Origin of the sequence: Streptomyces griseosporeus, assembly GCF_014656055.1 — a bacterium.
Classification (GTDB): domain Bacteria; phylum Actinomycetota; class Actinomycetes; order Streptomycetales; family Streptomycetaceae; genus Streptomyces; species Streptomyces griseosporeus.
This window is the reverse complement of record NZ_BNBR01000002.1, coordinates 308372-769744: the sequence shown is the minus strand read 5'-3', so window position 1 is coordinate 769744 and position 461373 is coordinate 308372. Positions and strand designations below refer to the sequence as shown.

Annotated in this window: 403 protein-coding genes and 6 pseudogenes (2 of these 409 only partly in view); 199 read left to right on the top strand and 210 right to left on the bottom strand. The window is 73.7% G+C overall.

The window, feature by feature from the left end:
* Both IE308_RS12475 and IE308_RS12470 read right to left on the bottom strand, forming a co-directional pair.
* Positions 1-476 carry the 5' portion of a carbohydrate ABC transporter permease gene (locus IE308_RS12475; RefSeq protein WP_190217932.1) on the bottom strand. The gene continues 451 nt to the left of window position 1, outside the view, so the window shows 476 of its 927 coding nt (coding positions 1-476); the start codon lies at positions 474-476; its stop codon lies off the left edge, out of view.
* Positions 473-1792, bottom strand: a complete 1320-nt coding sequence (locus tag IE308_RS12470) for an extracellular solute-binding protein (RefSeq protein WP_190217931.1) — start codon at positions 1790-1792, stop codon at positions 473-475. Before IE308_RS12470 ends, IE308_RS12475 begins: the two co-directional genes overlap by 4 nt.
* Before the next feature lie 229 nt (positions 1793-2021).
* On the opposite strand from IE308_RS12470, the gene IE308_RS12465 reads away from it, so the two are divergent.
* The 3 genes from IE308_RS12465 (at position 2022) to IE308_RS12455 (ending at position 6375) form a co-directional block, all read left to right on the top strand.
* Positions 2022-4043 (top strand): beta-galactosidase, encoded by a 2022-nt coding sequence (locus tag IE308_RS12465; protein ID WP_190218297.1) that lies wholly within the window; start codon positions 2022-2024, stop codon positions 4041-4043.
* A 285-nt stretch (positions 4044-4328) separates the two neighbouring features.
* Complete coding sequence (locus tag IE308_RS12460; RefSeq protein WP_190217930.1) at positions 4329-5888, top strand: glycosyl hydrolase 53 family protein; 1560 nt, start codon at positions 4329-4331, stop codon at positions 5886-5888.
* 211 nt (positions 5889-6099) lie between these two features.
* A complete protein-coding gene (locus IE308_RS12455; RefSeq protein ID WP_190217929.1) occupies positions 6100-6375 on the top strand; it encodes an ArsR family transcriptional regulator in 276 nt (91 codons plus the stop codon).
* Between the two features lie 46 nt (positions 6376-6421).
* On the opposite strand, the gene IE308_RS12450 is transcribed toward IE308_RS12455, so the two are convergent.
* A complete protein-coding gene (locus IE308_RS12450) occupies positions 6422-7267 on the bottom strand; it encodes a YhjD/YihY/BrkB family envelope integrity protein (RefSeq protein WP_190217928.1) in 846 nt (281 codons plus the stop codon).
* Positions 7268-7433: 166 nt separating this feature from the next.
* Here IE308_RS12450 and IE308_RS12445 point away from each other — a divergent pair, with 166 nt between their 5' ends.
* From IE308_RS12445 to IE308_RS12395, 11 genes are all read left to right on the top strand, one after another.
* On the top strand, positions 7434-8435 hold the full coding sequence (locus IE308_RS12445) for an SMP-30/gluconolactonase/LRE family protein (RefSeq protein WP_190217927.1): 1002 nt from the start codon (positions 7434-7436) through the stop codon (positions 8433-8435).
* An 87-nt stretch (positions 8436-8522) separates the two neighbouring features.
* Positions 8523-8984: a fluoride efflux transporter FluC gene (locus IE308_RS12440; protein ID WP_190217926.1), complete on the top strand. Its 462-nt coding sequence runs from the start codon at positions 8523-8525 to the stop codon at positions 8982-8984.
* Positions 8981-9361 (top strand): DUF190 domain-containing protein, encoded by a 381-nt coding sequence (locus IE308_RS12435; RefSeq protein WP_110626432.1) that lies wholly within the window; start codon positions 8981-8983, stop codon positions 9359-9361. The genes IE308_RS12440 and IE308_RS12435 overlap by 4 nt, the downstream gene beginning before the upstream one ends.
* A complete protein-coding gene (gene crcB / locus IE308_RS12430) occupies positions 9358-9732 on the top strand; it encodes a fluoride efflux transporter CrcB (RefSeq protein ID WP_190217925.1) in 375 nt (124 codons plus the stop codon). Before IE308_RS12435 ends, crcB begins: the two co-directional genes overlap by 4 nt.
* A 79-nt stretch (positions 9733-9811) precedes the next feature.
* Positions 9812-10648 (top strand): undecaprenyl-diphosphate phosphatase, encoded by an 837-nt coding sequence (locus IE308_RS12425; protein ID WP_190217924.1) that lies wholly within the window; start codon positions 9812-9814, stop codon positions 10646-10648.
* Between the two features lie 170 nt (positions 10649-10818).
* Entirely contained in the window at positions 10819-11496 is a 678-nt protein-coding gene (locus tag IE308_RS12420; protein ID WP_110626429.1) for a FadR/GntR family transcriptional regulator, read from the top strand.
* Positions 11493-12926 carry an amino acid permease gene (locus tag IE308_RS12415; protein ID WP_110626428.1) on the top strand — a complete coding sequence of 478 codons (1434 nt, stop codon included), beginning with the start codon at positions 11493-11495 and terminating at the stop codon, positions 12924-12926. Before IE308_RS12420 ends, IE308_RS12415 begins: the two co-directional genes overlap by 4 nt.
* Before the next feature lie 38 nt (positions 12927-12964).
* Positions 12965-13975, top strand: a complete 1011-nt coding sequence (locus tag IE308_RS12410; RefSeq protein WP_190217923.1) for an asparaginase — start codon at positions 12965-12967, stop codon at positions 13973-13975.
* 494 nt (positions 13976-14469) lie between these two features.
* Positions 14470-15903, top strand: a complete 1434-nt coding sequence (gene aspA, locus IE308_RS12405; RefSeq protein WP_110626426.1) for an aspartate ammonia-lyase — start codon at positions 14470-14472, stop codon at positions 15901-15903.
* Entirely contained in the window at positions 15900-16829 is a 930-nt protein-coding gene (locus tag IE308_RS12400; RefSeq protein ID WP_190217922.1) for a glutaminase, read from the top strand. The genes aspA and IE308_RS12400 overlap by 4 nt, the downstream gene beginning before the upstream one ends.
* Before the next feature lie 58 nt (positions 16830-16887).
* Entirely contained in the window at positions 16888-18219 is a 1332-nt protein-coding gene (locus IE308_RS12395) for a tetratricopeptide repeat protein (RefSeq protein WP_190217921.1), read from the top strand.
* Between the two features lie 50 nt (positions 18220-18269).
* Here the strand turns inward: IE308_RS12395 and IE308_RS12390 are convergent, their stop codons facing one another.
* A complete protein-coding gene (locus IE308_RS12390) occupies positions 18270-19454 on the bottom strand; it encodes a D-alanyl-D-alanine carboxypeptidase family protein (RefSeq protein ID WP_190217920.1) in 1185 nt (394 codons plus the stop codon).
* A gap of 174 nt (positions 19455-19628) precedes the next feature.
* Here IE308_RS12390 and IE308_RS12385 point away from each other — a divergent pair, with 174 nt between their 5' ends.
* The gene (locus tag IE308_RS12385; RefSeq protein ID WP_229908845.1) at positions 19629-21014 is read left to right on the top strand and encodes a TerD family protein; all 1386 of its coding nucleotides are present in this window, start codon (positions 19629-19631) and stop codon (positions 21012-21014) included.
* 30 nt (positions 21015-21044) lie between these two features.
* On the opposite strand, the gene rho is transcribed toward IE308_RS12385, so the two are convergent.
* Positions 21045-22193 (bottom strand): transcription termination factor Rho, encoded by a 1149-nt coding sequence (gene rho / locus IE308_RS12380; RefSeq protein WP_190217919.1) that lies wholly within the window; start codon positions 22191-22193, stop codon positions 21045-21047.
* Positions 22194-22490: 297 nt separating this feature from the next.
* Between rho and IE308_RS12375 the strand changes: the two genes are divergently transcribed.
* The gene (locus IE308_RS12375) at positions 22491-22859 is read left to right on the top strand and encodes a VOC family protein (RefSeq protein WP_229908844.1); all 369 of its coding nucleotides are present in this window, start codon (positions 22491-22493) and stop codon (positions 22857-22859) included.
* Positions 22860-22936: 77 nt separating this feature from the next.
* On the opposite strand, the gene IE308_RS12370 is transcribed toward IE308_RS12375, so the two are convergent.
* The gene (locus IE308_RS12370; protein ID WP_190217918.1) at positions 22937-23329 is read right to left on the bottom strand and encodes a nuclear transport factor 2 family protein; all 393 of its coding nucleotides are present in this window, start codon (positions 23327-23329) and stop codon (positions 22937-22939) included.
* 70 nt (positions 23330-23399) lie between these two features.
* Here IE308_RS12370 and IE308_RS12365 point away from each other — a divergent pair, with 70 nt between their 5' ends.
* Complete coding sequence (locus IE308_RS12365; protein ID WP_190217917.1) at positions 23400-24125, top strand: class I SAM-dependent methyltransferase; 726 nt, start codon at positions 23400-23402, stop codon at positions 24123-24125.
* A gap of 71 nt (positions 24126-24196) precedes the next feature.
* Positions 24197-26059: a DUF6461 domain-containing protein gene (locus IE308_RS12360; protein WP_229908843.1), complete on the top strand. Its 1863-nt coding sequence runs from the start codon at positions 24197-24199 to the stop codon at positions 26057-26059.
* Here the strand turns inward: IE308_RS12360 and IE308_RS12355 are convergent.
* From IE308_RS12355 to IE308_RS12330, 6 genes are all read right to left on the bottom strand, one after another.
* Positions 26029-26853 carry a GntR family transcriptional regulator gene (locus tag IE308_RS12355; RefSeq protein WP_190217915.1) on the bottom strand — a complete coding sequence of 275 codons (825 nt, stop codon included), beginning with the start codon at positions 26851-26853 and terminating at the stop codon, positions 26029-26031. The two genes, IE308_RS12360 and IE308_RS12355, sit on opposite strands and share 31 nt — an antisense overlap.
* Positions 26854-26984: 131 nt before the next feature.
* Positions 26985-28154, bottom strand: coding sequence for a serine hydrolase domain-containing protein (locus IE308_RS12350; protein ID WP_190217914.1), 1170 nt, complete (start codon positions 28152-28154; stop codon positions 26985-26987).
* 120 nt (positions 28155-28274) lie between these two features.
* Positions 28275-29243 carry an acetylxylan esterase gene (locus tag IE308_RS12345; RefSeq protein WP_190217913.1) on the bottom strand — a complete coding sequence of 323 codons (969 nt, stop codon included), beginning with the start codon at positions 29241-29243 and terminating at the stop codon, positions 28275-28277.
* 156 nt (positions 29244-29399) lie between these two features.
* Entirely contained in the window at positions 29400-29993 is a 594-nt protein-coding gene (locus tag IE308_RS12340; RefSeq protein WP_190217912.1) for an Rv1733c family protein, read from the bottom strand.
* Between the two features lie 165 nt (positions 29994-30158).
* Positions 30159-31064: a ferredoxin reductase gene (locus IE308_RS12335; RefSeq protein WP_229908842.1), complete on the bottom strand. Its 906-nt coding sequence runs from the start codon at positions 31062-31064 to the stop codon at positions 30159-30161.
* Entirely contained in the window at positions 31057-31662 is a 606-nt protein-coding gene (locus tag IE308_RS12330; protein ID WP_190217911.1) for a sulfite oxidase-like oxidoreductase, read from the bottom strand. Before IE308_RS12330 ends, IE308_RS12335 begins: the two co-directional genes overlap by 8 nt.
* 136 nt (positions 31663-31798) lie before the next feature.
* Here IE308_RS12330 and IE308_RS12325 point away from each other — a divergent pair, with 136 nt between their 5' ends.
* Positions 31799-32725, top strand: a complete 927-nt coding sequence (locus IE308_RS12325; RefSeq protein WP_190217910.1) for an NADP-dependent oxidoreductase — start codon at positions 31799-31801, stop codon at positions 32723-32725.
* The gene (locus IE308_RS12320) at positions 32722-33462 is read left to right on the top strand and encodes a GNAT family N-acetyltransferase (RefSeq protein ID WP_190217909.1); all 741 of its coding nucleotides are present in this window, start codon (positions 32722-32724) and stop codon (positions 33460-33462) included. The genes IE308_RS12325 and IE308_RS12320 overlap by 4 nt, the downstream gene beginning before the upstream one ends.
* Before the next feature lie 91 nt (positions 33463-33553).
* Here the strand turns inward: IE308_RS12320 and IE308_RS12315 are convergent, their stop codons facing one another.
* Positions 33554-33994, bottom strand: a complete 441-nt coding sequence (locus IE308_RS12315) for a MarR family winged helix-turn-helix transcriptional regulator (protein WP_110626409.1) — start codon at positions 33992-33994, stop codon at positions 33554-33556.
* Positions 33995-34073: 79 nt separating this feature from the next.
* Between IE308_RS12315 and IE308_RS12310 the strand changes: the two genes are divergently transcribed.
* Both IE308_RS12310 and IE308_RS12305 read left to right on the top strand, forming a co-directional pair.
* Positions 34074-35171: an ABC-2 transporter permease gene (locus tag IE308_RS12310; RefSeq protein ID WP_190217908.1), complete on the top strand. Its 1098-nt coding sequence runs from the start codon at positions 34074-34076 to the stop codon at positions 35169-35171.
* A gap of 299 nt (positions 35172-35470) precedes the next feature.
* Entirely contained in the window at positions 35471-36283 is an 813-nt protein-coding gene (locus IE308_RS12305; protein WP_110626407.1) for a putative protein N(5)-glutamine methyltransferase, read from the top strand.
* Positions 36284-36290: 7 nt separating this feature from the next.
* On the opposite strand, the gene IE308_RS12300 is transcribed toward IE308_RS12305, so the two are convergent.
* Complete coding sequence (locus IE308_RS12300; protein ID WP_229908883.1) at positions 36291-37118, bottom strand: hypothetical protein; 828 nt, start codon at positions 37116-37118, stop codon at positions 36291-36293.
* 113 nt (positions 37119-37231) lie between these two features.
* A complete protein-coding gene (locus tag IE308_RS12295; RefSeq protein ID WP_190217906.1) occupies positions 37232-39310 on the bottom strand; it encodes a SpoIIE family protein phosphatase in 2079 nt (692 codons plus the stop codon).
* 345 nt (positions 39311-39655) lie between these two features.
* Between IE308_RS12295 and IE308_RS12290 the strand changes: the two genes are divergently transcribed.
* The 4 genes from IE308_RS12290 to IE308_RS12275 all read left to right on the top strand — a co-directional run bounded on the left by IE308_RS12290 (position 39656) and on the right by IE308_RS12275 (position 43853).
* Positions 39656-40540 (top strand): hypothetical protein, encoded by an 885-nt coding sequence (locus IE308_RS12290; protein ID WP_190217905.1) that lies wholly within the window; start codon positions 39656-39658, stop codon positions 40538-40540.
* Positions 40541-40672: 132 nt separating this feature from the next.
* Positions 40673-41041: a hypothetical protein gene (locus tag IE308_RS12285; RefSeq protein ID WP_190217904.1), complete on the top strand. Its 369-nt coding sequence runs from the start codon at positions 40673-40675 to the stop codon at positions 41039-41041.
* Positions 41042-41168: 127 nt separating this feature from the next.
* Positions 41169-43184, top strand: a complete 2016-nt coding sequence (locus IE308_RS12280; RefSeq protein WP_190217903.1) for an NADPH-dependent 2,4-dienoyl-CoA reductase — start codon at positions 41169-41171, stop codon at positions 43182-43184.
* A 39-nt stretch (positions 43185-43223) separates the two neighbouring features.
* Positions 43224-43853 (top strand): PadR family transcriptional regulator, encoded by a 630-nt coding sequence (locus tag IE308_RS12275; RefSeq protein WP_190217902.1) that lies wholly within the window; start codon positions 43224-43226, stop codon positions 43851-43853.
* Here the strand turns inward: IE308_RS12275 and IE308_RS12270 are convergent.
* Together IE308_RS12270 and IE308_RS12265 are read right to left on the bottom strand one after the other, a co-directional pair.
* Complete coding sequence (locus IE308_RS12270) at positions 43801-44343, bottom strand: hypothetical protein (protein ID WP_110626400.1); 543 nt, start codon at positions 44341-44343, stop codon at positions 43801-43803. The two genes, IE308_RS12275 and IE308_RS12270, sit on opposite strands and share 53 nt — an antisense overlap.
* Positions 44344-44504: 161 nt before the next feature.
* Positions 44505-45500: a fibronectin type III domain-containing protein gene (locus tag IE308_RS12265; protein WP_190217901.1), complete on the bottom strand. Its 996-nt coding sequence runs from the start codon at positions 45498-45500 to the stop codon at positions 44505-44507.
* Positions 45501-45872: 372 nt separating this feature from the next.
* Between IE308_RS12265 and IE308_RS12260 the strand changes: the two genes are divergently transcribed.
* Entirely contained in the window at positions 45873-46583 is a 711-nt protein-coding gene (locus tag IE308_RS12260) for a glycoside hydrolase family 75 protein (protein ID WP_190217900.1), read from the top strand.
* Between the two features lie 27 nt (positions 46584-46610).
* Here the strand turns inward: IE308_RS12260 and IE308_RS12255 are convergent, their stop codons facing one another.
* The 4 genes from IE308_RS12255 to IE308_RS12240 all read right to left on the bottom strand — a co-directional run bounded on the left by IE308_RS12255 (position 46611) and on the right by IE308_RS12240 (position 49533).
* The gene (locus IE308_RS12255) at positions 46611-47021 is read right to left on the bottom strand and encodes a PTS-dependent dihydroxyacetone kinase phosphotransferase subunit DhaM (protein WP_190217899.1); all 411 of its coding nucleotides are present in this window, start codon (positions 47019-47021) and stop codon (positions 46611-46613) included.
* Complete coding sequence (gene dhaL, locus IE308_RS12250) at positions 47014-47613, bottom strand: dihydroxyacetone kinase subunit DhaL (RefSeq protein ID WP_110626396.1); 600 nt, start codon at positions 47611-47613, stop codon at positions 47014-47016. Before dhaL ends, IE308_RS12255 begins: the two co-directional genes overlap by 8 nt.
* Before the next feature lie 55 nt (positions 47614-47668).
* Positions 47669-48661, bottom strand: coding sequence for a dihydroxyacetone kinase subunit DhaK (dhaK, locus tag IE308_RS12245; protein WP_190217898.1), 993 nt, complete (start codon positions 48659-48661; stop codon positions 47669-47671).
* A gap of 170 nt (positions 48662-48831) precedes the next feature.
* On the bottom strand, positions 48832-49533 hold the full coding sequence (locus IE308_RS12240) for an SDR family oxidoreductase (RefSeq protein WP_190217897.1): 702 nt from the start codon (positions 49531-49533) through the stop codon (positions 48832-48834).
* Positions 49534-49676: 143 nt separating this feature from the next.
* Here IE308_RS12240 and IE308_RS12235 point away from each other — a divergent pair, with 143 nt between their 5' ends.
* Entirely contained in the window at positions 49677-50246 is a 570-nt protein-coding gene (locus IE308_RS12235) for a TetR/AcrR family transcriptional regulator (protein ID WP_190217896.1), read from the top strand.
* Between the two features lie 48 nt (positions 50247-50294).
* Here IE308_RS12235 and IE308_RS12230 read toward each other — a convergent pair whose 3' ends face one another.
* The 4 genes from IE308_RS12230 to IE308_RS12215 all read right to left on the bottom strand — a co-directional run bounded on the left by IE308_RS12230 (position 50295) and on the right by IE308_RS12215 (position 54430).
* Complete coding sequence (locus tag IE308_RS12230; RefSeq protein WP_190217895.1) at positions 50295-51317, bottom strand: LacI family DNA-binding transcriptional regulator; 1023 nt, start codon at positions 51315-51317, stop codon at positions 50295-50297.
* A gap of 75 nt (positions 51318-51392) precedes the next feature.
* On the bottom strand, positions 51393-52229 hold the full coding sequence (locus IE308_RS12225; protein WP_110626391.1) for an ATP-binding cassette domain-containing protein: 837 nt from the start codon (positions 52227-52229) through the stop codon (positions 51393-51395).
* On the bottom strand, positions 52226-53239 hold the full coding sequence (locus IE308_RS12220; protein WP_110626390.1) for an ABC transporter permease: 1014 nt from the start codon (positions 53237-53239) through the stop codon (positions 52226-52228). Before IE308_RS12220 ends, IE308_RS12225 begins: the two co-directional genes overlap by 4 nt.
* A gap of 168 nt (positions 53240-53407) precedes the next feature.
* Positions 53408-54430: a sugar ABC transporter substrate-binding protein gene (locus tag IE308_RS12215; RefSeq protein ID WP_110626389.1), complete on the bottom strand. Its 1023-nt coding sequence runs from the start codon at positions 54428-54430 to the stop codon at positions 53408-53410.
* Between the two features lie 472 nt (positions 54431-54902).
* On the opposite strand from IE308_RS12215, the gene IE308_RS12210 reads away from it, so the two are divergent.
* On the top strand, positions 54903-57464 hold the full coding sequence (locus IE308_RS12210; protein ID WP_190217894.1) for a glycoside hydrolase family 32 protein: 2562 nt from the start codon (positions 54903-54905) through the stop codon (positions 57462-57464).
* A gap of 32 nt (positions 57465-57496) precedes the next feature.
* Positions 57497-57790, top strand: a complete 294-nt coding sequence (locus IE308_RS12205; RefSeq protein WP_190217893.1) for a putative quinol monooxygenase — start codon at positions 57497-57499, stop codon at positions 57788-57790.
* Positions 57791-57830: 40 nt separating this feature from the next.
* Here the strand turns inward: IE308_RS12205 and IE308_RS12200 are convergent.
* A pseudogene (locus IE308_RS12200) lies at positions 57831-58007 on the bottom strand (SDR family oxidoreductase); the annotation flags it as partial.
* Between the two features lie 22 nt (positions 58008-58029).
* On the opposite strand from IE308_RS12200, the gene IE308_RS12195 reads away from it, so the two are divergent.
* On the top strand, positions 58030-58365 hold the full coding sequence (locus IE308_RS12195; RefSeq protein WP_190218330.1) for a TetR/AcrR family transcriptional regulator C-terminal domain-containing protein: 336 nt from the start codon (positions 58030-58032) through the stop codon (positions 58363-58365).
* A gap of 27 nt (positions 58366-58392) precedes the next feature.
* On the opposite strand, the gene IE308_RS12190 is transcribed toward IE308_RS12195, so the two are convergent.
* From IE308_RS12190 to IE308_RS12180, 3 genes are read right to left on the bottom strand one after another with little or no spacing between them, the layout of a single operon-like run.
* Positions 58393-58827 carry a VOC family protein gene (locus tag IE308_RS12190; protein WP_110626377.1) on the bottom strand — a complete coding sequence of 145 codons (435 nt, stop codon included), beginning with the start codon at positions 58825-58827 and terminating at the stop codon, positions 58393-58395.
* Positions 58828-58854: 27 nt separating this feature from the next.
* The gene (locus IE308_RS12185) at positions 58855-59979 is read right to left on the bottom strand and encodes an ABC transporter substrate-binding protein (RefSeq protein WP_190217892.1); all 1125 of its coding nucleotides are present in this window, start codon (positions 59977-59979) and stop codon (positions 58855-58857) included.
* A gap of 3 nt (positions 59980-59982) precedes the next feature.
* On the bottom strand, positions 59983-60879 hold the full coding sequence (locus IE308_RS12180) for a thioesterase family protein (protein ID WP_229908840.1): 897 nt from the start codon (positions 60877-60879) through the stop codon (positions 59983-59985).
* 89 nt (positions 60880-60968) lie between these two features.
* Here IE308_RS12180 and IE308_RS12175 point away from each other — a divergent pair, with 89 nt between their 5' ends.
* Positions 60969-62708, top strand: a complete 1740-nt coding sequence (locus tag IE308_RS12175) for an alpha,alpha-phosphotrehalase (RefSeq protein WP_190217891.1) — start codon at positions 60969-60971, stop codon at positions 62706-62708.
* An 84-nt stretch (positions 62709-62792) separates the two neighbouring features.
* Here IE308_RS12175 and IE308_RS12170 read toward each other — a convergent pair whose 3' ends face one another.
* The 4 genes from IE308_RS12170 to IE308_RS12155 all read right to left on the bottom strand — a co-directional run bounded on the left by IE308_RS12170 (position 62793) and on the right by IE308_RS12155 (position 69516).
* Positions 62793-63242 carry a hypothetical protein gene (locus IE308_RS12170; RefSeq protein ID WP_190217890.1) on the bottom strand — a complete coding sequence of 150 codons (450 nt, stop codon included), beginning with the start codon at positions 63240-63242 and terminating at the stop codon, positions 62793-62795.
* Position 63243: 1 nt separating this feature from the next.
* Positions 63244-67869 (bottom strand): DNRLRE domain-containing protein, encoded by a 4626-nt coding sequence (locus tag IE308_RS36885; RefSeq protein WP_229908839.1) that lies wholly within the window; start codon positions 67867-67869, stop codon positions 63244-63246.
* Between the two features lie 118 nt (positions 67870-67987).
* Positions 67988-68446: a MarR family winged helix-turn-helix transcriptional regulator gene (locus tag IE308_RS12160; protein WP_190217889.1), complete on the bottom strand. Its 459-nt coding sequence runs from the start codon at positions 68444-68446 to the stop codon at positions 67988-67990.
* An 8-nt stretch (positions 68447-68454) separates the two neighbouring features.
* Entirely contained in the window at positions 68455-69516 is a 1062-nt protein-coding gene (locus IE308_RS12155; protein WP_229908882.1) for an alkene reductase, read from the bottom strand.
* A 148-nt stretch (positions 69517-69664) separates the two neighbouring features.
* Here IE308_RS12155 and IE308_RS12150 point away from each other — a divergent pair, with 148 nt between their 5' ends.
* The gene (locus tag IE308_RS12150) at positions 69665-70237 is read left to right on the top strand and encodes a PadR family transcriptional regulator (protein WP_190217887.1); all 573 of its coding nucleotides are present in this window, start codon (positions 69665-69667) and stop codon (positions 70235-70237) included.
* A 34-nt stretch (positions 70238-70271) separates the two neighbouring features.
* On the opposite strand, the gene IE308_RS12145 is transcribed toward IE308_RS12150, so the two are convergent.
* A complete protein-coding gene (locus tag IE308_RS12145; RefSeq protein WP_110626370.1) occupies positions 70272-70868 on the bottom strand; it encodes a TetR/AcrR family transcriptional regulator in 597 nt (198 codons plus the stop codon).
* Between the two features lie 148 nt (positions 70869-71016).
* Between IE308_RS12145 and IE308_RS12140 the strand changes: the two genes are divergently transcribed.
* A complete protein-coding gene (locus IE308_RS12140) occupies positions 71017-71904 on the top strand; it encodes an NAD(P)-dependent oxidoreductase (protein ID WP_190217886.1) in 888 nt (295 codons plus the stop codon).
* Positions 71905-72021: 117 nt separating this feature from the next.
* Here IE308_RS12140 and IE308_RS12135 read toward each other — a convergent pair whose 3' ends face one another.
* Positions 72022-73248, bottom strand: a complete 1227-nt coding sequence (locus IE308_RS12135; RefSeq protein WP_110626369.1) for an MFS transporter — start codon at positions 73246-73248, stop codon at positions 72022-72024.
* A 135-nt stretch (positions 73249-73383) separates the two neighbouring features.
* Here IE308_RS12135 and IE308_RS12130 point away from each other — a divergent pair, with 135 nt between their 5' ends.
* A complete protein-coding gene (locus tag IE308_RS12130; protein ID WP_190217884.1) occupies positions 73384-73848 on the top strand; it encodes an RpiB/LacA/LacB family sugar-phosphate isomerase in 465 nt (154 codons plus the stop codon).
* A gap of 22 nt (positions 73849-73870) precedes the next feature.
* Here the strand turns inward: IE308_RS12130 and IE308_RS12125 are convergent, their stop codons facing one another.
* Complete coding sequence (locus IE308_RS12125; protein WP_190217883.1) at positions 73871-74449, bottom strand: Rv1733c family protein; 579 nt, start codon at positions 74447-74449, stop codon at positions 73871-73873.
* Positions 74450-74670: 221 nt separating this feature from the next.
* Positions 74671-75057, bottom strand: coding sequence for an STAS domain-containing protein (locus IE308_RS12120; protein WP_190217882.1), 387 nt, complete (start codon positions 75055-75057; stop codon positions 74671-74673).
* 306 nt (positions 75058-75363) lie between these two features.
* On the opposite strand from IE308_RS12120, the gene IE308_RS12115 reads away from it, so the two are divergent.
* Entirely contained in the window at positions 75364-77748 is a 2385-nt protein-coding gene (locus IE308_RS12115) for a phosphoketolase family protein (protein WP_190217881.1), read from the top strand.
* Between the two features lie 342 nt (positions 77749-78090).
* Complete coding sequence (locus tag IE308_RS12110; protein WP_190217880.1) at positions 78091-79086, top strand: ATP-grasp domain-containing protein; 996 nt, start codon at positions 78091-78093, stop codon at positions 79084-79086.
* A 12-nt stretch (positions 79087-79098) separates the two neighbouring features.
* Here IE308_RS12110 and IE308_RS12105 read toward each other — a convergent pair whose 3' ends face one another.
* Positions 79099-79551, bottom strand: a complete 453-nt coding sequence (locus IE308_RS12105) for a pyridoxamine 5'-phosphate oxidase family protein (protein ID WP_190217879.1) — start codon at positions 79549-79551, stop codon at positions 79099-79101.
* 224 nt (positions 79552-79775) lie between these two features.
* Here IE308_RS12105 and IE308_RS12100 point away from each other — a divergent pair, with 224 nt between their 5' ends.
* The 3 genes from IE308_RS12100 (at position 79776) to IE308_RS12090 (ending at position 85161) form a co-directional block, all read left to right on the top strand.
* Complete coding sequence (locus tag IE308_RS12100; protein ID WP_190217878.1) at positions 79776-80468, top strand: response regulator; 693 nt, start codon at positions 79776-79778, stop codon at positions 80466-80468.
* A 96-nt stretch (positions 80469-80564) separates the two neighbouring features.
* The gene (locus IE308_RS12095) at positions 80565-82319 is read left to right on the top strand and encodes a sensor histidine kinase (protein WP_308440097.1); all 1755 of its coding nucleotides are present in this window, start codon (positions 80565-80567) and stop codon (positions 82317-82319) included.
* 472 nt (positions 82320-82791) lie between these two features.
* Complete coding sequence (locus IE308_RS12090; RefSeq protein ID WP_190218291.1) at positions 82792-85161, top strand: glycoside hydrolase family 65 protein; 2370 nt, start codon at positions 82792-82794, stop codon at positions 85159-85161.
* 61 nt (positions 85162-85222) lie between these two features.
* Here IE308_RS12090 and IE308_RS12085 read toward each other — a convergent pair whose 3' ends face one another.
* Complete coding sequence (locus IE308_RS12085) at positions 85223-85552, bottom strand: TfoX/Sxy family protein (RefSeq protein ID WP_190217877.1); 330 nt, start codon at positions 85550-85552, stop codon at positions 85223-85225.
* Positions 85552-86013, bottom strand: a complete 462-nt coding sequence (locus IE308_RS12080; RefSeq protein WP_190217876.1) for an SRPBCC family protein — start codon at positions 86011-86013, stop codon at positions 85552-85554. The genes IE308_RS12085 and IE308_RS12080 overlap by 1 nt, the downstream gene beginning before the upstream one ends.
* 296 nt (positions 86014-86309) lie before the next feature.
* Here IE308_RS12080 and IE308_RS12075 point away from each other — a divergent pair, with 296 nt between their 5' ends.
* A complete protein-coding gene (locus IE308_RS12075; protein WP_373314501.1) occupies positions 86310-87176 on the top strand; it encodes a fructosamine kinase family protein in 867 nt (288 codons plus the stop codon).
* A gap of 73 nt (positions 87177-87249) precedes the next feature.
* Here the strand turns inward: IE308_RS12075 and IE308_RS12070 are convergent, their stop codons facing one another.
* The 3 genes from IE308_RS12070 to IE308_RS12060 are packed head-to-tail and all read right to left on the bottom strand — an operon-like array spanning position 87250 to position 88436.
* A complete protein-coding gene (locus IE308_RS12070) occupies positions 87250-87600 on the bottom strand; it encodes a DUF8129 domain-containing protein (protein ID WP_190217874.1) in 351 nt (116 codons plus the stop codon).
* A gap of 33 nt (positions 87601-87633) precedes the next feature.
* The gene (locus IE308_RS12065; protein WP_110626359.1) at positions 87634-87975 is read right to left on the bottom strand and encodes a DUF6479 family protein; all 342 of its coding nucleotides are present in this window, start codon (positions 87973-87975) and stop codon (positions 87634-87636) included.
* Between the two features lie 56 nt (positions 87976-88031).
* The gene (locus IE308_RS12060) at positions 88032-88436 is read right to left on the bottom strand and encodes a ChaB family protein (RefSeq protein WP_110626358.1); all 405 of its coding nucleotides are present in this window, start codon (positions 88434-88436) and stop codon (positions 88032-88034) included.
* Positions 88437-88572: 136 nt separating this feature from the next.
* On the opposite strand from IE308_RS12060, the gene IE308_RS12055 reads away from it, so the two are divergent.
* On the top strand, positions 88573-88944 hold the full coding sequence (locus IE308_RS12055; RefSeq protein WP_110626357.1) for a four-helix bundle copper-binding protein: 372 nt from the start codon (positions 88573-88575) through the stop codon (positions 88942-88944).
* A gap of 84 nt (positions 88945-89028) precedes the next feature.
* Here IE308_RS12055 and IE308_RS12050 read toward each other — a convergent pair whose 3' ends face one another.
* Positions 89029-89595, bottom strand: a complete 567-nt coding sequence (locus IE308_RS12050; protein WP_190217873.1) for a histidine phosphatase family protein — start codon at positions 89593-89595, stop codon at positions 89029-89031.
* Positions 89596-89881: 286 nt separating this feature from the next.
* Between IE308_RS12050 and IE308_RS12045 the strand changes: the two genes are divergently transcribed.
* Together IE308_RS12045 and IE308_RS12040 are read left to right on the top strand one after the other, a co-directional pair.
* Positions 89882-90103 carry a CbtB domain-containing protein gene (locus IE308_RS12045; RefSeq protein WP_110626355.1) on the top strand — a complete coding sequence of 74 codons (222 nt, stop codon included), beginning with the start codon at positions 89882-89884 and terminating at the stop codon, positions 90101-90103.
* Between the two features lie 25 nt (positions 90104-90128).
* Entirely contained in the window at positions 90129-90893 is a 765-nt protein-coding gene (locus IE308_RS12040; RefSeq protein ID WP_190217872.1) for a CbtA family protein, read from the top strand.
* A gap of 106 nt (positions 90894-90999) precedes the next feature.
* Here the strand turns inward: IE308_RS12040 and IE308_RS12035 are convergent, their stop codons facing one another.
* The 3 genes from IE308_RS12035 to IE308_RS12025 are packed head-to-tail and all read right to left on the bottom strand — an operon-like array spanning position 91000 to position 94525.
* Entirely contained in the window at positions 91000-92550 is a 1551-nt protein-coding gene (locus tag IE308_RS12035) for an FAD-dependent oxidoreductase (RefSeq protein WP_190217871.1), read from the bottom strand.
* Positions 92547-93272 carry a class I SAM-dependent methyltransferase gene (locus IE308_RS12030; protein WP_190218290.1) on the bottom strand — a complete coding sequence of 242 codons (726 nt, stop codon included), beginning with the start codon at positions 93270-93272 and terminating at the stop codon, positions 92547-92549. The genes IE308_RS12035 and IE308_RS12030 overlap by 4 nt, the downstream gene beginning before the upstream one ends.
* A 20-nt stretch (positions 93273-93292) precedes the next feature.
* Positions 93293-94525, bottom strand: coding sequence for a lycopene cyclase family protein (locus IE308_RS12025; protein WP_190217870.1), 1233 nt, complete (start codon positions 94523-94525; stop codon positions 93293-93295).
* A gap of 273 nt (positions 94526-94798) precedes the next feature.
* Here IE308_RS12025 and IE308_RS12020 point away from each other — a divergent pair, with 273 nt between their 5' ends.
* The 5 genes from IE308_RS12020 (at position 94799) to IE308_RS12000 (ending at position 102396) form a co-directional block, all read left to right on the top strand.
* On the top strand, positions 94799-96142 hold the full coding sequence (locus IE308_RS12020; RefSeq protein ID WP_190217869.1) for a polyprenyl synthetase family protein: 1344 nt from the start codon (positions 94799-94801) through the stop codon (positions 96140-96142).
* A gap of 164 nt (positions 96143-96306) precedes the next feature.
* Positions 96307-97842, top strand: a complete 1536-nt coding sequence (gene crtI, locus IE308_RS12015; protein WP_190217868.1) for a phytoene desaturase family protein — start codon at positions 96307-96309, stop codon at positions 97840-97842.
* Entirely contained in the window at positions 97839-98864 is a 1026-nt protein-coding gene (locus tag IE308_RS12010; protein WP_190217867.1) for a phytoene/squalene synthase family protein, read from the top strand. Before crtI ends, IE308_RS12010 begins: the two co-directional genes overlap by 4 nt.
* The gene (locus tag IE308_RS12005) at positions 98861-99865 is read left to right on the top strand and encodes a Rieske (2Fe-2S) protein (protein WP_190217866.1); all 1005 of its coding nucleotides are present in this window, start codon (positions 98861-98863) and stop codon (positions 99863-99865) included. Before IE308_RS12010 ends, IE308_RS12005 begins: the two co-directional genes overlap by 4 nt.
* Positions 99866-100002: 137 nt before the next feature.
* Positions 100003-102396, top strand: a complete 2394-nt coding sequence (locus IE308_RS12000) for a serine/threonine-protein kinase (RefSeq protein WP_190217865.1) — start codon at positions 100003-100005, stop codon at positions 102394-102396.
* 101 nt (positions 102397-102497) lie between these two features.
* On the opposite strand, the gene IE308_RS11995 is transcribed toward IE308_RS12000, so the two are convergent.
* A complete protein-coding gene (locus tag IE308_RS11995; protein WP_190217864.1) occupies positions 102498-104321 on the bottom strand; it encodes an AMP-dependent synthetase/ligase in 1824 nt (607 codons plus the stop codon).
* A 183-nt stretch (positions 104322-104504) separates the two neighbouring features.
* Between IE308_RS11995 and IE308_RS11990 the strand changes: the two genes are divergently transcribed.
* Positions 104505-106073 (top strand): phytoene desaturase family protein, encoded by a 1569-nt coding sequence (locus IE308_RS11990; protein ID WP_190217863.1) that lies wholly within the window; start codon positions 104505-104507, stop codon positions 106071-106073.
* Between the two features lie 36 nt (positions 106074-106109).
* Here IE308_RS11990 and IE308_RS11985 read toward each other — a convergent pair whose 3' ends face one another.
* The gene (locus tag IE308_RS11985) at positions 106110-106886 is read right to left on the bottom strand and encodes an SDR family NAD(P)-dependent oxidoreductase (RefSeq protein ID WP_190218289.1); all 777 of its coding nucleotides are present in this window, start codon (positions 106884-106886) and stop codon (positions 106110-106112) included.
* A gap of 92 nt (positions 106887-106978) precedes the next feature.
* On the opposite strand from IE308_RS11985, the gene IE308_RS11980 reads away from it, so the two are divergent.
* Positions 106979-107830 (top strand): helix-turn-helix transcriptional regulator, encoded by an 852-nt coding sequence (locus IE308_RS11980; RefSeq protein ID WP_190217862.1) that lies wholly within the window; start codon positions 106979-106981, stop codon positions 107828-107830.
* 7 nt (positions 107831-107837) lie between these two features.
* On the opposite strand, the gene IE308_RS11975 is transcribed toward IE308_RS11980, so the two are convergent.
* The 3 genes from IE308_RS11975 to IE308_RS11965 form a co-directional block, all read right to left on the bottom strand.
* Positions 107838-109595 (bottom strand): serine hydrolase domain-containing protein, encoded by a 1758-nt coding sequence (locus IE308_RS11975; RefSeq protein WP_190217861.1) that lies wholly within the window; start codon positions 109593-109595, stop codon positions 107838-107840.
* Positions 109596-109750: 155 nt separating this feature from the next.
* On the bottom strand, positions 109751-110503 hold the full coding sequence (locus IE308_RS11970; RefSeq protein ID WP_229908838.1) for a helix-turn-helix transcriptional regulator: 753 nt from the start codon (positions 110501-110503) through the stop codon (positions 109751-109753).
* A 198-nt stretch (positions 110504-110701) separates the two neighbouring features.
* The gene (locus IE308_RS11965) at positions 110702-113101 is read right to left on the bottom strand and encodes a penicillin acylase family protein (protein ID WP_190217860.1); all 2400 of its coding nucleotides are present in this window, start codon (positions 113099-113101) and stop codon (positions 110702-110704) included.
* Positions 113102-113243: 142 nt separating this feature from the next.
* On the opposite strand from IE308_RS11965, the pseudogene IE308_RS11960 reads away from it, so the two are divergent.
* Positions 113244-114761 (top strand): annotated as a pseudogene (locus IE308_RS11960) (acyl-CoA synthetase).
* On the opposite strand, the gene IE308_RS11955 reads toward IE308_RS11960, so the two are convergent.
* The gene (locus IE308_RS11955; protein ID WP_190217859.1) at positions 114706-115287 is read right to left on the bottom strand and encodes a TetR/AcrR family transcriptional regulator; all 582 of its coding nucleotides are present in this window, start codon (positions 115285-115287) and stop codon (positions 114706-114708) included. The pseudogene IE308_RS11960 and the gene IE308_RS11955 sit on opposite strands and share 56 nt — an antisense overlap.
* Before the next feature lie 86 nt (positions 115288-115373).
* Here IE308_RS11955 and IE308_RS11950 point away from each other — a divergent pair, with 86 nt between their 5' ends.
* Both IE308_RS11950 and IE308_RS11945 read left to right on the top strand, forming a co-directional pair.
* Positions 115374-116534 carry an FAD-dependent monooxygenase gene (locus IE308_RS11950; protein WP_190217858.1) on the top strand — a complete coding sequence of 387 codons (1161 nt, stop codon included), beginning with the start codon at positions 115374-115376 and terminating at the stop codon, positions 116532-116534.
* 67 nt (positions 116535-116601) lie between these two features.
* A complete protein-coding gene (locus tag IE308_RS11945) occupies positions 116602-116805 on the top strand; it encodes a hypothetical protein (protein ID WP_110626341.1) in 204 nt (67 codons plus the stop codon).
* A 44-nt stretch (positions 116806-116849) separates the two neighbouring features.
* Here IE308_RS11945 and paaK read toward each other — a convergent pair whose 3' ends face one another.
* On the bottom strand, positions 116850-118148 hold the full coding sequence (gene paaK / locus IE308_RS11940) for a phenylacetate--CoA ligase PaaK (RefSeq protein ID WP_190217857.1): 1299 nt from the start codon (positions 118146-118148) through the stop codon (positions 116850-116852).
* A 175-nt stretch (positions 118149-118323) separates the two neighbouring features.
* On the opposite strand from paaK, the gene IE308_RS11935 reads away from it, so the two are divergent.
* From IE308_RS11935 to IE308_RS11915, 5 genes are all read left to right on the top strand, one after another.
* The gene (locus tag IE308_RS11935; protein WP_190217856.1) at positions 118324-119172 is read left to right on the top strand and encodes an alpha/beta fold hydrolase; all 849 of its coding nucleotides are present in this window, start codon (positions 118324-118326) and stop codon (positions 119170-119172) included.
* Positions 119173-119313: 141 nt separating this feature from the next.
* A complete protein-coding gene (locus IE308_RS11930) occupies positions 119314-119556 on the top strand; it encodes a DUF397 domain-containing protein (RefSeq protein ID WP_190217855.1) in 243 nt (80 codons plus the stop codon).
* A 130-nt stretch (positions 119557-119686) separates the two neighbouring features.
* Positions 119687-120613: a universal stress protein gene (locus IE308_RS11925; protein ID WP_190217854.1), complete on the top strand. Its 927-nt coding sequence runs from the start codon at positions 119687-119689 to the stop codon at positions 120611-120613.
* Between the two features lie 22 nt (positions 120614-120635).
* Positions 120636-121238 carry a CGNR zinc finger domain-containing protein gene (locus tag IE308_RS11920; protein WP_190217853.1) on the top strand — a complete coding sequence of 201 codons (603 nt, stop codon included), beginning with the start codon at positions 120636-120638 and terminating at the stop codon, positions 121236-121238.
* Positions 121239-121402: 164 nt separating this feature from the next.
* Positions 121403-121900 (top strand): hypothetical protein, encoded by a 498-nt coding sequence (locus IE308_RS11915; RefSeq protein ID WP_110626335.1) that lies wholly within the window; start codon positions 121403-121405, stop codon positions 121898-121900.
* Positions 121901-121915: 15 nt separating this feature from the next.
* On the opposite strand, the gene IE308_RS11910 is transcribed toward IE308_RS11915, so the two are convergent.
* Positions 121916-123883 (bottom strand): N-acetylmuramoyl-L-alanine amidase, encoded by a 1968-nt coding sequence (locus IE308_RS11910; protein WP_190217852.1) that lies wholly within the window; start codon positions 123881-123883, stop codon positions 121916-121918.
* A 271-nt stretch (positions 123884-124154) separates the two neighbouring features.
* Complete coding sequence (locus tag IE308_RS11905; RefSeq protein ID WP_190217851.1) at positions 124155-125294, bottom strand: aminoglycoside phosphotransferase family protein; 1140 nt, start codon at positions 125292-125294, stop codon at positions 124155-124157.
* A gap of 251 nt (positions 125295-125545) precedes the next feature.
* On the opposite strand from IE308_RS11905, the gene IE308_RS11900 reads away from it, so the two are divergent.
* Complete coding sequence (locus tag IE308_RS11900) at positions 125546-127045, top strand: DNA-binding protein NsdB (protein ID WP_110626332.1); 1500 nt, start codon at positions 125546-125548, stop codon at positions 127043-127045.
* A gap of 59 nt (positions 127046-127104) precedes the next feature.
* On the opposite strand, the gene IE308_RS11895 is transcribed toward IE308_RS11900, so the two are convergent.
* From IE308_RS11895 to IE308_RS11885, 3 genes are all read right to left on the bottom strand, one after another.
* On the bottom strand, positions 127105-128526 hold the full coding sequence (locus IE308_RS11895; protein WP_190217850.1) for a PP2C family protein-serine/threonine phosphatase: 1422 nt from the start codon (positions 128524-128526) through the stop codon (positions 127105-127107).
* A gap of 263 nt (positions 128527-128789) precedes the next feature.
* Positions 128790-129806, bottom strand: coding sequence for a Gfo/Idh/MocA family protein (locus tag IE308_RS11890; RefSeq protein ID WP_190217849.1), 1017 nt, complete (start codon positions 129804-129806; stop codon positions 128790-128792).
* 66 nt (positions 129807-129872) lie between these two features.
* Positions 129873-130967 (bottom strand): baeRF3 domain-containing protein, encoded by a 1095-nt coding sequence (locus tag IE308_RS11885; RefSeq protein ID WP_190217848.1) that lies wholly within the window; start codon positions 130965-130967, stop codon positions 129873-129875.
* Between the two features lie 153 nt (positions 130968-131120).
* Between IE308_RS11885 and IE308_RS11880 the strand changes: the two genes are divergently transcribed.
* Complete coding sequence (locus IE308_RS11880) at positions 131121-131912, top strand: alpha/beta fold hydrolase (RefSeq protein WP_110626328.1); 792 nt, start codon at positions 131121-131123, stop codon at positions 131910-131912.
* 3 nt (positions 131913-131915) lie between these two features.
* On the opposite strand, the gene IE308_RS11875 is transcribed toward IE308_RS11880, so the two are convergent.
* Complete coding sequence (locus IE308_RS11875) at positions 131916-133502, bottom strand: alpha/beta hydrolase (protein ID WP_190217847.1); 1587 nt, start codon at positions 133500-133502, stop codon at positions 131916-131918.
* A gap of 282 nt (positions 133503-133784) precedes the next feature.
* Here IE308_RS11875 and IE308_RS11870 point away from each other — a divergent pair, with 282 nt between their 5' ends.
* A complete protein-coding gene (locus IE308_RS11870) occupies positions 133785-134456 on the top strand; it encodes a chaplin (protein WP_229908837.1) in 672 nt (223 codons plus the stop codon).
* 695 nt (positions 134457-135151) lie between these two features.
* Here IE308_RS11870 and IE308_RS11865 read toward each other — a convergent pair.
* On the bottom strand, positions 135152-135628 hold the full coding sequence (locus IE308_RS11865; protein ID WP_190217846.1) for a nucleoside deaminase: 477 nt from the start codon (positions 135626-135628) through the stop codon (positions 135152-135154).
* 125 nt (positions 135629-135753) lie between these two features.
* Between IE308_RS11865 and IE308_RS11860 the strand changes: the two genes are divergently transcribed.
* Complete coding sequence (locus IE308_RS11860; protein WP_110626324.1) at positions 135754-136530, top strand: GNAT family N-acetyltransferase; 777 nt, start codon at positions 135754-135756, stop codon at positions 136528-136530.
* A gap of 167 nt (positions 136531-136697) precedes the next feature.
* Positions 136698-138155 (top strand): hydrolase, encoded by a 1458-nt coding sequence (locus IE308_RS11855; protein ID WP_190217845.1) that lies wholly within the window; start codon positions 136698-136700, stop codon positions 138153-138155.
* Positions 138156-138254: 99 nt separating this feature from the next.
* Here IE308_RS11855 and IE308_RS11850 read toward each other — a convergent pair whose 3' ends face one another.
* Positions 138255-138695 (bottom strand): SPW repeat protein, encoded by a 441-nt coding sequence (locus tag IE308_RS11850; RefSeq protein ID WP_110626322.1) that lies wholly within the window; start codon positions 138693-138695, stop codon positions 138255-138257.
* Between the two features lie 65 nt (positions 138696-138760).
* Positions 138761-139336, bottom strand: coding sequence for a sigma-70 family RNA polymerase sigma factor (locus tag IE308_RS11845; RefSeq protein WP_190217844.1), 576 nt, complete (start codon positions 139334-139336; stop codon positions 138761-138763).
* A 101-nt stretch (positions 139337-139437) separates the two neighbouring features.
* Here IE308_RS11845 and IE308_RS11840 point away from each other — a divergent pair, with 101 nt between their 5' ends.
* Positions 139438-140433 (top strand): MerR family transcriptional regulator, encoded by a 996-nt coding sequence (locus tag IE308_RS11840; RefSeq protein WP_190217843.1) that lies wholly within the window; start codon positions 139438-139440, stop codon positions 140431-140433.
* Here the strand turns inward: IE308_RS11840 and IE308_RS11835 are convergent.
* Both IE308_RS11835 and IE308_RS11830 read right to left on the bottom strand, forming a co-directional pair.
* Positions 140408-141799 (bottom strand): cryptochrome/photolyase family protein, encoded by a 1392-nt coding sequence (locus tag IE308_RS11835; RefSeq protein WP_190217842.1) that lies wholly within the window; start codon positions 141797-141799, stop codon positions 140408-140410. The genes IE308_RS11840 and IE308_RS11835 overlap by 26 nt on opposite strands.
* A 95-nt stretch (positions 141800-141894) precedes the next feature.
* Positions 141895-143424, bottom strand: coding sequence for an SDR family oxidoreductase (locus IE308_RS11830; RefSeq protein WP_190217841.1), 1530 nt, complete (start codon positions 143422-143424; stop codon positions 141895-141897).
* A 220-nt stretch (positions 143425-143644) separates the two neighbouring features.
* Here IE308_RS11830 and IE308_RS11825 point away from each other — a divergent pair, with 220 nt between their 5' ends.
* The 4 genes from IE308_RS11825 to IE308_RS11810 all read left to right on the top strand — a co-directional run bounded on the left by IE308_RS11825 (position 143645) and on the right by IE308_RS11810 (position 146961).
* Positions 143645-143812, top strand: coding sequence for a DUF8839 family protein (locus IE308_RS11825; RefSeq protein ID WP_190217840.1), 168 nt, complete (start codon positions 143645-143647; stop codon positions 143810-143812).
* A 131-nt stretch (positions 143813-143943) separates the two neighbouring features.
* Positions 143944-144294, top strand: a complete 351-nt coding sequence (locus IE308_RS11820; RefSeq protein ID WP_110626317.1) for a YciI family protein — start codon at positions 143944-143946, stop codon at positions 144292-144294.
* Between the two features lie 19 nt (positions 144295-144313).
* Positions 144314-145510 carry an RNA polymerase sigma factor gene (locus IE308_RS11815; RefSeq protein ID WP_190217839.1) on the top strand — a complete coding sequence of 399 codons (1197 nt, stop codon included), beginning with the start codon at positions 144314-144316 and terminating at the stop codon, positions 145508-145510.
* Positions 145511-145638: 128 nt separating this feature from the next.
* On the top strand, positions 145639-146961 hold the full coding sequence (locus IE308_RS11810) for an aldehyde dehydrogenase family protein (RefSeq protein WP_190217838.1): 1323 nt from the start codon (positions 145639-145641) through the stop codon (positions 146959-146961).
* A gap of 121 nt (positions 146962-147082) precedes the next feature.
* Here the strand turns inward: IE308_RS11810 and IE308_RS11805 are convergent, their stop codons facing one another.
* The gene (locus IE308_RS11805; protein ID WP_190217837.1) at positions 147083-148273 is read right to left on the bottom strand and encodes an endonuclease/exonuclease/phosphatase family protein; all 1191 of its coding nucleotides are present in this window, start codon (positions 148271-148273) and stop codon (positions 147083-147085) included.
* Between the two features lie 109 nt (positions 148274-148382).
* Positions 148383-149366, bottom strand: a complete 984-nt coding sequence (sph, locus tag IE308_RS11800) for a sphingomyelin phosphodiesterase (RefSeq protein ID WP_229908836.1) — start codon at positions 149364-149366, stop codon at positions 148383-148385.
* 236 nt (positions 149367-149602) lie between these two features.
* Here sph and IE308_RS11795 point away from each other — a divergent pair, with 236 nt between their 5' ends.
* The 6 genes from IE308_RS11795 to IE308_RS11770 all read left to right on the top strand — a co-directional run bounded on the left by IE308_RS11795 (position 149603) and on the right by IE308_RS11770 (position 160260).
* On the top strand, positions 149603-150544 hold the full coding sequence (locus tag IE308_RS11795; RefSeq protein ID WP_308440096.1) for a hypothetical protein: 942 nt from the start codon (positions 149603-149605) through the stop codon (positions 150542-150544).
* Complete coding sequence (locus IE308_RS11790; RefSeq protein WP_229908835.1) at positions 150541-152604, top strand: vWA-MoxR associated conflict system protein; 2064 nt, start codon at positions 150541-150543, stop codon at positions 152602-152604. Before IE308_RS11795 ends, IE308_RS11790 begins: the two co-directional genes overlap by 4 nt.
* Entirely contained in the window at positions 152601-153569 is a 969-nt protein-coding gene (locus tag IE308_RS11785; RefSeq protein ID WP_190217835.1) for an AAA family ATPase, read from the top strand. The genes IE308_RS11790 and IE308_RS11785 overlap by 4 nt, the downstream gene beginning before the upstream one ends.
* Positions 153562-158622, top strand: coding sequence for an ATP-binding protein (locus IE308_RS11780; protein ID WP_190217834.1), 5061 nt, complete (start codon positions 153562-153564; stop codon positions 158620-158622). The genes IE308_RS11785 and IE308_RS11780 overlap by 8 nt, the downstream gene beginning before the upstream one ends.
* A gap of 122 nt (positions 158623-158744) precedes the next feature.
* Positions 158745-159137, top strand: coding sequence for a VOC family protein (locus tag IE308_RS11775; RefSeq protein ID WP_110626309.1), 393 nt, complete (start codon positions 158745-158747; stop codon positions 159135-159137).
* Positions 159138-159189: 52 nt separating this feature from the next.
* The gene (locus IE308_RS11770) at positions 159190-160260 is read left to right on the top strand and encodes an adenosine deaminase (protein WP_190217833.1); all 1071 of its coding nucleotides are present in this window, start codon (positions 159190-159192) and stop codon (positions 160258-160260) included.
* On the opposite strand, the gene IE308_RS11765 is transcribed toward IE308_RS11770, so the two are convergent.
* Positions 160242-160757: a mycothiol transferase gene (locus tag IE308_RS11765; protein WP_110626307.1), complete on the bottom strand. Its 516-nt coding sequence runs from the start codon at positions 160755-160757 to the stop codon at positions 160242-160244. The genes IE308_RS11770 and IE308_RS11765 overlap by 19 nt on opposite strands.
* 283 nt (positions 160758-161040) lie before the next feature.
* A complete protein-coding gene (locus tag IE308_RS11760) occupies positions 161041-161931 on the bottom strand; it encodes a LysR family transcriptional regulator (RefSeq protein WP_190217832.1) in 891 nt (296 codons plus the stop codon).
* Positions 161932-162086: 155 nt separating this feature from the next.
* Here IE308_RS11760 and mgrA point away from each other — a divergent pair, with 155 nt between their 5' ends.
* The 5 genes from mgrA (at position 162087) to IE308_RS11735 (ending at position 167882) form a co-directional block, all read left to right on the top strand.
* Complete coding sequence (mgrA, locus tag IE308_RS11755) at positions 162087-163079, top strand: L-glyceraldehyde 3-phosphate reductase (protein WP_190217831.1); 993 nt, start codon at positions 162087-162089, stop codon at positions 163077-163079.
* A 380-nt stretch (positions 163080-163459) separates the two neighbouring features.
* A complete protein-coding gene (locus IE308_RS11750; RefSeq protein ID WP_190217830.1) occupies positions 163460-163870 on the top strand; it encodes a hypothetical protein in 411 nt (136 codons plus the stop codon).
* 118 nt (positions 163871-163988) lie between these two features.
* Positions 163989-166331 carry an FHA domain-containing protein gene (locus IE308_RS11745; RefSeq protein ID WP_110626303.1) on the top strand — a complete coding sequence of 781 codons (2343 nt, stop codon included), beginning with the start codon at positions 163989-163991 and terminating at the stop codon, positions 166329-166331.
* 7 nt (positions 166332-166338) lie between these two features.
* Positions 166339-166884, top strand: coding sequence for a hypothetical protein (locus IE308_RS11740; RefSeq protein ID WP_110626302.1), 546 nt, complete (start codon positions 166339-166341; stop codon positions 166882-166884).
* Complete coding sequence (locus IE308_RS11735) at positions 166884-167882, top strand: serine/threonine-protein kinase (RefSeq protein WP_110626301.1); 999 nt, start codon at positions 166884-166886, stop codon at positions 167880-167882. Before IE308_RS11740 ends, IE308_RS11735 begins: the two co-directional genes overlap by 1 nt.
* On the opposite strand, the gene IE308_RS11730 is transcribed toward IE308_RS11735, so the two are convergent.
* The gene (locus IE308_RS11730) at positions 167863-169125 is read right to left on the bottom strand and encodes a streptophobe family protein (RefSeq protein ID WP_190217829.1); all 1263 of its coding nucleotides are present in this window, start codon (positions 169123-169125) and stop codon (positions 167863-167865) included. The two genes, IE308_RS11735 and IE308_RS11730, sit on opposite strands and share 20 nt — an antisense overlap.
* A gap of 161 nt (positions 169126-169286) precedes the next feature.
* Here IE308_RS11730 and IE308_RS11725 point away from each other — a divergent pair.
* Both IE308_RS11725 and IE308_RS11720 read left to right on the top strand, forming a co-directional pair.
* Positions 169287-170450 (top strand): annotated as a pseudogene (locus IE308_RS11725) (DUF6777 domain-containing protein); the annotation flags it as partial.
* A gap of 367 nt (positions 170451-170817) precedes the next feature.
* The gene (locus tag IE308_RS11720) at positions 170818-171273 is read left to right on the top strand and encodes an ATP-binding protein (RefSeq protein WP_190217828.1); all 456 of its coding nucleotides are present in this window, start codon (positions 170818-170820) and stop codon (positions 171271-171273) included.
* 69 nt (positions 171274-171342) lie between these two features.
* Here the strand turns inward: IE308_RS11720 and IE308_RS11715 are convergent, their stop codons facing one another.
* The gene (locus tag IE308_RS11715; protein WP_190217827.1) at positions 171343-172230 is read right to left on the bottom strand and encodes an RNA polymerase sigma factor SigF; all 888 of its coding nucleotides are present in this window, start codon (positions 172228-172230) and stop codon (positions 171343-171345) included.
* A gap of 204 nt (positions 172231-172434) precedes the next feature.
* On the opposite strand from IE308_RS11715, the gene IE308_RS11710 reads away from it, so the two are divergent.
* Positions 172435-172860 carry a helix-turn-helix domain-containing protein gene (locus tag IE308_RS11710; RefSeq protein WP_373314492.1) on the top strand — a complete coding sequence of 142 codons (426 nt, stop codon included), beginning with the start codon at positions 172435-172437 and terminating at the stop codon, positions 172858-172860.
* A 21-nt stretch (positions 172861-172881) separates the two neighbouring features.
* On the opposite strand, the gene IE308_RS11705 is transcribed toward IE308_RS11710, so the two are convergent.
* Positions 172882-173484 carry a ClpP family protease gene (locus IE308_RS11705; RefSeq protein ID WP_110626295.1) on the bottom strand — a complete coding sequence of 201 codons (603 nt, stop codon included), beginning with the start codon at positions 173482-173484 and terminating at the stop codon, positions 172882-172884.
* A gap of 2 nt (positions 173485-173486) precedes the next feature.
* A complete protein-coding gene (locus IE308_RS11700) occupies positions 173487-174125 on the bottom strand; it encodes an ATP-dependent Clp protease proteolytic subunit (protein ID WP_110626294.1) in 639 nt (212 codons plus the stop codon).
* A gap of 191 nt (positions 174126-174316) precedes the next feature.
* Between IE308_RS11700 and IE308_RS11695 the strand changes: the two genes are divergently transcribed.
* On the top strand, positions 174317-174799 hold the full coding sequence (locus IE308_RS11695) for a VOC family protein (protein WP_190217826.1): 483 nt from the start codon (positions 174317-174319) through the stop codon (positions 174797-174799).
* A gap of 12 nt (positions 174800-174811) precedes the next feature.
* On the opposite strand, the gene IE308_RS11690 is transcribed toward IE308_RS11695, so the two are convergent.
* Positions 174812-175693 (bottom strand): aminoglycoside phosphotransferase family protein, encoded by an 882-nt coding sequence (locus IE308_RS11690; protein WP_190218284.1) that lies wholly within the window; start codon positions 175691-175693, stop codon positions 174812-174814.
* Positions 175694-175828: 135 nt separating this feature from the next.
* Between IE308_RS11690 and IE308_RS11685 the strand changes: the two genes are divergently transcribed.
* Positions 175829-176629, top strand: a complete 801-nt coding sequence (locus tag IE308_RS11685; RefSeq protein ID WP_190217825.1) for a VOC family protein — start codon at positions 175829-175831, stop codon at positions 176627-176629.
* A 41-nt stretch (positions 176630-176670) separates the two neighbouring features.
* Positions 176671-177375, top strand: a complete 705-nt coding sequence (locus tag IE308_RS11680; RefSeq protein ID WP_190217824.1) for a ribonuclease H family protein — start codon at positions 176671-176673, stop codon at positions 177373-177375.
* 19 nt (positions 177376-177394) lie between these two features.
* Here the strand turns inward: IE308_RS11680 and melC2 are convergent, their stop codons facing one another.
* Complete coding sequence (gene melC2, locus IE308_RS11675; RefSeq protein WP_190217823.1) at positions 177395-178219, bottom strand: tyrosinase MelC2; 825 nt, start codon at positions 178217-178219, stop codon at positions 177395-177397.
* Between the two features lie 32 nt (positions 178220-178251).
* Positions 178252-178623 carry an apotyrosinase chaperone MelC1 gene (gene melC1, locus IE308_RS11670; protein WP_110626289.1) on the bottom strand — a complete coding sequence of 124 codons (372 nt, stop codon included), beginning with the start codon at positions 178621-178623 and terminating at the stop codon, positions 178252-178254.
* A gap of 343 nt (positions 178624-178966) precedes the next feature.
* Here melC1 and IE308_RS11665 point away from each other — a divergent pair, with 343 nt between their 5' ends.
* From IE308_RS11665 to IE308_RS11655, 3 genes are all read left to right on the top strand, one after another.
* Complete coding sequence (locus tag IE308_RS11665) at positions 178967-180184, top strand: FAD-dependent monooxygenase (RefSeq protein WP_229908834.1); 1218 nt, start codon at positions 178967-178969, stop codon at positions 180182-180184.
* A 111-nt stretch (positions 180185-180295) separates the two neighbouring features.
* Positions 180296-181780 (top strand): MFS transporter, encoded by a 1485-nt coding sequence (locus IE308_RS11660; protein ID WP_190217821.1) that lies wholly within the window; start codon positions 180296-180298, stop codon positions 181778-181780.
* Positions 181777-182433: a TetR/AcrR family transcriptional regulator gene (locus IE308_RS11655; protein WP_190217820.1), complete on the top strand. Its 657-nt coding sequence runs from the start codon at positions 181777-181779 to the stop codon at positions 182431-182433. Before IE308_RS11660 ends, IE308_RS11655 begins: the two co-directional genes overlap by 4 nt.
* A gap of 15 nt (positions 182434-182448) precedes the next feature.
* On the opposite strand, the gene IE308_RS11650 is transcribed toward IE308_RS11655, so the two are convergent.
* Positions 182449-184140 (bottom strand): cholesterol oxidase substrate-binding domain-containing protein, encoded by a 1692-nt coding sequence (locus tag IE308_RS11650; protein ID WP_190217819.1) that lies wholly within the window; start codon positions 184138-184140, stop codon positions 182449-182451.
* A 138-nt stretch (positions 184141-184278) separates the two neighbouring features.
* On the opposite strand from IE308_RS11650, the gene IE308_RS11645 reads away from it, so the two are divergent.
* On the top strand, positions 184279-185262 hold the full coding sequence (locus tag IE308_RS11645; protein WP_190217818.1) for an aldo/keto reductase: 984 nt from the start codon (positions 184279-184281) through the stop codon (positions 185260-185262).
* Between the two features lie 105 nt (positions 185263-185367).
* Complete coding sequence (locus IE308_RS11640) at positions 185368-185868, top strand: DUF6328 family protein (RefSeq protein WP_190217817.1); 501 nt, start codon at positions 185368-185370, stop codon at positions 185866-185868.
* A 24-nt stretch (positions 185869-185892) separates the two neighbouring features.
* On the opposite strand, the gene IE308_RS11635 is transcribed toward IE308_RS11640, so the two are convergent.
* Positions 185893-186951, bottom strand: coding sequence for a hypothetical protein (locus tag IE308_RS11635; RefSeq protein WP_190217816.1), 1059 nt, complete (start codon positions 186949-186951; stop codon positions 185893-185895).
* Positions 186952-187078: 127 nt separating this feature from the next.
* Positions 187079-188050 (bottom strand): LLM class F420-dependent oxidoreductase, encoded by a 972-nt coding sequence (locus IE308_RS11630; RefSeq protein WP_110626283.1) that lies wholly within the window; start codon positions 188048-188050, stop codon positions 187079-187081.
* Between the two features lie 166 nt (positions 188051-188216).
* On the opposite strand from IE308_RS11630, the gene IE308_RS11625 reads away from it, so the two are divergent.
* Positions 188217-189662 carry a serine hydrolase domain-containing protein gene (locus IE308_RS11625; protein WP_190217815.1) on the top strand — a complete coding sequence of 482 codons (1446 nt, stop codon included), beginning with the start codon at positions 188217-188219 and terminating at the stop codon, positions 189660-189662.
* A 47-nt stretch (positions 189663-189709) separates the two neighbouring features.
* Here the strand turns inward: IE308_RS11625 and IE308_RS11620 are convergent, their stop codons facing one another.
* The 3 genes from IE308_RS11620 to IE308_RS11610 form a co-directional block, all read right to left on the bottom strand.
* A complete protein-coding gene (locus IE308_RS11620) occupies positions 189710-191278 on the bottom strand; it encodes a serine/threonine kinase C-terminal domain-containing protein (RefSeq protein ID WP_190217814.1) in 1569 nt (522 codons plus the stop codon).
* Between the two features lie 118 nt (positions 191279-191396).
* Positions 191397-192428 (bottom strand): polyprenyl synthetase family protein, encoded by a 1032-nt coding sequence (locus IE308_RS11615; protein ID WP_190217813.1) that lies wholly within the window; start codon positions 192426-192428, stop codon positions 191397-191399.
* Positions 192425-193465 (bottom strand): tetratricopeptide repeat protein, encoded by a 1041-nt coding sequence (locus IE308_RS11610; RefSeq protein WP_190217812.1) that lies wholly within the window; start codon positions 193463-193465, stop codon positions 192425-192427. Before IE308_RS11610 ends, IE308_RS11615 begins: the two co-directional genes overlap by 4 nt.
* A gap of 288 nt (positions 193466-193753) precedes the next feature.
* Between IE308_RS11610 and IE308_RS11605 the strand changes: the two genes are divergently transcribed.
* On the top strand, positions 193754-194815 hold the full coding sequence (locus IE308_RS11605; protein WP_190217811.1) for a helix-turn-helix domain-containing protein: 1062 nt from the start codon (positions 193754-193756) through the stop codon (positions 194813-194815).
* A gap of 43 nt (positions 194816-194858) precedes the next feature.
* Here the strand turns inward: IE308_RS11605 and IE308_RS11600 are convergent, their stop codons facing one another.
* The 8 genes from IE308_RS11600 to IE308_RS11565 form a co-directional block, all read right to left on the bottom strand.
* Positions 194859-195617: an SDR family NAD(P)-dependent oxidoreductase gene (locus tag IE308_RS11600; protein ID WP_190217810.1), complete on the bottom strand. Its 759-nt coding sequence runs from the start codon at positions 195615-195617 to the stop codon at positions 194859-194861.
* 151 nt (positions 195618-195768) lie between these two features.
* Positions 195769-196956 carry a serine hydrolase domain-containing protein gene (locus IE308_RS11595; protein ID WP_190217809.1) on the bottom strand — a complete coding sequence of 396 codons (1188 nt, stop codon included), beginning with the start codon at positions 196954-196956 and terminating at the stop codon, positions 195769-195771.
* Positions 196957-197107: 151 nt separating this feature from the next.
* The gene (locus IE308_RS11590) at positions 197108-197644 is read right to left on the bottom strand and encodes a hypothetical protein (protein ID WP_190217808.1); all 537 of its coding nucleotides are present in this window, start codon (positions 197642-197644) and stop codon (positions 197108-197110) included.
* A 129-nt stretch (positions 197645-197773) separates the two neighbouring features.
* The gene (locus tag IE308_RS11585; RefSeq protein ID WP_190217807.1) at positions 197774-200740 is read right to left on the bottom strand and encodes a helix-turn-helix transcriptional regulator; all 2967 of its coding nucleotides are present in this window, start codon (positions 200738-200740) and stop codon (positions 197774-197776) included.
* A 28-nt stretch (positions 200741-200768) separates the two neighbouring features.
* Positions 200769-201128: a UBP-type zinc finger domain-containing protein gene (locus tag IE308_RS11580; protein WP_190217806.1), complete on the bottom strand. Its 360-nt coding sequence runs from the start codon at positions 201126-201128 to the stop codon at positions 200769-200771.
* Positions 201125-202588 carry an ATP-binding protein gene (locus IE308_RS11575; protein ID WP_110626273.1) on the bottom strand — a complete coding sequence of 488 codons (1464 nt, stop codon included), beginning with the start codon at positions 202586-202588 and terminating at the stop codon, positions 201125-201127. Before IE308_RS11575 ends, IE308_RS11580 begins: the two co-directional genes overlap by 4 nt.
* Positions 202585-204261: an NAD(P)/FAD-dependent oxidoreductase gene (locus IE308_RS11570; RefSeq protein ID WP_110626272.1), complete on the bottom strand. Its 1677-nt coding sequence runs from the start codon at positions 204259-204261 to the stop codon at positions 202585-202587. The genes IE308_RS11575 and IE308_RS11570 overlap by 4 nt, the downstream gene beginning before the upstream one ends.
* 125 nt (positions 204262-204386) lie before the next feature.
* Positions 204387-204743: a VOC family protein gene (locus IE308_RS11565; protein WP_190217805.1), complete on the bottom strand. Its 357-nt coding sequence runs from the start codon at positions 204741-204743 to the stop codon at positions 204387-204389.
* A 65-nt stretch (positions 204744-204808) separates the two neighbouring features.
* Here IE308_RS11565 and IE308_RS11560 point away from each other — a divergent pair, with 65 nt between their 5' ends.
* Positions 204809-205681: a universal stress protein gene (locus IE308_RS11560; RefSeq protein WP_190217804.1), complete on the top strand. Its 873-nt coding sequence runs from the start codon at positions 204809-204811 to the stop codon at positions 205679-205681.
* Positions 205682-205684: 3 nt separating this feature from the next.
* Here IE308_RS11560 and IE308_RS11555 read toward each other — a convergent pair whose 3' ends face one another.
* The 4 genes from IE308_RS11555 to IE308_RS11540 form a co-directional block, all read right to left on the bottom strand.
* Entirely contained in the window at positions 205685-206920 is a 1236-nt protein-coding gene (locus IE308_RS11555) for a DUF4032 domain-containing protein (protein ID WP_190217803.1), read from the bottom strand.
* Positions 206921-207019: 99 nt separating this feature from the next.
* Positions 207020-207766, bottom strand: coding sequence for an MBL fold metallo-hydrolase (locus tag IE308_RS11550; RefSeq protein ID WP_190217802.1), 747 nt, complete (start codon positions 207764-207766; stop codon positions 207020-207022).
* A 53-nt stretch (positions 207767-207819) separates the two neighbouring features.
* Positions 207820-209031, bottom strand: a complete 1212-nt coding sequence (locus IE308_RS11545) for an acyltransferase family protein (RefSeq protein WP_190217801.1) — start codon at positions 209029-209031, stop codon at positions 207820-207822.
* A 66-nt stretch (positions 209032-209097) separates the two neighbouring features.
* Positions 209098-209724 (bottom strand): alpha-ketoglutarate-dependent dioxygenase AlkB family protein, encoded by a 627-nt coding sequence (locus IE308_RS11540; protein ID WP_190217800.1) that lies wholly within the window; start codon positions 209722-209724, stop codon positions 209098-209100.
* A 129-nt stretch (positions 209725-209853) separates the two neighbouring features.
* Between IE308_RS11540 and IE308_RS11535 the strand changes: the two genes are divergently transcribed.
* Positions 209854-210486 carry a TetR/AcrR family transcriptional regulator gene (locus tag IE308_RS11535; RefSeq protein ID WP_190217799.1) on the top strand — a complete coding sequence of 211 codons (633 nt, stop codon included), beginning with the start codon at positions 209854-209856 and terminating at the stop codon, positions 210484-210486.
* 13 nt (positions 210487-210499) lie between these two features.
* Positions 210500-212182 (top strand): FAD-binding dehydrogenase, encoded by a 1683-nt coding sequence (locus IE308_RS11530; protein ID WP_190217798.1) that lies wholly within the window; start codon positions 210500-210502, stop codon positions 212180-212182.
* Between the two features lie 4 nt (positions 212183-212186).
* Here the strand turns inward: IE308_RS11530 and IE308_RS11525 are convergent, their stop codons facing one another.
* The gene (locus IE308_RS11525; protein ID WP_110626264.1) at positions 212187-212549 is read right to left on the bottom strand and encodes a DUF488 domain-containing protein; all 363 of its coding nucleotides are present in this window, start codon (positions 212547-212549) and stop codon (positions 212187-212189) included.
* Positions 212550-212702: 153 nt separating this feature from the next.
* Here IE308_RS11525 and IE308_RS11520 point away from each other — a divergent pair, with 153 nt between their 5' ends.
* Both IE308_RS11520 and IE308_RS11515 read left to right on the top strand, forming a co-directional pair.
* On the top strand, positions 212703-214127 hold the full coding sequence (locus IE308_RS11520) for a M1 family metallopeptidase (protein ID WP_190217797.1): 1425 nt from the start codon (positions 212703-212705) through the stop codon (positions 214125-214127).
* Between the two features lie 109 nt (positions 214128-214236).
* On the top strand, positions 214237-214716 hold the full coding sequence (locus IE308_RS11515) for a DUF6098 family protein (protein WP_110626262.1): 480 nt from the start codon (positions 214237-214239) through the stop codon (positions 214714-214716).
* A 39-nt stretch (positions 214717-214755) separates the two neighbouring features.
* Here IE308_RS11515 and IE308_RS11510 read toward each other — a convergent pair whose 3' ends face one another.
* Together IE308_RS11510 and IE308_RS11505 are read right to left on the bottom strand one after the other, a co-directional pair.
* Positions 214756-215007 carry a WhiB family transcriptional regulator gene (locus tag IE308_RS11510; RefSeq protein ID WP_110626261.1) on the bottom strand — a complete coding sequence of 84 codons (252 nt, stop codon included), beginning with the start codon at positions 215005-215007 and terminating at the stop codon, positions 214756-214758.
* Positions 215008-215186: 179 nt separating this feature from the next.
* Complete coding sequence (locus tag IE308_RS11505; protein ID WP_110626260.1) at positions 215187-216086, bottom strand: LysR family transcriptional regulator ArgP; 900 nt, start codon at positions 216084-216086, stop codon at positions 215187-215189.
* An 86-nt stretch (positions 216087-216172) separates the two neighbouring features.
* On the opposite strand from IE308_RS11505, the gene IE308_RS11500 reads away from it, so the two are divergent.
* From IE308_RS11500 to IE308_RS11490, 3 genes are all read left to right on the top strand, one after another.
* The gene (locus IE308_RS11500; RefSeq protein ID WP_190217796.1) at positions 216173-216790 is read left to right on the top strand and encodes a LysE/ArgO family amino acid transporter; all 618 of its coding nucleotides are present in this window, start codon (positions 216173-216175) and stop codon (positions 216788-216790) included.
* A gap of 64 nt (positions 216791-216854) precedes the next feature.
* A complete protein-coding gene (locus IE308_RS11495) occupies positions 216855-217343 on the top strand; it encodes a GNAT family N-acetyltransferase (RefSeq protein ID WP_190217795.1) in 489 nt (162 codons plus the stop codon).
* 18 nt (positions 217344-217361) lie between these two features.
* Complete coding sequence (locus IE308_RS11490) at positions 217362-218708, top strand: MFS transporter (RefSeq protein ID WP_190217794.1); 1347 nt, start codon at positions 217362-217364, stop codon at positions 218706-218708.
* A 34-nt stretch (positions 218709-218742) separates the two neighbouring features.
* Here IE308_RS11490 and IE308_RS11485 read toward each other — a convergent pair whose 3' ends face one another.
* The 3 genes from IE308_RS11485 to IE308_RS11475 form a co-directional block, all read right to left on the bottom strand.
* Positions 218743-219192 carry a cyclic nucleotide-binding domain-containing protein gene (locus tag IE308_RS11485; RefSeq protein ID WP_190217793.1) on the bottom strand — a complete coding sequence of 150 codons (450 nt, stop codon included), beginning with the start codon at positions 219190-219192 and terminating at the stop codon, positions 218743-218745.
* A gap of 355 nt (positions 219193-219547) precedes the next feature.
* A complete protein-coding gene (locus IE308_RS37345; protein WP_190217792.1) occupies positions 219548-221014 on the bottom strand; it encodes an aminotransferase class I/II-fold pyridoxal phosphate-dependent enzyme in 1467 nt (488 codons plus the stop codon).
* 155 nt (positions 221015-221169) lie between these two features.
* Complete coding sequence (locus tag IE308_RS11475; protein WP_190217791.1) at positions 221170-221376, bottom strand: hypothetical protein; 207 nt, start codon at positions 221374-221376, stop codon at positions 221170-221172.
* A 235-nt stretch (positions 221377-221611) separates the two neighbouring features.
* Here IE308_RS11475 and IE308_RS11470 point away from each other — a divergent pair, with 235 nt between their 5' ends.
* The 4 genes from IE308_RS11470 to IE308_RS11455 all read left to right on the top strand — a co-directional run bounded on the left by IE308_RS11470 (position 221612) and on the right by IE308_RS11455 (position 224583).
* Positions 221612-222046, top strand: coding sequence for an ATP-binding protein (locus IE308_RS11470; RefSeq protein ID WP_110626254.1), 435 nt, complete (start codon positions 221612-221614; stop codon positions 222044-222046).
* 216 nt (positions 222047-222262) lie between these two features.
* Positions 222263-223108 carry an RNA polymerase sigma factor SigF gene (locus IE308_RS11465; RefSeq protein ID WP_190217790.1) on the top strand — a complete coding sequence of 282 codons (846 nt, stop codon included), beginning with the start codon at positions 222263-222265 and terminating at the stop codon, positions 223106-223108.
* A 178-nt stretch (positions 223109-223286) separates the two neighbouring features.
* Entirely contained in the window at positions 223287-224126 is an 840-nt protein-coding gene (locus IE308_RS11460) for a DUF1206 domain-containing protein (RefSeq protein ID WP_373314491.1), read from the top strand.
* Between the two features lie 28 nt (positions 224127-224154).
* On the top strand, positions 224155-224583 hold the full coding sequence (locus IE308_RS11455; RefSeq protein WP_110626251.1) for a hypothetical protein: 429 nt from the start codon (positions 224155-224157) through the stop codon (positions 224581-224583).
* Positions 224584-224617: 34 nt separating this feature from the next.
* Here the strand turns inward: IE308_RS11455 and IE308_RS11450 are convergent, their stop codons facing one another.
* The 5 genes from IE308_RS11450 to IE308_RS11430 all read right to left on the bottom strand — a co-directional run bounded on the left by IE308_RS11450 (position 224618) and on the right by IE308_RS11430 (position 231386).
* A complete protein-coding gene (locus IE308_RS11450; RefSeq protein WP_190217789.1) occupies positions 224618-226867 on the bottom strand; it encodes an FUSC family protein in 2250 nt (749 codons plus the stop codon).
* Positions 226868-226945: 78 nt separating this feature from the next.
* Complete coding sequence (locus IE308_RS11445) at positions 226946-228310, bottom strand: NAD(P)/FAD-dependent oxidoreductase (protein ID WP_229908833.1); 1365 nt, start codon at positions 228308-228310, stop codon at positions 226946-226948.
* 138 nt (positions 228311-228448) lie between these two features.
* The gene (locus IE308_RS11440) at positions 228449-228829 is read right to left on the bottom strand and encodes an STAS domain-containing protein (RefSeq protein ID WP_110635959.1); all 381 of its coding nucleotides are present in this window, start codon (positions 228827-228829) and stop codon (positions 228449-228451) included.
* 83 nt (positions 228830-228912) lie between these two features.
* Positions 228913-229347, bottom strand: coding sequence for an ATP-binding protein (locus IE308_RS11435; protein ID WP_110626250.1), 435 nt, complete (start codon positions 229345-229347; stop codon positions 228913-228915).
* Between the two features lie 137 nt (positions 229348-229484).
* Positions 229485-231386 (bottom strand): AMP-dependent synthetase/ligase, encoded by a 1902-nt coding sequence (locus tag IE308_RS11430; protein WP_190217788.1) that lies wholly within the window; start codon positions 231384-231386, stop codon positions 229485-229487.
* Positions 231387-231574: 188 nt separating this feature from the next.
* Here IE308_RS11430 and IE308_RS11425 point away from each other — a divergent pair, with 188 nt between their 5' ends.
* Positions 231575-231808: a DUF6480 family protein gene (locus tag IE308_RS11425; protein ID WP_110626248.1), complete on the top strand. Its 234-nt coding sequence runs from the start codon at positions 231575-231577 to the stop codon at positions 231806-231808.
* Between the two features lie 6 nt (positions 231809-231814).
* Here the strand turns inward: IE308_RS11425 and IE308_RS11420 are convergent, their stop codons facing one another.
* The 6 genes from IE308_RS11420 to IE308_RS11395 form a co-directional block, all read right to left on the bottom strand.
* Positions 231815-232897, bottom strand: a complete 1083-nt coding sequence (locus IE308_RS11420; protein WP_190217787.1) for a glutamate--cysteine ligase 2 — start codon at positions 232895-232897, stop codon at positions 231815-231817.
* Between the two features lie 81 nt (positions 232898-232978).
* Positions 232979-235174, bottom strand: coding sequence for a 1,4-alpha-glucan branching enzyme (gene glgB, locus IE308_RS11415; protein ID WP_190217786.1), 2196 nt, complete (start codon positions 235172-235174; stop codon positions 232979-232981).
* A gap of 6 nt (positions 235175-235180) precedes the next feature.
* Positions 235181-236566: a maltokinase N-terminal cap-like domain-containing protein gene (locus IE308_RS11410; RefSeq protein ID WP_110626245.1), complete on the bottom strand. Its 1386-nt coding sequence runs from the start codon at positions 236564-236566 to the stop codon at positions 235181-235183.
* A gap of 26 nt (positions 236567-236592) precedes the next feature.
* Complete coding sequence (treS, locus tag IE308_RS11405; protein ID WP_190217785.1) at positions 236593-238311, bottom strand: maltose alpha-D-glucosyltransferase; 1719 nt, start codon at positions 238309-238311, stop codon at positions 236593-236595.
* A gap of 31 nt (positions 238312-238342) precedes the next feature.
* A complete protein-coding gene (locus IE308_RS11400; protein ID WP_190217784.1) occupies positions 238343-240298 on the bottom strand; it encodes an alpha-1,4-glucan--maltose-1-phosphate maltosyltransferase in 1956 nt (651 codons plus the stop codon).
* Positions 240299-240370: 72 nt separating this feature from the next.
* Positions 240371-240667 (bottom strand): DUF5133 domain-containing protein, encoded by a 297-nt coding sequence (locus tag IE308_RS11395; RefSeq protein ID WP_110626242.1) that lies wholly within the window; start codon positions 240665-240667, stop codon positions 240371-240373.
* A 294-nt stretch (positions 240668-240961) separates the two neighbouring features.
* Between IE308_RS11395 and IE308_RS11390 the strand changes: the two genes are divergently transcribed.
* Positions 240962-241468, top strand: coding sequence for a pep a2 (locus tag IE308_RS11390; RefSeq protein ID WP_110626241.1), 507 nt, complete (start codon positions 240962-240964; stop codon positions 241466-241468).
* Positions 241465-243618 (top strand): glycogen debranching protein GlgX, encoded by a 2154-nt coding sequence (glgX, locus tag IE308_RS11385; protein WP_190217783.1) that lies wholly within the window; start codon positions 241465-241467, stop codon positions 243616-243618. The genes IE308_RS11390 and glgX overlap by 4 nt, the downstream gene beginning before the upstream one ends.
* Positions 243619-243711: 93 nt before the next feature.
* Here glgX and IE308_RS11380 read toward each other — a convergent pair whose 3' ends face one another.
* Positions 243712-244515, bottom strand: a complete 804-nt coding sequence (locus IE308_RS11380) for a VOC family protein (RefSeq protein ID WP_110626240.1) — start codon at positions 244513-244515, stop codon at positions 243712-243714.
* Positions 244516-244642: 127 nt separating this feature from the next.
* On the opposite strand from IE308_RS11380, the gene IE308_RS11375 reads away from it, so the two are divergent.
* Positions 244643-244978, top strand: coding sequence for an ANTAR domain-containing protein (locus tag IE308_RS11375; RefSeq protein WP_229908832.1), 336 nt, complete (start codon positions 244643-244645; stop codon positions 244976-244978).
* 63 nt (positions 244979-245041) lie between these two features.
* Here the strand turns inward: IE308_RS11375 and IE308_RS11370 are convergent, their stop codons facing one another.
* A complete protein-coding gene (locus tag IE308_RS11370; protein ID WP_110635953.1) occupies positions 245042-245833 on the bottom strand; it encodes an RNA polymerase sigma factor SigF in 792 nt (263 codons plus the stop codon).
* A 418-nt stretch (positions 245834-246251) separates the two neighbouring features.
* Here IE308_RS11370 and IE308_RS11365 point away from each other — a divergent pair, with 418 nt between their 5' ends.
* Positions 246252-246773: a hypothetical protein gene (locus tag IE308_RS11365; RefSeq protein WP_110626238.1), complete on the top strand. Its 522-nt coding sequence runs from the start codon at positions 246252-246254 to the stop codon at positions 246771-246773.
* 42 nt (positions 246774-246815) lie between these two features.
* On the opposite strand, the gene hemC is transcribed toward IE308_RS11365, so the two are convergent.
* The 6 genes from hemC to IE308_RS11335 form a co-directional block, all read right to left on the bottom strand.
* Positions 246816-247751 carry a hydroxymethylbilane synthase gene (gene hemC, locus IE308_RS11360; protein WP_190217781.1) on the bottom strand — a complete coding sequence of 312 codons (936 nt, stop codon included), beginning with the start codon at positions 247749-247751 and terminating at the stop codon, positions 246816-246818.
* A gap of 27 nt (positions 247752-247778) precedes the next feature.
* Positions 247779-248249 carry a GNAT family N-acetyltransferase gene (locus tag IE308_RS11355; RefSeq protein ID WP_110626236.1) on the bottom strand — a complete coding sequence of 157 codons (471 nt, stop codon included), beginning with the start codon at positions 248247-248249 and terminating at the stop codon, positions 247779-247781.
* Positions 248246-248764: a hypothetical protein gene (locus tag IE308_RS11350; protein ID WP_190217780.1), complete on the bottom strand. Its 519-nt coding sequence runs from the start codon at positions 248762-248764 to the stop codon at positions 248246-248248. Before IE308_RS11350 ends, IE308_RS11355 begins: the two co-directional genes overlap by 4 nt.
* 74 nt (positions 248765-248838) lie before the next feature.
* Positions 248839-249858 (bottom strand): questin oxidase family protein, encoded by a 1020-nt coding sequence (locus IE308_RS11345; RefSeq protein ID WP_190217779.1) that lies wholly within the window; start codon positions 249856-249858, stop codon positions 248839-248841.
* Between the two features lie 98 nt (positions 249859-249956).
* A complete protein-coding gene (locus IE308_RS11340) occupies positions 249957-250733 on the bottom strand; it encodes an NPP1 family protein (RefSeq protein ID WP_190217778.1) in 777 nt (258 codons plus the stop codon).
* 130 nt (positions 250734-250863) lie between these two features.
* Positions 250864-251847, bottom strand: a complete 984-nt coding sequence (locus IE308_RS11335; protein ID WP_190217777.1) for an ATP-dependent DNA ligase — start codon at positions 251845-251847, stop codon at positions 250864-250866.
* 203 nt (positions 251848-252050) lie between these two features.
* Here IE308_RS11335 and IE308_RS11330 point away from each other — a divergent pair, with 203 nt between their 5' ends.
* From IE308_RS11330 to IE308_RS11310, 5 genes are all read left to right on the top strand, one after another.
* Positions 252051-252701 carry a TetR/AcrR family transcriptional regulator gene (locus IE308_RS11330; RefSeq protein WP_110626231.1) on the top strand — a complete coding sequence of 217 codons (651 nt, stop codon included), beginning with the start codon at positions 252051-252053 and terminating at the stop codon, positions 252699-252701.
* A gap of 110 nt (positions 252702-252811) precedes the next feature.
* Entirely contained in the window at positions 252812-253312 is a 501-nt protein-coding gene (locus tag IE308_RS37210; protein WP_190217776.1) for a MarR family winged helix-turn-helix transcriptional regulator, read from the top strand.
* 286 nt (positions 253313-253598) lie between these two features.
* Complete coding sequence (locus IE308_RS11320; protein WP_110626229.1) at positions 253599-253973, top strand: DoxX family protein; 375 nt, start codon at positions 253599-253601, stop codon at positions 253971-253973.
* Positions 253970-254437, top strand: a complete 468-nt coding sequence (locus IE308_RS11315; RefSeq protein WP_308440095.1) for a peroxiredoxin — start codon at positions 253970-253972, stop codon at positions 254435-254437. Before IE308_RS11320 ends, IE308_RS11315 begins: the two co-directional genes overlap by 4 nt.
* A 171-nt stretch (positions 254438-254608) precedes the next feature.
* Complete coding sequence (locus IE308_RS11310; RefSeq protein WP_190217775.1) at positions 254609-256951, top strand: SpoIIE family protein phosphatase; 2343 nt, start codon at positions 254609-254611, stop codon at positions 256949-256951.
* Positions 256952-256997: 46 nt separating this feature from the next.
* Here the strand turns inward: IE308_RS11310 and IE308_RS11305 are convergent, their stop codons facing one another.
* Complete coding sequence (locus IE308_RS11305) at positions 256998-257585, bottom strand: DNA polymerase ligase N-terminal domain-containing protein (protein WP_110626226.1); 588 nt, start codon at positions 257583-257585, stop codon at positions 256998-257000.
* A gap of 58 nt (positions 257586-257643) precedes the next feature.
* The gene (locus tag IE308_RS11300) at positions 257644-258510 is read right to left on the bottom strand and encodes an oxidoreductase (RefSeq protein ID WP_190217774.1); all 867 of its coding nucleotides are present in this window, start codon (positions 258508-258510) and stop codon (positions 257644-257646) included.
* Positions 258511-258668: 158 nt separating this feature from the next.
* Between IE308_RS11300 and IE308_RS11295 the strand changes: the two genes are divergently transcribed.
* Positions 258669-259529: a helix-turn-helix domain-containing protein gene (locus tag IE308_RS11295; protein WP_190217773.1), complete on the top strand. Its 861-nt coding sequence runs from the start codon at positions 258669-258671 to the stop codon at positions 259527-259529.
* Positions 259530-259611: 82 nt separating this feature from the next.
* Positions 259612-260673, top strand: coding sequence for a LacI family DNA-binding transcriptional regulator (locus IE308_RS11290; protein WP_190217772.1), 1062 nt, complete (start codon positions 259612-259614; stop codon positions 260671-260673).
* Here IE308_RS11290 and IE308_RS11285 read toward each other — a convergent pair.
* The 11 genes from IE308_RS11285 to IE308_RS11235 form a co-directional block, all read right to left on the bottom strand.
* Positions 260636-262051 (bottom strand): glycoside hydrolase family 32 protein, encoded by a 1416-nt coding sequence (locus IE308_RS11285; protein WP_190217771.1) that lies wholly within the window; start codon positions 262049-262051, stop codon positions 260636-260638. The two genes, IE308_RS11290 and IE308_RS11285, sit on opposite strands and share 38 nt — an antisense overlap.
* A complete protein-coding gene (locus tag IE308_RS11280; RefSeq protein WP_110626221.1) occupies positions 262048-262902 on the bottom strand; it encodes a carbohydrate ABC transporter permease in 855 nt (284 codons plus the stop codon). The genes IE308_RS11285 and IE308_RS11280 overlap by 4 nt, the downstream gene beginning before the upstream one ends.
* Before the next feature lie 13 nt (positions 262903-262915).
* The gene (locus IE308_RS11275) at positions 262916-263881 is read right to left on the bottom strand and encodes a carbohydrate ABC transporter permease (RefSeq protein ID WP_190217770.1); all 966 of its coding nucleotides are present in this window, start codon (positions 263879-263881) and stop codon (positions 262916-262918) included.
* The gene (locus IE308_RS11270; RefSeq protein WP_190217769.1) at positions 263878-265287 is read right to left on the bottom strand and encodes an extracellular solute-binding protein; all 1410 of its coding nucleotides are present in this window, start codon (positions 265285-265287) and stop codon (positions 263878-263880) included. Before IE308_RS11270 ends, IE308_RS11275 begins: the two co-directional genes overlap by 4 nt.
* Positions 265288-265436: 149 nt before the next feature.
* The gene (locus IE308_RS11265; RefSeq protein ID WP_190217768.1) at positions 265437-268904 is read right to left on the bottom strand and encodes a phosphorylase family protein; all 3468 of its coding nucleotides are present in this window, start codon (positions 268902-268904) and stop codon (positions 265437-265439) included.
* A 146-nt stretch (positions 268905-269050) separates the two neighbouring features.
* Positions 269051-269677, bottom strand: coding sequence for a polysaccharide deacetylase family protein (locus tag IE308_RS11260; RefSeq protein WP_308440094.1), 627 nt, complete (start codon positions 269675-269677; stop codon positions 269051-269053).
* Positions 269678-269974: 297 nt separating this feature from the next.
* On the bottom strand, positions 269975-271012 hold the full coding sequence (locus IE308_RS11255) for an LLM class flavin-dependent oxidoreductase (RefSeq protein ID WP_190217766.1): 1038 nt from the start codon (positions 271010-271012) through the stop codon (positions 269975-269977).
* Positions 271013-271078: 66 nt separating this feature from the next.
* Positions 271079-272581, bottom strand: coding sequence for a metallophosphoesterase family protein (locus tag IE308_RS11250; RefSeq protein WP_190217765.1), 1503 nt, complete (start codon positions 272579-272581; stop codon positions 271079-271081).
* 65 nt (positions 272582-272646) lie between these two features.
* Positions 272647-273846, bottom strand: coding sequence for a glycoside hydrolase family 64 protein (locus IE308_RS11245; protein WP_190217764.1), 1200 nt, complete (start codon positions 273844-273846; stop codon positions 272647-272649).
* A gap of 169 nt (positions 273847-274015) precedes the next feature.
* Positions 274016-274771 carry a dienelactone hydrolase family protein gene (locus IE308_RS11240; protein WP_190217763.1) on the bottom strand — a complete coding sequence of 252 codons (756 nt, stop codon included), beginning with the start codon at positions 274769-274771 and terminating at the stop codon, positions 274016-274018.
* Between the two features lie 118 nt (positions 274772-274889).
* Positions 274890-275510 (bottom strand): L-threonylcarbamoyladenylate synthase, encoded by a 621-nt coding sequence (locus IE308_RS11235; RefSeq protein WP_162655443.1) that lies wholly within the window; start codon positions 275508-275510, stop codon positions 274890-274892.
* Positions 275511-275685: 175 nt separating this feature from the next.
* Here IE308_RS11235 and IE308_RS11230 point away from each other — a divergent pair, with 175 nt between their 5' ends.
* Entirely contained in the window at positions 275686-277290 is a 1605-nt protein-coding gene (locus tag IE308_RS11230; RefSeq protein WP_190217762.1) for a helix-turn-helix domain-containing protein, read from the top strand.
* Positions 277291-277413: 123 nt separating this feature from the next.
* Here the strand turns inward: IE308_RS11230 and IE308_RS11225 are convergent, their stop codons facing one another.
* The 6 genes from IE308_RS11225 to IE308_RS11200 are packed head-to-tail and all read right to left on the bottom strand — an operon-like array spanning position 277414 to position 282846.
* Entirely contained in the window at positions 277414-278640 is a 1227-nt protein-coding gene (locus IE308_RS11225) for a cytochrome P450 family protein (protein ID WP_190217761.1), read from the bottom strand.
* On the bottom strand, positions 278637-279875 hold the full coding sequence (locus tag IE308_RS11220; RefSeq protein ID WP_190217760.1) for a cytochrome P450 family protein: 1239 nt from the start codon (positions 279873-279875) through the stop codon (positions 278637-278639). Before IE308_RS11220 ends, IE308_RS11225 begins: the two co-directional genes overlap by 4 nt.
* The gene (locus IE308_RS11215; RefSeq protein WP_190217759.1) at positions 279872-280489 is read right to left on the bottom strand and encodes a GTP-binding protein; all 618 of its coding nucleotides are present in this window, start codon (positions 280487-280489) and stop codon (positions 279872-279874) included. The genes IE308_RS11220 and IE308_RS11215 overlap by 4 nt, the downstream gene beginning before the upstream one ends.
* Entirely contained in the window at positions 280464-280823 is a 360-nt protein-coding gene (locus IE308_RS11210) for a DUF742 domain-containing protein (RefSeq protein WP_190217758.1), read from the bottom strand. The genes IE308_RS11215 and IE308_RS11210 overlap by 26 nt, the downstream gene beginning before the upstream one ends.
* Positions 280820-281239, bottom strand: coding sequence for a roadblock/LC7 domain-containing protein (locus tag IE308_RS11205; RefSeq protein WP_110626207.1), 420 nt, complete (start codon positions 281237-281239; stop codon positions 280820-280822). Before IE308_RS11205 ends, IE308_RS11210 begins: the two co-directional genes overlap by 4 nt.
* Entirely contained in the window at positions 281236-282846 is a 1611-nt protein-coding gene (locus IE308_RS11200; protein ID WP_190217757.1) for an ATP-binding protein, read from the bottom strand. Before IE308_RS11200 ends, IE308_RS11205 begins: the two co-directional genes overlap by 4 nt.
* Positions 282847-283315: 469 nt before the next feature.
* On the opposite strand from IE308_RS11200, the gene IE308_RS11195 reads away from it, so the two are divergent.
* A complete protein-coding gene (locus IE308_RS11195; RefSeq protein ID WP_190218329.1) occupies positions 283316-283525 on the top strand; it encodes a hypothetical protein in 210 nt (69 codons plus the stop codon).
* Positions 283526-283578: 53 nt separating this feature from the next.
* On the opposite strand, the gene IE308_RS11190 is transcribed toward IE308_RS11195, so the two are convergent.
* Entirely contained in the window at positions 283579-284046 is a 468-nt protein-coding gene (locus IE308_RS11190; RefSeq protein ID WP_110626204.1) for a hypothetical protein, read from the bottom strand.
* A 267-nt stretch (positions 284047-284313) separates the two neighbouring features.
* Here IE308_RS11190 and IE308_RS11185 point away from each other — a divergent pair, with 267 nt between their 5' ends.
* Positions 284314-284550: a hypothetical protein gene (locus IE308_RS11185; protein ID WP_190217756.1), complete on the top strand. Its 237-nt coding sequence runs from the start codon at positions 284314-284316 to the stop codon at positions 284548-284550.
* A gap of 123 nt (positions 284551-284673) precedes the next feature.
* Here IE308_RS11185 and IE308_RS11180 read toward each other — a convergent pair whose 3' ends face one another.
* The gene (locus IE308_RS11180; protein ID WP_190217755.1) at positions 284674-285372 is read right to left on the bottom strand and encodes a lipoprotein; all 699 of its coding nucleotides are present in this window, start codon (positions 285370-285372) and stop codon (positions 284674-284676) included.
* A gap of 127 nt (positions 285373-285499) precedes the next feature.
* Here IE308_RS11180 and IE308_RS11175 point away from each other — a divergent pair, with 127 nt between their 5' ends.
* Together IE308_RS11175 and IE308_RS11170 are read left to right on the top strand one after the other, a co-directional pair.
* Entirely contained in the window at positions 285500-286147 is a 648-nt protein-coding gene (locus IE308_RS11175) for a GNAT family N-acetyltransferase (protein ID WP_190217754.1), read from the top strand.
* A gap of 116 nt (positions 286148-286263) precedes the next feature.
* Positions 286264-286791, top strand: a complete 528-nt coding sequence (locus IE308_RS11170) for a hypothetical protein (RefSeq protein ID WP_190217753.1) — start codon at positions 286264-286266, stop codon at positions 286789-286791.
* A gap of 402 nt (positions 286792-287193) precedes the next feature.
* Here the strand turns inward: IE308_RS11170 and IE308_RS11165 are convergent, their stop codons facing one another.
* Positions 287194-288456 carry an MFS transporter gene (locus tag IE308_RS11165; protein WP_229908878.1) on the bottom strand — a complete coding sequence of 421 codons (1263 nt, stop codon included), beginning with the start codon at positions 288454-288456 and terminating at the stop codon, positions 287194-287196.
* Positions 288457-288932: 476 nt separating this feature from the next.
* Here IE308_RS11165 and IE308_RS11160 point away from each other — a divergent pair, with 476 nt between their 5' ends.
* Positions 288933-289928, top strand: a complete 996-nt coding sequence (locus IE308_RS11160; RefSeq protein WP_190217751.1) for an NAD-dependent epimerase/dehydratase family protein — start codon at positions 288933-288935, stop codon at positions 289926-289928.
* A gap of 63 nt (positions 289929-289991) precedes the next feature.
* On the top strand, positions 289992-290228 hold the full coding sequence (locus tag IE308_RS11155) for a hypothetical protein (protein WP_190217750.1): 237 nt from the start codon (positions 289992-289994) through the stop codon (positions 290226-290228).
* A gap of 102 nt (positions 290229-290330) precedes the next feature.
* Here IE308_RS11155 and IE308_RS11150 read toward each other — a convergent pair whose 3' ends face one another.
* Positions 290331-290894 carry a hemerythrin domain-containing protein gene (locus IE308_RS11150; RefSeq protein ID WP_190217749.1) on the bottom strand — a complete coding sequence of 188 codons (564 nt, stop codon included), beginning with the start codon at positions 290892-290894 and terminating at the stop codon, positions 290331-290333.
* Between the two features lie 77 nt (positions 290895-290971).
* Positions 290972-291856, bottom strand: a complete 885-nt coding sequence (locus IE308_RS11145; RefSeq protein ID WP_190217748.1) for an SCO6745 family protein — start codon at positions 291854-291856, stop codon at positions 290972-290974.
* 440 nt (positions 291857-292296) lie between these two features.
* Here IE308_RS11145 and IE308_RS11140 point away from each other — a divergent pair, with 440 nt between their 5' ends.
* Positions 292297-293823, top strand: a complete 1527-nt coding sequence (locus IE308_RS11140; RefSeq protein ID WP_190218281.1) for a hypothetical protein — start codon at positions 292297-292299, stop codon at positions 293821-293823.
* Between the two features lie 46 nt (positions 293824-293869).
* Here IE308_RS11140 and IE308_RS11135 read toward each other — a convergent pair whose 3' ends face one another.
* From IE308_RS11135 to IE308_RS11125, 3 genes are all read right to left on the bottom strand, one after another.
* Positions 293870-294115: a hypothetical protein gene (locus IE308_RS11135; RefSeq protein ID WP_190217747.1), complete on the bottom strand. Its 246-nt coding sequence runs from the start codon at positions 294113-294115 to the stop codon at positions 293870-293872.
* Between the two features lie 28 nt (positions 294116-294143).
* Entirely contained in the window at positions 294144-294983 is an 840-nt protein-coding gene (locus IE308_RS11130) for a DUF817 domain-containing protein (protein WP_190217746.1), read from the bottom strand.
* Positions 294984-295063: 80 nt separating this feature from the next.
* A complete protein-coding gene (locus IE308_RS11125) occupies positions 295064-295864 on the bottom strand; it encodes a maleylpyruvate isomerase family mycothiol-dependent enzyme (protein WP_190217745.1) in 801 nt (266 codons plus the stop codon).
* 71 nt (positions 295865-295935) lie between these two features.
* Between IE308_RS11125 and IE308_RS11120 the strand changes: the two genes are divergently transcribed.
* The 4 genes from IE308_RS11120 (at position 295936) to IE308_RS11100 (ending at position 301927) form a co-directional block, all read left to right on the top strand.
* The gene (locus tag IE308_RS11120) at positions 295936-296337 is read left to right on the top strand and encodes a hypothetical protein (RefSeq protein WP_190217744.1); all 402 of its coding nucleotides are present in this window, start codon (positions 295936-295938) and stop codon (positions 296335-296337) included.
* A 41-nt stretch (positions 296338-296378) separates the two neighbouring features.
* Complete coding sequence (gene tap, locus IE308_RS11115; RefSeq protein WP_229908831.1) at positions 296379-298760, top strand: telomere-associated protein Tap; 2382 nt, start codon at positions 296379-296381, stop codon at positions 298758-298760.
* A 227-nt stretch (positions 298761-298987) separates the two neighbouring features.
* On the top strand, positions 298988-300313 hold the full coding sequence (locus tag IE308_RS11105) for a lipase family protein (RefSeq protein ID WP_190217743.1): 1326 nt from the start codon (positions 298988-298990) through the stop codon (positions 300311-300313).
* A gap of 138 nt (positions 300314-300451) precedes the next feature.
* On the top strand, positions 300452-301927 hold the full coding sequence (locus IE308_RS11100; protein WP_229908830.1) for an MFS transporter: 1476 nt from the start codon (positions 300452-300454) through the stop codon (positions 301925-301927).
* Positions 301928-301939: 12 nt separating this feature from the next.
* Here IE308_RS11100 and IE308_RS11095 read toward each other — a convergent pair whose 3' ends face one another.
* The 8 genes from IE308_RS11095 to IE308_RS11060 form a co-directional block, all read right to left on the bottom strand.
* Positions 301940-302350 (bottom strand): DUF6010 family protein, encoded by a 411-nt coding sequence (locus tag IE308_RS11095; RefSeq protein ID WP_190217742.1) that lies wholly within the window; start codon positions 302348-302350, stop codon positions 301940-301942.
* A gap of 138 nt (positions 302351-302488) precedes the next feature.
* On the bottom strand, positions 302489-304381 hold the full coding sequence (locus tag IE308_RS11090) for a DUF2264 domain-containing protein (RefSeq protein WP_190217741.1): 1893 nt from the start codon (positions 304379-304381) through the stop codon (positions 302489-302491).
* Positions 304378-305397, bottom strand: a complete 1020-nt coding sequence (locus IE308_RS11085) for a hydroxyacid dehydrogenase (protein WP_190217740.1) — start codon at positions 305395-305397, stop codon at positions 304378-304380. Before IE308_RS11085 ends, IE308_RS11090 begins: the two co-directional genes overlap by 4 nt.
* A gap of 51 nt (positions 305398-305448) precedes the next feature.
* Positions 305449-306312 carry a carbohydrate ABC transporter permease gene (locus IE308_RS11080; RefSeq protein ID WP_190217739.1) on the bottom strand — a complete coding sequence of 288 codons (864 nt, stop codon included), beginning with the start codon at positions 306310-306312 and terminating at the stop codon, positions 305449-305451.
* Positions 306309-307286 carry a carbohydrate ABC transporter permease gene (locus IE308_RS11075; RefSeq protein ID WP_190217738.1) on the bottom strand — a complete coding sequence of 326 codons (978 nt, stop codon included), beginning with the start codon at positions 307284-307286 and terminating at the stop codon, positions 306309-306311. Before IE308_RS11075 ends, IE308_RS11080 begins: the two co-directional genes overlap by 4 nt.
* Positions 307287-307336: 50 nt before the next feature.
* Complete coding sequence (locus IE308_RS11070; protein ID WP_190217737.1) at positions 307337-308668, bottom strand: ABC transporter substrate-binding protein; 1332 nt, start codon at positions 308666-308668, stop codon at positions 307337-307339.
* Between the two features lie 118 nt (positions 308669-308786).
* Complete coding sequence (locus IE308_RS11065; RefSeq protein ID WP_190217736.1) at positions 308787-309896, bottom strand: substrate-binding domain-containing protein; 1110 nt, start codon at positions 309894-309896, stop codon at positions 308787-308789.
* Between the two features lie 233 nt (positions 309897-310129).
* Entirely contained in the window at positions 310130-311068 is a 939-nt protein-coding gene (locus tag IE308_RS11060; protein ID WP_190217735.1) for a LysR family transcriptional regulator, read from the bottom strand.
* A 131-nt stretch (positions 311069-311199) separates the two neighbouring features.
* Between IE308_RS11060 and IE308_RS11055 the strand changes: the two genes are divergently transcribed.
* Together IE308_RS11055 and IE308_RS11050 are read left to right on the top strand one after the other, a co-directional pair.
* Positions 311200-312663, top strand: a complete 1464-nt coding sequence (locus IE308_RS11055) for an MFS transporter (protein ID WP_229908829.1) — start codon at positions 311200-311202, stop codon at positions 312661-312663.
* Positions 312664-312733: 70 nt separating this feature from the next.
* Entirely contained in the window at positions 312734-313564 is an 831-nt protein-coding gene (locus IE308_RS11050) for a chitosanase (RefSeq protein ID WP_190218278.1), read from the top strand.
* Between the two features lie 119 nt (positions 313565-313683).
* Here IE308_RS11050 and IE308_RS11045 read toward each other — a convergent pair whose 3' ends face one another.
* Positions 313684-314775, bottom strand: a complete 1092-nt coding sequence (locus tag IE308_RS11045; RefSeq protein ID WP_190217734.1) for a TolB-like translocation protein — start codon at positions 314773-314775, stop codon at positions 313684-313686.
* Between the two features lie 68 nt (positions 314776-314843).
* Positions 314844-315275 carry a MarR family winged helix-turn-helix transcriptional regulator gene (locus tag IE308_RS11040; protein ID WP_190217733.1) on the bottom strand — a complete coding sequence of 144 codons (432 nt, stop codon included), beginning with the start codon at positions 315273-315275 and terminating at the stop codon, positions 314844-314846.
* A 167-nt stretch (positions 315276-315442) separates the two neighbouring features.
* Between IE308_RS11040 and IE308_RS11035 the strand changes: the two genes are divergently transcribed.
* The 3 genes from IE308_RS11035 (at position 315443) to IE308_RS11025 (ending at position 321000) form a co-directional block, all read left to right on the top strand.
* Positions 315443-316894: a DHA2 family efflux MFS transporter permease subunit gene (locus IE308_RS11035; protein WP_229908828.1), complete on the top strand. Its 1452-nt coding sequence runs from the start codon at positions 315443-315445 to the stop codon at positions 316892-316894.
* A 96-nt stretch (positions 316895-316990) separates the two neighbouring features.
* Positions 316991-320365 (top strand): pyruvate carboxylase, encoded by a 3375-nt coding sequence (locus tag IE308_RS11030; RefSeq protein WP_190218277.1) that lies wholly within the window; start codon positions 316991-316993, stop codon positions 320363-320365.
* Between the two features lie 98 nt (positions 320366-320463).
* Positions 320464-321000: a VOC family protein gene (locus IE308_RS11025; RefSeq protein ID WP_190217732.1), complete on the top strand. Its 537-nt coding sequence runs from the start codon at positions 320464-320466 to the stop codon at positions 320998-321000.
* Here IE308_RS11025 and IE308_RS11020 read toward each other — a convergent pair.
* The 4 genes from IE308_RS11020 to mdlC form a co-directional block, all read right to left on the bottom strand.
* The gene (locus tag IE308_RS11020; protein ID WP_229908827.1) at positions 320981-322171 is read right to left on the bottom strand and encodes a CPBP family intramembrane glutamic endopeptidase; all 1191 of its coding nucleotides are present in this window, start codon (positions 322169-322171) and stop codon (positions 320981-320983) included. The genes IE308_RS11025 and IE308_RS11020 overlap by 20 nt on opposite strands.
* 80 nt (positions 322172-322251) lie before the next feature.
* On the bottom strand, positions 322252-323499 hold the full coding sequence (locus tag IE308_RS11015; RefSeq protein WP_190217731.1) for an MFS transporter: 1248 nt from the start codon (positions 323497-323499) through the stop codon (positions 322252-322254).
* Positions 323500-323620: 121 nt separating this feature from the next.
* The gene (locus IE308_RS11010; protein WP_190217730.1) at positions 323621-325075 is read right to left on the bottom strand and encodes an aldehyde dehydrogenase family protein; all 1455 of its coding nucleotides are present in this window, start codon (positions 325073-325075) and stop codon (positions 323621-323623) included.
* A 70-nt stretch (positions 325076-325145) separates the two neighbouring features.
* A complete protein-coding gene (mdlC, locus tag IE308_RS11005; RefSeq protein ID WP_190217729.1) occupies positions 325146-326726 on the bottom strand; it encodes a benzoylformate decarboxylase in 1581 nt (526 codons plus the stop codon).
* A gap of 102 nt (positions 326727-326828) precedes the next feature.
* Between mdlC and IE308_RS11000 the strand changes: the two genes are divergently transcribed.
* A complete protein-coding gene (locus tag IE308_RS11000; RefSeq protein ID WP_190217728.1) occupies positions 326829-327764 on the top strand; it encodes a LysR family transcriptional regulator in 936 nt (311 codons plus the stop codon).
* A 69-nt stretch (positions 327765-327833) separates the two neighbouring features.
* Here the strand turns inward: IE308_RS11000 and IE308_RS10995 are convergent, their stop codons facing one another.
* Entirely contained in the window at positions 327834-328331 is a 498-nt protein-coding gene (locus IE308_RS10995; protein ID WP_110626172.1) for a peptidylprolyl isomerase, read from the bottom strand.
* A 76-nt stretch (positions 328332-328407) separates the two neighbouring features.
* The gene (locus IE308_RS10990) at positions 328408-329715 is read right to left on the bottom strand and encodes a phytase (RefSeq protein ID WP_229908826.1); all 1308 of its coding nucleotides are present in this window, start codon (positions 329713-329715) and stop codon (positions 328408-328410) included.
* A 221-nt stretch (positions 329716-329936) separates the two neighbouring features.
* Here IE308_RS10990 and IE308_RS10985 point away from each other — a divergent pair, with 221 nt between their 5' ends.
* The 3 genes from IE308_RS10985 (at position 329937) to IE308_RS10975 (ending at position 332686) form a co-directional block, all read left to right on the top strand.
* On the top strand, positions 329937-331082 hold the full coding sequence (locus tag IE308_RS10985; protein ID WP_110626170.1) for a phospholipase D-like domain-containing protein: 1146 nt from the start codon (positions 329937-329939) through the stop codon (positions 331080-331082).
* 79 nt (positions 331083-331161) lie between these two features.
* Entirely contained in the window at positions 331162-331383 is a 222-nt protein-coding gene (locus IE308_RS10980; protein ID WP_110626169.1) for a hypothetical protein, read from the top strand.
* Between the two features lie 355 nt (positions 331384-331738).
* Complete coding sequence (locus tag IE308_RS10975; RefSeq protein WP_229908825.1) at positions 331739-332686, top strand: hypothetical protein; 948 nt, start codon at positions 331739-331741, stop codon at positions 332684-332686.
* Here IE308_RS10975 and IE308_RS10970 read toward each other — a convergent pair.
* Positions 332683-333375: a TetR/AcrR family transcriptional regulator gene (locus IE308_RS10970; RefSeq protein ID WP_190218274.1), complete on the bottom strand. Its 693-nt coding sequence runs from the start codon at positions 333373-333375 to the stop codon at positions 332683-332685. The genes IE308_RS10975 and IE308_RS10970 overlap by 4 nt on opposite strands.
* A 143-nt stretch (positions 333376-333518) precedes the next feature.
* Between IE308_RS10970 and IE308_RS10965 the strand changes: the two genes are divergently transcribed.
* Complete coding sequence (locus tag IE308_RS10965) at positions 333519-334979, top strand: MFS transporter (RefSeq protein ID WP_190217726.1); 1461 nt, start codon at positions 333519-333521, stop codon at positions 334977-334979.
* 92 nt (positions 334980-335071) lie between these two features.
* Here the strand turns inward: IE308_RS10965 and IE308_RS10960 are convergent, their stop codons facing one another.
* Together IE308_RS10960 and IE308_RS10955 are read right to left on the bottom strand one after the other, a co-directional pair.
* The gene (locus IE308_RS10960) at positions 335072-336073 is read right to left on the bottom strand and encodes an alpha/beta fold hydrolase (protein WP_190217725.1); all 1002 of its coding nucleotides are present in this window, start codon (positions 336071-336073) and stop codon (positions 335072-335074) included.
* A gap of 156 nt (positions 336074-336229) precedes the next feature.
* Positions 336230-336925: a type 1 glutamine amidotransferase domain-containing protein gene (locus tag IE308_RS10955; RefSeq protein ID WP_190217724.1), complete on the bottom strand. Its 696-nt coding sequence runs from the start codon at positions 336923-336925 to the stop codon at positions 336230-336232.
* 142 nt (positions 336926-337067) lie between these two features.
* Between IE308_RS10955 and IE308_RS10950 the strand changes: the two genes are divergently transcribed.
* The 4 genes and pseudogenes from IE308_RS10950 (at position 337068) to IE308_RS10935 (ending at position 340526) form a co-directional block, all read left to right on the top strand.
* A complete protein-coding gene (locus tag IE308_RS10950) occupies positions 337068-338003 on the top strand; it encodes a LysR family transcriptional regulator (protein ID WP_190217723.1) in 936 nt (311 codons plus the stop codon).
* A gap of 185 nt (positions 338004-338188) precedes the next feature.
* Complete coding sequence (locus tag IE308_RS10945) at positions 338189-338566, top strand: DUF1304 domain-containing protein (protein WP_190217722.1); 378 nt, start codon at positions 338189-338191, stop codon at positions 338564-338566.
* Between the two features lie 222 nt (positions 338567-338788).
* A pseudogene (locus IE308_RS10940) lies at positions 338789-339781 on the top strand (GlxA family transcriptional regulator).
* A 142-nt stretch (positions 339782-339923) separates the two neighbouring features.
* Positions 339924-340526, top strand: a complete 603-nt coding sequence (locus IE308_RS10935) for an isochorismatase family protein (protein ID WP_190217721.1) — start codon at positions 339924-339926, stop codon at positions 340524-340526.
* Positions 340527-340722: 196 nt separating this feature from the next.
* Here IE308_RS10935 and IE308_RS10930 read toward each other — a convergent pair whose 3' ends face one another.
* Positions 340723-341889, bottom strand: coding sequence for a PucR family transcriptional regulator (locus IE308_RS10930; protein WP_229908824.1), 1167 nt, complete (start codon positions 341887-341889; stop codon positions 340723-340725).
* A 148-nt stretch (positions 341890-342037) separates the two neighbouring features.
* Here IE308_RS10930 and IE308_RS10925 point away from each other — a divergent pair, with 148 nt between their 5' ends.
* Both IE308_RS10925 and IE308_RS10920 read left to right on the top strand, forming a co-directional pair.
* Positions 342038-343525, top strand: a complete 1488-nt coding sequence (locus IE308_RS10925) for a long-chain-fatty-acid--CoA ligase (protein ID WP_190217720.1) — start codon at positions 342038-342040, stop codon at positions 343523-343525.
* A gap of 124 nt (positions 343526-343649) precedes the next feature.
* Positions 343650-345929 carry a catalase gene (locus IE308_RS10920; protein ID WP_190217719.1) on the top strand — a complete coding sequence of 760 codons (2280 nt, stop codon included), beginning with the start codon at positions 343650-343652 and terminating at the stop codon, positions 345927-345929.
* 91 nt (positions 345930-346020) lie between these two features.
* Here the strand turns inward: IE308_RS10920 and IE308_RS10915 are convergent, their stop codons facing one another.
* Together IE308_RS10915 and IE308_RS10910 are read right to left on the bottom strand one after the other, a co-directional pair.
* On the bottom strand, positions 346021-346905 hold the full coding sequence (locus IE308_RS10915; RefSeq protein ID WP_190217718.1) for an oxygenase MpaB family protein: 885 nt from the start codon (positions 346903-346905) through the stop codon (positions 346021-346023).
* A 151-nt stretch (positions 346906-347056) separates the two neighbouring features.
* Entirely contained in the window at positions 347057-347392 is a 336-nt protein-coding gene (locus IE308_RS10910; RefSeq protein ID WP_190217717.1) for a hypothetical protein, read from the bottom strand.
* Between the two features lie 254 nt (positions 347393-347646).
* Between IE308_RS10910 and IE308_RS10905 the strand changes: the two genes are divergently transcribed.
* From IE308_RS10905 to IE308_RS10860, 10 genes are all read left to right on the top strand, one after another.
* A complete protein-coding gene (locus tag IE308_RS10905; protein ID WP_229908823.1) occupies positions 347647-348321 on the top strand; it encodes a hypothetical protein in 675 nt (224 codons plus the stop codon).
* Between the two features lie 108 nt (positions 348322-348429).
* Positions 348430-348885 carry an OsmC family protein gene (locus tag IE308_RS10900; RefSeq protein WP_190217716.1) on the top strand — a complete coding sequence of 152 codons (456 nt, stop codon included), beginning with the start codon at positions 348430-348432 and terminating at the stop codon, positions 348883-348885.
* A 156-nt stretch (positions 348886-349041) separates the two neighbouring features.
* Positions 349042-349545 carry a hypothetical protein gene (locus tag IE308_RS10895; RefSeq protein WP_110626159.1) on the top strand — a complete coding sequence of 168 codons (504 nt, stop codon included), beginning with the start codon at positions 349042-349044 and terminating at the stop codon, positions 349543-349545.
* The gene (locus IE308_RS10890) at positions 349545-350939 is read left to right on the top strand and encodes a hypothetical protein (RefSeq protein WP_190217715.1); all 1395 of its coding nucleotides are present in this window, start codon (positions 349545-349547) and stop codon (positions 350937-350939) included. Before IE308_RS10895 ends, IE308_RS10890 begins: the two co-directional genes overlap by 1 nt.
* Positions 350936-352381: a vWA domain-containing protein gene (locus IE308_RS10885; RefSeq protein WP_190217714.1), complete on the top strand. Its 1446-nt coding sequence runs from the start codon at positions 350936-350938 to the stop codon at positions 352379-352381. Before IE308_RS10890 ends, IE308_RS10885 begins: the two co-directional genes overlap by 4 nt.
* A 64-nt stretch (positions 352382-352445) precedes the next feature.
* Positions 352446-353558 carry an ATP-binding protein gene (locus IE308_RS10880; RefSeq protein ID WP_190217713.1) on the top strand — a complete coding sequence of 371 codons (1113 nt, stop codon included), beginning with the start codon at positions 352446-352448 and terminating at the stop codon, positions 353556-353558.
* A gap of 11 nt (positions 353559-353569) precedes the next feature.
* Positions 353570-356377 (top strand): DUF5682 family protein, encoded by a 2808-nt coding sequence (locus IE308_RS10875; RefSeq protein WP_190217712.1) that lies wholly within the window; start codon positions 353570-353572, stop codon positions 356375-356377.
* A gap of 118 nt (positions 356378-356495) precedes the next feature.
* Entirely contained in the window at positions 356496-357269 is a 774-nt protein-coding gene (locus IE308_RS10870; protein ID WP_190217711.1) for a DinB family protein, read from the top strand.
* Positions 357270-357308: 39 nt separating this feature from the next.
* Positions 357309-358166: a DMT family transporter gene (locus tag IE308_RS10865; RefSeq protein ID WP_190217710.1), complete on the top strand. Its 858-nt coding sequence runs from the start codon at positions 357309-357311 to the stop codon at positions 358164-358166.
* Between the two features lie 310 nt (positions 358167-358476).
* Positions 358477-359112 (top strand): TylF/MycF/NovP-related O-methyltransferase, encoded by a 636-nt coding sequence (locus IE308_RS10860; RefSeq protein WP_343234062.1) that lies wholly within the window; start codon positions 358477-358479, stop codon positions 359110-359112.
* 85 nt (positions 359113-359197) lie between these two features.
* Here IE308_RS10860 and IE308_RS10855 read toward each other — a convergent pair whose 3' ends face one another.
* From IE308_RS10855 to IE308_RS10845, 3 genes are read right to left on the bottom strand one after another with little or no spacing between them, the layout of a single operon-like run.
* Complete coding sequence (locus IE308_RS10855; RefSeq protein WP_110626152.1) at positions 359198-359959, bottom strand: metallophosphoesterase family protein; 762 nt, start codon at positions 359957-359959, stop codon at positions 359198-359200.
* Entirely contained in the window at positions 359956-360201 is a 246-nt protein-coding gene (locus IE308_RS10850; protein ID WP_110626151.1) for a hypothetical protein, read from the bottom strand. Before IE308_RS10850 ends, IE308_RS10855 begins: the two co-directional genes overlap by 4 nt.
* A 40-nt stretch (positions 360202-360241) precedes the next feature.
* Entirely contained in the window at positions 360242-360901 is a 660-nt protein-coding gene (locus tag IE308_RS10845) for a nucleotidyltransferase family protein (RefSeq protein ID WP_190217709.1), read from the bottom strand.
* Between the two features lie 318 nt (positions 360902-361219).
* Between IE308_RS10845 and xynA the strand changes: the two genes are divergently transcribed.
* Both xynA and IE308_RS10835 read left to right on the top strand, forming a co-directional pair.
* Positions 361220-362242 (top strand): endo-1,4-beta-xylanase XynA, encoded by a 1023-nt coding sequence (gene xynA, locus IE308_RS10840; protein ID WP_190217708.1) that lies wholly within the window; start codon positions 361220-361222, stop codon positions 362240-362242.
* A gap of 29 nt (positions 362243-362271) precedes the next feature.
* On the top strand, positions 362272-363279 hold the full coding sequence (locus tag IE308_RS10835) for a polysaccharide deacetylase family protein (protein ID WP_190217707.1): 1008 nt from the start codon (positions 362272-362274) through the stop codon (positions 363277-363279).
* A 57-nt stretch (positions 363280-363336) separates the two neighbouring features.
* Here IE308_RS10835 and IE308_RS10830 read toward each other — a convergent pair whose 3' ends face one another.
* Complete coding sequence (locus IE308_RS10830) at positions 363337-364314, bottom strand: helix-turn-helix domain-containing protein (protein WP_190217706.1); 978 nt, start codon at positions 364312-364314, stop codon at positions 363337-363339.
* Between the two features lie 114 nt (positions 364315-364428).
* On the opposite strand from IE308_RS10830, the gene IE308_RS10825 reads away from it, so the two are divergent.
* The gene (locus IE308_RS10825; protein ID WP_190217705.1) at positions 364429-365484 is read left to right on the top strand and encodes a saccharopine dehydrogenase family protein; all 1056 of its coding nucleotides are present in this window, start codon (positions 364429-364431) and stop codon (positions 365482-365484) included.
* Between the two features lie 31 nt (positions 365485-365515).
* Here IE308_RS10825 and IE308_RS10820 read toward each other — a convergent pair whose 3' ends face one another.
* A complete protein-coding gene (locus IE308_RS10820) occupies positions 365516-366595 on the bottom strand; it encodes a DUF1996 domain-containing protein (RefSeq protein WP_190217704.1) in 1080 nt (359 codons plus the stop codon).
* A 26-nt stretch (positions 366596-366621) separates the two neighbouring features.
* On the bottom strand, positions 366622-368754 hold the full coding sequence (locus IE308_RS10815; protein ID WP_190217703.1) for a discoidin domain-containing protein: 2133 nt from the start codon (positions 368752-368754) through the stop codon (positions 366622-366624).
* Positions 368755-369052: 298 nt separating this feature from the next.
* Between IE308_RS10815 and IE308_RS10810 the strand changes: the two genes are divergently transcribed.
* Positions 369053-371593, top strand: a complete 2541-nt coding sequence (locus tag IE308_RS10810) for a discoidin domain-containing protein (RefSeq protein WP_190217702.1) — start codon at positions 369053-369055, stop codon at positions 371591-371593.
* A 94-nt stretch (positions 371594-371687) separates the two neighbouring features.
* On the opposite strand, the gene IE308_RS10805 is transcribed toward IE308_RS10810, so the two are convergent.
* A complete protein-coding gene (locus IE308_RS10805; protein WP_190217701.1) occupies positions 371688-372305 on the bottom strand; it encodes a TOPRIM nucleotidyl transferase/hydrolase domain-containing protein in 618 nt (205 codons plus the stop codon).
* Between the two features lie 119 nt (positions 372306-372424).
* Here IE308_RS10805 and IE308_RS10800 point away from each other — a divergent pair, with 119 nt between their 5' ends.
* The gene (locus IE308_RS10800) at positions 372425-373030 is read left to right on the top strand and encodes an SRPBCC domain-containing protein (RefSeq protein WP_229908822.1); all 606 of its coding nucleotides are present in this window, start codon (positions 372425-372427) and stop codon (positions 373028-373030) included.
* 98 nt (positions 373031-373128) lie between these two features.
* Here the strand turns inward: IE308_RS10800 and IE308_RS10795 are convergent, their stop codons facing one another.
* Both IE308_RS10795 and IE308_RS10790 read right to left on the bottom strand, forming a co-directional pair.
* Positions 373129-374427, bottom strand: a complete 1299-nt coding sequence (locus IE308_RS10795) for a phosphatase PAP2 family protein (RefSeq protein WP_373314500.1) — start codon at positions 374425-374427, stop codon at positions 373129-373131.
* Positions 374428-374653: 226 nt separating this feature from the next.
* Entirely contained in the window at positions 374654-375094 is a 441-nt protein-coding gene (locus IE308_RS10790) for a helix-turn-helix domain-containing protein (protein WP_190217699.1), read from the bottom strand.
* Positions 375095-375370: 276 nt separating this feature from the next.
* Here IE308_RS10790 and IE308_RS10785 point away from each other — a divergent pair, with 276 nt between their 5' ends.
* Together IE308_RS10785 and IE308_RS10780 are read left to right on the top strand one after the other, a co-directional pair.
* A complete protein-coding gene (locus IE308_RS10785; RefSeq protein WP_190217698.1) occupies positions 375371-375787 on the top strand; it encodes a hypothetical protein in 417 nt (138 codons plus the stop codon).
* A gap of 83 nt (positions 375788-375870) precedes the next feature.
* Positions 375871-377748 carry a DUF6528 family protein gene (locus IE308_RS10780; protein ID WP_190217697.1) on the top strand — a complete coding sequence of 626 codons (1878 nt, stop codon included), beginning with the start codon at positions 375871-375873 and terminating at the stop codon, positions 377746-377748.
* Between the two features lie 14 nt (positions 377749-377762).
* Here the strand turns inward: IE308_RS10780 and IE308_RS10775 are convergent, their stop codons facing one another.
* Complete coding sequence (locus IE308_RS10775) at positions 377763-379949, bottom strand: SpoIIE family protein phosphatase (RefSeq protein WP_190217696.1); 2187 nt, start codon at positions 379947-379949, stop codon at positions 377763-377765.
* Positions 379950-380146: 197 nt separating this feature from the next.
* On the opposite strand from IE308_RS10775, the gene IE308_RS10770 reads away from it, so the two are divergent.
* Both IE308_RS10770 and IE308_RS10765 read left to right on the top strand, forming a co-directional pair.
* On the top strand, positions 380147-382609 hold the full coding sequence (locus tag IE308_RS10770; RefSeq protein WP_190217695.1) for a SpoIIE family protein phosphatase: 2463 nt from the start codon (positions 380147-380149) through the stop codon (positions 382607-382609).
* A gap of 95 nt (positions 382610-382704) precedes the next feature.
* On the top strand, positions 382705-383178 hold the full coding sequence (locus IE308_RS10765) for a DUF6174 domain-containing protein (protein ID WP_190217694.1): 474 nt from the start codon (positions 382705-382707) through the stop codon (positions 383176-383178).
* Here IE308_RS10765 and IE308_RS10760 read toward each other — a convergent pair.
* Entirely contained in the window at positions 383169-383666 is a 498-nt protein-coding gene (locus tag IE308_RS10760) for a lamin tail domain-containing protein (protein ID WP_190217693.1), read from the bottom strand. The two genes, IE308_RS10765 and IE308_RS10760, sit on opposite strands and share 10 nt — an antisense overlap.
* 361 nt (positions 383667-384027) lie before the next feature.
* Between IE308_RS10760 and IE308_RS10755 the strand changes: the two genes are divergently transcribed.
* Entirely contained in the window at positions 384028-384918 is an 891-nt protein-coding gene (locus IE308_RS10755) for an SDR family oxidoreductase (RefSeq protein WP_190217692.1), read from the top strand.
* Positions 384919-385108: 190 nt separating this feature from the next.
* Here the strand turns inward: IE308_RS10755 and IE308_RS10750 are convergent, their stop codons facing one another.
* Both IE308_RS10750 and IE308_RS10745 read right to left on the bottom strand, forming a co-directional pair.
* The gene (locus IE308_RS10750) at positions 385109-386221 is read right to left on the bottom strand and encodes an aminotransferase class V-fold PLP-dependent enzyme (protein ID WP_190217691.1); all 1113 of its coding nucleotides are present in this window, start codon (positions 386219-386221) and stop codon (positions 385109-385111) included.
* Positions 386222-386404: 183 nt separating this feature from the next.
* Positions 386405-387259 carry a GntR family transcriptional regulator gene (locus tag IE308_RS10745; RefSeq protein ID WP_190217690.1) on the bottom strand — a complete coding sequence of 285 codons (855 nt, stop codon included), beginning with the start codon at positions 387257-387259 and terminating at the stop codon, positions 386405-386407.
* A 318-nt stretch (positions 387260-387577) separates the two neighbouring features.
* On the opposite strand from IE308_RS10745, the gene IE308_RS10740 reads away from it, so the two are divergent.
* The 5 genes from IE308_RS10740 to IE308_RS10720 all read left to right on the top strand — a co-directional run bounded on the left by IE308_RS10740 (position 387578) and on the right by IE308_RS10720 (position 393889).
* On the top strand, positions 387578-388858 hold the full coding sequence (locus IE308_RS10740; RefSeq protein ID WP_190217689.1) for an extracellular solute-binding protein: 1281 nt from the start codon (positions 387578-387580) through the stop codon (positions 388856-388858).
* Positions 388859-388887: 29 nt separating this feature from the next.
* Positions 388888-389862, top strand: coding sequence for a carbohydrate ABC transporter permease (locus IE308_RS10735; protein WP_190217688.1), 975 nt, complete (start codon positions 388888-388890; stop codon positions 389860-389862).
* A gap of 65 nt (positions 389863-389927) precedes the next feature.
* Complete coding sequence (locus tag IE308_RS10730) at positions 389928-390746, top strand: carbohydrate ABC transporter permease (protein ID WP_229908877.1); 819 nt, start codon at positions 389928-389930, stop codon at positions 390744-390746.
* A gap of 73 nt (positions 390747-390819) precedes the next feature.
* Positions 390820-392403, top strand: a complete 1584-nt coding sequence (locus IE308_RS10725) for a beta-N-acetylhexosaminidase (RefSeq protein ID WP_190217686.1) — start codon at positions 390820-390822, stop codon at positions 392401-392403.
* Positions 392404-392434: 31 nt separating this feature from the next.
* Positions 392435-393889, top strand: coding sequence for a cellulose binding domain-containing protein (locus IE308_RS10720; RefSeq protein ID WP_229908821.1), 1455 nt, complete (start codon positions 392435-392437; stop codon positions 393887-393889).
* A gap of 16 nt (positions 393890-393905) precedes the next feature.
* Here IE308_RS10720 and IE308_RS10715 read toward each other — a convergent pair whose 3' ends face one another.
* The gene (locus tag IE308_RS10715; RefSeq protein WP_190217685.1) at positions 393906-395876 is read right to left on the bottom strand and encodes an AfsR/SARP family transcriptional regulator; all 1971 of its coding nucleotides are present in this window, start codon (positions 395874-395876) and stop codon (positions 393906-393908) included.
* A gap of 114 nt (positions 395877-395990) precedes the next feature.
* Between IE308_RS10715 and IE308_RS10710 the strand changes: the two genes are divergently transcribed.
* The gene (locus IE308_RS10710) at positions 395991-396869 is read left to right on the top strand and encodes an alpha/beta fold hydrolase (protein WP_190217684.1); all 879 of its coding nucleotides are present in this window, start codon (positions 395991-395993) and stop codon (positions 396867-396869) included.
* Here the strand turns inward: IE308_RS10710 and IE308_RS10705 are convergent.
* Entirely contained in the window at positions 396866-397252 is a 387-nt protein-coding gene (locus IE308_RS10705) for a cupin domain-containing protein (RefSeq protein WP_373314490.1), read from the bottom strand. The two genes, IE308_RS10710 and IE308_RS10705, sit on opposite strands and share 4 nt — an antisense overlap.
* Before the next feature lie 110 nt (positions 397253-397362).
* On the opposite strand from IE308_RS10705, the gene IE308_RS10700 reads away from it, so the two are divergent.
* Both IE308_RS10700 and IE308_RS10695 read left to right on the top strand, forming a co-directional pair.
* A complete protein-coding gene (locus tag IE308_RS10700) occupies positions 397363-398037 on the top strand; it encodes a helix-turn-helix transcriptional regulator (RefSeq protein WP_190217683.1) in 675 nt (224 codons plus the stop codon).
* Positions 398034-398464, top strand: a pseudogene (locus IE308_RS10695) (hypothetical protein). The gene IE308_RS10700 and the pseudogene IE308_RS10695 overlap by 4 nt, the downstream one beginning before the upstream one ends.
* A 3-nt stretch (positions 398465-398467) precedes the next feature.
* On the opposite strand, the gene IE308_RS10690 reads toward IE308_RS10695, so the two are convergent.
* From IE308_RS10690 to IE308_RS10675, 4 genes are all read right to left on the bottom strand, one after another.
* The gene (locus IE308_RS10690; RefSeq protein WP_190217682.1) at positions 398468-399628 is read right to left on the bottom strand and encodes an RNA polymerase sigma factor; all 1161 of its coding nucleotides are present in this window, start codon (positions 399626-399628) and stop codon (positions 398468-398470) included.
* Between the two features lie 11 nt (positions 399629-399639).
* Positions 399640-400047 carry a YciI family protein gene (locus IE308_RS10685; protein ID WP_110635904.1) on the bottom strand — a complete coding sequence of 136 codons (408 nt, stop codon included), beginning with the start codon at positions 400045-400047 and terminating at the stop codon, positions 399640-399642.
* 127 nt (positions 400048-400174) lie between these two features.
* Positions 400175-400651, bottom strand: coding sequence for a hypothetical protein (locus tag IE308_RS10680; protein WP_190217681.1), 477 nt, complete (start codon positions 400649-400651; stop codon positions 400175-400177).
* Positions 400648-401418: a TioE family transcriptional regulator gene (locus tag IE308_RS10675; RefSeq protein ID WP_190217680.1), complete on the bottom strand. Its 771-nt coding sequence runs from the start codon at positions 401416-401418 to the stop codon at positions 400648-400650. Before IE308_RS10675 ends, IE308_RS10680 begins: the two co-directional genes overlap by 4 nt.
* Positions 401419-401476: 58 nt before the next feature.
* Between IE308_RS10675 and IE308_RS10670 the strand changes: the two genes are divergently transcribed.
* The 5 genes from IE308_RS10670 to IE308_RS10650 all read left to right on the top strand — a co-directional run bounded on the left by IE308_RS10670 (position 401477) and on the right by IE308_RS10650 (position 406443).
* Entirely contained in the window at positions 401477-402703 is a 1227-nt protein-coding gene (locus tag IE308_RS10670) for an erythromycin esterase family protein (RefSeq protein ID WP_190217679.1), read from the top strand.
* A gap of 199 nt (positions 402704-402902) precedes the next feature.
* The gene (locus IE308_RS10665) at positions 402903-403880 is read left to right on the top strand and encodes an NAD(P)H-dependent flavin oxidoreductase (protein WP_229908820.1); all 978 of its coding nucleotides are present in this window, start codon (positions 402903-402905) and stop codon (positions 403878-403880) included.
* Positions 403881-403973: 93 nt separating this feature from the next.
* The gene (locus tag IE308_RS10660) at positions 403974-404777 is read left to right on the top strand and encodes an alpha/beta fold hydrolase (RefSeq protein ID WP_110626122.1); all 804 of its coding nucleotides are present in this window, start codon (positions 403974-403976) and stop codon (positions 404775-404777) included.
* Positions 404777-406105 carry a PP2C family protein-serine/threonine phosphatase gene (locus IE308_RS10655; RefSeq protein WP_190217677.1) on the top strand — a complete coding sequence of 443 codons (1329 nt, stop codon included), beginning with the start codon at positions 404777-404779 and terminating at the stop codon, positions 406103-406105. The genes IE308_RS10660 and IE308_RS10655 overlap by 1 nt, the downstream gene beginning before the upstream one ends.
* Positions 406105-406443, top strand: a complete 339-nt coding sequence (locus IE308_RS10650) for an STAS domain-containing protein (protein ID WP_190218269.1) — start codon at positions 406105-406107, stop codon at positions 406441-406443. Before IE308_RS10655 ends, IE308_RS10650 begins: the two co-directional genes overlap by 1 nt.
* Before the next feature lie 149 nt (positions 406444-406592).
* On the opposite strand, the gene IE308_RS10645 is transcribed toward IE308_RS10650, so the two are convergent.
* On the bottom strand, positions 406593-407309 hold the full coding sequence (locus IE308_RS10645) for a GNAT family N-acetyltransferase (RefSeq protein ID WP_190217676.1): 717 nt from the start codon (positions 407307-407309) through the stop codon (positions 406593-406595).
* Positions 407310-407533: 224 nt separating this feature from the next.
* On the opposite strand from IE308_RS10645, the gene IE308_RS10640 reads away from it, so the two are divergent.
* Positions 407534-408796 (top strand): MFS transporter, encoded by a 1263-nt coding sequence (locus IE308_RS10640; RefSeq protein ID WP_229908819.1) that lies wholly within the window; start codon positions 407534-407536, stop codon positions 408794-408796.
* Between the two features lie 88 nt (positions 408797-408884).
* On the opposite strand, the gene IE308_RS10635 is transcribed toward IE308_RS10640, so the two are convergent.
* A complete protein-coding gene (locus IE308_RS10635) occupies positions 408885-409664 on the bottom strand; it encodes a DUF1963 domain-containing protein (protein ID WP_190217674.1) in 780 nt (259 codons plus the stop codon).
* 84 nt (positions 409665-409748) lie between these two features.
* On the opposite strand from IE308_RS10635, the gene IE308_RS10630 reads away from it, so the two are divergent.
* On the top strand, positions 409749-410540 hold the full coding sequence (locus IE308_RS10630) for an alpha/beta fold hydrolase (protein WP_190217673.1): 792 nt from the start codon (positions 409749-409751) through the stop codon (positions 410538-410540).
* A gap of 73 nt (positions 410541-410613) precedes the next feature.
* Here the strand turns inward: IE308_RS10630 and IE308_RS10625 are convergent, their stop codons facing one another.
* A complete protein-coding gene (locus IE308_RS10625; protein WP_190217672.1) occupies positions 410614-411036 on the bottom strand; it encodes an SRPBCC family protein in 423 nt (140 codons plus the stop codon).
* Between the two features lie 152 nt (positions 411037-411188).
* Here IE308_RS10625 and IE308_RS10620 point away from each other — a divergent pair, with 152 nt between their 5' ends.
* Positions 411189-412760, top strand: coding sequence for an alpha-L-arabinofuranosidase B (locus tag IE308_RS10620; protein ID WP_190217671.1), 1572 nt, complete (start codon positions 411189-411191; stop codon positions 412758-412760).
* A gap of 96 nt (positions 412761-412856) precedes the next feature.
* Here the strand turns inward: IE308_RS10620 and IE308_RS10615 are convergent, their stop codons facing one another.
* The 5 genes from IE308_RS10615 to IE308_RS10595 all read right to left on the bottom strand — a co-directional run bounded on the left by IE308_RS10615 (position 412857) and on the right by IE308_RS10595 (position 419028).
* Complete coding sequence (locus IE308_RS10615; RefSeq protein ID WP_190217670.1) at positions 412857-415166, bottom strand: beta-L-arabinofuranosidase domain-containing protein; 2310 nt, start codon at positions 415164-415166, stop codon at positions 412857-412859.
* A 141-nt stretch (positions 415167-415307) separates the two neighbouring features.
* Positions 415308-416009, bottom strand: coding sequence for a class I SAM-dependent methyltransferase (locus IE308_RS10610; RefSeq protein WP_190217669.1), 702 nt, complete (start codon positions 416007-416009; stop codon positions 415308-415310).
* Positions 416010-416070: 61 nt separating this feature from the next.
* A complete protein-coding gene (locus tag IE308_RS10605) occupies positions 416071-416919 on the bottom strand; it encodes an endonuclease/exonuclease/phosphatase family protein (RefSeq protein ID WP_190217668.1) in 849 nt (282 codons plus the stop codon).
* An 80-nt stretch (positions 416920-416999) separates the two neighbouring features.
* Positions 417000-417881 carry an oxidoreductase gene (locus IE308_RS10600; RefSeq protein ID WP_229908818.1) on the bottom strand — a complete coding sequence of 294 codons (882 nt, stop codon included), beginning with the start codon at positions 417879-417881 and terminating at the stop codon, positions 417000-417002.
* Between the two features lie 127 nt (positions 417882-418008).
* Positions 418009-419028 carry a helix-turn-helix transcriptional regulator gene (locus tag IE308_RS10595; protein ID WP_110626111.1) on the bottom strand — a complete coding sequence of 340 codons (1020 nt, stop codon included), beginning with the start codon at positions 419026-419028 and terminating at the stop codon, positions 418009-418011.
* A 372-nt stretch (positions 419029-419400) separates the two neighbouring features.
* Here IE308_RS10595 and IE308_RS10590 point away from each other — a divergent pair, with 372 nt between their 5' ends.
* The 3 genes from IE308_RS10590 (at position 419401) to IE308_RS10580 (ending at position 422016) form a co-directional block, all read left to right on the top strand.
* On the top strand, positions 419401-420714 hold the full coding sequence (locus IE308_RS10590; RefSeq protein ID WP_190217667.1) for a M28 family metallopeptidase: 1314 nt from the start codon (positions 419401-419403) through the stop codon (positions 420712-420714).
* Between the two features lie 118 nt (positions 420715-420832).
* A complete protein-coding gene (locus tag IE308_RS10585; protein WP_110626109.1) occupies positions 420833-421369 on the top strand; it encodes a GNAT family N-acetyltransferase in 537 nt (178 codons plus the stop codon).
* Complete coding sequence (locus tag IE308_RS10580; RefSeq protein WP_190217666.1) at positions 421369-422016, top strand: hypothetical protein; 648 nt, start codon at positions 421369-421371, stop codon at positions 422014-422016. The genes IE308_RS10585 and IE308_RS10580 overlap by 1 nt, the downstream gene beginning before the upstream one ends.
* 37 nt (positions 422017-422053) lie before the next feature.
* Here the strand turns inward: IE308_RS10580 and IE308_RS10575 are convergent, their stop codons facing one another.
* The 4 genes from IE308_RS10575 to IE308_RS10560 form a co-directional block, all read right to left on the bottom strand.
* Positions 422054-423658, bottom strand: a complete 1605-nt coding sequence (locus IE308_RS10575; RefSeq protein WP_190217665.1) for a polyamine aminopropyltransferase — start codon at positions 423656-423658, stop codon at positions 422054-422056.
* 10 nt (positions 423659-423668) lie between these two features.
* Positions 423669-424106 carry a DUF350 domain-containing protein gene (locus IE308_RS10570; protein WP_110626106.1) on the bottom strand — a complete coding sequence of 146 codons (438 nt, stop codon included), beginning with the start codon at positions 424104-424106 and terminating at the stop codon, positions 423669-423671.
* A gap of 72 nt (positions 424107-424178) precedes the next feature.
* On the bottom strand, positions 424179-424580 hold the full coding sequence (locus tag IE308_RS10565; protein WP_190217664.1) for a DUF4247 domain-containing protein: 402 nt from the start codon (positions 424578-424580) through the stop codon (positions 424179-424181).
* A complete protein-coding gene (locus IE308_RS10560) occupies positions 424577-425083 on the bottom strand; it encodes a DUF2617 family protein (protein WP_190217663.1) in 507 nt (168 codons plus the stop codon). The genes IE308_RS10565 and IE308_RS10560 overlap by 4 nt, the downstream gene beginning before the upstream one ends.
* 154 nt (positions 425084-425237) lie before the next feature.
* Between IE308_RS10560 and IE308_RS10555 the strand changes: the two genes are divergently transcribed.
* Complete coding sequence (locus IE308_RS10555) at positions 425238-428036, top strand: ATP-binding protein (protein WP_190217662.1); 2799 nt, start codon at positions 425238-425240, stop codon at positions 428034-428036.
* Between the two features lie 139 nt (positions 428037-428175).
* Here IE308_RS10555 and sigJ read toward each other — a convergent pair whose 3' ends face one another.
* The 4 genes from sigJ to IE308_RS10535 form a co-directional block, all read right to left on the bottom strand.
* Positions 428176-429804, bottom strand: coding sequence for an RNA polymerase sigma factor SigJ (gene sigJ, locus IE308_RS36865; RefSeq protein ID WP_229908817.1), 1629 nt, complete (start codon positions 429802-429804; stop codon positions 428176-428178).
* Positions 429801-431021: an NAD(P)/FAD-dependent oxidoreductase gene (locus IE308_RS10545; protein WP_190217661.1), complete on the bottom strand. Its 1221-nt coding sequence runs from the start codon at positions 431019-431021 to the stop codon at positions 429801-429803. Before IE308_RS10545 ends, sigJ begins: the two co-directional genes overlap by 4 nt.
* Positions 431022-431090: 69 nt before the next feature.
* Entirely contained in the window at positions 431091-431687 is a 597-nt protein-coding gene (locus IE308_RS10540) for a dihydrofolate reductase family protein (RefSeq protein ID WP_190217660.1), read from the bottom strand.
* 130 nt (positions 431688-431817) lie between these two features.
* Entirely contained in the window at positions 431818-432450 is a 633-nt protein-coding gene (locus IE308_RS10535) for a hypothetical protein (protein ID WP_190217659.1), read from the bottom strand.
* A gap of 687 nt (positions 432451-433137) precedes the next feature.
* Between IE308_RS10535 and IE308_RS10530 the strand changes: the two genes are divergently transcribed.
* Together IE308_RS10530 and IE308_RS37340 are read left to right on the top strand one after the other, a co-directional pair.
* Positions 433138-435054, top strand: coding sequence for an ATP-binding cassette domain-containing protein (locus IE308_RS10530; protein WP_190217658.1), 1917 nt, complete (start codon positions 433138-433140; stop codon positions 435052-435054).
* Positions 435055-435109: 55 nt separating this feature from the next.
* Positions 435110-436342 carry a bifunctional class I SAM-dependent methyltransferase/NUDIX hydrolase gene (locus IE308_RS37340; RefSeq protein WP_190217657.1) on the top strand — a complete coding sequence of 411 codons (1233 nt, stop codon included), beginning with the start codon at positions 435110-435112 and terminating at the stop codon, positions 436340-436342.
* Between the two features lie 21 nt (positions 436343-436363).
* Here IE308_RS37340 and IE308_RS10520 read toward each other — a convergent pair whose 3' ends face one another.
* On the bottom strand, positions 436364-436993 hold the full coding sequence (locus IE308_RS10520) for a dihydrofolate reductase family protein (protein WP_190217656.1): 630 nt from the start codon (positions 436991-436993) through the stop codon (positions 436364-436366).
* Positions 436994-437123: 130 nt separating this feature from the next.
* Complete coding sequence (locus tag IE308_RS10515; protein ID WP_190217655.1) at positions 437124-439067, bottom strand: SMI1/KNR4 family protein; 1944 nt, start codon at positions 439065-439067, stop codon at positions 437124-437126.
* Positions 439068-439213: 146 nt separating this feature from the next.
* Here IE308_RS10515 and IE308_RS10510 point away from each other — a divergent pair, with 146 nt between their 5' ends.
* The 5 genes from IE308_RS10510 to IE308_RS10490 all read left to right on the top strand — a co-directional run bounded on the left by IE308_RS10510 (position 439214) and on the right by IE308_RS10490 (position 448628).
* The gene (locus IE308_RS10510) at positions 439214-440041 is read left to right on the top strand and encodes an SAM-dependent methyltransferase (protein ID WP_190217654.1); all 828 of its coding nucleotides are present in this window, start codon (positions 439214-439216) and stop codon (positions 440039-440041) included.
* 627 nt (positions 440042-440668) lie between these two features.
* Positions 440669-442435: an ATP-binding SpoIIE family protein phosphatase gene (locus IE308_RS10505; RefSeq protein WP_373314489.1), complete on the top strand. Its 1767-nt coding sequence runs from the start codon at positions 440669-440671 to the stop codon at positions 442433-442435.
* 199 nt (positions 442436-442634) lie between these two features.
* A complete protein-coding gene (locus IE308_RS10500; protein WP_162655439.1) occupies positions 442635-444020 on the top strand; it encodes a cellulase family glycosylhydrolase in 1386 nt (461 codons plus the stop codon).
* 125 nt (positions 444021-444145) lie between these two features.
* Positions 444146-445327: a cellulose-binding domain-containing protein gene (locus IE308_RS10495; RefSeq protein ID WP_190217653.1), complete on the top strand. Its 1182-nt coding sequence runs from the start codon at positions 444146-444148 to the stop codon at positions 445325-445327.
* Between the two features lie 328 nt (positions 445328-445655).
* Entirely contained in the window at positions 445656-448628 is a 2973-nt protein-coding gene (locus tag IE308_RS10490) for a carbohydrate binding domain-containing protein (RefSeq protein ID WP_190217652.1), read from the top strand.
* Between the two features lie 44 nt (positions 448629-448672).
* Here the strand turns inward: IE308_RS10490 and IE308_RS10485 are convergent.
* A pseudogene (locus IE308_RS10485) lies at positions 448673-448861 on the bottom strand (AraC family transcriptional regulator); the annotation flags it as partial.
* A 216-nt stretch (positions 448862-449077) separates the two neighbouring features.
* Between IE308_RS10485 and IE308_RS10480 the strand changes: the two are divergent.
* Positions 449078-450223 carry a S1 family peptidase gene (locus IE308_RS10480; RefSeq protein ID WP_190217651.1) on the top strand — a complete coding sequence of 382 codons (1146 nt, stop codon included), beginning with the start codon at positions 449078-449080 and terminating at the stop codon, positions 450221-450223.
* 98 nt (positions 450224-450321) lie between these two features.
* Here the strand turns inward: IE308_RS10480 and IE308_RS10475 are convergent, their stop codons facing one another.
* A complete protein-coding gene (locus tag IE308_RS10475; RefSeq protein WP_190217650.1) occupies positions 450322-451407 on the bottom strand; it encodes a helix-turn-helix domain-containing protein in 1086 nt (361 codons plus the stop codon).
* 99 nt (positions 451408-451506) lie between these two features.
* Between IE308_RS10475 and IE308_RS10470 the strand changes: the two genes are divergently transcribed.
* The gene (locus IE308_RS10470) at positions 451507-452871 is read left to right on the top strand and encodes an MFS transporter (RefSeq protein ID WP_190217649.1); all 1365 of its coding nucleotides are present in this window, start codon (positions 451507-451509) and stop codon (positions 452869-452871) included.
* A gap of 180 nt (positions 452872-453051) precedes the next feature.
* On the opposite strand, the gene IE308_RS10465 is transcribed toward IE308_RS10470, so the two are convergent.
* Positions 453052-454065 carry a LacI family DNA-binding transcriptional regulator gene (locus tag IE308_RS10465; RefSeq protein WP_190217648.1) on the bottom strand — a complete coding sequence of 338 codons (1014 nt, stop codon included), beginning with the start codon at positions 454063-454065 and terminating at the stop codon, positions 453052-453054.
* A gap of 151 nt (positions 454066-454216) precedes the next feature.
* Here IE308_RS10465 and IE308_RS10460 point away from each other — a divergent pair, with 151 nt between their 5' ends.
* From IE308_RS10460 to IE308_RS10445, 4 genes are all read left to right on the top strand, one after another.
* A complete protein-coding gene (locus IE308_RS10460) occupies positions 454217-456037 on the top strand; it encodes a glycoside hydrolase family 2 protein (RefSeq protein ID WP_190217647.1) in 1821 nt (606 codons plus the stop codon).
* Between the two features lie 133 nt (positions 456038-456170).
* Entirely contained in the window at positions 456171-457514 is a 1344-nt protein-coding gene (locus tag IE308_RS10455; protein WP_190217646.1) for an extracellular solute-binding protein, read from the top strand.
* 34 nt (positions 457515-457548) lie between these two features.
* Entirely contained in the window at positions 457549-458454 is a 906-nt protein-coding gene (locus tag IE308_RS10450) for a carbohydrate ABC transporter permease (protein WP_190217645.1), read from the top strand.
* A 1-nt stretch (position 458455) separates the two neighbouring features.
* Positions 458456-459394, top strand: coding sequence for a carbohydrate ABC transporter permease (locus IE308_RS10445; protein ID WP_190217644.1), 939 nt, complete (start codon positions 458456-458458; stop codon positions 459392-459394).
* A 36-nt stretch (positions 459395-459430) separates the two neighbouring features.
* Here IE308_RS10445 and IE308_RS10440 read toward each other — a convergent pair whose 3' ends face one another.
* Positions 459431-460519 carry a MerR family transcriptional regulator gene (locus tag IE308_RS10440; RefSeq protein ID WP_229908872.1) on the bottom strand — a complete coding sequence of 363 codons (1089 nt, stop codon included), beginning with the start codon at positions 460517-460519 and terminating at the stop codon, positions 459431-459433.
* Between the two features lie 138 nt (positions 460520-460657).
* On the opposite strand from IE308_RS10440, the gene IE308_RS10435 reads away from it, so the two are divergent.
* Positions 460658-461296, top strand: coding sequence for a carbonic anhydrase (locus IE308_RS10435; protein WP_190217642.1), 639 nt, complete (start codon positions 460658-460660; stop codon positions 461294-461296).
* Positions 461297-461311: 15 nt separating this feature from the next.
* On the opposite strand, the gene IE308_RS10430 is transcribed toward IE308_RS10435, so the two are convergent.
* Positions 461312-461373, bottom strand: the 3' end of a protein-coding gene (locus tag IE308_RS10430) for a carboxymuconolactone decarboxylase family protein (RefSeq protein ID WP_190217641.1). The gene runs 448 nt beyond the window's last position; the window shows 62 of its 510 coding nt (coding positions 449-510); the start codon falls outside the window, past its right edge; the stop codon is at positions 461312-461314.

Below are 461373 nucleotides of genomic sequence, written 5' to 3'. Positions count from 1 at the left end.
GGCTGCGGCAGGCCCAGCCTGTCGAGCACGAAGTAGAAGGGGCTCACGTCGGGCAGGTACAGGAAGCCCCAGAGCAGCGCGGCGACCACGCCGGGGATGGCGTACGGCAGGAAGATCGCGAGCCGGGTGAAGGGGGCCAGCCGGACCTTGTCGGAGTCGAGCATCAGCGCGAACAGCAGCGCGAGACCCAGCATGACCGGGACGACTATGCAGCCGTAGCCGAGCACGCGCAGGGCGCCGTTCACCAGCTCGCTGTCGGACAGGGCGTCGGTGTAGTTCTCCAGGCCCGCCCAGACCTCGGAGCGGGCGTTCTTGCCTAGCCCGAGACCGGAGACGTGCACCTTGCGGAAGCTCAGGTAGACGGCGTAACCGATGGGCAGGGCGAAGAAGAGGAGGAACAGGAGGGAAGCGGGGAGGAGGAAGGCATACGGGGCCCCCTTGACCCCGTACGGCCTCCGGCGTGCTGCACTGCTCATTCAGCGACCTCGAAGCCCTGCTTCTTCATGTCGGCGACCGTGTCGGCCTGCATCTTGTCCAGGGCGGCGGTGAAGTCCGACTTGTTCTTCGCGGCGGCGCCGAAGGCGTCCTTGAAGGTGGTGTAGGCGACGTTGACGTTCGGGCCCCACGCGGAGGGCGCGGTCGTCTCGGCGATCTCCGCGGCCTTGGTGTAGAAGTCCGGCTGGTTGGAGAAGTACGCCGGCGGCTGCGCGAAGGCGCCGCTGAGCTGGGCGGAGGTGGAGGCCGGATAGATGCCGCCCTCCTTGGCGAGCGCGTTCAGGGCCTCGGCGTCGGTGTTCAGCCAGGCGGCGAACTTCGCGGCGGCCTCCTGGTGCTTGGAGTCGGTGGTGACGGCGGTGGAGGAGCCGCCCCAGCTGCCGGTGCGGTTCTCGCTCCTGGACCACTGGGGGAGCGGGGCCATGGCCCACTTGCCCGCGGTGTCCGGCGCGGCGGTGGTCAGGGTGCCCGGCGCCCACACGGCGCTGACCCAGGCGATCTGCTTGCCCGTGTCGAGCGCCTTGTTCCAGGCCGGGGTGTACATCGGCTGGTTGTCGATGGCGCCCTCCTTGACCAGGCCGCCCCAGAACGTGGCGACCTTCCGGGTGGCGGCGTCGTTGATGGCGACCTTCCACTTGTCGCCGGAGGTCGTCCACCACTGGGCGCCGGCCTGCTGGGCCAGGCCCGCGAAGAGGCCGGAGTCGTTGGCGGAGAAGGTCGTCAGGTCCTTGTCCGGGGCCTTCTTCTTCAGCGCGCGGGCCGTCTCGGCGAACTCGTCCCAGGTGGTCGGGACGGTGAGGCCGTACTGCTTGAACAGGTCGGCGCGGTAGTAGAACATCATCGGCCCGATGTCCTGAGGTATCGCGTAGACGGCGTCCGTGCCGAGCGTGGTCTGCTGCCAGACGCCCTTGGCGAACTTGCCCTCGATGCCGCCGACGTGGCCGGCGATGTCGGCGAGCGCGTCGTTGCTGACCAGCGTCGGCAGCGCCTGGTACTCGGCCTGCACCAGGTCGGGGGCCTGGTGCGCCTTGTGCGCGGTGAGGATCTTGGTGACCAGCGTGTCGCCGGACGCCTGCTTCTTCACCGTGACGGTGATCTGTTCCTTCTTGCCCTGGCCCTTGTTCCACAGGTCGACGACCTTGTCCATGCCGGGCGTCCAGGTCCAGTAGGTCAGCGAGACCGGACCCGACTCGGCGTCGCCGGAGTCGTCGGACGAGCCGCAGGCTGCGAGGGCGGTGGCGCCGAGCGCGATGGCCACGGCGGAAGTCACGAGGCGACGGCGCTTCGTGTACGGCATGGAGTTCTCCCCGGTGCGGATGTGAGCGTGCACAGACCCCGGTGCCCCGCCCGTCGCGAGGCCCTGGAATGCTTCTGTGAGCGTTCACAGTAGAGAAACATCCCGGACACTTGTCAATGGTTGTTGCTGTGCGGTTATGTTGGGATCGCACCGCCGACGATGTGTGTGCACGTTCCCAAATGATCGATCTCAACGGGAGACATTCATGCCGGACTCCACGCCGGACCCCATGCCGGGCTCCACCCCCAGGGGCCTGACCGGGCTCGCCTTCGGCGGGGACTACAACCCCGAGCAATGGCCGGAACACGTCTGGCAGGAGGACGTCCGGCTGATGCGGGAGGCCGGGGTCACCATGGTGAGCGTCGGCATCTTCTCCTGGGCACTGCTGGAGCCCGCTCCCGGCACGTACGACTTCGGCTGGCTCGACCGCGTCATCGACCTGCTCCACGCCAACGGCGTCCGCGTCGACCTCGGCACCCCCACCGTGGTGCCGCCCGCGTGGTTCTACCAGGCCCACCCCGAGGCCCTCCCGGTCACCGCCGACGGCGTACGCCTCGCCTTCGGCTCCCGCGGCGCCATCTGCCACAGCAACAGCGACTACCGCGCCGCCGCCGCGGCCATCACCACGGAGCTGGCCGAGCGCTACGCCGGGCACCCGGCGCTCGCCCTGTGGCACGTGCACAACGAGTACGGCGTCCCCGTCTCCGCCTGCTACTGCGACGGCTGCGCCGACCACTTCCGCCGCTGGCTGCGGACCACGTACGGCACGATCGACGCGGTCAACGACGCCTGGGGCACCGCCTTCTGGGGCCAGCGCTACGCCGGCTTCGAGCAGATCACCCCGCCCCGGCGGACCCCGACCGTCGGCAACCCCGCCCAGGCGCTGGACTACCGCCGCTTCGCCGACGCCACCATGCGCGAGAACTTCGTCATGGAGCGGGACATCCTGCACCGCCTCTCACCCGGCGTGCCCGTGACGACCAACTTCATGACCGCGCTCAGCCAGTGCGACTCCGTCGACTACTGGGCCTGGGGCCGCGAGGTCGACCTCGTCACCAACGACCACTACCTGATCACCGACGGCCGCCGCACCCACGTCAACCTCGCCATGGCCGCCGACCTCACCCGCTCCGTCGCCGGCGGCGCCCCCTGGCTGCTCCTGGAGCACTCCACCTCCGGCGTCAACTGGCAGCCCCGCAACCCGGCCAAGGCGCCCGGGCAGATGGCCCGGAACTCCCTCGGCCATGTCGCCCGCGGCTCCGAGGGAGCGATGTTCTTCCAGTGGCGGCAGTCCCGGCGCGGCGCCGAGAAGTTCCACTCCTCGATGGTCCCGCACGGCGGCACCGACACCCGCGTGTGGCGCGAGGTCGTCGAGCTGGGCGCGTCCGTCGCGGCGCTGAGCGAGATCCGCGGCACCCGCACGGTCGCCGACGTGGCCGTGCTGTGGGACTGGCAGTCCTGGTGGGCGCAGAACCTGGACTGGCGGCCCAGTGAGGACGCCGACCCGCGCGAGCGCGCCGACGCGTTCTACGAGGTGCTCTACGACCGCCACCTCACCGTCGACTTCGCCCGCCCCGAGGCCGACCTGTCGGCCTACCCGCTGGTCGTCGTGCCCGCCCTGTACCTGATGACCGAGGCCGCCGGGGCCAACCTGCGGCGGTACGTCGAGCAGGGCGGCACCCTCGTCGTGTCGTACTTCTCCGGCATCGTCGACGAGCACGACGCCGTCCACGAGGGCCCCTACCCGGGCGCGCTGCGCGACGTCCTCGGCCTCACGGTCGAGGAGTTCTCGCCGCTGCTCCAGGGCGAGACCGTGCGCCTCACCGGCCCAGACGGTTCGCAGCTGTGCGGCGACGTGTGGACGGAGTTCGTGGTGCCGCGCGGCGCGGAGCCGGTGTGGACGTACGCCGACGGCCTCACCGCCGGCCGCCCGGCCGTGACCCGGCACCGGCTCGGCGAGGGCACCGCCTGGTACGTCTCCACCCGCCTCGACCACGAGGGCCTGGACGCGGTGCTCGGCTGGGCCGCCGAGGACGCGGGGGTCGACCCGCGCGCCGACCTCCCACGCGACGTCGAGGTCGTGCGGCGCACCGGCGAGCAGGGCACCTACCTCTTCGCCGTCAACCACACCGGCACCGACACGAAGGTCCCGCTGGAGACCGCCGGCACGGAGCTGCTGACCGGCGAGCGCGCCGCGGGCCACCTCGCGGTGCCCGCGGGGGGCGTCCGGGTCGTGCGGCTGGACGGCTGACGGACCCCTGCGGAGGGCGGCGGGGCGGGGCGGCGAGGTGCCGTGCGGGGGCGTGCGGCCGCCGGGTGCTCGTCCGCCCTGGCGGTGAGGCGCGGTCGTACGGCCGCGTACTAGCCCCGCCACCACCCCCTCCGACCGCGGCGGCCGGCCCCCAGCCGCACCCGAACCCCCCTCCACCCGCGTGAGCCGCGAGCCGCGGGTGGAGGGGCTCGCCGCAAGGGCGAGGAAACACCACCACCCGAGGGGAGCCCCGCTCTCCTCACGTCGAAGGGACGACGGACGACGATGTTCCATCCCAGACGCACCATCCGGGCCCTGCTGCTGCCGCTGCTGGCCGGGCTCGCCCTCACCGCCCTGCCCGCCCCGAGCGCCCAGGCGGCGAGCACGCTGACCAACGGCGGCTTCGAGTCCGACGGCGCCGGCGCGGCCGTACCCGCCGGCTGGTCGGAGTACGGCACGACCGCTGCCTCCTTCAGCGAGGCGGGCGGACACAGCGGCGGTTACCGCCTGTCCCACTGGTCGTCGTCCGCCTACAAGGTCGAGACGTACCAGTACCTGTCGGGGCTGACCAACGGGACCTACACCCTCACCGCCTGGGTGCGTTCCAGCGGCGGCCAGAACGCCGCGTACCTGTCGCTGAAGAACTGCGGCAGCGCCGAGCAGCGCACCGACCTGCCGGTCTCCACCAGTGAGTGGGTCCGCGTCGTCACCTCGGTCGCGGTGACGAACAACCAGTGCACGATCAGCGTCAACTCCGACGCCAACGCGGGCAACTGGATCAACGTCGACGACCTCACCCTCACCTCCGGCTCGACCGGCCTCGCGATCAAGGGCGCCGACATCTCCTCCCTCGCCAAGAGCGAGGCACTCGGCGGCGTCTACAAGTCCGCCTCCGGCACCACCGGCGACGCGGTCACCCTGCTGAAGAACGCCGGCATGAACTACGCCCGCCTGAAGGTATGGGTCAACCCCGCCGACGGCTGGAACAACAAGACCCGCGTCCTGGCCATGGCCAAGCGCGTCAAGGCGGCCGGCATGAAGCTGCTGGTCGACTTCCACTACTCCGACACCTGGGCCGACCCGGGCAAGCAGACCAAGCCCGCCGCCTGGTCCGGCCACGGCTACAGCCAGCTGAAGACCGACGTCTACAACCACACCTACGACGTCCTGAACGCCCTCAAGGCCCAGGGCACCACCGCCGACATGGTCCAGGTCGGCAACGAGATCAACGGCGGCATGCTGTGGTCCGAGGGCTACACCGACAACTGGTCGCAGCTGGCCGGCCTGATCAACTCCGGTTACAGCGCCGTCAAGGCCGTCAGCTCCGGCACCAAGGTCGCGCTGCACCTGGCCAACGCCGGTGACGACGGCACGGTCCGCTGGTGGTTCGACAACGCCAGGACCTACGGCATCAACTACGACGTGATCGGCCTGTCCTACTACGGCTACTGGCACGGCTCGCTCGCCGCCGCCCAGGCCACCCTCGACGACACGGCCGCCCGCTACGGCAAGCCCGTCTTCATCGCCGAGACGGCCTACCCCTTCCGCCTCGACAGCGACGACGCGCTCACCAACCAGATCGACACCACCGGCGAACTGGTCGGCGGCTACCCCGCCACCACGGTCGGCCAGCTCGCCTGGATGAACGCCGTGGCGAACATCGTGGAGGCCGTCCCGAACGGCCGCGGCCTCGGTGTCTTCTACTGGGAGGCCACCTGGACCGCCGTCTCCGGCAACGGCTGGGACCCGGCCGACGCCACCTCCGGGAACGGCTGGGAGAACCAGGCACTGTTCGGTTACGACGACCGGGCGCTCCCGGCGACGGCCTGGTTCAGCCACCGCTGACCCGGCTCCGGCAGACGCCCGGCGAAGCCCGGCCGCACCGCGCGGCCGGGCTTCCGCCGTACGCACGAGCCACACCGTCAACTCCCTTACTTGTTAGGGACGTTCGGTACCGGACAAGGTGCCGTAAGGCCCGAGCGCGGCGTTCCGCGGTGCGGAACAGTGGGAAGACGCGGTACGAGGCAGGCCGCCACACAGCGGACGGAGGGAAGCGATGCTGAGGACTCCCGTCGCGGGACGACGCCTGGAGATCCTTGAACGGCTGAAGGATCCGGAGGCCCACTTCCCCGGGCGCCGCCGCGCGGACGGGGTCGGCGCGGACACCGTCGCCGCCGCCCTCGGCGTGCCCTCCCGCGTGGTCGAGACGGACCTCGCCCTCCTGGCCCGGCTCGGGCTGCTGCACACCCGGCGGGACGGGGACCGCACCCTCTACCGCCGCGACGAGATGCGGATCGCCGAGGTGGCGAGGCTGTTCGAGAAGGGGTGGTGAGGGCAGGGCCGGCGAGCCCCGGCGAACGGCCGCACCCGGCGGTCGCTCACACCTTGCCCTCGGACGACCGCATCGGCGCCGGCCCCTCCGCCTCCTCCTTCCTGCCCCGCCGCTTCTCGTCCTCGTCGAGGTGGCCGAACCGCTCGCACAGCAGCCGCCCCAGCAGCGCCCCGCCGTAGACGACGAAGCCGACGCCGACCAGCCAGGACTCCACGACCAGGATCGCCCCCACCGGGCCGTAGCTGATCGCGTTGGTGACCAGCAGCGGCGTGAAGACCAGATAGGAGAACCAGCGCAGCCCCACCAGCCCGGCCATCGTGGCGACCGCCCCCGGCAGCAGGTGACGCCAGTGCACCTGGCCGTGCAGGAGGAAGTGCGGGCTCCACCAGAAGAACAGCAGCCCGACCAGCATGCTCAGCGGAATCCGGGCCGACCCCTGCAGCACGGTCCGGGTCAGCACCTGCGCGTACACGTACGCCATCAGCACCGCCAGCCACACCGCCTGCCGCCACAGCCGGTGCCACGGGCCGACAGCAGGCTCCCAGACCCGCTCGTAGCCGTTCTGCACACTCGACCCGAAGGACAGGCCGAACAGCGCGAGCAGCGCCACACTCCAGGCGCCGGTGGTGCTGATGACCTTGCGGGGCGGCCCGAAGACCTGCTCCAGCGTCCGCGCCGACCGGCCGGACAGATCCATGCCGTCCACCAGCCACAGCGCGAAACCGCCGTGCCCGAGGGGGTCCGCCGCCGCGATCACGATCAGCAGCGGCGCCAGCGTCACCAGGGCGAGGGTGGCGAACCCCATGGCCCGGTGCAGCAGCTCCAGCTCCCGGCCCCGCCGGTGCAGCTCGGTAAATCCGAGCCGACGCCACCACACAGCCGCCCGCGACATGGGGACCACCCCTTCTTGTGTCCGACACACCACTGTGCGCATGCTCCGTTTCCGGACACCGGTGGAGATTCCTGAGTGGCCGGGAACGCCGTGAGGTAAACCCGGTCGGGTGACGCGGTACCCGCCGGACGTCCGCACACCCGCCGAGCCGCCCACGGAGGCTGCCATGGAACCTGCCACCGACCTCGTCCCGCTCCGCCGCGTCCGGCTGCCCGGCCGTGGCCCCGAGGACGTCGTCGCCGACGCGCGCGGGCGGATCCTCACCGGCCTGGAGGACGGCCGCGTGCTGCGCGTCGACGGGCTCACCGAGCCGGGCGCGCCGGTCCGCACCGAGGTCCTGGCCCGCACCGGCGGGCGCCCCCTCGGGCTGGAACTCCTCCCGGACGACGGCCTGCTGGTGTGCGACGCGGACCGCGGCCTGCTGCGGATCGGCCTCGCCGACGGACGCGTGGACGTGCTCGCGGACAGGGTCGCGGGGGAGCGGATACGGTTCGCCAGCAACGTCGTCGCCCTGCCCGACGGCAGCGTCTGCTTCACCGTCTCCACCCGCCGCTACCCCCTGGAGCAGTGGATCGGCGACATCGTCGAGCACACCGGCACCGGCCGGCTGCTGCGTCTCGCCCCCGGCGCCCGCGAGCCGGAAGTCCTGCTGGAAGGCCTGCACTTCGCCAACGGACTTGCCGCCGCCCCCGACGGCGCCTCCGTCGTCGTCGCCGAGACCGGCGCGTACCGGCTCACCCGCGTCCACCTCACCGGCCCCCGGGCCGGCCACGCCGAACCCCTGGTCGAGCACCTGCCGGGCATGCCGGACAACATCTGGCGCGCCGGGCCCGACGCGCCGATCTGGGTCGCGCTGGCCGGACCGCGCGTGCCCCCGCTGGACCTGCTGCACCGCACCGCCCCCGCCGTACGCCGGGCCGCCGCCCGCGCGGCCGTACGCGCCCCCTTCCGCCCCACCGGCCGGATCGGCGTCCTCGCCGTGGACGACGACGGCCGGATCCTGCACCACCTCGCCCGCCGCCGCTCCGCCTTCCGCATGGTCACCAGCGTCTGCGCGGCGGGGGAGCGGCTCGTCCTCGGCAGCCTCTGGGAACACGGCCTCGCCGTCTGCGCGGCCCCGCACGACACCGCGCCCGGGGACCCACCGGCGGGCCGGTCCGTGACGTGACCCCGCTCAGCGCCCGGGGTTACGCTGTGGACCAGCCGTGATCACCCCTCGCGGTGCGGCGCGGGGCCCAGCAGGAGACGTACGACGATGACAGCCCCGGAAGCCGAGAGCCTCCGCCTCCGTCCCGCCGCGCCGCGGCAGCCGGCCTGGCGGGCCCAGCTGCCCGTCGTGGCGGTCGTCGCCCTCGGCGGGGGAGCGGGCGCCGCCGCCCGGTACGCGGTCTCCCTGTGGGGGACCAGGCCGGCGGGGGGCTTTCCCTGGCAGACGTTCCTCACCAATGTGACCGGCTGCGCGGTGATCGGCGTCTTCATGGTCGTCGTCACCGAGGTCCTCGCCGCCCACCGCCTCGTCCGCCCCTTCTTCGGCACGGGCGTCCTCGGCGGCTTCACCACCTTCTCGACGTACGCCGTCGACATCCAGCGGCTCGTCGACACCGGCCACGCCCGCACCGCGCTGGCCTACCTCGCCGCGACCCCGCTCGCGGCACTCCTCGCGGTGTGGGCCGCCGCCGCGGCGACCCGCCGTGTCCTGATCCGGAGGCAGCGATGACGAGGCTGACCGGCCGCGCCCTGCGCGTCACCGTCTTCGTCGGCGAGAACGACACCGTCCACCACAAGCCGCTGTACAGCGAGATCGTCCACCGCGCCCACGCGGCCGGCCTCGCCGGCGCGAGCGTCTTCCGCGGCATCGAGGGCTTCGGCGCCTCGTCCCTGATCCACACCCAGCGGCTGCTGTCGCTGAGCGAGGACCTGCCGGTGGCGATCGTGATCGTGGACACGGAAGAGCGCGTCCGCGCCTTCCTGCCGCAGCTCGACGCACTCGTCGGGGAGGGCCTGGTCGTCCTCGACGAGTGCGAGGTCGTCCGGTACGCCGGCCGCGCCGGCACACCCGGCGAAACGGACACGAAGGGTAAGAACTCGTTGTGAACTGGCTGCTGGTCGTCGTCGGCGGCATGGCCGGTGCCCCCCTGCGCTACCTCACCGACCGCGCGGTGCAGTCCCGGCACGACTCGGTGTTCCCCTGGGGCACCTTCGCCGTGAACGTCACCGGCTGTCTGATCCTCGGCGCCCTGGCCGGCGCGGCGCTGGCGGGGGCCACCGGGTCCCACCTCCAGCTCCTGCTCGGCACCGGGCTGTGCGGCGCCCTGACGACGTACTCGACCTTCTCCTACGAGACGCTGCGGCTCGCGGAGACCGGGGCCCGCTTCTACGCCCTCGCCAACGTCGCCGCGAGCGTCGCGGCGGGCCTCGGTGCGGCCTTCCTGGGCGTGACGCTGGCCCGGGCGGTATGGGGGTAGGCATGGCCTCTCGCCTGCGTGTAGTAAGACTGTCCCGCCGTACCGCAGCATCGCCTCCCGCTGAGAAGAACTGGATCCCATGAGCGTCATCAACGTCGGTCAGGCCGTCGTCCTCGGAGCCGTCGAGGGGGTGACGGAGTTCCTGCCCGTCTCCTCCACCGGCCACCTCAAGATCGCCGAGGGGCTGATGGGCATCCCCGTCGATGACGACGCCGTCGTCGGCTTCTCGGCCGTCATCCAGGTGGGCGCGATCGCCGCCGTGCTCGTCTACTTCTTCAAGGACATCGTGCGGATCGTCTCCGCCTGGTTCCGGGGCCTGCGCGACAAGGAGGAGCGGACCAACCACGACTACAGGTTCGCCTGGTGGGTGATCTACGCGACGATCCCGATCGTCGTCGTCGGCCTGGCCGCCAAGCCGCTCATCGAGGGCCCGCTCGCCTCGCTGTGGGTGGTGGCCGGCTCGCTGATCGTCGGCAGCGGCGTGATGTGGGCCGCCGACCAGATGGGCCGCCACAAGCGCGGCGAGGACGACACCTCCTTCAAGGACGCGATGCTGGTCGGCAGCTCGCAGATCCTCGCCCTGCTCTTCCCCGGCTTCTCCCGCTCCGGCGCCACCATGTCCACGGCGCTCATCCTCGACCTGGACCGGGTCGCCGCCACCCGCCTGTCCTTCTTCCTCGGCATCCCCGCCCTGACCGGCGCGGGCCTGTACGAGCTGAAGGACGCCCTCGGCACCGGGGTGGGCGCGACGCCGCTCGTCGTCGGCACGGTGGTCTCCTTCGTCGTCGCCTACGCCTCCATCGCCTGGCTGCTGAAGTTCGTGGCCAAGCACTCCTTCAACGCCTTCGTGATCTACCGCCTGGTCGTCGGCGCGGCACTGTTCGCCCTGCTGGGCGCGGGCGTGCTCGACAGCTGAGCCGTATCGCACCAGAAGGGGGGTGGGAAGCCGATTTACGGGCATCCCGCCCCCTGAATTTTTCTTTTCACAGACATTGACAGGGCCCACCGGCCACCCGCAGTATCACTCCCGTGAACCTGTCAGACAGCCGGACAGCCGGACAGCAGCCTCCGCGTCGCGTCAGCGCCATGGAAGCGGTGCTGGCGCACCTGCGGGACGCCATCGAGCGGGGGGAGTACGCCATCGGCGACAAGCTCCCCTCCGAGGCGGAGCTGTGCCGCACGCTGGAGGTCTCCCGCCCCGTCCTGCGCGAGGCGCTGCGCGCCCTGCAGACCATGGGCCTGACCGTCTCCAAGACCGGCAAGGGCACCTTCGTCGTCGCCACCGCCGTCGAGGACCCCACCTTCGGCGACTACGCGGCCAGCGACCTGCTGGAGGTCCGCCGGCACGTGGAGATCCCGGTCGCCGGGTACGCGGCACTGCGCCGCACCCCGGAGAACCTGGACCACCTGGCCCACCTGCTCGACCGCATGGAGCGGGAGACGGACACCACCGCGTGGGTCGCGATGGACACCCTCTTCCACCTCGCCGTGGCCGAGGCCGCCCAGAACCCGGTCTTCCGCCGGGTCATCGAGGAGATCCGTGACGCACTGGCGCGTCAGTCGGCCTTCCTCAACGAGCTGGGCGGCCGGCGCGAGCAGTCCAACCGCGAGCACCGGGCCATCGTGGAGGCGCTGGTCGACGGTTCCGAACACGACGCGGTGCAGGCCATGGCCCACCATCTCGACCGCGTCGAGACCACCCTCACCGACATCGTGCGCCCGAACCGCGCGACGAACCCCACGGAAGGCGGACCCGAGGCGTGAGCGAACAGCACCTCAAAGACGAGACGCGCCCCTCGACCCGTCACATCGACGCCGGAGACGCCGGCTACAGCAAGTCCCTGAAGTCCCGGCACGTCAACATGATCGCCATCGGCGGTGCCATCGGCACCGGCCTCTTCCTCGGCGCGGGCGGCCGCCTGGCCGACGCCGGCCCCTCCCTCTTCATCGCCTACGCCGTCTGCGGCCTCTTCGCCTTCCTGGTCGTCCGCGCCCTCGGCGAACTGGTCCTGTACCGCCCGTCCTCGGGCGCCTTCGTCTCGTACGCCCGCGAGTTCCTGGGCGAGAAGGGCGCCTACACGGCCGGCTGGATGTACTTCCTGAACTGGGCCACCACCGGCATCGCCGACATCACGGCGGTGGCGACGTACACCCACTACTGGGGCATGTTCTCCGACGTCCCGCAGTGGCTGATCGCCCTCGTCGCGCTCGGCGTCGTCCTCACGGTCAACCTGATCTCGGTGAAGATCTTCGGCGAGCTGGAGTTCTGGTTCGCGATCATCAAGGTGGCCGCGCTGGTGACCTTCATGTGCATCGGCATCTTCCTCCTGGTCACCCGCCACCCGGTGGACGGAGCGACCCCCGGCCCCTCCCTCATCACCGACCACGGCGGCGTCTTCCCCAACGGCCTGCTGCCCATGCTGCTGATCATCCAGGGCGTGGTCTTCGCCTACGCCTCCGTGGAACTGGTCGGCGTCGCGGCGGGCGAGACGGAGAACCCCGAGAAGATCATGCCGAAGGCGATCAACTCGATCATGTGGCGCGTGGGCCTGTTCTACGTGGGCTCGGTGGTCCTCCTCTCGATGCTCCTCCCCTGGAACAAGTACACGGCCGGCCAGAGCCCCTTCGTCACCGTCCTCTCCCACATCGGCGTCCCCGCCGCGGGCGACGTGATGAACCTGGTGGTCCTGACCGCCGCGATGTCCTCCCTGAACTCCGGCCTGTACTCCACCGGCCGCATCCTGCGCTCCATGGCGGTCAGCGGCTCCGCCCCGCGCTTCACCGCCCGCATGAGCCGCAGCCAGGTCCCCTACGGCGGCATCCTGCTCACCAGCGGCATCTGCGTCCTCGGCGTCGGCCTGAACTTCGTGGTCCCCAAGGACGCCTTCGAGATCGTGCTGAACTTCGCGGCGATCGGCATCCTGTCCACCTGGGGCATGATCATGATCTGCCACCTGCTCTTCTGGCAGCGCACCCAGAAGGGCCACCTGACCCGCCCGGACTACCGACTGCCGGGCTCCCCCTGGACCGAACTCGTGACGCTGGCCTTCCTCGCCTCCGTCCTGGTCCTCATGTACGCCGACGGCGGCGCCGGACGCACCACCGTGCTGTGCCTGCCGCTGATCGTCGCCGCACTGGTCGCCGGCTGGTACGCCGTCCGCGGCCGACTCCACCGCACCCAGGCCGACACGTGAACCCCGCGCCCGGCCACGACACCCCGAACCAGGCAGTGATGTACAGCAGTTCCCTCGCGGACCCACCCGCCATCCGTGAACCCCTCCACGCCCCCGTCGCCCACGTCGTCCGCGGCGGCGTGATCGAGGGCATCCACTACGGCTCGGTGGCCGTCCTGAACCCCGAAGGGCGGGTCGCCTTCCAACTGGGCGACATCGAGGCGGCGTTCTACCCCCGCTCGGCGCTCAAGCCGGTCCAGGCCGTGGCCATGGTCCGCATGGGCCTGCCGCTCGACGGCGACCTCCTCTCCCTGGCCGCGGCCAGCCACTCCGGCGAGGAGATCCACCTCGCCGGCACCCGCCGCATCCTGGAGCTCGCCGGCGTCACCGAGGACGACCTGCGCAACGTCCCCGACCTGCCGTACGACCCGGTCGTCCGCGACGCCTGGATCCGCGACGGCCGCGGTCCGTCCCGCCTCGCCCAGAACTGCTCCGGCAAGCACGCGGCGATGCTGTACACCTGCCGGCTCAACGGCTGGTCCCTGGAGGACTACCTCGACCCCGGCCACCCCCTCCAGAAGGGCATCGCGGAGATCGTCGAGGACCTCACCGGCCAGCACGTCGCCCAGGTCACCGTCGACGGCTGCGGCGCCCCGCTCTTCTCCGTCTCCCTGCACGGCCTCGCCCGCGCCGCGGCCCGCATCACCACCGCGGCGCCCGGCACACCCGAGGCCAAGGTGGCCGACGCGATGCGCGACCACGCCGAGATGGCCTCCGGCTCCGGCCGTGACGTGGCCGCCCTGATGCGGGCGGTCCCCGGCCTCCTCGCCAAGGACGGCTTCGAGGGCGTCCAGGTCGCGGCGCTGCCCGACGGCCGGGCGATCGCGGTGAAGATAGCCGACGGCGCGAACCGGGCGCGCATCCCGGTCTCGGCGGCGGCGCTCGCCCTCGCGGGCGTCGACCCGACCCTCCTCACGCCCTTCGCAGGCGAGCCCCTCCTGGGCGGAGGCCACCCGGTCGGCGCGATCCACCCGGTCCGCGCCCTGGACCCCCTTCCGCCGCACAGCTGACCCACCGCCACCGGGCACGCTGCCCGCAGCTACGTGGCTTGGCACCCGGCGCTGGTGCTGGGCGGGGGTGGGTCGCCCGGCCCGGCGCTACGGGGGTGCCGCTGCGCCCACCCGTGCCGCCCCAGCGGCACGACTGCCCGCAGCTAAGTCACGAGGCGGCGCCGGCTGCCCGCTACCCCAGCGGGGCGGCCTGCCGCAGTCACGGCGGCCGGTAGACGCGTACGGCGAGCAGGGGACGTGTCGGGGGGTGTCCGCCCGCAGCGGGCGCCGGAAAGTGGCGGCACGAATTTGACCGTACGCAGCGGCGCACCGAGGACGGATACCCCCCGGCGCGGCCCCGACCCACCCACCGGCAGAGCGCGCTACAGCAACCACCCACGCACCGAAACGGGCCGCCGCAGGCAAAAAAGGGGCGCGGGGAACTGCGCGACCAGCCACCCACCCACCCACACCCACCCACGCACCCAAACCCACCACGAAGCGAGGCACACCCCGTGACCCCCACCCGCCCCGAACACGACCTCCTCGGCACCCGCCCCGTCCCCACCGACGCCTACTGGGGCATCCACACCCTCCGGGCAACCGAGAACTTCCCCATCACCGGCACCCCCATCTCCGCCTACCCCCACCTCATAAACGCCCTCGCCGCAGTGAAGGAGGCCGCCGCCCTCGCCAACGAGGAACTCGGCCTCCTCGCACCCCCCAAGGCCGCCGCCATCGTCGCCGCCTGCCGCGAGATCCGCTCCGGCAAGCTGCACGACCAGTTCGTCGTGGACGTCATCCAGGGCGGCGCCGGCACCTCCACCAACATGAACGCCAACGAGGTCGTCGCCAACCGCGCCCTGGAACTGCTCGGCCACGCCAAGGGCGAGTACCACCACCTGCACCCCAACGAGGACGTCAACCTCGGCCAGTCGACCAACGACGTCTACCCGACCGCCGTCAAGATCGCGACGGTCTTCGCGGTCCGCGGCCTGCTGAAGGCGATGGCCGTGCTGCAGGACGCCTTCGCCCGCAAGGCGGTGGAGTTCCGCGACGTACTGAAGATGGGCCGCACCCAGCTCCAGGACGCCGTCCCCATGACGCTCGGCCAGGAGTTCTCCACATTCGCCGTGATGATCGAGGAAGACCGTAGCCGTCTCGCCGAGGCGGTCGAGCTGATCCACGAGATCAACCTCGGCGCCACCGCGATCGGCACGGGCCTCAACGCCCCCGCGGGCTACGCCGAGGCCGCCCGCCGCCACCTCGCCGCGATCACCGGCCTCTCCCTCGTGACCGCCGCCAACCTCGTCGAGGCCACCCAGGACTGCGGCGCGTTCGTCCAGATGTCCGGCGTGCTGAAGCGCATCGCGGTCAAGCTCTCCAAGAGCTGCAACGACCTGCGCCTGCTCTCCTCGGGCCCGCGCGCCGGCCTGGGCGAGATCAACCTGCCCCCGGTACAGGCGGGTTCGTCGATCATGCCGGGCAAGGTGAACCCGGTGATCCCCGAGGTCGTGAACCAGGTCGCCTTCGAGGTGATCGGCAACGACGTGGCCATCACGATGGCGGCCGAGGCGGGCCAGCTCCAGCTCAACGCGTTCGAGCCGATCATCCTGCACTCCCTCTCGGAGTCGATCACGCACCTGGAGCGCGCCTGCGTCACGCTCGCCGAGCGCTGCGTGGACGGCATCACCGCGAACACGGACCGGCTGCGGGCGACGGTCGAGGACTCGATCGGCCTGGTGACGGCCCTGAACCCGCACATCGGGTACACGGCCGCGACGGACATCGCCAAGGAGGCCCTCGCCACCGGCCGGGGCGTGGCCGAACTGGTCCTGGAGAAGGGCCTGCTGCCCGCGGATCGGCTCGCGGCGCTGCTCCGCCCGGAGGTGCTGGCGGGCTCGACGACGCAGCGCGAAGACGCACCGAAGGCACAATACCGATCATGACGACGCCGCCGCCGACGACCTTCGAGCCGGTCCTCCACCGCATCGCGGAGGAGATCGAGCGCACCCCCGGCCGAGGGCGCCCCGCCGACTACATCCCGGCGCTCGCGGCCCGCGACGCGCGCCGCTTCGGGATGGCCGTCGCGGAGCTGGACGGCACGGTGTACGGCGTGGGGGACTGGCGCGAGCCGTTCTCCGCGCAGTCCATCACCAAGGTCTTCACGCTCGCGCTGGACCTGGCCCGCGAGGGCGACGCCCTGTGGGAGCACGTGGGCCGCGAGCCGTCCGGCAACCCGTTCAACTCCCTGGTGCAGCTGGAGTACGAGAACGGCATCCCGCGCAACCCGTTCATCAACGCGGGCGCCCTCGTCGTCACCGACCGCCTGCACACCCGTACCGGCGACGCGGCGGGTGAACTCCGCGCGTTCCTGCGGGCCGAGAGCGGCAATCCGGAGCTGGACTTCGACGAGGAGGTCGCCGCCTCCGAGACGGCGCACGGCGACCGCAACGCCGCCCTCGCCCACTTCATGGCGTCGTACGGCAACATCGACAACCCCGTCCCCGAGCTGCTCGACCAGTACTTCCGGCAGTGCTCGATCAGCGCCTCCTGCGCGGACCTGGCGCTGGCCACGACGTTCCTCGCCCGGCACGGCGTCCGCGCCGACGGCAGCCGGCTGCTCACCCGCAGCCAGGCCAAGCAGGTCAACGCGATCATGCTGACCTGCGGGACGTACGACGCGGCGGGCGACTTCGCGTACCGGGTCGGCCTGCCCGGCAAGAGCGGCGTGGGCGGCGGCATCATCGCCGTCGTCCCCGGGCGCTGCACGCTGTGCGTGTGGAGCCCGGGCCTGGACGAGCGGGGCAACTCGGTGGCGGGCGTGGCGGCGCTGGACCGCTTCACCACCCTCACGGGCCTGTCGGTCTTCTGAGGCCGCCGCGGACAAATCCGGTTGAGGCGGCGGCGACGCATCGGTGAGGATCCGGGGCATGTTCTCGCGGAAGAATCGCCGGCCCAAGTCCCCCGAACTGCTCAAGGCGTGGGAGTCGCTGGACGCCGGTGACCTACCCGGCGCGCTGCGCGTGCTGCGGGCGGCGGCCGAGGAGGCACCGCTCGCGGAGGTCGTCCAGGTCACGGCGCGTGCGGCAGCGGCAGCCGGCTTCGACGACCTGCGGCAGGCCGCCGAGGCCCTGGCCGCCCGCCCCGAACGGGCCCAGGAGCAGTACGACTTCGGGTACGCCTGCGTCGAGCGGGGGGTGCCGGTCCTGGCGATCCCCGCCCTGGGCGAGGCACTGCGGCAGGCCCCGCAGTCCGCGGCGGTGCTGCGGGAACTGGTCACGGCGTACGAGCGCGAGGACCGTCACCGCGAGGCGGTGACGGTCCTGAGCGCCCGTGAGGAGACGCTGGCGGACTGGCCGGACCGCTACCTGCTCGCGTACAACGCGCTCATGTCCGGCGACCTGGACCTCGCCCGCCGCCAGCACGACCTGCTGTCCGACCCGGCGGCCGACCCGGACGACCGGGTCTGGCTGCCCGCCCGCGACCGGCAGCGCGCCATGCTCCAGCGGGCCGCGAGCGCGGCGCAGGCGAGCCCGCTGGACGGCACCGACCTGCGCGGCTGGCAGTACGTCATGGGCGGCACCCTGCTCGGCACGCTGTCGCCGTTCGGCTTCGACGCGGGCATGAACGGCCGGTACGCGTGGCTGCAGGACTCCTACGACCTGTGCCTGCGGGGCCTGCTGCGGCTGAAGGCGGTGCTGGAGGCGACCGGCGTCCGCCCGGACGCGGTGGCGCTGCTGTCCGACCGCGACAGCCACGTCCTCGGGCTGGCCGCGGCCGAGGTGCTGGGTCTGCCGGCGCGGCCGTTCGAGGGCGCGGAGCCCGGCACGGTGGTGGTGGCGCACGACCTGAACGAGCTGGCGGGCACGGAACGGGGGCCGGAGATCCTGGCCGCGTTGCGCGAGCGGGCGCCGGGCCAGGTGCTGCACGAGCACGCGAGCTGCTGGACCGACCCGCCGGCCGTCGCCGCCGACAGCGTGGGCCTGCTGCACCAGCACCTGACCGCGCCCTGGGCGGAGCGGATGCGGCTGGACGAGAACGGCGAGGTGGGGCGGAGCCCGGCCGACGACCGCCCGGCGGCGGAGATCGCCGCGGAGATCACCGGCGCGGACCCGACGCCGGACGAGGGCGACGGCAGCGCACCGGCGGACCCGCCGGCCCGCCTGACGGACCTGGCGACGGCGGTCGCGGACACCTGGCTGCGCGGCCCCCGCGACGGACTGCGCTCCGCGGGCCCGGTGCCCAGCTCCCGGTTCGCCTGACGGGAGACCACGCACCGCGCCTGCCACCCTCGTGTCCCCGCTGCCCCCGGTCACCCTTCCGCAGCGTCCCCGCCCCTGCGCCGCAACGCGAACGCCACACCCCCGGCCCCCAGGCAGGCGGCCCCCGTGACGGCCGCCGCGGGACCCCAGCCGGAGCCGTGCGGCTTCTCCCCGGTCGCGACGGCGACCGTGGCGGAGACCGGGGCCGCCGTCACCGCCTGGCCGGGCCGCGGCCCGGCCAGCCCCGCCTCCAGCGAGCCCACCGGATCGACCCGCCCGGCCGCCGCGAACCCCCAGTCCAGCAGCGCCCGCGCCTCCTCGTAGACCGCGAACCCGCCGCCCTCCTGAGGGTTCATCACGGTCACCACCAGCGTGCGACCGTCCCGGCGGGCCGCCGCGACCAGGGTGTTGCCGGCGTGGGTGGTGTAGCCGTTCTTGACGCCGATCAGCCCCGGGTAGCGCTCCACGCCGTCGGCCCCGGTCAGCAGCCGGTTGGTGTTCTGGATGTCGTACGACCATCCGCCGCCGCCCGGGAACGGCGCCGAGACGGTACGGCAGTAGCGCGCGAAGTCGGCGTTGCGCAGCCCCTCCCGGCCGAACACGGCGAGGTCGTACGCCGAGGACACCTGGCCCGGTGTGTCGTAGCCGTCGGGGGACAGCACGTGTGTGTCCCGGGCGCCCAGGGCGCGGGCCTTGGCCTGCATCCGGGCCGCGGTGGCCGACCAGCCGCCGTTGAGGGCGGCGAGGACGTGCACGGCGTCGTTGCCGGAGTTCAGGAAGACCCCGCGCCACAGGTCCGCGATCCGGTACGTCCGTCCCTCGGCGACGCCGACCAGGCTGCTGCCCGCGCCGATGCCGCGCAGCTCCTCCTCGCTGACCGTGTGCTCCAGACCGGCCGGGAGTGACGGCAGCACGGTCAGCGCGAACAGCGTCTTCAGGGTGCTGGCGGGCGGCAGTCTGCGGTGCGCGGCGTGCGCGGCGAGGACGTCCCCGCTGTCGGCGTCGGCCACCACCCACGACAGCGCGGAGACCGCGGGCACCCGGGGCGCCCCGGGGTGCGGGCGCACCTGGGTGCCGGGCCGGTACAGCAGCGACGCGTGCGCCGGTACCGCCCGCGGTCGGCCCGGCGTGGGCTCGCCCCCGGCGGCCGCTGCGACGGGCGCGAGCGCCAGGACGCCCGCGACGGAGAGAGCGCACACCGACAGAAGCGTCCGGGAGGAGAATCCGTTGATCATATGAATCAACGTAGGAACTGACGCTCCGTCCGCCACCCGGCTGGGCCGAACGCCCCGCCCGAGCACCCGGATGCCGCACGTCACGGCGGGCCGGCTCGCGCCGGGAAGATCGTCACCGAGTACGGCGAACGCGCGTTCCCCGCGCCTCCGGTGTGACAAGGTGGCCGAAAGACGATGGTGAAGATCCTGTGGGGGTGGGGCATGCCGGAGCTGGACAAGGGTGCGAACACGGCGGTCGGGGACGGCCGGATCACGGTTGAACTGCGCTGCGACGGCGACCCGGTCGACCTCAGCGCCCTGCTGGTCGCCGCGGACGGCAAGGTCCGCTCCGACGACGACCTCGTCTTCTACAACCAGCCGTCCGCCGAGTCCGGCGCCGTCCAGCACCGGGCCGCCGACGCGTCCGGCCCCGAACGCGTCGAGGTCGACCCGGCCGCGCTGCCCGCCGACGTCGACCGGGTCGTCCTCGTCGGCAGCTGCGACCCCGACGACGCGACCCGCACCTTCCGCGACGTCAAGGACGTCGTCGTGCAGGCCGTGCAGGAGGGCGCGGAACCGGTGGTCTTCCGCCAGCCGGCGCTCACCGACGGCGAGCGCGCGGTGCTGCTCACGGAGCTGTACCGTCGCGGCCCGGCCTGGAAGATCCGCGCCATCGGCCAGGGCTACGCCGACGGACTGGCGGGCCTGGCCACCGACTTCGGCATCGACGTCGCCGAGGAGGAGCCGCAGCAGCCGGCCCTGCCCGAGGAGCCCGCCGTGCCGGCCCCGCAGCCCTCCGCGCAGCCCCCGGTGGCCGCCGCGCCCGCGCCCGCCCCGGTGCGGGCGAACCTCGGCAAGCCGCCGCTCGGCAAGGTCAGCCTCGACAAGGGCGGCCGTATCGCCATGAGCCTGGACAAGGGCGATCGCGACCTGGTGGTCACGGCCACGCTGGAGTGGGACGGCGGCAGCGAGGAGCGTCGCCGGCAGGGCGCGGACCTCGACCTGTACGCCCTGTTCGTGCCTGCCGCCAAGGCCCTGCGGGGCGGCGCCAAGGCGCCGGGCACGGTGGTCGGGAAGCGGCACACGCCCAAGGGCGAGCCGCTGCGGCCCGGCGGGGCGCCCCCGGAGTCCGTTCCGGCGACGGCGAAGCAGGGCAGGCGCGCCGATGTCGTCTACTACAAGGTCCGCGGCTCGCTGAAGAAGGCGCCGTACATCAAGCTCGACGGCGACGCCCGGGTCCCCGGCAGCGAGACGCTGCGCATCGTGCGCCCCGACGAGCAGGGCTATGTCCTGCTGTGCGCGTACTCGGCCGTCAGCAACGGCATCGGCTCGTTCCGCAGTTTCGGCGCGAAGGTCGTCGTCAGCGACGGGCGCGGTTCCGCGGTCACCGTGCCGCTGTTCGAGAACACCAGCACCCGCTACTGGGTGGCCATCGCGCTCGTCGACTTCACCGGCGGCGACGGGGCGGAGATCCGCCATGTGGAGGCCTACAGCGCCCGGATGACGGAGCGCCGGCCCGTGCTGCTGGCCGACGGGACGATCCAGATGAACGCCGGTCCGATCGAGTTCAAGCGGCACTGACGGTCCGCCGGGAGGTGGGCGGGCGCCGGGTCAGGCCGGGGGCAGCGTCGGCTGGACGCGGCGCAGGAAGGTGGCGTTGTCGGGGGTCTCGCGCAGCTTCTCCAGCAGCGCCGGAAGGTTGGCGTGGCCGTCGCGGGTCTGCAGCGCCCGCCGCAGCCCGCGGACGGCCGCCGACTCGGTGGGGGAGAGGAGCAGTTCCTCGCGGCGGGTGCCGGAGGCGTTGAGGTCGACGGCGGGGAAGACACGGCGGGAGGACAGTTCGCGGTCGAGGCGCAGCTCCATGTTGCCGGTGCTCTTCAGTTCCTCGAAGAACAGCTCGTCGGCGCGCGATCCCGTCTCGACCAGGGCCGTGGCGAGGATGGTGAGGGAGCCGCCCTCCTCGGCCAGGCGGGCGGCGCCGAAGAACTTCTTCGGGCCCTGCAGCGAGGCCGCGTCGACGCCGCCGCTGAGGGTGCGGCCCCCGGCGGCGGCCGCGTTGTTGTGGGCCCGGCACAGCCGGGTGAGGGAGTCGAGCAGGATCACCACGTCCTCGCCGTCCTCGACGAGCCGCTTGGCCCGCTCGACGACCAGATCGGCGAGCGCGATGTGCTGCCGCGGGGACCGGTCGAAGGTCGAGGCGTACACCTCGCCGCGGACCGAGCGCCGCATGTCGGTGACCTCTTCGGGCCGTTCGTCGAGCAGCAGCACCATCAGCCGGCACTCGGGGTGGTTGCCGGCGACGCCCGCGGCGATCTGCTGGAGCAGGACGGTCTTGCCGCTCTTGGGCGGGGCGACGATCAGCCCGCGCTGGCCCTTGCCGACGGGTGCGACCAGGTCGACGACACGGCCGGTGAGCCCCGCCCCGGGGTGCTCCAGGCGCAGCCGCCGGTTGGGGTGCAGGGGCGTGAGGTCGCGGAAGTGGCGGCGGTCGCGCAGCGCGCCGGGCGCCCGGCCGCCCACCCGGGCGACGTCCGTGACGCCCGCCGCGCGACCGCCGAGGACGCCTTCGACGAGGTCGCCCTTGCGCAGCCCGTACCGGCGGATCAGCGCGGCGGAGAGCTGCGGGTCGGCGGGCGTGGGCACCAGGGTGGCGGCGCCGCGCAGATGGCCCTTCCCACTGCCGTCGATGTCCAGGACACCGGTGACGAGCCGGGAGGCCGGCTGCTGACGTACGGGAGGGTGTTCGAGTGTGGTGGTCATGGAGGTCGGTCCTTTCACGGACTACGGAAGGCGATGCATACGGGGGAGGGGAGAGGCCGCGAGACGGGAGGGCACTTGAGCGCGCCTCAGGGCGGCGGGAGAACTCACCTGACGTACGACGGAACGACACCGTCGAGGGAGGTGGAGAGGAAGAAAAAGAGAACCGGGGAGATGATCCGCACCGGCGCTCACGACGAAGCATACACACGTGCTGATCGCAGTGTAGCAGACGGGTCGGCGTCCGTGCGGGTGACGTTACGCTCGCCGCACCGACCGCGCCACGCCCCCGGAGGTGCCGTGCCCCTGCAGATGAAGCTGACGGCCATCACGCTCGACTGCCCCGACCCCCTCCGGCTGGCCGCGTTCTACCAGCAGGCCACCGGATACGAGCCGCACCCCCGCTCCGACGGCGAGTTCGCGGGACTGCTCCGCGACGACGGGCTGTTCCTGGGCTTCCAGCGGGTCGACGACCACCGCCCGCCCCAGTGGCCCGGGCAGGGCGTGCCGCAGCAGCTCCACCTGGACTTCTCGGTCGACGACCTCGACGAGGCCGAGAACCTGCTGCTGGCCATGGGTGCCACGAAACCGGACCACCAGCCGGACGAGGACCGCTTTCGCGTCCTCCTGGACCCGGCCGGCCACCCCTTCTGTCTGACCCGGCGCTGAGCCGGACCGCATGCGACAAGCCCCCTCGCGCGGCAGGCGAGGGGGCGTCGCGGGGTCGTTGTGCCGCGGTCGGCGGTCTACGAGGCCTGTGCCTCCGCGGTGATCCGGTCGAACTGGGAGCCCATGGCCGCCGCGAGTGCCTGTGCGCCCGACAACGGCCGCACCATGACGGTCAGTTCGTCGATCCGCCCGTCCTCGTCGAGGTGGATGAAGTCGCAGCCGGTGAGTTCGCGCCCGTCCACCCGTGCCGTGAAGACCAGCGCGTGGTCACGGCCGTCGGAGCCGGTGAGTTCCCGCACGTACCGGAAGTCCTCGAAGACCCGGCTCGCCCCGCGCAGGATCGCCGCGGTGATCGCCTTGCCCGGGTAGGGCTTGAAGACGACCGGGCTCGTAAACACGACGTCGTCGGCCAGCAGTGCCTCGACCGCGTCGAGATCGCCCGCCTCGACCGCCTCGCGGAACGCGCGCATACCCACCTCCATAGTCAATTAATTGAGTAGGTGCGGCGAGAATAGTGACCCGCTGGTAGCGTGTCCAGGGATGTTCGGTCCCGAAGGCCCCACCCTGCGCGAACTCGCGGTACAGGCGCTGTCGTCCGTCGAGCGCGGCTACGACCTGCTCGCCCCCAAGTTCGATCGGACGCCGTTCCGGACACCCGGCTCCGTCCTCGACGCGGTCGCCGTGGCCCTGGAGCGGACCGGACCCTACGACGACGGACTCGACCTGTGCTGCGGCACGGGCGCCGGCCTGGACGTGCTGACCCGGCTGTGCCGCGGCAGCGTCACCGGCGTGGACTTCAGCGCCGGCATGCTCTCCGTCGCCCGCGCCCGTGTCCCCGCCGCCGGCCCGCGCGTCGCATGGGTGCGCGCGGACGCCCGCGCCCTGCCGTTCACGGCCGCCTTCGACCTGGTGGTGAGCTTCGGCGCGTTCGGCCACTTCCTGCCCCGCGAACTGCCTGGCCTCTTCACCCAGGTCCACTCCGTGCTGCGCCCCGGCGGCCAGTTCGCCTTCCCGGTCCTCGCACCGCCCCGCCCGGCCACCCCCGGCTACTGGATGCTGCTCGGTTTCGACGCCGTGATGCGGGTGCGCAACGCGCTGTGGCGGCCGCCGTTCGTGATGTACTACCGCGCCTTCCGGCTCGGCGACGTACGCCGCGAGCTGGAACGCGCCGGGTTCCGGGTGGAGTTGCAGCCGCTGCCGGAGTTCGGCCGTCGCCGCGACGGCAGCCCGCGGGCGCGGATGGTCGTGGCACGACGGCCCGACTGAGGGGGCAGGAGGCGCCGCAAGGGCCGCTTGGACGAGCCCCGTTGTCAGTGGCGGGCCGTATGGTCCAGGGCATGAGCATTCCCGCCGTCGAGGAGTCCTGGGCACGGATCGAGGCCTGGCTGGCCCGCCACGCCCCGGTCAGCCGCGCCCGGTTGCGCCCACCGGCGGCGGGGGAGGAGATCCGGGCCGCGGAGCGGGAGCTGGGGCTCATGTTCCCGCCCGACCTGGTGGCGTCCCTGCGCTGTCACGACGGCGCCGACCACGGCGAAGGCGCGCCCGAGGTGGCGTACTACGGACCGCCGGCGCGGGTGGCGGACATCGTGCGGCACACGGCGATGCTGCGGGACATCGGCACCGATCTCGGCGACGTCGACGGCGACGAGGACGAACTGGGCGCCTACTGGCGCCAGGAGTGGCTGCTCATCACCCTCGGCGCCGCCGGCCAGGCCTCCGACGGACTGTTCCTCACCGTCCGGCCGGGCCCCGGCCACGGCCGCGTCGGGCACTCCCGCACCGAGGACGCGCCGGTCTTCACCCCGTGGTCCTCGCTGCGCCACCTTCTGGCCGACTTCGCGGAGGCACTGGAGGAGGGCCGTCCCTTCGCCGGACGGGTCCCGGTGGGCATCGACGGGGAGCTGCGGTGGGAGGACGACCGGTCCGTCGTTTCCGACCCGGTCTCCCCGCTCGCCCTCGCCGCGCGGTCCGCCGAACCGGAGCCGCCCGCCCCGGGGGGACCGGCGGATTTGAGTGCACCGACTCCGACCGAGGACCGCGGAGCAGGCCCGCGGCTCACCTTCGTCCGCGTCGCCCCACCCCGCCCGCAGCCCCTGCCCGACCAGCCCGACCTGGTCTTCGCCGAAGGCCTCACCCCCGCCGAACTGCTCCGCAGACTGGGCGCGATCCCCGCCACCGTCCGCCCGCGCAGCCGGCCCCACGCCGAGCACGCGGCGGCCTCGCCGTGGGCCGCCCACCGCCCGATGGTCCGCGCCGGTACGACCGGAGGGTGGGCGTACGCCGTCCAGGAGGAGGGCGCCGCCCAGTTCGTACGGCCGGAGGTGCTGCGCGCGGTCTCCGAGGGCACCCGTGCCGTCGCCCTCACCCGGCAGGGACCGGAGGTGCGCCGCACGGTCGTCGTGGACGGCGTGCCGGACGAGGAGGCGGTCCGGCTGGTCATGTCACCGCGCGAGAACGTGGCGAGCGTGCCCGACCGGATGCTCGCCCGGCGGCTCGGCGTGGACCCGTGGCCGGGATCCACCGCAGCGTACGCCCGTCTCCTGACCGAGCTGGACGGGGAGTTCGGCATCCGGTACCGCCCGGGGGACGACGCCGGTACCGGCCTGCCGAGCGCCCTGCTGCTGCCGCTCCTGGACGACCTGCCCGACCCCGCCTGCGGACCGGCCGGTGAGGTACGGGGGTTCGACCTCGCCGCGCTCGTGGACCGCACCCCTCCCGAGCGGCTGCGGCGGGCGTGCGCGGCCCAGCTCCGGCGGCTCGCCGCCGAGACCGGCATCGACGCCTACCCGGAGATCGCCGACGCCCTGGCCCGGACCGGCCGCGCGGAGCGCAACGGTCCCGATGCCGGGGAGCGCCTAGGACCTGATGCCCGGGAGCCCCTGGGCCTCGACGCCGCGACGAACCTCGGTCTCGGTGTAGGCGATCCGCTCGACCTCCGCATACGTACCCTCGCCGCCGAGACCTGGGCGGCGCGGCAGTCGGTGCGCGACGGGACGGGACCGGTCGGCCCCGAGGACCTGAGCGCCTGGATCGCCCGGGAGGGAGCGGCCCAGGCGCTGCGGGCCTTCGTGCTGCTGCCGGTGCCGATGGCGGCGGAGCGGATCCTCGGCCTGCGACTGTCCGCCCGCTGGCGCGACGAACTCGCCACCGATCTGGGAGAAGTCGGGACTCAGCCGGCGGCCGGCAGGGTGAACTCGTAGACGAGGACGTCCTGCCGGGCGTCCACCACCAGGTCGGTGATCTCCAGCGGCCGCGCGTACTGGTCGTGGACCCGGCGCGTCACCCGCATCGACAGTGTGTCGTCGAGGCGGGTGATGGAGTCGCGGTGATGCAGGGTCAGACCGGCCCTGCGCATCCAGTCGTAGACGCGGCGCATCTGTGCCGAGGCCGTGCCGTCGGCGCGGTCCCGGTAGCGGGCCAGCTCCTCCACCTCCGACAGGGCCACCGTGGAGAACGAGGTGACGGCTGTGCGCCGGCCGCGTCCGTCGGCGGCGGCGGACTCGTAGCGGTGCACCAGCGTCGGCCGGTGCGGGGCCAGCCCGAGGGCCCGCGCGTGCTCCGGCGGTGGCACCTCCCAGGTCACCGTGGCCCGGGCCAGGCCGTCGGGGTGCGTGCCGCCGGAGCCGACCGGGAAGGTCAGCGCGGGGTGCTCCACCGGCGGGCCGGACAGCGTGGCGTGGCTGCCGCGCCGGTCGGTGGTGACCAGCCCGCGGCGGCGCAGCACCTCCAGCGCCTGCCGTACGGTCTCCCGGCTGACGCCGAAGTGCTCGGCCAAGTGCCGTTCGCCGGGCAGGCGTTCGCCGGGCGGGATGGTCTCGTCGCGCAGTTCGCCGAGCAGCCGCGTCGCGACACGCCAGTACAGCGGCGGGTCGTCGGGCGCGGGGCCGTCGAGAAGGCCGCCGTCGGGGGAGTCCGGGAGACGGTCGAGAGGATGGGTGCCGTGCGGGTGCCGATCGGTGGTGTGCGGGTGGTCGGGCGGGGTGGTGCGGGCCATTGCCGCGCCTCCTGTTGGTGACGTGCCGTGTCCGTGCGGGTTCGGTGCGCCACCAGATCTAGCATTGGTCTAAACCACCAGGGAAGGGCGGCCCCCCTCTTCGGCCGAAACCGGACCGCCCGCACCCCCGCTCACAGCGCGCTGTACACGGCGTCCACCAGGGCCGTCTTCCGCGGGTCGTCGGCTATATGAGGGCCCATCCGGTTCATCACATACCCGAGCGAGACACCCGCCTCCGGATCGGCCAGCCCGCACGAACCGCCGAACCCGTCGTGTCCGAAAGCCCGCGGGTTCGGCCCGTACGAGCCGTGGGACCCGCTCAGCCACAGCCCGAGCCCGATCTCCGTCTCGTGCGGGAGCCCCGCGCCGAGCACCAGGTCGCGGCCACCGCCCTGCCCCTCGCGCACCCGCTCGGCGGCCTCCGGGGACAGCACGCGCCGGCCGTCGTACGACCCCCGGCCCGCGAACACGCCGTACAGCGCGGCGACCGCCCGGGCCGTGCCGTGCCCGTTGGCGGCCGGGATCTCGGCGGCCCGCCAGGCCGGGGTGTTCGCCTCCGCGGCGCCCACGGCCGGGTTGGCCAGGGCGGCCAGCGCCGCCGCCGGCAACCGGCCGAAGGAGGCGGCCCGGTCGCCGTCGGGCGCGGCCGGCGGATGGACCAGCTCGGCCGCCCGGCCCGCGTCCTTCGCCGGCAGTCCGACGGTGAAGTCGATGCCCAGAGGCCCGGTCACCTCCCGCTCCAGGAAGGCGCCCGGCAGCAGCCCGGACACCCGGCGGACGACCTCGCCGACCAGGAAGCCGTACGTCAGCGCGTGGTAGCCGGACCGGGTCCCGGGCTCCCACCAGGGCTCCGTGGCGGCCAGCCGGGCGGTCGTCAGCTCCCAGTCGCACAGGTCCTGGAACGAGTGCGGTTCCCGCAGCCCGGCCAGCCCGGCCCGGTGGGAGAGCAGGTGCCGTACGAGGACCTTCTCCTTGCCGGCCGCGGCGAATTCGGGCCAGTAGGCGGTGACCGGCGCGTCCAGGTCGAGCAGCCCCCGGTCGGCGAGGATGTGCGCGCACAGCGCCACCGGGCCCTTGGAGGTCGACCACACGTTGACCACGGTGTCGCGCTCCCAGGGGCGGGTGCGCGCGGCGTCGGCCCAGCCGCCCCACAGGTCGACCACACGCCGCCCGTCGACCGTGACGGCCACGGCGGCACCCAGCTCGCCGCGGTGCCGGAAGTTCTCCTCGAACGCCGTGCGGACCGCGGTGAAACGCGGATCGCAGTGGCCGTGGATCTGCGGTGCCTCGTGCTCGCTCATGCGCCCTCCGGCTCGCCGGGAACCCGGGCCGCGTCGCTGCGGCCCGGGACGCCCGAACATACCGACTGGTCGGACCAGTGGGAAGGCCGCCGGCGCGGAGCGGGGGCGGGACGCCCGGCCTCAGGCGTACGCGCGCAGCCAGCGCAGCTTGGCGGCGTCGTGGAAGGGGCCGCCGCCCTCGTGGTCGTTGAAGTCGTAGACCTCGATCGCCTTGTCCTCGTGCGCCCAGGCGTTGTAGGCGGCGAAGACCGTGGACGGCGGGCAGGTCTGGTCCTCCAGGGCCACGGAGAACAGGGCCGGGGCTCGGCCGCGCGCCGCGAAGTGCACGCCGTCGAAGTACGAGAGCGTGCGCAGGGCGTCCTCGGTCCGGCCGCGGTGCGTTTTCAGGTAGAGGCCGATCTCCCGGTAGGGGTGCCGGTCGGTCAGCGTCGTCGCGCGCGGGAAGTCGCACAGGAACGGCACGTCCGGGGCGACCGCCGCCAGGTCCGGGACCAGCCCGCCGACGGCCAGCGCGATACCGCCGCCCTGGCTGGCGCCGACGGCCGCGGTGCGCGTGGCGTCGGTCAGCGGATGCGAGCGGGCCGCCTCCACCGCCCGGACGGCGTCGGTGAACACCCGGCGGTAGTAGTAGTTCTCGGGCGCGTCGATGCCGCGCGTCATGAAGCCCGGGTAGGCCGGGCCCGCGCCCAGCGGGTCGGCGGTGCCTCCGCCGCCGCCCCAGGCGCTGCCCTGGCCGCGGGTGTCCATCACGAAGTGCGCCCGGCCGGAGGAGGCCCACAGCAGGTGCTCGTGCGGCAGGCCGCGCCCGCCGCCGTAGCCGACGAACTGCACGACCAGCGGCAGCGGCTCCTCGGCGGCGGCCGGCAGCAGCAGCCAGCCCTTCACCGGATGGCCGCCGAACCCGGCGAACGTCACGTCGTACACCGTGACCGTCGTCAGCCCGGTGTCGACCGGTTCGAAACGGGCGTCCAGATCGTGTTCGCGGGCCTCCTGGAGCGTCTTGGACCAGAACGCGTCGAAGTCCTCCGGTGCGACGGAGTCGCCGCGGTACTCGCGGAGTTCGTCGAGCGGAAGGTCGAACAGGGCCATGCAGGACCGCCTTCGGGTGCGGGGAGCGGGTGGAAACGATCACACCGTACGTGCGCGTGGGAGCGCTTTCCAAGACCCTGTCCGCTCTCCGGAACCCGGACGCGCGTTGACAGAGATCGCTTTCTGTCAGCTGGTCCGTACGCTCTCCCCGCCCCGCTAGATCTCTCCCCGGCTGCGTCGCGTCCACTGGGGTTCGGTCAGGGCCCAGTCGCGGTCCCAGTCGGCCATCCGGCGCCGCATCGCCACCCGGCGCACCACCGTGTGCCCGAGCAGCACCACCGCGACCGTACCGCCGGCGGCGCAGGTGCCCATGGTCAGCGTGTGCTGCCAGACCGCGCTGTCGCCGGCCGGCGGCGGCACATTGCGGCCGTGACCGTCGAACCAGACCTCGACCCGGTCGCCGTCCCGCGTCCCGGCGGGAACCCGTGCCGCGGCCGTGCGCGGCTGCCCGCCGCCCCCCGTCCAGCGGACCGTCACGCGGTAGGTGCGCCGCGTGCCTCCCTCGAACGCGCTCAGCCCGTCCGGGGTCCGCCCGACCACCTCGGCGCGTACGCTGTGCCGGTCCGCGCGCTGCTGTACGGCCGCAGTCCGCGCCTCGTCGTGCGCCCACCAGCCGGTGGCCACCCCGGCCGCGGGCGCGCCGAGTCCCAGCAGGACGGCCGCACCCAGCGCCGTCCACGCCTCCACGACGTCCGACCGGCGCCGCAGCGGATTCTTCCGCCAGCGCCAGCCCCGCACCCGGGTTCGCATGTCGACCTCCTCGCCGTCACGCGTGCGAGTGCCCACAGGGACCTCGTACCCCGTCCAGGAGACATCGTTCACTGGTTCGGCACAAACCGGGGGCGGAAGGGCGAGAAGGCCGGGCGAGGGAGCGGGGAGGAGGCCGGCCGGTCCCGTCACCGGCCCCCGGGTGCCTCAGCCGAAGCGCTCGATGCGGATGCGGTCCACCGGCTGGCCCGCCTCGACGAGGAGACGGGCGGCGTGCTCGGCGAAGGCGTTGGAGCCGCAGACGTACGCCTCCCAGCCGCCCTCGGGCGCGTCCGCCACCACCGGCGCCACGTGCGCGGCCGACAGCCGGCCCACCGGGAGCCCCGCCGGCGCGCTGCGCGTGAACACGGGCGTCGTCTCGGCGCCGTACTCCCCGGCGTAGATCAGCTCCTGCGGGCTGCGGGCCGACACCAGCAGCCGCAGCGGCACCGCGAGGCCCCGCGCCCGGTGGTGCCGCACCATCGACATCAGCGGTACGACGCCGGACCCGGCGCCGAGCAGCAGCGCGGGCCGGTCGCCCGGCCAGGCGAAGAAGCCGCTCACCGGGCCGCGCACCTCGACGGTGTCGCCCGGCCGGGCCACGGTGTGGAACCAGCCGGACACCTCGCCGTCCTCGACACGGTCCAGGGTCAGCTCGATGTGCCCGCTCTCGTCCGGCGCCGACGCGATCGAGTAGTGGCGCTGGGCGGTGTAGCCGTCGGCCGCGGTCAGCCGCAGCATCAGGTGCTGGCCGGGCAGATGGCCGGGCCAGCCGGGCACCGCGAGGCGGAAGGTGGCCGCGCGCGGGGTCTCGCGCCGGATCTCCGTGAGCGTCGCGGTCTGCCACACGGACGCCGCCTGCTCGCTCACGGCGATGCGGCCGGGCACGGCGAAGCGCGTGGGCGGCGTGAACGTCTCGGTCGCGGCCACGGTCTCGGCTTCGGTCACGCTCTTGGTCCCGGCCACGGTCTCGGCTTCGGTCACGCTCTTGGTCCCGGCGACGCTCTCGGCTTCGGTCACGCTCTCGGTCCCGGCCAGAGAGTCGTCCCCGGTCGGTGTCATGGTCTCAGTCACCGGAGTACCGCTGCTCCTCCCAGGGGTTGCCGCGTTCGTGGTAGCCGTTCCGCTCCCAGAAGCCGGGCTCGTCGTGGTCGAGCAGGCGCAGGCCCGCGATCCACTTGGCGCTCTTCCAGAAGTACAGGTGCGGCACCAGCAGCCGCGCCGGGCCGCCGTGCTCGGCGGGCAGCGGCCGGCCGTCGTAGCCGAAGGCGATCCAGGCCCGGCCGCCGGTCAGGTCGGCGAGCGGCAGATTGGTCGTGTACCCGGTGTGGGACCAGGCCACGGCGTGTGTGGCCGAGGGCAGCGGGCCCGCCTCGGCCAGGAAGGCGTCGAGGGACACGCCCGAGAACCGCACCCCGAACTTCGACCAGCTGGTGACGCAGTGGATGGCGCCCTCGTACGCGGACGCGGGCAGCGCGTGGGCCTGCGCCCAGTCCCAGGTACGGGGCCGCTCGACCAGCCCGTCGATCCGGAAGGTCCACTGCTCCGGCGCGATGTCCGGGGTGACCTCGGCGGACAGCACGGGCCAGTCGTCGCCCGCGTCGTACTGACCGGGTGGCAGGCCGGGGTTCTGGACGCGGGGGCGTCCGGTGAATCCTCGGGTGACGTTCATGATTCAACCGTAAAGGGTGCCGACGGGTGCCGCGGACCCCGATCGTTGCGGGCGTATGAACATCGCGGCGGCCCGGGAATAGGCCCCCGCGTCCTTCGCTTGCCGCCGGTGACAGCGAAGGAGAGTGAGATAGCCCATGCCCAAGGCGTACGTCTTCACCCGGTACGGCGGTCCCGAGACCGAGGCGCTCGTCGACCTGGACCGGCCCCGCCCCGGCCCCGGCCAGCTGCTCGTCGCCGTGCGGGCCGCCGGGGTCAATCCCGTGGACTGGAAGATCCGCGGGGGTCTGCGCCGCCCCGGCGAGACCGGCGAGCGCGCCTTCCCCTCCGTGCTGGGCAGCGAGGTCTCCGGGGTGGTCGAGGAGATCGGCGAGGACGTGACCGGGTTCGCCGTGGGCGACGCGGTCTTCGGCAACGCACTGTCCGGCGGCTATGCCGAGTACGCCGTGCTGTCGGCCGGACTGGCCGCGCCCAAGCCCGCCGCGCTGTCCTTCACGGACGCCGCGACGCTGCCCGTCGCCGCGGCCACCGCCTACGACGGCGTCCGCCAGCTCGACCTGCCCGCGGGCGCGACCCTGGTCGTCGTGGGGGCCGGCGGCGGGGTCGGGGTCGCGGCGGTGCAGATCGCCCGCGCGTTCGGCCTGAAGGCGGTCGGGGTGGCGAGCGAGGCCAAGAAGGACCTCGTGGAGTCCTTCGGCGCGGCCCACGTCGCGTCCGGCCCCGGCTGGACCGAGCGGGTGCGCGCGTCCGCCCCCGACGGCATCGGCGGCGTCTACGACCTGGTCGGCGGCGAGGTGTTCACCGAGGCGGCACAGCTGGTGGAGGACCGTACGAAGCTGATCACCGCCGGTGTCTCCCCCGACGAGGCGGCCCGGCTGGGCGCGGCCCGCGTCGAACGGGCCCGGACGGCGGCGGTGCTGCGCGCGGTGGCCGACCTCGTCGTCAGCGGCGACCTGGACCCGCACGTCACCCGGACCTACCCGCTGGAGGAGGCCGGGGAAGCGCTGCGCGCCGTCGAGGACGGCCATGCCCGCGGCAAGATCGTCATCGAGGTCTCCGCATGAGCGTCCCGCACGTCCCGCACGTCCCGCACCCGCATGTCCTGGACAACCCGGCCCTGGCCTCGCTGACCGGCCCGCACGCCCGGTTCGCCGAGCGGCGCGGCCGGGTGCTGCGCTACCCGGTCGACGTCTCGCCCTGGCTGGCCCTGCCCGACGAACCGGACGCCGACGACTGGGCCGACCTGGCGGCGCTCGCGGGCCCCGGCGCCGAGGTGCCCCTGCCCGGCTACCGGGGCCCGGTCCCCGCGGACTGGGAGGTCACGCAGCGGATCGACGGCGTCCAGTTCGTCGACGACGGCCTCGCGGCGGCCCCGGACCCCGAGGCGGTCCGGCTCGGCCCCGCCGACGTCCCCGAGATGACCGACCTGGTCGCCCGCACCCGGCCCGGCCCCTTCCTGTCGCGCACCATCGAACTGGGCACCTACCTGGGCATCCGGCGCGAGGGCCGGCTGGTCGCCATGGCGGGGGAGCGGCTGCACCCGCCCGGCTGGACCGAGATCAGCGCGGTCTGCACCGACCCCGCGGCCCGTGGCCAGGGCCTCGCCACCCGGCTGATCCTCGCCGTCGCCCACGGCATCCGGGAGCGCGGGGAGACCCCCTTCCTGCACACCAGCGCCGCCAACCGCGACGCGATCCGCCTGTACGAATCCCTCGGCTTCCGCCTGCGCCGCAGAACGGCGTTCCTCGCGGCCCGGGCGCCGGAGCGGGTGGGGGAGGGGAGGGTGGTGGCGGTGCCGTAGGGGGCGCCGGGGTGATGCCCGACCGGAAGGGGGACCGGCCGTCAGGCGGGTGGCGGGCCGGCCCCTGCCGCCTCCTCCTCGACGGGGCCGGTCAGGCGTCGTCCGGCTCCTGCGGGGCCCAGGCGTTGTAGCGGACCAGGTAGTCCGCGAACCGTGCCAGGTCCTGCTCCGGCCAGTCGGCCAGGCGCGCCTGGAAGGCCGCCCGGCGGCTCTCCGTGACCTGGGCGAGGATGCGGCGGCCGGCCTCGGTGAGGTGCAGGACTTGGACGCGGTGGTCCTCGGCGTCGACGCGCCGCTCGATCAGCCCGGCCCGCTCCAGGGCCGCCACCTGGCGGCTCACCGTGGACTTGTCCAGGGCGTAGTGGGCGGCCAGGTCCGTGGCCCGGCAGCCGCCCCGCTCCTCCAGGTGGCCGAGCAGTGTGTAGGAGACCAGCGACAGTTCCGGGTGCATCCGGCCCGCCGAGGCCCGGGCCCGGCGAGCGAAGATCGTCATCTCGCGCTGGATCGTCTCGACGGCCTCGGCTGCGTTCACTTGCCCTCCTCCGGGATTCAAGTTGTATAGTACAACTTGTACTGAGAGTTGCATAAGCCAACCATTGGAGGAGTGAGCGATGAGGTCGCCCGCGTTGCGCCATGTGCTCACGCACCTGATCACCCCGCTGCTGATGTGCCTGGGCATGGGGCTCGCGTATATGGGGGCGTTCGTCACCCCGGAGCCGAACCACCTGCCCGTCGCCGTCGTCGGCTCCGGCCCCGAGGCCAAGGTGCTCGCCCAGTCCGTCAAGGACGCCGCCGGCGACAAGCTCGACGTGCGCACCGTCGCCACCCGCGCCGAGGCCGTCGACCTCGTCCGGCACCGCGACCTGACCGGCGCCTACCTGCCCGGTTCGAAGAGCCCCGAGCTGGTCGTCGCCACCGCCTCCTCCGACATGGGCGCCCTGGCCGCCGAGAAGGTCTTCACGCCCCTCGCCGAGCGGCAGGGCGTCCCGCTCAAGGTCACCGACGTGGCCGCCCCGGTGGACGACGACCCCACCGGGCAGGGCCTGTTCTTCCTGCTCATCGCGGTCAGCATCGGCTCCTACGCCTCCGTCGCCGCCCTCGGCGCCGCGGGTGGCGCCCTCCCGATGCGCGCGCGGGCGCTGCTCACGCTCGGTGTCTCCGCCGTCGTCGGAGGCATCGGCACCCTGCTCGCCGGTCCCGTCTTCCACCTCGCCCACCACGACCTCGCCGGCGTCTTCGGCATGGCCTGGCTCTACGCGGCCGGCATCCTCTTCCTCGGCGTCGGCCTGCACACCTTCCTCAAGCGGTGGACCACCCTCGCCATGATGGTGCTGTTCGTGATGCTCAACTTCACCAGCTCCGGTGGTCTGTTCCGCCCCGAACTGCAGAACGGCTTCTTCGGCACCCTGCACGCCTTCTGGAACGGCGCCGGCTTCGTCGAGGGGGCCCGCAGTCTGCTGTACTTCGGCGGCGACGGCCTCGGCCGGAACGTGTGGACGCTGGTGGCCTGGCTGCTGCTCGGCCTCGCCGTCACCGCGATCGCCGCCCGGCACGAGCGCACCACCGCGCGGGCCGCCGACGCCGCCGCGCGGGCCGCCGACGCGGCCGGGATCGCCGTGGAGCGGTCGGAACGGCAGCGGGCGCAGGACGCCGAGGACGAAGCTCATAAGGAGGCCGAGGAGGAGATCGAGGAGGCCGTCGGCGTCTGATCGGCGCCGCGAGCGGCTGCGCGGCCGGGGCGCCGGGCGCCCGGCGTGATCGGAGCGATCGGGTGGCGCGGCGGTGGGACGGCCTCGCCGTCGAGCCCGCCGGGGGCCACCGGGGCGGCCCCCGGCCGCTGGGATAGGGTGGCCGTCCGGCCGCGGACGGCCCGCGCCGGGCAGACCCAGGGGGTGAGACCCATCAACGCTGTGTCCCCCCGGGTGCTCTCCTCCCGGTACACCTCCCGGCACGCCGTCAGCAGGTGACACCAGAGCGCCCTTCGCCCACCGAAAGGCCCTCGGCAGCCATGCCCACCCCCTCCCCGTCCGCCTCCTCCGCCGCCTCCCCCGAAGAGTTCTCCCGCGTCGTCGCCACGCTGCGCGCCGCCGGCTGCGTCTTCGCCGAGGACGAGGCGCGGCTCATCCTCGGCACCGCCCGCACACCCGTCGAAGCGACCGCCATGGTGGAGCGCCGCGCGGCCGGTCTGCCCCTCGAACACGTCCTCGGCTGGGCGGAGTTCCACGGACTGCGCGTCGCCGTCGAGCCGGGCGTGTTCGTCCCGCGCCGCCGTACCGAGTTCCTCGTCGACCAGGCGCTGGCCCGCGTCCCGGACGCCCGCGTCGTGGTCGACCTGTGCTGCGGCTCCGGAGCGGTCGGCGCGGCCCTGGCCGCGGCGCTCGGCACCGTCGAACTGCACGCCGCCGACATCGACCCGGCGGCGGTCCGCTGCGCCCGCCGCAACATCGCGCCCTACGGCGGCCAGGCGCACGCCGGTGACCTGTTCGCGGCGCTGCCCGACCGGCTGCGCGGCCGGGTCGGGATCCTCGCCGCGAACGTGCCGTACGTGCCCACCGGCGAGGTGGCCCTGCTGCCCGCCGAGGCCCGCGACCACGAGCCGCTGACTGCCCTCGACGGTGGGTCCGACGGGCTCGGCGTGCTGCGCCGGGTCGCGGCCGAGGCGCCCCGCTGGCTCGCGCCCGGCGGCTGTCTCCTGGTGGAGACGAGTGAACGGCAGGCCCGGGCCGCCGTCGACGCCTTCACCCGGGCGGGGCTCGCCGCCGAGCCGGCCGTCTGTGAGGAGCTGTCCGCACACGTGATCGTGGGCACGCGGCAGACCTGACGGTCCGTCAGGTGGTCGCTCCGCTCTCCGACGGCTCCGGGCGGTCCGAGGGGCGGTCCGACGGGCGGTCGTCCCAGCCGTGCGGACCGCGGAAGGGCGCGCCGTCGCCCTTGTCGCCCGGCGCGCGGTCCTCGAACCCGTGCAGGTCGCCCCTGAAGCGGTGCAGATCGTCCTTGAACCGGCGCATATCGTCCTTGAGGCGGTCCAGGTCGCCGGCGACCACCCGCGCGGCGGTCCGGGTGCCGTCGCCGGCGCGGGTGCCGACGAGGACCGCCTGGTCGCCCTTCTTCAGCGCACCGGCGCCGGACTCCTCCTTCGGCGCTCCGGAGTCCTGGCCGCCGAAGCGGTGGACGGCGGTGTCGCCGGTCACCGTCCAGGTCCAGGACGCGCCGTCCTCGCTGCGGACGGTGACCTGGTCGCCGTCGACCTTGTCGACGGTGCCGCGCTGCCACGTCCGGACGACCCACTTGCCCGTGTCGGGGTCCTTCACGGTCGCCTCGCCGTGCACGCCGGGGCCACCCCTGCCGAACCAGCCGTCACCGTCCCCGTGGCCGTGCCGCTTCCCGGGGCCGTCGGGGGACGGCGACGCGGAGGCGGAGCGGCCCGTCGACGGGGCGCCGGAGCCGTCCGACGTCGCGGCGTAGGCGACCGTGCCGCCCAGGGCCAGTACGCCGACCGCGGCCGCGGCGACGACCGCCCGGCCGCGCGCCGGGCGCCGCCGCCACAGCTGCGCGGGGGACGTACGCCGCTGCCTCTCACCGCCCGGTCCGCCGACCACTTCGGGCGCCGACCCGTCCCACGGGCCGCCGCCGGTCTCCCGCTCCGGATCGTGCATCACCGCTCACACTCCCTCGATCACAGCGACCCGACACCTGATGCTGTGATTGTCGGATGCGCCCGATAAGAACCCGGTAACGGCTTCCTGTGAATCCGGGCCCGGATCCTGCCTCACGGCAGCGCCCGCGCCCGCGCGATCAGCAGGGCCACGTCGTCGTGGTTGTCGGGGTGGTGCAGCGTGCGCAGCAGCAGGTCGCAGACCTCCTCCAGCGGCCGCTCGGGGTCGTCGAGCAGCGTCAGCAGCATGTCCAGGCGCTCGTCGAGCGAGTGCCGGCGCGTCTCGACCAGGCCGTCGGTGTAGAACACCAGCTGGTCGCCGGGCGCGATGTCCACCGTCGTCGTGGAGAACGCCACCCCGCCCACGCCCAGCGGCGCCCCCGTGGGCACCTCCAGCAGCTCCGGCGGGCACCCGGCACGCACCCGCGCGGGGGGCAGATGCCCGGCGTTGGCGATCCGGCACTGCCCGAGCCGCGGGTCGTGGACGGCGTACACGCAGGTGGCGATTGCCTCGTCGAGGCCCCCCGTGATCCGGTCGAGGTGCTCCAGCAGCACCGCCGGGTCCAGGTCGAGGGAGGCCAGCGTGTTGGTGGCGGTGCGCAGCCGGCCCATCGTCGCGGCGGCGTTGATGCCGCTGCCCATCACGTCCCCCACCACCAGCGCCGTCTTGTCGCCCTCCAGGGGGATGACGTCGAACCAGTCGCCGCCGACCTCGCTGGTGGCGCCCGCCGGCTGGTAGCGGGAGGCCACCTCCAGCCCGCCGGTGACCGGCGGATGGCTCGGCAGCAGGCTGCGCTGGAGGGTGAGGGCGGCGTTGCGGGCGCTCTGGTACCAGCGCGCGTTGTCGATCTGCACCGCCGCGCGCGCCGCCAGCTCCCGGGCCAGCAGCAGATCGTCCCGGCCGAACGGCAGCGGATTGCGCGTCCGCTTCAGGTCGAGGGCGCCGAGCACCTCGCCGCGGGCGATGAGCGGCACGGCGAGATACGAGTGCACGCCCGCGCCGGCCAGCAGCTCGGCGGCCTCCGGTGAGCGCGCGATGCGCGGGAGGTCCTCGGGCCGGACATGCGCCACCAGCACCGGCCGGCCCGTGCGCACGCACTGGGTGACCAGCCGGTCGGGCCCGTACCGGGCGATCTTGCCGGGCGGGTCGGCCGCCCGCAGCGCCTCCGGGGCCGCCTCGGCCTGTACCGCGAGCGCGCGGATCATCGCGCCCTCGGCCGGTCCGAAGCTGCTGGCGCGGCCCTCCACCACGGCCTCCAGCAGGTCCACTGCGGCCACGTCGGCCAGCTCCGGCACGGCGACGTCGGCCAGCTCATGGGCGGTGCGCTCCAGCTCCAGCGTCGTACCGATCCGCGCGGAGGCGTCCGCGATCAGCGCCAGACGCCGGCGCGCCTCCTCGGCCTCCACCCCCGCCCGGTACTGGTCGGTGATGTCCGCGACCGAGGCCGCCACGCCGATCACCGTGCCCGCGGTGTCCTCCAGCCGGTACAGCGACACCGACCAGGCGCGGTCCTCGTCCGGGTCGGCGGGGGTGCGGCCCACGGCGGGCTGGTCGACCAGCGGCAGCCCGGTCTGCAGCACCTGCCGGATGGCGGACTCCAGCCCGTCGGCGTCCATGTCGGGCAGCACCTCGCGCACGGTGCGGCCCACGTGCTCCTCGGCCGGGAGGCCGTTGATCCGCTCCAGCGCCGGGTTGACCGACACGTACCGCAGCTCGGTATCGAGCACGGCCAGTCCCATGGGGGACTGCGACACCATCCGGGTGGACAGTGCCACGTCCCGCTCCAGACGGCGCAGGGTCGAGGCGTCGGCGGCGAGACCGAGGGCGTAGACGTCGCCCCGGTCGTCGAGCAGGCGCATGTTGCGGAACTCCACCAGCCGGGTGGTGCCGTCCTTGTGCCGCACCGGGAAGGCGCCCGCCCAGCTCTGGCCGGTCTGCATCACGTCGGCGAACAGCTTCACGACCAGGTCGAGATGCTGCTCGTGCACCATGATGCGGGCCGCGTACTGCCCGAGCGCCTCCTGCGCCGCATAGCCGAACAGCTCCTCCGCCTGCGGGCTCCACAGCACCACCCGCCCGTCGGCGTCGAGCACCACGGAGGCGACGTTCAGCACGTCGAGCAGGCCGCTCGGGCGCACCGGCCCGCGCGGCGGACCGCCGCCGTCGGCCACCGGAGATCCGGCTGCACTCATCCCACGCACCGCCTCGCCTCCGCCTGTCTGCGCGGCACGTCTTCCCCCGTGCCGACTGCCCGTGCCGTGGCGCGCACAACCTCTCTCCTACGCCACCTGCACCCACCTCCACCATCCCTCAACACGGCCGGAAACGTACGCCCGACGCACGCCCGGAAGGAACAGGTCCGACACGACCGCCCGGTCGGATCCGCCACGGCGGTTCGCGGCGGCCCGCACCCGCCCGTCACCGGGGCGACGCACCCCGTTCCCTCCTTGGCTTGTACATGACCACTCGACCGCGCCAGACTGTGCGCCGAACAGCTCACCGAAGTGCGCCGACCCCCCACCCACAGGAGTCCGCCCATGCCGCTGCGCTCCGCCGGTCACCGGTGCCGTCCGGCCCTGACCGCCCTGACGGCCGCCGCCACCGCCGCCGTCCTCGCCCTGACCGCCGCTCCGCCCGCCGCGGCGGCCGACACCTGGACCGAGGCCGGCTCCGACCGCGCCGACCCGCTCACCGAAAGCCAGGGGCTGACCTCGGTCGAGGTCCCGGCCGGCAGCCCCAACCGCTACACCGGCATCGGCACCATCCCCCTCGGCGTCTCCACCCGGGGCTGGAACCACGTCGGCGACCCCGACGCCTCCTACGACGGCCACTACGTCGAGCCGTACCAGCGGGACTCGGGCGGCGCGAAGATGTTCCGCGTCAAGGCACCGGACGGCACCTGGTCGGAGTACGTGCACGCGCTCGGCTCCGGCGAGGCCCCGAACAACTCCTGGGTCGCGATCTCCCCGGACGGCCAGTGGATGCTCTCGGGCGAGTGGGGCACGATGACCCGTCTGCTGGTCTTCCCCACCCCGGGCGTCAACCCGGCCACCTCGCCCTCGGCGAACCTCCCGCAGGCCGCCACCGTCCGCCTCGATCACGCCGTGCGCGATGTGCAGGGCTGCGACTTCGTCACCGCCACCCGGTTGCTGTGCTCCTCCGACGACCCCGAGGGCAGCCTGTTCGGCCTGACCAAGCCGCTCCTGCAGATCGACCTGGCGGCCGCGCCGAACGGCACCGCCGACGTCACCGGCCATGTCACCGCCCTGCGCCAACTGCCGCTGCGCAGCGGCTGCTCGGGCAGTTTCGAGGCGGAGGGCATCGACTACGACCGCCGTACCGGCACCCTGCGCGTCATCGTCGTGTCGCCCGGTTTCTGCGTCCTCACCGACAGCAAGACCTACCGCTTCACCCGCGGCTGACCGGGGGGCCGCGCCCCCGCCCGCACCGGCCGCCGCTGGCCCGCAGGGGCGGCCGGTGCTTTTCTTGGGTGTGGGGGAGCGGCAGCGCGGGGACCCGCAAGGCTGCGGCGCCCCACGGAAGGAGCGATCACGATGGCCAGCGAGCGACTGCACGACGAGTCCGTCTCCGTCGAGATCAGCGGTTACAGCAAGGAAGACGCCCGGGTCGTGTTCGACGCACTGTGCGCGTGCTTCGAGTCGGACCGGTGCGCCGAGGACATACCCGAGCAACTGCACGAGACCCAGCCCATGGTGTGGCTCGGCACCTTCGAGGTCACCGACTCGAACGCCTGCCCGCCGCCGGGCCGGCTGTCGTCGGCGGTCGAGGCCGACGCCCAGGGCAGCTACTGGGCGATCGACCGGCTGCGCAAGACCCTGGACGACCTGTTCGCGGTCCGCGAGCTCGCCCACGCCTCCGGCGACCAGGAGCGCGAACTGCACGTGAAGCTGGAGAACAGGTAACGCCCGGAGCCCCGTGCGCACGGCCAGGGGGCCAGTGACGGTCGCCACCCCATTGTGCAACTAGTTGCACAATGGGGGGCCGGTCCTCTACAACCTCAGGTAGAGGACACCGCGCACGGAGGGCCCCATGAGCCGTTACCCCCATCTGCTGAGCCCGCTCGACCTGGGCTTCACCACGCTGCCCAACCGCGTCCTGATGGGCTCGATGCACGTCGGCCTGGAGGAGGCCGAGCGCGGCTTCGAGCGCATGGCCGCCTTCTACGCCGAGCGGGCCCGCGGCGGGGTCGCCCTGATCGTCACCGGCGGCATCGCCCCCAACGACGAGGGCCGGCCCTACCCCGGCGGCGCCAAGCTCACCACCGACGCCGAGGCCGAGCAGCACCGGGAGATCACCGACGCCGTCCACCGCGAGGGCGGCCGGATCGCGATGCAGATCCTGCACTTCGGCCGCTACGCCTACCACCAGGACCTCGTCGCGCCGAGCCCGCTCCAGGCGCCGATCAGCCCCTTCGTGCCGCGCGAGCTGACCGACGCCGAGGTCGAGCGGACCATCGACGACTACGCCCGCGCCGCCCGCCTGGCCCGGCAGGCCGGCTACGACGGCGTGGAGATCATGGGCTCCGAGGGCTACCTCATCAACGAGTTCGTCGCCGCGCAGACCAACCAGCGCACCGACCGCTGGGGCGGCTCGTACGAGAACCGCATGCGCTTCCCCGTCGAGATCGTCCGGCGGGTCCGCGAGGCGGTCGGCGAGGACTTCATCGTCATCTACCGGCTGTCCATGCTCGACCTCGTCCCCGGCGGCTCCACCCTCGACGAGGTGATCACCCTCGGCAAGGCCGTCGAGGCGGCCGGCGCCACCCTCATCAACACCGGCATCGGCTGGCACGAGGCCCGCATCCCCACCATCGCCACCTCCGTGCCGCGCGGCGCCTACACCTTCGTCACGAAGAAGCTGATGGGCGAGGTGTCGATCCCGCTCGTCACCACCAACCGCATCAACACCCCGGAACTCGCCGAGGAGTTGCTCGCCGACGGCGTCGCCGACATGGTGTCCGTGGCCCGGCCGATGCTCGCCGACCCCGAGTTCGTGAAGAAGGCCGCCGAGGGCCGTTCCGAGGCCATCAACACCTGCATCGGCTGCAACCAGGCCTGCCTCGACCACACCTTCAGCGGACAGATCACCTCCTGCCTGGTCAACCCGCGCGCCTGCCACGAGACCGAGCTGGTCCTCGCCCCGACCCGGCTGAAGAAGCGCGTCGCCGTCGTCGGCGCCGGCCCGGCCGGCCTCGCCTGCGCGGTCTCCGCCGCCGAACGCGGCCACGCCGTCACCCTGTTCGACGCCGCGAGCGAGATCGGCGGCCAGCTCAACGTCGCCCGCAAGGTCCCCGGCAAGCAGGAGTTCGACGAGACCCTGCGCTACTTCCGCCACCAGCTCGACGCCCACGGCGTCGACGTACGGCTGGACACCTGGGTCAGCGCGGACGACCTCGACGGCTACGACGAGGTCGTCGTCGCCACCGGCGTCACCCCGCGCACCCCCGACATCCCCGGCGTGGACCACCCCAAGGTCGTCGGCTACCTCGACGTCCTCAGGGGTGGCGCCCCCGTCGGCGAGCGCGTCGCCGTGCTCGGCGCGGGCGGCATCGGCTTCGACGTCGCCGAGTACCTCACCGACAGCGGCGACGGGGCGAGCGAGGACCCGGCGACGTACTTCCGCCACTGGGGCGTCGACCTGGACTACCGGGGCCCCGGCGGCCTCGCCGCGCCCGAGCGGCCCGCCCCGCCGCGCCGGGTCCACCTGCTCCAGCGCAAGACCAGCAAGGTCGGCGCGGGCCTCGGCAAGACCACCGGCTGGATCCACCGCACCGAGCTGAAGCACCGCGGCGTCACCATGGTCCCCGGCGTGCGCTACGACGCCATCGACGACGCCGGGCTGCACATCACCGTCGACGGGGAGAGCACCGTCCTGGAGGTCGACACCGTCGTGCTGTGCACCGGCCAGGAGCCGCGCCGCGACCTGTACGAGGAGCTGCTCGCCGCCGGCCGCAAGGCCCACCTGATCGGCGGCGCCGACGTGGCGGCCGAACTGGACGCCAAGCGCGCCATCAAGCAGGGCACGGAACTGGCGGCGTCGCTGTAGGCGCCGGGACCCGGGCCGGCCGTCCCTAGGATGAGCGCCATGTCACTCCCGCACGCGATCCTCACCGCCCTGCTGGAAAAGCCGTCCTCGGGACTGGAGCTGACCCGCCGGTTCGACAAGTCGATCGGCTACTTCTGGTCCGCGACGCACCAGCAGATCTATCGCGAGCTGGGAAAACTGGAGGCCGACGGGCTGATCCGGGCGCTGCCGGCCGAGCAGCCGGCCCGCGGGCAGAAGAAGAGCTACGAGGTCCTGCCCGCGGGCCGCGCCGAACTGGAGCGCTGGACGTCCGCGACGCAGGACCCCAAGCCGATGCGCGACACCCTGCTGCTGCGGCTGCGCGCCGCGGCGGTCGTCGGCACGGCCGGCATCGAGGCCGACCTGCGACGCCATCTTGAGCTGCACGAGCGGCAGCTGACGGAGTACCGGGAGATCGAGCGGCGGGACTTCCCGCCCGGCAGGGACAGCCCGCAGGACCGGCTGCACCATCTGATCCTGCGGGCGGGCATCGACCTGGAGACCTTCTGGACGCGGTGGCTCGCGCACGCCCTGGAGGAGTTCGCGGCGCTGCCCGACGGCCGGGCCGCGGACACCGGGGACGCCGGGGACGCCGGGGTCACAGACGGTGCGGCTTCGAACGGCGGCGCAGGAACCACGCCCCCGCGATGACCCCGGTGCCGACCAGGGCCGCGCCGACGCCCATGGTGACCGGGCCGTAGTCCCGGGCGGCGCCGCCCAGGCCGCCCATCACACCGCGCGACGGCGAGGGTCTCGCCGTGACGGTCGGCGTGGCGGGCGCGGAGACGATCACGGACTGGGTGCCCGCGGTCTGCTGGTTGGAGCAGACGACGATCACCGTGTACGTGCCGGGACCGACGCCGGACCAGGCGGCGGACTGGCTCACGCTCGTCCCGGACAGCGCGACCTGGCGGCCCTGGGCGAAGTTGGCCTGGCTGCTGTTGAGCAGCGAGGCGGTGCCCCAGCTGCCGTTGATCTGGGTGCAGGCGCTGGTGACCACCGACACCGTGGAGCCGGTGGTGCTGACGGAGATGCCCGAGACCCGGGCGGCGGCCGGTCCCGCGGCGGTCAGGGCCAGCGGGAACGCGGCGGCGGCTGCCACGGTCAGGCCGGTGCGGCGAAGAAGAGCGGAGTTGCGCATGGGGTGTCCTCCGGCGGCACGGTTGGCGGTACATCCCTTGCGCCGCCTGGGGTCGGGAACGCCCGTGCTGCCTCAGACGCAGCCAACGCGGCCGCCGCCCGCCGCGCACGCGGAGCGCATCCGCCCAGGTGACGGGTTCCACCGGACGGCCCAGAGGCGGCTCACGGACCCGTCGTCACCGTGCGCTCCGGTGTCCAGCCGCCCCAGGTGCCGTCCGGCAGCTTCGCCCGCAGCCGCACGCGGTGGCGAAGGCCCGCCTCCCGGCCGACGTAGAAGCTGTACGACGCCCGGCCCCGGGGCGCGGTGCCGCCCCACACCAGGGAGGTGGCCGTACGGCCGTCGAGCCGGAGCTGGTACTCGGTGACCTCTCCGTCGGTGCGCGGCGGCACCCAGGACAGGTCCAGGTACCAGGCGCCGTCGGCCCGGTGGGTGGCGGCGCGGAAGGCCGTGGGGGCGGTGGCCCGGCCGTCGTCGGTGCCGGGTGTGGTGAGCCGCAGCGGCCCGGCCGCGGGGGAGAGGTTGTCGGCCGCGTCCCGGGCCCGGACGGTGAAGGCGTAGGCGGTGCCGGGCCGCAGCCCGGTGAGCACGGTCGCGGTCTGCCCGCCGCCGACGCTGTGGATCTTCGTGCCGCCCTGGTAGACGTCGTACGACACCACCTGCCGGTCGTCGGTCGCGGCCGTCCAGGACAGCTGCGCCGCGCGGCTCCCCGCCGCCCGGCCGGTGAGGGCGCCGGGCCGGGTGGGGGCCGAGCGGTCCGCGGCCACCGCCGGCGGGGTGGTGGCCCGCACCTCGCGGCTGGGCGGCCCGAGCCGTCCCTCGTCGTCCCGGGCGCGCACGGTGAAGACGTACGCCGTGGCGGGTGCGAGCCGGGTGACATCGGCCATGTGCTCGGCGGCGGGGACCTCCTTCACCTTGGTGCCGCCCCGGTAGATCTCGTAGCCGCGCAGGCCGTCGGCGGCGGTCACCGCGTTCCACATGACGTGCACGCTCGTCGCGCTGCCCGCCGCGGCGGTGACCCCGGTCGGTGCGCCGGGCTGACGGCCGCCGTCCGTGTCGTCGCTCCCCGCCCAGCCGCAGCCGGCGGCCAGCAGCAGGCATCCGCACCCCAGCAGAACGCGTCGCACGAGACGGCCTCCCGGTCCGAGACGGGCGTGCATTGGTGCGGACCAATATGCGCCCGCTGACGGGAGCACATCAAGAGGGTGGGGGCCGGGCGCGGCCCAGGGCGACGGGTGCCGCGGGGGACCGGCATGGTGACCACGCCGCGAGGTTACGTATGCTGAATCTCCTCGCGGCCGAACTCTCCAAGAGGGCTGGGAAGTTCGGCCCAGGGCGCGGACCGCTGTCGTCGCTGTCCCCGCGCCTGCGCGGGCGGCCCGGGGGCCGGAGTCGAGGCAGGCTCGGCCCCCGGCCCCTGTCGGCCCGTCAGAACCCGTGCACCGGACGGCCCCCTCGAAGTGGCCGGACTTTCGGACCCACCCCAGATTGGGCTGAGTGTCCGTCACCGTCCCCACGAGAGGGTTCCCACCGTGCGAGTCCAGTCGCTGACCCTGGCCGCGGCCGGCCTCGTCCTGCTGGCCCCGACCACGCCCCCCGCCACCGCACCGCCGGGCCCCGCCCCCGGCCCGCAGGGGGCGGTGGCCGTACGGCGGGAGGGCGACGTCAGCGCCGCCGACCTGCTGGCCCGGGTCCGCGCGTGCCCCCAGGTCTCCCGGGGCCGGTACCGCACCGACGAGGGCGCCCCGCCGACCGTGCCGGTGTGCGGCACCCGGGACGCCGTCTACTGGACCGCCGACATGGACATCGACTGCGACGGCCGACCCGGCCCCGCCTGCAACGCCCGCACCGATCCGCTCTACTCCGGGACCACCGCCTACCAGCAGTCCGACGGCCGCTACTTGAGCGCCGAGACGCTGCCGTACATCGTCGTCCCCGCCGCGAGCCCGCTGTGGGACCACCGCGCCCACGGCGTGCGCGGCGGCTCGGTCGCCGCCGTCGTCCACCGCGACCGGGTGCAGTACGCCGTCGTCGGCGACACCGGCCCGCGCGACATCATCGGCGAGGCCTCCTACGCCACCGCCCGGGCCCTCGGCATCCGCGCCGACCCGCGCGGCGGCGGCACGCCCTCCGGCGTCACCTACATCGTCTTCAAGGACTCCCAGGTGAAGCCGATCGAGGACCACGCGGCCGCCGTGGCGGTGGGGGAGCGGCTGGCCGAGCTGTTCGTCCGGGGCGGCTGAGGCCCGGCGCCCCGCGTCTCCTTCCCGTCAGACCTTGCGGTAGCCGTACGCCTCCGTGGCCGCCGCCTCCACCGCGGCGAGGTCGGCACCGGTGGAGGCCGTGACCACCGCGGCGACGGCGCCCTCGACGAACGGGGCGTCCAGCAGGCGCGTGCCCGCCGGAAGTTCGTCGCCTTCGGCGAGCAGCGCCTTCACCGTCAGCACGGCACTGCCGAGGTCGGTGAGGACGGCGACCCCGGCACCCCGGTCGACGGAGGCCGCGGCGGCGGCGATCAGCTCCGCGCTGGTGCCCAGCCCGCCGCCCTCGGTGCCGCCGGCCGGGGCGACGGGCACCGCCGTGCCCCCGCCCGCGAGGCCCTGCGCCAGCTCGGCCACCGACTCGGCCACCCGCGCGCTGTGCGACACCAGCACGATCCCGACCAGCTTCTCGTCACTCACCGGCGGCCTCCGCGAGGGCGGCGACGAGCAGGGCGGAGGAGGTGGCGCCCGGGTCCTGGTGCCCGATGCTGCGCTCGCCGAGGTAGCTGGCCCGGCCCTTGCGGGCCTGCAACGGCGTGGTCGCCTGCGCCCCCTGCTCGGCGGCGGCCCGCGCCGCGGCGAACCCGTCGCCGAGCGCGTCCACCGCGGGGACCAGCGCGTCGATCATGGTCTTGTCGCCGGGTGCCGCCCCGCCGAGCGCCATCACGGCGTCCACGCCCGCGCGCAGCGCCGTCGCGAGCTCCTCCGGGGAGACCTCGGCGGCGTCGCCGAGCGTCTTGCCGGTGCGGCGCAGCAGCGTCCCGTACAGCGGCCCGGACGCGCCGCCGACGGTCGAGATGAGCTGCTTCGCCGCGAGCAGCAGGACCGCGCCCGGCGTGCCGGGTGCCTCCTTCTCCAGCGCGCCGGCCACGGCGGTGAAGCCGCGCTGGAGGTTGCTGCCGTGGTCGGCGTCGCCGATCGGCGAGTCGAGGGCGGTGAGCCGTTCCGCCTCGCGCTCCACGGACGCGGCGGTCACCGCCATCCAGCGGCGGAAGAATTCGGCGTCGAGCACTGGATCTCCTGGTGTGTCGGGGATGTCTGCTGTCCTGCGGGCCTGTCCTGGCTCCTCACATCCCCCAGCGCAGCCCGGCCGTCTTCACCGGCGCGTCCCACAGCCGCAGCAGCTCCTCGTCGACCTGGCACAGGGTGACCGAGGCACCCGCCATGTCGAGCGAGGTGACGTAGTTGCCGACGAGGGTGCGGGCGACGGCGACGCCGCGCTCGGCGAGCACCCGCTGCACCTCGGCGTTGAAGCCGTACAGCTCCAGCAGCGGGGTCGCGCCCATGCCGTTGACCAGGACCAGGACGGGGTTGCGCGGGCTCATGTCCTCCAGGATCGCGTGCACCGCGAAGTCGGCGATCTCCCCGGACGTCATCATCGGCCGCCGCTCACGCCCCGGCTCGCCGTGGATGCCGATGCCCAACTCCAGTTCACCGGGCGGCAGATCGAAGGTGGGGCTGCCCTTGGCGGGTGTCGTGCAGGCGGTGAGGGCCACGCCGAAGCTGCGGGAGTTCTCGTTGACCTGCCGGGCGACGGCCGCCACCCGCTCCAGCGGCTGCCCCTCGTCCGCCGCGGCGCCCGCGATCTTCTCCACGAACAGCGTGGCGCCCGTGCCGCGCCGCCCGGCCGTGTAGAGGCTGTCGGTGACCGCCACGTCGTCGTCGACCAGCACCTTGGCGACCTGGATGCCCTCGTCCTCGGCCAGCTCCGCGGCCATGTCGAAGTTGAGCACGTCACCGGTGTAGTTCTTCACCACGAACAGCACGCCCGCCCCGCTGTCCACGGCCGCGGCGGCCCGCGCCATCTGGTCGGGCACGGGGGAGGTGAAGACCTCTCCCGGACAGGCCGCCGACAGCATCCCCGGCCCCACGAACCCGCCGTGCAGCGGCTCGTGTCCCGAGCCCCCGCCCGACACCAGGGCCACCTTTCCGGCCACGGGCGCGTCCCGGCGGACGATCACCCGGTTCTCGACGTCGACGGTCAGCTCGGGGTGCGCGGCGGCCAGCCCCCTCAGGGCGTCGGCGACGACGGTCTCCGGTACGTTGATCAGCATCTTCACGGGGTGCCTCCTGAGAAGATCGGCAGGGCGGTTCGGGGCGGGCTCCTCCCGACGGCAGTATCAGCCCTGCGCGAGCGAAGGTCACGCCGTCGACGCCGCCCACGCGCGTCGCATCCGGTCCGAGGCGGCGTCGTACGGCGAGCCGGCCCTGCTTCCAGTGTGCGCGGAAGTCACTGCGCCAGCTCGGCGTACAGTCCCGGCAGGTCCCCGGCCAGGCCCGCCTTGACCTGCCGCGAGATGTCGTCGGCGAGCACTTCGTACGCGCCTGCCTCGATACCGTCGAGGGCGAGTGCGGCCACGACCCGCGGGTCGGACTTGGGCGAGTCGACGTCCGCCGCCAGGTCGGTGTCGACGTAGCCGACGTGCAGGCCGGTGACGGCGATGCCGCGCGGCCGCAGCTCCAGGCGCAGGGAGTTGGTCTGCGACCACAGGGCGGCCTTGGAGGCGCTGTAGGAGCCGCCCAGGGCCAGCCAGGACAGCACCGAGTGCACGTTGAGGATGTGCCCGCCGCCGTTGCGCTCGATGACCGGCACGAAGGCCCGGGTGACCAGGAGCGGCCCGTAGAAGTTGGTCTCGAACTCCCGGCGGACGTCGTCGACCGGGGCGTCCAGGAAGGACGCGCCGACCGCGGCACCGGCGTTGTTGATCAGCACGGTGACGTCGTCCGCCCGCGCGGCGGCCGCCGCCACGGAGGCCGGGTCCGTGACCTCAAGGGCCACCGGGACCGCGTCGGGGTGCGTCACGCTGCGCGGGTCGCGGGCCGTGGCGTAGACCTTGCCGGCGCCGCGCGCGTACAGCTCTTCCACCAGCGCCTTGCCGATGCCCCGGCTGCCGCCGGTGACGAGGACGTGGGCGCCCTTCAGTGCGGTCATGACTGTCTCCCAGGTGAGAAACCGATCGGTTTCCGCAACGGTAAACCGATCGGTTTCCGGGTGCAAGCCCGGCCGTGCTGTGCGTCGGCATCCCTGGAAACCGGTCGGTTTCCGGTGGGGCGGAACCGGGTTACCCTCGCCCTATGACCACCGAGGCGAAGTCGAGCTCGCGGGAGCGGCTGCTGGAGGCGGCCGCCACGCTCACCTACCGGGACGGTGTCGGCATCGGCGTCGAGGCGCTGTGCAAGGCGGCGGGGGTGTCGAAGCGCTCCATGTACCAGCTGTTCGAGAGCAAGGACGAACTCCTGGCGGCCAGCCTGGAGGAACGCGCCGCCGCCTACGGGGCGACGCTCCTTCCCCCGGCGGACGACGGCCGTCCGCCCCGCGAGCGGATCCTGCACGTGTTCGAGCGGATGGAGGCGCAGGCGGGTGCGCCCGGCTTCCAGGGCTGCCGTTACCTCGCGGTGCAGATCGAGCTCAAGGACCCGGGCCACCCCGCGAGCCGGGTGGCCCGCCGGGTCAAGGAGGACCTGACGGCCTTCTTCCGCGCCGAGGCCGAACGGGCTGGGGCGAGCGATCCGGAGCTGCTGGCGCGGCAGTTGATGCTGGTCTTCGACGGCGCCAGCGCCCGTGCGGGAATCCGGGCCGACGACCTGGCCGGGCTCGTCGCGCCCACGGTGGCCGGTCTGCTCGACGCGGCGGGCGTGCGCTGACCCGCCGCCCGCGACGGCCGTCCTTCCGTCGACCGGGCGGCGTCCGCTCTACCGCACCGGAGCGGGCTGTTCCCCGGACCCGCGGACGATCAGGCGGGTGGGGACGGTGACGGTGCGGGCGCGGGAGCGGTCGCCGTCGAGGCGGGCCAGGGCGGTGGTCGCCGCCGTCCGGCCGATCTCCTCGGGGTTCTGGGCGACGACGGTCAGGCCCGGTTCGAGCGCCTCGGCGAGCTCCACGTCGTCGAAGGCGATGACGGCGACGTCCTTGCGCTGGGAGCGGGCGAGTTCGGTGATGATGCCCAGCGCGACGATGTTGTTGCCGGCGAACAGGGCGGTGGGGGGATCCGCGAGGCCGAGGAGCCGGGAGGTCGCGGCGGAGGCCCCGTGCTGGTCGTGGGCGTCGATGACCAGGGAGCGGTCGTAGGGGATGCCGGCTTCCTCCAGGGCCGCGCGGTACCCGGCCAGGCGCTCGCGGCGCGTGTAGAGCCGGGTGGGGAGGTCGCCGACGAAGCCGATACGGCGGTGGCCGTGGGCGATGAGATGGGCGACGCCGTCCTGGGCGCCGGCCCGGTTGGAGCTGACGACGCTGTCCGTGGACAGGCCCACGCCCGGACGGTCGAGGAAGACGACGGGCAGGCCCGCGGTGCGTTGGGTCTTCAGGTGGGAGTGGTCGGCGCCGACGGACGGCACGATCATCAGGACGCTGACGCGGCGGGCCAGGAACTTGTCGGTGAGGGCGCGTTCACGGTCGGGGTCGTCCGCGGAGGAGCCCATGAGCAGGGTCAGCCCGCGGTCGCGGACGGTGTCCTCGATGCTGCGGGCCACGGCGCCGAAGAAGGGGTTGCCGAGGTCGGGGATGACCAGCCCGACGGTGGTGTCGGGTCCGCCGACGCGGATGTTGCGCGCCATGAGGTTCGGCTGGAAGCCGAGCTTGGCCACGGCGGCGAGCACCTGCTCCCGGGTCTTCGCCGAGGCGGGGCCGTCCTCGTTGAGGACGCGGGAGACGGTCTTGGCGCTGACGCCCACTTCTCGGGCGACGTCGGCCAGGGTGGGGCGGCGGTTCGCTGCCATGGAGGAACGGTCTCCTGTGCTCGCCGGTTCCGGCCGCGGCCTCGGCCGGATTCCGTCGAGTGTCGAGTGGTCTGGTCAGGTGGCCTGGACTCCGGCGGCCTTCGCCGCCGCGGAATCCGCTACGACTGTATCCCCGGCCGCGTCCACGGTGAGCGCGCCCGTCATGATCGCGACGACCTCCGCCATGGAGTGGTCGGACGGCCTGATCACGGCGGCGCGCCTGCCGAGCCGGTGGACGTGGATGCGGTCGGCGATCTCGAAGACGTGCGGCATGTTGTGGCTGATCAGGACGACCGGCATGCCCTTGTCCCGGACGCGGCGGATGAGGTCGAGGACCTGTCCGGACTCCTTGACCCCGAGTGCGGCGGTGGGCTCGTCCATGACCACGACGGAGCGGGCCCAGGCGACGGCGCGGGCGACCGCGACGGCCTGCCGCTGGCCACCGGAGAGGGTCTCGACCGGCTGGGTCAGCGAGCGCAGGCCGATCTTCAGGTCGGCCATGTGCTCGGCGGCCTCCTGGCGCATGCGCTTCTTGTCGAGCATGCGGAAGGCGCTGCCGAGGACGCCGGGGCGGCGCAGTTCGCGGCCGAGGAACATGTTGGAGGCGATGTCCATGGAGGCGGCGACGGCCAGGTCCTGATAGACCGTCTCGATGCCGTGGGCGCGGGCGCTCTGCGGTCCGGAGAAGGTGACGGGTTCGCCGTTGAGCCGGATCTCGCCCGCGTCGGGGGTCAGCGCACCGGTCAGCGCCTTGATCAGGCTGGTCTTGCCGGCGCCGTTGTCGCCGATGACGGCGAGGACCTCGCCGGGCAGCAGGTCGAAGTCGGCGCCGTCGATGGCGGTGACATGGCCGTAGCGCTTGACCAGACCTCGGGCCTGCAGGACGGGGACGGGAGAGGAGGTGGCGGTCATCGGGCCTTCTTCCGGGAGATCTGGTCGACGGTCACGGCGAGGATCACCAGGACGCCGGTGATCAGCGTCTGGTAGATGGAGGCGACGCCCATCAGCTGCAGGCCGTTGCGGAAGACACCGACGATGAGCACGCCGATGAACGTGCCCAGCACCGAGCCGCGTCCGCCGAAGAGGCTGGTGCCGCCGAGCACCACGGCGGTGATGCTGTCGAGGTTGTCGGTCTGCCCGGCCTGCGGGTCACCGACGCCGGTGCGGGAGATGAGCAGCAGGGCCGCGATGCCGTACAGCAGGCCGGCCACGGTGTAGACGCCGATGGTCAGGCGGGAGGTGCGGATGCCGTTCAGCCGTGCCGCCTCGGGGCTGTTGCCCAGCGCGTAGACGTGCCGGCCCCAGCCGGTGCTGCTCAGGGCGTAGGCGAGGAGGAGGAACAGGGCGATGGTGACCAGGGAGCCGTAGGTGATGTCGGTGTGGCCGAGCGGGAAGGTCCGGCCGAGGGCCGTCAGCGGGCCCGGCAGGTCGGTGACGGTCTGTTCCTCGGAGTAGATGTGGGTCAGCGCGAACGCCACGTTGAGCATGCCGAGGGTGACGATGAACGGCGGCAGCGGGATCTTCTGCACCAGCGCCCCGTTGAGCAGCCCGAAGCCGCCGCAGACGACCAGTCCCAGGGCGATGGCGGCGAGCGGCGGCAGGGAGCCCTCGGCGGCCGTCTTGGCGATCACGATGCTGCCGAAGGCCATCACGGCACCGCAGGACAGATCGATGCCGGCGGTCAGGATGATCAGGGTCTGGCCGATGGCGAGAGTGCCGACGACCATGACCTGCTGCACGATCAGCGAGAAGTTCCCGCCCGTGAGGAACTGGTCGGTCGAGGAGGCGAAGAAGACGCAGGCCAGGAGGAGGGCGACCAGGGGCCCGGTGGTCGGTGCCGTGAGCAGTCGGTGGGCCGTGCTCGGCGCTTTCAGCTCGGCGTACGCCGGGGACGTGCTCGGGGGCGTGGACGTGGCGGTCATGCGAAGTCCTTGTCGGGAGACAGAAGTGCTCGTCCGGCCTGGGCCGTGTCCGGCCCACCCGGAGCGCGGGGAGGACAAGCAGGCGAGGGGGCGGCCGTCCCGGGCCGGGAGGCGGGGCGGCCGCCCGCCCGGGGGAGGAGGTGACGGACGTACGGTCCTCGGGGCGGCTCAGCCCCAGCAGTTGTCCAGGCCGTAGTTCGTGTCCTTGGAGGTGAGCCCGGGCTGTGCCCTGTCGGTGACGAGGGTGACGCCGGTGTCGGTGTAGCCGGACGCCTTCTTGCCGCCCTTGGCGTACGTCACGACGGCCTTGACGCCCTCGGCGGCCATCTTCAGCGGGTACTGCTGCGAAGTCGCCGCGATCCTGCCGTCCTTGACGGCCCGGGTGCCGGTGCAGCCGCCGTCGACGGAGACGATCAGGACGTCCTTCTCCCGGCCCTTGGCCTTCAGCGCGGTGTACGCGCCCAGGGCCGCCGGTTCGTTGATGGTGTAGACGACGTTGATGCCGGGTTCCTTCTGGAGGCAGTTCTCCATGGCGGTCTGGCCCTTGGCCTGGTCGCCTCCGGTGTCCTGGGAGCAGACGACGGAGGCGTCGCCGTCCTTGACGCCGAAGCCCTTGAGGAAGCCGTTGTGCCGCTGGACGCCGACGGAGACGCCGGGGGCGAGGTCGAGGGTGGCTATCTTCGCGGCCTTGCCCTTCATGGCGGCCTTGGCGTACTCGCCGATCAGCTCGCCGGCCCTGAGGTTGTCGGTGGCGAAGAGGGCGTCGACCGCGCTCTGCGGCTCGGTCGGCGTGTCCAGGGCGATGACCAGGACACCCTTCGCCTTGGCCTTCTCGATCGCCGGCACGATCGCCTTGGAGTCGCTGGGGGTGATCAGGATGCCCTTCACGCCGGCGGCGACCATGTTCTCGATGGCCGTGACCTGACCGGCGTTGTCCCCGTCGAACTTGCCCGCGGCGGTCATGAGCTGGACGCCGTCCTCCTTGGCGGCCTTCTCCGCGCCCTCCTTCATCTTCACGAAGAACGGGTTGGTGTCGGTCTTGGTGATCAGACCGACCTTGACGCTGCCCGAACCGGAGCCGGCGGTGCCCGTTCCGGCGCCGGATCCGCAGGCCGTCAGGGTGAGGGCCGCGAGGCCGGTGCACGCGGCGGCTCTGAGCAGGGCGGAGGGCAGACGAGGGGTGCGAGACATGAGGGACTCCAGCGGGGATCGCGGTGGTGCGGCGGCATAGGAGCATGCCGACCCGAGGTGTCATCGTTGACTTATGTCATCGTTGACACTGCTGCCGAGGATGATGGACTCCCCCTCCCCGCAACGTCAATGCCCTGCGCCCGACACAAGTCCGTAACGGTCCCCGCAGCCGCCCGGTCGGTGCCCGCTTGTGCCCGCCCGGGCGCGGCGGAACGCGGGCGCGAGACCCGGCCGGAGCCCGGGCGCGCATGGACGGCAGCCGGACGGAACAGGCAATCGCGCTCGCACCGTTGACGCGGCGGCCGCACTGTGACCATCATCGGGCACTCGGTGTCATCGATGACAGAAGTCAACGATGACACCGCCTCGTGAGGCGCCCGGGACGACGGTGCCGACGAGGCGTCACCCTTCGGCCGGTCCCTGCCGGGCAGCAGGCCCCGCAGCGCCGGACGGCCGCAGCACAGGAGACCCCATGCGCTCTGGACGTGTATCCCCTCATGCCCGTACGCGGCTGATCGCGGCGGTGGCGACCGTCTGCGCCCTGTCCGCAGTCCCGCTCGCCCCCGGGGCCGTCGCCGCCGACACCCCGCCGTACTCGGAGGCCTACCGCCCCCAGTTCCACTTCACCCCGGAGCGGAACTGGATGAACGACCCCAACGGCCTCGTGTACTACCAGGGCGAATACCACCTCTTCTACCAGTACAACCCGAACGGGAACTCCTGGGGCGACATGTCCTGGGGGCACGCGGTGAGCAAGGACCTCGTGCACTGGGAGCAGCTGCCGCTCGCTCTGCCGCACGACGACGAGGAGATGGTGTTCTCCGGCAGCGCGGTCGTCGACCGGAACAACACCACCGGGTTCGGCACCAAGCGGAACCCGCCCATGGTGGCGATCTACACCAGCGCCTACAAGGACGGCGGCAAGCAGGCCCAGTCGCTCGCCTACAGCACGGACCGCGGCCGCACCTGGACCAAGTACCGGGGCAACCCGGTCCTGGACATCGGCTCCAGGGAATTCCGCGACCCGAAGGTGCAGTGGTACGCGCCGACCAACAGCTGGCTGATGACGGTGTCGCTGTCCACCGAGCACAAGGTGCGCTTCTACTCGTCGAAGAACCTCAAGGACTGGAACCTGCTCAGCGAGTTCGGGCCGGCCGGTGCCACGGGCGGCGTGTGGGAGTGCCCCGACCTGTTCCCCCTCCCGGTCGACGGCGACGAGACCAACGTCAAGTGGGTCCTGGTCGTCAACATCAACCCCGGCGGGATCGCCGGCGGTTCCGCCGCCCAGTACTTCGTCGGCGACTTCGACGGCACGAAGTTCACCGCCGAGGACCGGGGCACCTACACACCGCCCGCCGGCACGGTGGTGCAGGACTTCGAGGACACCGGCTTCGGCACGTGGACACCGGCCGGCGCCGCGTTCGGCGACGGACCGGCCGCCGGGGCACTGCCCGGGCAGGGGACCGTCGAGGGCTTCGACGGCACGGGCCTCGCCAACAGCTTCCACGGCGGCGACGGCGCCACCGGCACCCTCACCTCACCCGAATTCACCGTCGACAGTCCCTACCTGAACTTCAAGGTCGGCGGCGGCCGCCATCCGCACGAGCCCGGAACCGTCCCGGAGCAGGGCCCGCCGCCCGCGGGCACGGTCCTCGCCGACTTCGAGGGCGGCGGCTACGGCGACTGGACGACGACCGGGGACGCCTTCGGAGCGGCACCGGCCGGCGGCACCCTCCCCGGCCAGCAGGAGGTCTCCGGCTTCCTGGGCAACGGCCTCGTCAACACCTTCCTGAACGGCGACGCGACCACCGGCACCCTCACCTCACCCGCGTTCACCCTCGACAAGAAGCACCTCAACTTCCTCGTCGGCGGCGGCTCCCACCCCGCCGGTTCCGACCACCCCACCGCCGTCGAACTCCTCGTCGACGGGCAGGTCGTGCGCAGCGCCACCGGAAAGGACGCCGAAGCGCTCAACTGGGCGTCGTGGGACGTCGGCGACCTCGCCGGAAAGACGGCGCGGATCAGGATCGTCGACGACAACACCGGCGGCTGGGGCCACATCAACGTCGACCACATCATGCTGTCCGACACCGCGGCCCGGCCCGTCTCCCGGGAGACGTCCGTCAACCTGCTGGTCGACGGCGAGGTCGTGCGCAGCGCCACCGGCTCCGACAGCGAGACCCTGGACTGGGCCTCCTTCGACCTGCGTCCCTACGCCGGGAAGAAGGCACGCGTCCAGATCGTCGACCGGAACACCGCCGGCTGGGGCCACATCCTGGCGGACCGGTTCACCGCCGCCGACAAGCCCGCCGAGTCCGCCCTGCAGCGCGCCGACTGGGCCGACTACGGCAAGGACTACTACGCGGCGGTGTCCTGGGAGAACGCCCCGGGCGGCAAGCGGTACATGATCGGCTGGATGAACAACTGGGACTACGGCGGCGCCGTCCCCACCTCCCCCTGGCGGGGCGCGCAGAGCATCCCCCGGGAGATGGCCCTGCGCACCGTCGACGGCCGGCTCCGGCTCACCAGCAAGCCGGTGAACAGCCTGGAGTCCCTGCGGCAGGGGTCCCCGGCGACGGCGGCCGGCGTCACCGTCACGAGCACCACCGCGCCCCTGATCGGCCCCGCGGCCGAGGGCAGGGAACTCGACATCGAAGCCACCTTCTCCCTGGAGGACGCCGAACGCTTCGGCCTGAAGGTGCGCACCGGCGCCGCCGGCGAGGAAACCGTCATCGGCTACGACACCACGACGCAGGAGCTGTACGTCGACCGCACCCGCTCCGGTGCCGTGGACTTCAGCAGTTCCTTCCCCGGCGTCCAGCGGGCACCGCTGCGGGCCGAGAACGGCAAGGTGAGCCTGCGTGTCCTCGTCGACCGGTCGTCCGTCGAGGTCTTCGGCGGCAGCGGCGAAGCGGTGATCACCGACCAGATCTTCCCCGGCCCCGACAGCCAAGGGGTGCGGGTCTTCGCCGAGAACGGCTCGGTGAGGCTGGACCGTGCCCGCGTCTGGCACCTCGGCTCCTACCGCGACTGACTCTCACCCCACGACGGACCACGAAGGACACCATGCACAAGACCCTGCTCGCCGAGTTCACCGCACGCGAGGGCGCGGAGGACGAGGTCGCCCGCCTGATCCTCGACTACGCCCGCAAGGTGCGCCAGGAAGACGGCAACCTCGCCTTCGACGTCTACACCAAGGCGTCGAACCCGCGCGCCTACTGGATCTTCGAGGCGTACCGGGACGAGGACGCTTTCCAGGCCCATCTGAAGGCTCCCTACGGCGGACCCTTCAACACCGCCCTCGCGCCGCTGATCGAGGAGGAGGCCTCGGTACTCACGTTCCTCGATCCGGTGGTCTGACCCCGGCGGCCGCGGACCGCGCGGCCTCGCCCCGGCGGTGTCACGAAGGCTCCTCGCGCAGCGCGTCGGAGACCGACTTGACGCCGCCGTGCGCGGTCAGCCCGCCGTCCACGGGGATGTCGGCGCCGGTGACGAACGACGACTCGTCCGACAGCAGGAACACCACCAGCCGGGCCACCTCGTCCACCGTTCCCGTCCGGCCGAGCACCGGGTGACCCGGCGCCAACGAGATCCGCGCCGTGGAGACTGGGATCGGCCTGCTGCTGTCCGCGGGCTTCGCACCGGCCGACGCGGCCCGGCTCTACCTCGCGTTCGTCGACACCGTCCTCGGGCACGCGGCCATGGACGCGGCGCTCCACGCGCTGACCCGGCAGCAGCCCGACGCCGACCAGCGGGCCTGGCGGCACGTGTACCAGGCCCTCGACCCGGCGGCGTACCCCGCCCTCACCGCCGTACGCGCCGAGCTGCCGGGCATGGCGGACAGCTCCTTCGAAGCGGCGGTGGAGCTGTTGCTGGAGGCTCTGGCGGCCCGTACCCCCGCAGGACCGGAACACGACAGCGGGCGGACGGCCTGATCGGGCCGCCCGCGCGCTGGCGGCCCGTCAGTCGAGGCAGAACTCGTTGCCCTCGATGTCCTGCATCACGATGCACGACTCGTTGTCCTCGTCGGCGGGCAGCAGCCGCACCCGCACCGCGCCGAGCGCGACCAGCCGCGCGCACTCGGCCTCCAGGACGGCCAGGCGCTCCGCGCCCACCAGCCCGGTGCCGGCCCGTACGTCCAGGTGGACGCGGTTCTTCACGGTCTTGCCCTCGGGGACGCGCTGGAAGTACAGCCGCGGGCCCACCCCGTCGGGGTCGAGGCACGCGGCCCACGAACCCCGCTCCTCGGGCGGCTGGGCGCGGTCGTACTCCTCCCAGTCGGCGAACCCCTCGGGCGGCTGCGGTATGACGTACCCCAGCACCTCGCACCAGAAGCGGGCGACGCGCCGGGGTTCCGCGCAGTCGAAGGTGACCTGGAACTTCTTGATCGTTGCCATCGGGCCACCCTAGCCGCGCGGCCGAGTTCAGTCCGTACGGCCGCTGGTGCGGAGGATCCGGAAGCGCTCCGGGTCCGCCGGATCCCGGTCCACGACCTGCACGGGCGCACCGGCCCACTGCCACACCCCGGTGCCGGGCGTGCGCGTGAACCGGACCGTTCCGCGCGTGCCCTCGACCGCGACGCGGGACCAGGAGCCGGCGACACGGGCCCGGTCCGTGCCGTGCGTCCGCAGCACCTCGGCGAGGACGGCGATCGTGTCGTAGCCCTCGAACGCGACGAACGAGGGCGCAGCGGCGAGCCGTTCGCGCAGCGCCGCCGCGACGCGTTCCCCGAGCGGGCCGAGCCGGTCGGGCAGATACCGCAGGAACGGCACCCCGGCACCGTCACCGCCCAGCGACCGCGCCCAGGAGGGGAACTCCGGCTGCCCGGCGGGGGCACCGATCAGGACGTCGGCGAGACGCGGGTCGCGGCGGACGGCCCGGACCAGCGGCACGGCCGGCTCCGGGAAGCCGGCCAGCAGCAGCAGGACGGTCGCGCGGTGCCGGGCGACCTCGTCGCACAGGGCCGCGGGGGACGGCGCGTCGGCGTCGAGTTCGACCACCGTGCCGCCGTGCGGGGCGAGATGGTCCCGCAGGACGCGGACGCCCGACGCCCAGTACACACTCGGCTGGGCCGCCACGGCGACGCGCCGGTGGCCCGCGGCGAGCAGGGCCTCGGCGTACACCCGCCAGCCGCGGGACTGCGGCGGGGGCAGCCGCGCGACCCGGTCCGACGGTTCCTCGGTGAGCGCGTCGAGGACCGCGGACGAGCACAGGAACGGCAGCCCGAGGGCGTCGGCCCGGCCGGCCGCGGCACGGGCGACGACGCTGTGGTACTCGCCCACCACGGCCGCCACGCCCAGCCCGGCCAGCTCGTCCACGGCCGCCACCGCCCGGCGCGGGTCCGCCGCGGTGTCCCTGACCAGCAGTTCCAGCGGGCGTCCGCCGATGCCGCCGGCCGCGTCGACCTCCCCGGCGGCCAGTTCGAGCCCGGCGAGCAGGTGCCGGCCCGCCTCGACCCAGCCGGGTCTGCTCAGTGGCGCGAGGGCGCCGACCCGGACCGGGGACGTGTCCGCCGGCTCTGCCGAGGGCGATGACGAGGGTGTGGGCATGGGTCAGTGTCTCCCGTGGGACGGACCGGCCGCTGCGGGACCGGCGGGTGGGGCGTCGGCGGGCGGGCCGGACCGCGGGCGGACGGTGAGGATCTGCTGGGCGTGCCCCACCGGCCCGTCGACGTCGTGCAGGACGGTGCTGGTGAGGCCCTGGCCGGTCGGGCCGAAGGCGACGGTGGTGTCCAGGCCGGTCCAGCCGGCCACGGGCTGCCGGTGCAGATGGACCGTCAGATCGACGTTCGGGAACAGCCACTCGGTGGGCGGCTGCCGTACGGCGATGCCGTTGGCCGTGTCCACCAGGGCGAGGTAGGACGCGAGCGGGCCGCTGGGCTCACCGGCGACCAGGGCTAGCGGCGTGGACACCCACACGGTGGCGCGACCCGGCTGCGGCGGGCTGACGGGCCGGACGTCGAGGGAGGCGATGTACCCGCCGGGCCACAGCTCGCCCATCGGCCACGTCCCCAGCCGCTCCGGCGGGGTGAGCCGCCCGGCGGGGCCACCGGCGACCGCGGCGGTGTCGTGGGCGGCGAGCAGCCAGGCACGGGCCCGGACCACGGACCGGCCGGAGATGCGGACGGTGGCTTCCAGGAGTTCGATGGTGCGGCCGGGGCGGACCGTCTCCACCCGGATCTCGCACGCGTCGAGGGCGAGGCGGCCGAGGATGTCGTAGCTGATCCGGGCGAGGACCAGCCCGGCGCGGTCGGGCCGTGCCGCCAGGTGCCGCTCCATGGCGTGGGCCACGAGCCCGCCGAGCGGGCTGAAGTGCTGCTCGTCCGGGCCCCAGGCACCGCCCGCGTGGGCGGTGGGCCGGTAGCGGTGGGCGTCGATCCGGATGTAGTAGCTGCCGGCCGTGCCGTGCGGGGTGATCATGACCACGACGGCGAGGATACCCACCGGCATGTGTGGCCCCACCGGCACGTGTGGCCCCCTCGCGTCATGGGAAGGCCTTCCCCTCCGACGACCGTCCGGCCCCGACGCGAGGACCCGCCGTGCCCCTGAACCCGCCCGCCCCGACCCCCTGGTGGAAGAACGCGGTTGTCTACCAGATCTACCCGCGCTCCTTCGCGGACTCCGACGGCGACGGCGTCGGGGACCTCCGCGGGATCACCGACCGGCTGGACCACCTCGTCCGGCTCGGCGTCGACGTGCTGTGGCTGTCGCCCGTCTACCCGTCACCGCACGACGACAACGGCTACGACATCAGCGACTACCAGGACATCGACCCGCTCTTCGGCACACTGGCCGACTTCGACCGGCTGCTGGCCGCGGTCCACGCGCGCGGCATGAGGCTGGTGATGGACCTGGTCGTCAACCACACCTCCGACGAACACCCCTGGTTCACCGACTCCCGCGACGGCGGCCCGGGCGGCCCGCGCCGCGACTGGTACATCTGGCGCAAACCCCGCCCGGGCATGGAACCCGGCACCCCCGGCGCCGAACCCAACAACTGGGGCTCGTTCTTCTCCGGCCCGGCCTGGACCTTCGACGAGGCGTCCGGCGAGTACTACCTGCACCTCTTCTCCCGCAAACAGCCCGACCTGAACTGGGACAACCCCGAGGTGCGCCGCGCGGTGCACGCCATGATGCGCTGGTGGCTGGAGCGCGGCGTGGACGGCTTCCGGATGGACGTCGTCAACCTCATCTCCAAGGACCCGGCGCTGCCCGACGGCATCGTCCACGAGTCCGGCCGCCACGGCGACGGCAGCCCCTCCTTCGTGTGCGGGCCACGGGTCCACGAGTACGTCGCCGAACTGCACCGCGAGGTGTTCGCCCGGCACCCGCGCACCCTCCTCACCGTCGGGGAGATGCCCGGCGTCACCATCGAGGAGGCCCGCCTCTTCACGGATCCGGCCCGGCGCGAGCTGGACATGGTCTTCCAGTTCGAGCACGTCGCCCTGGACCACGGGCCCAGCAAGTTCGACGCCCGGCCGCTCAGGCTCACCGACCTCAAGGCCAGCCTCGGCCGCTGGCAGGCCGGCCTGGCCGACGCGGGCTGGAACAGCCTCTACTGGAACAACCACGACCAGCCGCGGATCGTCTCCCGCTTCGGCGACGACAGCGACCCCGTGGCGCGGGCGCGGTCCGCGACGATGCTGGCGACCGTGCTGCACCTGCACCGCGGCACGCCCTACGTCTACCAGGGCGAGGAACTCGGCATGGCCAACGCCCCGTTCGCGTCCATCGACGACTTCCGCGACATCGAGTCCCTCAACCACTACCGCGAACAGCGCGCCCTGGGCGTCGACGAGGAGCGGATCCTCGCCGGACTGCGGGCCCGGGGCCGCGACAACGCCCGTACGCCCATGCAGTGGGACGCCACCGAGCACGCCGGCTTCACCACCGGCACACCCTGGATCCCGGTCAACCCCGACCACACCCACGTCAACGCCGAGGCCCAGCTCGCCGACCCCGGCTCGGTGTTCCATCACTACCGGCGGCTGATCGACCTGCGGCACACCGAACCCGTCCTCACCGACGGCGACTTCCGGATGCTGCTCCCCGACGACGAGCGGGTCTACGCCTTCACCCGCGCCGACGCCACCACCGAACTCCTCGTCCTCGCCAACTTCACCGGCGATCCGGCCACCGTGGACCTCCCCGACGGCTGGCAGGACACCGGCCTCCTCCTCGCCAACGTGCCCGACCCCGGCCCGCTGACCTCCCCCCACACCCTGCAGCCGTGGGAGGCACGCGTCCACCGCCGCCCCGCACAGCGCCCTGACCGCTGAGCCCGGCGCGGAGGAACACCACGCGAAGCGCCCGCCACCCCGGTGAAGCCGGGGAGACGGGCGCTCGCTGTGCGACACCGGGTCTCAGCTCTGCAGCTTCAGACCCTCCGGTGAGGTGAGGCCCTTGCCGGGCTGGGCCCGATAGGTCGCCGTCCACGCGGCGGGCGGGCACGACCTGCCGTTCGGGCGCTGCTCCGTCAGCTTCGCCCGGGCGCTGTCCTCGACGACCTTGTCACCGGTCGCGACCGACGTCACCGTCAGGCGCACCGGCACGGTGGCCGCGCCGATGTCGTCGGGCAGCCGGACCGACACCGAGGCGACCGGATCGCCGGGACTGCCCGACGTCCTTTCCTCGCAGGTGCCGTTCGCGCACAGCCGGATCCGCACCGCGTCCTGCCCGCCGAAGTCGGCGGGCCGCCACACGACGGAGACCCGGGACTCGGCGTCGGCCTGCGTGCACGCCTCGTCCCGGCCGAAGGCCGAGCAGCCGGTCAGGGCCGCCACCAGCAGCGGTACGAGCAGCAAACGGCGCATGTCAGTACCACGCTACCGTTCCGGGGAAGGCGCTGTTGGCCAGCCCGATGTCGGTGAAGTACAGCCAGCACGGGTCGAAGAACCCGCCTCTGTTGTCGCTGCCGCCACCGCCGCCGCCCGACAGGATGCCCTTGGCGCGGGCCTCTCCGCTGCCGTTGACCGTGTACACAGGGGCACCGGAGTCGCCCTTGATGGTGCAGGACCCGGACGTCTTCTTGGCGACCACCATGTTCTTGGCGGTGGTGCCGCCCGAGTAGTGGATCGTCGCCTGGGTCGCGGTGATCTTCCAGCCGCACATCTCGCCGGTCATCATGCCGCCCGTGCAGACCTGGTCGCCGCTCTGCGCCCAGCGCGTCCAGTAGCCGTACACCGACCGGGACGAGCTGGACGTCTTGCCGCCCTTGTAGATGCGGGGCGTCGCGGCGCTGTCGCTGTTGACGCGATAGAGCGACAGGTCACCCGAGTAGTAGCTCTGCCCGGCCAGCTTCACCGAGCCGTACCCGTTCTTCCAGTTGTCCCGGACGACGGGGCCGATGTAGTCGGTCCCGCTGGGGTTGGTGATGGCTCCGTTGCCGCTGGTGCAGTGGCCCGCGGTCACCATGTACCACTTGCCGTCGTACCGCCAGGCGAAGCCCGCCGTGCACCAGACCGCCGAACTGGTCGTCAGGTCCGAGTGGATGCGCGCGCCGCCGTAGTAGGGCGAGGTGTCGTACTGGCGGTTCGCCTGGGTCTCCACCGCGTCGGCGCCGGGCGTGACGCTCACGGCGACCGTGTCGGTGCCGTACCGCTCGCCCAGGGCCGTCACCAGCCCGGGCGCCGCCGTCTCGGTCTCCACGACGACCCGGTTCTCCGCGGCGTCGACGTAGGCGAGCCGCAGCCCGCTCACGCCGGGCAGCTCGCTCTCCGGCAGCTGGAGGACCTCGTCGCGCACCGACTCCAGTGCGGTGACGCTGTGCTCCACCAGCTCGGTGCGCGGGGCGACCTGCGCGGTGACGGTCGGCCCGACCGCCGCGGGAGCGGTCTCCGTGGCGTCGTCCGGCATGACGTACGTGTCCTCACCGGTGCTCTCCGCCGATCCGTCGGCGGGCGGCGCCGGCGTCTCCGCCTCGGTGGACGCGGTGTCGGGCTTGGTGCCGTCCTCCGTGTCCGCGGCGGGCATACCGCTGCCCTCGTCCGCCGGGGCCTGTGTCACCTGGATCGGGGCGGACGCCTCGTCGGCCGAGGACGCCACGACGACCGGCGCGACCAGATCGCCCGTGGCCGGGTCGACGTACGGCGGGGCGAAGGCGTCGGGGGCGTCGGCCGCGCGCTCGGTGGCCTGCTCCAGGGCGTAGGCCTGGGCGGGCGCGGACTCCGGTACGTCGTCGCCCATTCCGCCCTCGATGACCTCGACCCGGTCGACGACGACCGAGACGGGCTCGGCGGCGGGCGGGGCGTACGCGCCGCCGAAGCGGGCGCCGATCTGCCGGTTCCCGCTGCCGGACAGCGACGAGGTGTCCCACAGCAGCTTCGGCGCGCTGCCGCCGGCCAGCGGGACCGGCCAGGTGACGGCGGTGCCGTCGGCCCGGGTGACCTGCGCGGCCGGGACGACCTCCCAGGCGTCGGAGGCCGAGGCCCGCTGGAGGAACGTGACGTCCGTCAGCGAGGCCGGCGCGGCGACGGCGAGGTCGACCGTGCCGACCAGCACCTCACCGTTGCCGGGCGCGGTCACGACGGCCCGCCCGGCGTGGAAGGCACGCGTGGCCGCCGCGGAGACGTTGCCCGCGCGGTCGGTCGCGGTGACGACCAGCTGGTGGCTGCCCTCGGTCGCCGGGGTGACCGGCAGGTCCACCGGGCCGCCGGTGGTGGTGACGGTCTGCGCGGCACCGCCGTCGATCCGGTAGGTGAAGCTGCGGGTGTCGGTGCCGTTCGGCGTCAGCGTGAACGTCCCGGTCACCTGCGCGCCGCCCGCCCAGGCGTCCGCCGGGTAGGCCGCGGAGGCGACGGCGGGAGCGCCGGGCGCGGTGGTGTCGACGGTGAAGCGGTAGTGCGCGGTCGCGCCGCCCGTGCCGTTGCCGTCGATGCCGCGCACGTGCAGGTACCAGGTGCCCTCGGTGCGGGTCGTGGTGTACGTGGTGCCGGTCGTCTCGGCCGTGCTGTCGGGCACGGTGTCGGCGGCGGCGTCGACGACGACGCTGTACCCGGCGGAGGACCCGGAGGGCGCGGTCCAGGTGGCGGTGAAGGTGCCGCTCTTGTACGCGCCGGTCTGGTCCGGGTGGGTGGAGGAGCTGATCACCGGGCTCGGCGGCAGCGTCATGTCGACCCGGAACGGCAGATGCGCCGCGGTGGCCGACCAGTTGCCCGCGCGGTCCTTGGCCCGCACATGCAGGTACCAGGTGCCGTCCGCGTCGACGGTGGTGGTGAGGCTCGTCGCCGTCTGCACGGTGCCCGTGGTGGCGGGCAGGGTGCTGGCGGTGCGGTCCACGGCGACGGCGTACCCGGCCGCGCCGGACAGGTCGGCGGGCGCCGACCAGCTGAAGGAGGCGGTGCGGTTGGCGTAGGCGCTGGTGCTCACCGGGTGGGTCGAGGAGACCAGGCCGCCCGGCGCGCCGGGAGCGGTGGTGTCGACGTTGACGCCGAGGTGCCGGGTCGGCGACCACAGGCCCGCCGTGTCCTGCGCGGCGGCGTGCACCCACCAGGTGCCGTCGGTGAGGCCGGACCGGCTGATGTCGGCCGACGTCTGCGTGACGGTCGTACCGGCGGCGGTGGTCGGGCTCTGGTCGAACGCGACGGCGTACCCGGTGACGCCGGAGGCGTCCGTCGCGGCGAGGGTGCCCGTGAACGTGGTGGCGTTGTACCAGGCCGTCGCGGAGGGGTGGCTGGTGGAGGTGAGGACCGGGGTGGACGGCACGGTGGTGTCGACGGTGAACGTCTGCCACGCCGACCAGGCACCGGTGTCGGTGCCGTCCGACGCCCTCGCCCGCCACTTGTAGTCACCCGGCGCCAGCGTGCCCGCCGTGTGCGTGGCCACCGCGCCGGAGGCCACGGAGGCGGACGTGCCGCTCTGCAGCGCCGCCGTGCCGTTCGCCGCCCAGACCTCGAAGGCCAGCGTCAGTTGCTGCCCGTCGCCGTCGGTGGCCTTGGCGGACAGCGTCGGCGTGGTGTCGGACGTGTAGGTGCCGGACAGCGGGGAGACGGCCGTCGCCGTACCCGGCTTGGTGTTGTACGTGACCGTCAGCGAGGGCTCGTAGGTGGCGTTGTGCGCGCCGTCCGTCTGGTTCGCCGAGTAGTAGCGGCGCCAGGTGAGCGGGTCCGTCTCGTCGACGGCCGCGATCCGCACGCCGTAGTTGGGCTGGCCGTCGGCCCAGGCCTGGACGATGCCGTCGACGTCCCAGGAGACCGATCCGGCCGGGCAGCTTGAGCTGTAGCCCTTGGCCGCGGTGGAGGTCACGGCCCCGGTCGAGGTGGTCGTCGGCTGCGCGTCCCAGGTGATCGCCGACGGGTCCCAGGAGGAGGTGATACGGCGCACCTGGTTGCCGGAGTTGGTCGTGCTGCACGTCGACGAGTAGTACGAGTACAGCCGCAGGTCCGTGTCGAGGACGTGCTTGCCGGCGTACTTCGCCACGTCGAACTTCAGGAACGAGCGGGCCTTCTCGGAGCCGTTGTACGTACCGGACTTCAGCTCGGTGGAGCCGCGCTGCGAGGTCAGGTAGTCGTTGTACTGGATCCAGGTGTCGGTCACCGGACCCATCAGGGAGTCGGTCGGGTCGATGGTGACCGGGTAGGTCAGGCCCGGGTCGGCGAGGAACGCCGGGTCCGGCTTCAGGACCAGGACCTGCTCGCCGCTGCCCGCGTCCCGCTCGACGGCGACGTCGATGGCCGCGAGGTCCTCGGGCTCACCGGAGGCGCGCTTCTTGCCCGCGCCCCACATCACCGGCAGCGGCGCGGTGGCCACCGTACGGCCGCGGGTGTCGCTCCAGCGCAGGCGCCGGTCGGCGGTCTCCTGGAGGGTCAGGCCCTCGGCCGAGACGGGCAGCCGGTAGGTGACCGGGCCGTCGGGGCGCTCGCGCAGCACGACGGAGTGGGAGAAGCCCTCCTTGAGGGCGGTCACCACGAGGTCACCGCCGGGGACGGCGCCGGGGTAGACGGCGGTCGGGCCGTCCAGGCGGGGGGCGGGCAGCCGGCCCGGCCAGTCCAGGCCGAGGGTGCGTCCGCCGCGGGTGACCTCGGCGAGCGGCTCGCCCGAACCGCCGCCGGAGAAGGCGATGTCGGCGGCGGCCGCCTTCGGGCGTATCAGGCCCTTGTCGGCCACCAGCGTGGTGTCCACGGGGCGCCAGCCGCCGTCCGGCTGCTTGACGCGGATCGGGCCGGTGTACGCCTCGACGGTGGTGGTGCCGTCGGCGTTGGCCCAGGTGGTGCTGGACTCGGTGCGCTCGGAGACGATCTCGGTACGGGCCGGGCCGGAGGCCGGCCGGGGCGCGGCGGGGGCGTCGGCGGCCGGTACGGCGTCGTCGGCGAACGCGGATCCGTCGAGCAGCGGCAGCGGGGCGCACACGAGGGCGGCCAGCAGGGCCGCCGCCAGGGCTCCTCGCCTGCGGCGGGATCTTCGTCTGCCGGGGCCCGGGACGGCCGGCGCGGAGTGGTGCACAGGGATTCCTTCCGGTCAGCTGAGCAAGATCGCTGATCCTAAGGCCTGTACATGCCAGTTCCGCCCACCGGGACGGGATCCGTCTCCGGGACCTGGTGAAGTCCGCCCTGGTGGTCTGTCAGGCCCGGGTCGTCAGGGACGCGGTGATCCGGTGGGCGAGGCGGACGAACGTGTCGATCTCCTCGTCGGTCAGGTCCCGGGCCGACGTCTCCTCCAGCTCCCGCCACATCCGGGCGATCGGCTCGCGCAGGGCGCGTCCCTTGTCGGTGAGCCGGACGACCATCACCCGCCGGTCGTGCTCCGCCGGTTCCCGGGTGAGCAGGCCCGCGTCCTGCATCCGGCGCAGCGACTTGGAGACGGTGGAGTGGTCCAGGCCGACGCAGCCGAGGAGTTCGGACTGGGTCAGCCCGTCCTGGTCGAACAGCTGCATGAGCAGCAGCTCCTGCCCCGGGTGCAGATCCAGCTCCCGGAGGATGGCCGCCCCCTGCCCGCGATGCGCCCGGGCCAGCTGGAAGACCGCGTAACTCAGCCGTCCGTGGCGGGCCGTGCTCGGGACCGGGGGTTCGGGGGCGGTCATGCTGCTCCTCAGGCGGCGTACGGGGGGTAGTCGGTGTAGCCGGCCGCACCCCCGCCGTAGAAGGTGGCCGGGTCGGGGGTGTTCAGCGGCGCTCCGGAGCGTACCCGCTCGACCAGGTCGGGGTTGGCGAGCGCCGCCCTGCCGACGGTGACGACGTCGGCCCGGCCGTCGGCGATGTCCCGCGCGCGGGTGGGCAGGTCGGCGTCCGGCCGGTTGAGGAACAGGGCGCCCGGCCAGAGCCCGCGCAGCGTGTCCAGCAGGTCCTCGTCGCCGCCGTGGAGGAGGTGCAGGTAGGCGAGGTCGAGCCGGGCCAGCTCCGGGACCAGCGCCTCGTACAGCGCGCGGGTGTCGTCCTCCCGGATGTCGTTGTGGGGGTTGCCGGGGGAGACGCGGAAGCCGGTGCGGCCGGCGCCGATCTCGTCGGCCACCGCGGCGGCCACCTCCACCGCGAAGCGGATACGGCCCTGCAGGGAGCCGCCGTAGCGGTCGGTGCGGAGGTTGGTGTTGCCGGACAGGAACTGGTGCACCAGGTAGCCGTTGGCGCCGTGGATCTCCACACCGTCGGCGCCCGCCGCGACGGCGGCAGCGGCGGCCCGCCGGAAGTCCTCGACCGTCGCCGCGACCTCCCCGGTGGACAGTGCGCGCGGCTCGGGCATCTCCCGCGGCCCGGAGGCGGTGAACATCGTGCCGGCCGGCCGCACCGCGGACGGGGCGACGGGCTGCCGTCCGTGCGGGGTGTTGTCGGGGTGCGCGATCCGCCCGGCGTGCATCAGCTGCACGACGATCCGCCCGCCGGCCGCGTGCACCGCGTCGACGACCTTGCGCCACCCAGCCGTCTGCTCCTCGGTGTGCAGACCCGGGGTCAGCAGATAGCCCTGGCCGTCGGGGGAGGGCTGGGTGCCCTCGGTGATGATCACGGCGTGCGAGGCGCGCTGCGCGTAGTACTCGGCGTTCATCTCCGTCGGCACGCCTTCCGGCGTGGACCGGTCCCGGGTCATGGGGGCCATCGCCAGCCGGTGCGGCAGGGCGAGATCCCCGGCGGTGACAGGGGTCCACAGGGCGTTCAGCACGTTCGACATGGGTGTCCCTTCGAGGCGGGCAGGGTCGCCGGCCCGCTTATGTGGCCAGCCACTTAAAAGTAACACGGTTATGTGGCTGGCCAAGTAATTGCTCCGCAGGCTGCCCCGGCGGCCTCCGGCCCGGTGGTACGTTCGGCGCATGGCTCTGCGTGACGCGGTGATGGCCGCCCTGCTGGAAGGCGAGGCGTCGGGGTACGACCTGGCGAAGGCGTTCGAGGCCTCCGTCGCCAACTTCTGGATGGCCACCCCGCAGCAGATCTACCGCGAGCTGGAGCGCATGGAGGCCGAGGGGCTGGTCGCCGCCCGCCTCGTCGAGCAGGAACGCAGGCCCAACAAGCGGCTCTTCTCGCTCACCCCGGCCGGTCTCGCCGCTGCCCGCGCCCACCTGACCGGCCGCCCGTCCAAGCCGCTCGCCCTGCGCGACGAACTGCTGGTCAAGGTGCAGTGCCTGGACGTCGGCGACTTCGACGCGCTCGACGCCGTACGCGACGAGATCAAGGAACGCCTGGAGCGGTCCGTCGCCAAGCTGGCCCGCTACGAGCGGCTGCGCGCACGCCTGCTGGACGGCCGCGGTGAGGACGAGTTCTTCGCGGGTGCCGAGCGCGTGGGCCCGTACCTCACCCTCCAGGCCGGCCTCGCCCTCGAACGCGCCAACGTGCAGTGGGCGGAGACGGCACTGGCCCGGCTGGAGCAGCGCGCCGGGCGCCGCTGAGCCGCCGTACGTACAAGTCCTTAGGGTGCCGTCGTCAGGAGCGCCGGCTGACCGCCGCGTCGAGCAGCGGGCCGAGTTCCTCCGTCACGGCGGTCAGGGCCCGTACGTCGCGCTCGGCCCGGGCGATGAGGATGGCGCCCTCCAGCGCGCTGATCATGACGGTGGCGAGCGGGCCGGACCGCTCCCCGGGCACCCCCATCTCCGTCAGGGCCTCGGCCACCGCCCCCGTCCACGTCGTGAAGGCCGCCGACACCGCCTCCCGGGTGGACGCGGCCGACTCGGCGCAGTCCACCGTGGCGGCGGCCACCGGGCAGCCGCCCGCGAATCCCTCGGCCGCGTACTCGTCGGTCCACTGGCGCACCATCGCCGCGAACAGCCCGCTGGGCGTCGGCTCGGGCAGCGCGGCGACGAAACGGGCGACGCGGCCGCGCGCGTACCGGCCGGCCCACTCCACCGCCTCGTTGACCAACTGCTCCTTGCCGCCCGGGAAGTAGTGCTGGAGCGAACCGCGCGGCGCCCGGGCGTGTGCCGCGACCTCCCGCATGCCGGTCGCGCCGACGCCCTCCCGCCGGATGAGCTGGGCCGCGCTGAAGACCATCCGCTCCCGCGGACCCCGTTCCGATGCCGGCATGGCCGCCGCCCTCCGCCGTCGTACCCGTGCGCCGATCGCGCACCACCCTATGACCGCCGTCATGGAACGGCTACTATGACCGCTGTCATAGCGGGTGGGGCGGCCGCCGCCGTCCGGCCCGCTCCCGGCGCGGAACGGGCGGTGCGGCGTGTACGTGGGTTTCGTCGGACTCGGTGTCATGGGGCAGCCCATGGCGCTCAACCTCGCCCGGGCGGGGACGCCCCTGGTCGTCTGGAACCGGACCCCAGAGCGGTGCGCACCGCTGCGGGCCGCGGCTGCCGAGGTCGCGGCGAGCGCGGCCGAGGCCTTCGAGCGGGCCGGCACCGTGCTCCTCATGCTGGCCGACGAGGACGCGATCGACGCCGTGCTGGAGCGGGGCACGCCCCGCTTCGCCGAACGGGTCGCCGGGCGGACCGTCGTCCACATGGGCACGACCTCCCCCGAGTACTCCGCCGCCCTGGAGGCCGACATCCGCGCCGCGGGCGGCCGCTATGCCGAGGCGCCCGTCTCCGGCTCCCGCGTCCCGGCCGAACAGGGGCAGCTGGTGGCGCTGCTGGCGGGGGAGGAGGAGGTCGTACGGGAGGTGCGGCCGCTGCTCGGCCCCCTGTGCCGCGAGGTGTTCGACTGCGGTGCCGTGCCGGACGCGCTGCTGATGAAGCTCTCCGTCAACCTCTTCCTCATCACCCTGGTCACCGGGCTGACCGAGGCCTTCCACTTCGCCGGCCGGCACGGCCTGGACCAGCGGCTGCTGCGCGACGTCCTCGACGCCGGGCCGATGGCCAGCGCCGTCTCCCGCGGCAAGGCGCCCAAGCTCCTCGCCCGCGACTTCGCCGTACAGGCCGGCGCGGCCGACGTCCTGAAGAACAACCGGCTGATCGCCGAGGCCGCCCGCAAGGCCGGGCTCGCGTCCCCGCTCCTGGACGTCTGCCACGAGCTGTTCGCGGAGACGGTCGCGCAGGGGCACGGCGCGGAGGACATGGTCGCCGTGCTGCACGCGCTGGAGACGCGGACGGCCGGGGCCGGGCCCGTCTACTAGCGCCGACCGGTGTCAGTCAAGGCGTAGTTCGGGCCGCGGCCCCGGTGTCAGGCCCGCTGCTCGGCCGTTAGCGCCGACCGGTGTCAGGAAGGCGCAGTCCGGACCGCGGCCCCGGTGTCAGGCCCGCTGCTCGGCCGTGGTCGCCTGCCCCACGGGCGTGCCGCTCCGCGCCTTCACCCGGGACGGCTGCCGGGTGCGCCCCGGCCCGGCCGGGACGACCGCGCTCGCCGCCGCGGCGAGCAGGCCCGCCAGGGCGAAGCCCCAGGCGTAGCCGGTGGCGCCGATGAGCGCGCCCAGCAGCGGCGGGGTCAGGGACGCCGCCAGGTTCTGCCCGGTGTTCTGCACGCCCATGGCCCGCCCCGCCCAGGCCCGCCCGGCCAGCTCCGCGGTGGCCGTGAAGGCGAGGCCGTTCGTGCTCGCGGTGATGCCGCACGCCAGCACCACCGCCGCGTCGGTCGGCGCCGAGGGCCATACGGCACCCAGCGCGGTCAGCCCCATGACGGCGGCGATGCACAGCGACAGCGTGCGCATCGGCCGCATCCGGCTGCCCACCCGGTCCGACCAGCGCCCCGCCACGATCCGCGAGGCCGCCCCCAGCACCTGGGCGACGGCGAGCAGTTGACCGGCGTTGACGGCGCTCCAGCCCCGCACCTCGACCAGGAACACCATCCCGAAGGCGCCCGCGGTGAACTGCGGCACACACAGCAACGCGCTGGAGGCGTGCACCCGCCACAGCGCCGCCTGCCGGTAGGGGTTGCCGGACGGTTCCCCGGCCGCGGCGCGCTCCGGGCGCGGCGGGTCCGCGGCCAGCGTGCCGACGAGCACCGCGACGACGGCACACAGGGCGGCGCTGAACAGCAGCGAGCCGGTCACCCCGCCGCGCGCGGCCAGCGCCGGGACGACCAGCGCGGCGATGCCCATGCCCAGCGGTGTCGCGGTCTGCCGGATGCCCATCGCCAGGCCGCGCTCCTCGGCCGAGAACCAGCCGACCACCAGCCGGCCGCTCGCCGCGTGCACCGACGCGCCGGCCGCGCCCGCGAGGGTGAGGACCGCGCCCAGCGGCACCAGGCCGTCCACCGTGCTGCCCGCAGCGAGCAGCGCCGCCGCCGAGGCCAGCCCCGCGACGATGACGACCCGCTCGCCGATGCGGTCGGCCAGGGCGCCCCAGGCGACCAGGGCGAGCACGAGACCGGCGGTCGGGCAGGCGACGAGGAGGCCGACCTGACCGAGTGTCAGGCCGCTGCCGCTTCTCAACTCGTCGGACAGATAGGGCAGTCCGTAGACGAAGACGCAGGCAACCGTCTGTGCGGCGGTGCCCAGGGCCAGCATCCCCCAGCGTCGCATGGCGTCCCTCCCGTTCCAGGTGCGTGGACGATGCAACCATGCCATACGACTCGTATGTCGAGACAGATCATCTCGGATAATGAACAGGCCAACTTCGGCCCGGGGCGCGTCCGGAGCCGCTGTAGGCTTCTGACCATGCGGATCTCCGTCTCCTCCGACATGGACGAACCCGTGGCCCGCGCGCTGCTGGCCGAGCTGGAGCGACGGGGCCACGAGGTGGTCCCGCACGGGGCGCTGCGCGCCGGCGACGACCCGCAGTGGGCCGCCTGCTCCGAGGCGGCGGCCCGGGAGGTCGCGGCGGGGCGCGCGGACCAGGCCGTCGTGTGCTGCTGGACGGGCACGGGCGCGTCGATCGCCGCCAACAAGGTGCCCGGCGTCCGGGCCGCCCTGTGCACGGACGCCTACACGGCGGACGGGGCGCGCCGCTGGAACGACGCCAACGTGCTGGCGCTCAGCCTCCGCCTGACCTCCGAGCCCCTGCTCAAGGAGATCCTCGACGCCTGGTTCGCGGGCGAGCCCAGCGACGACGCCGAGGACCGGGAGAACGTGGCACGGGTGGGGCGGCTGGACGGGGGCGGGGCCTCCACGGCGGGGGAGTAGGGCGCCTGGACCGGGCTTGTCGTCAGCCGGTCCGGTGGCCCCAGCCCGGCTCCACCAGGTCCCACTCCCTGCCCCACGCCTCGATACGCCGCCGGTCCAGCCGCCACCGCAGCAGCGCGCCGATCCCCACCACCGGCCCCGCGAGCCCCAGCGCCGCCGCCCCGCCGAACAGGACCGCCTCGACGGTCGCCGCCGTCCGGTCCGGCGGCTCCCCGGTGAGCCCACCGCGGTCGTCCACCCAGACGACGACCCTCGTACCGGCCTTCAGCCCGGTGTCCACCAGGGTCGTACCGGTGTGCGCGGTGCCGTCCGGCGCCGTCCACCGCACCCGCCCGGCCGCGCGGCCGTCGACGGCCGAATCCCCCGCCGGGATCGGCGACGAGCCCGTCACCAGGACCGCCCGCACCGCGTGACGCTCGGCGCGCTGCCGGGCGAAGGACTCGTCGGCGGCGTGGCCCGCCAGCACCCCGACCAGGGTTCCGCCCACCGCGACGACCACCCACACCGCCAGCACGACCCAGGCCTCCAGGACGTCCTCGGTCCGGCGCAGCGGATTGCCGCGCCACCGCCACAGGGCCCGCGTCCCGCACCCGCCGTTCATGGACCGCACCTCCATCCCGTCGCCCGCGCCGCCACGTCGTCGGTGCCGACGCCGCACCTGCCGGCAGCCGGTGCCGGGGCGGACCGGTCGGCCACCGCGTCCCCGGCGTCCACGTCCCGCAGAGCTGCCGTCAGCCGGTGCGGGGCGCCGGATCAGTCGCCGTCACCTCCCGATGGCTGCGTCGCGCCGTCCCGTCGGCAGCCGGTGCCCCGGCAGGCCGGTCAGCCTCGCGTCGTCTCTGTCACCAGCGTCCCGCCGTCGGCGGCAGACGGCAGCCCGGGGAGGATGTCGAAGGCACCGTCGAGACGGACGTGACGCAGGACGCGCAGGAAACGCGCGCTGTCCGCGACCAGTCGCAGCCGTCCGCTGCGGGCCCGGACCCGGTTGCGGGCCCGGCACAGCACCGATATCCCGGCGCAGTCGATGAAGGACACCGCGCGCAGATCGAGCACGAGGTCCGGGCGCGGGCCGCTGGTCAGCGCGTCCAGCCGGGCCGACAGCGTCGGCGCGGTCAGCAGATCGAGGCAGCCGCGCGGGGCCAGGACGGTCGTCCCGGAGACGACGACCACCGTGCAGCCCGGTGCGGTCCCGGGGGGTGTTTCGGCCATGGTCCCAGCGAAGCGGGCCGGCCGTCACCGGGGGAAGGGCCGACCGGCCCAAGCCCGCGGGCCCGCCGGGGCGGACGCGGGAACCGCCGGGAAGCCCAGGCCGACGAGTGGGCGGGGCCGGACCTGGCCGGGCGGACCCCGCCCGAGGCAGTGAGGAAGACCCAAGGCGCGCACCAGGTGCCGTTCGGCCTGATTGCCTTCACCCGGATGGGCCGCTCGGCCCTGTCGGGTACCCGGCGCTGCGGCGAGGGTGGTGAGGTGCGCACGGCCGTACCTCCCGCCGCACCCCGACCGGAAGGGACCCACATGTCCGTCGACACCCAGCAGGCGCCCCCTCGGCTCGACACGGACGAGCTGCGGACGCTGGACGCCCACTGGCGCGCCGCGAACTACCTGGCCGTCGGCCAGATCTACCTCATGGCCAACCCCCTGCTGACCGAGCCGCTGCGCCCCGAGCACGTCAAGCCGCGCCTGCTCGGCCACTGGGGCACCTCGCCCGGCCTCAACCTCGTGTACACCCACCTCAACCGGGTGATCAAGGCGCGTGACCTGAACGCCCTGTGCGTGTGGGGCCCCGGACACGGCGGGCCGGCCGTCCTCGCCAACTCCTGGCTGGAGGGCTCGTACAGCGAGACCTACCCGGATGTCACCCGGGACGCGGCCGGCATGGCCCGGCTGTTCAAGCAGTTCTCCTTCCCCGGCGGTGTCCCCAGCCACGTCGCCCCCGAGACACCCGGCTCCATCCACGAGGGCGGCGAGCTGGGCTACGCCCTCTCCCACGCCTACGGCGCCGCGCTGGACAACCCCGACCTGCTGGTGGCCTGCGTCATCGGCGACGGCGAGGCGGAGACCGGCCCGCTGGCCGCCTCCTGGCACTCGAACAAGTTCCTCGACCCGGTCCACGACGGCGCCGTCCTGCCGATCCTCCACCTCAACGGCTACAAGATCGCCAACCCGGCGGTCCTGGCCCGCCTGCCCGAACCCGAACTCGACGAGCTGCTGCGCGGCTACGGCCACGACCCGATCCAGGTCACCGGCGACGACCCCGACGCCGTCCACCACGCCCTGGCCGAGGCGTTCGACACCGCCCTGGACCGCATCGCCGCGTTCCAGCGTGCCGCCCGAGAAGAGGGCGCGACCGAGCGCCCCCGCTGGCCGGTGATCGTGCTGCGTACCCCGAAGGGCTGTACCGGGCCCGCAGAGGTCGACGGGCTGCCCGTCGCCGGGACCTGGCGCGCCCACCAGGTGCCCCTGGCCGCCGTCCGCGACAACCCCGAGCACCTGCGCGAGCTGGAGGCCTGGCTGCGCTCCTACCGGCCGGAGGAACTGTTCGACGCCGACGGCCGCCCCCGACCCGACGTCCTCGCCTGCGTCCCCGACGGCACCCGCCGCCTCGGCGCCACCCCGCACGCCAACGGCGGCCTGCTGCTGCGCGACCTGCCGCTGCCCGACCTGGACACCTACGCCGTCCCCGTCGACAAGCCCGGCGCGACCCGGCACGAACCCACCCGCGTCCTCGGCGACCTGCTCCAGGACGTCATGGCGGCCACCGCCGGCCGGCGCGACTTCCGCCTCGTCGGCCCCGACGAGACCGCCTCCAACCGACTCCAGGCCGTGTACGAGGCGACCGGCAAGGCCTGGCAGGCGCGGACCCTCCAGGTCGACGAACACCTCGACCGGCACGGCCGGGTGATGGAGATCCTCTCCGAACACACCTGCCAGGGCTGGCTGGAGGGCTACCTCCTGACCGGCCGGCACGGACTGTTCTCCTGCTACGAGGCGTTCGCGCACATCGTCGACTCCATGGTCAACCAGCACATCAAGTGGCTGCGCGTGACCCGCCGGCTGCCCTGGCGCGCTCCCATCGCCTCCCTCAACTACCTGCTCACCTCGCACGTGTGGCGGCAGGACCACAACGGCTTCTCCCACCAGGACCCCGGCTTCGTCGACCACATCCTCAACAAGAGCCCGGAGGCCGTGCGCGTCTACTTCCCGCCGGACGCCAACACCCTGCTGTCGGTGGCCGACCACGCCCTGCGCAGCCGCGACTACGTCAACGTCGTCGTCGCGGGCAAACAGCCCTGCTTCGACTGGCTCACCATGGACCAGGCCCGCGTGCACTGCGCCCGCGGCGCCGGCGTCTGGGAGTGGGCCGGCACCGAGGACGGCACCCGCGAACCCGACGTCGTCCTCGCCTGCGCCGGCGACGTCCCCACCCAGGAGGTCCTGGCCGCCGCCCAGCTGCTGCGCCGGCACCTGCCCGAGCTGGCGGTGCGCGTGGTCAACGTCGTCGACATCGCCCGCCTCATGCCCGCCGGGGAACACCCGCACGGCATGAGCGACTTCGAGTACGACGGTCTGTTCACCACCGACAAACCGGTCGTGTTCGCCTACCACGGCTACCCGTGGCTGATCCACCGGCTCGCCTACCGCCGCACCGGCCACCGCCATCTGCACGTCCGCGGCTACAAGGAGATCGGCACCACCACCACGCCCTTCGACATGGTCGTCCGCAACGACCTCGACCGCTACCGGCTCGTCATGGACGTCATCGACCGCGTCCCCGGCCTCGCGGTGCGCGCCGCGGGCGTACGGCAGCGGATGGAGGACGCCCGGCTGCGCCACCACGACTGGATCCGCACCCACGGCACCGACCTGCCGGAGGTCGCCGACTGGTTCTGGGGCGGCTGAGCGGCCCGCCGCGCCGGTCCCGAGCCGCCGTGCCGTACCCGGACCCGGGCGGGACAGGAAGGTGGGGCAGAGGGGGCCCGGGGCGGCGGCCGGGCCCGTCGGGCAGGGCGCACATACCGGGGCGGACGGCGCAGGGGGCGGAGCAGGAGGGCGGGGGCCGTGCGCCCTGTCATGACCTCCCGCCGGGCGCCTACAGTGTGGCGCCACAGCGCTGTGACACCGATCCGGCTGGGCGGAACCGAACCGCCCGCGCGACAGGCACCACCGTTCCCGTGAACCCCGCTCGGGCCGTCCGCCGAGAGCGCGCGGCACCGTGCGCGTCGTCAGTCGCTGGAGGCTGCTGTGTCCCGACCCCGTGTCGCCCTGATCGCCGACCCCACCTCGCCCGAACGGTGCAGCGAGTACCTCGCCGACGCGATCGGCCTGCTCACCGGCGAAGAGCCGGTCCGTGTCGACTCCCGGCACTTCGCCGCCGGCGGCCCCGGCCGCGGCATCCGCGACGGACACCGCTTACGGCTCCAAGTCCCCAACGAAGGCGTCGACTTCACGCCCGACATCGTCGTCCTGTACGAGATCCCGCCGCACCGGCGCCATGAACTCGCCGCGTTCCAGCGGCTGCTGGAACGGCACGACGTGGTCACCCTCGGCACCGGTACGGCCGCCTGGCGCGTCGCCACCGAGAAGGACCTCACCGTCGAGCGCTTCCGGCGCGACGGCGTCGCCCACATGGAGACCCTCGTGCTGTCCCGCCCGTCGCCCGAGGAGGCCCTGGCCGCTTTCGACAAGCTCGGCCGGGACGCCTGGGCCCGGCCCGTCGTCGGCACCGGCGGCAACGACACCTTCCACGTCACCACCGACGCCGCACTCCACGAGGCCGCCGCCTTCTACGCCGACCGCGGCACCGACTGGCTGCTCTCCCGCGACGCCGGCAACCTCACCCCCGACGGGCAGCGCCACCAGTTCCGCGTCTTCGTGCTGGGCGGCCGCGTCATCCACGCCCGCGAGCACCTCCAGCCCGCGCTGGACACCCCCTGCAACACCTGCCAGGGCGCCACGCCCGTCCCCATCGCCCCCGCCGACCTGCCCGCCCGGCTCACCGAACTCGCCGTCGCCGCCACGGCCTCCGTCGGCCTGCCCTTCGCCGGCGTCGACCTGGCGATCGAGAACGGCGGCGTCGTCTTCGAGGTCAACGTCCAGCCCGCCTTCGTCGACGGCGAACTGGACACGGTGGCCGTCCCCTACATCCGCGCCCACCTGGACGCCCTGACCCGATCCCGAGGCGGCCACCCCGCCCCCGCCCCCCACCACCGGTCCCCCCGGGCCGCCGCCGGCACCTGAGCCGACGCCCGGTCAGCCCTGGACGGCGGTCAGCCGTGTCCCCGTGACCAGGTCGGGGTGGATCCGTACCGCCTGGTCCATGGGGCGGTCCACCCAGGGGCGCAGCAGCGCCCGGCAGTGGGCCAGGTCGGCGGGGTCGGTGACGAGGCGGGCGTAGCCGGTGACGACCACGCTCCAGCCGAGGTGGGTGTCCGGGTCGATGGCGTCCGCCTCGTACGCCACTACGACACCCTGCGCGCCGGCCTGCCGGGCCCGCGTCGTCAGGGCGCCGCCGTCGTGGGTGCGGATGACGATGTCGCCGCCGTCCAGGACGTGGTTGACCGGGCGGATCGTCGGCAGCGCCTGCCGGGTGAAGACGAGCCGCCCGAAGGAGACGCTGCCCAGCAGCCGCAAGGCCTCCGCACTGCCGAGTGCGACGGTCCGGCGGGGCCCTGCCGGGACCGGCGGGGCGTGCTCGATGGCCATGGCGGTTCCCGGGTCCGTAGGGGAGAGGAGGGGACGGGTCGGAGTGCGTCCCGATCATTCGAACGCGCGAGGCGATGCGGGGGAAGGGCCGTTCGGCCCTGGCCTTCGGGCCCCGGAAGGCGAAGGATCAACCGGGAAGGGAACCCGTCCCTCCCCGGGACGGGCATCCGTCCCGGGGACACCCGCCCGACAGCCGGCCCCACCGGCCATGACAAGGAGCGACGATGGCGGACAGCCAGCGGCCCGGCCCCGGCGCACCGATCCGGGTCTTCCTGCTGGACGACCACGAGGTCGTACGGCGGGGCGTGCACGACCTGCTGAACGACGAGCCGGACATCAGCGTGGTCGGCGAGGCCGGCACCGTCGCCCAGGCCCTCGCCCGGGTGCCGGCGCTGCGCCCGCAGGTCGCCGTCCTGGACGTGCGGCTGCCCGACGGCGACGGCGTCACCGTCTGCCGTGAGCTGCGCTCGCGCATGCCGGAGCTGGCCTGCCTGATGCTCACCTCCTTCGACGACGAGGAGGCCCTGCTGGACTCGATCATGGCCGGCGCCTCCGGCTATGTGCTCAAGCAGATCCAGGGTTCCGACCTGGTCACGGCCGTCCGCACGGTCGCCGCCGGGCAGTCCCTGCTCGACCCGAGCGCCACCGCCAGGCTGATGGCCCGCCTCCGCCACGACCAGCGGGAGGAGGAGGGGCCGCAGGCGCTGCCCGGTCTCACCGAGCGGGAGCGCGAGATCCTCGCCCTGATCGGCGAGGGGCTGACCAACCGGCAGATCGGGCAGCGGCTCTTCCTCGCCGAGAAGACGGTGAAGAACCACATCTCCCGGCTGCTGGCCAAGCTCGGCGTCGAGCGGCGGGTGCAGGCCGCGGTCATCGCCACCCAGGCCCAGGACCGGCAGCGGCCCCCCGGCCGGTAACGCCCCATCGGCAGGCACCGGGCCCGCGCGGACCGATACCGTGGCCGTAGGACCGGCGCGAGGGCCGGCCGTGCCGTGAGCCTCGGGAGGCCAGGGGTGGCAGGGACCGAAGGGACCGGCGGAACCGTGGGGCCCGCGGAGGCCCGAATACGGCTGCCCCAGCTGCGCCTGGACGAGCTGCTGGAGGAGCTGCAGGCCCGGATCGACGCGGCCCGCGGGACCCGCGACCGGGTGCACAGCCTGCTGGAGGCGGTGCTGTCGGTCGGCCGCGAGCTGAACCTGGAGCAGGCGCTGCGCCGCATCGTCGAGGCCGCCGCCGTGCTGGTGGACGCCGAGTACGCGGCGCTCGGCGTGATCGGGCCCGACGGCAAGCGGCTGTCGGCCTTCCACACCGTCGGCGTCGGCGCGGACCGGATCGCCCGCATCGGCCCCTACCCGGAGGGCCATGGAATCCTCGGCGAGCTGATCCGCCACCCCGAGCCGCTGCGGCTCGCCAAGCTGTCCCAGCACCCCGCCTCCTACGGCTTCCCGGCCCACCACCCGCCGATGAACACCTTCCTCGGCGTCCCCATCCGGGTGCGCGACCAGGTCTTCGGCAACCTGTATCTGACCGAGAAGCGCGGCGGCCTCCAGTTCGACGAGGAGGACGAGTCGGTGCTGTCCACGCTGGCCGTCGCGGCCGGCGTCGCCATCGACAACGCCCGCCTGTACGAGGAGTCCCGGCTGCGCGAGCGCTGGCTGCGGGCCACCGCCGAGATCACCCACGGCCTGATGTCCGGCGCCGAACGTGCCGAGGTCCTCGGTCTGCTCGCCGAACGGGCCCGGGAGATCACCGGGGCGGCGCTCGCGGCCGTCGCCATGCCGGTGGAGGAGACGGACTCGCTGAGCGTCGAACTCGCCACCGGCGTGGACGCCGAGCGCCACCGCGGCCTGGTGCTGCCCTTCAGGGGCAGCCTCATGGGCGAGGCCTACGTCGGCGCCAACCCTGTCACCAGCGAGGACATCTCCGCCGACCCGCGCGTCTCGGCCGGGCCCGACCGGTTCACCGGACTGGGCCCGGCGGTGGCCGTGCCCGTCGGCACCGGCGTCGAAGGCGTCCGGGGCGTGGTGCTGCTGGTGCGCGAGGCGGGGCAGACGGCGTTCTCCGAGAAGGAGACCGAGCCCCTGCAGGGCTTCGCCGCGCAGGCCGCCGTCGCGATGGAGCTGGCCGACCGCCGCCGGGACGCCGAGGAGATCGCGGTGCTCAAGGACCGCGACCGCATCGCCCGTGACCTGCACGACCTGGCCATCCAGCGGCTCTTCGCGACGGGCATGACCCTGCAGAGCGCCGGCCGCTTCATCGAGCACCAGGAGGCCGCCGAACGCGTCGTGCGGGCCGTGGACGACCTGGACGAGACCATCAAGATCATCCGCTCGACCATCTTCGGCCTGCGCTCCCGGGAGGGCGGCGCCGGTTCCGGGCTGCGGGCCCGCGTCGTCCGGGCGGTCGGCGAGGCCGCGCCCGTGCTGGGCTTCGCCCCCAGCGTGCGGATGGAGGGGCTGCTCGACACCGACGTACCCCGCGACATCGCCGACCATGTGGTGGCCGTCCTGTCCGAAGCCCTCACCAACGTCGCCCGGCACGCCCACGCCGGCCGCGTCGACGTCGCCCTGGAGACCGACGGCCGCGAGATCCGCCTGACCGTCACGGACGACGGCGTCGGCCTGCCGGCCGGGGGCCGCCGCAGCGGCCTGAGCAACCTGGCCGAACGGGCCGAACAACTGGGCGGCGCGCTGCGCACCCGCGCCCCTGAGGGCGGCGGCACCACGCTGGAGTGGCGGGTGCCGGTGGGGGAGCGGGACGAGGGCTAGCGACCTCAAGTCATCTGCGAGGTACGAGAGTTGAGGCGGTCGCGTCCGGCCGGCACAGGTCCGAGGTCGACTCCTCGCAGCGGATCGGCGAGCCGGCAGCATGCGCGGAACACCCCGCGGCCGATCCGGAGGGCCGCAGGCCCCTGCCGAACTCCTCGTAGCGGATCCGGCGGGCCGGCATCCCGCGCCCCAGCAGCCCCGCCCGCGTCGCCGCGCGGCCGTGGGCGAGGCGGCGGGAAGGACCATCCGCTTCTTGCGGATCCTCATTGCGCGGTGCGCGGCTGCGGGCCGCTTCCCCGCGTCCCGAAAACGGTCCTTCCCGTCTCACCCCAGCACACCACAGCCACGCCCCCTCCACCAGGCCTGAGCGTCCCCGGGCAGGGAACCCGGGCCGTGACCGCTGCCGGCGGCGCCTTCCCGGTCCGGGGACGGCGCACGGATACGGAGGAGCGCTGACGTGACGAGCGCCGAGGTGACGGGCTGGAGCTGGGAGTACGAGGGCTACCGGCCCGCCGACGAGCGGCTGCGGGAGTCGCTGTGCACGCTGGGCAACGGGTACTTCGCCACCCGGGGCGCGCTGCCGGAGTGCGCCGCCGACGAGCTGCACTACCCGGGCACGTATGTCGCCGGCTGCTACAACCGGCTCACCTCCGAGGTGGCCGGGCGCAGCGTCGAGAACGAGGACATGGTCAATGTGCCGAACTGGCTCCCGCTGCGGTTCCGGCGACCCGGCGGGGAGTGGCTGCACCCCGACACCACCCCCGTCCTCGACCACGACCTGCGGCTGATCCTGTGCTCCGGGCTGCTGGAGCGCCGTACCCGCTACGACCTCGGCGAGGGCCGGGCGCTCCTGGTGCACCAGCAGCGCCTGGTGCACATGGCCGACCCCCATCTCGCCGCCATGCGCACCGAGTTCACCGCCGAGGGCTGGTCCGGCACGCTGGAGGTCGAGTCCGCGCTGGACGGCGGCGTCAGCAACGCGGGGGTCGCCCGCTACCGCGACCTCGACGGCCGCCACCTCACCCACGCCCACTCCGGCGGCGACGACCCCGGCACCGTGTGGCTGCGCTGCCGCACCCGCACCTCCGACATCCGCGTCGGCACGGCCGCCCGCCTCACCGTGGACGCGCCCGTGGCGGCCCGGCACGAGAACCCGCGCGCCGTCCAGCGGGTCCGGCTGGAGCTGACCGACGGGCGGGTCGCCACCGTCGACAAGACGATCGCCCTGCACACCTCCCGCGACCCGGCGATCAGCGACCCACTGCACGCCGCCGTCGCCCGCGTCGGCCGCGCCCCCGGCTGGGACGACCTGCTGGAGTCCCACCTGACCGCCTGGGACCAGCTGTGGCGGCGGGCCGACCTCGACGTGCCCGGGGAGTCCGGCCGGATCCTGCGCCTGCACCTGTTCCACGTGCTGCAGACCCTCTCCCCGCACACCGCCGACCTCGACGTCGGCGTCCCCGCCCGCGGCCTGCACGGCGAGGCCTACCGAGGCCATGTCTTCTGGGACGAGCTGTTCGTCCTGCCGTACCTGAACCTGCACTTCCCCGAGGTCTCCCGGGCGCTGCTGCACTACCGCCACCGCCGGCTGGAACAGGCCTGCTCCGCCGCCCGGGCGGCCGGGCGGCGGGGCGCGATGTACCCGTGGCAGAGCGGCAGCGACGGCCGCGAGGAGACCCAGCAGCTGCACCTCAACCCGCGTTCGGGCCGCTGGCTGCCCGACCACTCCCACCTCCAGCACCACGTCGGCTCCGCCATCGCCTACAACGTGTGGCAGTACTGCCAGGCCGCCGGCGACGCCGAGTTCCTGCACACCAAGGGCGCCGAGATGCTGCTGCAGATCGCCCGCTTCTGGGCCGACGCCGCCGATTGGGACCCGGGGCTGGGCCGGCACCGCATCAAGGGCGTCGTCGGCCCCGACGAGTACCACGAGGCCTACCCGGACGCCACCACACCCGGCCTGGACGACAACGCCTACACCAACGTCACCGCCGCCTGGGTGCTCGCCCGCGCCCTGGAACTGCTGGACGTGCTGCCCGAGCCGCGCCGCCGCGAACTCGTCGAGCGGACCGGCCTGGACGACGGCGAACGCGAGCGGTGGGAGGAGGTCTCCCGCACCCTGCACGTGCCCTTCCACGACGGCGTCATCAGCCAGTTCGAGGGCTACGGCGACCTCGCCGAGCTGGACTGGGACACCTACCGCAACCGGTACGGCGACATCCGCCGCCTGGACCGGATCCTGGAGGCCGAGGGCGACACCGTCAACCGCTACCAGGCCTCCAAGCAGGCCGACGTCCTCATGCTCGGCTACCTGTTCTCCCCGGCCGAACTGCGCGACCTCTTCGGCCGGCTGGGACTGCGGCTGGACGACGCGACCTGGCAGCGCACCGTCGACTACTACCTGCACCGCACCAGCCACGGCTCCACCCTCAGCGGCCTCGTCCACGGCTGGGTGCTGGCCCGCGCCCGGCGCGCCGAGGCGTGGAAGTACTGCCAGGAGGCCCTTCAGGGCGACATCGCCGACATCCAGGGCGGCACCACCGCCGAGGGCATCCATCTCGGCGCCATGGCCGGCACCCTCGACCTCGTCCAGCGCGGCCTGCCCGGCCTGGAGACCCGCGACGACGCCCTCTGGCTCGACCCGGTGCCGCTGCCCGAGCTGTCGTCGTACGACTTCTCCCTGCGCTACCAGGGCCACTGGGGCGTCCGGCTGCACCTGGAGAGCAGCCTGCTGGAGATCGCCGTCCCCGACTCCGACGCCTCACCGATCGACGTACGCCTCCCGGACCGCGCGGTCTCCCTCGCGCCGGGGGAGACCGCGCGCCTGCTCTTGGGGGAGTGACGGGCCGGGGGCCGACCGGTCAGCGCAGACCGCCGCCGCCGGTCACGACGCACGCGCCCGCCTACTTGGGTGGCAGACCGCGCGCGAAGGCGCAGCCCTCCGCCACCCACGCTGCCAGGGCGTCGTCCTCCGCGACCGCCGGGCCCGCCACCACGACCCAGCCGCGCATCGGGCGCCCGGTCATGTCGAACACCCGGGCGCCCGGCCGGGCGAGGGCCGCCCCGGCGGCGTCCGGGCCGACCCGGACCATCAGGTCGTCGCCCGTGACACCGACGGCCATGTTGCCGCCCACCAGGAAGGCGATCCCGCCGAACATGCGCCTCTCGGTGACGTCCGGATCGTCGCCCAGGCGCGAGCGGATCCGCTCCGCGAGCCCCTCGTCGTACGCCATCACACGCCTCCCGCCCGCTCGCCCAGCCGCAGCTCCAGATCACGCAGATCCTTGCCGAGCGACGACCGGACCTGACGGGACAGCAGCGGTCCCGCGAGGCGCGCGAGGAGGCCACGCGGACCGCCGCGCACCCGGATCGCGGCCAGCGTGCCGCGGGGATGGTCCGCGAAGGTGTAGGTCACGCGCATCGGCATCGGCGCCACCACGGACACCATGTCCAGCAGCCCCGGCGGCTCGTGCGCCGCCACCCGCAGCACGTAGTCGATGCGCCGGCCGAGGAAGGACGCGGTCCGGGTGACCTCCGCCCCCACCCCGAACCCGCCGCCCGCGGCGGGCCGTGTCAGCTCGGCCGTCCGGATGCCCTGCGTCCACTCGGTGTCGTGCCGCCAGTCCATGGCGTACCCGGCCACCCGCTCGGGCGGCAGCGGAATCACGCGCCGCACCGTCACGTCGATCGCCATGACCGCCCTCTCCGCCGCGTTCCGCACCCGCCGGTTTCCGCCCCTGTCGTTGCCCGGCCAGCGGTGATGTGCCGGCCTGCCCTTTCCCGGCCGACCGATTCCCGCAGCGGCCGTTCTGCCGTCCTGCCGTCCCGCGGTCCGCCCCTTCCCGCCGCCGTTTCCCGTCCCGCCTTCCAGGGTGCGACCGGGCGCGGGAGGCTACAAACCGGGATTCCCGGATGAGCTGCACCTACCGGCCGTGCCGGGGTCCGGGCGCCGCCCTGTCCTGCGTTCGCCGTACCCTGGGCGCCGTGCGTATCTCCTCCGACGGTGCCGGGCCGGCCGCCGCGGCGGTGCGGTTCACCAGCCTCGCAGCGGACAGTGAGCGGCCGTTGTCCGGGGCGCTCACCGAAGTCAGCCTGGACGGCGGCCACGTGGTGATGGTCAAGCGCGGTGACGACCCCCGCGCGGTGCGGGCGGAGGCGGCCGGGCTGCGCTGGCTGGCGGACGCCGGTGCCGTCCCGGTCCCCGCCGTGCACGGCCACGACGAGCGGTGGCTGGTCACCGACCGTGTCCCGACCGGACGCCCGAGCCCCGAAGCGGCCGTCCGCCTCGGACGAGGACTGGCCGCCCTGCACGCCGCAGGCGCCCCCGCGTTCGGCGCCCCGCCGCCCGGCGGCCCCGAGGACGCCTACATCGGGCTCGCGCCGATGCGCAACGCCTGCGGCGACGACTGGCCCCGCTGGTACGCCGAGCACCGCGTGCTGCCCTACCTGCGCCGCGCCGTCGACAACGGCACCCTGCGCGGCTCCGAGGCCGCCGTCGTCGAGCGGGTCTGCGAGCGGCTGCCCGAGCTGGGGGTCCCGGACGAACCGCCGGCCCGGCTGCACGGCGACCTGTGGAACGGCAACGTGCTGTGGGGCGCCGACGGACAGGCCTGGCTCATCGACCCCGCCGCGCACGGCGGGCACCGGGAGACCGACCTGGCCATGCTGCACCTTTTCGGCTGCCCGCACCTGGAGCACGTCCTGGACGGCTACCGGCAGACCGCCCCGCTCGCGCCCGGCTGGCGCGACCGCATCGGCCTGCACCAGCTCTTCCCGCTGCTCGTGCACGCCGTGCTCTTCGGCCGCGGATACGCCGAGCAGGCCCTGGAGGCGGCGCGCGGCGCCCTGGCGACGTGAGAGGGCCCCGTAGCCCGACACAGCGGTACGGCGCACGGACATCCGTGCGCCGTACCGGAAAACAATCGAGCTTCTAGCGCTGGTCCCCCTTCGGCTTGCCCCGCTGGTCCGGCGTGCCGTGCGGCGGCGGACTGAAGGGCTGCGGGGACGTCGCCGGTGAGACCGGCGAGCCGCCGTGGCCCACGGACTGCTCGGGGCGCAGGGCGCCCGGGTCGCCCGAGGTGGGCTCGGCTCCGGCCCGCAGCTGCTCCAGGCGCGCGGTGAGCACCTCGGTGATCGGGAGGCGGTCGGCGTGGGTGCGCTCGTAGGCGAGCAGTTCCTCGACCTCCTCCACGGTCAGCGACCGCACCCGGCTTTCCAGGCCGCCGAGCGGCAGGTGGTCGTAGTCGGGCAGTGGCAGGGTGTTGCGGCCGGGGTCGGCCATGGGCCTTCACTTCCCTCGACGATCGGAGAGCGGTCAGTGGGCGCCGAGCCCACCGCCGCCGAACGAACCGCTGGAGCCCTTGCCCCACCGCGGCCGTTCCTTGGACTCGCTGGGGCGGGTGCCCAGGTTGCCGAACTCGTGCGGCAGGCGGCGACGGCCGTCCTGCGGCACCTCCTCCGGCTCCCGGTTCTCCCGCGTCTCACGCACCGCGCCCTCGGGCGGCAGGTGCGGCTGTTCCTCGGGGCGGGGCGGAGCCGGCTCGCGGCTCTTGAGGATGTCGCCTCGCCAGAAAGCCCCGATCAGCAGGGCCACGACCACAAGGCCCACGATCAGGGGACCGAGGGCGAGAGCGCCGCTCGAATCGGCTAGCTGCATTGCTGTGGTGGTACCCATATCCCATGAATACCCCCCAAACGGGAGGTTTACCAGGCTCAGCCGGTGCGCGCTTCACGCGTCCGGGAACGGTTGGCCTTGCGGATGGCCTCCAGCAGCTCCCCCTTCGACATCCGGGACCGTCCCTCGATGCCCAGCCGCCGGGCGATGCCGTAGAGGTGCTCCTTCGAGGCCTGCTCGTCGACACCCTCGGCGCTGCGCCCGCCGAGCCGGCGCGGCCGGGCCGAGCGCGGGTCGGAGGGCCCCTTGCGGCCGCCCTCCTTGCGCTCCCAGTGATCGCCCACCTTCTCGTAGGTGTGTTTCAGCGCCCCGAAGGCCACGCGGTGCGCGCGCTCGCCCTCGCCGTACTGCTCCACCGCCGAGTCGTGCGCCTTGATCCAGGTCCGCTGGGCGTGCCGGGAGGAGCGCTCCAGGGTCGAGGGCAGCTCCTGCTCTCCGGGCATCGGTGACACCTCCGTCCGGTTTCCGTACCGACCGTCCGGGTGCCCGGGGCCGGGTCACGCTAACGGCCGCGGCCGGTTTGCCCCCACGGGCCGCCCGTGGTGGTTTGACGGCTCGCGCGGCGGCTACCCGCGCGCTGTGACTTCGACATCGCAGCAGGAGCTCATCCGGTTCCTCGAGGACCGCTTCGCCTGCGCACAGGCGTGCACGGAGTGCGCCCGGGCGTGCGCGTTGCGCGCGAGCCTGGTGGATCCCGGTGGGACGGAGGAGCAGGAACTCGTACGCCGCAAGGGCATCATGTGCGCGGAGGTCTGCGACGCGACCTGCCGTGTGCTGTCGGAACAGAACACACTGGACGAGTCCGGCATCCGCATCCAGCTGGAGTGGTGCCGCACCGTCTGCCTGGAGTCGGCCCGTGTCTTCGACGGGCAGCCGGGCGCCGAGGAGACCGCGGACGCCTGCCGGGCCTGCGCCCGCGCCTGCACGGAGTTCTTGCAGACGCTGGGCTGACCTGACGCCGGGCTGACCTAGGGGACGGTCGGGCGGCCGCCCCGTCACGCCGACGAGCGGCCGCCCCGTCACATGGCCGGCCGGTCAGACCAGCGGCCGGCCCACCTTCACGTTCCGGCGGCCCGCCCGGCCGGTGAACTCCACCGCCGACAGCGGCGGGACGTCCGTACGCCAGAACGCGGTGTCCGCGGCGCCGAGGGTCCGCACGACCGCCGCCCGCACCACCTCGGGCTCGACGACGGCGAGTGTGCGCCCGTCGGTGTCCGCGGCCGTCGCCAGCCAGTCCTCGACCCGGTCGCACAGCGCCCGCACGGACTCCCCGCCGTGCGGTGCGGCCTCCGGATCGGCCAGCCACGCGGCCAGCGCCTCCGGCTCGGCTGCGGTCACCTCCGCCAGCGTCGCCCCGCGCCACCGGCCGGCGTCCAGCCCCGCCAGCGCCGGCACCGGCACGGCCGCGAGCCCCAGCGCCCGCGCGGTCTGCTCGCAGCGCACCGTCGGCGAACACCACACCGCCTGCGCCGCGGGCAGCGCGCCGGAGGCGGCCCGGGCGGCCCGCAGCGCGGCCTCGTCCAGCGGGCGGCCGTCGTCGAAACGGGCCTCGCGCAGCGCCGCGTTCATGCCCGGTGAGATCAACATCACTCGGCTCGTCATCGGTCCGTCCCGGTGCTCAACATCCCTTGCCCCAGCGTGAATTCAGAGTGCACATGACACAACCGTGCGCTCCCGCCCGCGTCGTGCGCCCTTGGCCGCCCCTCCGCTTCGCGGTACGGTCTCCCGGACATCGACGACGGCAACGCGGAAGCCGGTGAGATTCCGGCACGGTCGCGCCACTGTATGCCGGGCACGCACCCCAGGTGCGGTCCGGGTGAGTCAGACCCGCGGCCGTCGTTCCTGTGCACCACCGATCAGGGACGCGCATTCCCAAGGAGGTCCTGCCATGGCGCAGTCCGCCGTCCAGCCCACCACCGCCCCCACCGCCGTACCCGCCAAGCTGCCGGTCAGCGCGATCGCCCCGTGGGCGGTCTTCTTCGGCATCCTGATGCTGGTCCTGCTCTACTTCGTCGGCGCCGAGCAGGGCGCCACCTCCCTCCTCTCCGGCGAGAACGTGCACGAGTGGGTGCACGACGCCCGTCACCTGCTCGGCTTCCCCTGCCACTGACGACGGCGGGGAAACACCCGAGCCCATGAACTCCTCCATCGTCCGCACCCTGCTGGTGCGCGGCATGCTCGCCGGCCTGGCCGCGGGCCTGCTCGCCCTGGTCACCGCCTATTTCCTGGGCGAACCGCGCGTCGACGCGGCCATCGCCTACGAGGAGGCGCACGCCGCGCACGCGCACGAGCACGGCGTCGAGGCCGTCAGCCGTTCGATGCAGTCCACCGCGGGCCTGTCCACCGGTGTCCTCGTCTACGGCGTCGCGTTCGGCGGCATCGCCGCCCTCGCGTACTGCTTCGCGCTCGGCCGGATCGGCCGCTTCGGGCCGCGCGCGAGCGCGCTGCTCCTGGCAGCCGCCGGGCTGATCGCCGTCTACGTCGTGCCGTTCCTCAAGTACCCCGCCAACCCGCCCGCCGTCGGTGACCCGGACACCATCGGCCAACGCACCACGCTGTACTTCCTGATGACGGTGCTGAGCGTGCTGCTCGCCGTCGGCGCGGTGATCCTCGGCCGGCGCCTGGCACCGCGCTTCGGCAACTGGAACGCGACCCTCGCCGCCTCGGCGTTCTTCGTCCTGGTGGTGGGCCTCGGGTACGCCTTCCTCCCGTCCTTCGACGAGGTGCCGAAGGACTTCCCGGGCACCCTGCTGTGGCAGTTCCGGCTGGCGGCCCTGGCCGTCCAGGCGACGCTGTGGACGGCGTTCGGCCTGATCTTCGGAGTCCTGGCGGAACGGGCCCTCGCCCCCCGCCCCGAACGGCACACCCCCGTCACGCACCCGGCCACCGCGGCCCGCTGACGGCGGGACGGACGGTGAGGCACCCGGATGCGGGGCCTCACCGTCCGCCGTTTCCGCCGCCTCGGGGGAGCTGCCCGCGTGGCCCCGCCTACGCCGCCCTCCGTCGTCACCCCGCCCGCGCCGCCAGCGCCCGCAGGAGCGGGCCGCGCCCCCGGTCGGGCACCGTCCACAAGGTCTGGCCCCGCACCCCCCACCGCTCCAGCAGCGCGTCGGCGGCGAGGAAGCCGCTGGTCGCCGCCCGCTCCATCAGCGCCACCGGCAGACCGGTCCGCACCAGGTCACCGGCGACCGTCACACCGGGGTCCGGGGTGCGCACCGTCGGCCGGTCCGGGTAACCGCCCACCGGGAACAGAGGGCAGTCGTCGTGCCACTCGTGCCGGGCGTCGACGACCGCCGCCGCCCGGGTCTCCGGGTAGACGCGGCGCATCTGCGCGACCAGGCCCCGCTCCACCTCCTCGCGCCCGGCGTGCGGCGGCACCGCGTAGGCGTGCAGTTCCACCACCGACCCTCCCGTCCGGGCCGACCAGCGCGCCGCCTCGTCCTCCCAGCGCTCCAGCACGCTCACGTTGTCCAGCCCGCCGAAACCGCTGGTGCCCAGGAACCCGGGGCGGTCCGGTGCGACGGGCCGGTCCAGCCACAGCCGGCTGACCAGGAACGGCGGTGCGGTGCGCAGCCGGGCGATCCGCTCGCGCCACGGCCCGTCGCCGAGCCCGGGGGAGCGGGCCACCAGGCCGCGCAGGCCCGCCGTGTCGAGGGCCAGGACGACACCGTCGTACCGCGCCTCGTCGCCGTCGGCCGCGACCTCGTACCCGCCGTCCGGGCGCGGCGCGACGTGCGTGACCGGTGTGCCGGTGCGCAGGGCGGTGCCGTGCCCCCGCAGATAGTCCCCCAGCGGCTCCCACAGTGCGGTGGGGAAGGGGGAGCGCGGCACGTCGAACAGCAGGCCCTCGCCGGAGCCCAGGAAGTAGATGTGGAACATCAGCGCCATCTCCGCCGCCGACAGCTGCCGTGGGTCGGCGAAGAAGCTGCGGGAGAACACCTCGAACGCCAGATGGCGGGCGCGCCGCGGGAAGCGGACGGCCTCCAGGAAGTCGTGGGCGCTGGTCCCGTCCAGCCGGTCGTAGACGTCGGGGACACGCACGTCCAGCAGCGGCAGCGCCGCCACCGGGTCCATGGCCCGCAGGTCCCGCAGCCCGAAGGAGGGGCTGAGCGCGACGAAGCCGAGCGCGCTCCACGGCGGGGTGCGCGGCACGTGCCGGAAGCCGTCCCGCAGGCCGTCGGCGTGCAGCAGCGGATAGTCCGGCAGCGCGGTCAGCCGCCGCAGCCCGGGATCGGTACGGCGCAGCAGCCCGCGCAGGTTGTAGTACTGGCGGAAGAACGCGTGGAAGCCGCGGCTCATCGTCACCGTGGTGCCGTCCCGCAGCGTGGTCGGCAGCCCTCCGACGCGCCCGCCCAGGTACGCCCGGCGTTCGTACAGTGTGACCGCCACCCCGCGTTCGGCCAGCAGCGTGGCGGCGGCCAGCCCGGCGATGCCGCCGCCGACCACCGCCACCGACACCGGTGCGCCGGCGACCCGCGGTGCCCCGGGCCGGGCCGGCAGTACCCGGGCCCGCCGGTCCCGGCCCCGGCGGGCACTGTCCGCACGAGCCCGGGTCACCGCTCCACCTCCGTGCCCGGGCGGCGGGCGACGAACGTGTGGGTGATGCCCGTCTGCCAGCCCGGCAGCGGCAGCGCCCGGACCCCGTCGAAACCGGCCTCCCGCAGCCGCCGTTCGAAGGCCCCCGCGGTGTCGAACTCGACGACGCTGCGCCACAGATGGCGGTACAGCGGCCCGTCCCCCAGCACCGACGCGACGGGCTGCACGAACCCGCGCGACACCAGGGTCCACACCGCCCGGTCCGCCCGGCGCCCGCTGAGCGTGAACTCGTGCACACCCAGCCGCCCACCCGGCCGCAGCAGCGCGCGTACGGTGCCCAGGACCGCGTCGGGATCGCCGACGTTGCGGAAGAGATAGGCCGCGAACACCGCGTCGAACGGCCCGCGCACCCCGGCCTCGGCGAGCCGTTCCGCGGGCGCGTGGACGAACCGCACCCCGTCGGCCCAGGGCTTGGCGGCGGCCCGGCGCAGCATCCCGGCGGAGGCGTCCACGGCCGTCACCTCCGCGGCCGGCAGTACCGACCGCAGCGCCGCGGTCGAGGCCCCGGTGCCGCAGCCCAGGTCCAGCACGCGCAGCCCGGCCCCGTGCCCCGGCAGGCCGAGCCGGCGCACCGAGCGGCGCAGATGGGCGTGGTAGCCGGGGTTGGCGGCCACCAGCGCGTCGTAGGCGCGTGACGCGTGGTCGAACGCGGCGGCCAGTTCCTCGTCGCGCAGCAGGCTCATACGGTGTCCGCGCAGCAGGCTCATACGGTCTCCGAACTCATGGGGTCTCCCGGACGGACAGGGGGTCGTCCGAAGGGGCGGCGCGGCAGGCGCGGCAGTTCCAGCGCGGTGCGCAGCATCGGCCCGACGGGTGTGCGCAGTCCGACGGCGATGTCCTCGTGCAGGCGGGTGCGGCCGTCGAGGAAGCGCAGCAGCCGTTCCGTCGGCACCCGCGCGAACAGCCGCGCGAACAGCTCGGGGCCGTCGACCCGGCCGCTGTCCAGGGCCCGCAGCAGCACCGCGTCCATCGCCCGCGCCCGGGCCGGGTGCGCGGGCGGCGGGACGGGCGGGCGGCCCCGGCGCAGCGCGTCGGCCACGGCCCGGGTCTGTCGCTGGAGCCCGGCGAAGGTGTAGCCGGTGGCGGGGCGGGTGGCGCCGCCCGCCGCCCCGATACGGAAGACGGAGGCGCCGACCCGCCGCGGCAGCGGCGCGTCCGTCATCGGGATGACGCCGGTCTCCGTGCCCAGGACGCGCAGGGAACCGAGCCGCAGCACGTCCTCGGCGTAGCCGCGGACGGCCGCCTCGTAGGCGCCCGGGGTGAGGGGGCGCGGCGAGAACTCCGTGTACTCCACCAGCGCCTCGCGCGTGCCCAGGGGCAGGACGTAGCCGAAGGACAGCCCGTGCGGCGGCTGCGGGGTGCGGAAGTCCATCAGCTCCACCGCGGCGGGGTCGAAACGGGGCCGGTCCGTGCGGACGAACCAGCCGTGGAAGTGCTGCAGCAGCAGCGTGCGCCCGGCCGGCAGACTCCCCGGCGGCCGCGAGTCGAACACCCAGCGCGCCCCCAGCACGCCCGGCCGGCCGTCGGCGCCCCGGAAGTACACGCGGGCCCCGCCCGGCACGTCCTCCACCGCCTCGACCGTCGCCTCCAGCCGCCGCACGTGGGGGCTGCGGGCGAGGTCCCGGTCGACGAGGCACGCGAAGTCGTCGGAGCGGAGCATCTTGTACCGCAGCGGACCGAGGTCCCCCTCGACGGGCTCGCCCCGCGGCGGCCGGACCCGCAGACACCGCCATTCGGCCCGCAGCGCGGCGTCGAACCGGCCCGCACCGGCCTCCCAGAAACACCAGGTGCGCGGCGGTGGCCGCAGCGGACCGGGCGGCGCCTCCACCAGGACCACGGACGGCGTCCGCGCCCCCGGGACCCGCGCGGCGAGCCGGTGGGCGAGGGACAGGCCCGCGGCTCCCGCACCCACGACGGCCACCTCGGTCTCCGGCACGGCCACTCCCTTCAGCGGTGTCTTCGCGTCCGCGCATCGCGGGCTTGCTTCCCTGCCGTGTGCCCGTCCGGATGCAGGGGACCCCTCCCATGGCGACCATCTCCCTGTAGACCGTCGGCGGCCGACCGGCGACCATCCGCTGCCGGCCGCAGACCATCCGCGGCCGTCCGGCCGTGGACCGATCCCGGCGCCGCTGCCGCATCCGGAACGGCCGCCCGCGCCGAAGCACCTCGCGACAGCGGGAACCGACGAGTGACGACGAGAGGATGCGGGATGCGGCCCACACAGGCGAAGGATCACCCGGCGGACGGGCCGCCGCCCGGACCACGCCTGGTCCCGGTGCCGGGATCGCCCGCCCGGACGACAGCGGGCACCCCGGTCGGCGGGCCGGAGCACGCAGGCCCCGGCAGCGTCCCGGAGCCCGGCACCGCGCTGCCCGCCGGGACCGGGGACGCACGCGCCGTCGACGCCGACGTGCCCGCCGCCGTCGGCCGCGTGCTCGACCACGTCCTCGCCGACCGCCTCGACCGGGCCCGGCTCGTGGACCCCCTGTTCGCGAAGGACCTCGCCGAACGGGTCACGGCCTTCACCCGTCACGGTGGCAAACGCACCCGCGCCCAGCTGCTGTGGTGGTCGCAGCGCGCCTGCGGCGGGACCGACCTGGCCACCGCCGCGGCGGCCCTGCGCCTCGGCGCCGCCGTCGAACTGCTGCAGACCTGCGCGCTCGTCCACGACGACGTGATGGACCAGGCGGCCGTGCGCCGCGGCCGGCCCGCACTGCACGCCGAGGTGAGCGCCGCGTTCGCCGGCCGGGCGACGCCGGAGCGCGCCCGGCGGTCCGGGGACGCGGCGGCGATCCTCGCCGGCGACCTCGCGCTGGCCTGGGCCGACGACCTGGTGGCCGAGACCCCGCTGCCCGCCTGGACCGCCGTCGTGGTGCGCCGGCTGTGGAGCGACATGCGCACCGAGATGGTGGCCGGCCAGTACCTGGACCTGCACGGCCAGACCACCGGGGCGCGGTCCCTGCCGCGCGCCCTGCGGGCCGCCTGCCTCAAGAGCGCCCTGTACTCCGTGGAACGGCCCCTCGCCCTCGGTGCCGCCCTGGCCGGCGCGGACGACGCCACGCTGCGCGCCCTGTGCTCGGCCGGCCGCTGCGTCGGCATGGCCTTCCAGCTCCGCGACGACCTCGACGACGTGTTCGGGGACCCCCGGCACACCGGCAAGCCCGGCGGCGGGGACATCCGCGAGGGCAAGCCCACCTACCTGATCGCCCTTGCCCGCGCCCGCGCGGAGGCGGGCGACGACGATGCGGCCCTCGCCGTGCTGGACCGCTGTGTCGGCGACGCCGGGCTGACCTCGCGGGACCTGGCGGAGGTGCGCCGGGTGCTGGTCGCCACGGGCGCCCGCGCCACGGTCGAGACGAAGATCGAACGGCTCGTCGCCCAGGGCCTGCGGCACTTCGACGGCGCCCTGCTCGAACCGGAGGCGGCCCGCGCACTGCGCCGCCTGCTGCGCGCGGCGGGCGGCGCGCCCACCGGGGACGCCCGCCCCGCCCCCGGCCCGGCCGCCGGCGACGTCGCGCGGATCCCCTCCGTGGCAGGGGAGCGCGAGCGATGACCCGCATCATGCCCGGACCCGCGATTACCTCCGTGTCCCGGGAGGGCGAGCGATGACCCGGACCCTGCCCCGACCCGCGATCGCCCTTCTGTCCGGGGAGGATGAGCGATGACCCGGACCCTGCCCCGACCCGCGATCGCCCCTCTGTCCGGGGAGGGCGAGCGATGACCCGCACCGTGCCCGGACCCACCGACCACGTCGTCGTGGTGGGTGCGGGCCTCGCCGGTCTGTCGGCCGCCCTGCACCTGCTCGGCGCGGGACGCCGCGTCACCGTCGTCGAACGGGACGCCCTGCCCGGCGGCCGGGCAGGCCGCCGCGACCTCGGCGGCTACCGCGTCGACACCGGCCCCACCGTGCTGACCATGCCCGACCTCGCCGACGAGGCCTTCGCCGCCGTCGGCGACAGCCTGCGCCGGCGCGTCGAGCTGATCCCCCTGCACCCGGCCTACCGCGCCCGCTTCGCCGACGGCAGCGGCCTCGACGTGCACACCGACGCAGACGCCATGGCCGCCGAGGTGGAACGGTTCGCCGGGCCCGCCGAGGCGGCGGGCTACCGCCGACTGCGCGACTGGCTGGAGCGGCTGTACCGGGTCCAGATGCGCCGCTTCATCGACGCCAACTTCGACTCCCCGCTGGACCTGCTCACCCCCGACCTCGCCCGGCTGGCCGCGCTCGGCGGCTTCGGCCGCCTCGACGCCCGGATCGGCCGCTTCCTCGCCGACGAGCGGCTGCGCCGGGTCTTCTCCTTCCAGTCCCTGTACGCCGGTGTCGCCCCGGCCCGCGCGCTCGCCGCGTACGCCGTCATCGCCTACATGGACACCGTCGCCGGCGTGTACTTCCCGCGCGGCGGCATGCACGCCCTGCCGCGGGCCATGGCGGACGCCGCCGCCGACGCGGGCGCCGACCTGCGCTTCGGAGACCGCGTAACCCGTCTGGAGCGGTCCGGGCAGCGGATCACCGCCGTCGTCACCGACCAGGACCGCATCCCCTGCGACGCCGTCGTGCTCACCCCGGACCTGCCCGTCGCCCACCGGCTCCTGGGCCGCCGCCCCCGCAGGCCGCTGCCGCTGCGCCACGCGCCGTCCGCGGTCGTCCTGCACGCGGGCACCGACCGCACCTGGAGCCACCTCGCCCACCACACGATCTCGTTCGGCGCGGCCTGGCGCTCCACCTTCGACGAACTCACCCGCAGCGGACGGCTGATGAGCGACCCGTCCCTGCTGATCACCCGCCCGACCACCACCGACCCGACGCTGGCGCCTCCAGGGCACCACCTGCACTACATCCTCGCCCCCTGCCCCAACACCGACATCGGACCGCGGGCCGCCGACTGGAGCGACCTCGGACCCCGCTACCGGGACTCGCTCCTTAGCGTGCTGGAGCGGCGCGGCCTCGACGGCCTCGCCGCGGCCATCGAGCAGGAGTGCCTGGTCACCCCGGCCGACTGGCACGCCGAGGGCCACGCCGCCGGCACGCCCTTCTCCGCCGCCCACACCTTCACCCAGACCGGCCCCTTCCGGCCCCGCAACCTGGTCCGGGGCACCGAGAACGCCGTACTCGCCGGCTGCGGCACCACGCCCGGCGTCGGCGTCCCGACCGTCCTGGTCTCCGGGAAGCTGGCCGCCGCCCGCGTCACCGGCACCCGCCGCCGCACCCCGGCCCCCACCCGCCCGGCACCGGCCGAGGAGGCACCCCGATGACCGACCGCGAACTGGACGCCGCCGGGATCCACGACCCGGCGCTGCGCGCGGACTACCGCCACTGCCGCGCCCTCAACGCCCGCCACGGCAGGACCTACTTCCTCGCCACCCGGCTGCTGCCCGTCGCCCGCAGACCCGCCGTGCACGCCCTCTACGGCTTCGCCCGCTGGGCCGACGACATCGTCGACGCCCTCGGCGCGGACCAGGACCCCGGCCGGCGCGTCGCGGCGCTGACGGCCCTTCAGGAGGAGCTGGACCGGGGACTGCGGCGGGGCGGCAGCGACGAGCCGGTGGTGCGGGCCCTCGCCGACACCGCCTGCCGGTACGCCATCGACCCCGCGCACTTCCACGACTTCATGGCCGCCATGCGATCCGACCTGGTCGTCACCGACTACCCGGCCTACGCCGACCTGCGCGCCTACATGCACGGCTCGGCGGCGGTGATCGGCCTGCAGATGCTGCCCGTCCTCGGCACCGTGGCCCCCCGCGAGGAGGCCGCCCCCTACGCCGCCGCCCTGGGTGTGGCCTTCCAGCTCACCAACTTCCTGCGCGACGTGGGCGAGGACCTCGACCGCGGGCGGATCTACCTGCCCGGCGACCTCCTCGCCGCCCACGGCGTCGACCGCGACCTGCTGCGCCGCAGCCGCGACACCGGCCGCCCCGACCCCCGGATCACCGCCGCCCTGCGGGAGTTCGAGGCACTGACCCGGGGCGTGTACCGGGAGGCCGCGCCCGGCATCGCCCTGCTGGAGCCGGTGTCGCGCCCCTGCATCCGCACCGCCGCCGTGCTGTACGGCGGCATCCTGGACGCCGTCGCCCGCGACGGGTACGCCGTCCTGCACCACCGCGCCGTGGTGTCCCGCCGGCGCCGGGCCGCGGTCGCGGCGGAGGGCCTGGCCCGGGTGGCCGCGGCCCGCCTGCACCACCGCGACGCCGCCCGCGCCCGGCCGCCGGCACCGCCCGTCCCGTCGGCCGCGCGGGCACCCGCCGCGCACCGGACGGTCACCGAGGAGGCCGTGTGAACCCGATCCCCTCCGCCCGCCGCGGACGTCTGCCGCTCTCCCTGCGCCGCCGCGCCCCCTGGGAGCGCCAGCGGCCCACCTGGCGCGACGCGAAACCCGCGCTGATCGCCCAGGCGCTGAAACGCGCCCAGGCCCGTCCCTCCGGCAACTGGTACGTCGTCGGCGCCTCCCGCGCCCTGCGCGACGACCGCCCGCTGGGGCGCACCGTGGCCGGTCAGGAGGTCGTCGTCTGGCGCGGCCCCGACGGCCGGCCGCACGCCGGTCCCGGTGTCTGCCCGCACCTCGGCGCCCCGCTCGCGGACAGCCCCGTGCGCTGCGGCACCCTGGTGTGCCACTGGCACGGCCTGGCCCTGAACGGCGGGCCGGTCGCGGGCTGGGAGCCGCTGCCCGTCCACGACGACGGCGTCCTGCTGTGGGTACGGCTAGACGAGGCCGGCGGCGAGACCCCGCTCGCCGCACCCGTCCTGCCGCGCCGCCCGGACCCCGCCGGGGCCCTGACCGCCGTGTACGAGGCGGCCGGCACCTGCGAGCCGGAGGACGTCGTCGCCAACCGCCTCGACCCGTGGCACGGGGCCTGGTTCCACCCGTACTCCTTCGTCGACCTCACCGTGGTCGGCACGCCCGGCGGCGAGGACGACGACCGTTTCACCGTCGACGTCTCCTTCAAGGTCGCGGGCCGGCTGGTCGTCCCGGTCCGGGCGGATTTCACCGCCCCCGGGCCCCGTACGGTCGTCATGCGCATCACCGAGGGCGAGGGCGCGGGCTCCGTCGTCGAGACCCACGCCACGCCCCTCGGGCCGGACGCGTCCGGCCGCCCGCGCACGGCCGTGACCGAGGCCGTGGTGGCGGCCTCCGACCGCCGGGGCTTCGCCGCGGCACGCGCCGCCGCCCCGCTGCTGCGGCCCCTCGTGCGCGGCGCGGCGGGGCGCCTGTGGCGCGACGACCTCGCCTACGCGGAACGCCGCTGGCGGCTGCGGACCACGGGACGGTTCCCCGGCTGAACCGGGCGGCGTACGGGCGGGAGCGCCGGTGCCTCCGGAGGTATGTGCCCGGCCCCGTACAAAGCCGGGCGATTGCTCGCCATACTGGACGAGCCAGGGGAGGGCGGGGCGAACGGTGACGGGGGCGGTCGCGCGCGATGGGGGACAGCAGGCTCATCCAGGGCCGGTACCGGCTGCTCGACCGGATCGGGCGCGGCGGCATGGGCGAGGTGTGGCGGGCGCGGGACGAGTCCCTCGGCCGGCAGGTCGCCGTGAAGTGCCTCAAACCGCTCGGCCCGCAGCAGGACCCGGCCTTCATCCGCGTCGTCCGCGAGCGCTTTCGCCGCGAGGCCCGTGTCGCCGCCGCGCTCCAGCACCGCGGCGTCACCGTCGTGCACGACTTCGGCGAGTCCGACGGCGTCCTGTTCCTGGTGATGGAACTGCTCCAGGGCCGTGACCTGAGCAAGCTCCTGGAGGACAACCGCGGGCACCCGCTGCCCGTGCCCGACGTCCTCGACATCGCCGGACAGGTCGCCGCCGCCCTCGCCTACACGCACCGGCAGGGCATCGTGCACCGGGACCTCAAGCCCGCCAACATCGTGCGGCTCACCGACGGCACCGTGAAGATCTGCGACTTCGGCATCGCCCGCCCGGGCCACAACATCGGTCTCACCTCCCGGCTGACCGGCACCGGCATCGCCATGGGCACCCCGCACTACATGTCGCCGGAGCAGATCGGCGGCGACGAGGTCGACCAGCGCAGCGACCTGTACTCGCTGGGCTGCGTGCTGTACGAGATCGCCACCGGAGTGCCGCCGTTCGACCTCGGCGACCCCTGGGCGATCCTGGTCGGCCACCGCGACACCCCGCCCCGCCCGCCGCGCGGCCACCGCGCCGACCTGCCCGCCTATCTGGAGCGGATCATCCTGGACCTGCTCGCCAAACGGCCCGAGCAGCGCCCGCACGACGCCCGCGAGGTGGGCCGCCGTATCGATCTGGGCCGCACCACACCGGCGTACGTGCCCACCGTCGTCGCCCCGAGCCCCGCCCTCGCCCCGCCCCGGCGCGAGCAGCGGCTGCCGTCCTGGACGCGCGGGATGACCACCGGCCACAAGGCCACCGGCGCCGCCCCGCACGCCACACCGCCCGACCCGTCGGCCGGCCTCACCGCCCACTGGATCCGCCCCCGCACCGACGCGCCCGGCCCGGCCGCCTCGGTCACCGACGCGCCCGGCCCGGCGTCCTCGGTCACCGGCGCGCCCGGTCCGGCGTCCTCGGCGACCGGCGTTTCCGGTGCGGCGTCCTCGGCGACCGGTGTTTCCGGTGCGGCCTCCTCGTCCCTGGGCGCGCCCGGCCCGCCCCCCTCGCTCACCGACGCCCCCGCGCCCCCCGGTGCCCCACCCGACCCCGCCCTGCTGCGGGCGCTGGCCGGCCGGCACAACGCCGGGCTCGGTCTCGGCCGGCTCGGGCGCTGGGCCGAGGCCGGTGAGGTGCACCGGGCCGTCGCCGCCGAGCGCGAGCACCTGCTCGGCCCCGACCACCCCGACACCCTGGCCAGCCGCCACGAGGCCGCCTTCAGCCTCAGCCGCACCGGCCGGGCCGCCGACGCCCTGCGGGCCTACAAGCACGTCGCCGCCGCCCGCACCCGGCTGCTGGGCGCGGACCACCCCGACACCCTCGCCGCGCGGCAGGAGATGGCGTACGTGCTCGGCCAGTTGGGCCGCCACTCCGACGCCCACCAGGTGTACCTGTCGGTGCTCGCCGACCGCGAGCGCACCATGGGCGCCGACCACCCCGACACCCTGCGCTGCCGGCACAACCTCGCCTTCAACCTCAGCCGGCTCGGCCGCCCGGAGGACTCCTACCGCATGGCGCGCGAGGTCGCCGAGGCCCGCGCCCGCGTCCTCGGCCCCCACCACCCCGACACCCTGGTCACCCGGTACGAAGTCGCCTACGCCCTCGGCCAGCTGGGCCGCTGGGCCGAGGCCCTGCACACCTACCGCGAGGTCGCCGAGGCCCGCGCCCACGCTCTCGGACCCGACCACCCCGACACCCTCGCCGCCCGCTACGAGACCGGCATCAGCCTCGGCCGCCTCGGCCGCAGCGCCGAAGCCCTCCAGCTCTACCGCGACCTGGTCGAGGACCGCGCCCGCGTCCACGGACCCACCCACCCGGAGACGCTGCGCGCCCGGCACGGGCTCGGCGTCAACCTCGGCCGCCTCGGCCGCTGGGAGGAGGCCCTCGCCGAGTCCCGCGACGTGTGCGCGCTCCGCGAGCGCGTCCTCGGCCCCGAGCACCCCGACACCCTGGTCAGCCGCCGCGAGGTCGCCGTCGGCCTCGGCTGGCTCGGCCGCTGGGCCGACGCGCTGACCGAGTACCGGCGCGTCGCGATGGCCAGGGAGCGGGTCCTCGGGCCCGGCCACCCCGACACCCTCGCCAGCCGTACCGACGAGGCGCACTGCCTCGAACAGCTCGGCCGCGCCGCCGAGGCCGCCGACCTGTACCGCAGGGCGGCGGCCCTGCGCCGGCCTGGCCCGGCGGAGGGCCGCTGACCGCCCTGGGACGTGTCCGCGAAGTCCCGCCTGCCCCCCGCCGCCCGGCCCGCCCTCCGGGCGGACGCCGCGACTTTGCGGACACGACCCAGCGGCACCGGTCAGGACGCGTACAGCTCGTCGATCTCCGCCGCGTAGGCCCGCGCGATCGCGCCCCGCCGGAGCTTCAGCGACGGTGTCAGCAGACCGTCGGCCGTGCTGAACTCGCCGGGCAGGATGCGGAACGCGCGAATCGACTCGGCCCGGGACACCGCGCTGTTCGCCATGGACACCGCCCGCTGGATCTCCGCGTGCAGCTCCTGGTCGACCATCGCCTCCCGGCCGGGGGAGGGCCGCCGGCCGCGCTCCCGGTGCCAGTGCTCCGCCGCCTCGGCGTCCAGGGTGATCAGCGCCGCGACGAACGGCCGGTCGTCGCCGACCACGAGGCACTGGGAGATCAGGGGGTGCCGGCGCAGCCGTTCCTCCAGCAGTTGCGGGCTGAGGCTCTTGCCGCTGCTGGTGACGATGATGTCCTTCTTGCGGCCCGTGATGGTGAGGAAGCCGTCCTCGTCGAGCCGGCCCACGTCGCCCGTGGCGAACCACCCGTCGTGCAGCACCGCCCCCGTGGCCTCCGGGTCGCCGTGGTAGCCGGAGAAGACGACGTCGCCGCGCACCCAGATCTCGCCGTCGGCCGCGATGTGCACGGCACAGCCCGGCAGTGGCCGGCCCACCGTGCCGAACCGGGGGCGGCCGGGCGGCTGGCTGGTGATCGCGGCGGTGGTCTCCGTCAGGCCGTACCCGTCGTGGATGACGATGCCGGCCCCGGCGAAGAACAGGCCCAGCTCCGGGTCGAGGGTCGACCCGCCCGAGGTGGCGTGCCGGACCCGGCCGCCGAGCGCGGCCCGCAGCCGCGCGTACACCGGACGGTCGAACACGGCGTGCGCGGCGCGCAGCACCGGTCCCGGCCCCGGCCCCTCGCCCCGTTCCCGCCGCTGCTCGGCCTCGGCGTGGCGCACCGCGACGGCCACCGCCCGGGCGAACAGCTTGCCCCGTCCGGCCTGCTGGGCCGCGCGGCGGGCCGCGTCGAAGACCTTCTCGAAGACGTACGGCACGGCGAACAGATACGTCGGCCGGAACGACGCCAGGGCGGGCAGCAGCGCGGCGGGCGCGAGGTCGGGCTGGTGGCCCAGCCGGACCCCGCCGCGCAGACACACCACCTGCACCATCAGGCCGTAGATGTGGGACAGCGGCAGGAACGCCAGCACGGCCGGCTGCTCGCCCTGCCCGGCGAGCACGTCCCGCCAGCCGGCGAAGAGGGTGTCGCACTCGGCCGCCAGATTGGCGTGCGTGATCACGCAGCCCTTGGGCCGGCCGGTGGTGCCCGAGGTGTACGCGAGCGTGGCGACCGACTCCGGCGCCACCGCCCGGCGGTGCCGGTGCACCACGGAGTCCGGCAGATCCCGGCCCAGCGCCGTCAGCTCCTCCACGCAGCCCGCGTCGAGTTCCCAGATGGCCCGCAGCGGCAGCCCGTCGCAGGCCGCGCCCACCGTCATGGCGTGGTCCGCGTGCTCCACCACGACGGCCGTCGCCCGCGCGTCCGCCAGGATCCACCGCACCTGCTCGGCGGAGGAGGTCGGGTAGACGGGGACGACGGTGGCGCCGACCGACCACAGCGCATAGCAGAACAACGTCCACTCGTAGCGGGTCCGCGCCATCACGGCCACCCGCTCACCGAACCGCACACCGCCGGCCAGCAGCCCCTTGGCGAGCCCGGTGACCTCGTCGCGGAACCCGGCCGCCGTGACCGGGAGCCAGGCCTCACCGTCCGGCGCGCGCCGGGACAGCTGCACCAGCCCCGGGTCGCGGCCGGCGACCTCGTACACCGAGTCCGCCAGACCCCCCGTCGCCGGAGCCGTCGCCAGCGGCGGAAGACCGAAGTCCCGCACCGCACCCCCCATCCCGCACCGTCCCCCCATCGCCCCGCACGGCGGACCCGCAAACTACCGGGCGGCGGCCGGACTGCCTAGAGCGCCCTGGTGGCACGACGACGCGCGCAGTGCCCAGAGGACGCGCGCGGAGCCCGTCGTACGCCCTCTGGCCGCCACCGGCCACCCGTGTTACCAAGGATCATGCCCGCACCCGAGACACCCCGCCGCTACGACGCCGTCGTCGTCGGCGGCGGACACAACGGCCTCGTCGCCGCCGCCTACCTGGCCCGCGCCGGACGGTCCGTGCTGGTGCTGGAACGGCTGGCGCACACCGGGGGCGCCGCGGTGTCCACCCGGCCCTTCGCCGGCGTCGACGCCCGCCTGTCCCGCTACTCGTACCTGGTCAGCCTGCTGCCCGCGAAGATCGTCCGCGACCTCGGCCTGGACTTCCGGGTGCGCGCCCGGACGGTGTCCTCGTACACGCCCGTCGAGCGGGCCGGGCGGCCGACCGGGCTGCTGGTCGGCGGCGGCGAGCGGCGCACCCGCGAGGCGTTCGCCCGGCTGACCGGAGGCGAGCGCGAGTACCAGGCCTGGAAGCGGTTCTACGGCATGACCGGCCGCCTCGCCCAGCGGGTCTTCCCGACGCTGACCGAGCCGCTGCCCACCCGCGCCGAGCTGCGTGCCCGCGTCGACGACGAGGACGCCTGGCGGATGCTGTTCGAGGAGCCGATCGGGGTCGCGATCGAGGACCGGTTCGCCGACGACCTGGTGCGCGGCGTCGTCCTCACCGACGCCCTCATCGGCACCTTCGCCGACGCCCACGACCCCACGCTGAAGCAGAACCGCTGCTTCCTCTACCACGTGATCGGCGGCGGTACCGGCGCCTGGGACGTCCCCGTCGGCGGTATGGGCGCGCTCACCGACGCCCTCGCCGCCGCGGCCCGCACGGCCGGGGCGCGGCTCGCCACCGGCCACGAGGCGGTGCGCATCGACACCGACGGCCGTCAGGCCGAGGTGACCTACCGCAGCGCCGACGGCGAGGCCACCGTCGCCGCCCGGCACGTCCTGGTCGGCGCCTCACCGCACGCCCTCGCCGACCTGACCGGCGACCCGCGGCCCGCCCCCGCCGAGGGCGCCCAGCTGAAGGTGAACATGCTGCTCAAGCGGCTGCCCCGGCTGCGCGACGGCTCCGTCGACCCGCACGAGGCGTTCGCCGGCACCTTCCACATCGCCGAGGGGTACGACGCACTGGCCGCCGCCCACGCCCAGGCCGCCGCCGGTGAGCTGCCCGCCGCGCCGCCCTCGGAGATCTACTGCCACTCGCTCACCGACCCCACGATCCTCGCCCCCCACCTGGCCGAGCGGGGCATGCACACGCTCACCCTGTTCGGCCTGCACACCCCGGCCCGGCTGTTCACCGGCGACAACGACGCCGTCCGCGAGGAACTGCTGAAGGCGACCCTCGCCCAGCTCGACGCCCACCTCGCCGAGCCGCTCGCCGACTGCCTGGCCACCGACGCCGACGGCCGCCCCTGCATCGAGGCGAAGACCCCGCTCGACCTGGAACGCGACCTGAGGCTGCCCGGCGGCAACATCTTCCACCGCGAACTGGCCTGGCCGTACGCGCAGGACGGCACCGGCCGCTGGGGCGTGGAGACCCGGCACGCCAACGTCCTGCTGTGCGGCGCGGGCGCGGTGCGCGGCGGCGGGGTGAGCGGGGTGCCCGGCCACAACGCGGCGATGGCCGTGCTGGAACAGACCGAGGGCTGAGCCGGGGCCTGTCCGGGGCTCCTGCCGGGGCCCGGTTCAGGCCCGTACGCCGCCGTCGACCCGCAGCACCTCCCCGGTGACGAAGGAGGCGCGGTCGCTCAGCAGCCATGCCGCCGCCTGGGCGATCTCCTCCGGGTCGGCGGCCCGGCGCAGCGGGTTCCGCGCCGTCAGCCGCGCGATCACGCCCGGCGACGCGCGCTCCCACTCCTCGACCATCTCCGTGAGGGTGAGCCCCGGCGCGACCGCGTTGACGCGGATGCCCTCGGGGCCGTAGGTGACGGCCGCCGACGCGGTGAGGCTGTTCAGCGCCCGTTTCGCCGCCCCGTACACGGGCAGCTCCGGGTTGGCGCCGAGGCTGCCGACGCTGGAGTTGTTGACGATGGCGCCGCGCCCCGCGGTCGCCCGGATGGCGGCGACCTCCGCCGTCATCGCCACCCAGGGCCCCTTGAGGTTCACCGCGCAGACGCGGTCGAACTCGGCGTCCGTCAGCCGGTCCATGGGGCCGGGCGGCTGGATCGTCGCCCCGTTGTTGAAGGCCACGTCGAGCCGGCCGTACAGCTCCACGGCCCGGTCGACGGCGGCGCGGACGCTCGCCGCGTCCGCCAGGTCGCAGCGGACGTGGTCCGCGGTGCCGCCCGCCGCCCTGATCTCCCCGGCGACCGCCGCCAGCTGCTCCTCGGTGCGCGCGGCGAGCAGCACCCGGGCGCCCTCGCGGGCGAACAGCCGGGCCGCGGCGGCGCCGATGCCGCGCCCTGCCCCGGTGACGAAGGCGACCTTGCCCTCCAGCATCCCCGCGTTCGGTGTGTCGTTCATGCTCATACCGCCGAGCATGCGCCCCGGCCGCACCCGCAGCCAGGCACCACCGGTACCTGGCTGGGCCCCGGCCGCCCCCGCACCCTGGAGGCGTGGACCGACGAGCACTGGCCGACTTCCTGCGCGGGCGGCGCGAGCGCATCGCCCCGGCCGACGTGGGCCTGCCCCGCGGCCCGCGGCGCCGCACCCCAGGCCTGCGCCGCGAGGAGGTGGCGCAGCTGGCGTACATCTCGACCGAGTACTACACCCGCCTCGAACAGGCCCGCGGCCCGCACCCGTCCCGCGAGGTGCTCGCCCAACTCGCCCGCGCCCTGCGTCTGACCGACGCCGAGCGCACCCATCTGCACCACCTGGCCGGGGCGCCGCCCGGACCGCCTCCGGGGCCCTCGCGCGAGGTCCGGCAGAGCATCCTCGACCTCCTGGACCGGCTGCCGCTCACCGGGGCGATCGTGGTCTCGGCGACGTTCGAGGTCCTCGCCTGGAACGACCTGGCGTGCGCCCTGATGGAGGACTTCTCCGCGCTGCCGCGCCGCGACCGCAACCTCGTACGGCGTGTCTTCCTCGGACCGCACCCCGGCGGACGGCGGCTGTACGGCGTGTCGGACGCGGAGGCGTTCGCCCGCGCCTCCACGCAGCGGCTGCGGGCCGCCGCGGCCCGCTACCCCGGCGACCCGGAACTGACCGGGCTGATCGGCGAACTCCGCGCCGGGAGCGAGGAGTTCGCCCTGCTGTGGGCCGAGCAGGAGGTCGGCGCGGACACCACCCTGCGCAAGACGTTCGACCACCCGCTCGTCGGCCCCGTCACCGTCGACTGCGACGTCCTGGACCTCACCGACCGGGACCAGCGGGTCGTCCTGTACACGGCCACGCCCGGCTCGCCGTCGGAGGAGGCGCTGCGGCTGCTGTCGGTCATCGGCGCGCAGCGCGTGGAGGCGCCGGGCTGAGGCGTGCTCAGTCCGCCGACGCCGTCCACCCCACCGCCTCGATCCGGGCCGCGTCCGCCGGGCGCGCCTCGTCGAACAGGACGGTGTCCCGCGTGCCGACGCGCAGTGCGTCGACGTAGGCGCCGCGCCCCACGTACAGCCGGTCGGTGGAGTACCGCCAGCGCAGCAGGAGCTGCCGGTGCGCGGGGAGCGCGGCCGTCAGCCGGTGCCAGACGCGGCCCGAGTAGCCGGTGACCGCGCCGGACGGGTACTCCGTGCCGCCGGCGGTGAACGGCACCGGCTGCCAGCTCGCCCCGCCGTCCGTCGAGGCCTCCAGGGCCAGGGTGTCGGCCGCCGGTTCGGTGTCCCACCACAGCGCGCAGCGCAGCCGGGCGTCCCCGGCCGACGTGTCGAGCGCGGGGAGCGCCAGCGTCGCCGTCGTCGCGTTCGCCATGCCCGAGAACCAGGCGGTGCGGCCCCGCGCCGGCCGCACCGGCACCGCCCGCGCCAGGTTGTTCGCCGCCGCGACCCGGGGCGCGGACCCCGACCGCCAAGTGCGCACCGGGTGCACCGAGTTGCCCAGCACCACCAGGAAGGAGTCGGTCGTCGGGTCCAGCACCAGGGACGTGCCGGTGAACCCGGTGTGCCCGGCGGTGCGCGGCGTGGCCATCGCGCCCATGTACCAGTGCTGGTACAGCTCGAAGCCGAGCCCGTGCTCGTCGCCCGGGAAGGCGGTGTTGAAGTCGGTGAACATCAGCTCCACCGAATCCGGCCGCAGAATGCGCGTACGCCCGTAGACACCGCCGTTGAGCAGCGTGCGGGCGAGGACGGCCAGGTCCCAGGCGCACGAGAACACCCCGGCGTGGCCCGCGACGCCGCCCAGGCTGAAGGCGTTCTCGTCGTGCACCTCGCCCCACACCAGGCCCCGGTCCAGCCCCGACCAGGGCCTGCGGGCGTCCTCGGTCGCGGCGATCCGCGGCCGCCAGGAGGCCGGCGGGTTGTAGCGGGTGCGGTCCAGGCCGAGCGGCCCGGTGATCTCCTCGCGGAGCAGGACGTCCAGCGGGCGGCCGGTGACCCGTTCCAGGACCAGCTGGAGCGAGATCAGGTTCAGGTCGGAGTACAGGTAGGCGCTGCCCGGCGGGTTCAGCGGCGCCTCGTTCCAGACGAGGCGGAGCTTCTCCTCGTACGTCGGCGCGTTGTAGAGCGGGATCCAGGCACGGAACCCCGAGGTGTGGGTGAGCAGCTGCCGGATCGTCACGTCCTGCTTGCCCGCCGCGCCGAACTCCGGGAGGTACGAGGCGACGGTGGCCTCCAGCCCCAGCGTGCCCCGCTCGATCTGCTGCACGGCGAGCAGCGACGTGAACAGCTTCGACACCGACGCCAGGTCGAAGACGGTGTCCTCGGCCATCGGGATCTGCTGTTCCGGCGGGAACTCGACGCCGGTGTCGGTCTTCTCGTCGTACGCCCGGTAGCGCACCGCCATGCCGATCGGCCGGTGCAGGGCCACCGTGCCGCCTCGCCCGGCGAGCAGCACGGCGCCCGCGTACCAGGGGTGCCTGGGGGAGGGGCCGAGGAACGCCTCCGCGTCCTTGACCAGGTGGGCGAGCGGGGCGGCGAGCAGCCCGGCGCGTTCGGCCGAGCCGTGCCGCAGCGTCGGACGGGCGCCGCGGGGCGCGGCCGTCGCCGGTGCGGCGGGCAGCGCGGCGAGGGCGAGCCCTCCGCCCAGGACGAGCGCGTGGGCGCCCAGTTGACGGCGGGTCAGCCCGCTCGCCCTCATGTCGGCCATCGAGGTTCCTCCCGTACGCGACTGAAAGAATCTTTCGGGAATCGCCTTGCGGGATGAAACTTTCATGTCAGACGGGGTGTGTGTCAATCAGCCGTGACCCATGGGAATCTGACGCTCTGTCAGCGAGCGAGGGCCGGAGACCCGCCGTCAGGGCGTCACGGGTGGAGGTCACGGGCGCAGGAAGGCCCGTCGCCGTCGGCCCCGGGCGGGCTCGCGCGGTCCGCTCCCGTCCGCAGCTCCACGCAGCACAGCCCCGGGTGCGGGGCGAGGACGGCGGCCGTGGTCGCGTCGTGCCCGGAGGCGGCCAGGCAGCCGCGCAGGAAGGCGTGGTTCATGCCGCACACCAGCTGCGAGGCGTGCGCGGCGACCGGGTGGAAGGGGCAGTTGTGCAGCACCGTACGGCCCGCGCCGGCGTCCGCGGGCTCGAAGCCGAGGGACTCCAGGAACGCGGTGAGGTCGGTGCCCCGGGCCTCCGCCCCCAGCTCCTCGCCCCGCTCCCGAGCCAGCCGTACCGCGGCCTCGCGGGCGCTCTCCTCCGGTCCGTGCCCGGTCACCGCCTCGGCCAGCAGCGAGGACAGCAGCTCGTGCCGGCGCGGCGGCAGGCTCAGCTGGAGCGTGCGCGGGCTCGGCTCGTACACCTTCGGTGACCGGCCGACCCGGCGCGGACCCCGGCTGCCGTGCCCCGCCTGGAGCAGGCCCGAGGCCACCAGCTTGTCCAGGTGGAACGCGGCGAGCTTGCGGGAGATCCCCAGCGCCGCCGACGCCTCCTCCCGCGTCACCGGCCGCCGGGCCCGCCGCACGAACTCGAACAGGCGCCGCCGCGACTCGTCGCCGAGGACGGCGAGGGCGGCCATGGTGTCGCCGGGCGCCGGGGTCCGCGCCCCGGGGCCGGAGGATTCGGACGTCACGCGCCCACGGTAACCCCGGCCGGGCGGTGCGGCAGGGGAGCGGGACACCGTTCGATCGCAGGTCCGGTGCCCCGCTTGACCGCCCGCCGGATAAGACCAACAATCGCTGGTGAAACACGTGTGGCGGATGTCCCGAGCAGGAGGGCGCCGGAAACGGGCAGCCGGCGCCCTCCACCGTCTCGCTCGCCCGGGTCAGCGTCACTCGCTCACCCGCACCACCCGCAGCCCCGGCGAGGACAGGATGTCCTTCTCGCAGAACCGGGACGTCACCCACTTCCCCTCGGAGAACAGCCGCGTCTGGTCGCCGAAGTGCGGCGAGACCGGGTTCGAGGACTGGGAGTACGTCAGCAGGGTGCGGGCCACCGGGCAGCGCGAGCCGTCCCAGCCGACCGCCTGGATGTAGCTGGAGCCGGTCGTCACCTCGGTGTAGCCGCCGCCCGCCGGGTTCCACACGGGCTCCACCTTGTTCCACACGCCGAGCGACTCCGTGCCGCCGTGGACCGGAATGTGCTGCCCGTTCCGTACGACGAACTGGTGGGCTCCCAGCGGGGCGTCCAGCGCGATGCCCGCCGCCCGCAGCTCGCTCACCGCGTCCGCGAGCGCCGTGGTGAACGCCGGTGCGCCCGTGTCGAGCGTGTGCGGGGTGCGGACGGGGTCGGACGCGGAGAACGGCACCTTCCACAGCTGCGCCACCGGCAGCCTGCGCCACAGCCGGTCGAACAGCAGCGCGCCCGGGCTGGTGGTGCGTGCCGTGCGGTCCCAGGCGGCGAGCACGCCGCACGCCTCGCGGACGTCGACGGCCTTCCCGTCGCCGCCGGTGGCGGTGCCGCCGGGCAGCGCGGCGCACGCCCGCGCCGCGTCCGCCGCGACCAGGTCGCCCGCGGGCACCCGGTCGGCGAACTGCTGGGCCTGGAGATCCCGCACGGTCAGCCCGCCCCGCGCCGCCATCGCGGAGACGTCCTCCAGCGCGCCGCGCGTGCGCAGCGTCCGGGCGGTGCCGACGGTGCCGAAGATCCGCTCGTAGCCGGTCAGCGGGCGGTCGGCGTTGGTCAGCCAGGCCGAGTCGTTGGAGTTCTCGGCGTACGGCGCGTCCTTGAGCGTCGGCATCCGCGCCGGGCCGAAGATCCCCGGCTGGACGGCGTCGGGGTCGCTGCCGAGCGCGCAGTCGCCGCGCGAGCCGTCCAGGACGGCGAGCCCGGACGAGGGATAGGTGGCGCGGCCGAGCGGGGTGAGGCAGCGCTGCGCCAGGTCGTCGGTGATCCGCGGCAGCACCTGCGACTGCGTGTACAGGGTGTGGCCGTCCGCATCGGCGGCGACGGTGTTCACCCACGGCAGCCCCTGGGTGCGGCGCAGCGAGGCCAGCAGGTCCGCGGTGGAGCGCGCCTTGCTGAAGCCGAGCGAGGTGTCCGCGCCGCGCAGGTCGACCGCGTTCGGGTCGTTGACGGCGTACGCCGTGCCGGTCGTCCACGGCAGCGGCAGCGAGGCGCCGAGGGAGGTGACGACGGGGCCGTACCGGGTCCACCACTGGGTCCGGGTCACCGGCGGGCCGTCCTGCACGGCGACCGTCACCGTCCGCCGGGTCATCCGCTCCGGCCGGCCGTCGACCAGGTACACCGTCGGGTCGGCCGGGTCCAGCGTCAGCTGGTGCAGGTTCAGGGTGACGCCGGTGGCGACGGTGTGGCTCCAGGCGACGCGGTCGTTGTGGCCGATGGAGACGGTGGCCGAGCCGAGCAGCGAGCCGCCCGCCACGTTCAGCTCGCCGGGGATCGTCTGCTGCGACTGCCAGAAGCGGCGGCCGCCCTGCCACGGGTAGTGCGGGTTGCCGAGCAGCAGCCCGCGTCCGTTCGCGCTGGTGGCGCCGCTGAAGGCGACGGCGTTGGAGCCCATGTCGGCGGTGTCGGCGGCGAGCAGGGCGCGGGCGGCCCGCGCGCTGCCCGCCGGGTCGGGCGCCCGCCCGGCCGGTGCTCCCGCCGCGGGCGGCCGGGCCGCCGTGATGCCGTCGACGGCACGGCCCTGCCCGCCGAGCACGGCCAGCGCGTAACTGCGCGCGGCCACCTCCGCCTCGGTCACCGGGCGTACCCAGGCCGCCCCGCGGCAGGCCGGGTCGGTGATCCGGTGCTGCGCCAGCCAGGCGTTGTACCCGGCCGCGAATCCGCGCATCAGCTCCTTGGACTGCCGGCTCGGCCCGGCCGGTGCCGGCTGTGCGAGCAGCCGCTCCACCGTGCCCGCCTCGCGCACCCCGCGGAAGTACAGGTCGCTGGAGAGGTTGCCGGTCGCCGAGGACAGCGACAGGTCGGTCGTCCCCTCGGCGCCGAAGTACCGGGACCGCTCGCCGCGCACGGTCACGAACCCGTCGGCCAGCGTGCAGACCTGGTCCGCGGCCTGCGCCCAGCCGGTGCCGAAGCCGAGACCGGCGTACGAGCGGGCGACGATGTGCGGGATGCCGTACTCGGTGTAGCGGATCACGGCCGACAGGCCGCCGTGCGAGGGGTGTTCACCGCGGTCGCCCGGCTGGCCGGCCGCCGCGGCGGGCACCGAGGCGGCGGTGGTGAGCAGGGCGACGGCCGCCAGGAGCAGCCGTCTCGGGCGGGTGCGCATCGTGCCTCCCGACATCGTCGAGGGAAGGAGCGGCTGAGCGTACCAGCCGGTATGTGGCCCGTGTAAAGGGTGAGGTGACGGTTCATCAGCGGCCCGCCGGGGTGCTTGACCGGCGCGCGCGGCGGGCCGAGGATCACCTGGCATGAAGCCCGGACACGGCAGCACCGTCGACGGGGTGCTGCGCCGCAGCGCCCGCCGCACCCCCGCACGCGTCGCCGTCGAGTACGGCGACCGCTCCTAGACGTACGAGGAACTCGACGACGCCGTCTCCCGCGCCGCGAGCATCCTGCTCGGCGCGGACCTGGCGCCGGGCGACCGGGTCGCGGCCTACGGCCACAACTCCGACGCCTACCTCATCGCCTTCCTCGCCTGCGCCCGCGCCGGCCTGGTGCACGTGCCGGTCAACCAGAACCTCACCGGCGACGACCTCGCCTATCTCGTCGGCCAGTCCGGCAGCTCCCTCGTGCTCGCCGACCCCGGTCTCGCGGACCGGCTGCCCGAGGGCGTACGGACCCTGCCGCTGCGGGACGCCGACGGCTCGCTGCTCGGCCGACTGGCCACGACGGCGCCGTACGACGGTCCCGAACCGCGCGCCGAGGACCTGGTGCAGCTGCTGTACACCTCCGGCACCACCGCGCTGCCCAAGGGTGCGATGATGACGCACCGGGCACTGGTCCACGAGTACCTGAGCGCCATCACCGCGCTGGACCTGAGCGCCGGGGACCGGCCGGTGCACGCGCTGCCGCTGTACCACTCGGCCCAGATGCACGTCTTCCTGCTGCCCTACCTGGCCGTCGGCGCCACCAACGTCATTCTCGACGCACCCGACGGCGACCGGCTGTTCGGCCTGATCGAGACCGGCCGCGCGGACAGCCTGTTCGCCCCGCCGACGGTCTGGATCGGCCTCGCCAACCGCCCCGACTTCACCACCCGCGACCTCTCCGGCCTGCGCAAGGCGTACTACGGCGCCTCCATCATGCCGGTGCCGGTCCTCCAGCGGCTGCGCGCCCGGCTCCCGCACCTGGCCTTCTACAACTGCTTCGGGCAGAGCGAGATCGGCCCCCTGGCCACCGTCCTCGGCCCCGACGAGCACGAGGGCCGCCTCGACTCCTGCGGGCGCACGGTGCTGTTCGTGGACGCCCGGCTCGTCGACGAGGACGGCAAGGACGTGCCCGACGGCACCCCCGGCGAGATCGTCTACCGCTCCCCGCAGCTGTGCGAGGGCTACTGGGACAAGCCCGGGGAGACCGAAGAGGCCTTCCGCGGCGGCTGGTTCCACTCCGGCGACCTCGCGGTGCGCGACGCCGACGGCTACTTCACCATCGTCGACCGGGTCAAGGACGTCATCAACTCCGGTGGTGTGCTGGTCGCTTCACGGCAGGTCGAGGACGCGCTGTACACGCACGAGGCCGTCGCCGAGACCGCCGTGATCGGCCTGCCCGACGAGAAGTGGATCGAGGCGATCACCGCGGTCGTCGTCCCGCGCGGCGAGGTGACCGAGGAGGAGCTGATCGCGCACGCCCGGGCGAAGCTCACCGCCTTCAAGGCGCCCAAGCGGGTGGTGTTCACCGACGCGCTGCCGCGCAACGCCAGCGGCAAGATCCTCAAGCGGGAGCTGAGGGAGCGGCTGGCAGCAGCGCCGCCGCCACCAGCCTTCTGATCTCCTCCTCCGTCACCGCGCCCCCGCCGGTCAGCCGGTCGAAGACCAGCCCGTCCACCGACCTCAGCAGCGTCAGCGTGCGCGCCTCCGCGTCCGCGAACCCGCGCCCGGCGAGGAAGGCCCGCACGAGGTCGCGGCCGGCGTTCTCGCGCGGGGCGAGGATCTCCCGCAGCTCCGGCTGGTGCACGCTCTCCAGCGCGCACGCGTACCGCGCGAGGGTGCGCCGCCGGCCCTCCCCGGTCAGCCGCCGCTCCACCAGGGCGGCGATCCCGGCGACCAGCTCCTCCGTGCCGCGCGGCACGCCCGCCGCCTCCCCGGCCGCCTGCAGCTCCGCCTGGTCCAGCTCGACCAGCCGCCGCACCAGGGCGGTCAGCAGCGCCTGGCGGGTGCGGAAGTACGCGGACGTCGTCCCGTCCGGAAGACCGGCCGCCCGGTCCACGGCGCGGTGGGTGAGCCCGCGCAGCCCGGAGTCGGCGAGGACACCGACGGCGGCGTCGGCGAGCAGGGTGCGGCGATCGGAGGACACCCCCCATTTCTACACCTGTAGAGGACGGGAGTACGCTCCTGCCCACAGACTCCTTCTACAGATGTAGAAAGCACCGGGAGGGCACCATGGGCGGCACGGCCATCGTCGTGGGCGGCGGCATCGGGGGACTGGCGGCGGCGATCGGGCTGCGCCGCGTCGGCTGGGAGGCGACCGTCGTCGAACGCGCGCCCGTCCTCGCCGACGTGGGCGCCGGCATCTCCCTGCACGCCAACGGCCTGCGCGCGCTGCAGGTCCTCGGCGTCGGCGACGCCGTGCGCGCCGCGGCCCGCCCCGAGTACACCGGCGGCACCCGCACCCCGTCCGGCACCCGCCTGGTCCAGCTGGACGGCGCCGCGCTCGAACGCGCCACCGGCACCTCGATCCTCGGCATCACCCGCGCCGACCTGCACCGCAAGCTGCGCGACGCGCTGCCCGAGGAGATCCTGCGCGTCGGCACCGAGGTGACCGCCGTCGACCGTACCGACCCCGACCGGCCCCGGGTCCGGCTGGCCGGCGGCGAGACGCTGGAGGCGGACCTGGTGGTGGCCGCCGACGGCGTCAACAGCCGCCTGCGTGCTCAGCTCTTCCCGGACCACCCGGGCCCCGCCTACACCGGCTCGACCGTGCTGCGCGCCCTCACCGCGCACCCCGTCACCCTGCCCACGGACTTCGAGCTGACCTGGGCGCCCGGCGTCGAGTTCGGCCACCTGGCCCTCGCCGACGGCACCGCGGAGTGGTTCGCGGTGCTCAAGGCACCCGCCGGGACCCGGCACGCCGACGCCCTCGCCGAGGCCCGCCGCCGCTTCGGCGACTGGCCCGACCCGGTGCCCGCCCTGCTGGACGCCACCCGCCCCGAGTCCGTCCTGCACCACGACATCCACGAACTGGCCACGCCACTCCCGTCGTTCACCGCCGGCCGGGTCGCCCTGCTCGGCGACGCCGCCCACGCCATGCCGACCACCCTCGGCCAGGGCGCCTGCCAGGCGCTGGAGGACGCGGTCGTCCTCGCCGCGTCCCTCGCCGCGGGTCCGGACACCGCGACCGCCCTGGCCCGGTACGACGCCCAGCGCCGGCCCCGCAGCGGCGACGTGGCCCGCGCCGCCCGCCAGGCCGCCCGCATGGGCCACCAGCTCACCCACCCCCTCGCCGTCGCCCTGCGCAACACGGCGATCCGCCTCGCCCCGGCCGGAGTCCTCCAGCGCGCGATGCTCCGCCACGCGGACTGGACCCCGCCGGCCCTGGCCTGACACCGGCGCCCCCGCCCGGCCTGCGATGATCGGCCCACCGCAGGAACGAACACAGGGGTGGGGAAACATGGCCGTGGTGGTGCTGCTCGGCGTGCTGGCGCTGGTCGTCTTCGGGTGCGTGTGCGTGGTGTGGGCCGAGCGCGGCGGGCCCCGCTGGGTCCGCGTCGTGGCCGCCGTGACCCGGGGCGCCGGGGAACTGCTGAGCGCGCTCGGCAAGAGCGGCCGGGGCCGGGGCGGCAGCCGGACCGCGGACGACGGCGGCGACGACTAGCCGACCGGGGGGTCCCGGCGGGTGCCCGCGCGGGGGTCGCCGGGCTACCGCGGGCGCAGGTCCACGATCCGCCGGATCTTGCCCACCGACCGCTCCAGCGACTCCGGTTCGACGATCTCCACCCCGACCGACACCCCGATGCCGTCCTTCACGGCCGCCGCGATGGACCGGGCGGCCTCCTCGCGGACCTCGGGGCCCGCGTCGGGCCGGGCCTCGGTGCGGACGGTGAGCGCGTCGAGCCGCCCCTCGCGGGTCAGGCGCAGCTGGAAGTGCGGGGCCACACCGGGCGTGCGCAGGACGATCTCCTCGATCTGCGTGGGGAACAGGTTGACCCCGCGCAGGATGACCATGTCGTCACTGCGGCCGGTGACCTTCTGCATCCGCCGGAAGACCCGGGCCGTGCCCGGTAGCAGCCGCGTCAGGTCCCGCGTCCGGTACCGGACGATCGGCATGGCCTCCTTGGTCAGCGAGGTGAACACCAGCTCGCCCTCCTCGCCCTCCGGCAGCACCTCACCGGTGATCGGGTCGACGACCTCCGGGTAGAAGTGGTCCTCCCAGATGTGCAGGCCGTCCTTGGTCTCCACGCACTCCTGGGCGACCCCCGGCCCGATCACCTCGGACAGGCCGTAGATGTCCACCGCGTCGATCCCGAACCGCTGCTCGATCTCCCGGCGCATCTCCTCCGTCCACGGCTCCGCGCCGAAGATCCCCACCTCCAGCGAGGTGGAGCGCGGATCCACCCCCTGCCGTTCGAACTCGTCGAGCAGGGTGAGCATGTACGACGGCGTGACCATGATGATCCGCGGCTTCAGGTCCTGGATCAGCTGCACCTGCCGGGCGGTCATCCCGCCGGAGGCCGGGACGACCGTGCAGCCCAGCCGCTCGGCGCCGTAGTGGGCCCCGAGACCGCCGGTGAACAGGCCGTATCCGTACGCGATGTGCACGGTGTCGCCGGGACGTCCGCCGGCCGCCCGGATCGACCGGGCCACCATGTCCGACCACATCGACAGATCGGCGTCCGTGTACCCGACGACCGTGGGCCGCCCCGTGGTGCCGCTGGAGGCGTGCAGCCGGCGGATCCGCTCCCGGGGCACCGCGAACAGGCCGTCGGGGTAGTTCTCCCGCAGGTCCGCCTTGGTCGTGAACGGGAACCGGGCCAGGTCCGCCAGCGAACGGCAGTCCTCGGGCCGGACCCCCGCCTTGTCGAAGGACTCCCGGTAGAACGGCACGTGCTCGTAGGCGTGCCGCAGCGAGGCCCGCAACCGCTCCAGCTGCAGCTCACGCAGCGCCGCCGCGCCGAGTCGCTCCCCGTCGTCCAGCAGGTCCCTCGTCGCATCCGCCATGGGGACGTCTCCCTCACCAACCATGCCAATCCGGGCGACCGATCATTCGGTCGAGTGCTCGGGATCAGTAATCCAGGACGCCGGACCGGATGCAAGAGGTCAGCCCCCACTTTCTGGCCACGCGGCCCGGCAAACCGCTTGCCCCCGCTCCGGCCCCGGCCCCAAGATCGACACCATGCCGACCTTCACCGCGCCCGACGGAACCGACCTCGCCCACCACGTCCGGGGCGACGGCGAGCCGCTCGTCGTCATCCCCGGCGGACCCATGCGGGCCTCCGCCTACCTCGGCGACCTCGGCGGCCTCGGCGCGCACCGCCGGCTGCACCTGCTCGACCTGCGCGGCACCGGCGACTCCGCGCCCGCCGCCGACCCCGGCAGCTACCGCTGCGACCGCCTGGTCGACGACGTGGAGGCCTTCCGCGAACACCTCGGCCTGGAGCGCATGGACCTGCTCGGCCACTCCGCCGGCGGCAGCCTCGCCGCCCTCTACGCGACCCGCCACCCCGAGCGCGTCTCCCGCCTCGCGCTGATCACCACCGCCGTACGCCCCCTCGGCCTGCGCGCGACGCCCGAGGACCGGCTGGCGGCGGCCCGGCTGCGGGAGAGCGAGCCGTGGTTCGACAAGGCCTACCCGAAGCTCCGGGCATGGCTGGCGGGAGACGCCGAGTACGACGACGACTTCACCCCTTTCTTCTACGGCCGCTGGGACACGGCCGCCCAGGCGCACGCGGCAGCCGAACTGGAACAGACCAACGAGGAGGCGTGCGACCTCTACTACGACGGCATCGAGACCGCCGTCGACCCCGCAGCACTCCGCGCCGCCCTGACCCGCCTCACCGCGCCGGTCCTGCTCCTCGCCGGCGGGCTCGACGGAGGACCGAGCCCCGAGCTGGCCCGGCGCACCGCCGAGGCGTTCCCGCACGCCACAGTCGCCGTGCAGCCCGGCGTCGGCCACTACCCGTGGCTGGACGACCCCGAGGCGTTCACCGCCCGCCTGCGCGCCTTCCTCGACGACGGACGGTGACGGCGGCGGGTCCGCCCGTGCTCCTGGGGCTGGTGGGACGGCCACGCCCGGGCCGCGGAAAGTCCACCTCACGTGGCCTGTCGGCGGTGGGACGCGATCGCTAGTCTGGCCGCGGACGACGGATGCGGGAGGAGCACGGACGTGGCCGAGACCACCACCCAGCAGCAGCCGCTCAAGGGCTGGGACAAGCCGGACCTGGATCTGAGCAACGCCGAATGGCAGTCCGGCAGCCGAGGGCTGGGAGATGTCCAGATCGCCTTTGTCGAGGGGTTCATCGCGATGCGCAACAGCGGTCGCCCGGAGAGCCCGTCCCTGATCTTCACACCCGCGGAATGGGGCGCGTTCGTGTCGGGCGCCCGGGAAGGGGAGTTCGACCTGACCTGACCCCGCGGTCCGAACCGGCGGTGTCGGGCACGGATTTCCGGACACGCGACCCGCGGAAGCCCTCCCGGGGCCGTCCCTGAGCGAGGCTGGCCCCGGGAAGACGAAGGTCGCATCCGGAAGCGAGGGCACCATGAGCACCCAGCCGGTCGTCGTGGGGGTCGACGGATCCGAGGACAGCCTGCGTGCCCTGGACTGGGCCGCCGACGCCGCCCGCCGGCGCGCCGCGCCGCTGCGGGCCGTCCATGTACGGCAGTACGCCGCCTGGACCCAGCCCGGCGGCCCGATCGTCGTACCGCCGGAACCGGACGAGGACCCGGTCCTGGCCGACGTACGCGCCCGGCTCGCGGACCGCGCCGACCTGCCGGAGGCCGAGTACGTCGGCCTCGACGGAGCGCCCGGCGTGCTCCTGCCCGAACTGGGGGCCGACGCCCAGCTCCTGGTCCTCGGCTCCCGCGGCCGCGGCGGCTTCGCCAGCCTGCTGCTCGGCTCCAACGGCCTGGCCGCCGCACGGGACGCCGAGTGCCCCGTCGTGGTCGTGCCGCGGCCCGGCCGCGAGGTCCACGAGGCCCTGCCGGTCGAGCCGGGGCCGCGGGTCGTCGTCGGCCTCAACGTGGAGGGCCCCGACGACGCCGTCCTCGACTTCGCCTTCGCCGAGGCCGCGCTGCGCGACGCCCGTCTCCAGGTGGTCGCCGCCTACCCGTGGCCGATCCAGACCTGGGCGGCCCCCGGCGAGATCCTGCCGCCCGCCGTCGACCAGGCGGCCGTGGAGAGCGAGACCTGGATCCTCGCCGAGGGCTTCCTCGCCCCGCACCGCGAACGTCACCCGGATGTGCGGGCCGACGGGTACGCCGCCCCCGGCGACGCGGCCGGACACCTCGTCGCCGCCTCCAAGGACGCCGAGCTGGTCGTCGTGGGCCGCCACCGGCGCCGCCTGCTCGCCCCCGCCCGCATGCTCGGCTCGGTCACCCAGGCCGTCCTGCTGCACGCGGCGGCCCCGGTCGCGGTGGTGCCCCCGCTGCCGACGGAGGAACGCACCGACGGCGGCTCCGACGGCTGAGGGCGCCGCCTATCATCGGCGCATGCAGGACACGATCGGCCCCGACGCCCGGCTCGCCCTCGACCTCGCGCTGACCGTCCGGCACGACGGGAACGGCGGGGTCGCCGACGACCTCGCCGACCCCGCCGGACTCACCGCCTGGGTGCGCGCCCACCCCGAGGCCGTCCCGCACGCCGACTACTACGTCGCCGACGACGCCGCCCTCGCCGCCGTCCGCGACCTGCGCGCCGCCGTCCGCGCCCTCTTCGCCCGCGCCGTACGCCCCGCTGCCCCGAGCCCCGCCGACGCCGCCCGCCTGCTCCCCGTACCGGAGGCCCTCCACCGCCTGAACACTGCCGCCGCCCGCCGGCCCACGGTGCCCGAGCTGGTGTGGCCCGAGGACGCCGACCCGCAGCTCCGGCGGAACCCGGTCACCGGCGCCGACGACCTCACCGCCGCCCTCGCCCAGGCGGCCGTCGCCTTCCTGACCGGCCCGCACCGCCAGCGCCTGCGGGCCTGCCACGCCCCCCGCTGCGTCCGCTACTTCCTGAAGGACCACCCCCGCCAGGAATGGTGCAAGCCGTCCTGCGGCAACAGGGCCAGGGTGGCCCGCCACCACCAGCGCCACAAAGCGCCCTCGGCCTGACGGCCCAGGGTGGGCGTGTCCACCCCGGGGCGCGGGGCTGTATCGATGTGCGGCTCCGCCGCGTGGGCGCGACGAGCACGACGCTTCCGCACCCGGACGACGGCCATGCCACCCTTGACGCTCCCTCGAACCCACCGCCGGACGGCACGCCGTACCATTGCGTCATGTCGTTCCTCCGCCGCCGCAGCGCCACCCCCGCAGGCCCCGACTTTGACGTACTGGCCATGGACCCGGGCGACTGGCCCGGAAACCTCGGCGCCGGCCTGCTCCCCGCGCCCGACGGCAGCTGCCAGGGCGTCTTCCTGCGCTACGACCTGTTCGGCGGCCGCGGCCCCGCGATGATCATCGGCAACCTCCCCGAGGGCTCCCCGGCCCGCGAGACCGCCGAGGGCGAGATCCCCTTCGAGGTGGCCCAGCTGCTGCTCGCGCTGGAGAACGACGAGGAGGTGACCGTCGTCGGCACCGAGGACGTGCCGGTCATGCAGGGCGACAACCTCCTCATCGTGCGCCGCCTGAAGCTGTCGGAGTCCCGGATCTCCTGCGTCCAGTTCGACCGCAGCGACAACGTCCTGGTCACCATCGCAGCCTGGGACCGCCCCATCACCGACGACCTGTACGCCCTGCTGAAGCCGCTCCCGGCGGAACTGTTCCAGCAGGGCTGAGGCCCGCGGCCCGCGTCACCCGGCCGACGGCACCACCCGCACGTCGGCCGCGCGCACGAACGCGACGCGGTGCCCGAACTGGATCTCGTAGTACAGGTCCTTGCCGATCACGACCCGGTGCGAGTCGGTGGTGAAGGTGACCGCGTAGTAGTACTCGCCGGGCACCTGGTCACCGGCCACGTACGCCTGCCCGGCGAGCAGCTTGTACGGCAGCGGCGACACCGCCTGCTTCGGCACCCCCGCCGGGTACGCCGACGCCTCCGGGTAAGCACGCCCGTACACCGGGACGCTCGCCACGCCCTCCTTCGGCGTCACCAGCTTCCCCGTCGAGGCGACCGCCGTCGGCTGGTCCTTCGGGTTGCGGAACCAGGCCTTCTGGCCGAGGTACCAGATCGCCGTCCAGTCGCCCCACCGGTCCGCCACCGCGAACTGCTGGCCCGTGGACACCCGCGAGGACAGGTCGTTCACCCCGGTCGTCGGGGTCGTGCCCAGGCCGATGTCCTTGATCAGGGCGGAGTTCTCGTCGTGGTCGGAGTGCAGGCGCACCTCGCTGGAGCCGTGCGCCGGGCACGGCACGCCCTTGGCCGTGCAGCCCGTGTAGACCGGCCGGTTGGCCGCGTACTCCGGCAGGATCGTCACCACGCTGTCGCCGTTGCGCGGACCCGTGCGCTGCAAAGGCCGGCCCAGCAGCTCGAAGTAGTGCCGCCAGTCCCAGTACGGGCCCGGGTCGGTGTGCATACCGGGGATCGTGCCGGTCGTCGGGCCGGGCACGGTGTCGTGGCCCAGGATGTGCTGCCGGTCCAGCGGGATGTCGTACTTCTCCGCCAGGTACTTCACCAGCCGCGCCGACGCCCGGTACATCGCCTCCGTGTACCAGGCGTCCGGCTGCGCGAGGAAGCCCTCGTGCTCCAGGCCGATCGACTCCGCGTTGACGTACCAGTTGCCCGCGTGCCAGGCCACGTCCTTCGCCTTGACGTGCTGGGCGATGTGACCGTCGGTGGAGCGCAGCGAGTAGTTCCAGGAGACGTACGTCGGGTCCTGGACCAGGTTGATGACGCCGTCCCAGCCGCCCTCCGTGTCGTGCACGACGATGTACCGGATGCGCTGCGAGGCGGGGCGGTCGCCGAGGTCGTGGTTGCCGTAGTCGCCGTCCCCGAACTCCTCGTAGGGTGCCGGGATCCACTCGCAGGACACCGACGGCGGGCACTCGGTGTTCGCGTCGGACGCGGCCCGCAGGCCCGCACGGCCCAGTTGGGCCGTCTCGGGGACCAGGCCGGGCTGGGCGGCCAGGGCCACCGGCTGCCCGGAGTCGGTGACGCGCTCCTCGCCGGTGCGCAGCACGTCGTACACGTCGTTCGCGTACACCGCCGCCGTCGCGGTGTCGTCGGCGCCGGAGAACCGGGCCACCGCCCCGTACCAGTCGGCCGGGTCCTCGCTCAGCGGTTCGCCCAGCTCGCGCTGTGCCGCCGCGAGCAGGGCCGCGCCGCCCGCGATGTTGGCGGCCTCGTCGGTCCGCAGCTCCTCGGCGGGGATGCCGGTCAGCTCGGCCGCCTTCGGCAGGGTCTCCAACCGGGCGGGCAGGGCGGCCGGTTCCGGGATCTCCGCGGTGGGGTGCAGGGCCGGGCGGGACTCGTCGCCTCGCGGGTCCTCCGTGCCCTCGCTGTGGTGCGGCACCGAGGCGAGCGCGGTCCGCGCGTCGGTGAGGTGCATGGGCCCGTAGCCGCCCGTCACGCTCGGCGCGCCCCCGTGCCCGTCCCAGCGGGACTGCAGGTAGGAGACGCCGAGCAGGACGCTCTGCGGCACGTGGTACTCGGCCGCAGCGGCGGCGAACGCCCGCTGGAGACCGCCGCCCGAGGAGTCGGCGGGCGCGGGCGCGGCCGCGAGCAGCGGCACCAGCAGCGCCGCCGACGCGAGCGTGCCGGCGGCCGCCCGCGCGGGTCTGCGGCCCGGGGTGGACGTGGGGTCGGTGGCGGATCCTCGCAATGCGGCCTCCTGGGGCGTGGGGCTGGCGGGGCGTGCGGGGCCGGACCCGGTCAGTGGTACCGGCTCTCCGACGATCCGTCAATCATGCCCGCGGCCCGGCGATTTCCCACGTCAGCAGGGGGTCGGGCGAGTTTCGCGGCGCCGCCCGGCGGGCCTGCGGCGCGTCACTGGACTACACCAATGGGCGCCAGCGACGGCACACACGGAAAGACCCGCGGTGCACCGGATCCGGCGCACCGCGGGTCTTCCTTGCCCTTGTCGCGAGTTCCCTTCAGCGCGTCCCGACCGCCGCGCGGACGGCCCGGCGGACCATCTGGCAGTCGTCGTGCAGCCGCCGCAGCAGCAGCCGCAGCTCCTCGCCGGACGGCACGGCACCCTGGGGAGCGGCACCGGTGGCCGCCGGCGGCGCCTCGTGCATCGAACGCTGCACGGCCGTCTCGTAGGTGCGGATCTCACGCGTCAGCACGAGCATCAGGTTCACCAGGAAGGCGTCCCGCGCGGCCGGTCCCGGCGCCTGCGCGAGCTGGCTGATCTGACGCCGGGCCACCGGCGTGTCTCCGAGCACCGACCACAGCGTCGCCAGGTCGTACCCCGGCAGGTACCAGCCGGCGTGCTCCCAGTCCACCAGCACCGGGCCGGCCGGGGAGACCAGGATGTTCGACAGCAGCGCGTCGCCGTGGTTGAACTGGCCCATGCCGCCGCGGCCCGCCGCGTGCGCGATGCCGTGCAGCAGCTTCTGCAGGTCGCCCAGGTCCCGGTCGGTCAGCATGCCCAGCTCGTGGTAGCGGGAGATACGGGCCGCGTAGTCCAGCGGGGCGTCGAACGTGCCCGCCGGAGGCCGCCAGGCGTTCAGCCGGCAGATCGCCGCCAGCGCCGCCCGGATGTCCGCCCGCGGCGGTGCCTCCACCGGGTGCCGCTGCAGGGCCGCCACACGTCCCGCCATCCGCTCCACGATCAGGGTGCCGTTGTCCGGGTCCGCCGCGATGAGCCGCGGCACACGCACCGGGGGCCGGTGCCGGACGAACGTGCGATATGCCGCTATCTCGTGCCGGTACCGCTCGGCCCAGACGGGGGAGTGGTCCAGTAAACACTTGGCGACGGCCGTGCTGCGTCCCGTCGTGCCGACCAGGAGCACGGAGCGTCCGCTGCGACGCAGCACCTGCACGGGGGCGAACTCCGGGCAGATCCGATGCACCGACGCGAGCGCCGTACGCAGCTGGGCGCCCTGAGGGCCGGACAGGTCGAGCCTCCCGCTGAGCGGTTGGGCGCCGAGCCCCGCGGGACGCCGGCCGAGGCCCGCCCCGAGGACGGGGGCCGCGGGACGCGCGGGGTCCAGGTAGGGGCCGGTGCCCGTGGGACGGGGGCGCAGCGGCCGGGGCGGGGCGGACACGGAGGACGATGCTGCGTACATGGGCGAAACAGATCCCTTCGTGTGCCTGCGAGTCGAAACGCTGCCCCGGCCCGGCCGCAGGGTGCACCCTGGGGAATGCGCCCGTCGCGGGTTCGCGATCGGGTGGCGACCGGGTCGGGGTGGCGCGTTCCTACCTGACACCCGTCGCCCGGTGGCACACCATCTGGCGCACCCTGGCGAACCCTGGCGAATAGTCGCCCGGCACCTTCCCCGGGGCTACTGTCAACTCAGCCGAGAACCTGGGGGCTTGAGTGAGCGGACAACCCAACACCCGACTCGCGGACCTGTTCGGCCTGGCCGGCTGGTCCAAGGGAGAGCTCGCGAGGCTGGTCAACAAGCAGGCGGCGGCCATGGGCCACCCCCAGCTGGCGACCGACACCTCGCGGGTGCGGCGGTGGATCGACATGGGAGAGATCCCGCGCGATCCGGTGCCGCGGGTGCTGGCGGCCCTGTTCACCGAGCGTCTCGGCCGTGTCGTGACCATCGAGGATCTCGGTCTGGTCCGGCGCGGGCGTGCGGGGAAACGGCAGGGCGGCGGGAGCGTCGAGCATCCCGACGGAGTGCCGTGGGCGCCCGAGCGGACCGCCGCGGTCCTCACCGAATTCACGGGAATGGACCTCATGCTCAACCGACGCGGCTTGGTGGGCGCGGGTGCCGCGCTCGCCGCGGGCTCCGCACTCAGCAGCGCCATGCACGACTGGCTGCACACCGATCCGGCCCTGTCCGCCGACGCTCCGGCCATCGACCATCCCCTCAACGCCGACCCCGCTGGGTTCGACCGCTACGAGGCCGCCCCCATCGGGTACGAGGAGATCGAGGAACTGGAGCGCTCCGTCGAAGTGTTCCGCGCCTGGGACGCCGCCCGCGGCGGCGGCCTCCAGCGCAAGGCGGTGGTGGGACAGCTCAACGAAGTGGGCGGCATGCTCGCCTACCGCCACCCTCCCCACCTCCAGCGGCGCCTGTGGGGCGTCGCCGCCAACCTCGCCGTCCTCGCGGGCTGGATGTCGCACGACGTCGGCCTGGAACCCACCGCCCAGAAGTACTTCGTCATCGCCGCGCACGCGGCCAGAGAGGGCGGTGACCGGCCCCGGGCCGGCGAGGCCCTGTCCCGGGCGGCGCGCCAGATGGTGCACCTGGGCCGGCCCGACGAGGCCCTGGACCTGATGAAGCTCGCCCAGTCCGGCTCCGGCGACCAGCTGCTGCCGCGCACCCGGGCGATGTTCCACACCATCGAGGCCTGGGCGCAGGCGTCGATGGGCAAGGGCCAGGCGATGCGCCGCACCCTCGGCCGGGCGGAGGACCTGTTCGTCTCCGACCGCGGCGACGCCGAGCTGCCCAACTGGATGCAGACCTTCAAGGACGAGGACCTGTACGGCATGCAGGCCCTGGCCTACCGCACGCTGGCCGAGCACGAGCCGGGCGCGGCCGTGCACGCCCAGTACTACGCGGAGAAGGCGCTGTCCCTGCGCAACGACGGCCGGGAGCGGTCGAAGATCTTCGACCATCTCTCCATGGCGTCGGCCTGCTTCATCGCCGACGACCCCGAGCAGGCGGACCGGTACGCGCGCCTGGCCCTGATGTCCATGGGCTCCAACTCCTCGCGCCGCACCTGGGACCGGCTGCGGGAGATGTACCGGCTCACCGCCGAGTACGCCGGCTACCCGAAGATCCAGCAGCTGCGCGAGGAGATCATGCAGGCCCTGCCCAAGGGGAAAGGGGGCCGGGGCGGCGCCGCGAACGCGCAGGCCTAGGGCGCTGCGCGCTCACACCATGACGTCGCCCGCACCACTCAGGACGTCACCGGCACCGCTCAGGACGTCACCTGCGCCACCAGCACACAGGCGTCGTCCTCGCGTTCGCCCGCGCCGAACTCCTCGGCCACCGCCCGCACGCAGTCCTGCGCGGTGCGCGCCCCGGCCAGCCGGGGGCCCAGGTCGAGGAGGCGGGGCGTCGCGGAGGCGCCGCCGCGCTGGGGCACCAGCCCGTCGGTGTGCAGGACCAGCAGGTCGCCCACCTGGAGGGTCTCCTCGGCCTGGCCGTAGGAGGCGCCCGGGGTGGCGCCGAGCGGGACGCCGTCCGGCGGGTCCAGCCGGCGCCCCGTCCCGTCGCGGAACAGCAGCGGGGCGGGGTGTCCGGCCTGCGCCCACACCAGGGTGCGGGTCGCGGGACGGTAGCGGCAGCACAGCGCGCTGCCCAGGGTGGGCCGGACGGTGGCGTCGAGCATCTGGTTGAGCAGCGCCATCAGCTGCCCGGGCCGGGTGCCGGCCATCGCCATGCCGCGCACGGCGCCGAGCAGCGTCGCCATGTGGGAGGCGGCCGCGGGGCCGTGTCCGGCCAGGTCGCCGACGCTGAGCAGGGTGTCGCCGCCGGTCAGCTCCAGGGCGTCGTACCAGGTCCCGCCGGCCGTCGCGTCCACGGTGGCCGGGAGGTAGTGCGCGGCGAGGTCGAGGGTGCCGGGACCCTGGGACGGGAGTCGCAGGGAGCCGCGCCACGGGGGCGGCACGGCTTCCTGCGACTCGACCGCGACCCGCTGCTCCGTCCGCGTGCGCTGCCGGTGGCGTCGGAGCGAGTCACGGGTCTCGCTCACCGCCTGCTGACTGCGTCGCAGGGCGCTGACGTCGCGCAGCACGGCCCACATGGAGGCGGTGCTGCCGTCGGCGTCGAGCACGGGTTCGCCCATCATGTGCACGGTCCGCACCTCGCCGTCGGGGCGGACGATGCGGAACTCCCCGTCGATCGGTTTGGCGTCGACCAGGCAGTCGGTGACCATCGCGGTCAGCCGGGGCCGGTCCTCCTCCAGGACCACCGAGGGCAGTTCGTCGAGGGTGAGCGGGGGAGCGGTCGGGGCGCGGCCGAGGATCCGGTACAGCTCCCCGGACCAGGACGCCTCGTCGGTGAGCAGATTCCACTCGGCGCTGCCGACCCGGCTCAGCAGGGACTCGTCCGTCGGCTCCTCGTCGGCCGGCTCGCCGTCCGCCGGTTCGGGCCCGGGCGGCGGCCCCTCCCGCAACTGGGCCAAGTGTGCGTCCAGATCCTCGAGTTGGTGGAGTGCCAGGTCGTACAGGGCGCGCTGCCACCGCTCCTGCGGATCCGTGCCGTCCCCGCTGTGCGCGTCCCGTCGTACCGCGTTCATGTCGCCCTTGAGCCGTCGCGTCTGCGATATCAACGCGTCCACCGAGCCGCGTCCGGGCGGCTGGGCGGCTGGGCGGTCCGCAGAGAGATGGGACGGCATGACGCACTCCGATGCGGGAACGGTTCGACCAGGGCGGACGGGTGGGCCGTTACGACTGTTGCACAGCCCGCGACGCCGTGTAAGGGATTCGGCAACACACGATACGGTGATGCATCCGGCATATGCCAGAGTCTTCCCGGACGGTTTGCCGCACGCGGTCCGCATCAGGTGTCGAGGGCACCAAATGGTAGACCACGTACGGCATTTGACGGTGCGTCGCATGCGTGCGCGAGGGGCCGTTCAGGCGTTCGACGCTCGTACGTTCAGGCCCGGTAGAGGGCGGGCCGCGGACCCAGCTCCACGCCCACCCGCTCCCCCGTCTCCAGGGACCGCACCCCGGCCTCGGCGACCGCGGAGACCGCGTACCCGTCCCAGGCGGTCGGCCCGGTGACGCGGCCCTGCCGGGTGGCGTCCACCCAGGCCTGCACCTCGCGGTCGTAGGCGTCGGCGAACCGGACGAGGTAGTCCTGCGGCACCTCGGTGCGGTCCTCGCCGGCCCGGGCGACCCGCATGCCGTGGTCCTCGCCGATGCGTGCGCTGCCCGCCTCGCACACCGCCTCGCAGCGCACCTGGTAACCGAAACCGCAGTTGACGAACACCTCCACGTCGACCAGCGCGCCCCGCTCGGTCTCGAAGAGCGCGAACTGCGGGTCGACGAGCCCCGCCGGGGCGCCGCCCGAGGAACGCGGCCGCAGCACGCGCACCGCGGTCAGCTCCTCGCCGAGCAGCCACCGCGCGGCGTCGATCTCGTGCGACACCGAGCTGTTGACCAGCATCGCGCTGGTGAAGTCCGGCGGCGACGCCACATTGCGGTGCGTGCAGTGCAGCATCAGCGGACGCCCGAGCCGCCCGGTGTCCAGCAGCGCCTTCAGCCGGCGGTACTCGGTGTCGTACCGGCGCATGAACCCGATCTGCGCCAGCCGCCGTCCGAGCCGCGCCTCCGCCTCCACCACCCGCAGCGCCCCCGCCGCGTCCGGTACCATGGGCTTCTCGCACAGCACGGGCAGCCCCCGTGCGAAGGCCGCGAGCAGCGCCTCCTCGTGCGCGGGCCCGGGCGAGGCGACGAGTACGGCGTCCACGCCGCCGGCGTCGAGCGCGGCCTCCGCCTCCGCGTGCACCGTCACCCCGTCGATCCCGCCCACGGCCTCCTTCGCCCGGGCGGTGTCCGGATCGGCCACGGCGGCGACCCGCGCCCCGCTCACCACCTGATCGAGACGCCGTATGTGGTCCGCTCCCATGTGGCCGGCCCCGAGGACGGCCACCCCCAGCAGATCGCTCACCAGCACTCCTTCCGTACCGGCCCCAGCCTTGCACGGCCGTCAAGAGTGTCTGCGGCGACGATCGCCTCAGTACCGGAGGACGCCCGCGATCCCCTCCGCGTCCTCCAGCATGCCGTCGGGGACGAACCGCACCTCCGCCCCGGTCTCCAGGCACTGCTCCACGATCTCGTCGACGATGTCCGACCGCCCGTCGAGGTCGTCGCTCGCGGCCGGTTCCAGGTGGTCCCCCACGTCACGGACCGTCACCTTGTAGTTCTCCTCGACCGCGAGCAGCCGGACCCGGCCCTCGCGGGCGCTCTGCCAGACCTCGTCGAGACCGGCCGCGTAGGTCCTGCGTCCGCGCGCCGAGGTGAGTTCCCGGGCCACGTCGTCGGCCGCCCGGCGCAGTTCGGCCTCGTGCACGGGCCGCACCGCCTGCCACACCGCCTCGGGCGTGGCATGGGCGAGGCCGCCGTGCCGGATGTGCACCGCGCCCTTCGCGACGGCGCCCACCTCGTCGAGCAGGGAGAGCGCGGCCTCCTCGCCGGTGACGTACACCGGCCGCGGCTCGTCCCGCAGGACGGAGGACATCGCCGTGTCGGCCTCGCGCAGGAACTGCCGGGTGCCCTCGTCGCGGAAGGTGCTCGGCTGGTCGCCGATCCGCTCCTGCCGCTCGGCGTCGAAGTTGGGGCGGCTGCGGGTCAGCGGGAAGCCTCCGGCGCGTTCCGCGGTGACCCGGTCGGCGCCGCCGCTCCACAGCGTGACGCGGTCCGCCGAGACCGACAGAACCCAGAACGGGCGTTCGGCGGCCTGCGCGGAGACCAGGTTGCGGGTGAGGAAGGTGTCCGAGAGGACCACCCGCTCAGGTACCGCGCGGCCCAGCGACCACACCTGGTGCTCGCCCGGCGCGGCGAAGATCACCAGACCGTCCTCGGCATGGGCCAGGTCCACCTCGGCCAATGCCCGGTCGAGTTCCTGCACGACGTCGGCCCGGCGTTCCCGGGAGACCGCCGGATCGGACTCCAGCTGCCGCTTGGCCTCGGCCACGGCGTTGCGCAGCCGGACACGGTCCTGGGTGTTCAAGGGGTCGCGGCGGTGCGTCGGCGTCAGCACGGACACCGCGGGATAGGGCCGCGGACGGCGCAGTTCGGCGAGGGTCGCGGGACTGAGTGCGTGCTCCATAGCAGCACCATACGGGTGAATCACCTTTCGGGCATTCGGGGCTGAACGTGCCGTACCGACCAGGTGACGGCTGCCGCCCGGGGCATTACGCTACCGGCCAGTAACCGGCCCTTGTCCCGGACCGGTGCCCCGGCCGCACTCCAGGAGACGCCCATGCCGCAGCTCGATGTCGACGGCGCGACGCTGACGTACGACGACGAGGGGCCCCGCGACAGCGGCGCCGCGCCCCTGGTGTTCGTCCACGGATGGACGGCGAACCGGCACCGCTGGGACCACCAGACGGCGCACTTCTCCGCCACGCGCCGGGTGGTCCGCCTCGACCTGCGCGGCCACGGCGACAGCAGCGGGGCCGGGCTGCGCACCATCGACGAGGTTGCGGCGGACGTCCTCGCCCTCCTCGACCACCTGCACATCGAGCGCTGCGTCCTGGTCGGCCACTCCATGGGCGGCATGACCGCCCAGGCCATCGCCCTGTCCCACCCCGAGCGGGTGGAGCGGCTGGTCCTGGTCAACTCCATCAGCCGCATGGCCTACAGCCGCGGCCGGGCCCTGCTGATGGCGGCGTCGGCCCGCGTCCCCTTCAAGCTGTTCGTCGCCGCCAACATCCAGCGCGCCTTCGCCCCCGGCTACCCCCGCGAGGAGATCCGCGCCCACGTCCGGGCCTCCGCCGGCACCCCGCGCGAGGTCGTCATGACGCTGTACGGCGCCATGCGGGCGTTCGACGTCCTCGACCGGGTCGGTGAGATCCGCGTCCCCACCCTGCTCGTGCACGGCCTGCACGACATCCAGCTGCCGGTACGGCAGATGCTGCGCATGGCGGCGGCCTACCCGGACGCGGTGGTGCGCATCGTCGACGCCGGCCACGAACTGCCGGTGGAGAAGCCGGCCCAGCTGACCGCCGCCCTGGAGTCGTTCCTGCGCACCACCGCACCGGCCCCGGCCTGAGCCCTAGGGGGCGTTCTCCTCGGGCCCGCACGAGCTGCCGCTCGGCGGCAGCGTGCCGTACAGCAGGAACGTGTCGACCTTGCCGTGCACGCACTTGGAGGACGCGTAACCGGTGTGGCCCTCGCCCCGGTTGTCGAGCACGACCGCCGACGAGCCGAGCCGCTCGGCCGTCTCCACCGTCCAGCGGTACGGCGTCGCCGGGTCGCCGCGCGTGCCGACGAGCAGCATCTTCGGCGTGTCGAGGTCCCTGACCTTCTCGCGGATGTAGTCCGTGCCCTTGGGGCGGCCGTAGCACATCAGCACCTCCGTCAGGCGGTACTGCCCGAACACGGGGGACGCGTGGTCGTACGCCGCCCGCAGCCGGTCCAGCTCGCGCGTGAGCCGGGCGGCGTCGGGGCGGTCGGGGTCGTCGGCGCAGTTGATCGCCATGAGCGCCGCGGGAAGGTTGTCCAGCGGCACGTCCTCCGGGTCCACCAGCGCGCCGACGGCGGCCCGCTGCCGCAGCGGCAGGGCGTAACCGCCGGTCGAGAAACCGGCGATGCCGGTCGCGTCGCCGTCCTCCACCAGCTCGGCGAGGGCCCGCTCCAGCGACGGCCACAGGTCCTTGCTGTAGAGCGCCTGCCCGAAGGCGCCCACCAGGTCCTGGCCGGTGAACGGCTGACCGAAGCCCGTCGGCAGCGGGTCCCGGTCGAGGGAGCGCACCAGCTTGACGACGTCCTCCCGCGCGGAGCGGGCGTCCTGCCCGAACGGGCACGCGATGTCCTTCACGCACCAGTCGACGAAGTCGTCCAACGCCACCTGCTGCCCGTGGGCGCCCGCGAGGGCCTGCTCGGTCATCGGCTCGGTCAGCGTGTCCACGCCGTCGAGGGCGATGCGGCCCACCTTGCCGGGGAACTCCGCCGCGTACACCGCGCCGAGCCGGGTGCCGTAGGAGAAGCCGAGGTAGTTGAGCTTCCGGTCGCCGAGCGCCTGCCGCATCACGTCCAGGTCCCGCGCCGCGTCCACGGTGCCGATGTGCCGCAGCACCGGACCCGAGTGCTCGGTGCACGCGGCGGCCGCGGTGCGCAGCTGCCGGAGCACCTTCGCGGGATCGTCGAGGCTCGTGCTCCCCTCGATGGCCGCCAGCGCGCTGTCGCTGCCGTCGCCGCAGCTGACGGGGGAGGAGCGGCCCACCCCGCGCGGGTCGAAGGAGACCACGTCGTAGTTGTCGGTCAGCCCCATGAAGTCCTTGCCGCCCACGGCCAGCTGGGCCACGCCCGGGCCGCCCGGGCCGCCGAAGTTCAGCACCACCGAGCCGATCCGGTGCCCGGTCGCGCGGTAGCGGGCCACCGCGAGGTCCAGGGTGGGCCCGCCGGGCCGGGCGTAGTCGAGGGGGACGGTGACCTTCCCGCACTGCAGGTCCTTGGGCATCCCGTCGCCCTTGCACCTGGTCCAGGACACCTTCTGGTCGTAGAACCGGCCGAGATCGGGCCGGGACGCACCGTCCCCGGCCGCCGCCGGCAGCCCGGCGGTCACCAGGGCGAGAACGGCGGTGCCCAGGAGCGCGCCGCGCCGCAGCGCCGCGCACCGCGTTGACAGCTTGGCCTGCATCCGTGCCTCCAGGGCGCCCGTCGCGGACCGGAACCTGCGCCCAGCGCTCACCCTATGCGGCACCCACGGGCCCCCGCCTCCCGGCGTGCGCCCGGACCTGCGAGGCCTTACCCTGCGCCACCCCTCGTCACCTTGTGTGGCCGTACGACCGGTTTTGCCATCAGTTCGACCGGGGTGCCGCCCGATGGGGTGAAAGACGGATACGCCATAACTCCGACCCGTCGCCCGCGTTCTATCCGGTGCGGGCGAGTGCCCGCGCCATGTCTGGAAGGCAGGGAACCGATGAGACGGGTCACCCGAAACGGCATGATCGCCGTGGCCGCCGCCTCCGGCGCGCTGGTGGCGGCGCCGGCCCACGCCGACTCCGCCGCGGACGGCTCCGCGGCGCAGTCGCCCGGTCTGATCGCCGGCAACACCGTCCAGCTCCCGGTGCACCTCCCCGTGAACCTGTGCGGGAACACGGTGGACGTCGTGGGGCTGCTGAACCCGGCCGCGGGCAACTCCTGCACCGCGTCCGGCGGCGGCGCCGCCGGCGGCACCACGGGCGCACCGGAGACCCGCGGCGAGACGCACGGGTCGCCCGGCGTCGTCTCCGGCAACGGCGTGCAGCTGCCGGTCGAGCTCCCGGTCAACGTCAGCGGCAACGGCGTCAGCGTGGTCGGCGTGCTCAACCCGGTGATGGGCAACCAGGCCGTCAACGGCCACGGCGCCGGCCCGCAGACCCCCGGCGGCTCGCACGCCCCCGAGACGCCGACCCCCCGCCCGTCGGCCCCGCCGAAGGCCCACCCCGGCCCCGACGTACGCTCCGTGCCGCCGCTGCCCCGGCAGCAGACCGGACCGGCACTCGCCAGCACGGGCGCGGACCTCACCCTGCCCGCCACCCTCGGCAGCGGCGCGCTGCTCCTCGCGGGAGCCACCCTGTACCGGCGATCCCGGCCCGTCGCACGGCGCTGATCCCTGCGCCGGGGGCGGGCCGGCGTGGGGCGGGGGATCGGGTTGTGGCCGCCTGCAGTGGCCATCTGCAGTGGCCGTCGCGCGGCGGTTCACCTGAGCGCCGTTCCTCACCTGCGGCGCGCGGCTCGCTGCGGCGGTCGGTTTGGCTGTTGAGCGGCGGCCGCCTGCGGTGGCGTGTGACGGTGCCCGGTTCGGGTGCGGGTCGGCGGTTGGCTGCGCCGTGCAGCCGGTTACGGCGCTCGGTCCCGGGCGGGGCGGGTCCGCCTGCGGCGGCTGTGTGACGGTGCCCGGCTCGGGTGTGGCCGACGGTTGGCTGCGCGGCGCAGCCGGTTACGGCGCTCGGTCCCGGGCGGGGCGGGTCCGCCTGCGGCGGCTGTGTGACGGTGCCCGGTTCGGGTGTGGGTCGGCGGCAGCCTGTCGGGGCGGCCGGGTCGGCTGCAGGCCGGCGGCTGCCCGGCGGTGGCGACTCGCCGCGGCGGCCGGTTCGGCCGTAGGCCGGTGGGCATCTGCGGCAGCAGCCCGTCACGGGTGGCCGGTCCATCGCGGGCCGGCGCCCGCCCGTGGCCGCGGCCGGTCACCGTGGTCGTGCGGCCGCGCCCGGCCCCCCGCGCCCGGCCCCCCGCGGCCGGCACCGCCGCCCGTCAGCCGCGGCGGCGCCCGGCGCCCCTCACCGGCCGCCGACCGACGCCGCCGCCTCAGCCGCCGTGGAGCCGCGCGTGCACCCCCCGTACCTCCTCGACCAGCTCGGGTACCGGTCCCTCCACCGTCACGCCCGGCGCCACCTCGCGCACGGGCAGCGTCCGGACCGGCGGGGCCGGGACCTTCCACTCCGTCAGCCAGCCGGCCAACTGCTCGGACGAGACGACGTAGACGATCCGGCCGAGCCCCACCCAGCCGTGCGCGGCGGCGCACATCGGCCAGTGCTCGCCGGAGGTGTACACCGTCGCGGCGGCCCGCTCTGCGGGCGCCAGCCGGGCGGCCGCCCAGCGGGCCAGGGCGAACTCCGGGTGCCGGGTGCGGTCGCCGCCGGCCACCCGGTTGCGGTCCTCGGCGAGCACCGTGCCGTCCCCGCCGACCAGCACCGACCCGAACGGCTCGTCCCCCGCCTCCAGCGCCTGCGCGGCCGGCTCCACGCACCGGCGCAGATACGGCAGCTCGCTCTCCTTCACCATGGCCCGCGGCCTCCTTCCAGCGTGATCGGCACCGGCCCGCCTACGTTCGGCGGGGAGGCGGTGTCCGGCGCCCGGCGGCCCGCAAATGCGTTGCCGCGCCGGGCGGCACCTGCTGGGGTGGGCCCATGGATCACGCCGAAGTACTCGCCCTGTACGACCGGGAGATGCGCCGCGAGGCCCGTCCCGACGGCCCCGGCACCCGGATCGAGCGCACCGGGACCGTGGTGCGCCAGACCGGGCCCGCCCACGGCTGGAACGGCGTCCTGTGGTCCGGCCTGGACGAGGCCGGCGCGGACGCGGCGATCGCCGAGCAGATCGCCCACTTCACCGGCCTCGGGCGGGAGTTCGAGTGGAAGGTGTACGGCCACGACCGGCCCGCCGACCTCGGAAAGCGCCTCGTGGCGGCGGGGTTCACCGCCGAGCCCTGGGAGGCGCTGATGGTCGCGGAGACCGCCGCCGTCCCCCATGACACCCCCGCGCCCGAGGGCGTCCGCCTCCTGCCGGTGACCGACGCCGCCGGGGTCGGCCTCGTCGTCGAGGTGCACGAGCAGGCGTTCGGCGACGACGGCTCGCGGCTCCGGCAGACCCTGCTCGACCAGCTCGCCGCCGCGCCGGACGCCGTGGTCGCGGTCGTCGCCGTGGCCGACGGCGCCCCGGTCAGCGCCGCCCGCATGGAACTGCCGGCCGGCGCGGCCTTCGCCGGGCTGTGGGGCGGCGGGACGGTACCGGGCTGGCGCGGCCGGGGGATCTACCGCGCCCTCGTCGCCCACCGTGCCCGGATCGCCGCCGAGCGCGGCTACCCCTACCTCCACGTCGACGCCATGGCCGACAGCAGGCCCATCCTCGAACGGCTCGGCTTCGCCCGGCTGACCACCACCACGCCGTACGTCTACGTGCCGTAGCGAGCCCATCGCGGCGTCTGTTCACCACCCGGTCATGCCATGTACCTTTCAACCACCTGTTCCACGCGTGTAGAACAGACGCGCCCGACAAGCGCTCACCGTCCGCTCTACGCGCGCAGATCGGCGCCCGCACCGCCTCTCTCCCCACCGTCACGGAGGTTCGCCGGATGCTCGGATCGAGATCCCCCCACCGCACCACGCCCCACCGCGTCACCGCCACCCTCGCCGCACTCGGCCTGCTCGCCGCCGGAGCGGCCCTCCAGGTCACCGCCACGGCGACCGAGGCCCACGCCGCCACCCCGCACCGCGTCCTGTTCGACAACGCCCACGCGGAGACCGCCGGGAACGCCGACTGGATCATCTCCACCAGCCAGCCCGACCCGCTCGGCCAGGACGCCACGCCGTCCGCCGAGACGGACTGGACGGGCGCGCTCTCCTCCTGGGGCGTCGCCCTGCAGAAGACCGGCGCCTACAGCCTCAAGACGCTGCCGTCGGGGTCGAGCATCACCTACGGCGGCTCCGCGACGACGGACCTGTCGAACTTCGACACGCTCGTCCTGCCCGAGCCCAACGTCCTGTACACCAGCGCCGAGAAGACGGCGATCATGAACTTCGTCAAGAACGGCGGCGGCCTGTTCATGATCTCCGACCACACCGGAGCCGACCGCAACAACGACGGCGAGGACGCGGTCGAGATCCTCAACGACCTGATGAGCAACAACAGCGTCGACTCCACCGACCCGTTCGGCTTCTCCATCGACTCGCTCAGCATCAGCTCCGACCACCCGGCCGCCATCGGCGACAGCGCCGACCCGGTGCTGCACGGTTCCTTCGGCACCGTCACCAAGAGCCTGATCGCCAGCGGTACGACCGCCACCCTCAAGCCCGCCGACAACTCCTCCGTCAAGGGCCTGCTGTATCGCACCGGCTACTCCGGCACCACCGGCGCGTTCTTCGCGACCAGCACCTTCGGCAGCGGCCGCGTCGCCTTCTGGGGCGACAGCTCGCCCGTCGACGACGGCACCGGCCAGTCCGGCAACACCCTCTACGACGGCTGGAACGACACCAGTGCCACCAATGCCGCCCTCGCCCTGAACGCCACCGCCTGGCTGGCCGGCGCGAGCGGCAGCGGCGACGGCGGCGGCTCGACCACCTGCACCGCCGCCCAACTGCTCGGCAACAGCGGCTTCGAGTCCGGCAGCGCGGCCTGGAGCGCCACCAGCGGCGTGATCACCTCCTCCACCGCCGAGCCGGCCCGCACGGGCGCGTACTACGCCTGGCTGGGCGGCACCGGCACCGCGATCACCGACACCCTGTCCCAGACGGTCACCATCCCCTCCGGATGCACGGCGACCCTCAGCTTCTACCTGCACGTGGACACCGCGGAGACCAGCACCAGCACGGCCTACGACACCCTCAAGGTGCAGGTCCTCAACGGCTCCGGCACGGTCCTCGGCACGCTGGCCACGTACTCCAACCTCAACGCGGCCTCCGGCTACACCCGGCGCAGCTTCAGCCTGAGCGGCTACGCGGGCCAGACCGTCACCCTGAAGTTCACCGGCACCGAGGGCTCCAAGCTCCAGACGTCGTTCGTCATCGACGACACGGCCCTGGACATCGCCTGAGCGACCCGGGAGGGCCCCATGCCTTCCCGGGCTGCGTGAAAAGGGCCGGTCCGCACGCGTGGACCGGCCCGTGTCTCCTTTCCCGATGCCGTGGTGTCCCTACGGCCGCGGAGCGCTCCGGGCCGCCGTGACGGCGCACATCGCCCCCAGGAGCACGGCCAGGGCGCCGATGACGATGTTGTTCAGGACGACACCCGTGTCCGGGCTGTCGCCGACGATCCACGGAGCGATGATCATCCACACGCCCAGGGCGCACATGGCCCAGCTCAGGCCGTACATGCGCTCGGGCGCCGCGGTGAACCCGAGAGCCAGCAGGCCGATCGCGATGCCGACGATGAGGTTGTGCGTCACGAGCGCGGGCTGGCTGGTCGTGTAGTGGACCACCCACGGGGAAACGGCGCAGTACAGGCCGAGAAGGAACACCGGCCCGTCCACCAGCGCCACATCACGACCGCCGAGCATGCGGGCGTAGCGTTCCCGCATCTCGGAGACGTCCGGGTGAGTGGTGATGTCACCTCTGCCGTGCGAGACGTTGGCCATGACTCGTCTCCTTCGACTGCAGGCCGACCGCGTCTGGTGCGGTGTGCGGTAAGCGCCGCGCACCCTTATTTTGCGCTTATTTCATCCTTATGTGTAGTGGTCAGAGAGGTGCGCAAACGGTGCAGTCCGCGCCGGGCGTGGCTCTTCACCGTGCCCAGCGGCCAGCCGGTGCGCTCCGCGATCTGGGTCTGGGACAGGTCCTCGTAGAAGGCCAGGTGCAGGACGCGCCGCTGCGGTGCGGGCAGCCTGGCCAGCTCTCGCCGGACGAGCACCCGGTCGAGCGCGGCCTCCGGGCGCCCCGCGGCCGGCTCGGCGAGCGCGAGCTCCGCCCCGGCCGCGGCCAGGAGGTCGCCGCGCCGCGTCCGGGCGGCCAGCGCGTCGGCGATCCTGCGCCGGGTGATCCCGACGATCCACCCCGGCAGCGCGCCCCGCTCGGGCCGGTACGTCGAGCGGCCCCGCCACACGCCGAGGAACACCTGCTGGGTGACGTCCTCGGCCTCGACGGCGTCGCCCAGGGAGCGCCGGGCCAGCGTGTGGACCAGCGGCGACCAGCGGTGATACGCCCCCGCCAGACTCGCCTCGTCACCGGCCAGCAGACCGAGGGCCAGCTCCTCGTCGACGGCGCTCGCATCGCTGACCATGACGACCGCTCCTCACTCGCGGGAAACCAGTACGGCCATCGTCGAAGCGGCCGACGGGCCCGATCAACTCGCATCGTTTGTGCAGCGGTAGAGTCGACGGTATGGATCCCACCGCGGACGGGGCGGAACACCTCCCCGGATCCGACGACACCGCGCTGACCACCGGCGCGGTCGCCCGCCGCCTGGGCGTCTCGCCCACCACTCTGCGGTCCTGGGACCGCCGCTACGGCATCGGCCCGCAGGTCCGCGGCACAGGCCGGCACCGCCGCTGGTCGCCGCGCGACGTGGCGGTCCTGGAGAACATGTGCCGGCTGACGTCGCAGGGCATCCCGCCCGCCGAGGCGGCCCGCGCGGCCAGGGCGGGCGCGGACGGGGCACCCGCGCCGGAGCGTCCCGCCACGTCCGGTTCCCGGGCGGCCGGCGCACTGCCCCTCGGCGACGTCCGCCAGGAGTGCCGGGGCCTGGCCCGCGCGGCCGTACGGCTCGACGCGCCCGCGGTCGAGGACCTGCTCGCCGCGGCGGTCGAGGAACACGGCCTCGTCGTCGCCTGGCAGGAGGTGATGGTCCCCACCCTGCACGCCGTGGGCCGCAAGTGGGCGTCCTCCGGCGACCGTTACGTCGAGGTGGAGCACCTGCTGTCCTGGCACGTGTCCACCGCGCTGCGCCGCTGCACCCGTCCCGCCGTCCCGTACGGCGGCCTCGCTCCCGGGCCCGTGCTGCTGGCCTGCGTGCCCGGCGAACAGCACACCCTGCCGCTGGAGGCGCTGCACGCCGGGCTGTGCCAACTCGGTGTGCCCGTGAGGATGTTCGGCGCCGCCGTGCCCGCCGAGGCACTGACCGCGGCCGTCCGGCGGCTCGGCCCGTCGGCCGTCGTGCTGTGGGCGCAGGCCCGCTCCGGCGCCAGCCCGGCGCTGGCCCGGCACGTCGCCGGTGCCGAGTGGGGGATGAAGGGCGCGCGCCGGCAGCCGCAGGTCGTGCTGGGCGGCCCCGGCTGGGCCGGGCGGTCCGCCCCCGGCATGCTCCGACCGCCGTCGCTCCAGGAGGCGTTGCGGCTCCTCGCGGGGACGGGGGTCAGTCCAGGCCCCGGGCCCGTCTGAAGCGGGCCAGTCCCTCCGCCAGGTCCACGATCGGGTCGGGGTAGCCCGACGCCGACCGCACGCGCTCGGGCAGCTTCCACGGCTCGTGGACCGCGGCGCGGGTGGCGCCGACCGCGTCCGCGGCGTCGGCCAGCTCCGGCACCCACCGCCGTACGTAGGCGCCGTCGGGGTCGTAGCGCCGGGCCTGCGCGAGCGGGCTGAGGACGCGGTGGGGGCGGGTGTCGGTCCCCGTGCCCGCCACCCACTGCCAGTTCAGCTGGTTGTTGGCGAGGTCGCCGTCCACCAGCCAGCGCAGGAAGTGCTCGGCGCCCACCCGCCAGTCGATGTACAGCGTCTTGCTGAGGAAGCTCGCCGCCAGCAGGCGGCCGCGGTTGTGCAGCCAGCCCTCGTGCAGCAGCTGCCGCATCGCCGCGTCCACGATCGGGTGGCCGGTACGGCCCTGTCGCCACGCCTCGGCGTCCGCCGCCGCGGCAGGGCCCGACCGCCACCGGTCGCCGCGGGTGCGGTAGTCGGCGTGCGCCGCCGCCGGGCGAGCGGCGAGGACCTGACGGTGGAAGTCGCGCCAGGCCAGCTGCCGTACGAACGCCTCGGCGCCCGGGCCGCCCGCGCGGCGCGCCCGGTGCACGACCTCGACGGGCGACAGCGTCCCGAAGTGCAGATGCGGCGACAGGCGGGAGGTGGCGTCGCCCGCCAGGTCGTCGTGGCGGTCCGCGTACGCCGCGGCACCCGACCGCAGCCACGCTGCCAGCCGCGCGCGGCCCTCACTCTCCCCGCCCGGCGCGAGCGCGGGCGACAGCCCGGACAGCCCGTCGCGGGACGGCAGCGGCTCGGAAACGACCCCGTCCGGCACCGGTACCGCGCGGGGTGCGGCGAGCGGGCGGCGCAGCGCCTGCCGCGACCAGTGGCGGAAGTACGGCGTGAAGACGGCGAAGTGGTCCGTGGAGGCCGGCGTCACCGCGCCCGGAGGTACCGCCGTGGTCACCGCGTCGTGCACGTGCAGCCGCCGCCCCTCCGCCTCCAGGGCGCGGCGCAGCCGCCGTTCGCGCCGCTGGGCGAAGGCCGAGGCCTCGGCGGCCAGGTGCACCTCGTCGGCGTCGGTCTCGGCGGCCACCCGGCACACCTCCTCGACGGTGTCACCGGACCGCACCACCAGCCGGCCGCCGCGCTCGCGCAGCCCCTCGTCCAGATCGCGCAGGCAGTCGGCGAGGAAGGCCAGCCGGTTGGGCGCGGCGAACCCGGCCCGGTCCACGGCCGCGTCCCGCACGAACAGCGGCACCACCGACCGCCGTCCGTCGAGCGCGGCCCGCAGCGGGGGATGGTCGTACAGCCGCAGGTCGGAGGTGAAGACGACGACCGAGACGTTCATGGCGGGGCTCCGGGGAGTGCGGGTCGGCGGCGGGCGGCGGTGTCGTGTGCCGGGGTGGGTGGCGAGAGGGCGGGGTGTCCGCGCCGGGAGGTCGTTCACCGGGCGCCCGCGTCCGCGTGCTCCCCGCTCACCGGTGTCCGCGCCGCCGCCAGCGCGATGTTGCGGGCCATGCCGCCGAACACGACCGCGTGGAAGGGGGAGACGCTCCACCAGTAGGCGTGCCCCAGCAGGCCGCGCGGGTGGAACAGGGCGCGCTGCCGGTACCGTGTCCGCCCCTCGGCGTCCGTGCCGGCGTACATCTCCAGCCAGGCCAGGCCCGGCAGCCGCATCTCGGCGCGCAGCCGCAGCAGCCGGCCCGGCTCGATCTCCTCGACCCGCCAGAAGTCCAGCGAGTCACCCACCCGCAGCCGGTGCGCGTCACGCCGCCCGCGCCGCAGGCCGACCCCGCCCACCAGCCGGTCCAGCCAGCCGCGGACCGCCCAGGCGAGCGGGAAGGAGTACCAGCCGTTGTCGCCGCCGATCCCCTCGATCACCCGCCACAGCGCCTCCGGCGAGGCGTCGACGGTGCGTTCCCGCCGGTCGGTGTACAGGCTGCCGCCCGCCCAGTCGGGGTCGGTGGGCAGCGGGTCGCTGGGCGCGCCGGGCACCGAGGCGGACGACCAGCGCGTGGCGACCTGTGCCTCTCTCACGCGCTGCAGCGCCAGCCGGACCGCCTCGTCGAAGCCGACCGGATGCCCCGGCGGGTCCGGCACGTACCGGGCGATGTCGTGCTCGCGGCAGACCACCTCGTGCCGGAGCGACTCGGTCAGCGGGCGGGCGATCGACGCCGGCACCGGCGTGACGAGGCCGACCCAGTGGCTGGACAGGCCCGGGGTGAGCACCGGGACGGACAGGATCACCCGGCGCGGGAGGCCGGCGACGGCGGCGTAGCGGACCATCATCTCGCGGTACGTCAGGACGTCCGGGCCGCCGATGTCGAACGCCCGGCTGACGTCGGCCGGCAGCCGGGCACAGCCCACCAGCAGCCGCAGCACGTCCCGGACCGCGACGGGCTGGATGCGCGTGTGCACCCAGCTCGGCGTCACCATCACCGGCAGCCGCTCGGTGAGGTAGCGCAGCATCTCGAACGAGGCCGAGCCCGAGCCGATCACCACCGCCGCCCGCAGCACGGCCGTCGGCACCCCGCTGCCCAGCAGGATGCGGCCGACCTCGGCGCGCGAGCGCAGATGCGGCGACAGCCGCTCCTCGGGCACCCCGGCGGGGGTCAGACCGCCCAGGTAGACGATGCGCCGCACGCCCGCGGCCCGCGCCCGCTCACCGAAGATCCGGGCGGCCCTGCGGTCGGTCTCCTCGAACTCCCCGCCCGTGCCCAGGGCGTGCACCAGGTAGTAGGCGACGTCCACGCCGCGCATCGCGTCGGCCACCGAGTCCGCGTCGGTGACGTCCCCCCGTACCACCTCGGCCCGGCCCGCCCAGGGATGGTCGCGGAGCTTGCCGGGGGAGCGCGCCAGGCAGCGCACCCGGTGCCCGGCGTCCAGCAGCTCCGGCACCAGCCGGCCCCCGATGTACCCGGTCGCCCCGGTCACCAGACAGGTCAGCCCCGCGTCCGGCTCGTCACCGCGCATCCGTCGCACCTTTCGTCCCGGTCGTTCCCTGATGACTTCCCCGCCACAGGGCCCGCCGGATGCGTACGGCACCCGCTCGGCCGCGTCCCGGCCACCGCGTCGGGGCCGCCGCTTCCCGAGGGGGACCGGCAGGACATGGCCCCGCCGAAGCGGGGCACGTGGAAAGGACGGAAGAAGACCCGGCGCCGAGCCGGTGAGCACTGCGGAGGTGACTGCTGTCATGGGTGAGAAGGTGCTGGAGCGATTCCCGGCGGGCGGGCCGCGTGGATCCTGGCCCGCCGAGGAGTGCGCGGCGGCGCTGCGGGCCGAGGGGCGCCCCGCGACCGTGGTGATGGACCTGCGCACCGACGCCTTCCTCGTGGTCGTGCCGGCGGGCGAGGAGAACTGACCCTCGGCCCTGGACGGCGGCGGGCCGGGCCGGGACGAAATTCTCCCGATCCTGTCGAGCGAGGTGTCGATCCGCCGGGGTGCCGTTCGTGTAGGAGCTGAGAGAGCACCTACGACACCCAGGAGGCCGTCATGACGTACTACCTGCTCAGCGTTGTCCAGCCCACCGGCCAGGAGCGGCCCGCCCCGGCCGAGCTGGAGCGGATCATGCGCCAGGTGGAGGAGTTCAACCAGGAGCTGCGCGACGCCGGGGCCTGGGTCTTCGCCGGCGGACTGCACGGCCCGGAGACCGCCACCATGCTGCGGCCGAAGGACGGGGACGTCCTGGTCACCGACGGGCCCTTCGCGGAGGGCAAGGAGTACCTGGCCGGGCTGTGCCTGATCCGGGCCGCCGACCTCGACGAGGCGATGGACTGGGGGCGCAAGGCGGCCCTCGCCACCACCCTGCCCATCGAGGTCCGCCCCTTCGTCGACGAGCACTGAGGACGACGGGCCCGCCCCGATGACCGGTACCGCCGACATCGAGGCCGTCTTCCGCGCGGAGTACGGCCGTGCCGTCGCCGTCCTCGTCCGCTTCCTCGGCGACATCGACCTCGCCGAGGAAGCGGTGCAGGAGGCCTTCACCACGGCCGTGCGGAAGTGGCCGGAGACCGGGGTGCCGCCGAGCCCCGCCGGCTGGATCATCACCACCGCCCGCAACCGCGCCGTCGACCGGCTGCGCCGGGAGGCGACCCGGGACGCCCGGCACGCCGAGGCGGCCCTGCTGCACGCCCCGGACCCGCCCCCCGAGGAGGGCCCCGTGCGCGACGACCGGCTCCGTCTGATCTTCACCTGCTGCCACCCCGCCCTGGCCCCGCAGGCCCGCGTCGCGCTGACCCTGCGCCTCCTCGGCGGCCTCACCACGGCCCAGATCGCCCGCGCCTTCCTGGTGCCCGAGGCCACCATGGCCCAGCGCCTGGTACGGGCCAAGGCGAAGATCCGCAAGGCCCGCATCCCCTACCGGGTACCGCGCGACGCCGACCTGCCGGACCGGCTCCAGGGCGTCCTGGCGGTCGTGTACCTGATCTTCAACGAGGGCTACACCGGGGACCCCGGTCTGTGCGCCGAGGCCGTCCGCCTCGGCCGGCTCCTCGCCGAGCTGATGCCGGACGAGCCCGAGGTGACCGGACTGCTCGCGCTGATGCTGCTCACCGAGTCCCGCCGCCCGGCCCGCACCGACGCCGGGGGCGCGCTCGTGCCGCTGCCCGAACAGGACCGCGGCCGCTGGGACGCCGCACTGATCGCCGAGGGGCAGGACCTCGTCCGCCGCTGCCTGCGCCGCGGCCGACCGGGCCCGTACCAGATCCAGGCCGCGATCAACGCCGTGCACAGCGACGCCCCGACCGCCGACGCCACCGACTGGCGGCAGATCCTGCGGCTGTACGACCAGCTGACCGCGCTCGCGCCCGGTCCCGTGGTCGCCCTGAACCGGGCCGTCGCCGTGGCCGAGGTCGACGGGCCGGCCGCCGCCCTGGAGCTGGTGGACGCCCTCGCCCTCGACGACTACCACGTCTTCCACGCCGTCCGCGCCGACCTGCTGCGCCGCCTCGGCCGCGCCACCGAGGCGGCCCGGGAGTACGACGCGGCGATCCGGCTCACCGAGAGCGCGGCGGAGCGGACGGTGCTGGAGCGCCGGCGCCGGGAGGTGGCGGGGCGGTGAGGGCGGACCCGCCGGCCACGCGTCGCCCGACACCCCCGGAATATTTCTCTCCATGAAATGTTGGTGTATACATCCAGTAGCTTCTGCTCGTCCCGGGCCGCCCGCCCGCGCACCCCCAGTGAGGCACCGTGACCGCCACCAGCCCCGAACAGCCCGCCGACGTCGTCGCCCGGCTCCGCGCCGCCTTCCGCACCGGCCGCACCCAGCCCGTCGCCTGGCGCACCGGCCAACTGCGCGACCTGCGCCGCATGCTCACGGAGAAGGGCGACGAACTGGCCGACGCCCTCCACGCCGACCTCGGCAAGAGCCGCACGGAGGCCTTCCGCACCGAGATCGACTTCACCGTCCGGGAGATCGACCACACCCTCGACCACCTCGACGACTGGCTGCGCCCGGAGCCCGCCCCGGTCCCCGCCCACCTCGGCACCGACGCCACCGCCTGGACCCGGTACGACCCGCTCGGCGTCGTCCTCGTCATCGCGCCCTGGAACTACCCCGCCCAGCTGCTGCTCGCCCCCCTGGTCGGCGCCCTCGCCGCCGGCAACGCGGTCGTCGCCAAGCCCAGCGAGCTGGCCCCCGCCACCTCCGCGGCCCTCGCCCGGCTGATCCCGGCCTACCTGGACACCGAGGCCGTCGCCGTCGTCGAGGGCGGCATCCCCGAGACCACCGCGCTGCTCGCCGAGCGCTTCGACCACATCTTCTACACCGGCAACGGCACCGTCGGCCGTGTCGTCATGCGCGCCGCCGCCGAGCACCTCACCCCGGTCACCCTCGAACTCGGCGGCAAGTCACCCGCGTTCGTCGACGGGACCGCCGACCTCGACGTGGTCGCCGACCGGCTGGTCCGCGGCAAGTTCCTCAACGCCGGCCAGACCTGCGTGGCCCCCGACTACGTCCTGACCGACCCGGCGACCGCCGCCGCCCTGGAGCCCCGGCTCGCCGACGCCGTGAAGAACGTGTACGGCACCGACCCGCAGACCTCCGGCGCGTACGGCCGTATCGTCAACGAGCGCCACTTCGACCGCCTCACCGCCCTGCTCGGCTCCGGCCGGGTCGTCGTCGGCGGCACCGGCGACCGCGCCGACAAGTACCTCGCCCCGACCGTCCTCGCCGACGTCGACCCCGCCTCGCCCGTGATGCGGGAGGAGATCTTCGGCCCGATCCTGCCGATCGTCACCGTCGCCGGTCTCGACGAGGCGATCGACTTCATCAACGACCGCGACAAGCCCCTCGCCCTGTACGTCTTCTCCGAGTCCGCCGAGGCCCGCGCCCGCATCGCCGCCGAGACCTCCTCCGGCGGCCTCGGCTACGGCCTGCCGCTCGCCCATCTCACCGTCTCCGACCTGCCGTTCGGCGGGGTGGGGGAGAGCGGCATGGGCAACTACCACGGCCGCTACTCTCTGGAGACGTTCAGCCACCGCAAGGCCGTCCTGGACAAGCCGCTCGGCTGATCCTGCGCTCCGCGGCCCGCGGCCGACCGCCGGGCAGGGCACGGCCGTCGGCCTCCGGTGAAGCGGACGGCCCGGACCCCGGCATCGTGCCGGGGTCCGGGCCGTCACGGCCGGCGTGGGGTCAGGAGGCCTTCACCGTGGCCAGACCCCGGTAGAAGGCGTGATCCGACACCATCTGGTACTTGCCCTCGGCGTCCAGGAGGATCTTGCCGCCGGCGTCCCTGAGGTACAGCGGGACGGGCTTACCGCTCAGCGAGGCGGGGTCGCTGGTCTCCGAGTAGAAGATGTAGTCGTACTTGGTGTTGTGCGTGATGGTCGGCGATTCGTCGACGATGGTCGACTCGCCGCTCCGGCAGCTCGTGTCGGTGCCCACGACGCAGTCCGGCGCCGGCAGGGTCCAGTAGGCCGTGTCGTCGTGGTCGGCCTCGTAGAACACGCCCCAGCCCCCGCCCGGGGCGGCGTCGGGACGGTAGAAAGCGTTCATGGCGGGGGTCAGGTTGGGAAACGCGTACGAGTTGAAGTCCCCGCCCACCACGACGATCTTGCCCTGGGCGATGTCCCCGTCGAGGTCCGAGGCGAGCCGGGCCGCCTGGGCCGTGCGGGCCCGCTGGTTGATCAGGCGGTCGTCCTGGAACGCCCGCAGGTGCGTGCTGCATCCCTTGACCACCCGGTTGGGCAGGTCGGCGAGGGCGACGTCGTAGCAGAGGGCGGTGAAGTCCCGCGGCGGCATGAACCTGGTCGCCCCGGTGTTCGCGTCCTTGGCGATCTGGTACCGCTCTCCGCCGAGGTCGATCTCGTCCCTGTTGCTCAGCACGCCTCGGGCGCCGAGGACCTGGCCGACCCAGCAGCGCTGGTCGTTGTTGTTCGGGTCGCTGTCTTCGTTCACCGTGCAGTCGACGCCGGTGCCGGCGCACTTGGCGTAGTTCGTCATCATCGGGGTGTACTCGAACTGGTACGTACCCGAAGTGAACGCGTGGCCCTTGAACCACTGGTACTGCGACCAGCACACCTCCTGCAGCATGACCAGGTGCGGCGCGTACCGGTCGATCTCGGCGGTGATGTACGGCAGCTTGTCCGTCTGGCCGTTGTTGCAGCTGCCGCCGCAGATGTTGTGGCTGACCGTCTTCAGGTCGACGGTGGTCGCGCTGGTGGCCCCCGCAGTGGAGCGATCGACCCGCTCCGTCTCCGACACGGCCCCCCGGTCGGCCGTGCCGCTCCTCAACAGGCCGATTCCGCCCTGGGCCAGACCGGCCATCAGGACGACGGCGAAGGCCACGGCGAAGGCCGTCACCATCCCTCTCGTCTTCGTCATTTCCCCTCCCTGGGATCAACAAACGGGTGATCGTAGCGGCTCGGGGGCGGCGGCCGAGTCCGGGGTGCCGCGGGCCCGGCCGGTTGCCGCGTCGCCGGGAAACCGGTGATCAGCCGGCCGACCCGGTCACCGGATAGTGGTCCGAGAGGTTCGTGTACGTGTAGGCGGTGCCCCAGCTCGACACCGTCCAGGGCGCCGACTGCTCCTTCACGACCTCGTTCCTCCACACGGCGGGACGGGCGTGCCCCGCCCGGTGCAGGACGTGGTCCAGGTCCTCGCGCGGGTCGGCCGGGTAGCGGTCGCGGGCGATCGAGTTCTCCTGTGTGTCGAAGGAGTACGGGTGCCCGGTGCGCGCGTCCGCGCCGGCCAGACCGGCGTCCGCGAGCATCGAGCCGTACTCGGCGCTCCGCGAGTCGACGTTCATGTCCCCGGCGACCAGCACCTCCTCGCCCGCCGGGATGTTCTTGCCGTCCAGGAACGCGTCGATCGTCCGGAACTGCCGGCTGCGCGTCGCCGCCGCCTCGCCCGGATCGCAGCCGGGGTCGGTCGACTGGGCATGGGTGCCGACCACGTGCACCCGGGCGCCGTTCACGTTCAGCACCACATAGGCGAAGCCCTTGTTGGACCACCAGTCGGCGCCGCACGCGTCCTTGTACACGTACTGTTCCTTGCGCAGGATCGGCCACTTGCTCAGCACGGTGACGCCGCCGTCCTCGGGCGTGGTCGCCGAGTACGCCCCGCCCGTGGCGTCCCAGCCGTCCTTGCCGCGGCCCACCACCGGAGTCTGGTACGGGTATTCGGCCGCGGCGGCGCTCTTCAGCGCGTCCGAGGAGGAGTTGTCGAACGCCTCCTGGAGCACGACGACGTCGTTGCCGTGGAAGAAGGACGCCTTCGCGATCTCCGCGGCGCGGTGGTCCTGCCCCCAGTTCGGGTACAGGTTCCTGCTCATCAGAAACGTGTTGTACGTCAGCACCCGTACGGCAGGCGCCTGTTCGGCGGCCGTGGCGGGCGCCGCGCCGGCCAGGGGTGCGGCGGCGAGGGCGAGGGCGAGCACGACGGCGCCCCGGGTGCGGCGCTGTGCGGCGAGCGTCACTGGATCTCCCTGTGGATGAAGGGGGTTGAGTGGCGCGGACATCGAACCACAGGGGGTTGCCCCGGGTGTTGCCGTGCGGGAAACGGGCCCTGCCGCGAAGGCGGCGGGCCGTGCCGGATGTCGGCCGATTCCCCTGCTGAGGGGGCGGGCGGTGGCTTAGGGTGAGGGCCACGTGATCGGGCACAGGGGGTACGGGGGGTCAGGTGGGCGGTCCGGGCGCTGCTCAACTCGTGTTCGTGCACGGCATCGGAGGCATCCGTGACGCGGAGCGGGAACGCCGCGCGTGGCTGGAGGCGCTGGCCGCGGGAGCCCGCGCCGCCGGGCACGCGGACGTGGTCTCGGGACTGACCCAGGGCTGGCTGGCGGACGTCCGGTTCGCCGACTACAGCGACCTGTTCACCGACCCCACGGCCCAAGGGGACCAGCCGACGGACCCCGACGGCCGGCAGGACGCCGCTTTCCTGGAGGAGTTCGTCGAGGCGCTCGTCGACGAACTGGCCCGGCAGGCCGAGGAGCGGGGCGACCGGCGGGCGTGGGCCGTGACCGAGGACGCCCGGGCGCAGCTTCCCCGGGGCGACGGCCAGACCCAGGGCGTGGCGGCTCCGGTGCGGGTCCTGGGCAGAGTGCTGACGACCCTGCTGCAACTGCCGGGGCTGCGCGGGAGCGCGCAGTGGGCGAGCGGTCTGCCGCTGCTGGGGCAGCTGTCCCAGGTCGGGCGCTACCTCGCCAGGCGCGAGGCGGACGGGTCCGGGCGCACGCTGGACGAGCGGATCCGGGAGCGGGTGCTGCGCGGGACGGACCCCGCCCGGCCGCTGATCGTGGTGAGCCACTCCCTCGGCACCGTCGTGGCGTTCGAGGCGCTGAGCGGCCACCATGGCCCCGTCCCGCTGCTGATGACCCTCGGCTCACCGCTGGCCACCGGCGCGGCCGTACTGCAACGGCTGGTGCCGCGGCCGCCCCGCACCCCCGACCGGGTGGAGCGGTGGCTGAACTTCTGGGACCGCGACGACATCGTGGTGGGCAGACCGCGCATCCGGAACTGGATGCTGCCCAACGCCTCGGGCGTCCTGCCCGTGACCGCCCGGGTCGACTCCGACGGTGTGTGGGTGCACACGGCCACGAAGTACCTGCGGCAGCCGGCCGTCGCCGGCCCCCTCGTCGAGGCGCTGAAGAAGTGACCTGGGAGCAACGCCGGCACGTCCTGGTGGTGGGCGCGCAGAGCAGGGCGATGGGCGAGCTGGCCCGGCTGGAGGAGGCCGCCCACGGTCTGCACGCCGTGCTCACCGACCCCGCCCTCGGAGCGTGCGCGGTCCGGACCGGCGATCACCCGTCCCTGCTGGTGGGCGCCGAGCTGACACCCGAGGACGTCCGTACCGCCCTGCGCGAGGCGGTGTGCCGCGCCCGGGACGACAACGCGGTACTCGTGGTGGCGCTGCTGGGGCACGGCTTCACCGCACCCCAGCAGACCGACCTGTACTACATGGTCGCCGAGTCCGAGACCGGCAGCATCGGATCCGCTGTTCCGGTGGGCCAGTTGCTCACCACAGCCGTCGACGAGCCGGGGGTCGAGGGCGTCATCGCCCTGGTGGACACCTGCCACGCGGCCGGCGCCGTGCCGGACGCGCGCGGCATCGCCGGCGGGATGCGCGCCGGCCGTGCGCGGCTGTCCGTCCTCACCGCGGCCGCGGCGGACCAGGCCGCCCGCGACATGCGCCTGACGTTCGCCCTCGTCGACGTGTTGCGCGACGGACTGACCGGCGCCGGTCCGCTCGTGTACCCGGACGCCCGGCTCACCGAGGAGTTACGCGGCCGCGTCGTCGGACAGGTCGTCGGCAGGTTCGAGTACGACAGCGACCCCTACGCCGCCGACGGGCTGTGGCTCGCCCGCAACGCGCTGCCCGCGCCGGGCGCCGGGGGAGGCGCCGTGGGAGCGGCGGGACGGGCGGACCTGGAGGAAGCCGTGACCCTGTGGCGGGCCGGCACCCGCCTCCCGGCCCGACTGACGCGTTCCGCGCTCGACGAACTCCACACCTTCGCCCGGCTCGCGGACGTGACGGAGGGCGCCGACCCGCTCTGGCGGGACCGGGTCACCGACGTGCTGGCGACACTCCTCGGATGCTGCGACCTCGTCGCCCTCCTCAACACCGTGTTCGCCGAGGTACTGAACAGCGGACTCCTCCGCACGGCGCGTCAGTTGGCCGGTCTGCCCCCGTCCGCCGAGGGCCCCGACCTGCTGCGCGACCTCGTCGAGTACGCGGCTCTCCGCGCGACGAAGGTCGACGAGTCCCCGTGGAAGGCGCCCGCGCGCCTCGTGGCGGCGCTCGCCCTGCTGGCCCCGCGCGACGAGGTGGACGCCCGGCTGCGGGAATGGGCCCGGCGGCACGGCGTGGTGACGGAATTCAACGACGCCCTGACCGAGTTGGCCCGCAGGCGCGAGCAGGGCGAACTGCGCCTGGTCGTCAGCCTCGCCGGCGCGCTGACCGACTGGCCGGACGAGGTGGACGCCTGGCTGGTCGGCAGCGGCGAGCCCCTCCCCGTGCACGAGCGGTTCCGCTGCGAGTCCGCCGACCAGCGAGGGGTGGGCCTGGCCATCGGGACCGCCCTGAACTGGGCGCGCCGGCGGCTGCCCGCCCCGGAACAGCTGGTCAACGTGGACGTCGCCGCCCCCGCCCACCTGCTCGCCTCCTGGCAGCCCGAGGAGGACCGGGTCGGCCGGCGCAGGCTGGGCGTCAACCACACCGTGGTCGTGCGCTGGAGCGGCCGTATGGACCCGATGGAGGAGAACGCCGAGATGAACGACGCGGCCCGCAAGGCGCTGCGGGACATGGCCGCGTGCGCGAGCGTGCCGGTGGAGTGGATCGGGGCGTCCGTCCTGCGGGACCGGCCGCGTTTCGAGCAGGACCTGGAGACGGGCCGGTACGACACCGCCGTCGGGCTCGACCACCACCCCGACGCCCTGCAGGACGTCCTCGAGCAACTGCTGCCGTACGCGCCGATCATCCTGTGGCCGCGCCCCGACGCCCGCTTCGACGACGTACGGCTGCGGGCCCAGGTGGAGCACCACTGGAGGAGCCTGCCCGCCGGATTCGCCGAGGCCTACCGCACGCGGTGGGCCGCGGACCACACGTGCCGATCCTGTCTCGGCGATCTGCGCGCGGTCTGGCACGACGAGGTCTGGCTGGAGTTCTGCCGCCCGTTCGAGCAGCGCGTCGTGGCCGGCCCGGAGGAGGAACAGTGACCTGGAAGCCCTACTACCGCGGTGACGGCGAGGAGCACAGCACCACGCTGTCCCCGCCGCCGCCCTGGCGTACGTTCCCGCGCACGCCGCAGCACCGGCAGTACCAGCCGCCGCCCGGTCTCGCCGACGCGGTGAACGCGGCCCTGCACCTGCGGCGCCCCCTCCTCGTCACCGGACCCGCCGGGTCCGGCAAGTCCACCGTCATCGAGCAGGTGGCCCACGAACTCCGGCTCGGGCCCGTGCTGCGCTGGCACATCACCTCCCGCAGCTCGCTGACCGACGCCCTCTACCGGTACGACGCACTGGGCCGCATCCACGCACAGAGCCTGCGCACGAGCACCCCCCACCGATCGCAGGGACGGCCCGGCCGGGGCCACGCCCGTGGCCGCGACCGCGACGACATCGGGCCCTTCCTGCAGCTCGGCCCGCTCGGCACCGCCCTGCTGCCCGCCGAGCGGCCCCGCGCCCTGCTGGTCGACGAGATCGACAAGAGCGACCTCGACCTGCCCAGCGACCTCCTGGAAGTGCTGGAACGAGGCGCCTTCGAGATCCCCGAACTCGTGCGCTACCGCAAGCCGCGGGTCATGGTCCGCCAGTGGGACAGCGACACGAAGCACCTCGTCCAGCGGGGGCGGGTCGAATGCACCCAGTTCCCGTTCATCCTGCTCACCAGCAACGGCGAACGCGACTTCTCCCCGGCGTTCCTGCGGCGCTGCATCCGCTTCGCCATGCCCGCCCTCACCGGGGACTTCCTCACCGGCATCGTCCAGGCCCACTTCGAGGGGATCCCCGAGGGCGCACGGCAGCTCGTGGACGAGTTCGCCGAACGGGTCGAGGCGGGCGAGCACCTCGCCGTCGACCAGCTGCTCAACGCCGTGGCCCTGCTCACCGGCGACCAGGCGCCGCAGGGCCGGCAGTACGAGGAACTGCGCGAGCTGCTCCTGCGTGAGCTGTCCCGTGTCTGACGCGCTCAGCCGGCTCCTCCGGGCCCTCGGCAACGCCGCGCTGCCTCCCGGCACGGACGCGCGCGGCCTCGCCGACGCCCTGTGGCTCGCCGCCTCGGGCACCACGGACCGCGGCCCGGCCCCGCCGCGGTCCGCACCCGCCACCGAGGCCGCCGGCCACCCCGACCCACCACGGCCGCCCGAGCAGGTCCCACCCCCGCCCCCCGAGGACGCCGGCGCCACCGGCACGAGGAACGCGGAACTCTCCGTCCGGCGGCCCGGGACGGGCAGCACGGTACGCGGCACGCCGCTGTCGCTGGGCCGCGCGGGCCCCCTGCCGGACGCGCTCGCCGTCGGCCGGGCCGTCCAGCCCTTCCGCCGGCCCTGGCGCCGCGGCGCACGCGGCCTGCTGGACATCGACGCCACCGTCGAGCACTACGCGCGCGGCGGACCCCTCGTCCCGCTGTTCCGGCCCGCTCCGGAAGCCTGGTTCGAAGCGGTCGTCGTCGTGGACTCGGCACTGTCCATGAGCGTGTGGGACGAGACCACCCGGGCCGTCACCCGGCTCCTCGCCACCATGGGCGGCTTCCGGGCCGTCCACACCTGGCGCCTGGAGTGGCACGGCGACGAGCCGACGGTGCGCGACCACCTCGGCAGCGAGGTCCCCCGCGACCGCGTCCCGCACCACGGCAGCGGCACCGGCGGCAGACGCCTTGTCCTGCTGGTCTCCGACTGCGCGGCGGCGGGCTGGTACAGCCCCGTCCCCTGGCTCATGCTCCGCGACTGGGGCGCCCTGCTCCCCGTGGCCCTGCTCGATCCCCTTCCGCCGCGTCTGTGGCGCCGCTCCGCCCTGAACCTGCCGGCCGTACGCGTCACCGCGGACCGGGCGGGCGAGCCCAACAGCGCCCTCCGCTTCCGCCTGCCGCCCCGGCTGCGTGCCCACGACCAGACAGACCCGCAGGGAACCTGGTCCGCGCTGCCCGTCGTCTCCTGCGCCCCGCACTCGCTGGGCGCCTGGGCGAGCACGCTCATGCGCACCGACCCCCGGGGCTGCGACGCGGTGCTCATCCCCGCGACCGGCCGCCCGCCTACGGCGCACAACGGGCCCGCCCCCGCGCGGCAGACCGACCCGGAGCGGCTCGCCGACGCCTTCACCCTCACCGCCCCGGCCCCGGCGGTACGCCTGGCCGTCCTCTGCTCCGGCCTTCCCGACCTGCCGCTCTCCCTGCTGCACATCCTGCGCGAGGAGGCCGTGCCCGAGGCCCGGTACGCCGACCTCGCCGAACTGCTCACCAGCGGGCTGTTCACCGTACGGCGGGACACCGAGGGGGAGCCGCTGCTGGTGCTCGCCGGCCCCGCCCGTGCCCGGCTGCGGACCCACCTCACCACCCACGACGTCTGGCGCGTGCGGGCCGCCTTCAGCCGCCATGCCGCCGCCCACCCGTACGCCCCGGGCGGCGTCGCGGCCGTACGCCACGACCCGCTGGCGGCCCAGCTGGTCCCGGCACAGAGCGAGCCGTTCGCGGAGACCGCCACCACGGTGCGGGAGGAACGGGGCGCGCGGGCGGCGGAGGGCGTCGGCACGACACGACCGGTCGACCTCTCCGAGGCGGAAGCGGTCTACGAGGCCGTACACGCGCAGCTGCGGCCGTTGTACGTGCCGCCCGTCTCGGAGCGGGCGCTGACCGACACCCGGGTCCTGCTAGGGCAACTGATTTGCTACGTCTACGACCGGCTCCCGGCCCCGCTGGGCGGCTGGCCGCACCGCCACACGCTCTTCGACGGCCTACGTGCGCGGCCCGGCGGTCTCACCCCTGACGCTGTGATCGCGGACCTCGCGTCCTGGATGTCGTCCGAGGCCGGCATCGACCTCGAAGGGCCGCCGGATTCCTTCGACCCGCCTGTACACGAGGTCGTGTGGCGTACGTCCGATACATCGCTCCGGGTCACGGTACGCAAGGAGACCGATGTCCCGTGGCAGCGCGTCCTGGAGGCGGCGCGCACGACGACACCGCGCACGCCGATCGTCCTGTCTCCCGTCGACTTCCTGCTGGTCGTCGACGACTCGGACAAGCCCGGGGGGCTCCAGCCGCTGGACTCGTGCGTGGCCGTGGTCGAGCGCAAGCTCCCTCTGCCGGGGGCCGTCGTCGTGTTCCGGCTGCAGACGCGCCTGGGCAGCGTGCGGGAGCAGGACCGCGGCGCGTTCGTCGAGGCTCTGCGGGACCTGTACCGGAGGGCCGGTACCCCGCCGTACTCGGCGCTGGTGAGAGCGGCCGCAGAGGCGTCCCCACACGTCCGCCTCAGCAGAAGCACACTGTCCGACTGGTTGCTGGGGCGGACCCTCCCGGCCGACGGGGGCAGCTTCGCGTGGCTGGTGGAACGCCTCGCCTTGCTGGCGGAGCCGGAGTCTGATCCCGGGCCTACGGTGGCCGCCCTGACCCAGCTGCGGGAGCGCGCCCTTCGGGAGCGCCGGGCGGCACCGCCCACCCCGCCCGTGCGGCTCGGGCAGCCGGTGACCCGCCTCGAAGACCCGGCGTCGCCGCCCTACGTCGAGCGGAGCCACGACCCGTTGCTGCGCACCGTGGTACGGGACTGTGCGGACGGAGTGTCGCGGCTGGTGCTGCTCGTCGGTCCGCCCGGCTCGGGCAAGACCCGGTCGGCCCGCGAAGCGATCCGCGTCCTTCCGCACGACTGGTTCCTGTGGACACCCGGCTCCCGCGCCGAACTGGACGCGGCCCTCGGCACCCCGGCCCGGATCGGTGCCCGCACGGTGATCTGGCTGGGCGACGCCGAGCGTCATCTCCTCGACGACACCCCCGACCCGCGTGGCGAGCGGGTCGCGGCCGCGCTGCGCAGGCGCCTGCGGGATCCGGCCGACGGGCCCGTGCTGGTGCTGGGCACCCTGCGGACGGAGTCCTGGAACACCCTGACCTCCGCCGCGCCGCCTCGTTCGCCCGACCGGCATCCGCGAGCGCGTGACCTGTGCCAGATGGCGGTTGCCGTTCCCGTGTCACCTCAGGGGGACGCGGCGTCGCTGTCCTATCTCACCGAGGGTGCCGGGGCGATCGAGCGGTACACCTCCGCTGCCCCGCCGGTGCGCCGGTACGTGGACGCCGCCATCGACGCCGTGCGCTGCGGGCACGGTCCGGTGATCCCGGGGGAGTTGCTCGTCGATGCGGTCAGGGGGTATCCGCGCACCTCCGACGAGGAGTCCGGGGGTAGGGGCGGGGTCACCCTCCAGACGCTGAGCGTGGCGGGTCTCCTCGAGGTGGGAGGCGTCGACGACCGGGTATCGGAGGGTTACTTCCGCCTCGCCGAACACATCGAGCAGTACGGACGCGAGATCCGCCGTGACATGGTCCCGCCCGCTTCCCTGTGGGACGCGCTGGCCCGCCATGCCACGGCCGCGGACCTCGAAGCCATCGTCCGTGCGGCGGAGAGGCAGGGCGAATCCCGGTGGGCGGAGCGTTTCCGGGGACTGGTCCGCGAGCGTGGGCAGGCGTCCGCGGTGCTGGGTGTCGATGACCGCCGCCTGTATGAGCTGCTCACGAGAAATGACCTTGACGCGGCCGGGACCAGGGGCGCCATCAATGCGGCCATGGCCTGGCTGAGAGAGCACGGATCCTCCGAGCACGCGGGCCCCGTCCTCCGCGCCCTGCTGGCGCACCCGGACCTCTCCCACCGGCAAACGTCGCAGGTGTGCGGGGTGGCGCTGCAATGGCTGGAGGCGCACGAGGAGGCGCGGGGCACAGAGTTCGTCCTTTGCGAGCTGCTGGAGTGCCCCCACTTGACGGCGGCCGAGTCGAACCGGCTGCTGGCGTACCTGCTGAGGTGGCTCACGGCCCATGGGCGCACCGTGTCGACGTGGAGCGTACTCAGAGCCGCCCTCAGACGACACGACTTGTCGCCCCGGCAGGTCCGCGTCCTGACGGACCGGACACTCGACTGGCTGGGCTCTCAAGGCCGGACCGCCGACATCCATCTCGTGTTCGGCAGTGCGCTGCGCCGCGCCGACCTGCCGCCGGATGACCTGCGCCGGTTCGTGACGTATGCCCTCGACCGGCTGAGGTCGGACGAGTTCGAAGAAGCCGCGTACACGCTCGTGCCCCTCCTGCGGCGCGACGACCTCGCAAGGGGCGAGGCGCGCGAGGTCACGGAGATGGCTCTGACATGGCTGGACCGCCACGGGCGGGGGTCTCACGCCCAGTTCGTCCTGGGCGAGTTGCTCTCCCGCAGGGACCTGACTCGGGAGGATGTACGAAGGGCCTGCGTACGCGCATTCCTGTGGCTGGACGAACAGGGTACGGAGCCGTTCGCGGAACGCGTGCTGCACCCCCTGCTCCGGCGTACCGACCTGGAGCGGGAGGCGACGGAGAGGGCCGTGGAGGCCGGAAGACGATGGTGCGACGCCCGCTCCGCCGACGACGAGCCGGACAGCGGCATCGGCGACCTCGTCCGGATCCGCGCCGCCGCCCTGGACACCGAGCGCGATCAACTCGTCCTGGCCGTGGACATCGCGGGATTCGCCCACAGGTCCGACATCGATCAGGCGGTCGCCCGCGACATCATGGACACAGTGATGTTGCAGGCCAGCCCCTACGACGGCAGCCTGACGTTCTACGACGGCATCGACAGGAGCGACGGGCGGATCATGGCCTTCGCGGCGGGAGCGGAGGTCGCCACGACGGCCCGCGAGTTGCTGGCCCGCCTGGAACGGGCCGTGCGTGGCCTCCGCGAGGACGGGTCGATCAGACTGCGTCTCGCGTTGCACATCGCCAAGGTGCCGCCGGGCCCGGAGGCGGGGCAGGGGCAGGAGATGCTCACGCTGTCCAGACTGCTGGACTCCGCCCCGCTGCGGGCCGCGCTCGAAGCCGCCAGTGGTGCCCCGGCCGCCCTGGCGGTCTCCGACATTCTGTTCCGCACCGCCTTCTCCGCCGACGAGTCGCTGGCCGGGCGGTTCCGGCCGGTGAACGTGCCGACCAGGAACGGCGTCGAGAAGGCCTGGATCTCGGCCTTCGGGTACGAGCGGCCTCCCGGCCTCGAAGCCTGGTCACACCCTCCCGACCACCTGTGATCCAGACCTCGTGCCAGGACTGGCACCCGCGGGGTTTTACGTATAACCTCGTCCGTCAACCGGCCCCGCCTCGGCCCCGCCGCGGTCCGCGCCGGTCCGCCCCGCAGTCCCGAAAGGTTCCGATGAAGCGCATCGCCCTGGTCACCCTCGTCGTCGACGACTACGACGAGGCGATCCGCTTCTACACGGACGCCCTCGGTTTCCGCCTCGCCGAGGACGCGCCGCGGCCCGACGGCTCCCGCTGGGTCGTCGTGGAGCCCGGCGAACCCGGCAGCGGCCCCGGACTGCTGCTGGCCCGCGCCCGCGGTGAGGCGCAGGCCGCCCGGGTCGGCGACCAGACCGGCGGGCGCGTCGGGTTCTTCCTGCACACCGACGACTTCGCCCGCGACCACGCCCGCATGACCGCCGCCGGCGTGACCTTCCTGGAGGAGCCGCGGCACGAGCCGTACGGCACGGTCGCCGTCTTCCAGGACCTCTACGGCAACCGCTGGGACCTGCTGCAGCCCGCCGGCTGAGCCTCCAGCCGCTCGTTCCCTCGTACCGCCCCGCTCGAAGAAAGACCGCACCATGAACGCTACGCGCGTAGACGCCGATGTCCTCCGCCGCCTCCCCAAGGCCGTCCTGCACGACCACCTCGACGGCGGCCTGCGCCCCGCGACCCTGGTCGAGCTCGCCGCCGAGGTCGGCCACACCCTGCCGACCACCGACCCCGACGAGCTGGCCGCCTGGTTCTACGAGGCCGCCAACTCCGGCGACCTGGTCCGCTACATCGCCACCTTCGAGCACACCCTCGCCGTGATGCAGACCCGCGAGGGCCTGCTGCGCACCGCCGAGGAGTACGTCCTCGACCTCGCCGCCGACGGCGTCGTCTACGCCGAGGTGCGCTACGCCCCCGAGCTGAACACCCGGGGCGACCTGACCATGAGCGAGGTCGTCGAGACGGTCCAGGAGGGCCTGGCCGTCGGCATGGCGAAGGCCGCCGCCGCGGGCACTCCCGTCCACGTGGGCACCCTGCTGTGCGGCATGCGCATGTTCGACCGGGTCCGCGAGGCCGCCGACCTGGCCGTCGCCTTCCGGGACGCCGGTGTCGTCGGCTTCGACATAGCGGGCGCCGAGGACGGCTTCCCGCCCGCCGACCACCTCGCCGCCTTCGAGCACCTGCGCCGCGAGAGCGTGCCGTTCACCATCCACGCCGGCGAGGCGCACGGGCTGCCCAGCATCCACCAGGCGCTCCAGGTGTGCGGCGCCCAGCGCATCGGCCACGGTGTGCGGATCACCGAGGACATCGTCGACGGCAAGCTGGGCCGTCTCGCGTCCTGGATCCGCGACCGCCGGATCGCCCTGGAGATGTGCCCCACCTCCAACCTCCAGACCGGCTGCGCCACCTCCATCGCCGAGCACCCGATCACCGCGCTGAAGGACCTCGGCTTCCGCGTCACCCTGAACACCGACAACCGCCTGGTGTCCGGTACGACGATGACGCGCGAGATGTCCCTGCTGGTCGAGCAGGCGGGCTGGACGGTCGAGGACCTGCGCACGGTCACGGTGAACACCCTCAAGAGCGCGTTCCTCCCGTTCGACGAGCGCAAGGCCCTCATCGAGGACGTCGTCCTGCCGGGTTACGCCACCGCGCTCTGAAGCAGCCCGCGCACATAGGCGGCCTGTCCGACGTGCTGGAGATCGTCGGACAGGACGCTGACCAGCCGGACGCCGAGCGTGACCGGCGGATCCCAGCGCTCGTCCACGACGCGTTCGAGGTCCGCCGCGCTCACCCCGCGCAGCGCCCGCAGCGTCTGCTCGTGGACGGCGTCGTAGTACCCCGTGAGCAGGTCGCGCGAGTCGACGCGCACCTTGCCGACCTTCGCCGCGCTGTGCCCGTAGCCGGTGTCATGGCGCGGCAGGCCGAGGCCGAAGCGTTTCTCCCAGTCCTGGGTGAGCCACACCTGGTCCAGGTCGAAGGCGTCGGCGATGTGGTCGTCCTGGACCCGGGTGAGGTGCCAGATCAACCAGGCGATCGAGTTGGTCTCGGCGGTCGGGCGGGCGTTGAGGTCGTCCGGGCCGAGCCCCTCCACCGCCGCGTGGACTTCTTCCCGGATGCGGCCGTAGCCGTCGATGAGGATGTCCTTCGCATGCATACCGTCCACCATCCCGCATGACGGCCGCCGATGCGTGCGGAACGCCGCCCGCGTGGCCGGGATGCGCCGGGCGGGCCGGAACCCCTGCCGCTCACGGTGCCGGCAGCCTGCCGGTCACGGTGTTGGAACCCCGCCGCTCACAATGCCGGCACTCTGCCGCTCACGGTGTTGGAACCCCGCCGCTCACAGTGCCGGCACTCTGCCGCTCATGGTGCCGGAACCCCCGCCGCACACGGTGCCGGCAGCCTGCCGCCCAGTGCGCGGGACCCGGTGGCGTCGCCCTTCACGAGCCCTCGGCGGAACCCGTGAGCAGCCCCATCAGCGCCCGTGCCGCCGGACTGGCCGCCTGGGCGGGCGGCAGCAGGGCGACCGTCTCGTAGGTGACCTCCTCGACGCCCTTGAGCGGCAGCGCGCTGAGCGAGGGGCGCTTCTGCCGGAAGTGGCGCGGTACCACGGCGACGCCCAGGTTCTGGTCGACCAGGTCGAGCAGGCTGTGCACGTCGTTCACCTCCAGTGCGACCGTGCGCCGCACCCCCGCCCGCGCGAAGGCGGCGTCCGTGGCCCGGCGCGGCCCCCAGTCCTGCTGGAAGTCGACGAAGACCTCCCCGGCGATGTCGTCGGGCGTCACCGCCGCCCCCGCCGCGGCGAGCCGGTGGCTGGGATGGCACAGGACCGTCGTCGGCTCCCCGGCCAGCGCCACGGTGCGCAGCTGGTCGGTGTCGGGGCCGGTGCGGTAGGCGAAGGCCAGGTCCAGCCGCCCCGCCGCGACCTCCTCGGCCAGCGCGGCCGAACCGGTCTGCCGCAGCCGGATCTCCACATCCGGGTGCCGGTGCCGGAACGCCGCCAGCAGCCCCGCCACGTCGACGCCGGCGATGCACTGCTCGGTCCCCAGCGACAGCGTGCCGCGCAGCACCCCCTGCACGGCGGCCACCGCCTCGTGCGCCGCCCGCACCCCCGCCAGGATCCGTTCCGCCTCCCGGAGCAGGGCCCGCCCCGCCTCGGTGAGCGTCACCCTGCGCGTGGTCCGTACGAACAGCGGCGTCTGCAGCTCCCGCTCCAGCGCGCGGACGGACGCGGACAGACCCGACTGCGACACCATGAGCCGCTCGGCCGCCCGGGTGAAATGCTGGTCCTCGGCGACCGCGACGAAGTGCTGGAGCTGGCGCAATTCCATGGTGGTGCAGCCTAACCGCATTCATCGCCCGGCCCGCTGAATCCCATCGCATTCTTCTGTTGGACGTATCGCCGCAGGTCCGGCCAGAGTGGTAGCGGTCCCACGGACGCTGATCACGGGGACCTGACCCTGTGCCCACCCCTCATGGAGTCGCGTTGTACACCGCACACCCCGACCGCTACGCGGACATGCCCTACCGGCGCACCGGACGCAGCGGACTGAAGCTCCCCGCGCTGTCGCTCGGACTGTGGCACAACTTCGGCCCGGACCGGCCGGCCGAGACCCAGCGGGCCATCCTGCGCCGCGCGTTCGACCTCGGCGTCACGCACTTCGACCTCGCGAACAACTACGGCCCGCCGCCCGGCGCCGCCGAGGAGGCGCTCGGCGGGTTCCTGAGGACCGACTTCGCCCGCTACCGCGACGAGCTGGTCATCTCCACCAAGGCCGGCTACCTCATGTGGCCCGGCCCGTACGGCGAGTGGGGCTCCCGCAAGTACCTGCTCTCCTCGCTCGACCAGAGCCTCACCCGGATGGGCCTGGACTACGTCGACATCTTCTACTCGCACCGCCCGGACCCGGACACTCCGCTGGAGGAGACGATGGGCGCGCTGCACTCCGCGGTGCAGCAGGGCAAGGCGCTGTACGTCGGCGTCTCCAACTACTCGGCCGAGCAGACCCGGGAGGCCGCCCGCATCCTCGGCGAGCTGGGCACCCCGCTGCTGATCCACCAGCCGCGCTACTCGATGCTGGACCGCCGCCCCGAGGACGAGGGGCTGCTCGACGCCCTCGACGAGCTGCAGGTCGGCTCCATCGCCTACTCCCCGCTGGAGCAGGGCCTGCTCACCGCCCGCTACCTGGACGGCATCCCGGAGGACTCCCGCGCCGCGAGCGACAGCCCGTTCCTCGACACCGACGCGGTGACCGAGGACCTGGTGGCCAGGCTGCGCGCGCTGAACGACATCGCCGGTGCCCGCGGTCAGTCCCTGGCCCAGATGGCGCTGGCCTGGGTGCTGCGCGGCGGCCGGGTCACCTCCGCGCTGGTCGGCGCGAGCAGCCCGCAGCAGCTGGAGGACAGCGTCGCCGCCATCCGCGGCCTGGACTTCTCCGACGACGAGCTGTCCCGCATCGACGCGGTGATCAAGGGCTAGCCGGACGGATTCGGGCCAGACCGGATCGGCCCCCCGTCGGCCCGCTTCTCCGGGCCAACGCATGACCCTGCGTGACCGACCGGCCGGTCGTCCGTCTCTCGTCCGCCGCCCGCCGGGGTGCTCAGCAGCCCCGGCGGGCGGCGGACTTCGTGATGCGTCCCGGGTCGGCGCCGCAGGTCACGGACGAGCTGCGCGAGAGGCCGTCACGTTCCGGCCAGCCAGGGCCGTGAATATGCCAGGAGACTGGCCGGAAAAGCATGGTGACAGTGATTCAGGAGTGAACATACTCGAACACAAGGTGTAGTGCACCGCACACGAGCCGCACAGAAGGCCAGGCCACACCCGGTCGGCGAGAGCGACGCGCTTCGGGGGAGTGAGACGTGCACGACGAGTTCCTGTGCCATGTGACGGCGTACGGCGTCTGCGACGGCCGCCGCATCGGCGTCCCGCTCGGCACCTACCGGGCGCCCACGCTGGCGCTCGCCCTGTGGTGGCTGCGCGACCGGGCCTCCTGGATCGCGGAGCGCCTGGACCCGAGCCCCGATGACGGGCACTTACCGGCCGGTGCTCTGGTGCCGGTCGCGGACACCGTGCCCGACGTGCCGGGGGTGCTGCGCGCCTGGTGTGCCGACGCCGACCAGCAGGAGCGGGTCGCCGACGAGCTGGCCGACGGACGGCTGGTGCGGATCGCCGCCAGTGACGACACCACCGAGTACGAGCTGCTCGCCGAGTCCGTCGACGCGCTGCGCATGCAGCGGATGGCCGCCGGCCTGGCCATGCCCGTGGCGTGAGGCGGGCCCCGCCGCCCGGACCGCCCGCCGGTTCGTGCCGAGGCCCCAAGGACCTGGCCTCACGGCCTCTAGATCCCCTCGCCAGGCATATATGTGGACAAATCGGTAGAATCCTGGCATGGCGGAGCGGCCGGCCCTCTCCAGCGCACCCGAGCTCGTCCTCCAGACCGAGACGGGCTCCACGGTGATGGCTCCCGTCCGCGACTATCACGTCGGCCGCGACCCCCTGTCCGACATCGTCCTCAACGACGCCCGGGTCTCCTGGCACCACGCCGTCCTGCATCCCGAGGCCGACCACTGGACCCTGCACGACGAGGGCAGCACCAACGGCACCTACGCCGACGGCCGCCGCGTCCAGGACCGCTTCGTCGGACCCGGTACGGTCATCCGCTTCGGCAATCCCCAGGACGGACCCCGCGCGGTCCTCGCCGGACCGCTGCCCGTCCGGGGCCCCGAACGCCCCTCCGCGGTCTCCATGCCGGGCCTGACCAGCACCTTCCGGAAGCCCGCGACCGAGCGCCGGCTGCCCCCGGGCACCGTGCGCATCGGCCGCGCCGACGACAACGACCTCGTCGTGGACGACCTGATCGTCTCCCGCCGCCACGCCGAACTGCGGCCCCTGCCCGACGGCGGCCACGAGATCGTCGACGTCGGCAGCCACAACGGCACCTTCCTCAACGGCCGGCGCGTCACCCGCGCCCCGCTCGCCCCCGGCGACATCGTCGGCATCGGCCACTCCGCCTTCAGCCTCGTCGACGGCCGCCTCCAGGAGTACGTCGACACCGGCGAGATCTCCCTCGACGTGCAGGACCTGACCGTCGCCGTCGACCGCGGCCGCAAGGTCCTCCTCGACCACGTGTCCTTCCCGGTGGGGGAGAAGTGCCTGCTCGCGGTCGTCGGCCCGAGCGGCGCCGGCAAGTCCACCCTGCTGGGCGCGCTCACCGGGCAGCGCCCCGCCGACCACGGCACCGTCCTGTACGACGGCCGTGACCTCTACCGCGACTACGCCGAACTGCGCCAGCGCATCGGGCTCGTGCCGCAGGACGACATCCTGCACGTCCAGCTGACCGTCCGCAGCGCCCTCGCCTACGCCGCCGAGCTGCGCTTCCCGGAGGACACCGAGCGCGCCGAGCGCCGGGCCCGCGTCGACGAGGTGATGCGCGAACTGGGCCTCGAAGAGCGCGCGGGACAGCGCGTGCACAGCCTCTCCGGCGGGCAGCGCAAACGCGTCAGCGTGGCCCTGGAACTGCTCACCAAGCCGTCCCTGCTCTTCCTCGACGAGCCGACCTCCGGACTCGACCCCGGCATGGACCGTTCGGTGATGCAGATGCTGCGCGGCCTCGCCGACGACGGCCGCACCGTCATCGTCGTCACCCACAGCGTGCTCAGCCTGGACCTGTGCGACCGGCTGCTCGTGCTCGCCCCCGGCGGCAAGGTCGCCTACTTCGGGCCGCCCGCCGCCGCCCTGCCCTTCTTCGGCTTCGACGCCTGGCCGGAGGCGTTCGAGGCGTTCGAGGCGGACCGGCAGCGCGACTGGGCCGGCGACTACCGCCTCGCGCCCGAGTACCGCCGGTACGTCACCGACGCCGTCGTCCAGCCGCGCAGACCCCGCGAAGGACCGGTGATCATCACCCCGCCGTCCCCGCCGCGCAGCTGGGCCGCCCAGTTCAGCACCCTGGTACGCCGCTACACGGCCGTGCTCAGTGTCGACCGGGTCTTCCTCGTCACCATGATCGGGCTGCCGTTCATCATGGGGGTGCTGCTCCGCGCGGTCACCCGCGGTGAGCTGACCCGGCAGACCGAGATGAACGCCCTGCTCATCCTCACCATCGGCGGGGTGCTCATCGGCACCGCCAACGCCGTCCGCGAACTGGTGAAGGAACGGGTGATCTACCGGCGGGAACGGGCCGTCGGACTGCCCAGATCGGCGTACCTCGCCTCCAAGCTGCTCGTCCTCGGCACGATCACCGTGCTCCAGGCGGTGGTGCTCACCCTCGTCGGCCTCCTCGGCGTCGACCTGCACGCGCCCGGCGGACGCGGTGTCCTGCTGCCTCCGCTCGCCGAACTCGTCGTCGTCGAGTCCCTGCTGGCCTTCGCGGCGATGGCCCTCGGCCTGCTCGTCTCGGCCCTGGTGCCGAAGGAGGAGGTGACGATGCCGCTGCTGGTGCTGCTGACCATCGCGCAGGTCGTGTTCTGCGGGGCCGTACTGAAGCTGAACGGCGTGCCCGGCATGGAGCAGGTGGCCTGGCTGTCGCCCTCCCGCTGGTCGCTCGGCGCGGCGGCGGGCACCATCGAACTCTCCCCGAACCCGGCCAACCCCGTCGCCGGGGACCCCCTGTTCCGCCACGAGACCGGGGCGTGGCTGCGGAACGTGGCCGTCCTGCTGGCGCTGCCGGCCGTCTTCGCGTTCCTCGTGTCCCGCCTGCTGCGCCGGCACGAACCCGCCGTGATGCGGAAGTAGGGCGCCCATGACGACCCCCGGATTCCGTCCGACCCACGTCGTGCCCCCGCAGGGCATGCCCGCATGGGCGGCACCCGACCCCGCCGGGGCGACCGTGCCCCTCGACGCGCTGCTCCCGGTGCAGCTCGTGGACCGGCGCGGCGATTGGGGGCGGATCGTGTGCGCCAACGGCTGGTCCGCCTGGGTCGACGGCCGCCTGCTGATCGCCGTGCCCAAGGACCCGCCCACCCCGGGCGGGCCGCTCGGCAACGCCCCCGACCCGCGCCCGCTGCTCGCCCGCGCCGAGGCCGACCTCGCCCGCTACCGCACCGCCGTGGAGGACCTGGCCGCCGGGGAACTGGACGGCGAGGCCTTCCGCCACCGCACCCGCAACCTGCGGATCGGGGTGGTCGTCGACGGCCCCGACGTCTGGCTCTACGACGAGGAGCAGGGTCAGTGGGTGTACGGCGACGGCACCGGCCTGAGCACCTACGCCACCGACGCCGGGCCGCGGGCCACGGCGCCGCCCGCCCGCGCCCCGACCCGCCTGGTGGCGCCCGAGGGTGAACGGTGATGTCCCCGGACACCAGCCTGTTCTCCGGCCGACCCTCCGAACTGATCGGCCGCCGCATCGCGGGCTACCGCATCGAGCAGGAGATCGGCCGCGGCGGCATGGCCGTCGTCTACCGGGCCCGCGACCTCAGCCTGGAACGCACCGTCGCGCTGAAGCTGCTCGCCCCGGAACTCGCCCGCAACGACACCTTCCGCAAGCGCTTCGTCCACGAGTCCCGCACGGCCGCCGCCATCGACCACCCGCACATCGTGCCGGTCTTCGAGGCCGGCGAGACCGACGGCGTGCTCTACATCGCCATGCGGTACGTCCCCGGCAGCGACCTCAAGCACCTCATCGACCGGCAGGGCCCGCTGCCCCTGCCCGCCGCCGTGCGCATCGGAGCGCAGGTCGCCTCCGCGCTGGACGCCGCGCACGACCACGGTCTGGTCCACCGCGACGTCAAGCCCGGCAACGTCCTGGTGGACCGCGGCACCGACGCCGAACACCCCGAGCACGTGTACCTCACCGACTTCGGCCTGACCAAGAAGTCCCTGTCGCTCACCGGGTTCACCCAGATCGGCCAGTTCGTCGGCACCCTCGACTACGTCTCCCCGGAGCAGATCTCCGGGCGCCCCGTCGACGGCCGCTGTGACGTCTACGGCTTCGCCTGTGTCGTCTACGAGACCCTCTCCGGCCACCCGCCGTTCTGCCGGGACGACGACATGGCCCTGCTGTGGGCCCACCAGTACGACGAGCCGCCCCCGCTCACCGAGGCCCGCCCCGATCTGCCGGCCCGGGTCGACGCGGTGTTCGCCCGCGCCCTGGCCAAGAGCCCCGACGACCGCTACGACTCCTGCCTCGCCTTCGTGGCGGCGCTGCGCGACGCGGGCAGCGGCGGCGGTGGCCCGGACACCGGGCGCCCGCGGACCGAGGTGGACGTGAAGGCCGTACCGGAACCCGAGGTGACGGTGAAGGCGCCGCCGGACTGGGCCGGGCCCGTCACCGGCCGTCCCGGCTGAGCCGCGGATACCGTGCCGCCAGCGCCCCGAGGAACCCCGCCGCCAGTCCCCACAGCACCGCGAGCCCCAGCGCCGGCCACACGTCGGCCCGCAGCAGCAGCGAGCCACCCAGCCCGCCGCCCAGGTCGCCGATGCCCAGCACGGACAGGCTCAGATGCGCGGAGACCCGGCCGACCAGGCAGATCGTCAGCACCGCCAGGGCCAGCGCGACCGCCAGGTGCGCGGCGTGCCGCCACAGCGGCGGGCGCACCGGTGAGCGGACCGCCGTCAGCCAGGCGGTCACCAGCAGCAGTACGGCGTCGACGACCGGCAGCCACCACCAGCGGCCGTCGTGGTCGGTGAGCGTGCCGAGGTTCAGCGTGGCGATGTCCGGCGTGCGCAGCACCTGGTCCAGCACATGCGGCATCGGCAGGTCGAACGGCCCCTGGACATGCCCGTGCCAGGTCGCGCCCAGACCGAGTGTCAGGCCCAGCCACACCAGGTTCGGCAGCCCGAGCAGGACCACGGCCAGTGTCTCGGCCGGATGCCCGCGGGTCGCCGCGACGACGAGGGCGATGACCACGCCCACCACGACCTGCCCGAGCAGCAGCAGGACCAGGGCCTCCGCGGCCGGCCGCACCGACGCCCGCGCGGACGGCAGCCGCCCCGGCAGCGGCACCCGCCCCGACACCAGCACCGCGAGCAGCAGCACCCCGGCCAGCCACACCACGCCCACGAAGACCGTCAGCGGCACGTCCGCCCGGAAGCCGGCCCGCGGTGAGAGCCCGAACAGATCACCCAGGTCACCGAGCGTGTCGTCGCCCAGCGGGACGGCGAAGGTGTGCCGGGCGGCGAACGCCACCCCGATCAGCGCGAGCAGCCACAGCGCGGCGATCCGCCCCGCCCACCGGGCGGTGTCCCCGGGGCTCGTCACCGCACCGGACCGGAACGGCCGCAGGAACCCGGCGGCCAGGACCAGCGCCCCGACGACCGTGACCGACAGCGGCATCACCGTCAGGCCGGCCGAGGTGTCCAGCAGCGCGTCGGCGTCCCCGGACAGTTCCAGGGCGCCGCCGACGGCCGTGACCAGGGCCGCCGCGACCACCGGACCGAAGCCGCCGCCGGGCAGACCGGCCGCGCCGGCCGCCCACAGCCCCAGGGCGGCCGTGGCCGCCATGGCGACCAGCGCGGCCAGGACGGTGACGAGGGCGTGGACCCAGCCGGCGCGGGCGACGCCCCGGCCGGGGCGGTTCGACGTGCTCACCCCGCCACGCTAAGCAGCCCGGACCTGGCACGCCTGCCGGGAGAGCCGTCCGCGCCCGCTTGCGGACCAGGGCCGAACGGAGCACACAATAGGAGTAATGCGTATGAAATTGGCTCAAATCGGGTGACGCCCTTTTGGGCCCCTCGCGGGAAGAAGAGCTCGTGAGTGTCGAACCGCCGTCATCCGGCCATCCCACAGGACCACCGTCCGGCCCGCTGTCGGGCCCCTCGCAGCCGCCCCCCGGCCCGCCCCCACAGCCGCCCGGCACGGGCGGACCCGGCGACGGCCAGGAACCGCGGCACCCGTGGTGGCGGTCCGCGCCGCGCATCGCCGTCGTCGCCACCGCCCTCGTCGCCATCGTGGCGCTCGTCGTGGTCCTCACCCGGCCCGGCGGCGGCGGTACGGCGAGCGCCGGCGAGATCTTCGCCCAGCCCGCCGCCGGCAGCGGCCCCGACGCGTTCACCGAATCGACGGCCAGCGAGACCTCGGCCCCGCCCGTCTCCCCCTCCACCGGCACCGAGACCGCCCCCGCCAACGCCGTGCGCCAGGTCGACGGCGGCGCCCCCGGCCTGTACGGCGGCACCCGCAACGCCTCCAGCTGCGACATCGAGAAGCAGATCCGGCTGCTGCGCTCGGCCCCCGACAAGAACGAGGCGTTCGCCTCGGTCGCCGGCGTCCGCCCCGCCGACGTCGCCGCCTTCCTGCGCTCCCTCACCCCCGTGCAGCTGCGCATGGACACCCGGATCACCAACCACGGCTACCGCGACGGCGACGCCACCACCTACCAGGCCGTCCTCCAGGCCGGCACCGCCGTCCTCGTCGACGACCACGGCCTGCCCCGGGTGCGCTGCGCCTGCGGCAACCCGCTCACCCCGCCCGTCGCCCAGCAGGGCACGCCCGCCCGGACCGGCCAGACCTGGCCGTCGTACCGCTCCTCGAACGTCGTCGTGGTCCGGCCCACCACCGTCGAGGTCAAGGTCTTCGTCCTGTACGACCACAAGCACCACCACCACTGGTTCGCCCGGCACCGCGGGGACTCCGGCCACCACGACAAGCCGACCCCGCCGCCGCCCCGGCCCACCCCGACGGTGACCGTCTCCACGCCCAGCGGCCCCACACCGTGCCCGTCCGGTGCCGGTGCCTCCGCCCCCGGCTGCCCGTCCTCGTCGGCGAGCCAGACCACGAAGCCCCCGACGACGACACCGCCGACCTCGCACACCCCCTCGTCGTCGTCCAGCTCCGAGTCGCCCACGAAGACCAAGCCACCGACGTCGAACACGCCCAGCTCCGGCTCGACGACCCCCAGCTCCGAGCCGCCCTCCTCCACGAGCACGTCGCCGTCCTCGCACAAGCCCAGCCACCACCGCACGCCGACGAGCACCCCGCCCACCACGTCGTCCACGCCGACCACCAGCGCACCCCCGACGTCCTCCAGCCCGCCGTCCACCCCGCCCCCGGGCGAGACCACGGCCACCGGCACGACCAGCCTGCCCGCACCGGGCTCGCCGGCCCTCACCACCAGCGCCGCACCGGGCGTCACGACCCTCACGCCGGAAGCGCCGGAGGGGACGCCCGCACTGTAATCAACCGCACTCCCCGTCCCCCGCGCACCGGGGAGTGCGGCGCCAGACTCGGGGTACGAGGACAGGTGCAGCAGCATCCGGCCAGTCCGGCTTCCTAGAAAGACCACGCATGACCGATCACCTGGGCGGGGCAGTGATACCCACTGGTTTCGACGTGCCCGTGGAACCACTCAGGCGGGCCGCCCACTACACGGGCGAACCGGGCAGCATCGCCGAGGCGCGGGCGTTCGCCGCGCAGTTCGTCGAGCAGCTGAAGAACGAGTGGTGCGCCGGCATCGGCGATCGCGCACTCGACGAACTCCTGCTCGTGGTCAGCGAGCTCGTCACCAACGCCGACCGGCACAGCAACGGCCCCTACATACTCGACCTGGAAGGCACCGACAGCGAGGTCGTGGTCTGCGTCTACGACAGCAGCGCCGCCCTGCCGCGCCGCTTCCCCCGCGACCCCCAGCGCATCGGCCGGCACGGCCTGGAGATCGTCCACGCGCTGGCGTGGAGCGTCACCGTGGAACGGGTCCCGGTGGGCAAGCGCGTCCGCGCCGTGGTCGCCCTGAACGACCAGTGACCCCGGGCCCTGCCCACTCGGTGGGCCGGCCCGGGGTCACCGCGCGTCGGACGTTGGTGCGGGGCCGGCTCAGGCGTAGTCCAGCTCGCCGAGCATGCCCTCGCGCAGACGGGTGATGATGCGCTTGATCAGGCGGGAGACGTGCATCTGCGAGCAGCCGAGCTGGGCGCCGATCTCCGCCTGGGTGGCCTCCTCCACGAACCGCAGGTGCAGAATGCGCCGGTCGCGTTCGCCCAGGTCGGCCATGAGCGGCGCCAGCGACTGGAAGTCCTCCACCAGGCGCAGCCCGTGCTCCTCCACCCCGATGAAGTCCGCGAGCACCGCCTCCCCGTGCTCCGGCCCGTCGCCGGTGAGCGCGGCGTCCAGCGACGACGAGTTGTAGCCGTTCGCGGCTATCTGCGCCTCGACGACCTCGTTCTCGGAGAGGTTCATCAACGTGGCCAGCTCCGCCACCGTCGGCTCCCGGTCCAGCCGCCCCGCCAGCTCGTCCCGCGCCTTGGCCAGCTCCACCCGCAGCTCCTGGAGCCGCCGCGGCACGTGCACCGCCCAGGTCGTGTCCCGGAAGAACCGCTTGATCTCGCCGACGATGTACGGCAGCGCGAACGAGGTGAACTCCACCTCGCGGGACAGCTCGAACCGGTCGATGGCCTTGATCAGGCCGATCATCCCGGTCTGGACGATGTCCTCCATGTCGTCCCCGCGGCCCCGGAACCGCCCGGCGGCGAACCGCACCAGCGACATGTTCATCTCGATGAGCGTGTTGCGGGCGTACTGGTACTCCGGCGTGCCCTCCTCCAGCTCTGCCAGGCGCTTGAAGAACTGGCGGGACAGCTCCCGCGCGTCCCGCGGAGCCACGCTCCGCGCGTCCACGCCCCCCGGCAGACCTCCCTCACCCGCGCTGGTCCCAGCGGTGTCCTCCACGGGCCCTGCCTCCGACCGGATCACGGCGGTGGACATCGGCTTTCCCCTCCTGCAGGCGGTACGAGACGGACGGTCACGACATGTGCACTCCCGCTGCGCCTACCCGGGGTCCGGCGACACATGCCACCCCAATTCTAGGGTTGGCCGGAACCCGTCTCCCGCCCGCCCGGCTCCCCGGACTTCACCCAGGGCGGAACGCCGGTCCCTTCCCCTGCCGGCCACGCCTCCTAGGCTGGGAAGGTGAGCAACCAGACGCCCCATCAGGTGAGCAGCCCCAGGTCCGACGAAGCCCGTGTGATCCCGCTGCGCCCGCCGGCCGCCCGGCCCGGGCACCGCCCCGGCGACCGTCCCGGCGACCGGGACGACGCCCGTGAGCCGCTCTGGCGGGACCTGGTCGGCGACGTCCTGCGCCGCGAGCGCCTCGCGCAGGAGCGCACCCTCAAGGACGTCGCCGACGCCGCCCGCATCTCCATGCCCTATCTGTCGGAGGTCGAGCGGGGCCGCAAGGAGGCATCCTCGGAGGTCCTCGCGGCCGCCGCCCACGCCCTCGGCCTGAGCCTCGGCGACCTGCTGGCGCGGGCCCACACCCGGCTCACCCGGCCGGCCCGCCACAGCCGCCCGGCGACGACCACGGCGCCGTACAACGGACTGTGCCTGGCCGCCTGACCGGGTGGCGGCGGTCCGGCGTCACACCCGGACCAGCCGCCTGCTGAGGACCTCGTCGGCGAGGCCGTAGGCCACGGCCTCCTCGGCGGTGAACACCTTGTCCCGGTCCATGTCCGCGCGCAGCGTCGCGATGTCGTGGTGCGTGTGCCGGGACAGCACCTCCTCCACCTGGCCGCGGATGCGGACCATCTCCTTGGCCTGCAGCGCGAGATCGGACACCGTGCCCTGCCGCCCGCCGGAGGCCGGCTGGCCCAGCAGCACGCGCGCGTGCTCCAGCACGAACCGGCGCCCGGGGTCCCCGCCCGCGAGCAGCACGGCCGCCGTGGAGGCCGCCTGCCCGACGCAGAAGGTGGAGATCGGCGCCTGCACGAACGTCATCGTGTCGTAGATCGCCATCAGTGAAGTGAACGATCCCCCGGGGGAGTTGAGGTAGATCGAGATCTCGCTCTCCGGGGCCGCCGACTCCAGGTGCAGCAGCTGCGCGATGACGACGTTGGCGACGCCGTCGTCGATCTCCGTGCCGAGGAAGATGATCCGCTCGTTCAGCAGCCGGCTGAAGACGTCGAAGGACCGCTCGCCCTGCGGGGTGCGCTCGATGACGTTCGGAATCGTGTAGCTGCCCATGGTCACAGTCCCATCCGTCGCCGCGTCGCGGCCGGGCGGACGTCCGCGAAGGACTCCACGACCCGGTCCACCATGCCGTACTCCCTGGCCTGCTCGGCCGTGAACCAGCGGTCGCGGTCGCCGTCGCGGGCGATGGTCTCCGGGCTCTGGCCGGTGTGCTCCGCGATGAGCCGCTCGATGGTCCGCTTGGTGAACTCCAGGTTCTCCGCCTGGATCTCGATGTCGGCGGTGGTGCCGCCGATCCCCGCGGACGGCTGGTGCATCATGATCCGCGCGTGGGGCAGCGCGAACCGCTTGCCCGGCGCGCCGACGCTCAGCAGGAACTGGCCCATGCTGGCGGCGAATCCCATGGCGAGCGTGGAGACGTCGTTGGGGATCAGCCGCATCGTGTCGTAGATGGCCAGACCCGCGTGGACCGAGCCGCCGGGGGAGTGGATGAACAGGCTGATGTCGGTGTGCGGGTCCTCCGCGGACAGGATCAGCAACTGCGCGCAGACCCGGTTCGCGGACACCTCGTCGACCTGGGTGCCCAGCAGCACGATCCGCTGCCCCAGCAACTGGGCGGCGAGATGGTCGTCGAACCGGGTCGGCTGCGTGTCGCCGTCCTCGGCCCGTGGCGCGAGCGTGGTGAGCGGGGTCATCGGCTCTCCTGTCTTCCGTCGGTGATGCCGTCGACCCCACTGTCGGCCCGCACCCGTGTCCGGAGGGGATTTCTCTGCCCGCGGCAGATTCGCCATGGGCAGAGCGCCCGGGCACCGATGAGTTTCCGGCCGCCCGGCGGTCGATACAGATGACCGTGCGTCCCGCACCCGCTCCCCGCAGGAGGAAGCTCATGACCGCCGACGGATTCGTCACCTGTCTCTGGTTCGACGACCAGGCCGAGGAGGCCGCCCACTACTACGTCTCCGTCTTCAAGAACTCCAGCCTCGGCAAGGTCACCCACTACCTGGAGGGCGCGCCGCGCCCCGCGGGCAGCGTGCTGACCGTCGACTTCACGGCCAACGGCCAGAAGTTCGTCGCGCTCAACGGTGGCCCCGAGTTCACCTTCAACGAGGCGATCTCCTTCCAGATCCTCTGCGACGACCAGCAGGAGATCGACCACTACTGGACCAGGCTCACCGAGAACGGCGGCGAGCCCGGCCCGTGCGGCTGGCTCAAGGACCGCTACGGCGTCTCCTGGCAGGTCGTCCCCAAGGTCCTGCTGGACATGATCGCCTCGACCGACCGGGACAGCTCGTCACGCGCCATGAACGCCATGCTGGCCATGGGCAAGCTCGACATCGCCGCGCTGGAGAAGGCGTACGCGGGGGAGTGACCGCAGGGGGACTCAGACCCCCCGGTCCGCGTCCGCCAGGATCTCGGCGATCACATGCCGGGACGTCTCGGCGACCGGCGGATTGGTCTCCCAGTAGTACGGCAGCGCGACCAGCGCGATCGACAGAGCCCAGCCCCGCCCGCGCGCCCACTCGGCGTCGTCGCAGCCCACCGCCTTGCGGAAGGCCGGGCGGGCCGGGGCGGGCAGCAGGTACCAGGCGGCGATCAGGTCGACGGCCGGATCGCCGGTGCCCGCCGTGCCGAAGTCGATCACCGCGCTGAGCCGGCCGTCGCGGACCAGCACGTTGCCGGGCATCAGGTCCCCGTGCGCCCACACCGGCGGCCCGCTGTGCGCGGGGGCCCGCAGGGCCTCCTCCCACAGCGCCGTCACCGCGCCGGCGTCGACCCGGTCGCCCAGCTCGGCGACGGCCGCGCGGGTCGAGGCGTCACGGGTGTGCAGCGGACCGCCCCGGTAGCCCGGCGGACCCGCCGCGTCCACCCGGCGCAGCGCCGCGACGAACGCCCCCAGGTCCTCGGCCAGCGCCTCCGGCTCCTCCACGGCCCCCGCGACCGGGTTGCGGCCGTCCAGCCAGCGCAGCACCGACCAGGGCCACGGGAAGCCCTCGCCGGGCACGCCCCGTCCGACCGGCTCCGGCACGGGCACCGGCAGCAGCGGTGCCAGGCGCGGCAGCCAGCGCTGCTCGTGCTCGACGTCCGCCACCGCGCCCGGGTACCGCGGCAGCCGCACCACCAGGTCCGCCCCCAGCCGGAACATGGCGTTCTCCGTGCCGGAGGAGGCGACCCGCTCCACGGGCAGCGTCGCCCACCGCGGGAACTGGGCGGCGATCAGCCGGGCCACCAGCCCGGCGTCGAGGTCGATCTCGTCGGGACGCATCTTCACGGCACACACGCCGCCATGAGACCGGACCCGCGCGCCCCGCGTCCAACGATTTCGGCGCGCGGTCCGCGCTGCCCCTGGCTAGCGTGAGGAACCGGACACAACCCACCGAACCGGAAGAGGGCCGCAGTCATGGCCGCACTGTCTGAGGGAACCCCTTGCTGGGCCGACGCGATGTTCGGCGACGTCGAGGGGGCCAAGAGCTTCTACGGCGAGGTCCTGGGCTGGACCTTCGGCGAGGCGCAGTCGGAGTACGGCAACTACACCCAGGCCTACGCGGACGGCAAGGCGGTGGCGGCGGTCGTCCCGCCGATGCCCGGCCAGGAGGCCCCGTCGCAGTGGTGCCTGTACCTCGCCAGCCCCGACGCCGCCGCCACCGCCCGCAAGATCCGCGACAACGGCGGCGAGGTGCTGATGGAGCCGATGCAGGTCGGCGAGTACGGCACGATGTGCCTGGCCCGTGAGCCCGGCGGCGCCGTCTTCGGCGTCTGGCAGGCCGGCGCCCACGAGGGCTTCGAGGCCTCCGCGCCGCAGCCCGGCGCCTACTGCTGGGCCGAGGTCTTCACCCGCGAGCCGGAGAAGACCGACGCCTTCCTGCCCGCCGTCTTCCCGTACACGGCCAAGCAGATGCAGGACGACCAGGTCGACTTCCGCCTGTTCGACGTGGGCGGCGACACCGTCCTCGGCAGGATGCGGATGACCGAGGAGTTCCCGCCCGAGATCCCCTCCTACGTCAACGTCTACTTCACCGTCCCGAACTGCGACGACGCGGTGGCCAGGGCGACCCGGCTCGGCGGCGTGCTGCGCTTCGGCCCGATGGACAGCCCCTTCGGCCGGTTCGCCGCGCTCAGCGACCCGCAGGGCGCCGCCTTCTCCGTGATCGACGTCACGACCACCGCAGGCGACATGCCGCAGACCACCGACGTCGGCTGACCCAGCCCGGCCACCGGCCGGACGCCCCGCCGCCGCGTGGCATGATCGTGCGCATGCGTGAACGACTGGTGGCCGCGTGCGACGGGGCTTCGAAGGGAAACCCGGGACCGGCCGGCTGGGCCTGGGTGGTCGCGGACGAGTCGGAGGGCCCCGCCCGCTGGGCGGCGGGGCCGCTCGGCCGTACCACCAACAACGTCGCCGAACTGACCGCGCTGGAGCAGCTGCTCGCCGCCACCGACCCGGACGTGCCGCTGGAAGTCCGCATGGACTCGCAGTACGCGATGAAGGCCGTCACCACCTGGCTGCCCGGCTGGAAGCGCAACGGCTGGAAGACCGCCGCGGGCAAGCCGGTCGCCAACCAGGAACTCGTCGTCCGGATCGACGCACTCCTCGCCGGCCGTTCCGTGGAGTTCCGTTACGTCCCCGCCCACCAGGTCGACGGCGACCCGCTGAACGACTTCGCCGACCGGGCCGCCAGCCAGGCCGCGAGCGCCCAGGAGGCGGCGGGCAGCGCCCTCGGCTCCCCCGAGCCGCCGCCCGCGCCGGACGTCCCGCAGGCCAGGGCCCCGCGCCGCAAGGCGCCCGCCAAGCGCACGGGATCGGGCTCGGCCGGGTCCTCCTCCCGCACGATCAAGGCGAAGTTCCCCGGCCGCTGCCTGTGCGGCCGCTCCTACGCGGCCGGCGAGCCCATCGCCAAGAACGCGCAGGGCTGGGGCCACCCGGAGTGCCGCACGGCCGAGGCCTGACCGACCCCTGCGCGGCCCGTCAGGCCGCGTCGAAGGTGTAGTGCGGCCTGTGGTCCAGCAGGTCCGCGGGCCGCACGTCGTTCCACGGCTTCATCGTCTCGCCGAGGTCCACCACGTTCGGCGTACCGCCGCCCGGCAGATAGGTCGCCTGCGGGTGCAGCCGCTGCCAGTCCGCCCACAGCTTGTCGACGAAGGCGTGGTGCAGCCAGAACACCGGGTCGTTGGGGGAGACCCCGGTCGCCATCTGCCCGCCGACCCACACATGGACCCGGTTGTGCAGGTTGACCCCGCGCCAGCCCTCCAGATGGTTGCGGAACCCGTCCGAGGCGCTGTTCCACGGCGCCATGTCGTACGTCGGGATGGCGAGGACCGAGTCGACCTCGGCCCGGGTCGGCAGCTGCCGCCCGCCCGCCCCGAGCGACCGGCGCAGGAAGGTACGGCCGTCCACCCGGACGTTGACGGTCCAGTTGCCGGCCGAGGCCGCGAACGGCCCGTCCATCACCCGGCCGTCGAGGCTGCGCCCGTCCCCGCCCAGGAAGTCCGGCGCCCACAGCGAGGCGCGGGCGGTGCGGTCGGCGGTCCAGTCCCAGTACGGCAGCGCCACCGAGGAGTCCACCGACTGCAGCGCCTGCTCGAACTCCAGCAGGAATCTGCGGTGCCAGGGCAGGAAGGACGGCGAACGGTGGCCCGTGCGCTCGCCGTTGTCGGTGTCGGCCAGGATGAAGGCGTTGTGCGTCCTGACGAACTCGTCGTAGCGCCCGCTGCGCTTCAGCTCCAGGACGGCGGCGACGAACCGCCGCTTCTCGTCGGTGGTCAGGGCGGCCTGGTTCTTGCGGACGGTCATGTGCGAGGGCTCCAAGTGTGGGTGCGGGCGGGCTAGTTGGCGGGGAACGGCAGCAGTCGGGCGCCCTGCAGTTCGTCCACCGCGGCGCGGGCGGCGGCCCGCGGGGTGGCCACCGGGTCGTAGTGACTGACGACGCTGATCCAGCTGCCGTCCGCGTTCCGCATCACGTGCAGCTCCACGCCGTCGATGAACACGCCGTAGCCGCCGCCGTGGTGGTGACCGCCCCCCGAGACCGGACGGCCCTCTATCCGGCGGCCCTTGTAGACCTCGTCGAAGGGTGCGGGGGAGCCGTGCTGGTGGTCGGCGGCGGACGCCTGGGTGGCGGTGAGGGCCTGCGCTGCGGCCGTGCCGGCGGCGAGGGCGGCTGCGGCGCCGAGCGCGCGGCGGCGGCTGAGTTCGGGCATGGGAGGCCTCCGAAGTGGTGTTCGAGGGGTGACTCCGCATGCCTATCGAGCCGGGCGGGAGCGGGAGAAATCGCCCGTGACCGGTTGGCTGCGATCAGGACAATTACGTACATGTCGTGCAGAGTTGAACCAAGTTGATCTTGCCGTGGTCGCGGCCCCGACCGCCCCGGAACGGGCAATTCCTTGCCGGCGCGCCGGCCTTTCCGATGATCTTTGGCCCCCGGTCGCCGGTCCGGTGACGCCGCTCACGCCACGGAAATGGCGCGAAACGCGGCGCACGGGTCATCGCGCGCACCGCTGATACCCTGCGTTGCCTCATGACAACGTTCCGTGATTTCCGGGGGTGTGCGTGAAGGTCGCCTGCGTCGGAGGCGGGCCCGCCGGCCTGTATCTCTCCATCCTGCTCAAGCGCCAGGACCCGTCCCACGACATCACCGTCCATGAACGCGACCCCGAGGGCTCGACCTACGGCTGGGGCGTGACCTACTGGCGTGAACTGCTCGACCGGCTCCACGCCCACGACCCCGAATCGGCCCGCGCGATCGAGGACGCGTCCGTGCGGTGGAGCGACGGCGTCGCCCACGTCCGCGATCTGTCCACCCGGCACCGCGGCGACGAGGGGCACGGCATCGGCCGCCACCGCCTCCTGGAGATCCTCGCCGCCCGCGCCCGCTCCCTCGGCGTACGCGTGGAGTACGACCACGAGATCACCGGGCGCGGCATCCCCGACGCCGACCTCGTCGTCGCCGCCGACGGCGTCCGCAGCGCGCTGCGCACCCGGCACGCCGACCACTTCGGCACCGACGTCCGCGCCGGCCGCAACCCCTACATCTGGCTCGGCACCGACAAGGTCTTCGACGCCTTCACCTTCGCCTTCGTCGAGACCGAGCACGGCTGGATCTGGTGCTACGGCTACCCCTACAGCCCCGAACGCAGCACCTGCGTCGTCGAGTGCGCCCCCGAGACCTTCCACGGCCTCGGCCTGGACCGGGCGACCGAGGCCGACTCCCTCGCCCTGCTGGAGAAGCTCTTCGCGCACGTCCTGGACGGCCGCCCGCTCATCGGCCGCGCCCCGGCCGACGCCCCCGCCCCCTGGCTCACCTTCCGCACCCTCACCAACCGCAGCTGGAGCCACGGCAGCCTGGTCCTGCTCGGCGACGCCGCCCACACCACCCACTACTCCATCGGCGCCGGCACCACCCTCGCCCTGGAGGACGCGATCGCGCTCGCCGGCGCCCTGCGCGCGCACGACGCCCTGCCGCAGGCCCTCGCCGCCTACCAGAGCGAGCGGCGCGCGGCCCTGCTGTCCGTGCAGAGCGCCGCCCGCTACAGCGCCCAGTGGTACGAGAACCTGCCGCGCTACATCGACCTGCCCCCGGAGCAGATGTTCGCCCTGCTCGGCCAGCGCCACTCGCCCCTGCTGCCGTACGTCCCGCCCCAGCTGTACTACCGGCTCGACCGGGCCGCCGGGCGGCTGGAGGCGCTGCGCCGCCTGAAGCGCCGGCTGGGGCACCGGCTCGCCCGCACCGCCCAGGCCCGGACGCTCACCTCCCGCGAATAGCGCCGCGACCGCCCGGCCGGCACTTGGGTGAATGGCGATTCACCGATAAGGTGAAAACCTTGGTGAATCGCCATTCACCTTTTTGTTTTCGCCCCGGTCGCTGGAGTGCCCATGGCGTCGCCCGCCCCGATACCCGCCCCGCCCGCCCGCGCCGGCGGGCTGAGGGCCCGGCTCACCGTCCCGGTCCTGGCCTACTGCGGCACGCTCATGGCCGTCATGCAGACGGTCGTCGTACCCCTGCTGCCGGACCTGCCGCGACTGACCGACTCGACGGCCGCGACCGTCTCCTGGATGGTCACCGCCCAACTCCTGTCGGCCGCCGTCCTCACCCCGGTCCTCGGGCGGGCCGGCGACATGTACGGCAAGCGGCGCGTGCTCCTCGCCTCCTTCTCGCTGATGACCGCCGGCTCGGTGACGTGCGCGCTCACCTCCGACATCGGCGTCCTCATCGCCGCCCGCACCCTCCAGGGCGCGGCCGCCTCCGTCGTCCCGCTGTCCATCAGCATCCTGCGCGACGAACTGCCCCCCGAGCGCCGGGGATCGGCCGTCGCCATGATGAGTTCCACCGTCGGCATCGGCGCCGCGCTCGGACTGCCCGTGGCCGCCCTCGTGGTGCAGTACAGCAACTGGCACGTGATGTTCTGGATGACCGCCGCGCTGGGCGCCTCCGGCGTCGCGCTCGTCCGCTGGGCGGTGCCCGAGTCGCCCGTGCGCGAGCCCGGCCGCTTCGACGTCACCGGCGCCCTCGGCCTGGCCGCGGGACTGATCTGCCTGCTCCTCGCCGTGTCCCAGGGCGGCCAGTGGGGCTGGGCCGGCGCCCGGGTCCTCGGCCTGTTCGGCGCGGCCGTCGCCGTGCTCGCCCTGTGGGCGTGGCAGCAACTGCGCGCCGCGCAGCCCCTGGTGGACCTGCGGCTGGTGTCCCGGCCGCGCGTCGGCCTGTCCCATGTGGCGGCCCTGCTCACCGGCTTCGCCTTCTACGCCAACACCCTGGTGACGGCCCAGCTGGTGCAGGCACCCGAGGCCAGCGGGTACGGCCTCGGGCTGTCCATCGTCGAGACCGGCCTGTGCCTGCTGCCCAGCGGCCTGTGCATGCTGCTGCTCGCCCCGCTGTCCGCCCGCATCTCGGCGGCGCACGGCCCGCGCGTCACCCTCGCGCTCGGCGCCGCCGTGATCGCCGCCGGATACGCGGTGCGCATCGCCGACAGCCGCGACCTGACCATGATCATCGTCGGCGCGACGATCGTCGCCACGGGCACCTCGCTCGCCTACTCGGCCCTGCCGGCCCTGATCCTCAAGGCCGTCCCGGCCGGTCAGACCGCCTCCGCCAACGGCGTCAACGTGCTGCTGCGCACGATCGGCCAGGCCGGCTCCAGCGCCGTCGTCGCGGCGGTGCTCGTCCACCACACCCGTCCCGTCGGCGGCCTGCCGGTACCGACCCTGCACGGCTATCTGCTCGCCTTCGGCATCGCGGGCGCGGTCGCCCTCGCGGCCTCCGCGGTGGCCCTGACGATCCCCGGGGACGGGCGTCCCGAGCACGCCCGCGGCGGGCAGGACGGCACCCCGGCCGTCGCGCAGGAGGCGATGGAGGGAGCATGAGGAGCGTGAGCACTCCTCCCTCCGCAGCGCGATCGGGCGGCCCCACCCCGCCCGACGCCCCGGCCCCCGAGCCCACCCCCGCCCGCCGCGACGCCGAGGCGACCAAGGCGGCCATCCTGCGCGCCGTCCGCCACCTTCTCGCCCGGCACGCGCACGCCGACATCACGCTCAAGGCGGTCGCCGAGCGGGCCGGGGTGAGCCCGCCGCTGATCCTGAAGTACTTCGGCAACAAGGACGCCCTGTTCGCCCGGGTGATGTCCTTCGAGGCCGACGCCGACGCCCTGCTGGACGCCCCCCTGGAGCAGCTGGGCCGGCACATGGTCCGGCACGTCGTGCTCGGCCAGCGCGAGCGCGGGGCCGACCCCCTGCTGCGCATCGCCTTCGCCCCGCTCCACGGCGAGCAGGGCGACATCCTGCGCGCCAACTTCCGCACCCAGGTCACCCGCAGGCTCGCCGACCGGCTCGACGGCGCCGACGCGGCCGTACGCGCCGAACTGGCCGTGGCGGCCGTCGTCGGCCTCGGCGTGATGTACGGCGTCGCCCGCGCCGACGGACTGCGGTCGGCGCCGGTGGAGGAGATCGCCGACCGCTACGGACCCACCGTGCAGGCCCACCTCACGGGGGACGCGCCCCTCCCGGCGGCCCCGGCGTGACGTCGTCCGGCCCGCTCAGGGGAACAGCCGCTCCAGCAGGGGACTGCTGAACACCCCGTGCGGGTCGAGCCGTTCGAGCGCCTGGGACGCCTCCTGCCAGGCGGGGCCCAGCGAGCGCGGCACGTCCGAGGCGAGCACGTCCGGATCGCTCCAGGCGGCCCGCTCGGTGTAGGCCCAGCCCTTGGACCACTCCACGCGGGCCAGGGCGCGCGTGCCGTCGTACGTCGCCAGCAGCCACCGCTCCAGCTCGCGGTAGAACGCCGGGGCGTCCGGCGTGCCGGGCAGGGTCAGGACGTCCAGCCAGACCGCCGTGTCCCACTCGGGGTGCTCCGGGTCGGGCCGGAGCGCGGACAGCAATGGGGTACGGGCGCCGGGCAGTCCGGCGTCCGCCGGGTCGTCGAGGCCGGTCACGCGGATCTCCACCGAGCCGTTGACCGGGAAGCGGCCGGCCGCGCCGTGGGCGGCCAGCCGCTCGCGGTAGAAGGCGGTGAACTCGGCGACCACCCGCTGCACATCGTCCCGCCGGGTGAGCACCGCGTACCCGTTGGCGTGTACCCGCAGGGTGGTCGGCCGCAGGTAGAGCAGGGTGTTCTTCGACCGGCCCCACAGGTCCGCCGACAGCGTCGCCACCAGTCCCAGCGCCGCCGCGTCGAACTGCGCGTTGCCCAGCACGGGCGCCAGGTACCAGGCGCCGTCCGCCACCATCCGCCCGGCGAGATCCGCCACGGGCGTCGGCACGGTGTCGGAGAACGGGTAGTTGTACGGCGACGTCACGTGCCGGGAGGTGAGCGGCCGGGTCGGTGCGACGCTCCACACCTTCAGCCAGGGGACCTCCGTGAAGGCGAACCAGATCGCCTCGACGCGCCCGGACGACTCCAGGAAGCTCGCCAGCGTGCGCCCGCCCGCCCCGGGCGCCGCGAACAGCTCCGCCGCCGGGATGTCCGTACGGCTGACACACCGCAGATGCGTGTCGGCGCCGGCCCGCAGCACCACCTCGGTCACCAGCGTCCGCCCCAGGTGCGTGAGCAGCGCCGCGCAGTCGGCCTCGTCCCGGGTGAAGGTCCGCGCCGCATAGCCGCCGGCGTCCGCGTCCCACACCACCGCGGTCAGCTCCAGCACGAGATTGCTCAGCGAGCCGTACGTGTGCCCCGGCAGCCGCTCCTCGCCCCGCGCCGGTACGGCCGTGCCGTGCGCGTCGATCGCGAGGGCGCCGCCCAGCGTCAGGTCGCCCGGCGCGGGCGCGGCCGTCACGCCCAGGCCGTGCCCCTCCAGGAAGGTGAGCAGCGCCTCCATGGTGACGCCGGTCCCCGCGCGGACGGCGGACGGCGAGTCCAGGGACAGGCCGGTGAAGTGCCGGGTGGTGTCGACGAGGAGCACGCGCGCGTCCGGGGCGGTGTCCGGCGGGACGGCCAGCGGGGACCAGCCGTGCGCGGCGCCCCGCGCGCGGACCGTCCAGCCGTGCCGCCAGGCCCAGGTGGCGACGGCGGCCGCCCGGTCCGCGCCGTCCGGGGCACACGCCCACAGGCCGGTGACGGTGATCTCGCCGTCCCAGTTGCGGTAGGCCGTGCGGTACAGCTCCACACCGGCCGGGAAGTCCGGCAGTTCCGCGGCCGCCTGCGCGGGGTCGGCCGCCACCAGCAGGACGGCGGCGCCCGCCGCGCCCAGGAAACCCCGCCGGGTCAAGTTGCCCGTTGAACGATCGGTCACGTGGTCACGCTAGGCGCGGGGTGGCCGGCCTGGCCCCGGCCGGAATCGCGGATCACCCGTTCGGGTGACACCGGCCCCGGACGCCCGGGCGGAGCAGCCGGTTCCGCGCCGGTACGCCCCGGGTGACAGACTGCCGCCATGGAAGAGCGCGCATTCGACAGGTCGGGTCAGCATGCCTCCGTGATCGGTCTGGGCACCTGGCAGCTGGGCGCCGACTGGGGAGACGTCGACGACAAGGAAGCCCTCCAGGTGCTGGAGGCGGCGGCCGAGTCGGGGGTGACCTTCTTCGACACCGCAGACGTCTACGGCGACGGCCGCAGCGAGCAGACCATCGCGACCTTCCTGCGCAGCAGGCCCGACCTGCACGTGCTGGTCGCTACCAAGATGGGCCGCCGCGTCGACCAGATCCCCGAGAACTACGTCCTGGACAACTTCCGGGCCTGGAACGACCGCTCCCGCCGCAACCTCGGCGTCGACCGCATCGACCTGGTCCAGCTGCACTGCCCGCCCACGCCCGTCTACTCCTCCGACGAGGTGTTCGACGCGCTCGACACCCTCGTCGAGGAGGAGCGCATCGCCGCCTACGGCGTCAGCGTCGAGACCTGCGCCGAGGCGCTGACCGCGATCGCCCGCCCGCACGTGGCGAGCGTGCAGATCATCCTCAACCCGTTCCGCATGAAGCCGCTGCGCGAGGTCCTGCCCGCCGCGCGCGAGGCGGGCGTCGGCATCATCGCCCGCGTCCCGCTCGCCTCCGGCCTGCTGTCCGGCAAGTACACCAAGGACACCGTCTTCGCCGCCGACGACCACCGCACCTACAACCGGCACGGTGAGGCCTTCGATGTCGGCGAGACCTTCTCCGGCGTCGACTACACCACCGGCGTCGAGGCCGCCGCCGAGTTCTCCGCGCTCGCCCCCGAGGGATACACCCCCGCCCAGCTCGCCCTGCGCTGGATCGTCCAGCAGCCCGGCGTCACCACGGTCATCCCCGGCGCCCGCAACCCCGAGCAGGCCCGCGCCAACGCGGCCGCCGCCCGGCTGCCCGCACTGGACGAGGCCACGCTCGGCGCGATCCGGGACCTGTACGAACGGCGGATCAAGGACCAGGTCGAGCACCGCTGGTAGCCCGTTCCGCGCTCGGTGACACTTCTCGCACCGAAGGCCGTCACGTTTTCGCCCGGACGGGGAACCCGTGTTCCCATGCGACGGCATCGGGAGACGGGAGGAGACGTGGCGGTCACGGAGGAGCGGTCGAAGCATCCGCGCAGCGGACGCAACGAGACCGAGGAGGAACGCGCCGACCGCATGTGGGGCGAGCTGATCCAGGAGGTCCGCGTCGCCCAGACCGGTGTGCAGATCCTGTTCGGCTTCCTGCTGACCGTCGTGTTCACTCCCCGGTACGCGCAGCTGCCCGACACCGACCAGGCGATCTACATCGTCACCGTGGTCCTCGGCGCGTGCGCGACCGGCGCCCTCATCGGGCCGGTCTCCCTGCACCGGCTGGTCTCCGGGCGCCGGGTCAAACCGCAGGCGGTGCGCTGGGCGTCCCGGCTGACCCTGGTCGGCCTGGTGCTGCTGCTGGCCACCATGACGGCCTCGCTGCTGCTGATCCTGCGCGTGGCCACGCACGACTCGTACGTGCCGTACCTGGTGGCCTCCGTGGTCGCCTGGTACGGACTGTGCTGGTTCGTGCTGCCGCTGTGGACGCGGCGCCGCTACACCACCCGGTGACGCGGGCCGCGCCCCGCGGCCCGCTCAGTCCCCGGTGTGGCCGCCGCGCGCCCCGCGCAGCGCCTCCAGGCAGGAGCCGATCGCCTGCTGCAGCTGCTCCAGGCGCTGGACCATGTCGTCCTCGTAGAAGTCCTGCGCGTCGTCGAAGGTCAGTTCCTCGAACGCCTTCGTCGCCTTCTGCAGGCTGCTGTAGAACCGCGTCCGCCGCTCCTGCACCCGCAGCTCCGGGTCGGCCTCGACCGCCCCGGCGACCAGGCCCTTCATCGTGTCGTACGCCTCGGTCGCCCACTCGCCGGCGTCCTCGCCCTCGTCCAGCTCGTCGAGCAGGGACAGGTGCCGCTCCGCCTCCTCGCGCAGCTCGGCGGGCGCCTGGACGGTCTGCCCGGCCGGGGTCCTGATCTGCCCCGACTCGGCGATCTGGCGGACGTAGCCGATCCGGTCGGCGGCGCGGCTCTCGGTGGCGACGGCCTTCTTCAGGTCGTCGGTGCGTACGACGTCCCGGGCCAGCTCGGCCTGGAGCTCCGGATCCTCGCGGACCCGGTCCAGGAGCGCCTGGCGGGCCGCCCGCGCGGTGGAGGGGTCGGCGAGGATCGCGGCGCGCAGCGCGGTCGGGTTCTCCGCGACCTCCAGCGCCTTCGTCGGCCGGATGCCCTCGGCCTCGGCGGCCTCCGCGATGGCCGTGCCGCGCTCGGAGGCGGCGCTGGAGCGGGAGGCGTAGTAGCTCAGCCACACGTCGGCGTCCGGCAGCTCGATCTCCTGGCCGGGCGCGAGCGCCTCGAAATGGGGGACGAGACCGTCGTCGGCGGCCCGGTCCCACGCCTTGTAGTAGCGCATGACCCGCTCCGGAGAGCACCCCGCGAGCGTGGCGAACTCCTTCGCCGACACCTTCGGCGTCTCCTCCGCGCCCTGCCCGCCGGGCCGCACGCTGCGCGCCACCATCAGCGCGAAGGCCCAGCCGCCCGCGCGGGCATAGGCCCCGAACTCGCGCGCGTCCCGGGCGACCAGGTCGCTGAGCGGGGCCGCGGGCGCGGGGGACGGCGTCTCGGACGGGGACGTCTCGGACGGGGCGGTCGCCAGGGTCACGGAAGGCTCTCCCACGGGTCGGGTGCCGACCGGGCCGGCACGGAAAGGTGCAGACCGGCAGCCTATATCGACCCATTGGCGATGCTTTGCCGACCCGGTCGGCCCGTCCGGCCGCGCGGCCGGACGCTCAGCCGAACGCGTCGCGCAGCGCCGGCAGCAGCGTCTTCTCCGACCAGTCGAGGAACGGCTCCTGCTCCTCGCCGCCGATCTGCACCAGCGCGACCTCGTCGAAACCGGCCTCCGCGTACGGGCGGACCGCCTCCACGAACGCCTCCGGGTCGTCGCCGCACGGGATCGACTCGGCGACGTCGTCCGGCGTGACGAACTGCGTCGCCGACTCGAAGGAGTCCGGGTGCGGCAGCTCGGCGTTCACCTTCCAGCCGAGGCCGAACCAGCGGAACTGGGCGTGGGCGCGCTTGACGGCCGCGTCCCGGTCGGTGTCGTAGCACACCGGGAGCTGGCCGACCCGCGGCTTCCCGGTGCCGCCGTGCCGGTCGAACGCCTCCAGCAGGCCCGCCTTCGGCTCGGTGGCGATGACGAGATCGGCGAGGTGCCCGGCGAGCTTGCAGGACTGCTCACCGGAGACGGCGATGCCGATCGGCGGCGCCTCGTCGGGCAGGTCCCACAGCCGGGCCGACTCGACGTCGTAGTGCTGCCCGTGGTGGGTGACGTGGCCGCCGGCGAACAGCGCGCGGATGATCTCCACGGCCTCCTCCAGCATCTCGTGCCGTACGTCCACCGGCGGCCAGCCGCCGCCCACGACGTGTTCGTTGAGGTTCTCGCCCGCGCCCAGCCCGAGCCGGAACCTGCCCTCGGACAGCAGCTGCACGGTCGCCGCCTTCTGCGCCACCACCGCCGGGTGGTAGCGCAGGATCGGACAGGTCACGTACGTCATCAGCGGGATCCGCGAGGTGGCCTGCGCGGCGGCGCCAAGGACGCTCCACGCGTACGGCGAGTGGCCCTGCGTGCGCAGCCACGGGAAGTAGTGGTCCGAGGTCACCGAGAAGTCGAAACCGGCCTCCTCGGCCCGCACCACGTGCCCGACCAGCTCACGCGGGCCGGCCTGCTCGGTCATCATCGTGTATCCGATTCGCACCATAGGCGCCGAGTCCCCGCACCGTCCGAGGCGAAAACGGACCTCCTGGGGCGGGAAACGGATCTTGTGCGGCGGGGCGGCGGGCGGCGGCACGGATGCCCGTCGGAACCGGCCGGACCTGGCCGAAAACCGATCGATCATTCGACCCGCCGGGGGAGAGGATGAGCCCATGACCGTGCGCCCCCTGCCCGAGAGCAGCCCCGCCGCCCAGGGCGTCGACGCGGCCGGCGTCCACGCCCTCCTCGACGCCCTCGAAGCCGCCCCCGGCGTCGCCCCGCACAGCCTGATGATCCTCCGCCACGACCACGTCGTGGCCGCCGGCTGGTGGGCGCCGTACACCCCGGACCGCCCCCAGCTGCTGTACTCGATCAGCAAGAGCTTCACCGGGACGGCCGCCGGACTCGCCCGGGCCGAGGGCCTGATCGACCTCGACGCGCCGGTGATCTCGTACTTCCCGGAGTTCGAGGCCGAGATCACCGACCCGCGCAGCCGGGCGACGCTGGTGCGGCACGTGGCGTCGATGGCCACCGGGCACACGGCCGACACCTTCGACCGCGCCCACGCCCTCGACCCCGGCGACCTCGCCCGCGGCCTCCTGCTGGTGCCGCCGGAGCGCGACCCGGGCACCGTCTTCGCCTACAACAACCCCGCCACCTTCACCCTCGCCGCGATCGTGCAGCGGGTCACCGGACAGCTGCTCACCGACTACCTGCGGCCCCGGCTGTTCGAGCCGCTCGGCATCACCGGCGCGACCTGGCTGCACGACCGGGCCGGCCGCGAACTGGGCTTCAGCGGACTGCACGCCACCACCGACGCCGTCGCCCGGCTGGGACAGCTGTACCTGCGGCACGGCCGGTGGGAGGGCCGGCAGGTGCTGCCCGAGGAGTGGGTCGCCGAGGCGACCCGCACGCACATCGCGACGGCCCCCGGACTGCGGGAAGAGGAGCGCGAGGACTGGGACCTCGGCTACGGCTTCCAGTTCTGGAAATCCCGGCACGGCTACCGCGGCGACGGCGCCTACGGCCAGTTCTGCCTGGTCCTGCCGGAGCACGACGCCGTCGTCGCGATCACCTCCGAGACCGAGGGCATGCAGACCGTGCTCGACGCGGTCTGGGAGCACCTGCTGCCCGCCTTCGGGCCCGCGCCGCTGCCCGGCCGCGAGGAGGCCGACACCGCCCTGCGGGAACGGCTCGCGAGGCTCGCGCTGCCCGCCGCGCCCGGCAAGCCCGCCCCGCCGGAGGACGCCGGGGCCTGGACCGGTGCCGTCTTCACGCCGTACGAGGGGACCTGCGCCGCCGCACCCGGCCTGTCCGAGGCGGAGCTGACCGCGGACGCGGACGGCTGGACGCTGACCCTCACCGAGGACGGGCACCGGCTGCCGCTGCGCTTCGGCCCGGACGACTGGACCGTCACCGGGGAGCCGCTGCCCGTCGCCGTGAGCGGCGGCTGGACCGACGCCGGCACCCTCACCCTCGACGTGGCCGTCCTGGAGACACCGCACCGGCTGGAGATCACCTGCTCCCTGCCCGGGCGGACCTTCGCCGCACGCTGGCGCACCTTCCCGCTGCACCCCGGCCCGCTCCGCAAGCGGCGCGCGCCGAGGCCGTCGGCCTGAGCCGTGGTCGCCGGCCCGACCTGGGCCGTCGGCCTGTGCCGCGGTCGTCAGTCCGAGGCCGGCCGGAAGGTCCGCAGGAACACCTCCAGCGCCCGCCGGTTGGCCGCGTCGGACCAGTCGGCGGCCGGCGTGGTGAAGCGCAGCGAGTAGCCGCGTCCGCCGCCGACGAGGAAGCCCCGCCCGAAGGTGCGCAGCCGGTCGCCGTCGGCCGTGGCGAGCCACTGCATGTCGGCGGCCCGGCGGCCCTGGTACGTCGTCGCGCTGATCGGCCCGATCCGCCGGTAGCCGCCCGTCCGCTCCAGCTGCGGCTCGACGTCCTCCCGCCATACGGCGACCGGGTCCGGGCCGACCCGCTCGCTGTAGGTCACGGCGAGTGTGCGGGGGTCTCCGTCGGCGCCGAACACCACCCGGTAGGCCAGGTCGGACACGCGCGTGGTGCGCTGCCGGCGCCATGTCTCGGGCAGCGCCACCGAGAAGCCCTCGGGGGCGGTGTAGGTGCGGAACCCGGACGGCAGCGCGGTGGGGGAGGACGAGGAGGAGGGCGAGGGCGAGGGCCGTCGGGCGGGCGGGGCCGTGGTCGGCAGCCCCGAGGGCGGCGCGGTGCGTGCGCCGGTCGCCGTGCCGCCGCCGCTGCCGTGGGTCACGGCGAGCACCGCGACGGTCACGGTCACCACGGCCAGCGCCGTGCCGAACGCCAGCAGCCGTCCGCGGCCGTCCGCGCCGGCGTGGGCGGCCGCGGCGTACGCCCGCCGCAGCCGTGGCGCCGGGGGCGCGGGCAGGGCGGCGTCCGGGTCCTCGTGCACCACCCGGGTCAGCGCCTCGCGCACCACCGGGCGCGTCAGCCGTTCCCGGGAGTCCTTGCGCAGCAGCCCCTGCACAGTCCGGGCGAGCGGCCCGGCCCGCACGGGGGTGCGCAACGGCAGCCTGTCCACGCCCCTCAGCGTCGCCTCGAACCGGCCGCGGTCGCGGAACGGCGGCCGGCCCTCGACCATCGTGTACAGCATCGCGCCGAGCGCCCACAGATCGGCCGCCGGGCCGATCCGCTCGTCGCGCGCCTGCTCCGGAGAGGCGTACGACGGTGCCGCGAGGCGCGGCGCCAGCGTCGCGCCCGCCAGCCCGAACCCGGTGACCAGGACCGGACCCCGGTCCGGCACGAACACCTGGCCGGGGCTCAGCTCGCCGTGCGTGACGCCCTCGCCGTGCGCGGCCTGCAGCACGTCGAGCACCTCCAGGCCGATGCGCGCGGCCCGCACGTAGTTGAACGGGCCTTGTACGGCGAGGAGTTCCCCCAGCGGCGTCCCGTCGATCCAGTCGGTGACGGTCCACAGCCCGCCGTCCTGCACCACCGCGTCGAGGACCGCCGGGACCCGGCCCGGGCAGAGCCGGCCCATCGTCTCCGCCATGCGCAGCACCCGGCCGGTCAGGCGACGCGCGCCCTCCGCGTCGTCCCCGCCGCCGGCCGGCAGCCCCGTCCACGTCAGCAGACAGGGCCGCCCGGCCCCGACGTCCTCGCCGAACCAGCAGACGCGGTTCGTCTCCCGGTGCACGACCTGGAGCGGCCGGTATCTGCCGGCGATCGACTCGGGTGCGGGTACACGCGCCTCGGCCATGGTCATCCCTCGCTGAACCCCGGAACTCACGTTTCCCATGGGTACGGGACGTGTGACGGCCTGTGTTCAACGAGCCATGGGTAACCGTGAGTAACCAGCGTGCCTCAGGGGCGGGTTCCGGCCGTCACAGGTCCCGGCCCACGAGGAACCCCGGCAGCGCCCGCAGTTCGGCGGCGGCCCGTGCGGTCAGCGGCAGGGCGTCCAGCTCGGCCGCCGCCCCCGCGACCAGCCGGCGGGCCGCGGCCGGCGCCGCCGTACGGCCGCCCGCCTCCTCGACGGCGAGGGCCACCTCCGCGGTATCGGCGTCCGACTCCAGCAGCGCGGCCAGCCGACGGGCCGCCGGGCCGGGGGAGTCGAGCGCGCACAGCACCGGGAACGTCTTCTTCCGCTCCCGCAGATCGCCGTGCACGGGCTTGCCGGTGACGGCCGGATCACCCCAGATGCCGAGGATGTCGTCGGCGATCTGGAACGCGACCCCGAGCCGGCGCCCCGCCCGCTCCAGCCCCGCCGTCACCGCGGCCGGCGCACCGCCGAGACGCGCCCCGAGCGCCAGCGCGGAACCCAGCAGGGAACCCGTCTTGCGCTCGGCCATCGCCCGGTACTCGTCCGGCCGCACCCGCTCCGGGCCCGTCCACGGCCGGGCCGTGAACAGCAGGTCGTCGGCCTGCCCGCACACCAGGTCGCCGAGCGCCGCCGACAACTGCCGTACCGCCGCACCGCCGTCGGGCGCCGCGGCCAGTGTCTCCACGGCCAGCGCGAACAGCGCGTCGCCCGCGAGGACCGCCGGACCCGTGCCGTACGCCCGCCACACCGCCGGGCGGCGCCGCCGGGTGGCGTCGCCGTCCATGATGTCGTCGTGCAGCAGCGAGAAGGCGTGCACCAGCTCCACCGCCACCGCCGCGGGCACCCCCGCGCTCCCGGGCGCCCCGGCGGCCTCGGCGCCCAGCACGGCCAGCGCCTGCCGGATCCCCTTCCCGCCGGACGCGGCGGCCGGCGCGCCGCCCACCTCGCACCAGCCGAAGGAGTACGCCGCCATCTCGCCGACCCACGGATGCAGCCGCCCCACGGCCGCGCCCAGCGCCGGCCGCACCAGCGCCCGGCAGCGGTCCAGGACCTCGGGGACGGCGTCCGTGACCGTCACGTCCGTCGCGGTCATCGTGCGGTCTCCGCGGCGACGCCCAGCTCCTGCTCGGCGCGCGCCACCATCTCCCGTGCGTGCCGCAGCCCTATCCGCTCCAGCACCCGTGCCAGCTCGGCCAGTTCGGCCGCCGTCTCGGCGCGGTCACGGCCCAGCCGGGCCCGCGACTTCACCAGCCCGAGGCGGGCCAGCGCCTCCCCCCGCGGCTCGTCCATGCCGCGGAAACCGGCCAGCGCCCGCTCGTACAGGCCCCGCGCCTGCGCGTAACGGCCCGCGCGGTACAGGACGTTGCCGCGCATCTTGAGGTTGTAGGCGAGCGCGCTCACCAGGTTCATCGCCCGGCACGTCTCCTCCGCCTCCGACAGCAGCGCGAGTGCCCGCTCGGTGTCCCCGTCGCGCACCGACACGATGTCGGCGAGGCCCCGCAGCGCCCAGGCGTGCCCGCGCCGGTCGTCGGCCCGCGCCGCGATCTCGGCCGCCTCCTCGAAGAGGGCGTACGCCGTGTCGTAGGCACCGGAGTTGCGGTGCATCTGGGCGATGCCCTCCAGCGCCCACACCGTGTGCCGTGCCTCGCCGCGCCGCCGCGCCTCGGCCAGCAACTGCTCGTGCAGCCGGCCCACGGCCTCGTAGTCGCCCTGGATCCGGCCGGTCTCGGCCAGCCCCGCCAGCGAGTAGCCGCGCACCACCACGTCCCCGCCGCGCTCGCCCAGCTCGGCGGCGAGCGCGAGCAGCCGCCGGGCCAGCGCCAGCGCGCCGCGCTGCCGGGCGAGGGTGCCGCCGCTCCACAGCGCCCAGGCCATCGCCGCGGTGTCCCCGGCGGCGCGGGCCGCGCGGTAGCTCGCCTTCCACGCCCGGTCCGCCTCCCGCACCTGCCCCAGCCGCCGGTGCGCCTCCGCGACTGCCAGCCCGGACCGCGCCGCCTCGGCGTGCCGGCCGGCCCGCTCGGCGGCCCTCAACTCCTCGGTGCCGGCGGCCAGGACGTCCACCAGGGACGCGTTGACGGACAGGGTGGTGAGGGCGCCCTGGTACTCCGGGGCGAATGCCTTGCCGTACATCGATGCCTTTCGTCCGCGGATGCGCCGCACGCGTATACCTGCTGTGTATACACGATGCGTATACATGCCGTGTATAGAGGGATGTGGAACTGCCCCGGCCCAGGGGGGAGGCGGGCCGGGGCATCACCTGCTGCCGGTCAAGACGTCCCCGCGGGCGCCCGGGTTGCCTCGGGCGGTCCGCGAGGTGCCGAACGCCACGCCGACCAAACGCGTTGCGCGGGCACGGAGTCGGGCCGCAGGATGGTCGGTGCGTGCGCCGGGGGCGCCGGTCCAGGGGGGAGCGCTTTCATGACAGGCTGCGGGACCACCGTCCGCGCCACGGCCGACGGCCCTGGCGGATCCTCCGGCACCGCGTGCGGGCCGGGCGGCCCCAAGGACGCGGTCCCGGTCGGGTCGCTGGAGGACACACGTGTCGCCATCGGCCGCAGCCCCGGCACCACCCTGTTCTCCGTCCTCATCAGCACGGTGGGCGCCAGTCGGCACGGGATGCCGGCCGCCTGGGCCGAGGAGCTGCGGCGCGCCGCGCCACCGGCGGAGGCCCGCCTGCTGGACGCGCTCCTGCGCACCGGCCGGTCCTGGCTGCCCGACAGCCTCGCGCTGAGCGGGACGCTCGGCACGGACGCCGGGCAGGCCGGCGTGGCCGACGAGTTGGACCTGCTGCGCCCCGACACCCTCGCGGAGGAGGCCGTCACCCGCTTCGGGACGGCCGTACCCCGCCCGTGGCAGCTCGTGGTGGACCGGCCGGACGCCGTCGTGGACGCGTACCGGCGGCTCGCGCGGTCCGTGTGGCGGGCCTTCGAGCCGCTGTGGCAGCGCGCGGCTCCGCTCCTCGAACGGGAGGAGGAGCGGATCGGCCGCGCCGTCGTGACCCGTTCGATGGGACCCGTCTTCAACACGCTGGGCTCGGCCGTCCACTACGGCGACGGCCACCTCCGCCTCCCGGACCACTGTCCCCTGCACCGCACGATCCCCGGCCGGCGCCTGGTGCTGGTCCCGCTCGTGTCCGGGCACCGGGCGACGGCCTACAGCGTCGAGGACGAGGACCTGATGTGGATCGGCTACCCGTTACCCGGTCTCGCCCGCCTCACCGAGACGCCCTCGCCCCGCCCCGACGGCACCGGCCGCCTCGCGCTCGTGCTGGGCGCCCCGCGGGCCGCGCTGCTGCTGCACGCCCGCTTCCGGCCGTCGGTGAGCGACGCGGCGAGCAGCATGGGCATCGCCGTCAGCACCGTCACATACCACTGCGACGCCCTCGTCCGCGCCGGCCTGCTGCGCCGCCACCGGCACGGACGTGAGGTCCGCCTCGCCCTGACCGAGGACGGCCGGCGCCTGCTCGACCTGCTGGCCTAGGGACCTTCGCGACGGGCCGCGGGATCCGGGCGGACCGTGCCGCTCACTGCGGCCCCAGGTACAGGCCGCCGTTGACCTCGATGGTCTGCCCGGTGATCCAGCGCGCGTCGTCCGAGGCGAGGAACGCCACGACGTCGCCGATGTCGGCCGGTTCGCCCGGGCGCCCCAGCGCGGTCATGCCGGCGACGCGCCGGGTGGCGTCGGGGTCGCGCAGCCAGTCGTTCATGTCGGTCCCGGTGATGCCGGGGGAGACCGTGTTGACGGTGATGCCGCGCGGCCCCAGCGTCCGGGCGAGCGAGCGGCTGAAGACGTTGAGCGCGCCCTTGGTCATCGCGTACACGATCTCGGGGGTGGCGAACCAGGTGACCCCCGACGAGATGTTGATGATCCGGCCGCCGTCGGGCATCAGCCGCAGCGCGCGCTGCGTGACGAAGAGCGGGGCCCGTACGTTCGTTGCGAACTGCCGCTCGTAGGCGTCCGGGGTCACCGCGTCGATGGTGGCGCCGTAGTCGATGAAGGCGGCGTTGTTCACCAGGATGTCCAGGGGCCGCCCGGCCAGTGCCTCCTCCAGCCCGGCGAACAGGGTGTCCACGTCGCCGTCCACGCCCAGCTCGGCGCGCAGGGCGAACGCCTGTCCGCCCGAACGACGGATCGCCGCGACGGTCTCCTCCGCCGCGTCCTTCCGGCTGCCGTAGTGCACGACGACGTACACCCCCTCGGCGGCGAGCCGCTCCGCGACGGCTCGTCCGATGCCGCGCGAAGCCCCCGTCACCAGGGCTGTCCTTCCGGATGCACCGGTCATGATCGTCCTCTTCCTTCCGCAGCGGAGCCGGCCGCGAGGCGGGGCCGGCGGCGACCCTCGGTCGTGGCGATCCTCGGCGGCCGGGCGGCGGATGGCGAGGCTTTCGAGGATCCTCCAACGGTCGCCCGCGGACGGAGGCTTGCGCGTCGGCTCACCTGACGGGCGCGAGGTCCTCCGCCCGCTCCGGGACCGACGTGCCGCGCGCCCGCTGGGACGCTTGGGTCCCGCAGAACGCGGACTCCAGGGTGCGCAGCATCGTCGTATGGACGCGGGCGTTGTTGGAGGCGGTGGCGACCGCCGTCAGGGTGCGCCCGCCGTCCTGCGAGGTGAACGCGTACGTGTAGTAGCCCTGCACCGCGCCCGTGTGCCCGTACACCGACACCCCGCAGGACAGGTCACGGCGCCGCAGCCCCAGCCCGTACGCCTGGCCGGTCCCGGCCGGCACCCACCGGCGCATCTGCGCCAGCGCCGCGGCCGAGGTCAGGCGGCCGCGCAGCAGTGCCGAGTAGAAGGTGTTCAGGTCCCGGGTGCTGGAGATGACCGCGCCCGCGCTCTGCGCCCAGGACACTGTCTGCCGGGTGGCGTCGACCAGGGCCGCCCCGGCGGCGTCCTGGGTGAGGTAGCCGCGGGTGTGGCGGCCGGGGATCCCGGTGCCGGGGTGCACGTAGAAGGTGTCGGTCAGCTTCAGCGGCGCGATGATCCGGTCCTGGTACTCCCGGGCCACGCCGTGTCCCGTCAGCTTCTCGATGAGCATCCCGGCGACGACGAAGTTGGTGTTGGAGTACGCGTACGCGCCCCCGGGCGCGGTCGTGCGCGGGTGCTTCAGCGAGCGCTGGACCAGCTCGCGATAGGTGAACACCTTGGTGCGGACCGCCTCGAAGCCGGGCACCGTCCGGGCGAACATGTCGTTCGTGTAGTCGTACAGGCCGCTGCGGTGGCTCAGCACGTGCCGGACCGTGATCCGCCGGTCGGGCAGCAGGCCCGGCAGGTAGGTGTCCACCGACGCGTCCAGCCTCAGCCTGGCCTCGTCGGCCAGTTGCAGCAGCACCACCGCCGAGAACGTCTTGGTGATGCTGCCGACCCGGAACCGGTCGGAGGGATCCAGCGCCCGCCCGGACTTCCGGTCGGCCACGCCCACGGTCGCCCGCAGCACCGTCCCGTGGTCGTCGATCCGTGCCATGGCGCCCGGCGCGCCCTGGCTCTGTGCCGAGCGCAGCACGCCGCGCAGCCCCGCGAGATCCGGTGCGGGCTCGTGTGGCGCGGCCTGTGCCGGGACGACGAGCAGGGACAGCAGGGCCGCGCCGAGCGCGGTCCCCCTGCGGAGCGTTGCTGTGACCATCCGACGCTTCTCCGTTCCTGTCGGGTCGTCATATGACCTGCGGTCCTGACGGGTTCCGGCAGTATCTCCGCGTAGGGAGGGAAAAGCGGTGATTTGCCGACCGGTTTCGCCGGCTGCTTTCCGGGCGCGCTCGGAGTCGGTGGCGGTCCGCTCAGAATGCGGGGCACAGCTGGGTGTGGACGGCGTCCACGATCCGCGCGGCCTTGGCCCGTCCGAAGCCCTCAGGATGCCCGGGCGAGGTGAACCGCCGCTCCGCCTCGGCGACCTGACGGTCCGTGTCGCCGGGGAAGGCCTGGATCGTACGGCACTGGGCGCGGCCCCGGTCCACGGCGCCGTCCTCGTCGTCGTGCACGATGTCCGGGTCGATCGCGGTCAGCGCCCGGACGTAGGCGGCCTCGCCGTGGGCGTCGGGGCGGGGCGGCAGCGGGGCCGCCGCCCGGGTGCCGGCGGGCCGGGCGGGCGCTGGGGCGGTCGCGGTGACCGTGGCGCGCGCCGGGCCCGCGGTGCCCGCCGTGTCCGCCGTACCCGCTGCGCCCGGCGGCCGCGCGTCAGCGGGGGAGGAGGCCGCGGCCGGCGGCGGTGCGGCCGCCGTGGGTGACGTGGCCGGCTCGTGCGCGCCGCAGGCGGTCAGCGTGGCGACGGCGAGGGCGCAGGACGCGAGCAGCCCTGCGGTCGGGCGGAGGTTCACGGGTCTCCCGGGAGGTCTCGGGCGGGGCGACGACGGTGGAGATCCGTGAGCGTATGAGGTGCTTGTATACCTGCGAGGCGTTTCACGCCCACCGCACGGGGGCGCACGGGAGTGAAGCCCGCCCGTCCCTCACTCCGAAGCGCCCTGGGGGCGCCCCAGCAGCCCCTCCCGGTAGGCGATCGCGACCGCCTCCGTACGGCTCGCCGCCCCCAGCTTCGCGAGGATGTTCGACACGTGCACGCTCGCCGTCTTGCCGCTGATGAACAGCTCCTCACCGATCTGCCGGTTGCTGCGGCCCAGCGCCAGCAGCCGCAGCACGTCCCGCTCCCGTGCCGTCAGCGGCGACGCCTGCCCGTCGGACGCGCCCGTCTCGGCGAGCCGGCCCCGCCGTACCAGCGCGTCGATCCGCTCCCGCAGCGGCACCGCCCCCAGCAGCACGGCGGTCGCCCGCGCCTCACCGGCCACCTCCGCCGCCTCCGCGCGCCGGTCCGCGACGAGCAACGCCTCCGCCAGCCGCAGCCGGCAGCGCGCCCGCTCGTAGACGTCCCCGAAGCCGAACCCGGCCACCGCCTTCTCCCAGGCCGCCACGTCCGGCCCCGCCACCGCGCGCGTCCACTCCGCCTCGGCCCGCGCCAGCCACGCCTGGCCCTCCGGGCCCTGCGGCGGGCCCGCGTCGCTGTGCCCCGCCGCCTCCCGCGCCAACTCCACCAGCTCCGACGCCGTCTCCCGCCACCGCGCGATTCCGGCGTCGTCACCGGCCCGGCGCAGCTCCTCCGCCCGGTCCGCGACGGCCGCCAGCGCGAGTGCCGCCAGCCGCACGGCCACGTCCGGAGTGCCGCCCACCCCATCCGACAGGGTCGCCACCGTCGACCGCACCCGCTCGACCGCCGCGTCCGCGTCACCGCGCGACGCCGCCGCGTCCGTCAGGACGACGCCCGCCACCAGTGTGCCCAGCCAGTCGAACGGCCCCTCCAGCAGCGCCCGCGCGCGCTCGGCGGCCGACGCGTCCCCCCGCGCCAGCGCCACGTACAAGGCCGGCCCCACCGCGTAGCCGCCCGACGCCGGCAGCACCGCCGCATCGGCCGCCGCCTCCCGCGCACACGCGTCCCACTGGCCCAGCGTGTACAGCACCAGCAGCTGCAGATACCGCATCTCCATCGGATACGGCGACGACAGCAGCCCGGCCCGCCGCGCCCGCTCCAGCCCCTCCGCCACCCACGGCAGACACTCCTGGAGATCGCCCGACTCAAAGCAGCCGACCGCGATCTGGAACAGCGCCCGCATCTCCACCGGCGCGCTCCCCGCCTGCCGGGCCAGCTCCCGCGCCTGGACGAGACGTTCGCGGCCCTCCGGTGTGCGCCGTGAGCCGCCCTCCAGACCCGTGAGCGAGATCAACAGGTCCGCCTGCGCGTCCAGCACGCCCAGCTCCCGCGCCGCGGCCAGCGCCTGCCGGCCCACCCGCGACGCCGTGTCCGTGTCGCCCATCTGACGCGCCGCCATGACATGCGTGGCCGCGGCCCACACCCATGTCCTGGTCGGCGGCTGCGCCGGGATCAGCTCCAGCGCCTCACTGCTGTGCCGGAACGCCGCCTCCAGCGCGTCGACCCCCAGCAGGTTCCCCGCCAGCGTGTACCGCACCCGCGCCGCCAGCTCCGAATCGGCGTCCGCGCCGATCCCGGCCAGCGCCGCCCGCGTCAGCGCCACCGCGCGGTGCCCTTCCCCGGCATGCGCGGCCGCCGCCGACGCCCGCAGCATCAGCGCCACCCGGTCCGAGCCCTCACCCGCCGGCCGCCGCTCGGCGTCCACCGCCGACCACATGTCCAGCGCGGCCTCCAGATGCCGCAGCTCCTCCGCCGGCGCCCCCACCCGCCGCGCGTGCCCCGCCGCCTCCAGCGACGCGGCCAGCGCCTCCGGCAGATCGTGGCTCTCCCGGTAGTGGTACGCCCGCTCCGCCGCGCACTCCGGCCCCCGTCCCCGCTCGCCCAGCACCCGCGCGAACGCCCCGTGCATCCGCGCCCGCTCGCCGGGCAGCAGATCGCCGTAGACCGCCTCCCTGGCGAGCGCGTGCCGGAAGCTGTACGTGTCGCCCTCGCCCGCCACCAGCAGCTGGCGCCCCACGGCCTCCCGCAGCGCGGACTCCAGCTCCTCCTCGGGCAGCCCCATCACCGCCCGCAACAGCTCGTGCTCCACCCGCCGGCCCGCCACCGCCGCCGTACGCACCACCCGCTGCGCCGTCTCCGACACCTGCTCCACGCGGATCAGCAGCACGTCCGCCAGCCCGCTCGGCAGCCCCCCGGACCCGGCGCCGGCCGTCGCGAGCAGCTCCTGCGCGTAGAACGCGTTGCCCTCCGCGCGCTCCACGATCCCGCGCACCGTCGCCTCCGGCAGCGGCCCCTCCTCCAGTGCCCGCACCAGCCGCGACACCTCGGCATCCGGCAGCGGCCGCAGCTCCAGCCGCTCCACCACCGGCAGCCGGACCAGCTCCGCCAGCACCGGACGCAGCGGATGGCGGCGGTGCAGATCGTCCGAGCGGTAGGAGGCCAGCACCGCCAGCCGGTGGGCCGCCGTCGCAGCCGGCCGCTGCAGCACCCCCCTGCTCAGCAGGAACCGCAGCAGATCACGCGACGACTGGTCCGCCCAGTGCAGGTCCTCCACCACCAGCAGCAGCGGCGCCACGTCCGCCACCCCGGCCAACAGTCCCGCCATCCCCTCGAACAGGCGCAGCCGCCCGCCGGAGTCGCGCGCCTCGTCCGAGGCGCCGCCCAGCAGCCGCTCCACCACCGGGTACTCGGCCCGGACCTTCGCGAACCGCTCGTCGGCCGCGATCTGCCCGAGGATCTCCGTGAACGGCAGATACGGCAGCCCGACATCGCCCAGGTCCACGCAGTGCCCGGTCAGCACCGTCATCCCGGCGTCGGCGGCCCGCGCCGTCGCCTCGTCGAGCAGCCGTGTCTTGCCGACACCGGCGTCACCGGACAGCAGCACCGCGCGCGGGTCGCCGGAGCGGGCCCGCGAGAGGGCGGAGGTGAGGTGGCCGAGTTCTTCGGCGCGGCCTATGAGGGGCGGTGTGAGCTGGATCTGTTGCACAAGCACCATCTTGACGGGTCGGTGCCGCCGGCACCGGTCAGCGCAGGGTCTTCGCCCAGTCCGCGGGGACCCGGCCCGCAGGTCCCGGGGCCGGCTGGTCCGCGGGGTGGCTCACCGGGGGAGCCAGGGCTGGGCCGTCCTCGTACAGTTCGTCCGTCGCGTAGTCCCAGTACCAGCTCTCGCCCGGCTCGAAGCTCTGCACCAGGGGGTGCCCGGTGGCCCGGTAGTGGGCCGTGGCGTGCTTCGCGGGGGAGGAGTCGCAGCAGCCGATGTGGCCGCACTGCGCGCAGCGGCGCAGATGGAACCACCAGCCCCCGGCCTCCTCGCACTCCAGGCAGCCGGTGCCGCTCGGCGCTGCCGTGGGGTCGATGCCGTCGGGGCTGTCGGGGGGTGTCATGCCGTCTCCTCTTCGGGTGGGGTCTCGGGCTCGGCGGCGGTGAGGGGCAGCAGCACCCGGAAGCGGGTGTCGCCGGGTTCGGAGTCGACCTCGATGCTGCCGCGGTGCTTGTTCACCACGATCCGCCAGGAGATGTCCAGGCCCAGGCCGGTGCCCTGGCCCACGGGCTTCGTGGTGAAGAACGGGTCGAAGATGCGGTTGCGGATCTCCGGCGCGATGCCCGGGCCGGTGTCGCCGAACTCCACCACCAGGTGGTCGTTGCGGCGTGCGGTGCGGACCGTCAGGGTGCCGTCGCCGCCCGTGTCGTTCATCGCGGCCACCGCGTTGTCGATCAGGTTCGTCCACACCTGGTTCAGCTCCGCCGGGTAGGCGGGGATCCTCGGCAGCGCGCGGTCGTAGTCCTTGACGACCTTGATGGTGGGGCCGATCTTGCCGGAGAGCATCAGCAGGGTGCTGTCGAGGAGTTCGTGGACGTCCGCGACCTGGTAGGGGGCGCGGTCGAGCTGCGAGTACTGCTTGGCCGCGTCGACGAGATGCGAGATGCGGGTGGTGGAGTCCTCGATCTCGTCCATGAGGAGTTCGGTCTCGACCGTGTAGTTCAGCCAGCCGATCGCCGCCGGCAGCATGTCCTCGTCCACCGCCGCGGCCACCTGCTCCAGCCAGTCGACGTCCAGGCCGGCCTGGACGAAGGTGGGCGCGAGCCGCCAGCCCTCGGGGATGTCGTGGTCGTCCATCCAGTCGCTGAGCGCGTCCTCCCGGTCGGAGGCCTCCAGCGGGCTCAGCGCGGGCGCCTTGCCGACGCGTTCGGCGGTGCGCTCCTGGATCTCGATGAGGTCGGCGAGACGCTCACGGTCGTAGGGGCCCGAGGAGATCACCGACAGCTTGTGGCGCATCTTCGCCACGCGTTCGCGCAGGGTGGCCGTGGCGCGGACGGCCGCCGCCGCGGGGTTGTTCAGCTCGTGGGTCAGTCCGGCCGACAGCGTGCCCAGGGCGAGCAGCCGTTCGCGCTGGCCGATGGTCCGCTGGGTGTTCTTCGAGCCGAAGAACAGGCCCTCCAGGAGGTGGACCGCCATCGGGAACCACTCCAGCATGATCGAGGAGAAGGTGTCCGCGGGCAGCACGAAGAAGCGCGTGGGTTCCGTCACGCGCATCGAGTTGTTGTAGACCTGCGGCACCCGGTCGCCCAGGTACGCCTGCATCGCCCCCGAGTACACCCCGCTCTGTGAGGTGCGGATGACCTCCACGTCCTCGCCGCCGACCCGGCGGGACAGCACCACCGTGCCCTCGATCATCACGTAGAAGCAGGTCGCCGGGTCGCCCTCGGCGTACACCGGGCCCGGGTCGAACAGCTCGACCCGGCCCTCGCTGCACAGCCGGCCCAGCTGCTCCGGCGCCAGCTTCTCGAAGAGGAACAGCGAGCCGATCTCGGCCGGGCTGCACGGCATCGGACGGCCGCTCATGACTGCTCCAGATACCGGTGGACGAGCATGACGGCCATGGCACCCTCTCCTACGGCGGACGCGACCCGCTTGGCGGACTCGGCGCGGGCGTCGCCCGCCACGAACACGCCGGGGATGTTCGTCTCCAGGTGGTACGGCGGCCGGTCCAGCTCCCAGTCCGCCGGGGGACGACCCTCGGGGGTCAGGTCGGGGCCGGCCAGGATGAAGCCCCGCTCGTCGCGCAGCACCGTGCCGTCCAGCCAGTCGGTCAGCGGGGCCGCGCCGATGAACACGAACAGCCAGCCCGCGTCGACCAGTTCGGTGCGGCCCGTGTCCACGTCCCGCAGCGTGAGCTGCTCCAGATGGCCCGTGCCGTGCGCCGACTCCACCTCCGTGCGCGGGCGGACGGAGATGTTCGGCGCCTCCTCGATCTGCTGGATCAGATAGTGCGACATCGACGACGACAGGGACTCGCCGCGGACCAGCAGGGTGACCGACTTCGCGCCCCGCGCGAGGTACATCGCCGCCTGGCCCGCCGAGTTGGCGCCGCCGACGATGTACACGTCCTGCCCCTGGCAGGACGCCGCCTCGGTCAGCGCCGAGCCGTAGAACACCCCGCAGCCGGTCAGGTCGTCACAGCCCGCCGCCCCCAGCCGGCGGTACTGCACACCGGTCGCCAGGATCACGCTGTGCGCCGAGACCGCGGAGCCGTCGGAGAAACGGACCGTGCGGGCAGCGCCGTTGACCTCCAGGCCCGTCACCTCGCGCGCGGTGAGGATCTCCGCGCCGAACTTCGCCGCCTGCCGCCGCGCCCGGTCCGTGAGCTGCGCGCCGGACACGCCGTCGGGGAAGCCCAGGTAGTTCTCGATACGGGAACTCTGGCCCGCCTGGCCGCCGGTCGCCGACCGCTCCACCAGGACCGTGCGCAGGCCCTCCGACGCGCCGTAGACCGCCGCGCCCAGTCCGGCCGGACCGCCGCCGATCACCACCAGGTCGTAGAAGTCCGCCGTGGGCGTCGTCGCGAGGCCGACCCGCGCCGCCAGTTCGGGGGCGTCCGGCTCGACCAGCACGGCGCCCTCCGGGGTGACCACCAGCGGCAGCCGCTGCCCGTCCTCGCCGGCCGCCGCGAGCAGCCGCCGCCCCTCGGGCTCCTCGGCGCTGTACCAGCGGTACGGCACCTGGTTGCGGGCCAGGAACTCGCGGACCTCCGACGAGCGCGCCGACCAGCGGTGGCCGACCACCTTGGTGCTCGGCACCGGCTTGAAGTCGCTGTGCCGCCACGCCTGGAGCAGATCGTCCAGGACCGGGTACAGCTTCTCCTCCGGCGGGTCCCACGGCTTGAGCAGATAGTGGTCGAGGTCGACGACGTTGATCGCGTCGATCGCCGCGCTGGTGTCCGCGTACGCGGTCAGCAGCACCCGCCGCGCCCCCGGGTACACGTCCATCGCCTGTTCGAGGAACTCGATGCCGTTCATCTGCGGCATCCGGTAGTCCGCGAGGATCACCGCCACCAGGTCGCCGCGCAGCTTCAGCTCCCGCAGCGCGTCCAGCGCGGACTCGCCCGACTCCGCGCGCACGATCCGGTACGACTCGCCGTACCGCCGGCGAAGATCGCGGGCGACGGCGCGGGAGACCCCCGGGTCGTCGTCCACGGTCAGGATGACGGTCCGCGCTGCGTCGGCGGCCTGTGCCATACGTCTCCCACCCCGAGTGGTCGGCATCGCGGCGCGGTCGCGGGCAGTGCGGCCGGGCCGGCTCGACGCCCATCGTATGTTCGTTCGTCCCGCCGCGCGCGGGCATATGCGCGGGGGTGCTGGGGTCAGGCGCGGCGCGGGGCGAGCACGCAGAACTCGTTGCCCTCGGGGTCCGCAAGGACCACCCACGGCTCCTCGCCGGTCTGCCCGACGTCCGCGTGCCGCGCGCCCAGCGCCAGCAGTCGGTCGACCTCCGCCTGCTGGTCCACCGGGCGGAAGTCGAGGTGGAGGCGGTTCTTGCCCGTCTTGGCGTCCGGCGACCGGCCGAACAGCAGGCCCGGCAGACGGTCGGGTGCCGGGCGGATCTCGAACTCGTCAGGGGACTCGCCGACGACGACCCAGCCCAGCGCCTCGGCCCACCAGCGGCCCAGCGCCACGGGATCCGCCGCGTCGACGATCACTTGCTCCCATTCCAAGGTCATGAACGGCAGCGTAGGGGAGACTGGAGAGGCAGCGAGGGATTTTCCGACGTGAGGGAGGCGGCCGGATGACCGGGCCGATCACGGCAGGGGTCGACGGGACCGACGAGAGCCTGGCCGCACTGGACTGGGCGGCGCGTGAGGCCGTACGGCGCGGGCGGCCGCTGCGGGTGGTGCACGCCTGGGAGTACCAGCCGGACACCGCACCCGAGGTGGCGGGGCGGGACGCGCAGGAGGAGTGGGTGCGCGAGGCCGTCGCGACCGCCGTGCGGGGCGTCACCGAACGCCACCCGGAGCTGGAGGTCTCCGCCGACGTCCTCGAAGGGCCGGCCGTGGAGACGCTGGTGGGCGCGGCGGCCGAGGCCGAGCTGCTGGTGCTCGGCTCGCGCGGGCACGGGCCCGTCGTCGGCTTCCTCCTCGGCTCCGTCGGACAGCAGGTGATCGCCGAGGCCACGCGGCCCGTCGTGCTGGTCCGCGCCGGGGACGAGGCGAGCGCCGAGGCCGCCGGGCGGGAGATCGTCGTCGGCCAGCAGGGCGACGCCGAGGACAGCGCCGCCGCGCTGGGTTTCGCCTTCGAGACGGCCGCGGCCCGTGGCGCCACCGTCCGCGTCGTCCGCGCCTGGACGCTGCCGCCGGTCTTCGCCTACAGCCCCGCCTCGCTGAAGCTGCTCGACGACGCGGGCGGCCTGGAGCCGTACGAACGCAAGGCGCTCACCGACGCCGTCCAGCCCTGGCGGGACCGCTTCCCCGACGTCCCCGTCGTCGAGCACGTCGAGATCGGCAGCGCCGGGCAGGTGCTGCTGTCGGTGGCCGGCCGGGCCCAGCTGATGGTGGTCGGGCGCCGCGCCCGCCGCACGGCCGTCGGGGCCCGCATCGGCTCCGTCGCCCACGGCGTGCTCCACCACGCAGGCTGCCCGGTCGCCGTGGTCCCGCACGCGTGACGGTCACTCCGGGACGGTCGGCTCCAGCGTCTCGCGCGCCTTCGGCAGGATGTTCCTGATGTAGTCCTCGACGGCCGTGTCCAGACCGATGTCGTGCTGTGCGTGCTCCGACAGGTACCAGCGGTGCTCCAGCAGCTCGTGGTAGATCTCCGCCGGGTCCATGGTGCCGCGCAGCTCGACCGGGACGGCCCGCACGGTGGGCCGGAACACGTCCCGCACCCAGCGGTGCGCCAGCACCTCGGGACGGGCGGCGAGGGGGTCGCCCGGCGCGTAGTCCTCCTGGGTCGCCATCCACGACTCCAGGTCGTTCAGCAGCCGCCGGGCCTGGTTCTCCTCGGCGTCCAGGCCCGTCAGCCGCAGCAGCTGCCGCTGGTGGTGGCCGGCGTCCACGACCTTCGGCACGAAGGTCACGGTGTCGCCGTTGGAGGAGTGCTCGATCTGCATCTCCGCCACGTCGAAACCGAGGTCGTTCAGCCGGCGTATCCGGCGCTCTATGTAGTGGTACTTGCCCGCCGGGTAGACCGAGGTGCGGGTCAGCTCCTGCCACAGGGCGGTGTAGCGGGCGCAGATCTCGGTGCCGAACTCGATCGGGTCGACCGACGGGTGCAGCGCCCCGGACGCCTCCAGGTCCAGCAGCTCCCCGCTGATGTTCACGCGGGCCAGGTCGAGGTCGTAGTCGCGCTGGCCGGGGCTGAGCCGCGGGTGCAGGTCGCCGGTCTCGGCGTCGACCAGGTAGGCGGCGTACGCGCCCGCGTCCCGCCGGAACAGGGTGTTCGACAGCGAGCAGTCGCCCCACGCGAACCCGGCGAGGTGCAGCCGCACCAGCAGCACCGCGAGGGCGTCCATCAGCCGGTGCATGGTCGCGGGCCGCATCGTCGTCTCGAACATCGACCGGTACGGCTGCGAGCCGCGCAGATGCCGGGTGACCAGCACCGGCTCCAGCGGGGCGCCGGAGCCGTCGGTGCGGCCGGTGACCACCGCGAGCGGGTCGACGGCCGGGATGCCCAGCCGGTCGAGGTCGCGCAGCAGCTCGTACTCGCGCAGCGCCGGCCGCTCCGCCAGCTCCTTGACGGCGATCACCTCGTCGCCGGCCCGGGCGTAGCGGACCACGTGCCGGGAGATACCGCGGGGGAGCGGCACGAGGTACTCCTCGGGCCACTCCTCCAGCGGCACGTGCCACGGCAGTTCGAGCAGGAGCGCGGGGTGCTCCGGGTTGGTGGCGCTGATCTGCAAAGCCATGGCCGAAGCCTAAGCGGACCGGCGCGTACGCCGACGCCCCGGCCGCCGGCGTCCCGAGCCGTGGACCGACGCGCGGGCCCGCCCTGCGCCGCCCCGGAGCTACGCCGCCCGCTCCCGCGCCTGTTGCGCCGCCGCCCGCACCGGCCCGTGGTGCACCGGCCCGTGGCCGGGCAGCAGCACGTCGGCGTCCAGCTTCTCGATGAGGTCGAGGGAGGCGAGGGCCCGCTCCCGCTCGTGGTGGAACATGTCGGGCAGCAGCTGCGGCCCCTTCGCCCGGGCCGTGGGATGCCCGCTGACCAGGGCGTCCCCGGAGATCAGCACCCCCGCCTCGGGGAGGTGGAAGACGCAGTGGCCCAGGGTGTGCCCGGGCGTGTGCACCGGCACCGGGCGGCCGGGCACGTCGAGCGGGACCGACACCTCGAACGCCTCCGGCGAGGCGACCGGGACGTGCACGGTGCCGCCGGAGCGGATCGCGTGTACGACCCAGGGCAGCACGCCCGGCCGCCAGCCGTTGGCGAGGACGGTGCCGACGGACACCTGGTGCAGGAACTCCCGCCGTGCGTGCGGCACTTCGGCCTTGTGCAGCCGTACCGGCGTGCCGTGCGCGGCCCGCAGGTGCTCGGCGGAGCCCAGGTGGTCGTTGTGGGCGTGGGTGATCAGCACGGCCACGACGGCCTCCGGCGAACTGCCCACCTGCGCCAGGGAGTCCAGCACGAGCTGCCGGTCCCCCGGATACCCGGTGTCCACGAGCGTCGCCGTGTCACCGTCGGTGAGGATCACCCAGTTGGTGTTGCTGCCGTGCACCAGGTAGGTGCCGTCGGCGACTTGGCGTACGTCTGCCCGCATGCTGTCCCCCCGAAGGTGAAGTGGTTCTTGCCCGACGCACAAAGGAAACCAGATCAGCCGGGCGGGGCGGCGGCCCGCATCCCGAACAGGACACGGGTGACCGGCGTACGGCGCACGGCGTACTCGTACAGCAGCAGGACGGCCGCGAGGGAGGCGGCCACGATCGCCGCGTACTTCACCGGGGCGGGCGCGGCCCAGCCCACCACGCCGTAGGCGAACGCGACCAGCACCGGCTGGTGCAGCACGTACAGCGGCAGGGCCGCGGTGACGAGATAGCCACGGACGGCACGCCCGCGCTCCCGCCCCCTCGCCTCGCGCGGCGCGGCCTCCCGCCGCCGCTCCAGCACCCCCAGGATCGCCAGGACCCAGCACCAGCCCGCCGCCCCGAACAGGGCCCGGGTGACCAGCGCGAACGCCGAGCCGTCGGTGAACGGGTCGTCCAGGGACGTGAACCCGGGCGCGGTCGCGGCGAACAGCGCGAGGCCCAGCACCCCGGCCGGCACGGTCAGGCGCCGGGTGGCGGCCCGGGCCCGCTCGTCGTCGGCGAGGGCATGGCCGTAGAGAAAGAACAGCAGGTACGCCCAGCGGTTCCAGCCCGCGAAGCCCTCCTCCATGCCCAGCAGCGCGTCGATCGCGGCGAGGACGAGTGCGGGCAGCAGGAGCAGGGCCGGCCGGCGCCGCAGGGCGGGTGCCGCACGGCCGGCGGCACGGGCGAGGGGGTCCGCGACGGGGGCCAGCATCAGGCAGAAGGCCAGCAGGAGGACCACGAACCACAGATGGCCCGTCTCGAAGTACCGGCCGTCCAGGACGAACGGGAAGTCGGCCGGGTCGGGACGGACGGTGAGGAAGCGCAGCCAGAAGTGCCCGTACGGCTCGTGGTGGCCGGGGCCGGCGGCGCGCTCCCTCAGCCACTGCGGGAGCGGGTTCAGGGCGAGCGTGGCGAACACCAGAGGCACGCCCAGCCGCAGCAGGCGTTCGCGGGCGAAGCCGCCCGGGCCGCGGCGGCGCAGCGAGTGCCGGGCGCCCAGCCCCGCGACGAGGAACAGCATCGGCATCGCCCACACCACGCCGAACCCGGCGAGCACGGTCACGGCACCGCTCGTGTCCCGGTTCTTGACGTAGTAGTCGTCGTCGGGGGAGAAGACCAGCGCGGCGTGGAAGAAGACCAGCCCCAGCACGACGAGCGCGCGCAGGACGTCCAGTTCGCCGCGTCGGGTTCCGGTCGCCGGGGCGCCGGTCGCGGGGTGTGCGGGCTCCGTCGGCATCCGGCCTCCCCCCTGTCCGGCTCAGTGTGGGGGAGAGGGCGCGGGGACGACAGCGTTCCGGCGCGTTCAGCGCACCCCGTGCGGGCGGAACTGGATGCTGATGCGCGGCCCGGTCGCCCGGGTGGTCTTGGGTACGCAGTGCTCCCAGGTCCGCTGGCAGGTGCCGCCCATCACGATCAGGTCCCCGTGGCCGAGCGGCCGGCGGATCGCGCTGCCGCCGCCGGCCGGGCGGAGCAGCAGGTCGCGGGGCGTGCCCACGGAGAGGATGGCGACCATCGTGTTCTCGCGGGCGCCGCGCCCGATCCGGTCGCCGTGCCAGGCCACGCTGTCCCGGCCGTCGCGGTAGTAGCACAGCCCGGCCGTGGTGAAGGGCTCGCCCAGCTCGGCGGCGTAGTGCGCGGTGAGCGCGTCGCGCGCCTCGTCCAGCACCGGGTGGGGCAGCGGGTCGCCGGCGCCGTAGAAGCAGAGCAGGCGGGGGACGTCCACCACCTGGTCGTACATCTTCCGGCGCTCCGCCCGCCACGGCACCTCGGCCGCCAGCTGTTCGAACAGGGCGTCGGCCCCGGTCAGCCAGCCGGGCAGGACGTCGATCCAGGCGCCTGAGCCCAGCTCCGTCCGCTCGACGCCGGCGAGCGAGCCGAGCTCCAGCCGGTCGGTCTGGTCGAACAGCGAAGCCTGGAATTGCGTGCTCATACCACCAGCCTAACCCTGTAATCGAAAATCTGTTCCATCGATCTCCTCGGGCTCCGGTGGTCTTCTCCGGCCCCTTTCGATACACCGGTGTATCGGATACATTCGCGTATCGAACGGAGGGCGATCGGCATGGCAGTGGAGGGGACGGCGGCGCCGCGCGTCACCCGGCGGCGGGTGCGCACGCGGGCCAACCTGCTCGACGCCGCCTTCGCCGTGTTCGCGGCCAAGGGTTTCGGGCGGGTCTCCATCGAGGAGGTCTGCGAGGCCGCCGGCTACAGCCGGGGCGCCTTCTACTCCAACTTCGACAGCCTCGACGAGCTGTTCTTCGCGCTCTACCGGCAGCGCGCCGACCTCATCGCCGAGCAGGTCGCCGGCGCGCTCGCCCAGGACGGACCCGACCTCGACGTCCAGGCGTCCGTGGACCGGGTCACCGAGGTGCTCCTGCTCGACGTGGACTGGCTGCTGGTGAAGACGGACTTCCTGGTCCGCGCCGCCCGCGCCCCCGAGGTCGCGCAGACCCTGCTGGAGCACCGCGAGCGGCTGCGGCAGGTCGTCGCCGACCGGCTCGCGCGGGCCGCAGGGGGCACCGCCCTGCCCGCCGTGCTCGGCGGTGCCGACGGCGCCGCCCGCGCGGTGGTCGCCGCCTACGACGGGGTCACCGTCCAACTGCTGCTGGACAAGGACGTCGAGCACGCGCGTTCCTGGCTGAAGCAGCTGCTCACCGCCCTGCTGACCGACGGCAGCGGCACACGGGAACAGTGAAGGGAACGGTCGCATGGGTCGTACGGACGCCGACGTCATCGTCGTGGGAGCCGGCCTCGCCGGACTGGTCGCCGCGCACGAGCTGACCAGCCGGGGCCGCCGGGTCGCCCTCGTCGACCAGGAGAACGCCGCCAACCTCGGCGGACAGGCCTTCTGGTCCTTCGGCGGGCTCTTCCTCGTCGACTCGCCCGAGCAGCGCCGCCTCGGCATCAAGGACTCCTTCGACCTCGCCTGGAGCGACTGGCAGGGCAGCGCCCGGTTCGACCGCGTCGAGGACGAGGACTCCTGGGCGGTGCGCTGGGCCCGCGCCTACGTCGAGTGGGCGGCCGGCGAGAAGCGGTCCTGGCTCGCCGGGCACGGCATCCAACTGCTGCCCACGGTCGGCTGGGCCGAACGCGGCGACCTGCGCGCCGACGGCCACGGCAACACCGTGCCCCGCTTCCACATCGCCTGGGGCACCGGCACCGGCGTCGTCGAGCCCTTCGTCGAGTACGCCAGGAAGGCGGCGCGCGACGGGCTGCTCACCTTCCACCACCGGCACCGCGTCGACGAACTCGTCATCGAGGGCGGCGCGGCCCGCGGAGTGCGCGGCAAGGTCCTCGCCGCCGACGACTCGCCCCGCGGCGTCGCCTCCAGCCGCGAGGAGACCGGCGACTTCGAACTGACCGCCCAGGCCGTGATCGTCACCAGCGGCGGCATCGGCGCCGACCACGACATCGTCCGCCGCCACTGGCCCGAACGGCTCGGCACCCCGCCCGCCGAGATGGTCACCGGCGTCCCCGCCTACGTCGACGGCCGCATGCTCGACATCAGCGCCGAGGCGGGCGTACGACTGGTCAACCGCGACCGCATGTGGCACTACACCGAGGGCCTGCGGAACTGGAGCCCCATCTGGCCCGGCCACGGCATCCGCATCCTGCCCGGCCCGTCCTCCCTCTGGTTCGACGCGCTCGGCCGCCGCCTGCCCGACCCCTGCCTGCCCGGCTACGACACCCTCGGCACGCTGAAGTACCTGCGCACCACCGAGGACATCGCCGGGTACGACCACTCCTGGTTCGTCCTCACCCGGAAGATCGTCGAGAAGGAGTTCGCGCTCTCCGGCTCCGAGCAGAACCCCGACATCACCGCCAAGGACAAGGGGGCCGTGCTCCGCGACCGGCTGCTCGGCAAGGGCGCGCCCGGACCCGTCGCCGACTTCCTGCGCCACGGCGCCGACTTCGTCGTCGCCGACACGCTGGAGGCGCTGGTGGAGAAGATGAACGGCCTCACCGACAAGCCCCTGCTCGACGCGGCCGCGATACGCCGTCAGATCGAGGCCCGCGACCTGCAGATCACCAACCCGTACAGCAAGGACGCCCAGGTGCAGGGCATCCGCAACGCCCGCCGCTACATCGGCGACCGCCTCGGCCGCGTCGCCACCCCGCACCGCATCCTCGACCCGGCCGCCGGCCCCCTCATCGGCGTCAAGCTGCACATCCTCACCCGCAAGACGCTCGGCGGCATCCAGACCGACCTCGACTCGCGCGCCCTCGGCCTCGACGGAGCCCCGGTCGACGGGCTGTACGCGGCGGGCGAGGTCGCCGGCTTCGGCGGTGGCGGGGTGCACGGCTACAACGCCCTGGAGGGCACCTTCCTCGGCGGCTGCCTCTTCTCCGGGCGCGCGGCGGGCCGGGCAGCGGCGGCGCAGACCGCCTGAGTCCCTACTTCTCCGGCCTGTGCTTCAGCAGGTCGGCCAGCACGGCGGCATGGCTGCGCTCCGGGTCCTTCGACGCCGTCAGGAGCGTGACCGGCCCCGTGCGGGCCGAGCCGCGCAGCCCGTCCAGCAGCCCGGCCGCCTCCTCGCCGGCCAGCTCGGCCTCGTACCGCTCCCGGAACTCCTCGTACGAGCCCTCGCCCGCGTGGTACCAGCGGCGCAGCTCGGTCGACGGCGTCAGCCCCTTCGGCCACTCGTCGACCCGGGCCGCGTCCTTGGCCAGCCCGCGCGGCCACAGCCGGTCCACGAGGACCCGCAGCCCGTCGTCCGGCTCGGGCGGTTCGTAGACGCGGCGCACACGGACGCTCATGGGACGCACCCTTCGACGACTGGCGGACGCCACCGACCCTACGGCCGAACCCGGCGCCACGCTGCGTGACTTGACCTGAACGAGGGGGACTGCACGGCACGCGCCTCCTAATCTGAGGGCCGTCGATCATCCTCCACCCCCCAAGGAGACCACGTGGCGCACGCCCGGCAGCACCCTGCCAGACGCACCACCGTCCTCAGCCGCACGGCCGTCGGGGCCACCGTTCCCGTCGCGCTCGCGGCCCTGTTCGCCGCCGCGTCGCCCGCCGGAGCCGGCACCACCGGCACCGCCGGCGCGGGAGACCCCTACTTCCCGCTCGCCGGCAACGGCGGCTACCACGTCCGCCACTACGGCCTGACGCTCCGTTACGATCCCGCCAGCCGCCGCCTCGACGGCCGGGCCGTCCTCACCGCCCGCGCCACCGAGGACCTGACCCGCTTCGACCTCGACTTCCAGGGCCTGAAGGTCACCGGCCTCACCGTAGACCGCAAGGGTGCCCGCTTCCGGCGTGAGGGCCAGGAACTGATCGTCACCCCGCGCCGCCCCCTGCACCGCGGCCAGAACTTCCAGGTCGCCGTCACCTACACCGGCACGCCGAAGCCCGTCACCGACCCCGACGGCTCGCTCGACGGCTGGATCCCCACCGACGACGGGGCGTTCGTCGCCGGGGAGCCGCAGGGCGCCATGACCTGGTTCCCCGCCAACAACCACCCGCTGGACAAGGCGTCGTACGACTTCACCCTCACCGTCCCGGCCGGCCGCACCGCCGTCGCCAACGGCGTCCTGCTCGGCAGCCGCACCGCCCACGGCCGGACCACCTTCCGCTGGCGGCAGGCCGAGCCCATGGCCGCCTACCTCGCCACCGCCACCATCGGCACCTTCCAGGTGAAGCAGTACACCACCCGCGACGGCATCAAGGTCTACGACGCCGTCGACCCCCGCGAGGCCAACGCCGCCAAGCCCGTCCTGGGCAAGCTGCCGTCCGTCCTGGAGTGGGAGAGCCGCCTCTTCGGCCCCTACCCCTTCCGCGCCGCCGGCTCCATCGTCGACCACGCCCCGGACGTCGGCTACGCGCTGGAGACGCAGACCCGGCCGGTGTACGACTCCGCGCCCGACCTCGCCACCCTCGTCCACGAGAGCGCCCACCAGTGGTTCGGCGACTCCGTCTCCCTCACCTCGTGGAAGGACATCTGGCTCAACGAGGGCTTCGCCACCTACGCCGAGTGGCTCTACGCCGAGCAGCACGGCGGCAAGACCGCGCAGGCCGAGTTCGACGCGCTCTACGCCCGCCCCGCCGGCGACGAGCTGTGGGAGTTCCCGCCCGGCGACCCCGGCAGCGGCGCGAACATCTTCGGCACACCCGTCTACGCCCGTGGCGCCATGGCCCTGCACGAGCTGCGCCGCGCCGTCGGCGACCGCACCTTCCTGCGCGTCCTGCGGGCCTGGGCCGACACGCACCGCGGCGGCCACGGCACCACCGCCCAGTTCGTCCGGCTCGCCGAGCGGATCTCCGGCCAGGACCTGGGCGGCCTGTTCCGCACCTGGCTGTACACGCCGGGCAAGCCGCACAGCGCCTAGACGCCAAGGGGGTGGTGCCGGGGCCGCGGCCCGCGGCGCCACCCCTGATTCCCCTCACGTCCCAGGGGTACTCCGTCCCCGCCCGGGCGGCGCGGGAGGAGGACTGGTCATGAGCGCAACGGACGACCTGCCGGTCGTACACACTCTCGACGAACTCGCCGAGCTGGTCGAGAAACACGACAGGCTGTACATCCGCTGGTCGCGCGGTCCCGGCATCGATCTCGACGCTGCCTCCAGCAAGGACGACCTCACCGGCATCCCGATGTCCGGCCTGTCGGCCAACCCGCTCGACGTCGAGCCCTGGTGGGAGGACCGGCCGCTGCGCCTGTGGGTGGCGCGCCGCCTGTACGACTACGCCCACCTGCCGCACGAGAAGGGCCCCGGCATCCGCCCCTGGGTCCTCCAGGGCCGGGAGAGGGGCCGCGGCCCCGACAACGAGCCTCTGGTCAGGGACGCCAGGCCGCTGTGCTGGATCGACCAGGCCGTGATCGACGCGGCCCGCGACGAGGTCGACAACCAGCACAACGACTGGGGTCCCCTGCAGCGCACAGGCCGGGACGGCCGTCCTGGAGACGGCCGTCCCGCTTAGAGACCCGCTGGTCAGAGACCCAGTGGAGGCCGGGCGGACTCAACCGGTCCCGCGGCGGGCGCCGGCGCGACGCGCTATCGCGCGGCGCTCGGTCTCACCGGTGCCGCCCCAGACCCCGAGGGTCTGACCGGTGTCGAGGGCGAAGCGCAGGCACGGCTCCCGCACCGGGCAGCGCCGGCACACCGCCTTGGCCTGCTCCGTCTGCATCAGGGAGGGGCCGGAGGTGCCGATCGGGAAGAACAGGTCGGGGTCCTCGGTGCGGCACTCGGCACGGTCTCGCCAGTTGTCCATCAAAGTCACCCTCGCTCACCGTCGTGAACCGACGTCCGGTGGGAATCGAAGTCAAATACGTCCTTGCGGATGAATTACTCGATTTCGGGTCACCTGTCGATGGGCCGGTGAAACAACCGGATCCGGCCGTTCCGCGGCCGTTCCCCGGCCTCCGCCCGCGTTCTCCCGGTGTCCGCGACTCAGCCGCGCAGCGCGCCCGCCGCCGTCGCCGCGACCGCGTCGGCCACCGCCGCCAGCGCCGGGGAGTCGAGCTTCCACTGCTGCCAGTGCAGCGTGACGTCCACCGGCCGGTCGGGCGCCAGTTCCACCAGCCGGCCCGCGCGCAGCAGCGGCACCGCCTGCGGCTCCGGGACCATGCCCCAGCCGAGCCCGGCGGCGACGGCCGCGGCGAAACCCTCGGAGGTGGGGACGTGGTGCCGCCGCTCGCTCGCCCCCCGGCGGCCCTCCCACAGACCGCGGACGAAACCGTCCTGGAAGTCGTCCCGCCGGTCGAAGACCACCACCGGCGCCTCGGCCAGCGCCTCCCGCAGCTCACCGCGCACCTGCCGCGCGGCGAACTCCGGCGCCGCGACCGGCAGATACCGCATCCGCCCGAGCGCCCGCACCGAGCACCCCGGCACCGGTACCGCCGAGGACGTCACCGCGGCCATCACCCGGCCCTCGCGCAGCAGCGCCGCCGTGTGGTCCTCGTCCTCCCGGTGCAGTTCGAAGCAGAGCCGCAGCGCGGGCGGGACGCGGGTGAGGGCGTCGAGGAACCAGGTCGCCAGCGAGTCCGCGTTGACGGCCACCGACACCCGCGTCGACTCGCCGGCCCCGCTCATGCCCAGCTCCGCCTGGGCGTCCCGCTCCAGCCTGGCCACCTGGCGGGCCAGCCGCACCAGCACCTGCCCCGACTCCGTCGGCCGTACCGGCTTCGTCCGCAGCAGCAGCACCCGGCCGGTGCGCTGCTCCAGCGCCTTCACCCGCTGGCTCACCGCCGACGGCGTCACGTGCAGGGCCGCTGCCGCCGCGTCGAAGGTGCCCTCGTCCACCACGGCCAGCAGGGTCCGCACCTGGTCCAGGGGAAGCTCGCCCGTCATGTCAGCGCCCTTGTCATCACGAGGGCTAATGATAGGTAAGAATCTTTAGCTGTACGTGCAGTGATCGTCCTCGTAGCGTCGAGGGCATGCACAGCTCCCTCGCCGCCGCAGCCGCGGGCTTCGGCACCGGTCTCTCGCTCATCGTCGCCATCGGCGCCCAGAACGCCTTCGTCCTCCGCCAGGGGGTGCGCCGGGACGCGGTCCTCGCCGTGGTCGGCATCTGCGCCCTGTCCGACGCCGTCCTCATCGCCCTCGGCGTGGGCGGCGTCGGAGCCCTGGTGGTGACCTGGCCGGGGGCGCTGACCGCGGTCGGCTGGATCGGCGGCGCGTTCCTGATCGGCTACGGCGTCCTCGCCGCCCGCCGGGTGCTCCGGCCGGGCGGCGAGGCACTGCGGACCGAGGGGGAGGCCGTCGGGTCGCGCCGCTGGGCCGTGCTCACCTGCCTGGCCCTGACCTGGCTCAATCCGCACGTCTACCTCGACACCGTGTTTCTGCTCGGCTCCATCGCCGCCGACCGCGGCCCGCTGCGCTGGACCTTCGGCCTCGGCGCGGCCCTCGCCAGCCTGTGCTGGTTCGCCGCCCTCGGCTTCGGCGCCCGGCTGCTCGGCCGCTTCCTCGCGCGGCCTTCGGCCTGGCGCGTCCTGGACGGCCTCGTGGCCGCCACCATGATCACGCTCGGTGTGACCCTGATCGCGGGGAGCTGAGCCGGCCGACCGGAGAGCGGACGCCCGGGGCGGCGGCCCGGACGCCCGCGCTAGCGTGCCGATCATGAAGGACTGGGAGCTGCGCCCGGCGACACCCGCGGACGTCGAGCCGGTGGCCGAGCTGCGGGCCGTGGTGATGCGGCCGGACCTGGAGCGGCTCGGACGGTACGACGAGCACCGGGTACGGCAGCGGCTGAGGGACGCGTTCGACCCGGCGCACACCTGGGTGATCGAGGCGGACGGCGCGTTCGCGGGCTGCGTGGCCCTGCGGCCGGCCGAGGACGCGCACTGGCTGGAGCACCTCTATCTCGCCCCGCACCTGCAGGGGAGCGGCATCGGCACGGCCGTACTGCGCACGCTGCTCGCGCGCTGCGACCGCGACGGCCTCCGCGTCCGCCTGAACGTGCTCCGCGGCAGCCCGGCCCGGCGCCTGTACGAACGGCTGGGGTTCACCGTCGAGACCGAGGACCCGGTGGACGTGTTCATGGTGCGCGGGCCGGTTCCGGACGGCCCTCCGGCGCCTGGCACACTGAACGGCGACAGAAAGATGTAGCGACCAACCAGGAAGCTTGTGGACACGAGCGAGAGCAGTACGAGCGACAGCGCCGGGACCAGTGACAGGGCCGCGACCGGCGCGGGCGCACCGCGGCAGCCGGTCGCTCCGGGCCCGGCGGGCCCCGCGCCTCGCCGCGGCTTGCGCCGCTGGGCCATGGACACCCGCCCGCTGCGCCGTCCGGCCTACCGCCGGCTGTGGTCCTCGACCATCGTCACCGCTGTCGGCAGCCAGTTGACCGCCGTCGCCGTGCCCAAGCAGATCTACGACATCACCGGCTCCTCGGCCTGGGTCGGCTACGCCAGCCTCGCCGGGCTCGTGCCCATGGTGGTGTTCGCGCTGTGGGGCGGCGCGATCGCCGACGTGGTCGACCGGCGCAAGCTGCTGCTGGTCACCAACAGCGGCATCGCCGTCACCTCGGTGCTGTTCTGGCTGCAGGCCGCCGGGGGAGTGGAGTCGGTGGCCGTGCTGATGGTGCTGCTCGCGCTGCAGCAGGCCTTCTTCGGCCTGAACTCGCCGGCCCGCAACGCCTCCATCGCCCGTCTGGTCCCCGCGGAGGAGCTGGCGGCGGCCAACGCCCTCGGCTCGACCGTCATGCAGACCGGCCTGGTCGCCGGGCCGCTGCTGGCCGGCGCCCTCATTCCCGTCGTCGGGCTGCCGGAGCTCTACCTGATCGACGCCCTGGCCCTGTGCGTCACCGTATGGGCCGTGCTGCGGCTGCCGGCCCTGCCGCCGGCGGGGGCGGCGGCGCGGCGGGCCGGGGTGCGGCAGATCGCGGAGGGCTTCCGGTACATCTCCGGGCACAAGGTGCTGCTGCTGTCGTTCCTCGCCGACATCGTCGCCATGGTTTTCGGCATGCCCCGCGCCCTGTTCCCGCAGCTCGCCGCCGAGACGTACGCCCCCTGGGGCGAGGGCCTCGCCCTCGGTCTGCTCTTCGCGGCGATCCCGATCGGCGCCGTCCTCGGCGGGCTGTTCTCCGGCACCTTCTCCCGGGCGCGCCGGCACGGCCTCATGGTGATCGGCGCGGTCGTCGCCTGGGGCGCGGCCATCACCGGGTTCGGACTGAGCGGCAACCTGTGGCTCGCGGTGGTGTTCCTGGCCGCCGCCGGGGTCGCCGACATGGTCTCGATGGTCTTCCGCGGGGCGATCCTGCTGTCCGCCGCCACCGACGAGATGCGCGGCCGTATGCAGGGCGTCTTCACCGTCGTCGTGGCGGGCGGGCCGCGGCTGGCCGACGTGCTGCACGGCACGGCCGGGTCGGCCTTCGGCCCGCGCGCGGCCGTGGCCGGCGGCGGCCTGCTGGTGGTCACCGTCATGCTGGCCCTGGCCGCGGCGGTGCCGGCACTGCGCCGCTACCGGATCTGAGGCGGATCGTACCCGCGACCGGTGCGGCGTGCCGTCAGCGGGTGCGGCGCATCGCGTACTGCTCCATGAGCTTGTTGCGGGTCGTCTCCAGCCGGTACGCCAGGATCTCGGCGACGATCCGCATCAGGGTCAGCCCGAGCGCCGGATCCTCCTCGCACAGCCGCAGCACCGGCTGGGCCTCGAACTCGTACGCCCGCACCGGGCTGAAGGCCTCCGCGCCGAAGTCCCACTCGTACGGCGGGAACAGCCACGACCAGCCGAGCAGATCGCCCGAGCCGAGGCTCGCGACGGTGACCCGCTGGATCGACGTCACCTGCTGGGTCAGCGAGACGGACCCGGAGCGGATGACCCAGAACCGGTCGGCCCGGCCGCCCGCCTCGAAGATGCGGGTGTCCTCCGGGAACGACACCTCCCGCCCCAGTTCCATCAGGCGGCCGCGCTGGGGCGGCGGCAGGGCGTTCAGCAGTTTCGTCGCTTTGGTCATGGCGCGGGGCTCCTCGCCGGGCGAGCGGATGCGGGGCGATCGATGGCAGGGCGTGCGTGAGGGTGCGTGCGATGAGGGTGCCTTGGAGCGGCTGTGCTTTCCCTAAGCCCATTTCAGCCGCTCACGGCCGAGCGGGCACCTCGGCGGAGCGCGAATCCCCGGCGGCAGCCGCGGCGGGGCATGAAAAAGCCCTGGCTGGACGGGGGAAACCAGCCAGGGCCGTAAGCGGTGGTCACGGAGGACGGTTCCGGTCGACCCCGTCACCACGTATGAATGAACGATAAACCATCTGTCGCGCCGGGATGAAATCGAAAGCGGGTCACGTGACCCGTTTCACTCAGCCGGGACAGCGCCCTCACTTCACCACGCGGACCTTCTCCAGCTGCGGGTCGCCGGGGTCCGGCAGGTTCATCCCCGCCGCCAGGCCGCTGCGCAGATACCGCAGCACCGGCTCGGTCAGCCGCTCGCCCGGCAGCACGGCCGGGATCCCCGGCGGATACGGCGTGATCATCTCGGCCGCGATCCGCCCGGCGGCCCGCTCCACCGGCACGTCCTCGGCCGGCCCGAAGAACGCGTCCCGCGGCAGCTGCACCTGCTCCATACGCAGCTCCTCCGGGGTCGGCACGTCCACCTGCGGCCCGCCTCGCAGCGTCGGGGCGACCCGCGCCAGGTCCTTCAGCGCCGCCAGCAGCTCCCCGGTCGTCTCCCGGTCGTCGCCGAAGGTGATCTGGGCGCCGATGCGGCGGTGGTCGGTCAGATGCATGTCGACCTGGCGGTGCTCGCGCAGCCAGTCGGCCGCCCGGTAGCCGGTCACGCCCAGCCCCGACAGGTCGATGACGACGGGCAGCGGGTCGAAGTCGTCGGCTAGGCCCGGACCGCAGTAGTCGGCACGGTCGTCGACGTGCAGCCCGTCGATCGCCTCGATCGACGCCCGCACCTCCGCGGCCAGCTCCAGCGTGCCGTCCAGCAGCTCCCGCCCGTGCAGCACCATCTGCCGGCGCCAGCCGTCCAGGCCCGCGTAGATCAGCACCGAGGGGCTGGTGGTGCTCAGCAGGTCGGAACGGTTCTTCAGCAGCTGCGGCGGCACCAGGTCGCCCTGCACGTGGAAGACCGAGCCCTGCTCCAGACCGCTGCCCATCTTGTGCACGCTGGTCACGCAGATGTCCGCGCCCGCGTCCATCGCCCAGGTCGGGAGGTCCGGGTGGAAGGGCAGATGGGCGCCCCACGCCTCGTCCACGATCAGCGGTACCCCGCGCGCGTGGCACACCTCGGCGATCGAGCCGAGGTCCGCGCAGCTGCCGTACGGCGTCGGGCTGGTGACCAGGGCGCCCTTTGCGTCCGGATGCGCCTCGAAGGCCCGCTCGAAGTCCGCCGCCGACGGAGCGTGCGCGATCCGCCGCCCGGGATCCCAGCGCGGCTCCACCCACACGGGCTCGATGCCGGACAGGATCAGGCCCGACCCCACCGACTTGTGCGCGTCCCGTCCGATCAGCAGCTTCTCGTGCGGACCGGCGACCGACAGCATCGCCGCCTTCACCGACAGGGAACTGCCGCAGGTCGTGAAGAACGTGTGCTCGGCATGGACCGCGTCCGCCATCAGCTCCTCGGCCTGCTCCAGCACCTGACCGCGGGTGAGCCGGTCGTCCAGACCGCCGGTGGCCAGCACGTCCCCGAGGAACACCGCGTCGCCGAGGACCTCCCGCACCGCGGGATCGGCGCCCCGGGCCTGCTTGTGCCCCGGTGGGGTGAACGGCAGGTGCCCCCTGCGGTGGTAGTCGCTGAGCGCTTCGAGAATCGGTGCACGGGTGTGATCGACAGACATGCGGCCCCGGGTTCCCGCCCGGGCCGCCACCAATCCGGCACCCGCCCTGATCAGCCCTGATGGGCTACGGATCTGCCCGGGTCAGCCCTGGCCGGGCCGCCGGTCCGCCGGCCTCGGGTCAGCCCTGATCGGGCCAACGATCGGCCGATCCTGGGTCAGCTCTCCTCGCGTCGCGCGCCCGGCGTCAGGATCTCGTCCAGCACCCGTACCACCACCTCGTAGGCCAGCGTGCGCACGGCCGCGTCGTCGGCCCCCTCGCCGCCCTCGCTCCGCTCCCGCCACACCCGAGCCTCCCGCTCGGCACACGCCCGGGCACGCTGCATCCGGCGCAACAGTTCGTCTGAGTCCACGACATCGGTCATGCCGTCCGACTACCCGCGCCGGGCCCGACGATGACCCCTGTGGAAAGGGGGCCCTGTGGACAACCTGTGCCCGCACGCTCCTATCAGGTTTGCCTCGGGCGGCAGAGGTGAGCCGGACATAGTGGACCCGCCGCACGGAGCACGACGCAGCACCATGGGGCACGGGGGGAGGGGAGCGGGGGCGGTGGCGGGGCCGGGCACTGCGACGATCCGAGACCAGCCAGGGAGCGAAAGGATGCGCGCGAAGTACGGGACCGACCGCCCGGCCGAGACCTCCGCGATGACGGGGGACGGACCGTGGTACCCGGCCGATGTCCGCCGCGCCGTGCGGCGGGCGGTGGCCCGAAGGTGCCTGGAGCAGGGCACGGCATACGACGAGACCGCCCTGTCGGACGCGCTCCTCGTCGCCTCCGAGATGACCAGCAACGCCATCCTGCACGGCGGGGGCGTCGCCGGTTTCGCCGTCGACGTCCGCGACGGCGGCATCCGCATCAGCGTCAGCGACCACAGCGACCGTCTGCCCGTGGTCATGCCCCGGTTCGACGCCGAAGGGCGGCGCCGGACCGGCGGCCGGGGCTGGCCCATCGTCTGCCGGCTCGCCGCCGACCTCCGGATCACGCCGCTGCCCGCGGGCGGTAAGCGGATCACGGCCGTCGTACCGACCGGCTGAGGAAGTCCCCCGCAGGGTTCCTCCGCGGTGCGAAGAGGAATCCCGCCCTCCCGACGGCGTTTGCGGGTGTGGCGAAGGGGCACACGCACTTTCGTGCTTCGGACCGGAGGCGCGCCAGCGGGAGCGAAGGGTTGCTCCGGCCTACTCACCGTGGTCCGGACGGCGACCCCTCCCGCGGACAGTCCCTGACATGAGCGTTGTCCAGGAGCGATCCGCATGAGCATTGACATTGCGACCAGCGGCCCTGCCGCATCCGCCCGTCCCACCGCCCACACCCCGCGGCCGCACGACGACGCCCCCGACACCGCCGCGCGGTTCGCCCGTATGGCCGAGCTGCCGGACGGCCCCGAGCGCGACGCCCTGCGCGACGAACTCGTCACCGCCTGGCTGCCCATGGCCCACCGCATCGCCGGCCGCTTCCGCGACCGCGGCGAGTCGCTGGAGGACCTGCGCCAGGTGGCCGCCCTCGGCCTGGTCAAGGCGGTGGACCGGTACGACCCGTCCCGCGGGGCGTTCGAGAGCTACGCGGTCCCGACCATCACCGGCGAGGTCAAGCGGCACTTCCGGGACCGGATGTGGGCGCTGCGGGTGCCGCGCCGGGTCCAGGAGCTGCGGAACAAGGTACGGCTGGCCCGCCGTGACCTCACCCAGAACCCGGGCACCCCCGAGCCCTCCGTCGCCGACATCGCCGCGCACACCGGGCTCACCGAGGAGGAGGTCGCCACCGGCCTGGAGGCGCTGGACAGCTTCAGCACGCTGTCCCTGGACGCCGAGGTCTCCTCGGACGACGACGGCTACAGCCTCGCCGACACGCTCGGCGAGACCGACGCCTCGTTCGACACCGTGATCGACCGCGAGTCCGCCAAGGAAGGGCTGCGGCATCTCCCCGAGCGGGAGCGCGCCATCCTCTACATGCGCTTCTTCGAGGACATGACCCAGAGCCGCATCGCCGACCGCCTCGGCATCTCCCAGATGCACGTGTCCCGTCTCATCAGCCGCAGCTGCGCCCGCGTCCGCGACGAGGCCCTGGGCCGCGCCGCCAAGGACACGAGGTCGGCGTAGCGGCGCCGGCTCACGGCGAACCCGCGGCCCGGTCCCCCCACGGGGACCGGGCCGCGGCGGCGGCAGGCACGTGCCCGCCGCACGCACCGGCGGCCGGAAACATCCACGTGTGGCAAGGGCACGGCGGGGCAGACGGGCAAGTGGCCCGGCGGGGAAGACGGGCGAGTGGGAGGTCGGGATGAACGCGCCGGTGGCGGCTGGGAACACGTGGGGCTGGGTGGGCCGGATGGCCCGCGGCGAGGTGGCGGAGGCGGCCGCGCGCGCCGGACTGGCCGCCCGCGGGGCCATCTACCTGATCGTCGGCGTCCTGGCACTCCAGATCGCGTTCGGCGACGGCAAGCGCGAGGCCGACCGCTCCGGCGCCCTCGCCGAACTCTCCGAGAAGCCGTTCGGCTCGGCCCTGCTGTGGGCGCTGGGCATCGGGCTCGCCGGGATGGCCCTGTGGCGGCTGTCGGAGGCGCTGTTCGGCGCGGCCGGCTCGGGCGGCCGCAAGGCCGGGGCCCGGTTGCTGGCCACCGGCCGGTTCCTGTTCTACGCCGTCGTCGCGTTCTCCGTCCTGTCCTTCGCCGCCGGCTCCCGGTCCCACGGCAGCCGCTCCAGCGACAAGCAGTCCCAGGACGTCACCTCCCGGGTCCTCGACCTGCCCGCCGGACAGGTGCTCGTCGGCGTGGCCGGCGTCGGCATCGTCGTGGCCGGCGTGGTGATCGGCACCCAGGCGCTGCGGCGCAAGTACCGCGACAAGCTCCGCCTCGCCGAGATGTCGCCGCGCGCGCGGACCCTGACCGACGTCACCGGCGTGGTCGGCGGAACGGCCCGCGGCATCCTCTTCGCGGGGATCGGCGCCTTCGCCGTCCGCGCGGCGGTCGACTACGAGCCCGACCAGGCCAAGGGCATCGACGGCACGCTCCGCTCCTTCGCCGACACCCCGCTCGGCCCCTGGCTGCTGGCCGCCGTCGCCGCCGGGCTCGTGCTGTTCGGCGTCTTCTCCTTCCTCCTGGCCCGCTGGCGCCGGGTCTGAGCACCCGCGAGAAGGGAACACGGGAACCATGGACGAATCAGAGCTTCCGCCGGACGAACGTCCCGTCGACGTCTATCTGGACCTGCTGCGCCTGCGCATGGACAGCGAGGACTACCGGCTGCTGCTCGACGTCGTGCAGCCCGTCCTGCGGGCGATCGACCAGCAGCGCCTGGCCGGTCTCGACCTCGTGCTGGAGAGCGGAGCCCCCGAGGACCTGCCCCAGGAGATCCGCGACGAGGCCGCCCTGGTCATCGCCACCGCCGTCACCGGCCGTCTCGACAACCAGCTCGTCGAGATCGACGTGGACGGCGCCGACGTCCGCGTGGTCACCGACTCGGTGACCGCCGGCGACCCGGCGAGCCTCGACCGGATCGCCGAGCACCTGCGCAGGCGGCGCCACGACACCGAGGAGCTGCGCGGCATCGCCGAGGCCAGCGGCCTGCCCACGGACTTCTGAACCGCGGGGCCGCACGCACGGACCCGCGCTCTCCTCACTCGCCGGGACCCCGGCGCGCCACGCCCAGCGGGCGCGCCAGACCGACCACGGCCTCGTCGAGCCGCTGCACATGCCGCAGCACGCGGTCGGTGACCCGGCCGTAGCGCGGCGTGCCCGGGTCCCCGGGCTGGAGCAGCGCGGCGATGGACGGCCCCGTCACCACGCGGGTTCCGCTGTGCTCGTCGGCGACGTGCGCGGCGATCGCCCGGACGTTGTCCACGATGCGCCGCCCGGCCCGCCGCAGCCGCGGATCCGCCGCGATCGAGGGATGCGTCGGCAGCAGCTCCGCCATCGCCGCCAGCGTCCGCGCGTGATACGCGCAGGTCTCCAGCAGCGCCACCACGTACCGCGCGGTCGTACGCCGCGTCCGCAGCGGCGTCACCGGATGCGTCAACGGCTGCACGGCCGCCCCCAGGTCGGCCAGCGCCTGGTCCAGCTCCCGCGCCCGGTCCAGCAGCTCCGCCTCGGGCCCGCCGCTGAGCTGCTCGACCGCCGCCTCGGTGACCTCCGCCAGCCGGTCCAGCACCGCGCCGAGCAGGTCGTCGGTACGGCGGTCCGTGTGCACCGGCAGCACCAGCGCCGCCGCGATCACCCCGCAGGCCGCGCCGAGCGCCGTCTCCTCCACCCGCAGCACCAGCACCGACAGGCTGTAGGTGTGCAGCAGCGTGTACAGCAGCCCGAGCGCCGCGGTGACGAAGAACGACATCAGCGTGTACGACAGCGGCGCCGTGTAGAACATCGCGAACACCAGCAGCAGCACCAGCGCGAACGCCGTCCAGGTGTGCGGCCCGACGAGCCCCGCCAGCACGATGCCCGCGACGACGCCGAGCACGGTGCCCAGCAGCCGCCGGTAGCCCTTCACCAGGATCTCGCCGGTGGAGGAGGCGTTGATGAACACGACCCAGCAGGTCAGCACCGCCCAGTACCAGCGCTGGCTGGACAGGAACTCCCCGCCGACGATGGCCAGCGCCGAGCCCACCGCCACCTGCACCGCCGCCCGTGTGGTCGGCCGGTCCAGGCCGGTGAGCTGCTCCTCCTCGTCCCGCTCGGCCTCCTCCGCGCTGCCGATCGCGGCGTCCTCGGCCTCCAGTTCCTCCCGGGAACGGGCCGTGGCGGGGGAGTCGTCGGACTCGTCCTGCGGCCCCTCCAGTGCGGTCCGCAGACCCAGCACCGCCCGCGCGGCCTCGCCGATGCCCCGGAAGACGTCCTGGACGGCCGGCGCGGCGGGCGGCAGACGGTCCTCGTCGCGGTAGCCGAGCAGCCGGTTGCGGACATGCGCGACGGCCGTGCCGCCCGCGCCGGCCGGCCGCAGCACCAGCATCCGCAGCGCCAGCAGATCCCGCCGCAGCTGGTCGGTCGCCTCGTCCCGCACCGGCAGCCGGCCCGCCGACGGCACGGGCGCGCCCGGCAGGTGCAGGGTGAGCGTGTCGGCGCGTTCGGCGCTGCGCGCGGTGAGCAGCAGCAGTCCCAGCCGCTCCGCCGCGATCTCGGCGTCCGCGATGCGCCGCTGCAGCAGCCGGGCCACGGCCTCGTCGGAGGTGCCCTCGGCCAGCCGCGACTGGATCATCAGCGCCGTCTCGTGCAGCCGTGCGGTGCCGTCGCGGACGTCCGCCAGCGCCTTGTCCGCCTCCTCCGGCCCGGCGTCCAGCAGCGCCACGTGCGCGGCCAGCAGCCGGCCGAGCCGCGCCCGGAACGCCTGCCGCAGTCGGTCCATGATCCCCGCGGGCGTCGCCGGCACGATCGCGAACCGCATCAGCGCACTGCACGCGAACGCCACCGCGACGACCCCGCACAGCGCGGGCAGATCGGCGGTGGAGGCCCCGACGAACAGGGACAGGAAGTAGACCTGGAACCCGATCAGACCGAGCGCCGTGCCCCGGTCGCCGAAGCGCCGCCCGTACACGGCGCAGAAGATGAGGACGACGAAGAAGGCGTCGCCCACGACCACCCGGCTGTTCAGCACCGAGCCCAGCGCGAGCGACGCCAGCGCCACCGGCAGCCCCACCGCGAGCGTGACCGCCTGCTGCGCGCGCTGCTTCTCACGGACGGCGAAGGTGGCCACCATCGCGGCGATGGCCCCGGCCACCAGCCGGGTCACCGGTACCCCGAGCGGGGCGAGCACGGCGAGCGCCAGTGCGATGGCGCCCGCCGTCCGCAGCCCGGCGGTCAGCCGCAGCAGCCCCGGGTCGGACGCCGCCAGAAGATCCCGCAGCCGCGTTCGGCCCGATCGTTCCGCTGCCCTCACGCCGCCGTGTCACTCCTGTTCAACGTCATGGATGCACGTTTCAGCATGCCATGACGCCCGGCTCCGGCCCGCGCCGCCTCACCCCTCCCGCGGCACGGAGGCCTCCGCCTGCTCGCGCACCTGCTCCGGCGTCAGATATGTGTCGGTGTACTCGAAGTCCTTCAGCTTGGCCGGCCGGCGCGCCTGGAAACCGGTCCGGACGAAGTCGTCGCCCGCGATCGCGTTGAGCGTCCAGTTGGTGAGCACCCGCGTCTTGGCGACACCGGTGCGCAGCGCCGACCAGTGGTAGCCGCGCGCCACCGCCTGCGCGGGCAGACCGTGCAGTTCGATCCCCAGCGGCTTGGACACCGCGTCCTTGCCGCCCAGGTCGACCACCAGACCCAGGTCCTTGTGCTCGTACGGCCGCAGCGCCTGGCCGCGCAGCGTCGCGATGACGTTGTCGGCGACGACCTTGCCCTGCCGCATCGCGTGCTGTGCGGTCGGCGGGCACACCGCGTCCCCGCCCTTGGCCCGGTCCGGCACGGCCGCGGCGTCGCCGAGCGCGAACACCCCGTCGTGGCCGGGCAGGTTCATCTCGGCGTTGACCGCCAGCCGCCCGCGGACCGTCTCCGCGCCCAGCGTCGCGATCAGCGGGCTCGCCACCACGCCCGCCGTCCAGATCAGGGTGCGCGTCGGCACCACCCGGCCGTCGGTGAAGGTGACCTCGGTCGGGCCGGCCTTCTCGATGGACACGCCCAGCGAGATCTCGATGCCGCGCCGGCGCAGGATCTCCTGCGCGCTGCGGCCCAGCTTGTCGCCCAGCTCGGGCATCAGCTTGGGCGCGATGTCGATCAGATGCCACTTGATCAGGGACGGGTCCAGCCGCGGGTACCGCTTGACCGCCGCGTGCGTCAGCCGCTGCAGGCAAGCGGCGGTCTCGGTGCCCGCGTAGCCGCCGCCGACCACCACGAACTGCAGCCGGGCGGCCCGCTCGGCCGGGTCCTGGCTGGCGTCCGCCAGATCGAGCTGGGAGATGACGTGGTCGCGGATGTAGGCGGCCTCCGCCAGCGTCTTCATGCCGAACGCGTTGTCGACCAGGCCCGGGATGTCGAAGGTGCGGGTCACACTGCCCGGGGCCAGCACGAGGTAGTCGTAGCGCTCGTTGACGATCTGGTCCGTGATGGTGCGGACCACGCACACCTTCGAGGCGAGGTCCACCCCGATCGCGCCGCCCGGGATGATCCGGGTGCGGTACTTCTTGCTGCGGCGCAGCGACAGCGCGATCGACTGGGGCGTCAGCACGCCGGAGGCCACCTGGGGCAGCAGCGGCAGATAGAGCTGGTAGGCGAACGGGGTCACCAGGGTGAGTTCGGCTTCGCCGGGGGAGAGCCTGCGCTCCAGGCGGCGCACGCACTCCACCCCCGCGAAGCCCGCGCCCACCACCAGGATCCTGGGTCGTGTCACGATGTTCTTCCCTTCTGCGGCTCCAGGCGGTCCGGTTCGAGGCCAAGCGCACACCCGCCGGTACGCAGCCTCAGTCTGCCCGCTCGCGCGCCGCGCGTCCTGCCCAGTGCGCCGACGGGAGGCAGCCCTGACCGGCGGTCAGGACGTCTCCTCCTCCGCGCGCGAGACCAGGGCGAGGGCGTCGTCGACGCTGTCCGACACCGGCAGGGTGAGGCTGACACCGGTCAGGTCCAGCACCCGGCGCACGGCCGGCGCGGGGGCTATCACATGGACGCTCCCCGGCAGGCCGCGTGCCTCCTGGTGTACCCGCAGGATCGCGTTCAAGCCGGACGAGTCCATGAACGGCACCCCGGCCATGTCGAGCAGGACATGCCGGCGGCCGTTGCGCAGCTGGTCGGCGAGGTGACGGTGGAACACCGGGGCGGTGTCGAGGTCCAGTGGTCCATTGACCGTGAGGACGGCGACGCCCTCCCGGGGCAGGGCGACCGCCACGGACAGCGACTCGGGGGCAAGGGACACGGTGACCTCCGCGGGGCGGGGTGGGCTGCTGTCGTCGCGCACCGGCACCTACCCGCGAACACCGCGGACATGCACGTACACGATCACCAGGGCAGGAAGACGTGGACGTCCTTGCCGTCCCCGGCGGGCACCACGCTGACCTGCGTGCACAGCGTGTCGATGAGATACCAGCCGATGCCCCCGCCGCCCCCGCTCGGACTGAACGGGCGGGGCACCGGGCGGGCGCTGCTGGTGTCGTGCAGCGTCACGTGCACACCGTCGAAGGTGCGCCGCATCCGCAGTTCGAAGGGTCCGGGGGCGTACTGCACGGCGTTCGCGGCGAGTTCGGCCACGATCAGCAGGACATCGTGGTAGCACTCGGACGCACGCGGCGGAGTGACCTGCGCGAGTTCACGCAGGAACTCCTCCGCGGCGAGCCGAGCCCCGGTCACGTCGTGGGGCTCGCCCGCGAAAGAGGTGACAAGATTCGGGACCTCCTGGAACGCCAGTGATTCGTCCCCACGCGGCTCGTCTGGCATGGTGTCTTTCCGGCTCGGGGCTTGAGCGGGGTCGTGCTCGTGCTGAGTCGTACGGTCTTGAGCAGTGTCGTACGGTCGGAAGAGTTCCCACCCGGACCGGACCTACGCGTGTCCGTCCGCGCGGCGTCGCTCCGGCGTCAGCGGAACACGTCATCCGCGTCGTCCCAGGCGAGGACCTCCTCCTGCGGGGCGGGCGGCGCCGGACGCGTCCGGGCCTCGTACATCGCGTCGATCTCGGCCGCGTAATGCCGTACGACCGCGTCCCGGCGCACCTTCAGCGCCGGGGTCAGCAGCTCGTTCACATGGTCGAACGTGGTCGGCAGCACCCGGAAGACCCGGATGGACTCCGCCCGTGACACCGCGCTGTTGGCGGCGGCGACCGCGCGGGCGATCTCGTCCCGCAGCGCGTTCTCCTCCCGGGCCTGCCGGGTCGGCCCGTCACCCGTGAGGCCCAGCCCGCCCCGCCAGAACGCCAGGAACTCCGGGTCCAGCGTGATCAGCGCGCCCACGCACGGCCGGTCGTCGCCCACCACGACCGCCTCGTGGATCAGCGGATGCATCCGCAGCCGCTGCTCCAGCGGTGCCGGGGCCACGCTGTTGCCGGCGCTGGTGACGATCACGTCCTTCTTGCGTCCCGTGATCGACAGATAGCCCTCCGCGTCCAGATGCCCCAGGTCACCGGTGGCCAGCCAGCCGCCGCGCAGCACGGCCCGGGTCGCCGTCTCGTCGCCCACATAGCCCTGGAACACCGACGGCCCGCTCACCAGGATCTCCCCGTCCTCCGCGACCCGGACCTCGGTGCCCGGCACCGGCCGCCCCACCGTGCCGGACTTCTCCCGGCCCGGCGGCTGGGCGGTGATGCCGCCGCCGGTCTCGGTCAGCCCGTAGCCGTCGTTGACGTACACACCGATGCCCTCGAAGAACAGGGCGAGGTCCCGGCCCAGCGGGGAGCCCCCCGAGGTCGCGCGCATCACCCGGCCGCCCAGCGCCGACCGCAGCCGCCGGTACACCGTCCGCTCGTACAGGGCGTGCTGCATCCGCAGCTCCAGGCCCGGACCCGAGCCGCGGCCCAGCCGCTGCCGCTCCACGGCCAGGGCGAACTCCCGCGCCGTCCGCGCCGCCCGCTCGAACAGCGCGCCGCGCCCCGATTCCTGGGCCGTCCGCAGGAACCGCTTGTACAGCTTCTCGAAGAAGGACGGCACGGCACACAGATACGTCGGCCGGAAGCTTTGCAGGGCGGAGGCCAGGGCCTCGCGGGAGAGGTCGGGCTGGTGGCCCATGAGCAGCCCGCCGCGGATGCACAGGTTCTGCACCAGCAGCCCGTACACATGGGAGAAGGGCAGGAAGGCCAGCACGGACCCCTGTCCGCCGGGCGGCACCACCGTGTGCCGCCAGCCCGCCAGCAGCGTGTCGCAGCAGCTCGCCATCCCCCGGTGGCTCAGCGCGCAGCCCACCGGGCGGCCCGTGGTGCCCGAGGTGTAGGCGACGACCGCGGTGGAGTCCGGCAGCACGATCCGGCGCAGCGAGTCCACCGTCGTCACCGGGATGTACGACCCCCGCTCCACCAGCTCCCGCAGCGCGCCGGCGTCCAGCTGCCACACGTGCCGCAGCCGCGGCAGCGACGCGCACACCGAGCCGACCGTCATCACGCTCTGCTCGTCCTCGACGGCCACCCCCACACACCCGGAGTCCCGCAGGATGTGCGCCACCTGCTCGCGCGAGGACGTCGGATGGATCGGCACGACCTCCGCGCCCACCGCCCACAGGGCGTGGCACAGCACCGTCCACTCGTAACGGGTGCGTGCCATGACGGCCACCCGGTGGCCCGGCGACACGCCGACCGCGACCAGCCCCTTGGCCAGGTCGCACACCTGGTCGCGGACCTCGACGGCGGTCACCTCCTCCCAGGAGCCCGTCACAGGGTCGCGGCGGGCCAGCATGGGCAGGGTCGGATCACGGTCGGCCGCCTCGAAGACGCTGTCGGCGAGCCCGCCGGTCAGGGGGGAGGCGGCCGGCGGAGCGAGGGCGAAGTCGCGCATGCGCTGCTCCAGGTGGGTACGGGCTGTGACGCCGCCGTCGGGTTCCGTGGTCGACGGCTGTCGAATGTAGCCCAGGAAGCACCGGCCGGTACCTGGATGCGCGGAACTGGTACCGCACCTTGATCGAGAGCGGGCACACGGACCGGAAACGGGCCGGTGAGCTCGCCGGTTATGGGGACTCGGCAGACATGACGCACATCAGTCCCGACCCCGAACCCGAGCGCACGACCGGCCTGGAACCGGGAGGCGGCGTCCCGCCGGGCGAGACGCCACCCGCGGAGAGCAGCATGCCCGAGGCGGGCCCGCAGGAGGTGCACAACCCGACCAAGGGCTGGGCCAAGGCACCCCTGACGATCATCCTCGTCCTCGTCGTGCTGATCGCCGCGTTCTTCCTGGCCTACGCGCTCGCCATGATCCTTTGAGCCGACTCACTCCTGAGTGCGGCGTACGCACTCCGCGACCACCTCGCGCAGGCTGCCCGTCCGCTCGTACAGGTCGCGCTGCACCCGGGCCCCGTTGCCCTCCCGCAGCACCCGGGCGCAGGAGGCGCGGGCCGTCTCCAGGTCCCCGCTGTCCTCCAGCGCCGGCCCGACGTGCTCCAGCAGCGCGCCGACCACCTCGGCCGCAGGCGCCGGACGCATGGTCCGCGGATGCAGCAGCTCCCCCTCCAGACCCGAGCGGGCCGCCCGCCACGAGGCCAGCCGCAGCAGGCTGACACTGTGCGGGGCCGGCTCCCGGCCCTCACGCCACTCCCGCGCCGCGGTCTCCACCAGCCCGCGGCAGAGCGTCGCGACCAGGACGGCGGTGTCGGCGTCGAGACAGACGTCCGCGACCCGGAACTCCACCGTGGGGTAGCGCGCCGACAGCCGCACGTCGAAGTAGACCATCGCCTCGTCGAGGATCGCCCCGGTGGCCACCATGTCGTCCACCCGCTGCCGGTACGCCTCGACCGAGCCGAACACCTCCGTCGGCCCGGCGGACGGCCAGCGCGACCACACCCGGTTGCGGTAACTGCTGTAGGACGTGTCCCGGCCCTGCCAGAACGGCGAGTTGGCGCTCAGCGCCGACAGCACCGGCAGCCACGGCCGCACCCGGTCGACGACGGCGACGCCCTCCTCGTCGGACTCCACCGACACATGGACGTGGCAGCCGCACACCAGCCGGGTGGAGATCCCGTACTGCTCGGCCATCCACTGGTAGCGCCGGCCGACCCCGAACGACGGGTTGACCGGCAGCGGCGAGGTGGCCAGCGCGGCGACCGCGCAGCCGGTCTCCCCGGCGTGCCGGGCCGCCTCCTGCCGGCACCGCACGATCTCCGCCCGCAGCTCGGCCATGCCGGACTGCGGGCGGGTGGCGAACTCCAGCATCTGGTCGTAGAGCTCTTTCTCGAACACCTCCTGGCAGGTGTCGTCCTGCTCGGCCCGGGCGAGCGCGGCGGCGGCCAGTGCCTTGGGCTCGCCCGACTCCGGGTCGACGAGGAGGAGTTCCTCCTCCACTCCGACGGTGCGCACGTGAGCACCCTTCTGTTGTGACGGTGACGTGGACCGGGTACCCGTGATCGTCACCGCGCACGCCGCCCGGGTGCCCCCGGGTTACGGCGCCAGCCAGACCGTCGCCAGCGGCGGCAGCGTCAGCCGGAGCGCGCCGTCCTCAGGTTTGAGCGCGTCGGGGTGGACGACGTCGCTGCCGCCGTAGCGGGCGGCGTCGGTGTTGAGCACCTCGAACCAGGCGGGCACCTCGTCCGGGACGTACAGCCGGTAGTCGTGGCGCACGACGGGGGAGAAGTTGGACACGGCGAGCAGCGGGCGGCCCTCGGCGTCGAACCGCAGGAACGCGAAGACGTTGTCCTCGGCCGCGTCGCCGACCACCCAGCGGAAACCGTCCGGGGTGGTGTCCCGCTGCCACAGCGCCGGGGTCCGCCCGTACACCGCGTTCAGATCGCGCACCAGGTCCTGGACGCCCCGGTGGTCGCCCTGCGCGCAGTAGTCCGGGTCGAGCAGCCACCACTCGGGCCCGTGCTGCTCGGACCACTCGGCGCCCTGCGCGAACTCCTGCCCCATGAACAGGAGCTGCTTGCCGGGGTGGGCCCACATGTAGGCGAGGTAGGCCCGGTGGTTGGCGCGCCGCTGCCACCAGTCGCCCGGCATCTTCGACACCAGCGCCTGCTTGCCGTGCACCACCTCGTCGTGGCTGATCGGCAGGACGTAGTTCTCGCTGTAGGCGTACACCATCGAGAACGTCATCTCGTTGTGGTGGTACTTGCGGTGCACCGGCTCCTTGGAGATGTACTGCAGCGAGTCGTGCATCCAGCCCATGTTCCACTTCAGACCGAACCCGAGCCCGCCCTGGTCGGTCGGCCGCGTCACCCCGTCCCAGGCGGTGGACTCCTCGGCGATGGTCACGATCCCCGGCACCCGCCGGTAGACGGTGGCGTTCATCTCCTGCAGGAACGCCTTGGCGTCCAGGTCCTCGTTGCCGCCGAAGACGTTCGGCGTCCACTGGCCGGAGTCCCGCGAGTAGTCCAGGTACAGCATGGAGGCGACCGCGTCCACGCGCAGGCCGTCGATGTGGAACTCCTCGCACCAGTACACGGCGTTGGCGACGAGGAAGTTGCGCACCTCGGTGCGGCCGTAGTCGAACTCGTACGTCCCCCAGTCCGGGTGCTCGGCCCGCTGCGCGTTCCCGGGCTCGTACAGCGGGTCCCCGTCGAAGCGGCCGAGCGCCCAGTCGTCCTTCGGGAAGTGCGCCGGCACCCAGTCCATGATCACGCCGAGGCCGGCCCGGTGGCAGGAGTCGACGAAGTACCGGAAGTCGTCCGGGCTGCCCAGCCGTGCCATCGGCGCGTAGAAGCCGGTCACCTGGTAGCCCCACGAGCCGCTGAACGGATGCTGGGCCACCGGCATCAGCTCCACATGCGTGAAGCCCATCTCCTTGACGTAGGCCGGCAGCTGCTCGGCCAGCTCGCGGTAGGTCAGCCCGGGCCGCCAGGACGGCAGGTGCACCTCGTACACCGAGAACGGCGCCTCGTGCACCGGCACGTCCCCGCGGTGCGCCATCCACTCCGCGTCGCCCCACTCGTAGTGCGAGGCGGTCACGACGGACGCGGTGTCCGGCGGCACCTCGCTGCGGCGCGCCATCGGGTCGGCCTTCAGGAAGCGGTGGCCGTACCGGGAGTGGATCTCGAACTTGTACCGGGTGCCCTCGCCGATCCCGGGCAGGAACAGCTCCCACACACCCGAGGAGCCCAGGGAGCGCATCGGGTACTGGGTGCCGTCCCAGAACGTGAAGTCCCCGGCGACCCGCACGCCCTGGGCGTTCGGCGCCCACACGGTGAAGCGGGTGCCGGCCACGCCCTGGTGGGTCATCGGCTCGGCCCCCAGGGCCTTCCACAGCTGCTCGTGCCGGCCCTCGCGGATCAGGTGCAGATCGAACTCGCCGAGCGAGGGCAGGAACCGGTAGGGGTCCTCCACCTCGTACTCGGCGTCGTCGTACACCACCCGCAGCTTGTACGCCGGGACCTTCTTCAGCGGCAGTACGGCGCTGAAGAGGCCGTCGCCGTCGGAGGCGAGGGGGACGACCTTGCGGCCGGTCACCACGCTCACCTCCCGCGCGAACGGGCGCAGCGCCCGGAACAGCACCCCGCCCGGCACCGTGTGGGCGCCGAGCAGCGCGTGCGGATCGTGGTGGGCGCCGGCCAGCAGGCGCCCCCGGTCCACCGGGTCCAGGGCGGTCACCGGCGGGGCGGACGGGCTGGACGGCTCGGGCAGCTTGGGGTCTCGCAGGGCCACGGAGTTTCAGTCTCCTCTCACGGCGAGACGCTCGATCGCCGCCATCGGTACGGGAAGCCAGGCCGGGCGGTGCCGGGCCTCGTAGAGCACTTCGTAGACCGCCCTGTCGGTCTCGTAGGCGCGCAGCAGGGCGTGTTTCTTGCGCGGGTCCCAGCCCGCGCGTCCGGCGTAGCCGGCGCAGTAGGCCTCGCGGCAGCGGCGCGCCCACTCCGGCCGCCACGGCCGGCGCTGCCGGGCGGCGTAGTCGAAGGAGCGCAGCATGCCGGCGATGTCCCGCACCGGCGAGTGCGTGCTGCGCCGTTCGGCCAGCGGGCGGGACGGCTCGCCCTCGAAGTCGATGACGAACCACTCCCGCCCCGCGTGCAGCACCTGTCCCAGGTGCAGGTCGCCGTGGATGCGCTGGGCGGGCGGCCCGGGGTCGCAGCCGACGAGCGCGCCGAACGCCGCCCGCAGCCCCGGCACATACGGCCGGAGCGCCTTCACCTGGTGGGCGGCGGCGTCCAGCCGCTCGGTCATCGCGTCGGCCATCCGGGCGTTCTCCGCGTGCCCGCTGGCGGGGAAGGCCGCGGCCAGCGCCAGATGCACATCGGCGGTGGCCTCACCCAGGGCGTGCGCCTCGGCGGTGAAGTCCTCGCCGCGGGCGAGCGCCTGGAGCGCCAGCGTCCAGCCGTCCGCCGCATCCGGCAGGAACGGCTGGAGCACACCGAGGGTGGCCTCCTGCGGGCGCATGGTCCGGAACCACGCCACCGGCGCCGGCACCCGGCGGCAGCCCTGCTGGGCCAGCGCCACCGGCACCTCCAGGTCCGGGTTGATGCCCGGCTGGATGCGGCGGAACACCTTCAGGATGAAGGAGTCGCCGTACACCAGGGAGGTGTTGGACTGCTCGGCGTCCAGCAGCCGCGGCGCCAGCCCCGAGGGGATCGGCACCGTGGGGTCGGAGTCGAACAGCAGCGGTCCCAGCGTGCCGGAGTGCCGCATGCGCTCCAGCAGCAGGTGCGCCGAGCGCGGGTCCTGCAGGGCGTCGTAGACCGTGAGGCCGGCCATCGGACCGGACTCGGCGCGCCCGATCAGCGCCCGGCCCAGCCGGGGCGACAGATGCTCCTGGAAGCCGAGGAGCAGCTGGTAGCAGTCGCCGCCGGCCGGGGGAGTCCCGCCGGGCGCGGGCACGCCCGTGTGCGGGGCGTGCGATCCCGCGTGCGCGGCATGGATGAGCACATGCAGACAGCCCGGGAACAGCTCGGTCATCGACAGCAGGCGCAAGTCCGTGACCGGCCGGTCCTTGCCGGCGAACCAGCGCTGCCGGGGCAGCCACTCGCGCAGCAGACCCGCGAGCGAGTCCAGATGCAGAAAGCCACCGGTACTGCTCGGCTGGAGGGGTGCGGTCTTCGGCATGGTGACGCGTCCTTTCCTCGGCGCGCTTACAGTCGGCGGCCGATGCGGGATGCGACTCGGGCGAGCCGGAACCAGTAGAAGCCGTGGCCTGCGAGGGTGAGCAGGTAGGGCAGCTCTCCGATGGCGGGGAAGCGCACGCCGCCGAAGAGTTCGACCGGGTGGCGGCCGTTGTAGGCCCGCAGGTCCAGCTCGGTGGGCTGGGCGAAGCGGGAGAAGTTGTGCACGCACAGCACGAGGTCGTCCTCGTACTCGCGCAGGAACGCCAGGACGGCCGGGTTGGAGGAGTTCAGCTCGGTGAAGGAGCCGAGTCCGAAGGCCGGGTTCTGCTTGCGGATCTCGATCATGCGGCGGGTCCAGTGCAGCAGCGACGACGGCGACGCCATGGACGCCTCGACGTTGGTGACCTGGTAGCCGTAGACCGGGTCCATGATGGTCGGCAGGTACAGCCGCCCCGGGTCGGCGGTGGAGAAACCGGCGTTGCGGTCCGGGGTCCACTGCATCGGGGTGCGCACCGCGTCGCGGTCGCCGAGCCAGATGTTGTCGCCCATGCCGATCTCGTCGCCGTAGTAGATGATCGGCGAGCCGGGCAGGGACAGCAGCAGCGCGGTGAACAGCTCGATCGTGTTGCGGTCGTTGTCCAGCAGGGGCGCGAGGCGCCGGCGGATGCCGATGTTGGCGCGCATCCGCGGGTCCTTGGCGTACTCCGCGTACATGTAGTCGCGCTCTTCGTCGGTGACCATCTCGAGCGTCAGCTCGTCGTGGTTGCGCAGGAAGATGCCCCACTGGCAGCCCGACGGGATCGCCGGGGTCTTCGCGAGGATCTCCGAGACGGGGTAGCGCGACTCGCGGCGCACGGCCATGAAGATGCGCGGCATGACCGGGAAGTGGAACGCCATGTGGCACTCGTCGCCGCCGGCGGCGTAGTCGCCGAAGTAGTCGACGACGTCCTCCGGCCACTGGTTGGCCTCCGCCAGCAGCACCGTGTCCGGGTACATGGCGTCGATCTCGCGCCGGACCCGCCTCAGGAACTCGTGGGTTGCCGGAAGGTTTTCGCAGTTGGTGCCTTCCTCGGCGTACAGGTACGGCACCGCGTCCAGCCGGAAGCCGTCGATGCCGAGGTCCAGCCAGAACTTCAGCGCGGCCAGCATCTCCTCCTGGACGGCCGGATTCTCGTAGTTGAGGTCCGGCTGGTGGGAGAAGAACCGGTGGAAGAAGTACTGGCCGCGCACGGGGTCGAAGGTCCAGTTCGACACTTCCGTGTCGACGAAGATGATCCGCGCGTCCGCGTACTGCTTGTCGTCGTCGGCCCACATGTAGTAGTCGCCGTAGGGGCCGTCCGGGTTCTTGCGGGACTCCTGGAACCACGGGTGCTGGTCGCTGGTGTGGTTCATGACGAAGTCGATGATCACGCGCATGCCGCGCTGGTGGGCGGCGTCGACGAACTCGACGAAGTCGGCCAGGTCACCGAACTCGGGCAGCACCGAGGTGTAGTCGGAGACGTCGTAGCCGCCGTCCCTGAGCGGGGACTTGAAGAACGGGGGCAGCCACAGGCAGTCGACGCCCAGCCATTGCAGGTAGTCCAGCTTGGCGGTGAGGCCCTTGAGGTCGCCGACACCGTCGCCGTTGCTGTCCTGGAAGGAGCGGACGAGTACCTCGTAGAAGACGGCGCGCTTGAACCAGTCGGGATCCCGGTCCTTGGCCGGGGTGTCCTCGAAGGTGTCGTGAACGGGCGAGTTGACGGTCATGACGCTCCTGGCCTCCCTTCAGTGGTGCCGGTCACCGGACGTGGAACACGTGGGCCGGTGCCCGACCGGGCTCCAGGCGTACGTAGTTGGTCCCGCCCCAGCGGTATTCGGCACCGGACAGTTCGTCGCGCACGGACAGGCCGGAGTGCCAGTCCAGGCCGAGGTGCGGCATGTCCAACGAGACCGTCGCCTCCTGGGTGTGGTGGGGGTCGAGATTGGCGACCACGATCACCGTGTCGGCCCCTTCGCGCTTGCTGTACGCGATGACCGCGTCGTTGTCGGTCCCGTGGAAGTGGAGGTTGCGCAGGCGCCGCAGCGCGGGATGGCGGCGGCGGATCTCGTTGAGTCGGGTGATCAGGGGCGCGATGGTGCGGCCCTCGCGCTCGGCGGCCTCCCAGTCGCGGGGGCGCAGCTGGTACTTCTCCGAGTCGAGGTACTCCTCGCTGCCCTCGCGGAGCGGGGTGTTCTCGCACAGCTCGTAGCCGGAGTAGATGCCCCAGGTGGGGGAGAGGGTGGCGGCGAGGACGGCGCGGACCTCGAAGGCGGGCCGGCCGCCGTGCTGGAGGTATTCGTGCAGGATGTCGGGGGTGTTGGCGAAGAAGTTGGGCCGCATGTAGGCGGCGGCCTCGCCGGACAGCTCGGTCAGGTACTCGGTGAGCTCCTGCTTGCTGTTGCGCCAGGTGAAATACGTGTACGACTGCTGGAAGCCGATCTGGGCCAGGGTGTGCATCATCGCCGGCCGGGTGAAGGCCTCCGCCAGGAAGATCACGTCCGGGTCGGCCGCGTTGATCTCACCGATCACCCGCTCCCAGAACACCACCGGCTTGGTGTGCGGGTTGTCCACCCGGAAGATCCGCACCCCGTGGTCCATCCAGAACCTCATCACCCGCACGGTCTCTTTGACGATGCCGTCCATGTCGGCGTCGAAGGCGATGGGGTAGATGTCCTGGTACTTCTTCGGCGGGTTCTCCGCGTAGGCGATCGTCCCGTCCGGGCGGTGGTGGAACCACTCCGGATGCTTGTGCACCCACGGGTGGTCGGGCGAGCACTGGAGCGCGAAGTCGAGCGCGATCTCCAGACCCACGTCGCTCGCCTGCCGGACGAACCAGTCGAAGTCGTCGATGGTGCCGAGGTCGGGGTGCACGGCGTCGTGGCCGCCCTCCGGCGAGCCGATCGCCCAGGGCACCCCGACGTCCTCGGGCCCGGCGTCCAGACTGTTGTTCTTGCCCTTGCGGAAGGTGGTGCCGATCGGGTGGATCGGCGGCAGGTAGACGACGTCGAAGCCCATCTCCGCGATCTTCGGCAGACGCCGGGCCGCCGTGCGGAACGTGCCGTGCGGGCGCTCCGGCGTCCCCTCGGAGCGCGGGAAGAACTCGTACCAGGAGCCGTACAGCGCCCGCTCCCGCTCGACCAGCAGCTGCAGCGGCCGGGAGGCGGTCACCAGGTCCCGCAGCGGATACCGGGCCAGCACCTCCTCGACCTCCGGCGCCGACGCGGCGGCGTAACGCTCCTCGACGGGAAGCGAGTCGTCGAGCAGCGTGCGCGCGGCCGACCGCAGCACCGAGCGGGCCTCGCCGCGCGGCGCACGGGCCGCCGCCCGCTCGTACAGCTGTCCGCCCTCCTCCAGCACCAGGCCCGTGTCGATGCCGGCGGGAATCTTGATCGCGGCGTGCCGCCGCCAGGTGGTGACCGGGTCGCTCCAGGCCTCCACCGTGTACGTCCAGCGGCCCTGCGCGTCCGGCGTCACCTCCGCGCCCCAGCGGTCCGTGCCCGGCGCCAGCTCGCGCATGCGGACCGCCGGCCGGCGGCGGCCCTCGGGGTCCTTCAGGACGATGTTCGCGGCGACCGCGTCGTGCCCCTCGCGGAAGACGGTGGCGGTGATCAGGAAAGTCTCACCCACGACCGCTTTCGCCGGGCGCCTGCCGCACTCCACGCGCGGACTGACGTCGCGCACCGGGATGCGTCCGATGGGCCGGGTGGACTTCATGCTGAACCTCCGCCGTGCTCGATTCCGGGGCGCCGCCCGGATGTTGGATGACCAAGCTGCACCGGGGGAGGCCTAATGCCCCGCCGGGAAACGCCGATTCGGGCGCGTTCCACTCCTGCGCGCGACGTTTTTCGCCCTCCGCGCGCCCTGCTTCCACAGCGCGGTCTCCGTGCCCGACCGCAGATAGCGCTCGGCGGCGTCGGCGGCCTCCCGGGCGCAGCGCTTGCCCATGAGCACGCAGAGGGTGTAGCCGGTGTCCTCGAAGGTGGCCCGGACCGAGCTGTCGGCGGGGGCGGCCAGCATGGCGCGCTCCCACGCCCGGTAGCGCTGCAGATGCCGGGAGACTTCGGCTTTCGCGGGTAGCAGCATGGCGCTGTTCACCTTCCGGGAATTCGAGAGGTACGTCGCCCGGGACACGGGCCGGCCGAGCAAGCAGAGGCGCGGAGTCGTCAAACCTCTCGAGGCCTGCACTCATGGTGCACGGGACATGACCCAGCGTCCTGTTGGATCTTGGTCGTGGTGCGCTCGTGTTGCACGAATGGCGTAGCGGCCGCAGGGTGGGGGGTGACTCAGAAGCGACCTTCGCTCACGCTTCGTGTTCGGGGTCTCGGCCCGCGGGGCCGGGAAGGAGCGCAGAGCGTCGCCGGTGAGGAGCCAACGACGATGAAGACCGCAGTGCCCTGCTACTACCACCTCGACGTGGAAGTCAGCCCGGAACGGGTCCGACAGGTCAGGCGCATTCTGGCCGCGCACCTCCGGTACTGGGACCTCGACACCCTGGTCGAGCCCGTCTGCCGCAGCACCGAGATGCTGCTGAAGGCGATCGACGAACACGCCACCGACAAGAACACCTCCATCGAGATGTGGTGGAACGGCCAGCACCTCATCACCGCCATCGGGGAGAACGACAGCGACCTGCGACCCGACCAGGACCTCCGCAGCTGCTTCGAGCACCTCGCCGCGATCAGCGACGGCTGGGGCTGCTGCGCCACCGACACCGGCAGCAAGGTCATCTGGTTCTCCCAGCGCGCCCGCGCCGGCGACCGCGAACCGCTGGTGCCCACCGCGCCCTCCCCGAAGAGCCTGCGCGAGTTCCTGCAGGTGCCCCGTGAGATGCCGGCCGTGGCCCTGGCCGGCCCGGAGACCGGCGTCCTGGAGACCGCCCGGTGACCGGCCGGCAGAAACGGAAGGCCACGGCAGGGGTGCCCGCCTGGAGCGGGCACCCCTACCCGCTGGGCGCCGCCTACGACGGCCAGGGCACCAACTTCGCCCTGTTCAGCGAGGTCGCCGAGCATGTCGAGCTGATCCTCTTCGACGAGGGCGGGGCCACCCGCCACGTCCCCGTCACCGAGGTCGACGGCTTCGTCTGGCACTGCTACCTGCCGGGCGTCGGCCCCGGCCAGCGCTACGGCTACCGGGTGCACGGCCCCTGGGATCCCGCCCTGGGCCACCGCTGCAACCCGGCCAAGCTGCTCCTCGACCCGTACGCGCGGGCCGTGGACGGGCAGATCGACAACCACCGCTCCCTGTACGAGCGGGCACCGTCCGGGCCCGACCCGTCCGACAGCGCCGGGCACACCATGCTCGGCGTGGTCACCGACCCGTACTTCGACTGGGGCGACGACCGTCCGCCGCGCACGCCTTACGCCGACAGCGTCATCTACGAGGCCCATGTGCGCGGGCTCACCCGGCGCCACCCCGACGTCCCGCGCGAACTGCGCGGCACCTACGCGGGCCTCGCCCACCCGGCCGTGGTGGAGCACCTGACCTCGCTCGGGGTGACCGCCATCGAGCTGATGCCGGTCCACCAGTACGTGCAGGACGGCGTGCTCCAGGACCGCGGGCTGTCCAACTACTGGGGCTACAACACCATCGGCTTCTTCGCCCCGCACAACGCCTACGCCGCCCACGGCACCCGCGGGCAGCAGGTGGCCGAGTTCAAGTCGATGGTCAAGACGCTGCACGCGGCCGGCCTGGAGGTCATCCTCGACGTCGTCTACAACCACACCGCCGAGGGCAACGAGAAGGGCCCCACCCTCTCCTTCCGGGGCATCGACAACGCCTCGTACTACCGGCTGGTGGACGGCGACTGGGAGCACTACTACGACACCACCGGCACCGGCAACAGCCTGCTGATGCGGCACCCGTACGTGCTGCAGCTCATCATGGACTCGCTGCGGTACTGGGTGACGGAGATGCACGTCGACGGGTTCCGCTTCGACCTGGCGGCCACGCTGGCCCGCCAGTTCCACGAGGTGGACCGGCTCTCGGCGTTCTTCGACCTGATCCAGCAGGACCCGGTCATCAGCCGGGTCAAGCTGATCGCCGAGCCGTGGGACGTCGGCGAGGGCGGCTACCAGGTGGGCAACTTCCCGCCGCTGTGGTCGGAGTGGAACGGCCGCTACCGGGACGCGGTACGCGACTTCTGGCGGGCCGAGCCCGGCTCGCTCGGCGAGTTCGCCTCCCGGCTGGCCGGCTCCTCCGACCTGTACCAGCACAGCCGGCGCCGGCCACGCGCCAGCGTCAACTTCGTCACCGCCCACGACGGCTTCACCCTGCGCGACCTGGTGTCGTACAACGACAAGCACAACCAGGCCAACGGGGAGGGCAACCGGGACGGCGAGAGCCACAACCGGTCCTGGAACTGCGGCGTCGAGGGTGAGACCGCCGACCCGTCGGTGCTGGAGCTGCGCGCACGCCAGCAGCGCAACCTGCTGGCCACCCTGCTGCTGTCGCAGGGCATCCCGATGCTCGCCCACGGCGACGAGCTGGGCCGCACCCAGCAGGGCAACAACAACGCCTACTGCCAGGACAACGAACTGTCCTGGATCGACTGGCGGTTGTCCGAGGAGCAGGAGGAGCTGGCCGGGTTCACCCGCCGGCTGATCGCGCTGCGGGCCGGTCATCCGGTGCTGCGCCGGCGCCGCTTCTTCCGCGGCGAGACCGCCACGCACGCCGGGCAGCCGCTGCCCGACCTGGTGTGGCTGCTCCCGGACGCCCGCGAGATGACGGAGGACGAGTGGCTGCGCTCCGACGCGCACTCGGTCGGCGTCTTCCTCAACGGCGACGCGATCGCCGAGCCCGACCGCTACGGCCGCCCGGTCGTCGACGACTCGTTCCTGCTGCTGTTCAACAGCTTCTGGGAACCCGTCGTCTTCCGGCTGCCCGGCCCGGTCTACGGTGAGCGCTGGTCGGCCTGCGTCGACACGGCCGAGCCGGACGGCGTCCCCGACGAGACGGAGTACAAGGCGGCCGCCGAGGTGACCGTGGCGGCCCGCAGCCTGGTGGTGCTGTCCCGGCCGCCGGCGGGCGGGGCGTAGCTCCCCGCACCCGCCGGGTGAGCACAGCGGACGGCCGCCGTCGCGTCCAGCGCGACGGCGGCCGTCTTCCGTGTGGCCGCGGGCCTTCCCGTCTCACCGCAAGGGGCGTGACGTCACCGTGAACTGGGCGCCGTCCGCGTCGCGCAGGACCGCCTCGTCCACGGCCTTGCCCAGCACCGAACCACCGTGCCGTTCCGCCTCCCGGGCGCAGGCCGCCACGTCGGGCACGGAGAAGTGGACCTGCCAGTGCGGCCGGATCGTCGGATCGGGCGCCGCCTCCAGCGCTCCCGACTCGATCCGGGCCACGATGTCGCCGCGGTTGCGCAGCACGACCTCGCCGCCCTCGTAGTGCACCTCGCAGCAGCCGGGCCGGTCCGAGGCCCAGTCGAGGATCTCGCCGTAGAAGATCGCGGCGTCGAACGCGTCGCGGGTGTGCAGCCGGACGAACGCCGGGGCGGCCTGCCGCCAGTTCTCCCAGTTGCCGACCAGCTCGCCCTCCCACACCCCGAAGGTCGCGCCGTCCCGGTCGGCCAGCAGCGCCGCCCGCCCGGGCGGCAGCGACAGCGGCCCCACGGCCACCGTGCCGCCGCGCTCGCGGGCGCGGCTCGCGGCGTCGTCCGCGCTGGGCACGGCGAAGTAGGGGGTCCACGCCACGGCCATCTGCCACATCGCGGCGACGGCGGCGATCCCGGCGACCGGGACGTCGTCCACCAGGGCGACGCGGAAGTGCTCGCCGAGCTTGGCCTTGCGCCACCGCCATCCGAGGACCGCGCTGTAGAAGTCCTGCGTGGCCTCCAGGTCGCGGCTGGTCAGGCTCACCCAGCAAGGTGCGCCGAAGACGGAGTGGGTGGAGACGACCTCCGTCGCGGGGGGAGTGGGGGTGCTGTCGTGGTTCATGGCACTCGCGTCCTGTCTCCTCGGCCGGCGGCCACCGGCCCTCCACCAGTGTCCGGCCGGAAGGGTCGGGTGCGCCTGTCGAGTACCCCCGCTGGCGTCGTGCCGTACCCGAGACGAGGATGGAGGAGTGGCACGAGTACCGCGTGAACCGGACGACGAAACCGGTCGGCTCCTCGAACTGCAGGAGGAAGTCGATCAGCTGAAGGAGGCTGTGTCCTCCCATGCCGTCGTGGACCAGGCGATAGGAATGATCGTGGCCCTCGGCCGGGTGACGCCGGATCAGGGCTGGGAGGTCCTGAAGGAGGTCTCCCAGCACACCAACATCAAGCTCCGCAATGTCGCGGAGCTGATTCTGATCTGGGGACGCGCCGGGGAGATGCCCGAGGACATCCGGGCCGAGCTGGAGGAGGCCCTGGACCGGCACGGCCCCACCCAGATCCCGGGAGCGCCGTCGGTGGGCTGAACCGCCCAGCGGCGGCTCAGCCCTTCGCCGAAACGGGGTGGCCCGGGCCCGGCGGGCGCCGGCTCAGCGGGTCTCGGAGAGGATCTCCTCCCGCAGTTGGGCGAAGCAGCTGCTGAGCAGCCGGGAGACGTGCATCTGCGAGATGCCCAGCTGCTCGGCGATGCAGCTCTGCGTCATCCCCTTGAAGAAGCGCAGGTAGAGAATGGTGCGCTCGCGCTCCGGGAGCGCCTCGATGCAGGGCTTGACCGCGACCCGGTCGACGACGGTGTCGTAGGCGGGGTCGGGGCCGCCGAGCGCGTCGCCCAGCGCGTACCCGTCGGTGCCGGGCATCTCGGCCTCCAGCGACAGCGCGGAGAAGCACTCCAGCGCCTCCATGCCGGTGCGCACCTCTTCCTCGGTGAGCTGGGCCTGCTCGGCGATCTCGGCCACGGTCGGGGCCCTGCCCGGGGTGGTCTGCGCGACCTCCTTGGCGGCGCGCCGGACGCGGTTGCGCAGGTCCTGGACCCGGCGCGGGACGTGCAGCGTCCACATGTGGTCGCGGAAGTGCCGCTTGATCTCGCCGGTGATCGTCGGCACGGCGTACGCCTCGAAGGCCCGGCCGCGGGCGGGGTCGTAGTGGTCGACCGCCTTGACCAGACCGAGTGCCGCCACCTGGTACAGGTCCTCCAGGCTCTCGCCGCGGCCGCGGAAGCGGACCGCGATCCGCTCCGCCATGGGCAGCCACAGCTCCACCAGTTCGTCACGCAGGGCCCGGCGCCCGGGGCCTTCGGGAAGGCCGGCCAGCCGGGCGAAGGCGCCGGCGGTGTCAGGGGCGTCGTCGTGCGGATGCTGGTTGGTTCGGCCGGCGGTACGCATCATGCGTGCCTCCCTCAGCAAGTGCTGGTGGGACAGTCCCATGGGAGGCGCGCGCGGACCGGACAGGCGTCGTCGGGTCCGGCGTGGCCGGTTCCCACGGACGTGCCTCCTGTCCGAAGCACTGTGGGGACCATTCCCCCATTCGGGGCCAGCGAAACAAAATTCGTGAATCAGGCAACTGTGCGCATGCGGGGAACGCCGGTGGGTGAGGACGCGGGGCCGACGGCGATCATGGCCGGACGTGATGTGCGGCACGCCCGTCGAACCGGTCGCGCGGCCGGTTTCCGGGATTCTCCCTGCGCACGGCTTGATCACCGATCAAGGTGGGCGAACTGCCTGGCCACAGCCCATTCTGCTCATTTGACAGTGCACTGAGCCCCTGGATAGGAAGCAGCTTCAAGAGGTCGAGAGGTGGACTGTGGACGAGCCGAACGTGGTCGGGGACTGGCAGGAGTACGACGAGCATGCCGGTCTGCGCGTCCGCGTCCACGGACTCGAGGCGGCCGAGCCGCCGCGCGGACGGGACGACGCCGCCGAGGGGCTGACCTACTTCCGGCTCCGGGTCGTCGTCGAGAACCGCGGTCCCGAGCGCTTCGGCATCCACCTCGAGGACGGTCAGATCGACGTGCGGATCGGCCCCGACGGGGAGTCCGCGTTCATCGACTGGCGCAACTCGCAGTTCATCGAGGGCTTCGACGTCTACCCGCTGCGCCGGGCGACCGCCGTGCTCTACGCCGCCGGGCCCGAGGCCGCGCTCGGCCAGGTGGACGTGCAGATCCAGCTGCGGGTCGACGACGAGTGGGCCGAGCGCCGGCTGTGGACGGGCGGCCTCGGCCTCACGGTCCAGCCCGCCCACGTCCCGGCCGGAGCGGGCCGGGACTGCCTGGCCCACCAGGTGAGCAACTTCCTGCGGGACCAGGCGGAGGAAGGCACCGCCTGACCGCCGCCTGCCCCCGCCCGGCGCCCGGCGGCCCGTCCCGGCTCAGTGCGGGATGCCGTCGATGATCTCCCGGGCACCCTGCCGGAGCAGGGCCACGGCGACCGACGTGCCGAGCGTGGCGGGGTCGAGCCGGCCGGCCCACTCGTGGGCGTTCAGCCGGGTCTTGCCGTCCGGGGTGAACACACAGGCCCGCAGGGACAGTTCGCCGCCGCGGTCCACCCGGGCGTAACCGGCGATGGGGCTGTTGCAGTGCCCCTGGAGGACGTGCAGGAACATCCGCTCCGCCGTGGCCTCCCGGTGCGTGGCGGGATCACCGAGCGCGCTCACCGCGTCGATCAGGTCCCGGTCGCCCTCCCGGCACTGCAGCGCGAGGATGCCCGCCCCGATCGGCGGCATCATCGTCTCCGGCGACAGCACCTCGCTGATCACGTCCGTGCGTCCGATCCGCTCCAGCCCCGACACCGCGAGCAGCAGCGCGTCCGCCTCGCCCGCGGCCAGCTTCTCCAGCCGCCGGTTGGCGTTGCCCCGGAAGGGCACGCACCTGAGGTGCGGGTGGGTGGCGGCGAGCTGGGCGACGCGGCGCACCGAGGACGTGCCGACGCGGGTGCCCGGCGGCAGGTCGTCCAGGGTGAGGCCGCCGGGGTGGACCAGGGCGTCGCGGATGTCGTCCCGCTTCAGGAACGCCGCGAACACCGTGCCGGCCGGCAGCGGCCGGTCCGCGGGCACGTCCTTGACGCAGTGCACCGCCAGATCGGCCTCGCCCGCCAGCAGCGCCGCGTCGACCTCCTTGGTGAACGCGCCCTTGCCCTCGACCTGGGAGAGATCGCCGAGCCACTTGTCGCCGGTGGTCCTCACGGGCACCACCTCGGTGCGCACGTGCGGGTGCGCCGCGGCCAACTCGGCGCGGACGCGCTCGACTTGGGCGAGTGCCATGGGCGAGTCACGGGAGACGATGCGGATGAGTTCCGGAGCGGACATGCGGGACACGATAGACCCTCGGGAGGGTCAGGGAGCGACGCTCAGGGTGTAGCGCAGCTTCTCCTTGGCGCGGGCGCCGAGCCGGTCGTAGAAGCGCACCGCGCCCTCGTTCCAGGCCGGGGTCTGCCACTGCACCTCGGTGAGGCCCTGGGCGCGCGCCTCGGCGACCACCGCGTCCACCAGGAGCGGGCCGAGCCCGAGGCCGCGGTGGCCCGGCGCGAGGAAGAGGCAGTCCATGTGCAGGTAGGCGCGGCCCTCCCAGGTCGACAACTCCGGCGCGCAGGTGGCGTACCCGGCCAGCTCGCCGCCGGGCAGCTCGGCGACCAGGCAGCGCAGCCGCGGCTCGGGGGTGCCGAACAGCAGCGTGCGCAGCCGCTCGGCGAGGTCCGGGACCGGGGGAGCGGCCCGCTCGTAGGCGGCGTGCTGGGCGGCGAGTTCGGCGACGCGGGGCAGATCGGCGGGTTCGGCGTGCCGCACACGCGGCTCCCCGGCGGTCATCGCAGCGCCCCTTCGACGGTGTCCGCACGCCACGCGGCCAGCCGGCCGGCGAGCGGCCCGGTGCCGTCCAGGACGTGCCGGGAGAACGCCTCGCGCTCATGGGCGAGGACGGCCGCCTCCCACACGCACGGGGCGAGCCCGGCCCGCCCCGGCCGCAGCAGCTCCGGCTTCCCGGCGGGGCCCGTGAACACCGCCAGGTCCGCCATGTGCCCCTCGATCCAGGTGTGGACCAGCACGTAGTCGCCGTCGCCGCCCGCGTGCACCAGCACCACCGCGAGTCCCAGGGAGCCGCGGTGGCGCGCCGACGCCAGGTGGGCCTCGGCGATCTCCAGGGCCGCCCGCGCCTCCTCGTCGCCGACGGTGCGGCCGGGCGCCTCGATCGCGTACACCTTCACCAGGTGCCCGGCCGCCTCACGGGCGCCGAGCGGCCGGCCGGCACGCGCGTGATGACCGCCGGCGAGCGCGAGCAGCGCCTCGGCCGGTACGTCGGCCGGGAGTTCGTCCTCATGATCCATAGGGCCCATCATGCGCCGGACGGCGGACAGCCGTCCACGCACGGGCGGTGAGGGGTCGCCCCGGCTCGCGGGGGTCAGTCCGTCAGCGGCCGGCTCAGTTCGATCGCGCGCAGCGCGGCCGCCAGCGCCTGCTCGTCGCCGACGTCCAGGGCCGTGTCGGTCAGTTTGATCACGTGTTCGTCGCCGTGGGCGAGGGCCCGCTCGACGACCTCCTCGGGCGTGATGTCGCCCGGCGGGCGGTAGGCCACCGGTTCCGCCGGGGCGTACATCGCGGTCACCGCCGCGGACGCCGTCCACGCGGCGTGCAGGCTCGGCACCCACAGCGGCCGGGGCAGCGAAGGCAGCGTGCGCAGCACCGCGTTGGGCGCCGTCGCCGCGTGCACCAGCATGGTCTCCTCGCCGTGGCCGTGGGTGGCGTACCGGTGCGTCGCGGCACGGACCAGCTCCGTCAGCCGCTGCCGGGCCGTGTCCGGGTCGTGTACGTCCTCCGCCCAGACGGGCAGCCGGTGCACGGCGGCCAGCCGGGCGAGGTAGCCGCCCTGGTCCGAATCGATCCGCGGTACGGCGTCCAGGGCCGCGTCGGCCGTGGCGGCGCCGGGCAGCGTCTCCAGGCCGGTCACCGGCAGGTGACGCGCGGCCCAGTAGCCGAGCGCGTGGGCGAGTTCGGTCAGCCGAGGCTCGTTCTGCTCCGCCTCCAGGGCTCGTACGGCGTGCCCGACCCGGATGACCGGGTGGGTGGCCGCCGCGTACAGCCCGGGCAGCAGCCGCGGCCACCACTCGGCGAGGACGTCCCGCCACGGGCGGTCCGCGAGGGCGCGCGTGAAGTAGGCGATCCAGTCGGCGGCCCGGCGGGGGTCGCCGAGCGCCTCCCGCCAGTCGGGGTCGGTGATTTCCGCGACCGGGGTGGGGAACTCCTCCAGCCGGTCGCTGTAGAGGTCCAGCCAGTGGTGCACGTCCCCGGCCCGGCCGCGCGAGGCGAGGGACTCGGCCACCATGGGGGCGTGGTTGCTGAGCCACCCCCCGAACTCCGGACCGGAGGTGTGGAGCCGTTCCAGCGCTTCGTCGAGCCGTCCGCTCGTGTCCTTCGTGGTCATGACGCGACCCTACGGCGGCGCCCGAGCCGCGTGATCGGCCCGCGGGCGGACCCCGGCGGGGCGTGGGTCCTAGGTCCGCGGGCCGATCGCCCGTACCGCTACGCGCTGGGGTCGAAGGGGATCCCGGACGGCTTCGCCGAGGCGAGGTGGGAGGCGTAACTCGCGTCCTTCAGGCCGAAGTGGGCGCTGCCGAAGTCGTAGGCGCTCAGCTTGTCCCGCAGACCGGCGGGGTAGCCGTTCCAGCCGACGAGCGGCGGGTACTGCCAGGTGCCCTTGTGGTTCTCGGGCGGCTCGTCGTTGCCGTTGGCCAGCCGGAAGCAGTGGGTGCCGATGCCGTCCTTGTGGTAGACGACCTTCGCGTGGGTGCCGTCGAAGCGGACCTCGGAGGCCGCGTGCACGGTGAACGAGCCGTGGTTGGAGGTGGACACGTACTTCACCTGGTTGTCCTGCACCCACACCACGACGTGTTCCCAGTCGTGCCGGTGGCCGCCGATGCTGATGCCCGGGAGCGCCTGGTCCTTCTCGAAGTACAGCCCGTACATCACGGCGCACCAGCCGTTGTTGCACTTGGCACGGGAGTAGCTGTTGGTGTTGTCCAGGTCGGAGGCGTCGCGGCAGTTGCCGTTGAGGGCGCCGGTCGGGTTGAGGCCGGTGTTGATGCTGCCGTCGGGTCCGATGGCGGGGGTGGGGTAGCAGCCGTCGGTGTCGTAGTCGAAGGCCGGCTGATAGGTCCGCTCCAGGTCGTCGGCGTTGGCGGGCAGCGCCGGGGGCGGTGCGGCGAAGGCGGTGGCGGGGAAGGCCACCACGAGCGCGGCGGCGGCGCCGAGTCCGGTGAGCCATCTCCTGCGGTGGATACGGGATCTGGGTGACGACACTGCGTCCTCCTCTGCTCCGGGCGCAGCCCAACGGCTGTGGGGGGAAGGGGAGTTCAGGGTGCCCTGTTTTGCATGTCCGCGCCAAGAGGGGGTGGGCGTCTCGCCGGTGAAGATCAGCCCAACGGAAAGATCACGCCGGCGGCCCGGGCAGGTCCGCCGCCGACTCCTCGGGGCTCAGGTCCTGCCGGAGTCGCAGCCAGGACGGCTGCCGCAGCATGCCCGCGCGGGTCCGGGTGCTGTAGCGGACCTCGCCCACCAGCCGGGGCAGCACCCAGTGGGCGTCCCCCAGTCGCGGCGCGGGCGTGAAGGGGCATGTGTCGGTCGCCAAGTCCCGTAACAGGTCGGCCAGTTGCTCCCGTTCCGCCTCGCTCCAGCCGGTGCCGACCCCGCCGACATAGCGCAGGACGCCGTCCGGGGACCGCTGGCCGACCAGGACGGCGCCGGGCAGCCCCGTCAGCCGTCCCTTGCCGGGCAGCCAGCCGCCGATGATCACGTCGACGCCGTGCATGTTGCGGATCTTGATCCAGGAGCGGGAGCGCACCCCCGGCTCGTACACCGAGTCGAGCCGCTTGCACACCAGGCCCTCGAGGCCGTGCTCCCGGGTGGCCCGCAGCGCCTCGGCGCCGTGGCCGACGAGCGCCGCGGGCGTCGACCAGTAGCCGCCGGTGAGCCCCAGGTCCAGCAGTTCCGCGCGCCGCCGGGTGTAGGGGAGCGCGAGCAGCGAGCGCCCGGCGAGGTGCATCACGTCGAACACCACCAGGTGCACCGGCGCCTCCGCGGCCCGCCGGGCGGCGCGGCGCGGGGCGTGCGCCAGGCCCATGCGGGACTGCAGCAGCTGGAAGTCGGCACGCCCCTGCGCGTCGAGCGCCAGCACCTCCCCGTCCAGCACGGCGGGGGTGTCCCCGAGCGCGTCGCCCAGCGCCAGCAGCTCCGGGTAGGCGCCGGTGATGACCTCACCCGACCGGGCCCGCAGCACCACGCTGCCGTCGCCGGGCAGATACACCACCACACGCTGCCCGTCCTGCTTGGTCTCATAGGCCCAGCGCGCGTCCTGCGCGGCGGGCGGCAGGGTTCCCGGGGTGGCGAGCATGGGGGAGATGAGCGGCAGGGTCACGGCAGAAGGTCTCGACGCCCCGGCGCCCGGCCACGCGCCCCCGCCCCCGGTTTCCACCGAACGGCGCACCACCCCCGGCCGCCGAGGCCCCGGCTGCACTGGAAGGGATGCCCTCACCCCGTGCGACGTGCGCTTTTGTAGGCTTCCCTGGCGGGACGCCGCCCGAGCGGGCGGGCGGCGCCGTTTCCGGGACGGTGGTGGCGATGGCGGGCAGGTCGGTACGGGCGGAGCAGACGGGCGCGACCCGCGAGCTGATCCTCACCGCGGCCGAGCGGCTGTTCGCCGAGCGCGGCGTGTACGCGGTGTCCAACCGGCAGGTCAGCGAGGCCGCGGGCCAGGGCAACAACGCCGCCGTCGGCTACCACTTCGGCACCAAGGCCGACCTGGTCCGCGCCATCGCCCGCCGGCACGCCGGGCAGGTGGAGGAGATCCGCGGCCGGCTGGTGGCCGAGGCCGGCGACGCCCGGGACGTGCGCACCTGGGTCTCCTGCCTGGTGCGGCCGGTGACCGGGCACCTGGCGGCGCTGGGCAGCCCCACCTGGTACGCCCGCTTCTGCGCCCAGGTGATGACCGACCCCGCCCTCTACCCGATCATGATCGAGGAATCCCTCGCCTCCCCGTCCCTGCGGGTCGCCGTCGACGGGCTGAACCGCTGCCTGGCGGACCTCCCCGAGCCGGTGCGCGCGGAACGGGGCGCCATGGCCCGGCACCTGATCCTGCACACCGCCGCCGAACGCGAACGCGCCCTCGCCGAGGGCACCCCCACGCCGCGCGCCACCTGGGAGGAGGCGGCCACCGGCCTGGTCGACGCGCTGGTCGGCCTGTGGACGGCCCCGGTCACCGGACCGGCCTGAGCGGGGTCCGGGACCTGTGGCGCGGCGCCGGGGCGGGGGCCGGACCGTGGCGGGATCCGGCACCGGCGACGAGTTAATTGCGTAACGCAACGAGATGGTAGCGTGACCGTATGCCCACCTCGCCGCTGCCCACCACCCCCGGCGCCGCCCCGGAAGTGACCGAGATCGAGCGGGCGCTGAGCCGCATCACCTACCTCAGCACCCGGGCCCGGCAGCACGAGCGCCTCATGGCCCTCGCCGGGGTGCCCCTGGACCGGGCCGCGGTCGCCCTGCTGCGGCAGGTCGCCGACGCCGAGCCGCTGCGGCCCGGGGAACTCGCCCACCGCCTGGGCGTGGAGGCCTCGCACGTCACCCGCACCGTGCAGCAACTGCAGAGGGCCGGGTACGTCACCCGCGTCCCCGATCCCGACGACGGCCGTGCCCAGCGCATCGAGCTGACCGACGCCGGCCGGGACGCGATCCGCCGGGTCCGCGACGCCGGGGTGCACGGCATGCAGCTCGCGCTCGCCCATTGGCGGCCCGAGGAGCTGCGGCAGCTGGCCGGGCTCTTCCACCGCATGGTCGACGACTTCCTGGCCTATGCGGCCGCGCACGAGGCCGACGAGCGGTGAGGAAGTCCGGGGCGTACGAGGTCGACCGGCGGTGACGAATTCCCGGGGTGCACGAGGCCGACCACCGGTGAGGAGGCCCGCCGCGCACGAGGCCGGCCGGCGGTGGGGAGGCCCGCCGCGCACGAGGCCGGCCGGCGGTGGGGAGGCCCGCCGCGCATGAGGCCGACCGGCGGTGACGAAGTCCGGGGCGCACGCGAGCGACCAGCGGTGGGGAAGCCCGGCGGTCCGCCGGTGCCTACCGTACAGTAATATCGCGCGCCAGCCGTCGCCCCCACTGGGAGGACCCGTGTCCCACCGCTCGCCCCTGCTGCTCGCCGGACTGCTGGCCGCCGCGGGCGTCGCCCACTTCGCGGCACCCCGGCCGTTCGACGCGACCGTGCCGCGCTCGCTGCCCGGCTCGCCGCGTGCCTGGACCTACGCCAGCGGCGTCGCCGAGCTGGCCCTCGCGGCCGGGCTGGCGCTGCCCCGCACCCGGCGGGTGGCTGCGCGCGCCGCGGCCGGGTTCTTCGTCGGCGTCTTCCCCGCCAACGTGAAGATGGCCCTGGACTGGCGTGACCGCCCCGCCCCGCAGCGGGCCGCGGCCTTCGGACGGCTGCCGCTGCAGGTGCCGCTGGTGCTGTGGGCCCGTGGCGTCGCCCGCACCGCGGAGGCCCGGGCATGAGCGCGCCGCTGAAGCCCGGCGACCGCGTCGAGGACTTCGCCCTGCCCGACGAGACCGGCACCCCGCGCAAGCTGTCGGAGTTCCTCGCCGACGGGCCGGTCGTCCTCTTCTTCTACCCCGCCGCCCTCACCCCGGGCTGCACCGCGGAGGCCTGCCACTTCCGGGACCTGGCCGCCGAGTTCGCCGCCGTGGGCGCCCGTCCGGTCGGCATCAGCGGCGACCCCGTCGACCGGCAGCAGGAGTTCGCCGGCCGGCACGGCCTCGGCATGCCGCTGCTCTCCGACGCCGACGGCACCGTACGGGAGCTGTTCGGCGTACGGCGCGGCTTCTCCCTCGCGCCCACCCGGCGGGTCACCTTCGTCATCGCCGAGGACCGCACCGTCCTGGAGGTCGTGCGCAGCGAGCTGCGCATGAACACCCACGCCGACCGCGCCCTCGCGGCCCTGCGCGCCCACCGCGGCTGACCGTCGCCCCCCCCGGGCGCACGCGCCGCGCACGGCGCGTGCGCCCGCGGGACCGGCCTCCTGCCCGCCTGTGTGACCGCTCCCGTGCGCGTGCCGCCCGGACCGGTCCCGCGCGGGCGTCCCGCGGTCCGCGTGGTTGATGCGGTCGACGGATGGGACCATCCTGGCGATATGGAGCAAGTCGCCGCCGCGGCGGTCGTCGACATACGAGGCGTCGTGACCGGGTGGAGCGACGGCGCCCGGCGGCTCACCGGCTACCCGGCCCAGGAGGCCGTGGGCCGATCCGTGCGCGACCTGCTCGCCGAGCCCGCCCCGCCCGGCTCCCTGCTCTCGCTGACCGGCACCGTCGTACTGCGGCACCGCGACGGCACCGCCGTACCCGTCCGCGCCCGGGCCTTCCCGCTGCACGGCGCCGACGGCCGGCCGTACGCCTGGGCGGTGACCGCCGAGCCGCCCACCGGGGCGGAGCCGACGCTGGCCGGGCGGGCCTTCCAGCAGGCGTCGATGTCGCTGACCGTCTTCGACACCCGGCAGCGCTACCTGCGGCTCAACGACACAGCCTGCCGGGTGCTGGGCGTCGCCCAGGAGGAGCTGCTCGGCCGCCCCTACGCCGACACCGTCGACGACGCCGAGCGCGGCCGGGGCGTCGTGGACCACCTCCGCGAGGTCGCCGAGACCGGCCGGCCCGTGCGCTACGAAAGCTTCACCCGCACCCCCTCCGGCGTCCGCGAGCACGCCTGGAACATCGAGATGTGGCCGGTCCGCGACGCCGCCGACGACGTCGTCGGTGTCGGCCTCGCCGCGTTCGACAGCACCGGGCAGTACCGGGCCCGCCAGCGGCTGGCCCTGCTCAACGAGGCCGCGACCACCATCGGCACCACCCTCGACGTGGTGCGCACCGCCGAGGAACTGGTCGCCCTCGTCGTGCCCCGGTTCGCCGACTTCGTCAGCGTCGACCTGCTGGAGTGGGTCCTCGGCGCCGACGAACCCCCGCCCGCGGACCCCGAGGACGTCGTCCTGCGCCGCGTCGCCCACGGCTCCGCCCACCCGGGCACCCCCGAGGCCGCCGTCCACCTCGGCGAGACGGACGTCTACCCGCCGTACTCCCCGCCCGCCCGGGCGCTGCGCGAGGGGCGCGCCGTCGTCAGCGGCGCCGACGATCCCGGCTTCCACCGGTGGATCGCCGAGCGCAACGCCCGCGGCCCCCAGGGCCGCCGCTACCGCGAGGGCGCCCACACGATGCTCGCCGTGCCGCTGCGGGCCCGCGGCACCACGCTCGGTGTGGCCGTGGCGGTGCGCACCAGCCAGCCCGACGCGTACGCCGAGGACGACGCCGTCCTCGCCGAGGAGGTGGCCAGCAGGGCCGCCGTCTGCGTCGACAACGCCCGCCGCTTCGCCCGCGAACGCAGCACCGCGCTCGCCCTCCAGCGCAGCCTGCTGCCGCGCGGGCTGCCCGGCCAGGCCGCCGTGGACGTCGCCCACCGCTATCTGCCGTGCGGGTCGCTCGCCGGGATCGGCGGCGACTGGTTCGACGTCATCCCGCTCTCCGGCAGCCGCGTCGCCCTGGTCGTCGGCGATGTCGTCGGCCACGGCATCCCCTCCGCGGCGACCATGGGCCGGCTGTGCACGGCGGTGCGCACCCTCGCCGACGTCGACCTGCCCCCGGACGAACTCCTCACCCACCTCGACGACCTGGTCACCCACCTCGCCGCCGACGGCCAGGACAACGGCGAGGAGGTCGCCGAACTCGGCGCGACCTGCCTGTACGCCGTCTACGACCCGGTGGACCGCCGGCTCTGCCTCGCCGCGGCCGGACACCCCGCTCCGGCCGTCGTCCTGCCCGGCGGCACCGTCCACCTCGTGCCCATGACCGCAGGACCGCCCCTCGGCGTCGGCGGACTGCCCTTCGAGGCCACCGAACTCCAGCTGCCCGAGGGCTCCATGGTCGCCCTCTACACCGACGGCCTCGTCGAACACCGGGAGCTGGACGTCGACCACGCCACCGAGGAGCTGTGCCGGGCCCTGAGCGCCCCGGCGGAGAGCCTGGAGACCCTGTGCGACACCGTCCTCAAGGCGGTCCTGCCGGAGGACCCCGTCGACGACGTGGCCCTGCTGCTGGCCCGCACCCGCGCGCTCGGCGCCGACCGGGTCGCCACCTGGGACGTGCCGCCGGACCCGGCCCAGGTCGCCGTCACCCGCCAGGCCGCCACCGGACAACTGGCCGCCTGGGGCCTGGAGGAGGCCGCCTTCGTCACCGAACTCGTCGTCAGCGAACTCGTCACCAACGCCATCCGCTACGGCGCCCCGCCCATCCGGCTGCGGCTGATCCGCGACCGCGCCCTCATCTGCGAGGTATCCGACGGCAGTTCGACCTACCCGCATCTGCGCCGCGCCCACGTGTACGACGAGGGCGGCCGCGGTCTGCTGCTGGTCGCCCAGCTCACCCAGCGCTGGGGCAGCCGGCAGACCGCCGGCGGCAAGACGATCTGGGCCGAGCAGCCCCTGCCCGGCTGACCACCGGCGCCGCCCCGGAGGCGACCTGCCCGGACCGGCCCGCGGCTCAGCTCTCGTCCGCCGCGACCTGGGCCAGCGTCCTGCCCGTGCGGACCGAGCGGGCCCGGCGCGGATCGGGCGTCCCCCGTCCCCGGGCGCCGTGCCCGGCCTTCACCAGGAGCCAGTCGCCGTCCCGGAAACGGGTGAGGGCGTACTCGCCGCGCAGCTTGCTGCCCTTGAGGCGGAAGGTCGCGTGACCGCGCTCCAGGGATTCCGCGAAGTCGACGGGACGGCCCCGGCGGTCGTGGCTGAGCGGTTCGTACGTCCCCCGGTCCCAGACGATGACGGTGCCGCCGCCGTACTCGCCGCGCGGGATGACGCCCTCGAACTCCTCGTACTCCAGCGGGTGGTCCTCGGTGGGCACGGCCAGCCGCTTGTCCCGCGGGTCGTCCGACGGGCCCTTCGGCACCGACCACGACCTGAGCACGTCGCCCACCTGCAGCCGGAAGTCGAAGTGCATCCGCCGCGCGTCGTGGATCTGCACCACGAACCGCGGCTCCTCGCCCCCGCCGGCCGGGGTCCGCCCCGACGGTTCGCGGGTCCTGCCGAAGTCCCGTTTGTCGTGGTACGTCCGTAGGGGGTCCTGCGCGCCCACCCGGGCTCCTTCCGCCGCACGGGTCTGCCACGGGCCGGGTACCCCGGGGGCCGGGCGTTCACCTCGCCCCGATGGTGTCCAGTTCCGCCAGCGCGTCGTCGGGCAGCGCCAGCGCGGCGGCGGCGATGTTCTCGCGCAGGTGACCGGGGGAGGAGGTGCCGGGGATGAGGGCGATGGCCGGTGAGCGGTGCAGCAGCCAGGCCAGGGCCACCTGCTGGGGCGAGGCCTCCAGACGGGCGGCGACCTTCTCCAGCGTCTCGGACTGCAGGGGCGTGAAGCCGCCGAGCGGGAAGTACGGCACGAAGGCGATGTTCTCGGCCGCGCACCGCTCCAGCAGGGCCTCGTCGCGCCGGACGGCCAGGTTGTAGAGGTTCTGCACGGTGACCACGGGCGCGATCGAACGGGCCTCGTCGAGCTGCCCGGCGGAGGCCGCGCTCAGCCCCAGGCGCCGGATCAGGCCCCGCTCGCGCAGCTCGGCCAGCGCCCCGAACTGCTCGGCGACCGGCTCCCGGTTCGGGGTGTCCTGGTCGCCCAGACGCAGATTGACCACGTCCAGCGTCTCCACGCCGAGGCTGCGCAGGTTGTCGTACACCTGCGCCTTCAGGTCCTCGGGGTGCCGGGACATGATCCAGGAGCCGTCCTGGCCGCGCCGCGCGCCGACCTTGGTGACCAGGTGCAGGTCTTCCGGGTAGGGGTGCAGGGCCTCGCGGATGATCTCGTTGACGACGACCGGGCCGTAGAAGTCGGCCGTGTCGATGTGGGTGATGCCGGCGTCGACCGCGGCCCGCAGCACGGCCACGGCCCGCGCTCGGTCCCGGGGCGGACCGAAGACGTGCGGTCCGGCCAGCTGCATGGCGCCGTAGCCGACGCGGGTCAGGGTCAGGCCGTCGGCCGGGGTGATCGTTCCGGCGAGCGTCACGGACATGTCGTACCTCTCTCGGACAGGGGTGAAAGCCCGCTCCGGGCGGCCCGGGCGGTGCGTCACCCACCGTGCGCCCGCCGCGCTCGGTACGGCAGTGCCCCCGTGTTCCTGGGGGTGACACGGCCAGTCACCGCCACGCACCGGGCCGTACCGTGGGGGCCATGGACGGTACGAACGCGCTCGGGGAGTTCCTGCGGGCCCGCCGCGCCCTGGTGCGGCCGCAGGACGTGGGGCTGCCCGGCGGCGGGCTGCGCCGCGTGCCCGGGCTGCGGCGCGAGGAGGTCGCGCTCCTCGCGGGCATCAGTTCCGACTACTACCTGCGCCTGGAACAGGGCCGGGACCGCAACCCGTCGGCTCAGGTGCTGCAAGCGGTCGCCCGGGTGCTGCGGCTCGACGACGACGCCACCGCCCACCTCCTGCGCCTCGGCCGGGAGCGCTCCGCCGCCCCCGCCGCGGCCCGGTCCGGGCGGCGTCCCGAGCAGGTGCCGCCGAGCATCCGGCAGCTCATCGACGGCTGGCCGCGCACCCCGGCGTACGTGCAGAACCGGTACACCGACTGCCTCGCCGCCAACGCCCTGGCCACCGCGCTCACCCCGAACTACACGCCCGGCGTCAACCTGCTGCGGGCCGTGCTGCTCGACCCCACCGAGCGGGCGCTGCGCCGGGACTGGACGGACCTGACCGCCGAGGGGGTGGCGGCCCTGCGCGCCCACGCCGACCCGGACGATCCCCGGCTGCGGGACCTGGTCGGCGAGCTGTCCCTGCGCAGCGAGCGCTTCCGCACGCTGTGGGCCCGGCACGACGTGCGCCCCCGGCACGGCCGGATCAGCCGTCTCAGCCATCCGCAGGTCGGCGACCTCGACCTGCACTCGACCAAGATGACGATCGACGGCTCGGACGGTCTGACCCTGGTCGTCTTCCACGCCGAGCCCGGCAGCCGCAGCGCCGAACTCCTCGACATCCTCGGCAGCCTGACCGCCCCCGGGCACGTGAGCGAGGGGCAGCGGGTGGAGGAAGCCTAGGGAGTCGCCCGACCGGCCGCAGGCACGGATAGGGTGAGCGGTGATCGACCGGAGCGGGCGGGGACAGAGGACAGCGGACGGCATGGGCGGCACCCAGGAGACGAACGGCACCGGTGGCCGAGCCACCTCCCGGGACGTGGCACGCCTCGCGGGCGTGTCCCACACCGCGGTCTCCTTCGTCTTCAACGGCCGGGCCGAGGGCAACCTCTCGCCCGCCACCCAGGAGCGCATCCGCGAGGCCGCCGCCCGGCTCGGCTACCGCCCCGACCCCGTCGCCCGCGGCCTGCGCCGCCGCCGTACCGCCGTGATCGGCCTGGTCACCGACGAGATCGCGTCCTCGCCGTTCGCGGGCCGGCTGCTGCGCGGCGCGATGGAGACCGCCTGGGAGAGCGAACACCTCGTCCTGACCGTGGACTCCGGCGGCGACCCGGCCAAGGAGGACGCGGCCGTCGCCGAGCTGCTGGACCGCCGCGTCGACGGCATCATCTACGCCGCCATGTCGCTGCGGCGCGTCCGCGTGCCCGAGGGGCTGCACCGCGTCCACTCCGTGCTCGCCAACTGCCTGCCCGAGGACGACTCGCTGCCGGCGGTCGTCCCCGCCGAGCGGGCCGGCGGCCGGACCGCCGCCCGGCTGCTCCTCGACGAGGGCCACCGCCGGCTCGCCGTCGTCGGCGGCCTGGACGACATCGCCTCCGTCGAGCGGCTGCGCGGCTTCCGCGACACGCTGCGCGCCGAGGGGATCACCGTCCCCAAGGAGTGGATCGTCCGCACCGGCGGCGAGATCTCCGGCGGTCACGAGGGCGCCCTGCGGCTGCTCGACGGCGTCCCGCCCGGACGGCGGCCCACCGCGGTCTTCGCCTACAACGACCGGGTCGCGGCGGGCGTCCTGCACGCCGCGACCCGGCTCGGGATCGACGTCCCCGCCGACCTGTCGGTGATCGGCTACGACGACCAGGAACACATGGCCGCCCATCTCACCCCGGCCCTCACCACGGTCGCGCTGCCGCACCGGGCGATGGGCGAGGCCGCCGCCCGGCTGCTGCTGGACGCGATCGGCACCGGACGCACCCCGGCCGCGACCGTGCGGCGCCTGGCCTGCCCGCTGATCAGCCGCGCGTCGGTGGGACCAGCTCCCATCCGCTGACGGCCACCTCCGCCCCCGTCACCGTCAGTTCCGCCCTGTCGTCCGGGCGCCGGTAGACCCGCTCGGTCACCACCGCCCGGTCCTCGACGAACAGTTCGAGCAGCGACCCGTCGACCAGCACCCGCACGGTGACCTCAGCCCCGGCCGAAGCCGCCCGTGCGTCCCGGCCGCCGACGCGCAGCGTGATCGGCTCCGAGCCCTCCCGGCCGGTCCGCGGCCAGGCGGAACGGTCCAGGACGACCGTCCCGGCCGCCGGATCCAGCCGCACCGTCAGTTCCGCACCCGAGGCGGCCCGCAGCAGCGACACGGCCGCCGGTGCGCCCGCGGTGACGGTCAGGTCGTACGCGTCCGGCAGCGGCACGCGCCCGGCCGCCGTGACGAACGGCCCGGCCGCGCGCAGCAATTCCAGCTCCGGCGCGGGGGAGGCGCGCAGCGACCCGTCGGGGTGCACGTCGACCACGCGGGGCGCGGTGAGGACCCCGGCCCAGCCGGCGCGCAGCACCTCCTCGGCGCCCCGCGCCTCCCAGGACCAGCCCCACACCAGCGCCCGGTCCGCCTCCTGGAGCACCGCCGGGGCATAGCAGTCCCGTCCGTGGTCGAAGCGGCCGCCGGTCAGTGTCCCGAACCGCAGCCCCCCGCCGGGGCCGTCGATGAGACGGCCCGTCAGATACCCGGTGCTGTCCGGGTCGCCGTCCCACAACGACAGCAGCAGCACCCACGTGCCGTTCCGCGCGGCGAGCAGCTGCGGGCACTCCCAGCCCACCGCCGCGTCGCCGAACGCGTCCACCGCCATCGGGTCGCCGCCGTCCAGCAGCACGCCCGCGAACCGCCACTCCGCCAGGTCCGTGCAGTCGTACAGCAGCACCGACGGCGTGCCGTCCGCGTGGCCCGCGCCCACCAGCGCCCAGCGGCGGCCCGCGTGCCGGAAGACGAACGGGTCACGGAACATCACCACGTCGAGGCCCTCCGGCGGGCCGGCCACCACCGGCTCCGGCAGCGGCTTCCACACCGCGAGCGCCGGGTCGTCCGGGTCGGCCGCGCGGGCCAGGCAGATCGTGCCCAGGCCGGTGTGGGTGTGGTCGATGCCGGTGTAGACGGCGGTCGGCACCCCGTCGTCGTCGACGACGCACCCCGACCAGCAGCCCGCCTCGTCCGGACCGCCGGGAGTGGGCGTGAGGGCGACGGGGTGGTGCTCCCAGTGCGCCAGGTCGGTGCTGGAGGCGTGGCCCCAGTGGATGCCGGCGTGGACCGGGGCGTCCGGGTTGTGCTGGTAGAAGAGGTGGTAGCGGTCCCGCCAGCGGAACGGCCCGTTGGGGTCGTTGGCCCAGTGCGCGGGCGGGCGGACGTGGAAGCGCGGCGCGTGGGCGTCGGCGGTCACCGGTTGACTCCTGCGGAGGTGATGCCCTCGCGCAGAGGGCGCTGGCCGACGACGAACACGACGACGGCGGGGATCATGGACAGCACGACTCCGGCGAGGACGACGGAGAGCGAGCCGGTGCCGAGGTTGCCCTGCAGGGAGACCAGGCCCAGCGGCAGTGTGTAGTTCTGGCCCGACGTCTCCAGGATCAGCGGGCGGAAGAACTCGTTCCAGTGGTAGTTGAAGGCCAGTACGCCGACGATGGCGAGCCCGGGCGCGGCCAGCGGCGCGTACACCGACCGGAAGATCCGCCACGGCCCGGCCCCGTCGAGCATGGCCGCCTCGCCCAGGTCCTTCGGCATGCCGAGGAAGTACTGGCGCATCAGGAAGGTGCCGAACGCGGTCGGGAAGGCGGGGACGATCAGCCCCAGCAGGGTGTCGGTCAGCCCCACCGACTTCAGCACCAGGAACACCGGCACGATGGTGACCTGCAACGGCACCATCATGGTCGCCAGGACCAGGCCGAACAGCGGCTTCTTGAAGCGGAACTCCAGTCGGGCGAAGGCGTAGCCGGCGAGGCCGGCCGTGACCATCTGGCCGACCGCGATCAGGGCCGTGACCAGTGTGGAGTTCAGCGCCAGCAGCCACACGTCGATCTGGTCGAAGACACCGCGGTAGGCCTCGGCGGTCGGATGCGCCGGGACGATCTGCGGCGGCAGGTCGAAGGACTCCGCCGGGGTGCGCAGGGACGTCGACACGGTCCACACCACCGGGCCGAGCGTCAGCAGCGCGCACACGGTCAGACCGGCGATCCGCGCCCACGGGGCGAGAGAGTGCCTGGCACGGCTGAGGGTCAGGGTCGCTTGGCTCATGCTGCTCACCGGCTCACTGGTAGTGGACGAAACGCCGGCTGAGCCGGAACTGGAGGGCGGTCACCGCCATGATCAGCACGAACAGCAGCACGCCCACCGCGGACGCCTCGCCGAACCGCAGCTGCTCGAAGGCGGTCTCGTAGATCACCATGACCACCGTGCGGGTGGAGTCGCCGGGACCGCCGTCGGTGAGGACGTACGGCTGCTCGAACACCTGGAGGGCGTTGATGATGCCGACCACGGACGCCACCAGCAGCGTCGGCGACAGCAGGGGCAGCGTGACGCTGAGGTGCTTGCGCAGCCCGGTCGCCCCGTCCAGGGCGGCCGCCTCGTGCACCTCCTTGGGGATGTTGTTCAGACCGCCGACGAACAGCAGGAACGAGAAGCCGAACTGCTGCCAGACATAGACCAGGACCACCGCCGCCATCGCCGCGTGCTCCGAGGTCAGCCAGGGCACCGGGGCGATCCCCACCAGCCCGAGCAGCCAGTTCACGACCCCGAAGTCCTGGTTGAACAGGTACTTCATCACCACCGAGATCGACGCCGCCGACAGCACCAGCGGGAAGAAGAACGCCGAGCGGAACGCCGAGCGCAGCCACACCGGCATCCGCCCGTCCACCGTGATCGCCAGCACGAGCGCGATCACCAGCTGGAGCGCCACCGCCAGCACCATGAACACCAGGGTGTTGCGGAACGACACCAGCACCGTCCGGTCGCCGAACACCTCGCCGTAGTTCGACGCCCCCGCGAACCGCGGCGGGTCGATGACGTTCCAGTGGAACAGGCTCAGCACCACCGAGCCCGCGATCGGTACGACCGTGAAGGCCACGATGCCGATCACGGTCGGCACCAGGAACAGCGCCGCCATCCACCGGGCGCCGCGCTCGCGCAGCCCCGGCCGGACCGCCGCGGGGGCCGGGGCGGCCGTCCGGGCCGGCGTCCGCGCGGCCGGGACCCGGGTGTTCGTCGTGTTCGTCACAGCTCACGCTCCATGGCCCGCTCCAGATCGCCCTGCATCCGGCGCAGCGCGGGGCGCACCGCGCGCGGGGAGGCCAGGGCCGTGCCGGTGTGCTTCAGCAGCACCTGCTCCACCTCCGCGACCTGCGGCGGTGCCGGGATCGGCCCGGTGCCGGGAAACGCGTCGAGGGTGTCGTAGAAGACCCGCCAGTGCGCCGGGCCGGTCTCCCGGTAGCGGCCCGCGTCGAGCATCGAACGGCGGGCCGGGGTGGTCTGGTTGGTGGTGAACAGCCGGGTCAGGGTGTCGCGGCGCGCGGAGTACTTGATGAACTCCCAGGCCGCGTCCTGCTGCCTGGAGGTGCGCAGCATCGCGTAGCCGGCCGCCCCGTACTGCATGCGGTGCGTGCGCCAGCGCGGGAAGTACTGCACGTCGAAGCCGTCGGGCCGCATTCCGGCCAGGTGCAGGCCGCCCGCCCAGAAGCCGCCCGCCGGGGTGACCCCGACCCGGCCGGTGGAGAAGACGCCGATCAGGTTCTGGCCGTTGCCGCCCTCGGGGCGGGTGCACAGGCCGTCGCGGACCAGGGAGGCGAGGTAGTCGTACACCTCCTCGACCCGGTCGTCGGTGGCCTGCGGGGTGGTCCACCGGAAGCCGCCGCCGCGCCCCTGCCGCCGGCCGGCCGGGTAGAAGGCGTCCCACAGCCAGTCGCCGCCCGGCGCCCTGGACTCGGCGAGCAGGTTGGTGCCGTTGGCGAACAGCCACGGCACGACGCCGCCCCACAGCCGGTTGGTCCAGAAGTACGGCGTGAAGTGGGAGTCGCTCGCCCGCTTCATCCGCCGCAGCAGTGCCGTGAAGTCGTCCCGCGTCCAGTCGGCGTCCGGGAAGCCCGCGCCGGCCCGCCGCAGCACCTGCGTGTTGAGGTAGATGTCGGCCGCGTTGAACTCGATCGGCAGCTGGTACAGGCTCCCCTCGTACATCATCGACTCCACCAGCGAGGGGTGGACGTCGGCGAAGTACTCGCGCAGTTCGGCCGCGTCCCGCTTCACCCACGTGTCGAGCGCGACGCCGAGCCGCCGCGCGAACAGCTGCACGCCCTCGGTGGCGACATAGACCAGATCGGGGGCGGTGCCCGCGGCGATCTGGGTGAGGATCTTGGCGAAGAAGTCCGACCAGTCGACGGCCTGGACGGCGTTGACGCGGACCTTGATGTCGGGGTGCAGCTTCCGGAAGCCGTCCAGCAGCGCGCGCACGCCGTCCGGGGAGAACGCGGAGCCGAGGGTCGCGACGACGAGGGAGCCGTCGTCCCGGCCGGGGATGTCGGCTCCGGTGAGCCGGTCCCAGCTCGCGGCGGTGCCGGCCACGGCCGCGGCGGCCGCCCCGTAGGCGCCGTACCGCAGCAGGCTGCGGCGGGGGAGAAGCGAGTCGGTCATCGAAAGGGCCTAACCCGTGTTAGTTCGAGTGATGCCCCAGATGATGGGAAGCGTGTCGCACGCCTGTCAATAAGCGTGCACGCCTGACCTTTAACGAGTTAGGTCAAGGGAACGGAGTGACCCGGGTCGACGGGGTCGCGGCCTCCGTGTCAGAAGTTGGAGATCACGCTGGTGAGCACGTCGACGATGGCCTTGGGGTCCCGGGCGTCGTAGGCCCGCCCGCCGGTCGCCGTGGCGATCTTCTCCAGCACGGTACGGCCGCCTGCGTCCTGCTGGTCGGCCTCGGCGCCGTAGGCGATGGTGAACACCCGCACGCGCCGGTCCGGGGTGCCGATGCGGGACAGGACGTCGCTGAGCGTCGGCTTGTCGGGCACGCCCTCGTTGCGGCCGTCCGTGAGCAGCACGATGGCGTTGATGGCGTCCGGGTCGTACGACGCGCGCAGGCTCGCGACGGCCGCGTCCACCGTCCCGTACAGGCCGGTGGCGCCGTTCGGGACCAGGCCCTGCACCTCACGGGTGAGCTGCTTGCGACGCGTGGCGTCGGCGCCGGGCGGCCGCTCGTCCAGCGGGCCGATGGGCACCAGCTGCTGGTAGTGGTGTATGCCGCCCATGTTCGCCGCGTTGGAGAACTTCCACAGCCCGACCCGGTCCTGCGGCCCGAACTGGCCGAACAGGGCCGGCTCGGCGGCCTTCAGCAACTCCATCTTCGTCCTGCCCTCGCCGGGCACCTTGTCGTCCATGGACGTGGAGGTGTCGATGACCACCAGCACATCGGCCGGCCGGCGCAGCTTCGCCCACACCTCCTGGACGCGGGCGAGGACGGGGCCCTTCGGGGCGTGGTACTGGGTCAGCTCCACGTCGTCGCGGGCGCCGTTGTCCTGCGTGACCTGCGCGCCGGGCCTGCCGTCGTGGGTGCGGAAGCCGTACGGGCCGAAGAACGCGTCGAAGACCGACCTGTCGTGCAGGTACCGCAGGAAGTCCCGGGCCACCGCGGTCTTCTGCGCGGGCAGCCCGTTCAGCGTGATGTACGGGTGGTCGCTGCGCGGGTTGCTGTCCTTCGGGTAGACCGACCTGAGCGGGGTCGTCGGCGGGCTGGTCCGCGCGCAACCGGGCTCCTCGCTGTACGCGCCGCACGGGTAGCCCCGGTTGTAGGCGACCACGGAACTCTCCTCCACCGTGACGGCGGAGATGTAGCGCAGGGCCTCCTCACGGCCGCCCTTGTCGTCGGCCGCGCGCAGGTTCGCGAGGAACGTCAGCGTGGTGTCGCCGTAGTGCACCACCGACTTCTCGATGGCGCGGACGAGCTTCTGGTTCTCGGGGTCGTCGACGTTCTGCTCGGACAGTTCGCCGACGGTGCCGGTGCGGGCGTAGAACGCGCCGATGGTCGCGTTCAGCCCCGAGGTGGAGTAGTCCGGGTTGGTCTTGCCCAGCTTCAGCGCGCCCCACTGCTTCTGCCCGCGCCGCGCCCAGAAGTCCTGCGGGTTCTCGGCCCACTGCGCGAGGTCCTTCCAGCCGACGCGCTGCTCCGGCCAGCCCAGGGCCCGGGCCATCGGGTCGGGCATGGCGATCGTCAGAGGGCTGGTGACGATCGGCTCGCTCGTCTCCGGCAGCTTCCGCAGCGCCTCCGGTGTGGCCCGGGTCCTGGCCAGCGCCAGCCAGTCGCTGCCGGCGGGCGACCACACGTCCGGGGCCGGTCCGTCGGCCTCGCTCCAGCCGGCGGCCAGCGCGCGCATCGCGGTACCGGAGTTGACGCCGTCGACCGCGATCTTCACGCAGTGGCCCTGGGCCTTGCGCGCCCCGTACTCGCCGGCGGCGTCGATGAGCGACTTCGACAGATCGACGGAGGCGGCGATCCGCAGGGTGGTGTCGGCGGTGCCCGGGGAGCAGGACGGCAGGGCGGACGCCTTCTTGATGCTGTTCGCCGCAGTCTCACCGCCCCCGCTGCCGCCGCCCGGCCAGAGGGTGCCGAACAGGACGGCGAGCACGACGGCCAGCGCCAGCCCGACGAGGGAGGCCCGGGGGTGCCGGGTGAGGGGGCCGAGGAAGGGGAGCCGGCGTGGGGGGCGGGGGCCGGTGGGTGTGCCGGTGCCGCCGGAGCCGGAGCCGGAGCCGGGGCCTGAGTCGGTGGTGGGTTTGCCGGTGTTGACGTCGGAGCCGTGCGGGCCCTGGGGCGTGCCCGTGCCGGTGTGGGCGCGCGACGGGGACTCCGGGGTGGGGTGCTCCGGGATGGTCTGCGGCGCGGGGGTGGTCCGGGTCGCCGGGGTGGGCGACGACTCGGCTGAGGTGTACGGCCCGGGAGTGGAGACGCCTGCCTGAGAGGTCCAGGTGTTGGAACCCTCGGCGGAGGGCTGGGCGTGCTCGGAGCCGGAGCCGGAGCCGGAGCCGGAGCCGGAGCCGGGGACGGGACTGGTGGTCGGCGTGTGGGGGTGCGGGGCCGCGTCGTCGGGCCGGGTGGTCGCCGTGGGGGAGTGCGGTGCCGTGCCTGCGGGCCTGCCGGCCGGGGTGGGGGAGTGCGGTGCCGTGTCCGTGGGTCTGCCGACCGGTGTGGAGGAGTGCGGTATCGCGTCCTCGGGCCCGTCGGCCGGCGTGTGCGCCCGGGGCGTCGCGTCCTCGGGCCCGCCGGTCGCCGTCACGGGCAGCGGCACGGCGTCGTGCGGCCCGTCGCCCGGCCCGTGGGTGCGCGGTACCGCGTCCTGCGGCCCCGCGGTCGGTATGCGTGTGCCGGTGGCCGGTAAGGCGGCGCCCGGGCCGGCCGGGTGGGTCCGTGGCGGCTCGTCCGCGCCGGCCGGCCCGCCGGCCCCGGGGAGCCGCCCCCACGACGTGACCGGGACACCCGTACCGTCGCTCCCCGGGTCAGGCCATGTCTCCCGCGTCCCGGCCGGAGACGCCTCCACGACGCTCCTGCCGAGTTCCCGCAGCACGGCGACGGCGGCCGACGCGGCCCGGGTCGCGGCCAGTTGCTGCATACCCCGCGCGTCCGCGGCGTGCTTGTGGCCGTCGGCCTTGTCGCTGATGCCGCGGATCGTCAGGGCGTCCAGCCGGCCGAGGAGATGCGCGGCCCGGCCGACGCCCGCGCTCTCCATCTCGATCGCGGCGGCGTCGTTGTAGCTCTGCCGCAGCTGGGCGGCGAGGTCGGAGCTGCGGTCGTTGAGCACGACCTCGCCGGCGGCGATGGGCTTGTACCGCACGGTTACGTCCGGGTCGAAGGTCGCGTGCAGGGCCGCCTGGAGCAGCCGCCACGACGCCTCCCAGGCGCGCGGGCGGGCGAGACTCGTCCCGGAGGCCACCTTCGCGCCGTGGTAGGCGTAGATGCGCGTGCCCACGACGACGTCGCCGATCTCCAGCTCGTCGCTGAGCCCGCCCGCGACCCCGACGAAGAGCAACGCCCTGGGCGAGAACAGGTGGTGGGCCTGCTCGGTGATCAGCGCCGCCGTCTCGTTGCCCTCGCCGATCAGCGCGAGGGCGGCGGTGAAACCGGTGTCGGCCAGCCGGCCGCAGTCGAAGACCGTGCCGGAGGGATGCTCGCGCCGCAGCACGTCGGTCAGGTGGGCGCGTACGGCGAGGTACTCCACGGGCAGCGCCGTGAGGATCACCACGGTGGGCGGAGAGTCTGTCACCTGATCAACCGGGCCTTAACTCCGAATCCTGGACACGACCTGGACAGACCACGGTAGCCGCGAGTGGTCGCGGAGGCAGCAACTCCCGCAGGAACATCGCCGGTTGAACGGAAATCGTGACAGGGTGGGGCGCGCGTGTGCCCGGTTCAGCCGGCCGGTGCCTCGATGTAGTCCTCCAGGCGCGCCACGGTGAACCCCTGTTCCTGGATCCGCTTCAGCAGGTGCGCGAACATCTGCGTCATCGTGGTGCCCTTGAGCTCGGCGGGTCCGCGGAAGTGGGCGAGGATGATGTCACCCGGCCGCAGCTTCTTGTCGGGCGTCTGGTACTGCATGTTGTGGATCTGCATGGACTCCCGCCACAGGACGATGGCCCGGGGACCGCACTTCGCGACCGCGGCCTTGGTGCCGGTGTCGTACACGCCGTAGGGCGGGCGGAACAGCAGCGGCGCGGCGCCGTACTCCGTGGCGAGCGTCTTCTGGTCGCCGCACACCTCTTCCTTCTGGGGGGCCGGCGGAAGGGTGCTCATCACGTGGTGGTGCAGGGTGTGGTTCTGGATGTGATTGCCCAGGCCCTGCAGGTGCCGGAAATAGCCGTAGTCCCCCTTGATGGCGTCATCCGTCAGGAACATCGTGATCGGGATCCTCAGGTCCCGCATCATCTCGAAGAAGCGGGGGTCCTTCTCCTGACCGTCGTCGAGGGTGATGAAGACGACCTTCTGGGAGGTCGGGATCCGGGTGAGGACCGGAACCGGCCCGTCGGCCGAGAGCTTCACCGGTTTGTCTGCCGGAGGCGTCGGAGCGGGAGGCAGCGGCTTCAGGCCCCACTTGTGCCAGGCCCGGGCGTCCGCGGTCGGCGCAGCGGTGGGGCTTTCCGGTGCGGCGGGCCGCGAGGCGGGAGCAGGCCGGCCGGTCCCGCCGCCGCCCGCGTTGCAGCCGCCGACGGCCAGGGCCGCCAGTACCGCTGCCGTTGCGGCAGCGCAGCGCCTGCCCCGCTCGCTGTGCCGTTTCCTCACGCCGTTCCCTCGCAGCAGAAGTCTGTGATCATTCGTTCCGCTGAGAAGATATCCCGATCATGTGTACGGAAGGATCGGCGTCCACCCCAGTGCCGGCCCGAGCTTCGTCGCCATGTCGGTGAGGATCTGCACGTAGTCCTCGTGGCCGAAGGTGAACGGCAGCGCGAAGGCGACCTCGTCCACCTCGCGGAACGCGGCGTGCGCGCGCAGGCGTTCGGCGATCTCCTCGGAGCTGCCGACCAGGTCAGGTGCGAACAGCAGTCTCCCCGGCCCCTGGGGCGCGGTGGTACGGGGCAGTCGCCGGGCGGCGTACTCCGCGTACCGGGCGCGCTGCTCGGGTGTCGCGGAGTCGGTGGGGATGACGACGAGGCCCTGCGAGACCCGTGCCGCCTCCCCGTCGGGGTGGGCGGCACGGAACGCGCGGATCAGGCCGAGCTGGATCTCGGCGAAGTCCCACGGGCCGTCCGGGTCGTCCGCCCTGACGACACTGCTGGTGAGGAGGTTCATGCCGTGCTCGCCCGCCCAGCGCGCCGAGCGCAGGCTGCCGCCGCCGTACCACAGGCGGCCGGACAGCCCGGGGGAGTGCGGCTGCACCCGGTCCGAGAAGACCTCGAAGCCCTCGGTGCCCGCGAAGTCCGTGACGGGCTCGCCGCGCACGCAGTCCAGCAGCCGCTCGACCCGCCCGTACCCGAAGTCCTCCACGTCGGCCGTGTCCGGGTACAGGGCGTCTTGGACCCGGTCGTAGTGCATCGGCGGGCCGACGCTCACCCCGGGGTGGAGCCGGCCGCCCGACAGCAGGTCGACCGTGGCCAGGTCCTCCGCCAGCCGCAGCGGGTTCTCCCAGCCCAGCGGGATCACCGCGGTGCCGAGGTCGATGCGGCGGGTGCGCTGCGAGGCCGCCGCCAGCACGGCGACGGGCGAGGAGATGCCGTACTGGAGATGCCGGTGGCGCACCCAGGCGCTGTCGAAGCCGAGCCGCTCGCCCAGCTCGATGATCTCCAGCGTGGACTCGTGCCCGCGCCGCGGATCGGCCTCGTCGAACAGGCCGATGGTGAGGAAGCCGAGCTTGCGCAGCGGTCGTGCGGTCGGCGGCACGGGCACCTCCGTCGTCCGGGGCACCTGCGTGCCGTTCTACGGTACGACGACGATCGTACGGTCCGATCATTGCAGCGGGATGAACACCTCGTCCTCGACCGGGGGGTCGGTCTCCTGCGCCAGGTTGCCGGTCGCCGCGAAGCAGCGCAGCCGGATGCCCTCCGGGGTGACGTCCAGCCGCAGGAAGGACTTGAAGAAGGGCGGGCTGTAGGTGGCCGAACCGGGCGAGAACAGCTGGGTGTAGATCTTGCGCACCGGCAGCCGGAACCGCTTGCGGCGGTCCGGGCGGCGGCCGGTCCCCAGCAGGCCCGCCACCAGGCGGGCGCGCCGGGTGACCCGGGTTCCCGGCCCGGGAGCGCGGGCCGGCCGGATCTCCAGCCGCTCGGCGACCACCGCCGTCGCCTCCGCCTCGGTGAGCGTGAAGAACCGCCGCAGCCGCAGCCGGCGGCCGTACAGCCGGCTGTAGAACGCGAGGGAGTCGCCGCGCAGCGGATAGCAGCGGAACTCCTCCTCGGTGACGCCCGCGATGTCGACCCGGGGGATGGTGTGCGTGGCGTGCGTGAACGCGCCGCCGCCGCCCGCCACCACGTACTGGACGGTGCGCCCGCCCACGTCGACGGGGTAGCGCTGGTAGTTGTGGATGTCGCCGCCGATCGCCGCCACGTAGTGGTGGGCGGGGTCGCGCACGATGTCGTCGACGGTGCCGCCGCCCTCCACGGGGCACGGGTGGTGCTCGCCGTCCACGTACAGCGGCGACCCGGTGATCAGCACTTTCGGGCGCGGCCCGCGGGACACCTCGCGCAGCCAGGCGCCCTGTTCGGCGTCGACGGTGCCGAGCAGACCGGTGTCGATGCCTATGATCCGTATCCCGCCGGTGTCGATCGCCCAGTAGGGGCCCGGCTGTTCGGCCTGCTGGCCGGGGCGCCCGCGCAACTTGCGCTGCTCGTCCAGGTCGCGGCCGTCGTCGGGGCGCGGCCGGTGCCACAGCAGCGACCGCAGCCAGGCGCGTGTGAGGGGGCGCGGGCGGGGCTCGGGCGGCAGCGGCGGGGCGTCGCCGCAGAAGACGCGCATGAACGCGCCGAGGTCCTCGTACCAGTCGTGGTTGCCGGGTACGGCGTACAGGGGCGCCGGGTAGTCCCGGTAGGGCCGGAAGAACTTCGTGCCGTAGTCGTCGGCGCTGCCCACCGGGTAGATCACATCGCTGGCGACGACCGCGAAGGCGGTGTCCCGGCCCGCGTCGAGCAGGCCGGGCACGACCGCGTACTGGGGCTCGCCGCCCTCGCCGGGGTCGCCGAGGACGAGGAAGGAGAACCGCTCCGGGTCCGCGCGCCGGATCACCTTGTCGGCGGGCGCCCCGGCCGCGGCGCGCTGCGCCACCCACCGGCCGCGGGTGCGGCCGGTGGGGTCGCCGAGCCAGGAGGCCAGCACGCCGTTGCGGGCCGCCCACAGCATCCTCGGATCGAACCAGGACAGCTTCTCCGTCCGGCCCGGCATCAACTGCCGGTACGTCCCTGGCGTGGCGCCGTGCCAGCCGGCGCCTTCTGCGGTTTCACGAGAGGATTCAGCCACCGGGGCACGGTAACAATGCCCCGGTCAGGGCCGAAGAGCGGGCTCCCGCAGCCCACTTGGGCGCCTCAGCTGAACGGGTCGAGCGTCAGGTAGGCCTGCCGGGGGCTGCCGTCGTGCACCAGGGACTCGTGGTTGCCGACGTCGTCGAAGGCGAAGGCGTACGCCTTGCCGTCGGCCATCCGGTCGTGGATGGCACGGGCGTAGTGGTTGGTCACCGGGTCCTGGTAGAAGGCCGCCGACGAGGTGTCCGGCTGGTTGGGGTTGACCAGCAGCGTGGAGCGGTTGAAGCTCGCGCACAGCGTGCGCGAGATCGGGCCGCGCACCTGGTCGTTGGGCGCGTCGAGCAGCTTGTGGCAGCCGAAGACGCTGTCGGCGTCCGGCTTCTGGAAACTCGTCACCACCGCGCCCGAGCCGTTGGTGAAGTTCATGACGCCGCCCGAGACCCGCCCGAAGTACTTGGTGTTCGGCTGGTTCGCGAACGGGGTGACGGTCAGCGTCGTCGTCGCGTACTTCTGCCAGACCCGGTTGATGTAGTCGTCCATCACCGACGCCGGCAGCGCCCCGGACTCCACCCCGTGCCCGGGGGACAGCGCCCGCAGCACCGTGCCGTCGGACCGGGTCTGCACCAGGCCGCCCCAGCCGCCGGACTGGGCCCGCAGGGCGCTGAACACCCCGTTGTATCCTCCGGGTTTGAGGTGCCCGGTGTTCACGGTGCTGCCGTCCGCGCGCTGCACGCCGACGGCGTAGGGCGCCGAGAACATGTCGACCTGCGTGCTGTTCAGCCACAGCCCGGCGTCGTTGAGCGTGTACTCCGACCAGTTGAAGAGGATGTCGTGGTTGGGGTCGCTCGGGTTCTGCACGGCCGGCTGCACAAGGCCTCCGGTGGCGAGCCGGAAGTCGAGCTTGCGGCCGTAGGAGAAGTAGATCCGCCCGGAGAGCTTGGGGATGCGGATCGTCTTCGACTGGCCGGCCGCCGGTCCCGGGATCGACGCGTCGGGCGCCGGCACCGGCGGCACGCTGCCGGCCGGCCAGGGGTGGAAGGCGCCGCTCGCGTCGGCCCAGCCCTGCTGTCCCGTGGAGAGCAGCGTGCCCAGCGTGTAGACGTACACGGCCTCACCGCGGCCGGAGTTGTTGGTGAGCGTCAGCGGGATGGTGTCGGGGACCGCGGCCTCGGCGCGGGACGGGGCCTGGACGACGAGGCCCGCGGCGACGAGGCCGGCCGCCGCGGCCGTGAGGAGCAACCGGTGTGTGAGGCGCGTGCGCACGCGTCACCTCCGTACGGGTGTGGGGGGTTGGTCCGTACCAGTTCTGAGAGCGCTCTCAGAGTGGCGCTGAGGCGCGTCCATGTCAATGGGATGCGCGGAAGGCCCGCGCCGGACACCCCGATGGGGCGCCGGGCGGGCCGCGGCTCGGACGAGTGCCGGACCGGCAGGGTCAGAAGGTGCGCTCCAGCAGGTCCAGCAGCGCCGCCCAGTGCCGCTCGTCGCCCTCCTTGTGGTACGCCGAGGTGTCAGCCTGCGTGAAGCCGTGCCGGGCGCCCGGGTAGACCTCGCACCGGTGCCGTACACCCGCGTCCGTCAGCGCCTTCTCCAGGCGCTCGATCTGCTCCGGCGGCAGCGACGGGTCCCCGTCGGCGTGGCCGAAGTACACCTCGGCGGTGATCCGGTCGGCCACCCGGTGCGGGCTGTCCGGCGTGTCCGTGGCCAGGCGCCCGCCGTGGAAGCCGGCCGCGGCGGCGACCCGCTCCGGATAGGTGCCCGCGGTCAGCAGGGACAGCCGGGCGCCCATGCAGTAGCCGGTCACCGCGACCGGCCCGGCCGCGACCGCCGGTGAGGCGGCCAGCCATTCCAGCCAGGCGGCGGCGTCGCGCATCGCGAGGTCGGGGGTCAGGGAGCGGATGAGCGGGCCGACCTTCTCGAAGATCTCCGGGCGGCCCTCGTGGTCGATGAACTCGGGCAGCTCCACGACGGGCGCCGTGCCGTGACGGTAGAACAGGTTCGGCACCAGCACCGTGTAGCCGGCCGCGGCGAGCCGGTCGGCCATGGCGCGCAGCTGCGGGCGCAGCCCGAAGGCGTCCATGTAGAGCAGCACGGCCGGGTGCGGGCGGCCGTCGCCCGGATGGGACAGATAGGCGTCGGCCGTGCCGTCCGCGGTGCGGATCTCGACGGTGCCGGCCTGAACGGAACTCATGGGGCCACCTCTTGGCGGGTCGGGGGGCAACGCTGCGGTCCCCGGGGGTGTCCCGCGGGGACCGGTTCCGATCATGGTTGCATGGGCCACGCAGTTGCCGGCGGTCGGCCCCGGTCCCTCACTCGAAGCGTGTCGTGTCCCCGGCGCCGCGCCGCACGATCTCCGCCTCGCCCCCCGAGAAGTCGATCACCGTCGTCGGCTCGGTGCCGCAGTCGCCGGAGTCGACCACCGCGTCCAGCACATGGTCGAGCCGGTCCTTGATCTCCCAGCCCTGCGTCATCGGCTCGTCCTCGCCGGGCAGCAGCAGCGTGCTCGACAGCAGCGGCTCGCCCAGCTCGGCCAGGAGCGCCTGGGTGACCACATGGTCGGGGATGCGCACCCCGACCGTCTTCTTCTTCGGGTGCTGGAGCATCCTCGGCACCTCCTTCGTCGCCGGCAGGATGAAGGTGTAACTGCCCGGAGTGGAGGCCTTCACGGCCCGGAACACGTCCTTGTCGACCCGGACGAACTGGCCGAGCTGCGCGAAGTCCTGGCACACCAGCGTGAAGTGGTGCCGGTCGTCCAGCTGCCGGATGGAGCGGATCCGCTCCATGCCGTCACGGCTGCCCAGCCGGCAGCCCAGGGCGTAACAGGAGTCCGTCGGGTAGGCGACGAGCGCGTCCTGCCGGATGCTCTCGGCGACCTGGAGAATGGTGCGCGGCTGGGGGTTGTCGGGGTGCACGTCGAAGTACTTCGCCATCCGCCGAGCTTATGCCGCCGCGCCCGGCCGTGCAGAGCTGCCCCGCCGCAGGCCGCGCGCAGCCCGTGCCGACCCCTGTGACGTGCGCCGATGCCGTCCTGCCCGGGTCCGGGCAGGTGCGGTAACGTCCGCCCGGCAGACCGCCGCGGACAGCACGGACGAGGAGACGGCCGACATGACGGGCCCAGCCGACGGGACACCCGACGCCGACACGGCGTGGGCCCGGCAGCTCCTGGAGCAGCTGCGGCCCGCCGGACGCGACGCCGGCAAGGTCGTCGCCTGGCTCGCCGGCACCGTGGACGCGTCCGTCTCCCTGACCGACGGCGCCGGGCGGCTGCTCGCGGGCGAACCGGTGCCCGTGGACGACGCTCTCGCCGCCGGCCTGGTCCACGGGCGCATCGCCTCCGCCGCCTGGGAGGGGCAGGGCCGCCACCTGCGGCTGGTCCGCGTCGACCTGCCGCAGACCGCCGGCGTGCTGACGGTCGCGCGCGGCGCCCCCTTCGACCGGCGCGCCGCCGACGCCGTCACCCACACCGCCGCCGTCCTCGAACTCCTGCTGCGGGCCCAGGAGTCCACCGCGACCGGACACCGCCTGCGGCGGGCCGCGGCCGACCTGCGGCTCGCCATCCTCCAGCTGCTCATGGTCGAGGACACCGTCTCCGCGCGCCGGGTCGCCGCCGGGCTGTGGCCGGGCCTGCTCGACACCGACACCGCGTGGGTGTACGTCGTCGAGGGCCGCCCCGAGGACCGCGACCGGCTCGCCGAGGAGTGCCTCGCCGCCACCCGCGAGCAGGCCCTCGTCGTACGCTGCCCGGCCGTCGACGCCCACGTCATCGTCGTCGCCCCGGACGACACCGCCGACCCCGCCCTGCGCGCGCTGGTCGAGCCGCGCCCGCACACCTACCTCGGCGGCAGTACCCGGCAGAGCCTCGCCCGCACCGCCGGCGCGTACGGGCAGGCCGTCAGCGCGCTCGCCGTGGCCCGCTTCCGCCCCGGGAAGGCGGCAGTCTACGCCGAACGCACCCGCCCCGAACGGCTGATGGACCCCGCCGCGCTCACCGCCTGGGCCGCCCGGCTGCTGCGGCCGCTGGACGGGCTGGCACACCACACCGGCGCCGAACTGCTCGCCACCACCCGCCTCGGCCTGGAGTTCACCGCCGTCAACGCCGCCAAGGTGCTCGGCGTCAGCCGCAACACCGTCCGCGCCCGCATGACCCGCACCGAGACCCTGCTGGGCGCCGACTTCACCGACCTCACCGCCCGGGCGGCGGTCCACCTCGCCCTCAACACGCAGGTACGGCCGGTGGAGGACGCGCCGGGCACCGATGCGGAGCCGCCGGCCCCCGGCCGTGGACAGCAGGGGGCGGGCTCGGCCGGGGCCGGCCGACGGGACCGGGAAGGGGCGCCCGCCGCCGCAGACCTGGCCGGCCAGGCGTCCCCCGTGGGTCTCCCCGCACTCCTCGCCGGGCCCGCCGTGCAGGAGTGGGCGCGGGAGCTGCTGGCGCGGCTCGACGCCGACAGCCGGGATCTGCGGGGCACCCTGCGGGCCTGGATCGGCGCCGGCGGCAACGCCGAGCGGGCCGCGCAGCGGCTCGGTGTGCACGCGCAGACCGTCCGCGAGCACGTCCGTGCCGCCGAACCCGTCCTCGAACGCCAGCTGCTGACCGGTGGCCCGGACCTGTACGAGGTCGTCCTCGCCCACCTCGCCGCCGGGGAGCTCGCGCCGCCCGTGCTCGCCCCGGAGGAACCGGGCGATCGGGACGCAGCTGTGCACGGGTGAGCCCGGCGGCCCGCGCGCCGGGCACGGACACGGTTCACAGGCGGGCCCGCAGGCACGTAAGTTCGACCCGCAGCCGCAGGGGCCCGACCGGAACGGGGGACCGGTCGCGCCCCTGCCGCGCCGTCAGCCCCCGAGCCGCACCGGGATCTCCCGCCAGCCGAACGCGATGAACGACGGCACCTGCTCCAGCTCCTCCCGCGCCAGACGCAGCTCGGGGAAGCGGTCGAACAGCGCGGGCAGCGCGGTCAGCGCCTCCATGCGGGCGAGCGGCGCGCCGATGCAGCGGTGCACCCCGATCCCGAACGCCATGTGGTCGTCGGCGCCGCGCGCCGCGTCGAACACGGCCGCGTCGGCGCCGTAGTGCGCGGGGTCGAGACCGGCCGCCGCGTACGTCGTGATGATCGCGTCCCCGGCCGGGATCGTGACGTCGCCGACGGTCAGGTCCGTCACCGCGAACCGCAGCGGCAGCGAGGCGATCGACGGATGCACCCGCAGCGTCTCCTCGACCACGCCCTGCCAGGACGTCTTCCCCTCCCGCACGGCGGCCAGCTGGGCGGGGTCGCGCAGCAGCGCCACGACCGCGTTGCCGATCAGGTTGACGGTCGTCTCGAAGCCGGCACCGATGACCAGCAGCAGCGTGTACAGCAGCTCCTCGTCGCTGAGCCGGTCGCCGTCCTCGTCCCGCACCCGGATCAGCTCAGTCGTCATGTCGTCGGCGGGGTGCTCCCGCTTGTGCGCGATGAGCGCGCCGAGCACCGTGCCGATCTGCTCCTGGACGAACGCGGCGTGCTCCGGGCTCGGATCCGTGGTGTCCATGATGGCCGCGACGAGCCGGACGTTGGCCTCCCGCAACTCCTCGGGCACGCCGAAGAGTTCGAAGATGATCCGCATCGGCAGCTCGTTCGCGAAGAGGGCCTTCACGTCCACGTCCGCACCGCCCGCGCCGGCCGCGGCCAGCTCGTCGAGCAGCTCCGCGGTGATCGCCTCCACCCGTCCGCGCAGCGCCTCGGTACGGCGCTGGGTGAAGCTCGGCGCGACCAGCTTGCGCAGCCGCGTGTGGTCGGCGCCGTAGGTGGAGAGCATGTTGATCACGCCGACCCAGCCGAGGACCCAGCCCCAGGACGGATGCTCGCCGATCTCCGGCCACAGCCGCCAGTGCTGCCGCGGGTCCTTGCTGACGCGCGGGTCGAGGATCAGCTCCTTCAGCGTGTCGTACCGGGTGGGCGCCCAGGCCGGTATGCCGCCGGGCAGTGCGACGGGGACGATCGGGCCGAGGGCGCGCAGCCGGGCGCTCTCGCCGGGGATGTCGGCACCGAAGGGGTCGAGGGCGATGCGGTCGGTCACGGTCACTGCAGGCCTCCTGCCTGGTCGAGGGTGCGGGGGCTGAACCGGACGGGCAGTGCGGTCAGGGAGCGGTGGAAGGGCCCAGGCCGCCAGGTCAGCCGCTCGCGCGGCAGGACCGGCTCCAGGTCGGGCAGCCACTGGGTGAGCCGTTCGATCGCCTCGGTGGCGATCAGCAGGGTGTGCTGCTTGACCGGGCAGGCGTGCGGGCCCGCGCCCCACGACAGGTGCGAGGCGTCGCCCGGGTGCCGGCCGGTGCCGTACCGCTGCTCGGCCTCGCTCGCCAGCGCGCCGAACGCGACCACCACCGGCACCGCGGCCCGCAGCCACACGCCGTGGAAGGACACCGGCCTGCGGGCGTAGTACACGCCGTAGTTGGTGAGCGGGGTCTCGTGGTGCAGGACCTCCACCACCGCGTCCATCACCGGGCGGGCGCCGCTGGTCAGCGTCGAGTAGTAGGCGGGGTTGCCGAGGATGCGGGAGAGCGCGTTGGACACCAGGTTCGCGGTCGGCTCGTACCCGGCGCCCAGCGTGAGGAAGACCTGCCAGGTCACCTCGTCGGCGGTCAGCCCGGCCGGATGGTCGAGGAGCCGGCTCGGCAGGTCGTCGCCGCGCCGCTCGGTCTTGGCCGCGATCAGCTCCAGGACGTACCGGCCGTACTCCGCCTCGCCCTCGGCGGCCTGCGCGCCGCCCTCCATCATCTTGCCCAGGCCCGCGTTGAGGCGGTCTCCGTAGCTCTCGGGCAGTCCGAACAGGTCGTTGAAGACGAGGGCCATCAGCGGCCGCGCGAAGTCGCCCACCAGGTCGGCCTCGCCGCGCGGGCCGATCCGCGAGGCCAGCAGCCGCACCGCCCGGTGCACACGGGCCCGCAGGTCGTGCGGTTCGACCAGGTCGAAGACGTCGATCAGCGCGGTGCGGTACCGGACGTGGGCGGCGCCGTCGGCGAACAGCGCGTTGGGCCGCCAGCGCATCATGCCCAGCACGGGGGAGTCGTCCGCGACGGTCGCCTCCCAGGGGCGCGGGTCGTGCGAGAAGGTGGCGTCGTCGCGCAGCACGTCCAGCGCCGCCTGCCGGTCGGTCACCAGGTAGGCGGGCACGCCGGGCGCCAGCTCCGCCCAGCCGACCGGCCCCTGGGCGCGCAGGGCGGCGTAGTAGCGGTCGGGTTCGCGGGCGAAGCCGTCCTCCCACAGGCGCACCGGCGCCGAACGGGAGAACGCCTCCTGGGCAGCGGGATAGGTGGTCACACGGACTCCGGGGCGGTGGCGGTGTTCTGACGGTCGATCAGGTGCTGGACCAGGGCGAGCAGCGCGTCCAGCGAGGAGTTCGCCTCCCGCGCGTCGCACGTCACCATCGGCGTGCCCGGGTCCAGGTCCAGCGCGGCGCGCAACTGGTCCTGCGTGTAGTGCCGGGGCGCGTCCGGGAAGGCGTTGAACGCCACCGCGTACGGCAGCCCCGACTCCTCCACAAGCCCCAGCACGTCGAAGGAGGCGTCGACGCGGCGGCTGTCCACCAGCACGAGCGCGCCGAGGGCGCCGTAGGCGATGTCGTCCCACAGCGGCCGGAAGCGCTCCTGGCCGGGCGTGCCGAACAGGTACAGCACGATGCCGTCCGGCAGGCTGATCCGGCCGAAGTCGACGGCGACGGTGGTCGTCACCTTGTCCCGCACCCCGTCCAGGTCGTCCACCTGCGCGGACGCCTCGGTCAGGTGCTCCTCGGTGTGCAGCGGCCGGATCTCCGACACCGAGTCGATCAACGTGGTCTTGCCCACCCCGAAGGGGCCCGTGACCAGGATCTTCACCAGGTCGCGGGCGGTGTCCGGCAGGTGGACGCGGCTAGTGCTTGAGGGCGCGGAGGCCATCGGCCACTCTCTTCAGCAGGTCGGGGGCGAACCGTTCGGCGGGCGGGATCGGCGCGCGGGTCACCAGCAGGTCCCGGTCGACGAGTTCGGCGGCCAGCACCCGTATGGCGGAGACCGGCAGCCTGAGCAGCGCGGCCGCTTCCACCACCGTCAGCGTCCCGTCGGCCAGTTCGTCCAGCAGCGCCAGCTGGGCGGGGGTGAGGCCGTCGGGCACCGGCTTGTCGCTGCGGAGGAGCAGCGACAGCCGCTCCAGCCGCAGCCGGGGGTGCCGGGCCGTGCCCCCCGTCGCCAGATAGGCGGGGACCAGGGGACGCCCGCCCGGGCGGGCGGTCATACGGGCGCGCCGTCGGCTCCCCGGGGCGCGGCCACCATCGCCTTCTCGGCCAGCCGCGCCACCTGCGAGTGCACCCGGTGCGCCAGCAGGTCCAGGCGCACCTCGCCGTCGCCGTAGGCGGCCACGCAGGTGCCGTGGTCGGTCGGCACGATCAGCACGTACCCGTGGTCGGACTCGATGACGACCTGCCGGATCTCCGCCCGGTCGGCGTCGGCGAAGGCGGCGGCCGCCGTGCGGGCCGCGCCCTGCACGGTCGAGGTGATCGCGGCGACCCGCTCGGCGGACGGCTGGGAGAGCGCGTCGGTGTATCCGGTCACGAGTCCGTCCCGGGTCAGCAGGACGGCCGCCACCACGTGCGGCACCTGCAGGATCGGCTCCAGCACCCATGCCGTGTCGCCCGTCTCGCGGCTGGTCATCGAGCCGTCTCTCCTTCGTTCTCGGTGTCGTTCGTCGGTTCTGCGGTCTCGGGCGTGCTGCCGGCGCGGGCCGCGGCGGTGCCGGACTGGAGCGCGCCGAGCGCGGCGGCGGCCCGCTCGGGCCGCTGCGGCGCGACGCCCCGTGGCGCGGGCACCGCCTGCTCGGCGGCGGCCATCGGGGTACGCCGCCGACGCCGCGGCAGCCCACCGGTGTCCCGCCGGTCGTCGTCGTGCGCGGGTACGGTCCCGGCGGCGGGGCCGGGCGGCTCGGTGCCGTAGGCGTGGGCGGGGGCGGAGGCCGGGCCGCCGGGCAGGGTGGTGTGGTGGCCGGCGGCCGGACGGCCGGGCGGCGTGACGGAGGGTGCGCCGGGCGGGGTGGCGGCCGGGCGGCCGGGCAGGGCGACCGCGGGACCGCTCGCAGGCGTCTCCCGGGGTGCGGCCGGGTCCCCGGCCGGGGTGGCGGCGGCCGTTTCGTCGGGGGTCGGGGCGGCTATGTCACCGGGAACGGCCCGGGCCGGCGCCTCCGGCGCGTTCTCGCGTGTGGAGCGGGGTGCGCTCGCCGCCGGGGGCCGTTCGGCCGGGTCGATACGGCTCAGCAGGTGCTCCGCGACGCGCAGGACCGCGCGGACACCGCCGTACGGCGACGGCGAGGACACGTCGACGGTGAGATCGAACTGCCGGGTCAGCTGGCCGATCGCGGCGAGCCCCATGCGTGGCGGGTCCCCGAGATCGGTCAGCAGGATCGGATCGCGGCCGGCCACCAGCCGCTGGGCGCGCTCCCGCTCGTCCGGGGTCATGCCGACCCCGGCGTCGTCGACGGTGACGCACACCCCGTGGTGCACGTGCTCCAGGCTGACCAGGACCTCGGTGTCGGGCGCGGAGTGCCGCAGCGCGTTGTCGAGCAGTTCGGCGGTGATGATCGCGACCGGTTCGACCGCGTGGGAGACCAGGGCGGTGCCCGGCCGGAGGTGGTTGTGGACCGTCACCCGCCGGTAGCCGGCGAGCCGGGACTGGCCGCCGGTGACGGCGTCGACCAGGTGCGACTCCTCGCGGGCGAGCCCCACCCAGGCCCCGCAGACGACGGCGGCGACCTGGGCGCGGCGCAGCGACTGCTCGTTCTCGTGGTCCAGTTCGAACAGCGTCTGCGCCAACTCGGGGTCGTCGTAGCGCTGTTGCAGTCCGCGCAGCGCGTCCTGGAGCCGGTACAGGGCGGCCTGGATCTCGCGGGTCGCGCCGCGCATCCCGGCCTGGGCGGCGGCGTCGACGCGGACCTGCTGTGCGGCGAGTTCGACGCGCAGCCCCTGCAACACCCCCTCCAAGGCGTGACCGAGGGGCGATCCGGCCGTCTGCGGATGCAGTGGTCCGGGCACCGTCAGGTGCGGATGGGCGAGGGCGCGCGCCGCGGCCGGCAGCCGCCGGGCGGCCAGGTGCTCGACCTCGGCCGTGAACACCCGCAGGGACTCGTCCAGTCGGGCGCGCAGCGCGGTGGACTCGGCCTGCTGCCGCGCCAGTCGGCGCCGCGTGTGCAGCAGGCCGCCGCCGAGAGCGAGCGCGGACAGTGTGCCTGCGGCGAGACCGCCGGCCACCAGGTCCGGTAGTTCGATCATGAAACGGTTCCAGGAGGGCAGGGAGGGGCGGAGAGGGGCCTGAGGGAAGGCGCCCGGAGCACAGTACACACCGTCATCGACCGATCTCGCACGGTCGGGCAAGACTTCGCTCCGAAACTTTCCGTTTCGGGCTCGCTTCTGCGCCAACTGTCGGAAATGCCGTGCGTGACAGGCGAGTTGAGCGAATCGGCGCTGTCTGGTTAGGGTTCCGGTCAGCCGTCCGTGAGCGGCGGCGCGTACGCGGAAACCTTCGGCGGACCGGCCTGCCTGTCACCGCGATGTCGTGGAGCCCCTGCCGCCGCCTTCCCGGCCCCGGTGCCCCCGGTCAGGCCTCGCGGACCCGCTCCAGCGGGCTGGCTTGTCCGATGAACGCACCGCCGCGTGGCGCCGAACGGGGGATGCGCTCACCCGCGCCGGTGACCGGCGCACCCGGCGCGCATCAGCGGGGCGCTCACGGCGTTTCTCCGGCATGGAGCGACCTTCCCCCGCCGGGCGCGGCGCTCTCCGTGCCCGCACCGAGGCGACCGACGTCCCCTGGAGCGGGACGCCGATCTACGCCGGACTCGTCAGGGAGTGGCGGGCCCGCGGCCGGACCGTCCCGGCCCGCGCGGACGCCGCCCGCCTCCCGAGGACCAGCCTGCCCGCCCCCGCACCGGAGGATCCGCGCGCCCGGCCCTGACCCGGGCCGACCGCTCGGCCGCGCCGGGCTTCGCGGTATGCGGGCACCGGGACCTAGTCGTCCCCCGGCGGGGTCAGCACGGCGAGGGTGGCGTGCGCGTGGCGCAGGGCCATCTCCAGGGTGGCCGGCCGGTACAGCGCGCCCGTGCCGTCCGGGGGCACCAGCCACTCCAGGAAGCGCGCGGGGCGGTACGGCGGCGGTACGGCGACCCAGGCGCCGCGGCCCGCGTGCCGCAGCCCCGCCCCGATCCAGTGGCTGTCCCGCTCCGGCGGCAGGAAGAACCCCACCCGGTGCGCGGCCGTGTCCACCAGCGTCGGTCCCGGTATCGGCAGGGACGGCTGCCACATCAGGTCCAGCGCCAGCAGCCCGAGCCGGTCGGGGACGCTCAGCACGTCCCAGAAACGGCCGGCCGCCAGCAGCGCGACCCCCTCGCCGTGATCCCACGCCCGCTTGCATCCGCGGGGATCCCCGGCCGCGGCGGCAAGCCATTCCACGCCGCGCGCCCATGTCACATCGCCCATATCCGCCCCCAGGCCTTCCGGTCGGCATATGCATGCTGGTGGATATTTCTATGCGGCGGAAGGGGTGGCGCGGTCTGGCGCTTCGGTCCACGCCGTTCGAGCCTCGGCCCGGTGTTCGGCTCCGGTCGTCCTCCGGTGCGCGCCGGCCGGGCCGGCCCGTTCTCGTGTTCCGGGCGAAACGGCCGTGTGTCCCGGGCGCGGACGGGTACCCGACCAGCGCCCGGAAGACGAGACAGACACGACCACGAGGGGATGGAGGAGCGCCGAATGCCCAGCGAGACCGAGACCGGCGGCGTGACCGGCACGCAGGACAAGGACTACAACCTCATCTGGTACGTCGAGGCGTGCCTCAGCAACGCGCTGCGGCTGGAGGACTACATCCAGGACGCGGAACGCAGCAAGGACACCGAGGTCGCGGAGCTGTTCCGCAAGGCCCAGGCGGACAGCCGCAAGGGCGCCGAAATCGGCAAGAAGCTGCTCCGTGCCCGCCTGAACGGCGGCTGACGCCGGCTCACCCCCACCACGGGCCCGGCCCCCGCGACGACGACGGGAGCCGGGCCTTCCGCTGCCCGCGCCCTGGGCCGTGTATCTTCGGGCCCGGCCTGCGCCTGTGACACGACGACCGGGTCAGGCGGTCCGCAGGGTGCGCTGGGCCAGCTCGAACGCCGGGAGCATCTCCTCGTGCTCCTCGTCGTCCATGCCGCCGAGGTGCACCACGACCGGGCCGTCCGCGGTGACCACCGCCAGCGCGCACTCCTTCTTCGACTCCTCCAGCAGCTCGCTCCAGACGTCGTAGTCCACCCGCGCGCCGATGAGACCGCCCGAGGTGAACGTCCGGTACGTGGCGTGCCGCGCGCCCTCCTCCGCGGTCACGAACCCCTGGAGCACACCCCGGGCGTCGGCGTCGCCGCGCTCGCCCTTCCACACGCGCAGGAACCCGATGTTCCCGGCCGGCTTGGCGTCGATCTCGCAGACCGCGGTGACGGGCCCCTGGCGCAGGAGACCGTCCACCAGCTCGTTGCGGAGTTCCTCCGCGAACTCGTCCGCCGGGCTGCCCGACGGCTTCGGCGCCGCGATGGCCTTCGCCTTCCAGCCGCGGGCGACCTCGAAGGTGACCGGCAGACGGCACGCGGAGCCGGCGGCGCCGATACGCCCGCCGCTCGCGGCCGGAGACGCCGTGCTCGGGGCACTGGGCTGCCCCGAGGCGGTGGCCGACGCCGCCGGCCCCGCGCCCTCGTCGTCCGACCCTCCACAGCCCGCCAACACGCCCGCCAGCAGCAGCACCTGTGCCGCCCCGCGCCATCCCGCCCCGGCCCTGCCCCGCATCGCCCGTTCTCCCCTCACGATCAGCCGGGACACCCTATCCGAGGCCCACGTCCCCCTCTCCACGCGTCCTGAGGACGGCCGGACCCCGTATTGCGGGAGCGCTCCCACGGCGGGCAGGATGCCGCCCATGAGTGATCAGCCCACGGTGCGTCCCTACCACCGGCGCGACCGCGACGGCGTCGCGGACGTCTGCGTCCGCACGGCGGACAACGGCGGCGACTCCCGGCACCTCTACCCCGACCAGCAGCTCATGCCGACCCTGTTCGCCGCCCCCTACTGCCACTTCGAACCGGAGCTGGCGTTCGTCCTCGACGACGGCCGCGGCGGCGTCGGCGGCTACATCCTCGGCACCGCCGACACCGAGCGGTTCGTCCGCGACTGGCGCGACCGGTGGCTGCCGCTGGTCGCCGACCGCTACCCGGCGCCGGAGCGGCCGCCCCGCACGCCGACGGAGGAGATGATCGCCCTGCTGCACCGGCCGGAGCGGATGATCCTGCCCGAGCTGCAGCCGTACCCCGCCCATCTGCACATCGACCTGCTGCCCGAGTGGCAGCGCCGCGGGTACGGCAGACGCCTGATGCACACCTTCCTCACGGCCCTGCACGCACGTGGCGTGCCCGCGGTGCACCTCGGCATGGTGACGGCCAACACGGCCGCGCGCGCCTTCTACGACCGGCTCGGCTTCCACCCCGTCGCCGTCCCCGACCCCGGTCCGCTCACCTACCTGGGACGCAGCACCGCGGTCGACGCGGTCGACGCGGCCGAGGCGGGCTGAGCCGCGGCCCGGGCCGGGCCCTGGTGTGGCCGATGACACGGCCACCGGGCCGGACGCAGCCGCTACCGTTCTGCGTAGTTTCCCTGACCCCCAGCAGCGGCTCGGACGGCCCGGCAGTGCACACAGACCTCTCCCCGCTCATCGCGGCCACCGCCCAGTGGCTGACCCGCGCCTACCCGCCGTGCGGCGGCGCGCTCTCCTCCGTCCTGTGCGAGGTGCAGGCCCGGCAGGCCGTGACCGTCGCGGCCTGGCTGCGCTACCCCACCGCCATGGACGCCGCCCTGGTCGGGATCTCCGGCCCCGGGGGCGCCGCCCGCCTCGACTGGGTCACCGGCGCGGACGCCTCCGTCGCGGCCGACGCCGACGGGCAGGCGTGGCGCACCTGGGTGGACGAGGTCGTCGCGAGCTGGGCGGCCTGCCTGCTCACCGATCCCGAGCTGGCCGACCGGGCCGTGGCCGCACTCGCCGAGGGCGACCACACGCTCCGCACCCGGGTCGACTTCCGGCGCCTGCTCGCCCCCGACGACGCCGACCGCCGCGCGGCCGCCCTGCTGCGCCACCCCGACCTGCTCGCGCCGGTGGCGCAGCTGCACCAAGGGCAGCTCCTCGACGTGCTCGATCCCGGACAGGCGCTCATCGCCTGAGGGCGGGCCTGGCTGTGCGGGGGTACGACGCTCATACGGCCATGACGGCGCCCGAGGGCAGTGTCGATACCTCGTCGCCGCTACGGCTCCCCGTCGGCGTACCGCGCCCTGCCGGCCTGGCCGGGTTCTCGCTGCCGTAGCGCCGTGTCGGCGGACCGGATGCTCCGCCGGCGTACCGCGCCCTGCCGGCTTGGCTGGGTTCTCGCTGCCGTAGCGCGCCCTGTAGGCGGACCGGATGCTCCGCCGGCGTACCGCGGCCTGTCGGCGGACCAGATCCTCCGTCGGCGTACCGCGCCCTTGTCGGAGGGGCGACTGGTTCCCCGGTGCCGTACTCCGCCCCCGTCGGCCGCACCGGCTCCCCGGTGCGGACCGGCGTACTGATGGCCGTGCGGTCTCCGCCGCTCAGGCCGCCGTGCTCAGTGCCTCCCGGCCCGTCACGTCGCCCTCCTGGGTGCGGACGGTCACCGCGGTGACCGTGCGGCGGCGGCGCAGCAGCAGACCCGCGCCGATCGAGCCGGCGACGACGAGACCGCCCGTGACCAGCGCGCCGCGCGCCCCCGCCAGCTCCATCAGCAGGCCGAGGGCGGGCGGGCCGCCGAGCCCCCACACCGTGCCGATGCTGCTCCACACGCCGAGCACGCGGCCGCGCAGATGCGCCGGGGGATCGGTCTGCAGCACGGCTGTGCCGGCCGTGTCGGACACGGACTCCACCACCGCCATCGGCAGCACCAGCACCAGCAGCACCGCGAGCGACGGCGACAGGGCCGCCGCCACCTGCAGCAGCCCGCCCATGGCGGCCAGGATGCCCACCAGCCGCACGGAGGGCCGGTGCAGCCGCGCGCCGAGCACCGCGCCGAGGATGCCGCCGACGGCGAGGACGGTCGAGACGGTGCCGAAGGACCCGGCGCCGCCGGCCAGCGGCCCGGTGACGAGGACGGCCAGGGTGAGGCCGTAGTTGCGGCCGAAGACCGCGCTCACGCCGGTCACCGCGGCCAGCGCCACCAACCGGGGCCGGCGCGCGAAGAAGAGCAGCCCCTGCCGGATGGTCATGTCCTCGTCGCGCTGGCGCTCGCGCCGCTCCGGGGCGGACCGCTGTGCGGGGATCACCGGTACGGCGCCCGGAGCCGGGCGCAGGAAGGGGATCACCGCGGCGACGAACAGGAACGACAGCCCGTTGGCCGCGTACGCCGAGGCCGTGCCCAGCACCCCCACCGTCACGCCCGCCAGGGCCGCGCCCGCGAGCCGGCCGGCGTTGTGCACCAGCGCGCCGACACCGATCGCCGAGGGCACGTCGTCCAGCGGGACCAGGTCGTTGCCGAGCAGGGCGCAGGCGGGGCCGTCGACCGTGGCGACGACGCCGGTGAGCGCCGCCAGCACCATGAGGGAGGCCATGTCGAGCCGGTCCAGGGCGACCAGTACGGCCGTGGTGAACGCGATCGCGCCGAGCAGCGCCTGGCTGACCGCGGCGGTCAGCTTCCGCGGCCACCGGTCCACCGCGGCCCCGCCGAGCAGGCTCATGAACAGCGCGGGCGCGGCCTGCACGGACATCGACAGGCCGGTCGCGGCGGCGGACCCGGTGATCTGCAGGACCAGCAGGTTCTGCACGGTCAGCTGCATCCACGTACCGGCGTTGGAGACGAAGTTCGCCAGCGACCACCAGCGCATGCCGCGGTGGCGCAGGGACCGCCACGGCGAGCGTGAGGCGGCCTTGCGCGGCGTGACCGCGGGGTCCGGGGCAGGGGCGGGCAGGGCAGGGGCAGGTGAGGAAGACACGGTGCGCTACTCAAGGGGCGCGGCAGCGCCCGGTCAGGAGACGGGGTGACGTGGAACACCGGCTGCGCTGCACGGTTCGTTCCGGAGAGCCGGGAAACGGCGCGGCCCATCGTGACAGAAGGGGAGGGGGAGTGACTGACGGCCGCACTCCGGGGACCGTCGTGCGGACGCGAACCTCCCGTCACCGGAGGGTGGTTGGTCCCTGAGTGGGTTTGCTCACAGGCCGCCCCGGCGGTCGCCGGTCCCGGGCCGTTTCCGCAGCTCCGGTCGCCGGACACCGCGCGAAGCAGACATCAGGGTATGAAAGCGACTCGGAGGGGCACTCGGGGGCGGTCGTCAGGGCGGCAGCAGGGAAGGAAGACCGTCTCATGATGCCGACACCCTCCCCGAAGACCTCCGCGGCCGGGTCGTTGCCGTGGCGGCGGGCACTGATCACGGGCGGCGCCGGCTTCCTCGGCTCCCATCTGACCGCCCGGCTGCTGGATTCAGGCGTCGAAGTCGACTGCCTGGACGATCTGTCCACCGGCCGCGCCGGGAACGTGCAGCGCCTCGCCGGGCGGGCCGGTTTCCGCTTCCTCCAGCTCGACGTCGCCGACCCCGACTGCCGGTCCGCGCTCACCGGGCCGTACGACCTGGTCCTGCACCTGGCGGGACCCGCCGCCCCCGCCGACTGCCGGCGCAGCCCCCTGCGCGCCCTGGACGCCGCCAGCCTCGGCACCCGCAACGCGCTCGCCGTCGCCGACCGTGACGGGGCGCGGTTCCTGCTCGTCTCCGCGGGCGAGGCCTGCCCGCCGAACGGCAACGGGCACCCGGATCACCCCACGGCCCACCTCGACCGGGCCGACCCGGTGGGCCCGGTCAGCGCCTTCGCCGAGTCCAAGCGGTTCGCCGAGACCCTGGTCGCCGCGCACGCCGGCACCCACGGCAGCAACGCCGGGATCGTGCGGGTGTACGACACCTTTGGTCCCGGGATGCGTCCCGACGACGGCCGTACCGTCTCGGGGCTGGTCACCCGGGCGATGGCCGGTGGACCCGTCACCGTCCCCGCCGACGGCCACGGCGCGCTGTCGCTGTGCTACGTCGACGACGCGGTGGACGGACTGCTGCTGGTCGCCGCAGGACGGTCGGTACGGCCCGTCGACATCGGGGGAGACGAGGCGGTGCCCGTCGGCCGGATCGCCCGCCGGGTGATCGAGCTGACCGGCTCCCGCGCACCGCTGCGCTTCGTCGACGGCGTGGACGGTGCCGGCGCGCCCCGTCCCGACACCGGCTTCGCCCGGGAGCTGTTCGGCTGGGCCCCGCGGGTGACCTGGCAGGAGGGGCTCGCCCGGACGCTCGCCCCCACGGCACACCGCGACACCTGAGAGGAACGTGAGACGGGTGAAGGCTCTCGTCGCCCGCGTCGACGGCTTCGGCGGGGTCCTGCTGTGCGGCCCCGCCGTCCGCGCCGTCGCCACCCGCGCCGACCAGGTGGCGTCACCGGGGACCCCGACACCGCGCAGCTGGCGGCGGCGGTCGGCACACCGATGGTGTCCCTGACCGCCCAGGCCGCGCCCGACGGGGAGCGCACTCCGTACAAGGTGCCCGTGGTCCGCTGCGGCGACGGCCGCCCGGCGGACGTCGTACGGGCGATACGACACCTCCTGGCCCACCTGCCCCGCTGAGTCCGATGGGTGTCGTACGCATGGAAGGGCCCGCCGTCGTGTGACGGCGGGCCCTGGTCCGGTGGGGGTGGTGAGTGAGCTTCCGGCCGGGCTCCGGCTCGGTCAGGCGTGCTTGCCGCGTCCCGAGAGGGCGTCGCGCAGCCGGTCGACGAGACCCGCGCCCGGTGCGAGCAGCTTGTTGGCCGGGGGCTTGTCCGGAGCGGACGGGTGCGGACGCGTGGGCGCCATCTTCTTCGCCTGGCGGACCTTGTCGCCCAGGTCGTCGAGCGCCTCCGGAGAGCAGGCCGTCCGCAGCCGCGGGAAGAGGTTCTCCTCCTCGTCGGCGATGTGCGAGCGGATCTCGTTCATCAGCAGGCCGATGAGCCGGTCGAACTCGGGGTCCTCGGCACCGCAGCCCTCCAGGTCCTTCATGAGCTGCTCGGCCCTGGAGTGGTCGTCGATCTCCCGGTCCGCGATGGCGTCCCCGTCGGGCAGGTGCTCCCGTACGGCCGGGTAGAGATAGGCCTCCTCGGCCACCGAGTGCCGGACCAGCTCCATCGTGGCCTGGTCCGCAAGGACCTTGCGGTTCTTGTCACCGGCCGGCAGCGCCTCGATCTGGCCGAAGAGCTCCTCGACCTCCCGGTGATCGGTCACCAGTTCGTCGATGACGTTCCCACCGTGACCCATGTCCCTCACCTCCTGCAGAGCGCGGCGGCTCCCGGTCGGACCCGCCGTGGCCGCCGAGTGCCCTCCGGCGCGCCGCGCTAACCCGCGGCGGCCGTCTCCCACAGCCCGCCGGTCAGGCCGACCGGGTTGCCGGCCGGGATCAGCCGGGCGGCGAGGACCGCACGGGCGAGCGGTTCCAGCAGCTCGGCGAGGCGCACGGCCGCGTCCCGGCCGAGGGCGGTCCAGGGCTGCTCGGCGGCGGCGTCCGTCATCTCCTCCACCGACGCGCGCACGGCGGCACCGGCCTCGGTGATCCGCCCCGCCTCGTCGAGCCAGCCCCGCTCCCGCAGCGCGGCCTCGGCCGCCGCCCAGTCGGCGGGGTCCCATCTGCGGGTGTCCCGCAGCAGCCCGGCGTCCGACTCGCCCGCCGCCGCCTTCAGCACCATCGCCGCCACCGGTCCCACGCCGTGGCCGACCAGCGCGGCGACGTGGCCGTCGCCCCGGTGTTCGCGCAGGGTCGTGAGCGCCTGCCAGAGCCGGGCCGCGGGACGCTCGGGCCGGGGGAGGGCCTGGTTGGCGGCGCCCAGGACCCGGCCCGCCGTGTCGGCGCCGCGGGCCGCCTCCCAGGCCAGGTCCGCGGCCTCCGCCAGCAGCGGCCCGGCGACGGTGTCCGGGCCCAGCAGGCGGGTGAGGGCCTCGTCCACCGCGCGGGCCCGCGCCGCAAGGACCAGCTCAGGGTCGGCGTACCGCCACGCGTCCGGCAGGGCCCGGGCCACCCGGTCGGGATGGAAGACGTAGAAGCAGCTCGTCACCACCGGTGCGGAGACCGGGCCGAGCGGCGCGGCCCGCAGCGCGAAGTAGCCCATCCAGAAGCCGCGCAGCCCCAGCCCGTCGGCGGCCTCGCGTGCCTCGGGGGCGAAGTAGACGACGTCGTGGACCGGTTCGTACCGCTCCCACAGCATCCGTGCCAGACCGTCGGCCATGCCGCGTCCTCCCGTCCGTGTGCCGCGCCTGCCACCACGCCGGTCGGCGGGCGGCCGTCCGGCCCAGCATCCGTCATGACGGCTGTCATAACAAGGCTTCCGCGTCCGCGGCTGCCGGGAGTCTGTCGACTGTCAGTGGTCGGCCGTACACTGCCAAAACCACAGGCATGCGGGCGAATTCAACGGGGGGAGCCGCCATGTCAGGGAACCCGTACGGCCAGGAGGCCGGAAATCCGTACGGCGAGCCGGCCGGGCCGCCATCACCGGAGCAAGCGCAGCCGCCGTCGGGGCAGGGCTTCGGTCCACCCTCCGGCCAGGGGGCCGACCGCACGAGCGGCGCGGGGGCCGGTCCGGAGTACGGCCGGCCGTACGGAAGCCAGCCGTACGGAAGCGGGCCCTACGGGAGCGGGCCGTACGGCCAGGGGTTCGGCGCACCGCCGATGCCCCCGTTGCCGCCCGCCGCGCCGCCAGCACCGCCGGACGCCCTGCGCGCGGTGGCCGTGGCGGTCCTCAACCTCAGCGGACTCGGACTGGGGTACGCGCTGCTGCGCCGCTGGCTGCCGATGGCCGTGTGCTGGGCCGCGACCGCCGTCCTGCTCCTGGTGGCCCTGCCCGCCGACGCGGACGGCGTCCCCGCCGGCGCGCTCCTCGTCTACGCCGCCGTGCTGGCGGCGGCTGCCGTCCACGGGGCGATCGCCGGGCTGCGGACCCGGCTGACCTGGCCGTCCCGCGCCCCGCTCGCCCTGCTGCTGGGTGTGGCCCTGCTCGCCGTGCCCGCCGGGGGCGCGGTGCTGTACGACGGCGCGCGCGACGAGGCCGTGCAGCGGATGCTCCTGGACCGGCTGGAGCGCGCCGACCAGGTGGTGACCGAGGCCGGCCGGCAGCCGTTCACCAGGGCCGAGGCCGACTACCGCAAGGCCCTGGCCGCCTACCGCGACCTGGCGACCGGTCATCCCGGCTCACGGGCCGCCGCCCGGGTGCCCGACCGGATGAAGACCTTTTACGCGACGGTCGGCGCGCCGTATGACCGCAAGGACTACTGCGCTGCCGTCGCACCGCTCGGTTATCTGCGCACCGTGCCGCAGACCATGCCGAAGGGACAGCTCGGCTCGCTGGCCGGGTGGCCCGACGACCGGCTCGCCACCTCGCTGTACGAGTGCGGGGCGGCCGGGCTGGCCAAGGGCGACGCCGACTGGGCCGACCGGTTCGGCGAACTGCTCACCACCTTCCCCGAGTCGGCACAGGCGGCCAAGGTGGAACCGGCGGTCGGCGGCGCGGTCGGCAGGGCCGAGCAGGGGGTGCGCGGCGACGAACCCTGCGCGGCGGTCGAGCGGTTGCGTGACCTCGGCACCAGGATCAGCGGCCTGTCGGCGAAGCCGGCCACGTCCGGCGGCGCCCTCGTCAAGGACGCCGACCGGGCGTCGGGCAGCGCGGCCCGGGGCATGTACGCGTGCGGTGTCGACCAGTACCGGGAGGGCGACTTCGAGGCGGCGCAGAAGACCATGGAGGACTTCGCAGCGCAGAACAAGAACGACGGCAACCGGGCCCGCGCGCAGAAGATCGCCATCGCCGCGGAGATAGCCCGGACCATCCCGGAGGCGGGCAAGCGCCTGCCCACCACCGCCTCCGGGGGCAGCATCGAGGTCACCGTGCAGAACGACAGCCCGGACGACATCACGGTCCTCTACACCGGCCCGGTCACCGGCAGCTTCACCCTCAAGGCGTGCGGCGGCTGCAAGGCGTACCCCTTCGGCACGACCATCGACTCGGCGGCCAAGCCGTGCGGCGACAGCGGCAGGAACTACCCGCAGCGCACCATCAGCCTGCCGCCGGGCACCACCTACTTCCTGCACAAGCCCGACGGCGACAGCGTCTCCGCACCGGGCACCGACACCGCCGAGCTCGAACCCGGCTACATCTACACCGAGTGCGCCTACACGACGCAGGGCCTCGGCACGACGGCCTGACGGGGCCGTCCCGGGAGGGCACCCGTCACGGGGCCGTCCCGGCAGGTCATGCGTCCGGGCCCGGGTGCCGTACGGAGACGAACACCCCTCGGGCGAGCGCACCGTCCGGTGTCCGCCAGACGCCGGAGACCTGCCCGGTCACCCCACCCTCGGGGGAGGTGACCGGGCCCTCCGGGAGGGGCCGCAGGACCCGGTGCAGGATCAGGGTCACGCCCTCCGCGGTCAGGGCGGTGCCCTCCCGGTCGTCGCTGACGGTGAAGCCTGTGGGGAGGGGGCCCTCGCCGTGCTCCATGGTGCCGACGAGGGAGTGCTCCGCGCCCTCACTTCCCTTGATCGGTGGCGGACCCTGCCCACCCAAGCATCCGGACGGCGCCCGGCGGCGGCGTTTTCCCGGTGGGGCGCTCCGGCGCCTTGGCCCGTTCGGCCACGACGAAGGTGACGCTGATCAGCAGCGCCCACGCGACGATCTTGCTGGGGGACACGGGCTGCCAGCCGTGCAGCTGGGACGGGTAGCTCCACGCACCGGCGTACGTGGCGGCGTTCTCCGCGACCCAGAGGAAGAAGCCGATCAGGACGAACGACAGGGCGAGCGGCATCCGGTAGCGGTCCGCGCCGACGGAGAAGCCGACCCAGGTCCCCGCGGTGGCCAGCACCAGCGCCGCCGCCAGCGGCCAGCGCAGGTCCGGCAGCCAGTGGTGGGTGAAGAAGTTGAGATAGACCGCGGCCGCCACCACGCCGGTCGCCACGGCCCGGTAGCCGGTGCAGCTCAGCCGCATCAGGTGCCAGGCCCGGCAGACGTAGGACGCCACCGCCGCGTACATGAAGCCGCCGTACAGCGGCACCCCGGCGATCTTCGTGACGGCGTCCTCGGGGTAACTCCACGACCCCAGCCGCACCTTGACCAGCTCGAACAGCAGCCCCACCACATGGCAGACGGCGATCACCGCCATGTCCCGCCGGGTCTCCCAGCCGGCCACACGGGCCACGACGGTGAGCACCACGCCGTAGAGCAGCACCAGGTCGTAGCCGGCGACGGGCAGCGGCGGCAGCAGCCGGGACACGGCGATCCCGCCGAGCAGCGCCACCGCGAACGCACAGCACCGCAGCTGCAGCACCCCGAACCTGACCAACTGACCCGCCGCTTTTTTGAACGTGTTCATAACGGCAGGGACGCTGGGGAGCGCCGATCGGTTTTCGCGTCACGGCTCGGATTTCGGGGCCGGGGTGCCGCCGGCCGCCGTCACTCGATCCAGAAGCCGGTCCGCTCCAGCCAGAGGTCGAGCAGGCCGGTGTCGCCGCTGACGTGGAGCCGGTCGCGCACCGGACGGCCGTACACGAGCAGCAGCAGGTCGCTCAGCGGGCCGCGCACGGTGACCGCCGCGGCCCCGCCGCCGTCACGTGTCCACGTCGGGGCGTCGCCGGTGAGATCGACGAACCAGCCCGTGCTCGGTCCGTTCGCGCCCGGTCCGTCCGAGGGCTCGAACCGCAGGCCGCGTCCCGGCCCGAGCAGCGGCTCCTGCCCGTCCTCGGTCTCGTACGCCTCCGGGACCTGCCCGAAGCCCAGCCACTCCTCGAACCCGTCCCGCGCCACGGCCGCGTCCAGTGCGTAGGGGACGCCCACCGTCCAGGCCGCGTCGGCCCGGTGGACGACGGTCTCGTGCAGCATGCGCCGGGCCCAGAAGGTGATCGGCCGGTCGGGTACGACGGTCCACACCCGCGCGTCGGGTCCGGCCGCGACGAGCCCGTCGGTGAGCCGCCGCGCGCCCTTGGCGAGCCAGTCCCGCAGGGCGGCCGGGTCCTTGTCGTCGTAGTGGAAGACCTCGTTGACCATGGTGTCGGGGACGGGCTCGGTGGCGCGGCCGCGGACGACGGTGTCGGCCCAGCGGTGGGTGCCGCCGACGTGCCGCAGCAACTGGCCGAAGTTCCAGCCGGGGCAGGTCGGGACGCGGGCCGTCAGCTCGCCGTCCCCGGCGAGGGAGCACAACAGGTCGGTCTGGGTGAGGATTTCGGCGCAGTAGCGATCGAGACTCCAGTCGGTCATGAGGTCACGCTACAGAGCGGAGGAAACAACGTTCCGTTGTTCCGTTGGCCGGGCGCGCTAGGGTGATCACCATGTCCCACGACCTGCACGACCAGGCCCGGCAGCGGCTCTCGCGCCTCGCGGCGGACCCCGCCGACGAGGAGTCGCCCGCCGGCCGGCTGCGGCGCGACGCCGCGCTGGTCGGCCGCCTGCTGGAGGCGGCGGCCCGGGAGGACGCGCTCGCCGCGGTGCCCGACCAGGGTGCCGCGCACGCGGACACGGAGGCCGATGTCGCCGCCGGGCTCAGTCTCCTGGAGGAGATGCGGGTCGCGCTGGACCAGCTGGAGGCGCAGGTGGTCATGGAGGCGCGGCGGCGTGGACTGGACTGGCGGCAGATCGCCCGCCACCGCGGCCTGAACTCCTCGCAGGCCGCCTCGCAGCGCTACCAGCGGCTGGTCACCCGGCTTGAAGAGATGCGCCAGGGGGTCCGGTGAAGGCGTCCGGTGAAGGTGTCCGGCAGGGAAGGGAGCCCGAGGTGACGGATCAGCCGCAGGAACTGCTCGCCGCGGTCGACTCGCTGCTCGCCGCGGTTGACGAGGGCACGGTGCTGCCGGTCCCGGCCGAGCGGACCCGCCTGCGCGAGGCGGCCGGGCTGACCGAGGCCGCCGTGGCCCAGGCGCTCGGCGTCCGCGTGCCGAGCATCCAGGCCTGGGAGGCCGGTCGCGCCGAACCCCGGGGGGAACGGCTGGAGGCCTATCGACGCCTGCTGGAGGGCCTTGCGGCACGCTACCCCGCCCCTGCGTCCGCCCCCGCGGACCGGCCGGAGGAGTCCGGACCGGCCGACGCCTCCGCCGACGCCACGCGTCCCGACGACACCGGCGCTGTCTCCGCCGTACCTCAGGCACCCGCCGCCACCGGCGCTGTCTCCGCCGCACCCCCCGCAACCGCCGGCACCGCCACCGCCGTAAACCCCACACCCTCCGACGCGGATACCGCCACCCCCACACCCTCCGACGCGGACACCACCACCGCCACACCCCCCGCACCCGGCACCACGACCCCCCGCACCCGGCCCTCCCAGTCGCCCCCCGCCCGTCGCGCCGCCCGCAAGCCCGCCGCAGCAGCCTCCACCGCGGACGAGTCCCCGTTCCCGAACGGGCCGTTGGCCGTTCTCGACGGGGACGGCACCGCCTACTGCCTGGGCGGACTCCTGCTCGACTGCCCGGCGGGCACCCTCGTGGAGCTGGTCGAGTGGGCGCTCGACGAAGCCGGTGTGGGGCAGGAACGGCTGCACCGGAACGGCAAGGACTCCGACCCGCTGATCGTGCTGACCGCCTCGGCCGCCGCACGGTTCGGGCTGCCCGAGCGGTTGGAGGACCGGCGCGCCCTGCGCCTGCCCGACGACCATCCCGTCGTACGGCAGCTGACGAAGGCCAAGTGGAAGCTGACCCAGCGCGGGTTCGGGCCCTGGCCGCGGATCTACCGGCCCGCGACCTCGGGCCGCCGCCGGTGCGTGCAGCTGGCCGTGCTGCCCTGGGACGCCCTCGACAGCCGCGCCTGGGGCGACGCCGCCCGGCTGCACCCCGCCGACCTCGCCCGTGTCCTCGGCGTGTACGCGACCCGGGTCCTGACCCCGCGCGGCTCCACCGCCGTCACCGGCCTGGAACTGATGAGCGCGCTGCGCCCGCCCACCCGGCCGGTGCGGGACGAGGCCACCGGCGCGTGGGTCTCCGGTCCCAACCCGGGCGCGCTCACCCGCCCCGTCGACCCCGCGCCCCCCGAGGCCCCCCTCGAACACCCCGTCGCGCAGGGCTGGGACCGCGGTTTCCTGGACGAGGAGGCCTACCAGTGGGTGCGGGACCCGGAGCTGCTGTCGGACGAGGAGTGCCTGCTGCCGTGGGCGGTCGGCATCGACGTCAACACCGCGTTCCTGGCCGCCGCCTCCCGCCTCACCGTCGGCCTGTCCGAGCCGGAGCACGTCACCGCGCCCGCCTTCGACAAGAAGGTCCCCGGGACCTGGCTCGCCGACCTGTCCGGCATCGAGTTGGACCCGCGCCTGCCGTCGCCGTTCACCCCGAGCGGGGAGCGTCCCGAGGGTCCCGCCTGGTACACCACCCCGACGCTCGCCTACGCCGAGGAGCTGGGCCACCGCGTCCGCCCCGTCGAGGCCTGGCTGCGCCGGGAGACGGGACCGTACCTGGACCCCTGGCACGACCGGCTGCGCGACGCCTACCTCACCACCACCGCCGAGATGGGCATTCCCGTCGGGAACGACGCCGACCCGGCCGCCTACCTGGACGCCCTCGCCCTGCACCGCGCGTACGCCGCCGCGGACGAGTCCGCCCTCGACGCGCTGCGCGCCGCGCTGCGGGAGCTGGAGGCCACGACCCTTGATCCGGCGCGCCTCGCCGAGGCCACGGACGAGCGGCTCGCCGCCGCGGTCCGCCGCCACCGGCAGGGCGCCATGGTGCTCTCGGCGGTCAAGTCGACGGTCAAGGGCGGCATCGGCAAGCTCCGCGAACGCCCCCAGGGCCGCCACTACCGCGACGGCGAGCCCTGGCCCGCCCTGCAGCGGCCGACGTGGAACCCGTACATCCGTGCCGCCGTCATCGCGAAGGCGCGCGTCAACATGCACCGCAAGATGGCCAAGCTGGCCGCCCTGACCGGCCGTCACCCGCTGGCGGTGCTGTCCGACTGCGTGGTGTACACCGCGCCCGGGCGCTCCCCGCTGGACTTCCTGCCGGTACGGGAGGACGGCACCCCCGTCCCCGGCACCTTCCGGATCGGCGCGAGCCCCGGCCTGTGCAAGGTCGAAGGGGTGCGGGAGACGGCCTGGGCCGTCGACCTGATGGAACAGGGCTACAACCCCGCCCGCCACATCAAGGGCGGCGACGCCGTCCTGGACGAGGGGGAGTGACCCCGGCCCCTCCGCCGACGGCCCTGTGCGGTGCGTGATCGTCCCGGTGGCCTTATTGGACACTGCGTCAAATTACCGAACCGTAACCTGACAGGTGCTACCCACGGTAACTCCCGGGCGCTTACGGTCCCCTCACCCCACTCGGTCACCCGGCGCACGGACGACCGGCAGGACGGCCGTGTCCCCGTGCGCCGCTTCCCGCACGCCGCTTCACAGGAGGTCTCCCCATGCCCGCCTGCAGACGGCTCCTGGCCGCGGCGATCACCGCCGCCGCCTGCCTGGGCGCACAGGCCCTGGCCGCCCCTGCCGCCACCGCCGCGGAACCCGTCGTGTCCCGCGGTGTCACCATCCCCGCCTTCTACACCCCGCCCGCCACCCTGCCCGCCGCCAACGGCGCCCTGGTGCGCAGCGAACCGCTGCGTCTGGCGCTCAGCCTGCCCGGCCTCGACGGCCCGCTGCCCGGCCGCGCCACGCGGCTGATGTACCGGTCCACCGACGCGGACGGCCACCCGGTCGCGGTCACCGGCGCCTACATCGAACCCGCGGCCGCCTGGAAGGGCGGCGGATCCCGCCCCCTCGTCGCGGTCGCCCCCGGCACCATGGGCCAGGGCGACCAGTGCGCCGCCTCCCTCGGCCTGGAGCACCCGCTCCTGCTCAACGGCCAGACCGTCTCCGTCGGCTACGAGGACCTCTCGGTCTACCGCCTGCTCGCCTCCGGCATCGCCGTCGTCGTCACCGACTACGGCGGCCTCGGCACCACCGACCGGCTGCACACCTACGTCAACCGCGTCGACGAGGCGCACGCGGTGCTGGACGCCGTGCGCGCCGCCCGCGCGCTGCCGGGCACCTCGCTGACCGCCGACTCCCGGACCGGGCTCTTCGGCTACAGCCAGGGCGGCGGCGCCACCGCCGCGGCGGCCGAACTGCAGCCCGCCTACGCCCCCGACGTCCGCCTCTCCGGCAGCTACGTCGGCGCGCCCCCGGCCGACCTCACCGAGGTCACCAAGGCGATCGACGGCAGCGAGCTGGCCGGGGCGCTCGGCTGGTCGCTCAACGGCTTCCTGCAGTCCGACCCCTCCCTGCGGCCCATCGCCGAGGCGCACCTCAACGACGCGGGCAAGGACGCGATGGAGGACCTGTCCACCATGTGCATCGGCGACGCCCTCTTCCACTACGGCTACCAGCGCAGCACCCGCTGGACCACCGACGGAAGCTCCCTCAGCGAGATCATCGCCGGCACGCCCGCGCTCCGGGCCTTCCTGGACACCCAGCGCATCGGCAGGACGGCGCCGTCCGGCCCGGTCCGGGTGGCGACCGGCGTCAGCGACAACCTGGTCCCGCACGGGCAGGCCCGCCGCCTCGCCGTGGACTGGTGCCGCAAGGGCGCGGACGTCACGTACAAGGCCGTCATCCTGCCGAACGTCGGCAGCGCCCTGATCAACCACGCCGCCCCGCTCCTCACCGATCAGGGCGACGCGGTGAACTGGCTCACCGACCGGCTGTCCGGCCGGCCGGCCGTCTCCAACTGCTGGAGCATGCCCCTCCAGCCCTGACCGGGCCTCCTCCACCAGGGAACCCTCTCGCCGCCGGTTTCACCCGCCGCCCACGGGTGACGCGGGACAAGGTGTGGCGCCGGACCGCCCGGCGGTGCCGGTGCCACGGTCCGACCGGTGGCGAGGAGAGGAGCCCGCGTGGGAGCCGAGACACCGGCGCGCGCCGGCCGGCAGCGGTGGAAGGCCCTGTGGGTCACGCTGGTGACCGGGTTCATGAGCCTGCTCGACGTGACGATCGTCGCGGTGGCCCTGCCCTCCCTCCAGCGCGGCCTGCACGCCTCCGCCGCCTCGGTGCAGTGGGTCGTCTCCGGCTACGCACTGGCGTTCGCGCTGGCCCTGGTGCCGGCCGGGCGCCTCGGCGACGCGGTGGGCAGGCGCCGTATCTTCCTGTGCGCGCTGGCCGCCTTCGTGGTGTGCAGCGCCGCGGCGGGCGCCGCGCCCACGGTCGCGCTGCTCGTCGTGGCGCGCGTCGCCCAGGGAGTGGCCGCCGGCTGTCTCGCCCCGCAGAACTCCGCGCTGATCCAGCAGATGTTCCGCGGCGCGGAACGCGGACGCGCCTTCGGCCTCTTCGGCGCCACCGTCGGCGTGTCCAGCGCCGTCGGCCCCGTCGTCGGCGGCCTCATCCTGACGCTCGCCTCCGGGCCGGAGGGCTGGCGCTGGATCTTCTACGTCAACGTGCCGGTCGGCGCGACCGCGCTGCTGCTCGGCGCCCGCCTGCTGCCCCGCGTGGCGCCCGGCCGCGGGCAGCGGCTCGACCTGCCCGGGGTCGCCCTGCTCGGCGCGGGCGTCCTGGCGCTGATGCTGCCGCTGGTGTTCGCGGAGGCCGGCGGGACGGCCCGGCTGTGGTGGCTGTTCCCGGCCGGCGCCGCGCTGCTGGCCGTCTTCGCGCGCTGGGAGCACCGGGTCACCGCGCGCGGCGGCCAGCCGCTGCTCGACCCGCGCCTGGCCACCGGCACCCGCGGCTACCTAGCGGGCGCCACGCTCGCCGCCCTGTACTTCGTCGGGTTCAGCGGGGTCTGGCTCGTCTTCGCGCTGTTCTTCCAGAACGGCCTCGGCTACTCGCCGCTGCGGTCCGGGCTCGCGGTCACCCCGTTCGCGCTCGGCTCGGCGGCCGCCGCCGTCGTCGCCGGGCGGCTGGTGGAGCGGCTGGGCCGGCTGCTCACCGTGTGGGGGCTGGTCACCGTGATGGCCGGGCTCGGCACGGCCGCCCTGCTGCTGCGCCTCGCTCCGGCCGGCGCCCTGCCCTGGCTCACCGCCCCCGCCCTGCTCGTGGGCGGCCTGGGCAGCGGCTGCGTCATCTCCCCCAACGTCACCATGACCCTGCGGGACGTCCCGGTGCGGATGGCGGGCGCGGCCGGAGGCGCGCTGCAGACGGGCCAGCGGCTCGGCGGCGCGGTCGGTACGGCGCTCCTGCCCGGCCTGTTCTACCTGGTGCTGAACGCCACCGGCGACGACTACCGGACCGCCGTCGCCCTCGCCGTCGGCGCGGGGACCGCCGCCATGCTCGCCGCGTTCACCGTGGCGGTCACGGACTGGCGGCACGACCGGCGCGCCCGGGCCCGGACCCGCGCCGAGGAACGGACGGACCGCCACACGCACGTCGGCCGCTGCTGAGCGGCCCACGGATCAGGAGGCCGGCTGCCGCGCGGCGACCGGCCCGCGCAGCCACGCCCGCGGCGGGAGACCGCCCCGCAGACACCACAGCGCGATGACCGGGTCGCAGATCGCGCAGCCGAACGAGGAGTCGTGCAGGAACGGGATGATCGGCTGTCCCTTGAGGTGGTGCACGATGTCCCAGACGGTGTGCAGCAGCCACGCAACGCCGATCAAGGTCCACGACTCCAGGCCCCGGTAGGCGGCATAGGTGGCGACGGCCGTGAACGCGAACTCCCAGCCGCCCAGCGCTCCGCCGCTGAGATAGGCGGCGCCCGCCCCGCCCACCATGAGGGCGTTGAAGCGGCGCCGGTGCGGCTCACGGATGAGGGACATCAGCAGGGCGTAGACGATTCCGATGACGACGGGCATGACGTACGGCATACGGGTGCTCTCTCGTGCTCTCTCGCGGGGCGGACGGGATGTCCCGACGCTATGCGGGAACTCCGGCCCGCCCCAGGGGCGTTCGTGACGGCTTCCGACGGGATGTCGCCACGGCCGTCCCTCACGCCCGGCCCTCCCTCACGCCGTCGTGTGCGTCACCTCCACCGGCTCGAACGACACCCGGGTGCGCGCCCCGTCCGCCCAGACGACCTCCGCCGACGTCTCGTCCACCCTGGTCCCGGTGACCGCGCCGGACAGCGGTGCGGCATCGCTCTCGCCGGTCAGCGTGGCCAGGCACACGTGCAGCGACGTACCGCCCGCCGCCCCGCCGAGCCGGGGCACCTGGGCCCAGCGCGTGAAGGCCGTCCCCTGCGGGGCACGCACCACGTCCACGGGTGCGTCCCAGCCGTGCAGCGGGTGCAGCGCCGAGACCAGCGGCTCCTCGGGGCCGGTGGCCCAACCGGTGTGCGTGAGCCGGGCGCCCGGCGGCGCCCCGACCACCCGGTGCACGCGCAGCTCGTACCGCCCGTACGCGACCGTGACGCTCTCCACCCGCAGCCCCGGCACCATGGGCGGCCCGGCCGTGAACACCGGCTGGTGCCAGGACGCCGCCCAGCCCCAGCCGTCGCCGTGCCCGGCGCCGAGCGGACGGAGGCGGCGCCGGACGCTGCCCCGGCCGGCGACCCGCACCGACAGATGGTTGTCCGCGGCGTTGCCGGGCGCGGTCGGCCCGGTCCGCGTGGAGTAGGCCTGCCGGCCGTAGTGCGGGTCGTCCTCCGCGGCCGCCTCGCCTTCGTGCGGGCGCACATGGTCGCTGCCGTGGTTGTGCAGCCGTACGATCCCGTCCGCGCGCGTCGCCTGCACCAGCAGCCCCGGCGCGGGCAGCGCCAGCACCCGGTCGGCCTCCTCCACCGGCGCCGCCTCCTCACGCACGGTCCACAGCGGGTGCTCGGCCGGCGCCAGCAGCGCGACGAACGCCTTCGACGCCCAGTACGGCGAGGCCGGACCCGAGTAGGACTGCAGCGTCGGCTCGTGCGGGCCGTACCAGCCCAGGCTCAGCAGCCCGTCCCCGGTGAGCGCGCCCCGCTCCAGGAAGTGGCGCAGGCTGCCGCTGGCCAGCCGCCGCGAGGCGCCCGGCGTCAGCGGGGTGTGGCCGGTCAGCGCGCCCAGCGAGACGGCCGCGGAGGCGGCGAAGCGGTACGCCAGCGACCGCCCGAAGTGCAGTGGCGCCCCGTCGGCGCCGAACATCAGGCCGTAGCCCTCCAGGTGGGAGCGCAGCCGGGCGCCGCAGCGCCCGGACAGCTCGCCGTCCCCGGACAGGTGGGCGTCCAGCACCGGGTACAGGTGCAGGGCCCAGCCGTTGTAGTGGTCGAAGGCGCGGCCGTCGCCGTCGGCGTACCAGCCGTCGCCCCGGTACCAGGTCTCCATCAGCTCCAGCGCCCGCTCCCGGGCCGCCGCCGTCTCCGCGTCGCCGCGGCCCACCGACTCCAGGAACCCGGCGACTGTGAACGGGAAGAGGTACCAGTTGTTCGGCGCGGGCGTGTGGCGCAGCGCCCCGCGCAGCCACTCCTCCACCCGGTCCTGCACGTCCTCGTCGAGGTGCTTCCACAGCCACGGCGCGGTCAGCCTGAGACCCAGCGCGACCGACGCGGACTCCACCATCGGCTGGCCCTGCACGTCGTGGTCGAGGATCACCGGCCAGGACTCGGTGTCGTCCCGGCCCGGCGTGCGGGTGCCCGCGGCGAGGCCGCGCGCGTACCGCTCCAGCCAGCCGTGCGGATCCGCGCCCCCGGCGCCCGCGACGCGGAACGCGGCGGCGAGAAACGTGCGCGCGTAGCCCTCCAGTCCGTCGGAGCGCACCCCCGAGCGCGAGGGCCGGCCGGGCAGGTCGAGCAGCGCGCCGCCCGGCGTGGCCCACCGCCACGCCGCCGCGAGCAGCCCGTCCGCGACGGCCTCCCAGTGGGCGCGGGTGTAACCGGTGAACGGACTCGGCTCGCGGTCCTCCGGGGGCAGTTCGAACGGGATGCTCATGCCAGGAACGCCAGCCTTTCGCGTCGTACGGGATGGAGGAAGCCGGCGCCGGAGGCCCAGCGGGCCGCCTCGGCGACCGCCAGCTCGGCCAGGCGCCGCCACTCGTTGCCCTGGGACCCGGCCAGGTGCGGGGTGATCAGCACGTTCTCGCACTCCCACAACGGGTGGTCCGGCGGCAGCACTTCGGGCTCGGTGACATCGAGGACCGCGCGGATCCGGCCGGCCAGCGCGGCCTCGGTGAGCGCCTCCTGGTCGACGACCGCCCCGCGCGCGGTGTTGATCAGTACGGCGCCGGGACGCATCGCCCCGATCAGCTCCCGGCTCACCAGACCCCGGGTGGTGGGCAGCAGCGGGGTGTGCACGCTGACGGTGTCGCAGCGGGCGAACAGCTCCGCCGGCTCCACCCGCTCCACCCCCAGCTCGTCGGCGTCCGTCACGTACGGGTCGTACAGCAGGACGTCCAGGTCGTGCGGGCGCAGCAGCTCGATGACGCGGCGGCCGATCAGCGACGCCGACAGGATGCCCACCGTGCGGCGGTAGTTGCCGACCGTGCGCGGGGTGCGCAGCCAGTCCGCGCGGGCGCGGGCCGACCGGTAGGCCCGCGCCCGCTCCAGCACCTCCTTGCCGCTCAGCAGGATCATCGCGAGCGTGTACTCGGCGACCGGCAGGGCGTTGGCCGCGGCGGCCGACGACACCTCGATGCCGCGCTCCCAGCAGGCGTCGGTGACATGGGCGCGCACACTGCCCGCGGTGTGCACCACGGCCCGCAGCCGGGGCGCCGCCGCGAGGACCGCCTCGTCCAGCGGCGGGCAGCCCCAGCCGGTCACCAGCAGGTCCACGTCGGCGAGCACGGCACGGGCCCGAGGGGTCGTCAGATCGTCGAGGACGGGCGGCGGGACGAGGTCGCAGATCGCGCCGAGCGCCGCCAGCGACTCGGCGTCGAGGACGGCGGCCGCGGCGTCGGCGGACATGGCCAGGGCGGCGCGGGGGCGCGCGCCGGGCGTTGCTTCGGTCATCGGAACGGGGTGACTCCCATCGGGGTGAGACGCGGCTCCCATCGGGCGGTCCTACTTCACGGCGCCGGCGGTCAGACCGCTGCGCCAGAACCGCTGGAGCAGGGCGAAGGCGAGGACGAGCGGCAGCACGGCGAGCAGCGAACCCATGATCACCACCGGGTAGTACTCGGGGGACACGGACGCCGAGCTGTTCCAGGTGTACAGGCCGAGACCGACCGGATACAGGTCCTGGTCGGACAGCATCACCATGGGCAGGAAGAAGTTGTTCCAGATGGCCGTGAGCTGGAAGAGGAAGACGGTGACAAGGCCGGGGCCGAGCATCCGCAGCGACACGCGCGCGTACATCGCCAGTTCGCCCGCGCCGTCGATGCGGGCCGCCTCCAGGACCTCGTCGGGTACGTAGCCCTGGCTGAAGATCCGGCCGAGGTAGACACCGAACGGGTTGAACAGCACCGGGACGAACACCGCCCAGAAGGTGTTGACCAGCCCGGCCTGTGAGGCCATCAGGTACAGCGGCAGCGCGAGCACGGTCTGCGGCACCATCACCGCCGCCAGCACCAGCCCGAACAGCTTCTCCTTGTGCCGGAAGCGGTACTTGTCGAAGGCGTACCCGCAGGCCACGCTCACCAGCGAGCCGACGGCCGCGCCGAGCACCGCGTACAGCAGGCTGTTGGCGTACCAGCGGCCGTACTGGCCGTCGTCCATGGTGAACAGGTCCCGCAGGTTGGTGAGGAAGGAGAAGTCGCCGAAGGACAGCAGGTCGCTGCCGAACAGGGCGTCCCGGTCCTTCGCCGCCGCCAGCACCAACCACAGCACCGGCAGCAGCGTGTACAGGACGAAGACGCCGACGACCGTGTTGACGGTGGCGCGGCCCAGCAGCCTCGGGCGCGGCGAGGTGCTGTCGGCGGAGCTCATCGGGCCTCCCGGGCGGCGGAGTCGGTGCGGCTGGTGAGGCGGGTGACGCCGTAGGACAGGGCGATCGTGCAGACCAGCAGCACCACCGAGGCGGCCGCCGCGAGGCTGTAGTTGTTGCGGGTGAACGCCGCGTCGTAGATGTACATGCTCGGTGAGAACCGTGAGTTGATCATCGGGGAGGACTGGCTGAGCAGCATCGGCTCGGTGAACAGCTGCAGCGACCAGATCAGCGTGAACATCGCCACCATCACGATCGACGCGCGCACCAGCGGCGTCTTCACCTGGAGCGCGGTGCGCACGGGGCCCGCCCCGTCGACGACGGCGGCCTCGATCACCTCGCGGGGCACGGCCTGCAGCGCGGCGTAGAAGACCACCGTGTTGTAGCCGAGGTTGCTCCACAGGGCGATGTTCACCAGGGAGGGCAGCACGGTGTGCAGACCGAGGAAGTCGATCGTGATGTCGGCGCGGGCGAACAGGTCGACGACCGGGCTGATCCCGGGCGTGTACAGGTACAGCCAGATCAGCGCGGCGATGATGCCGGGCACGGCGTGCGGCAGGAACAGCCCGAGCTGCGCCCAGGCCCGCAGCCGTACCACGCCGGAGTCCAGCAGCAGCGCCAGCGCGAGCGCGCCGGCGACCATCAGCGGGATGTAGACCAGGCAGTACAGGGCGACGGTGCCGAGTCCGCCGAGGAAGGTCGGGTCGGTGAGGACGGCGGCGTAGGAGCGCAGTCCGACGAAGACGGTCTGTTCGGGGCCGAAGCCCAGGCCGGGCTGGTCGTCGCTGTAGAAGCTGAGGTAGACGGCCGTGCCGACGGGCACCAGGAAGACGGTGGCCAGCAGGGCGAAGAACGGCGTCATCAGCACACCGCAGGCGGTGAGCCGGCGGCGCCGGGCCGTGCGGCGGGCCCGCGGCGCCGAGGCCGCGGGCGGTGGCGCCGGGGCGGTCACCGGCCGCTGGGTGGTCGCGGTCATGGGGGAGTGTCACCTGCCTTTCGGGGCGGCTCAGGTGCTGGGCCGGTGGCTCAGGTGCTGTGCTGGGTGGTCGTCAGGCCCAGGGCCCTCAGGTCGGGCATGGTGCCGTCCTGCGCGGCGCGGACCGCGTCGACGAGGGAGCCCTGGCCGGCGCCGACGCGGGCGAAGGCGTCCTGCATGACCTTCTGCGTGGCGCTCATCCGCGGCCCCCACACCCAGCCGTCGCGGATCTTCGCCGCCTCCTGCCGGAACAGGGTGTAGATGTCCTGCCCGCCGTAGTACGACCGGTCGAACGCCTCCCTGCCCACGGCGACCAGCGCGGAGGCGGCCGGGTACTGGCTGCTGGTGCCGCTGGACAGGCGGGCGCGCAGCGCGTCGGGGTGCGAGACCTGCCACTCGATGAACTCCATGGCGGCCTCGGGATGCCGGCAGTCCTTGGTGACGGCGAAGGTGGAACCGCCGTGCGTGCCCACGTACGGCCGTTTCTCGTCCCACTGCGGCAGCGGCGCGATCCGCCACCGGCCCTTCTGCGCGGGCCGGGCTTTCATCTGCGCGCCGGCGTCCCACGCGCCGCTGAGCCGGGTGAGCACCAGCCCGTCGCCGATCTGCGCGTCGGCCTGCCGGCTCTCGACGCCGTTGGCGAAGACGTCGCCGCGGTCGATGAGGCGCTGCCAGTACGCCGCCACACGCCGGGTGGGCGCGTCGGCGAGGGAGACGTTCCAGGCGCCGCGCGAGGTGTCGAACCAGTGCGCGCCGGCCTGCCAGGCCCAGGCGGCGAAGTGCGGCATCCCGTCGGTCGGGAACAGCGCCAGCCGCCGCTCCGGCGCCCGGCGCCGTACGGCCGCCGCCAGCTCCGCGAACTCCTCCCAGGTACGCGGCACCCGGAAGCCGTACCGTTCGAACAGGTCGGCGCGGTAGTGCAGGACCATCGGCTCGACGTCCAGCGGCACGCTGAACGTCCGGCCCTGGAAGGTGGTCAGGCCGAGCGCCTGCGGCAGCAGCCTGGCCCGCAGCGCGTCGCTGAGCAGGCCGGTGATGTCGCGGGCGACGCCGTCGATGGCGAAGCCCGGCACCTGCGGGTACTCGATCGTGGCGACGTCGGGCGCGTTGCCGGCCCGGGCGGCGTTGCTGAGCTTGGCGTAGCCGCCCTGCCCGCCGGCGGGGATCTGCTGGAAGTCGACCTGGACGCGGTCGTGGGTGCGGTTGAAGGCGTCGACCACCTCCCGGCTGCCGCGCAGCGCGGACCAGAAGGTGATGCGCGTGGTCTTGCTGGTGCTGCGCGACCGGCCGCCTCCGCCGCCGCTGCAGGCGCTCACGGCTCCTGTCAGCGGCGCGGCGGTCATCGCGGCGAGCACCGATCGACGGCTGCGTCGACCGGGCATGGCGCCTCCCGCGGCTCCTGCGTGTCGTCGGACACGGCTGTTGGGGACACGGGAATCCTCATCGCCACAGAGCGAACGGTCAATAGATCGCTCAGAAGAAAATGAAACGATCAAACGCTCATCGAGAGCCTTGGGGGTCCTCGGACGGACTCTGTGTCGACCCGCGGACGGTCAGCGTCGGCAGGAGTTCCACCCGGCGCACCGACGGGCCCGCGGCCCGCTCCGGGTCCAGCCGCTCCAGCAGCAGCCGGGCGGCGACCCGGCCGACCTCCGCCTTGGGCGGCGCCACCGCCGTCAGCGGCGTGATGCCGAGACCCGCGACCACGTCGTCGTAGGCCACCACCGAGCAGTCCTGCGGCACCCGCACCCCGCTGTCCGCCAGCCGCTGCACCAGCATCAGCGCGTCCACGTCCCCGTGCAGCACCGCCGCCGTCGCCCCGGTCCGGCGCAGCAGCTCCGGCAGCTCCGCCGTCTCCTCGTCGGTGTACGGCCCGTCGTGCCCGGCCTCCGCCGCGCTCAGCGCCCACGCCCACGCCTCCACCAGCGGGTGGGCGGCGGCGATCCCGGCGAAGGCGGCCCGCAGCGTACGGGCGGTGGGACTGTCGTCGCGGGTGGCGAACACGATCCGCCGGTGCCCCAGCCCGACCAGATGCTCGACCGCCAGATGGGCGCCGTACCAGTGGTCGGAGCAGACCGAGTCCATCGCGTGCAGCGGGCTGCCCGGCCGCGGACGCCGCTCCATCAGCGCCGCCGGCACGTCCAGCGCCGCCAGCCACTCCTGGTCGGCCTCCTCCCCGGCCCGGCTGCGCCAGCGCGGCGCCAGCAGCAGCCCCCGCGCCCCGTCCGCCAGCGCCCGCTCCACCAACGGCCGCTCGGCGCCCGCCACCTGCGGCGCGATGTGCAGCGCGATGCGCAGCCCGGCCGCCTCCAGCACCGAACGCGCCCCGTGCAGCGTCTCCGACAGGTACGAGTGCCGCTCCGGCACCACGACGGCCACCGGGTCGCCCTCCGCCGCACGCCGCGTCGGCAGCTCCTCGGCCGCCAGCGTGGAGCGCACCACGCCGTGCCCGCGGCGCAGCCTGCCCTCCCGGGTCAGCTCCTCCACGTCGCGGCGCACCGTCACCACCGACACCTGCAGTTCGGCGGCGAGATCGCTGACCCGCGCGCTGCCGCGGGCCTGCACCGCGGCCAGAATCCGCTGCCGCCTGACATCGACCGGCTCCCGCACGAGGCCTCCCGACCCGGAGTGTTCGTTTGAGCGATATGGCGCATCCTATCGATCGTCCGAGACCCCCAGGGTGCGCCGCCGGTCAGACGTCGCCCGGCTGCCGAGGTGACGGGCTCACCCCAGGGACGGCGCGGGCACCGCCGTCCGCCGGGTCCGCTCCCGCGTCACCTCATCGTCCGAGACTCCCAGGTACGCCGCCGGTCGGACGTCGCCCGCCTGCCGGGGTGACGGGCTCACCCCAGGGACGGCGCGGGCACCGCCGTCCGCCGGGTCCGCTCCCGCGTCACCTCCGCCGCCGCGTCACGGGCGGCCCGGGCGAAGTCACGTACCGCCGGCGTGACGTCCGCGGCCCGCCACAGCAGGGCGTACGCGGTCGGTGCCACGTCCGTGAGGGGGACGTAGGCGACCCCGGGGCGGGCGTGGTAGGTCGCCGTGTGCGCGGGGACCGGCAGCGCGCCCCGGCCGCCGGCGACCAGCATCAGCGCCTCCTGCATGTTGGTCACGGCGGGACCGCGGGCGATCGGACGGCCGCTCGGCGTGCGGGCCGGGGCGTGGTGCTCCCGCCAGTAGCCGGGCACGTCCCCGTCGATCGTCAGCAGCGGCACGTCCGCCAGATCCTCCAGCGAGACGGCGCTCCGGGCGGCGAGCGGATGTCCGGCGGCCACCGCGAGCACCCGCTCCTCGGTGCACAGCACCGGGCTCAGGCCCAGGTCGCCCTCCCGCACCGGGAGTTCGTTGACCTGGACGTCGAACTCGCCCTTGCGCAGCAGCCCGTACGGATCGGCCAGCGGCACCTCGCAGATCTCCACGGCGAGCCCGGGGCGCGTCACGCGCAGCGCCTCCGCCGCCTTCAGGACGATCTCGCCGGTCAGCGGGTGCCCGAAGCCGACGAACAGCCGTGTGTCGATGCCGCGGGCGGTCGCGGCGGCCCGCTCCAGCGCGGCCTCGATCGCCCGGTGGTGCGGTTCGAGGTCGGCACGCAGCTGCCGGCCGATCGCGGTGAGCGCGACCCGGCGGCTGGTCCGTGTGAACAGCGGCGCCCCGACGCGGCGTTCGAGCCGCTGCACGAGCTGGCTCACCCGGGCCCGGGACAGCCGCATCCGCTCGGCCGTACGGCCGAAGTGCAGCTCCTGCGCGAGCAGCAGGAAACACTCCAGTTCATCGCGCTCCATCGGCGTTCTCCCAGGTCCCGCGGATCGGTAAGCCTGGCTGAACGAACGTTGCGATCTTCGCCGTTGTTCCCCGTCGCGCCCCGGCCGAGGGTGAGGAGACCTTCCGATCCCCCTTCTCCCGAGGAACAGACGTGAGCGGAACAGACCTGAGTACACCGCCATCACAGGGCGCCTTCAGCGCACGCGAGTGGGGCGTCCTGCTCGTCCTGTGCGGGGCGATCTTCCTGGAGGGCATCGACGTGGCGATGCTCAACGTCGCCCTGCCGTCCATCCGCGCCGACCTGGGCCTGTCCACCGGCTCCCTGCACTGGGTCATGAGCGCCTACGTCCTCGGATACGGCGGCTTCATGCTGGTCGGCGGGCGCGCCGCCGACCTCTTCGGGCGGCGCCGGATGTTCGTCCTCTGGCTCCTGGTCTTCCTGCTCTTCTCCGGGCTGGGCGGCCTCGCCACCGAGGAACGGACGCTCATCGCCGCCCGGTTCGTCAGCGGCGTCGCCGCCGCCTTCATGACCCCGGCCGGCCTGTCGATCATCACGACCGGCTTCGCGGAGGGGCCCCGGCGCACCAAGGCCCTGCTGTTCTACTCCGGCACCGCCGCCGGGGGCTTCTCCATCGGCCTGGTCGCCGGCGGGCTGCTCACCACGATCGGCTGGCGCTGGGTGTTCTTCGCGCCGGTGCTGCTCTCCGCCGTCGTCCTGGTCGCGGCGCTCGCCCTCGTGCCCCGGCAGGCGCCGCCCGACCGCACCGGGCAGCGCCTGGACCTGGCAGGTGCCCTCACCGTCACCGCCGCGGTCGTCCTGCTCGTCCTCGGCGTCGAACGCGCCGCGCACACCGGTCTCGCCGGGACCGCCGGCACACTCGCCGCCGGCCTCGCCCTGCTCGCCGTGTTCGTCGCCGTCGAACGCCGTACGGCGGCCCCGCTGGTCCGTCTCGGCCTCCTGCGCAGCGCCCCGCTCGTGCGGGCCAACCTCGTCGGGCTGCTCTTCGCGGGCGGCTTCTTCGGCTTCCAGTTCGTGCTCGTGCTCTACCTGCAGGAGCTGCGCGGCTGGTCGACCCTGCGGACCAGCCTCGCCATGGTCGTCGCCGGCATCGACGCGATCCTCTCCCCGGTCCTGACGCCCAGGCTCGTGCGCCGCTTCGGCAACGCCCGCGTCATCCTCGCCGGGCTGCTGCTGGCCGCCCTGGCCTACGCGCTGTTCCTGCCCCTGGGGGCGGACTGGACGTACCTCGTGATGCTCCCCGGCCTGATCCTCGTCGGCCTCGCGTTCGCCCTCGCCTACGGCCCGCTCACCATCGTCGCCACCGAGGGCGTCCGGGAGGAGGAGCAGGGCCTGGCCGGCGGACTGCTCTACACGTCCTTCCAGTTCGGCGCGGCCCTCGGCCTCTCCGCGGTCACCGCCGTCAACGTCGCCGCCACGGCGTCCCCGGCCCCCGCCGACCTGCTCGACGGCTACCGGGCGGCCCTGGCGGTGCCGTTCTCCGCGGCCCTGCTCGCCGCGGTGCTCGCGGCGTTCGGCCTGCGCCGCCGCAAGGATGCCTCTCGTTCGAAGCTACGAACTTCCGCGCCGCCTCGTGACGCCTCCCTCAAGGCCTGATAGGAAACTTTACTAACAGTGCAGGTACGGACCAACTCCCCACCCCCCACACTCCCTTGGAGTCCCCGTGATGCATGCCAGCCGCAGGACGGCTCTCACCCTGCTGGCGGCCGTCGCCGCCGCCCCGGTGCTCGCGGCCCCCCGGGCCGCCGCACTCCCCACCGCCCCCGCCGGCGCCGCGCCGGCCACCGCCTCAGGACTCGACGACCCGGCGAAGAAGGAGATCGCCATGCAGCTCGTGTCGAGCGCGGAGAACTCCTCGCTCGACTGGAAGGCGCAGTACCCCTACATCGAGGACATCCGCGACGGACGCGGCTACACCGCCGGCATCATCGGCTTCTGCTCCGGTACCGGCGACATGCTCGACCTCGTCGAGCTGTACACCGCGCGCGTGCCGGGCAACGTCCTGGCCCGCTACCTCCCGGCGCTGCGCCGGGTCGACGGCACCGACTCCCACGAGGGCCTGGACCCCGGCTTCCCGGGCGACTGGCGCCGGGCCGCCCGCGACCGCGAGTTCCAGCGCGCCCAGAACGACGAACGCGACCGCGTCTACTTCGACCCCGCCGTCCGGCAGGGCAAGGCGGACGGGCTCGGCGTGCTCGGCCAGTTCGCGTACTACGACGCCGTCGTCATGCACGGCGACGGCACCGACCGGACGAGCTTCCGCAGCATCCGCAAGCGGGCCCTGCGCCGGGCCCAGCCGCCGGCGCAGGGCGGCGACGAGGTCACCTACCTGGACGCCTTCCTCGACGCGCGGGTGTGGGCGATGAAGCAGGAGGAGGCCCACAGCGACACCAGCCGCGTCGACACGGCCCAGCGGGTCTTCCTGCGCGAGGGCAACCTGAACCTCGACACGCCGCTGGACTGGAAGGTGTACGGCGACAGTTACCACATCGGCTGACGGTCACCGCGCCGGCCTCGACCGGCGGACATCGCATCGACCGGTCCCGGGCCCTGCCCGGGACCCACGGCCGGTGAGCGCGGCCCGCCGGAGGCGACCGGCGGGCCGCGCCGCGTCCGTCAGCCCTCGTCCGCCGGCTCCCACACCTCCACCCGGGTGCCGTCCCCGGCCACCGTCCACCACGCGCCGCCGCCCGCCGGGCGGACCGGCCCCGCCACCGGGCGCGGGTAGGCGACCGCACCGCGCAGGGTCATGCCGGCGGTGTCCACCAGCCAGTGACGGGCGGGGTGCCGTCCGCCGTCGCTCGCGGTGGTGCCGGCGACGGCCAGGCGCTCGCCGACGAACGCCGCCTCGAAGTCCCAGTACACCCGGCCCCCGCCGGGCAGGGCCGGTACGGCGCCGTGCGCGTCGAGGTCCCGCAGGACCGCGCCGTCCTCGGCCGCGCGCAGATACAGCGCGTCCTGCTGCACGTCGGTGGCGAGCAGGTGCCGGCCGGACGGGCTCGCGTCGAGCAGCACCGTCTCGGCGCCGACCGTGCACACGGACAGCGTGCGGCCGTCCCAGCGGCCCCACAGTGCCGGCGAGCCCTCCTCGCCCTCGCCGATGCTCAGCCCCATCTGCGCCGGGTCGGGGTGCGGGGTGTGGAACGAGCCGGCGGCCACCGTGCCGGTGCCCGTGAGGCCCAGCACCCGGCCGTCGGCCGCGTCGAGCACGAGCCAGAACTCGTCGTCCTCGTCGTCCACGTCCGCAAGGGCGTCCGCGTGGTCCGGGAGCGGGCCGAGGACGTGCGCCCAGACCAGCTTGCCGTCGGGGGAGAAGGCGGCCGAACCGCCGTCGGGCCGGCCGCCGTGCTCCACCGGGTCGTCCGCGTACTCGGCGAACTCCCGGTGCAGCTCGGGGCATTCACCGGACCAGCAGCCGTGCCGCACCTCCCACAGCACGGCCCCGGACACGTCCACGCAGCGCACCGCGTGCGTCCCGGCGAACACGGCCGTACGTCCGTCCGGGGAGACGGTGGCCGTGCCGAAGCGACGCGGCCAGGGAGCGGGAAACCGCACGGCCTCGCCCGAGTCCGCGTCCACCACGGCGAGTTCGGCGTCACCGCGCTGCATGACGAGCCGGCGCCCCGCCTGAGGCAGAAGCTCGGGCGCGTCCGCGGACCCGGGGTCCAGCGGCACTTCGACGGTGGCGACGAGACGGGCGGCGGGCACGGGGTCCTCCGACGCGGGGGAGACGGGACGTGGACCCGTCCACCCTAGGGGGCGCGCCCGCGCCCCCCTCAGGCCGTGGCCTCCCGGATGCGGGCGAGCAGACCGCGCAGCCTGGCCCGGTCGTCCTCGTCCAGGGCCGCCGTGGCCTCCGCGAGCGCCAGCCGGTCGATCTCCTCCGCCTCCCGGTGACACGTCACGCCCTCTTCGGTCAGGCGCACCAGGAACGCCCGCCGGTCCTCCGGATGGCGCACGCGCTCCACCAGCCCGTCCCGCTCCAGGCTGTCGACCAGACTGGTCGTCGTCCGCGCCGCCACGCCCGTCATCTCGCTCAGGTCCCGCATCCGCAGCGGCTCCTCGGCGCGGGCGAGCATCCGCAGCGCCCGCAGCCGGGCCACCGACGCCCCCTTCTCGCGCAGCCGCGCCTCGACGAACAGACGCAGTCGATGGGTCGTTTCGAACAGTTCGTCGATCAGGATGTCGCTGCTGCCGTGCACCGCCATGGCCGTCCCCGCTTTCCGTACCGGAAAACCCATTCTATGTGCACGCGCATAGTGAGTATGCTCAGCATGTGTTGTCGTTGCCTCGTCGCCTGCTTGCGTCCCGTCCGTCGTCCCCTCGTTCCTTCCGCCCGAGTCAGCGCCTCGTCGTCCCGGTCGTCTGCGTCTGCGTGACGTTCATCGCCATCGCCGACGGAGCCATCACCACCGTGGCGCTCCCCTCGATCGCCCGTCAGTTCCACCTGACCACCGCCGCCCTGGACGGCGTCGTCGTGGTCTACCCGGTGTGCCTGGCCATGGCCATCCCCGCCTCGGCCTGGCTGGTGGAGCGCTTCGGCGGCAAACGCGTCCTGCTTACCGCCATGACCGGCTTCCTCGCCTCCTCCCTGCTCTGCGGGGCCGCGGCCGACCTGGGCCAGCTCGTCGCCTTCCGCGCGATCCAGGGCGTCTCGGCGGGCGTGCTCTTCCCGGCCTCCGCCGCCCTGCTGTTCGCCACCTTCACCACCGCCGAGCAGGTCCGGCTCCAGCGCTACATGATCGTCCCGCAGCAGATAGCCCCGGCCGCCGCACCCGTCGTCGGCGGTCTGCTCGTGGACCACCTCTCCTGGCGCTGGGTCTTCTACGTCAACCTGCCCGTGGGCCTGCCCGCCGTCGTGTTCGGCGCGCTGTTCCTGGCCGGCCGCCGCGGCGCCCGCCCCGGCCGCTTCGACCTGCCCGGCCTGCTGCTGAGCGCCGCCGCCCTCGGCGCCCTGATGTACGGCGTCTGCGAGGGGCCGAACCGCGGCTGGTCCGACCCGGCGGTCCTCACCGCCCTCGCGCTCGGCGCGGTCCTGCTCGCCGTCGCCGTCGCCGTCGAACTGCGCACCACCGCGCCGCTGCTGAAGCTGCGCCTCTTCGCCGACCGGCTCTTCCGCGACACCAACCTCATCAACCTGATCGGCCTGGTGCCCATCATGGGCGCCCTGTACCTGGGGCCGCTCTTCCTCCAGCAGGCCCAGGGCCGCAGCGCCCTGGAGTCGGGCACCAGCACCTTCCCCGAGGCCTTCGGCGTGCTGCTGACCGTCCAGGCCGTCGGCGTCCTGTACGCCCGCATCGGACCGCGGATCATCGTCGGCTGCAGCCTCGTCGCCGTCAGCGCCGTCCTGCTGCTCTTCGCCACCTGCGACGCGGACACCGGCCTGTGGACGTTCCGCGCCTACATGTTCCTCTTCGGCATCGCCATCGGCGGCTTCTTCATCCCGACGACCGTCGCCTCCCTGGCCACCCTGCCCCGCGCGGACATCGCCCAGGCCTCCACCCTGAACACCGTCGTACGGCAGACCGGGGGCGCCCTCGCACCGGCCGCCGTCACCACCGTCCTCGTCCTCGGCACCCCCGGCGCGGCCGCGGCCGACCCGCCCGTGACCGCGTACCAGTACGCCTATCTGGCCCTGGCCGCGCTCGCCGCGCTCACCGCCGTCCTCGCCTTCACCCTGCCCGACGGCCCGGCCCGCGCCGCCGCCCGCGGCACGACGGCCGCCCACCGGTCCGGCCCGGCGGCGGCACGTCAGGAGGACGCGGACGGCGGCACGTACGGCGGCGGCACGCGCCGGGACCCGCACGAGAGCACCCACGGGAGCTGACCGCACCCCGCGCGGCAAGTGGAATTGCTCACATGGCGTGCCGGGGACACCGCCGACACCATGGTGTCCGTCACCGGCAGGCTGAAGGGGTCGTACATGTTCCGCAAGGTGCTGGTCGCCAACCGCGGTGAGATCGCGATTCGCGCGTTCCGAGCCGGCTACGAGCTGGGCGCGCGAACCGTCGCCGTCTTCCCCCACGAGGACCGCAACTCGCTGCACCGGCTGAAGGCCGACGAGGCCTACGAGATCGGCCGGCCCGGCCACCCCGTGCGGGCCTACCTCTCCGTCGAGGAGATCGTCCGCGCCGCCCGGCAGGCCGGCGCCGACGCCGTCTATCCGGGCTACGGCTTCCTCTCCGAGAACCCCGACCTGGCGCGGGCCTGCGAGGAGGCCGGCATCACCTTCGTCGGACCGAGCGCCGACATCCTGGAGCTGACCGGCAACAAGGCCCGCGCGGTGGCCGCCGCCCGCGAGGCCGGCGTCCCCGTCCTCGGCTCCTCCGCGCCCTCCAACGACGTCGACGAACTCGTCCGCGCCGCCGGCACCATCGGCTTCCCCGTCTTCGTCAAGGCCGTCGCGGGCGGCGGCGGTCGCGGCATGCGCCGCGTCGAGGACCCCGCCCAGCTCCGCGAGTCCATCGAGGCCGCCTCCCGCGAGGCGGCCTCCGCCTTCGGCGACCCCACGGTCTTCCTGGAGAAGGCCGTCGTCGAACCCCGCCACATCGAGGTGCAGATCCTCGCCGACGGCGAGGGCAACGTCATCCACCTGTTCGAACGCGACTGTTCGGTGCAGCGCCGCCACCAGAAGGTCATCGAGCTGGCGCCCGCCCCCAACCTCGACCCGGAGCTGCGCGACCGCATCTGCGCCGACGCCGTCCGCTTCGCCCGGCAGATCGGCTACCGCAACGCGGGCACCGTCGAGTTCCTCCTCGACCGCGACGGCAACCACGTCTTCATCGAGATGAACCCGCGCATCCAGGTCGAGCACACCGTCACCGAAGAGGTCACCGACGTCGACCTCGTCCAGGCCCAGCTGCGCATCGCCGCCGGCGAGACCCTCGCCGGCCTCGGCCTGTCCCAGGACACCGTCCGGCTGCGCGGCGCGGCCCTGCAGTGCCGCATCACCACCGAGGACCCGGCCAACGGCTTCCGCCCGGACACCGGCCGCATCAGCGCCTACCGCTCACCCGGCGGCTCCGGCATCCGCCTAGACGGCGGCACCACCCACGCCGGTACGGAGATCAGCGCGCACTTCGACTCCATGCTGGTGAAGCTCACCTGCCGGGGCCGCGACTTCACCACCGCCGTCAACCGCGCCCGGCGCGCGGTCGCCGAGTTCCGCATCCGCGGCGTCGCCACCAACATCCCCTTCCTCCAGGCGGTCCTGGACGACCCGGACTTCCAGGCCGGCCGGGTCACCACCTCCTTCATCGAGCAGCGCCCGCACCTGCTGACGGCCCGTCACTCCGCGGACCGCGGCACCAAGCTGCTCACCTACCTCGCCGACGTCACCGTCAACAAGCCGCACGGCGAGCGGCCCGACCTGATCGACCCGCTGACCAAACTGCCCCCGCTGCCCGCCGGGGACGCACCGGCCGGCTCCCGGCAGCGCCTCGCCGAACTCGGCCCCGAGGGCTTCGCCCGCCGGCTGCGCGAGTCACCCACCATCGGCGTCACCGACACCACCTTCCGCGACGCCCACCAGTCGCTGCTCGCGACGCGGGTGCGCACCAAGGACATGCTCGCCGTCGCCCCCGTCGTCGCCCGCACCCTGCCGCAGATGCTCTCCCTGGAGTGCTGGGGCGGCGCCACCTACGACGTCGCCCTGCGCTTCCTCGCCGAGGACCCCTGGGAGCGGCTGGCCGCCCTGCGCGAGGCGGTCCCCAACATCTGCCTGCAGATGCTGCTGCGCGGCCGCAACACCGTCGGCTACACGCCGTACCCCACCGAGGTCACCGACGCCTTCGTGCAGGAGGCCGCCGCCACCGGCATCGACATCTTCCGCATCTTCGACGCCCTCAACGACGTCGACCAGATGCGCCCCGCCATCCAGGCCGTACGGGAGACCGGCACCGCGATCGCCGAGGTCGCCCTCTGCTACACCTCCGACCTGTCCGACCCGGCGGAGCGGCTCTACACCCTCGACTACTACCTCCGCCTCGCCGAGAAGATCGTCGACGCCGGCGCCCACGTCATCGCCGTCAAGGACATGGCGGGCCTGCTGCGCGCCCCGGCCGCCGCCACGCTCGTCTCCGCGCTGCGCCGCGAGTTCGACCTGCCGGTCCACCTGCACACCCACGACACCGCCGGCGGCCAGCTCGCCACCTACCTCGCCGCCATCCAGGCAGGCGCGGACGCCGTCGACGGCGCCGTGGCCTCCATGGCCGGCACGACCTCCCAGCCGTCCCTGTCGGCGATCGTCGCCGCCACCGACCACTCCGAACGGCCCACCGGCCTGGACCTCCAGGCCGTCGGCGACCTGGAGCCGTACTGGGAGAGCGTCCGCAAGGTCTACGCCCCCTTCGAGGCCGGCCTCGCCTCCCCGACCGGGCGCGTCTACCACCACGAGATCCCCGGCGGCCAGCTGTCCAACCTGCGCACCCAGGCCATCGCGCTCGGCCTCGGCGACCGCTTCGAGGAGATCGAGGCGATGTACGCCGCCGCCGACCGCATCCTCGGCCGGCTGGTCAAGGTCACCCCGTCCTCCAAGGTGGTCGGCGACCTCGCCCTGCACCTGGTCGGCGCCGGGGTGTCCCCGCGGGACTTCGAGGCGGAACCCGGCCGCTTCGACATCCCCGACTCGGTCATCGGCTTCCTCCGCGGCGAGCTGGGCACCCCGCCCGGCGGCTGGCCCGAGCCGTTCCGCACCAAGGCGCTGCGCGGCCGCGCCGAGGCCAAGCCGGTCCAGGAGCTGACCGACGACGACCGCGAGGGCCTGGCCAAGGACCGCCGCACCACGCTCAACCGGCTGCTGTTCCCCGGCCCGACCCGCGAGTTCGACACGCACCGCCAGGCCTTCGGCGACACCAGCGTCCTCGACAGCAAGGACTTCTTCTACGGCCTGCGCCCCGGCAAGGAGTACGCCGTCGACCTCGAACCCGGCGTCCGCCTGCTCATCGAGCTGCAGGCGATCGGCGAGGCCGACGAGCGCGGCATGCGCACCGTGATGTCCTCGCTCAACGGCCAGCTGCGCCCCATCCAGGTCCGCGACCGGGCCGCCGCCTCCGACGTCCCCGTCACCGAGAAGGCCGACCGGTCCAACCCCGGCCATGTCGCCGCCCCCTTCGCCGGCGTGGTCACCCTCGCCGTCGCCGAGGGCGACCAGGTGGAGGCGGGCGCCACCGTCGCCACCATCGAGGCGATGAAGATGGAGGCCGCCATCACCGCCCCCAAGGCCGGCACGGTGGGCCGCCTCGCCATCAATCGCATCCAGCAGGTGGAGGGCGGCGACCTGCTCGTCGAACTCGCCTGAGGCTCCGCGACGCCACCGAGGCCCCGAGTAGGACGGAAGGTGTCCTACTCGGGGCCTACGGTCGTTCCGTACCGAAGGACACCGTCGAAAGGGCCGCCATGTCCCCGCAGCACACTGCCGCACCTGAGGGCTACACCACCGTCGCGCCCTGGGTGGTCACCGACGACACCGGGGCCTTCCTCGACTACGTCACCGAGGTGTTCGAGGGCGAGGAACTCGGGCGCGTCCCCACCGAGGACGGCGCCATCGGACACGGCGAGATCCGGGTCGGCGACACGGTCGTCCTGGCCTTCGACCGGCGCGAGGGCTGGCCCGCCCTGCCGAGCCTGCTGCGCGTCTTCGTCCCCGACGCCGACGCGGCCCTCGCCCGGGCCGTCGCCGCCGGAGGACAGGTCGTCACGCCGGTGGCGAACGACGCCTTCGGCATGCGCGGCGGCCGGATCAAGGACCCCTTCGGGAACGTCTGGTGGGTCGTCGCCCGCGTGGAGAGCGTCTCCGAGGAGGAGATGTGGCGGCGGCTGGGGGAGCCGGAGTACGCCGCGGCCATGCGCGTGGCCCAGGAGACGCTCGACGCCGAGCTGACCGGCCGGGGCCACGGGCGCTCCAGCGCACCCGTCAGGACGACGGCCGGCTGACCTGACCGCCCGCCTCCGGACCGGCGTCCGCCTCCGGGCCGACGGGCGGCGCGGCCGGGGGAGGGGGAGGGGCGTACCCGGGTACCGGACCGGTGTGCGGCGGCGTGCCGTACGGCGGAATGCCGTAGGGGTGCATGCCGTACGGCGGCCAGGTGCCCGCCGGTCCGGCGTACGACGGCGGTGTCTCCGGCGCGGGCGGGCTCACCGTCCGCAGGCGGCGGCGCTGGGCCAGCCACAGCACGGCGGCGGCGTACAGCAGCACCATCGGGATGTCGACGACCGCGCCCACCCAGTCCATGTCGGCGGCCGTCTCGTCGGACTCCAGCGCCCCGGCGATGCCCGCCGCGACGCCCATCCCGATCAGGTTGTTCAGCACGTGCAGGGCGATCCCGGCCTCCAGCCCGCCGGTGCGGATCGCCAGCACCGCGCAGACGACGCCGAAGACGACCAGGTCGGCGAAGCCCCACGCGGTGCCCCAGCCGTGCGCCGCCGCGAACAGCAGCGCCTGCGGCACGACCGGGATCCACGGCCACCGGACCCACGCGCCGACCGCCTGCACCAGCCAGCCCCGGAAGACGTACTCCTCGGCCGCCGCCTGGAACGGCACCGTCAGACAGACCGCGGCGAGGCCGTACAGGAAGGTGGGCAGGCCCACCCAGTCCATGCCCTGCGCGTCACCGCCCGCGTCCCCCGACTCCGGGATCAGCATCGACACCCCGAACGACAGAAGGATCAGCGGCAGCGCCAGCGCCAGGCACCCGGCGAGCCAGCGCCACCGCAGCCGCCCGGCCACCGACGACACCGTGCCCGCCGGCCGCGCCTGGATCCAGCGCGCGGTCAGCAGCACCACCGGCAGCGCGACGGCTATCGTCACCAGCGAGATCGCCGTGTCGGCGACGCCGCCCCAGGAGCGCATGTCGTCGGCGTCGAGCGGACGGTCCAGCGCGGCGCCTGCGACCTCGGAGACCACGACGATCACCAGCATCAGCACGAACACGCCGACGGTCACCACGGCCGTCCCCACCAGCGGCCGCCACCAGCGGTGCCGCCCGGTCGCCAGGGCCATCCGGTGGTACGGCAGCTCGCCCACCGGCCGGGGAGGCTCGGGGTACGGGGGGAGCGGCGGGGCCGGGTAGGGGCCGTACGGCGGGCCGTAGAACTGCGTCGTCATGACCGGAAGGATGCCAAGAGGCCGCGGCGCGTTGCACCGCGGCCCCTGTCACCGGCGGGGATCGGACCACCGGCTCCTTCTCACACGGCGGGCTCGGCCACCGGCTCCACCGCGCCGCGCGCCCGCCCCGGCAGCGTCGAGACCGCCAGCAGGGCGAGGACGGCGACCAGCGCGAAGAAGTAGAAGCCCCACGGGTGGCCGATGCCGGCGGTGACGAGCGCGCCCGTGACCGACGGGCCGACGATGGAGCCGATCCGGCCGATCCCGGAGGCAGAGCCGAGCGCGGTGCCGCGCACGGCCGCCGGGTAGTAGTGCGTCACGTACGCATAGACCAGAACCTGCGCGGAGAAGACGAACACGCCCGTGAAGAACACCACCACGTCCAGCAGAAGGTCGCTGTCCATCCGCACGCTCAGGCAGGCCAGCATCACCACCGACACCCCGAACCAGCCCATGGTGGTGCCCTTGATGCCGCGCCGGTCGGCGACGAAGCCGCCGAGGACCAGGCCCGCGACACCGCCGACGTTCAGCACCAGCAGCTGGGTGACGGCCGTCGGGACGGGATAGCCGGCGTCGTTCATCAGCTTGGGCAGCCAGGTGTTGAGGCCGTAGACCAGCAGCAGCCCCATGAAGGAGGCGACCCAGATGCCGATGCCCGCCCGCAGGTGGGCCGGCTTGAGCAGTTCCGTGAACGGCACCCGCTGCCGTGCCGCCGCGGACTCCTTGGCGGCGACGAACGCCTCCGACTCGGGCAGCCGGAACCACTGGACGGCGGCGACGACGAATCCGGCGACGCCGAGGACGTAGAACAGGACCTGCCAGTGGTCGGTGACCTTCAGGGCGAGCAGCGAGGTGATGACGGCGCCGGTGTGGTAGCCGGTCATCGTCAGCGTGCTGGCCCGGGCCCGCCGCTCGGCCGGCATGTGCTCGGCCATCAGCGTCAGCGACACCGGCATACAGGCGCCCAGGCCCAGGCCGGCGAGCAGCCGCAGCCCGGCGAACACCGTGACCGACCCGGCGAGCGGCACCAGCAGCGTGAACAGCGAGAACACCACCACCGAGGAGATCAGCAGCAGGCGGCGGCCCAGCCGGTCGGCCAGCGGGCCGACACAGACCGCGCCGATGGCCACGCCGACCAGCGACAGCGTGGCGACGGTCGTCGCGTCCCCGGCGGTCATGCCGAGGTGACGGGTCTTCAGCAGGGTGGGGATGATGGCGCCGAGGACGACGAGGTCGTATCCCTCGAGCAGGACGGTGATCCAGCACAGGACCACCGTCCAGACGTTGCGGCCGGCGGTGCCGGACTGTGTGGACAGGGCGGACGGCATGGCGGTTTCCCCCCAGGGCGGCTACGGGAGACGGGGACGGGACGTGCGGCGGTAACGGGGGTGCGGTGCTGTGGGAGCGAGGAGCGAGGAGCGAGGAGCGGGGAGCGGGGCGCGGCGCGGGTCAGTACGGGTAGTCGGCGATGTCCGGGCGGACCGTGACCCACTGGGTCTCCGTGAACGCCTCGACGTTGGCGGTGGCGCCGCCGAAGCGGGACCCGGTGCCGGACGCCTTCACCCCGCCGAAGGGGGCGTGGGGTTCGTCGTCGACGGTCTGCCCGTTGATGTGGACCTTCCCCGACTCGATCAGGTCGGCGAGCTTCATCGCCGTACCGACGTCGCCGAGGATGCCGACGGACAGCCCGTACTCGCAGTCGTCGACGATCCGCGCGGCCTCCTCCAGCGTGGAGAAGCCGGTGACGGGGGCCACCGGGCCGAAGACCTCCTCCCGCCAGGCCGGCATGTCGGGGGTGACGCCGGTCAGGACGGTCGCGCGGTAGCCGGCTCCGTCGATCCCGCCGCCGGCCGCGAGCACCGCGCCCGCCGCGACGCTGTCGGTGACGATGCGGTGCACGCGCTCCAGCTGACCGCGGTCGATGAGCGGGCCGAGCGCCACATCCTCGCGGGCCGGGTCGCCGACCTTCAGCGCGTCGGCCTTCGCGGCGAGCGCCGCGGTGTACTCCTCCCGCAGCGACTCGTGCACGAGGTGCCGGCCCGTCGTCATGCAGATCTGCCCCTGGTGCAGGTACGAGCCGAAGGCGCCCGCGGAGGCCGCCTTCGCCACGTCCGCCCCGGGCAGCACCACCAGGGCGCTGTTGCCGCCCAGTTCGAGATGGGCCCGCTTCAGCAGCCGGCCGGCCCGCTCGCCGATGGCCCGGCCGACGGCCGTGGAGCCCGTGAAGGAGACGACGCGCACCTCGGGGGCCTCCACGACGGCCTGGCCGACCGCGCCGTCACCGGGCAGCAGATGCAGCAGCCCGGCCGGCAGCCCCGCCTCCTCGAAGACCCGGGCGATGACCACACCGCCGCTCACCGCGGTCCGCGGATCCGGCTTCAGCAGGACGGCGTTGCCCAGCGCGAGCGCCGGCGCCACCGACCGAAGGCCCAGGACGAGAGGGAAGTTGAACGGGGAGATGACGCTCACCACGCCGACGGCCCGCCGCCGGGTCAGCGACCAGCGGGCCTCCTCGGAGGCCAGCACCTCGCCCTGCGGATGCGCCGGCAGCGCCGCGCACGCGAAGCACTCGCCGAGCGCCAGCCGCACCTCGAAGTCGGCCTTCGCCCGCACCGAACCGGCCTCCCGCACCAGCCAGTCGGCTATCTCGTCGGCGTGCGCGGTGAACAGCTCGCCCGCGCGGCGCAGGACCGCCGCCCGCTCCTGCGGGGGAGTGGCCGCCCACGCGCGCTGCGCCTCGGCGGCCCGGGCGGCGGCCCGGGCCACGTCGCCGGGGGTGGCGAGGCCGACCGCGCCCAGACCGTCGCCGGTCGCCGGCTCGACCACCGGCCGTATCTCGGCGGCGCCCCGCCAGCCGTCGCTGTGATACCGCCCGGCCCAGACCTCGTCGTCCAGGAGTGTCATCGGTTCCCTTTCTCGATCGGGGAGTCGTCGCACAGGTGCGAAGTCGCGCAGTCGTGCTGTGGGCAGCCGCTCAGGAGGGTGTGGTGACGGTCGTGTCCACCTGCACCAGCCGTGGCCCCGCCGGGTGTTCGGCGAGTACGGCGCGCAGCTCCTCCTCGCCGGTGACGTGCCGCGCGGGGACGCCGTAGCCCTCGGCGATCCGGGTGAAGTCCAGGCCGGGGATGTCCAGTCCGGGCGCGTCCGGCACGCCCAGCAGATCGCTGAACCAGCGCAGTGCCCCGTAGGTGCCGTTGCGCAGCAGCACGACCGTCAGCGGCAGCTCCAGCCGCGCCGCCGTCCACAGCGCCGTGACGCCGTAGTTGGCGGAGCCGTCGCCGACCACGCCGACGACCGGCCGGTCCGGCCGGCCCAGCGCGACACCGACCGCGCCCGGCAGGCCGAAGCCGAGCCCGCCCGCCGCCGGGAAGTGGTACGACCCCGGCCGGCGCAGGTCCATCTGGCGCCACCACGCGGCGTTGGTCGAGGTGGACTCCACGACGTACGCCGTGTCCCCGGGCTGGGTGTCGCGCAGCGCGGCGAAGACCTGCTCGGGGTGCAGACGCGGCCCCTCGCCGGTGTGCGGCGCGGGCGCCGGACGGTAGGGCTCCGCTGCGTCGGCGGGCGGGTCCAGCGCCTTGAGCAGCAGCTCGACGACGGCCCCGGGGTCGGCGACCAGCGCCTCGCCCATCGGGGCGCGCGCGGCGGCGGAGGCGTCCTCGGTGACCTGGAGCAGCCGGGCGCCCTCCGGCAGATACCGGCCGGGCAGGTACTCGTGGTAGCGGAACACGGGCGCGCCGAGGACCAGCACCAGGTCGTGGCCCTCGAAGGCCTGGGCGACGGGCGCGATCCCGGCGGGCAGCACCCCACGGAAGAGGGGGTGCCGGTTGGGGAACGGCAGCCGGAACAGCGACGGCGCCGCCCACACCGGGCCGCCCAGCCGCTCGGCCAGCCGGACCACGTCGTCGAACAGCTCGTCCGTGTCCATGTCGCCACCCAGCACCAGCCCCGGCCGGCGGGCGGCCGTCACCCGCTCCACCAGGGCGCGGGCCTGCGCCCCGTCCGGGGTGGCGGCCCGCCGCACCTGCCGGTCGAGCACCGTCGCGCTGTCGGGGCCCGCGTCCGCGTCCCAGTCGTCGTACGGCACGGACAGATACGTCGGCCGCCGCTGCAGCCGCGCCTCGAACACCGCCTGGGCCAGCGCACGCGGGACGTCCTGCGCGCAGGCGGGCTCCGCGGCCCAGCCGACCAGAGGCTTCATCAGGGCCGCGGCGTCGACATTCGCGAGGTTGGCCTCCGGGCCGATGGCCGGGCGGACCTGCTGCCCGGCCAGCACCACCAGCGGGGTACGCGAGGCGACCGCGTTCGTCAGGGCGCCCATCGCGTTGCCCGAGCCGGAGGCGGCGTGCAGGTTCACCAGGACCGGCCGGCCCGTCGCCTGTGCATAGCCGTCGGCCATGCCGACGACGGCACCCTCATGGAGGCCCAGCACATAGCGGAACCCCTCGGGCAGGCCGGAGAGAAACGGAAGCTCGTTGGAGCCGGGGTTGCCGAACACGGTGGTGAGCCCCTGACGAGCCAGGAACTCGTGGGTGACGTGGCGCACGGACGGCACGGACGCTCCTTCCCGGAGGCCGAAGTGATGCCGGACACGCTAGGCACCGCGCGACATGGTCACCAATAGATGTTTCCGCGCCCCGATATAGAGTCCCTCGATATGCGGACGTTCGACCTCAATCTCGCCCGGGTCTTCGTACTGCTCTACGAGACCGGCAGCGTCACGGCGACCGCCGACACGCTGCACGTCACCCAGCCGACGGTCAGCTACAGCCTCGCCAAGCTGCGCCGGCACTTCGACGACGAGCTGTTCCGCCGCACCGGGCGCGGCCTGACCCCCACCGCGGGCGCCCGCCGCCTGTACGAGCCGCTCCAGCGGGCCCTGGCCGACATCGACGGCGCGGTGCGCCAGGCCGACGCCTTCGACCCGGTCACCATGCCGGGCCGGTTCACCGTCGCCCTGTCCGACCTGGGGGAGGTGACGCTGCTGCCGCGGCTGCTGGCGGCGGCCCGGGAGCGGGCGCCGGGGGTCGCGTTCACCATCCGGCCACTCGACGTGGACGACGCGGAGAGCCGGCTGCGCCGCGGCGACCTGGACGCCTTCGTCGCCACCCCGGTGCTCACCTCGCACCGCACCGAGCGGATCCCGCTCTTCCAGGAGCGCTACGTCGGGATGGTGGCCGCCGACCATCCACGGGTCACGGGCGACCGCGTGACGATGGAGGAGCTGGCGGCCGAGCACCACACCACCGTCTTCGGCCCGAGCGGCCATGTCGCCCCGCGGGCGGTGCTGGCCGCGCACGGCCTGCTGGACCGGGTGGTGGTGGACGCCACCCGCTTCTCGATGCTGCCCTACCTGCTGGAACAGACCGACCTGATGGCCATCGTGCCGGAGTTCGTCGGCGAGGTCTTCACCACCTCCCACCGGCTGCGCCTGGTCCGGCTGCCGTTCGAGACGGAGCCGATCGAGGTGGCCCTGTACGCCCGGCACGCGTCCTCGCGCAGCCCGGCGCAGCGGTGGCTGATCCGCTTCATGGTGGAGGTGCTGGGGGAGCGGGTGAGCCCGGCCCAGCTGCCGCCGTACGGGACCCGCTAGCGGACGCGGACATGCCGCGGCCCGGCACGACTCCGCCGTGGGCGGGGTCCTGCCGGGCCGGTGCGTGGGTCAGAGCTGACCGCTGGAGGCGATGGTGATCTTCGCCGAGGTCGCGCCGCTGCGGCTGCCCAGGGCCTCGATCTTCTTCACGACCTGCATGCTCTCCTCGTCGGCGACCTCACCGAAGACGACGTGCTTGCCGTCCAGCCAGTCGGTGACGATCGTCGTGATGAAGAACTGCGAGCCGTTGGTGTTCGGACCGGCGTTGGCCATGGACAGCAGGCCCGGCCGGTCGTGCTTGAGCTGGAAGTTCTCGTCGGCGAACTTCTCGCCGTAGATGCTCTTGCCGCCGGTGCCGTTGCCCCGGGTGAAGTCGCCGCCCTGCAGCATGAAGGCGGGGATGACGCGGTGGAAGCTCGACCCCTCGTAGCCGAAGCCCTTCTCGCCCGTGCACAGGGCACGGAAGTTCTCGGCCGTCTTCGGGACGACGTCGTCGAAGAGGTTGAAGGTGATGCGGCCGGCGGGCTCGCCGTTGATGGTGATGTCGAAGTAGGTCTTGATCGTCATACCCCCATCCTCCCAGCCCGCGCCCGCGCTGTCGCACACACCCCCCGTGACCGCGTCGTCCGTGTCGGTGCGCGGGTCAGTCGTCGACGGCGTCCGTGACGTCCCCGAGGTCGACGAACTTGAAGCCGGTGGCCGTGCGGCCGGTGTCCTCGGGGCTGTCGTGGCCGTCCTGCACGACGAGCAGCCCGTCCGGCCAGCGCCGGCCGAGCGGCTCGGCGAGCGCGGCGGCGCCGTCGCACTCCTCGGAGCCGTCGAGCGAGGCGAAGGCGGCGGCGACCCGGAAGCCGCCCTCGTACTCGTTGGCGTCGGAGACCTCGCGGTCGTAGGCGGCGAATGTGTCGTCGCCCTGGCTGGAGGCGAGCAGCAGGCCGTCGCCGTCGTCCTCGGTGACCAGCGTCAGGCCCTCCACGTCGGCGGTGAGGTGCTTGCCGCCGTAGCCCGGGTCGGCCCCGGCCACGCACTCCTCGGTCGCCTCGTCGTAGGTCGCGGGGACGCCGTACTCGCGCACCCGGTCGATCAGCTTCGGCGTGCCGGTGAGGTCGGCGCGCAGCCGCCAGATGCCGACGTCCTCCTGGCCGGCGTACAGCGTGCCGTCGGCCGGGTCCACCACCATGCCCTCGACCTGCGGGAGTTCCCCGGGCTCGGCACACGGCGACCAGGACGTGCCGTCCGGGAGCCGGAACGCGGAGGGCAGGTCCAGGGTGCGCACCGTGCGGTAGCCGACGGTGCCGTCGGGGCGAGCGAGAAGCTCCAGCAGGGCGAGGCGGGTGCGCTCGCGCCGGCTTGCCAGGGCGTAGGAGCGCCCGGTGGCGCGGTCGGTCCAGGTGGCCAGGCCGTAGGCGGTGCGCTGCTCGTTCACCTCGTCCTCGGAGGCGGAGAAGACGGCGGGCGCGGCCGGGTCGGTGACGTCGGTGAGCGGGCCGCCGGGCCGGTCGCGGTCGATGCGGTAGACCCGCAGCCGGTCCCGGCCGCGGTCGGTGGTCACCGCGAGGTCCGCGCGGCCGCCGGACAGGCGCATGCCGGGGACCAGGTCGACGTTGTTGAAGCGGCCGGGCGCGTCGCCGGGGCGGGGCGCGGCGGGCGCCGGGACCGACTGGATCTCGCGCGCGTCGAGGTCGTAGACGCGCAGCCCGCCCTTCTTCGCCGTGGCGATCACCAGGCTGCGGTCCGGGTCGGCCGCGTCGCGCCAGATCGCCGGGTCGTCGGCGTCGGCGCCGCCGCCCGCCGCGTCGTCGTACAGGGCGGGCGTCGCGGCCCGCGGGGTGACGCCGGGCAGCGCCGTGGCGGCGTGCGCCGGGGGCGCGGCCGGGGCGGCGAGAGCGGTCAGCGCGGTGGCGAGGGCGAGCGGAGCGAGGGCGGTCCGGGAGATCCGGCGGGTGGCCACGGAGAAACCCCTTCGTGTCGGGAGCATGACCAACGCATCGTGTGATCTTGGTGTGAGCGCGGGCCGGGGACGAAGTGATCCTTAGGTGAACGAGCCGGGAACACCAGGAGGTTGGCCGGGAAGCGGACGCTCGACACCTTTGGGTCATGGGCATGGCGAGAAAGTGACGGAGTGTGGTCTGATCTGGTCCTTCACCCAGCGACGATCACCGGGAGCCCCGCGTGCGCAAGCGCCTGCTCGTCACCGCCCTGATGGCCACCACCCTCCTCCTGCCGACCGCGGGCGCCTCGCACGCCGTCGACGCGCCCGTCGTCACGGGCGCCGTGTTCAACAACCCCAAGGGCACGGCGGCGGAGCAGAACGCCGTCAAGGACCACATCATCAAGGCGATCGACAACACGGTGAGCGGGCGGCTGATCCGCGCCTCCCTGTACGCCCTGAAGGACCAGGACTACGCCGACGCCCTGATCCGCGCCCACCAGCGGGGCGTCCAGGTCCGCGTGGTGCTCGACGCGGCCTACGCCGACTCCACCGCCGTGGCGAGCCTGAAGGCGGAGCTGGGCACCAGCATGTCGGCGACGTCGTGGGTGCACGTGTGCGGCGCGGCCGGCGCGTGCATCGCCACGGGCGGCACCAACCCGATCAACCACAACAAGTTCTTCACCTTCTCCCGCATCGGCGACACCACGGGCGTCGGCGAGGACGTGGTGATCCAGACGTCGGCCAACCAGACCTCGGTCAACGTCGACAAGTACTGGAACAACGCGTACACGGTCGTCGGCAACACCGACCTGTACACCGCCTACGTGAACTACTTCAACGACCTGGCGGCCGAGAACCGGACGAGCAACTACTACACCACCGCCAAGGTCGGCACGGAGAAGTACTACTTCTTCCCGCAGTCCACCGGCGACGTCGTGGTGGACGTCCTCAACAACGTCTCCTGTACCGGCAACACCACCGTCGGCACCTCCACCCACCGCTCCATCGTCCGCGTCGCCGCCTTCGCCCTGCACCGCGACGCCGTCGCGCAGGCCCTCGCCGGCCTCGCCGACCAGGGCTGCTCGGTCCAGATCGTCTACGCCAACAGCAACGACGAGGCGATCCTCAAGGGCCACGCCAACCTGTCGCTGAAGAAGCTCAACACCACCGACGGCTACCTGGTGCACTCCAAGTACTTCACCATCGAGGGCAACTACGCCGGCCACCCGGACACCAAGTGGACCTTCACCGGTTCGCACAACCTGGACATGTCCTCGCTGCGGGACAACGACGAGGCGCTGCTGCGGCTGGAGGGCGCCGCCCCGCACGACGCGTACGCGCAGAACTTCGACCTGCTGCGGTCGTACGCGACGACTGTGTCCTGACCCCGGCGCGCGGCGCCCGCGGTGGCGGGGACGTGCGGGCCGGGATGCGGGGCGGGCCGTCGCGGGTGAGGCTGGTGCCATGCCCGAGCACCGCGTCATCGTCTCCCCGCCGTCCCCGACCGGCGGCCGCCGGGTACGCATCGACGACCGCATCCTCGGCACCGCCTACAGCCTGCACGACCTGACCGTCTTCCTGCAGAACGCCGGCCTGACGGGCTGGGACGAACTGGATGTCCTCGAGTCGGACCTGATCGAGTGGCACGAAGGGGGACCGGAGGTGTGGGGCCCTGAGCGCGGGTGACGGCGGGGGCGGGCGCAGGGGTACGCGCGGGGGTGCGAAGAGGGGCGCTGGTGCGGCCGGCGGTGCGAGGACAGGCGCCGGCGCGGCCGGCGCCGCGAAGAAGGGTGCTGGTGCGGCCGGCGGCGCGAAGAGGGGCGCTGGTAAGGCCGACGGCGCGAAGAGGGGCGCTGGTAAGGCCGGCGCCGGTACGGCTGGCAGGCGTGCGTCCTCGGCAAGGAGCGGCGCGGCGGGCAAGCGTGCCGCGCGGGACGCGGGCCTCGCGGCGGACGCCGGCCAGGTCGAGGGCACCGACGAGGCCGAGCGGGACGACGAACGCCGGCCGCAGGTCGAGGCGGCGCTCGACGAGCTGTACGGCGTGCCCCCCTCCGCCTTCGTCACCCGCCGTACGGAGCTGGCGCTCGCCGCGAAGACGGACGGCCGGGCCGACGACGCCCGCCGGATCCGCGCCGCCCGCCGCCCGACCCTCGCGGCCTGGACCGCGAACCTGCTGCTGCGCGCCGAACCGGAGGAGTGCCGGCGCTTCCTGGAACTCGGCCGCGCCCTGCGCGAGGCCTACCGCTCCCTCGACACCACCGCCATCGGCGAGCTGTCCGAGCAGCGGCGGCGGATCGTCGCTGCCCTGACCCGGCAGGCCGCACAGCACGCCCGCGACGCCGGACAGCGACTGTCGGACTCGGTGCGGCAGGACGTCGAGTCCACCCTGCGGGCCGTGCTCGCCGACGCGCGGGCCGCCGACCAGTGGGCCACCGGCCGCCTGGAAGGCGTGCTGACCTCGCCGTCGGACTTCCCCTCCGGCCCGGCCGCCGAGGCAGGCACCCCGCGGCAGCCGTCCCCACCGTCACCGCCGCCCACCCCGCCCCCCGCCCGCTCCCGCCCCCAGGACGAACTGGCCGAGCGCCGCCGCCAACGGGAGGAACGCCTCGAACAGGCCCGCGCAGCGGCCGAGGAGGCCCAGCGACGCCTGGACGGCCGGCGCGCCGACCACCAGGACGCCGATACGGCACTGCGGCGGGCGCAGGACCGCCAGGGCCAGGCCGAGCGGCAACGGGACGACGCTGAGCGGCAGTTGACGGCGGTAGAGGAGCAGCTGCGGCAGGCCCAGGAGGCCCACCGGACGGCACAGGAGCAGCTGGACGAGGCGCGGGAGGACCTGCGGCACGCCGAACGTGACCGACGGGAGGCGGAGCGACGCGCCCACACCACCGCCGAGGCCCTCACCCACGCCGAAGACGAGGCCCGCGAGGCGGCCCGGCAACTGAAGCGCCTCACGCGGGGCCGGGCTGATCCGAACGAAGAGCGTTAGACGTCTCCCCGCGCGGCCCTTGGGCCCAGCAGGCCGTCGACGAACGCGCGCAGTCCCTCGCCGTAGGTGTCCCGTGCGGCCAGCGCGGGCCAGCGGTCGCCGATCGCCGCCAGGTGCGGCACCCGCGTCGCGTCGAGACCGGCGAAGGACGGCTCACGGCGGACGGGGCGGTCGTCCCCGGGGCGCCGGTGCGCCGAGTGGGCGCGGACCAGGATCTCGCCGACCGTGTAGTACCAGATGCTGCGGAAGACGTGCACGGCCTGGTCCGGCGTGCATCCGCAGCCCTCGGCCCCGGCCAGGACGGCCTCGACCATCCACAGCGCCGAGGCGTCCAGCAGGCCGACGAACCCGTCCACGGTGAGGATCTCCGCGGCCCACGGCCAGGCCGCGAGGGCGTCGTGCATCGCCGTGGCGGCCACGACGACGCGCTCGCGCGGGTCGTCGGGCAGCGGAGGTCGTTCGATCCGGTCGACGTGGTCGTTGAGAAGGAGGATCAGCAGGTCCTCCTTGTTGCGGATGTGGTGGTACAGGGTCGTCGCCCCGACCCCGATCTCGGCCGCGAGCCGGCGGATCGTCAGTTTCTCCCACCCGTCCCGGTCGATGAGGCGGTGTGCCGCCTCCAGGATCTGCGCACGTGAGGTGAGGGGCGGGCGGCCGGTACGGCCCTGCGGTGCGAGCGAGCGGGACATGCCGCCCATCATGCCGCCCCGCTCCGCCGGCCGTGCCACGGGTACGGATCCCGCCTTCCCGGTTCACAGCCGCCGCCCTCCGGTGCTACTTTCGGAACGCGTTCGAAAAGTCGGTGCGGCAAGGGAGAGGAACGGTGTCGGTGATGAGGAACAGGCAGGGTGTCGGGACGGGCCCGGGGGCTGGGCTGACGCTCGCCGCGGTGGCCGTCGTGCAGTTCATGGTGTCGCTGGACCTGTCGGTCGTGAACGTCGGACTCCCGGAGATCGCGGCCGGTCTGGGGTTCGGCGCGGTGGGTCTGACCTGGGTGATCCACGCCTACGCGCTCACCTTCGGCGGGCTGCTCCTGCTGGGCGGCAAGGCGGCCGACCGGTACGGCCGCAGGCGGGTCCTGCTGGGCGGCCTCGCCCTGTTCGGCCTGGCCTCGCTCGCCGGCGGCTTCGCCCAGCAGCCCGGACACCTCGTCGCCGCCCGGGCCGCCCAGGGCATCGGCGCCGCCGCCCTGGCCCCGGCCGCCCTGGCGCTGCTGACCGCGACGTTCCCCGCGGGAAAGGCCCGGGTCCGCGCGTTCGGCGTGTGGAGCGCGATGAACGCCGCCGGAGGCACCCTGGGCGTCCTGGCCGGCGGTCTGCTCACCGAGTACGCCGGCTGGCGCTGGGTGATGTTCGTGAACGTACCGATGGCCCTCTGCGCGCTGGCCCTCGCCTGGCGCGGCGTCCCCGCGACGCCGCCGACCGCGCGCGGAGGCCGCCCCGACGTGCTCGGAGCCGTCCTGGCCACGGCGGGTACGACGCTCCTGGTCTTCGGCGTCGTACGCACCGACCGGTACGCGTGGACCTCGCCGGTCACCCTGACGACGCTCGCGGTCGCCGCGCTGCTGCTCGCCGCGTTCGTCCGCGTCGAACGGACCACCTCACGCGAACCGCTGCTGCGGCCCGGCCTGCTGGCCAACCGCTCGGTGGCCGGCGCGAACGCGTACAACCTCCTGGTGGGGGCGGCCATGGCCGCGGCCTTCTACTTCGTCTCCCTCTATGTGCAGCGCGTCCTCGGTACCGGACCGGCGCTGACCGGCGTGATGTTCCTGCCGTTCGCGCTCGGCGTGGTCGTCGGCTCCGTCCTGGCCGTCCGACTCGGCTACCGTCTGCCGCCGCGCGGCCTGCTCGTCGCCGGCGCCCTGCTGACCGCGACGGGCTTCGCGTGGTTCGGCCTCATCAGCCCCGACGGGTCGTTCGCCACCGACGTCCTCGGGCCGTCCGTCGTCGCCAGCGTCGGCTTCGGACTCTGCCTGGGCCCGGTCGTCTCGGTCGCCACCGCCGGCGTCGCGCCCCGCGAGACGGGCACCGCCTCGGGCCTGCTCACCAGCTCACGCCAGATCGGCGCCTCGCTGGGTCTGGCCGCCCTCGGCACCGCGGCCGACCACCGCACGGGCGCCACCGCCACCCGCCAGACCCTGAACGACGGCTACGCCCTCGGCCTCACCCTCAGCGCCGCACTCCTGACAGCAGCAGCACTCATCGCCCTCACAGCCCTCCGCCCGACCCGCCTGCTGGCGCCCCGGAAGACCCCCGGCCCCACCGCGGCACTGACAGGCTCGGCCGCCGAGTAGGCGCCGCTCCGGTCACGGGCGGCTCGGGCCTCGGTCGCAGCATGGGACGACGTGGCAGTGCGGGCACGGGTCCTTGGCGGCAGACTCGTACGTCACCGGGTCACCCTCCAAGGCCGGTCCACCGCCGTCAGCCACTCGGTCAGCAGGCGGCCCGTCTCCTCGGGGCGTTCCTGCTGGAGGAAGTGGCCCGCGCCCTCCAACAGGTGGCTGGAGGTCAGGCCGGGGAGGGTGGTGGGGAACGCGGCGATCGCGTCGGACAGCCACATCGTGGAGGCGTCCAAGGTGCCGCCCAGGAAGAGGGACGGCTGGGGGAGCGGGGCGCCGGCGTACGGGGTCAGGTCGGACCAGTCGCGGTCCATGTTGCGGTAGCGGTTCAGGGCGCCGGTCAGGCCGGTCCGTTCGAACTCGCCCGCATACACGTCGAGGTCGTGCTCGGTCAGCCAGGCCGGACGGCGGCCGGAGGGGAAGCGGTCGCGCAGGGTGCCGCCCGGGGTGACGAAGTGGGGGTCGGGGGCGCCGGGCGCGGGCATGGTGCCGGCGGAGAGCGCGGCGTAGAAGCCGGCGAGCCAGCCGCGTACGTCCGGCTCGATCTCCGCCTCGGCCCGGCCGGGCCGCTGGAAGTAGGAGACGTAGAACTCCTCCGGGCCGCCCATCCCCGCGAACACCTCGCTCGGCCGCGGCCCGCCGGGCGGGGTGTACGGCACGCTCAGCAGGCCGACCGCCCGGAACACGTCGGGCCGCACCAGCGCCGAGGTGGCCGCGATCGTCGCACCCCAGTCGTGCCCGACGATCACCGCGGACCGCTCGCCCAGCGCCTCCACCACGGCGACGTTGTCCTCCACCAGCTCCAGCATCCGGTACGCGTCCACCGCCTCCGGCCGCGAGGAACGCCCGTAGCCCCGCACGTCCAGCGCGGCGGCCCGGTAGCCGGCCGCGGCCAGCACCGGCAGCTGGTGCCGCCACGCGTACCAGGACTCCGGGAACCCGTGCACGAGCAGCACCAGCGGTCCGCTGCCCTGCTCGACGAGGTGAATGCGGCCCGCCGGCGACGGGACCAGCCGGTGGGTGAAGTCGGTGACGGATGCCTGCGGCATGGATCCTCCCTGACGCGACGGGGGCGCGTCTGTCGGCGGCGACGACGACCGGGCCGGGCCCCGTCGGACTCTCCCGACCGGACCGGCCCTCACGATCATCCGCCGCGCGGGAGCGCAGCCACGAGGCTTGTTGCCGGTTCGGCAACTTCCGCGCGGTCAGGCCAGCTTCTTCAGCACCTCGGCCGCGACCGGCGCGGAGGACGCCGGGTTCTGCCCGGTGACGAGGTTGCGGTCGACGACCACGTGGGCCGCCCACGGCTCGCCCGCCCGCACGACCACGCCGGCCTCCTCCAGGCGCGTCTGCAGCAGCCACTTCGCCTTGTCCGCGAGCCCCGCCTGCGTCTCCTCCGCGTCCGTGAACGCGGCCACCTCGTATCCGGCGAAGGCGTTCGACCCGTCCTCCCGTACGGCGGCCAGCAGCGCGGCCGGGCCGTGGCAGACGACCGCGAGCGGCCGGCCGGACTCCAGCGCGTCGACCAGCAGCCGGCCGGAGACGGCGTCGACGGCGAGGTCCTCCATCGGGCCGTGGCCGCCCGGGTAGAAGACGGCCGCGTACGCGCCGAGGTCGACGTCCTCCAGGCGGATCGGGCGCTTGATCTCGTCCATGGCGGCCAGCGCGGCGGCGATCCGGTCGGCGCCCTCTTGCCCGCCGTTCACCTCCGGCGCCAGGCTCGCCCGGTCGACGACCGGCACCACACCGCCCGGCGTGGCGACGACGACCTCGTGCCCGGCGGCCTTGAACGCCTCGTAGGGCACCACGGCCTCCTCGGCCCAGAAGCCCGTGGGGTGCTTGCTGCCGTCGGCCAGCGTCCAGTGATCGGCACCGGTCATCACAAAGAGGATCTTCGACATTGTGGTTCTCTCCGGGAGTCGTCGCTTGAGGAACGCTCTCGACGGTAGGACGGAACACCATTCGGATTCCAATGAGGATCTCGATGGCACGTATTGGTTCCTCTATGGCGGGGGCGTTTCCGCCGGGAGTAGATTCCCCCCCGTGAGCCAGAGTGACTCCCCGGACAGGCCCGGGGCCCCGCCCCCGCCCGACCTGAACCTCCTGCGCACCTTCCTCGCCGTGTACCGCGCCGGTTCCTTCACGGGCGCCGCCCAGCTGCTCGGCCTGTCCCAGCCCACGGTGACGACCCAGATGCGCACCCTGGAGCGGCAGACGGGGCGGGAGCTGTTCCAGCGGCTGCCGCGCGGCGTCGCCCCGACCGCCGTGGCCGACGAACTCGCCGCCCGCGTCGCCCCCGGCCTCGACCTGCTGGCCGCCGCCACCGGCCCCGACGAGGCCCCCGGCCGTACACCCGCCCCCGTCCACCTCGCGGGCCCCGCCGAGTTCCTCTGCACCTGCGCGCTGCCCGCGCTCGCACCCCTCGTCGCCGACGGGATACGGCTACGGCTGGCAACCGGCCTCACCGACGCCCTCCTCGACGAGCTGCGGGCCGGCCACCACGACCTGGTCGTCGCCACGGTCCGCCCACGCGGCCGCGCCCTGTCCGCCGTACCGCTGACCGACGAGGAGTTCGTGCTGGTGGCGGCACCCGTGTGGGCCGAGCGCCTGAGGGCACCGCTCGCCGCGGACGGCCCCTCGGCGCTGCACCGCGTGCCGCTGGTGACCTACGCCGAGGACCTGCCCATCGCCCGCCGCTACTGGCGGCACGTCTTCGGCCGCCGGCTCTCCTGCCCCGCCGCCGTCACCGTCCCCGACCTGCGGGGCGTGAAGGCCGCGGTCATGGCCGGCGCCGGCTTCACCGTCCTGCCGCGCTACCTGTGCGCCGAGGAACTGGCCGCCGGCCACCTCGTCCCCCTGCACGAGCCCGACGACCCGCCGATCAACACCGCGTTCCTGGTCCAACGCCCCGGCGCCCCCGACAACCCACACGTCACCCAGGTCCGCGACCACCTGCTGCGCGCGGCCCGCGCCTGGTGAGGCCGTCCGTCTGCACCGGGTGGCCGCGCCGCCCGCACCCGGAGGCCGGATCGCCCGCGATCGGCAGCCGGAGCGTCCGCACCTGGCAACCGCGTCACCCGCAGCTGTTGGCCGGCGACGGCCCGGCGCGCGGCGTTCGTGTGCACGCCCTTGTCGCCGCCGGGGCCGAGGTGGACACTCCGGACGTGAATCTCGTGGCCCAGGTCTTCGCCCTGATCGCGGCGGTGACCCACCTCGTCGTCGGCGCCCTGGAGCGGTTCGCCTACGACCGCCCCGGCGTCCGTCTCTTCCTCACCACCTCCACCGCCGACGCCCCCGAAGTCACCCTGTGGCGCTCGGGCGTCGCCGTCTACAACATCCTCCTCGGCCTCGGACTGGTCGCCGGTGTCGTCGTCCTGCACACCGGCGACACGACCGCCGGCCGCACCCTGGTCCTCGCCTTCTGCGCTTTCCTCGTCGCCTCCGCGCTCGTCTTCGCCGCCGGCTTCCCGCGCCTGTGGCGGGGCGCCGTCGGCCAGGGGCTGCCGCCCGCGATCGCGCTGCTCGCGGCGGCGGTGGGCTGAACTCCGGTGCTGCACACGCCGGATGACGAGGCGTCCGCCCGCCCCCGGCATGGAGGGGACACCACCTTGGGGCGTCCCCGGCGTCCCCGGCGTCCGCGGCGTCCCCGGTGTCCGCGGCGTCCCCGGTGTCCGCGCAGTCGGTATGCCGGGCGTCCGCCCCGTGTCCGGATGTGACAGAACCCCGTCATTGCGGCCGCGCCGGCCGCCCCCGAGGATGGGGGCATGCCCGAGATCAACCACCGCGTCGTGATCGCGGTCTTCCCCGACGTCGACCTGCTCGACGTGACGGGGCCGGCCGAGGTCTTCACGCTGGCCAACCGCGAAGGCGGCGGCCGTGCCCGCTACCGGGTCCGCCTCGCCGGACCCGGCCCGGCGGGGGAGGCGGTCGCCACCTCGGCGGGCGTCCGGCTGGTCACCGACGCCGGCTTCGCCGATGTGGACGGCGCGGTGGACACCCTGATCGTGCCGGGTGCGCTGGAGCCGTACGCCGACGGGCTGCGGCCCCGGGTCGACCCGTACATCGTCGACTGGATCCGGGACCTCGCGCCCCGGACCCGGCGCATCGCGTCCGTGTGTGTGGGCGCCCATCTGCTGGCCGCGGCCGGTCTGCTGGACGGCAGAACCGCGACCACGCACTGGTCCACGGCCGGCCTGCTCGCCGCCGAACACCCGCGGGTCACCGTCGACCCCGATACGATCTTCGTCCGGTCGGGGAAGGTGTGGACGGGTGCGGGCATCAGCGCCTGCATCGACCTGGCCCTCGCCCTGGTCGCCGAGGACCACGGCGAGGAACTGGCGCTCGCGGTCGCCCGGCATCTGGTCGTCTACCTCAAACGGCAGGGCGGGTAGAGCCAGTTCAGCGTGCCGATCAGCAGCCCGCCGACCGACCGCCGGGACATCGACGAACTGCGCCGGTACGTCGCCGACCACCTGGACGCGGACCTGTCGGCGGCGGCCCTCGCGGCCCGCATGAACCTCAGCGAGCGGCACTTCGCGCGGGTCTTCACCCAGGAGACCGGGGCCACGCCGGCCGCGTACGTCGAGTCGCTGCGCGTCGAGGCGGCCCGCCGGCTGCTGGAGACGACCGACCAGCCCCTGGAGCACATCGCCCGGGCGACCGGCCTGCGCTCGGTGGAGACCCTGCACCGGGCCTTCCGGCGCCGTATCGCCACCAGCCCGGCGGCCTACCGGCGCCGCTTCCGTACGACGGTCTAGGCCGCTCGGCCTTATTCCTTCACGATTCCAACTCGGCTGGCACACCGCGGAAGTGACGTGCCGTCATCCACCATGCCCGCATGCCCGCATCCCCGCATGCCTGCCGGAACCCGTTCACCCTCAGAGAGGAAACCACCCGATCATGTCCGTCTCCCCTTCCCTCCGCGAGGTCGTCGGCCTCGACAACGGCCTGCCCGCGCTCGCCGACGCCACCCTCGTCCTGATCGACTTCCAGAACACCTACCGCACCGGCGTCATGGCCCTCGAAGGCGTGGAGGAGGCCGTGGCCGCGGGAGCTCGGCTGCTCGCCGCCGCGCGGGCCCAGGGCGCCCGCGTGGTGCACGTCGTCAACGACGGCGGCGAGGGCACGCCGTACGACATCCGCGCGGAGATCGGCGCCATCAGCCCCGAGGTCGCCCCCGTCGAGGGCGAGCCGGTGGTGGTCAAGCAGGTCCCGGACGCCTTCCACGGGACCGACCTGGAGAAGGTGCTGCGCGAGCTGGGCGCTGGCCCGGACCTGGTGCTGGCCGGGCTGATGACGCACATGTGCGTGGCGTTCACCGCGCACGGCGCCTTCGCCCGCGGCTACCGCCCGACCGTCGTCGCCGAGGCCACCGCGACCCGCACCCTCACCGCCCCCGACGGCACCGCGCTGCCCGCCGCCGCCCTCCACACCGCGGCCCTGACCACCATCGGCGACCTGTTCGGGCCGGTCGCGCGCCGTGTGGCGGACCTGACGGGGTGACCCGCCCGACGGGGGCGGCCCCGTCACCGACCGGGAGCCGGGCGCGCGGTGGCCCGGGCGCGCGCCGGCGGCGCGGCCCCCTCGCCTTCGCCCGGCAGCCCGGCATCCCATCCCCCGAGGTAGGCGCGCACGGGAGCAAGAACGGCCGCCCCCGATCCTCGTCGCCGGCCTCCGCCGGTCCTGGCCCGACCCCGCCTCAGCGAGGCATGAGCCGCAGCCCGTGCAGCGCGGTGCCGAGGTCGGCCAGGGCCGCCGGGTCGGACAGTGAACGCCCCGTGAGCTTCTCCACGCGGCGCAGCCGGTAGCGCACGGTGTTCGGGTGGACGTACAGCCGCTCCGCCGCCTCGGCCGCCACCCCGCGCGCCGCGAACCAGTGGCCCAGCGTCTGCAGCAGCCGCGCCCGCTCCGCCTCGGGCAGCTCCAGCACAGGGCCCAGCGCCAGCTGCACCAGCCGGGCCGCCTCGGCCGCCGCCGCCACCACCAGCATCGCGAGCGGGCTGTCGTCGAAGCGCGCCACCCCCGCCCCCGCGCCGGGCAGCCCGGCCAGCGCCAGCCGCGCGAACCGCAGCGCCTGCGGCGTGTCGCGCAGCGAGTCGAACCGGGGACTGACGCCCACCCGCGCGCGCCGCCGCCGCAGCGCCCTCAGCGCCACCGACTCCGCCTCACCGCGCGCCAACGCCACCAGCCCGACCTGCTCGTCGGGCAGCAACCGCCAGGCCGACGGCAGCTGCGCCTGCCCCAGCTCCGCCTCGATGCCCGGCAGCGGTTCCTCGCCCGGATCCGGCACGGCCGCCGCGACCACCGCGTAGGGACCCCGCTCCGGCAGACCGAGCTGCCGTGCCACCTCCCACAGCGTCGTCGACCCGGCCAGCGCCCCCGTGAACAGCGCTTCCACCAGCGCCGACCGGCGCGCCTCGCGGCGCAGCGCCAGCTCGGCACTGGCCTCCCGGTAGGCGGCGGCCACCGCCTCCGCGTAGCGGCCGAACAGCGCCCAGATCTCCGACGACCCCGCCACCAGATGCGCGTCCGTGACCTGCGGATGCCTCGGCGCCTCCGCCACCACCTGCGCCCACAGGAACTCGAAGCCGACCCGGTAGGCGTGCAGCGTGTCGGCCAGCGGCACCCCCTGCTCGGCTCGCAGCCGCCCCGTGGCCCGGGCGGGCCGCACCGCCGCCTCCGTGCCCAGCGCGAAGTGCCGCAGGACCAGGTCGGCGTTGCCCTCGCAGGACTCCCGCAGCGATGCGAACGGGATCAGCGACTCGTTCGCGTACGACTCGACCTCCGCGCGGATGCGCTCCGCCATCCGCACACCCAGCTCCGGAAGGCGCTCCCGCAGCGCCGCGCCCACCTCGGACAGACTCATCCCCGCAGCGTACAGCGCCCTCATTGTGACGAGGAACAATCCCGGGCGGCGCCTGCTGTGGGCCCGGCCATGGACGCCCGCCCGACCGGCGGCCACCATGCCGGGAGCGTCGGCGGCGGCGCCGCGAACACGGATGCGAGGAGGCATCATGGCCAATCTGGCGGAGTTCCTGGTGGAGACGGCACACCGGCAGCCGCAGCGCCCCGCGCTGCGCCTGGGCCCGCTCACCCTCACCTACGCCGAGCTGGACCGCCTCAGCGCCCGGGCCGCCGCGCTGCTGCGCGCCGAGGGCCTGCGCGACGGCGACCGCGTCGCCCTGATGCTGCCGAACGTCCCCGAGTTCGTCGTCCTCTACTACGGCATCCTGCGCGCCGGCGGCATCGTCGTACCGCTCAACCCGCTGCTGAAGTCCCGCGAGACCGAGTACCACCTGCGCGACTGCGGCGCCGCCCTGCTCCTGGAGTGGCACGCGGCGCCCGGCGAGGGCACCGAGGGAGCCACCGCCGCGGGCGTGCGGCGCATCGCCGTGGAGCCGGAGGCCTTCGCCGCGCTCCTCGCCGAGCACGAGCCGCTGCCCGGGGCCGCGGAGGTCGCCCCCGACGACATCGCCGTCCTGCTCTACACCTCCGGCACCACCGGCCGCCCCAAGGGCGCCGCGCTCACCCACGCCGGGCTGCGCCACAACACCGAGGTCAACGTCACCGAGGTGCAGCGCCTGACACCGGACGACGTCATCGTGGGCTGTCTGCCGCTGTTCCACATCTTCGGCCAGACCTGCACCATGAACGTCGCCGTGCGCAGCGGCGCCTCCCTCACCCTGGTGCCCCGCTTCGACCCGCAGACCGTGCTCGACGCCATCGCCCGCGACCGGGCCACCGTCTTCGAGGGCGTGCCCACCATGTATGCCGCGCTGCTCCAGCACCCGGCCGACGCCGACGTCTCCACCCTGCGCATGTGCGTCTCCGGCGGCGCCTCCCTGCCCGTGGAGGTCCTGCACGGCTTCGAGAAGCGGTTCGGCTGCATGGTGCTGGAGGGCTTCGGCATGTCCGAGACCAGCCCCGTCGTCTCCTTCAACCACCCCGACCGGCCCCGCAAGCCCGGTTCCGTCGGCACCCCCATCCGCGACGTCGAGGTACGGCTCCTCGACGAGAGCGGCCAGGACGTGGCGCCCGGCGAGGTCGGCGAGCTGGCCGTGCGCGGCCCGAACCTGATGAAGGGCTACTGGAACCTCCCCGACGCCACCGCCACCGCGATCCCGGACGGCTGGCTGCGCACCGGCGACCTCGCCCGGCAGGACGAGGACGGCTACCTCTACATCGTCGACCGCAAGAAGGACCTGGTCATCCGGGGCGGCTACAACGTCTACCCGCGCGAGATCGAGGAGGTCCTGCACGAGCACCCCGCCGTGGCCCTCGCCGCCGTCCTCGGCGTGCCCGACGAGCGCCTCGGCGAGGAGGTGGCGGCGGCGGTCGTCCTGCGGCCCGGCGCCGAGGCGACAGCCGAGGAACTGCAGCAGTTCGTCCGCGACCGTGTCGCCGCCTACAAGTACCCCCGCAAGGTGTGGGTGACCGACGCCCTGCCGATGGGCCCCAGCGGCAAGATCCTCAAGCGCGAGATCACCGCCCCGGCCGGCTGACCCCGGGCGGTCCGCCGTGCGGCCGGCGGGCGCGGGCGGTGAGCGGCCGGATACGGGTGCCTCGGCCCGCGCCGGCTGGGTACGCGGGTGGGGTTGTGCGATCACACCCCGAGGAGCCGTATCGATGAGCGAGACCAACCCTCTCAAGAGGGCAGCTCAGAAAGTCACCGAGACCGTGCGGGGCGACGGCGACGGGCCCCCGGAGGGCATCCCCGGCCGGCCCGGCAGCGAGCCGCCGTCCGTCGCCGAGCCGACCGAGCCCCGTGAGCCGCTGCCGCCCAAGCCCGACCAGAGCGGCCCCGACACCTACTCGCCGACCGGCCAGGCGACCGGCGCCGACCAGGCGCGGGTCGCCCAGGCCGGCAGCTATCTGACCGACGCGCAGGGCGTGCGGCGCCCCGACACCGACCACTCGCTCAAGGCCGGACCGCGCGGCCCCGTCCTGCTCCAGGACCACCACCTGCGCGAGAAGGTCATGCACTTCGACCACGAGCGCATCCCCGAGCGCGTGGTCCACGCCCGCGGCGCCGCCGCCCACGGCATCTTCCGCAGCTACGGCACGGCGGCCGCCGTCACCAGGGCCGCCTTCCTCGCCGAGGACGCCGAGACCCCGGTCTTCGTGCGCTTCTCCACCGTGCTGGGCTCCCGCGGCTCCGCCGACACCGTGCGCGACACCCGCGGGTTCGCGACGAAGTTCTACACCAGCGAGGGCGTCTTCGACCTCGTCGGCAACAACATGCCGGTCTTCTTCATCCAGGACGCCATCAAGTTCCCGGACATCATCCACGCCGGCAAACCGCACCCCGACCGCGAGATCCCGCAGGCCCAGAGCGCCCACGACACCTTCTGGGACTTCGTGACCCTGCACACCGAGGCCACCCACCACACCCTGTGGAACATGTCCGACCGGGGCATCCCGCGCTCCTACCGGACCATGGAGGGCTTCGGCGTCCACACCTTCCGGCTGGTCGCGGCCGACGGCGGCACGACGCTGGTGAAGTTCCACTGGAAGCCCAAGCTGGGCGTGCACTCCCTGGTGTGGGAGGAGGCGCAGATCGCGGGCGGCGTCGACCCGGACTTCCACCGCCGGGACCTCGCCGACGCCATCGAGGCCGGCGCGTACCCCGAGTGGGAGCTGGGCATCCAGACCTTCCCGGACACGCCCGACCAGACCTTCGAGGGCATCGACCTGCTCGACCCCACCAACCTCGTGCCCGAGGAACTCGCCCCCGTGCAGCCGGTCGGGCTGCTCACCCTGAACCGGAACCCGTCGAACTTCTTCGCCGAGACCGAGCAGGTCGCCTTCCACGTCGGCCACCTCGTCCCCGGCATCGACATCACCGACGACCCGCTGCTCGCCGGGCGGCTGTTCTCCTACCTGGACACCCAGATCACCCGCCTGGGTGGCCCCAACTTCCCGCAGCTGCCGATCAACCGGCCGCACGCGCCGGTCAACGACATGCTGCGCGACGGCATGCACCAGACCGCCGTGCACCGCGGGACCGCCCCCTACCGGCCCAACTCCCTCGACGGCGGCTGCCCGTTCACGGCCGGGGCGGACATGTCGGCGTACGTCGAGACGCCCGTGCGCGTCCCGGAGGCGACGAAGGTGCGCGAGGCGCCGGAGTCCTTCGCCGACCACTTCAGCCAGCCCCGCCGGTTCTGGCTGAGCATGACGCCCGTCGAGCGGGAGCACATCATCGGCGCGTACACCTTCGAACTCGGCAAGTGCTACGAGCAGGCCGTCAAGGAACGCGCCCTGCAGGTGCTCGCCAACATCGACCCCGAGCTGTGCGCCGGAGTCGCCGCGGGCCTCGGTCTGCCCGCGCCCGAGCCGACCGTGCCGCTCGCCGACGTCGCGCCCAGCCCCGCCCTGTCCCAGATCGGGCAGACCTGGCCGACCGACGGCCGCATCATCGGCATCGTCACCGGACCCGACCGGGACCTCGACGGCGTACGGGCCGTGCGCGAGGCGGTCCTGCAGGCCGGCATGGTCCCGCTGGTCGTCGCGCCGACGGGCGGCACCCTCGGCGACGGGGACGACGCGCTGACCGTGCAGCGGACCTTCGTCACGGCACGGTCCGTCGAGTTCGACGCCCTCCTGCTGGCCGGGGCGCCGGGCGTCGCCGACGACGCGTACGGCGCCCGCGACGCCAAGGCCGGCCTCGCAGGCGGCGCCCCGCCGGCGCACGACCCGCGGGTCGCCCTGCTGCTGAACGAGGCGTTCCGCCACGGCAAGGCGATCGGCGCGTGGAAGGGCGCCGAGGCTGCGCTGGCATCGGCGGGCGTCCCCACCGACGCCCCCGGCGTGATCGTCACCGACAGCGGCACGACGGCCCTCCAGCAGGTGACCCGGCTGATGGGCGCCCACCGCGTGTGGGAGCGGTTCATGGCCACGGGCTGAGGGGGATACGCCGCCGGGCCGGCGGGGGAGGGGCTTCGACCGTCCCTCCCCTGCAGGCCAGCCCGGGGGATGCGGGCGGTCGCCGGCCGGCTCAGACCCGCCCCGACCGCACCGCTTCCCGGGCCGGTGCCATCGCCCAGCGGATCCCCGCCGTCACGGCCGTACCCAGCGGCCGCACGCACAGGTCCTCCGCCACCGGCAGACGGGGCAGCCACAGGGCCCGGGCGGCCCACGGCGGCAGCAGGGCCACGGCGTTCGCGGCCACCGCGCCGTAGGGGACGCGGGCCACGAGCGGGACCGGCGGGTTCAGCAGCAGATAGCGGGCGGTGCGGCGCGCCTCGGGCGTCGCCCGCAGCTCCTCGCGGTAGGAGGCCAGCCGCTCGGCGAGCCCGGCCCGGTCCGTCGGCGGGTCCGGCACACCCAGCTCCCGAGCGATCCGCGCGGTGTCGGCGACGTACCCGTCGCAGCCCGCCTCGTCCAGCGGCCGGGCACCGTACCGCTGATGCGCGCGCAGGAAGCTGTCGACCTCGGCGATGTGCACCCAGCACAGCAGACGCGGGTCGGAGGCGGCGTACGCCCGGCCGTCGGGGGCCGTGCCGCGCACCTGCTCGTGGACGGCGCGGACCCGCTCGCACGCCTCCCGCGCCCGGTCGGCCGGACCGTACGTGGTGACGGCGAGGAAGGTGCTGGTGCGCTGGAGCCGCCCCCAGGGGTCGCCGCGGAACCCCGAGTGCGCGGCCACCGCGGCCATGGCCAGCGGGTGCAGCGACTGCAGCAGCAGCGCCGACAGGCCGCCGATGAACATCGAGGCGTCGCCGTGCACCCGGCGCACGGGCCGCTCGGGCCCGAACCAGCGGGGCCCTGGAGCGCCGTGGATGCGGGCACGGTTGCGCACGCCCTCCGGCCCGGCCACGCGGGAGAAGATCGCCTCGCCGATCTGGTCGCGCAGCGGCGCGAGATCCGGGATGAGTGACATGAGGCGCCTCCTGAGCCGGGATGCGACGACCGGGCCACCGCCCTGTCCATACTGCCTCGCTCCTGTGCTCCCGGACGCCCCCCTGCCGCAACCGGTCACTCGGACCCGGTCACTCGGACCCGATCACTCGGAACCGCTCACTCGGATCCGCTCACTCGGGGCGGGCCACCGCCTCCTTCTGCAGCTGTACCGCGGCCAGCAGACTCAGCCGCGGCTCCGCCTGGCGCAGCGCCTTCACCGCCGCGACCGACGCGATGTCCCCGGCGAAGCCCACGGCGGCCAGCCGGGACCGCACCCAGCGGGCCCGCACCTCGCCCTCCGAGACGGCGGCCGTCTCCTCCACCAGGGCCGCGGCCCGCTCCAGTCCCGCACGCTCCTCGGGCGGAGCATCGGCCAGTGCCCGCCGCAGGGCGGCCCCGACGAGGTCGGAGTCCCGCACGACGAGTACGGTGTCGGTCTTCTTGCGGAGTCCCGGAATGCCTGTCATGTGGATCATGCTTGTCGGCATCCGGCCTGCCTGCCAAGGGATTTGAGCAGCCCCAGAGGTTCCCGGCGTCACAGTCCGCCCAGGGCCGTCCCGCCCGGGGCGGGCCGAGGGCGGACGCCTCGCTTGTTGCGGTCCGGTGACGGACGGGACAGAGCTGTTGCCCGGAGGAGGACAACGGGCCGGGGCGGTCGCGGGTCGTATCAGGTGCAGTGGGGCGGGCCTCCCCGTCCCCGTCGACCGATCATGGGGGAACGATGAACATCCGCACGCGCGTCCGCACCGGCACCCGTCTCCGCACCCGCCTCCGTCAGCAGGGCCGTACCCGCGGCATCCGGCTCGCGGCCGCGGCGCTCGCCGCCGGAGCGGCCCTGACCGCCGCGGCCGTCCCGGCGGCGGCCCGCGCCGCGGCCTCCGACGACACGCCCCGCTACCTGGAGCCCGCCGAGCTGCCGCCGCACCCGTCGTCGCCCTGGTACGCCGGACCGGTCACGGCGGGGCAGCCCGACCCGCTGCCGATGTGTGTCGGCGAGGCGCTGCCCTCCATCGCGAGCCACCGCTCCTTCTGGACCGACTACGACACCAACGCCGAACAGGTCACGGTCGTGGAGCGCAGCACCCAGCGCGCCAAGGACTTCGCGGCGCTGGTGCGCAAGGACCTCGACGGCTGCGCGAAGAAGCTGATGCGGCAGGACCCCGACGTCACCGCCGAGCAGAAGTACTACGGCCGGCTGAACGTCGAGGAGGGCGCCCACGTCTACGGCGTCCACACCACGACCACCTGGGGCGCCTCCGACATCGCCCTGTTCTCCGTGGGCCGCGACGGCAACACCGTCACCCTGGTCCGCTGGGCGCAGCTGGGCGGCTTCCGCGACGCCCAGGTGGACGACTTCCGGACCACCACGGTCACGGCGGTCGACAAGCTGTACTGACGCCCGTCCCCGGAGCCCAAGCCCACCCCGGGCCCGGCCGCCTCGTCCGCGAGCGGCCGGGCCCGGCCCTCCCGGGCCGTACGCGCGCGCCGAGTTACTGTCGTCGCCATGACCGACACCGACACCTCTCTGCGCTCCGTCACCATCGAGCGGACCGGCCCCGGCCACTTCGTCGCGACCAACGCCCGCGGCGGCACCGTCGCCTTCGGCGGCGCCTCCGACGACGGCACCGAGTTCACGCCGGTCGAGCTGCTGCTCGCCGCCCTCGGCGGCTGCACCGCGATCGACGTCGACGTCGCCACCAGCCGGCACGCGGAGCCCACCCGCTTCTCCGTCGCCGTGACCGGCAACAAGGTGAACGACGAGCACGGCAACCACATGACCGACCTCACGGTCACCTTCTCCGTCTCCTTCCCCGACGGAGAGGGAGACGGCGGTGGCGGGGCGGACCGGGCCCGCGCCATCCTCCCGAGGGCCGTGAAGTCGTCCCACGACCGCCTCTGCACGGTGAGCCGCACCGTGGAACTCGGCACCCCGGTCACCGCCCGGGTCCAGGAGGCCTGACGACCTCATCGGCACATCGGCGCACACTCCGCGCACACGCTTCTGACAGCCCCTCACCTGCGACGACGGGGCGTTGTCAGTGGCTGCCAGTACGTTGATCCATGTCCCGCCGGGTCCGGCGCAGGACTTCCCTCGTGCTGCAAAGGAGATGGTGCGTTGTCCGACTTCGAGAGGTCGAGCACGGCGCGGGTGATCCCGCCCGCGCGGCCGCGCAAGCTCGCCAAGGTGCCGTTCGTGGAGCTGGCCGACGGCCGCCTGCAGGGCGTCGTCTCCAGCGGCTCGGACATCGAGCGGGTGTACGTCTCGTCGGTCGCCGCCGGGACGTACGCCTACGCGTGCAGCACCAACAACAACCGCCCCTGCGGCGGTGCCCGCGGCGGCTTCTGCAAGCACATCGGCGCGCTGATCACCGAGGCCGTGCTCCAGTACGGTGCCGAGCGCGTCGCCCGCTACCTCCGCGTCGACGTCGCCGACGGCGAGCCGACCGCTCAGTCACTCAACTTCACCATGGGCCAGACCCGGCCGTCCCCGGCGGACAGCAAGGCCGCCGCCTCCGTCTTCAGCCGGTTCCTGCGCCACCTGGCCTACCTCGAACTGCCGCCCACCACCGCGCCGTTGCCGGAGATGCAGTGGTTCGCGTCCACCCGGGCGGTGGCCTGATGCGGATGGACCTGCTGAGCGAACCCGTCGACGGCCTGGACGAGGCCCTCGCCGCCGTCGACGCCTTCGACCGGACCCTGGCCGCGGGCCTCCTGCGGCCCCAACCCGCCCAGGCGGAAGGCCTGTTCGGGCTGGCCGACGCGGTGGCCGCGAGCCCGCTCGCCGCCCGCGTCGCCGAGGCCGCCGACAAGGCCGCGGCCGGTGCCGCCGGCGAGGACCACTTCCTGGCGTTCGCCGCCGCCCGCGCCGCCCTGCTCGGCGCCGCGCACGACGCGCTCACCGCCCGCGCGGACGAGGCGACCGGCCGCACCCGCGCCGACGCCCCCGCACCGGCCGCTCCCGCCGAGCACGCGCCGAACCTGCTCGCCGCCGCCCGCTCCTGGCTCAGCGACCTGGCCCGCACCGGCTGGCAGGGCCTCGACCACGACGTGGTCTCCGGCTCCTCCCAGGTCGTCTCCGCGATGCTGTCCGACCCGGGGCTGCGCCGCCCGGCCGCCCTCCTCGACGGGTTCGCCGCCGAACTCGCCGCCTCCTGCCCGGGCGCCACCCTGGACCGGATACCCGTACGCCGCTGGGCGGACCTGTGGACCCGCGGCATGCTCCTCACGGTGCCCGGCGCCGCCCCCGCGCCCGCCGTGGACACGCTCACCGGCCGCCTGCTGCCCCTCGGCACCGACCTCCAGGAACACGCCACCGCCGCCCAGGCGCAGGTCCACGCCGTGTTCGAACCCGCCGACGGCTCCACGCCCCGGCTGGTGAGGGCGAGCGTGTCCGTGCCGAAGCCCGACACCGTCCTCGGCGCCGGCGTCTGGCAGCTGCTGCGTCCGCACATGAGCCTGCTGGCCGCCGCGGGCGAGGGCCGGTCCATGGACCTCACCGGCATGCCGGTCACCGCCGAGGGCGACCTGATCTGGCAGGACGAGCGCGCCCGCGCCGGCGAGCCCGTCGACCCCTTCGCCACCGCCCGGGTCGCCCTGCCCACCGCGGACGCCCCGGCCACGGCACCCCTGGACCGCCACCCGGTCCTGCTGGCCCACCCCGTCTTCCTGGAGGGCTACGGTGCCGAGCAGGACGCCGAGACGCAGACGGTGACGTTCACCCTCGCCGGGCAGCGGCTGCCCGTCGACACCGACCGCCTCCCCGTCGCCGGGCCCCTCACCCCGCAGGCCGTCGCCGGCTCCACCGCCTGCGTCGGGCTGCTCCGCTGGGACGCGGGCGGGTTCTTCCTCCAGCCGCTCGCCGTGGAGACGACGGTCCGCAAGAAGACCGTCGCCCTGCACGCGGGCGCCTGGGCGGGCGGCACCACCGACAAGACCGGCGCGAAGGCCGAGAAGGCCGCCACCGACGCGGTGGCCGTGCTGCGCGAACGCGCGGGAAGGCTGCTGCGGAAATGACCGACCACCCCACCGGACAGCCCGCGGCGGCCGACTCCGACGAGAACCGCCGGCAGGTCCTGTACTGGCGGCTGCTCGCCCGCCTCTTCGACCCCGAGGAGCAGGCCGGCCTGGAGTCCGCCTCCCTCGCCGTCGTCGAGGACATCGGCCTGCCGCCCGCCCTGCTCGACCCGCAGACCTCCGTCGACGCCGTCGTGCAGCGCCACCCCGAACTCGCCGCCGAGTTCGACGGCCTGATGGTCCCCGAGCCCGACGAGGAAGGCCGCGACCGGGCCGCCGAGGTGCGGCGCGCCGCCCTCGTCTCCAAGGTGCTGCTCAACGTCTTCGCCACCGGCAGCGGCACCGTCACCGCCGGGCAGCTGGCGCGCTGGCAGTCCGACGCCGGATGGCTGGAGCGGGCCCTCGGCTGCGCGCCGGGCGACCTGCGCGGCGGACGCGCCGGCCGCGGCGCCGGGCCCGGCATCGGCGGCGGACCGGGCGGCGCGGGCGGGGGAGTGAGCCCCACCGGCACCGGAGCCGACCACCCCACCCCGGACCTCGGCACCCTGGTGCCCGCCATCGGCCCCGAACTCGGCGCCCTGGAAGCGGACCTGGTCAAGCGCATGCACCTCCGGGAGGTCCTCGCCGACCCGCGGCTGGCCGCGCAGCTCACCCCGAGCATGTCCCTCATCGAGCAGCTGCTGCGCGACAAGAACAACCTCTCCGGTGTGGCCCTCGCCAACGCCAAGGCCCTCATCCGCCGGTTCGTCGACGAGGTCGCCGAAGTGCTGCGCACCCAGGTGGAGAAGGCCTCCGTCGGCGCCCTGGACCGGTCCGTCCCGCCCAAGCGGACCTTCCGCAACCTCGACCTCGACCGCACCATCTGGAAGAACCTCACCAACTGGGACCCCGAGCAGGAGCGGCTCTACGTCGACCGCCTCTACTACCGGCACACCGCCCGAAAGACCACACCCCAGCGGCTCATCGTGGTCGTCGACCAGTCCGGCTCGATGGTCGACTCGATGGTCAACTGCACCATCCTCGCCTCCATCTTCGCCGGACTGCCCAAGGTGGACGTCCACCTCATCGCGTACGACACCCAGGCCCTGGACCTCACCCCGTGGGTGAGCGACCCCTTCGAGACGCTGCTGCGCACCAACCTCGGCGGCGGCACGGACGGCACGGTCGCCATGGCCCTGGCCCAGCCGAAGATCGCCGAACCGCGCAACACGGTCGTGGTGTGGATCTCCGACTTCTACGAGTGGCGGTCCGAGCCGCTGTTCGAGTCGATGGCCGCCATCCACCGCTCCGGGGCGAAGTTCATCCCCGTCGGCTCGGTGACCAGCTCCGGCCGCGGCAGCGTCAACCCGTGGTTCCGGGAACGGTTCAAGGACCTCGGCACACCGGTCGTCTCCGGCCACATCCGCAAGCTCGTCCACGAGCTGAAGACGTTCCTCGCCTGAACGGCCGTTCACCTCGCCTTCTTCTTTCTCGTTCTCCTCACGCTTCGTACCGAAAGGCTTTCCCATGTCCGACCTGCTGCGCGCACCGGCCGAGATCAAGTACGCCGAGGAGCTGGACTGGCTGGAGTCCGTCGACGACAACCCCAAGCCGTTCTCCTGGCGGCTGTCGCCGAAGATGATCCGCCTGTTCATCCTGGGCTCCGAGCGCGCCGACGGCCTCGACCGGGAGATCTCCCAGAAGTGGTTCGGCGACCGCAGCATCGTCGAGCGCGCCATCGTCACCCTCGCCTCCGACCGCGGCCTGCTGCTGATCGGCGACCCCGGCACCGGCAAGAGCTGGCTGGCCGAACTGCTGGCCGCCGCCGTCTGCCGCAACTCCACCCTCGTCGTGCAGGGCACGGCCGGCACCACCGAGGACCACATCAAGTACTCCTGGAACGTCTCCATGGTCATCGCCAAGGGCCAGTCACGGGAGTCGATGATCCCCTCACCGATCATGACCGCCATGGAGACCGGCGTCATCGGCCGCTTCGAGGAACTCACCCGCTCCACCAGCGACGTCCAGGACGCCCTGATCTCCATCCTGTCCGAGAAGTACATCTCCGTGCCCGAACTCGACAGCGACAACATCGTCTTCGCCAAGCCCGGCTTCTCCGTCATCGCCACCGCCAACAGCCGCGACCGCGGCGTCAACGACCTGTCCTCCGCCCTCAAGCGCCGTTTCAACTTCGTGCGCATCCCGGTCGTCACCAACAAGAAGAGCGAGGCGGAGATCGTCCGCTTCCGCACCGAGGAACTGCTGCGCCGCCACCGGATCGAACTGGACGTGCCGCCCACCCTGCTGGACGTGCTGCTGCAGAGCTTCGCCGACCTGCGCGCCTCCGCCGCCGCGGCCGGCAGCGACGACGAGAAGCTGGAGTCCGCGCTGTCCACCGCCGAGCAGATCGGTGTCCTGGAGGACGCCATCCTGCACGGCAACTTCTTCGGCGAGCGCACCCTGACCGCCCGCACCCTCGCCTCCTCGCTGGTCGGCTCGCTCGCCCGGCGCGAACCGGAGGACCTGGCCATCCTCAATAAGTACCTGCACGGCGTCGTCGAGCCCCGCAGCAAGGAAGAGGGCGGCTCCTGGCCGGAGTTCCTCGAGGGCGGCCGCGACACGATCGCCACCCTGTCGTGAGCGGGAGCGCCATGAACGAGGGAACCTTCGCCGCCCTGCGCGGCCAACTCCAGCAAGCCGCGGCCGCGTTCGCCGGCGGACCCGACGCGCTGGAGGGCATCCTCCTCGGCCTCGTCGACGACGTCGACCGGGCCGTGCGCGAACCGCTGGAGATCTTCCCGGTCTGCCACCACTCGCCCGCCTCCGCGCTCGCCATGGCGCGCAGGCTGCGCGAGAAGCAGCCGAAGGTGGTGTACCTGGAGCTGTGCGAGGACATGGCACCGCTCCTGACCGAGCTGCGCAACTGCCGGCTCCCGGTGGCCGTGCAGGCGTTCGCGACCGAGGTCGACGGCTTCCCCGCCGAGTGGGCGCCGCTGTCGGTGGTCGCCCCGATCACCGAGGCGTCCGCCGAGTACCAGGCGATCGCCTACGCCCTGGACACCCCCGGCGTCGAACTCGTCCTCGTCGACCGCTCCTCCGACCACGTCTTCCAGTGGCAGGAGAACACCGGCGAGGCCACCGAGCCCGCCGACCCGGACGCACCGCCCGCCGAGGAGGAGGCGGCGCTGCACGGCGACGCCGTCGGCGTGGAGATCGGCGACCTGCGCCCCCGCTTCGCCGAACTGGAGGAGCACCTGCTGCGGCACGGCAAGGTGCGCCACTGGTCGGAGTGGTGGCACCAGTACGTCGAACTGCCCCTCGGTGACAGCGACCACGACACCTACCGCCAGGTCATGCTGCTCATCGGCAGCCTCTTCCGGCGCCTCGCGCCCGGCGACCCGCACCGGGTCCGCGTCGACGAGGACCGGGAGCGGTACATGTGGACGCGGATGCGCCGGCACCTGGCCGCGACCGGCACCGACCCGGCGGACGCCCTCTACGTGTGCGGCGCCTTCCACGCGGCCAGCCGCGTCGAGGAGTTCGGCGTGCACGGCGCCGACACCTTCGAGATCACCCCGCCGAGCGCGACGAAGTGGCAGCACGGGCTGATCCCGTCCAGCCACGCGGCGATCGAGGCGCAGTTCGGCCTCGCCGCAGGATCGGTGTCCATCGCCGCGACCCAGTGGGCGAAGAACCTCAAGCGCACCCGGGTCAAGCCCTACCGGCTCGCCGGACAGGTCGGCACCAGGACACCGAGGACGCCGAAGAAGACGGCGGCCGCCCTCGCCGCGCCGGCACCGGCCGACCCGGGGCCCGCCCCCGACCGGCTCACCGGGTTCCTGCAGCGGCCCCCCGTCCTGGACCACCTCGACGAGGAGGAACTGCTCGGCTGGTCCGTGGAGATCGTGCGGGCCGCCCGCCGCAACGGCTACCTCGCCTCCACCGCCGACGCCATCGCCGTGTTCGAGACGTCCATCCTCCTCGCCGGGATGCGCGACCGGGCCAAGCCGACGCCGTACGACTTCCAGGACGCGGCGGTCACCTGCATCGAGAAGGACACCGTGCCGGGCCGTCGGGACGTCCGCCGCCTCGTGGAGATCATGCTCGGCGGCGACCGGGTCGGCCAGGTCGGCTACGACGCCCTGCCGCCGCTCGCCCGGGACGTCCACGACCGGCTCGCCCCGCTCGGCCTCAAGCTCCAGCAGCGCGGAGTCCAGCGGGCCCTGCTCGACATGGCGTCCCGGCCGGAGCTGGAACAGTGCTCCGACGTGCTGTGGATGCTGCGTTACCTGATGCCGCACGGCGCCGCCCGCCCCATCATGGGCGAACGCAAGCTCGGCGAGCGCCCCATCCAGGAGTCCTGGGACCTCGCCCTCGGCACCCACCAGCGCGCCCTGATCGAGCTGGGCTACGAGGGCGTCAGCATCGAGCAGGTCCTCGAACAGCGGCTGCGCCGCACCGCCTACGGGCCGCAGGCCACCACGGCGAAGGTCCTCGAAGCCGTCGAGGACGCCACCCTGTACCTGCGCAGCCGGCGCCTCGCCGACGAACTCGGCCGGCGCGCCCTGGAGGTCCTGGCGACCGAGCGCAGCGTCGACGGCGCGCCCGAGGTGCTGCGCCGGGTGCGCGGACTGCTGGCGTACTACCGCACCGCCGAGCCGTCCCTGCCGGGGTGGATCGAGTCCTTCGTCAAGACCGGCTACGCGCACTACTGCACCCTGCTCCCGACGGCGTTCACGGACGACGACGCGAGCGTCCGCCAGGTCGCGGCCATGCTGGGCTTCCTGTTCAGCATGGAGGGCCTCGCCCTGTCCCTCGGCTGCGACCGCAACCAGCTGGAGCTGGCCGTCGCCCAGTCGCACCCCGAGGACCCCGCCAGGACGGCGCTGCTGTGGGCGGCCCGGACCCAGCTCGGCACCCTGTCCCGCGCCGACCTGCGGGCCAGGTGCGAGGAGCTGCTCGGCAACCCGCTGGTCGTCCCCGCCTACCCGCGCTACCTCAGCGGGTTCCTGCACGCGCTGGAACCCGTGCCCGCCCTGGCCGACTTCGTCGTCGAGGCCGTCTCGCACGCCTTCGCCCGGCTGCCCGACCCGGTGCTGCTGCCGTGGCTGCCGACCCTGATCACCAGCCTGCGCGGTGGCGGCACCGATCTCGCGCCCCTGCTGATCCGCGAGGCTGCCCGGATCTTCCCGGGCCGGCTGGCGGACCTGGACACCTGGGTCCCGCCGTGGCGGGCCGACCCGGCCCCGGCGCCGGCCCGCTCGTCCGGCCGCGGCACGACGGGCCCCCGCGGCCTGCCGCTGCTCGCCGCGCATCCGGCGACCTGCGACGCGCTGGCGGACCTGCTCGGCTGCGAGGGCACCTGGGAGACGGCGGAGCAGGGGCCGGCAGGCGCCGTGCTGCTCGCCCGCCACCCCCGGACCGCCCAGGCACTGGCGGCACTGCTGACCGGGCCCTGACCCGCGCCCCGGCCCTGTGCCGCTCCTCGCCGGGAATCCGGTCGCCCCCCGCCCACCCGAGCCGCTACCGTCCGGCTGGGTGCGGCGCGGCACCGGTCGCGCGCGGAGGGAGCCGTCCATGCGGAGCGAGGAATCCGAGGCAGCCGGGGGAGTACGGACGGACCGGCTGGGCCTCCTGCTCGACCAGTTCGACCAGGCCCGGGACACGGCGCAGGTGCGGCTGACGGGGCTCGGCGACGAGGAGTACCTGTGGGAGCCGGTGCCGGGCTGCTGGTCGGTCCGGCGCCGGAACGAGGCGGTGACGCCGAGGGCGTTCGGGCCGGGGGAGTGGGTCCTCGACCAGGGCGCCCCGGACATCCCGGCCGGGGAGTACGCGGAGGTCGCCCGGCAGGCAGCCGGCGGCATGTCCGTCGAGAAGATCGCCGAGGACTGGAGCGTGAGCGTCGAGCGGGTCGAGGAGGTCCTCGCCCACACGGGTACACCCGAGCCCGACGCGGCGCCGGTCACGACCATCGCGTGGCGGCTGTCCCATCTGCACTTCCACTTCGCGGGCCAGTGGGAGTGGACGTTCGGCGAGCGGCGGCGGGAGCCGAGGACGATCGTCGACTTCACCCCGTCCGCCGCCCTGGAGCTGGAGCGGTTCTGGGAGGTGATCGACCGCTGGCGGGAGGGCGTCGGCGCGCTCACCGACCGGCAGCTCGACACGGTCGGCCTGTCGCGGTACCCGAACAGCAACGACGCGGACTACCCGTTCGTCGCCGTGCTGGCGTCGGCCAACATCGAGTTCATCCACCACATGGCGGAGATCGCCCTGCTGCGCGACCTGTGGCGGGCCCGCTTCACCGCGAGCGGCCAGCCGATCGGAGGGGGACGGCCGCCCGGCGCGGCGTAGCGGACGGGCGCGGACCGGTCCGGCGGGCATGGTGGGGTCATGATCGTGCTCGCCGTGTTCTTCGCCGTCCTGGGGGCCGCCAGCAACGCGGTCGGTACGGCCTTCCAGCGCAAGGCCGCCTCCACCGTGGACCGCGGGGGCGGCCTGGCCCTGCTGCGTGCCCTCGTCCGGCGGCCCGCCTGGCTCATCGGCATCGCGGGCGTGACCGGCGCCGCCGTGTTCCAGGCGCTGGCGCTGGTCAACGGACCCATGGCGCTCGTGCAGCCCGTGTTCATCCTCGAACTGCCCTTCGCCCTGCTGATCGCCGTGCCCCTGCTGCACCGCCGGCTGCCCGCGGCCGGCTGGTGGGCGATCGCGACCGTGGTGGCCGGGCTCGCCCTGCTGCTGGGCGCGGCGGCGCCGTCCGGGACGAGACGCCAGGCCGCGATGGAGCAGTGGATCCCGGTCCTGGCCGTCACCCTCGGTGCGATGGGCGCAGCCGTCGCCGTCGCCCGGGGCTCGTCCTCACCGCTGCTGCGCGCCGCCGTGCTCGGCGCGGGTGCCGCGGTCGGCAACGCGCTGACCGCCGCCCTGATGAAGTCGGCGACGGGACGCCTCGCCGACGCCGGTCTGCCCGCCTTCCTCACCACCTGGCAGACCTACGGCTTCGCCCTCACCGGCGTCGCGGCGCTCCTGCTCCTGGAGAACGCGTTGCAGGCCGGCCCGCTGGTCGCGTCCCAGCCCGCGCTGACCATCGGTGACGCGGCGGTGAGCCTCCTGCTGGGCGTCGCGCTCTTCGACGAGCACGTGCGCACGGGGTGGTGGCTGCTGCCCGAGGCGGCCGGCGCGCTGATGATCGTCTGGGGGGTGTTCCGGCTGACCCGAGTGGTGCCTCACCTGGGGGATTTCGTGCACTGAACCGGCCCCCGAACAGATGATCAGGAAGTGCCCGCAAACGGGGCAACGAGCTGACTCGGTTCAGTTATAGTCGCCAGCTATGACGATGCGTCGGGCAGTCAATCATATGTTGCGATCTGTCACTGGCTACGAGCTGCGCCGTGTGCAGAAGAGGCCTGGAACCGGCGGTCAGCAGGCGAGCGCGCCGGCCCGGCCTGCGACTGCCCAGCCGAAGCCGGCACCGAAGCCCGCTCCGAAGCCCAAGCAGGAACTCCCGCACGACTACGACGATGCGGTCAAGGCCACGATCCGCGCGGTCAAGCCGTACACCATGACCTCCCCCGAAAAGCTCAACGCCCTGGTCCACTCGGTGCGTTACGTCGTCCGCAACGGCATCCCCGGCGACATCGTCGAGTGCGGTGTCTGGCGCGGCGGCAGCATGCTCGCGGCGGCCAGGACGCTCACCGAGGCCGGTGACACGAGCCGTCACCTGCACCTCTACGACACGTTCGAGGGAATGAGCGAGCCGAGCGAGCACGACCGCCGGCACGACGGCCGCAGCGCCGCCGAGATGCTCGCGGCCAGCCCCCGCAGCGCGGGCGTCTGGGCGTACGCCTCCCTGGAGGACGTCCAGGAGACGATGGGCCAGACGGACTACCCCGCCGACCGCATCCACTACCACCGCGGCAAGGTCGAGGACACCATCCCGGGGAGCGTTCCGGACCGGATCAGCATCCTGCGCCTCGACACCGACTGGTACGAGTCGACGCGGCACGAGCTGGTGCACCTGTGGCCGCGGCTGGTGCCCGGCGGTGTCCTGCTGCTGGACGACTACGGCTGGTGGGAGGGGGCCAGGCGAGCGGTCGACGAGTGGCTGGAGGAGTCGGGCGTGCCGCTGCTGCTGCTCCGCATGGACGAGGGCCGGGTGGCAGTGAAGCCGCCGGCGTCCTGGGACCACGACGCCTGACATCCGGCGCCACGACGCCTGAACCCCGGTGCGACGGCAGGCCCGGCACCCCGCGAGGGGAGCCGGGCCGCGGTCTTCCCACCGGTCAGTGCGCCTGCCCACCGACCGGTGCCGCCACCCGCTCGGGCACCTGGAGGTGGTAGACGTGGAAGGCCCGTCCGATCACCGGCTGGGCCACGTTGCGCACCCGCACACCACCGCTGGTCATCCCGTGCTCCGTGCCCGCGTGTGCGTGCCCGTGCACGGCCAGGTCCGCGCCCGCGCCGTCGATGGCCTCGGCCAGCAGATAGCTGCCGAGGAACGGATAGATCTCCAGCGGCTCGCCCGCCAGCGTGTCCGGCACCGGTGAGAAGTGCGTGAGCGCGACCCGTACGGCGCAGTCCTGCGCGTCGAGCCGCTCCAGCGCCGTCCGCAGGCTGTCGGCGTGCCGCCGCGTGGTGCGGACGAACTCCTTCATCAGCGGCTCACCGAACTCCCCGGCGTTGCGCCCGGCGAAGCCGCCGCAGAACCCCTTGGTGCCCGCCACGCCGATCCGGCCCGCGGCACACTCCACCACCGTCTCCTGCCCCTCCAGCACGCGCGCGCCGCCGTCCTGGAGGATCGCGGTGACCTCCTCGGGCCGCTCGTCGTGGTGGTCGTGGTTGCCGAGGACGGCCACCACCGGCACCCCGAGGTCCTTGATCTCCCGCGCCACCACCCGGGCCTCCTCGGGCGTGCCGTGCCGGGTCAGATCACCCGCCAGGAGCAGTACGTCGGCACAGTCGGGGAGTGTCTCGAACGCGGGCCGGAGCACGCCCTGGCTCTCCGGCCCCATGTGGATGTCTCCGACGGCAGCGATGCGGATCATGCCAGCTCCTCCGCCTGGTCCGGGGACGACGCCTGCGCGACCACCAGGTCGCAGCGGACGGTGAGCCCCTCGAGCGCCTCGTCCACCGTCCGCGCCACCTCGTCGCGGCAGTGCGCGGACGGCACGGTCCCGGTCACCAGCACCGAGTCCCCGTGCACGGTCACCTGCACCCCCAGCTCGGCCAGCGGCCCGCCCGCGAGGCGTTCCCGAAGGTGGGCGACGCGGTAGTCCAGGTTGCTCATGGAAGCTCCTTCCGCGGCGAGATCGGGGTCCGATCAGCGATCACGGCTCGATCACGTTCAGTCGTTCGAGGAGGAAGAGGAACGCGGCGGGCATCGGCTCCTCGCCGCACTCACGCCGCACCTCCGCCCAGTCGATCTTCTCCCGCAGCGCCCGGGCGAAGGGCAGGACGGCCCCGAAGTCGCAGTAGTGCTCCGAGAACGCGGACACCTTGCTCACCAGCAGGTCCGTCGCCGACAGCACCGGCATGCGCACCGACTCCACCGGGATCTCCACGGCGCGGTCCAGCAACTCGGCAGTGACCGGCCGGTGCGCCAGCCGGAAGATGAGGTCGACGGACTGTGCGAAGCACTCGGTCTTCAGCAGCCAGTCCTCCGGAGGCCTGCGCACCTCCAGCCCGCCCTCGCGCAGCGTCTCCGTCACCGCCTCCGCGTCCTCGGCGCGGACGCAGAAGTCGGCGTCGTGCTGCAGGTTGGTGCCCGCACCATGGGCGTACGCGGCGACGCTGCCGGCCAGGGCGAACCGGTGTCCCCGTTGTTTCAGCAGGGTGCCCACCTGCTTGGTCGCCTCCAGGATCGCCTGCGTCCGGTCCTCCGGCAGATCCCGCACCTCGGCGGCCCCGGCCGGCTCCTCCGTCGCCACCCGCAGGCCTCCGGAAACCGCACGCCGTACGGCCGCCGGATCGTCGCCCATCTGCGCCATGACCACTCCCTTCGTAGCGGGATCCAAGTACCCGGCGCGCTCCCTCCGACACAGGCCGAACCCGCGTCGAAAGATTCGGCGAAAGATTCGAGCGTTACGACGCTTCGGGCGATCACCATTCGGTGAAGGGCGCCGGGATCGTCGGGATGTCTATTGTCGGCTTCGCCTGTGAGCTGGGAAAACATACCAAGAGTCCACGCGCACCCTGCCACTGATATTTCGGAATGCCTATCGAAAGTATTGACAGTTGACAGGGGCAAGCCAAAACTGACGCTCCACAAACCCCGTCCACCTCACGACGACGAGGAGGAGACCCCCATGCACGACGCACCCGCACCCCCGACGCGCCCGGGGCGCGCCCGCCCCGCTTGGTTCAGCCGTTTCCGACTGCTCCTCAGCAGCGCCTGCACCCTGCTCCTGGTCGGTGTCGCCGCGCTGACCCTGCCGGGCACCGCGCAGGCCGACACGACCGTCACGACCAACCAGACCGGCACCAACAACGGCTACTACTACTCGTTCTGGACCGACTCCCCCGGCACCGTGTCCATGAACATGGGCGCCGGCGGCAACTACAGCACCTCCTGGCGCAACACCGGCAACTTCGTCGCCGGCAAGGGCTGGAGCAACGGCGGCCGCCGCAGCGTGACCTACTCGGGCACCTTCAACCCGTCCGGCAACGCCTACCTGTCCCTGTACGGGTGGACCTCCAACCCGCTGGTCGAGTACTACATCGTCGACAACTGGGGCACCTACCGCCCCACCGGCACCTTCATGGGCACCGTCACCAGTGACGGCGGCACCTACGACATCTACAAGACGACGCGCTACAACGCCCCCTCCGTCGAAGGGACGCGCACCTTCGACCAGTACTGGAGCGTCCGGCAGACGCGGCGGACCGGCGGCACCATCACCACCGGCAACCACTTCGACGCCTGGGCCCGCGCGGGCATGCCCCTCGGCAGCTTCAACTACTACATGATCATGGCGACCGAGGGTTACCAGAGCAGCGGCAGCTCCAACATCACGCTCGGCTCCACCTCGGGCGGCGACACCGGCGGAGGCGGGGGCGGCGGCGGCAGCTGCACCGCGACGCTGTCGGCCGGTCAGCAGTGGAGTGACCGGTACAACCTGAACGTGTCCGTCTCCGGGTCGAGCAACTGGACGGTGACGATGAACGTGCCGTCCCCGGCGAAGGTGCTGTCCACCTGGAACGTCAGCGCCAGCTACCCGAGCAGTCAGGTGCTGGTGGGCAAGCCCAACGGCAGCGGCAACAACTGGGGCGTGACGATCCAGCCCAACGGCAACTGGACCTGGCCGACGGTCTCCTGTACCGCGAGCTGACCCGGAACGAGGCTGGAGGAGACCACCCCATGAGAATCCGCAAGCGCACCGGAGCGCGCTCCGTGCGCTCCCTGATCACGAAACTGGCCGTCGTCGCGATGACCGCAGCAGGTACCGCAGGCACGCTGACCGTCAGCTCCGCCCCGCCGGCGCAGGCGGCCACCTGCAGCGGGTACGTCGGCCTCACCTTCGACGACGGCCCGTCCGGCAACACGTCCGCCCTGCTGAGCGCGCTCAAGCAGAACGGGCTGCGCGCCACGATGTTCAACGAGGGCCAGTACGCCGCCGCCAACCCGTCCCTGGTCAAGGCCCAGGTCGACGCGGGCATGTGGGTCGGCAACCACAGCTACACCCACCCGCACCTCACCCAGCTGAGCCAGGCCCAGATCGACTCGGAGATCTCCCGGACCCAGCAGGCCATCGCGGCGGCGGGCGGCGGCACGCCGAAGCTGTTCCGTCCGCCGTACGGCGAGACCAACGCGACGGTGCGGACGGTCGAGGCCAAGTACGGCCTGACCGAGATCATCTGGGACGTCGACTCGCAGGACTGGAACGGCGCCAGCGTCGACGCGATCGTCCAGGCCGTCGGCCGGCTCACCAGCGGGCAGGTCATCCTCATGCACGACTGGCCCGCCAACACCCTCGCCGCGATCCCGCGGATCGCCCAGGTGCTCGCCTCCAAGAACCTGTGCTCGGGGATGATCTCCCCGCAGACGGGACGGGCCGTGGCACCCGACGGCGGCGGGACCGGCGGTGGCGGGGGCGGCGGCGGCAGCTGCACCGCGACGCTGTCGGCCGGTCAGCAGTGGGGCGACCGGTACAACCTGAACGTGTCCGTCTCCGGGTCGAGCAACTGGACGGTGACGATGAACGTGCCGTCCCCGGCGAAGGTGCTGTCCACCTGGAACGTCAGCGCCAGCTACCCGAGCAGTCAGGTGCTGGTGGGCAAGCCCAACGGCAGCGGCAACAACTGGGGCGTGACGATCCAGCCCAACGGCAACTGGACCTGGCCGACGGTCTCCTGCACCGCGAGCTGACGGCCCGGACCCCTACGAGGAACAGCGCATCGTGACGCGGCGGCTCCGGTCGCCGCGTCACCTCGCCGTCGCGCGGAAGGTCCGGCGATAGGTGTCCGGGGGCACCCCGACCGTGCGGTGGAAGTGGCGCCGCAGGGTCGTCGCGGTGCCCATGCCGGTGGCCGTAGCGACGGAGTCGATCGTGTCGTCGGTGGTCTCCAGCAGCTCCTGCGCGTGACGGATCCGCTGCGTGAGCAGCCACTGCAGCGGCGTCGAGCCCGTCACGGCCCGGAAGTGGCGGCCCAGGTTGCGCGAGCTCATCCCCGCCCTGCGGGCCAGGTCCTCCACGGTCAGCGGACGGTCGAGGTTCTCCAGCACCCAGGGCAGGAGTTCGGCGAGCGGATGGTTCCCGGGGGAGGGGACCGGCGTCGACACGAACTGGGCCTGACCGCCGGCCCGGTGCGGAGGCACGACCAGGCGGCGGGCGACCGTGTTGGCGACCGACGCGCCGCGGTCGAGCCGGACCAGGTGCAGGCAGAGGTCCACCGCGGCGGCCTTCCCCGCGGACGTGAGGACGCTGCCGTTGTCGACGTACAGCACGTCCGGATCGACCTCGACCCGGGGATGGCGGGCCGCCAGCACGTCGGTGTGCGCCCAGTGGGTCGTCGCGCGCCGGCCGTCCAGCAGCCCGGCCGCCGCCAGCACGAACGCGCCCGTGCACAGCGACGCCACCCGCGCGCCCGCCTCGTGCGCCGCGCGCACCGCGTCGACCAGGTCGGCGGGCGGGTCGACGTCGACATCGGCCCACCCGGGCACGATCACCGTGCCGGCACGCGCCAGCCCGTCCAGACCGTGCTCCGGCTCGACCGTGAACCGGCCCAGCCGTACGGCGTCCGTGCCGCACACGACCAGGTCGTACCAGGGCCCGTCCACCGCGTCGGGCGCCGAGCCGAACACCTCGTACGCCACCGACAGCTCGAAGTGCAGCATCCCGTCGGTCACCGCGAGCGCGACCCGCCCAGGCCGCCCCGTCCCCACACGCTCACCCACACTCATGTCCGTAATTGTATGGGTGTTGTCGTTGCGGACACTCACGCGACCGTGTCCGCCCCCGCCAGGATGGCCGTAGTTGACCGTTCAAGCAGGACTGTTCGAACAGGGGAGTGAGTCATGGCGGCGGGACAGAGAGTGGTCGTGTACGGCGCGTACGGGCATACCGGGCGGTTCGTGGTGGCCGAGCTGGAGGCGCGCGGATTCGTCCCGGTCCTCTCCGGCCGCGACGCCGGCAAGCTGCGCGCCCTCGCGGCCCACCGCCCCGGGGCGGAGATCCGGCCCGCGGCGGCCGACGACGCGGCGGCCCTCGACCGCGCCCTGGCCGGCACCGCCGCCGTGATCAACTGCGCCGGCCCCTTCGCGGCGACCGCCGGTCCCCTGATCGAGGCGGCCCTGCGCGCCGGCCTGCCCTATCTGGACGTGGCGGCCGAACTCGAGGCCAACGTCGACACGTTCACCCGGTACGCCGACCGCGCCCGCACCGCGGGGGCGCTGATCGTCCCGGCGATGGCCTTCTACGGCGGCCTCGGCGACCTCCTCGCCACCGCGGCGATGGGCGACTGGGCGGCGGCCGACGAAGTGGACGTGGCCTACGCGCTGAGCAGCTGGCACCCCACCGCCGGGACCCGGGCCTCCGGCGCGGTCTCCCGGCAGCGACGGGGCGACGCCCGCCTGGTGTTCACGGGAGGGCGGCTGGAACGCCGCCACGACGCGCAGCCCTCCTTCACCTGGCCGTTCCCGGACCCGGTCGGCCCCAGCCCCGTCGTCGGGGAGTTCACCATGGCCGACGTCGTCACCGTGCCCAGCCACCTGGCCGTCCCGGAGGTCCGGACCCACATGACGGTGACGGCGGCCCGGCATGTGACGGCCCCCGACACCCCGGCCCCGGTCCCCGCCGACGACCACGGCCGGTCCGCGCAGACCTTCCTCGTCGACGTCGTCGTACGCTCCGGCGGCCGGGAGCGGCGGGCCGTCGCCCGCGGACAGGACATCTACGCCGTCACCGCGCCGCTCGTCGTGGAGGCCGTCGACCGCGTCCTCACCGGCCGGACCCGGGCCGTCGGCGTCGTCTCCGCCGGCCGCGCCTTCGACGCCCCCGACTTCCTGCACGCGCTCGCCCCGCACCTGTCGGTGGAACTGCCGGCAGCGGGCCCCGGCCGGCTCGCGGGGTGAGGCGTCCGGCCGGGGCGACGACCCGCTCCCGTCAGGGCAGCCGGTAGTCGGTGTTCAGGACCGCGCCCGCCTCCGGATGCGTCTGGTCGTACCCGCGGGCGTCGCACTGCAGGCCGCCCACGATGCAGTGGTCGACCAGGGCCTTGAGCGTGCGGTCCTCCCAGGCGTTGAAGAAGTCGTAGTGGAAGGAGTAGCCCCGGCCGCTGGCCAGGCGCACCTGGGACATGTCGCCGTTGACCGGGAACGCCATCTTGAACTCGATCATCGGCAGGGCGACCGGATGGTCGGCGGGACACATGTTGTCGTTGGTGCCGGGCTTGACCACCGGATAGGCCATGTGGCTCTTGTGGTCCGGCGTGTCGAGGTACTTGCCGTCCCAGCAACTCGGCGCCTGGAAGCGGATGTTGAGCTGCACGTCGGGCCGGCTCGGGCAGCTCGCGGGGAAGTCGACGTTGAAGTAGCTGTCGCCGCACTCCCAGCCCTCGACGAAACCGCGGTGCCGGCGGAACTCGTCGGCGCTCTGCATCGGGTCGCCGACGACGAACCGCAGACCCTTGGGGAAGGGCCGCACACTGGTGTAGTCGGTGACGCCGGCCTTGTAGTAGATGGTCTGCGGGCCGACCGGCAGGATCTTCCGGTCGCCGTTGTAGAGCGAGGGCATCCAGTAGCCGGAGGCGTCGGCGGGAGCCTTGCAGGTGGTGGTGGTGCCGGACAGGGAGGCCGTGGTGCTGTACGCGTTCGTGGAGGTGTTGCCCATGAACGTGTGGTCGTGGGACCTGCCGGGCTGCCCCGGGTAGACGATCGGGTCGTCCGCCGCGGTGTGCGTGACCGAGCAGTTGGCCTGGAACTCGTGGAAGTAGCGCGGCGGCGGCGTGGCCGTGGACGGGGTCACGCCGGTGACCTGCGGCACCGCCGGGATGTAGCCGTCGCCGTCCGGGTCGTCGCCGGAGGACAGGGTGGACACGGCCATGGTGTGGCCGGCGTGGGTGGCGGCCACGGCGTCGCCGGGCTGGCCGGTGGCTGCCGAGGCGATGGTGCCGACGCCTAGGCCGGCGGCGGTCAGGGCGGTGCCGAGGAGGAGCGCGGGGAGCCGTTTCGGACGCGGTCTCATGGAGTTCTCCTGCGGGTAGGGGCGGGTCAGCCGTAGATGCCTAGCTCGTGCAGGGAGTAGCCCCAGCCCGTGCCGCGCGCCGTCAGCTGCAGACGCACGTACCGGGCCGTGGCCGGGAGCGGGACGGTGTCGACGTCGCCGTCCCCGGCGGCCGTCGAGTACACCGAACGCCAGGTGGTGCCGTCGTCCGAGACCTGCACGGCGTAGGACTTCGCGTAGGCCGGGTCCCAGACGAGCTGGAGCGTGCGCAGCGCCTTCGCGGCGCCGAGGTCGACCTGGAACCACTGGGGGTCGCTCCAGTCACTGGCCCAGCGGGTGTCGGCGCGGCCGTCGACCGCCAGCTGCGGCGTGCAGGGGCAGTCGCCGTACGACGCCTGGGAGGAGGAGGCGGTGGCCGGCCGGTTCAGCGCCAGGTTCGTCCCGCTCACCGGCGGCGCGACGACCTTGACGGACCGGGTCTCGATGCCGGCGTTGCCGTGCCCGTCCTCCACCTGGAGGTAGACCTTCCACACGCCGAGCTTCTGCGGCGCGGTGACGGCGAACGTGCCGCTGCCGGTGGCGCGCCACTGCGCCTCGACGAGCCGCTTGTCGCCGCTGGCGTAATTGCCGCTGAGGAAGACCTTGTAGGTGACCGGGTCGCCGTCCGGGTCGCGGACGTCGGCGCGCACGGTGAACTCGCCGCCGGCGGGCGCCGAGGAGGCCGGGGAGACGGACATCGTGCTGATGACCGGGGGAGTGTTGTCCCCGGCCGTCGAGCCGGTGTAGGCCCGTTTGACGGCGTAGTAGGACAGCCGCTTCATCCGGTCGGGCACGAGGTTGAACCACACGCCGCCGAAGTCGTGCTCGGTGCCGTAGTGGAAGAGCGTGGCGCCCAGGGCGACGCCCTGGTGACCGGTCACGCAGTTCCAGGCCTTGGTGTACGCGTCCGCCTTCTGCACGTCGGTCGGCTCGTCGGGGACGCCGTTGACGTCGTTCGGCACCTCCCACTCGCCGGCCGGTCCGGTCTCGGTGATGACGTAGGGCTTGGTGTAGCCGCCGTCGATCCAGTCCTGCCGGACCTTGCACACGCCGTTGTAGGCGTTCACCGCGTACAGGTCGAGGTCGGGGGCGTTGCGCCGGTAGTACGGCCAGGCACCCGTCCACGCGTCGGTGGAGGTGACCGGGTGGTCGGGGTCGATGCTGTGGATCTTCCGGGCGACGTCGTTGACGAAGCTGGTGTACGCGTTGCGCTGCGCCTCCAGCTCGCTGCCGCTGTAGCAGTTCTGCAGGCCCAGCACCGACTCGTTGCCGACGTTCCACATCAGCGTCGCCGGATGGCTCTTGTAGGCCTCCACCCACTGGGCGAACTGGCTGAGGGAGTCGTTCTTGTACGTCGTGTCGGTCACGTAGTTCACGCAGCCGCCGGAGCCCGGGCCGCCGCCCGGCTGCAGCCAGAAGCCGTTGATCACCCGGATGCCGTTGGCCGCCGCGGCGTCGAGGAGGGCCTTGCTCGAACCGTCGGTGCCCCAGGTGCGGATGGTGTTGGCGCCCATCGCCCGTACGTCCGGCAGGTACGTGGGAGCGTCCGCGATCGCCGGGCCCCAGGTGACGCCCTTGACGGTGTACGGCGCTCCGCCGACCGTCAGCCGCCAGTTGCCCTGGCTGCCCTCGACCTTGACGGCGCCGGGGGCCGGGGTGCCGCCGGCCGAGCCGTAGACCTGGAACTCCCAGACGGAGTAGCCGTATCCGGTGGCGCGGGCGAGGCCCTGCATCCGCACGTAGCGGCCGCTGCCCGAGACGGCGAGGTCGTCGGTGCCGCCGTCGCCGCCGGTCACCTTACGCAGGGTGCGCCAGTCGGTGCCGTTGTCGGAGGCCTGGATCTCGTAGTCCTTGCCGTAGGCGGCCTCCCAGGTCAGCACCACGCGGCTGAGGTTCGCCGAGCGGCCGAGGTCGACCTGGAGCCACTGCTGGTCGCTCCACTGGCTGGCCCAGCGGGTGCCGGTGAGATCGCCGTCGACCGCGGCCGCCGGCGTGTAGCCGGCCCCCTCCTGCGAGGAGGCCGTGGCCGGCCGGCCCTGGGACAGGAGGGCGTCGGCCGCGTGGGCGCCGGGGGCGAGCACGACGGTGGTGAGTGACGACGCGAGGAGCGCGCCGAGGGCGAGGAAGGACCTTCCGGGCATGCCGGACGAGCGTCTGGGCACGGGTGCTCCTCAGGGGGAGAGAGGCTGTGGGGAGAGCCGTCCATGGCCACGAGGGCGGGAGCGCTCTCCGACCATGCCCCCAGGCCATGGCACGGTCAAGGAGGTGAACACATTTTTCTTCGAGCTTGATTTAAGTGTTTATCTCTTGCAGGGGTACGGCGGTTTCGTCGGTGCCGAGGGCTTGTCATGCACCGGAAATCACTAGTTAACTCACGCCTTGAACTAAGCATGCGGTGGCTCCCCATGCCATCGCCCACCCCACCCCGCAGGGACCCGTATGAGACTCAGATCCCTGGGCGCCGCGCTCGCCGTCACGGCCGCGCTGACCGCCCTGCCGCTCACGACCACACCGGCCGCCGCGGCCGAAACCCCCTTGTCGCAGGGGAAGTCGGCGACCGCCTCCTCGACGGAGAACGCCGGCACCCCCGCCGCCGGCGCCGTCGACGGCAGCACCGCGACCCGCTGGTCTTCGGCCGCCTCCGACAACCAGTGGCTCCAGGTCGACCTCGGCGCGAGCGCCTCCGTCACCCAGGTCGTCCTCAACTGGGAGGCCGCCTACGGCAAGGACTACAAGGTCCAGATCTCGAACGACGGCAGCACCTGGACCGACCTGAAGTCCGTCACCGGCGGCGACGGCGGCATCGACACCCTCGACGTCAGCGGCCAGGGCCGCTACGTGCGTATGCTCGGTGTCCACCGCGCCACTACCTGGGGCTACTCGCTCTGGGAGTTCCAGGTGTTCGGCACCGCCGGCGGTACCCAGACCGGCTGCGGCACGGCCAACGCCGCACAGGGCAGGCCCGCCTCGGCGTCCTCCACCGAGAACGCCGGCACCCCCGCCTCGGCCGCCTTCGACGGCAGCACCACGACCCGCTGGTCCAGCCAGCCCGCCGACCCGCAGTGGCTGCAGGTCGACCTCGGCTCGGTGCAGACCCTGTGCAAGGTCGACCTCAACTGGGAAGCCGCGTACGGCAAGGACTTCCAGATCCAGGCCTCCGCCGACGGACAGAGCTGGACCACGCTGAAGAGCGTCACCGGCGCGACCGGCGGCACGGCCTCCTACGATGTGAGCGGCTCCGGCCGGTACGTCCGGATCTACGGCACCGCCCGCGGAACCGGCTACGGATACTCCCTCTGGGAGGTCGCCGTGCACACCACCGGCACCGGCGTGCCGCCCGTCCAGGGCGGCGGCGACCTCGGTCCGAACGTCATCGTCGTCGACCCCTCGACCCCCAATCTCCAGCAGAAGTTCGACCAGGTCTTCGCCCAGCAGGAGTCGGCCCAGTTCGGCAGCGGCCGCTACCAGTTCCTGCTCAAGCCGGGCACGTACAACGGCATCAACGCCCAGCTCGGCTTCTACACCTCCGTCTCCGGCCTCGGCCTGAACCCCGACGACACCCAGATCAACGGGGACATCACCGTCGACGCGGGCTGGTTCAACGGCAACGCCACCCAGAACTTCTGGCGTTCGGCGGAGAACCTCGCCATCACCCCGTCCAACGGCACCGACCGCTGGGCCGTGGCCCAGGCCGCGCCATTCCGCCGTATCCACGTCAAGGGCGGCCTCAACCTGGCGCCGAACGGCTACGGCTGGGCCTCCGGCGGCTACATCGCCGACTCCAAGATCGACGGCACCGTCGGGCCGTACTCCCAGCAGCAGTGGTACACCCGCGACAGCTCCGTCGGCGGCTGGACCAACGGCGTGTGGAACATGACCTTCACAGGCGTCCAGGGCGCACCGGCCACCAACTTCGACAGCGGCCCGTACACCACGCTGGACACCACCCCCGTCTCCCGCGAGAAGCCCTTCCTCTACCTCGACGGCTCCGCCTACAAGGTGTTCGTCCCGGCCAAGCGCACCAACGCGCGCGGCGTCTCCTGGCCGGCCAACGCGGGCACGTCGATCCCGCTCGACCAGTTCTACGTCGTCAAGCCGGGCGCGACCGCGGCCACCATCAACCAGGCGCTCGCCCAGGGCCTGAACCTGCTGTTCACGCCCGGTGTCTACCACCTCGACCGGACGATCGAGGTCAACCGCGCCGACACCGTCGTCCTCGGCCTCGGCCTGGCCACGCTCGTCCCGGACAACGGCGTCGACGCGATGCACGTCGCCGACGTGGACGGCGTACGGCTCGCCGGGTTCCTCATCGACGCGGGCCCGGTCAACTCCGACACGCTGCTGCGCATCGGCACCCCGGGCGCGACGGCCGACCACTCCGCCAACCCCACCACGATGCAGGACGTGTTCATCCGCATCGGCGGCGCCGGACCCGGCCTCGCCACCAACTCCGTGGTGGTCAACAGCAACAACACCGTCATCGACCACACCTGGATCTGGCGCGCCGACCACGGCAGCGGCGTCGGCTGGGACACCAACCGCGCCGACTACGGCCTGCGCGTCAACGGCAACGACGTCCTCGCCACCGGCCTTTTCGTGGAGCACTTCAACAAGTACGACGTCTACTGGAGCGGCGAACGCGGCCGGACCATCTTCTTCCAGAACGAGAAGGCCTACGACGCCCCGAACGCCGCCGCCATCACCCACGACGGCATCACCGGCTACGCGGCCTACAAGGTCGCCGACACCGTCACCACCCACGAGGCCTGGGGCCTGGGCAGCTACTGCAACTACACGGCCGACCCGTCGATCGTGCAGGCCCACGGCTTCCAGGTGCCCGTCAAGCCGGGCATCAAGATGCACGACCTGCTGGTGATCTCCCTCGGCGGCATGGGTCAGTACGCCCACGTCGTCAACGACACCGGCGCCCCCACCTCGGGGACGAGCACCGTCCCGTCCAAGGTGATCCAGTTCCCGTGACCGGCACCCGTCCCTGACCGACCGACCCCACGGCGAGCCGCCACGACCGGCTCGCCGTGGGCCCACCCCGGGCTGGCCGGCCCGGGGCCGGCGGTCACACGCTCGCCAGGAGATCGTCGAGCGGCGCCGGCACCTGCCCGGGCTCCAGGGCGTCGACCAGGAGATGGCCGTAGCGGATCTTGCGGCCCTTCTTCGTGCCGAGGAAGCGCCGCAACTGCTGCTCGCGGGCCCGGCCGTGCTGGGCGGGCTGGCGCAGGAACGTCAGCCAGGCCCGCAGGTCGCCCTCGGCCCCCACGATCTCCTCCACCCGCGGCGTGCCCAACGCCCGGATCAGCTCGTCCTCCAGGTCCGACACGCACACGAAGAAGCCCTCCTGCGAGGCCCCCGCCCGCTTCAGCCCCCGCTCGTAGTACGGCTGTTCGCGTACGTCGCACAGCCCCGTCAGCCGCAGCCCGAGCCCGGGCGGACCCAGCAGCCCGGCGTAGCGGCCGATGTTCATCGCCCCGCCCATCGACACCACGCACACCCCCTCGGCGGCGAGGTCCCGGCCGCGCCGGGCGGCCAGCGTCTCCACGGCCGCGAGGTCGCTCAGCCCCTCCACCAACACCACGGTCCGCACGCCCGGTTGCGCGGCGAGCACGCCCGCCGGATCGCCGGGACCACCGTCCGCCCAGCGGGTGACGGCGTCCCGGAACCCCTGTATGTCGACCATGGAAGGAGTCTGCACCTCCCGCGCCGCCACGGCACCCGATATCCGCCGCCCGCCGGGGACATGGCGGCCGCCCGGCCCCGCATGCGATCCTGGCGCCCCCTCGGTGAGGAGACCGGCAGGTGGTCTCCGCGCAACCCATGGCACAGGACACGGTGGCACCGGCCGTACGGGAGCTGATCGCCCGGCGGTCCGCCATGACGCGAAGTGAGGACGACATGATCACCCCCGGAACGGGCACGGTGCCGGAGGTCCGGCACGACAGCTTCACGGTCGGCCTGGAGCTCCCGGCGCCGCCGGAGACGGTGTTCGAGGCCTTCGCCGACACACCGCTGCGCCGCCGGTGGTTCCGGCTGCCGGGACGTGAGCTGTCGTACCGGCACGACTTCGCGGTGCCCGGCGGCGAGACGGCGACCAGTGAGTTCCCGGTGCCGGACGCGCCGCCCGAGCGCCTCGCGTACGCGTCCCGCTATCTCGACATCACCAGCGCGGCGCGGATCGTCTACACGTACACGTCCACCGTGAACGACCTGCTGCGCTGGACCTCGCTGGTGACCGTCGAGCTGCGCCCGGAGGGCGGCGGCACCCGGCTGCGCTGGACCGAGCAGGCGGCCTTCCTTACCCCGTCCGAGGAGCCGGCGCACGACCTGCCGCATCTGCGGGGAGCCACCCGGCTGCGGCTGAACGGACTCGCGGCGGCCGTGCGGGCCGGGCGGCAGGACACCTGACGGGGCGGGACGGGACGGGGCGCCGGGCCGGCGTCAGCCGGCGTCGGGACGGCACGGGCGTCCCGACGCCGGCCGTCCCACAGGCCGGTGCTCCCGGGTCACGCCAGCGCGGGCTGTGCTTCCGCCGGCTGCGCCGGTGCGGACACCGGCTCCCAGAGCCGGGTGGTGCGCGCGTAGCCGTAGATCACCGAGACCATCGCCAGGACGAGCAGCGGCCCGAAGACCCAGGGAAGGCGGGCCATCTCCATCGGCAGGTAGCGGTAGGACACCAGCAGGGCGGTGAAGACCACGGTGCCGTACGCGACCAGCTGGATCCCCGCACGGTCCCAGCCGCGGGCGAGCGAGCGCAGGCCCGCCTCGATCGTCAGCGCGAAGACGACACCGGCGATGAGGTCCACGCCGTAGTGGTAGCCGAAGCCCAGCGTCGCGCCGAGCGTGGCGATCAGCCAGAACGTGCCGGCGAACCGCAGCAGGCGCGGGCCCCTGCGGGAGTGGACGAAGATCGTCGTGGCCCAGGCCGTGTGCAGGCTGGGCATGCAGTTGCGCGGGGTGATCTCGTCGAACGGTATGGCGTGCGGGGTCTGCAGCACGGGTGCCGTCTCCGGCCACAGGTTCGCGATCGCCCAGTGCCCGCCGTCGGCGCCGTAGACGAAGATCGGGCCGACCGTCGGGAAGAGCATGTAGATGCCCGGCCCGAGGAGCCCGATCACCAGGAAGGTCCGCACCAGGTGGTGGCGCGGGAAGCGGCGCTCGTCCGCCACGTGCCGCAGCTGGTACAGCGCGACGACCACCGCGGCCACCGCGAGCTGGATGTACACGTAGTCCAGGACGTGCGCGCCCACCGTGCCGGTGGCCCGGACGGCCCGCCCGACCAGCCACGACGGATCGCCCAGCGCGTGGTCGGCGGTCGCCACGTACGGGTCGAGCACCAGCGGGCGGGTCTTGGAGGTGATCAGCAGCCACGCGTCGCCGGTCTTGCGGCCCGCGACCAGCAGCAGGCCAAGGCCGACCCCCTTCAGCAGCAGGACGCGGTCCTGGCCGGTGCGGCGGGTGACGGCGATGACCGCACACCCGAGGATCACCAGCAGGGCGCCGTTGCCGAAGCCGTGCCCGTGGGGCGTGTGGATGTCGAACACCCACCGCACGAGGGCGAAGACGGTGTCGATGCCGACCGCGACACCGGCCGCCACGAAACGCTGCCGCCAGGTCAGCACCACCATCATCAGCGCCATGCTGGCGTACAGCAGCGGTCCCGACTTGGGAGGGAAGATCACCTCCCGTACCTGGTTGGTGATCGGTCCGCGGACGCCGTAGTGCCGTGCGGCGATCTCCAGGGCGATGAGGAACCCGAGGGCCACCACGCCCGCCGCGATCCACAGCGCGTTTCTTCGGTTGATCCGCGGAAGCTCCCGCGATGTTAGCGATATCAATTCATTCAGCCGATTTGTCGGATTTCGGGTTGATCGGTACGAGTTCGATCATGTTAGCGGAGGGACGCAAGGGGGCCTCAGGGGCCGCGGGCCGCCGTCGTGGGGCCCGCGGTGCGGAGCAGGACTCCTCCCGGCCCCGCGCGCCGTCCCGCACCGTGTCCCTCCCGCGCCCTGGGTCGCTCGACGGTGCACCCTAGCTCTTCGGGCCCTCCGCCCGCCGCGCCTCCTCCCCGGCCTGCTCGACGAGGCCCCGCACCACGTCGAGCCCGTGGGCGGAGAGGGTGGCCACCGCGGCCGCGCGCAGGGCGACCGCCTTGACGTCGTTGTTGCGCATGGCGGTGATGAGGGCGAGCTGGGCCATGGTCCGGTCGGCGACGGCGTCGTCGACGAAGTAGCCGACCGGGACGCCGAAGAACGCGGCGAGCGCGCGCAGGGTGCCGATGGTGGGGTTGGGTGCCTTGCCGTTCATCAGCATCGACAGCCGGCCCACCGAGAGGGAGGCGCCGCCCGGCTCGTCGCCCCCGTTGATGCCGTCGACGACTTCCTGAAGGGTGTGGCGTCTGCCGAGCGGCTGGACATGCTCGAAGAGGTACTCGAGGCGGTCGGCCAGCCGCCGCCCTTCCGTCTCACTCACGCTCGCTCACCTCTCGACGCCGCCTGCCGTGCCGGCATTATCCCGCGCCTTCGCCCACGGCCGGGCCGTCGACGGGCCGGGGGCGACACCTGACCCGGGTCCACCATATAAAAGTGCTCTCGAAGGCGAGTCGAGTGCAGGTGGAGATCTCAAGTCGCCTGGTTGCGCGGCCAGTTCTGCGGCTAACTCAGAAAACGAGCTTTCACTAAAGTGAAATCCGTTGCTATGGTGGCGCAGCGCCGGTCGGGCGCACATCCCAGCCTGAGGAGACACCAGATGCTCCGCAAGTTCGGCAAGTTGGCAGCTGTCGCAGCCGTGGCAACCGCGGCCGTGTCGCTCGCGAGCGCTCCGGCGAGTGCCGCGTCCACGGCGTACAACACCAGGACCGTGTGGGTGGACGGGATCCCGCGCGAGACCGACGCCGACGCGTGCACCACCCGGACGCTGTACCTGAGCTCCGGCACCTACACCTGGACCCAGATCCTCAACAACAGCCGCTATCCGAGCCGCGACATCTACCTCGCCGCGGGCACGTACACCTGGACGGACTGCATCCGCCCGCACGATTACTCCTACCAGCAGACTTCGACGCTGGACAAGGCGGGCAGCTCCCCGGCCACCCTGAACGACCCGTCGTTCCAGCTGGACGCCGGGGACGTCACCTTCGGATCGCTGCTCGACCCGCACTTCTGACAGACCCCGAGCGGGCCGCCCGGACGCCACGGCGCCCGGACGGCCCGCTCACTGCACTGACCCAGCACAGGAGAAGAACCCACGTGACCTACCGACAAGTCCGGGTACGGGCCGCCGTCGCCGGGCTCGCCGCGGCCGTCTGGGCCGCGCTCGCGCTCAGCGGGCCCGGCACAGCCCGGGGCGAGGAAGCAGCCGGCACCGGCACCCCCGAGCGGCAGACCGCCGCCGCGTACACCACTCCCCAGGGCCTGTCGCCGATCGTGCAGAGCGGGCCGCGCAACATCATCACGCGCGTCCAGGACACCTACGTCAGCAGCACGGACGCACGCGACCACTCGGCCGGCGCCGTGCTGCACATCGGCACCCCGGACAACGGCACGACCAAGTACCGCAGTTACCTCCAGTTCGACGTCTCCAAGCTGCGCGGCGCCAGCATCAAGAGCGCCAAGCTGCGGCTCTACGACTCCTACACCGGCTCCTGCGACGGCTGGTGGATGTACGTCGACCCGGTCGCCTCGTCCTGGAACCAGTCGACCCTCACCTGGGCCAACAAGCCCGGCGTCACCGCCGGCTACCAGGCCTCGGCCAACTTCGGCATCGGCCACCCCAACTGCCCCGACGTCCCCAACCGGACCGACCCCGACCAGTCGAACGGCCTGCGCCGCATCGACGTGACGTCGATGGTCAACGCCTGGGCCCAGGGCACGCTGCCCAACTACGGCATGCAGCTCTCCGCGGGCGAACTGGACAGCAAGGCCTACAAGGACTTCTGCTCCATGAACCCCGACTCCGCCGACTACGCGTGCAACCTCGCCTACTTCACGCCCACCCTCGAGGTGGAGTTCAACGCGGGCGCGACCGCGCTCATGGCGGGGGACAACTACGCGGCGGACTACGGCGGCTACCCCGCCACCAGCCCGACGCTGGAGTTCTACGACACCACCAACCCGGCGGTGTGGGCGGCCTCGGGGCCGTACCAGCGCTGGCTCCCGGACGCCTACCACGCGATCCTGGACTCCTCTCTGGTCAGCGGCACGTCCACCGTGCCCGGCGGCACCTTCGGCGGCGGCACCGAGTTCAAGCTGCGGCCCCTGGGCGCGTACAGCTCCAGCGGATCGCTCAGCAGCCGGCTGATGGTGATGGGCGACGGCAACAGCGGGTTCGTCGGCGTCATCCCGTTCCCGGCGCTGTCCGGATACCGCTGGGCGATCAATGTCGGCCACAGCGTCAATCTGCACGGGGTCGAACTGCTGCCCAACGGCAGTGTGGCCGTCGCCGAGGTCGGCACGGCCTCCGTGCGCCTCTACACCGCGGCGCAGGGCGCGCCCGGCAACAGCCCGAGCGCCTGGCAGACCCCGTACGACAGCGAGCCGCTCGCGGGCGCCCACCAGGTGCTGTGGGACGACACGATGAACTCCCTCTGGGCGATCGGCGACACGCAGCTGGTGCGCTACAGCCTCACCGCCGACGGGAAGCTGCAGAAGGAAAACTCCTACGCCCTGCCGAAGAACGGCACGAGCCCGGCCTACGGGCACGACATCGCGCCCGTGTACGGCGACCCGGACCGGCTGTGGGTGTCGGCCAACGCCGGCGCGGTGCAGTTCTCCAAGAGTGGCCAGAGCGCCTGCTACGCCGGCAGCCGTTGGCCGACCACGGCGGAACTGGGGCCCGACGCCTCGCACTGGTGCACCGACTATCCGAACGAGTCGCAGGTCAACCGGTACAGCATGGTGAAGTCGGTGGGCAACGACCCGGCGACCGGCCGGGTCGCCACCGTCTGCGTGCAGCGGGACCCGAACAAGACCGACAACTGTCACCCCCCGTCCGGCAGCGATGCCTGGAGCGGCTGGACCACGCCGGTGATCGACTTCGTGGACGCGAGCGGCCGCAACAGCTACTCGTGGAAGGAGGCCTACGCGGCCTACTACCGCGCACGCTGGCTGGTGCCCAGCTACACGTGACGCGTGAGGGCTGACTACACGGCCCGCGCCACCAGCAGCGCCACGTCGTCGTGGTCGTCGGGGTGGCGCAGGCCGTACAGCAGCAGGTCGCAGGTCTCCTCCAGGGACCGCTCCGGCTCGTCGAGGAAGCCGAGCAGCGCGTTCAGCCGCTCGTCGATGGGATGCTGCCGGGTCTCGACGAGACCGTCGGTGTAGAGCACGAGCACATCGCCGGGCACGAGATCGACCGTCGCCGTCTCGAACCGGATCCCGCCGACGCCCAGCGGTGCCCCCGAAGGCAGCTCCAGCAGCCTCGGGGGCTCGCCCACGCGGGCCAGCGCGGGCGGCATGTGGCCCGCGTTGGCGATGCAGCACTGCCGTGTCCGCGGGTCGAACACGGCGTACAGGCAGGTCACGATGTAGTGCTCCAGATCGCAGGTGATCTTGTCGAGGTGCTGGAGCACCTCACCCGGATGCAGGTCGAGATCCGCGTACGCGCACGTGGCGGTGCGCAGCCGGCCCATCGTGGCGGCGGCGTCGATGCCGTTGCCCATCACGTCGCCGACCACCAGGGCCGTCTTGTCGTTTTCCAGGCGCAGTACGTCGTACCAGTCGCCGCCCACCTCGCTGGTGGCCTGCGCCGGCTGGTAGCGCGAGGCCAGCTCCAGACCCGTGTGGTGGGGCGGATGGTCGGGCAGCAGACTGCGCTGCAGCGTCAGGGCCGTGTTGCGCACGCTCTGGAACCAGCGGGCGTTGTCGATGGCGATCGCGGCCCGGCTCGCCAGCTCGCCCGCCAGCACGACGTCGTCCTCGTCGAACGGCACCGGATTGCGGGTGCGCTTGAGATCGAGCGCGCCCAGCACCTCGCCGTGGGCGATCAGCGGCACGGCGAGATACGAGTGGACACCGGCCCGCGCCAGCAGCGCGGCGCCCTCCGCGTCCCGGGCGATGCGCGGCAGGTCGCGCTCGTCGACATGCCGTACCAGCACCGGGCGGCCGGTGTGGACGCACAGCGTGACCAGCCGGTCGCCCTCGTAGGCGGCCACTTCGCCGGGCGCGTCGGCGGCGCTCAGCGCGACGGTGGGGTGGGCCGCCTTCAGGGCGAGCGCCCGGAACAGCTCCGGGCCGTTGTCCGGCTCGCGGACCCGGCGGCAGGCCAGGGCGGAGTCGAGGACGTCCACGGCGACCACGTCCGCGAGTTCCCGGCTGGTGATCTCGGCCAGCTCCGCGGCGGTCTGCTCCACCTCCAGCGTGGTGCCGACGCGGGTGGAGGCGTCGGCGATCAGGGCGAGCCGGCGGCGGGCCCGGTCCGCCTCGGCGGCCACCCGGTGCCGCTCGGTGACGTCGACGACGGAGGTGGCCGCGCCGAGCACCCGCCCGCCGGGGTCCTCCAGCCGGTAGAACGACAGCGACCAGGCCCGCTCCTGCTCGGGATCGGAGCGGGGCCGGCCCACGTGGTACTGGTCGAGCAGCGGCGTACCGGTGGTGAGCACCTGCCGCAGCGCCGATTCCACGGTGTCCACGTCCGGGAAGGGCAGCGTCTCCCGCAGGTGCCGGCCCACGTGGTCCTCGGCCGGGATGCCGTCGATCCGCTCCAGCGCCGGATTGACCAGCAGATACCGCAGTTCGGGGTCGAGCAGGGCGAGACCGATGGGGGACTGGTTGATCAGCCGCTCGCACAGCGCCAGGTCGGTCTCGACGCGCTGCAGCAGGTTGTGGTCGGCGGCCAGGCCCAGGGCGTAGACGTCCCCGAGGTCGTCCAGCAGCCGCATGTTGCGGAACTCCATCAGCCGCGTGCTGCCGTCCTTGTGCCGGACGGGGAACGCGCCGGCCCAGCTTCGGCCCGTCTCCAGGACCTCCGCGAACAGCTTCAGGACTCCGTGCAGATGCTCCGGGTGGATGATCAGCCGGGCCGCGGGCTTGCCGAGGGCCTCGGTCGCCGAGTAGCCGAAGAGCTCCTCCGCCTGCGGCGTCCAGAACACGATGCGCCCGTCGGTGTCGAGGACCAGCGCGGCCACGCTGAGCACGTCCAGCAGGCTGGTCTGGCGCGGCGGGTCGGAGTTGTACGGGTCGCCGGTGAGCCGGTCACCGAGGTGCCGCTCGTCGGCGTGCGGGTCGCCGCCGTGCGGGTCGCCGCCGTGCCGGTCGGTGTGGCGCCGGTCGCTGGTGTACGGGCCGCCGTTGTACGGATCGCTGTCGGACGGGAACGCTTCGGCTGTCATCCCTGGGCCTCCTCTGCCGGCCGGACGCACCGGCCCCCGCCGGCGCCGCCCTGCGGGCCGTGGCCCCGGCCCTTCCATGCTCCCTCCGGTCCGCGGGGCCGTGCACATCGGCCGGACAAGCAGCACCATAGGCGTGTAGGTCCTGTAGTTCCCTCTCATCCCTGCAGTTCCAGTAAGTCCGGTCAACGGCGGGACTCATGAATCCGGTGCGAAACGGCTCCGATCCGCCCGTGTCGGCGGGAGCGCACGACCTCTTCGACGCGTCCACGGACGCGGCCGCCGTCCTGTCCGCGCAGGGCGTCGTCCTCGGCTGGACGCGCGGCGCCGAGGACCTCCTCGGCTACCTCGCGCCCGAGGTCGTCGGCCGGTCCGCGGCGCCCCTCGCGGCGGTCTCCGACGATCCCGTACGCGTCGCCGCCGTCGCCGAACGCTGCCGTACCGGCATGGGCTGGAACGGCAGCGTCCCCCTGCGGCACCGCGACGGCCGCCGCGTCGACGCCGACCTGAGGGTGTCGGCCGCCTTCCGCCTCGCGGGCGACGAGTGTTTCCTGCTCTCCGCGCGCGAGCGGCGGCAGCGCTGGTCGGTCGGCGAGTCGGTCCTCGACGGCTTCCTCACCCGCTCGCCGGCCGGCATGGCGGTCATGGACCGGCAGCTGCGCTACGTATGGCTCAACGACACCCTGGAACGGCTCGGCGGCGTGCCCCGCGAGCAGCGGCTGGGCCGCCGGCTCAGCGAGGTGCTGCCCGGACTGCAGACGGACACCCTCGAAGGGCTGATGCGGAAGGTCCTGGAGACCGGCGAGCCCGTCACCGACTACGAGTACGCCGGCTGGAGCTGGTCCGACCCGCACCGCCGGCACGCCTACTCGACCTCCTTCTTCCCGCTGGTGGACGAGGACGACACGGTCAGCGGCGTGTGCTACATGGTCCTGGACGTCACCGAGCGGTGGAACGCCCGCCAGCTGCTGTCGCTGGTCAGCGAGGCCGGTACCCGCATCGGCCGGACCCTGGACGTGGGACGCACGGCCCAGGAACTCGCCGACTTCGCCGTGCCCCGCTTCGCCGACTTCGTCGTCGTCGACCTGCTCGAACCCGTGCTGAGCACCGCCGGGCACGGGGCGTGGCTGAGCGACGCGGGACCGGCGCCGGCCCGGCCGGTGCTGTGCCGGGCCGGCATGAGTTCGGTGCGGGAGGGCTGCCCTGAGGCCACGGCACGGGTCGGGGAGCGGGTGGACTCCTTCCCCCTGCCGCGTGACCTGAGCCGCCTGGTCACCGGGGAACCGACGCTGATCCCGGTACTGGAGCCGGACGGCGACCTGTGGGCCGGACCGCTCGCCGCGGCCACCGGCGGCATCCGCACCTTCGGCCTGCACTCCCTCCTCGCCGTGCCGATGCGGGCCCGCAACACCACCCTGGGTCTGGCCACCTTCGTCCGCTCGCTCAACCCCGTGTCCTTCGAGCCCGACGACGTCCTGGTGGCGCAGGAACTGGTGGCCCGGGCGGCGCTGTGCGTCGACAACGCCCGCCGCTACACCCGCGAGCACGAGGCCGCCGTCACCCTCCAGCGCAGCCTGCTGCCGCACGCCCTGAGCGGCGGCACCGCGCTGGAGGTGGCCTCCCACTATCTGCCCGCCGACCCGACCGGCGGGGTCGGCGGCGACTGGTTCGACGTCCTGCCGCTGTCCGGCGCGCGGGTGGGGCTCGTCGTCGGCGACGTCGTCGGGCACGGCATCACCGCGGCGGCGGCCATGGGCCGGCTGCGTACGGCCGTCCAGACCCTCGCCGACATGGAGCTGCCGCCCGACGACCTGCTGGCCCACCTCGACGACCTCGTGCTCCGGCTCAGCGAGGAGGAGACCCTCGACGAGGGCACCGACCGCGGGACGTCCGCGTTCCTCGGCGCGACCTGCCTGTACGCCGTGTACGACCCCGTCACCCGGCGGTGCGCGATGGCCCGGGCCGGGCATCCGCCGCCCGTGGTCGTCGGACCGGACGGCCGCGTCCACTTCCCCGCACCGCCCGCGGGCCCCCCACTCGGGCTGGGCGGGTTCGGCTTCGAGACCGGTGAGATCGAACTGCCGCCCGGCAGCCTCCTCGGCCTCTACACGGACGGTCTGATCGTCGGCGCCGACCGCGACATGGAGCGCGGCATGACCCGGCTCGGCGAGGCACTGGCCCGGCCCGGCGCCGCCCTCGGCCTCCTGTGCCGCGACGCAGTCGAGCGCCTCGTGCCCGGCCCCCAGTCCGACGACATCGCACTGCTCCTGGCGCGAACCCACGCCCTCGGCCCCGACCGCGTCGTCTCGTGGGACGTGCCCGTCGACCCCGCCGCCGTCGGCACCGTCCGGGCCGCCGCCACCCGCCAGGTCGAGGCATGGGGCCTCACCGAGCTGTCCATGCCGATGGAACTGATCGTCAGCGAACTCGTCACCAACGCGATCCGCTACGCCGCCCCGCCCATCCGTCTCCGCCTGCTCCGTGACGCCCGCCTGACCTGCGAGGTCGCCGACGCCAGCAGTACGGCCCCCCGCCTGCGCCACGCCCGCAGCACGGACGAGGGCGGCCGGGGCCTGTTCCTCGTGGCGCAGCTGGCCCACCGCTGGGGAGCGCGCTACACGGCCGACGGGAAGATCATCTGGGCGGAGCTGGAAATCCCCTGACCGCCCGGCGAACGTTCAGGGACCAAGCGGCGTCATAGTCCCGACTCGTCCGCTCGACGTGTCCACTCGACCTGTTCGCTCCCGAAAGGGGTGCCATGGCTGACGTCCGCTCCCGGACCCGTGCCACGACCTCCGCCGCCGTGCTTCTCGCGGCACTCTCCTGGACCGCCACCGCCTGTGCCGACCGGCAGCCACCGGAGGCGGCGCCGGCGCCGGCCACCGCGTGGCGCGAGCCGGCCTCCTACGACTACACACTCCAGTCCCACGAGGACGTGCTGTGGGGCACCTTCCAGGTCTCGGTCCGCGACGGCAAGGTGACCAAGGCCGTCGGCCTCGACACCGACAGCCGCCGCGCCCTGCGGGAGGGCCCCGGCGACCGCATCCCCACGATCGGCGGCCTGCTGGCCCGCCTGGACCGGGCCCGCACCGACGGCGCGGACACGGCCCAGGCCGACTACGCCCCCGACGGCCGCCCCGAGCGGATCACCCTGGACCCGGACACCAACGCGATCGACGACGAGGCCGAGTACGTGATCAGCGCGTACGCGCCGCGACCGGCTCAGCCGTGATAGGTGATGTACCCGTTGCCGTCCCGGTCGTTGTCGCGCTTGGTGTAAGCGTGCACGTCGGCGTAGGCGCCGGACGGCTTGACGAGGTAGATGGTGTCCTTGTCGTTGTTCCAGATGAAGTTGCAGTTCTGCCGGTAGGCGACGTTGCCCGCATCGGACTCGGTGCCGCGGCCACCGCGCAGCCTGACGTAGTCGCCGGGCTGGAGGTAGTGGTTGATGGTGAAGGTGTACCGGTTGCCGGCGGCGTCCTTCACCACGTAGCCCTTGAGGTTGACGGTCGTGCCGCTGGAGTAGTTCTTGATCGTCAGGTATTCGTCCCGGGTGTTGCCGCCGTTGCAGCGGTTGTCGTCCCGGCCCGGCGCGTCGTACTGGACGCCCTTGATCTTCAGTGCCGAGGAGTACTCGGCGGCCTGGGCCGGGGCGGCGGCGATGGCCGTGACGATCCCGGTGGCGGCGGCGGTGGCCGCCACCGTGTGACGTATGCGCATGAGGTTCCCCCCTCATCGGTACGGACGGTGCAGGCTCCGGAGCGTACCGAAGGTGAACACGCGGTGTAGGCAAGTGGAGAAAAAGTGAAGGGCGTTGAGGGGGTGGCATACCCGGAGGCCGAAGATCACCCGTTCGGCGCCGCATGCGGGCGCCGTGGCGGGCAATGCGGTCCTCTGGGACAGGGCGCCTTCGCGCGAGGGTGGCGCCCTCACCGGGCGGTGCCGTGGCCGACCCCCGAGTACGCCGCGGCACCGCCCGTCCCGCCATGCGTCCCCCGGCCCAGCGGGCCGGGGGCTTTCGTCCGGTGAGATCCGGGAACCCGATGCTCCGGTTCATCGCCTGACCAGCAAGGAGACCGACGTGAGCGACGGGCAGAACGCGCAGCAGGACCCCACGACGCAGCACCCGCGGCCCGACTTCCCCGACCAGGACCAGTCCCACCCCGGCTGGACGGGGCCGATGGACCCGCCGCCGGACCACGGCGAGGAGTCGTACCAGGGCTCCGGCAGGCTAGAGGGGCGCAAGACGGTCATCACGGGCGGCGACTCCGGCATCGGCCGGGCGGTCGCCCTGGCCTTCGCCCGCGAGGGCGCCGACGTGCTCTTCACCCACCTCGACGAGGAGGCGGAGGACGCACGCGAGACGGCCCGGCTGGTGGACGACGCCGGCCGGAAGGCGGTCGCCGTCCCCTGCGACATCCGTGAGGAGGCCAACTGCCGGGCGCTCGTCGACCGGGCGGTCGAGGAGTTCGGCCGGATCGACATCCTGGTGAACAACGCCGCCTACCAGATGTCCCAGCCGGACGGCATCGAGGCCATCAGCACCGAGCAGTTCGACCGCGTCCTGCGGACGAACCTGTACGGCATGTTCTGGCTGACCAAGTTCGCCCTGCCGCACATCCCGGAAGGCGGCAGCGTCATCAACTCCACGTCCGTCCAGGCGTACAAGCCCAGTCCGCACCTGCTGGACTACGCCATGACGAAGGGCGCGATCGTCACCTTCACCCAGGGGCTGGCCCAGATGGTCGCCGACCGGGGCATCCGCGTCAACGCCGTGGCGCCCGGCCCGGTCTGGACGCCCCTGATCCCCGCGACGATGCCGGACACCGCGGAGTTCGGCAAGCAGAGCCCGATGGGCCGCCCGGCCCAGCCCGCCGAACTGGCCCCGGCGTACGTCTATCTCGCCTCCCAGCAGGCCAGCTTCATCACGGCGGAGATCCTCAACGCGACCGGGGGCACACCCCTGCCCTAGGGCGTGTCCGCAAAGTCCCGTCTGCCGCCCGACGCCCGGCACGCCCTCTCGCCGCACCGGCCGGTCTCCCGCGTACAACCAGTACGCGGGCGCCCGTCCGGCACGGCGAGAGCACGCACCGGACGCCGCTCGGCCCGCCCTCCGGGCGGACGACGCGACTTTGCGGACACCCCCTAGGCGTGCCCCGGGCTCACGGCCGCAGCGAGGACAGTGCCGCGGCGACCCGTTCCACCGTCTCCGCCGGCGTCGACGCGTGCGGCGAGAGCCTGAGCGAGTCGCCGCGCACCGTCGGCGTCACCCCCTCGGCGTGCAGCGCCTTGCCGACGAGCGACGGATCGACGTCCGGCAGCGTGAAGGCGAGGATGCCCGCCCGCCGCTCCGGGTCCACGGGGGACAGGACGTGGCCGCCGTGCCGCGCCACCACCTCCGCCAGCTCGGCGACCCGCACGGCGATCGCGTCCTCGATCGCCGCGACGGTGTACCGCTCGACCAGGCCGAGCGCGGCAGCGAACGCGGCGGCCGTCACCGGGCTCAGATGGGTCACCGACCACCGGCGCGCGTCCGCCGCGGGCGGGTGGTCCGCCCCGTCGAAGAGGCCGATGTCCTCCACGCCCGTCCAGCCGGTGAGGACGGGCTCCAGCCTGTCCAGCGCCAGGTCGGACAGGGTCGCGAAGCCGGTGCCCCACCCCGCGCGCAGCCATTTCTGGCCGCCCGCGACCAGCACGTCGGCGGCGTCCCAGGCCATCTCGGTCACCCCGAAGGCCTGGATGGCGTCCACGACCAGCAGCCGGTCCGGCCCGATCGCCTCACGCAGCGCCGCCAGGTCGGCACGGAACCCGCTGCGGAAGTCCACGGCACTGACCGACACCGCGACGACCTCCTCCGTCAGCGACTCGCGCACCAGGTCGGGCGTCACCCCGCCGCCCGGCACGGGGTCGAGCCACCGCGGCTCGGCCCGGCCCAGGCCCGCCGTGCGGCGCCACGGATAGTGATTGGCGGGGAAGTCGGTGCGCGCCGCGAGGACCACGCCCGCGGGGACGCCGAGGGCCGCGTGGAACAGGCCGGTGGACGTGTTGGGGAGCAGGACGGTGTGTTCCGGGTCGGTGCCCGCGAGGCGGGCGGCGGTCTCCCGCGCGGTGGCCTCCGCGCGCATCAGCAAGTCCACGGTGGTGTGGTCCGCGCGGGCGGACTCCTCCATGGCGTGCCCGGTGGCCGCGACGACGTCCCGCGAGGGCGGACCGAACCGGGCGAAGTCGAGGTATCCGGGCGGTGTGTCGAAGTGGGCGGCGTACGGCGAGAGCACGGGGGCGCGACCTTTCGGAGCGGGGAAAGCGGGCGGAGCGGGCTTGGCGGGCGGGGCGGGGTCGAACCGGGGTGGACCGGCCGGCCGGGGCAGGACGGGCAGGGGAGCGCGGCGGGCAAGGGGCAGAGCACGGCGGAGCGGTACCGAAGGTCCGAAGGTACGGCGTCGGCACCCGGCCGCCCCTCAGCCCTGCACATCCCCCAGCGTCGAAGCCGCGACCGGTGTCCCGTGCGCGGAGTCGCCGGGCGGGATGCCGGGGTGGTGCCCGGCGGGCGGGCCGTCGGACGGAGCCGTGTCCGTCGCGAGCTTCAGGCGGGAGACGATGCGGTACCGGTCGCCGCGGTAGACCGAGTGGACGTACTCCACGGGACGCCCGGTGGAGTCACTGGTCAGGCGCTCGAAGAGGAGGGCGGGGAAGAGCTCGGGCACGTCCAGCACCTCCGCCTCGGCCCGGGTCACCACCGTCGGCTCGATCGCCTGCGTCGCCTCGCTCACGTGTACGCCGTGATGGGTGCGCAGATGCTGGTAGAGGTCGCCGTGTTCCAGCTCGTCCGCGGTGAGCCCGGGGACCAGCGCCGCGGGGATGTGCAGGTGCTCGATGGCCATCGGCGCCCCGTCGACCAGCCGCAGCCGGGCGACGTAGAAGATGTCCGCGGCGGGGGAGAGGCGCAGCTTGCGGCCGACCCGGGCGCCCGCCGGCAGGGTGGTGAACTCCAGGAGCCGGCTGGTCCAGGTGCCGGACGCCTGCGGCACGCTGAGCGACTGCCGGTCCTGCACCAGCTCCTGCGTGATCTTCTCGGGGGCCACGAACACACCCCGCCCGTGCTCCCGGACGAGGATGCCCGCGGTGACCAGCTCGTCGACCGCCGCCCGCAACGTCGGCCGGGACACGCCGAGTTGGGCGCACAGGGTGCGCTCGGAGGGGATGGCGTCCCCGGGGGAGCGTTCCTCGGCCATGGTCAGGACGGCCTCGCGGACCCGCTCCCGCTTGAGGACACCGCCGGTCGTCCGGGCCGTTCCCGGTTCCCTGTCACCCATCCGCGCCGTCCCCTTCCCCACGCGCCCACCGCGTGGATGCATCTGACCAGCTTCCGGCATCCTGCCGCAAGAGACCACTGGTAAGGACCAGTTCAGGGGCCATGCGGCGCGCGCGACGGATGTTCAGGTGGCTGATCTTCAGTCCGTGAGCGGCCAAAACCCGTACCGGCGCGAGGGGTTGACGGCCTCAATGGTCCATGCCATTTTCATCCCTCACCAACAGGTCACCTGTCCAGTTGGCCCCGGATGGACAACTGGTCAAGTGTCCGGGTGTTCCTCCCGCCCCGCGCCCTCCCCTGAGCATCTCCGAGGTGAACCGTGAAGTTCCGCCTGCTCGCCGGTGCGTCGTCCTCGCTCCTCCTCCTGACCACCCTCCTGACCGCCTGCTCCTCCGGCTCCGGCTCCGACGGCTCCGCAGACGGCAGCGGCGGCGCCTCCGAGCTGACCGTCTGGCTCATGCGGGACAGCGTCTCCGCCGCCTTCCAGAAGGAGTTCACGCAAGCGTTCACCCGGGCGCACCCCGGCATCGACCTGAAGATCCAGATCCAGGAGTGGGACGGCATCGGGCAGAAGGTCACCGCCGCCCTGGCGAGCAACGACGCCCCGGACGTCATCGAGGTCGGCAACACCCAGGTCGCCCAGTACGCGCAGAGCGGCGGACTGGCCGACCTCACCGGCAAGAAGGCCGACCTGGGCGGCGACACCTGGCTGAAGGGGCTGGCCGAGCCCGGCGCCTGGGAGGGCAGGCAGTACGGCATCCCCTACTACGCGGCCAACCGCGTCGTCGTCTACCGCAAGGACCTCTTCCGTCAGGCCGGCGTCGACCCGGCCGCCATCAGGACCCGGCAGCAGTGGCTCGCCGCCACGCGCAAGTTGAACAAGGGCGACCAGCAGGGCATCTACCTCACCGGGCAGACCTGGTACGCGCTCGCCGGGTTCATCTGGGACGAGGGCGGCGACCTCGCCGTCCAGGAGGGCGGGAAGTGGAAGGGCGCCCTGGACACGCCCGAGGCCCTCGCCGGCATGCGGTTCTACAAGGAGCTGCAGGCGCTCGGCAAGGGACCGAAGGACGCCGACGAGGCCAACCCGCCGCAGGCCGAGGTCATGGCCGCGGGCAAGGTCGCACAGATCATCTCCGTCCCCGGCGGCGCCAACGTCATCGCCGAGCACAACCCGCGGCTCAAGGACCAGCTCGGGTTCTTCCCCATCCCGGGCAAGACGGCCGGCAAGCCCGGCGCCGTCTTCACAGGCGGCTCCGACCTGGTGATCCCGGCCGCCTCGCGGCACCAGGACGCCGCCTACACCTTCGTCAAGGAACTCACCGGGGACACCTGGCAGAAGAAGCTCGCCCTCGCCATGAGCTATGTGCCGAACAAGACCTCCCTCGCCTCCGCCGTCGCCTCCGACCCCGGCGCGGCCGCCATGGCCGTCGGCGCCGCCGAGGGACGTGCCACGCCCAACACCCCCGGCTGGGCCGCCGTGGAAGCCGAGAACCCGGTCAAGGACTACATGACGGCCGCGCTCACCGGCGGCGACCTGGCACAGGAGGCACGCAAGGCCTCCGCCGAGATCACCCGGGCGATGAACAGCGCCTCCTGAACCGCCCCCGCGCACGAGAGGAGGAGCCCTTGTCGGCCACCGAGGAACACGCACCGCCGCGCCGGCGGCCGGCCCGGACCTCCGCCCCGCCGGCCCCGCCCCGCCGTCCCACCCGCGACCGCTCCGGCCCCTGGCCCTACCTGCTGATCGCGCCCGCCGTCCTCGGCATGCTCTACCTGCTGCTCTACCCGCTCGCCCGCGCCGTCCTCATCTCCCTCCAGGACTTCCGGCTGCGCGAACTCATCTCCGGGGACGCCGAGTTCGTCGGTCTCGCCAACTACCGCGCCCTGCTCACCGACCCACGGTTCTGGACGGTCGTACGCCGCACGTTCCTGTTCATGGCGGTCAACGTCGCCCTCATCATGGTGCTCGCCCTGCTGGTGGCGCTGATGACCGAGCGACTCGGCAGGGTGTGGCGGACCGTCGTCCTCAGCTCCCTCGTCCTCGCCTGGGCGATGCCGGTCGTCGCCGCGACCACCGTCTTCCAGTGGCTCTTCCACTCGGAGTTCGGCATCGTCAACCGGGCCCTGACCTCGCTCGGCGCCCACTCCTTCGAACGGTATCCGTGGTTCGCGCACGGCACCGCCGCCTTCGCCATCCTCGTGACCCTGGTCGTCTGGCAGTCCGTGCCGTTCGCCGCGATCACCCTCTACTCCGCGCTCACCACCGTCCCCGCCGAACTGCACGAGTCCGCCCGGCTCGACGGCGCCGGAGCCTTCCGGATCCTGCGCTCCGTCACCTTCCCGCTGATCCGGCCGATCGTGATGCTGGTGCTGTGCCTGGAGGTGATCTGGACCTTCAAGGCGTTCGTGCAGATCTGGGTGATGACCAAGGGCGGACCCGGCGACGCCACCACCATCTTGCCAATCTACGCCGTGCAGACCGCCCTCTCCCGGCAGCGCTACGACCTCGGCTCGGCGGCCTCGATGATCACGGTCGTCCTGATGTCGGGCGTGCTCGTCCTCTACTTCCGCCAGCTGTTCCGACAGGAGAACGAGAGTTGAGCACCGTACGCGGCGACAGCGTCCGCGCGCCCCGCGGCCGTGCCCCCCACTTCCGCGCCCCCCGCCTGCGGCGCCTCCCGCTGCACGCCGGGGCCGCCCTGACCGTGCTGGTCTGCCTCTTCCCCGTGTACTGGATGATCACGACCGCCCTCAAGCCGTCCCGGGACATCCAGTCGTCCGATCCGCACCTCGTCCCGCACTCCTGGACGCTGGAGCACTTCAGGACCGCCGTCAACGCGCCCGGGTTCGCCCAGTTCTGGCGCAACAGCCTGCTCGTCACCGCCGGCGCCGTCCTGCTCTCCCTGCTCGTCGCCCTCGCGGCGGCCTACGCCGTCGCCCGGATGCGCTGGCGCGGCCGCCGCCCGTTCGTCCTCGCCGTCTTCATCGCGCAGATGGCGCCGTGGGAGTCACTGATCATCCCGGTCTACATCATCGCCCGCGACACCGGCATGCTGGACCGGCTCCTCACGCTGACGCTCGTGTACTTCATGGTGACCCTGCCCTTCACCGTCATCGTGCTGCGCGGTTTCCTCGCCACCATCCCGCCCGAACTGGAGGAGGCCGCACAGGTCGACGGCTGCACCCGCCTCGGCGCCTTCCGCCGGGTCGCGCTCCCGCTGCTCGCCCCCGGCCTCATGGCCACCTCGCTGTTCGGGTTCATCACCGCCTGGAACGAGTTCGCCTACGCCAACTTCCTCATCATCAAGAACCAGGACCAGCGCACCCTGCCCGTGTGGTTGTCCTCCTTCCAGAACACCTTCGGCACCGACTGGGGCGCCACCATGGCCGCCTCCACCCTCTTCGCGCTCCCCGCCCTCGCCGTCTTCCTGCTGCTCCAGCGTCACGTCACCTCGGGCCTCGCCACCGGCGCCGTCAAGGGATGACGCCGCCTCGCCCCCGCTGCCACTTACGGCACCCCCACCCCCGCCCCCGCCCCCGCCCGGAAGGCCGCCACCCGTGCCCGCACTCCGCCGCGACCAGGCCCTGCTGCCCCGGCCCACCCGACTCTCCCTGCGCTCCGGCCACTTCACGCTCGACACCGGCACCGCCGTGCGGACGACCCCCGGCGCCGAGGCCGCCGCGGACCTGCTGCGCGACCTGCTCACCCCGGCCACCGGCCTGCCCCTGCCCCCGTCCCCGTCCGGCGACATCACCCTCGCCGTCGACCCCCAGCTGCGCGGTCTCGGCCAGGAGGGATACGGCCTCACCGTCGCCGACCGCTCCGTCCTGCTGCGTGCCGCCCACCCGACCGGGCTGCTGCGCGGCGTGCAGACCCTGCGGCAACTCCTGCCCGAACAGGCGCTGTTCCCCACCGGCGGCGCGCGCCGCGAGCGCTGGGAGCTGCCCTGCACCGAGATCACCGACGTCCCGCACCGGCCCTGGCGCGGCCTGATGATCGACGTCGCCCGCCACTTCCACGACGCCGCCACCCTGCGCCGCCACATCGACCTGCTGGCCCTGCACAAGCTCAACGTCCTGCACCTGCACCTCACCGACGACCAGGGCTGGCGCATGCCGGTCACCGCCTACCCCCGCCTGACCACGGTCGGCGCCCACCGCGCCGGAACCGCCCACGGCACCGGCAGCGAGGACGGTCACGACGGCCGCCCGCACGGCGGCGCCTACACCCGCGCCGACCTCACCGGCCTCGTCGCGCACGCCGCCCGGCTGGGCGTCACCGTCGTCCCGGAGATCGAGATGCCGGGCCACGTCCGCGCCGCCCTCGCCGCCTACCCCCACCTCGGCAACCACCCCGACCGCGCCCTCGACGTGTGGACCCGCTGGGGAGTCTGCGACAGCGTCCTCGGCGTCCACGACGGCGTCCTCGACTTCGTGCACGTCGTCCTCGGCGAGGTCATGGACGTCTTCCCGGCGCCGTACATCCACCTCGGGGGCGACGAGTGCCCCACCACCGAATGGGAACAGAGCCCCGCCGCGCGCGCCCGCGCCGCCGCCGAAGGCCTGTCCGGTCCGGCCGGCCTGCACGGCTGGCTCCTCGCCCGGGCCGGCGCCCACCTGCGGGAGCACGGCCGCCACCCGGTCGCCTGGGCCGAGACCGGCACGGCGCTGCCGCCCGGCTTCACCGCGATGAGCTGGCGCGAACCCGCCCACGCGGCCGAGGCCCTGCGCCGCGGACACGACGTCGTCCTCACCCACCACCGCACCACCTACCTCGACTACGCCCAGGACGACCGCCCCGGCGGCCCGCCCGCCCAGCCCGGCCCCGTCGTCGACCTGCGCACCGTCCACCGCGGCGACCCCGACCCGGTGACCTCGGCGCCCGGCGCCGGACGCGTCCTCGGCACCCAGGCACAGCTGTGGACCGAGTACGCGCCCACCGCCGCCGATCTCGACCGGCTCGCCTACCCCCGGCTGTGCGCGCTCGCCGACCGGGCCTGGACCGGCCCCACCCCCTGGCCTGACTTCACCCGACGCCTCGCCGCGCACACCCGGCGCCTGAACGCCCTCGGCGTCCGCCACCACCCCCTGACCGCGCCGCCGCCCCAGGCGGCGCAGACCCGCACAGCACCCTCCGCGTAACCCCACGACCCCCAACGGAGAGGACACGACCGTGACCCGTCACGACCACCCGCCCGCCCGGCGGCGCAGCGCCCGGCTGCGCGCCGCCCTCGCGTCGGCCGCCGTCACCGCGCTCGGCGCCACCGCCCTCGCCGCCCTGCCCGGCACCGCCAGTGCCGCCGGCGGGCTGACGGTGCAATACCGCACCAGCGCCACGGGCGCCACCGCCGACCAGAGCGAGCCCTGGTTCAGGGTGACCAACACCTCCGGCGCGAGCCTGCCGCTCAGCGAAGTCAAGCTCCGCTACTACTTCAAGGCCGACGCGGCGAACGCCACGTACCGCTTCGCCTGCTCCTGGGCGGTCAAGGGCTGCGCCAACATCACCGGCACGTTCGGCACGCTCGCCCACCCCACCGCCACCGCCGACCGCTACCTGGAGATCGGCTTCACCTCCGGCGCCGGCTCCCTCGCCCCCGGCACCGACACCGGCGACCTGCAACTGCGCTTCTACCAGTCCACCTGGCAGACACTGCGGCAGAGCGACGACTACTCCTTCGGCGCGAGCCAGACCTCCTACGGCGACTGGTCCAAGGTCACCGCCACCCGCGCCGGCACCCTCGTCTGGGGCACCGCACCCGACGGCAACACCCCCACCGACCCGCCGACCACCCCGCCGCCCACCACGCCCCCGCCCGGCGGCTCGGGCACCCTCTGGGACGACTTCGGCTACACCTCCCACACCGACCCGAGGATCTCCGCCAACGGCTGGAACGTACGCTCCAACTCCGGTGGCCCCGGCGTGCCCGGCGCCACCTGGGACCCCTCCAACGTCACCTTCGCCACCAGCAACGGCAACACCGTCATGACGCTGGAGACCTCCACCGCGGGTACCGCCGCCACCACCGAGCAGACCGAGGTCCTCACCAAGGCGACCAAGTTCCGGAACGGCACCTACGCCGCCCGCGTCAAGTTCAACGACGCCCCGAAGTCCGGCCCCGACGGCGACCACCTCGTCCAGACGTTCTTCACGATCAACGACCTCAAGGCCCCGATGGCCGACGACTACGCCGAGTACGACTTCGAGTACCTGCCCAACGGCGGCTGGGGCGAGCCGTCGAACATCCTCTACACGACGTCCTGGGAGACGTACAACCCCGACCCCTGGCAGGCCGTCAACCAGCACACCGAGAGCCGCCAGAGCTACACGGGCTGGCACGACCTCGTCGTCACCATCGACGACAGCTCCATCAAGTACTACGTCGACGGGCAGCTCTTCGGCACCCACGACGCCGCCTACCTGCCCGAACGCCCCATGTCCATCAACTTCAACCAGTGGCTGATCGACCTGAACGGCCAGACGTCCACGACCCCGCGCGCCTACGAGCAGCAGGTCGACTACGTCCTCCACGTCAAGGACCAGGTCCTGACGCCCGCTCAGGTGGCCGCGAAGGTCGCGGCGTACCGCGCCGCCGGCACCGCCTTCGAGGACACCGTCCCCACTCCGTGACGCCCCCCGGCCTGTGTCACCTCCGGGTGGCGCAGGCCTCCGCCTCTGCCAGGTACCGCGCCACCGGGCCGAGCGTGAGCAGGCCGCTCGCGGCGCCGGCGTGTTCCGCCTCGGCCCCGCGCAGGGCCGCAGCCGCGCGGGCGGCGGTGTCGCGCTCGCCCAGGCGTACGGCCGCGTGGGCCGTGAGGCACCACAGCGCCTCCTGGAGGTGGTCCGGCGACGGCTGCGGGACGGCGGCGAGCGCGGCGCGCGCCTCGTCGGCGCGGTCGTGCGCGAGCAGCAGGAGGGGCTGCGCCCAGGGGCGGTACGGCCCCCAGTCGAGGCGGGGACCGGTGGGGGCGGGCCTGCCGTGCAGCAGCCGCAGCCCCAGCAGGGCCATCGGGAACAGTCCGCGGTGCAGGCCGGGCATACCGGCCGTGGCGAGGGCCTCCTCGGCGGCGCGGTAGCGGGCCGCGGCCGTCGCGGGCGTGGGACCGCCGGGTTCCGCGCTGCGGGCGGCCGTGGCCCGGGCCCGGTACCAGGCGGTGAGCACGGGCACCAGCGGGGCCTCCGCGGTGACGGCGAGCTGTTCGGCGGCCCGCGCATGGCCGTCGGCGGCGTCGAGGTCGCCGAGCGCCGAGGCCGACTGGAGGCGGACGAGCCGGCCCAGGACGGCGAACCGCGGCAGCCCGTGCCGGCCGGCCACCTCCAGGATCTCGGCGCCGATCGCGTCCCGGGTCGCCGCCAGCCCGGGACGCCGGAAGGACTGCAGGAACACGCCGTTGAGGGCGAACGCCAGCAGCGCCGGATCGCCCAGGTCCCGGGCCAGCGCCTCCGCCTCCCGCGCCGCCCGCAGGGCACGGTCCGCCTCCGCCGCCGACAGACCGGCGCTGCGGCTCTCGACGGCGACGGTGGCGAGGAGCCGGGCACGCAGGTCGGCGGGGCCGTCGGGGAGCCGGGCACGCAGGTCGGCGGGGCCGTCGGGGCCGAGCGCGGTGAGCGTCCGCTCGGCCGCGGCGACGACCTCGCGGGACTGCTCCGGATCGTCGGCGCGGCTCCACAGCGCGGGCACGTCGTACGCGCCGATGACCCGGGCGGTCAGGGCCACGTCCCCGGTGCGTTCCGCCGCGCGGACGGCGGCGAGCCGGTCGCGCCGCGAGTGGACCAGGGCGTCACCGCCCGCCACGGCGAGGGCGCGGGCCAGGTCCACGGTGGTGCGCGGACCGAGCCGGACCCCCGGGCCGGTCCACGCGGCTGCCGTGCCGTCCAGGGCGGGGGACTGGTTCAGGATCTCCGTCTCCAGCCGGCGCAGACCCGCGCCGGGGTCGAGCCCGAGCTGATCCGCGAGCAGGGTGCGGGCCCGGCGCAGCGTCGCCAGCGCCTCCGCCTGCCTGCCGGCCCGGTGCAGCGCCCGCGCGAGCAGCTCCCAGCCCGGCTCACGCCACGGATGCGCGGCGACATGCGCGCCCAGCGCGGCGACCAGTTCCGGCCCTTCCCCCCGGCCGAGCAGCAGCCGGGCGCGCAGCTCCACCGCCTCCAGCCGCAGCTCCTCCAGCCGGGCCCGCTCGCGCTGCGCCCAAGGGGAGTCCGGTACGTCCGCGTAGGCGGGCCCGCGCCACGCGGCCAGCGTCTCGCCCAGCTCAGCCGCCCCGCCGGCACCGCGCCGGGCGCGGACGAGGGCGTCCTCGAACCGGTGGACGTCCACGTCCTCCCGCGGCAGCCGCAGTGCGTAGCCGGGCCCTTCCGTGACGAGCAGGCGCGGCGGTGTCCGAGGGGGCCGCTCGGGTTCCACGGCGCGGCGCAGCGCGGCGACGAACGTCCGCAGCGCCCCCACGGCACGGACCGGCGGCTCGGCCCACAGGTCGGCGACGAGCGTGCCGGCGGTGACCATCCGCCCGTCGGCGGCGACGAGCCGCGCGAGCACCTCGCGGTGACGGGGCCCGCCCAGCTCGACCGGGGTGCCGTCGGCCCGCACGGCCCGCACGGCACCGAGGACATCGATACGCATGCCCCCATCCTGCGTGACCGGCCGTGCCGCGCCCACCCGCACTGATCGGCTGCTGATCGGCGTCGCCCAGGCTGCTCCCGTCGGTCCCGATCCCTCCCTCAGGAAGGCCCTTCCATGGCACTCTTCCCGGCCGGTTTCGCACACGTCCGCCTGCCCGCCGCCGACGGCGTCCACCTCTCGGCGGCGGTCGGCGGCAGCGGCAGCCCCGTGGTCCTGCTGCACGGCTTTCCGCAGACCCACCTGATGTGGCGGCACGTCGCCGAACGGCTCGCCGCCGACCACACGGTGATCTGCCCCGACCTGCGCGGCTACGGCGCCAGCGACAAGCCCGCGGCCGACGCGCCGGATGTGTACGCCAAGCGCACCATGGCCGCCGACATCGTCCACGCGGCGGCGGCGCTGGGCCACGAGCGGTTCGCCCTCGTCGGCCACGACCGGGGCGCGCTGGTCGCCTTCCGGGCGGGCCTCGACCACCCGGAGACCGTCACCCACCTGGGCATCCTCGACATCGTGCCCACGCTCGACATGTGGCAGGTCCTGCGCGGTGTCTCCGCGGCCGTCGGCTACCACCTCTTCCTCATGGCGCAGCCGCCGGGCCTGCCGGAGACGCTGATCGAGGGCAGCGCGGACGCCTTCTTCGGGTCGTTCCTCGACGCCTGGGCCGGCGATCCGGCCGCGCTGCCGGAGCCGGTGCGGGCCGAGTACCTGCGGTCGAGCGCCGCGGCCGTGCCGTCGATCGTCGCGGACTTCAGGGCCTCGGCCGGCATCGACATCACGCACGACCAGGCGGACCTGGACGCCGGATCCGAGCTGGCCATGCCGGTCACGGTCGTCCAGCAGGACTGGGGCGCGCAGCTGGGCTACGACGCCGCCGGCGTGTGGCGGGCCTGGGCACCGGACCTGGACCACCGGCTGACCGGCTCCGGGCACTTCATGGCCGAGGAGTCCCCGGACGAGATCACGGCGGCGATCCGGGACCTGCTGACCCGCTAATCGGCTCGTCGGCGGATCTGCATGCCCGGGCGGCGGCGGTGCACCGTGAGGTAGGCCAGGCCGTCGTCGCCCGCGGTGATGCCGCGCGTGCTGCCGTGCGGCAGCCAGACCAGGGCGCCCTCGGTGAGGTCCTGCGGGACGCCGCCGCCGTCGAGGGTGCCGTCACCGGCGACGACGACGAGCAGCACGTCCAGGTCCGGCTCGATGTGCGGCGCGACGCGCGTGCCCGGGGCCAGGCGGACGACATTGGCGTCCAGCTGCCGGCCGCTCTCGGCCAGCTTCCACAGCGCCCCGGTCGCCCCGCTCGTCCCGGCGCCCGCGCCGAGCAGTCCCGGGACACGGCATGCGATCCGCGGTTCCGGAACTCCCACCGGCGACGTCACAACGGCTCTCCCTCTCGGACGGCCCACAGTCCGGCAATTATTACATGTACGATCTGTGAAAAATCGCCGGCCTGCGACGATGACGTGATCACGGACAAGGAGGGGTGGGCATGACCGCCGAGGGCCGTTCCCCGCGCCGCGCCGCCGTCCTGGACGCGCTGCGCGCCTCCGACACGCCGCTCGGCGTCACCGACCTCGCCACGCGGCTGGGCGTCCACCCCAACACCGTGCGGTTCCATCTGGACGCCCTGGTCGGCGAGGGTCTCGCCGCGGCCGAGGTACGGCCGTCCAGGGGCCGCGGACGCCCCCGTACCGTCTACACGCCGCGGCGGGGCATGGACCGCGGCGGCACGCGCGGCTACCGCCTGCTGGCCCAGATGCTGCTCAGCAGGCTCGCGGCCGACGGCGCCGAGGCGGGCGGGGCCGCGACGGAGGCCGGCCGGGCCTGGGGCCGCTACCTGATCGACCCGTTCCCGCCCTTCCGGCAGCCCACGGCGCGGGAGGCCACCGCCCGGCTCATCGCGCTCCTCGACGACCTCGGGTTCGCCCCCGGCGCGGACGGCGACGGCGACGGCGTACCGGAGCGGGTCCGGCTGCGGCACTGCCCCTTCCTGGAACTGGCCGAGGAATACGGCCAGTTGGTCTGCCCGCTGCACCTCGGCCTGATGCAGGGGGCGCTGGCCGCGCTGGACGCCCCGGTCACGGCGACCCGACTGGAGCCCTTCGCCGAACCGGAGTACTGCCTCGCGCACCTCGCGCCCGTCCCGGCGGCGGCCCGCCGATGAGCGCCGCGCCCGCCGCCGTCGCCGCAGCGGTCACCTTCACCTGGCTCGGCATGGTCCTGGCGATCTCGTTCCTGGAGGCTCCGCTGAAGTTCCGCGCGCCCGGCGTGACCGTCCGGATCGGGCTCGGCATCGGCCGGCTCGTCTTCCGCGCGCTGAACCTCACCGAGGCCGTCCTCGCCGCCGCGGTCATCGCCGCGGTCGCCGCCGGAGGACCGCCCGGCCCGGTCATCGCCCTGACCGCCGCCGTGACGGCGGTGCTCTCCTCCTGCAACTGGGCGTCGTCCGGCCGCGGCTGAACCGCAGGTCCGACCGTGTGCTGGCCGGCGAGGACCTGCCGCGCTCGCGCAGCCACCTGACCTACGTCGCGTTCGAGGCCGTGAAGGTCGTCCTCCTGCTCGCGCTCGGGGTGAGCGTGCTCGCGGCGTGAGACTCAGGGGCTGCCCGGACCGTGCCGCAGACGGGCGTTGAGCCGGGCGGCCTGCCGGGTGAGGTAGTCCTGCTCGGCCAGGTTGGACGCCTTGCGGGCGGCCTCCGCGTACAGCCGTGCCGCCGTCGCCGGGTCGCCGTCCCGCTCGTGCAGATAGGCCGCCGCGGCGGTGTGCCGGGGCAGCGAGGGGTCCAGTGCCGCGAGCGCCGCCAGCCCGGCGCGTGGCCCGTCCGCCTCGCCCACGGCGACCGCACGGTTCAGCCGGACGACGGGACTGTCCGTCAGGCGCACCAGCTCGTCGTACCACTCGACGATCTGCACCCAGTCGGTCTCCTCGGCGGTGGGCGCGTCGGCGTGCAGGGCCGCGACGGCGGCCTGCGCCTGGTACTCGCCCAGCCGGTCCCGGGCGAGGGCCGCCTGCAGGACGGCGACGCCCTCCGCGATCAACGCGGTGTCCCACCGGCTGCGGTCCTGCTCCGCGAGCGGCACCAGCGCGCCGTCCGGCCCCCGGCGGCCGTCCCGCCGGGCGTGGTGGAGCAGCATCAGCGCGAGCAGCCCCCGCACCTCCGGGTGGTCGATCGCGGCCGCGAGGCGCCGGGTGAGCCGGATCGCCTCGGCGGCCAGGTCGACGTCACCGGAGTAGCCCTCGTTGAACACCAGGTAGAGCACGCGCAGCACCGTCGCGACATCGCCGGGCTGGTCGAACCGCACCCCGGACACGGTGCGCTTGGCGCGGCTGATGCGCTGCGCCATCGTCGCCTCGGGCACCAGATACGCCTGGGCGATCTGCCGGGTGGTCAGCCCGCCGACCGCCCGCAGGGTGAGCGCGACCGCCGACGACGGCGTCAGCGACGGATGCGCGCACAGGAAGTACAACTGGAGCGTGTCGTCCACGGCGGGCGCGGGGCCGGGCCCAGGCTCCTCCTCGGCGCGCTCCTCGCGCCGGCGGCGGGCGGCGTCCGACCGGGTCGCGTCGAGGAACTTGCGCCAGGCCACGGTGACCAGCCACCCCTTGGGATCGTGGGGCGGGTCGGCCGGCCAGACGCGGAGCGCCTCGACGAGCGCGTCCTGCACGGCGTCCTCGGCCGCCGCGAAATCGGCTCCGCGGCGGACGAGGACGGTGAGCACGCTCGGCGTGAGACCGCGGAGCAGGGCCTCGTCCATGGGTGACCGGGTCAGTCCGTGATGGTGGGCGGCTCGGCCATGAAGGGCCGCAGCTCCAGCCACTCGTGGATGGGCTTCCCGCCCGCGCCCGGGGCGGCGGACAGCTCCCCGGCGAGTTCGAGGGCACGGTCGTAGCTGTCGACGTCGATCACCATCCAGCCCGCGATGAGGTCCTTCGTCTCGGCGAACGGCCCGTCCGTGACCGGAGGGCGGCCCTCACCGTCGTACCGCACCCACGTCCCCTCCGGGGCGAGCGCCTGCCCGTCGACGAACTCGCCCGTCTTCTCCAGCCGGGCCGCGAACTCCTGCATGTACCGGATGTGCGCCGAGATCTCCTCCGGCGTCCACTGGTCCATGGGGACGTCGTTGACCGCGGCCGGGGCGCCCCGGTAGTGCTTCAGCAGCAGATACTTGGCCATGGTGTGCTCCTCGGTGCGCGTGCGACCCATTGTGGTCGCGTTCACCCCGGGGACGGAGGGGATCACGGGTTCTCGACATCGCGGCGAAAGTTTTCCTCGCGGATTTCTCGTACGCCGCGCCCGCGGGTCAGTCCCACGCGTTGAAGAGCAGGCCACCCAGTGCGGTGATGCCGTAGACGCGCACCTGGCGCCGTTCGTCACGGGAGAGCGCGGACGTGTCCACGGCGGACAGCGGGGTGGTGAGGCGGTCGAGGCCGAGGACCTCGAACCCGGTGAGGGCGAAGGCGGAGGCCCACGGGGGCGGTGCCAGGAACTCCCCGTCGTGCCAGGTCCGTGTCTCCCGGGCGAACGCCACCCAGGGGTGATGGGCGTGGCACAGGACGACGGTCTCGCCGGTGCCGTCGAGGACCGAAGCGGTGTGGAACGTACTGGGGTACACCTGCTCCCGCACCTCACCGACCCTGCCCCCGGCGAGCCGGGCGGCGGTGTACACCGCGGCGCGGAAGGCCCGGAGACTCGTGTGGGGGAGAGGGGCGTCGCCCGGGCGGAGGAAGCCGGTCGCACCCCGCGGCAACGGGATCCCCGTGCCTGGGCCCTCGGTCATGCGCTGCTCCTTTCCGCAGTGGTGGCGGGACCGTCCGTACGGTCCCGCAGGTACGCCTCCAGTTCGGCGGCGCCGTTCAGCATCGCCCGGGCGCGGGCGGACAGCCGGGCGTGCCAGTCGCGCAGGGCGCCCTCCAGCGGCTCCAGGCCGCCGGCCGTCCGTACCTGGGCGATCAGCGGGGCGATCTGCCCCAACAGGTAGCCGCCCCGCCGGAGTTGATGGGTCAGGCGCGCGTCCCGTACCGCGGCCTCGTCGTAGAGCCGGTACCCGGTCAGCGGATCCCGGTGCGGGCGGACCAGACCGGCGCGCTCCCACTTGCGCAGGGTCGCGGGCCGGACGCCGAGCCTGCGCGCCAGCGGGCCGATGAACACGCCGCCGCCGGCCGCCGGGACCACGTCCGGCCCCTCCTCCGCCGAGGGGTCCAGGTCGCGCAGGGCGCTCTCCACCGCCTGGAGGGTGCGCCGGTCGTCGAGGAGCTGGGCGTGGCTCTCGTCGATGACGCGGAACGCCTCGTCGACCGCGTCCCGGTTCACCGCCCGCATGATCGACGTCGCGGTCCCGTGACCGTGGCCGGGGACCAGGGCGAGGAACGCGCGCAGGGCCCGCGCGTGCAGCGCCGTGTAGGTGCGGTAGCCGTGCTCCGACCGCTCGGCGGCCGGGAGGATGCCGGCCTCCTCGTAGTTCCTGACCGCCTGGGTGGACAGACCGTGCCCGCGGGCCAGGTCCACCGGCCTGAGGCGACCCCCTCTTTGAAACTTCGACGCCATGCACCGCACGATAGCGCGCCAAAGTCTCCACCCAAGGTTCAACGATAGCGTTGAGGGCATGGCGACCGACATCAAGGACACCGCCCACCCCGTCGAGGCTGCCGCCCTTCTCGCGCTGCTTCCGGCCCGGCCCCGGATCCTCGCCCTGGGCGAGCCCACCCACGGCGAGGAGACCCTGCTCGACCTGCGCAACGAACTGTTCCGGCAGCTCGTCGAGGAGCACGGCTACCGGACGATCGCGCTCGAGAGCGACTGCCTGGCCGGCCTCCTCGTGGACGACCACGTCACCTCGGGCACCGGCACGCTCGACGACGTCATGGAACACGGCATCAGCCACGAGTGGGGCGCGTTCGAGGGCAACAGGGAGCTGGTGCGCTGGATGCGCTCCCACAACGCCGGCCGGCCCGCCGCCGAGCGGATCCGCTTCACCGGCTTCGACGGCCCCCTGGAGATCACCGCCGCCGCGAGCCCCCGGCAGGCCCTCACCGCACTCCACACCTTCCTCGCCGAGCGCGTGGACCCCGGCCTCCTCCCGTGCACCGGGGAAACCCTCGACCGGCTGCTCGGCGCCGACGAGCGGTGGACCGACCCCGCCGCGATGCTCGACCCGGCCCGCTCCGTGGGACGGTCCGCCGAGGCCGGCCGGCTCCGGCTGCTCGCCGACGACCTGGTGACGCTGCTCGACACCCAGCTGCCGCACCTGGTCGCGACCAGCTCGCCGGACGAGTGGGACCGGGCGCGCCTGTACGCACGTACCGCGACCGGCCTGCTGCGCTACCACCACGCCATGGCCGACCCCTCACCGGCCCGCATGACCCGCCTGGTGAGCCTTCGGGACCAGATGATGGCCGGGAACCTCCTCGCCCTGGCCGAGCGCGGCCCGGTGCTCGTCCACGCCCACAACAGCCATCTCCAGCGGTACATGAGCAGCATGGACATGTGGGAGGGCCCGGTGGCGTGGTGGAGCGCGGGCGCGCTGGTCGGTGCCCGGCTGGGCGAGGAGTACGCGGTCGTGGCGACGGCCCTCGGCACGATCCGGCACAAAGGCGTGGACACGCCGCCCCCGGACACCGTCGAAGGTCTCCTGTACGCCCTCCCCGAGGACCGCTGCCTGATCGACCCCCGCCGCCTGACCACCGCGCTCGGCACCACCTGCCCGGCGCCCCGCACCTCCCCCTGGTTCGGCTACGCCCCGCTCGACCCGGCCCACCTGGAGGACAGCGACGCCCTCGTCTTCGTGAAGGACGCCGGCGAGAGGGGAGGGGACGAGGAGACGCCTGCCTAGGCCTGTCGTCCGGATGAGCCGGACTCCGGGGCGCGGTGCCCTCGTGGCGCCGGTGCCCCGCGGCGCGCACGGTCCTGCCGTCCCCCCGTCCGGTGGCCTTCCGGCGTGCCTGGCGGTCTTCGAGGGCCGTGGCGCCGACAGTATGCGGCAGGAGGACGGCGCCACGGCCGCGTGGCGACGACGGTGTGAACGGAGGACCGTGCTCAGGACACCCGTGTGCGACGTACTCGGCATCGACGTGCCGATCGTCCAAGGGCCCCTCGGAGGGCCCTGGCAGCAGGGCACCGACCTCCCCGCCGCCGTCAGCGACGCCGGCGGTCTGGGCAGTGTGCCCACCACCATGCGCACGGCGGCGCAGGTCCGCGACGACGTGGCGCGCCTGCGCGGGCTCACCGACCGGCCGTTCGCGGTGAACATGACCCGCCGCCCCTTCGACCCCGAGGTCTTCGACGCCGTCCTCGCCGTGCGCCCGCCCGTCTTCTCGCTCGCCCTGGGCGACCCGGGCGACCTGGTGGGAGGCGTGCACGACGCCGGGGCGGTCTTCGTGCAGCAGGTGACCACCGTCGAGCAGGCCCGGCGCGCGGCCGAGGCGGGCGTCGACGTGATCATTGCGCAGGGCACGGAGGCGGGCGGGTTCAGCGGGCAGGTCGGCACCATGGTGCTGGTCCCGCAGGTCGTCGCCGCGGTCGCCCCGCTGCCGGTGCTCGCCTCCGGCGGGATCGCCGACGGCCGGGGAACGGCGGCGGCACTCGTGCTGGGCGCCCAGGGCGTGAGCATCGGCACGCGGTTCCTGGCCTCGGCCGAGTGCGCCGTACCGGAGGAGTGGAAGGCGGCCATCGGCGCCGCCGACAGCCAGGACGCGGTAAAGGTGTCGTTCGCCCACCACGTCCTGCCGCCGCCGACCGAGGGCGGCTACGACACCGTCCCCCGCTCGCTGCGCACGCGGTTCGTCGACGCGTGGAACACCCGGCAGGAAGCCGCCGCCGAATCGGCCGGCACGCTGCGCGAGCAGGTCATGGCGGCGATGAGCGAGGGTACGACGCACCGGCTCCTGCCGCTGACAGGGCAGTCCGCGGGGCTGGTCGCGGACGTTGCTCCCGCAGGGGACATCGTCCGCCGCCTGGCCGGCGAGGCGGAGGAGATCCTGCGCGCCGCCTCCCGCATCGGTCAGGCGTAGTGCGCCGCCGGCCTCGCCGACACCGGCCGGCTTGTCCTTGCTCATGGACGCCCGACCGATCGCCGTGCCGCCCGACCTGAGAGACTGGCTGGTATGGACGTCAGGCGCAGGAACAACATCACCGAGACCGGCAACCCCCACGGACGGCCGGTGGTGCTCGCGCACGGGTTCGGCTGCGACCAGAACATGTGGCGGCTGACCGTGCCCGCGCTGGCCGAGGACCACCGGGTCGTACTGTTCGACTATGTCGGCTCCGGCCGCTCGGACCTGTCCGCGTTCACGGAGGACCGCTACTCCTCCCTGCACGGCTACGCCCAGGACGTGGTGGAGGTGTGCGAGGCCCTCGACCTGCGCGACGCCGTGTTCGTCGGCCACTCGGTCAGCGCCATGACCGGGGTCCTCGCGGCCGACCTCGCCCCGGAGCGGATCGGCGCGCTGGTGATGGTCGCGCCCTCCCCGCGGTACATCGACGACGAGGGCTACCGGGGCGGCTTCAGCGCCGAGGACATCGACGAACTCCTGGAGTCCCTGGAGGCGAACTACCTCGGCTGGTCCGCGGCCATGGCCCCGGTGATCATGGGCAACGCGGAGCGGCCCGAACTCGGCGAGGAGCTGAAGAACAGCTTCTGCGCGACCGACCCCGACATGGCCCGCGTCTTCGCCCGCACCACGTTCCTGTCGGACTGCCGGCAGGACCTCAAGAGCGTGCGCGTGCCGACGCTCGTCCTGGAGTGCACCCAGGACGCCATCGCCCCTCGCGAGGTCGGCGCCTTCGTCCACCAGGCCGTCCCCGGCTCCGTCCTGGTCACGCTCGACGCGACCGGCCACTGCCCGCACCTGTCCGCGCCCGAAGCCACGAACCGGGCGATCACCGCGTTCCTGGCCGGCCTGCGGTGATGTGCCGCACAGGGCAGCAGCCCGACCCCCACGACTCCGGCCGGGGGGCATGGACCGACGCCGCCTTCGCCGCGCTGCTGGAGGACAGCGCGGAAGAGCTGTACGACAGCGCTCCCTGCGGATACCTGTCCACGCTGATGGACGGGACCATCGCCAAGATCAACGCCACGCTGCTGGGCTGGCTCGGCCGGGACCGCGCGGAGGTCGTGGGCCGTATGCGGTTCACCGACCTGCTCACGGTGGGCGGCAAGCTGTACCACGAGACCCATTACGCGCCGCTGCTGCGCATGCAGGGCGAGATCAGCGGCATCGCCCTCGAGGTGAAGCGCAGCGACGGCGTACGCATGCCGGTCCTGGTGTCCTCCGCGGTCAAACACGGCAGCACCGGCGAGCCCGTACTGATCCGCACCACCCTCTTCGACGCCCGCGACCGCCGCGCCTACGAGGAGGAACTCCTGCGCGGCCGCAAGGAGGCCGAGAAGGCCCGCAAGCAGGCGGAGGAGGCCCGCAGACAGGCCGAAGAGGCACGCCGGCAGGCGGAGGCCGACCGGGCCAGGCTGCAGGAGGCCCTCGCGGTGCTCCAGCAGTCCCTGCTCCCCGCCGACCTGCCCCCGATACCCGGCATGTCCACGGCCGCCCACTACCACACGGCCTCTCCCGACCGGCTGGGCGGCGACTTCTACGACGTCTTCCCGCTCGACGGCAAACGCTTCGCCTTCTTCCTCGGCGACGTGTGCGGCAAGGGCCCGCAAGCCGCCGCGGTGACCTCGCTGACCCGCTACACCCTGCGCGCGGCCGCCCTGCACGAGTCCGACCCCGTCACCGCCCTGACGACCCTCGACACGGTCCTGCACGAGCGGTACACCGGGACCGGCGACCCCCGCTACTGCACCGCGATCTTCGGCACCGTCGACCCCGATCCCGTCTCCGGACACGCCACCGTGCGCCTCGCCTCGGGCGGCCACCCTCCCGCGCTGGTGCTGCGCGCCGACGGCACCGCCGACTACCTGCCCACCCCCGGCGGCTTCCTCGTCGGCGCCCTGCCCGGCGCGCGGTTCGCCACCACCGGCACCGTCCTGGGCCCCGGCGACACCCTGCTGCTCTACACCGACGGCCTCACCGAGGCCCGCACGGGCACCAGCCGCGACAGCCTGTACGGGGACGACGCCCTGCTCGCCTTCGCCACCACGCACGCGGGCGACGCCCCGGACGCCCTCGTCCACGCCCTGACCGACCTGCTGGCCGGCTTCGGCGACGGCCTCGACGACGACACCGCCCTCCTCGCCCTGGGCGTCCCCGCCCCCGCCCCGACCCCGAGCCGCACATGATGAGTCCGCTGAACATCACCGTCACCGACACCACCGCCGGTCCCGTCCTGGAGATCACCGGCGAACTCGACTACTCCAACGCCACCCGGCTGCGGGACCTGCTGCCCACCCTCACCCTGGAGTCCGGCCGCCGCCTCGTCCTGGACCTCGCCGGTCTGACGTTCTGCGACTCCAGCGGCATCACCGCGCTGATCGCCGCCCGCACCCACGCCCAGGCGGCCGGGGCGGACGCCGCGCTCGCCGCCGTACCCGCCAACACCCTGCGGATCCTGCGCATCGTGGGCCTCGACCAGGTCTTCGCGCTCTACCCCGACAGCGAGGCCGCGAGCCGGGTCTGACCCGGTCCCGGGCCCGTCCGGGCCGAGGTCGAGGACGGGTCGCCGCCCCGCTCCGAGCCGCACGACGACCGGCCCGGCGTACCGTCCGGAGCCCCCGTGCGAGCCGCGCCCAGCCGGCCGCGCGCCGCCGCAGGGCGGCCCACCGCGCCTCAGGCTGCGTCCGGCGTGCGGAAGCCGCGGAAGGTCACCCGCCTCCGGCTCACGAAGCCGAGCCGCTCGTAGAGCGCTGCCGCGCCGGTGTTCGCCTCGGCGACGTGCAGGAAGGGCCGATCGCCCCGGGCCAGGACGCGGGCGACGAGGGCGTCGACCAGCCGGGCCGCGTGACCGCGGCCACGGGCCTCCGGGGCCGTGCAGACGGCGCTGATCTCCGTCCACCCCGGCGGGCGGAGCCGTTCGCCCGCCATGGCGATCAGCCTGCCGCCCTCGCGGATGCCGAGATACGTGCCGAGTTCGCGGGTGCCCCGCCGGAACGGGCCCGGCTCGGTCCGGGCGACGAGATCGAGCATCTCGGGCACGTCGGCCGGACCCAGCGCGACCACGTCCGTGCCGGCCGCGCCGCGCGCGAGGGCGGCGGGGCGGCTGCCGGCGGGCAGGATCATCTGCCGGCCCTCCAGGGTGAAGACCGGCTCCCAGCCCGCCGGAGGCAGGGCCGGGCAACTGAACATGTCGGCGAACGCGCCGGGACCGAGGAGCCGCGCGAGACAGGCCCAGTCCGCCTCGTCCGCGTCCGCGGGTACGGCCGAGAAGGTGGCGACGTGCGGCAGATAGGTGGCGGCCCGCCCGAGGCGCCGCCCCAGACGCGCGTGCGGCCCCCGCAGGGACTCGCCCACCGGATCGTCGAGTGCCGAGGTGTCGCCGCTCACCATCCTGCTGTGCCCTCCTGCTGCGCGCCCGTCCGCCCGGTCCGCGCCATGGCGATGCGACAGCCGCAGCCGCTGCGATGTGCACGGCCATTGCCCGCGCGCTCATTCTCCATGATCCTCTACGGGCGGACGGGTCACACAGGGGGAGGGCGAGGTACCCGAGAGCCGTCCGCCGGCACTCGCCCCAGCCGTCAGCCGACCCGCGCACCGGAAGAGAGAGCCACTCCGTGACCAGCCCCGGCCCAGCCGCCACCGATCGGTCCCGCCGCCCGGAGGCACAGCGCCGCACGCTCACCGTGCTGGTCATGAGCCAGATCCTCAGCGGGGCCGGACTCGCGGCCGGGGTCACCGTCGGGGCCCTCCTCGCACAGGACATGCTGGGCTCCACCGGCCTCGCCGGGCTGCCCAGCGCGCTGTTCACCGCCGGCTCCGCGCTCGCCGCCGTGGCGGTGGGCCGTGTCTCGCAGGCCCGCGGCCGACGCCCCGGCCTGACCGCCGGGTACCTGACCGGCGCCGTCGGCAGCGCGGGCGTGGTCGCCGCCGCCGTCGCCGACAACCCCGTCCTGCTGTTCGCCGCCCTGTTCGTGTACGGCGCCGGAACGGCCACCAACCTCCAGGCCCGGTACGCCGGCGCCGACCTCGCCGCGCCCGGCCACCAGGCCCGCGCCGTCTCCACCGTCCTGGTCGCCACCACGCTCGGCGGCGTCACCGGCCCCAACCTCGCCGCCCCCACGGGCGCGCTCGCCGGACACCTCGGGATACCCGCCCTCGCCGGGCCGTTCCTCCTCTCGGGGGCCGCGTACGCGCTGGCGGCGCTCGTCCTCGCGGTACGGCTGCGCCCCGACCCGCTGCTCCTCGCGCGCACCCTGGCCGAGGCGAAGGACGCCGAGGCCGGCACCGGCACCGGCGTCGAGCCCGACGCCGTCGGCACGTCGTACGGCAGGGGCGGCGTCGTCCTCGGCGCGCTGGTCATGGTGCTCACCCAGCTCGTCATGGTCGCCGTGATGACGATGACGCCGGTCCACATGCGGGAGCACGGCCACGGCACCGCCGCCTCGGGCCTGGTCATCGCCGTGCACATCGGCGCCATGTACCTGCCGTCGCCGCTGACCGGCTGGCTCGTCGACCGCCACGGCCCCTTGAGGATCGCCGCCGCCTCCGGCCTCACCCTCCTGGCCTCCGGCGTCCTCGCCGGTCTCGCCCCCGGCGACTCCGTCGGACTCCTCGCGCTCGCCCTGGCCCTGCTCGGCCTCGGCTGGAACCAGGGCCTCGTCTCCGGCACCGCGATCATCACCGGCGCCGTCCCGCTGGCCACCCGGGCCAGGACGCAGGGCCTGGTCGACGTGTCCATCGCCCTCGCCGGTGCGACGGGCGGCATGACCTCCGGGATCATGGTGGCCGCCACCAGCTATCCCGTCCTGGCCCTGACCTGCGGGGCCCTCGCCCTGGCGCTGCTGCCCGCGGTCGCCGCCACCGCGTACCGCCGATGAGCGCGCCGGACCCCGCCGCCCGCCCCGAGCGTCCCGGCCACCCCGGCCCGGCCCACCGCCTCGCCCGGCCCGCGCCGACCCGCGACCGTCAGGCCATCTCCACGGAGCGGTGGACCCGGTCGAACCGCAGGGCCGCCAGGTCGCGTCGGCGGATCACCCAGTGGGCCACGCCGGAGTCCAGCTCCGTGACGTCGTCGCCGCATCTCCAGCTGGCCAGCAGCATCCAGTCACCGCCGCCGGTGTCGCGGGCGTCGTGGACGGGGTCGCTCTGGGGCGAGACCGGGTGGCCGCCGATCTGCAGGGTCCAGGGCGGCCGGTAGCCGCCCAGGTCGGACCAGGCGTCGCCGAGTTCCTCGGCGCGGTCGAACTGCTCGTCCTCGGGGAAGTCGCCCCAGGTGTCCAGCGCGTAGCTCTCGGGCATCTGGGCGCTCGACTGGTGCCAGTGGGTGCGCAGTTCCCGGTCCTGATAGGGCTTGCGCCAGCTGTGGGCGAGGGGGCGCGGGCCGGCCGGCGTTCCGGCGGGGACGTACAGCACCGCGTCGGCCACCGGCCCCTCGGCGACGCCCGCCTCGGTGCCGGCGAAGAAGAGCAGCCGGCCGTCGGAGGGGAGGGGGAGCCCGGTGGCGCCCGGCGGGAGCGCCGCGAGGTCGACGGAGGCGACGAAGGGCTCCGACGGCTCCGGCACGCCCCGCGGCAGCAGCGGGTCGCCCCCCACCCGGGCCACGAGGGGTCCGTCACCGCCCTCCGCCAGATACACCGCCGGCAGCAGCGCCGCGCGTATCCAGCCCTCCACGTCGTCCGCCGGCAGTCCCCGGGACGCCGCCTCGGCACGGAAGCGGTCCAGTCGGTCCGCGGTGTCGTCAGTCACGGGGTCACCCTAACGAGCCGCGTCCTGACCCCGATCGCCCGGCCGGTGCCATGAAGTAGCCGTAGATGATGAAGACTTGGGCTCATGTCACAGAGCGGACACCGCGTCCCCGGCTTCGACGGCACGCTTCTCGCGGTGCAGGACCTCGGCAGCGGGTTCCCGCTGGTGCTGCTGCCGGGGCAGGCGAACAACCACCACTGGTGGGACGACGCGCGGGCGGACTTCCACGCGACGCATCGCACGATCACCTTCGACTACCGGGGCACGGGCGACAGCGGCGCTCCCGAAGCGGGCTACTCCACACCGGAGTTCGCCGAGGACGTCATCGCGGTCCTCGACGCGCTCGGCGTGGAACGCGCCGACGTGTACGGCACGTCGATGGGCGGACGGGTCGCCCAGTGGGTCGCCGTGCACCATCCGGACCGCGTGCGGCGGCTGGTCCTCGGCTGCACCTCACCCGGCGGTCCGGAGGCGCTGGAGCGTGACGCGTCGGTGCGGCGCGCCCTGGGGCAGGCCGATAGGAGAGCGGTGGTGAAGGCCCTCGTCGACCTGATGTACTCGCCCGGCTGGCGTGCCTCGCACCCGGGGCCGTACCGCACGCTCGGCGACCCGGCCATGGCGCCGCACGCCCGCCGCGGCCACCTGCGGGCCAGTGACCGGCACGACGCGTGGGACGCGCTGCCGCGGATCACCGCGCCGACGCTGATCCTGCACGGCGCCGACGACCGCATGACCCCCGCCGGCAACGTGCCCCTGCTCGCCTCCCGCATCCCGGACGCGCGCACCCACGTCTTCCCGGGCGCCCGGCACGCCTACTTCGAGGAGTGCCGTCCGCAGGCGAGCGCCCTGGTGGCCGCCTTCCTGGCGGGCGAGTGACGGCTGTCCCGCTCACGGCTGTACCGCTCACGGCTGCCCCCGCCGCGGCGCCCCCGACCGGCACCCGTGGGCGTCAGGCCGACTGCTCGGCGCGCCGCTTCGTGTGCGTCGCCTCCAGCTCGACGTAGCGCCGCGTCTGGCGCCCCGTCAGGAGGCCGACGAGGGGCGCCGCGAGCCCGGTCTGGTCGATGCCGAGCGTGAGGGTGCTGCCGCCGTCGCGGGGCGCGATCACGTGCGTGGCGGTCGTCGTCACACCGCCGGAGGTCGTCTGCCAGGTGAACGACCGGCCGGGCGTCCATTCGGTGATCCGCCACGTCAGCACCGGCATCCGCGGCTGTCTGACGCGGAACAGCGAACCCGGCCCCGACTCCTCGCCGCCGAGGCGCTCGACGCGGCGCACGGTGGGAAGGAAGTCGGGCCAGCGTTCCACGTCCGAGACGACCTGCCACACGTTCTCCGGCGGAGCCTCGATCTCGACCTGGGTCGTCCACTGCATCTCGGAGAGATCCCCTCTGTGCGCGATCTGTTGACAGGCGTCCGGTACTTCCTATCATCAGACTCCGTCCGTGAATACGACCAATGTTCGAAATGACGGACAGAATGGCTCGATGCTTGTCATGCGCATGACCGTCGACCGTAAGGAGTCCCATGTCCCTGACACCGACCCGCTTGACCCGGGTCAGGCCCCTCGCGCTGCTCGCCCTCGTCCTCGCCATGGCCACGGCCCTGCTGGGCGGCCGCGCCTCCGCCGGGAGCAGCGCCGCGGCCGCCGGCTCCCTGCCCTGTGACCTGTACGCCGCCGGCGGCACCCCCTGCGTCGCCGCGCACAGCACGACCCGCGCCCTGTACTCCGCCTACAGCGGCCGCCTCTACCAGGTCAGGCGCGCCTCGGACGGTGCCACGCGGGACATCGGCGTCCTCGGCGCGGGCGGCTACGCCGACGCCGCCGCACAGGACTCCTTCTGTGCGGGCACGAGCTGTCTGATCACCGTCCTCTACGACCAGTCGGGCCGCGGCAACCACCTCACCCAGGCGCCGCCCGGCGGCTTCCAGGGCCCGGCCGCGGGCGGGTACGACAACCTCGCCGAGGCGTCCGCAGCCCCCGTCACCGTGGGCGGCCACAAGGCGTACGGCGTCTTCGTCGCGCCCGGCACCGGCTACCGCGACAACAGCACGAACGGCATCGCCACCGGGGACCAGCCGGAGGGCATGTACGCCCTGTTCGACGGCACCCACTACAACGGCGGCTGCTGCTTCGACTACGGCAACGCCGAGACCAACAGCCGGGACAACGGCAACGGCACCATGGAGGCCATCTACTTCGGCAACATCAAGGTGTGGGGCTACGGCACCGGCAACGGCCCCTGGGTCATGGCCGACCTGGAGAACGGCCTGTTCTCCGGCGTCAACCCGGGCTACAACGCGGGCAACCCCAGCGTCAGCCACCGGTTCCTCACCGCCCTCGTCAAGGGCGGCCCGAACCACTGGGCGATCCGGGCCGGCAACGGCCAGTCGGGCGGCCTGTCCACCTACTACGACGGAGCGCGCCCCAACGCGTCGGGCTACAACCCGATGAAGAAGGAAGGGGCCATCATCCTCGGCATCGGCGGCGACAACAGCAACGGCTCCGCCGGCACGTTCTACGAGGGCGTGATGACCTCCGGCTTCCCGTCGGACGCCACCGAGAACGCCGTACAGGCGAACATCACCTCGGTCGGCTATGCGGCCCCTGCCCTCGCGGGCGCGTCCACCGTCGGGTCCCGGGTCTCGCTGCGGGCCACCACCTCCTGCTGCACCACCTCCTACCTCCGGCACAACACCGCCGACACCAACGCCGCGATCGGCACCGTCTCCTCCTCCAGCTCCTCCGCCGACAAGGCCGCCGCCACCTGGATCGTGCGCCGCGGCCTGGGCGACGCCTCGTGCGTCTCCTTCGAGTCGGCCGACAAGCCCGGGCAGTACCTGCGCCACTACGACTTCCGGCTGCGCGTCGACGCCATCGACAGCAGCGCGCTGGCGAGGCTGGACGCCACGTTCTGCCCGCAGGCGAGCCACAACGGGCAGGGCGTCTCGTTCCGCTCGGCCAACTACCCGAGCGATTTCGTACGCCACTACAACTACGGCGTCTACGCGGCGAGCCACGGCGGCTCCCACGACTGGGACAGCGCCACCGCCTGGGCCGACGACACGAGCTGGGTCGTGACCTCGCCCTGGGCCTGACCTCCGCCCGGCGCCACCCACGCGCCGTCCGCTCCGAGGCCGTGCCGCCCGATCCGGCGGCACGGCCTCATGCGTCGTCCAGTGCGGGGGCGGGCGTCAGCGCAGGACGCGCCACCGGTTGTCGGGACTGCCGTCGTCCGGGGCCTGCATCACGAAGGCGCCCATCGCGGTGGAGCCGTTCTCGATGCCGAGCAGCTTCCCGCTGTTCACGTTGCGGATCTTGAAGGTGCCGTCGCCCTGGTCGAGGAGGACCCAGCGGTGGTCGGCGGTGCCGTTGTCCGACCACTGCAGGACGGTCGCGCCGTCGGCCGTCGACATGTCCCGCACGCCGAGCACCTTGCCGCTGTGGACGTTGCGCAGGCGTACGGCGTCGCCGTCGGGGATCATCTCCCAGTCGTGGTCGGCGGTGCCCGAGTCGCTCCACTGCAGGGCGCGGCCGCCGTCGGCGGTGGACATGTCCTGGATGCCGAGGACGAGCCCGCTGGCGGCGTTGGCGAGGCGGACGGAGGAGACGGAACCGGTGTTCCAGTAGACCGTGTAGTTGTGGCCGTGGGCGTCGTGGAAGGGGCCCAGGGCGACGGTCGAGCCGTTCGCCGTTGCCGTGAAGGACAGCGCGGTGGAACTGGTCCGCCGGATCGACGACGTGTCCAGCGCGGGCAGCGAACCGAGCGCGGTGTCACCGTAGTTGCCGGACAGGACGACGGGGCCGTGGGTGATCGCGGCGACGTTCGGGTTGTCGTTGGCCGGGCGCAGGACGGTCCGCATGGGCAGGCGGACGGTGACCGTGTCGCCGGAGGTCCAGGCCCGGGTCAGCGTGGCGTAACTGCCGGGCGTGGTGGCGATGTTCTGCACGACGCCGTTGACGCTGACGGTGGCGCCGCTGGTCCAGGCGGGGATGCGGACGCGCATCGCCCAGGTGCCGCCGACGGAGCCGGTGACGCGCAGGGTCGTGGTGTCGCTCGCCGGGTACGACGTGGTCTGGGTGACGGTGATGTCGCGCTGGGTCCAGGTGAGGACCGAGGGCACGAACAGGTTCACCGTCAGGGTGGTGCCGGCCTGGAAGTAGACGGAGTCCATCAGTCGGGTGTGCATCTCCAGGCCCGTGCCCTGGCAGCACCAGAAGGTGGTGTAGTCGGTGCTCCAGGTGCCGCCGCCCCAGGCCGGGCCGACGCCCCGCCGGCCGCCGGGGTTGAGCGGGGTGAAGTAGGTGACGTGGCCGTGGGGGTCGGCCGGGTTCTGCTGGCCGATCATCTGGTTCAGCCAGGCCTGCTCGTAGTAGTCGAACAGGGCCGCCCGGTCCGGGGTGAGGGTGAACAACTCCCGGGTGAGCGTGAGCATGTTGACGGTGTTGCAGCTCTCGCAGGTGTCCTGCCGGAGGTAGCCGGCGATGGCGTTCGGGGCGCGGAAGTGCTCGGCCTGGCTGTTGCCGCCGATGGCGTAGGTGTGCGCGCCGACGCAGATGTTCCAGGCGTTGGTGGCGATGTCCCGGTAGCGGGTGCTGCCCGTCGCCTTGTACGCGCGGGCGGCCCCGATCCATTTCGGTACCTGGGTGTTGGCGTGCAGCCCGGCCAGCCTGTCCTGGCCCGCCGCCAGCGGGTCGAACACGGCGGCGTGGTCGAAGCGCTGGGCGGCGCTGAGCCAGCGGGTGTCGCCGGTCTGCCGGTAGAGGTCGGTCAGAACGGCGTTCATGCCCCCGAACTCGGTGCTTAGCACGGCCTGCATCTGGGCCGTGCTCAGCCGGGCGGTGCGCCGGTCGACCCAGCCCGCGAGGGCCAGCAGCACGTCCCGGGCCTGCGTGCTGCCGAGGTACCGCCACACGTCCAGCAGGCCGGTGAGGGTCTTGTGGATCGTGTAGTACGGCACGTTCCCGTTGGACAGCGTGCCCGCCTCCAGCGCGGCGAAGTCGGACTCCGGGTAGCCCGACAGGTATCCCGCGCCGAAGCCGGCGGCACTGTCGTTGCCCTGGCACTTGGCCAGCTCCGCCACCATGTAGAGGGCCTTGTCCCGACAGACGGTGTCCCCGGTGACGGCGTAGGCCTGAGCCCAGGCGGTGAGGAAGTGCCCCTGCACATGGCTGCGGAAGGGGAAGTCGGGTGCCTCCCAGCCGCCCACCGGGGCCGCGCCGTTCGTCGGCAGGCGGTGGTTGACGCGGAAGGTGTACAGCAGCCGGTCGACGTCGACGAACCGCAGATAGCTCAGGGTGCGGTTCTGGTTGTCCAGCCACCGGCTCGCGGTCAGCCTGACCTGACCCAGCTCGAAGGGGGAGGCCAGCACTCCGGTGTCGGCACGGACCGCCGGTACGGCCGCCCGGGCGGCGGATCCGCCGAGAAGCGGCCCGACGGCACCCGCGGCGGCGCCGGCCCCGGCGATCTGGAGGAGGCGGCGTCTGCTGACGGAAGAGGACATGGGGATCCTTTCGGCTCAGGCTCGCACCCCGGAAGGGGGCAAGCTGTGTTCCGTATTTCGAACGCCGTTCGGAGAATCGACGAGACGATAGGGGTGCGGCCATGTACCCGTCAATGCCGCGGACGGTCCCGCCCGCACCGCCTAGGCGGGCACCTCGACGACGAAGAACAGAAAGCAGGGCCGGGTCGACAACTCGCGGAAGCCGTCCGGAAACAGCTCTCGGGCGGCCGGATCGGGCTGCGGCTCGCTGATGACGGAAAGGCGGAATCCGGCCGCGGCGAAGGCATCAATCATCGCCTGCAACGACTTCCGCCAGAACCGCATCGGCACGGACCGTCCGCCGAAGGCCCAGTGGAAGGTGTAACCGGTGGTCGCGAAGTAGTCGGGCCGGGGCTCCTCAATGGTGTAGGCCACGAACGGATGGTCCACCGAGGCGATCAACCGCCCGCCGGGCCGCAGCACCCGCCGCATCTCGGCCAGCGTCGGCCCCCAGTCCTCCAGATAGTGCAGCACCAGCGACGCGACCACGTCGTCGAAGACACCGTCCCCGAACGGCAGCGCATCGCGCAGGTCCGCCCGGCGCAGGTCCGCGTCCTCACCGAGCCGCCGCCTGGCCAGCGCCAGCATCCCCGCACTGGCGTCGACCCCGGTGACGACGGCACCCCGCTCCCGCAGCGCGGCCGACAGCGGCCCCGACCCGCACCCGGCGTCCAGAACCCGCCGCCCGGCGACATCACCGGCGAGGTCCAGCATGGCGGGCCGCGCGTAGTAGGCGTTCACCAGACTGTTCTCGGTCTCGGCGGCGTAGGCCTCGGCGAAACCGTCGTAGTCGTTGATCTCCATCGCGGCAGCCTAGGTGTCACATGATCCGCTCGCTGCCCCGGAATGGTGAACGACGGCGTGTTCAGGCCAGGTCGGCGTGGACCAGGTCGTGGTCCGAGTACGACGTGCGGTGGACCCGGTGTGCGAGCGGGGTCAGGCCCCGCAGGAACACGTAGTCGAACTTGCTCAGCCAGTCGGTCGTCGGCCGGCACGCGCCGGTGGATACGGGACGGCACTCGGGGTCCGTGTCCGAGGCCAGGGCCCACATGGGGGCGAGTTCGGGGGCGTCGGGTACGGCGTTGAAGTCGCCGAGGACGATCGCGCGGTCGTACCGGGCGACCACCGCCGCGAGCACCTTGATCTGGGCCGCCCGGACCGTCTCCTGGCGCCGCTGGGCGAGGTGCGTGTTGAAGACCCGCACGGACCGGCCGGCCACCGTGGTGGTGACGGCCATGTACCCGCGGTCCTCCGACCCGCCGTCGGGGTACTCGGCCCGGACGACGTCCGTCATCGGCGCCGCCGACAGCAGCGCCTGGCCGTAGCCGCCCGGGTGCCACGGCAGTCCGCCGCAGCGGCCCCAGTCCCGCAGGACCGTGCCGTAGGCGACGTGGTAGACCAGCCCGTACCGGAACTCGAGATAGTCCCGGATGCGCTCGACGTCCCGCTCGCACGATTCCTGAACGGCGATGACCTGCGGCGCGTACGCGGCCAGCTCCGCCGCCTGGTCGGCGTTGCTCGTCTCGCACGGGTTGCAGAGGTTCCAGGTCGCCACCCGGTTCGGCACGACGTGCCTGACGGCGTCGGCGGGCAGCGCCCTGGCGATGAGGCCGCCGCCGGGTGTACTCGCGCCGACGAGCGCCAGGCAGGCCACGATCAGGGCACCCGCGAGCAACCGCGCGTCCCGTCCGAGCACCGACGGCCTCCTCGGCATGGACTCCCCTGACACCTGACACCTGACATCCGACGTCCCGTGTACGAGGTTATGGCACGCGGTTGCCGGCACTCATGTGGTCAGGCGTCGAAGTCGGTGCCGCGGCTGACCTTCTCCCAGGCCAGCGCCTCCGCCCGGGCCGCCTCCGCGTGGGCCGTGATCGCGTCGACCGCGTCGTTGCCCAGGGCCAGACGCAGCGGCGTGGTGTCGCTGTCCAGCGCCTTCAGAATGGCGGCGGCCGCCTTCGCCGGATCCCCGGCCTGCTTGCCGTCGCTCTCCGGCAGCCCCGTGCGGACGGCGCCGACCGTCTCGGCGTACTCCGGCATCTCGGCGGTCTGCTGCAGCGCCCCGCCGCCCGCGAACGAGGTGCGGAACGAACCGGGCTCGACGATCAGCGCCTTGATCCCGAACGGGGCGACCTCCGCGGCGAGCGCCTCCGTCAGACCTTCGAGGGCGAACTTCGTCGCCGAGTAGGCGCCGACCCCCGGGAAGGACAGCCGGCCGCCCATGCTGCTCATCTGCACGATCGCGCCGGACTTCCGGGCGCGCATGTGCGGCAGGACGGCGCGGGTGAGGCGCGCGGGCCCGAAGAAGTGCAGCTCCATCAGGTCCCGGAGCTCCTGGTCCCCGGTCTCCTCGACGGCGCCGACGAGGCCCCGCCCCGCGTTGTTCACCAGGACGTCGATACGGCCGTACCGCGCGACGACGTCGGCGACCGTCGCGTCGATGCCGGCAGCGTCCGTGACGTCCAGGGCGACCGGGAGCAGCCGCTCGGGATGCGTCGCGGCCAGGTCGTCCAGTGCGGCCGGGCGGCGGGCCGCCGCGGCGACCGTGTCACCGGCCGCGAGCGCGGCCTCGGCGATGCTCCGGCCGAAGCCGGACGTGGCGCCCGTGATGAGCCACACCCTCCCGGACGCCGACGCGGACACGGACGAGCTGGGCTTCGGCTCTTGCGTGGACAAACATCCTCCTCGGATGGCATGTGCGGCACCTGAATCGGCGCACGGCGAGAATGCCCGATCCGCGTCCGGCGGTGTTGTCACCGCGTATCCGTCGCCTTGTCGATCCGTCTCGTGTCGCCGGCCGGGGTCAGGAGTCCCCGGCGTGCTCGCCCAGGGCCTGCCGGCGGTACTCGCTGGGGGCGAGCCCGTAGGCGGTCCGGAAGGCGCGGGTGAAGTCGGAGGGGCGGGGCAGTCCCCAGCGGGCCCCGACCGCGTGGACGGGCAGCGCGCGCAGCGACGGGTTCGCCAGATCGTCCCGGGCCTTCTCCAGCCGCTGGGAACGGATCCACGCGGCGACCGTCTCGCCCCGGGAGCGCCGGGTGAAGACGCGGTGCAGGTGGCTGACCGAGATGTGGTGGGCGGCGGCGACCACGCCCGGAGTCAGTTCCGGATCGGGCAGGTTCTGCCGGATGAACGTGCGGATCCGTCTGACCAGCACCTCGTGGCGGGACTCCGGCGGCAGGGCGCCCTCGGCCTCCAGAGCGTGGGCGAAGAAGGCGGACACCAGGTCGGCCGTCACCGTGCCGAGGCGCGGCGCGTCGGCCGGCCGGAGGGTGCCGGCATGCCGGTGCAGCCCGCACAGGAAGTCGGCCAGCAGGGCACCCGTACCGTCGCGCACCGACAACTCGCGTCCCAGCAGCCGGTCGACCTGCCCCTGGGGCAGGGGCAGCAGCGACTTGGGCAGGTCGACCCCCACGCCGGCCACGACACCCGGCTCCCCGTCCGCCGCCGGCCCGGACGGGGACGCGGACGCCAGGGCCTCGCAGGCCTGCCAACTGGCGTCCACGAGAAGCCCGCCCGCCCCTATGGCGGCCGACCCGCCGCGTTCGTGACTCTGCGTCAGCTCGCCCTCCGTCAACAGCGACAGGTGGTACACCTCGGTGTCCGACTGCCGCACCCTGCGCGCGCTGCGCCGGAAGTGCGCAGGGGAGAAGGAGCTGCGCCACACCGTCACCGGCCCCAGCTCCAGCACCCGCAACTCCGCGCGGAAGTCGTCGACATGGACGCTGGTCGCCTCGTTGGCCCGGCTCCGGTCGATCAACTCCCGCCAGCGTTCGAACCGCTCGCTCGCGGGGGCGTCCTCGCTGCGGAACACGGTGTCGATCACTCCTGCACTCCCTCTGTCCTCGGGGCGAGGGGCGGTCGAGAACATCCCCTCACCTCGTTGACGTGTGAGGAGCAGTGGATGTTGCACGCGGTCCTCATGTGGCCGAAGGGGTGCGGGATCCAGTGGGGGGCCATGTCCCACACCGTCCGCCGTCTCCCGGTTCCCCGCGTTCGGTGATCGAACACGCTCGCCCGGATATCGCTCTTGACGACAAGTCAGACTCTCCCCGACCATTCAGCTCGCACCACCGCACCAGGCACAGCACATCCCCGCACATGAACCGCACAGCTCCAGCACGCCCCGCCCCACCGTCACCGCGGGGCGTGTCGCACGTTCCGGACCCCATCCCCGTACGGAATCACGGAGCCCCACATGAATCTCCCCACTCGTCACCGTGCCCTCGCGGTCGCCGGCCTCGCCCTCGCCGGGCTGCTCGCCGGTGCCGTCCCCGCAGCCACCGCCGCCGAGCCGGCAGCCGTCGCGGCGCCCGACATCCCGGTGGCCAACGTCAAGCAGCACCTCGCCGACCTCCAGTCGATCGCCAACGCCAACGGCGGCAACCGCGCCCACGGCCGCAGCGGCTACCGGGCGAGCATCGACTTCGTGAAGGCCAAGCTCGACGCGGCCGGCTACACCACGACCCTGCAGCAGTTCACGTACAACGGCAGCACCGGCTACAACCTCATCGCCGACCGGCCCGGCGGCGACCCCGACCAGGTGATCATGGCGGGTTCGCACCTCGACTCGGTGACCGCCGGGCCCGGCATCAACGACAACGGCTCGGGCTCGGCCGCGATCCTGGAGACCGCGCTCGCCGTCGCCCGCACCGGCTACCAGCCCGCCAAGCACCTCCGCTTCGGCTGGTGGGGTGCCGAGGAACTCGGCCTCGTCGGCTCCAAGTACTACGTGAACAACCTGTCGTCCACCGAGCGCGCGAAGATCAAGGGCTACCTGAACTTCGACATGATCGCCTCGCCCAACCCGGGCTACTTCGTCTACGACGACGACCCCACGATCGAGAAGACCTTCAAGGACTACTTCGCCGGTCTCGGCATCCCCACCGAGATCGAGACCGAGGGCGACGGGCGCTCCGACCACGCGCCTTTCAAGAACGCGGGCATACCCGTCGGCGGCCTGTTCACCGGCGCCGACTACACCAAGACCTCCGCGCAGGCACAGAAGTGGGGCGGCACGGCCGGCCAGGCCTTCGACCGCTGCTACCACTCCTCCTGCGACACCACCGCCAACATCAACGACACCGCGCTTGACCGCAACAGCGACGCCATCGCCCACGCGATCTGGACCCTCACCTCCGGCACCACGACCCCGCCGGCGGGCAAGGTCTTCGAGAACACCACCGACGTGGCCATCCCGGACAACGGCGCCGCGGTGACCACCTCCGTGAACGTCACCGGCATCACCGGAAATGCCCCGAACAACCTCGCCGTCGGCGTCGACATCGTGCACACCTGGCGCGGTGACCTCGTCGTCGACCTCGTCGCACCCGACGGCACGGTCTACAACCTGAAGCCGTTCTCGTCCTCCGACTCCGCCGACAACGTCCAGACCACCTACACCGTCGACGCCTCGTCCGAGACCGCCAACGGCACGTGGAAACTGCGGGTCCAGGACCGGGCCACGTACGACACCGGCTACATCAACGGCTTCAAGCTGACCTTCCCGTAAGGGATCCCGGGCGGGTCGGCCATAGAGGCCGGCCCGCCCGCTTGGACGCGGCCGGCCGCCTCGTCCGCACACCCGTAATCGTTTGCCGCGAGCCGAGCCGGTCCGATAGGAATCTCGCATGCTCAAAGGCGGCAAGGTCGGGCTCAGGGCCCGGCACGAGGACGACATCCCGGTCCTGCGGGCCGAGCTCTACGACGACCCGGTCAACGGATCGCGGGCCGAGGCCCGGCCCTGGCGGCCGATCACGCCCGGCACGAAGGACCCGCGGCTGGTCGTGGACGACACGGTGGACAGCGTCGTCCCCTTCTCCGTGGTGGACCTCGACAGCGGCGAACTGGTCGGCACCGCCACCCTGTGGGGCATCGACTCCCACCACCGGTCCGCGCACATCGGGCTGGGCCTGCTCCCGTCCTCCCGCGGCAAGGGCTACGGCACCGACGTGGTCGCCGTGCTCTGCCACTACGGCTTCGTCGTCCGCGGCCTGCAGCGGCTGCAGATCGAGACCCTGGCCGACAACCACGCCATGCTGCGCGCCGCCGAGAACAACGGCTTCGTCCGCGAAGGCGTCCTGCGCTCCTCGGCGTGGGTGCTGGGCGAGTTCCTCGACGAGGTGATCCTCGGTCTCCTCGTCCAGGAGTGGAAGGACCGCGCCTGATGGCCGATCGGGGCCGTCACCTGCCCCCGCCGCCCGACCACACCTGGGTGGTGGGGAGCCTCGCGGTGGCCCTGGAGGAGGGCGGGGGCCCCGGCCTCGGCTACCGGCGGGCGGGCGCCTGCCTGGAGTACGACGACGGAAGCGGCACCCACTGGCAGCTGGTCCGGCTCGCGGGCGGCCGCGCGGTCGTCACGGGGTTCGACGTCGACTACAGCGAGGAACGCGACCCGGCGGAGCTGCTGGCGGGCGCGCCCGGCTGGCTGCCCCGCGACTGGTCCGGCCTCACCGAGCGGATCGCGTTCTGCTACTGGTGGGAGCACGGCGCCGACGAGTGGTCGTACGCCTCCTGCCCGCCGGACCGCGGCGCCAAGGTCACCGGTTCGCCCTACGACGTGGAGGAGCGGCTCTTCGAGCGCGTCTGGGAGCGGGTCGGCGACGACGGCGAGGTGGCGCGGGAGTTCACGCCGCAGCTGGACGCCCTGCTCGACGCCGCCTTCGAAGGGCGCGTCGGCGAGGACGGGCTCGGCGCCGTCCTGCAGTGGCTGGAGGACGCCCGGTACGTCAGGCCCGCCGCGGCCCTCGCCGCCGCTGAAGGCGCCGGGCTCACCCCGGGCAGCCGGCGGCCCGAGCTGCCGGTCACTGCCTGAACGGCCCCCGGCGGGGGAGGCGGCGGCCGCCCGTCGGTCAGTAGTTGCGCCACTCGTCCAGGACGTAGTCCAGCACGGCCGGGTCCATCAGCGTGCTGGGGCGTACCCGCACGCGGCGGCGGTCGACGGGGAAGACGGTGGCCGCCCGGAGCACCGCGTCGTCCAGATAGCGCAGGTGCGGGGCGTCTGCTGCCAGCCGCAGGGGCGGGGGAGCGGTGCCGCCCGGGGCGGCCAGCACATAGCCCCAGTTGCCGAAGCTCGGCACGTCGACCTGGAACTGGGTGGTCGCGTACCCGGCCGACTCGATCGTCGTCACGATCGACCAGTACGTCTTCGGCGCGAAGAACGGCGACCCGCTCTGCACCATCACCCGGCTGTCCGGCGTCAGCACCTGCCGCAGCAGGTGGTAGAACTCCACCGAGTACAGCTTCGCCAGCGCCGGCGTGTCCGGGTCCGGGAAGTCGATGATCACCGCGTCGTAGCGCTGCTGCCGGGCGCCGCGCAGCCAGGTGAACGCGTCCGCGTTGACCACCTGCACCCGCGGGTCGCTCAACGCCCCGTGGTTCAGCTTGCGCAGCGGTCCGAAGTCCCGCGCCAGCCGCGTCATCGCCGGGTCCAGTTCGACGAGCGTCGCGTGCCGCACGTCCGGGTAGCGCAGCACCTCGCGCAGCGCGAGCCCGTCGCCGCCGCCGAGGATCAGCACGTTGCCGCGCCGCCCCGACAGCGCGGGATGGACCAGCGACTCGTGGTAGCGGTACTCGTCGACGGAGCTGAACTGCAGGTCGCCGTTGAGGAAGAGCCGGATGTCGGGATCGCCGGTGAAGGCCGTGGACCGCGTGACGACGATCTCCTGGTACGCGGTCGTCTCGGCGTGCACGATCGGGTCCGCGTACATGTGCTGACGGGCGGTCACCTCGATGTCGTCGCTGAGGACATACGCCGTGCCCAGCACCGCCAGCACCCCCGCCACCCCCGCCAGCAGCCCGGCCCGCACCACCCGCCGGGTCTGCCGGCGGAAAATGAACACCACGACGACGACCCCGGCCACCGCGTTGACCGCGCCGACCACCAGCGCGCCCTTCAGCTGGCCGAAGGTCGGCAGCAGCACCAGGGGGAAGCACAGTCCGCCCACCAGCGCCCCGATGTAGTCGACCGCGAACACGTCGGCGACCGCGCTGCCCGCCTCCTGCCGCCGGATCCGCTGGAGCATCGTCATCAGCAGCGGTATCTCCGCGCCGATCAGCACCCCCACCACCAGCGCCACGAAGATCATCGCCGGCATGTACAGCTGGAGCCAGGCGAAGGCCAGGTACAGCGCCAGCACGGACAGCCCGCCGACCAGCGCCAGCACGCCCTCCAGCAGCGCGAACGCGCCCACCGCCCGGCGGCGCAGCGGTTTGGCGGCGAGGGAGCCGACGCCCATGGCGAAGACCATCACGGAGATGACCACGGACGTCTGCAGGACCGAGTTGCCGATGAGGTAGCTGCCCAGCGCGGTCAGCGCCAGCTCGTACACCAGGCCGCAGGCCGCGCACAGGAAGACGGCGAACAGCAGCAGGAACCGCGCCCCCCGGCCGTGGGCGGGGGCCGGGGCGCGCGAGGGGACGGCGCTGTCGCGCTCGTCCACGGAGGTGACGCTCATACCGCCCGGCCTAGGAGAGCGCGGCGCCGACCATGAAGGCCGTGCCGAGGTACATGCCGGCCTGGACCCAGGCGGCGGGGTGCGGCCGGTCGTCCCGGTCGTCGAGGCAGACAGCACCCATCTGACCCGGCGTCAGCAGACCGATGACGATGCCGACCACCGTCATCACCAGCACGCCGGCCAGCCCGTACAGCAGAGTGCTGAACAGGCCCTGCCAGAGACCCTCCTCGGACTCGCTGGCCTGGATGGCCTCCATGATGACCAGCCCCACGGCGAGGGACTGGCTGCCCAGCAGAACGGCCGCGCCGCGGTTGCGGTCCGTCCACACCACGTGGAAGAGCTTGCCGGGCGTGACGAGGTCCAGGGCGACGAAGCCGACGGCCATCACGGCGAGGCCCACCACTCCGTAGAGCAGGGCCTGGCCGGCCGACTGGAAGATCTCGGTCACTGGGTTGCCTTTCTCGGGTGCGTCATCGGGATCGGGTGCGTCATCGGGGTCGGGTGCAGGCGGGTGACGGCGTCATTTGCCTTCGCCGGGGCCGCCGCCGCGGAAGCTCTGGCTGTCCGGGCTGGGCCAGTTGATCAGGTGCTGGTGGTGCCGGTGGTAGCCGTTGCGGTAGTCCTCGATCGAGATCAGGCTGCCCTTGCCGTACGGCGAGACGGTCACCATGTCGTCGCCGTAGCGCAGGAACTCCGAGCGGTCGCCGGAGGCCCGGTCGAGCGCGGCGCGGTGCCGGTGTATCGCGTCGGCCACCTGCGGCGGCGTACTGTCCGGGTCGACCCAGCCGCCCCCGTTCGAGGTGTACTTGTCGCGGATCCAGCTGCGCGGGACGCCGTTCTCACCGTCGCTGGAGCAAGCGGTGAGCAACACCGCGGCCAGCACGGCGGCCACCGCTCCACGGACGAGTCGGGCGCTGTTCATCGGGCCTCCAGCCGCGTGTACGTCGATACGATCTGGCCGTGCTGCGGGTACGTGTGCCAGGTGCGCCAGGCCAGGCCCGCGGCGGACGCGTCGGCCACCGGCTCGACGAGCACCGCCGTCAGGGCCTGGGGCGAACCGGGGAACACCCCGCACAGTGCGTGCTCGCAGTCGGCCACCCGGCTGAGGATCCGCGCCACGCGATCGGCGAACGCCGCCGGGGCCAGGCATCGGGTACGGGCGCTGAAACGGTACTGCCAGCCCGGCAGTTCCCGGGTGTACGCCGGGGGCAGACCGGTGACGGCATTCTGCAGACACGCCACGGTCTCCCGCACGGGCCCGGCGAACACCTGGTGCGAGGCGCCGAGCAGCCTCAGCCGTACGTCCAGCCCGCCCACGGCCACCCGGCGCTCGGCCAGCGCCGGGCGCTCGGCGAGCTCAAGCGAGAAGCAGAGCTGGTCTGCGGCCGTGTCCAGATAGGGGGCCTGCAGGGAAACGGTCTCCACGCGGCCCCCCGGTCCGATTGTGCTACGAGCGGCGCCGAGTATGTCACAGGAGACCCAAGAGGTTTAAGCGGAGGTAAAGGACGGTGCCTGCGGCGATGCCGACGGGCCCTGCCGAGCGGGCGTACGATCGCCGCCCGGACCCTAGGCTGGGAACGTGACCGAGGACGATCTCGTCGGCCGGGGCCGTGAGCTGGCGGTGCTGGAGCGACGGCTGGACGACGCGCGGGACGGCCGGGGCGGGCTCGTCCTCGTCGAAGGGGAGGCGGGCGCCGGCAAGACGGCCCTCGCGCACGCGCTCGCCCGCCGGGCCCGCCGTCGCGGGGCGCGGGTGGCGTGGGGCGCCTGCCTGGAGGGGGAGGGTACGGCCCCGTACCGGCCGTGGGTGCAGATCCTCGCCGACCTGCGGCCCGGCCCGGCCACCGCGGACCTCACCGCGCCCGCCCCGGACGACCGCTCCCGGTACCAGGTCTTCGACGCCGTCACCCAGACCCTGCGCACCGCGGCAGGACCCGCCGCCCTCCTCGTCGTGCTCGACGACCTCCACTGGGCCGACGCGGCCTCACTGCGGCTGCTGCAGTGGACGGCGTCCGCGCTGGCCGACGACAAGGTGCTGCTCGTCGGGCTGTACCGGGGGAGGGAGCCGTTCTCCTACGCGGAGGCGGAGGCCGTGCTGCGCGCCGTGGGACGGGAACGCGCGGCGCGGACCCTGGCCCTGGGGGCGCTGGCGCCGGACGAGGTCGCCGTGCTGGCCGAGCGGGCCCTCGGCCGGACCCCGGAGGAGGACCTGCTGGACGTCGTACGCGAACGCTGCGAGGGCAACCCCCTGTTCGTGCTGGAGATGCTGCGGCTGGCACAGGACGCCCCCCGGATGCCGGGCCGTGCGGTGCTGCCGGGGCGGTTGCCCGCCACGGTCCGCGAGGCGGTCGGCCGCCGGCTCGGCCGGCTGGACCCCGACGTACGCCTGACTTTGCGTCAGGCCTCCGTGCTCGGGCGTGAGTTCACGCTGCCCCTGCTGGCCGCGCTGACGGCGGGCACCCCCGACGCCCTGCTCGACCACCTCGACGCGGCCGTCGCCGCCGAGCTGGTCACCGACCTGGACGGGCACACCTTCCGGTTCGCCCACGTCCTCACCCAGGAAGTCCTCGCCGCCGAACTCCCCTCCACCGCACGCCGCCGCCTGCACGCCCGGGCCGCCACCGCCCTCGCCGCGGCACCGGGCGGCTCCCCGGACGCCGTCGCCCACCACCTGCGCCAGGCCGCCCCCCTCACCGGCGGGGCCGACGCGCTCGCCGCGACCCGCGCCGCCGCGGACCGGGCCCGCGCCCAACTCGCCCACGAACACGCCGCGTTCCAGTACCGGCAGGCGCTCGGCCTGCTGCCCCTCGTCGACGGGGGCGAGGCGCAACGCCCGGACCTGCTGCTGGAACTGGCCCGGTGCGCATTCCGGTCCGGGGCCGTGGACGAGGCCTGGCGGGCCTGCAAAGAGGCCGCCGACCTGGGCCGGGCCGCCGGTGACGCGAGAGTCGTCGCCGACGCGGCCACCGTCGTGCGCGGCATCACCAACTCCCCGCTCACCGCCGAGCTGCACGCCCTGAGCGAGGACGCGCTCACCCTCCTCGGCGACGACGACCCCGTACGGCGGGCCCGCCTCCTCGCCCAGTCCGCCGCCACCCTCGACCCCTTCGCCGGTGCCCGCGCCCCCGAGACCAGCCACCGCGCCCTGCTCGCCGCCGAGGCCTGCGGCGACCCGGACGCGCTGTTCCTCGCGCTGCAGGCCCGGCACACGGCCCTGGTCGACGGCCGGCACGTGCTGGAACGCCTGGCGATCGGGGAACGCGCCCTGCGCCTGGGCCGCGACACCGGCCGCGCCGAACCCACCGCCTGGGGGCACGCCTGGCGCATGGACGCGTTCTGGGAACTGGGCCGCCGGGTCCAGCTCGACGCCGAACTCGCCGCGTTCAGCGACCTGGTCGCCCGGATGAAAGAGCCTCTGTGGCAGTGGCGGCTGCTGCGCGTCCGCGCCTGCCTCGCCCTGTACGAGGGCCGGTTCGACGACGCCCGCGACCTCGCCGAGCGGGCCCTGGCGATCGGCCGGCGCGGCGGGCACGAGGGCGCCGCCTTCCTCGACCTGGTCTTCCGCTCCCACCTGGCGGTGCTCAGCGGCCGCGGATTCCCCGAGGTGGAGGCCGGGGTGCGCGCCTTCGTCGCGGAGGGCCCGTTCCTCGCCGCGGGCTGGCTCGCCGACGTCCTCGTCGCCCAGGGCAGGACGGCGGAGGCGGCCGGCCTGTGGCGGACGATCGCCCCGGCCGTACGGGACTTCCCGCGGCACGCCCCCGAGTGGATCGTCGCCCAGACCACCAGCGCCCACCTCGCCGTCCGTTTCGACGACCGCGCCACGGCCGCGCTGCTCCACAACGAGCTGCTGCCCTATGCCGACCGGCACGTCACCGCCGCCGCCCACAACCCGTCGGGCGGCCCCGTCACGCTCTGCCTCGGCGCGCTCGCCGGCTACCTGGGGGACCGGCCGGCCGCCGAACGGCACCTGCACGCGGCCCTCGCCTCCTGCCGGGCGACCGGATCACCGCCGTACGAGGCCTGGACGCATCTGGAGACCGCGCTGGTGCTGTCCCGGCGCCGGCCCCCGGACCCGCGCGGCGCCGCCGAGCACCTCGCCGCCGCGCGCGCCCTCGCCGAGCGGCTCGGCATGCGGCCGCTGCTCGACCGTATCGCCGCGGCGGAACCGGCCGGCCGCACGAGCGTGCTCACCCCGCGCGAGGAGGAGGTCGCCGCGCTGGTCAAGGACGGCCTCAGCAACCGGCAGATCGCCAGACGGCTGCACATGGCCGAGCGCACCGCGGAGAACCACGTCACCCACATCCTCACCAAACTCGGCTTCGACTCGCGGGCCCGGATCGCCGCCTGGTACGCGAGCCGGGACCGGGACCGGGGCTGACCCACGGCCCCAAGGGGCCGGACCGAGTACCGCTGTGAGTGGTTCCCCGGATGGCCCGCGGGCCGCCGCCCCCTACCGTCGTGCACACCGGTCGGCAACGGCACGGCCCTGGGTCGGGAGGCGAGCGGCATGCACGCGGTCATAGGCGTCTGGAGCATGGACGAGAGCAGATGCGCACCCTGCACGGGCGGATCGTGCCGGAGGTGAGCGCCCTGCCGGGCCTCGCCGCCGCGTACTGGGCGCACGACCCCCAGACCGGTAAGTACCACACCACGGTCGTGTTCGCCGACGAGTCCTCGGCGGCCGGCTTCAAGCAGTACCTGGAGGGGCAGTCGCAGGCCGCCGCACAGGCGGGCGTCACGGCGGACACCCTCGCACTGGCAGAGGTCGTCGCGGCGACGGCCCCGGAAGGAGAACAGCAGTTATGAACGCCTCCAGCGCCCTTTCCGCACCGACCGCCCCCCGACGGCTCGGCGGCAGCGCCCAGGCCGTCACCGCGATCGGCGTCTGCGCCCTGCTCGGCCTGCTCGACGTGGCCGGCACGGCCGGGCTCTTCGCCGACGACGGCCCGCCCTGGTGGATCGTCGTGCCGGGCACCGTCCTCGGCCTGCTCACCCTCGCGGCCACCCTGCCCGCCCTGCGCGGCAGCCGCCCCGCCCTGCTGACGGTGGTCGGCACGCGGCTGGTTTCCGCCGTCATGGGCTTCATCGTGTTCTTCGACGAGAGCGCCCCGCACTGGGCCGAGGTGACGGTGGCCGTCTCGATCGCGGTGACGATGACGGCCTTCGCGCTGCTCGTCGCAGACGGCACCGGCACGCGCCGAGAGCGCGGGTGAGAGGGGGCCGGCCGCCTGACGGGGGGAGGCGGCCGGCCACCCGGTCGGGAAGGCGAGCGGAACCGTCACCGCCGTGAGCTTGTCGGGGTTGCGGACGGCGTAGACACCGGTGATCTTCCCCTCCGTGATCTCGACGAGGAACACCCCTTCCGTGCGGTCGCCGCCGTGGACCACGACGGCGGGTGCGCCGTTGCAGATGGCCACCTCGATCCGCGGGTCGGCCAGCTGCCCCAGCCGGAAGACCCTGATCAGCACGGCCGCCACCTTCTCCGCTCCCACCACCGGCCGGCGCGCGGCGGTCGTCCGGCCGCCGCTGTCGGCGGTCCAGGTGGCGTCCGGGGCGAGCAGCGCGAGCAGCCCGGCCAGGTCGCCGGTGGTGGCCGCGGTGAGGAACCGCTCGGTGATCCGGGCGGTCTGCGCCGCGTCGACGGGCTCGAAGCGCCGGCGGCGCGCCCGCACGTGCTCGCGGGCGCGGTGCGCGATCTGCCGTGCCGTCGCGACGGACCTGCCCACCGCCGCGGCGATGTCGTCGTAGCCGAAGCCGAACACCTCGCGCAGCACGAACACCGCGCGCTCGTCGGGGGTGAGGGTTTCGAGCAGGACGAGCATCGCCATCGACACCGACTCGGCGAGCACCAGGTCCGCCGAGGCGTCGCTCTCGTCGAGGAGCAGCGGTTCGGGCAGCCAGGGGCCGACGTAGTCCTCCCGGCGGCGGGCGCTCGTCCGCAGCGCGTTGAGCGCCTGCCGGGTCACCAGACGTGCGAGGTACGCCTTGCTGTCGCGGACCGTCGCGAGGTCGACGGCGGCCCAGCGCAGGTAGCTGTCCTGCAGCACGTCGTCGGACTCGGTCGCCGAGCCGAGGATCTCGTAGGCGATCGTGAACAGCAGGGGCCGCAGCAGGGTGAACCGCTCGGCGTGCTCCTCGGTGCTCACCGGGAGGTGACCTCCTGGGAGGCGGAGGCGGAGGCGGAGGCGGAGGTGGAGGCGGAGGCGGGGACGGGCAGGCGCGGACCGCCCCGGGGCCAGCTCATGGAACCCGGCTCGCGGGCCTCCCGGCGGATCCTCTTCTCCACGACGAACCTGCAGGTCACCTCCTTGATCAGGGCGCCCGCCCGACCGCCGACGAAGACGTCGACCGGGGTGTCGTCCTTGCGGGCGAGCTGGCGGATCCCGGCCCGCCGGCCGAGGCTGAGGCACGCCCCCGTGAACGCCAGGTCGATCACGGCCGGTTCCGTCCCGGCGAGTCGGCTCAGCACGGTGTCGGCGGCCCGCGCGCCGAGCGGCCCGGCGGCGTAGCCGCTCATCCGCAGCGGCCGGCCCGACGGTGCGGCGGCGTCACCGGCCGCGACGATACGGTCGTCGTCGACGCAGGTCAGCGTCTCGTCGGTGAGCAGCCGGCCGAGGGCGTCGGTACGCAGCCCGCTCTGCGCGGCCAGGGCCGGTACGCCGAACCCCGCCGCCCAGACGGTCAGCGCGCTCGCCCGCACGTCGCCGTCGGCCAGGACGACGGCGTCCGGCCGGACCTCGGTCACCGCGCGGTCCCGCACCACGGTGACACCGTGCCGGTCCAGCCACCTGGCGACGTAGCGCCGCCCCGGCGCGCTGAGCGAGGGAGCGAGCTCCCGGCCGCACACCAGGGTCACCGCCCGCCCCCGCTCGGCGAGTTCGGCGGCCGTCTCGATCCCGGTGAGGCCCCCGCCCACCACGGTGACCGGGGCGTCCACGGGCACCTCCGCCAACCGGTCACGCAGCAGCTCGGCGTCCTCGAACTCGGCGACGGGCCAGGCGAATTCGACGGCGCCCGGCACGGAGGCCGGGACCGCCGACGTGCTCCCGACCGCGTAGACGAGGTAGTCGTATGCCAGAGCACCGCCCGAGGCGAGCCGCACCGCGCGGGCGGCGGAGTCGATCCGCGTGGCACGGTCGACGACCAGCCGCACGCCCTCTCCGAGCAGTGTGCCGTAGTCGAGCGTGGCGTTGCCGGTGCGGGCCAGGTACTGGTGCAGCCGGATGCGCTCCACGAACCGCGGCCGGGGATTGACCAGAACGACGTCGGTGTCGCGCCGCCCGCGCAGGCGGTTGGCGGCCAGCGTCCCGGCGTAACCACCGCCGAGGACCACGACTTTGCTGGGGTTGCTGTGTGCACTCATGCCCTCAGGACACCGGGGAGGGGCGAGACGTGACATGGGGTCGAGTGACGCGGGTCACTCCGCGGAGGATCAGTCGCCGGCGCGCTCGTAGGTGAGGAACACCGCGCCGCTGCCGAGGGCCGTGTGGTCGGTGAGCGTCCACAGGCGCGGGTCGAAGGCGGCCCTGCGGGAGAACAGCGGGATGCCGTCGCCGATCGTCAACGGGGCGACCTTGAGGATCAGCGTGTCGATCTCGCCGTACAGCGAGCCCGCCAGCTCGGCGCCGCCGAGCAGCCAGATGTCCTTGCCGTCCTCCTCCTTGAGCTTGCGCACCGTCGCCACCGGATCGTCCGCGACCAGCTCGACGGCCGGGGCCGGCGACTCGGTCAGGGTCCGGGAGAACACCAGGTGACGCAGGTGGGGGTAGGCGTCGGGGACACCGGCGGCGAGACCGATCTCGTAGCTGCGCCGGCCCTCCAGCACCGTGTCGAAGCGGGTGCCCTCCGCGGTGACCGACAGCGCCTGCCGGGCCTGGACGGGCAGCGTCTCGGGGTACTCGGCCACGAGGTGGGCGATGTAGTCCTGTTGGATCGGCCAGAACCCGCCGGGACCGGTGGGGTCCGCCCCGTCCGGGCCCGCTATGAAACCGTCGAGGGTGGTGGCCAGGTAGTGAACGAGCTTGCGCATGCGGGTCCTTCCGTCGGTCGAGCGGCCACGGCGCGACCGCCGAGTGATCATCGCACCCGCCCGGCCACGGCGGGCGCCGAACGCGGGTTCCCACCCGGACACGCCTGGCGGGCCGTCCGCTACGCCTATGTCAGCGGTCCCGGCGCCGCAGCTCGTCCAGGGGCGTTCCCGCCGCCCAGCGCCGCAGCGTCCGGCCGTCGACGAGCTGGACGTCGCCCCGCCGGGAAGCCCGCAGCACCTCGGCCCGGCTGAAGTCACCGCGATGGACGACGACTTCGAGCGGCTGCTCGGCCGCGGACGGAACCGGCCGGCTGACCGTCTCCACCCTCGTCGCGGCCCAGCCGGCGTCCTCGTCGGCCGCCGCGGCGGACTGGAACGAGACATCGAGGGTACGGCCCCGCCGGTCCCGGGCGTACAGCCGCGTCCGCCCCCTGCGCAGGGTCAGATCGGCCACGCTCCAGCCGTCACGCTCCAGCATCCGTGCCGTCGCCTCCACCAGCCCGCGGTCGTCCAGCCGGGCCAACTCACGGGCCGTGTAACGGCCCTTGCGGCGCCGGGCCGCCCTACGGCCCAGACGCAGGCCCACCGTGGCGGCCACCGCCAGCAGCAGCAGGCCGAGGAGCAGGCCGGCCGTCCCGAACGACCGGTGCAGCCCGCCGAGCAGCAGCGCGAGGGCGACCAGAGCCAGGCCGAGCCCGACGAAGGAGGGCAGCACGTCGCGGAACTCGGGCCCGTACCGCCCCTGCGCCCGCAGTTCGGCCACCCGCTGCTCCCGCCGGGCCCTGCGCGACGCCGCAGCACCCGCCGAACCGGCCGCGTCGCCCGGACCCGGCGGAACACCGGCCCGGCCCCGCCTCACCGTCGAGGCCTCCGGCCTCCGCAGCTCCGTCATCCCCGACGCCCCCGTCCCCGTCCCCTCGGCGTTCCCGCTGCGCGAAGACCCCCTCCGCGCCGCCGACGCCCGTCGCCGGCTCCGCCGTTCCGACCGTATCCCGACGACCACCGCGCCCGGCCCCCGGGCCACCGTTCACCGCACGCGCCCGGATCGCCTCTCGGCCAGGCCGGCCGGTCGTCGCCGCACCGGGCTCGGCAATCCCCCGACGGAGTGACGACCCCCTGTGCGAGTGATCGAACACCGTGCTGTCGGCCCCCTCGCCCAGTCCCCCCAAGGGCCGCACCCGCGCCCTCGCACATCCGGTCGACAGTTCGCTCGCCGCCACCCGTAACGGCCCTCCCAGCAGGGGAGTTGATGAGTCGTCCAGTCGCCGCCGCTCTCGCAGGAGGCATCGTTGCATCCCGTCCCTGGCAACACTTCCGCCCCGCCGGCATTCGAACAGCACCCCCGCCGCACCCACGCCCCGCACGGTCCCCGGCCCCGCCCGGGGCGCCGGGTTGACGCCATCCGAGCCGTCCGCGGGGACGCCGTACGACCGGAAGCGGGGTGGCCGGCATGACCCGCCCGTCCGTGCCCCCGCAGTCGTCCCGGTCCGGCGCCGCACCCCGCGCTACCGCGCCGCCGCCCCCGCCCGCGCCCGCCGAGATCACGTACACCGGCCAGTACTCCGTGAACCCGATGGCCGAGGTGTCGTTCACCCGCCTCTGCGGCCGGATCCCGTCCGTGGTGGCCCGGATCGCCCGGATGTCCTGGGCGGTGGACCGGGCGGCCGTGGTCCTGCTGCTGGTCTGCCTGGTCACGACCGGCCTCGCGGCGGCCGGCCAACTGGCCGCCACCTCCCGCGCGATGGGCCCCCTGCTCGGCGGCGGGAGCGTGCAGGAGCGGCTGCACGCCGCGCTGCCCGCGCTCATCGTCGTGGCCGTCATGGCGGCCCTGGTCCGGACGACCGCCGCGCTGTCCGCGTACGGGGAGCGGCGCATCACACCGAAGCTGACCACGGAGGCGGACACGACGCTGGTCGCGTCCGTGTGCAAGGTGGAGGCGGCGACGTACCACGAGGACGGCTTCCACGACCGGCAGGAAGCGGCCGAGATGGGCGTGCTGCGCACCCATGTGATGGTGGGCGACGCCCAGCAGCTCGTGTCCTCGCTGATCAAACTGGTCACGGCGGGCGGCGTGCTGTCGCTGATCGACCCGCTGCTGCTGCCGTTCCTGCTGCTGGCCGTGCTCCCGGCCGGCGTCGGGGCCGTCCTCACCGCGCGTGTGGACTACGAGATCCACTTCGTGAACATCGCCGACCGCAACGTCCGCGGGATGATGCGCTGGTGGGCGACCAGCCCGAAGTTCGCCGACGAGGTCCGCGCCAATTCGATGACGGGCTACCTGCTGCACTGGTACCGGGCCCTGTCCCGGCGGGCCGACGCCCGCACCCTCGCCGCCGCCCCGCGCACCCTGCGGATCGCACTCACCTCGGCGGCGTGCGGAGGCGTCTTCCTCGTCGGCACCTGGGTGGCGCTGTACTGGCTGGCGGCCGCCGGGAGGATCCCCCTCGCGACCGCCGCCACCGCGGTCGTCGCCGTCCAGACCACCCTCGGCGCGCTCACCCAGGTCGTGCGCAGCGCCGGCTACGTCTTCCACACCAGCCTCTACCTCGGGGACATGGCCGACTTCTTCGACGAGGCCGCCCGGCGGGCCCCGCACCGCGGCGCGCAGCGCGCACGGACCCCCGTCGAGGAGGTCCGCCTGGAGGAGGCCGTCTACCGCTACCCGGGCAAGGAGCGGCCCGCGGTCGACGGGGTGTCGCTGACCCTGCGGCGCGGGCAGATCCTCGCCCTGGTCGGCACCAACGGCTCCGGCAAGACCACCCTGACCCGGCTGATCGCCGGCATCCTGCTCGCCGACAAGGGACGCGTGACCTGGAACGGCACCGACCTCGCGGAGACGGACGCCGAGTCCGTGTGGGAACGCACCGGCCTCGTGCCGCAGTACTTCGCCCAGTGGCCGCTGCGGCTGCGCGAGAACATCACCCTCGGCCAGCCCCGCACCCCCGACGACGGCCCCGTCTGGGACGCCGTCGACGCCGTCGGCCTGCGCGAGGCCGTCGAGGACCTGCCCGGCGGGCTCGACACCCTGCTGGCGCGGGAGATCTTCAGCGGTGTCGAGCTGTCCGGCGGGCAGTGGCAGCGCGTCGCCTGCGCCCGCGGCCTGTACCGGACGCCCGACCTGCTCATCATGGACGAGCCCACCTCGCAGGTGGACCCCCAGGGCGAGCACCGGATCTTCGAGACGCTGAAGGCGATCGCCGCGGACCGCATCACGATCGTCGTGACCCACCGCCTGGAGAACACCCGGATCGCCGACCACATCATCGTGATGGAGGAGGGCCGCATCACCGAGCAGGGCCGCTACGACGACCTCGCGCACGCCAACGGCACCTTCGAGCGCCTGCTCGCACTGTCCCAGGACCGATGACACCCGGGTGCCGCCCGCCCAGCCCGGGCGGCACCCACTAATGACGGGAGACGCGATGACGACAGCGCACACGGCACACCCACCGGCCGGGAACGCCGAACAGACCAACGCCCGCGCCTGGCACACCTACGGCGACCACCACCTCGGCCGGGACACCCCGCTCGCGGAGGTGGACCGGTTCTCCTGGGGCCCCGCGCCCACCGGGCCGGGGGAGGAGATCCTCGGCGACCTGAACGGACTGCGCGTGCTCGACCTCGGCTGCGGCCCGGCCCGGCCCGCCGCCCACCTCGCCCGCGCCCAACGGGCCACGGTCGACGCGGTCGACGCCTCACCCGGCCAGATCGCCCGCGCCCGGGCCCGCTACGCGGACCTGCCCGGCCTGCGCCTGCTGCACGCGGACGCCGTGGACCACCTGCGCGCCGCGACGCCGTACGACGTCATCTACTCCCTCAGCGCCGTCCACTTCCTCGATCCGCACCGCCTCCTGCCCGCCCTCGCCGCGGGCCTGAAACCCGGCGGCCGGCTGTGCTTCACGGTGCTGCACACCAACTCGGCGGGCGACGGCCCCGGCACGTCCGTGGCCCCCCGCCCGGAGATCCTGCGCCTGGCCGGGGGCGAGGAGCTGACGGTGTGGATGTGGGTGCTCACCCCCGAACTGTGGGAGGACCTGCTCGTGCGGTACGGACTGCGCGTCGAGCACGTCACCGCCCTCGACGCGCCGGAAGAGGACAACCGCGCCTCCTACCGGCTCTTCCAGGTCCGCCGCCCCGACCGCATCTCCTCGCGTCCCCGCACGGCCGAGCCCCCGGCCCCGCAGTCCGCGGTCGGTGTGGGCGCCGTGCTCGCCGGGCCGCGCGGCCTGCTGCTGGGCCGGCACCGGCGCGGTACGACCGAACTGCCCGGCGGCATGGTGGAGGCGGGGGAGTCCCTGCCCGAGGCCGTGGTCCGCGAACTCGCCGAGGAGACCGGCCTGGTGGCCGACCCGGCCGACGTCCGCCTCCTCGGCCTGCTGCTCGACCGCGTCGACGACGTCGTGCGCATCACCGTCGGCGCGGTCGTCACCCGCTGGCGCGGGGAACCGGCCGACCAGCCGGGCGAACGCGTCGGCGACTGGCGCTGGTGGCCGCTGGACGCCCTTCCGCCGGGCCTGTTCGAGTGCAGCGCCCAGATCCTCACCGCCTGGCGCCCCGACCTGCCCCTCGACCACCCGCCCGCCCACTTCACGCCCTTCGCGGACCAGGAACGAGGCCGGCCGAACCAGCCGGACCGACCGGACCAGCACGACTGAGAGCGGTTCGCCCGGACCGGCTCACCCGCTCGCGGTCAGCACCCGGTACGTCACATGCGTGACCGTGCTCGCCGCGCGCGCCCCGACCTGCGCGAGGTCCAGTGCCGGGACGCCGTCGAACAGGCGCGTCCCGGCGCCCAGCGTGAACGGCACGATGTGCAGCCGCAGTTCGTCGACCAGGCCCGCGGCGAGGTACTGGTTGACCGTGGTCGCGCCGCCGTGCACGGAGACGTCACCGTCCCCGGCCGCCGCGCGCGCCTGCGCCAGCGCGGACTCGATGCCGTCGGTGACGAAGTGGAACGTGGTGCCGCCGGCCATCGGCTGCGGATCGCGCGGATGGTGCGTGAGCACGAAGACCGGGGTGTGGAACGGCGGCTCGTCGCCCCACCAGCCGTTCCACTCCCGGTCCCACGCACCGCGGACCGGGCCGAACATGTTGCGGCCCATGACGAAGGCCTTGGCCGCCGCCATCCGCTCCAGCTCCACCCGGTTCTCCTCGGCCTGCCCGAACATCCAGCCGTGCAGTCTGCCGCCCCAGCCGTCGGCGCCGTCGTCACCGAACGGCCGCTGCTCGCTCTGGTGCGGTCCGGCCGAGTATCCGTCGACCGAGACCGACAGATCGCAGGTCACCCTGCCCACCGGTGCGGTCATCGCTCTGCCCTCCTCGCGGCGACCCGCCGCCCTCGCGGTGAGTCCCCTGGTGCCCGGGATGCGTCCGTCACCAGGTAGACCGCTCCGGGCCCGGGAACTCATCGCCGGCCGACCGGCGACCGGCGGACCGTCACCCGGCGGAGAGCTCGGAGCCGTACCGCATCCGGATCACCGCGTACGTCTCCCCGTCGCGCGGCGGCCGGGTCCAGGAACGGGTGGTGAACGTGGGCAGCCGCCCGCTGACCAGGGCGTGCCGCGGCAGCCGGACACCGAACTCCTCGCTGATCGCCTCCAGGAGCGACCGCTCGGCCCCGGCCGCGTCCTCCGGCCGGCCGAAGAACCGGTCCGGGTCCAGCGCCGGAGGTATCTCCCCGCTCCGCCGGACGTCACCGCCGACGTAGGTGAAGGCATACCGCTCCGCGCCGTCCTCGGCCACCGAGAGGTGGAAGAACGGCTCCCCGACCCCGGTCCGCAGCCCGCTCCACACCACCACCGCGCGCGTGCCCGCGCCGGCGGCCGCGGCCGGGGAGACGAACCTCTCCGGGATGAACGGGGCGGGCTCGGCGTCGAAGGCGAAGCTCCAGCGGCCGCCGGCCCGGCCGACCGCCACGAGCGCCCGGTCGTCGTACGACGAGAACTCGCTCCGCCCTTCCAGCGCCCGGTGGCGGGCCTCCCAGAAGGTCATGGGCTCGCTCAGCACACTCCCGTCGCCGTGACCGTCGGCGCCGCCCCCGCTCTCGTCCGCGAGGCGCGCGGGCAGCTCGTCGGGCTCCACGTCCTCGACCAGGACGAACCGGTAGCACCGGCGGTGATTGCCAGGATCCGGTTCCGCGAGCCAGGCCAGGCCGTCCGGATCGAGTCCTTCCGTCGTCTCCGGCCGCTCACCCGTCTGCCCGCCCCGCGGCGTGGACAGCAGCTCACGGCCCCGCTCCGGGGTGAGCAGCGGCCCGAGCAGGGGGTCGGCCACCCATCCCAGCGGTGCCAGATGGTCGGGCCCCAGCGGCTCCCACAGCGGCAGCGCGTCCCGCAGCGTGCTCCACGCCGCGTCGGTGTCCCCCCACCGCGCCAGCTCCCGCGCCCGCCGCACCGCCTCCCCGAACGGCCCGCCCGGCGCGTACCGGTACGTGCCGGCCCGTACCCGGTCCAGCGTGGCGTACGCCAGCGACACGAGCTGCTCACTCGCGCCCCGCAGAGAGAACCGCAGCGTGGAGTCGTCCCGGTAGGAGTGCGCCGCCTGCTCGGCGACCAGCGGCGGCAGCAGCTCCGCCGCGTACCGCGGATCCGCCACCAGATCGTCGAAGGAGACCATGTAGGTCTGGCCCAGCAGACGGCGTATCTGGTCGCGCAGACCGGCCGCTCTCGGCCTGACGTACCCCGTGGCCTCCTCCAGCGCGGGGAGGGCCCGCTCCCAGTCGCCGCGCAGCGCCTCCAGGCGCGCCGCCTCCACCTGGGCGTCCAGCCGGCGCGTCGTGTCGTTGACGAGCGGGGGCTCCCCGTCCCGGGGCCGGGAGCGCAGCGCGTGGAACTCGCGGTGCATGTCCCGCATGAACGCGAGGAAACCGCCGTACCGCCGGGGCGGGGCGGCCCGCCAGCCCGCCCACGTGTACACGGCCCACTCACCGTCGTCGTCCACGTCCTCGGGATCCATCAGGACGTACAGGGCGTCGGACTCGACGTCGAGCTGGAGGCCCCGCCGCCACAGGCTCGCCTCGCGCCGCTCCTGGGGCCCGGCGTCCTCGTCCAGGCACTCCTCGAACGTGTCCGCCAGCCCCGACGCGTCGTCGTGCCAGCGTGCCCCCGCCGTGCCCGCCAGCAGCCACACGAACCCGCCCGCGTGCCGCCAGCCGTCACTGACCTTCAGGAACTCCCGGTACGACGGCGGCATCCGCCGGCCGAGACGCTCCTCCATGGCCGTGATCCGCGCCTCGGAGGCGGGCGGGAACCCGAGCCACCGCTCGCGGCGGGCCGTCTCGTCGTCCTCGCCGCGCGTCTCGTCGGCCGGCAGCGAGTCCGCCCACTCCGCGCTCCAGCCGAGCAGGAAGGACCGCCAGTCGAATGTCGTGGTGTCCGTCATACGCCCGATGCTGCCACCCGCCACTGACAACGCCCCCGCGCTCCTGCGTACAGCGGACAACGGACAGCGGATAGCTTGCGCCGTAGGCGAGTTGGTCCCACCGGGAAAGCGCAAAGGGTGGCCGACGGACAGGGGAACGAGGGAAGATGATCGCCATGACGGATGAGGGTTCCCGCATCGACTCGACCAAGCCCAGCATCGCCCGCGTGTACGACTATCTCCTGGGCGGCAAGGACAACTACGCCGTGGACCGGGAGATCGGGGACGTGTTCAAACGGGACCTGCCCGGCTCGGTCGCCATCGCCTACGCCAACCGCGCGGCCCTGACGCGCGCCATCGCGCAGATCGCCACCACCACCGAGGTGCGGCAGTTCATCGACCTGGGCAGCGGCCTTCCCACGGCGGACAACGTGCACCAGGTCGCCCAGCGGCACGACCCCGAGTCCCGGGTCGTGTACGTCGACACCGATCCGCAGGTGCTCGTGCACGGGCGCGCGCTGCTGGAGGAGAACGACCGCACCCGCTTCGTCATGGCGGACATCCGCGACGCGAAGGCGGTGCGTACCCACGTCGACACCGCGGCCCTCATCGACTTCGACAAGCCCGTCGCCGTCGTCTTCAGTGCGATCCTGCACCACGTGAACGACGACGAGGACCCGGCCGGCATCGTCCGCTACTGGCGTGAACAGGTGCCCTCCGGAAGCTACTTCTTCGTCAGCCACTTCCGCTCCGGCAACAACGCGGAGACCCAGGAGGCGGAGCGGGTGCTCCAGCAGACGTTCGGCCGCGGCCGCTGGCGCACCGACGACGAGATCGCCGCCCTCCTGGAGGGCCTCGACCTCCTCGACCCGGGCATCGTCCCCGCCCCCCTGTGGCGGCCCGACCGGGTCGACAGCCGCTGGGGCAGCAGCACGGAACGCGAACTCACCGTGTGGGAACACCTGATCGCCGCGGCCCTCGCCCGCAAGCCGTGACGCCGACCGGGCCGAGGGCCGCGGCGGATCAGGAACACCCCAGGAACAAGGGGGACTCAGGGACAGCCGGCCCCGCTCAGCCGTCGGACTCCGGCGAGGGCAGGTAGGCGCCGGGCACGTCCCCGGGAGCGAAGAGTCGATCCCGCCGACCGAACGTCCAGGCCGCGCAGCGCGGCCCAGCGAGGTGAGATTCTGCCGCGCCGTCAGCGCCGGGTACAGGCCCGGTCAGTCGACGAAGCCGGCGACCCCTTCGGGCGCCGCGAGGGAAGCCGGTGGCCCCCCGCCCACGCTCCCGGAAGTTGTCGCCGGCCCCAGGTGACCCCTCCCAGCGCGTGAGTGCCTGAGCCTGAGCAGCTGATGAGACTGCCGGGACATATGAGACGCATGGGGCTTGTGACACGACCCTGCCTGGGCCATGATCGGGCCTGCGCGCAGTCGCCCGCGGAGCGGCTGCCCGCCGGGGCCCCACCCCCGCGGCGCCGGTCCTCACACCGTCACGCCCGCCCCCATCACCCGGACGGCCCAGCCCCCGCCGCCGCCACCTCGCGTGGCGATCACGGCCGGGCTCCGCCAGAGTGGTGCACCGTCGCGGAGTGTTTCGCAACCCCAGGCCTGGAGGTACGCGGTATGACCCCCCTCGGTCGAGCCCGCCTGCCCGGCAGACCGGCGCTCGACCGCCTGCTGGGGAGCCGCGGCGTGCGCCGGGCCGTCGAGGCCGCCACGATGGTGGCGGACGCGCGCAGGCTGGCCTGGCTGAGCGGGGCGGACGGCCGGATCGGCACCACCCTCGACCTGGAGCGCACCGCCCAGGAACTGGCCGACTTCACCGTGCCGACGCTCGCCGACGGCGCGGCGGTGGACCTGCTGGAGTCGGTGCTGCACGGCGACGAGGGCGATCCGCCGGGCGGATCGCGCGTGCCGCTCACCCGGGCGATGGCCGTGACCGCGATCGACCAGTTGGGGCACCTGGAACCCGCCCCCGTGGGGGAACTGTCCACCCTGCACCCGGCGCCCAAACTGGCGTACGAATGCCTCACCTCGCGCCGGCCGGTGCTGGTCCGCCGGATCGCCCCCGACCAGTACGAACAGATCGCGCCGACCCCGCAGGCGGCCCGCCTGATGCGCGGCGCGGGCGTGCACAGCTACATGGTCGTGCCGCTGGTCTCCCGCGGTGTCCTCATCGGCATCGCGGACTTCATCCGCTGCGGCAAGAGGCCCCCGTTCGGCCCCCGCGACGTGGCCCTCGCGTGCGAGCTGGCGGCGAAGGCGGCGGTGTTCGTCGACAACGCCCGGCTGTACAGCCGGGAGCGCGACACCGTGCTCACCCTGCAGCGCGCCCTGCTGCCGCGCGCAGCCCCGCCCACCCCCGGCCTCCAGGTGGTCTCCAGCTACCGGCCCGCCGTCGACCCCAGCGGGGTGGGCGGCGACTGGTACGACATCGTGCCGCTGCCCGGCGGGCGCAGCGCGCTGGTCGTCGGGGACGTCATGGGGCACGGACTGGCCGCGGCCGCCACGATGGGGCGCCTGCGGTCGGTGGCGCGGACCCTGCTCAACCTCGACATCGCCCCGGAGCGGGTGCTCGCGCGCCTCGACCTCGCCGCCCGCGACCTGGAGGAGGACCAGGTCGCGACCTGCCTGTGCGCCCTCTACGACCCGGCGGAGGGCACCTACCGGCTGGCCAGCGCCGGCCATCTGCCCCCGCTGCTGGTCGACACGGCGGGCTCGGCCGACTTCGTGGACGTGCCGCCGGGCGCTCCGCTCGGCGCGGGCGTCATCCCGTACGACCCCGTGGTGGTGCGGGCCGACGCCGGCAGCCGTCTGCTGATGTGCACGGACGGCCTGGTCAAGAACCGCTCCGGGGACGTGGACGGCTGGCTGGAGGGCCTGCGCCGGGCGGCGTCCGGGCCGCGGCCCGAGCTGGCGGACGTGTGCGAGACGGTGTGGGCACGCACGGCCGGTACCTACGGCCAGCGCTTCGACGACGCCATCATGCTCGTCGCGGAACCCTGCCCGCCCGCCGGCACCCTGCTGTGCGTCTGGGACCTGCCGGCCGACGGAACGGCCGCCCGCACCGCCCGCCACCTGGTCCGCGACCGGCTGGCGCAGTGGGGTCTGGCCGACATGGCCGACGCCACCGAGCTGGTGGTGAGCGAGCTGGTCGGCAACGCGCTGCGCTACGGGCGCGGCCCCGGCCGGATGCGGCTGATGCGGGCCGAACGGCTCTGCGTGGAGATCTCCGACACCGGCCCCGACCTGCCGCAGATCCAGCACGCCCCGCTCAGTGCCGAGGGCGGCCGGGGCCTGCAGCTGATCAACGTCCTGTGCCGCCGCTGGGGCTCCTGCCGGACGTCGACCGGCAAGATCGTCTGGGCGGAACAGGACCTTCCGGACTGACTCGGACACAGCCGAAGGCTGTCGAAACCGTTCGACGGTCGAATCCCTGTACGCGATCGCCGCACCGGTGTACGGTCTCGGGCCGACGGCTTTGGGAGCGCTCCCATTTTCGTCCGTCTCCGCTCGGCAGTTTCAGCTAGCTGTTTTCGCCAGCTCTTTCCGCTCCGCTTCGCTTTCGCATGAGTACGAGGAGGAACGCTTGAGACGCATTTCGGCCCTCTTGGCGGTCTGTGCGACCGCTCTGGGCCTCACCACACTGGCCGGCCCCCCGGCCGCCGCGGCCACCGGCTGCAAGGTCGACTACACGATCACGAACCAGTGGCAGGGCGGCTTCCAGGCCGGGGTGAAGGTCACCAACCTGGGGGATGCGGTCAGCGGCTGGACGCTCAAGTGGACCTGGCCCGACGCCGGCCAGAAGGTAACCCAGGGCTGGAACGCCACCTGGTCGCAGTCGGGCTCCACGGTCAGCGTCACCAACGTGGACTGGAACCGCACCCTCGCCACCGGCGGCGCCACCGACCTGGGCTTCACCGGCACGTTCACGGGCAGCAACCCCAGGCCCGCCGCGTTCACGCTGAACGGCGTGGCCTGTACGGGCTCCGTCGGCGGCGAGGAGCCCCCGCCGGACACCGGCAACCCGGGCACCGGCACCCCCGTCGGCATCAACGGGCAGCTCAAGGTGTGCGGCGTCAACCTGTGCAACCAGTACAACCGCCCCATCCAGCTGCGCGGCATGAGCACGCACGGCATCCAGTGGTTCAGCAAGTGCTACAACACCGCCTCCCTGGACGCCCTGGCCACCAACTGGAAGGCCGACCTGCTGCGCATCGCCATGTACGTCCAGGAGCAGGGCTACGAGACCGACCCGGCCGGTTTCACCAGCCGCGTCAACAGCTACGTCGACATGGCCGAGGCCCGCGGCATGTACGCGCTGATCGACTTCCACACCCTCACGCCGGGTGACCCGAACTACAACCTCGACCGCGCCAAGACCTTCTTCGCGTCCGTCGCCGCCCGCAACGCCGCGAAGAAGAACGTGATCTACGAGATCGCCAACGAGCCCAACGGCGTCAGCTGGACGGCCATCAAGAGCTACGCCGAGCAGGTCATCCCGGTCATCCGGGCCGCCGACCCGGACGCCGTCGTCATCGTCGGCACCCGCGGCTGGTCCTCGCTGGGCGTCTCCGACGGCTCCAACGAGACCGAGGTCGTCAACAACCCGGTCAACGCCTCCAACATCATGTACGCGTTCCACTTCTACGCGGCGAGCCACAAGGACAACTACCGGGCCACGGTGAGCCGCGCGGCCGCCAAACTGCCGCTGTTCGTAACCGAGTTCGGCACCGTGAGCGCCACCGGAGGCGGGGCGATGGACCAGGCGAGCACCACGGCCTGGCTGGACCTGCTCGACCAGCTGAAGATCAGCTACGCGAACTGGACCTACTCCGACGCCAACGAGAGCAGCGCGGCGTTCAAGCCCGGCACCTGCAACGGCACCGACTACAGCAGCAGCGGTGTGCTGACCGAGTCCGGCGCGCTGGTCAAGAGCCGGATCAGCACCGCGGACTCCTTCCCGACCAGCTGACCGCCACAGAGGTTCCGCGCACGCCCGGAACCCCGGTTCCGGGCGAGTGAGATCCACCGTCAGTTGGGAGCGCTCCCAAAGTGGGGGCGCTCCCGCCGAACTCCTCCTCTTCTTCCGGAGGCCCCATGCGCATCTCTCTCCCCCGCTTATGGCCGGCGGCGGCCATCCTCGCGGCCGTCGCGCTCCTCGCATCCGGCTTCACCGCCCTCACCGCGCGCGCCGCGGAGGCGGGCTGCCGGGTCGACTACACCGTGAACGAGTGGACCGGCGGCTACACCGCACAGGTCAAGATCACCAACCTCGGTCCGTCGCTCACCGGCTGGCGCCTGACCTGGACGTACACCGGCGATCAGCAGGTGACCTCGGCGTGGAACGCCACCGTCACGCAGTCCGGCCGGTCCGCGACCGCGGTCAACACGAGCTGGAACGGCTCGCTCGCCACGGGCGGCACCGCCGACTTCGGTGTCCAGGGCACCTGGCGTACGTCCGACCCCGCGCCCACCGACTTCGCCCTCAACGGCGTGTCCTGCGGCGGCACATCGACCCAGCCGCCCACGACACCGCCCCCGACCACCCAGCCGCCCACCACCCCGCCCCCGACCACTCCGCCGCCGAGCGCGGACTGCGGCAGTGCCGCGCTCTGCTCCGGCTTCGAGGACCAGACCGGCCCGACCCCGTCGGGCGCCTGGCGGTTCACCGCGCCCGACTGCCAGGGCACCGGCACGGCCGCCGTCGACACGGCGGTCACGCACAGCGGGAGCAAGTCGCTGCGCGTGGACGGCAAGGCGGGCTACTGCAACCACGCCTTCGTCGCCGCCACCGCGGACCTGTCCTCCGTCGGGCCGGTGATGTACGTACGGATGTGGGTACGGCACACCACCGCGCTGCCCGCCGCCCACGTCACTTTCGTCTCCATGCCGGACTCCTCCCAGGGCGGCCGGAGCCTGCGTGTCGGCGGCCAGAACGGGGCCCTGCAGTGGAACCGGGAGACCGACGACGCCACCCTGCCCGCCCAGAGCCCGACCGGAGTGGCGCTGAGCCGGCCGCTGCCGACCGGGAGCTGGCAGTGCGTGCGGTTCGCGATCGACACGTCCGCGCCCAAGCTCGACACCTGGCTCGGCGACGAGCAGGTCCCGGGCCTGCACGCCGACGGCGTGCCCACCCAGGACATCGACCAGCAGTGGCTGGCCCGCACCACCCCGCCCCGGCCGACCGCCCTGCGTCTGGGCTGGGAGAGCTACGGGACGGGTGACGACACCCTGTGGTTCGACGACGTGGCCGTCGGGACCGCGCCCATCGGCTGCTGAAACGCACCTCGGACAGGGGCGGTTGACCCAGCGCATGGGTCAACCGCCTCTGTTGTCGCACTCGTTGAAGGATTTTGCGGAAACCCTACGGAACAACTTGCGGAGATGACGGTAAGAGTCGAGGCTGCGGCCGGTCAAGCCTTCCGGCAGCATCACTTCTCGTCCACCGCCGCATGGCCAAGGTGCCTAGCAGAAGCCCTAGTTGAGCCTTTGAAAACTCTTTCGCAATCATTGCAACGGTGTTACGTTCACCCACGCTTCCGGGCGGACGAGCCGGTCGCCCGTGAAGCGACTGCCGGGTACTCCCCACCCCACACCGGAGCCGCACATGAGACGCGACAGACCCCCCGCCCGCGGCTGGACCGCGGGCGCCCTGGCCGGAGGGCTCCTCGCCCTGGCCGCCGTCACCGGCCCCCCGGCCGCTCCCCGCACCGAGCCGGCGGCCGCCACCGCCACGAACACGGCGACGATCTACTACTCGACGAAGACCCGCGCCTGGTCCGCCACCTATCTGCACTACGCCCCGGACGGCGGCTCCTGGACCACCGTCCCGGGCACCCGGATGCAGCCGGCCTGCACGGACTGGGTGAAGCTCACCGTCGACCTGGGTCAGGCCACCGGCCTGCAGGCCACCTTCAACAACGGCACCGGCACCTGGGACAACAACGGCGGGCGGAACTACGCCCTCGGCACCGGCGACATCACCGTCGCCGACGGCGTCGTCGCGCACAGCGATCCCTGCGCCGACCCCGGCTCCGGCACCGGCAAGACGGCCACCGTCTACTACTCCACCCAGTCCCTCGGCTGGACCACGGTCAACCTCCACTACCAGCCCGCCGGCGGCACCTGGACCACCGTCCCCGGCCTCGGCATGGAGTCCGCCTGCACCGGCTGGTGGAAGCGGACCGTCGACCTCGGCTCCGCGACCTCCCTGAAGGCCGCGTTCAACAACGGCAACGGCACCTGGGACAACAACAACGGCGCCGACTACACCGTCCCGTCCGGCACCAGCACGGTGAAGAACAACACCGTCACCGCGAACGCCGCCGACCCGTGCGCCCAGCAGCAACCGGACACCCAGGCACCCACCGCCCCGACCGGTGTCACCGCCTCCGCGACCGGCACCTCCGTGGTGGTGTCGTGGCAGCCCGCGACCGACGACCGCAGGGTGACGGGCTACCAGGTGACGCGCACCGGCGGCACCAAGGGCACCACCGTCACCGACGTCACCTCCACCGTGCTCTCCGACACCGGCCTGGAGCCGGACACCGCCTACGCCTACACCGTGCGGGCCGTGGACGCCGCCGGGAACCTGTCCGCCGCGTCGAGCACGGCACGTGTCACCACCGGCAGCGCCCCCGCCAAGCCCGCCACCGGCACCCCGCTGGGCACGGACCCCCGCAAGGACCCGATCTACTTCGTGCTGACCGCCCGCTTCAACGACGGCGACAGCTCCAACAACCGCGGCGGCAGCCAGCACGTGAAATCCGGCAACGCCGCCAACGACGACCCCATGTTCCGCGGCGACTTCAAGGGCCTGATCGACAAGCTCGACTACATCAAGGGCCTCGGTTTCTCCGCCGTGTGGATCACCCCGGTCGTCCTCAACCGCTCCGACTACGACTACCACGGCTACCACGGCTACGACTTCTACAAGGTCGACCCCCGCCTGGAGTCGGCCGGCGCCTCCTACCAGGACCTCATCGACGCCGCCCACGCCAAGGGCATGAAGATCTACCAGGACGTGGTCTACAACCACTCCTCCCGCTGGGGCGCCAAGGGCCTGTTCACCCCGACCGTGTACGGCGTGCGCGACTCCCAGTGGAGCTGGTACTACGACGCGAGGAACGAGGGCTTCGAGTACGACGGCCTCACCGTCGAGCCGCAGTCGGGCAAGTCGTACTACAACGGCGACCTGTGGTCGACCGCCGAGCCCACCGGCAACACCTGCCTGAACTGGGGCAAGCCCACCGGCGGCAAGAGCGCCGAGGGCTACACGCTCTACAACTGCCAGTGGCCCAGCCCCACCTCGGGCATGTTCCCCAAGGCGTACTACCACCAGTGCTGGATCGGCAACTGGGAGGGCGAGGACGCCCGCTCCTGCTGGCTGCACGAGGACCTCGCCGACTTCGACACCGAGTCGGCGCCCGTGCAGAACTATCTGATCGGCGCCTACGACAAGTACATCGACATGGGCGTGGACGGCTTCCGTGTCGACACCGCCGTACACATCCCGCGCGTCACCTGGAACCGCCGCTTCCTCCCGGCCATCCACGAGCGGGTCGCCCAGCGGTTCGGCGCCGGGGCCGCGGAGAACTTCTTCGTCTTCGGCGAGGTCGCCGCGTTCGTCAACGACAAGTGGAACCGCGGCTCCCCGAACCACTCCGCGCAGTTCTACACCTGGAAGGAACGCCGGGAGTACAGCGCCGACGACGCGACGGCCGCGCTGGAGCAGTACGAGTACGAGCAGCAGCAGGGCACCGGCAACCAGCCGACGTCCACCAACGCCTTCCTCGACGGCAACGGCTACCACACGCCGGACCACAGCAGGTTCTCCGGCATGAACATCATCGACATGCGCATGCACATGAACTTCGGTGACGCGCAGAACGCGTTCGGCAACGGCAAGGACTCCGACGACAGCGTCAACGACGCCACCTACAACGTCGTCTACGTCGACAGCCACGACTACGGTCCGAACAAGAGCAGCACCCGCTACAGCGGCGGCACCGACGCCTGGGCCGAGAACATGTCGCTGATGTGGACCTTCCGCGGCATCCCCACGCTGTACTACGGCTCGGAGATCGAGTTCCAGAAGGGCGCGAGGATCGACTGCGGGCCCACCTGCCCGCTGGCCACCACCGGCCGCGCCTACTACGGCGACCATCTCAAGGGAAGCCTGACGGTGTCGGACTTCTCCAAGGTCGACGCCGCGAGCGGCGAGATCGCGACGACTCTCGCCCAGCCCCTGGTCAAGCACCTCCAGCGGCTCAACCAGATCCGCCGGGCGATCCCCGCCCTGCAGATGGGCCAGTACTCCACCGACGGCATCTCCGGCGGCATGGCCTTCAAACGGCGCTACACCGGCGGCGGCACGGACAGCTTCGCGCTCGTCACCGTCTCCGGCGCGGCCACCTACACCGGCATCCCCAACGGCACCTACCGGGACGCCGTCACCGGGGAGGTCCGGACGGTCACCGGCGGCACGCTGTCCGTCGCCGCGCCCGGCAAGGGCAATCTGCGGGTCTACGTCCTGAACGGGCCGGGCAGGATCGGCGCCGACGGACCGTACCTGAAGTGAGCCGGCCGTCCGTCCCGGCCTGCCCGTGGCGGTGTCCCTGCCGGTCAGGGCCCGGCCGCGGTCACGTCGGGACGGAAGGTGCGCCGGTAGGCCCGGGGGGTGACGCCGATCGCGGAGTGGAGGCGCCGGCGCAGCGAGACGCCGGTGCCGAGGCCGGCCCGTTCGGCGACGACGTCGACGGGCCAGTCCGTCGTCTCCAGCAAGTGCCGTGCCAGGTCCACGCGTTGCCGCACACCCGCCAGGTTGACTGTGCTGATGACACGTCAGATACCTTAGATGGCCGGTTTGTTGCTCCGCCGCGCGTCTCCCGAAGCTCGATCGCCCCTAGGTATGGACCAGTTGGCGACTCCGGCGTACCGTCCTGGCTTGAGGTTGAGAGCGCTCTCACCGTCCGTCCGCCTGCCCTCACCGGCCGGCGTGTTCCCCCACCGAACGGAAGGAAGCCCTCCATGCGTCACCCACGTTCACGCGGCGCCGCCGCGCTGCTGCTCGCCCTCGGAGCCGGCGCCGCGGCCCTCGTGCCCACCGCCCAGGCCGCCACCGGCGACGGCGCCGGAGCGCCCGCGATGTCACCCGGGCTCGTGCAGGCCATGCAGCGGGACCTGCACCTGACGAAGCCGGAGGCCGAGCAGCGGCTCGCCCAGGAGCGGCTCGCGACCGTCGTGGACCAGCGGGCCAGGAGCATCGCCGGGCGCTCGTACGCGGGCAGTTGGTTCGACGCGCGCACCGGCAGACTGACGGTCGCCTCCACCGATCCCTCCCTCACCGGGCGGCTGCGCGCCGCGGGCGCCGACGTCCGCCGGGCCGAGTACTCCGCGGCGCAACTGGACGCGGTGAAGAAGCAACTCGACCAGGCGGGGGCGCCCGGCGGGGTCGCCGCCTGGCGCGTGGACCCGAAGATGAACCGGGTGGTCGTGGACGTCGTCTCGTCCCACCGGTCGGACAACGATGTCAAGGCCTTCGTGCGTAAGGCAGTAAAGGCCGGTCCCGTCCAGGTCCGCGAAGTCGACACGGCCCCGCGCACGTTCGCCGCCGGAACCGTGGGCGGTGACCCCTACTACACCGGCAACGTCCGCTGCTCCATCGGCTTCTCGGTCCAGGGCGGCTTCGTCACCGCGGGCCACTGCGGACAGCCCGGCGCCGCGGTCTACGGCTGGGACCACACGCTCGTCGGCTCCTTCCAGGGGTCCTCCTTCCCCGACAACGACTACGCCTGGGTCAGCGTCGGCAACGGCTGGTGGACCGTCCCCGTCGTGCTCGGCTGGGGCACGGTGCCCGACCAGCTCGTGCGCGGCTCGAACGAGGCCCCGGTCGGCGCGTCGATCTGCCGTTCCGGTTCCACCACGCACTGGCACTGCGGGACCGTCCTCGCGAAGAACGAGACGGTGAACTACAGCCAGGGCGCCGTCCACCAGCTCACCAAGACCAGCGTGTGCGCCGAACCGGGTGACTCCGGGGGCTCCTTCATCTCCGGCGACCAGGCGCAGGGTGTCACCTCGGGCGGATGGGGCAACTGCTCCTCCGGCGGCGAGACCTGGTTCCAGCCGGTCAACGAGATCCTGAGCCGCTACGGCCTGCGCCTGCACACGGCGTGAGCGTCCGGGGCCGGCGAGACGCCTCACCCGGCCGACTCGCCGGCCCCACCCCCTGGGCCTGCCCTTCGGATACCCCGAGGCGCAGCGGCCGTTGCCGCTCAGCGCAAGGCGACCGCCAGCAGGTCGGTCCCGAGCGCCGTCAGGTCGGGCAGATTGACGGTGTAACGGACGTAACGGCCCTGCCGTTCGGCGGTGAGCAGGCCCGCGCGACGCAGCACGGCGAGGTGGCGGGAGACCTCCGGGGGCGACAGTTCCCAGGCGTGGGCCAGTTCGCCGGTGGTGTGCGGGCCGCGGGCCAGGGTGCGCAGGAGCCGCAGCCGTACCGGATGCGCGAGCGCCTCCAGCCGCAGCGTGACCGTCTCCAGCGACACCGGCTCCGATGGTTCCGGCTCCGCGACGGGGTACTGCACCACCGGCTGCCACCCGGGCGCGTGGACCGTCACCAGGTGCGGGCGGCCGAAGACGCTGGGCAGGAAGGTGACCCCGGTGCCGTGCGCGCTGGTCGCACTGTCCTGCAGCTTGTCGATGACGACGCAGCTGCCGTCCGGCGCCAGGGTCACCGCGCCGGACACCGACGCGAGGGCCGCCCCGACGCCCCGGCGCCTCAGCAGGTCGTTCTTCAGCCGCAGGTCGGTGGCCAGTTGTACGGCGACACGCGCCCAGGCGGCGTCGAAGAAGGCCTCGGCGCACTGTTCGAGGGTGTCGCGCACCCGCGCCCGTACGGCCGCCGGGTCGGCGAGGAGCCGTTCCGCGAAGGCCTCCTGGAGCGCGCCGCGGGCCTGCGCGAGGTCCAGGGCCCGCTCGCGCGCCGTCGCGTCGGCGAGCGGTGATGGCGCGGCGAAGTGGACCCGGTTGCTGCCGCACGTGGTGATGAGCGCGGCGGTCACATAGGTCTCGTCGTCGATCCGGTCGACGTCGTCCAGTTCCTCGGCGAGGGTCGCCCGGGGGCGGGCGGGGACCAGGAAGTCGGCGCGCGAGGACCGCCAGAGGAACTCCGCCTCCCGCAGCCGCTCCGCCAGCTCCGGCCGCAGCCCCGCCCACACGTCCCCGGCCCAGCCGGCGTACTGCGGGTGGTGGCCGGGTTCGGCCAGCACGTGCAGCATCGCGGTCAGCTCGGCCAGCGGGGAGGCGGCGAACCGCAGCCGCTCCGCCGGCAGCCCGCTGATGTCGATCCTCAACGTCATCCGCTCATCATCCCCGGCCGGACGGCCGACGGCCGCGACGATTGACGGTGTCCGTCAACCGGCACGGCCACGTGGGCGGCCGAACGCACCGTGGACGCCATGGCAACCACCACCAAGATCCGGAGGCGCGCCCTCGTCCGCGCCTCCGGCGGCCCCCGCTATGCCGTCGCCCTGGCCGTGGACGCGCTCGGCACCGGCCTGCTGCGGCCCTTTCTGCTGCTCTACGGCGTGACGGTGCTGAAGCTGTCCGCGCCCGCCACCGGCATCGCCATGACCGGGGGCGTCGTCGTGGGCCTGGTGTGCATGCCGGCGGTGGGCCGCTGGCTGGACCGGGGCGCCCGCAGCACGGTCGTGGCGGCGTCGATGCTGGTGCGGGTGGTGGGCGTGGCGCTGCTGCTGGCCGCCCCGGCGGGGCACGTCGGGTTGTTCACGGCGGCGGCCCTCTTCCTCGGCATCGGCAACCAGGCCTGGCCGGCCGCCCATGCCGCCCTCGTGGCCACGGTCGCGCACGGCCGCGAACGCGACGCGGCCCTCGCGGCGGGCCGCGCCCTGCGCAACGCCGGCCTGGGCGTGGGCGCCCTCCTCGCCACCGCGTGCCTGGCCGGGGGCACCACCGCGCTGCGGACACTGGCCGCCGTCACCGGGCTCGCCTACCTCACCGCGGCGGCCCTGGCATGGTCGGTCCACCTGCACGCGCATCCGAACGTCGGCCCGGCCGAGGACCGGGCCGACGGGCCCGCACCGAGGACGGGCGCGCTGCTCGCCGCGAACGTGGTGTACGTCTTCTGCCTCAACGTCCCCGAAGTCGCCCTCCCCTTGGTCCTGGTGACCCAACTGCACGCCTCCCCGGTGTGGCCGGCGGCCGTCTTCGTGGCCAACACCGTGCTGGTGGTCACCCTGCAGGTGCCGGTCACCGTCGCGCTGTCCCGCCTCTCCCGGCGGACCGCCCTGGCCCTCGCCGGCGTGGTCCTCGCCGCGTCCTACCTCGGCTTCCTCGCGGCCGTCTCCCTGGGCCACGGCTGGGGCGCCCCGGCCGTCGCCGCGGTGTCCGTGGTGTGCACCCTCGGCGAGATCGTCTACGCCGGCAGCGCCACGGCACTGGTCACCGCCCTCGCCCCGGCTCCGGTCCTGGGCCGCGCCCTCGCCCGCTTCCAGCTCTCCACGGGCTTCGGCCTCGCCGTCTCCCCGGCGGCGATCACCACGCTCGCCGCCCACGGCTCGGCCACCCTCTGGGGCGGCCTCTCCGCGGCGACGCTCGCCTCCGCCGCCGCGGTCGCCATGGAGAAGGAGCGGGAAACGCGGCCGGAGGCCCCGAGCGGACATGTGAGTACGGCGACTGCCTCGGGGGAGGGGGTACGGCAGCGGCGGGGCCGGCGCGGCCGGCCGGCACCGAGTCGGGGCCCGCGCCCCCAAGGGACGCCGGTCCGCAGGGAACCCGAGCCCCAAGAGACGCCCGCCCGCTGAGAACCGGCGCCATAAGAGACGCCGCCCGCAAGGAACCCGAGCCCCAAGAGACGCCCGCCCCCTGGGAACCCGCGCCATAAGAGACGCCGCCCGCAAGGAACCCGCGCCCCAGGAGACGCCCGCCCCCTGGGAACCCGCGCCATAAGAGACGCCGCCCGCAGGGAACCCGCCCCCGGCAAGTCACCCCCCGCTGCTCTCCCGCACCACCAACCGGTGGGCCACGATGTGCCCGCTCGCGTCCTCCGCCGACGCGCGGTCGATCCGGTCGGCCAGCAGGGACACCGCCGCGTCGGCGATGCCCGCCTTGTCCGGGGCGACGGTCGTCAGGCTCGGCACGCTGAACCGCCCCGCCTCGATGTCGTCGAAGCCGACGACGTCGAGATCGTCCGGGGCCCGCAGCCCCGCCTCGTGCAGGGCGCGCAGGGCGCCCAGGGCGAGATGGTCGTTGAGGCACAGCAGCGCGTCCGGAGCCGGACCCCGCTCCAGCACCGCGCCGACGGCCCGCGCCCCGTCCTGCCAGTGAAAAGCCCCTACCGGCACCACCAGTTCCGGCTCGAAGGGAACGCTCGCCGCGCGCAGCGCCTCCTGGTAGCCCTGGGTGCGCAGCCGGTCGGTGCCCAGCCTGCCCCTCAGGGCGCCGCCGACGACCGCGATGCGCCGCCGCCCGCGCGCCAGCAGGTGCTCGGTCGCCTCCCGGGCCGCCGCCACGTTGTCGATGCCCACGTGGTCGGCGGAGCCCGCCGGGCAGCTCTCGCCCAGCAGCACCACCGGCAGCCGCGTGTCCCGGGTCGCGAAGTCGCGCGGCAGCAGGGCCAGCGGGCTGAGGATCACCCCGTCGGTGAACTGCGCGTCGAACCCGTGCAGCGCGGCCAGCTCCCGGTCCCGTACGCCGCCCGTCTGGTGGATGAGCACGGTCAGTCCGCGCCCGTCCGCCGCGGCCATCACATGCTTGGCCAGCTCCGCGAAGTACGCCACGTCCAGTTCCGGCACCGCGAGCGTGATCATGCCGGTGCGCCCGCGGCGCAGCTGGCGGCCGGCGATGTTCACCCGGTAGCCGAGCGCCTCGATGGCCTCCCGCACGGCCGCCCTGGTCTTCTCCGAGACATGCTCGAAGTCGTTGATCACGTTCGAGACGGTCTTGGGCGAGACGCCCGCGTATTCGGCGACGTCCTTGATGCTGGGTCTGGCGGCCACGCTCCTCTTCTTCCTTCCGGCTGGCGCGAGCTTAGCGACTGTCACGAAACGGTTTCGAGCCACCCCTCTGATCTTCCCGCCTATTTACATCGTTGTAATCGGCATGGTGCCATGTGCCGCGTCGAACAGCACAGGCGACTCAAGGAGCACCATGCCCGTCCCGCACCCGTCGGACCTGCCGCGACCCGAGTACCCCCGGCCGCAGTTCGTCCGCGACGCGTGGCTCAACCTCAACGGCACATGGCAGTTCGAGACCGACCGCTCCGACACCGGCCTGGAGCGCGGACTGCTGAAGCGCGATCTGACCGGCACGATCACCGTGCCCTTCTGCCCCGAGTCCGCCCTGTCGGGGGTCGGGGAGACCGACTTCCTGGAGGCGGTCTGGTACCGGCGCACCGTGACGGTGCCCGCCGAGTGGGCCGGCGCCCGCGTCCTGCTGCACTTCGGCGCCGTGGACCACGACACCACGGTCTGGGCGAACGGCGTCGAGGTGGCCCGGCACCGCGGCGGCTTCACCCCGTTCACCGCCGACCTCGACGGCATCGCCGAACCCGGCGCCGAGATCACCCTCGTGGTCCGCGCCCGGGACAGCCGGCACGGCGTGCAGGCGCGCGGCAAGCAGGCCACCTGGTACGCCAACTCGCACTGCCACTACACGCGGACGACCGGCATCTGGCAGACGGTCTGGATGGAGCCGGTGCCCCGGACGGTCGCCCTGAAGCGGCCCCGGATCACGCCCGACGTCTCCTCCGGCAGCTTCTTCCTCGACCTCCCGCTGACCGCCAACCTGCCCGGGCACCGCGTGCGGGCCGTCCTCAGCGACGAGGCCGGGCCGGTGGCCGCCGCCGAGTCGCGCGCCGATCTCGACCTGTGCCCGAGGCTCGTACTCCCCATACCGGAGGAGCGCCTGCGGCTCTGGTCGCCCGAGGACCCGCACCTGTACGGGCTTCAGCTGTGCGTCCTGGACGCCGAGGGCCGGGTCGTCGACGAGGCCCGGTCCTACGCCGGCCTGCGCTCGGTCGCGATCCGCGGCAAGCGGCTGCTGCTCAACGGCCGTCCGGTCTTCCAGCGTCTGGTGCTGGACCAGGGCTACTGGCCGGACGGGCTGATGACCGCCCCCAGCGACGAGGCCCTCATCCGCGACATCGAGCTCGGCCTCGCCGCCGGCTTCAACGGCGCCCGGCTGCACCAGAAGGTCTTCGAGGAGCGCTACCTCCACCACGCCGACCGGCTCGGCTACCTGGTGTGGGGCGAGTTCGGCGACTGGGGCTGCGAGGTCGGCGTACGCGACGACAACCAGCGCCCCGACGCCGCCTATGTCACCCAGTGGCTGGAGGCCCTGGAACGGGACTACTCCCACCCCGCGATCATCGGCTGGTGCCCGCTGAACGAGACGTACCAGCACCTGCACGACCGGATCACCCAGCTCGACGACGTCACCCGGGCGATGTTCCTGGCCACCAAGCAGGCCGACCCGACCCGCCCCGTCGTCGACGCCTCCGGCTACGCCCACCGCGTCCCGGAGACGGACGTCTACGACTCCCACTGCTACGAGCAGGACCCCGCCGCCTTCGCCAAGGCCATGTCCGGCCTCGCCGAGGACAGGCCGTACGTCAACGCCGCTCCCGACGGCCGGCCCTGGTCGGTGCCGTACCGCGGGCAGCCGTACTTCTGCAGCGAGTTCGGCGGGATCTGGTGGGATCCGCGGGCGGCGGACGCGGCCGGTGACGAGGCCGGGACGTCGTGGGGGTACGGCGAGCGGCCCCGCACGGAGGAAAAGTTCCAGCAGCGCTTCGCCGGGCTGACCGGCGTGCTGCTCGACGATCCGGACATGTTCGGCTACTGCTACACCCAGCTCACGGACGTCTTCCAGGAGCAGAACGGCCTCTACCGGTTCGACCGCTCCCGCAAGCTCGACATCGAGCGCGTCCGGCGGGCGCAGTCCCGTCCGGCGGCCTACGAGCGGGACTGACCCACCCCGGTCGCGCACGGACGGCGACCGGCTCTTCGCAGCGGAACTTACAACGATGTAAAGCAGGCGGCCCGGTGCCGGGCGGACGAGGAACTCACGTCCGCACCGCGCCGCCCGTCAGGGAAGGAGCCGTATGACCGACTGGCCGGAACCAGAAGGGAACCGGGGTCTCACCCGGCGCGGGGTGCTCAGCGCCGCGCTCGCCTCGGGGGCGGTGGTCCTCGGCGGCGGAGCGCTCACCGGCTGTGGCTCGGCGCAGGCCGCGGACCCCGACACGGTGCGCCTGTGGGACCTGTTCAGCGGGGCCGACGGCGGACTGCTCAACGACATGGTGCGCGCCGCCCGCCGCGACATGCCGGGGACGCGGGTCGAGCGCACGGTCCTGGAGTGGGGCACGCCCTACTACACCAAGCTCGCCATGGCCTCGGCCGGCGGACGCGGCCCCGACGTGGCCGTCGCCCACCTGTCCCGGCTCGCGGGCTACGCGCCCACGGGGCTGCTGGACGCCTGGGACCTGGACCTGCTGGCCGAGTACGGCATCACTCCGAGCGCCTTCACCGAGGCCGTGTGGGGCCGCACCCAGTACCGGGGCAAGACCTACGCCGTCCCGCTGGACACGCACCCGTTCATCGTCTTCTACCACCCCGAACCGGCCGCCCGCGCCGGCCTGCTGAAGAGCGACGGCAGCCTGGACACGGGGGCGTTCTCCTCCCCGGACGCCTTCCTCCGGGCCGGCCGCGAACTGGCCCGCGCCTCCGGCAAGCAGGGCATCGCCTTCGGCTACGTCACCGACAGCGCGCAGGGCTGGCGGCTGTTCTACGGCCTGTACCGGCAGACCGGCGGCCGGTTCGACCTGCCGCCGGGCGGCCCCGCCGAGGCCGACGTGGACCGCATGGCCGAGGTCATCGCCTTCATGGCGAAACTCGTCGACGGGCGGACCAACCCCAGGCACCTCGACTACGCCGCCGCGATCGCCTCCTTCGCCGACCGCCGGACGGCGATGATCCTCTCGGGCGAGTGGGAGCTGGGCACCTTCCGCGCCGCCGACCCGAAGGTCGGAGCCGCCCCGTTCCCCACCGTGTTCGGCACCCCGGCCGTCTACGCCGACTCGCACGCCTTCGTCCTGCCGCACCACCCCGACCCGGACCCCGCGCGCCGCCGACGCACCCACCAGGCCGTCGCCGCGCTCCTCAAGGCCGGGCAGATCTGGGCCACCGCCGGGCACATCCCCGCCTACGGCCCCGCCACCCGCACCGGCGCCTACGCCGCGCTGCGGCCACAGTCCCACTACGCGCAGGCCCAGCAGCACGTCGTCCTCGACCCCTCGGTGTGGTTCGCCGGCGCCGGGTCCGACTTCCAGAACTCCATGTCCCAGGTCCTGCAGCAGGCCCTCCTTGGTTCCCTCGCCCCGGACCGCGCGGCGCGCGCCATGGTGCGTCGCCTGAACACCTTCCTCTCCAAGCCCAGCCCGGCCTGACCCGGTCACGACCTTCAGCGCAGGAGGAACGACGATGTCCTCTCCCCACGCCTCGCCCCGCTCCGGGGCCCTGCCGGCGCGCCGGCAGGGCCCGCCCGGGCTGCTGTTCGCGCTGCCCTTCCTCGTCCTGTTCGCCCTGTTCATGGTCTGGCCGCTGGCCCAGGGCCTGTGGATGAGCCTGACGGACACCTCCCTGTCGGCCCACAACCCGGACTTCGTCGGCCTGGACAACTTCACGGAGGCCTTCCGCGACGCCGAGATGTGGCGGGCCCTCGGGCACACCGTCTGGTTCACCGTCCTGTCGACCGTGCCGCTGGTCGCGGCGGCGCTCGGCATGGCGCTGCTGGTGCACACCGGACTGCCCGGCCAGTGGGTGTGGCGGCTGGCCTTCTTCGCGCCCTATCTGCTGCCCGTCGGCGTCGTGAGCCTGCTGTGGATCTGGCTCTACCAGCCGGACCTCGGCCTGCTCAACCACCTCCTCCACCTGTTCGGCCTGGGCCCCGTGGCCTGGCTCAGCGACGAGTCGGTCGCGATGTGGGCGATCGTCCTGACCACCCTGTGGTGGACGGTCGGCTTCAACTTCCTGCTCTACCTCGCCGCCCTCCAGGCCGTCCCGGACCACCTGTACGAGGCGGCGGCCCTCGACGGCGCCGGGGCCTGGCGCCGGCTGTGGTCGATCACCCTGCCGCAGCTCGGCCGGATCACCGCGGTCGTGACCGTCCTGCAGATCCTCGCCTCCCTGAAGGTGTTCGACCAGATCTACCTGCTCACCAAGGGCGGCCCCGACGGCTCCACCCGCCCGGTCGTGGAGTACGTCTACGACGTCGGCTTCACCGGCTACCGCCTCGGCTACGCCTCCGCGATCAGCTACGTCTTCTTCGCCCTCGTCCTGCTCGCCTCCGCTGCCCAGTACGCCGCCCTCCGCCGCCGGGAGAAGTGACATGACCTCCACGGACCTGCCCGTCCGCGCCCCGTCCGCCTCCCGCCCCGCACGGCCCTCCCGGCGTGCGGTCACCGCGCGGGTCCGGCCGCGCGGCAACCACCTCGTCCTCGGCGACAGCCGCCTCGCCGGTGTCCTGGCGCTCGCCGTGCTCGCCGTCCTGGCCGCGGTCTGGCTGCTGCCGATGCTGTGGGCCGTACTGACCGCCTTCAAGTCCGAGCGGGACGCCAGCGACCCGGAGCACTGGGCGTGGCCGCGCCACGGGCTGACGCTGAAGGGCTTCAGCACCGTGTGGCAGCGCGGCGACCTGCCGCTGTGGATGCTCAACAGCTTCCTCATCGCCGCGGCCGTCACCGCGGTCACCGTGCTGGTGTCCGCCATGGCCGGATACGCCTTCTCGCGCACCCGGTTCGCCGGCCGGCGCGTGTTCTTCGCGCTGACCGTGGCCGCGGTGGTCGTGCCGCCGCAGATCCTCATCGTGCCGTGGTTCCGGCAGATGCTCGGCCTGCACCTGCTCGACACCTACGCGGGCGTGATCCTGCCGCAGACGGTGGCGCCGGTCATGGTGTTCATCCTGAAGAAGCACTTCGACTCCATGCCCCGGGAACTGGAGGAGGCGGCCCGGATCGACGGCGCCGGCCACTGGCGGATCTTCTGGTCGGTGCTGCTGCCGCTGTCCCGCCCGATGCTGGCCGCGGTGGCGATCTTCGTGTTCATCGGGGCGTGGAACAACTTCCTGTGGCCCTTCGTCTCCACGTCCGACCCGGCGCTGATGACCCTCCCGGTCGGCATCACCTCGGTGAAGGACGCCTACGGCATCCAGTACGCGCAGACCATGGCGTCCGCCGTGCTGGCCGCGCTGCCCCTGGTCGTGGTCTTCCTCTTCTTCCAGCGCCAGATCGTCAAGTCGGTCGCCACGACGGGCCTCGGCGGCCAGTGAGCCGCGGCGGACCCTGGCCGGTGGGGCCCGCCCGGATCAGGCCACGAGCAGGCGCAGGCCGAGTTCGGCCGCGTCGTGGGCGAGCAGGTCGCGGTTGCGCTCGGCCCACCGGCCCGAGGCCAGGTCGTCGCGCAGGGCGTCCACCGCCCGCTGCTCGGCGTCGGGCCCCACCCGCGTCCACACCGAGACCGCGCGGCGCACCCGGTCGTCCAGATACGCCTCGGGGCGGCGCCAGTGCGCCTCGAAGAAGCCGTCCGCGCAGTCCCACGGAATGAGCACCGGCTCCGCGCGGCCGTCGATCGCCCGGGTCAGGTCGGCCGGCGACGGCCAGCCGGCGAGCAGGCCGGCGAACTCGGGCAGATAGTCGCGGGTGAGCCAGAACCGCTGGAGCCACCCCGGGCTGCTCGCGTCGTAGGTGAACACCACCACCCGCCGCGCCACGCGCCGCATCTCGCGCAGCCCGGCGACCGGGTCCGGCCAGTGGTGGACGGTGCTCACCGCCATCGCGGCGTCGAAGGAGGCGTCCGCGAACGGCAGGCTCTCCGCACTGGCGGCCACACAAGGTGCCGCGCCCGCGGGACGCTGTGCCCGCATGACCGCCGAGGGCTCCACCGCAGTGACGTCGCGGTCCGGGGGCTCGTACGAACCCGTGCCGGCCCCCACGTTCAGGACCGTCCGCGCGTCCCCGAGCGCCTGCCAGATCCGCGCGGCGATCCGCGGCTCGGTGCGCCGCGTCGCCGGGTACGCCGAGCCGATGGAGTCGTACAACTGCGCCCCGAACACCTCCAGTTGCTCCTCGGGTGTCGTCCGGATGCCCATCGCCCGTGCCTCCAGTTCCCTGTCGATGGCCGCCACCATGGCGGCGGTGCGGTCGCGCTGTTCCTCCAGCAGCCCGCGCAGCCGCCGCAGGTGCGCGACCGCGTCGGTGGCCGGGTCGTCCACCAGAGCCGCGATCTCGCGCAGGGCGAAGCCCAGCCTGCGGTAGCCGAGCACCTCCCGCAGCCGCTCCACGTCGCCCGGCGCGTAGGCCCGGTATCCGGCCGGCGTCCGCGCCGACGGCCGTACGAGGCCGATCTCGTCGTAGTGATGCAGCGTGCGGACGCTCACGCCGGCCAGCCCGGCCACACGCCCCACGGTCAGGTGTTCCTCCACGCCCCGACTATGTGGCCTGACGCCGCGTGAGGGTCAAACGGCCCGACGTCGGCCCGCCCGGCGCCCGGCCCGGGCGATGCGGGCGCAGGTGTCGTTTCGTAGGCTGCGGGCATGAGCGATAACAAGATCAAGACGCCCTCCGAGGCCTTTGAGCTGCTGATGTCCGGAAACCAGCGATTTGTCGCGGGCACCCCGGAACATCCCAACCAGGACGCCACCCGCCGCGCCGAGACCGTGCCGGGTCAGCAGCCTTTCGCCGTGCTGTTCGGGTGCTCCGACTCCCGGCTGGCCGCGGAGATCGTCTTCGACCGGGGTCTGGGTGACCTGTTCGTGGTGCGTACCGCCGGCCATGTCGTCGGCGCCGAGGTGCTGGGCAGCATCGAGTACGGCGTAGAGGTACTGGGCTGCCCCCTGGTCGTGGTCCTCGGCCACGACTCGTGCGGCGCGGTCGGCGCTGCGCGTGCCGCGCTGGAGGACGGGGTGGCGCCGGGCGGCTACATCCGGGACGTCGTGGAGCGGGTGACCCCCAGTGTGCTCGCGGCGCGGGCCGCGGGCCGCACCGAGCCGGACGAGATCCTCGCCGAGCACATCCGGCACACCGTCGACCTGCTGCTGGACCGTTCCCGGGTGCTCGCCGAGAAGGTCGCCGCCGGACAGGCCGCCGTGGTGGGCCTGTGCTACCGCCTGGCGGATGGCAACGCGCAGGTCGTCGCCGCCCGGGGTCTCGACGCGGCGGTCGCCGCGTCCTGACCGGGCGCCGCCTTGTCAGGCCGCCCTGACCAGGCGGTTGGCGAAGGTCGACATCGTGTAGGCGCCGATGCCGAGGA

Bases quoted from the DNA above. Each gene is read 5' to 3' on its own strand.
- IE308_RS12150 (WP_190217887.1), top strand. From the start codon at position 69,665: ATGGCTCTGCGTGACGCGGTGATGGCCGCCCTGCTGGAAGGCGAGGCG.
- IE308_RS11140 (WP_190218281.1), top strand. From the start codon at position 292,297: ATGCCCCCGTTGCCGCCCGCCGCGCCGCCAGCACCGCCGGACGCCCTG.
- IE308_RS11895 (WP_190217850.1), bottom strand. From the start codon at position 128,526: ATGCCGTCCCATCTCTCTGCGGACCGCCCAGCCGCCCAGCCGCCCGGA.
- IE308_RS10530 (WP_190217658.1), top strand. From the start codon at position 433,138: ATGACCCGCCCGTCCGTGCCCCCGCAGTCGTCCCGGTCCGGCGCCGCA.
- IE308_RS12180 (WP_229908840.1), bottom strand. From the start codon at position 60,879: ATGCCGGTGGGTATCCTCGCCGTCGTGGTCATGATCACCCCGCACGGC.
- IE308_RS11300 (WP_190217774.1), bottom strand. From the start codon at position 258,510: ATGTCCGTGACGCTCGCCGGAACGATCACCCCGGCCGACGGCCTGACC.
- IE308_RS11845 (WP_190217844.1), bottom strand. From the start codon at position 139,336: ATGGTCAGCGATGCGAGCGCCGTCGACGAGGAGCTGGCCCTCGGTCTG.
- IE308_RS12470 (WP_190217931.1), bottom strand. From the start codon at position 1,792: ATGCCGTACACGAAGCGCCGTCGCCTCGTGACTTCCGCCGTGGCCATC.
- IE308_RS11975 (WP_190217861.1), bottom strand. From the start codon at position 109,595: ATGGCCGACATGAGGGCGAGCGGGCTGACCCGCCGTCAACTGGGCGCC.
- IE308_RS11625 (WP_190217815.1), top strand. From the start codon at position 188,217: ATGACCGTGCGCCCCCTGCCCGAGAGCAGCCCCGCCGCCCAGGGCGTC.
- IE308_RS12440 (WP_190217926.1), top strand. From the start codon at position 8,523: ATGACAGCCCCGGAAGCCGAGAGCCTCCGCCTCCGTCCCGCCGCGCCG.
- IE308_RS11020 (WP_229908827.1), bottom strand. From the start codon at position 322,171: ATGACGACGCAGTTCTACGGCCCGCCGTACGGCCCCTACCCGGCCCCG.
- IE308_RS11700 (WP_110626294.1), bottom strand. From the start codon at position 174,125: ATGACCCCGCTCACCACGCTCGCGCCACGGGCCGAGGACGGCGACACG.
- IE308_RS10870 (WP_190217711.1), top strand. From the start codon at position 356,496: ATGCGGAGCGAGGAATCCGAGGCAGCCGGGGGAGTACGGACGGACCGG.
- IE308_RS11690 (WP_190218284.1), bottom strand. From the start codon at position 175,693: ATGCGTCCCGACGAGATCGACCTCGACGCCGGGCTGGTGGCCCGGCTG.
- IE308_RS12365 (WP_190217917.1), top strand. From the start codon at position 23,400: ATGTTCGGTCCCGAAGGCCCCACCCTGCGCGAACTCGCGGTACAGGCG.
- IE308_RS11805 (WP_190217837.1), bottom strand. From the start codon at position 148,273: ATGACGAAGACGAGAGGGATGGTGACGGCCTTCGCCGTGGCCTTCGCC.
- IE308_RS11515 (WP_110626262.1), top strand. From the start codon at position 214,237: ATGAGCGCAACGGACGACCTGCCGGTCGTACACACTCTCGACGAACTC.
- IE308_RS11355 (WP_110626236.1), bottom strand. From the start codon at position 248,249: ATGACCGCCGGGGAGCCGCGTGTGCGGCACGCCGAACCCGCCGATCTG.
- IE308_RS12410 (WP_190217923.1), top strand. From the start codon at position 12,965: ATGTACAGCAGTTCCCTCGCGGACCCACCCGCCATCCGTGAACCCCTC.
- IE308_RS12340 (WP_190217912.1), bottom strand. From the start codon at position 29,993: ATGCGAACCCGGGTGCGGGGCTGGCGCTGGCGGAAGAATCCGCTGCGG.
- IE308_RS11010 (WP_190217730.1), bottom strand. From the start codon at position 325,075: ATGACACTCCTGGACGACGAGGTCTGGGCCGGGCGGTATCACAGCGAC.
- IE308_RS10805 (WP_190217701.1), bottom strand. From the start codon at position 372,305: ATGGTCGACATACAGGGGTTCCGGGACGCCGTCACCCGCTGGGCGGAC.
- IE308_RS12010 (WP_190217867.1), top strand. From the start codon at position 97,839: ATGACCGACCGCGAACTGGACGCCGCCGGGATCCACGACCCGGCGCTG.
- IE308_RS12145 (WP_110626370.1), bottom strand. From the start codon at position 70,868: ATGCCGGCATCGGAACGGGGTCCGCGGGAGCGGATGGTCTTCAGCGCG.
- IE308_RS11310 (WP_190217775.1), top strand. From the start codon at position 254,609: ATGGAGCAAGTCGCCGCCGCGGCGGTCGTCGACATACGAGGCGTCGTG.
- IE308_RS11860 (WP_110626324.1), top strand. From the start codon at position 135,754: ATGGATCACGCCGAAGTACTCGCCCTGTACGACCGGGAGATGCGCCGC.
- IE308_RS10715 (WP_190217685.1), bottom strand. From the start codon at position 395,876: ATGCGTATCGATGTCCTCGGTGCCGTGCGGGCCGTGCGGGCCGACGGC.
- IE308_RS10995 (WP_110626172.1), bottom strand. From the start codon at position 328,331: ATGACGATCAAGACCTACTTCGACATCACCATCAACGGCGAGCCCGCC.
- melC2 (WP_190217823.1), bottom strand. From the start codon at position 178,219: ATGACCGTCCGCAAGAACCAGGCCGCCCTGACCACCGACGAGAAGCGG.
- IE308_RS11040 (WP_190217733.1), bottom strand. From the start codon at position 315,275: ATGGCGGTGCACGGCAGCAGCGACATCCTGATCGACGAACTGTTCGAA.
- IE308_RS10900 (WP_190217716.1), top strand. From the start codon at position 348,430: ATGACCGACACCGACACCTCTCTGCGCTCCGTCACCATCGAGCGGACC.
- IE308_RS11965 (WP_190217860.1), bottom strand. From the start codon at position 113,101: ATGCGCACCCGCCCGAGACGGCTGCTCCTGGCGGCCGTCGCCCTGCTC.
- IE308_RS10450 (WP_190217645.1), top strand. From the start codon at position 457,549: ATGTCCTCTCCCCACGCCTCGCCCCGCTCCGGGGCCCTGCCGGCGCGC.
- IE308_RS12400 (WP_190217922.1), top strand. From the start codon at position 15,900: ATGACGACGCCGCCGCCGACGACCTTCGAGCCGGTCCTCCACCGCATC.
- IE308_RS10700 (WP_190217683.1), top strand. From the start codon at position 397,363: ATGACCGCCGAGGGCCGTTCCCCGCGCCGCGCCGCCGTCCTGGACGCG.
- IE308_RS12240 (WP_190217897.1), bottom strand. From the start codon at position 49,533: ATGACCGCACTGAAGGGCGCCCACGTCCTCGTCACCGGCGGCAGCCGG.
- IE308_RS11545 (WP_190217801.1), bottom strand. From the start codon at position 209,031: ATGCCGACGGAGCCCGCACACCCCGCGACCGGCGCCCCGGCGACCGGA.
- IE308_RS10970 (WP_190218274.1), bottom strand. From the start codon at position 333,375: ATGTCCCGCTCGCTCGCACCGCAGGGCCGTACCGGCCGCCCGCCCCTC.
- IE308_RS11190 (WP_110626204.1), bottom strand. From the start codon at position 284,046: ATGGGCGATGTGACATGGGCGCGCGGCGTGGAATGGCTTGCCGCCGCG.
- IE308_RS10825 (WP_190217705.1), top strand. From the start codon at position 364,429: ATGGCGGCGGGACAGAGAGTGGTCGTGTACGGCGCGTACGGGCATACC.
- IE308_RS11595 (WP_190217809.1), bottom strand. From the start codon at position 196,956: ATGGTCACAGCAACGCTCCGCAGGGGGACCGCGCTCGGCGCGGCCCTG.
- IE308_RS12050 (WP_190217873.1), bottom strand. From the start codon at position 89,595: ATGACGAGCCGAGTGATGTTGATCTCACCGGGCATGAACGCGGCGCTG.
- IE308_RS12105 (WP_190217879.1), bottom strand. From the start codon at position 79,551: ATGGCCATCGAGCACGCCCCGCCGGTCCCGGCAGGGCCCCGCCGGACC.
- IE308_RS11815 (WP_190217839.1), top strand. From the start codon at position 144,314: ATGACCGGTACCGCCGACATCGAGGCCGTCTTCCGCGCGGAGTACGGC.
- IE308_RS11885 (WP_190217848.1), bottom strand. From the start codon at position 130,967: ATGGAGCACGCACTCAGTCCCGCGACCCTCGCCGAACTGCGCCGTCCG.
- IE308_RS11475 (WP_190217791.1), bottom strand. From the start codon at position 221,376: ATGACCGATGTCGTGGACTCAGACGAACTGTTGCGCCGGATGCAGCGT.
- IE308_RS11370 (WP_110635953.1), bottom strand. From the start codon at position 245,833: ATGCGTACCGCCGGCCGAACCAACCAGCATCCGCACGACGACGCCCCT.
- IE308_RS11025 (WP_190217732.1), top strand. From the start codon at position 320,464: ATGTCCCCGCAGCACACTGCCGCACCTGAGGGCTACACCACCGTCGCG.
- IE308_RS11765 (WP_110626307.1), bottom strand. From the start codon at position 160,757: ATGCATGCGAAGGACATCCTCATCGACGGCTACGGCCGCATCCGGGAA.
- IE308_RS11060 (WP_190217735.1), bottom strand. From the start codon at position 311,068: ATGGAGCGCGATGAACTGGAGTGTTTCCTGCTGCTCGCGCAGGAGCTG.
- IE308_RS10495 (WP_190217653.1), top strand. From the start codon at position 444,146: ATGCGCATCTCTCTCCCCCGCTTATGGCCGGCGGCGGCCATCCTCGCG.
- IE308_RS11915 (WP_110626335.1), top strand. From the start codon at position 121,403: ATGTCGTTCCTCCGCCGCCGCAGCGCCACCCCCGCAGGCCCCGACTTT.
- IE308_RS10855 (WP_110626152.1), bottom strand. From the start codon at position 359,959: ATGATCCGCATCGCTGCCGTCGGAGACATCCACATGGGGCCGGAGAGC.
- IE308_RS12390 (WP_190217920.1), bottom strand. From the start codon at position 19,454: ATGATCAACGGATTCTCCTCCCGGACGCTTCTGTCGGTGTGCGCTCTC.
- IE308_RS11615 (WP_190217813.1), bottom strand. From the start codon at position 192,428: ATGACCGCGACGGACGTGACGGTCACGGACGCCGTCCCCGAGGTCCTG.
- IE308_RS12085 (WP_190217877.1), bottom strand. From the start codon at position 85,552: ATGGCGTACGACGAGGGGCTCGCGGAGCGGATCCGCTCGCGCCTGGGC.
- IE308_RS11200 (WP_190217757.1), bottom strand. From the start codon at position 282,846: ATGATCGAACTACCGGACCTGGTGGCCGGCGGTCTCGCCGCAGGCACA.
- IE308_RS11000 (WP_190217728.1), top strand. From the start codon at position 326,829: ATGCGGACGTTCGACCTCAATCTCGCCCGGGTCTTCGTACTGCTCTAC.
- IE308_RS11990 (WP_190217863.1), top strand. From the start codon at position 104,505: ATGCCCGCACCCGAGACACCCCGCCGCTACGACGCCGTCGTCGTCGGC.
- IE308_RS11145 (WP_190217748.1), bottom strand. From the start codon at position 291,856: ATGGCCGACGGTCTGGCACGGATGCTGTGGGAGCGGTACGAACCGGTC.
- IE308_RS11530 (WP_190217798.1), top strand. From the start codon at position 210,500: ATGGGTCGTACGGACGCCGACGTCATCGTCGTGGGAGCCGGCCTCGCC.
- IE308_RS11555 (WP_190217803.1), bottom strand. From the start codon at position 206,920: ATGGCTTTGCAGATCAGCGCCACCAACCCGGAGCACCCCGCGCTCCTG.
- IE308_RS11680 (WP_190217824.1), top strand. From the start codon at position 176,671: ATGATCGTGCGCATGCGTGAACGACTGGTGGCCGCGTGCGACGGGGCT.
- IE308_RS10445 (WP_190217644.1), top strand. From the start codon at position 458,456: ATGACCTCCACGGACCTGCCCGTCCGCGCCCCGTCCGCCTCCCGCCCC.
- IE308_RS12350 (WP_190217914.1), bottom strand. From the start codon at position 28,154: ATGAGCGAGCACGAGGCACCGCAGATCCACGGCCACTGCGATCCGCGT.
- IE308_RS11185 (WP_190217756.1), top strand. From the start codon at position 284,314: ATGCCCAGCGAGACCGAGACCGGCGGCGTGACCGGCACGCAGGACAAG.
- IE308_RS11775 (WP_110626309.1), top strand. From the start codon at position 158,745: ATGAAGCGCATCGCCCTGGTCACCCTCGTCGTCGACGACTACGACGAG.
- IE308_RS10745 (WP_190217690.1), bottom strand. From the start codon at position 387,259: ATGGGTGACAGGGAACCGGGAACGGCCCGGACGACCGGCGGTGTCCTC.
- IE308_RS10835 (WP_190217707.1), top strand. From the start codon at position 362,272: ATGAGAATCCGCAAGCGCACCGGAGCGCGCTCCGTGCGCTCCCTGATC.
- IE308_RS10785 (WP_190217698.1), top strand. From the start codon at position 375,371: ATGCTCCGCAAGTTCGGCAAGTTGGCAGCTGTCGCAGCCGTGGCAACC.
- IE308_RS11740 (WP_110626302.1), top strand. From the start codon at position 166,339: ATGACGACCCCCGGATTCCGTCCGACCCACGTCGTGCCCCCGCAGGGC.
- treS (WP_190217785.1), bottom strand. From the start codon at position 238,311: ATGACCGTCAACTCGCCCGTTCACGACACCTTCGAGGACACCCCGGCC.
- IE308_RS12450 (WP_190217928.1), bottom strand. From the start codon at position 7,267: ATGTCGCGGGCGGCTGTGTGGTGGCGTCGGCTCGGATTTACCGAGCTG.
- IE308_RS12220 (WP_110626390.1), bottom strand. From the start codon at position 53,239: ATGACCGCCACGTCCACGCCCCCGAGCACGTCCCCGGCGTACGCCGAG.
- IE308_RS11550 (WP_190217802.1), bottom strand. From the start codon at position 207,766: ATGCGGGCAGACGTACGCCAAGTCGCCGACGGCACCTACCTGGTGCAC.
- IE308_RS10685 (WP_110635904.1), bottom strand. From the start codon at position 400,047: ATGGCCAAGTATCTGCTGCTGAAGCACTACCGGGGCGCCCCGGCCGCG.
- IE308_RS12080 (WP_190217876.1), bottom strand. From the start codon at position 86,013: ATGGCGATCGACGTGACGGTGCGGCGCGTGATTCCGCTGCCGCCCGAG.
- IE308_RS11825 (WP_190217840.1), top strand. From the start codon at position 143,645: ATGGGTGAGAAGGTGCTGGAGCGATTCCCGGCGGGCGGGCCGCGTGGA.
- IE308_RS10865 (WP_190217710.1), top strand. From the start codon at position 357,309: ATGATCGTGCTCGCCGTGTTCTTCGCCGTCCTGGGGGCCGCCAGCAAC.
- IE308_RS10875 (WP_190217712.1), top strand. From the start codon at position 353,570: ATGAACGAGGGAACCTTCGCCGCCCTGCGCGGCCAACTCCAGCAAGCC.
- IE308_RS10920 (WP_190217719.1), top strand. From the start codon at position 343,650: ATGAGCGAGACCAACCCTCTCAAGAGGGCAGCTCAGAAAGTCACCGAG.
- IE308_RS11880 (WP_110626328.1), top strand. From the start codon at position 131,121: ATGCCGCAGCTCGATGTCGACGGCGCGACGCTGACGTACGACGACGAG.
- IE308_RS12065 (WP_110626359.1), bottom strand. From the start codon at position 87,975: ATGCAGCTAGCCGATTCGAGCGGCGCTCTCGCCCTCGGTCCCCTGATC.
- IE308_RS11160 (WP_190217751.1), top strand. From the start codon at position 288,933: ATGATGCCGACACCCTCCCCGAAGACCTCCGCGGCCGGGTCGTTGCCG.
- IE308_RS11150 (WP_190217749.1), bottom strand. From the start codon at position 290,894: ATGGGTCACGGTGGGAACGTCATCGACGAACTGGTGACCGATCACCGG.
- IE308_RS10590 (WP_190217667.1), top strand. From the start codon at position 419,401: ATGAATCTCCCCACTCGTCACCGTGCCCTCGCGGTCGCCGGCCTCGCC.
- rho (WP_190217919.1), bottom strand. From the start codon at position 22,193: ATGACCACCACACTCGAACACCCTCCCGTACGTCAGCAGCCGGCCTCC.
- IE308_RS10650 (WP_190218269.1), top strand. From the start codon at position 406,105: ATGAGTCCGCTGAACATCACCGTCACCGACACCACCGCCGGTCCCGTC.
- IE308_RS11905 (WP_190217851.1), bottom strand. From the start codon at position 125,294: ATGTACGCAGCATCGTCCTCCGTGTCCGCCCCGCCCCGGCCGCTGCGC.
- IE308_RS12290 (WP_190217905.1), top strand. From the start codon at position 39,656: ATGCCGCTGCGCTCCGCCGGTCACCGGTGCCGTCCGGCCCTGACCGCC.
- IE308_RS10850 (WP_110626151.1), bottom strand. From the start codon at position 360,201: ATGAGCAACCTGGACTACCGCGTCGCCCACCTTCGGGAACGCCTCGCG.
- IE308_RS11350 (WP_190217780.1), bottom strand. From the start codon at position 248,764: ATGGATCATGAGGACGAACTCCCGGCCGACGTACCGGCCGAGGCGCTG.
- IE308_RS11495 (WP_190217795.1), top strand. From the start codon at position 216,855: ATGAAGGACTGGGAGCTGCGCCCGGCGACACCCGCGGACGTCGAGCCG.
- IE308_RS12230 (WP_190217895.1), bottom strand. From the start codon at position 51,317: ATGGCAGCGAACCGCCGCCCCACCCTGGCCGACGTCGCCCGAGAAGTG.
- IE308_RS11390 (WP_110626241.1), top strand. From the start codon at position 240,962: ATGAAGACCGCAGTGCCCTGCTACTACCACCTCGACGTGGAAGTCAGC.
- IE308_RS10830 (WP_190217706.1), bottom strand. From the start codon at position 364,314: ATGAGTGTGGGTGAGCGTGTGGGGACGGGGCGGCCTGGGCGGGTCGCG.
- IE308_RS11470 (WP_110626254.1), top strand. From the start codon at position 221,612: ATGCGCGCGAAGTACGGGACCGACCGCCCGGCCGAGACCTCCGCGATG.
- xynA (WP_190217708.1), top strand. From the start codon at position 361,220: ATGCACGACGCACCCGCACCCCCGACGCGCCCGGGGCGCGCCCGCCCC.
- IE308_RS11920 (WP_190217853.1), top strand. From the start codon at position 120,636: ATGCAGGACACGATCGGCCCCGACGCCCGGCTCGCCCTCGACCTCGCG.
- IE308_RS12455 (WP_190217929.1), top strand. From the start codon at position 6,100: ATGCTGAGGACTCCCGTCGCGGGACGACGCCTGGAGATCCTTGAACGG.
- IE308_RS11540 (WP_190217800.1), bottom strand. From the start codon at position 209,724: ATGAGCACGCAATTCCAGGCTTCGCTGTTCGACCAGACCGACCGGCTG.
- IE308_RS10475 (WP_190217650.1), bottom strand. From the start codon at position 451,407: ATGACGTTGAGGATCGACATCAGCGGGCTGCCGGCGGAGCGGCTGCGG.
- IE308_RS10670 (WP_190217679.1), top strand. From the start codon at position 401,477: ATGGCGACCGACATCAAGGACACCGCCCACCCCGTCGAGGCTGCCGCC.
- IE308_RS10455 (WP_190217646.1), top strand. From the start codon at position 456,171: ATGACCGACTGGCCGGAACCAGAAGGGAACCGGGGTCTCACCCGGCGC.
- IE308_RS11235 (WP_162655443.1), bottom strand. From the start codon at position 275,510: ATGGCGAAGTACTTCGACGTGCACCCCGACAACCCCCAGCCGCGCACC.
- IE308_RS11380 (WP_110626240.1), bottom strand. From the start codon at position 244,515: ATGAACCACGACAGCACCCCCACTCCCCCCGCGACGGAGGTCGTCTCC.
- IE308_RS10810 (WP_190217702.1), top strand. From the start codon at position 369,053: ATGAGACTCAGATCCCTGGGCGCCGCGCTCGCCGTCACGGCCGCGCTG.
- IE308_RS11660 (WP_190217821.1), top strand. From the start codon at position 180,296: ATGGCGTCGCCCGCCCCGATACCCGCCCCGCCCGCCCGCGCCGGCGGG.
- IE308_RS11345 (WP_190217779.1), bottom strand. From the start codon at position 249,858: ATGACCACGAAGGACACGAGCGGACGGCTCGACGAAGCGCTGGAACGG.
- melC1 (WP_110626289.1), bottom strand. From the start codon at position 178,623: ATGCCCGAACTCAGCCGCCGCCGCGCGCTCGGCGCCGCAGCCGCCCTC.
- IE308_RS12270 (WP_110626400.1), bottom strand. From the start codon at position 44,343: ATGCGCAACTCCGCTCTTCTTCGCCGCACCGGCCTGACCGTGGCAGCC.
- IE308_RS11210 (WP_190217758.1), bottom strand. From the start codon at position 280,823: ATGACCGCCCGCCCGGGCGGGCGTCCCCTGGTCCCCGCCTATCTGGCG.
- IE308_RS11600 (WP_190217810.1), bottom strand. From the start codon at position 195,617: ATGACCGGTGCATCCGGAAGGACAGCCCTGGTGACGGGGGCTTCGCGC.
- IE308_RS11985 (WP_190218289.1), bottom strand. From the start codon at position 106,886: ATGAACGACACACCGAACGCGGGGATGCTGGAGGGCAAGGTCGCCTTC.
- IE308_RS11720 (WP_190217828.1), top strand. From the start codon at position 170,818: ATGACCGATCACCTGGGCGGGGCAGTGATACCCACTGGTTTCGACGTG.
- IE308_RS11395 (WP_110626242.1), bottom strand. From the start codon at position 240,667: ATGCTGCTACCCGCGAAAGCCGAAGTCTCCCGGCATCTGCAGCGCTAC.
- IE308_RS12115 (WP_190217881.1), top strand. From the start codon at position 75,364: ATGTCCGTCGACACCCAGCAGGCGCCCCCTCGGCTCGACACGGACGAG.
- IE308_RS12160 (WP_190217889.1), bottom strand. From the start codon at position 68,446: ATGACCGCCCCCGAACCCCCGGTCCCGAGCACGGCCCGCCACGGACGG.
- IE308_RS12465 (WP_190218297.1), top strand. From the start codon at position 2,022: ATGCCGGGCTCCACCCCCAGGGGCCTGACCGGGCTCGCCTTCGGCGGG.
- IE308_RS11500 (WP_190217796.1), top strand. From the start codon at position 216,173: ATGCACAGCTCCCTCGCCGCCGCAGCCGCGGGCTTCGGCACCGGTCTC.
- IE308_RS11090 (WP_190217741.1), bottom strand. From the start codon at position 304,381: ATGAGCATCCCGTTCGAACTGCCCCCGGAGGACCGCGAGCCGAGTCCG.
- IE308_RS10585 (WP_110626109.1), top strand. From the start codon at position 420,833: ATGCTCAAAGGCGGCAAGGTCGGGCTCAGGGCCCGGCACGAGGACGAC.
- IE308_RS11935 (WP_190217856.1), top strand. From the start codon at position 118,324: ATGCCGACCTTCACCGCGCCCGACGGAACCGACCTCGCCCACCACGTC.
- paaK (WP_190217857.1), bottom strand. From the start codon at position 118,148: ATGGCGGATGCGACGAGGGACCTGCTGGACGACGGGGAGCGACTCGGC.
- IE308_RS11565 (WP_190217805.1), bottom strand. From the start codon at position 204,743: ATGACCTTGGAATGGGAGCAAGTGATCGTCGACGCGGCGGATCCCGTG.
- IE308_RS10965 (WP_190217726.1), top strand. From the start codon at position 333,519: ATGAGGAACAGGCAGGGTGTCGGGACGGGCCCGGGGGCTGGGCTGACG.
- IE308_RS11745 (WP_110626303.1), top strand. From the start codon at position 163,989: ATGGCGGAGCGGCCGGCCCTCTCCAGCGCACCCGAGCTCGTCCTCCAG.
- IE308_RS11645 (WP_190217818.1), top strand. From the start codon at position 184,279: ATGGAAGAGCGCGCATTCGACAGGTCGGGTCAGCATGCCTCCGTGATC.
- IE308_RS11580 (WP_190217806.1), bottom strand. From the start codon at position 201,128: ATGACACCCCCCGACAGCCCCGACGGCATCGACCCCACGGCAGCGCCG.
- IE308_RS11455 (WP_110626251.1), top strand. From the start codon at position 224,155: ATGGACGAATCAGAGCTTCCGCCGGACGAACGTCCCGTCGACGTCTAT.
- IE308_RS10955 (WP_190217724.1), bottom strand. From the start codon at position 336,925: ATGTCGAAGATCCTCTTTGTGATGACCGGTGCCGATCACTGGACGCTG.
- IE308_RS12060 (WP_110626358.1), bottom strand. From the start codon at position 88,436: ATGCCCGGAGAGCAGGAGCTGCCCTCGACCCTGGAGCGCTCCTCCCGG.
- IE308_RS10520 (WP_190217656.1), bottom strand. From the start codon at position 436,993: ATGACCGCACCGGTGGGCAGGGTGACCTGCGATCTGTCGGTCTCGGTC.
- crtI (WP_190217868.1), top strand. From the start codon at position 96,307: ATGACCCGCACCGTGCCCGGACCCACCGACCACGTCGTCGTGGTGGGT.
- IE308_RS11410 (WP_110626245.1), bottom strand. From the start codon at position 236,566: ATGCCGAAGACCGCACCCCTCCAGCCGAGCAGTACCGGTGGCTTTCTG.
- IE308_RS10760 (WP_190217693.1), bottom strand. From the start codon at position 383,666: ATGCGCATACGTCACACGGTGGCGGCCACCGCCGCCGCCACCGGGATC.
- IE308_RS11075 (WP_190217738.1), bottom strand. From the start codon at position 307,286: ATGACCGCGACCACCCAGCGGCCGGTGACCGCCCCGGCGCCACCGCCC.
- IE308_RS12000 (WP_190217865.1), top strand. From the start codon at position 100,003: ATGGGGGACAGCAGGCTCATCCAGGGCCGGTACCGGCTGCTCGACCGG.
- IE308_RS10880 (WP_190217713.1), top strand. From the start codon at position 352,446: ATGTCCGACCTGCTGCGCGCACCGGCCGAGATCAAGTACGCCGAGGAG.
- IE308_RS12320 (WP_190217909.1), top strand. From the start codon at position 32,722: ATGAGCGTCCCGCACGTCCCGCACGTCCCGCACCCGCATGTCCTGGAC.
- IE308_RS11655 (WP_190217820.1), top strand. From the start codon at position 181,777: ATGAGGAGCGTGAGCACTCCTCCCTCCGCAGCGCGATCGGGCGGCCCC.
- IE308_RS11180 (WP_190217755.1), bottom strand. From the start codon at position 285,372: ATGCGGGGCAGGGCCGGGGCGGGATGGCGCGGGGCGGCACAGGTGCTG.
- IE308_RS12070 (WP_190217874.1), bottom strand. From the start codon at position 87,600: ATGGCCGACCCCGGCCGCAACACCCTGCCACTGCCCGACTACGACCAC.
- IE308_RS10860 (WP_343234062.1), top strand. From the start codon at position 358,477: ATGACCTCCCCCGAAAAGCTCAACGCCCTGGTCCACTCGGTGCGTTAC.
- IE308_RS10845 (WP_190217709.1), bottom strand. From the start codon at position 360,901: ATGGCGCAGATGGGCGACGATCCGGCGGCCGTACGGCGTGCGGTTTCC.
- IE308_RS12265 (WP_190217901.1), bottom strand. From the start codon at position 45,500: ATGCACGCCCGTCTCGGACCGGGAGGCCGTCTCGTGCGACGCGTTCTG.
- IE308_RS12185 (WP_190217892.1), bottom strand. From the start codon at position 59,979: ATGCCCACACCCTCGTCATCGCCCTCGGCAGAGCCGGCGGACACGTCC.
- IE308_RS10655 (WP_190217677.1), top strand. From the start codon at position 404,777: ATGTGCCGCACAGGGCAGCAGCCCGACCCCCACGACTCCGGCCGGGGG.
- IE308_RS11050 (WP_190218278.1), top strand. From the start codon at position 312,734: ATGCATGCCAGCCGCAGGACGGCTCTCACCCTGCTGGCGGCCGTCGCC.
- IE308_RS10645 (WP_190217676.1), bottom strand. From the start codon at position 407,309: ATGGTGAGCGGCGACACCTCGGCACTCGACGATCCGGTGGGCGAGTCC.
- IE308_RS37210 (WP_190217776.1), top strand. From the start codon at position 252,812: ATGCCCACCTCGCCGCTGCCCACCACCCCCGGCGCCGCCCCGGAAGTG.
- IE308_RS11835 (WP_190217842.1), bottom strand. From the start codon at position 141,799: ATGAACGTCTCGGTCGTCGTCTTCACCTCCGACCTGCGGCTGTACGAC.
- IE308_RS11925 (WP_190217854.1), top strand. From the start codon at position 119,687: ATGAGCACCCAGCCGGTCGTCGTGGGGGTCGACGGATCCGAGGACAGC.
- IE308_RS11875 (WP_190217847.1), bottom strand. From the start codon at position 133,502: ATGCAGGCCAAGCTGTCAACGCGGTGCGCGGCGCTGCGGCGCGGCGCG.
- IE308_RS11510 (WP_110626261.1), bottom strand. From the start codon at position 215,007: ATGGACAACTGGCGAGACCGTGCCGAGTGCCGCACCGAGGACCCCGAC.
- IE308_RS11610 (WP_190217812.1), bottom strand. From the start codon at position 193,465: ATGTACGGCAAGGCATTCGCCCCGGAGTACCAGGGCGCCCTCACCACC.
- IE308_RS12100 (WP_190217878.1), top strand. From the start codon at position 79,776: ATGGCGGACAGCCAGCGGCCCGGCCCCGGCGCACCGATCCGGGTCTTC.
- IE308_RS10960 (WP_190217725.1), bottom strand. From the start codon at position 336,073: ATGCCGCAGGCATCCGTCACCGACTTCACCCACCGGCTGGTCCCGTCG.
- IE308_RS10470 (WP_190217649.1), top strand. From the start codon at position 451,507: ATGGCAACCACCACCAAGATCCGGAGGCGCGCCCTCGTCCGCGCCTCC.
- IE308_RS12225 (WP_110626391.1), bottom strand. From the start codon at position 52,229: ATGACCGCCACCTCCTCTCCCGTCCCCGTCCTGCAGGCCCGAGGTCTG.
- IE308_RS11695 (WP_190217826.1), top strand. From the start codon at position 174,317: ATGACCGCCGACGGATTCGTCACCTGTCTCTGGTTCGACGACCAGGCC.
- IE308_RS10815 (WP_190217703.1), bottom strand. From the start codon at position 368,754: ATGCCCGGAAGGTCCTTCCTCGCCCTCGGCGCGCTCCTCGCGTCGTCA.
- IE308_RS10770 (WP_190217695.1), top strand. From the start codon at position 380,147: ATGAATCCGGTGCGAAACGGCTCCGATCCGCCCGTGTCGGCGGGAGCG.
- IE308_RS11770 (WP_190217833.1), top strand. From the start codon at position 159,190: ATGAACGCTACGCGCGTAGACGCCGATGTCCTCCGCCGCCTCCCCAAG.
- IE308_RS10620 (WP_190217671.1), top strand. From the start codon at position 411,189: ATGTCCCTGACACCGACCCGCTTGACCCGGGTCAGGCCCCTCGCGCTG.
- IE308_RS11125 (WP_190217745.1), bottom strand. From the start codon at position 295,864: ATGACCGACTGGAGTCTCGATCGCTACTGCGCCGAAATCCTCACCCAG.
- IE308_RS12205 (WP_190217893.1), top strand. From the start codon at position 57,497: ATGCACAAGACCCTGCTCGCCGAGTTCACCGCACGCGAGGGCGCGGAG.
- IE308_RS10515 (WP_190217655.1), bottom strand. From the start codon at position 439,067: ATGACGGACACCACGACATTCGACTGGCGGTCCTTCCTGCTCGGCTGG.
- IE308_RS10765 (WP_190217694.1), top strand. From the start codon at position 382,705: ATGGCTGACGTCCGCTCCCGGACCCGTGCCACGACCTCCGCCGCCGTG.
- IE308_RS11575 (WP_110626273.1), bottom strand. From the start codon at position 202,588: ATGAGCGGCCGTCCGATGCCGTGCAGCCCGGCCGAGATCGGCTCGCTG.
- IE308_RS11865 (WP_190217846.1), bottom strand. From the start codon at position 135,628: ATGGTGAAGGAGAGCGAGCTGCCGTATCTGCGCCGGTGCGTGGAGCCG.
- IE308_RS11685 (WP_190217825.1), top strand. From the start codon at position 175,829: ATGGCCGCACTGTCTGAGGGAACCCCTTGCTGGGCCGACGCGATGTTC.
- IE308_RS11585 (WP_190217807.1), bottom strand. From the start codon at position 200,740: ATGGTGCTTGTGCAACAGATCCAGCTCACACCGCCCCTCATAGGCCGC.
- IE308_RS11230 (WP_190217762.1), top strand. From the start codon at position 275,686: ATGACGGGCCCAGCCGACGGGACACCCGACGCCGACACGGCGTGGGCC.
- IE308_RS10905 (WP_229908823.1), top strand. From the start codon at position 347,647: ATGAACATCCGCACGCGCGTCCGCACCGGCACCCGTCTCCGCACCCGC.
- IE308_RS10690 (WP_190217682.1), bottom strand. From the start codon at position 399,628: ATGGACGAGGCCCTGCTCCGCGGTCTCACGCCGAGCGTGCTCACCGTC.
- IE308_RS11130 (WP_190217746.1), bottom strand. From the start codon at position 294,983: ATGAACACGTTCAAAAAAGCGGCGGGTCAGTTGGTCAGGTTCGGGGTG.
- IE308_RS10610 (WP_190217669.1), bottom strand. From the start codon at position 416,009: ATGGAGATCAACGACTACGACGGTTTCGCCGAGGCCTACGCCGCCGAG.
- IE308_RS12215 (WP_110626389.1), bottom strand. From the start codon at position 54,430: ATGTCTCGCACCCCTCGTCTGCCCTCCGCCCTGCTCAGAGCCGCCGCG.
- IE308_RS12310 (WP_190217908.1), top strand. From the start codon at position 34,074: ATGAGGTCGCCCGCGTTGCGCCATGTGCTCACGCACCTGATCACCCCG.
- IE308_RS10460 (WP_190217647.1), top strand. From the start codon at position 454,217: ATGCCCGTCCCGCACCCGTCGGACCTGCCGCGACCCGAGTACCCCCGG.
- IE308_RS11465 (WP_190217790.1), top strand. From the start codon at position 222,263: ATGAGCATTGACATTGCGACCAGCGGCCCTGCCGCATCCGCCCGTCCC.
- IE308_RS12210 (WP_190217894.1), top strand. From the start codon at position 54,903: ATGCGCTCTGGACGTGTATCCCCTCATGCCCGTACGCGGCTGATCGCG.
- IE308_RS12460 (WP_190217930.1), top strand. From the start codon at position 4,329: ATGTTCCATCCCAGACGCACCATCCGGGCCCTGCTGCTGCCGCTGCTG.
- IE308_RS10575 (WP_190217665.1), bottom strand. From the start codon at position 423,658: ATGAGCGTCACCTCCGTGGACGAGCGCGACAGCGCCGTCCCCTCGCGC.
- IE308_RS12370 (WP_190217918.1), bottom strand. From the start codon at position 23,329: ATGCGCGCGTTCCGCGAGGCGGTCGAGGCGGGCGATCTCGACGCGGTC.
- IE308_RS10605 (WP_190217668.1), bottom strand. From the start codon at position 416,919: ATGCCGAGGAGGCCGTCGGTGCTCGGACGGGACGCGCGGTTGCTCGCG.
- IE308_RS11240 (WP_190217763.1), bottom strand. From the start codon at position 274,771: ATGAGTTCCGTTCAGGCCGGCACCGTCGAGATCCGCACCGCGGACGGC.
- IE308_RS10625 (WP_190217672.1), bottom strand. From the start codon at position 411,036: ATGCAGTGGACGACCCAGGTCGAGATCGAGGCTCCGCCGGAGAACGTG.
- IE308_RS11945 (WP_110626341.1), top strand. From the start codon at position 116,602: ATGGCCGTGGTGGTGCTGCTCGGCGTGCTGGCGCTGGTCGTCTTCGGG.
- IE308_RS11120 (WP_190217744.1), top strand. From the start codon at position 295,936: ATGTCCCACGACCTGCACGACCAGGCCCGGCAGCGGCTCTCGCGCCTC.
- IE308_RS12305 (WP_110626407.1), top strand. From the start codon at position 35,471: ATGCCCACCCCCTCCCCGTCCGCCTCCTCCGCCGCCTCCCCCGAAGAG.
- IE308_RS11840 (WP_190217843.1), top strand. From the start codon at position 139,438: ATGGATCCCACCGCGGACGGGGCGGAACACCTCCCCGGATCCGACGAC.
- IE308_RS11215 (WP_190217759.1), bottom strand. From the start codon at position 280,489: ATGGCCTCCGCGCCCTCAAGCACTAGCCGCGTCCACCTGCCGGACACC.
- hemC (WP_190217781.1), bottom strand. From the start codon at position 247,751: ATGTCCGCTCCGGAACTCATCCGCATCGTCTCCCGTGACTCGCCCATG.
- IE308_RS12360 (WP_229908843.1), top strand. From the start codon at position 24,197: ATGAGCATTCCCGCCGTCGAGGAGTCCTGGGCACGGATCGAGGCCTGG.
- IE308_RS12295 (WP_190217906.1), bottom strand. From the start codon at position 39,310: ATGAGTGCAGCCGGATCTCCGGTGGCCGACGGCGGCGGTCCGCCGCGC.
- IE308_RS11280 (WP_110626221.1), bottom strand. From the start codon at position 262,902: ATGAGCCAAGCGACCCTGACCCTCAGCCGTGCCAGGCACTCTCTCGCC.
- IE308_RS12300 (WP_229908883.1), bottom strand. From the start codon at position 37,118: ATGCACGATCCGGAGCGGGAGACCGGCGGCGGCCCGTGGGACGGGTCG.
- IE308_RS12280 (WP_190217903.1), top strand. From the start codon at position 41,169: ATGAGCCGTTACCCCCATCTGCTGAGCCCGCTCGACCTGGGCTTCACC.
- IE308_RS12330 (WP_190217911.1), bottom strand. From the start codon at position 31,662: ATGAACGTCACCCGAGGATTCACCGGACGCCCCCGCGTCCAGAACCCC.
- IE308_RS11165 (WP_229908878.1), bottom strand. From the start codon at position 288,456: ATGCGCTGGTGGTCGCTGGCGAACTTCGTCTCCAACGCCGGTACGTGG.
- IE308_RS12170 (WP_190217890.1), bottom strand. From the start codon at position 63,242: ATGCGCCGTTTGCTGCTCGTACCGCTGCTGGTGGCGGCCCTGACCGGC.
- IE308_RS11485 (WP_190217793.1), bottom strand. From the start codon at position 219,192: ATGACCAAAGCGACGAAACTGCTGAACGCCCTGCCGCCGCCCCAGCGC.
- IE308_RS10980 (WP_110626169.1), top strand. From the start codon at position 331,162: ATGCCCGAGCACCGCGTCATCGTCTCCCCGCCGTCCCCGACCGGCGGC.
- IE308_RS11270 (WP_190217769.1), bottom strand. From the start codon at position 265,287: ATGACCGACTCGCTTCTCCCCCGCCGCAGCCTGCTGCGGTACGGCGCC.
- IE308_RS11820 (WP_110626317.1), top strand. From the start codon at position 143,944: ATGACGTACTACCTGCTCAGCGTTGTCCAGCCCACCGGCCAGGAGCGG.
- IE308_RS10675 (WP_190217680.1), bottom strand. From the start codon at position 401,418: ATGGCGTCGAAGTTTCAAAGAGGGGGTCGCCTCAGGCCGGTGGACCTG.
- IE308_RS10775 (WP_190217696.1), bottom strand. From the start codon at position 379,949: ATGACAGCCGAAGCGTTCCCGTCCGACAGCGATCCGTACAACGGCGGC.
- IE308_RS10820 (WP_190217704.1), bottom strand. From the start codon at position 366,595: ATGAGACCGCGTCCGAAACGGCTCCCCGCGCTCCTCCTCGGCACCGCC.
- IE308_RS10565 (WP_190217664.1), bottom strand. From the start codon at position 424,580: ATGAACAGCGCCCGACTCGTCCGTGGAGCGGTGGCCGCCGTGCTGGCC.
- IE308_RS11085 (WP_190217740.1), bottom strand. From the start codon at position 305,397: ATGACCGAAGCAACGCCCGGCGCGCGCCCCCGCGCCGCCCTGGCCATG.
- IE308_RS10545 (WP_190217661.1), bottom strand. From the start codon at position 431,021: ATGAGTGCACACAGCAACCCCAGCAAAGTCGTGGTCCTCGGCGGTGGT.
- IE308_RS12395 (WP_190217921.1), top strand. From the start codon at position 16,888: ATGTTCTCGCGGAAGAATCGCCGGCCCAAGTCCCCCGAACTGCTCAAG.
- IE308_RS11295 (WP_190217773.1), top strand. From the start codon at position 258,669: ATGGACGGTACGAACGCGCTCGGGGAGTTCCTGCGGGCCCGCCGCGCC.
- IE308_RS10915 (WP_190217718.1), bottom strand. From the start codon at position 346,905: ATGTCACTCATCCCGGATCTCGCGCCGCTGCGCGACCAGATCGGCGAG.
- IE308_RS10885 (WP_190217714.1), top strand. From the start codon at position 350,936: ATGACCGACCACCCCACCGGACAGCCCGCGGCGGCCGACTCCGACGAG.
- IE308_RS12285 (WP_190217904.1), top strand. From the start codon at position 40,673: ATGGCCAGCGAGCGACTGCACGACGAGTCCGTCTCCGTCGAGATCAGC.
- IE308_RS10480 (WP_190217651.1), top strand. From the start codon at position 449,078: ATGCGTCACCCACGTTCACGCGGCGCCGCCGCGCTGCTGCTCGCCCTC.
- IE308_RS11620 (WP_190217814.1), bottom strand. From the start codon at position 191,278: ATGACCATGGCCGAGGCGCGTGTACCCGCACCCGAGTCGATCGCCGGC.
- IE308_RS11505 (WP_110626260.1), bottom strand. From the start codon at position 216,086: ATGACGGGCGAGCTTCCCCTGGACCAGGTGCGGACCCTGCTGGCCGTG.
- IE308_RS11070 (WP_190217737.1), bottom strand. From the start codon at position 308,668: ATGCCCGGTCGACGCAGCCGTCGATCGGTGCTCGCCGCGATGACCGCC.
- IE308_RS12040 (WP_190217872.1), top strand. From the start codon at position 90,129: ATGAACTCCTCCATCGTCCGCACCCTGCTGGTGCGCGGCATGCTCGCC.
- IE308_RS10660 (WP_110626122.1), top strand. From the start codon at position 403,974: ATGGACGTCAGGCGCAGGAACAACATCACCGAGACCGGCAACCCCCAC.
- IE308_RS10510 (WP_190217654.1), top strand. From the start codon at position 439,214: ATGATCGCCATGACGGATGAGGGTTCCCGCATCGACTCGACCAAGCCC.
- IE308_RS11830 (WP_190217841.1), bottom strand. From the start codon at position 143,424: ATGCGCGGTGACGAGCCGGACGCGGGGCTGACCTGTCTGGTGACCGGG.
- IE308_RS12235 (WP_190217896.1), top strand. From the start codon at position 49,677: ATGACCACCGAGGCGAAGTCGAGCTCGCGGGAGCGGCTGCTGGAGGCG.
- IE308_RS10615 (WP_190217670.1), bottom strand. From the start codon at position 415,166: ATGTCCTCTTCCGTCAGCAGACGCCGCCTCCTCCAGATCGCCGGGGCC.
- IE308_RS11290 (WP_190217772.1), top strand. From the start codon at position 259,612: ATGGGCGGCACCCAGGAGACGAACGGCACCGGTGGCCGAGCCACCTCC.
- IE308_RS37345 (WP_190217792.1), bottom strand. From the start codon at position 221,014: ATGTCTGTCGATCACACCCGTGCACCGATTCTCGAAGCGCTCAGCGAC.
- IE308_RS11030 (WP_190218277.1), top strand. From the start codon at position 316,991: ATGTTCCGCAAGGTGCTGGTCGCCAACCGCGGTGAGATCGCGATTCGC.
- IE308_RS12120 (WP_190217882.1), bottom strand. From the start codon at position 75,057: ATGGCCGAAACACCCCCCGGGACCGCACCGGGCTGCACGGTGGTCGTC.
- IE308_RS12425 (WP_190217924.1), top strand. From the start codon at position 9,812: ATGAGCGTCATCAACGTCGGTCAGGCCGTCGTCCTCGGAGCCGTCGAG.
- IE308_RS10435 (WP_190217642.1), top strand. From the start codon at position 460,658: ATGAGCGATAACAAGATCAAGACGCCCTCCGAGGCCTTTGAGCTGCTG.
- IE308_RS11080 (WP_190217739.1), bottom strand. From the start codon at position 306,312: ATGAGCTCCGCCGACAGCACCTCGCCGCGCCCGAGGCTGCTGGGCCGC.
- IE308_RS11735 (WP_110626301.1), top strand. From the start codon at position 166,884: ATGTCCCCGGACACCAGCCTGTTCTCCGGCCGACCCTCCGAACTGATC.
- IE308_RS12030 (WP_190218290.1), bottom strand. From the start codon at position 93,272: ATGAGCCTGCTGCGCGACGAGGAACTGGCCGCCGCGTTCGACCACGCG.
- IE308_RS11535 (WP_190217799.1), top strand. From the start codon at position 209,854: ATGGCAGTGGAGGGGACGGCGGCGCCGCGCGTCACCCGGCGGCGGGTG.
- IE308_RS11195 (WP_190218329.1), top strand. From the start codon at position 283,316: ATGGAGCGACCTTCCCCCGCCGGGCGCGGCGCTCTCCGTGCCCGCACC.
- IE308_RS12325 (WP_190217910.1), top strand. From the start codon at position 31,799: ATGCCCAAGGCGTACGTCTTCACCCGGTACGGCGGTCCCGAGACCGAG.
- IE308_RS12420 (WP_110626429.1), top strand. From the start codon at position 10,819: ATGGAAGCGGTGCTGGCGCACCTGCGGGACGCCATCGAGCGGGGGGAG.
- IE308_RS12045 (WP_110626355.1), top strand. From the start codon at position 89,882: ATGGCGCAGTCCGCCGTCCAGCCCACCACCGCCCCCACCGCCGTACCC.
- IE308_RS12275 (WP_190217902.1), top strand. From the start codon at position 43,224: ATGTCACTCCCGCACGCGATCCTCACCGCCCTGCTGGAAAAGCCGTCC.
- IE308_RS11850 (WP_110626322.1), bottom strand. From the start codon at position 138,695: ATGGCCAACGTCTCGCACGGCAGAGGTGACATCACCACTCACCCGGAC.
- IE308_RS10680 (WP_190217681.1), bottom strand. From the start codon at position 400,651: ATGACCGAGGGCCCAGGCACGGGGATCCCGTTGCCGCGGGGTGCGACC.
- IE308_RS11015 (WP_190217731.1), bottom strand. From the start codon at position 323,499: ATGCCGTCCGCCCTGTCCACACAGTCCGGCACCGCCGGCCGCAACGTC.
- IE308_RS12130 (WP_190217884.1), top strand. From the start codon at position 73,384: ATGCGGATCTCCGTCTCCTCCGACATGGACGAACCCGTGGCCCGCGCG.
- IE308_RS37340 (WP_190217657.1), top strand. From the start codon at position 435,110: ATGACGACAGCGCACACGGCACACCCACCGGCCGGGAACGCCGAACAG.
- IE308_RS11630 (WP_110626283.1), bottom strand. From the start codon at position 188,050: ATGGTGCGAATCGGATACACGATGATGACCGAGCAGGCCGGCCCGCGT.
- IE308_RS10580 (WP_190217666.1), top strand. From the start codon at position 421,369: ATGGCCGATCGGGGCCGTCACCTGCCCCCGCCGCCCGACCACACCTGG.
- IE308_RS11435 (WP_110626250.1), bottom strand. From the start codon at position 229,347: ATGCCAGACGAGCCGCGTGGGGACGAATCACTGGCGTTCCAGGAGGTC.
- IE308_RS12355 (WP_190217915.1), bottom strand. From the start codon at position 26,853: ATGGCCCGCACCACCCCGCCCGACCACCCGCACACCACCGATCGGCAC.
- IE308_RS11105 (WP_190217743.1), top strand. From the start codon at position 298,988: ATGCCCGCCTGCAGACGGCTCCTGGCCGCGGCGATCACCGCCGCCGCC.
- IE308_RS10930 (WP_229908824.1), bottom strand. From the start codon at position 341,889: ATGAGTCTGTCCGAGGTGGGCGCGGCGCTGCGGGAGCGCCTTCCGGAG.
- IE308_RS11870 (WP_229908837.1), top strand. From the start codon at position 133,785: ATGAGACGGGTCACCCGAAACGGCATGATCGCCGTGGCCGCCGCCTCC.
- IE308_RS11315 (WP_308440095.1), top strand. From the start codon at position 253,970: ATGAGCGCGCCGCTGAAGCCCGGCGACCGCGTCGAGGACTTCGCCCTG.
- IE308_RS11175 (WP_190217754.1), top strand. From the start codon at position 285,500: ATGAGTGATCAGCCCACGGTGCGTCCCTACCACCGGCGCGACCGCGAC.
- IE308_RS10630 (WP_190217673.1), top strand. From the start codon at position 409,749: ATGTCACAGAGCGGACACCGCGTCCCCGGCTTCGACGGCACGCTTCTC.
- IE308_RS11855 (WP_190217845.1), top strand. From the start codon at position 136,698: ATGCTCGGATCGAGATCCCCCCACCGCACCACGCCCCACCGCGTCACC.
- IE308_RS10540 (WP_190217660.1), bottom strand. From the start codon at position 431,687: ATGCGCAAGCTCGTTCACTACCTGGCCACCACCCTCGACGGTTTCATA.
- IE308_RS12190 (WP_110626377.1), bottom strand. From the start codon at position 58,827: ATGGCAACGATCAAGAAGTTCCAGGTCACCTTCGACTGCGCGGAACCC.
- IE308_RS11950 (WP_190217858.1), top strand. From the start codon at position 115,374: ATGGGCGGCACGGCCATCGTCGTGGGCGGCGGCATCGGGGGACTGGCG.
- IE308_RS11135 (WP_190217747.1), bottom strand. From the start codon at position 294,115: ATGGAGCACGGCGAGGGCCCCCTCCCCACAGGCTTCACCGTCAGCGAC.
- IE308_RS10925 (WP_190217720.1), top strand. From the start codon at position 342,038: ATGGCCAATCTGGCGGAGTTCCTGGTGGAGACGGCACACCGGCAGCCG.
- IE308_RS11525 (WP_110626264.1), bottom strand. From the start codon at position 212,549: ATGAGCGTCCGTGTGCGCCGCGTCTACGAACCGCCCGAGCCGGACGAC.
- IE308_RS10710 (WP_190217684.1), top strand. From the start codon at position 395,991: ATGGCACTCTTCCCGGCCGGTTTCGCACACGTCCGCCTGCCCGCCGCC.
- IE308_RS10490 (WP_190217652.1), top strand. From the start codon at position 445,656: ATGAGACGCGACAGACCCCCCGCCCGCGGCTGGACCGCGGGCGCCCTG.
- IE308_RS12445 (WP_190217927.1), top strand. From the start codon at position 7,434: ATGGAACCTGCCACCGACCTCGTCCCGCTCCGCCGCGTCCGGCTGCCC.
- IE308_RS12135 (WP_110626369.1), bottom strand. From the start codon at position 73,248: ATGCGACGCTGGGGGATGCTGGCCCTGGGCACCGCCGCACAGACGGTT.
- IE308_RS11205 (WP_110626207.1), bottom strand. From the start codon at position 281,239: ATGACCAGCCGCGAGACGGGCGACACGGCATGGGTGCTGGAGCCGATC.
- IE308_RS10505 (WP_373314489.1), top strand. From the start codon at position 440,669: ATGACCCCCCTCGGTCGAGCCCGCCTGCCCGGCAGACCGGCGCTCGAC.
- IE308_RS11560 (WP_190217804.1), top strand. From the start codon at position 204,809: ATGACCGGGCCGATCACGGCAGGGGTCGACGGGACCGACGAGAGCCTG.
- IE308_RS10935 (WP_190217721.1), top strand. From the start codon at position 339,924: ATGTCCGTCTCCCCTTCCCTCCGCGAGGTCGTCGGCCTCGACAACGGC.
- IE308_RS11430 (WP_190217788.1), bottom strand. From the start codon at position 231,386: ATGCGCGACTTCGCCCTCGCTCCGCCGGCCGCCTCCCCCCTGACCGGC.
- IE308_RS11330 (WP_110626231.1), top strand. From the start codon at position 252,051: ATGGCGGGCAGGTCGGTACGGGCGGAGCAGACGGGCGCGACCCGCGAG.
- IE308_RS12435 (WP_110626432.1), top strand. From the start codon at position 8,981: ATGACGAGGCTGACCGGCCGCGCCCTGCGCGTCACCGTCTTCGTCGGC.
- IE308_RS11400 (WP_190217784.1), bottom strand. From the start codon at position 240,298: ATGAAGTCCACCCGGCCCATCGGACGCATCCCGGTGCGCGACGTCAGT.
- IE308_RS12020 (WP_190217869.1), top strand. From the start codon at position 94,799: ATGCGGCCCACACAGGCGAAGGATCACCCGGCGGACGGGCCGCCGCCC.
- IE308_RS10890 (WP_190217715.1), top strand. From the start codon at position 349,545: ATGCGGATGGACCTGCTGAGCGAACCCGTCGACGGCCTGGACGAGGCC.
- IE308_RS10910 (WP_190217717.1), bottom strand. From the start codon at position 347,392: ATGACAGGCATTCCGGGACTCCGCAAGAAGACCGACACCGTACTCGTC.
- IE308_RS11425 (WP_110626248.1), top strand. From the start codon at position 231,575: ATGACGCACATCAGTCCCGACCCCGAACCCGAGCGCACGACCGGCCTG.
- IE308_RS11605 (WP_190217811.1), top strand. From the start codon at position 193,754: ATGACAGGCTGCGGGACCACCGTCCGCGCCACGGCCGACGGCCCTGGC.
- IE308_RS12125 (WP_190217883.1), bottom strand. From the start codon at position 74,449: ATGAACGGCGGGTGCGGGACGCGGGCCCTGTGGCGGTGGCGCGGCAAT.
- IE308_RS11705 (WP_110626295.1), bottom strand. From the start codon at position 173,484: ATGGGCAGCTACACGATTCCGAACGTCATCGAGCGCACCCCGCAGGGC.
- IE308_RS12345 (WP_190217913.1), bottom strand. From the start codon at position 29,243: ATGGCCCTGTTCGACCTTCCGCTCGACGAACTCCGCGAGTACCGCGGC.
- IE308_RS11570 (WP_110626272.1), bottom strand. From the start codon at position 204,261: ATGGCACAGGCCGCCGACGCAGCGCGGACCGTCATCCTGACCGTGGAC.
- IE308_RS11095 (WP_190217742.1), bottom strand. From the start codon at position 302,350: ATGCCGTACGTCATGCCCGTCGTCATCGGAATCGTCTACGCCCTGCTG.
- IE308_RS11760 (WP_190217832.1), bottom strand. From the start codon at position 161,931: ATGGAATTGCGCCAGCTCCAGCACTTCGTCGCGGTCGCCGAGGACCAG.
- IE308_RS12385 (WP_229908845.1), top strand. From the start codon at position 19,629: ATGGTGAAGATCCTGTGGGGGTGGGGCATGCCGGAGCTGGACAAGGGT.
- IE308_RS11460 (WP_373314491.1), top strand. From the start codon at position 223,287: ATGAACGCGCCGGTGGCGGCTGGGAACACGTGGGGCTGGGTGGGCCGG.
- IE308_RS11715 (WP_190217827.1), bottom strand. From the start codon at position 172,230: ATGTCCACCGCCGTGATCCGGTCGGAGGCAGGGCCCGTGGAGGACACC.